The organism is Nonomuraea sp. NPDC046570 (assembly GCF_040645915.1).
Lineage (GTDB): Bacteria > Actinomycetota > Actinomycetes > Streptosporangiales > Streptosporangiaceae > Nonomuraea.
In genome coordinates this window covers 1-357342 of sequence record NZ_JBEYZF010000006.1, presented here as the reverse complement: position 1 = coordinate 357342, position 357342 = coordinate 1, and the positions used below count along the sequence as shown (strand labels likewise).

General features: G+C 71.3%; 332 protein-coding genes, 1 rRNA gene and 3 pseudogenes. 159 read left to right on the top strand and 177 right to left on the bottom strand.

All coding sequences use genetic code 11. The features are described 5' to 3' along the window. The 4 genes from ABZ911_RS13530 to ABZ911_RS13515 form a co-directional block, all read right to left on the bottom strand. On the bottom strand, window positions 1-592 hold a 592-nt coding region (locus ABZ911_RS13530), incomplete at its 3' end, for an IS5 family transposase (protein WP_358054833.1). 237 nt (window positions 593-829) lie between these two features. After that, complete coding sequence (locus tag ABZ911_RS13525; RefSeq protein WP_358054832.1) at window positions 830-1132, bottom strand: antibiotic biosynthesis monooxygenase family protein; 303 nt, start codon at window positions 1130-1132, stop codon at window positions 830-832. 12 nt (window positions 1133-1144) lie between these two features. Continuing rightward, window positions 1145-1810, bottom strand: coding sequence for a DUF4872 domain-containing protein (locus ABZ911_RS13520; protein WP_358054831.1), 666 nt, complete (start codon window positions 1808-1810; stop codon window positions 1145-1147). Window positions 1811-1850: 40 nt separating this feature from the next. After that, a complete protein-coding gene (locus ABZ911_RS13515; protein WP_358054830.1) occupies window positions 1851-2045 on the bottom strand; it encodes a hypothetical protein in 195 nt (64 codons plus the stop codon). 229 nt (window positions 2046-2274) lie between these two features. Here ABZ911_RS13515 and ABZ911_RS13510 point away from each other — a divergent pair, with 229 nt between their 5' ends. Both ABZ911_RS13510 and ABZ911_RS13505 read left to right on the top strand, forming a co-directional pair. Then, window positions 2275-2682, top strand: coding sequence for a DUF6703 family protein (locus tag ABZ911_RS13510; RefSeq protein WP_358054829.1), 408 nt, complete (start codon window positions 2275-2277; stop codon window positions 2680-2682). A gap of 105 nt (window positions 2683-2787) precedes the next feature. Next, complete coding sequence (locus ABZ911_RS13505) at window positions 2788-3708, top strand: DNA-processing protein DprA (protein ID WP_358054828.1); 921 nt, start codon at window positions 2788-2790, stop codon at window positions 3706-3708. A gap of 821 nt (window positions 3709-4529) precedes the next feature. Here ABZ911_RS13505 and ABZ911_RS13500 read toward each other — a convergent pair. Beyond that, window positions 4530-4783: pseudogene (locus ABZ911_RS13500) on the bottom strand (GTP-binding protein); the annotation flags it as partial. A gap of 132 nt (window positions 4784-4915) precedes the next feature. On the opposite strand from ABZ911_RS13500, the gene ABZ911_RS13495 reads away from it, so the two are divergent. Together ABZ911_RS13495 and ABZ911_RS13490 are read left to right on the top strand one after the other, a co-directional pair. Continuing rightward, window positions 4916-5488 (top strand): hypothetical protein, encoded by a 573-nt coding sequence (locus ABZ911_RS13495; protein ID WP_358054827.1) that lies wholly within the window; start codon window positions 4916-4918, stop codon window positions 5486-5488. 396 nt (window positions 5489-5884) lie between these two features. Then, window positions 5885-6619, top strand: coding sequence for a GntR family transcriptional regulator (locus ABZ911_RS13490; RefSeq protein ID WP_358054826.1), 735 nt, complete (start codon window positions 5885-5887; stop codon window positions 6617-6619). Between the two features lie 138 nt (window positions 6620-6757). Here the strand turns inward: ABZ911_RS13490 and frc are convergent, their stop codons facing one another. The 3 genes from frc to ABZ911_RS13475 all read right to left on the bottom strand — a co-directional run bounded on the left by frc (window position 6758) and on the right by ABZ911_RS13475 (window position 10946). Beyond that, the gene (gene frc / locus ABZ911_RS13485) at window positions 6758-7984 is read right to left on the bottom strand and encodes a formyl-CoA transferase (RefSeq protein ID WP_358054825.1); all 1227 of its coding nucleotides are present in this window, start codon (window positions 7982-7984) and stop codon (window positions 6758-6760) included. Between the two features lie 14 nt (window positions 7985-7998). Beyond that, entirely contained in the window at window positions 7999-9660 is a 1662-nt protein-coding gene (locus ABZ911_RS13480; protein ID WP_358054824.1) for a thiamine pyrophosphate-binding protein, read from the bottom strand. A gap of 95 nt (window positions 9661-9755) precedes the next feature. Continuing rightward, window positions 9756-10946: a molybdopterin molybdotransferase MoeA gene (locus tag ABZ911_RS13475; protein ID WP_358054823.1), complete on the bottom strand. Its 1191-nt coding sequence runs from the start codon at window positions 10944-10946 to the stop codon at window positions 9756-9758. A gap of 177 nt (window positions 10947-11123) precedes the next feature. On the opposite strand from ABZ911_RS13475, the gene ABZ911_RS13470 reads away from it, so the two are divergent. Genes ABZ911_RS13470 through ABZ911_RS13455 form a run of 4 tightly spaced genes read left to right on the top strand, consistent with a single transcriptional unit; the run spans window position 11124 to window position 14051 of the window. After that, window positions 11124-12062 carry a metal ABC transporter substrate-binding protein gene (locus ABZ911_RS13470; protein ID WP_358054822.1) on the top strand — a complete coding sequence of 313 codons (939 nt, stop codon included), beginning with the start codon at window positions 11124-11126 and terminating at the stop codon, window positions 12060-12062. 17 nt (window positions 12063-12079) lie between these two features. Next, complete coding sequence (locus tag ABZ911_RS13465) at window positions 12080-12835, top strand: metal ABC transporter ATP-binding protein (protein WP_358054840.1); 756 nt, start codon at window positions 12080-12082, stop codon at window positions 12833-12835. Continuing rightward, complete coding sequence (locus ABZ911_RS13460; RefSeq protein ID WP_358054821.1) at window positions 12832-13665, top strand: metal ABC transporter permease; 834 nt, start codon at window positions 12832-12834, stop codon at window positions 13663-13665. Before ABZ911_RS13465 ends, ABZ911_RS13460 begins: the two co-directional genes overlap by 4 nt. Further along, window positions 13662-14051 carry a transcriptional repressor gene (locus ABZ911_RS13455; RefSeq protein WP_358054820.1) on the top strand — a complete coding sequence of 130 codons (390 nt, stop codon included), beginning with the start codon at window positions 13662-13664 and terminating at the stop codon, window positions 14049-14051. The genes ABZ911_RS13460 and ABZ911_RS13455 overlap by 4 nt, the downstream gene beginning before the upstream one ends. Here the strand turns inward: ABZ911_RS13455 and ABZ911_RS13450 are convergent. Then, window positions 13991-14917, bottom strand: a complete 927-nt coding sequence (locus ABZ911_RS13450) for a DMT family transporter (RefSeq protein WP_358054819.1) — start codon at window positions 14915-14917, stop codon at window positions 13991-13993. The two genes, ABZ911_RS13455 and ABZ911_RS13450, sit on opposite strands and share 61 nt — an antisense overlap. A 67-nt stretch (window positions 14918-14984) precedes the next feature. Here ABZ911_RS13450 and ABZ911_RS13445 point away from each other — a divergent pair, with 67 nt between their 5' ends. Continuing rightward, window positions 14985-15533 (top strand): CGNR zinc finger domain-containing protein, encoded by a 549-nt coding sequence (locus tag ABZ911_RS13445; protein ID WP_358054818.1) that lies wholly within the window; start codon window positions 14985-14987, stop codon window positions 15531-15533. A gap of 1 nt (window position 15534) precedes the next feature. Here ABZ911_RS13445 and ABZ911_RS13440 read toward each other — a convergent pair whose 3' ends face one another. Together ABZ911_RS13440 and recO are read right to left on the bottom strand one after the other, a co-directional pair. Next, entirely contained in the window at window positions 15535-16308 is a 774-nt protein-coding gene (locus ABZ911_RS13440) for an isoprenyl transferase (RefSeq protein WP_358054817.1), read from the bottom strand. Continuing rightward, a complete protein-coding gene (gene recO / locus ABZ911_RS13435) occupies window positions 16305-17042 on the bottom strand; it encodes a DNA repair protein RecO (protein ID WP_358054816.1) in 738 nt (245 codons plus the stop codon). Before recO ends, ABZ911_RS13440 begins: the two co-directional genes overlap by 4 nt. Before the next feature lie 151 nt (window positions 17043-17193). Between recO and ABZ911_RS13430 the strand changes: the two genes are divergently transcribed. The 4 genes from ABZ911_RS13430 (at window position 17194) to ABZ911_RS13415 (ending at window position 21094) form a co-directional block, all read left to right on the top strand. Continuing rightward, window positions 17194-18696: a CDP-alcohol phosphatidyltransferase family protein gene (locus ABZ911_RS13430; protein ID WP_358054815.1), complete on the top strand. Its 1503-nt coding sequence runs from the start codon at window positions 17194-17196 to the stop codon at window positions 18694-18696. Continuing rightward, complete coding sequence (locus ABZ911_RS13425; RefSeq protein WP_358054814.1) at window positions 18693-19412, top strand: DUF5941 domain-containing protein; 720 nt, start codon at window positions 18693-18695, stop codon at window positions 19410-19412. Before ABZ911_RS13430 ends, ABZ911_RS13425 begins: the two co-directional genes overlap by 4 nt. A gap of 144 nt (window positions 19413-19556) precedes the next feature. Further along, window positions 19557-20384 carry a hypothetical protein gene (locus ABZ911_RS13420; protein ID WP_358054813.1) on the top strand — a complete coding sequence of 276 codons (828 nt, stop codon included), beginning with the start codon at window positions 19557-19559 and terminating at the stop codon, window positions 20382-20384. Beyond that, window positions 20381-21094 (top strand): hypothetical protein, encoded by a 714-nt coding sequence (locus ABZ911_RS13415; RefSeq protein WP_358054812.1) that lies wholly within the window; start codon window positions 20381-20383, stop codon window positions 21092-21094. Before ABZ911_RS13420 ends, ABZ911_RS13415 begins: the two co-directional genes overlap by 4 nt. Window positions 21095-21098: 4 nt before the next feature. Here ABZ911_RS13415 and ABZ911_RS13410 read toward each other — a convergent pair whose 3' ends face one another. After that, window positions 21099-22232, bottom strand: coding sequence for a hypothetical protein (locus tag ABZ911_RS13410; protein WP_358054811.1), 1134 nt, complete (start codon window positions 22230-22232; stop codon window positions 21099-21101). A gap of 160 nt (window positions 22233-22392) precedes the next feature. Here ABZ911_RS13410 and ABZ911_RS13405 point away from each other — a divergent pair, with 160 nt between their 5' ends. The 3 genes from ABZ911_RS13405 (at window position 22393) to rocD (ending at window position 25039) form a co-directional block, all read left to right on the top strand. Continuing rightward, on the top strand, window positions 22393-22902 hold the full coding sequence (locus tag ABZ911_RS13405) for an Lrp/AsnC family transcriptional regulator (protein ID WP_358054810.1): 510 nt from the start codon (window positions 22393-22395) through the stop codon (window positions 22900-22902). 111 nt (window positions 22903-23013) lie between these two features. Then, window positions 23014-23805: a dimethylargininase gene (gene ddaH, locus ABZ911_RS13400; RefSeq protein ID WP_358054809.1), complete on the top strand. Its 792-nt coding sequence runs from the start codon at window positions 23014-23016 to the stop codon at window positions 23803-23805. Between the two features lie 28 nt (window positions 23806-23833). Further along, window positions 23834-25039, top strand: a complete 1206-nt coding sequence (rocD, locus tag ABZ911_RS13395) for an ornithine--oxo-acid transaminase (protein ID WP_358054808.1) — start codon at window positions 23834-23836, stop codon at window positions 25037-25039. A gap of 46 nt (window positions 25040-25085) precedes the next feature. Here rocD and ABZ911_RS13390 read toward each other — a convergent pair whose 3' ends face one another. From ABZ911_RS13390 to ABZ911_RS13380, 3 genes are all read right to left on the bottom strand, one after another. Next, a complete protein-coding gene (locus tag ABZ911_RS13390) occupies window positions 25086-26201 on the bottom strand; it encodes a CU044_5270 family protein (RefSeq protein ID WP_358054807.1) in 1116 nt (371 codons plus the stop codon). Then, window positions 26194-26793: an RNA polymerase sigma factor gene (locus ABZ911_RS13385; protein ID WP_358054806.1), complete on the bottom strand. Its 600-nt coding sequence runs from the start codon at window positions 26791-26793 to the stop codon at window positions 26194-26196. The genes ABZ911_RS13390 and ABZ911_RS13385 overlap by 8 nt, the downstream gene beginning before the upstream one ends. 78 nt (window positions 26794-26871) lie before the next feature. After that, window positions 26872-28449, bottom strand: coding sequence for an alkaline phosphatase D family protein (locus ABZ911_RS13380; protein WP_358054805.1), 1578 nt, complete (start codon window positions 28447-28449; stop codon window positions 26872-26874). A 229-nt stretch (window positions 28450-28678) separates the two neighbouring features. Here ABZ911_RS13380 and ABZ911_RS13375 point away from each other — a divergent pair, with 229 nt between their 5' ends. Continuing rightward, window positions 28679-29956, top strand: a complete 1278-nt coding sequence (locus ABZ911_RS13375; RefSeq protein ID WP_358054804.1) for a Glu/Leu/Phe/Val dehydrogenase — start codon at window positions 28679-28681, stop codon at window positions 29954-29956. A 69-nt stretch (window positions 29957-30025) separates the two neighbouring features. On the opposite strand, the gene ABZ911_RS13370 is transcribed toward ABZ911_RS13375, so the two are convergent. Together ABZ911_RS13370 and ABZ911_RS13365 are read right to left on the bottom strand one after the other, a co-directional pair. After that, entirely contained in the window at window positions 30026-31147 is a 1122-nt protein-coding gene (locus ABZ911_RS13370; protein ID WP_358054803.1) for a serine hydrolase domain-containing protein, read from the bottom strand. A gap of 87 nt (window positions 31148-31234) precedes the next feature. Continuing rightward, window positions 31235-31438 (bottom strand): hypothetical protein, encoded by a 204-nt coding sequence (locus tag ABZ911_RS13365; RefSeq protein WP_358054802.1) that lies wholly within the window; start codon window positions 31436-31438, stop codon window positions 31235-31237. Between the two features lie 310 nt (window positions 31439-31748). On the opposite strand from ABZ911_RS13365, the gene ABZ911_RS13360 reads away from it, so the two are divergent. After that, on the top strand, window positions 31749-32039 hold the full coding sequence (locus ABZ911_RS13360) for a hypothetical protein (RefSeq protein WP_358054801.1): 291 nt from the start codon (window positions 31749-31751) through the stop codon (window positions 32037-32039). A 65-nt stretch (window positions 32040-32104) separates the two neighbouring features. On the opposite strand, the gene ABZ911_RS13355 is transcribed toward ABZ911_RS13360, so the two are convergent. Next, a complete protein-coding gene (locus ABZ911_RS13355; protein ID WP_358054800.1) occupies window positions 32105-32602 on the bottom strand; it encodes a MarR family transcriptional regulator in 498 nt (165 codons plus the stop codon). A gap of 76 nt (window positions 32603-32678) precedes the next feature. Here ABZ911_RS13355 and ABZ911_RS13350 point away from each other — a divergent pair, with 76 nt between their 5' ends. From ABZ911_RS13350 to ABZ911_RS13340, 3 genes are read left to right on the top strand one after another with little or no spacing between them, the layout of a single operon-like run. Further along, window positions 32679-33878 carry a flavin-dependent oxidoreductase gene (locus ABZ911_RS13350; RefSeq protein ID WP_358054799.1) on the top strand — a complete coding sequence of 400 codons (1200 nt, stop codon included), beginning with the start codon at window positions 32679-32681 and terminating at the stop codon, window positions 33876-33878. Then, window positions 33875-34345 (top strand): DUF3237 domain-containing protein, encoded by a 471-nt coding sequence (locus ABZ911_RS13345; protein ID WP_358054798.1) that lies wholly within the window; start codon window positions 33875-33877, stop codon window positions 34343-34345. Before ABZ911_RS13350 ends, ABZ911_RS13345 begins: the two co-directional genes overlap by 4 nt. A gap of 60 nt (window positions 34346-34405) precedes the next feature. Next, on the top strand, window positions 34406-34885 hold the full coding sequence (locus ABZ911_RS13340) for a cupin domain-containing protein (RefSeq protein WP_358054797.1): 480 nt from the start codon (window positions 34406-34408) through the stop codon (window positions 34883-34885). Window positions 34886-34889: 4 nt separating this feature from the next. Here ABZ911_RS13340 and ABZ911_RS13335 read toward each other — a convergent pair whose 3' ends face one another. Next, window positions 34890-35318, bottom strand: coding sequence for a MarR family winged helix-turn-helix transcriptional regulator (locus tag ABZ911_RS13335; protein ID WP_358054796.1), 429 nt, complete (start codon window positions 35316-35318; stop codon window positions 34890-34892). A gap of 47 nt (window positions 35319-35365) precedes the next feature. Here ABZ911_RS13335 and ABZ911_RS13330 point away from each other — a divergent pair, with 47 nt between their 5' ends. The 4 genes from ABZ911_RS13330 (at window position 35366) to ABZ911_RS13315 (ending at window position 39916) form a co-directional block, all read left to right on the top strand. Then, a complete protein-coding gene (locus tag ABZ911_RS13330) occupies window positions 35366-36433 on the top strand; it encodes a substrate-binding domain-containing protein (RefSeq protein WP_358054795.1) in 1068 nt (355 codons plus the stop codon). Between the two features lie 65 nt (window positions 36434-36498). Further along, the gene (locus tag ABZ911_RS13325) at window positions 36499-37887 is read left to right on the top strand and encodes an APC family permease (protein WP_358054794.1); all 1389 of its coding nucleotides are present in this window, start codon (window positions 36499-36501) and stop codon (window positions 37885-37887) included. Then, window positions 37884-38894, top strand: a complete 1011-nt coding sequence (locus tag ABZ911_RS13320; RefSeq protein ID WP_358054793.1) for an acetamidase/formamidase family protein — start codon at window positions 37884-37886, stop codon at window positions 38892-38894. The genes ABZ911_RS13325 and ABZ911_RS13320 overlap by 4 nt, the downstream gene beginning before the upstream one ends. Window positions 38895-38986: 92 nt before the next feature. Further along, complete coding sequence (locus ABZ911_RS13315; RefSeq protein ID WP_358054792.1) at window positions 38987-39916, top strand: hypothetical protein; 930 nt, start codon at window positions 38987-38989, stop codon at window positions 39914-39916. On the opposite strand, the gene ABZ911_RS13310 is transcribed toward ABZ911_RS13315, so the two are convergent. From ABZ911_RS13310 to ABZ911_RS13300, 3 genes are read right to left on the bottom strand one after another with little or no spacing between them, the layout of a single operon-like run. Further along, window positions 39913-40803: a Gfo/Idh/MocA family oxidoreductase gene (locus ABZ911_RS13310; RefSeq protein ID WP_358054791.1), complete on the bottom strand. Its 891-nt coding sequence runs from the start codon at window positions 40801-40803 to the stop codon at window positions 39913-39915. The genes ABZ911_RS13315 and ABZ911_RS13310 overlap by 4 nt on opposite strands. Next, window positions 40800-41711: an NAD-dependent epimerase/dehydratase family protein gene (locus ABZ911_RS13305; protein WP_358054790.1), complete on the bottom strand. Its 912-nt coding sequence runs from the start codon at window positions 41709-41711 to the stop codon at window positions 40800-40802. Before ABZ911_RS13305 ends, ABZ911_RS13310 begins: the two co-directional genes overlap by 4 nt. 1 nt (window position 41712) lies before the next feature. Next, window positions 41713-42060 carry a YrdB family protein gene (locus ABZ911_RS13300; RefSeq protein WP_358054789.1) on the bottom strand — a complete coding sequence of 116 codons (348 nt, stop codon included), beginning with the start codon at window positions 42058-42060 and terminating at the stop codon, window positions 41713-41715. Between the two features lie 114 nt (window positions 42061-42174). Here ABZ911_RS13300 and ABZ911_RS13295 point away from each other — a divergent pair, with 114 nt between their 5' ends. Then, window positions 42175-42870, top strand: a complete 696-nt coding sequence (locus ABZ911_RS13295; protein WP_358054788.1) for a TetR/AcrR family transcriptional regulator — start codon at window positions 42175-42177, stop codon at window positions 42868-42870. A 145-nt stretch (window positions 42871-43015) separates the two neighbouring features. Here the strand turns inward: ABZ911_RS13295 and leuA are convergent, their stop codons facing one another. Both leuA and ddaH (ABZ911_RS13285) read right to left on the bottom strand, forming a co-directional pair. After that, entirely contained in the window at window positions 43016-44722 is a 1707-nt protein-coding gene (gene leuA / locus ABZ911_RS13290; RefSeq protein ID WP_358054787.1) for a 2-isopropylmalate synthase, read from the bottom strand. A 165-nt stretch (window positions 44723-44887) separates the two neighbouring features. Beyond that, window positions 44888-45631 carry a dimethylargininase gene (gene ddaH / locus ABZ911_RS13285; protein ID WP_358054786.1) on the bottom strand — a complete coding sequence of 248 codons (744 nt, stop codon included), beginning with the start codon at window positions 45629-45631 and terminating at the stop codon, window positions 44888-44890. Window positions 45632-45669: 38 nt separating this feature from the next. Here ddaH (ABZ911_RS13285) and ABZ911_RS13280 point away from each other — a divergent pair, with 38 nt between their 5' ends. The 5 genes from ABZ911_RS13280 (at window position 45670) to ABZ911_RS13260 (ending at window position 50386) form a co-directional block, all read left to right on the top strand. Next, the gene (locus ABZ911_RS13280) at window positions 45670-45915 is read left to right on the top strand and encodes a DUF2630 family protein (RefSeq protein ID WP_358054785.1); all 246 of its coding nucleotides are present in this window, start codon (window positions 45670-45672) and stop codon (window positions 45913-45915) included. 56 nt (window positions 45916-45971) lie between these two features. Continuing rightward, on the top strand, window positions 45972-46931 hold the full coding sequence (locus ABZ911_RS13275; protein WP_358054784.1) for a GNAT family N-acetyltransferase: 960 nt from the start codon (window positions 45972-45974) through the stop codon (window positions 46929-46931). Window positions 46932-47044: 113 nt separating this feature from the next. Next, a complete protein-coding gene (locus ABZ911_RS13270; RefSeq protein ID WP_358054783.1) occupies window positions 47045-48364 on the top strand; it encodes an MFS transporter in 1320 nt (439 codons plus the stop codon). Window positions 48365-48374: 10 nt separating this feature from the next. Beyond that, window positions 48375-49037 carry a response regulator transcription factor gene (locus tag ABZ911_RS13265; RefSeq protein ID WP_358054782.1) on the top strand — a complete coding sequence of 221 codons (663 nt, stop codon included), beginning with the start codon at window positions 48375-48377 and terminating at the stop codon, window positions 49035-49037. Beyond that, complete coding sequence (locus tag ABZ911_RS13260) at window positions 49034-50386, top strand: HAMP domain-containing sensor histidine kinase (RefSeq protein ID WP_358054781.1); 1353 nt, start codon at window positions 49034-49036, stop codon at window positions 50384-50386. Before ABZ911_RS13265 ends, ABZ911_RS13260 begins: the two co-directional genes overlap by 4 nt. On the opposite strand, the gene ABZ911_RS13255 is transcribed toward ABZ911_RS13260, so the two are convergent. Together ABZ911_RS13255 and ABZ911_RS13250 are read right to left on the bottom strand one after the other, a co-directional pair. Beyond that, on the bottom strand, window positions 50365-51276 hold the full coding sequence (locus tag ABZ911_RS13255) for a TAXI family TRAP transporter solute-binding subunit (RefSeq protein WP_358054780.1): 912 nt from the start codon (window positions 51274-51276) through the stop codon (window positions 50365-50367). The two genes, ABZ911_RS13260 and ABZ911_RS13255, sit on opposite strands and share 22 nt — an antisense overlap. Window positions 51277-51294: 18 nt before the next feature. Then, window positions 51295-54852, bottom strand: coding sequence for a WD40 repeat domain-containing serine/threonine-protein kinase (locus ABZ911_RS13250; protein WP_358054779.1), 3558 nt, complete (start codon window positions 54850-54852; stop codon window positions 51295-51297). A 59-nt stretch (window positions 54853-54911) separates the two neighbouring features. Between ABZ911_RS13250 and ABZ911_RS13245 the strand changes: the two genes are divergently transcribed. The 3 genes from ABZ911_RS13245 (at window position 54912) to ABZ911_RS13235 (ending at window position 58496) form a co-directional block, all read left to right on the top strand. Next, window positions 54912-57581, top strand: a complete 2670-nt coding sequence (locus ABZ911_RS13245; RefSeq protein ID WP_358054778.1) for a BTAD domain-containing putative transcriptional regulator — start codon at window positions 54912-54914, stop codon at window positions 57579-57581. Beyond that, window positions 57578-57889 (top strand): hypothetical protein, encoded by a 312-nt coding sequence (locus ABZ911_RS13240; RefSeq protein WP_358054777.1) that lies wholly within the window; start codon window positions 57578-57580, stop codon window positions 57887-57889. Before ABZ911_RS13245 ends, ABZ911_RS13240 begins: the two co-directional genes overlap by 4 nt. 115 nt (window positions 57890-58004) lie before the next feature. Continuing rightward, window positions 58005-58496 carry a hypothetical protein gene (locus ABZ911_RS13235; RefSeq protein WP_358054776.1) on the top strand — a complete coding sequence of 164 codons (492 nt, stop codon included), beginning with the start codon at window positions 58005-58007 and terminating at the stop codon, window positions 58494-58496. A gap of 14 nt (window positions 58497-58510) precedes the next feature. Here the strand turns inward: ABZ911_RS13235 and era are convergent, their stop codons facing one another. The 8 genes from era to ABZ911_RS13195 form a co-directional block, all read right to left on the bottom strand. After that, entirely contained in the window at window positions 58511-59431 is a 921-nt protein-coding gene (era, locus tag ABZ911_RS13230) for a GTPase Era (protein ID WP_358054775.1), read from the bottom strand. Continuing rightward, window positions 59403-59912, bottom strand: coding sequence for an NUDIX domain-containing protein (locus ABZ911_RS13225; protein ID WP_358054774.1), 510 nt, complete (start codon window positions 59910-59912; stop codon window positions 59403-59405). Before ABZ911_RS13225 ends, era begins: the two co-directional genes overlap by 29 nt. A gap of 7 nt (window positions 59913-59919) precedes the next feature. Then, complete coding sequence (locus ABZ911_RS13220) at window positions 59920-60240, bottom strand: cytidine deaminase (protein WP_358054773.1); 321 nt, start codon at window positions 60238-60240, stop codon at window positions 59920-59922. 10 nt (window positions 60241-60250) lie between these two features. Then, on the bottom strand, window positions 60251-60880 hold the full coding sequence (locus ABZ911_RS13215) for a hypothetical protein (RefSeq protein WP_358054772.1): 630 nt from the start codon (window positions 60878-60880) through the stop codon (window positions 60251-60253). Window positions 60881-61215: 335 nt separating this feature from the next. Beyond that, window positions 61216-62511 (bottom strand): hemolysin family protein, encoded by a 1296-nt coding sequence (locus ABZ911_RS13210; protein ID WP_358054771.1) that lies wholly within the window; start codon window positions 62509-62511, stop codon window positions 61216-61218. Beyond that, the gene (ybeY, locus tag ABZ911_RS13205) at window positions 62508-62984 is read right to left on the bottom strand and encodes an rRNA maturation RNase YbeY (protein ID WP_358054770.1); all 477 of its coding nucleotides are present in this window, start codon (window positions 62982-62984) and stop codon (window positions 62508-62510) included. Before ybeY ends, ABZ911_RS13210 begins: the two co-directional genes overlap by 4 nt. Continuing rightward, the gene (locus ABZ911_RS13200) at window positions 62981-64012 is read right to left on the bottom strand and encodes a PhoH family protein (protein WP_358054769.1); all 1032 of its coding nucleotides are present in this window, start codon (window positions 64010-64012) and stop codon (window positions 62981-62983) included. Before ABZ911_RS13200 ends, ybeY begins: the two co-directional genes overlap by 4 nt. Window positions 64013-64101: 89 nt before the next feature. Further along, the gene (locus ABZ911_RS13195) at window positions 64102-64446 is read right to left on the bottom strand and encodes a histidine triad nucleotide-binding protein (protein ID WP_358054768.1); all 345 of its coding nucleotides are present in this window, start codon (window positions 64444-64446) and stop codon (window positions 64102-64104) included. Window positions 64447-64727: 281 nt separating this feature from the next. Between ABZ911_RS13195 and ABZ911_RS13190 the strand changes: the two genes are divergently transcribed. Further along, a complete protein-coding gene (locus tag ABZ911_RS13190; protein WP_358054839.1) occupies window positions 64728-65207 on the top strand; it encodes a SigE family RNA polymerase sigma factor in 480 nt (159 codons plus the stop codon). Beyond that, the gene (locus ABZ911_RS13185) at window positions 65204-65845 is read left to right on the top strand and encodes a hypothetical protein (protein ID WP_358054767.1); all 642 of its coding nucleotides are present in this window, start codon (window positions 65204-65206) and stop codon (window positions 65843-65845) included. Before ABZ911_RS13190 ends, ABZ911_RS13185 begins: the two co-directional genes overlap by 4 nt. Before the next feature lie 3 nt (window positions 65846-65848). On the opposite strand, the gene ABZ911_RS13180 is transcribed toward ABZ911_RS13185, so the two are convergent. Genes ABZ911_RS13180 through hrcA form a run of 3 tightly spaced genes read right to left on the bottom strand, consistent with a single transcriptional unit; the run spans window position 65849 to window position 68738 of the window. Then, window positions 65849-66574: a 16S rRNA (uracil(1498)-N(3))-methyltransferase gene (locus ABZ911_RS13180; RefSeq protein ID WP_358054766.1), complete on the bottom strand. Its 726-nt coding sequence runs from the start codon at window positions 66572-66574 to the stop codon at window positions 65849-65851. Beyond that, entirely contained in the window at window positions 66571-67710 is a 1140-nt protein-coding gene (gene dnaJ / locus ABZ911_RS13175) for a molecular chaperone DnaJ (protein WP_358054765.1), read from the bottom strand. The genes ABZ911_RS13180 and dnaJ overlap by 4 nt, the downstream gene beginning before the upstream one ends. Before the next feature lie 11 nt (window positions 67711-67721). Continuing rightward, window positions 67722-68738 (bottom strand): heat-inducible transcriptional repressor HrcA, encoded by a 1017-nt coding sequence (gene hrcA, locus ABZ911_RS13170; protein ID WP_358054764.1) that lies wholly within the window; start codon window positions 68736-68738, stop codon window positions 67722-67724. A 152-nt stretch (window positions 68739-68890) separates the two neighbouring features. Here hrcA and ABZ911_RS13165 point away from each other — a divergent pair, with 152 nt between their 5' ends. From ABZ911_RS13165 to ABZ911_RS13150, 4 genes are read left to right on the top strand one after another with little or no spacing between them, the layout of a single operon-like run. Then, the gene (locus tag ABZ911_RS13165) at window positions 68891-69502 is read left to right on the top strand and encodes a hypothetical protein (RefSeq protein ID WP_358054763.1); all 612 of its coding nucleotides are present in this window, start codon (window positions 68891-68893) and stop codon (window positions 69500-69502) included. A 39-nt stretch (window positions 69503-69541) separates the two neighbouring features. Then, on the top strand, window positions 69542-70399 hold the full coding sequence (locus tag ABZ911_RS13160; protein WP_358054762.1) for a hypothetical protein: 858 nt from the start codon (window positions 69542-69544) through the stop codon (window positions 70397-70399). Between the two features lie 28 nt (window positions 70400-70427). Further along, window positions 70428-71243 (top strand): DUF3097 domain-containing protein, encoded by an 816-nt coding sequence (locus ABZ911_RS13155; RefSeq protein ID WP_358054761.1) that lies wholly within the window; start codon window positions 70428-70430, stop codon window positions 71241-71243. A gap of 33 nt (window positions 71244-71276) precedes the next feature. Beyond that, the gene (locus ABZ911_RS13150; RefSeq protein WP_358054760.1) at window positions 71277-71897 is read left to right on the top strand and encodes a DUF4870 domain-containing protein; all 621 of its coding nucleotides are present in this window, start codon (window positions 71277-71279) and stop codon (window positions 71895-71897) included. A 9-nt stretch (window positions 71898-71906) separates the two neighbouring features. Here the strand turns inward: ABZ911_RS13150 and hemW are convergent, their stop codons facing one another. Further along, entirely contained in the window at window positions 71907-73124 is a 1218-nt protein-coding gene (gene hemW / locus ABZ911_RS13145) for a radical SAM family heme chaperone HemW (RefSeq protein ID WP_358054759.1), read from the bottom strand. A gap of 118 nt (window positions 73125-73242) precedes the next feature. Between hemW and ABZ911_RS13140 the strand changes: the two genes are divergently transcribed. After that, window positions 73243-74496: a glycoside hydrolase family 18 protein gene (locus tag ABZ911_RS13140; protein WP_358054758.1), complete on the top strand. Its 1254-nt coding sequence runs from the start codon at window positions 73243-73245 to the stop codon at window positions 74494-74496. Between the two features lie 256 nt (window positions 74497-74752). Here ABZ911_RS13140 and ABZ911_RS13135 read toward each other — a convergent pair whose 3' ends face one another. Together ABZ911_RS13135 and ABZ911_RS13130 are read right to left on the bottom strand one after the other, a co-directional pair. Continuing rightward, window positions 74753-75376, bottom strand: a complete 624-nt coding sequence (locus ABZ911_RS13135) for an MOSC domain-containing protein (RefSeq protein ID WP_358054757.1) — start codon at window positions 75374-75376, stop codon at window positions 74753-74755. A 9-nt stretch (window positions 75377-75385) separates the two neighbouring features. After that, entirely contained in the window at window positions 75386-75694 is a 309-nt protein-coding gene (locus tag ABZ911_RS13130; protein ID WP_358054756.1) for a hypothetical protein, read from the bottom strand. A 134-nt stretch (window positions 75695-75828) separates the two neighbouring features. Between ABZ911_RS13130 and ABZ911_RS13125 the strand changes: the two genes are divergently transcribed. After that, window positions 75829-76494, top strand: coding sequence for an ABC transporter ATP-binding protein (locus ABZ911_RS13125; protein WP_358054755.1), 666 nt, complete (start codon window positions 75829-75831; stop codon window positions 76492-76494). After that, window positions 76491-77909 (top strand): DUF6297 family protein, encoded by a 1419-nt coding sequence (locus tag ABZ911_RS13120; RefSeq protein WP_358054754.1) that lies wholly within the window; start codon window positions 76491-76493, stop codon window positions 77907-77909. The genes ABZ911_RS13125 and ABZ911_RS13120 overlap by 4 nt, the downstream gene beginning before the upstream one ends. A gap of 5 nt (window positions 77910-77914) precedes the next feature. Here the strand turns inward: ABZ911_RS13120 and lepA are convergent, their stop codons facing one another. Continuing rightward, complete coding sequence (gene lepA / locus ABZ911_RS13115) at window positions 77915-79795, bottom strand: translation elongation factor 4 (RefSeq protein ID WP_358054753.1); 1881 nt, start codon at window positions 79793-79795, stop codon at window positions 77915-77917. Window positions 79796-79816: 21 nt separating this feature from the next. Here lepA and ABZ911_RS13110 point away from each other — a divergent pair, with 21 nt between their 5' ends. From ABZ911_RS13110 to ABZ911_RS13085, 6 genes are all read left to right on the top strand, one after another. After that, window positions 79817-80812, top strand: coding sequence for a hypothetical protein (locus ABZ911_RS13110; protein WP_358054752.1), 996 nt, complete (start codon window positions 79817-79819; stop codon window positions 80810-80812). Between the two features lie 156 nt (window positions 80813-80968). Further along, the gene (gene rpsT / locus ABZ911_RS13105) at window positions 80969-81241 is read left to right on the top strand and encodes a 30S ribosomal protein S20 (protein ID WP_358054751.1); all 273 of its coding nucleotides are present in this window, start codon (window positions 80969-80971) and stop codon (window positions 81239-81241) included. Window positions 81242-81472: 231 nt separating this feature from the next. Beyond that, window positions 81473-84742 (top strand): ABC transporter permease, encoded by a 3270-nt coding sequence (locus ABZ911_RS13100; RefSeq protein ID WP_358054750.1) that lies wholly within the window; start codon window positions 81473-81475, stop codon window positions 84740-84742. Further along, window positions 84739-87348: a hypothetical protein gene (locus tag ABZ911_RS13095; RefSeq protein ID WP_358054749.1), complete on the top strand. Its 2610-nt coding sequence runs from the start codon at window positions 84739-84741 to the stop codon at window positions 87346-87348. The genes ABZ911_RS13100 and ABZ911_RS13095 overlap by 4 nt, the downstream gene beginning before the upstream one ends. Window position 87349: 1 nt before the next feature. Next, a complete protein-coding gene (locus ABZ911_RS13090; protein ID WP_358054748.1) occupies window positions 87350-88276 on the top strand; it encodes an ABC transporter ATP-binding protein in 927 nt (308 codons plus the stop codon). Further along, window positions 88266-88964, top strand: coding sequence for an ABC transporter ATP-binding protein (locus ABZ911_RS13085; protein ID WP_358054747.1), 699 nt, complete (start codon window positions 88266-88268; stop codon window positions 88962-88964). The genes ABZ911_RS13090 and ABZ911_RS13085 overlap by 11 nt, the downstream gene beginning before the upstream one ends. On the opposite strand, the gene ABZ911_RS13080 is transcribed toward ABZ911_RS13085, so the two are convergent. Further along, window positions 88921-90111, bottom strand: coding sequence for an MFS transporter (locus tag ABZ911_RS13080; protein WP_358054746.1), 1191 nt, complete (start codon window positions 90109-90111; stop codon window positions 88921-88923). The two genes, ABZ911_RS13085 and ABZ911_RS13080, sit on opposite strands and share 44 nt — an antisense overlap. 65 nt (window positions 90112-90176) lie before the next feature. Here ABZ911_RS13080 and ABZ911_RS13075 point away from each other — a divergent pair, with 65 nt between their 5' ends. Further along, window positions 90177-90665: a MarR family winged helix-turn-helix transcriptional regulator gene (locus ABZ911_RS13075; protein ID WP_358054745.1), complete on the top strand. Its 489-nt coding sequence runs from the start codon at window positions 90177-90179 to the stop codon at window positions 90663-90665. A 2-nt stretch (window positions 90666-90667) separates the two neighbouring features. Here ABZ911_RS13075 and holA read toward each other — a convergent pair whose 3' ends face one another. Continuing rightward, complete coding sequence (gene holA, locus ABZ911_RS13070) at window positions 90668-91639, bottom strand: DNA polymerase III subunit delta (protein ID WP_358054744.1); 972 nt, start codon at window positions 91637-91639, stop codon at window positions 90668-90670. Window positions 91640-91987: 348 nt separating this feature from the next. Here holA and ABZ911_RS13065 point away from each other — a divergent pair, with 348 nt between their 5' ends. Continuing rightward, window positions 91988-92440 (top strand): DUF4440 domain-containing protein, encoded by a 453-nt coding sequence (locus ABZ911_RS13065; RefSeq protein WP_358054743.1) that lies wholly within the window; start codon window positions 91988-91990, stop codon window positions 92438-92440. Window positions 92441-92487: 47 nt separating this feature from the next. On the opposite strand, the gene ABZ911_RS13060 is transcribed toward ABZ911_RS13065, so the two are convergent. From ABZ911_RS13060 to ABZ911_RS13035, 6 genes are all read right to left on the bottom strand, one after another. Beyond that, the gene (locus ABZ911_RS13060; RefSeq protein ID WP_358054742.1) at window positions 92488-95109 is read right to left on the bottom strand and encodes a ComEC/Rec2 family competence protein; all 2622 of its coding nucleotides are present in this window, start codon (window positions 95107-95109) and stop codon (window positions 92488-92490) included. A 456-nt stretch (window positions 95110-95565) separates the two neighbouring features. Continuing rightward, window positions 95566-96132 (bottom strand): ComEA family DNA-binding protein, encoded by a 567-nt coding sequence (locus tag ABZ911_RS13055; protein WP_358054741.1) that lies wholly within the window; start codon window positions 96130-96132, stop codon window positions 95566-95568. A 618-nt stretch (window positions 96133-96750) separates the two neighbouring features. Further along, window positions 96751-97584, bottom strand: a complete 834-nt coding sequence (locus ABZ911_RS13050) for a DegV family protein (RefSeq protein ID WP_358054740.1) — start codon at window positions 97582-97584, stop codon at window positions 96751-96753. A gap of 30 nt (window positions 97585-97614) precedes the next feature. Continuing rightward, window positions 97615-98823 (bottom strand): imidazolonepropionase, encoded by a 1209-nt coding sequence (gene hutI / locus ABZ911_RS13045; protein ID WP_358054739.1) that lies wholly within the window; start codon window positions 98821-98823, stop codon window positions 97615-97617. 447 nt (window positions 98824-99270) lie between these two features. Next, window positions 99271-100638 carry a GTPase HflX gene (hflX, locus tag ABZ911_RS13040; protein ID WP_358054838.1) on the bottom strand — a complete coding sequence of 456 codons (1368 nt, stop codon included), beginning with the start codon at window positions 100636-100638 and terminating at the stop codon, window positions 99271-99273. A 170-nt stretch (window positions 100639-100808) separates the two neighbouring features. After that, on the bottom strand, window positions 100809-101510 hold the full coding sequence (locus ABZ911_RS13035) for a DUF4097 family beta strand repeat-containing protein (RefSeq protein WP_358054738.1): 702 nt from the start codon (window positions 101508-101510) through the stop codon (window positions 100809-100811). 153 nt (window positions 101511-101663) lie between these two features. Between ABZ911_RS13035 and aceB the strand changes: the two genes are divergently transcribed. The 5 genes from aceB to ABZ911_RS13010 are packed head-to-tail and all read left to right on the top strand — an operon-like array spanning window position 101664 to window position 108038. Beyond that, on the top strand, window positions 101664-103250 hold the full coding sequence (aceB, locus tag ABZ911_RS13030) for a malate synthase A (RefSeq protein WP_358054737.1): 1587 nt from the start codon (window positions 101664-101666) through the stop codon (window positions 103248-103250). Window positions 103251-103283: 33 nt separating this feature from the next. Then, window positions 103284-104732 carry an FAD-linked oxidase C-terminal domain-containing protein gene (locus tag ABZ911_RS13025; protein WP_358054736.1) on the top strand — a complete coding sequence of 483 codons (1449 nt, stop codon included), beginning with the start codon at window positions 103284-103286 and terminating at the stop codon, window positions 104730-104732. Continuing rightward, window positions 104732-106081, top strand: coding sequence for an FAD-binding oxidoreductase (locus ABZ911_RS13020; protein ID WP_358054735.1), 1350 nt, complete (start codon window positions 104732-104734; stop codon window positions 106079-106081). Before ABZ911_RS13025 ends, ABZ911_RS13020 begins: the two co-directional genes overlap by 1 nt. Then, the gene (locus tag ABZ911_RS13015) at window positions 106081-107289 is read left to right on the top strand and encodes a heterodisulfide reductase-related iron-sulfur binding cluster (RefSeq protein WP_358054734.1); all 1209 of its coding nucleotides are present in this window, start codon (window positions 106081-106083) and stop codon (window positions 107287-107289) included. Before ABZ911_RS13020 ends, ABZ911_RS13015 begins: the two co-directional genes overlap by 1 nt. After that, window positions 107286-108038 (top strand): IclR family transcriptional regulator, encoded by a 753-nt coding sequence (locus ABZ911_RS13010; RefSeq protein ID WP_358054733.1) that lies wholly within the window; start codon window positions 107286-107288, stop codon window positions 108036-108038. Before ABZ911_RS13015 ends, ABZ911_RS13010 begins: the two co-directional genes overlap by 4 nt. 9 nt (window positions 108039-108047) lie before the next feature. Here ABZ911_RS13010 and ABZ911_RS13005 read toward each other — a convergent pair whose 3' ends face one another. After that, on the bottom strand, window positions 108048-108974 hold the full coding sequence (locus ABZ911_RS13005; protein ID WP_358054732.1) for an SPFH domain-containing protein: 927 nt from the start codon (window positions 108972-108974) through the stop codon (window positions 108048-108050). A 26-nt stretch (window positions 108975-109000) separates the two neighbouring features. On the opposite strand from ABZ911_RS13005, the gene ABZ911_RS13000 reads away from it, so the two are divergent. From ABZ911_RS13000 to ABZ911_RS12990, 3 genes are read left to right on the top strand one after another with little or no spacing between them, the layout of a single operon-like run. Beyond that, entirely contained in the window at window positions 109001-109735 is a 735-nt protein-coding gene (locus ABZ911_RS13000) for an IclR family transcriptional regulator (RefSeq protein ID WP_358054731.1), read from the top strand. A 3-nt stretch (window positions 109736-109738) separates the two neighbouring features. Beyond that, window positions 109739-109951 (top strand): DUF2277 domain-containing protein, encoded by a 213-nt coding sequence (locus ABZ911_RS12995; RefSeq protein ID WP_358054730.1) that lies wholly within the window; start codon window positions 109739-109741, stop codon window positions 109949-109951. Window positions 109952-110011: 60 nt separating this feature from the next. Then, a complete protein-coding gene (locus ABZ911_RS12990; RefSeq protein ID WP_358054729.1) occupies window positions 110012-111925 on the top strand; it encodes a hypothetical protein in 1914 nt (637 codons plus the stop codon). Here the strand turns inward: ABZ911_RS12990 and ABZ911_RS12985 are convergent. Next, a complete protein-coding gene (locus ABZ911_RS12985; protein WP_358054728.1) occupies window positions 111909-112352 on the bottom strand; it encodes a hypothetical protein in 444 nt (147 codons plus the stop codon). The genes ABZ911_RS12990 and ABZ911_RS12985 overlap by 17 nt on opposite strands. Window positions 112353-112478: 126 nt before the next feature. Between ABZ911_RS12985 and ABZ911_RS12980 the strand changes: the two genes are divergently transcribed. From ABZ911_RS12980 to ABZ911_RS12970, 3 genes are read left to right on the top strand one after another with little or no spacing between them, the layout of a single operon-like run. Further along, a complete protein-coding gene (locus tag ABZ911_RS12980; protein WP_358054727.1) occupies window positions 112479-113159 on the top strand; it encodes a response regulator transcription factor in 681 nt (226 codons plus the stop codon). Continuing rightward, window positions 113156-114403, top strand: a complete 1248-nt coding sequence (locus ABZ911_RS12975; protein WP_358054726.1) for a HAMP domain-containing sensor histidine kinase — start codon at window positions 113156-113158, stop codon at window positions 114401-114403. Before ABZ911_RS12980 ends, ABZ911_RS12975 begins: the two co-directional genes overlap by 4 nt. A gap of 35 nt (window positions 114404-114438) precedes the next feature. Further along, window positions 114439-114828 (top strand): PepSY domain-containing protein, encoded by a 390-nt coding sequence (locus ABZ911_RS12970; RefSeq protein WP_358054725.1) that lies wholly within the window; start codon window positions 114439-114441, stop codon window positions 114826-114828. 20 nt (window positions 114829-114848) lie between these two features. On the opposite strand, the gene ABZ911_RS12965 is transcribed toward ABZ911_RS12970, so the two are convergent. The 11 genes from ABZ911_RS12965 to miaA all read right to left on the bottom strand — a co-directional run bounded on the left by ABZ911_RS12965 (window position 114849) and on the right by miaA (window position 128817). Next, on the bottom strand, window positions 114849-115526 hold the full coding sequence (locus ABZ911_RS12965) for an HNH endonuclease family protein (RefSeq protein ID WP_358054724.1): 678 nt from the start codon (window positions 115524-115526) through the stop codon (window positions 114849-114851). Between the two features lie 94 nt (window positions 115527-115620). Next, window positions 115621-118839 (bottom strand): 2Fe-2S iron-sulfur cluster-binding protein, encoded by a 3219-nt coding sequence (locus ABZ911_RS12960; RefSeq protein WP_358054723.1) that lies wholly within the window; start codon window positions 118837-118839, stop codon window positions 115621-115623. Beyond that, window positions 118836-119075 carry a sarcosine oxidase subunit delta gene (locus tag ABZ911_RS12955; protein ID WP_358054722.1) on the bottom strand — a complete coding sequence of 80 codons (240 nt, stop codon included), beginning with the start codon at window positions 119073-119075 and terminating at the stop codon, window positions 118836-118838. The genes ABZ911_RS12960 and ABZ911_RS12955 overlap by 4 nt, the downstream gene beginning before the upstream one ends. Next, window positions 119075-120277, bottom strand: coding sequence for a sarcosine oxidase subunit beta family protein (locus ABZ911_RS12950; RefSeq protein ID WP_358054721.1), 1203 nt, complete (start codon window positions 120275-120277; stop codon window positions 119075-119077). The genes ABZ911_RS12955 and ABZ911_RS12950 overlap by 1 nt, the downstream gene beginning before the upstream one ends. Continuing rightward, window positions 120274-122703, bottom strand: a complete 2430-nt coding sequence (locus ABZ911_RS12945; RefSeq protein ID WP_358054720.1) for an FAD-dependent oxidoreductase — start codon at window positions 122701-122703, stop codon at window positions 120274-120276. Before ABZ911_RS12945 ends, ABZ911_RS12950 begins: the two co-directional genes overlap by 4 nt. 132 nt (window positions 122704-122835) lie before the next feature. Continuing rightward, a complete protein-coding gene (locus tag ABZ911_RS12940) occupies window positions 122836-123210 on the bottom strand; it encodes a phosphomannose isomerase type II C-terminal cupin domain (protein ID WP_358054719.1) in 375 nt (124 codons plus the stop codon). A gap of 21 nt (window positions 123211-123231) precedes the next feature. Then, the gene (locus tag ABZ911_RS12935; RefSeq protein ID WP_358054718.1) at window positions 123232-123990 is read right to left on the bottom strand and encodes a glucose 1-dehydrogenase; all 759 of its coding nucleotides are present in this window, start codon (window positions 123988-123990) and stop codon (window positions 123232-123234) included. Then, window positions 123991-126273: a tetratricopeptide repeat protein gene (locus ABZ911_RS12930; protein ID WP_358054717.1), complete on the bottom strand. Its 2283-nt coding sequence runs from the start codon at window positions 126271-126273 to the stop codon at window positions 123991-123993. It lies immediately after the preceding gene. A gap of 19 nt (window positions 126274-126292) precedes the next feature. Further along, entirely contained in the window at window positions 126293-127048 is a 756-nt protein-coding gene (locus ABZ911_RS12925; protein ID WP_358054716.1) for a hypothetical protein, read from the bottom strand. A gap of 50 nt (window positions 127049-127098) precedes the next feature. Beyond that, on the bottom strand, window positions 127099-127905 hold the full coding sequence (gene dapF / locus ABZ911_RS12920) for a diaminopimelate epimerase (protein WP_358054715.1): 807 nt from the start codon (window positions 127903-127905) through the stop codon (window positions 127099-127101). Window positions 127906-127914: 9 nt separating this feature from the next. Then, window positions 127915-128817, bottom strand: a complete 903-nt coding sequence (gene miaA, locus ABZ911_RS12915) for a tRNA (adenosine(37)-N6)-dimethylallyltransferase MiaA (RefSeq protein WP_358054714.1) — start codon at window positions 128815-128817, stop codon at window positions 127915-127917. A 94-nt stretch (window positions 128818-128911) separates the two neighbouring features. Between miaA and ABZ911_RS12910 the strand changes: the two genes are divergently transcribed. Continuing rightward, entirely contained in the window at window positions 128912-129220 is a 309-nt protein-coding gene (locus ABZ911_RS12910; RefSeq protein WP_358054713.1) for an Rv0909 family putative TA system antitoxin, read from the top strand. A gap of 42 nt (window positions 129221-129262) precedes the next feature. Here the strand turns inward: ABZ911_RS12910 and ABZ911_RS12905 are convergent, their stop codons facing one another. Beyond that, window positions 129263-129802 carry a methylated-DNA--[protein]-cysteine S-methyltransferase gene (locus ABZ911_RS12905; RefSeq protein ID WP_358054712.1) on the bottom strand — a complete coding sequence of 180 codons (540 nt, stop codon included), beginning with the start codon at window positions 129800-129802 and terminating at the stop codon, window positions 129263-129265. On the opposite strand from ABZ911_RS12905, the gene ABZ911_RS12900 reads away from it, so the two are divergent. Further along, entirely contained in the window at window positions 129783-130676 is an 894-nt protein-coding gene (locus ABZ911_RS12900) for a ribonuclease Z (RefSeq protein WP_358054711.1), read from the top strand. The two genes, ABZ911_RS12905 and ABZ911_RS12900, sit on opposite strands and share 20 nt — an antisense overlap. A 9-nt stretch (window positions 130677-130685) precedes the next feature. Here the strand turns inward: ABZ911_RS12900 and ABZ911_RS12895 are convergent, their stop codons facing one another. The 4 genes from ABZ911_RS12895 to ABZ911_RS12880 all read right to left on the bottom strand — a co-directional run bounded on the left by ABZ911_RS12895 (window position 130686) and on the right by ABZ911_RS12880 (window position 133393). Next, window positions 130686-131381, bottom strand: a complete 696-nt coding sequence (locus tag ABZ911_RS12895; protein ID WP_358054710.1) for a hypothetical protein — start codon at window positions 131379-131381, stop codon at window positions 130686-130688. 78 nt (window positions 131382-131459) lie between these two features. Beyond that, window positions 131460-131939, bottom strand: a complete 480-nt coding sequence (locus tag ABZ911_RS12890; protein ID WP_358054709.1) for a GNAT family N-acetyltransferase — start codon at window positions 131937-131939, stop codon at window positions 131460-131462. A 35-nt stretch (window positions 131940-131974) separates the two neighbouring features. Further along, on the bottom strand, window positions 131975-132715 hold the full coding sequence (locus tag ABZ911_RS12885) for an isocitrate lyase/phosphoenolpyruvate mutase family protein (RefSeq protein WP_358054708.1): 741 nt from the start codon (window positions 132713-132715) through the stop codon (window positions 131975-131977). A 144-nt stretch (window positions 132716-132859) separates the two neighbouring features. Beyond that, the gene (locus ABZ911_RS12880) at window positions 132860-133393 is read right to left on the bottom strand and encodes a hypothetical protein (RefSeq protein ID WP_358054707.1); all 534 of its coding nucleotides are present in this window, start codon (window positions 133391-133393) and stop codon (window positions 132860-132862) included. 182 nt (window positions 133394-133575) lie between these two features. On the opposite strand from ABZ911_RS12880, the gene ABZ911_RS12875 reads away from it, so the two are divergent. After that, the gene (locus ABZ911_RS12875; protein WP_358054706.1) at window positions 133576-134247 is read left to right on the top strand and encodes a hypothetical protein; all 672 of its coding nucleotides are present in this window, start codon (window positions 133576-133578) and stop codon (window positions 134245-134247) included. Window positions 134248-134282: 35 nt separating this feature from the next. Here ABZ911_RS12875 and miaB read toward each other — a convergent pair whose 3' ends face one another. Continuing rightward, window positions 134283-135776, bottom strand: a complete 1494-nt coding sequence (gene miaB / locus ABZ911_RS12870) for a tRNA (N6-isopentenyl adenosine(37)-C2)-methylthiotransferase MiaB (RefSeq protein WP_358054705.1) — start codon at window positions 135774-135776, stop codon at window positions 134283-134285. Window positions 135777-135937: 161 nt separating this feature from the next. On the opposite strand from miaB, the gene ABZ911_RS12865 reads away from it, so the two are divergent. The 6 genes from ABZ911_RS12865 (at window position 135938) to ABZ911_RS12840 (ending at window position 143018) form a co-directional block, all read left to right on the top strand. Further along, on the top strand, window positions 135938-136693 hold the full coding sequence (locus ABZ911_RS12865; RefSeq protein WP_358054704.1) for an amino acid ABC transporter ATP-binding protein: 756 nt from the start codon (window positions 135938-135940) through the stop codon (window positions 136691-136693). Between the two features lie 14 nt (window positions 136694-136707). After that, entirely contained in the window at window positions 136708-137580 is an 873-nt protein-coding gene (locus ABZ911_RS12860; protein ID WP_358054703.1) for a glutamate ABC transporter substrate-binding protein, read from the top strand. A gap of 72 nt (window positions 137581-137652) precedes the next feature. After that, window positions 137653-138321 (top strand): amino acid ABC transporter permease, encoded by a 669-nt coding sequence (locus tag ABZ911_RS12855; protein WP_358054702.1) that lies wholly within the window; start codon window positions 137653-137655, stop codon window positions 138319-138321. After that, window positions 138318-139229 carry an amino acid ABC transporter permease gene (locus tag ABZ911_RS12850; RefSeq protein WP_358054701.1) on the top strand — a complete coding sequence of 304 codons (912 nt, stop codon included), beginning with the start codon at window positions 138318-138320 and terminating at the stop codon, window positions 139227-139229. The genes ABZ911_RS12855 and ABZ911_RS12850 overlap by 4 nt, the downstream gene beginning before the upstream one ends. An 83-nt stretch (window positions 139230-139312) precedes the next feature. Next, window positions 139313-141133 (top strand): prolyl oligopeptidase family serine peptidase, encoded by a 1821-nt coding sequence (locus ABZ911_RS12845; RefSeq protein WP_358054700.1) that lies wholly within the window; start codon window positions 139313-139315, stop codon window positions 141131-141133. 58 nt (window positions 141134-141191) lie between these two features. Next, window positions 141192-143018: a protein kinase gene (locus ABZ911_RS12840; protein WP_358054699.1), complete on the top strand. Its 1827-nt coding sequence runs from the start codon at window positions 141192-141194 to the stop codon at window positions 143016-143018. Between the two features lie 7 nt (window positions 143019-143025). Here ABZ911_RS12840 and rny read toward each other — a convergent pair whose 3' ends face one another. After that, window positions 143026-144642, bottom strand: coding sequence for a ribonuclease Y (rny, locus tag ABZ911_RS12835; RefSeq protein ID WP_358054698.1), 1617 nt, complete (start codon window positions 144640-144642; stop codon window positions 143026-143028). Between the two features lie 501 nt (window positions 144643-145143). Between rny and ABZ911_RS12830 the strand changes: the two genes are divergently transcribed. Continuing rightward, window positions 145144-145926: a carboxypeptidase-like regulatory domain-containing protein gene (locus ABZ911_RS12830; protein ID WP_358054697.1), complete on the top strand. Its 783-nt coding sequence runs from the start codon at window positions 145144-145146 to the stop codon at window positions 145924-145926. A 158-nt stretch (window positions 145927-146084) separates the two neighbouring features. Here the strand turns inward: ABZ911_RS12830 and recX are convergent, their stop codons facing one another. Then, entirely contained in the window at window positions 146085-146624 is a 540-nt protein-coding gene (gene recX, locus ABZ911_RS12825) for a recombination regulator RecX (protein WP_358054837.1), read from the bottom strand. A 1262-nt stretch (window positions 146625-147886) separates the two neighbouring features. Continuing rightward, the gene (gene recA / locus ABZ911_RS12820) at window positions 147887-148984 is read right to left on the bottom strand and encodes a recombinase RecA (protein ID WP_358054696.1); all 1098 of its coding nucleotides are present in this window, start codon (window positions 148982-148984) and stop codon (window positions 147887-147889) included. Window positions 148985-149242: 258 nt separating this feature from the next. On the opposite strand from recA, the gene ABZ911_RS12815 reads away from it, so the two are divergent. Continuing rightward, a complete protein-coding gene (locus ABZ911_RS12815; RefSeq protein WP_358054695.1) occupies window positions 149243-149509 on the top strand; it encodes a hypothetical protein in 267 nt (88 codons plus the stop codon). A 23-nt stretch (window positions 149510-149532) separates the two neighbouring features. Here ABZ911_RS12815 and ABZ911_RS12810 read toward each other — a convergent pair whose 3' ends face one another. Further along, window positions 149533-149727, bottom strand: a complete 195-nt coding sequence (locus ABZ911_RS12810; protein ID WP_358054694.1) for a DUF3046 domain-containing protein — start codon at window positions 149725-149727, stop codon at window positions 149533-149535. Window positions 149728-149771: 44 nt separating this feature from the next. Here ABZ911_RS12810 and ABZ911_RS12805 point away from each other — a divergent pair, with 44 nt between their 5' ends. Beyond that, window positions 149772-149966: a hypothetical protein gene (locus tag ABZ911_RS12805; protein ID WP_358054693.1), complete on the top strand. Its 195-nt coding sequence runs from the start codon at window positions 149772-149774 to the stop codon at window positions 149964-149966. Here the strand turns inward: ABZ911_RS12805 and ABZ911_RS12800 are convergent, their stop codons facing one another. Next, entirely contained in the window at window positions 149967-150455 is a 489-nt protein-coding gene (locus tag ABZ911_RS12800) for a VOC family protein (protein WP_358054692.1), read from the bottom strand. A gap of 139 nt (window positions 150456-150594) precedes the next feature. Between ABZ911_RS12800 and ABZ911_RS12795 the strand changes: the two genes are divergently transcribed. Next, on the top strand, window positions 150595-155289 hold the full coding sequence (locus tag ABZ911_RS12795) for an ATP-dependent helicase (RefSeq protein WP_358054691.1): 4695 nt from the start codon (window positions 150595-150597) through the stop codon (window positions 155287-155289). A 6-nt stretch (window positions 155290-155295) separates the two neighbouring features. Beyond that, on the top strand, window positions 155296-155424 hold the full coding sequence (locus ABZ911_RS12790; protein WP_358054690.1) for a hypothetical protein: 129 nt from the start codon (window positions 155296-155298) through the stop codon (window positions 155422-155424). A gap of 27 nt (window positions 155425-155451) precedes the next feature. Here ABZ911_RS12790 and ABZ911_RS12785 read toward each other — a convergent pair whose 3' ends face one another. Then, window positions 155452-156543 (bottom strand): glutamate--cysteine ligase, encoded by a 1092-nt coding sequence (locus ABZ911_RS12785; protein WP_358054689.1) that lies wholly within the window; start codon window positions 156541-156543, stop codon window positions 155452-155454. A gap of 181 nt (window positions 156544-156724) precedes the next feature. Further along, on the bottom strand, window positions 156725-158044 hold the full coding sequence (locus ABZ911_RS12780) for an MFS transporter (RefSeq protein WP_358054688.1): 1320 nt from the start codon (window positions 158042-158044) through the stop codon (window positions 156725-156727). A 147-nt stretch (window positions 158045-158191) separates the two neighbouring features. On the opposite strand from ABZ911_RS12780, the gene ABZ911_RS12775 reads away from it, so the two are divergent. Beyond that, the gene (locus ABZ911_RS12775; protein ID WP_358054687.1) at window positions 158192-159019 is read left to right on the top strand and encodes a phosphotransferase; all 828 of its coding nucleotides are present in this window, start codon (window positions 158192-158194) and stop codon (window positions 159017-159019) included. On the opposite strand, the gene ABZ911_RS12770 is transcribed toward ABZ911_RS12775, so the two are convergent. The 6 genes from ABZ911_RS12770 to ABZ911_RS12745 form a co-directional block, all read right to left on the bottom strand. Beyond that, the gene (locus ABZ911_RS12770; RefSeq protein ID WP_358054686.1) at window positions 159003-164285 is read right to left on the bottom strand and encodes an amino acid adenylation domain-containing protein; all 5283 of its coding nucleotides are present in this window, start codon (window positions 164283-164285) and stop codon (window positions 159003-159005) included. The two genes, ABZ911_RS12775 and ABZ911_RS12770, sit on opposite strands and share 17 nt — an antisense overlap. After that, a complete protein-coding gene (locus tag ABZ911_RS12765) occupies window positions 164285-165313 on the bottom strand; it encodes a 2-oxo acid dehydrogenase subunit E2 (RefSeq protein WP_358054685.1) in 1029 nt (342 codons plus the stop codon). The genes ABZ911_RS12770 and ABZ911_RS12765 overlap by 1 nt, the downstream gene beginning before the upstream one ends. Next, window positions 165306-166271 carry a transketolase C-terminal domain-containing protein gene (locus tag ABZ911_RS12760; protein ID WP_358054684.1) on the bottom strand — a complete coding sequence of 322 codons (966 nt, stop codon included), beginning with the start codon at window positions 166269-166271 and terminating at the stop codon, window positions 165306-165308. Before ABZ911_RS12760 ends, ABZ911_RS12765 begins: the two co-directional genes overlap by 8 nt. Further along, window positions 166268-167170, bottom strand: a complete 903-nt coding sequence (locus tag ABZ911_RS12755; RefSeq protein WP_358054683.1) for a thiamine pyrophosphate-dependent dehydrogenase E1 component subunit alpha — start codon at window positions 167168-167170, stop codon at window positions 166268-166270. Before ABZ911_RS12755 ends, ABZ911_RS12760 begins: the two co-directional genes overlap by 4 nt. Next, window positions 167167-168603, bottom strand: a complete 1437-nt coding sequence (locus ABZ911_RS12750; RefSeq protein ID WP_358054682.1) for a condensation domain-containing protein — start codon at window positions 168601-168603, stop codon at window positions 167167-167169. The genes ABZ911_RS12755 and ABZ911_RS12750 overlap by 4 nt, the downstream gene beginning before the upstream one ends. Before the next feature lie 117 nt (window positions 168604-168720). Next, entirely contained in the window at window positions 168721-170118 is a 1398-nt protein-coding gene (locus ABZ911_RS12745; protein ID WP_358054681.1) for an AMP-binding protein, read from the bottom strand. A 200-nt stretch (window positions 170119-170318) separates the two neighbouring features. Here ABZ911_RS12745 and ABZ911_RS12740 point away from each other — a divergent pair, with 200 nt between their 5' ends. The 4 genes from ABZ911_RS12740 to ABZ911_RS12725 are packed head-to-tail and all read left to right on the top strand — an operon-like array spanning window position 170319 to window position 179519. Beyond that, the gene (locus ABZ911_RS12740; protein ID WP_358054680.1) at window positions 170319-176216 is read left to right on the top strand and encodes an amino acid adenylation domain-containing protein; all 5898 of its coding nucleotides are present in this window, start codon (window positions 170319-170321) and stop codon (window positions 176214-176216) included. Beyond that, window positions 176213-176449: an acyl carrier protein gene (locus ABZ911_RS12735; RefSeq protein WP_358054679.1), complete on the top strand. Its 237-nt coding sequence runs from the start codon at window positions 176213-176215 to the stop codon at window positions 176447-176449. Before ABZ911_RS12740 ends, ABZ911_RS12735 begins: the two co-directional genes overlap by 4 nt. Further along, window positions 176446-177690, top strand: a complete 1245-nt coding sequence (locus ABZ911_RS12730) for a condensation domain-containing protein (RefSeq protein WP_358054678.1) — start codon at window positions 176446-176448, stop codon at window positions 177688-177690. Before ABZ911_RS12735 ends, ABZ911_RS12730 begins: the two co-directional genes overlap by 4 nt. Continuing rightward, window positions 177687-179519, top strand: coding sequence for a N,N-dimethylformamidase beta subunit family domain-containing protein (locus ABZ911_RS12725; RefSeq protein ID WP_358054677.1), 1833 nt, complete (start codon window positions 177687-177689; stop codon window positions 179517-179519). The genes ABZ911_RS12730 and ABZ911_RS12725 overlap by 4 nt, the downstream gene beginning before the upstream one ends. Here the strand turns inward: ABZ911_RS12725 and ABZ911_RS12720 are convergent. Both ABZ911_RS12720 and ABZ911_RS12715 read right to left on the bottom strand, forming a co-directional pair. Next, window positions 179498-180151, bottom strand: coding sequence for a M15 family metallopeptidase (locus ABZ911_RS12720; protein ID WP_358054676.1), 654 nt, complete (start codon window positions 180149-180151; stop codon window positions 179498-179500). The genes ABZ911_RS12725 and ABZ911_RS12720 overlap by 22 nt on opposite strands. A gap of 12 nt (window positions 180152-180163) precedes the next feature. Further along, on the bottom strand, window positions 180164-181324 hold the full coding sequence (locus ABZ911_RS12715; RefSeq protein WP_358054675.1) for an ROK family transcriptional regulator: 1161 nt from the start codon (window positions 181322-181324) through the stop codon (window positions 180164-180166). A gap of 183 nt (window positions 181325-181507) precedes the next feature. Between ABZ911_RS12715 and ABZ911_RS12710 the strand changes: the two genes are divergently transcribed. The 4 genes from ABZ911_RS12710 to ABZ911_RS12695 all read left to right on the top strand — a co-directional run bounded on the left by ABZ911_RS12710 (window position 181508) and on the right by ABZ911_RS12695 (window position 186281). After that, window positions 181508-182830 (top strand): extracellular solute-binding protein, encoded by a 1323-nt coding sequence (locus ABZ911_RS12710; protein ID WP_358054674.1) that lies wholly within the window; start codon window positions 181508-181510, stop codon window positions 182828-182830. Between the two features lie 2 nt (window positions 182831-182832). Continuing rightward, complete coding sequence (locus tag ABZ911_RS12705; protein ID WP_358054673.1) at window positions 182833-183846, top strand: sugar ABC transporter permease; 1014 nt, start codon at window positions 182833-182835, stop codon at window positions 183844-183846. Then, window positions 183846-184697, top strand: a complete 852-nt coding sequence (locus ABZ911_RS12700; RefSeq protein WP_358054672.1) for a carbohydrate ABC transporter permease — start codon at window positions 183846-183848, stop codon at window positions 184695-184697. Before ABZ911_RS12705 ends, ABZ911_RS12700 begins: the two co-directional genes overlap by 1 nt. A 144-nt stretch (window positions 184698-184841) precedes the next feature. After that, the gene (locus ABZ911_RS12695; RefSeq protein ID WP_358054671.1) at window positions 184842-186281 is read left to right on the top strand and encodes a glycoside hydrolase family 3 protein; all 1440 of its coding nucleotides are present in this window, start codon (window positions 184842-184844) and stop codon (window positions 186279-186281) included. Here the strand turns inward: ABZ911_RS12695 and ABZ911_RS12690 are convergent. Further along, a complete protein-coding gene (locus tag ABZ911_RS12690) occupies window positions 186278-187456 on the bottom strand; it encodes an ROK family transcriptional regulator (protein ID WP_358054670.1) in 1179 nt (392 codons plus the stop codon). The two genes, ABZ911_RS12695 and ABZ911_RS12690, sit on opposite strands and share 4 nt — an antisense overlap. A 116-nt stretch (window positions 187457-187572) precedes the next feature. Between ABZ911_RS12690 and ABZ911_RS12685 the strand changes: the two genes are divergently transcribed. Together ABZ911_RS12685 and ABZ911_RS12680 are read left to right on the top strand one after the other, a co-directional pair. After that, window positions 187573-189507, top strand: a complete 1935-nt coding sequence (locus ABZ911_RS12685; protein ID WP_358054669.1) for an endonuclease/exonuclease/phosphatase family protein — start codon at window positions 187573-187575, stop codon at window positions 189505-189507. 8 nt (window positions 189508-189515) lie between these two features. Further along, window positions 189516-189965, top strand: a complete 450-nt coding sequence (locus ABZ911_RS12680; RefSeq protein ID WP_358054668.1) for an Rrf2 family transcriptional regulator — start codon at window positions 189516-189518, stop codon at window positions 189963-189965. Here ABZ911_RS12680 and ABZ911_RS12675 read toward each other — a convergent pair. Then, entirely contained in the window at window positions 189962-191152 is a 1191-nt protein-coding gene (locus tag ABZ911_RS12675) for an MFS transporter (RefSeq protein ID WP_358054667.1), read from the bottom strand. The two genes, ABZ911_RS12680 and ABZ911_RS12675, sit on opposite strands and share 4 nt — an antisense overlap. An 83-nt stretch (window positions 191153-191235) precedes the next feature. Here ABZ911_RS12675 and ABZ911_RS12670 point away from each other — a divergent pair, with 83 nt between their 5' ends. Together ABZ911_RS12670 and ABZ911_RS12665 are read left to right on the top strand one after the other, a co-directional pair. Next, window positions 191236-191817, top strand: coding sequence for a TetR/AcrR family transcriptional regulator (locus ABZ911_RS12670; RefSeq protein ID WP_358054666.1), 582 nt, complete (start codon window positions 191236-191238; stop codon window positions 191815-191817). Window positions 191818-191826: 9 nt separating this feature from the next. Next, window positions 191827-192606, top strand: a complete 780-nt coding sequence (locus ABZ911_RS12665) for a DNA-formamidopyrimidine glycosylase family protein (protein ID WP_358054665.1) — start codon at window positions 191827-191829, stop codon at window positions 192604-192606. Between the two features lie 7 nt (window positions 192607-192613). Here the strand turns inward: ABZ911_RS12665 and ABZ911_RS12660 are convergent, their stop codons facing one another. From ABZ911_RS12660 to ABZ911_RS12630, 7 genes are all read right to left on the bottom strand, one after another. Next, window positions 192614-192970, bottom strand: a complete 357-nt coding sequence (locus tag ABZ911_RS12660; RefSeq protein WP_358054836.1) for a helix-turn-helix transcriptional regulator — start codon at window positions 192968-192970, stop codon at window positions 192614-192616. A gap of 286 nt (window positions 192971-193256) precedes the next feature. Next, window positions 193257-193754: a CinA family protein gene (locus tag ABZ911_RS12655; protein ID WP_358054664.1), complete on the bottom strand. Its 498-nt coding sequence runs from the start codon at window positions 193752-193754 to the stop codon at window positions 193257-193259. A 28-nt stretch (window positions 193755-193782) separates the two neighbouring features. Continuing rightward, entirely contained in the window at window positions 193783-194361 is a 579-nt protein-coding gene (pgsA, locus tag ABZ911_RS12650; protein ID WP_358054663.1) for a CDP-diacylglycerol--glycerol-3-phosphate 3-phosphatidyltransferase, read from the bottom strand. Continuing rightward, window positions 194358-195767 (bottom strand): 30S ribosomal protein S12 methylthiotransferase RimO, encoded by a 1410-nt coding sequence (gene rimO, locus ABZ911_RS12645; RefSeq protein WP_358054662.1) that lies wholly within the window; start codon window positions 195765-195767, stop codon window positions 194358-194360. The genes pgsA and rimO overlap by 4 nt, the downstream gene beginning before the upstream one ends. A 67-nt stretch (window positions 195768-195834) precedes the next feature. Further along, window positions 195835-196599, bottom strand: coding sequence for a RodZ domain-containing protein (locus tag ABZ911_RS12640; protein WP_358054661.1), 765 nt, complete (start codon window positions 196597-196599; stop codon window positions 195835-195837). Window positions 196600-196676: 77 nt separating this feature from the next. Further along, window positions 196677-199193, bottom strand: coding sequence for a DNA translocase FtsK 4TM domain-containing protein (locus ABZ911_RS12635; protein ID WP_358054660.1), 2517 nt, complete (start codon window positions 199191-199193; stop codon window positions 196677-196679). A 189-nt stretch (window positions 199194-199382) separates the two neighbouring features. Further along, complete coding sequence (locus ABZ911_RS12630) at window positions 199383-200354, bottom strand: LacI family DNA-binding transcriptional regulator (protein WP_358054659.1); 972 nt, start codon at window positions 200352-200354, stop codon at window positions 199383-199385. 307 nt (window positions 200355-200661) lie between these two features. Here ABZ911_RS12630 and ABZ911_RS12625 point away from each other — a divergent pair, with 307 nt between their 5' ends. Continuing rightward, window positions 200662-201231, top strand: a complete 570-nt coding sequence (locus ABZ911_RS12625) for a sulfocyanin-like copper-binding protein (RefSeq protein ID WP_358054658.1) — start codon at window positions 200662-200664, stop codon at window positions 201229-201231. Window positions 201232-201258: 27 nt separating this feature from the next. On the opposite strand, the gene ABZ911_RS12620 is transcribed toward ABZ911_RS12625, so the two are convergent. The 4 genes from ABZ911_RS12620 to ABZ911_RS12605 form a co-directional block, all read right to left on the bottom strand. Beyond that, a complete protein-coding gene (locus tag ABZ911_RS12620) occupies window positions 201259-202686 on the bottom strand; it encodes an aldehyde dehydrogenase (NADP(+)) (protein ID WP_358054657.1) in 1428 nt (475 codons plus the stop codon). Between the two features lie 85 nt (window positions 202687-202771). Further along, window positions 202772-203269, bottom strand: a complete 498-nt coding sequence (locus tag ABZ911_RS12615; RefSeq protein WP_358054656.1) for a DUF402 domain-containing protein — start codon at window positions 203267-203269, stop codon at window positions 202772-202774. Between the two features lie 20 nt (window positions 203270-203289). Continuing rightward, window positions 203290-203928, bottom strand: coding sequence for a response regulator transcription factor (locus ABZ911_RS12610; protein ID WP_358054655.1), 639 nt, complete (start codon window positions 203926-203928; stop codon window positions 203290-203292). After that, a complete protein-coding gene (locus ABZ911_RS12605; protein WP_358054654.1) occupies window positions 203925-205058 on the bottom strand; it encodes a histidine kinase in 1134 nt (377 codons plus the stop codon). Before ABZ911_RS12605 ends, ABZ911_RS12610 begins: the two co-directional genes overlap by 4 nt. A 25-nt stretch (window positions 205059-205083) precedes the next feature. On the opposite strand from ABZ911_RS12605, the pseudogene ABZ911_RS12600 reads away from it, so the two are divergent. Beyond that, window positions 205084-205596: pseudogene (locus tag ABZ911_RS12600) on the top strand (ATP-binding cassette domain-containing protein); the annotation flags it as partial. Window positions 205597-205845: 249 nt separating this feature from the next. Then, complete coding sequence (locus ABZ911_RS12595; protein WP_358054653.1) at window positions 205846-206061, top strand: hypothetical protein; 216 nt, start codon at window positions 205846-205848, stop codon at window positions 206059-206061. A gap of 41 nt (window positions 206062-206102) precedes the next feature. On the opposite strand, the gene ABZ911_RS12590 is transcribed toward ABZ911_RS12595, so the two are convergent. Together ABZ911_RS12590 and dapA are read right to left on the bottom strand one after the other, a co-directional pair. Continuing rightward, window positions 206103-207788 carry a ribonuclease J gene (locus ABZ911_RS12590; RefSeq protein ID WP_358054652.1) on the bottom strand — a complete coding sequence of 562 codons (1686 nt, stop codon included), beginning with the start codon at window positions 207786-207788 and terminating at the stop codon, window positions 206103-206105. Window positions 207789-207854: 66 nt separating this feature from the next. After that, on the bottom strand, window positions 207855-208772 hold the full coding sequence (dapA, locus tag ABZ911_RS12585; protein WP_358054651.1) for a 4-hydroxy-tetrahydrodipicolinate synthase: 918 nt from the start codon (window positions 208770-208772) through the stop codon (window positions 207855-207857). A 278-nt stretch (window positions 208773-209050) separates the two neighbouring features. Here dapA and ABZ911_RS12580 point away from each other — a divergent pair, with 278 nt between their 5' ends. From ABZ911_RS12580 to ABZ911_RS12560, 5 genes are all read left to right on the top strand, one after another. After that, window positions 209051-209755 (top strand): GntR family transcriptional regulator, encoded by a 705-nt coding sequence (locus ABZ911_RS12580; RefSeq protein WP_358054650.1) that lies wholly within the window; start codon window positions 209051-209053, stop codon window positions 209753-209755. A 335-nt stretch (window positions 209756-210090) separates the two neighbouring features. After that, window positions 210091-210807, top strand: coding sequence for a DNA repair protein RadC (radC, locus tag ABZ911_RS12575; protein WP_358054649.1), 717 nt, complete (start codon window positions 210091-210093; stop codon window positions 210805-210807). A gap of 134 nt (window positions 210808-210941) precedes the next feature. Further along, the gene (locus tag ABZ911_RS12570) at window positions 210942-211628 is read left to right on the top strand and encodes an alpha/beta hydrolase (RefSeq protein WP_358054648.1); all 687 of its coding nucleotides are present in this window, start codon (window positions 210942-210944) and stop codon (window positions 211626-211628) included. 1139 nt (window positions 211629-212767) lie between these two features. Beyond that, window positions 212768-213244 (top strand): GntR family transcriptional regulator, encoded by a 477-nt coding sequence (locus ABZ911_RS12565; protein ID WP_358054647.1) that lies wholly within the window; start codon window positions 212768-212770, stop codon window positions 213242-213244. 41 nt (window positions 213245-213285) lie between these two features. Continuing rightward, the gene (locus ABZ911_RS12560; RefSeq protein ID WP_358054646.1) at window positions 213286-213780 is read left to right on the top strand and encodes a GntR family transcriptional regulator; all 495 of its coding nucleotides are present in this window, start codon (window positions 213286-213288) and stop codon (window positions 213778-213780) included. 46 nt (window positions 213781-213826) lie between these two features. Here the strand turns inward: ABZ911_RS12560 and ABZ911_RS12555 are convergent, their stop codons facing one another. Further along, window positions 213827-214849, bottom strand: a complete 1023-nt coding sequence (locus tag ABZ911_RS12555; RefSeq protein ID WP_358054645.1) for a hypothetical protein — start codon at window positions 214847-214849, stop codon at window positions 213827-213829. 53 nt (window positions 214850-214902) lie between these two features. Further along, window positions 214903-215814 (bottom strand): DMT family transporter, encoded by a 912-nt coding sequence (locus tag ABZ911_RS12550; protein WP_358054644.1) that lies wholly within the window; start codon window positions 215812-215814, stop codon window positions 214903-214905. Here ABZ911_RS12550 and ABZ911_RS12545 point away from each other — a divergent pair. Continuing rightward, window positions 215813-217219, top strand: coding sequence for a PLP-dependent aminotransferase family protein (locus tag ABZ911_RS12545; protein WP_358054643.1), 1407 nt, complete (start codon window positions 215813-215815; stop codon window positions 217217-217219). The genes ABZ911_RS12550 and ABZ911_RS12545 overlap by 2 nt on opposite strands. Here ABZ911_RS12545 and ABZ911_RS12540 read toward each other — a convergent pair. Then, a complete protein-coding gene (locus ABZ911_RS12540) occupies window positions 217195-217500 on the bottom strand; it encodes a hypothetical protein (protein ID WP_358054642.1) in 306 nt (101 codons plus the stop codon). The genes ABZ911_RS12545 and ABZ911_RS12540 overlap by 25 nt on opposite strands. A 90-nt stretch (window positions 217501-217590) precedes the next feature. Between ABZ911_RS12540 and ABZ911_RS12535 the strand changes: the two genes are divergently transcribed. The 6 genes from ABZ911_RS12535 (at window position 217591) to ABZ911_RS12510 (ending at window position 223876) form a co-directional block, all read left to right on the top strand. Beyond that, window positions 217591-218121, top strand: a complete 531-nt coding sequence (locus ABZ911_RS12535; RefSeq protein WP_358054641.1) for a CGNR zinc finger domain-containing protein — start codon at window positions 217591-217593, stop codon at window positions 218119-218121. A 59-nt stretch (window positions 218122-218180) separates the two neighbouring features. Then, the gene (locus ABZ911_RS12530; RefSeq protein WP_358054640.1) at window positions 218181-218789 is read left to right on the top strand and encodes a GNAT family N-acetyltransferase; all 609 of its coding nucleotides are present in this window, start codon (window positions 218181-218183) and stop codon (window positions 218787-218789) included. A 22-nt stretch (window positions 218790-218811) separates the two neighbouring features. Next, window positions 218812-219687, top strand: coding sequence for a 1,4-dihydroxy-2-naphthoate polyprenyltransferase (locus ABZ911_RS12525; protein WP_358054639.1), 876 nt, complete (start codon window positions 218812-218814; stop codon window positions 219685-219687). A 105-nt stretch (window positions 219688-219792) separates the two neighbouring features. Next, window positions 219793-221151, top strand: a complete 1359-nt coding sequence (locus ABZ911_RS12520; RefSeq protein WP_358054638.1) for a cytosine permease — start codon at window positions 219793-219795, stop codon at window positions 221149-221151. Next, the gene (locus ABZ911_RS12515; protein WP_358054637.1) at window positions 221151-222884 is read left to right on the top strand and encodes an adenine deaminase C-terminal domain-containing protein; all 1734 of its coding nucleotides are present in this window, start codon (window positions 221151-221153) and stop codon (window positions 222882-222884) included. The genes ABZ911_RS12520 and ABZ911_RS12515 overlap by 1 nt, the downstream gene beginning before the upstream one ends. A 2-nt stretch (window positions 222885-222886) precedes the next feature. After that, window positions 222887-223876, top strand: a complete 990-nt coding sequence (locus tag ABZ911_RS12510) for an adenosine deaminase (protein ID WP_358054636.1) — start codon at window positions 222887-222889, stop codon at window positions 223874-223876. Window positions 223877-223961: 85 nt separating this feature from the next. Here ABZ911_RS12510 and ABZ911_RS12505 read toward each other — a convergent pair whose 3' ends face one another. From ABZ911_RS12505 to ABZ911_RS12435, 15 genes are all read right to left on the bottom strand, one after another. Next, on the bottom strand, window positions 223962-224279 hold the full coding sequence (locus ABZ911_RS12505) for a helix-turn-helix transcriptional regulator (protein WP_358054635.1): 318 nt from the start codon (window positions 224277-224279) through the stop codon (window positions 223962-223964). 213 nt (window positions 224280-224492) lie between these two features. Continuing rightward, window positions 224493-226013 (bottom strand): helix-turn-helix domain-containing protein, encoded by a 1521-nt coding sequence (locus ABZ911_RS12500; RefSeq protein WP_358054634.1) that lies wholly within the window; start codon window positions 226011-226013, stop codon window positions 224493-224495. Next, on the bottom strand, window positions 226004-226666 hold the full coding sequence (locus ABZ911_RS12495; protein WP_358054633.1) for a TenA family protein: 663 nt from the start codon (window positions 226664-226666) through the stop codon (window positions 226004-226006). Before ABZ911_RS12495 ends, ABZ911_RS12500 begins: the two co-directional genes overlap by 10 nt. Next, window positions 226650-227177 carry a GNAT family N-acetyltransferase gene (locus ABZ911_RS12490; RefSeq protein WP_358054632.1) on the bottom strand — a complete coding sequence of 176 codons (528 nt, stop codon included), beginning with the start codon at window positions 227175-227177 and terminating at the stop codon, window positions 226650-226652. Before ABZ911_RS12490 ends, ABZ911_RS12495 begins: the two co-directional genes overlap by 17 nt. Window positions 227178-227301: 124 nt before the next feature. Then, window positions 227302-228039: a 4-hydroxy-tetrahydrodipicolinate reductase gene (dapB, locus tag ABZ911_RS12485; protein WP_358054631.1), complete on the bottom strand. Its 738-nt coding sequence runs from the start codon at window positions 228037-228039 to the stop codon at window positions 227302-227304. Between the two features lie 131 nt (window positions 228040-228170). Beyond that, entirely contained in the window at window positions 228171-229481 is a 1311-nt protein-coding gene (locus ABZ911_RS12480) for a pitrilysin family protein (protein ID WP_358054630.1), read from the bottom strand. Next, window positions 229478-231817 (bottom strand): polyribonucleotide nucleotidyltransferase, encoded by a 2340-nt coding sequence (locus tag ABZ911_RS12475; RefSeq protein WP_358054629.1) that lies wholly within the window; start codon window positions 231815-231817, stop codon window positions 229478-229480. Before ABZ911_RS12475 ends, ABZ911_RS12480 begins: the two co-directional genes overlap by 4 nt. Before the next feature lie 272 nt (window positions 231818-232089). Next, complete coding sequence (gene rpsO, locus ABZ911_RS12470; protein WP_358054628.1) at window positions 232090-232359, bottom strand: 30S ribosomal protein S15; 270 nt, start codon at window positions 232357-232359, stop codon at window positions 232090-232092. A 199-nt stretch (window positions 232360-232558) separates the two neighbouring features. Then, complete coding sequence (locus ABZ911_RS12465) at window positions 232559-233497, bottom strand: bifunctional riboflavin kinase/FAD synthetase (protein WP_358054627.1); 939 nt, start codon at window positions 233495-233497, stop codon at window positions 232559-232561. Window positions 233498-233522: 25 nt separating this feature from the next. Then, window positions 233523-234503, bottom strand: coding sequence for a dipeptide ABC transporter ATP-binding protein (locus ABZ911_RS12460; RefSeq protein ID WP_358054626.1), 981 nt, complete (start codon window positions 234501-234503; stop codon window positions 233523-233525). Then, window positions 234500-235447 carry an ABC transporter ATP-binding protein gene (locus ABZ911_RS12455; RefSeq protein WP_358054625.1) on the bottom strand — a complete coding sequence of 316 codons (948 nt, stop codon included), beginning with the start codon at window positions 235445-235447 and terminating at the stop codon, window positions 234500-234502. The genes ABZ911_RS12460 and ABZ911_RS12455 overlap by 4 nt, the downstream gene beginning before the upstream one ends. Beyond that, complete coding sequence (locus ABZ911_RS12450; protein ID WP_358054624.1) at window positions 235437-236408, bottom strand: ABC transporter permease; 972 nt, start codon at window positions 236406-236408, stop codon at window positions 235437-235439. The genes ABZ911_RS12455 and ABZ911_RS12450 overlap by 11 nt, the downstream gene beginning before the upstream one ends. A 1-nt stretch (window position 236409) precedes the next feature. Then, a complete protein-coding gene (locus tag ABZ911_RS12445; protein WP_358054623.1) occupies window positions 236410-237444 on the bottom strand; it encodes an ABC transporter permease in 1035 nt (344 codons plus the stop codon). After that, window positions 237444-239123 carry an ABC transporter substrate-binding protein gene (locus ABZ911_RS12440; RefSeq protein ID WP_358054622.1) on the bottom strand — a complete coding sequence of 560 codons (1680 nt, stop codon included), beginning with the start codon at window positions 239121-239123 and terminating at the stop codon, window positions 237444-237446. The genes ABZ911_RS12445 and ABZ911_RS12440 overlap by 1 nt, the downstream gene beginning before the upstream one ends. After that, a complete protein-coding gene (locus ABZ911_RS12435; protein ID WP_358054621.1) occupies window positions 239120-240028 on the bottom strand; it encodes a proline iminopeptidase-family hydrolase in 909 nt (302 codons plus the stop codon). Before ABZ911_RS12435 ends, ABZ911_RS12440 begins: the two co-directional genes overlap by 4 nt. 116 nt (window positions 240029-240144) lie before the next feature. Here ABZ911_RS12435 and ABZ911_RS12430 point away from each other — a divergent pair, with 116 nt between their 5' ends. After that, window positions 240145-240942 (top strand): FCD domain-containing protein, encoded by a 798-nt coding sequence (locus ABZ911_RS12430; RefSeq protein ID WP_358054620.1) that lies wholly within the window; start codon window positions 240145-240147, stop codon window positions 240940-240942. On the opposite strand, the gene ABZ911_RS12425 is transcribed toward ABZ911_RS12430, so the two are convergent. Next, a complete protein-coding gene (locus ABZ911_RS12425; RefSeq protein WP_358054619.1) occupies window positions 240920-242281 on the bottom strand; it encodes a leucyl aminopeptidase in 1362 nt (453 codons plus the stop codon). The two genes, ABZ911_RS12430 and ABZ911_RS12425, sit on opposite strands and share 23 nt — an antisense overlap. Window positions 242282-242361: 80 nt before the next feature. Here ABZ911_RS12425 and ABZ911_RS12420 point away from each other — a divergent pair, with 80 nt between their 5' ends. Beyond that, entirely contained in the window at window positions 242362-243381 is a 1020-nt protein-coding gene (locus tag ABZ911_RS12420; protein ID WP_358054618.1) for an SAM-dependent methyltransferase, read from the top strand. 28 nt (window positions 243382-243409) lie between these two features. Here the strand turns inward: ABZ911_RS12420 and truB are convergent, their stop codons facing one another. The 8 genes from truB to rimP form a co-directional block, all read right to left on the bottom strand. After that, entirely contained in the window at window positions 243410-244282 is an 873-nt protein-coding gene (gene truB, locus ABZ911_RS12415; RefSeq protein WP_358054617.1) for a tRNA pseudouridine(55) synthase TruB, read from the bottom strand. Further along, window positions 244282-245436, bottom strand: a complete 1155-nt coding sequence (locus ABZ911_RS12410; RefSeq protein WP_358054616.1) for a bifunctional oligoribonuclease/PAP phosphatase NrnA — start codon at window positions 245434-245436, stop codon at window positions 244282-244284. The genes truB and ABZ911_RS12410 overlap by 1 nt, the downstream gene beginning before the upstream one ends. 8 nt (window positions 245437-245444) lie before the next feature. After that, the gene (gene rbfA, locus ABZ911_RS12405) at window positions 245445-245915 is read right to left on the bottom strand and encodes a 30S ribosome-binding factor RbfA (protein ID WP_358054615.1); all 471 of its coding nucleotides are present in this window, start codon (window positions 245913-245915) and stop codon (window positions 245445-245447) included. Between the two features lie 180 nt (window positions 245916-246095). Next, entirely contained in the window at window positions 246096-246392 is a 297-nt protein-coding gene (locus ABZ911_RS12400) for a DUF503 domain-containing protein (protein ID WP_358054614.1), read from the bottom strand. Between the two features lie 228 nt (window positions 246393-246620). Then, on the bottom strand, window positions 246621-249776 hold the full coding sequence (infB, locus tag ABZ911_RS12395; RefSeq protein ID WP_358054613.1) for a translation initiation factor IF-2: 3156 nt from the start codon (window positions 249774-249776) through the stop codon (window positions 246621-246623). A 111-nt stretch (window positions 249777-249887) separates the two neighbouring features. Next, window positions 249888-250202: a YlxR family protein gene (locus tag ABZ911_RS12390; RefSeq protein ID WP_358054612.1), complete on the bottom strand. Its 315-nt coding sequence runs from the start codon at window positions 250200-250202 to the stop codon at window positions 249888-249890. Next, on the bottom strand, window positions 250186-251190 hold the full coding sequence (gene nusA / locus ABZ911_RS12385) for a transcription termination factor NusA (protein WP_358054611.1): 1005 nt from the start codon (window positions 251188-251190) through the stop codon (window positions 250186-250188). Before nusA ends, ABZ911_RS12390 begins: the two co-directional genes overlap by 17 nt. 12 nt (window positions 251191-251202) lie before the next feature. Continuing rightward, window positions 251203-251703 carry a ribosome maturation factor RimP gene (gene rimP / locus ABZ911_RS12380; RefSeq protein ID WP_358054610.1) on the bottom strand — a complete coding sequence of 167 codons (501 nt, stop codon included), beginning with the start codon at window positions 251701-251703 and terminating at the stop codon, window positions 251203-251205. Window positions 251704-251965: 262 nt separating this feature from the next. Between rimP and ABZ911_RS12375 the strand changes: the two genes are divergently transcribed. The 4 genes from ABZ911_RS12375 (at window position 251966) to ABZ911_RS12360 (ending at window position 253500) form a co-directional block, all read left to right on the top strand. Next, window positions 251966-252445, top strand: coding sequence for a hypothetical protein (locus tag ABZ911_RS12375; RefSeq protein WP_358054609.1), 480 nt, complete (start codon window positions 251966-251968; stop codon window positions 252443-252445). Next, window positions 252442-252909 carry a ferritin-like domain-containing protein gene (locus ABZ911_RS12370; RefSeq protein WP_358054608.1) on the top strand — a complete coding sequence of 156 codons (468 nt, stop codon included), beginning with the start codon at window positions 252442-252444 and terminating at the stop codon, window positions 252907-252909. Before ABZ911_RS12375 ends, ABZ911_RS12370 begins: the two co-directional genes overlap by 4 nt. A gap of 65 nt (window positions 252910-252974) precedes the next feature. Next, a complete protein-coding gene (locus ABZ911_RS12365) occupies window positions 252975-253178 on the top strand; it encodes a DUF4236 domain-containing protein (RefSeq protein WP_358054607.1) in 204 nt (67 codons plus the stop codon). A 118-nt stretch (window positions 253179-253296) separates the two neighbouring features. Further along, entirely contained in the window at window positions 253297-253500 is a 204-nt protein-coding gene (locus ABZ911_RS12360) for a DUF4236 domain-containing protein (RefSeq protein WP_358054606.1), read from the top strand. A gap of 47 nt (window positions 253501-253547) precedes the next feature. Here ABZ911_RS12360 and ABZ911_RS12355 read toward each other — a convergent pair whose 3' ends face one another. From ABZ911_RS12355 to ABZ911_RS12345, 3 genes are all read right to left on the bottom strand, one after another. Next, window positions 253548-255290, bottom strand: coding sequence for a proline--tRNA ligase (locus ABZ911_RS12355; protein ID WP_358054605.1), 1743 nt, complete (start codon window positions 255288-255290; stop codon window positions 253548-253550). Between the two features lie 70 nt (window positions 255291-255360). After that, window positions 255361-256008 (bottom strand): hypothetical protein, encoded by a 648-nt coding sequence (locus tag ABZ911_RS12350; RefSeq protein ID WP_358054604.1) that lies wholly within the window; start codon window positions 256006-256008, stop codon window positions 255361-255363. 141 nt (window positions 256009-256149) lie between these two features. Next, window positions 256150-256605 carry a hypothetical protein gene (locus tag ABZ911_RS12345; RefSeq protein WP_358054603.1) on the bottom strand — a complete coding sequence of 152 codons (456 nt, stop codon included), beginning with the start codon at window positions 256603-256605 and terminating at the stop codon, window positions 256150-256152. Window positions 256606-256868: 263 nt separating this feature from the next. Here ABZ911_RS12345 and ABZ911_RS12340 point away from each other — a divergent pair, with 263 nt between their 5' ends. Both ABZ911_RS12340 and ABZ911_RS12335 read left to right on the top strand, forming a co-directional pair. Further along, window positions 256869-258200, top strand: a complete 1332-nt coding sequence (locus ABZ911_RS12340) for an FAD-dependent oxidoreductase (protein WP_358054602.1) — start codon at window positions 256869-256871, stop codon at window positions 258198-258200. Between the two features lie 8 nt (window positions 258201-258208). Beyond that, window positions 258209-259357, top strand: a complete 1149-nt coding sequence (locus tag ABZ911_RS12335) for an aldolase (RefSeq protein WP_358054601.1) — start codon at window positions 258209-258211, stop codon at window positions 259355-259357. Here ABZ911_RS12335 and ABZ911_RS12330 read toward each other — a convergent pair. The 3 genes from ABZ911_RS12330 to ABZ911_RS12320 all read right to left on the bottom strand — a co-directional run bounded on the left by ABZ911_RS12330 (window position 259354) and on the right by ABZ911_RS12320 (window position 261688). Beyond that, entirely contained in the window at window positions 259354-260040 is a 687-nt protein-coding gene (locus ABZ911_RS12330; protein ID WP_358054600.1) for a copper homeostasis protein CutC, read from the bottom strand. The genes ABZ911_RS12335 and ABZ911_RS12330 overlap by 4 nt on opposite strands. A gap of 74 nt (window positions 260041-260114) precedes the next feature. Beyond that, the gene (locus ABZ911_RS12325) at window positions 260115-260720 is read right to left on the bottom strand and encodes a GNAT family N-acetyltransferase (RefSeq protein ID WP_358054599.1); all 606 of its coding nucleotides are present in this window, start codon (window positions 260718-260720) and stop codon (window positions 260115-260117) included. A gap of 218 nt (window positions 260721-260938) precedes the next feature. Continuing rightward, a complete protein-coding gene (locus ABZ911_RS12320) occupies window positions 260939-261688 on the bottom strand; it encodes a GntR family transcriptional regulator (protein ID WP_358054598.1) in 750 nt (249 codons plus the stop codon). Between the two features lie 137 nt (window positions 261689-261825). On the opposite strand from ABZ911_RS12320, the gene ABZ911_RS12315 reads away from it, so the two are divergent. The 6 genes from ABZ911_RS12315 to ABZ911_RS12290 all read left to right on the top strand — a co-directional run bounded on the left by ABZ911_RS12315 (window position 261826) and on the right by ABZ911_RS12290 (window position 266753). Then, entirely contained in the window at window positions 261826-262155 is a 330-nt protein-coding gene (locus ABZ911_RS12315) for a hypothetical protein (protein ID WP_358054597.1), read from the top strand. A 181-nt stretch (window positions 262156-262336) separates the two neighbouring features. Next, window positions 262337-263263 (top strand): DUF6777 domain-containing protein, encoded by a 927-nt coding sequence (locus tag ABZ911_RS12310; protein ID WP_358054596.1) that lies wholly within the window; start codon window positions 262337-262339, stop codon window positions 263261-263263. 48 nt (window positions 263264-263311) lie between these two features. Continuing rightward, window positions 263312-263656, top strand: a complete 345-nt coding sequence (locus tag ABZ911_RS12305) for a PadR family transcriptional regulator (protein ID WP_358054595.1) — start codon at window positions 263312-263314, stop codon at window positions 263654-263656. Continuing rightward, window positions 263653-264657: a hypothetical protein gene (locus ABZ911_RS12300; RefSeq protein WP_358054594.1), complete on the top strand. Its 1005-nt coding sequence runs from the start codon at window positions 263653-263655 to the stop codon at window positions 264655-264657. The genes ABZ911_RS12305 and ABZ911_RS12300 overlap by 4 nt, the downstream gene beginning before the upstream one ends. Window positions 264658-264666: 9 nt before the next feature. Continuing rightward, window positions 264667-265956: a DUF2252 domain-containing protein gene (locus ABZ911_RS12295; RefSeq protein ID WP_358054593.1), complete on the top strand. Its 1290-nt coding sequence runs from the start codon at window positions 264667-264669 to the stop codon at window positions 265954-265956. Between the two features lie 47 nt (window positions 265957-266003). Continuing rightward, a complete protein-coding gene (locus tag ABZ911_RS12290) occupies window positions 266004-266753 on the top strand; it encodes an SDR family oxidoreductase (protein WP_358054592.1) in 750 nt (249 codons plus the stop codon). A 6-nt stretch (window positions 266754-266759) separates the two neighbouring features. On the opposite strand, the gene ABZ911_RS12285 is transcribed toward ABZ911_RS12290, so the two are convergent. The 5 genes from ABZ911_RS12285 to ABZ911_RS12265 form a co-directional block, all read right to left on the bottom strand. After that, window positions 266760-267104: an RNHCP domain-containing protein gene (locus tag ABZ911_RS12285; RefSeq protein ID WP_358054591.1), complete on the bottom strand. Its 345-nt coding sequence runs from the start codon at window positions 267102-267104 to the stop codon at window positions 266760-266762. A 244-nt stretch (window positions 267105-267348) separates the two neighbouring features. Then, the gene (locus ABZ911_RS12280) at window positions 267349-268146 is read right to left on the bottom strand and encodes a hypothetical protein (RefSeq protein ID WP_358054590.1); all 798 of its coding nucleotides are present in this window, start codon (window positions 268144-268146) and stop codon (window positions 267349-267351) included. 794 nt (window positions 268147-268940) lie between these two features. Then, entirely contained in the window at window positions 268941-269195 is a 255-nt protein-coding gene (locus ABZ911_RS12275; RefSeq protein ID WP_358054589.1) for a hypothetical protein, read from the bottom strand. 88 nt (window positions 269196-269283) lie between these two features. Beyond that, window positions 269284-269541: a hypothetical protein gene (locus ABZ911_RS12270; RefSeq protein ID WP_358054588.1), complete on the bottom strand. Its 258-nt coding sequence runs from the start codon at window positions 269539-269541 to the stop codon at window positions 269284-269286. 277 nt (window positions 269542-269818) lie between these two features. After that, window positions 269819-271330: a glycoside hydrolase family 3 N-terminal domain-containing protein gene (locus tag ABZ911_RS12265; protein ID WP_358054587.1), complete on the bottom strand. Its 1512-nt coding sequence runs from the start codon at window positions 271328-271330 to the stop codon at window positions 269819-269821. A gap of 228 nt (window positions 271331-271558) precedes the next feature. Between ABZ911_RS12265 and ABZ911_RS12260 the strand changes: the two genes are divergently transcribed. Then, window positions 271559-272230: a TetR/AcrR family transcriptional regulator gene (locus tag ABZ911_RS12260; RefSeq protein WP_358054586.1), complete on the top strand. Its 672-nt coding sequence runs from the start codon at window positions 271559-271561 to the stop codon at window positions 272228-272230. Beyond that, window positions 272227-272907 carry a DNA alkylation repair protein gene (locus ABZ911_RS12255; protein WP_358054585.1) on the top strand — a complete coding sequence of 227 codons (681 nt, stop codon included), beginning with the start codon at window positions 272227-272229 and terminating at the stop codon, window positions 272905-272907. Before ABZ911_RS12260 ends, ABZ911_RS12255 begins: the two co-directional genes overlap by 4 nt. On the opposite strand, the gene ABZ911_RS12250 is transcribed toward ABZ911_RS12255, so the two are convergent. Next, complete coding sequence (locus tag ABZ911_RS12250) at window positions 272904-273773, bottom strand: LysR family transcriptional regulator (RefSeq protein ID WP_358054584.1); 870 nt, start codon at window positions 273771-273773, stop codon at window positions 272904-272906. The two genes, ABZ911_RS12255 and ABZ911_RS12250, sit on opposite strands and share 4 nt — an antisense overlap. A gap of 66 nt (window positions 273774-273839) precedes the next feature. Here ABZ911_RS12250 and metE point away from each other — a divergent pair, with 66 nt between their 5' ends. Beyond that, window positions 273840-276038, top strand: a complete 2199-nt coding sequence (gene metE, locus ABZ911_RS12245; protein ID WP_358054583.1) for a 5-methyltetrahydropteroyltriglutamate--homocysteine S-methyltransferase — start codon at window positions 273840-273842, stop codon at window positions 276036-276038. Between the two features lie 16 nt (window positions 276039-276054). On the opposite strand, the gene ABZ911_RS12240 is transcribed toward metE, so the two are convergent. The 5 genes from ABZ911_RS12240 to ABZ911_RS12220 are packed head-to-tail and all read right to left on the bottom strand — an operon-like array spanning window position 276055 to window position 280898. After that, window positions 276055-276966, bottom strand: a complete 912-nt coding sequence (locus ABZ911_RS12240) for a carbohydrate ABC transporter permease (protein WP_358054582.1) — start codon at window positions 276964-276966, stop codon at window positions 276055-276057. After that, window positions 276966-277868 (bottom strand): sugar ABC transporter permease, encoded by a 903-nt coding sequence (locus ABZ911_RS12235; protein WP_358054581.1) that lies wholly within the window; start codon window positions 277866-277868, stop codon window positions 276966-276968. Before ABZ911_RS12235 ends, ABZ911_RS12240 begins: the two co-directional genes overlap by 1 nt. Further along, window positions 277865-279271: an N-acetylglucosamine/diacetylchitobiose ABC transporter substrate-binding protein gene (ngcE, locus tag ABZ911_RS12230; protein WP_358054580.1), complete on the bottom strand. Its 1407-nt coding sequence runs from the start codon at window positions 279269-279271 to the stop codon at window positions 277865-277867. Before ngcE ends, ABZ911_RS12235 begins: the two co-directional genes overlap by 4 nt. An 18-nt stretch (window positions 279272-279289) precedes the next feature. Then, window positions 279290-280024: an SIS domain-containing protein gene (locus ABZ911_RS12225; protein ID WP_358054579.1), complete on the bottom strand. Its 735-nt coding sequence runs from the start codon at window positions 280022-280024 to the stop codon at window positions 279290-279292. A gap of 4 nt (window positions 280025-280028) precedes the next feature. Beyond that, entirely contained in the window at window positions 280029-280898 is an 870-nt protein-coding gene (locus tag ABZ911_RS12220; protein WP_358054578.1) for a MurR/RpiR family transcriptional regulator, read from the bottom strand. Window positions 280899-280978: 80 nt separating this feature from the next. On the opposite strand from ABZ911_RS12220, the gene ABZ911_RS12215 reads away from it, so the two are divergent. The 3 genes from ABZ911_RS12215 to ABZ911_RS12205 all read left to right on the top strand — a co-directional run bounded on the left by ABZ911_RS12215 (window position 280979) and on the right by ABZ911_RS12205 (window position 283502). Then, entirely contained in the window at window positions 280979-281947 is a 969-nt protein-coding gene (locus ABZ911_RS12215; RefSeq protein WP_358054577.1) for a BadF/BadG/BcrA/BcrD ATPase family protein, read from the top strand. A 106-nt stretch (window positions 281948-282053) separates the two neighbouring features. Beyond that, window positions 282054-282857: an SAM-dependent methyltransferase gene (locus ABZ911_RS12210; protein WP_358054576.1), complete on the top strand. Its 804-nt coding sequence runs from the start codon at window positions 282054-282056 to the stop codon at window positions 282855-282857. 15 nt (window positions 282858-282872) lie between these two features. Then, window positions 282873-283502: a MerR family transcriptional regulator gene (locus tag ABZ911_RS12205; protein ID WP_358054575.1), complete on the top strand. Its 630-nt coding sequence runs from the start codon at window positions 282873-282875 to the stop codon at window positions 283500-283502. Here ABZ911_RS12205 and ABZ911_RS12200 read toward each other — a convergent pair. Beyond that, complete coding sequence (locus tag ABZ911_RS12200) at window positions 283486-284160, bottom strand: ThuA domain-containing protein (protein WP_358054574.1); 675 nt, start codon at window positions 284158-284160, stop codon at window positions 283486-283488. The genes ABZ911_RS12205 and ABZ911_RS12200 overlap by 17 nt on opposite strands. 104 nt (window positions 284161-284264) lie before the next feature. On the opposite strand from ABZ911_RS12200, the gene ABZ911_RS12195 reads away from it, so the two are divergent. From ABZ911_RS12195 to ABZ911_RS12175, 5 genes are read left to right on the top strand one after another with little or no spacing between them, the layout of a single operon-like run. Beyond that, complete coding sequence (locus ABZ911_RS12195; RefSeq protein WP_358054573.1) at window positions 284265-285149, top strand: RNA polymerase sigma-70 factor; 885 nt, start codon at window positions 284265-284267, stop codon at window positions 285147-285149. Window positions 285150-285157: 8 nt separating this feature from the next. Then, window positions 285158-285919 (top strand): SDR family oxidoreductase, encoded by a 762-nt coding sequence (locus ABZ911_RS12190; protein WP_358054572.1) that lies wholly within the window; start codon window positions 285158-285160, stop codon window positions 285917-285919. Window positions 285920-285941: 22 nt separating this feature from the next. Continuing rightward, entirely contained in the window at window positions 285942-286766 is an 825-nt protein-coding gene (locus ABZ911_RS12185) for an SAM-dependent methyltransferase (RefSeq protein ID WP_358054571.1), read from the top strand. 52 nt (window positions 286767-286818) lie between these two features. Next, a complete protein-coding gene (locus tag ABZ911_RS12180) occupies window positions 286819-288468 on the top strand; it encodes an FAD-dependent oxidoreductase (protein WP_358054570.1) in 1650 nt (549 codons plus the stop codon). Continuing rightward, window positions 288465-289877 (top strand): ATP-binding protein, encoded by a 1413-nt coding sequence (locus tag ABZ911_RS12175; RefSeq protein ID WP_358054569.1) that lies wholly within the window; start codon window positions 288465-288467, stop codon window positions 289875-289877. Before ABZ911_RS12180 ends, ABZ911_RS12175 begins: the two co-directional genes overlap by 4 nt. 4 nt (window positions 289878-289881) lie before the next feature. On the opposite strand, the gene ABZ911_RS12170 is transcribed toward ABZ911_RS12175, so the two are convergent. Continuing rightward, window positions 289882-291117, bottom strand: coding sequence for an alpha/beta fold hydrolase (locus ABZ911_RS12170; protein ID WP_358054568.1), 1236 nt, complete (start codon window positions 291115-291117; stop codon window positions 289882-289884). 37 nt (window positions 291118-291154) lie between these two features. Here ABZ911_RS12170 and ABZ911_RS12165 point away from each other — a divergent pair, with 37 nt between their 5' ends. Next, window positions 291155-291895 (top strand): hypothetical protein, encoded by a 741-nt coding sequence (locus ABZ911_RS12165; protein ID WP_358054567.1) that lies wholly within the window; start codon window positions 291155-291157, stop codon window positions 291893-291895. Here ABZ911_RS12165 and ABZ911_RS12160 read toward each other — a convergent pair. From ABZ911_RS12160 to ABZ911_RS12145, 4 genes are read right to left on the bottom strand one after another with little or no spacing between them, the layout of a single operon-like run. Beyond that, window positions 291874-293592: a carbamoyltransferase C-terminal domain-containing protein gene (locus ABZ911_RS12160; protein ID WP_358054566.1), complete on the bottom strand. Its 1719-nt coding sequence runs from the start codon at window positions 293590-293592 to the stop codon at window positions 291874-291876. The genes ABZ911_RS12165 and ABZ911_RS12160 overlap by 22 nt on opposite strands. A gap of 38 nt (window positions 293593-293630) precedes the next feature. Further along, window positions 293631-294839, bottom strand: coding sequence for a hypothetical protein (locus ABZ911_RS12155; protein WP_358054565.1), 1209 nt, complete (start codon window positions 294837-294839; stop codon window positions 293631-293633). Further along, window positions 294836-295840, bottom strand: coding sequence for a GNAT family N-acetyltransferase (locus tag ABZ911_RS12150; RefSeq protein WP_358054564.1), 1005 nt, complete (start codon window positions 295838-295840; stop codon window positions 294836-294838). The genes ABZ911_RS12155 and ABZ911_RS12150 overlap by 4 nt, the downstream gene beginning before the upstream one ends. Further along, a complete protein-coding gene (locus ABZ911_RS12145) occupies window positions 295837-296250 on the bottom strand; it encodes a hypothetical protein (RefSeq protein WP_358054563.1) in 414 nt (137 codons plus the stop codon). The genes ABZ911_RS12150 and ABZ911_RS12145 overlap by 4 nt, the downstream gene beginning before the upstream one ends. A gap of 367 nt (window positions 296251-296617) precedes the next feature. On the opposite strand from ABZ911_RS12145, the gene ABZ911_RS12140 reads away from it, so the two are divergent. Genes ABZ911_RS12140 through ABZ911_RS12125 form a run of 4 tightly spaced genes read left to right on the top strand, consistent with a single transcriptional unit; the run spans window position 296618 to window position 300437 of the window. Beyond that, window positions 296618-297304, top strand: coding sequence for a hypothetical protein (locus tag ABZ911_RS12140; RefSeq protein ID WP_358054562.1), 687 nt, complete (start codon window positions 296618-296620; stop codon window positions 297302-297304). Between the two features lie 18 nt (window positions 297305-297322). Then, window positions 297323-298414, top strand: a complete 1092-nt coding sequence (locus ABZ911_RS12135; protein WP_358054561.1) for a UDP-galactopyranose mutase — start codon at window positions 297323-297325, stop codon at window positions 298412-298414. Beyond that, window positions 298411-299298 (top strand): glycosyltransferase family 2 protein, encoded by an 888-nt coding sequence (locus tag ABZ911_RS12130; protein WP_358054560.1) that lies wholly within the window; start codon window positions 298411-298413, stop codon window positions 299296-299298. Before ABZ911_RS12135 ends, ABZ911_RS12130 begins: the two co-directional genes overlap by 4 nt. Continuing rightward, window positions 299286-300437: an ATP-grasp domain-containing protein gene (locus ABZ911_RS12125; RefSeq protein ID WP_358054559.1), complete on the top strand. Its 1152-nt coding sequence runs from the start codon at window positions 299286-299288 to the stop codon at window positions 300435-300437. The genes ABZ911_RS12130 and ABZ911_RS12125 overlap by 13 nt, the downstream gene beginning before the upstream one ends. A gap of 58 nt (window positions 300438-300495) precedes the next feature. Here ABZ911_RS12125 and ABZ911_RS12120 read toward each other — a convergent pair whose 3' ends face one another. From ABZ911_RS12120 to ABZ911_RS12100, 5 genes are all read right to left on the bottom strand, one after another. Beyond that, window positions 300496-300618, bottom strand: a complete 123-nt coding sequence (locus ABZ911_RS12120; protein WP_358054558.1) for a hypothetical protein — start codon at window positions 300616-300618, stop codon at window positions 300496-300498. A 186-nt stretch (window positions 300619-300804) separates the two neighbouring features. Next, entirely contained in the window at window positions 300805-301539 is a 735-nt protein-coding gene (locus ABZ911_RS12115; protein ID WP_358054557.1) for a lasso peptide biosynthesis B2 protein, read from the bottom strand. Then, window positions 301536-303386, bottom strand: coding sequence for an asparagine synthase-related protein (locus ABZ911_RS12110; RefSeq protein ID WP_358054556.1), 1851 nt, complete (start codon window positions 303384-303386; stop codon window positions 301536-301538). Before ABZ911_RS12110 ends, ABZ911_RS12115 begins: the two co-directional genes overlap by 4 nt. 11 nt (window positions 303387-303397) lie before the next feature. Next, the gene (locus tag ABZ911_RS12105; RefSeq protein ID WP_358054555.1) at window positions 303398-303556 is read right to left on the bottom strand and encodes a lasso RiPP family leader peptide-containing protein; all 159 of its coding nucleotides are present in this window, start codon (window positions 303554-303556) and stop codon (window positions 303398-303400) included. 207 nt (window positions 303557-303763) lie between these two features. Next, the gene (locus ABZ911_RS12100) at window positions 303764-304957 is read right to left on the bottom strand and encodes an ROK family transcriptional regulator (protein ID WP_358054554.1); all 1194 of its coding nucleotides are present in this window, start codon (window positions 304955-304957) and stop codon (window positions 303764-303766) included. 131 nt (window positions 304958-305088) lie between these two features. On the opposite strand from ABZ911_RS12100, the gene ABZ911_RS12095 reads away from it, so the two are divergent. Next, window positions 305089-306516, top strand: coding sequence for a glycosyltransferase family 39 protein (locus ABZ911_RS12095; RefSeq protein ID WP_358054553.1), 1428 nt, complete (start codon window positions 305089-305091; stop codon window positions 306514-306516). Window positions 306517-306532: 16 nt separating this feature from the next. After that, window positions 306533-307807 carry a serine hydrolase domain-containing protein gene (locus tag ABZ911_RS12090; RefSeq protein ID WP_358054552.1) on the top strand — a complete coding sequence of 425 codons (1275 nt, stop codon included), beginning with the start codon at window positions 306533-306535 and terminating at the stop codon, window positions 307805-307807. Window positions 307808-307841: 34 nt separating this feature from the next. On the opposite strand, the gene ABZ911_RS12085 is transcribed toward ABZ911_RS12090, so the two are convergent. Then, entirely contained in the window at window positions 307842-309458 is a 1617-nt protein-coding gene (locus ABZ911_RS12085) for a BCCT family transporter (protein WP_358054551.1), read from the bottom strand. Between the two features lie 121 nt (window positions 309459-309579). Between ABZ911_RS12085 and ABZ911_RS12080 the strand changes: the two genes are divergently transcribed. Further along, on the top strand, window positions 309580-311358 hold the full coding sequence (locus tag ABZ911_RS12080; protein ID WP_358054550.1) for a protein kinase: 1779 nt from the start codon (window positions 309580-309582) through the stop codon (window positions 311356-311358). A 25-nt stretch (window positions 311359-311383) separates the two neighbouring features. Here the strand turns inward: ABZ911_RS12080 and ABZ911_RS12075 are convergent, their stop codons facing one another. Continuing rightward, complete coding sequence (locus ABZ911_RS12075) at window positions 311384-312010, bottom strand: PaaI family thioesterase (RefSeq protein WP_358054549.1); 627 nt, start codon at window positions 312008-312010, stop codon at window positions 311384-311386. Between the two features lie 270 nt (window positions 312011-312280). Between ABZ911_RS12075 and ABZ911_RS12070 the strand changes: the two genes are divergently transcribed. The 3 genes from ABZ911_RS12070 (at window position 312281) to ABZ911_RS12060 (ending at window position 315061) form a co-directional block, all read left to right on the top strand. Further along, window positions 312281-314149 carry a CHAP domain-containing protein gene (locus ABZ911_RS12070; RefSeq protein WP_358054548.1) on the top strand — a complete coding sequence of 623 codons (1869 nt, stop codon included), beginning with the start codon at window positions 312281-312283 and terminating at the stop codon, window positions 314147-314149. A 32-nt stretch (window positions 314150-314181) separates the two neighbouring features. Beyond that, window positions 314182-314460 carry a hypothetical protein gene (locus tag ABZ911_RS12065; RefSeq protein WP_358054547.1) on the top strand — a complete coding sequence of 93 codons (279 nt, stop codon included), beginning with the start codon at window positions 314182-314184 and terminating at the stop codon, window positions 314458-314460. Window positions 314461-314524: 64 nt separating this feature from the next. Further along, entirely contained in the window at window positions 314525-315061 is a 537-nt protein-coding gene (locus tag ABZ911_RS12060; protein WP_358054546.1) for a helix-turn-helix domain-containing protein, read from the top strand. A 25-nt stretch (window positions 315062-315086) separates the two neighbouring features. Here the strand turns inward: ABZ911_RS12060 and ABZ911_RS12055 are convergent, their stop codons facing one another. Both ABZ911_RS12055 and ABZ911_RS12050 read right to left on the bottom strand, forming a co-directional pair. Continuing rightward, entirely contained in the window at window positions 315087-317051 is a 1965-nt protein-coding gene (locus tag ABZ911_RS12055; protein WP_358054545.1) for a PASTA domain-containing protein, read from the bottom strand. 107 nt (window positions 317052-317158) lie between these two features. After that, window positions 317159-318457 (bottom strand): serine/threonine-protein kinase, encoded by a 1299-nt coding sequence (locus tag ABZ911_RS12050; RefSeq protein WP_358054544.1) that lies wholly within the window; start codon window positions 318455-318457, stop codon window positions 317159-317161. 36 nt (window positions 318458-318493) lie between these two features. Between ABZ911_RS12050 and ABZ911_RS12045 the strand changes: the two genes are divergently transcribed. Both ABZ911_RS12045 and ABZ911_RS12040 read left to right on the top strand, forming a co-directional pair. Beyond that, window positions 318494-319261 carry a HipA family kinase gene (locus ABZ911_RS12045; RefSeq protein ID WP_358054543.1) on the top strand — a complete coding sequence of 256 codons (768 nt, stop codon included), beginning with the start codon at window positions 318494-318496 and terminating at the stop codon, window positions 319259-319261. Beyond that, window positions 319258-319644: a DUF3037 domain-containing protein gene (locus ABZ911_RS12040; protein ID WP_358054542.1), complete on the top strand. Its 387-nt coding sequence runs from the start codon at window positions 319258-319260 to the stop codon at window positions 319642-319644. The genes ABZ911_RS12045 and ABZ911_RS12040 overlap by 4 nt, the downstream gene beginning before the upstream one ends. Here the strand turns inward: ABZ911_RS12040 and ABZ911_RS12035 are convergent. Further along, window positions 319641-320483: a GNAT family N-acetyltransferase gene (locus tag ABZ911_RS12035; protein ID WP_358054835.1), complete on the bottom strand. Its 843-nt coding sequence runs from the start codon at window positions 320481-320483 to the stop codon at window positions 319641-319643. The two genes, ABZ911_RS12040 and ABZ911_RS12035, sit on opposite strands and share 4 nt — an antisense overlap. A gap of 55 nt (window positions 320484-320538) precedes the next feature. After that, window positions 320539-322227: an alpha/beta hydrolase gene (locus ABZ911_RS12030; protein ID WP_358054541.1), complete on the bottom strand. Its 1689-nt coding sequence runs from the start codon at window positions 322225-322227 to the stop codon at window positions 320539-320541. A gap of 175 nt (window positions 322228-322402) precedes the next feature. Here ABZ911_RS12030 and ABZ911_RS12025 point away from each other — a divergent pair, with 175 nt between their 5' ends. Next, window positions 322403-322837 carry an RpiB/LacA/LacB family sugar-phosphate isomerase gene (locus ABZ911_RS12025; protein WP_358054540.1) on the top strand — a complete coding sequence of 145 codons (435 nt, stop codon included), beginning with the start codon at window positions 322403-322405 and terminating at the stop codon, window positions 322835-322837. Between the two features lie 2 nt (window positions 322838-322839). Here ABZ911_RS12025 and ispG read toward each other — a convergent pair whose 3' ends face one another. Together ispG and dxr are read right to left on the bottom strand one after the other, a co-directional pair. Continuing rightward, complete coding sequence (ispG, locus tag ABZ911_RS12020) at window positions 322840-324009, bottom strand: flavodoxin-dependent (E)-4-hydroxy-3-methylbut-2-enyl-diphosphate synthase (RefSeq protein ID WP_358054539.1); 1170 nt, start codon at window positions 324007-324009, stop codon at window positions 322840-322842. Between the two features lie 57 nt (window positions 324010-324066). Next, window positions 324067-325263, bottom strand: coding sequence for a 1-deoxy-D-xylulose-5-phosphate reductoisomerase (gene dxr / locus ABZ911_RS12015; protein ID WP_358054538.1), 1197 nt, complete (start codon window positions 325261-325263; stop codon window positions 324067-324069). A gap of 182 nt (window positions 325264-325445) precedes the next feature. Here dxr and ABZ911_RS12010 point away from each other — a divergent pair, with 182 nt between their 5' ends. From ABZ911_RS12010 to ABZ911_RS12000, 3 genes are all read left to right on the top strand, one after another. Then, window positions 325446-326441: a peptidase gene (locus ABZ911_RS12010; RefSeq protein ID WP_358054537.1), complete on the top strand. Its 996-nt coding sequence runs from the start codon at window positions 325446-325448 to the stop codon at window positions 326439-326441. Between the two features lie 95 nt (window positions 326442-326536). Further along, window positions 326537-327625, top strand: a complete 1089-nt coding sequence (locus ABZ911_RS12005; RefSeq protein WP_358054536.1) for a hypothetical protein — start codon at window positions 326537-326539, stop codon at window positions 327623-327625. Next, entirely contained in the window at window positions 327622-328110 is a 489-nt protein-coding gene (locus ABZ911_RS12000; protein ID WP_358054535.1) for a hypothetical protein, read from the top strand. Before ABZ911_RS12005 ends, ABZ911_RS12000 begins: the two co-directional genes overlap by 4 nt. A 92-nt stretch (window positions 328111-328202) precedes the next feature. Here the strand turns inward: ABZ911_RS12000 and ABZ911_RS11995 are convergent, their stop codons facing one another. Beyond that, the gene (locus tag ABZ911_RS11995) at window positions 328203-329630 is read right to left on the bottom strand and encodes an aldehyde dehydrogenase family protein (RefSeq protein WP_358054534.1); all 1428 of its coding nucleotides are present in this window, start codon (window positions 329628-329630) and stop codon (window positions 328203-328205) included. Between the two features lie 233 nt (window positions 329631-329863). Between ABZ911_RS11995 and ABZ911_RS11990 the strand changes: the two genes are divergently transcribed. Next, on the top strand, window positions 329864-330493 hold the full coding sequence (locus tag ABZ911_RS11990; RefSeq protein WP_358054533.1) for a TetR/AcrR family transcriptional regulator: 630 nt from the start codon (window positions 329864-329866) through the stop codon (window positions 330491-330493). On the opposite strand, the gene ABZ911_RS11985 is transcribed toward ABZ911_RS11990, so the two are convergent. Then, the gene (locus ABZ911_RS11985; protein ID WP_358054532.1) at window positions 330447-331892 is read right to left on the bottom strand and encodes a PucR family transcriptional regulator; all 1446 of its coding nucleotides are present in this window, start codon (window positions 331890-331892) and stop codon (window positions 330447-330449) included. The two genes, ABZ911_RS11990 and ABZ911_RS11985, sit on opposite strands and share 47 nt — an antisense overlap. 87 nt (window positions 331893-331979) lie before the next feature. On the opposite strand from ABZ911_RS11985, the gene gabT reads away from it, so the two are divergent. Further along, window positions 331980-333329: a 4-aminobutyrate--2-oxoglutarate transaminase gene (gene gabT, locus ABZ911_RS11980; protein ID WP_358054531.1), complete on the top strand. Its 1350-nt coding sequence runs from the start codon at window positions 331980-331982 to the stop codon at window positions 333327-333329. A 149-nt stretch (window positions 333330-333478) separates the two neighbouring features. Continuing rightward, window positions 333479-333712: a hypothetical protein gene (locus ABZ911_RS11975; protein WP_358054834.1), complete on the top strand. Its 234-nt coding sequence runs from the start codon at window positions 333479-333481 to the stop codon at window positions 333710-333712. A 1-nt stretch (window position 333713) separates the two neighbouring features. Here ABZ911_RS11975 and ABZ911_RS11970 read toward each other — a convergent pair whose 3' ends face one another. The 4 genes from ABZ911_RS11970 to ABZ911_RS11955 form a co-directional block, all read right to left on the bottom strand. Next, window positions 333714-334934, bottom strand: a complete 1221-nt coding sequence (locus ABZ911_RS11970; protein WP_358054530.1) for a saccharopine dehydrogenase C-terminal domain-containing protein — start codon at window positions 334932-334934, stop codon at window positions 333714-333716. Window positions 334935-335113: 179 nt separating this feature from the next. Next, window positions 335114-336280 (bottom strand): extracellular solute-binding protein, encoded by a 1167-nt coding sequence (locus ABZ911_RS11965; protein ID WP_358054529.1) that lies wholly within the window; start codon window positions 336278-336280, stop codon window positions 335114-335116. 80 nt (window positions 336281-336360) lie between these two features. Continuing rightward, entirely contained in the window at window positions 336361-337866 is a 1506-nt protein-coding gene (locus ABZ911_RS11960) for a CoA-acylating methylmalonate-semialdehyde dehydrogenase (RefSeq protein WP_358054528.1), read from the bottom strand. Further along, on the bottom strand, window positions 337863-339161 hold the full coding sequence (locus ABZ911_RS11955; RefSeq protein ID WP_358054527.1) for an aspartate aminotransferase family protein: 1299 nt from the start codon (window positions 339159-339161) through the stop codon (window positions 337863-337865). Before ABZ911_RS11955 ends, ABZ911_RS11960 begins: the two co-directional genes overlap by 4 nt. A 200-nt stretch (window positions 339162-339361) precedes the next feature. Here ABZ911_RS11955 and ABZ911_RS11950 point away from each other — a divergent pair, with 200 nt between their 5' ends. The 3 genes from ABZ911_RS11950 (at window position 339362) to ABZ911_RS11940 (ending at window position 341789) form a co-directional block, all read left to right on the top strand. Then, window positions 339362-339967, top strand: coding sequence for an RNA polymerase sigma factor (locus tag ABZ911_RS11950; protein ID WP_358054526.1), 606 nt, complete (start codon window positions 339362-339364; stop codon window positions 339965-339967). Next, on the top strand, window positions 339960-340919 hold the full coding sequence (locus tag ABZ911_RS11945) for a CU044_5270 family protein (RefSeq protein WP_358054525.1): 960 nt from the start codon (window positions 339960-339962) through the stop codon (window positions 340917-340919). Before ABZ911_RS11950 ends, ABZ911_RS11945 begins: the two co-directional genes overlap by 8 nt. A 162-nt stretch (window positions 340920-341081) precedes the next feature. Next, a complete protein-coding gene (locus ABZ911_RS11940) occupies window positions 341082-341789 on the top strand; it encodes an alternative oxidase (protein WP_358054524.1) in 708 nt (235 codons plus the stop codon). A 16-nt stretch (window positions 341790-341805) separates the two neighbouring features. Here the strand turns inward: ABZ911_RS11940 and ABZ911_RS11935 are convergent, their stop codons facing one another. Continuing rightward, window positions 341806-343269, bottom strand: a complete 1464-nt coding sequence (locus ABZ911_RS11935; protein WP_358054523.1) for an MFS transporter — start codon at window positions 343267-343269, stop codon at window positions 341806-341808. 55 nt (window positions 343270-343324) lie between these two features. Here ABZ911_RS11935 and ABZ911_RS11930 point away from each other — a divergent pair, with 55 nt between their 5' ends. Both ABZ911_RS11930 and ABZ911_RS11925 read left to right on the top strand, forming a co-directional pair. Next, complete coding sequence (locus ABZ911_RS11930) at window positions 343325-344041, top strand: TetR/AcrR family transcriptional regulator C-terminal domain-containing protein (RefSeq protein WP_358054522.1); 717 nt, start codon at window positions 343325-343327, stop codon at window positions 344039-344041. 13 nt (window positions 344042-344054) lie between these two features. Continuing rightward, entirely contained in the window at window positions 344055-345659 is a 1605-nt protein-coding gene (locus ABZ911_RS11925; RefSeq protein ID WP_358054521.1) for an AMP-binding protein, read from the top strand. On the opposite strand, the gene ABZ911_RS11920 is transcribed toward ABZ911_RS11925, so the two are convergent. From ABZ911_RS11920 to ABZ911_RS11900, 5 genes are read right to left on the bottom strand one after another with little or no spacing between them, the layout of a single operon-like run. Next, window positions 345649-346260, bottom strand: a complete 612-nt coding sequence (locus ABZ911_RS11920) for a hypothetical protein (protein ID WP_358054520.1) — start codon at window positions 346258-346260, stop codon at window positions 345649-345651. The two genes, ABZ911_RS11925 and ABZ911_RS11920, sit on opposite strands and share 11 nt — an antisense overlap. Continuing rightward, window positions 346257-347018: a hypothetical protein gene (locus ABZ911_RS11915; RefSeq protein ID WP_358054519.1), complete on the bottom strand. Its 762-nt coding sequence runs from the start codon at window positions 347016-347018 to the stop codon at window positions 346257-346259. Before ABZ911_RS11915 ends, ABZ911_RS11920 begins: the two co-directional genes overlap by 4 nt. Beyond that, window positions 347015-347854 carry an ABC transporter ATP-binding protein gene (locus tag ABZ911_RS11910; RefSeq protein WP_358054518.1) on the bottom strand — a complete coding sequence of 280 codons (840 nt, stop codon included), beginning with the start codon at window positions 347852-347854 and terminating at the stop codon, window positions 347015-347017. Before ABZ911_RS11910 ends, ABZ911_RS11915 begins: the two co-directional genes overlap by 4 nt. Continuing rightward, a complete protein-coding gene (locus ABZ911_RS11905; protein WP_358054517.1) occupies window positions 347851-348648 on the bottom strand; it encodes a zf-HC2 domain-containing protein in 798 nt (265 codons plus the stop codon). Before ABZ911_RS11905 ends, ABZ911_RS11910 begins: the two co-directional genes overlap by 4 nt. Next, window positions 348645-349166 (bottom strand): RNA polymerase sigma factor, encoded by a 522-nt coding sequence (locus ABZ911_RS11900; RefSeq protein WP_358054516.1) that lies wholly within the window; start codon window positions 349164-349166, stop codon window positions 348645-348647. The genes ABZ911_RS11905 and ABZ911_RS11900 overlap by 4 nt, the downstream gene beginning before the upstream one ends. 59 nt (window positions 349167-349225) lie before the next feature. Here ABZ911_RS11900 and ABZ911_RS11895 point away from each other — a divergent pair, with 59 nt between their 5' ends. From ABZ911_RS11895 to ABZ911_RS11885, 3 genes are read left to right on the top strand one after another with little or no spacing between them, the layout of a single operon-like run. Then, window positions 349226-350161, top strand: a complete 936-nt coding sequence (locus ABZ911_RS11895; protein WP_358054515.1) for a nucleoside hydrolase — start codon at window positions 349226-349228, stop codon at window positions 350159-350161. A gap of 38 nt (window positions 350162-350199) precedes the next feature. Next, window positions 350200-351816, top strand: coding sequence for a PucR family transcriptional regulator ligand-binding domain-containing protein (locus ABZ911_RS11890; protein ID WP_358054514.1), 1617 nt, complete (start codon window positions 350200-350202; stop codon window positions 351814-351816). Between the two features lie 6 nt (window positions 351817-351822). Beyond that, complete coding sequence (locus ABZ911_RS11885; RefSeq protein WP_358054513.1) at window positions 351823-352185, top strand: cupin domain-containing protein; 363 nt, start codon at window positions 351823-351825, stop codon at window positions 352183-352185. A 70-nt stretch (window positions 352186-352255) separates the two neighbouring features. Here the strand turns inward: ABZ911_RS11885 and ABZ911_RS11880 are convergent, their stop codons facing one another. After that, window positions 352256-352594, bottom strand: a complete 339-nt coding sequence (locus ABZ911_RS11880; RefSeq protein WP_358054512.1) for a hypothetical protein — start codon at window positions 352592-352594, stop codon at window positions 352256-352258. Between the two features lie 4 nt (window positions 352595-352598). Between ABZ911_RS11880 and ABZ911_RS11875 the strand changes: the two are divergent. Beyond that, window positions 352599-352859 (top strand): annotated as a pseudogene (locus ABZ911_RS11875) (class I SAM-dependent methyltransferase); the annotation flags it as partial. A gap of 62 nt (window positions 352860-352921) precedes the next feature. On the opposite strand, the gene trpS reads toward ABZ911_RS11875, so the two are convergent. Next, window positions 352922-353884, bottom strand: coding sequence for a tryptophan--tRNA ligase (gene trpS / locus ABZ911_RS11870; RefSeq protein ID WP_358054511.1), 963 nt, complete (start codon window positions 353882-353884; stop codon window positions 352922-352924). 331 nt (window positions 353885-354215) lie between these two features. On the opposite strand from trpS, the gene ABZ911_RS11865 reads away from it, so the two are divergent. Further along, window positions 354216-355688 (top strand): phosphodiester glycosidase family protein, encoded by a 1473-nt coding sequence (locus tag ABZ911_RS11865; RefSeq protein WP_358054510.1) that lies wholly within the window; start codon window positions 354216-354218, stop codon window positions 355686-355688. Window positions 355689-355833: 145 nt separating this feature from the next. On the opposite strand, the gene ABZ911_RS11860 is transcribed toward ABZ911_RS11865, so the two are convergent. After that, window positions 355834-356688 carry a carbohydrate-binding protein gene (locus tag ABZ911_RS11860; protein WP_358054509.1) on the bottom strand — a complete coding sequence of 285 codons (855 nt, stop codon included), beginning with the start codon at window positions 356686-356688 and terminating at the stop codon, window positions 355834-355836. 561 nt (window positions 356689-357249) lie between these two features. Next, window positions 357250-357342, bottom strand: a 5S ribosomal RNA gene (rrf, locus tag ABZ911_RS11855); the annotation flags it as partial.

Sequence of the window (357342 nt, the reverse complement as noted above, 5' to 3'; positions counted from 1 at the left end):
CGATGACCTTGGTGCGGTAGGCGCTGTCGGCCCAGGCCTTGGTGATGGCCGGGTTCTCCGCGGCGACCTGGGTCAGCAGGGGCAGGCCGGCGGCGCTGTCGGAGACGCCGGCGGCGGTGACCAGGACCGCGAGGAGCAGGCCGAGGGTGTCGGTGACGATGCTGCGCTTGCGGCCGGCGATCTTCTTGCCGGCATCGTAGCCCTGGCTGTGGGCGGGGACGTTGGTGGAGGTCTTGACGCTTTGGGCGTCGATGACGCAGGCGCTTGGGTCGGGGTCACGTCCTTCGCTGGTGCGCACTAATCGTCGGAGCAGGCCGCTGAGCTGGGTGAAGATGCCGTCGCTCTGCCAGTGGGCGAAGTAGCCGTAGACGGTCTGCCAGGGCGGGTACTCGTGCGGCAGGTAGCGCCAGGGGATGCCGGTGCGGTCGACGTAGACGATGGCGTTCAGGATCGCGCGCAGGTCGTGCTCGCAGGGACGTCCGATGTCCAGGCCCTTGCCGCGGCGCTCGGCGCGCCAGGCACTCAGGACGGGCTCGACGAGCTCCCATCGGGCGTCGGACAGGTCGCTGGGGTAGGGGCGCTGCTCGGCCATGCTTCCGGCGTACCTCATCCGTCGTCGCCTGCCCAGGCCTGAGCGTCAACTCGCGGCTACGTATGGTGACAAGCTTGGCATTTTGGGATGAGACAGGATTTTCCCGGATGAGGCCGGCGTTCCGTGGTCTGCTCATCGGATGCTGTCGTACCGATACCTCTCGAAAGCACGCAAATGAGGCAAGCGATCGGACGGACATATCAGGCGACACACCATCTCAAAGGATCAAACACCCACTCAGGCCCTGTCTTGTCCAGAAAGGTCCGAGGTGTAGACGTCCTCGAACGCGCTGGGCTCGTTGACCATCAGTGTCATGAGTGGATACATCACCATACGCGCGGCGGACAGGGCGCGGCGGTAGTAACCCGCGCCCTCCCACTCGCTGACCAGCGCCCAGAGGTTGGGCTCGTCCACGGACCTGGACAACCGGCCGCGCCGGAAGCCCGGCTGTCCGGCCAGCATGTCAAGGATCGCGTGCCCCTGCTTGAGGAACTCTTGGGACTGCGCCTCTGGGACGGTGTAGCGAATGATGGCGAGCACCGTCCCAGGATGTCAGACGATCTCCCGCAACCGGGCTATCGCGGCCGACTCAGCCAAGTAGATCGCGTCAAGCCTGGCGCCCAGGTCGGCGAAATCTACCGTTCGAGGCTCCTTGTCCGCCGCGGCGCGCAGCTTCCACAGCTCGCGGGCGTCGGCGGCGTCGGCCGTACCCTCCGACAGCAGGGACTCGCGCACCGCCGCGGTGAGCTCGCGCAGCCGCTCGCCGGGCGGGGCCGCCTCGGCCAGCCCGTGCCAGAGGCCGTGCACCCGCCGGAACTCTCCGGCCAGCGGGCGCAGCTCCGGCTCGCCGAGCAGGGCGGCGGCCTCGTCGAGCCCGTCGGCGAACAGGTCGCGCAGGTTGCCGCCGTCCATCCCGACCGGCTGCACGCCCTCCCACAGCGACAGCAGCGCGCCCTCCACTCCGTCTCCGCCCGCGAACACCCTCGGCCAGCCCTTGGCGTTGCGGGTGTCGGTCATCATCCGCGACCACTTACGCCAGGCGGGCAGCGAGAAGGAGTCCGAGCGCGCCGACAGGTGCTCCGCGCAGTCCCGCAGCCCCTCCCGCACCGCCCGCTCCACATCCGGCACCGCCCACCTCGGGACATACAGGATGTTCCTGTACGAGGAGACCCGCGCCCTGGCCGCGTCCATCCGCTGCTTCGGCACCAGGATCGGCACCTGTCCCGGGGTAGCGGTCGGGGAGCACCACGCAGGGCCCCTAGGCGCCCAGCGCGTTCACCAGGATCGAGGAGATGACCGCGCTGCTCGGATGGACTCCCCCGTGGAACCGCCACGGACCGTCGTTCCCGCTCTCGCCTTCGCCCGCGACATGTCTGCGCGCGGTGGTGTAGCTCTCGCCCGTCTTGGCCATCCTGGCTCTGACGCGCTCCTTGAGCCGCTTCTTGTCCGTCATGCCAGTCGCTCCCGCTCGCGGCGTCGCCGGAACCCGGTCCACGCCCGCCGGTACATCCGGGGGTACCGCCTCCCGAGGCGCTGCTGTGTCCCCTTTGCCCCCTCTGGTGGCGGGCCGCGTGGAGACCCGCTGAAGGAGGTGCGGCGTGGGAGGTCGCCGTCACGGCTCAGTCGAGGCGGTGTTCGCCGGGCTCGCCCGCCGACCACCGCCTCGGGGTTAGGCTCGGCCCGTGGCCTCACGAGACGACCGCCCCAAGCCCGGGCGGCCCACCCGCCCCGCGGCCCAGCGCCGCCCCGCCCCCAGGCAGGGCAGACCGCTCCCGCAGGGCGAGCAGTTCTTCACGCCCGGCGCCACCGGCCTGCGCAAGAGCGTCGAACGGCACAGCGCCACCCCGCTGGCCTTCCTGTTCACCCAGGTGCCCAGATGGGTGGCCCCGGTGGTCCTGGTGGCCCTCCTACTGGTCGGCTTCGCGGTCCCCACCTGGCTCGGCGGCCTCGCGGTGCTCCCGGTGATCGCCTTCATCGGCTGGCTCGCCTACCTCTCCTGGCCGTCCTTGCGGGTGGGCGGCAAACTCCTACGCGTGGCCATGCTCACCTTCCTCGCCCTGGTGTCGGCCACCCGCTTCGGCGCTTTCTGAGACAGCGGGCAGAGTCGAACCATGACCCCCCACGAACCCCTCGTGTCGGCGCATACGATGCAAACACATGTTCAAGTCGGGCCCGGCTCCCTTAACATCGGGGGTGTGGGAGACAAGCTGCGAGAACGGGCCGCCCTGGTGGCGCTCTTGCGGCTGCCCGGCACCAGGTGGGCCGAGATCACGTTCGAGGTTCTGGAGGCCGACAGCGCGCTGGCCGTGCTCGAACGGCAGCTCAGCGGACGCGACACCTTGTTCCCCGACGAGGGGCGGATCGAATCCGCGCTGACCGAGGCTCTTGAGCAACTCGCCGCCTGGGAATCCGCGGGCATCACGGTATGCGCGTTCTTCGACGACCGCTATCCCGTGCAACTCCGAGAAATCCATCAGATGCCTCCGCTGCTCTTCAGCCGAGGTCATCTGATCCAGGAGCAACGGGCGATCGCGGTGGTCGGCACCCGGCAGGCCAGCGAACGCGGTCTGCGAATGGCGGCGTCGATCGCCACCGAACTCGCCCGAAGCGACGTGACGGTGGTCAGCGGCCTCGCACGAGGCATCGACTCCGCCGCTCATTGCGCGGCACTGGCCGCCGGAGGCCGCACGGTGGCCGTGATCGGCACAGGAATCGAACGGTTCTATCCGCCGGAGAACCGCCCGCTGCAGGAGCGGATCGCCCAGGAGGGACTGGTCGTCAGCCAGTTCTGGCCCGATGCATCACCGGCCAAGCAGAACTTTCCGATGCGTAACGCGGTGATGAGCGGCTACGCCGCGGCCACGGTCGTCGTCGAAGCGCCGTGGAAGAGCGGCGCCCGGATTCAGGCCCGTCTGGCCTTGGAGCACGGCCGTCCAGTGATCATGCCGAAGGAACTGCTCGTACACGACTGGGCGCAGGAGATGGCGCAGAAGTCCGGCGTACATGTCGTGTCCAGCCTTCAGGAACTACTGTTGATCGTCGAGACGTTGATCCACGCACTCGGTGTCGGCCCTGAGACCCTTCCGGAGATTCCACAAGTTGCCTGGAGCCGTTGACGATTCGTGGCGTGGCCTGCGAGCCCGCGTTCAGCAGCAAGTCCACTACCTCCGCAACCTCCTTCCGCCCCAGCCGGGGATCTGCTCCGTCTGCCGCGGTCCCGCCCTCAGGGAATACGTACGCTGTCTCACCTGCGAGGGGCATCATCGTGCGGCGCGTGGACGCCTCGCGGACGTCGTCGCTCCCATCTCGTACTCGATCCAGAAGAAGCAGCACAACCACGCTCTGTTCGCGTACAAGGGATCCTTCGCGGCTCCTCAGGCGCAGGCCAATCTCCTCGCCCTGTTGTTGATCTTTCTCAAGGATCATCTGCCCTGTCTCCTCGAGACGGCAGAGGCCTCGTCTCTGACGCATGCCGCGGTCGTCCCCAGCACTCGGCGACGTCCTGGAGAGCATCCCCTGAAGCTCCTGGTCGGGGGGCACGTCCCGCTCCGTTGGGTCAATCTCGTCGCTGACTCCAGGTATCCGGCTGAACTGCGCGAGTTCAGAGCCGACCGGTTCACCGTGTCCGCCGACTCCATGCGGAACGCCGGTGTCCGTTTGCTTGATGACACGTGGACCACAGGGTCACGCGTACAGTCCGCCGCCTGTGCGCTCAAGGGCGCGGGCGCCGCCAAGGTTGTCACAGTGGTGCTGGGCCGCCACATCAATCCTGGGTGGAGCCCCTGGCAGCCCATCCTCAGCCAGATCGACAATCAGCCGTTCCAACTGGACATCTGCCCCGTACATCTCTCTTGATCAAACGTCGGCGGCCCGCTGCGGAGAGCTCGCGGCGGTGGCGGGGGTACGACAGCCTCGTGTCGTCATCGAGGTACGCGGCGAGGACGGCGTCGTCGAGCACGTTCAGCACCCGTTTCACCTCGGCGATGAAGTCCGGGGGGCCAGGGATGTCGATCAGGTTGACCGCGACGTCGCCGATGGCGAAGGAGGCGACGGCGGACTTGATGGTGATGCCCCGCTGCCGTTCCATCTTCATGAATCGGTCCGGGTGCTGCCGTCGTCGATGACGCCGGCGTATAGCAGCCGCTCGGTCAGGTTCGTTTTACCGGCGTCTACATGCACCAGAATTTCCATGTTCAACGCGCACGGAACGTCATGTCCTCTACACAGACGGTGCTCCCCTCCCTCTGGATGGACAGGGGCGCCGCGGAACCGTGACGGCGCCGCCCTGACTTGGCCGAACCTGGCGCGATAAGGTCTCCGGTCATGCAACGTATGACCGGTATGTTAATTGGCGCGACTTTTGGCATGGTCTTTGTGATCATCAACACGGTCGGCCCCTTGAACGCGACCATCGGCGCCGTCCTCCGGGGGGCCGCCATCCTCAGCCTGGCCGCCGTGGTCGTCATGTGGTTCCTGGCCATCAGGCGGGCGAAGATCAGCGGTGTCGAACCGGCCGCGAGTCCAGGTGCGGCGAACATGTTCGGCCTGGGCTTCGTGGTGGTCGTCGTCATCGAGGCCGTCCTGCTCTTCGGCGGGCTCGCGATGCTCAGAGCCTGGGAGCAGCCCGAGCAGATCAACGTCGCCTGGATCGCTTTCGTGGTCGGCGTTCACTTCATCGCGCTGGCGCCGGTCTGGAAGCAACGCGGCATCCTGCTGCCCGGTGCGATCCTCACCGTTTTCGGCCTGGCCGGTTTCGTCATGGCGGCGACGTCCGCCATCGCGTGGGTGCCTTTCGTCAGCGGCGTACTGTCCGGCGCGACACTGCTGGCGGGATCCGTCACCTTCGCCTGGCGAGGACTGGCCTCCCAGACCGCGCAGGTTTCCTCCGCGCAGTAGGAAACCCTCAGCGATCGGGCAGGAGGGACGAAAGAGCGGCGACGAGCTGGGCGGTTCCAACAACACCACCGGCGCGAAGTACGCGGAAATATCCTGACCGGGTATGAAGTATCCGGTGGTCAGGGAGGCCTGGTGCACGGGGACTCCGCCCTTGGCGATCGCCTCGTCCACCTGGTCGCCCAGTTCCTTCGCCTTGGGCCGGGTTCCTCGGTGCGGGCCTCCTCCTGGTCGCTACGGCCGGGCTTCCGGTGGCGGCGGGGGTCGCCGGAGTGGCGCTGGCGGCGAGTCTGCGGGTGCCGGGGGTCGCGCCGTCGCGATCCCTTTGTGACGCGGCTCACCCACTCAGCGAAACTGTATGCTGTAGGCAGTCGACAAGAAACAGTTAGAGGGGCCGATATGTTGCAGTCCGATTCTGGGGCGGCGGCCAAGATCCCGCGCCCCGTGCCGCTGCGGGAGAGCGTGTTCGAGGCGCTCCAGGAGCTCATCGTGTCCGGCCAGCTCCGGCCTGGCCAGCATCTGGTCGAGAGCGAGCTGGCCGAGCTGCTCGGCGTCTCCCGCCAGCCGGTCCGCGAGGCCCTGCAACTGCTCAGCGGCGAGGGCTGGGTCGACCTGCACCCCGGCCAGGGCGCGTTCGTGCACGCCCCGACCGTGCAGGAGGCCGACCAGCTGCTGGCCGTACGCGCGCTCCTGGAGACCGAGTCGGCCAGGCTGGCCGCGACGCACGCCGATGAGACCGGCATCGAGCGCCTGCGCGCGCTGTGCGTCCTCGGCAAGGCGGCGGTCGAGGCCGACGACATCGAGGGCGCGGTCGCCACCAACTCGGAGCTGCACGCCCTGATCACCGCCCTGTCGGGCAACAAGGTGCTGGCCGAGCTGGCCGCCCAGGTCGCCCGCAGGGTCCGCTGGTACCACACGCCGGTCGCCCGGCAGCGGGGCGTCAGCTCGTGGCAGGAGCACGCCGAGCTGATCGAGGCGATCGCCGACGGTGACGAGGAGCGCGCCGCGCGCGTGATGCGCGAGCACACCGAGCACACCAGGCTGTCCTACCTGGAGCAGCGCGCCAAGGAGCCGATCGAGCCGGCGCCGCAGCCGGTACGCAGGCGCAGACCGCGCACAGCCGTGACGAGCTAACGATTCTGGAGGGAGGTGAGATGTCGATGAAGGCGATCCTCCGTTTTCTGCCGTACGCCTGGCAGATCCTGCGGCCCTCGGGGGCGGTCAGCGCCGTGCGGCCCTCGGCCAGCGTCTTCTCCAGTACTTCCCTGATCACTAGATGACTCCGTTCGTCTTCAGCTCGGCCAGTTCGCCCGCGCTCACGCCGAGGGCGGCGTAGATCTCCTGGTTGTGCTCGCCGAGCAGCGGCGGTGTCCTGACGTCGACCGGCGAGTCGGAGAGCTGCAGCGGGCTGCCGACGGTCAGGAACTGGCCGCGTTCGGGGTGCTCGACGGCGACGACGATGCCCTCCTCTCGCAGGCTCTCGTCCTCGGCGAGCTCCCTGGTCGACAGGATCGGGCCGCAGGGGATGTTCTCGGCGTTGAGCCGGTCCAGCACCGTCCACTTGTCGTGCCGGATGCTCCACTCCTCGATGAGCTGGAACATCTTGTCCAGCTTGGGCAGCCGTGCCTCGGGGGTGGCCCACTCGGGGTCCTCGGCCAGCTCGGGCCGCCCGATCAGGCCGGACAGCGGCTTCCAGCCCACCGGCTGCACGATCACGTAGATGTAGTCGTTCGGCCCGCCTGGCGCGCAGCGCACCGCCCAGCCGGGCTGCCCGCCGCCGCTGGCGTTCCCCGAACGCGGCACCTCGTCACCGAAGGTCCGGTTCGGGTACTCCTTGAGCGGCCCGTGCGCCAGCCGCTGCTGGTCGCGCAGCTTCACCCGGCACAGGTTGAGTACGGCGTGCTGCATGGCCACCTGCACCCGCTGGCCGCGCCCCGAGCTCTCCCGCTGGTAGAGGGCGGCCAGAATCCCGGCCACCGCGTGGATGCCGGTGCCCGAGTCGCCGATCTGCGCGCCCGTGGCCAGCGGCGGCCCGTCCGCGAAGCCGGTCGTGGTCATCGAGCCGCCCATCGCCTGGGCGATCACCTCGTACGCCTTGAACTTCGCGTACCTGCCCGGCCCGAAGCCCTTGATCGAGGCGTAGATGAGGCGGGGGTTGAGCTCCCGCAGCCGCTCCCAGGGGAAGCCCATCCGGTCCACCGCGCCGGGCCCGAAGTTCTCCACCAGGATGTCGGAGCTTCTGACCAGCTCGGCGAACAGCTCCTTGCCGCGCTGGCTCTTCATGTTCAGCGTGATGCTGCGCTTGTTGCAGTTGAGCATCGTGAAGTAGAGGCTGTCGACGCCGGGGACGTCGCGGAGCTGCCGGCGGGTGATGTCGCCGCCGGGGGCCTCCAGCTTCACCACGTCGGCGCCGAGCCAGGCCAGCAGCTGGGTGACCGAGGGGCCGGACTGCACGTGTGTCATGTCGAGGACTCGGACGCCCTCCAGAGCCTTGCCCATGGTCCGCGGCCCCTTCACTTGTACATCGTCTGGTTCATCGTTCCGGGGGCGTAGACCTCCGGATCGACCCAGACGTTGACCAGGGAGGGTTTGCCCGACTCGCGGGCCCGCTCCAGGGCGGGACGGATCTCGGCCGGGTCGCGGACCTCCTCGCCGTGGCCGCCGAGCAGCTTGGCGAAGTCGCCGTAGCGGATGTCGCCGAGGGTGTTGCCGACGCGGGCGCGCTCCGCGCCGTACTTGGCGGCCTGGCCGTACCTGATCTGGTTCATCGAGGAGTTGTTGCCGATGACGCCGATGAACGGCAGGTCGAAGCGGACCATGGTCTCGAAGTCCCAGCCGGTGAGGCTGAAGGCGCCGTCGCCGAACAGGCAGAGCACCTCCTTGTCCGGCCGGGCCTGCTTGGCGGCCATGGAGAAGGCGACGCCGACGCCGAGGGTGCCCAGCGGGCCCGGGTCCATCCAGTGGCCGGGCGTCTTGGGCTGGACCACCTGGCCGGAGAAGGGGACGATGTCGCCGCCGTCGCCGATGTAGACGGTGTCCTCGGTGAGGAACTCGTTGATCTCGTGGACCAGCCGGTACGGGTCGATCGGGCTCGCAGTGGAGTGCTGGCGGGGCAGGCGCTTCCGGTACGCCTGGGTCTCGACGGCGCGTAGTTCCTCGATCCATTCCTTGCGCCTGGCCGCGCCGTTCTGGACGCGGCCGGAGGCGGCCTGCGCGGCGGCGCCGAGGATGAGGCCGGCGTCGCCGACGATGCCGAGGTCGATGTCGCGGTTCTTGCCGATCGTGCGGTAGTCGAGGTCGATCTGGACGACGGTGGCGGTGGGCGAGAGGCGCTTGCCGTAGCCCATCCGGAAGTCGAAGGGGGTGCCGACGATGATGATGAGGTCGGCTTCGGTGAAGGCGTACCTGCGGCTGAGCTGGAAGTGGTGGGGGTCGCCGGGGGGCAGGGTGCCGCGGCCGGAGCCGTTCATGTAGGCGGGGACGCTCAGCGATCTGACGAAGTCGGCGGCGGCGTCGGTGGCGCGGCAGGTCCACACCTGGCTGCCGAGCAGGACGCACGGCTTCTCGGCGTGCGCCAGCAGGTCGGCCAGCCGCTCGACGGCCTCCGGGTCGCCCGCCTGCCGGGTCGAGGCGCGGTAGCGGCCCGCCTCGGGGATGCGGGCCCTGTCCAACGGCACCTTGGCGTCCAGCACGTCGCGCGGGATCTCCAGGAACGACGGGCCGGGCGCGCCGTGGTAGCACTCACGGAAGGCCATCGACACGAGGTCGGCCACCCGCTCCGTGCTGGGCACCGTCGCGGCGAACTTGGTGATCGGGGTCATCATGTCGACGTGCGGCAGGTCCTGCAGCGAGCCCATCTTGTGCTGGCTGAGCGCCCCCTGGCCGCCGATCAGCAGCATCGGGCTCTCGGCGCGGAAGGCGTTGGCCACGCCGGTGACGGCGTCGGTGGTGCCGGGCCCGGCGGTCACGACCGCGCAGCCCGGCCGGCCGGTGATCCGGGCGTAGCCGTCGGCGGCGTGCGCGGCCACCTGTTCGTGGCGTACGTCGATCACTTCGATGCCCTCGTCGACGCAGCCGTCGTAGATGTCGATGATGTGGCCGCCGCAGAGGGTGTAGATCACATCGACCCCCTCCGCCTTGAGGGCCTTCGCCACGAGATGGCCACCGGAGATCATCCGCTCATCCTTCCAGAGCGCCTACTCCATACTGCATACCGTATGAGGTCAATGGTTACCCGCTGGGTCGCGAGCTGTCTAGACCCAGGGGGCGCTCAGCGGGGCAGTTCCAGGAGTTCGACCGGTTCGCCCGCCCAGGCCGGGGGGACCACGGCCAGCGCGTCCGCCAGGGCCGCGCCCCAGAGGGATCCGGGGCGGTCGTGGCCCACCGGGATCGCGGTCCGGCCCTCCACGCGTACGGCGACCAGCCGGGTGTTCGCGGGGTGCGGCTTCACCTTCCCGGCCAGTTCGGCGCGCGGGCCCGGCTCGTGGGAGGTCCTGAGCAGCGGGACGAGCAGGGTCAGGGCCGCGGCCAGGGCGGCGAAGGGGTTGCCCGGCAGGCCGACCACCATCCGGCCGTCGGGCAGGCGGGCGAGGAGTTGCGGATGCCCCGGGCGTACGGCGACGCCGTCGACGAGGACCTCGGCGCGGAGCCCGCCGAGCACGGCCCGCAGGTGGTCGGCGGGACCCTTCGAGGACGCCCCGCACACCACGACCACGTCCGCGCCGCCCCCGTCCGACAGGGCCGCGCGCAGCGGGTCGGCGCCGTCCGGGATGCGGACCGGAGTGCGGGGCTCGCCGCCCGCCCAGGCGACCAGGCCGGACAGCCACGGCCCGATCGCGTCGCGGACGCGGCCCGGCTCGGGCAGTCCGGCGGTGAGCACCTCGTCCCCGGTGACCAGGACGTCGACCCTGGGACGCGGGCGAACCGGGAGCGTGTCGTGCCCGAGGCCCGCCGCGAATCCGAGCACCACGGGCGTCACCGGGGTTCCGGCGGCGAGCACGACCGCGCCCTCGGCGACGTCCTCCCCCCGCCGTCGCACGTGCTTCCCCTCGACCACCTCACCCCGGACGAACTCCGCGTCGCGCCGGGAGGACTCGTAGGGCAGGACGGCGGTCGCGCCCTCGGGGACGGGGGCGCCGGTCGCGATCTCCACCGCCTCGCCCGGCTTCAGGGTGTCCGTGAACGGCTTTCCCCCGGCCAGCACGCGGCCCATCACCCGCCAGGGCGGCGCTCCGGCCACGGCGTAGCCGTCCATCGCCGACACGTCCACGCCGGGGAGCGGGACCAGGGCGCGCAGCGGTTCGGCCAGGCGGCAGCCGTACGCCGAGGCGAGTGGCACCTCCACGGTCGGCGGTGTCGGCGCCGCCGCGCCCGCCACCAGCCGGGCCGTCTGCCAGCTCATCGCCCCCTGGCCGCACCCGTGCCCGCGCTCGGGCGCGCACGATGCCCTGCTCTCAGACACCCCGAACCCCTCGGTCGCCGTTTCGTTCCATATCCGAACTCTGAACCACGCCACCTCGGGTCGTGTCACCGGCCCCTCCCTTGACCTAAATTTTTCCATACTGCATACCGAATGCACTACCAGCACCCCCCATCCGGTTTTGACAACCATTTTCATTTCACGCATACTTTTTGCGTGATGTCTGAATCCTCCCGACGTATCCGCATGCGTGCCGCCGGCCTGCTGGCCGGCGGATCCCTGCTCGCCACCGCCGCCTGCGGCGCGGGAGCGGCCGACTCGGTCCAGGGCGAGCCCCAGGTGGTGGCCGCCTTCTACCCCCTGCAGTGGCTCACCGAGCAGGTCGGGGGCGCCGATGTCAAAGTCACCGGGTTGACCGCCCCGGGAGTCGAGCCGCACGACCTCGAACTGGCCCCCCAGCAGGTCGCCACCCTCGGCGACGCCGCGCTCACCGTGTACATCAAGGGCGTGCAGCCCGCCGTGGACGACGCCGTCGAGCAGACCGCCCCCGACAAGGGCTTCGACGCGGCGACCGCCGTCAAGACGCTGGCCGCCGGGCACGAGGGGCACGAGGGGCACGAGGAGGATGGCCACGAGCACGACGCCTCCTACGACACCCACCTGTGGCTGGACCCCGCCCGCTTCGCCACCGTGGCCACCGCGCTCGGCGACCGCCTGGCCGCCGCCGACCCCGGGCACGCCCAGGCGTACAAGGACCGCGCGGCCACCACCGCCGCCTCGCTGAACGCCCTGGACCAGGAGATGGCCAAGGGACTGTCCACCTGTACGACGAAGACGCTGGTCACCGGGCACCAGGCGTTCGGCTACCTGGCCGACCGCTACGGGCTCAAGCAGATCGGCATCACCTTCGACCCCGACGCCGAGCCCTCCCCCGCCCGCATCGCCGAGGTGGCCAAGGTCGCCAAGGCCGAGAAGGTCACTACCATCTTCACCGAGGCCCTCGTCAGCCCCAAGGTCGCCGAGGTCCTCGCCACGGAGGTGGGAGCGAAGACCGCGGTCCTCGACCCCCTGGAGAGCAAGCCGGCCGACGGCGACTACCTGGCCGCCATGCGCGCCAACCTCGTGACCTTGCGGACCGCGCTGGGGTGTTCCTCGTGACTGAGAAGGTTTTCGCGATGACCGGCGGCCAGGTGACCCTGGACCGCCGGCCCGTGCTGCGCGGCGTCGACCTGACCGTGTGCGCCGGCGAGGTCGTCGCCGTCCTCGGCGCCAACGGCTCCGGCAAGTCCACCCTGATCAGAGCCCTGCTCGGACTCACCCCACTGTCCGGCGGCAGCACCCTGCTGTACGGCGAGCCGCCCGCCAGGTTCCGCCAGTGGTCGCGCGTCGGCTACGTGCCGCAGCGCCTGGCCGTGGGCGGCGGCGTGCCCGCGACGGTCCGCGAGGTCGTCGCCTCAGGCCGTATCGCCCGCCAGCGCCGCCTCCGCCCGACCAGCGCCGAGGACCGGGCCGCGGTCGCGGACGCGCTGGAGGCCGTCGGCCTGTCCGGCCGGGCGGGCGACCCGGTGCAGTCCCTGTCCGGCGGCCAGCAGCAGCGGGTGCTCATCGCCCGCGCGCTGGCCGGCGGCCCCGACACCTTCGTGATGGACGAGCCCACCGCGGGCGTCGACGCCGAGAGCCAGCGCCTGCTGGCCGACACCCTGACCACCCTCGTGATGGAGGGCAGGACCATCGTGCTGGTCGCGCACGAACTGGGCCCGATGGAGCCGCTCATCACCCGTGGCGTGGTGGTCAAGGACGGCGTGATCGCCCACGACGGCCGCCCGCCCAGCCCGGAGGGCGAGTGCGCCCGGCCGGGCCACCAGCACATCCACCCGCACGCCGCCGAGACGACCGCGGGCCCGCTCGCCGACTGGACCGTGAAGCCATGATCGAGATCCTGCAGCTCCCGTTCATGCAGCGCGCGCTCCTCGCCGCGCTGCTCGTCGGGCTGTGCGCCCCGGCCGTCGGCACGTTCATGGTGCAGCGCCGGCTGGCCCTGCTCGGCGACGGGATCGGCCACGTCGCGCTGACCGGCGTCGCGCTCGGCTTCCTGACCGGCGCCGCGCCCGTGCTGACCGCGATCGTCGTCGCGGTCGTCGGCGCGGTCGCCATCGAGCTGGTCAGGGCGCGCGGCCGGACCAGCGGCGACGTCGCGCTGGCGCTGCTGTTCTACGGCGGCATCGCGGGCGGCGTGCTGCTCATCGCCATCGCGCCCGGCGGCAGCAACGCCAAGCTCACCTCCTACCTGTTCGGCGCCATCGCCAGCGTCACCACCCAGGACATCTGGGTCATCGCCGCCCTGGCCGTGGCCGTGATCGCGGTGGTGGCGATCTTCGGCCGGGAGCTGTTCGTGCTCTGCCAGGACGAGGAGGTGGCCAAGGCCAGCGGCCTGCCGGTGCGCTTCCTCAGCCTGCTCATCGCGGTCACCGCCGCGCTCACCGTGGTCATCGCCATGCGGGTGGTCGGCCTGCTGCTGGTCAGCGCGCTGATGGTGATCCCGGTGGCGACCAGCCAGCAGTTCACCCGGGGCTTCCGGGCCACCATGCTGCTGTCGATGGTCTTCGGCGTGATCGCCGCGGTGGGCGGGCTGCTGAGTTCGACGGTGTCGGCCAAGGTGCCGCCGGGGGCGGCGATCGTGCTGCTGGCCCTGACCGGCTTCGTGCTGGCCCTCGGGCTCGGTAGATTCGTACGGCGAGGCAGAACCGAGGAGATCGCATGACTACGCGCCGCGACGCCGTGCACGACACCCTGCGCAGGAGCGAGGGCTTCCGCAGTGCTCAGGACGTCTACGCCGAAATGCGTTCCGACGGGGCCAAGATCGGCCTGACCACCGTCTACCGGGCGCTACAGGCGCTGGCCGACGGCGGCCAGGTCGACGTGCTGCGCACCGACGACGGCGAGTCCGTCTACCGCGCCTGCGCCAGCGACGACCACCACCACCACCTGGTCTGCCGCCGCTGCGGCCGGACCGTGGAGGTGGCCGGGCCGGCCGTCGAGCGGTGGGCCGAGATGGTGGGCAGCGAGCACGGCTTCACCGAGATCACTCACACCGTCGAGGTCTTCGGCACCTGCGGCTCCTGCTCGACCGGCGTCCGCGTGCGCTGAGCGCCGCGCGAGCCGTACAGCACGCCGATCATGACCACCGCGCAGCCGGCGAGTTGGAGGGTGGAGGGGCGTTCGCCGAGGGTGAGCGCGGCCAGGGCCACCGTGGTCAGCGGCTGGATGAGCAGCAGCAGGGCGGTGAGCGCGGCGGGCTGCCTGGGCAGCGAGTAGGTGATCAGCATCCAGCCGACCACCTGGGGACCGAGCGCGAGCAGCAGCAGCCAGCCGTGCGCGGGCCAGGACAGGGCGAGGTCGGCGCCGCCGAAGAGCGGGCTGAGCAGCGCGATCGTCAGCGTGGCCACGACGGTGCCGTGCGCCAGCAGGCCCGCGTTCCTGGCCGGTGCGCCGGAGGCGGCCTTGACCAGCAGCATGTAGCCCGCGTAGGCGATCGAGGTGGCCACCCCGAACACCACCCCGAGCCTCGGGTCGGCGCCGTAGGCGGTAGTGTCGAAGACGCCGGAGATCAGCACCACGCCGCCGAACACGACGGGCGTGACGAGCATCAGGCTGCTGGACGGGCGCTCGCGGAAGATCAGCCAGGCGCCGAACGCGACCAGGAACACCTGCAGGTTGCCGAGGACGGTGGCCAGGCCCGCGCCCACGTAGTCGATGGCGTGGTGCCAGAACAGCAGGTCGAGCGCGAACAGCACGCCCGCCACCCACGACAGCACCATGCTCCTGGTCGGCATCGGGCCGAACCTGCGCCGCTCGAACCAGGCGAGCAGCAGCAGCGGGGGCACCGCGTACCCGCACCTGAACAGGGCGGACGTGGCCGGTGAGACGCCTGACAGCCGCACCAGCGGCGCGGAGGCCGAAATGATCAGTGCACCCGCCAGCGCGATGAGCACGAAACGGCGCTGTGCGCCCACGGAAACCCCCGAAATTCCGATAGAGAGATACGCTGCACGCTAGAACCGGGCGCGGACAGGAGTCAACATGCCGTTTGGCCATGACATGGTGCATTCGCTGGCCACGGTCGTCGATCTGGTCAACTCCTCACCGGCGACCGGCGGTGAGGACGGCCTGACCAGCCCCGACGACCTGCGCGAGTTCGTCGAAGCCCACCAGATGAGCGGCATCACCACGCTCACCGCGCGCGACCTGAGCCAGGTGCGGCTGCTGCGCGAGGAGTTCCACCGCGTCTTCACCGCACCCGACCGGGACACCGCCGTACTGCTGCTCAACACGCTGCTGGCCGGGACCAAGATCACGGCCAGCCTGACCGAGCACGACGGGCACGCCCTGCACGTCCACTACTTCGCGCCCGGCGCCTCGCTGTGCGAGCACATGTCCGCCGACGGCGGGGTGGCGCTGGCGCACCTGCTGGTGGAGGGCGAGTGGGAGCGGCTGCGCACCTGCTCGGCGCCCGACTGCGACCGGGTGTTCGTGGACGAGTCGCGCAACCGGTCGCGGGTCTACTGCGACAGCCGTACCTGCGGGAACCGCATGCACGTGGCCGCCTACCGGGCCCGCCGCAAGGTCTAGGTCAGACCTGGTTGGGGATCGCGCCGCCGTACCTGCGGTCGCGCTTGGCGTAGATCTCGCACGCCTCCCACAGGTCCCTGCGGTCGAAGTCGGGCCAGAGCCGATTGAGGAAGACCATCTCGGCGTAGGCGGACTGCCAGAGCAGGTAGTTGGAGAAGCGCTGCTCGCCCGAGGAACGCAGGAACAGGTCGACGTCGGGGATCTCGGGCTCGTCGAGGTAGCGGGCGAAGGACTTCTCGCTCACCTTGCCCGGCTTGACCCGGCCCGCGGCGATGTCCCCGGCCAGCTTGAGCGCCGCGTCGACGATCTCCTGGCGGCCCCCGTAGTTGACGCAGAACTGCAGCGTCAGCGTCTTGTTCCGCTCGGTCATCTGCTCGGCGGTCTGCAGCTCGGAGATCACGCTCTTCCACAGCCGGCCCGGCTTGCCCGCCCAGCGCACCCGCACGCCCATCGCGTTCAGCTCGTCACGGCGGCGGCGGATCACGTCCCGGTTGAAGCCCATGAGGAAACGCACCTCGTCGGGCGAGCGCTTCCAGTTCTCCGTGGAGAAGGCGTAGGCGCTCAGGTACGGGATGCCGAGCTCGATGGCGCCTTCGATGACGTCGAACAGCGACGCCTCACCGGCCTTGTGACCCTCGGTGCGCGGCAGCCCGCGCGACTTGGCCCAGCGGCCGTTGCCGTCCATGACGATCGCCACGTGCTTGGGCACGAACTCGCGCGGGATCGCCGGAGGCTTCACACCCGACGGGTGCGGTGCTGGGGGACGGACGTTCACGTTACGGGCTCCCTTTCTACGTGTCGAAGAGAGCGTATTCCGTGTTCGAGGTGCCACTGGAGGTATGCCGCGACAAGACCGCTGCACTCGCTGCGGTGACGCCCCTCCGAGGCGTCGGCCAGCCGCCAGTCGCCGCGCATCAGCGCCGTCATGAGCGCGAGCGTCTGCTCCGCCGGTACGGCCGAGCCCGCCGGGCGGCAGGCCCCGCACACCGCGCCGCCCGCCACGATCGCGAACGCCCGCACCGTCGGCGTCCGGCACCTGGCGCAGGCGTCCAGCGCGGGGGCGTAACCGGCCACGGCCAGCGAGCGCAGGAAGTAGGCGTCGAGCACCAGGCGTGGCTCGTGCTCGCCCTCGGCCAGCGCACGCAACCCGCCCACCAGCAGCAGGAACTGCCGCAGCGCCGGCTCCTTCTCGCCCTGGGTGAGCCGGTCGGCGGTCTCCAGCATCGCGCTGCCGGCGGTGTAGCGGGGGTAGTCGGTGGCCAGCGTCTCGCCGTACGGGCGGATGGTCTCGGCCTGGGTGACCACGTCGAGCGAGCGGCCCACGTGCAGTTGCAGATCGACGTGGGTGAAGGGTTCGAGGCGGGCGCCGAACCTGGAGGTGGTGCGCCGCACGCCCTTCGCGACGCCGCGCACCTTGCCCGTGCGCTTGGTGAGGATGGTGACGATACGGTCCGCCTCACCCAGTTTCTGGGTGCGCAGCACGACGCCCTCGTCACGATACAGACTCACTTGCCCAGTGTAGTGGGACCATTTGCCCAGCGCAGGGCACCACCGTTCAAACCTGTAGTGGATCGGCTTTACCCAATGCTCATTAGACTTTGACGTCTGCCCCTGCATTACCAGTAGATCCGCCCCCCGCAACCCGCCTCGAAAGGGTGACATGACCCGCGTGGTCCTGCTGGGCTCTTTGCCCGGCCCTGACACCGCTCCGACCGGCCTCAGGCTGGCCGCGCTAGCCGGCTCCCCCACCGTGGGCGAGCGGCTGAACGCCCAGCTCCTGTCCCTCGACCCGCGCCCGGCCGTGATCGAACGCTCCGATCTCGCCGCCGAGCTGCTCGCCCTGGCCGAGGTCGCCGAGTCCGCCACCGAGAACCTCTTCGTCATCCCGGCCGACTCCGTCATCCACGACGAGCTGATCTACCAGATCACCAAGGCCAAGCGCGGCGCGCTGGCGCTCGTCGCCAAGGAGCCGAGACCGGCCGCCGACGAGGTCCGCGAGGAACTCGCCCCCATCGACGAGGCCGAGCCCGAGATCGGCGAGCGCAGCCTCGAAGGGCTGATGGTCCGCGCCCGGGTCGGCAAGTCCCGGGTGATCTCGGTCGGCTCCGCCCACCACGCGGTCACCCGCCCCAACGCGATCCTGCTCGGCCCGCTGCACCTCAACGCGCGGCACGCGCCCGTGCTGGCCGAGGCCTGCCGCGAGCTCGCCGGGCTGGCCCACCTGTTCGGCCCCGACGACGACCTGCTCCAGATCATCGTCTTCGCCCTGGTCCGCAAGGGCGTGTCGGTCGGCATCCGCGGCCGCCGCGACCTGTTCTACCGCCGCATCTTCACCCAGGCCGAGGCCACCGAGGCCGCGACCGAGATGTCCGGCATGGACGAGGACCGCGCCCGGCTCAACAACGCGGTCAAGGGCGCCGACGGCTTCTTCACCACCTACTTCGTCAGCACCTACTCGCGCTTCATCGCCCGCTGGGCGGCCAGGCGCGGGCTCACCCCCAACCAGGTGACGCTGATCTCCATCGCGCTCGGCGTGGCCGCGGCCGGCTGCTTCGCCACCGGCGAGCGGCTGTGGATGGTGGCCGGCGGCATCCTGATCTACTTCGCCTTCGTCTTCGACTGCGTCGACGGTCAGGTCGCGCGCTACGCCCGCAAGTTCGGCGTGCTGGGCGCCTGGCTGGACGCCACCTTCGACCGCTTCAAGGAGTACGTCGTCTTCGCCGGTCTGGCCATCGGCTTCGCCGTCTCCGGCCAGGGCGACGTGTGGACGCTGGCATTGATCGCACTCGGCCTGCAGTCGGTACGGCACCTGCTCGACTTCTCCTTCGGCGTCGCCAACCGGCGCAAGCCCCCCGGCCAGCTCCCCACCCTCGCCCTGTCCGCCCCCGACGACCGCGACCTGCGCAAGGCCCTGGAGCGCCGCAAGATCGAGCGCAGCGGCGGCCTCCGCGGCGTGCTCAAGATGTGGACCAAGGCCGGCAAGTTCCGCGCCGTCCACTGGGCGCGCAAGATGATCGTGTTCCCCATCGGCGAGCGGTTCGCCGCGATCGCGATCACCGCGGCACTGTTCGACGCCCGGGTCACCTTCCTCACGCTGGTGATCTGGGGCTCCCTCGCCGCCGTCTACACCTTCACCGGACGTCTCATGAGGTCGCTCGCATGATCACTCAGCCGAAGGCCGCCGCCACGCCGGCCCCCGATCCCGACGAGGAGCGCCGGCGCGTCCAGACCGCCCGGCTGCTCGCCTACCGCGACGACGGCCCCCTGGTCCACCTGGTCGCGCCCAGGCTCGGCCGCGGACTGCCGCCGGTGCCGACGCTGCTGGTGGCGCTGCTGGCGATCATCGGGCTGGCCGTGGCCGGGCTGCTGGAGCCGGGGCCGATGCTGGCCGTACCGAGCCTGATCATGCTCGTCCTGGTGCTGCCGACCGCGCCGAGCGACCACCTCGGCCGCCTGGACTGGCTCACCCCGCCGCTGCTGCGCGGCACCGAGTTCCTCACGCTCATCCTGGTGGGCCTGGCCGCCGACGCGCCCAGGTGGCTGCTGTTCGTGCTGCTGTACGTCGTGGGTTACCACACCTACGACACCGTCTACCGGACGCGGCAGAGCATCTGGCCGCCCGCCTGGGTCTTCCACGCGGGTCTCGGCTGGGAGGTGCGGCTGCTGATCATCGGTGTCGGCGCGGCGCTCGGCTGGCTCACGCCGGTGCTGGCCGTGCTCACGGCCTACCTGTTCGTGCTGTTCGCGGTGGAGAGCGTGACCAGCTGGGTCCGCCTCGACAAGGCTTCCGCGCAGGCGGGCGCCGACGCCGAGCAGGACCTGGAGGCCTCTCCCGAGGAGGCCATGGAGCAGTCGACGGGCGAGGCCGAGAAGGGCTGACCTGCTCCGCTCACCGAGGCTCCCGGCCGTTTCAGGCCGGGAGCCTTCGTGTTTCCGCTCATCGCGCGATCGCCGCGAAGGGACCGATTAGTCTGGGGACTCAGGGACACTCGGGGCCGCGTGCGGCAGAGCCGGGAGACGTGGATGGCGTTCTGGTCACGCCTGTTCAAGCGAGGAGCGGACGACCCGGGAGCCGAGCGTGAGCAGGCGCACCGACAGGGGATGCGCGACGCCCGGCAGCACGCCCTGCGGGAGTTCACCGACCCGGAGTTCCAGCCCGTCTACCTGTCCGAGGTGCGCGCCCGCGCCCGCGAACGGATCGCGCACGTGGACCTGGAGCTGGCCGCCACCCGGACCGAGCTGCTGAAGCGGGCCAGTGAGGCGCGCGAGACCATCCTGCGCGAAACCGGCCGCGCCGACCTGCGGAGCGCACCCCCGGAGGACCCCTCCCCGAACGGCCATCGCCCCGACGGCGCGGACCCGTTCATCTCCGTCGCCGAGTCGCGGCGGCGGCGGGAGGACAGGCGCAGGCACGCGGCGCTGCGCGAGGCGAGCGACACCGTGCAGCGCGCCCGTGCGCACATCGAGCAGCTCTCCCAGGAGTGGGGCAGCGCCCTGCTGGCCCGCGACCACACGGTGGAGGCCGTGCACGCGTGGGCCGAGCAGCTCATCGCCGCCTACCGCGGCGGCGTGATGCGCGCCCACCCGCGCCGGGAGGAGATCCCGTCGCTGTGGAAGAGCGAGGTCACCGCGATGGACTCCACCCTGGAGACGCCGACGGCGCTGTCCGGCAGGCGGGAGCTGGAGGGTCTGCTGGACGACGTCGAGCACCGCATCGAGATGTGGCACGCCGACGTCCACCGGCTCACCCGGCCTGAGGCCCGCCCCGAGCTGCCCGCGGGCGAGCACGACACCGCCCGCGAAGACGACGACAAGGCTAACCAGGACAACTCAGGCGAGGGGGCGCGATGACGGGGTTACGGGCCGTCGCGGGGGGTGTCGCGGTCGCGATGGTGGCCGTGGGGGTGACGGGGTGCGGGACCGAGGCGCGGGCGGTGTGCGGCGTGGTGGTCGACTCGACGACGTACGCCGACCCGGCGACCTCGCGCACCGACGTCGACACCAAGCTGCCGGCGTTCACCGAGGAGTGTGACTGGATCGGGTTCGCCGCCGTCACCGGGGCGTCGGAGAGCAGCCCGTGCCGGGCGGACCCGGTGGCGATCGCGGCGACGAAGCGGGAGAACCCGAACGGGAACCCGGTCGTCGAGGACCGCATCCGGGCGCACCGGGTGACCCAGGCGCTGCCCCGGGCGGTCAAGCTCTTCGACTGCCCCACCGAGGGCGAGGGCTCCGACGTACTGGGCGCGCTGCGCTACCTGGCCAAGCAGATGGCCGCGCAGCGCGCCCCCGGCAAGGGGCACCGGATCATGGTCTTCAGCGATCTGATCAACAACCGGGGCGAACTGAACGTCAACAAGCTCGACCTGACCGAGGGCGCGCGGCAGCAGAAGATCAAGGAGCTGCGCGCGGCCGGCCTCCTGCCCGACCTGACCGGCTACGAGGTGGTCGTGCACGGATTCCTCCGGCAGAAGACCTCCAACCCGGACCGGTTCCCGCTGCTGGAGAGCTTCTGGAAGGAAGCCCTGGAGTCGGCCGGCGCCACCACCGTCGACCTGCTCTGAGCGCTCAGCCGCGGTGCGCGCCCGCGTCGCGGCGTCTGATCAGGATGCGCTCGGCCCAGCTCGCCGCCTCGGGGTCGCGCAGCCCCTCGACCACCCCGCCGAGGTAGGCGGTGGCCAGGCTGTCGAAGCCGTTGTCGATCTGGCGCACCCGTCCGGCCCGGCGCCGGTCGGCGGCCTGCAGGTGCTGGCCGATGCTCTCGGCGTACCCGGCGTCGCGCTGGTAGTCGAGCTGGGCCCGCGCGCACGCGTCGGCGTCGGCGTCGCGTTTGGCGCGCAGCTCGCGCAGCCGCCGGTCGTTGGGGTTGTGCATGCGGCGGCCGAGGTCGGCGGCGATCAGCGCGGTGGCGATCAGCAGCGCCAGCAGCAGGATCATGGTGGGGAGTTGGCCCACCCCGTCGGAGGCGGGGCCGATGTTCTGGCCGTCCACCACCAGCGGCCTGACCAGGGCGTCCCGGCGTAGGACGGCGACGGCGAGGATGAGGCCGAGCCAGACGGCGGCGGTCCCGGCGAGCAGCCACCGGCCGCGGGCGGGGCTGCCGTTCTCCTGCCAGGTGCGGAACGCCCGGCCGTACATGTGCGGGGCGACCAGCATGATCAACGCCGCGCCGGCCGCGAGCAGGGCCGTCATCTCTGGACTGTCGCCCCAGTTGAGGATCACCTGGTAGAGGATCGGCACCTCGACGATGAGCAGCAGCAGCAGAAGTAACGCGGCGGGCAGCCAGCGGCGGATGCCCGCCCAGCGGCCACCCGTCAGCGCGATCGAGGTGGGCCGCCCGTCGCCCGGCCGCCTGCTGGGCTGCTCCAGCTCGGCGACCATGCGCCTGCTCTCGTCGAGCGCCTGGCGGGCCTCGCCGAACCTGCGCTGCGACTCGGTCACCTTGATCTTCTGCGACTCGAACTCGGCGCGGGCCCGCTGCACCTCGCGCTCGGCGCAGTCCTCGGCGCGGCTGAGCTCGGCCAGCCGCTCGTCCTCCAGCTCGTGGAAGCGCGGCACGCTGCCGGTCTCCAGCGTCAGCGTGTCGAACTGGCCGCCGTCGGCGTGCCCGCGCCCGAGCTCCCGCTCCGCCGCGCGCCTGCCCGCCCAGTCCGGCAACCGGTAGAGATCCCCCTCGTACGGCGTGGCCGGCTCCGCGCGCACGACCTGCCCCTGGTCAGCTGGTTCGTCCCTGTGCCGGCGAGTGAAGCGCATCTGGCCTCCAGCGTGTCCTGACCTTCGATGCTAACCGCCACGAAGCGTTAATCCAGGGGCCGTGTCGCCAATTGATATCGGCCGGGGCCGAGGAGGTATACAGGGCACCGTGGAACTTGATCGGCTGGATCGGGACATCATCGCGGCGCTCGTCGAGGACGCCAGGGCGACGTACGCGGAGATCGGGCTCCAGGTGGGCCTGTCGGCTTCGGCCGTCAAACGGAGGGTGGACAGGTTGCGCGTCACCGGTGCGATCACCGGCTTCAGCGCGCGGGTGGCGCCGCAGGCGCTCGGCTGGACGACCGAGGCGTACGTGGAGCTGTTCTGCCGGGGCAAGACGTCGCCCACCGAGATCGGCATCGCGGTGGCCAGGAATCCCGAGGTGGTCTCGGCCTGCACGATCACCGGCGAGGCGGACGCGCTGCTGCACATCAGGGCGGCGGACGTGCGGCACGTGGAGCGGGTGATCGAGCGGATCGCCTCGGAGCCTTTCGTGGTGCGCACCAAGAGCTCGATCGTGCTGTCCAGGCTGGTCGACACGCCGCCGGGAACGGCGCTGCCCGAGTCCCGCGCGGCCACCGAGGCCCTGCGCAACGAATCATCGTCAATCGGGCTATAGAGACAACAAACCCGCGCCTACACGCAATACCGGCCGCTTGGCCTGCGTAAACGCCGTTCCTAGGCTGGCTCCGTCCCCCCGAGAACCCCTCAGTGACGACGGAGCTCACGCATGCCCAAGCACTTCCTGATGTGCCGCCCCGACTTCTTTACGGTCGAGTACGCGATCAACCCGTGGATGGATCCGGCGGCGGGCGCCGACCGCGAGGTCGCCATCCGGCAGTGGGAGAGCCTCAAGACGGCCTACGAGGAGCTCGGACACCAGGTCAGCCTGATCGACCCGGTGGAGGGCCTGCCCGACATGGTGTTCGCGGCCAACGGCGCACTGGTCGTCGGCGGCGGCGTCTACGGCGCCCGCTTCACCTTCCCCGAGCGCGCCGCTGAGGGCCCCGCCTACCTGAACTGGTTCGCCGAGCGCGGCTACCGCACCCAGGAGGCGTCGTACGTCAACGAGGGTGAGGGCGACTTCCTCACGCTCGACGAGGTGATCCTGGCCGGCAGCGGATTCCGCAGCACGCACGAGGCGCACCGGGAGGCGCAGGAGTTCCTCGGCCGCCCGGTGGTGTCGCTCACGCTGGTCGATCCGCGCTTCTACCACCTCGACACGGCGCTATTCCCGCTCGACGGACGGAATATCGCCTACTACCCCGGAGCGTTCACCAAGGGGAGCCAGGCGGTCCTACGCCACATGTTCCCGGACGCGGTCCTCGCCGGCGCCGACGACGCGGAGGTGCTCGGCCTCAACGCGGTCAGCGACGGCACTCACGTGGTGATCAACGCCGAGGCCGGCGGTCTGCAGCTGGAGCTCAAGCACCGGGGTTACCAGGTGATCCCGGTGGAGCTCTCCGAGCTGCGCAAGGCAGGGGGCGGCCCTAAGTGCTGCACCCTCGAGATCCGGGCATAACACCAGTTCACAAGGGGGAGAGAGAGAAATGAGCACGAGCTCTGAGCTGATCGAGGTCAGCGAGCGTCGCAGCGCGCACAACTACCACCCGCTGCCCGTCGTGATCCACGAGGCGCACGGCGCGTGGGTGACCGACGTGGAGGGCAAGCGCTACCTGGACTTCCTGTCCGGATACTCCTCGCTCAACTTCGGCCACGGCAACCCGAAGATCATCGAGGCGGCCCAGGAGCAGCTGAAGAACCTGACGCTGACCAGCCGGGCCTTCTACCACGACCAGTTCGCGAGCTTCTGCGCCGGACTCGGCGACCTCACCGGCAAGGACATGATCCTGCCGATGAACACCGGCGCCGAGGCCGTGGAGACCGCGATCAAGGTGGCCCGCAAGTGGGGTTACGAGGTCAAGGGCGTCGCCCCCGAGCAGGCCAACGTCATCGTGATGGAGGACAACTTCCACGGCCGCACCACCACGATCATCAGCTTCTCCACCGACCCCGACGCGCACGACGACTTCGGCCCCTACACGCCCGGTTTCACGATCGTGAAGTACGGCTCCGCCGAGGCGATCCGCGAGGCGATCAACGCGAACACGGTCGCGGTGCTGGTCGAGCCGATCCAGGGTGAGGCCGGGGTGCTGGTGCCGCCGGACGGCTACCTGACCCAGGTGCGCGACATCTGTGACCAGAACAACGTGCTGATGATCGCCGACGAGATCCAGTCCGGCCTCGGCCGTACCGGGGAGACGTTCGCCTGCGACCACGAGGGCGTCGTGCCCGACATCTACGTGCTGGGCAAGGCCCTGGGCGGCGGCGTGGTCCCGGTCTCGGCGATCGCCGCCAACGAGAACGTCCTCGGCGTCATCAAGCCGGGCCAGCACGGCTCCACCTTCGGGGGCAACCCGCTGGCCTGCGCGGTCGGCAACGCGGTGATCGAGATGCTGAACACCGGCGAGTACCAGGCGCGGGCCAAGCAGCTCGGCGAGCTGCTGCACGAGCGGCTGCGCGGCCTGATCGGCCGGGGCGTGGTGACCGTGCGCGGGCGCGGGCTGTGGGCGGGCGTCGACATCGACCCGTCGCTGGCCACCGGCCGCGAGGTGTCCAAGGCGCTGCTGGCACGTGGCGTGCTGGCCAAGGACACCCACGGCTCCACGGTCCGGCTCGCGCCGCCGATCGTGATCTCCGAGGAGGACCTGCTCTGGGCGGTCGACCAGCTCGCCGAGGTGCTGGCGTCCTTCTAACAGCCGGTACGGCTCGCGCCCAGGGCACGGGCGCGAGCCGTACGGGTCACCCGGTCTCGTCCGGGATCGGGGTGATCGTGACCGTCACGCCTGGCTCTGGAATGGGGGTGGGCGTGATCGTGGCCGTGATGGTGGGCTGCGGCATGCAGCTTCCGCTCTCCACACCGTCGACCTGGGGCAGCGTGTCGACCACGGAGACGGAGGTCTGCGCGGTCAGCGCCAGCAGGCTGCCCTTCGGGGCCTGCGCCTGCGCCGCGTCCACGACGGTGTCGCGCTGGCCCATGAACCCGTACGTCCGCTCGTCGAAGATGAGCTGCGCGAGCACCCCTCGCTGAATCCTCCCCAGGGCGACCCCCTTGCGCCCCGCCGAGTCCTCTACGCCTTCGGCCACCTCGACGCCCGGAATCTCCTTGGCCGCCTCGAACAGCGCCTTGCGCTGCGCCCGCGGCAGGTATGTCTCCATGCTCAGGGCCATGACCGACTCGAAGACCCGCTCGTCGATCGGATTGCCCCGCGTCTTCCCCTTCTTCTCCTCGTTCATCTCATACAGGTGTGCCAGCATCGCCCGGGCCTCGGTGGGCAGCGTGCCGACGTGGACATAGTCGGTACGGCGGTCGCCCCGCAGGTCCGGGCACGCGGGCAGTTCTTCCATCCAGCTAGTGCGGCCCTCCCAGTCCTTCGCGTCGTCGGGGATCGGCCAGCCGGGGTACTGCCTGGGCTCCAGCCCCTCCACCATCAGCAGCCCGTTCGCCTTCCCGTCGACCGACTGCCAGATCTTCCGCTTCGTCCGGTACAGGTGGCGTGTCTCCTTCGAGCCGAAGGAGTAGGAGGGGTGCATCGTCTCGGACTCGACCACGATGAACTGGCCCGGCTTCGGGTCCAGCTCGGGCACGCCGCGGGCGACCACCGAGGCGGTGACGTCGAGCGGACGCAAGGCGGGTACCTCGCCGCGCCCGGACAGCGCCACGGCCACCCCGCCGACCAGCACGACGGTCAGCCCGAAGGCCCCCGCCGCCTGCCAGCCCATCCTCGGCAGCCGCCATCCGCGCCCGCCCGCCGCCGCCCGCCCCAGCAACCGCTCGCGCGCGACCCGCCTCGCCTCCTCCGGGTACGGCGAAGCCGCCGGACGGCCCTTCGCGAACACCTCGATCTCGTCATCCATGCTGGGACTCCTCACTGAAGGGATCGATGTCGCCGAGCGCCCTGCGCGCCTTGACCCGCAGCCGGTGCAGCCGTGAGCGGACCGTGCCGACCGGGATGCCGAGCGCGAGCGCGACCTCCTCGTAGGTCAGGTCCGCCCAGGCCACCAGCAGCAGCAGGTCCCGCTCGCTGGCGTTCAGCCGGGTCAGCGCCTTGGCCAGGCGCGGGTGCAGTTGCTGCGCGGTGACCCGGTCGGCGCTGCGCTCGTCGAACAAGGCCGGCCGGTCCGCCGGCACGCGGGCCATGGCCTGGGTGCGGCGGCGTTCGGCTCTGCGGTGCTGGGAGACGACGCGGGTGGCCATGCCGTACAGCCAGGGTCTGGCGTCGGCGCGGGAACGGTCGTAGCGTGCGCGCCCGCGGAAGGCGACGAGGAACACCTCCGCGGTCACGTCCTCGGCCAGTTCGGGGCCGAGGCGCCTGGCGGCGTACCGGAAGATCTCGTCGGCGTGCCGGTCGAACAGCACCGCGAAAAGCTCGGGCTCGCGCGTCGAATGCCCGATCAGCGTCGAGTCATCCAGCGTGGAGCCGTCGAGAAGTGCCTGGGCACTTACCACGTACGGGGTCCTCTCCCGGGAATGTCATGCGGTCAACCAGTACTTGGCCGCATGCGGGAGACCGGTTCCACCGTTTCGTCAGTCCAGGGTCACCTTCACGATCTCGTCGAAGCTGGGCCGGGCGCCGGTGAGCGGGTTGTCGGTGGCTCCGTACCAGGTCGCGGTGGTGGTGTCGGTGAAGTCCAGTGCGGCGACCGCGTTCTGGAACCAGGGGCCGTTGCGGATCCGCCAGCGGAACGGGGGACGCGGGATGCGGGCGAGGCGGGCCAGGGAGCCGCCGATCAGTGTGGCGATCCCGAACTGGGTGAAGATGTTGGCCACGCGCAGCAGGCGGCTCAGCGGGTTGCGGATCGGCGAGCAGACGATCTGCTGGATCCGCCCCGCGCCGGCCTTGGCGACGTAGGAGTAGTGCACGTCGCCCGAGAGGATCAGCACCGGCTTGCCGCTGGCCACGAGCAGGCGCGACAGCGACTCGAAGGAGCGCCGGAAGGCGCCCCAGTGTTCCAGGTCGAACGCCTGCCGGAAGGCCTCCGACAGCTTGGCGACGAGCTTGCCCCACTTGCCGTCGCACAGGGCCTCGTTCCAGTTCTGCACGAGGTGGACGCCCTCAGGGAGCAGGAACGGGATCGACGACCCGATGATCATCCGTCCGGGGGCGCTGGACACCTGGTCCTCCAGCCACTGCCACTCCCCCGGGTCCAGCATCCGCCGGTCGCCGGGCGTGAGCTGCCTGGCGCAGCGGGTGTCGACCATGATCAGGCGGCTGTGGCCGAGGTCGCGGGCGTAGCTCCAGCGGTTGCTGCTGGGCTCGTCGTCGGCCTTGGCGGCGAAGGCGTCCAGCACCTCGCCGCCGCCGCCCTTCACCAGCTCCCGGAACACCGGGTCCTCGGCCCGCTCGGCCGGCGACAGGTTGCCGAGGTGCTGGTAGATCCAGTACGCGCCGAGCCCCGCCACCACGCGGCGGCGCCACCAGCCGACCTTGCGCATCTTCTCCCGCCAGTCGTGGGAGGTGTTCCAGTCGTCGCGCAGGTCGTGATCGTCGAAGATCATCGCGGTGGGCACGGTGGACAGCAGCCAGCGGATCTCCGGGTCGGTCCAGGCCAGGCGGTAGAGCTCGGCGTACTCCTCGAAGTCGGCGATCTCCTTGGCCGGCTGCTGGCCCGGCGCCCTGCGGGCGGCGATGAAGCTCAGCATCTCGGGACTGGGCTCGTCGGCGTACACCTGGTCGCCGAGCATGAGCAGCAGGTCGGGCCACTCCTCGTCGGGGGTCTCCCGCAGGTCGAAGCCGTAGGCGCGCAGCACGTCCTCACCGTGCGAGAGCGTGTGCTTGGCATCGTGCGGCACGCTGGTACGGCACGACCCGAACACCACCCGCCTGGGCCCTCCGGGCGGCATCAGCCTGATCCGGCTGGGCTTGTCCTCGGGCCACACTTTCGTGTCCCCCAGGCTGACCTCGTAGGTGACGCTCTTCCCGCTCAGGTCGGCCAGATCGACGATCGCGTAATGGTGGTCGTGCACGCTGAACGTCTCCGCCCGCGCCCGAACCCCGCACTCGGCCTCCACCGTGACCAGGCAGGGCTCGCTCGTCTCGACCCAGATCGACGCCGCCGACGTGTCGACGTATCTCAGCATGGGCCCCACGACCAGTTCCGGCATCGAACAACCCCCGGTGTGACAGTTCGGCAGATTCGCCGCGGCAAGACTGCCAGAGTGGCATGTTCCAAGCTCGGCGATCACCGGCTTGGATCGATCACAACAGATCGGCTTCGAACCAACAACCACCCCCTCGCAGCAATCTAGGCTGATCCCGACAGAATCGCCCATACGGGTAAGGCAATGGCGCCTTTCCTGAATACGGGTGACCTAAACAGGAGGAATCTCTCCCATGACCGTCATGGTGCCGTCAACGACGCCGGCCCTGATCACTCCTGGGCGCCAAGCCCTCGACTCCGCCCTCCACCAGCTCGCCCAGGCGGCCGAGCAGCTCGGCCTCGACGACGGCCTGCGCACCATGCTCGCCACCCCTCGCCGCTCGCTGACCGTCTCCGTGCCCGTCCGGCGCGAGGACGGCCGTATGGACGTGGTGCAGGGCTTCCGGGTCCAGCACAACGTCTCGCGCGGCCCCGCCAAGGGCGGCATCCGCTTCCACCCCGCCACCGACATCCACGAGGTCACCGCGCTGGCCATGTGGATGACCTGGAAGTGCGCGCTGGTCGGCATCCCGTACGGCGGCGCCAAGGGCGGCGTCTCCGTCGACCCGACCTCGCTGACCACCCGCGAGCTGGAGCGGCTCACCCGCCGCTACGTCAACGAGATCCTGCCGCTGATCGGCCCGGAGAAGGACATCCCCGCCCCCGACGTCGGCACCGACGAGCAGACCATGGCCTGGATCATGGACACCTACAGCGTCAACGCCGGCTACTCCGTCCCCGGGGTCGTCACCGGCAAGCCCATGACGCTCGGCGGCTCCCTCGGCCGGGCCGGCGCCACCTCGCGCGGCGTCCAGATCGCGGCCCTCGCCGCGCTCTGCCGCTCCCCCGAGGGCGTCACCGTGGCCGTCCAGGGCTTCGGCAAGGTCGGCGCGCTCGCCGCGCAGTACCTGTCCGACGCCGGCTGCCGCGTCGTCGCGGTCTCCGACGTCACCGGCGGCGTGTACTCGACCACCGGCCTGGACGTCGCCGACCTGCGCGCCTGGGTGACCGAGAGCGGCGGCGTGCACGGCTACCGCCACGCCGACGCCCTCGGCCACGACGAGCTGTTCGAGCTCGACGTGGACGTGCTGGTGCCCGCCGCGCTGGAGGGCGTGCTCACCGCCGCCAACGCGCCCCGGGTGAAGGCCCGCCTCATCGTGGAGGGCGCAAACGGCCCCACCACCCCCGAGGCCGACGAGATCCTCGCCGCCAACGGCACCACGATCGTGCCGGACATCCTGGCCAACGCCGGCGGCGTGATCGTGTCGTACCTGGAGTGGGTGCAGAACATGCAGGCCTACTCCTGGAGCGCCAACGAGGTGGAGGTCAAGCTGCGGGATCTGATGGAGCAGGCGTTCGGTGAGGTCAAGTCGGTGTCGGCGGAGCGCGGCGTCACGCTGCGCGAGGCGGCGCACGTGATCGGCGTGGGCCGGGTCGCCGAGGCCCACCAGATGCGCGGCCTGTACCCGTGACCCGGAGGGCTGGAGCGGGGCCGCCTCGCTCCAGCCCTACCAGGGGACCGGAATCGCTTCTCCTGGCGCTCAGGCGTCCCGGGCGATGCCGAGGGCGGAGCGGACCTCGTCGGCGACCGTCTGGGCGGCGATGTCGGCGTGGCCGCCGACCAGGCGGTTGTGGGTGAGGGCGAAGGCCAGGCCGTGCTCGGGGTCGGCGAAGCCGATGCTGCCGCCGCCGCCGTGCATGCCGAAGGCGGTGCGCCGGCCGCCCATCTGCCGCACGCCGAGGAAGTAGCCGAGGCCCTTGGCCGAGGGCGCGCCGAACATCAGGTCGTCGGCGTCGGTGGCCACGGCCGACACTTGCGCCAGCCGCTCGGCGGAGATCAGCCGGACTCCGTCCACCTCGCCGATCAGCGCGGCGTACACGCGGGCGAGGGCCCGCGCGCTCATGGTGGCGCCCGCCGGGGCGTCCGCGCGCAGGTAGTCCGGCCGGTTGCCGAGCTCGGCCACGGTCCAGACCTCGCGGTTCGGCATCGCGCGGAAGAACGGCCAGGCGGCCGGAATCCCGGACAGCATCGCCCGCCAGTTGCCCTCGACCAGCGTCGCCACCCGGGGCGCGGCCTCCTCGGTGATGCCGAAGAACAGCGAGTCGGCGACGCCGATCGGCGCGGCGACGTCCTCGCGCAGCACCTGGGAGACGGTCCTGCCGGTGGCCCGCCGGACGACCTCCCCGACGATCCAGCCGAACGTCCAGGCGTGGTAGCCGGTGGCGGTGCCCGGCTCCCACAGCGGCTCCTGGGCGGCGATCAGGGCGCACATGCCGTCCCAGTCGCACAGGTCGGCGGCGGTGATGTCCGCGGGCAACTGCGGCACTCCGGCGGAGTGGGTCAGCGCGTGCCGTACGGTCGCCCGCTCCTTGCCGTGGGCGCCGAACTCGGGCCAGTAGTGCGCGATCGGGGTGTCGTAGTCGATCAGCCCTCGCTCGGCGAGCACGTGCGCCACGGTCGCGGTGACGCCCTTGCCGGTGGAGAAGCCGTGGAACAGGGTGTCGCCGTCCACCGGGCGGCCGGAGGCGGGGTCGGCGACGCCCGCCCAGGCGTCCACGATCAGCTCGCCGTCCAGGTAGGCCGCGACCTGGACGCCGGTTTCCCGGCCCGACTCGACGAGTTGGTCGATGGTCTCCCGGACACGCGTCCGCACGTCGCTCATGGCCGCTCCTGATCGCTTAGGAGTGATCAAGCTAGCCTGAGCGAAATGCCCGGCGCAGCTGATTTTCGGCCTCGTGCCCGGCATCGGTCAGCGCAGGTCGAAGCAGCCGATCTCCAGGTTTCGCTCGTCCTCCAGGTGGCGGGCCAGCTCGGCGGGGGTGGCGCCGCACCGCACGTCCGACAGGCCGCGCCTGGCCGTCCCCTCACGCCGTATCGCATACCAGCCCGCGCCGACCCCCTCCGAGATCACCCAGTCATGGGCGAACCGGATCGTCAGTTCGGACAGCGTCATGACGGCGCCCTCGTCTCGCGACCTGAGCCTGGTGGTAGGGGGCAACGGATCGACCATACCTGCCATCATTACGGAGGGTCACTGGGAACTCCAGATACGCCGGGCGGAGATCGAGGCCCCGATCTCGGCGAGTTCAGGGCAAAGCGGTCCCGGAAGCGGCGACCAGCCACCCGCAGCGCGAACGAGCGGTGCGAATCGGTGGCCACGCCGGGGCTCCCGGTCGCGCGATCAGTGACTCTGTGCATTCGGCGCAATACAGTGTGTCGCGGAAGTGGCCGCGTACAGCGGCCCCGTGCTCAGGAGGATCCCTATGCGACGCATCACCACCACGCTCGGCACTCTCGCCGCAGCAGGGATGCTTGCCCTCGCCATTCCCGGCTCCGCTTCCGCGGCCACCGGACAGCTGATCATCAACGGGCAGTTGTACATCAACCCCAGCGGCTGCTACGAGAGCGGCCGCTGGCCCCTCCACGTCATCAACCGGACCAACGGGCCGGTCGTCGTCCTGAACGCGCCCAACTGCAACGGCAACGTCGAGGCGATCGTCCACCCCGGGCAGTCCACCGTCTCCGAGCACGGAGCCAGCGTCTACATCCACTGACCTGATCCCGGCGCCGCCCCAGGAGACGCTCCCGGGGCGGCGTTCCCGTATGCGGGAAGGCGCCGTCAGGACTCCGGGCGGGCGGCGATGAGGCGGCGGACGAGGTCGGCGAGGTGTTCGCGTTCCGCGCCGGAGAGGGCCGCGAACCACTCGCGCTCGCGTTCGTTCTGCGCGACGAAGGCGGCGTTCACCGCCTCCCGGCCCTTGCCGGTGAGCGCGACGAGGACGCCGCGCCGGTCGCCGGGGGTGGCCTGGCGTTCGACCAGGCCCTCGCGCTGCAGGGTGTTGACGGCGTTGGACACGGCCGAGCGGGTCATCGCGGAGAGCGCGGCGAGGTCGCCGACCCGGGTCGGCCCCAGCAGCCACAGCTTGAACATGAGCCGGAAGCCGGGCAGCGTCCAGCCGTGCGGCCGGTGGATGCGCGACTCCAGGTCGGCGACGAGCACGTACGACAGGTGCAGCAGGTTGTAGGCGAGCCCGAACACGGAGGCGTCGACGTCGGCGGGCAGTTTCGCCACATGATCGCGAGCGTACCGCTCGTACCAGACGTCCATCCGTTCCATCCCGGAATCCTCCCACCACTTGCCTGCCTCTCCGGGGCCAAATAGTTTTGGCCAAAACAATTCAGGGAGGTCTGTCGTGCGGATTCTCATCGCCGGCGGCGGTATCGGGGGGCTCGCCGCCGCGTTGAGCCTGCACGCCGCCGGGTTCACCGAGGTCACCGTGGCCGAGTCGGCCGGGGAGATCCGCCCGCTCGGGGTCGGCGTCAACCTGCTTCCGCACGCCGTACGGGAGCTGACCGAGCTGGGGCTCGCGCCGCGGCTGGAAGAGACGGCGCGGGCCACCGGCGAGCTGGCCTACTACGACCGGTACGGCTCGGAGATCTGGCGCGAGCCGCGCGGGCTGGCCGCCGGGTACCACTGGCCGCAGTACTCGGTGCACCGGGGCGAGCTGCAGATGATGCTGCTGCGCGAGGTCGAGGCGCGCGGCGTGCCGGTGCTCACCGACCGCAGGCTGACCGGGTACGGCGACGCCGAGGCGGAGTTCGCGGACGGCTCGACGCTCGGGTTCGACCTGCTCGTCGGGGCGGACGGCATCCGGTCGACCGTGCGGGCGTCGCTCTACCCGGACGAGGGGCCGCCGCCGTGGAACGGGCTGGTGCTCTGGCGCGGCACGACGTACGGCAAGCCGTTCCTGACCGGGCGGACGATGATCATGGCCGGGGACGGGGAGCGGAAGTTCGTCGCCTACCCCATCACGGACACGCTGATCAACTGGATCGCCGAGCGGCCCGTCGCCGGGGAGGCCACCGGGCGGGGCGACTGGAACCGGCAGGTGCCCGCGGCCGAGATCCTGCCGCACTTCGAGGAGTGGCGCTTCGACTGGCTGGACGTCCCCGGGCTGATCGCGGGCGCCGAGGCGATCTACGAGTACCCGATGGTGGACCGTGACCCGCTGCCGCGCTGGACGCACGGGCGGGTCACCCTGCTCGGCGACGCGGCGCACGCGATGTACCCGATCGGCTCGAACGGAGCCTCCCAGGCCATCCTCGACGCCCGCGTCCTAGCCCTCCATCTCACGAAATTTCAGGACATCGGGTTGGCGTTGGCGGCGTACGAGGAGGATCGGCGGCCGCCGACCACCGCGCTCTGCCTCGCCAACCGGCAGATGGGGCCGGAGGTCGTCATGAAGCTCGCCCACGAACGGGCCCCCGGCGGCTTCGCCGACATCGAACAGGTCATCCCGCTCGCCGAACGCGAGGCCATCGCCGCCTCCTACAAACGCACGGCCGGCTTCCACCCCGACCTGCTCAACGACCGCCCGTCCTACACGCCATGACCTACGAACCGGTCAGGCCGGGCCTGGAGCCGCTCGCCCGGTTCCGCGTGGAGCTGGCGCCCGTCAAGGACCTGGGTGTGACACCGTGGGGCCGCCGCCGCGTGATCGACGTCCTCGGCGGCTCGTTCGAGGGCCCCAGGCTGTCCGGCGAGGTCCTGCCCGGCGGCGCGGACTGGCAGGTCGTGCGCACGGACGGCAGCGCCGACATCGACAGCCGCTACACCCTGCGCACCCACGACGACGCCCTCGTCTACCTCCAGACCCAGGGCGTACGGCACGGCCCGCCCGAGGTGATCGCCGCACTCGGCCGGGGCGAACCCGTCGACCCGGCCGGCTACTACTTCCGCCTCTCGGTCACCTTCGAGACCGCCGCCTCCGGCTACCTCTGGCTCAACCACACCCTGGCCGTCGCCTCCGGCCTCCGGGCCGACTCGGCCGTGATCTACGACGCCTACACGGTGTCCTGACAGACACGGCCCCATGAGAGGCTGACCAAACCAGCCAAGAGACCACGCCGGGGAGAAGTCGTGACATATCCGGAACCGCGTTATCTGGGGGAGTCTGGGGAGGTCAACGCGACCTATCGCGCCGCCGCCCACAAGCCCGAGCTGACCTACTCCAGCGGCGGCACGGCAAGCTACCTCGCGACGGGCGCCAGCACCAACGGGCAGTTCGGGCTCTACCGGTGGGACATGCCCGCCACCCCTTCCGGCCCCGCCCCGCACTTCCACCGCTCGATCTCGGAGTCGTTCTACATTCTGGAAGGCACGGTGCGCATCTACGACGGCACCCGCTGGCTGGAGACCAAGCCGGGCGACTTCGTGCACGTCCCCGAGGGCGGCGTGCACGGGTTCCGCAACGAGTCGGGCGAACCGGCGTCCATGCTGCTGCACTTCGCGCCGGGCGCCCCTCGCGAGGGCTACTTCGAGGGCCTGCTCGACCTGGCGGACAAGAGCGACGAGGAGAAGGCGGAGTTCATGTTCAGGCACGACACCTTCTGGCTCTGAGCCGTCAGCCGAGCGACTCCACCAGTTCCTCCAGGTCGCGCATGAGCTGCCTGGTGCGGTCGGGACCGTAGGCGGCCTCGATCAGCTGGTGATGCTCGGCGACCGCGCCCTCGACGCGGGCCAGCAGGTCGGCGCCGCGGTCGGCGAGGAAGACGGCCACCCGCCGCCGGTCGCCGGCCGAGGGCCCCCGGTAGGCGAGGGCTCGGTCGATGAGCCGGTCGACCGCCTTGGTGAGCGTCGGGTGCGGCATGAGCACGGCGGCGGCCAGCTCGCCCATCGAGTGGCCGCGCCCGTCGGCCAGGGCGCGCAGGATGCGCCACTGCTCGACGGTGACGTCCTCCCCGGCCAGCGACGCGGCCAGCCCGCGGTTGACGCTGCGCTCCGCGCGGCTCAGCAGATAGGCGAGCGAGGACCCCAAACCGGTCGTCACCATGCGGAGGTCCTTTCACCAGGGGTCTGATCTGGAGGATACTCGTCGGCGTGGCGCCGATCCTCGATCCGCTGGAGGCGCGGCTGATCCGGGCCGACGGGCTCAGGATCGGGCTGGTCGTCCCCGTGTCCGGTGTGCTGGGCCTGGTGGGCCCGTGCGCGATCAACTGCGCGGTCCTTGCCGCCGACGAGCTGAACGCGGCCGGCGGCGTGCTGGGTATGCCGGTGGAGCTGGTGCTCGTCGACGGCGGCAGGAGCGCGGCCGAGGTGGCGGCGGAGGTCGCCTCGCTGGTCGAGACGGGCACGATCGACGCGGTCGCGGGCACCTACGCCAGCGACGTCAGGGTGGCGGTGGTCCGGGCGATCAGGGCCCGGGTGCCGCTGGTGTACGCCCCGCCGTACGAGGGTGGGGTCCGGACGCCGGGGGTCTTCTTTCTCGGGGAGACGCCCGGGCAGCAGCTCAGGCCCGGGATCGAGTGGCTGGTCAGGCATCGGCGGGCGGCGCGGTGGTTCCTGCTCGGCAACGACTACGTGTGGCCCAGGCTGGTGCACGAGGCGGCCAGGCGGCGGCTCGGCCCGGCGGTGGTGGGCGAGCGGCTCGTCGCGTACGGCGGGGCCGAGCATGCGCTGGACGCGGTGGTGCGGGCCAGGCCGGACGCGATCGTGGTCAGCCTGATCGGCAGCGACCTGGTGCAGTTCAACCGCGCGTACACGGCCAGCGGGCTGGGCGCGGCCAGGCTCTGCGCCGCGCTGGAGGAGCACGGCCTGCTCGGCGTCGGCGGCGACGGCACCGGCGAGCTGTACGCCTCGATGGGCTACTTCGGCTGCCTGACCACCGACGCGGGCCTCGACTTCGGCGAGCGCTACACGCGCAGGTTCGGCGTGGACGCGCCGATGCTCAACGCCCACGGCCAGGGCTGCTACGAGGCGGTCAGGATGCTGGCCGCGCTCGCGACCAGGGCGCGCACGCTCGCCGTACCCCGCCTGGAGGCCGTCGCGGACGGCACGTCGATCACCAGCGCACGCGGCAGGCTCACGCTGTATGGCGGGCACGTACGGCACCGCGTTCACCTCGGCAGGGCCGACGGTCTGGACTTCGACGTCATAACTTCCGATTGAAACCTTTCCGTTTGAAAGGATTGGCTCTATCGTACGGCTGCCCCCCAAAACCTCAAGGAGCAGCCATGACCTCTTCCCCGGAGGCCGAGCCGACGCTGGAGCGGTTCGGATACAAGCAGGAGCTGAAGCGCTCACTGAGCTTCGCCGACCTGATGATCTACGGCTTGATCTTCATGGTGCCGATCGCGCCGTTCGGCATCTTCGGCAGCGTCTTCACCGCCTCCGGCGGCATGGTCGCCCTGGCTTACATCATCGGCCTGGTCGCGATGGCGTTCACCGCGCTGTCGTACGCGCAGATGGCCCGCGCGTTCCCGATGGCCGGCTCGGTCTACACCTACGCCGGGCGGGGCATCAACGCGCCGGTCGGGTTCATGGCCGGATGGGCGATCCTGCTCGACTACGTGCTGGTGCCCGCCCTGCTCTACCTGGTGGCGAGCACGGCGATGGCGTCGTTCGTGCCGGCCGTGCCGGTGTGGGCCTGGCTGGTCGGGTTCGTGCTGCTGAACACCGTGGTCAACTACCTGGGCATCCAGATGACCGCCCGCATCACCCGGATCATGCTGGTCGCCGAGCTGGTCGTACTCGCGATCTTCCTGGTGATCGGCATCGTCGCGCTCGCCCAGGGCAAGGGCCAGGCCGGCGCGCTCAGCCCTCTCTTCGACTCCTCGTCCTTCTCCTGGACGGTGGTGTTCGGCGCGGCCTCGGTGGCGGTGCTGTCCTTCCTCGGCTTCGACGGCATCTCGACGCTGGCGGAGGAGAGCAAGGAGGACTCGCGCAGGCTCGGACGCTCGATGGTGGCCGCACTGGGGCTGGCCGCCGTCCTGTTCGTCGTGCAGACCTGGGTCGCGGCGCTGCTGGTGCCGAACCGGGAGGCGCTGTTCGTGCCCGGCGCGCCGCTGGACAACGCCTTCTACGACACCGCGGCCTACGCCGGCGGCGCCTGGCTGGGCGTGCTCACCGCCGTGGCCACCGCGATCGCCTGGGGCTTCGCCAACTCGCTCGTCGCCCAGGCGGCCACCTCGCGGCTGCTGTTCGCGATGGCGCGCGACCGGCAGCTCCCCCGGTTCCTGGCGAAGATCGACCCCAAGCACCGGGTGCCGGTCAACGCCACGCTCGCCGTGGCCGTCATCTCGCTCGTCCTCGGCGTCGTGATGACCCGGGTGGACAACGGCATCGGCACCCTCGGCTCGCTGGTCAACTTCGGCGCGATGACCGCGTTCCTGGTGCTGCACGTGGCGGTGGTCGTGCACCACGTCGTGCGCGAGCGCAGCAAGAACCTGCTCGCGCATCTGGTCGCGCCCGTCGCCGGTTTCCTCATCCTGCTCTTCGTCGTCGTCAACGCCAGCGTGGCGGCCCAGGTCCTGGGCTTCGTCTGGCTCGGCGTCGGCCTGGTCGCGCTGCTGCTGACCTACCTGCTGGGCCGCAGGCCCAGCCTTCCTTCGGAGGTGTCATGAACATCGTGTCCTACCAGCCCACCCCCGAGGAGCTGAGCTACACCTTCGGCGGGCGGGCGGCCGTGGGCAAGGTGCGCCCCGGCACGATCATGGAGCTGTACACCGAGGACTGCTTCGGCGGCCGGGTCCGGTCCGTGGCCGACCTGCCCTCGCGAGTCTGCGAGTTCCCCTACCTCAACCCGGTCACCGGCCCCTTCCACGTGGAGGGCGCCGAGCCCGGCGACACGCTCGCGCTGCACTTCGTGTCGATCACCCCGGCCCGCGACTGGGCGGTCTCCACCACCTTCCCGCACTTCGGCGCGCTGACCGGCACGCACACCACGGCGATGCTGCAACCGCCGCTGGAGGAGCGGGTGTGGCGCTACGACCTGGACCTGGAGCGCGGCGTGGCCGTCTACCACGCGCGCAACAGCGACTTCAGCGTGGAGCTGCCGCTCGACCCGATGCACGGGACGGTCGGCGTCGCCCCCGCGGCGAACGAGTCCCGCATGACGATCACCCCCGACGCGCACGGCGGGAACATGGACACCCCCGAGCTGCGCGCCGGGGTGACCGTCTACCTGGGCGTCAACGTCGAAGGCGCGATGTTCTCGATCGGCGACGGGCACGCCCGGCAGGGCCACGGCGAGGTGTGCGGCACCGCCGTCGAGGCGGCGATGCGGACGGTGGTCGCGGTCGAGCTGATCAAGCGGGTCCCCACGCCGTGGCCCCGCCTGGAGGACGACCTGTACCTGATGTCGACGGGGTCGGCCAGGCCGCTGGAGGACGCCTACCGGATCAGCCAGCACGACCTGGTCACCTGGTCGGCCGCGCTGACCGGGCTCGACGAGCTGGACGCCTACCAGCTCGTCAGCCAGGCGGGCGAGGCACCGGTGGGCAACGTGTGCGACACGAACTACACGATGGTCGCCAAGGTGCCCAAGGCGTACCTGGGCGGGCCTTCTGTGTACGAGTCCGCGCACACCCGGCTGCGTGATCTGGCGGAGCGGTACGCCTCGGGGCGCTGACGGTCGTTTCCAGGCAGGACCTTGGCCGGTGGCTGCCCGGTCGGCGGCGGCGCGATCCCTAGAGTTGGAAGATCGACTTTACGGGGGGCGGCGTGTTCGTGCAGGTGATGGCGTTGGGGATGCTCGTCGGTATGGCCCAGGGGGATGATCCCCGGAACACCACGGCCTACTGGAGCCAGGAGCGGATCAAGTCCGCCAGACCCGCCGACCTGCCGCCGGTGCCGCAGGGCCTGTCACCGTCGGGGGTGCAGCGCCTGGCCTCCCCGGCGGCGATGTGGGGGGTGCCGCGGAGGCGGGTGCTGACTCCCGGCGGGGACTCGCTCGGCTACGCGCCGGTCCCCCGCCCCTACACCGGGGCGCGCCGCCTGACCGGGGTGTTGCTCAGCCACGATCCGGTGGCCCGCAGGGACATCGTCTGCGCCGCCGCCGTCCTCGCCTCCAGGAGCAGGAGCCTGGTGCTGACCTCCGCGCACTGCCTGTCGGCCGGCGGGCGGATGATGCGGCATGTGGCGTTCCTGCCCGCCTACAACAGCCGGGGGGCCGGCGAGCCGAGCCTGGGGGTGTGGCCCGCCGTACGCGTCTGGGTGCCGAAGCAGTGGAAGCGCAGGCCGTACTCGGCGAGTCTGCTCCCCTACGACGTGGGCCTGGCGGGGGTGGTCCAGGGGGGCAGGAGGTTGGAGGGGGTGACCGGCAGGGGGCTGCGGCCCGAGCCGGCCGGGCCGGGCGTCAAGGGGCTCAACCTGCTCGGGTACCCGATGGGCGGGCGCTACCCCGGCACCGACATGCACCACTGCGTCGGTGACGCCGCCGAGGTCGGCGGGGTGCTGGTGACGCGCAACTGCCACTCCCCCGACGGCGGCAGCGGCGGTCCCGCGGTGCGCGGCAGGACCGTGTACGGGGTGGTGTCCTCCTCCAGCCCGCTGCGCGACCCCGCCGGGTTCACCGTCTTGACCCGCCTGGAGCCCGTGCTCTTCGGCCGGCTGCTGACCGGCGCCGACCGGTACATGCGCCGCCGGAGTTAGGAGAGCGCGTCGGAGACGATGTTCTCGCAGATGGCGTGGGTGATCAGGGCGTCCTCGGCGGCGAGCAGGCGGCCCTCGCGGACGGCGGTGAGGAAGGCCAGGCAGGTCTGCTCGATGCCGCGCTGCCGGGAGACCGGCACCCAGTCGGGGCGGCGGGCCAGCCTCTCGCCGCCCGCGTAGTCGACCACGTCGCCGAGGTTGACCACGCGGCGCTTGACGCCGTCGCCCATCACCTCGCACGACTCCTCCGAGGCGCCGCTGTTGCGGTTCATCACGCCGAGGGCGGTGAAGCCCTCCCCCGACAGCTCCAGCACGATGTGCTCCAGCAGCCCGTCGCGGACCCGGGTGCGGAATCTGGTCTCGGTGATCTGGCCGGGGGCCAGGAACCGGAGCGTGTCGACGACGTGGATGAAGTCGTCGAAGACCACGCCGCGCGGCGGGCCCGGGTCGGCCTCGCGGTTCTTCTCCATCAGCACCAGGTGCCTGGGCAGTTCGGCCAGGGCGGCGTAGCCGGGGGCGTGGCGGCGGTTGAAGCCGACCATGAGCGAGCGGCGGCGGTCGCGGGCCAGCCGTACCAGCCGCTCGGTGTCGGCGAGGTTGTCGGCCAGCGGCTTGTCGACGAAGACGTGCACCCCGGCGTCGAGCAGGGGTTCGACGATCTCCGGGTGGGCGCCGGTGGCCGCGTGCACGAACGCGGCGTCGGCCCCCTCCTTGATCACCTCCTCGACCGAGGTGCTGCGGCGGGTGACGCGGTAGGCGTCGCCGAGCCGGTCCAGCGTGCGCTCGTTGCGAGTGCACAGGTGCAGGTCGAGGCCGGGCTGGGCGGTCAGCACGGGAAGGTAGGCCTTCTCCGCGATGTCGCCGAGGCCGATCATGGCGATCTTCATACCCCGAGCGTAGTGCGAATCGCCTGGTCCAAGGGGGTAGGACGGACGCCGAAGGTGTCCTGGAAGTCGCTGGAGTCGAGCACGAACGGCGAGGTGAACTGGTAGCGCACGTGCTTCAGCTCCCCGATCATCGGCGAGAACAGCCCCGCGATCCGCAGCACCGGGTACGGCATCTGGGTGACCTTGGGGGTGGGAATGCCGAGGATCGCGGCCATCCGGGCGGCCATCTCGCGCAGGGTGACCGGCTCGGCGGTCGGCACGTGCCAGGCCCTGCCCCAGGCCCGCTCGTCGGTGCCGGCGACGGCCAGCGTCTCGGCCACGTCGGGCAGATAGCTCCAGCTGTGCGGCGTGTCGGCGGGCCAGACCAGCGGGATGCTCTTGCCCGCCAGCAGCGGCTTGAGGAAGCGGTCGCCGAGGTAGGACTGGTCGGAGGCGCCGGGGCCGAAGAAGTCGGAGCCGCGCACCTCGGTGGCCCGCACCCGCCCGGCCCGGTGCGCGGCCAGCAGGTCGTCCCACATCTTGGCCCGCACCTTGAACTTGGGGTTGGCCGAGGCCAGCGGCATGCTCTCGACCATGGGCCGGTCCACGGGGCCGTACGGGTAGAGGTTGCCGAGCGTCACCAGGGCGGCGCCGGTGTCCTCGGCGGCGCCGAGGAAGGAGGCGGCCATCGGCGGCCAGTCGGTGAGCCAGCGGTGGTAGGGCGGGTTGACGCAGTTGTAGATGGCGTCGGCGCCCTTGGCCAGCTCGGTGAGCCTGGCCCGGTCGGCGACGTCGGCCGCGACCTTGGCGACGTCGTCGGGGCCGCTGCCCGAGCGGGTGACGACGACGACCTCGTGGCCGCGCTCGGCCAGCTTGCGGGCGAGGTGCGAGCCGACCTGACCGGCTCCGACGACGATGTGCTTCCCCATGTCAGACCTGCTTCCAGACGATGCGCATGATGGCGTTGACGATGAAGGTGGCGGCGAAAATCGCGGCGGGGGTCGCCGCGCCGGCGGCGTAGAGGAGGGCGGCGCCGCCGCCGAACCAGACGATCTCCAGGGCCGCGCGGGCGAACCCGGTGAGCGGGAAGGTGGCCCCGTTGGCGGCCCCGAACAGCGCCCACACCGCGATGAACACGGCGGGCGCGCCGAGCCCGGCGACGATCCTGAGCACGAGCCCGGCGTTGAGGGTGAATCCCCAGTAGGCGGCCGACGCCAGGACGCCCAGCTCCAGGAAGAACATCAGGGCCAGGTTCGCGCCCTTGGCGATGGAAAGCATCGGTTACCTCCGAGAGACTGTCGTTCGCTTGCGAGAGCAATGCTCTCGCAAAAGAGCGCCAGTCGTCAAGAGCAGTGCTCTCGTTTCCATTCGGCGCTCTGCTACGGTGCCGGTATGACTGCGAGCCGAACCGCACGCGAGCGCGTCCGCGCCGAACTGACCAGAGAGATCACCGACATCGCGCGCCGGCAACTCGCCTCACAGGGCGCGTCGGGACTGTCGCTGCGCGCCGTCGCGCGCGAGATGGGCATGGTCTCCTCGGCCATGTACCGCTACTTCCCGTCCCGCGACGACCTGCTCACCGCGCTGATCATCGACGGCTACAACGCGATCGGCGAGGCGGTGGAGCAGGCGGACGCGGCACAGCCGCGCGACGACCACCTCGGGCGCTGGCTCGCCGTCTGCCACGCGGTACGCGACTGGGCGCTGGCCCGACCACACGAGTACGCCCTGCTGTACGGCTCGCCCGTACCCGGCTACCAGGCCCCGCAGGACACGGTCGCCGCCGCGGTCCGCGACACCGTGGTGTTCGGCAGGATCGTCTCCGACGCCTGCCTGGCAGGCGCGCTGTCGGCGCCCGGGTCGCCGCCCGCCCCCCCGGGGATGCTCGCCGAGGACGCGGGCGCGGTCCGCGAGATCATGCCCGAGGTGCCCGACGACGTACTGTTCCGCGCAGTGACCGCCTGGACGGGCCTGTACGGCTGGGTCAACTTCGAGCTGTTCGGCCAGTTCAACAACGTGCTCACGCACCGCCGGGAGGCTTTCGAGCACTCAATGCGCGGCCTGGGCGCCTACGTGGGCCTGTACTGAGAGATCCAGGACGATTCTCCGAGCCGGGCGACGCGGCTGGAGGAACGAGGGTGGAGCGGCGCAAGCCGTACCGGATCGCCTCGGACGGAGGGCGCGCGGCGCGAGCAGCGCTGCTGCTCGCGCCGCGCCTCCGTTTCCTGACGGCCTAGCGCGCGGCGCGGTTGACCGCGGAGATGATGGCCTTCAGCGAGGCTGAGGTGGTGTTGGCGTCGACGCCCACCCCCCACAGGACCTGGCCGCCGATCTCGCACTCCAGGTAGGACGCCGCCTTGGCGTCGCTGCCCGAGCTCATCGCGTGCTCGACGTAGTCGAGCACCCGCACCTCGATGCCCACCCGGGAGATCGCGTCGACGAACGCCGAGATCGGGCCGTTGCCGGCGCCCTCCACCTCGCGGATCTCACCGTCGACGCGGATGTCGGCGCTGATCCGGTCCCGCTCGTCCACGGCCGAGTCGTGGCGGTGCGCCATCAGGCTCAGCCGGCCCCAGCGGTTGGCCGGGTTGGGCAGGTACTCGTCGGTGAAGATGGCGAACATCTCGGCCGGGGTGATCTCGCCGCCCTCGGCGTCGGTGCGCGTCTGCACGACCTTGGAGAACTCGATCTGCAGCCGGCGCGGCAGGTCGAACTGGTGGTCGGCCTTCATGATGTACGCCACGCCGCCCTTGCCGGACTGGCTGTTGACCCGGATGACCGCCTCGTAGCTGCGCCCGATGTCCTTCGGGTCGATCGGCAGGTACGGCACCGCCCAGGTGAACGAGTCCACCGGAACCCCCGCAGCGGCAGCGTCGCGCTCCAGGTGCTCGAAGCCCTTCTTGATGGCGTCCTGGTGGGAGCCGGAGAAGGCGGTGTAGACCAGCTCGCCGCCCCACGGGTGGCGCGGGTGCACGGGCAGCTGGTTGCAGTACTCGGTGACCCGGCGGATCTCGTCGATGTCACTGAAGTCGATCTCGGGGTCGACGCCCTGGGAGAACAGGTTCATGCCGAGCGTGACCAGGCAGACGTTGCCGGTGCGCTCGCCGTTGCCGAACAGGCAGCCCTCGATGCGGTCGGCGCCCGCCTGGTAGCCGAGCTCGGCGGCGGCCACGGCGGTGCCGCGGTCGTTGTGCGGGTGCAGCGACAGGATGATCGAGTCGCGGTGGCGCAGGTTGCGGTGCATCCACTCGATCTGGTCGGCGTACACGTTGGGCGTGGCCATCTCGACCGTCGCGGGCAGGTTGATGATGACCTTGCGCTCGGGGGTGGGCTGCCACACCTCGTTGACCGCGTCGCATACCTCCACGGCGTAGTCGAGCTCGGTGCCGGTGAACGACTCGGGAGAGTACTGGAAGCGGACGTCCACGTCGGTGGCCTCGGCCAGCTTCTTGACCAGCTTGGCGCCCTCGACGGCGATCGCGGTGATGCCCTCGCGGTCCTGGCCGAACACCACCCGGCGCTGCAGCGTGGAGGTGGAGTTGTACAGGTGCACGATGGCCTGCTTGGCGCCCCGGATGGACTCGAAGGTCCGCTCGATCAGCTCGGGCCTGGCCTGGGTGAGCACCTGGATGACGACGTCGCCGGGGATGCGGCCCTCGTCGATGATCTGGCGGACGAAGTCGAAGTCGGTCTGCGAGGCGGCCGGGAACCCGACCTCGATCTCCTTGTAGCCCATGGCGACGAGCTGGTCGAACATCTTCAGCTTGCGGTGCGCGTCCATCGGGTCGATCAGCGCCTGGTTGCCGTCACGCAGGTCCACCGCGCACCAGCGGGGCGCCTTGGTGATCACCTTGTCGGGCCAGGTGCGGTCCGGCAGCCGGACCGGGGCGAAAGGCTGATACCGCTGGTAGGGCATGGGGCTGGGCTGCTGCTTGGTCATCTGATGGGTGCTCCTCGTCGGTCTGGTCACAGGCGGCCGACGCGCATGACTCGCTCCGCGACGAGGGAGCCGGCCCTAGAGGCCCCCGCCGCGGCAGCTAAGAAGCAGTCCACGCAACACGCTATGCACGCTACCAGACGTCTCGCAGAACCCTGGACCACCGTCTCACCTGATGAGAACCGACAGGCAGGTGACGCAGCCCTCCAGCTTCTCGAACTCGGAGATGTCCACGGTCACCACGTCGAGGCCGCGCCCGGCCAGGGTTCGCGCGGTGCGCGGCGCGGAGGCGGCCATCAGCACCCGCTCACCGCCGAGCAGCACGACGTGCGAGCCCGCCTCCTCCTCGGGCACGAGCAGGTCCGGCAGGTCCACATAGGCCGGGTCGCCGATGAGGGTGCCGTCGGGCAGCGCGGTGACCGCCGACTTCAGGTGCAGCACCCCGCGCAGGTCCACCGGCACGACGGTCCGGTCCCCGAGCAGCGCGGCGAGCTGCGCGATGCCCTCGTCGTCGGTGCGCGCCGACCTGCCGACGTACACGGTGTCGCCGACCTGCAGCACGTCGCCGCCGTCCAGGGTGCCCGGCTCCTCGATCACCGCCGTCTCCAGGCCGAGCTCCCGCACGACCGCCGCGACGCCCTCCACCTCGGCCCGCCGTTCCGGCGCCCCCGGCCTGGTCAGTACGGCCAGCCGCCCGCAGACCACCACCGTGTCCTCCACGAACGGCCCGTCGGGCAGCTCGTCGGCCCGCGCCACCTCGACGGTCCGCCACCCGGCGGCGCGCAGCGCCTCGGCGTAGGCGTCGTGCTGACGGGCGGCCAGGTCCGCGTCGACGGGCTCGCGCCCGATGTTCGTGACGATCCCCTCGGCGACCCTCGGGCCGGGCTTTCTTACCAGCGCGATACCAGACATAGGGCGTGTTCTATCACGTGATGATTAGAGTCTTGGGCATGCGGGACAACGAGATTCTGAGGGAGATCAACGCACTGGTCACCGAGGAGCACGAACTGCGCGAACGGCTCTCGGCGGGCACGCTGACCTCCGAGGAGGAGAACGCGCGGGTCAAGGAGCTGGAATCGGCCCTCGACCGCTGCTGGGACCTCCTGCGCCAGCGCAGGGCCCGCCGCGACGTGGGCGAGAACCCGGACAACGCCGCCCCCCGGCCGGTCAGCGAAGTGGAGAACTACCAGCAGTAATTCGATGGCGGCCGGTCCGCCCGATGCCCTTGGCTGGTGTCATGATGATTCGACGGATGACCCCGGACCTGGTGGCCGGGCTGCACGAGACCTTCCTCGCCGCCAACGCCGGCGACCCGGGCCCGGTCATGACGTTGCCGCACTTCACCGTGATGGTGACGGAGGGCTGGTCCAGTGACCTGACGGAGGCGTGGGTGGTGACCGAGGGCGGCCGGGTGGTCGCCGGTTACAGCCTGGCGCTACCAGAGGACGACAACACCCATCGCGCCGTGCTGGGCCCCCTCGTGGTCAGACCCGGGTACGGGGGGCGGGGGCTGGGCACCGCGCTGCTGGAGCACGCGACCGCGCGCACCCGCGACGAGGGCAGAACCCTGCTGTACGCCGAACTGGACGAGCGGGGACCGGGCGCGAGGTTCGCCGAACGGCACGGATTCACCCGGTCGCTCGCCGAGGCCCGCCGGGTGCTGGACCTGCGCGAGGCCGACTGGGCCGGGCTTGAGGCGATGCTCGCGGAGGCCCTGCCGGGCGCGGCGGGGTACGTCCTGGAGCGGTGGGCGGGTCCGCCGCCCGAGCACCTGCTCACGGACCTCGCGACCCTGATGGGCGGGATGAACGACGCACCGAAGGACGAGGTCGTCGAGGACGTCAGGTGGGATGTCGAACGGGTCCGCCTGATGGAGAGGGGCACCGTCCTGTCCGGGCAGAGCAACCACATCATGGTGGCCAGGCGGGCGAGCGACGGGGCGCCCGCCGGACTGACCCGGATCGTGCTGAACCTGGAAGGGGGCGGCGGCTGGTGCCTGCAGCACGACACCGTGGTGCTGCGCGAGCACCGAGGCCACCGCCTCGGCCTGGTGCTGAAGCTCGGCAACCTGCTGTGGCTGCGCGAGCGCGATCCCGGAGCCGAGCGGATCATCACCTGGAACGCCGCCAGCAACTCCCACATGCTGGCGATCAACGAGGCGATGGGGTTCAAGCTGCTGGACGAGTGGAGCGAATGGCGGAAGAAGGTCTGACGGAGATTTCCGCACTGTTAAGCGGACGTTAGATAACCCGTCACTCCCCTGGACGGAACAACCTTCCGCGGTGAGGCTTCGACCTGCAACGACTCCCCGCAGGAGGTCCCCCCTTGACGACTCACGCATCTCCGCGCACCCCCTGGAAGGCGGTGCTCGGCGGCTCCATCGGCAACCTGGTCGAGTGGTACGACTGGTTCGTCTACAGCAGCTTCGCCATCTACTTCGCCGCGTCGTTCTTCCCCACGGGCAACACCACCGCGCAGCTCCTCAACACCGCCGGCATCTTCGCCGTGGGCTTCTTCATGCGCCCGGTCGGCGGCTGGCTGCTCGGCCGGTACGCCGACCGCAAGGGCCGGAAGGCGGCGCTGACGCTGACCGTCACGCTGATGTCGGTGAGCGCGCTGCTGATCGCCGTCGCCCCCACCTACGAGGCGGTCGGCTACTTCGGCGCCGTCGTGCTGCTGGTCGCCCGCCTCCTGCAGGGCCTGTCGGTCGGCGGCGAGTACGCGGCCAGCGCCACCTACCTCACCGAGGCCACCCCGCCCGGCAAGCGCGGCTTCGCCTCCAGCTTCCAGTACGTCTCGATGACCGGCGGCCAGCTCATCGGCCTCGGCCTGCAGATCATCCTGCAGAACTCGATGGCCGACGAGGCGCTGAAGTCCTGGGGCTGGCGCATCCCGTTCATCGTGGGCGCGCTCGGCGCGGCGGTCGTCTTCTACCTGCGCCGCAACCTCATGGAGACCGAGGTCTACGACGAGGAGGAGCGCGAGACCGCCGGAGAGCGCGGCACGATCAAGCAGCTCCTCCAGCACAAGCGGGAGTTCCTGCTGGTCATCGCCCTGACCATGGGCGGCACCGTCGCGTACTACACCTACACCACCTACATGACCAAGTACCTGGTCAACACCGCCGAACTGCCCAAGTCGACCGCCACCTTGGTCAGCTTCTGCGCGCTGTTCATCTTCATGCTCCTGCAGCCGCTGGCCGGAGCGCTGTCGGACCGGATCGGCCGCCGCCCGCTGCTGATCACCTTCGGTTTCGGCTCCATGCTGGGCACCGTCCCGCTGATGAGCGCGATCTCGAACGTCTCGGGATTCGGCATGGCGCTGGTGCTGACGCTGACCGGTCTGATCATCATCACCGGCTACACCTCGATCAACGCGGTGGTGAAGGCGGAGCTGTTCCCGACGCATGTGCGGGCGCTGGGTGTGGCGCTGCCGTACGCGATCGCCAACGCGCTGTTCGGCGGCACCGCCGAGTACGTCGCGCTGTGGTTCAAGGACGGCGGCATCGAGTCCGGCTTCTACTGGTACGTCTCGGCCTGTGCGGCGGTCTCGCTGGTGGTGTACTTCACCATGCGCGAGACCCGCGACGCCGCGCTGTCCCGGGCGGAACAGGAGGCGTCGCGACCCGCCTCCGTGCGCGTCTAACCTTGGCGACATGCGAGTTCTCCTCGTCGAAGACGACGACCGGCTCGCGGCCGCGCTGACCACGGCCCTGACCCGCCACGGTCACCAGATCATCCGTGCCGCGCTGGCCGTCGACGCCCTCCGCCTGGCGGGGGGCGTCGACTTCGTCCTGCTGGACCTGGGCCTGCCCGACATGGACGGGCTGGACGTGCTGCGCCGGGTCCGCCGGGTCTCGGCCGTACCGCTCATCGTGGTGACCGCGCGGACCGACGAGCGGGAGATCCTCCGCGGCCTGCGCTCGGGCGCCGACGACTACCTGGTCAAGCCGTTCCGTACGGCGGAGCTGATGGCCAGGATGGAGGCCGTGGTCCGCAGGGGCACCCGCCCCATGCGGGCCCGCGACGACGTCGTGCTGGTCGGCGACGTGCGCATCGACCTGGAGACCCGGCAGGTCACGGTCGGCGACGAGCAGGTGACGCTGACCAGGCGCGAGTTCGACGTGCTGGCGCTGCTGGCCCGGCAGCCCGGCGTGGTGCGCAGCCGCGAGGAGATCCTCGACGAGGTCTGGGGCGACCCGCTGCTGTCCGCCTCCCGCTCCCTGGACGTGCACGTCGCCGGGCTGCGCGCGAAGACGGGCCGGCCGGGGCTGGTCGAGACGCTGCGCGGCACCGGGTACCGGCTGGGCAGTAAGTGAACTCCAGGCTCGTCATCACCTTCACCACGCTGATCGTGCTGATGATCGCGGCGCTGGCCGTACCCCTGGGCATCTCCTACGCCTCGCACCGGACCAACCGGCTGCTGCTCGACCGGCGCGCCGACGCCACCCGCTTCGCCGAGCTGGCCGACCAGGCCGCCCGCGAGGGCGACCGCACCGCGCTGACCGCCGAGGTCACCCGCTACGCCGAGCTGTACGGCGCCGCCGTCAGGGTACGCGACCGCGACGGCTCGGTGCTGGTCGACGCCGGGGACATGAGCGTCGACGACGAGGACGCCACCAGGCTGGCGCTGTCCGGCAGGACCACCGAGGACCTGCCCACCATCAGCCCCTTCGGCCCGGACAGGGTGCTGGTCGCCGAGCCGGCCGGGCGCGACGCGCAGCTCACCGGCGTGGTGCTGCTGCTGGCCCCGACCACGGGGGCGCGCGGCGACGTGACGCTGGTGTGGGCGCTGCTGGCGCTGGGCGCGCTGGTGGCGCTCGGCTACTCGGTGCTGGCGGCGCGCGGCCTGGCCCGCTGGATCCTGCGCCCGGTCACCGAACTCGACCGCACCACCCAGGCGATCGCCGAGGGCCACCTGGAGGCGCGGGCCAGCCACGGCGTCGGGCCGTCCGAGCTGCGCCGGCTGGAGGAGCGGTTCAACGCGATGGCCGACGCCGTGTCCAGCTCGATGGAGCGGCAGCGGGCCTTCGTCGCCGACGCCTCGCACGAGCTGCGCACCCCGCTGACCGTGCTGTCGCTGCGCCTGGAGAACCTCGAACCGCACCTGAGGGCGGAGGGCACGGCGGAGTACGACGAGGCGATGGCCGAGATCGACCGGCTGGCCGTGCTGGTGGAGGAGCTGCTGGCGCTGGCCAAGGTCGAGGCGGGCGCGCTCGCCGAGGACGTCGACGTGGCCGCCGAACTGGCGGCGCGGCTGGCCGGATGGCGCGAGGTGTACGCGGCCAAGGGGCTGGCGCTGGAGGTGGACCTGCCGGAGTCGCTGGTGGTGCCCGCGGTGCCGGACGCGGTGGCCAGGATCGCCGACATCGCGCTGGACAACGCGCAGAAGTTCGTGCCCGAGGGCGGGCGGGTCACGGTGACGCTGGACGGGCGGCTGCTGCGGATCGCCGACGACGGGCCGGGGCTGGGCGAGCAGGACCGGGCCGACGCGTTCGGCCGGTTCTGGCGGTCGGGCATGCACGCGAACGTGCCGGGCAGCGGGCTCGGCCTGGCGATCGCGGCCGAGCTGGCCAAGGGGTGCGGGGGGACGCTGACGCTGCTGCCGGCGGTGCCGCACGGGCTGGTGATGGAGTTGCGGCTGGCTCAGCCGTACACCGATCTGTAGTAGCGGGCGGCGCCCGGGTGCAGGGGGACCACGCCGGTGCCGATGGCGTAGCGCTTGTCGAGCCGGCCGCCGGGGGCGTCGGGCATCTCCAGGCGGTCGCGGCTCTGGAAGAGCACCTCGGTGACCGCGAAGGCCACCTCCTCCGGCAGGCCATTCCGGCAGACGAGGTAGCTGGGGGTGCCGATGGTCGGCACGGGGGCGGGGCCGCCGTACTCCCCCGCGGGCACCGCGGTGCTCTCGTAGAGCGGGCCGTAGGTTCTGCGCAGGGCTGGGACGAGCGAGTCCAGGGCGAGCAGCCTGATCGGCACCTTGGAGGCGGCCAGGGCGGGGGTGGGCACGCCCCCGGACCAGAAGAACGCCTCGATGCGGCCTTCGCCCAGGGCGGTGAGCGAGGTGTCGAGGCCGAACTTGGAGACGCGCGCGGGCCGGGCCAGCGCGGCGGCGTCCAGCACGCGGCGCGCGGTGACCGCGGTGCCGGAGCCGGAGGCGCCGATCGAGACGCTGCGGCCGGCGAGCTGCGCGGGCAGCCTGATGTCCGAGCCGGTCAGCACCACCAGGTGGACGTAGTTCATGTACATCCTGGCCAGCGCGGCGATCGGCTGGCGGTGCACCCGTACGCCGTCGTCGGCGCTGTCGGCCAGGGAGAAGCCCAGGTCGGCGCGCCCCTCGGCGAGCATCCTGAGGTTCTCCACACTGGCGGCGGTGCCCAGCGCGCGCACCCGGAAGCCACCGCGCCGCAGCTCGCCGGCGAGCCTGGCGCCGAGCAGCTCGTACGGCCCGCCGGCCGGGCCGGTGGCCAGCTTCAGCTCGGGCAGCCCGTCGTCGCCCGCCCCGCACCCGGCGACCAGCCCGGAGGCGGCCAGCAGGAACGAGCGGCGTGAGAGGGACACGCCACGAGGTTATCCGGGTTAGCACACCTCGACGTAGTCGACGTCCTGGACGTACCTGGCCCATTCCTGCCTGGTGAGGCTGCGCCCGGCCCGCTCGCAGACCGCCGCTGCGACCCGCCCGCCGTCGAGCGGGTGGGCGCGCAGGTGACCTTCCGGGGAGGCGCTGTAGAGGGTACGGCCGTCGCGGCTGAACGCGATCGACGCCCTGTCGAGGTTGCCCGTCTCCTGCATGCCGTCGTAGAGCACACCCAGGGGCTGCCGGGCGGCCACGTCCCACAGGCGGATGCGGTCGCCCGCCTCCGTCGAGGCGATCGCCCGGCCGTCGGGCGACCAGACCAGGCCGTCGAAGCCCGCTCTGGCCGGGAAGGGGGCACCGAGCGTGCCCTGGAAGCCGGAGTCCCACAGCGACAACCGCTGCGGGTCGACGCTGAGCACCACCTGCCGGCCAGAGGGGTCGAAGGCGTAGGGGCCGGTGGCCAGGCTGGCCACACCACCTGGCCTGGCGACGCGCGTGCCGTCGGCCGGATCGACCAGGGTGAGCTCCGGGAAGGTCCCGGCGACCAGGATCTTCCCGTCCGGCCGGAAGGACATCGTGGCCGAGCCCGGCACCTCGGTGAGAGTCGCCGTGCCCTGTCCCAGGTTCCACAGTTCCACTGGCGGCTCGGAGCCGAGCTCTGCGGGGGCGACCGCGAGCGTCGTGCCGTCGGGGCTGAAGGCCAGCCCGTTCACGCCCACGGCTCGCGCGTCGCGCACGTCGAAGGCGCCGGTCCTGGCACCCGTCGCGGTGTCGATCACGACGACGCCCACGCGGGGCAGCGCCCCGCCGACCGCCAACCTGGAGCCGTCGCCGTCGAAGGCGAGCACCGGGCTTGTGCCCATCTCCTTGACCCGCACCGGGGATCCCACCTCCCGGGGTGCGGCACCCACCTCCCGGGGTGCGGCACCCACCTCCCGGGGTGTGGCGCCCACCTCCCACAGCCGCACCTGGGAGTCGGCGTACAGGGCGAGCAAGCGGCCGTCCCCGCTGAGGCGGGCCACGCCGTTGGGCGAGCCGGGCAGGGCCGGATCGGCGAGCAGGTGGCGCACGTCCAGGGTGACGAAGACGCCCTGCTGCGTCTGGAGGCGCAGGGCGCCGCCCGGCTCGTCGAAGACGAGGTCGCTGACGGGCTCGGACGTCTCGGTGTCCAGGACGAGCTGCCCGTCGGTGAGCCGTAGCACGGTCAGCCGCCGCTCCCGCCAGAGCGCCAGAAAGCGCTCGCCGTGCCCGAAGGCCATCCGTTCGGGCGCCGGGCCGTGGCCGTCGCCGGGCAGCGGCTCGCCCGAGGGCACCCGCCTGACCAGGATCCGCGGGTCGGCCATCGGCGGCACGCGTTCGGCGACGGCCAGCACCTCGCCCGAGGCGGCGAACACCGCCCCCTTGACGTCCTTCTTGAGCGGCAGCCAGGCGGCGGGCACCCGCTCGCGCCGCTTCAGGTCCCACAGCTCGGCCCGCCCGCCACCGCTGGAGTAGACGACCCCGAGCGTCGCACCGGCGTTGACCGCGTCGAAGTTCGCACCGGAACCCGACGTCAGGCGCTCGCGGGTGTCCAGGTCCCACCAGGCGACGCCGGTCGCGGACTCGTTGCCGAGGGGGACGGCCAGCGTCCGCCCGCCTGGGCCGAAACTCAGCCCGGTGCTGTGGGTGGCGGAGGCTCCAGCCGCGAAGCCCGCGCCTTTCGGCGTGCCCGTCGCGGTGTCCCACAGCCTGACCTTCGCGTCGTCCTGCAGGGCGAGCGTCCGCCCGTCCGGGCTCAGCGCCGCCTGCGTCACCCCCGCACCGACGCTGGATAACTCGCCGATCCTGCGGTGCGCGACCACGTCCCAGAGCGTCGCCTTCCCCGCGTGCACGCTCGCCACGACGCGTCCGTCGCGGCCGGTCGCGTAAGTGGTGCCCGCCGCCGTGTACGGGTCGGTGAACCGGTCGGTCTCGCGCTGGGACAGGGAGTCGTACAGCGCGCCGAGCGACTCGGGCACGGCGGGGGCCAGCCGCCAGGCGGCGGCGCTCAGCAGCATCGCCAGCTTCGGGTCACGCTCGCGCAGGTCGGCGGCGCGCAGCGCGAGCGAGCGGGCCGCCGCGTCGTCGCGCCCCCGGTCGGCGACGACCCTGCGGTACTCGGCGAGACCCAGCCCGCCGAGGGCGGCGGCCAGCAACAGCGCCAGTGTCCCCGCGAGCAGGCCCCGGCGCCTGGACTGGCGCCTGAACTGGCTGGCCGCCGTGTCCAGGAACTCCTTCTCCAGCCTGACCAGCGTGATGTCGCGGCGCTCGGTGGCCGCCCAGCGCAGCGCCCGGTCGAGGTTGGAGCCGTGCAGCAGGTCGACGGGCTTGCGGCCGTTGCCGTCCCAGAGCCTGGCCGCCTCGGTCAGCCTGCGGTGCACGGGCAGGCCGTCGCGGTTGTCAGCCAGCCAGGCGCGCAACCTGGGCCAGGCCTGGATCAGGCCGGGGTGGGCCAACGCGTAGGCGTCGCCGGTCTCGACCACCAGTCCCGCGGCGCCGTACACGGCCAGCAGTCCGGTGACCGGCGGTGAGTCCGTGAGCTCGTCGCGGGCGACGCGCCGGACGCTCTCGCCGGTGTCCTCGGAGAGGCCGACCATGCGCAGGAACACCTCGGGTGCGGCTGCCCGCTCGCCGTCCGACAGCTCCTCGTACAGTTCCTCCGCGACCGTGCCCAGGTCCGGTTCGCCCGCCTGGGTGCCCAGCTCAGCGGCGGCGCTGCCGCCCTCGGCCAGCAGCCGGTCGCTGTCGCGGACGCCGAGCAGCCCGAGCAGTACCGTCCTGGCTTCGGGCCGGTCCTCCGGCTCGCGCGCGAGCGCCGCGCCCACCAGGCCGCGCAGCGGCTCGGCCAGGCCGTCCAGGTCCGGGCTGAGGCCGAGCACCTGGCGCGCCAGCGCGGGCGTGTCCTGCCCTTCGACCTGGTCACGGCCCCTGGCCGCGTACAGCACGACCAGCGCCCAAGCCCACAGATCCGCGGCCGCGGCGGCCCTGCGCCCGGCGAGTACCTCGGGCGCCATGTAGGCGGGCGTGCCCATCAGCGGGCCGGTGGTGGTCTCCCCCGGCTCCAGCCCGCGCGCCACCCCGAAGTCGATCACGCGCGGGCCGTCGGGGCCGAGGATGATGTTGTCGGGCTTGAGGTCGCGGTGCACGATCCCCGCCTCGTGGATGGCGGCCAGCGCGGTCGCCACCCCGACCGCCAGCCTGCGCAGCCCGTCCCCCTCGTACGGCCCCGCCTCCCCGACCACCTGCCGCAGCGTCGGACCGGGAACGTACTCGCTGACGATGTACGGCTCCGCCACCTCCGTCCTGGCCTCGATCACCCTGGCCGTGCAGAACGACGCCACCCGCCTGGCCGCCTCCGCCTCCCTGGCCAGCCTCGCCCTGGAGGCGGCGTCGGCGAGCCTCGGCACCTTGACCGCGACCCGCTCGCCGGTCTCGCCGTACGCCTCGTAGACCACGCCCTGGCCGCCCGCGCCCAGGCGGCCCGCCAGGAGGTAGGCGCCCAGGCGTTGCGGATCCGACGGAGCGAGGGGAATAAGCGGCATATCGTCGAATTCTCTGATCTGGGCTGACTTGGCGGGAGCCGTACCGAAGAATCCACCCTATGGAGTTTCGGATCATGGGCGCCCTCCAGGTGTGCGAGGGGACGGCGGACCGCACGCCGACGGCCGCCAAGCACCGCGACCTGCTGGCCATGTTCGTGCTCAACGCGCGGCGGCCGCTCACGGTGGAGCGGCTGCGGCGGCTGCTGTGGCCGCGCGAGGACGGCGACCGGTCCGACTCGCTGGTGCGCGGCTACATCGGGCAGCTCAGGCAGCTCGTCGGCAAGGACGTGATCGTCACGGTGTCGGGGACGTACACGCTGGCCGTCGGGGAGGACCAGCTCGACGTGGAGCGCTTCCGGCGGCTCGTGGCCGAGGGGCTGGACGGCCAGAGCCCGGCCGCCGGGGACCTGCTGCGCGAGGCGCTCGGCCTGTGGCGCGGCCCGGTCCTGGAGGACGTCGACCCGGCCGCCGAGCGGTGGGCGGAGACCCGGCGGCTGCGCGAGGAGCTGGAGGAGCTGCGGCTGCTGGCCACCGAGCGGCTCGTCGACCTCGACCTGCGGGCGGGGCGGCACCGGGAGTCGCTGGCCGTGCTGCGCGGGCTGGTGGCCGCCCATCCGCTGTGGCAGCGCTTTCGCGGGCAGTACATGCTCGCGCTGTACCGCAGCGGGCGCCGGGTGGAGGCGCTGGCCGCCTACTCCGCGCTGCGCGACCGGCTCGACGAGGGGCACGCCATCGAGCCCGATCCCGAGCTGCAACTGCTGTACCACCGGATGCTGCACGACGACGTCTCCCTGCACGTCTCGGCGGGGCCGCCAGTGCTGCTGCCGCGTGACGTGGCCGACTTCACCGGCCGGGCGGACCTGCTCGACGCGGTGGTCGCCGGGCAGGTCGTGGTGCACGGACAGGCGGGCGTCGGCAAGTCGGCGCTGGCCGTGCACGCCGCCTGGCGGCACCGGGAGCGCTTTCCCGACGGCATCCTGTACGCCGACCTGCGCGAGACGACCACACCGGCCGCCGTCCTGGAGGACTTCCTGCGCTGGCTCGGCTGCCCCGCGCAGGCCGTTCCCGCGTCCGTGGACCAGCGCGAGCAGCTGCTGCGCACCTACGCGGCCGGGCGGCGACTCCTCGTGGTGCTCGACAACGCGACCTCCGAAGCCCAGGTACGGCCGCTGCTGACCTCGTGCGCCACGGTCGTCACCAGCAGGTCGGCGCTCGGCGGCCTGACGGGGGCGACGCGGCTGGCCGTCGGGGTGCTCGGCGCGGACGAGGCGCTCGACCTGCTGGTCAAGCTCATCGGCGCGGACCGGGCCGAGCCCGCGGCGACGCGGCGGCTGGCCGAGTTCTGCGGCGGGCTGCCGATCGCCTTGCGGATCGCCGGGTCGCGGCTCGCCACCCGGCCCGGATGGAGTGTCAACTACCTGGTGGAGCTGCTGGAGGACGAGCATCGGCGGCTGGACGGGCTGCACGCGGGCGACCAGACGGTGCGCAGCGTCCTCGCGATCGGCTACGAGGGCCTGCCCGAACCGGCCCGCCTGCTGCTGCGGCGGCTCGGCGCCCTGTCGGCGCCCGACTTCGCGGCCTGGGTGACCGAGCTGTTCGGCTCCGGCGCCGGGGACGCGGCGGAGACGCTGGTCGAGGCCGGACTGCTGGAGTCGCACACGATAGACGTGGCCGGTCAGGCGCGCTACCGGCTGCACGACCTGACCCGCCTGTACGCCAGGGAGCTGCTCGGCGAGCAGGCCGTTCCCGGGGTCCTGGCCGACCTTGTGGTCCTGGTCATGACCAGGGTCAACGCCTCCCGCTTCGCCCTCGTCTCCGGCGACCCCGTCACCGGCGGCTTCGCCACCACCGACGTCCGCGAGTCGGTGGAGTGGCTGCTGGCCGAGCGCGCGTTCCTCACCGGCCTGGTCGCCGACCTGCGCGTCGCCGGGCTCGACGACGCCGCGTGGCGGCTGGCGCACCTGCTCACCCCGTTCCTCGAACGCCACCGCTTCCTCGACGACTGGCGCCGCACCACGGCCGTCGCCCTCGACGCCGCCCGTAACACCGAGGGCGAGGCGCTTATCCTGCGCGACCAGGGCGACCTGCACCGGGCCGAACGCCGCTGGGACCTGGCCCACGAACGCCTGCGGCTGGCCCTGGGCATGCTCGTCCGCGACGGCCGCACCCGCGACGCCGCGCACGTACGCCGCCGCCTCGGCCAGGTCCACCTGGCGGAGGGCCGCCTGGCGGATGCCGAGCGCACCCTCACCCGCTGCCTCGCCACCCTCGGCGACCACCCCGACGCCCTGCTCGTCCTCGGCTCCGTCCTGCACCGCGCGGGCCGCCAGGAGGAGGCCGCCGCCCACCTGACCCGCGCCGCCGAACGCCTCGCCGACCAGGGCGACCGCCACCGCCGCGCCGACGCGCTCCGGGAACTGTCCTCGGTACGGCTCGCCCAGCACCTGGTCCCCGAGGCCAGGCGGCTCGCCGAGGAGGCCCGGGGCATCGCCGTACGCCTCGGCGACCGGCTGCTCGACGCTTACGCCCTCCTGACGCTCGCCCGGGTAAACCTGGCGGAGGGCGACCCGGAACAGGCCGCGCGGCTGGCCGGCGAGGCCGCGGGCATCCTCACCGAGGCGGGCGACGACATGGGCGCGGCTACGGCCAGGCAGATCCTCAACGATTCCTCAACAACCCCCGGCCTACTTTCCTCTCACAAGGTCACAACAGAGAGGAAATCGACATGAAGGCCATCACCAAGCTCGCCACCGTCGTCGCCGGCTCGGCTCTCGCTCTGGGCACCCTCGCAATGGCCCCCGCCGGGGCGGCCACCGCCAACACCGCTGCCGGTGCCGGTTGCGCGCAGGTAGAGCACTGGAAGGGCCGCATCAGCCAGACCGTCCGGGTGACCAACCGCTGCGGCTACACGATCTCCTTCCGGGTCCGCAGGACCGGCCCGGACAGCCGCTGCTACCTCCTCGCCAACAACCGCGCGCAGAGTTACCAGTGGGGCAGGGGCCTCAACTTCCAGGGCATCAACTGGAACTGCGCCTGACCCGGCCGCCGCTCCGGCGAGGAGGCACCGGCCTCCTCGCCGCGCGGGCCTCCGGCCGCTACATATGGCGGGCAGGTGCCTGGTCGCCGGGCCCTGACCGGCCTATGGTGATCGTGTGGCCTCCTACCCGCCTCGATCGGGACCCGCCGCCGGCCGCCTGCCCCAGCGGGGGCGGGCGGGCTACGCCGTCGCGGTCGTCGTCGCGGGCCTGGCGCTGGCGTTCTGCGTGTTCCTCCCGTGGGCCGGGATCGAGGCGCGGATCGAGGCGCTCGGCCGCGGCGTCAGCCACGACGTGCGCGGGATCGACACCACCGCCGGGCTCTACAGCCTCGTCGCCGCTCTCGCCGCGACCGCCCTCGGCATCACGGGCCTGGTGGGCCGCCGCCTGCTCGCCGCCCTGGCGGTCGTGCCGGGTGGGGTCTCCGCGGTGGCCCTCGTGCTCTTCGTCACCAGCCGCAGCGGTCTCGGCGACCGCGTCTCCGTGGACCTGGGCCTGCTCCGGATCGAACCGATGCTCAGGCCCGGCTGGTTCGGCGCCGCGGCGGCGGCCCTGACCGTCCTGGTCTGCGCGGCCCTGTCCGCGACCCGCCCCCCGCCGCCCGGCTGAGGGCGATGGCCCCGTCAGTCGTAGAAGCCGAGCCGGCGGAGCTGCTTCGGGTCGCGCTGCCAGTCCTTGGCGACGCTGATCCGCAGGTCCAGATACACGCGGGTGCCGAGCAGCGCCTCGATCTGCTTGCGGGCCCTGGTCCCGACGTCGCGCAGCCGCTCCCCCTTGTGCCCGATGACGATGGCCTTCTGTGAGGGCCGCTCCACGAACATGTGCGCGTAGATGTCCAGCAGGTCGTCACGCCCCTCACGGGGCATCATCTCGTCCACCACGACCGCGATGGAGTGCGGCAGCTCGTCGCGCACGCCCTCCAGCGCCGCCTCCCGGATCAGCTCCCCGACCAGGACCTGCTCGGGCTCGTCGGTGAGCTGCCCGCCCTCGTAGAGCGGCGGCGACTCGGGCAGCCGGTCGATCAGCAGCCCGGCCAGCACGTCGAGCTGGTCACCCGACTTAGCCGACACCGGCACGATCGCGGCGAACTCCGCCACCTGGGAGAGCGCCAGCAGTTGCTGGGCGATCTGCTCCTTGCTCGCCGTGTCGCACTTGGTCACCACGGCCACCACGGGCGTCTTCTTGACCGCGGCGAGCTTGTCGGCGATGAACCTGTCACCCTTGCCGATCGGCTCGTTGGCCGGCACGCAGAAGCCGATCACGTCGACCTCGGTAAGGGTCGAGAGCACCAGGCTGTCGAGCCGCTCGCCGAGCAGCGTGCGGGGCCGGTGCAGGCCCGGGGTGTCGACGATGATGAGCTGGGCGTCGGGGCGGTGCACGATGCCCCGGATGACCCTCCTGGTGGTCTGCGGCTTGGACGACGTGATCGCCACCTTGGTGCCGACCAGGGCGTTCATCAGCGTGGACTTGCCGACGTTCGGCCGTCCGACGAAACAGGCGAATCCGGCGCGATGGTTACTGGTCACTGTTGAATTCTCGCCCATCCCGCTGTGCGCTCCGGCCATGGGCACGCCACCAGGCGAACACCTCGGGCAGCACGATCGGGGTCCAGGCGGGCATCCGCAGCGTTTCTGCCTCCTGTTCGGTGACGAAGCGGGCGTCGGTGATCTCCACGCCGTCGGGGGTGATGGAGCCGCCCGCCAGGGCGCAGCCGTACACCGACAGGACGTAGGCGACCTGGTGGCCGTTGGGGTAGACGGTACGGAACTCGGGCCCGCCGTACGCGCCGATCAGGCCGTGCACCGCGATGTCGACGCCGAGTTCCTCACGCAGTTCCCTGGCCACCGCTGCCTCGGGGCGCTCGTCGGGGTCGATGCCGCCGCCGGGTGGCGCCCAGAGGTTGACGTCGTTGTGGAAGGCGACCAGCAGCCGCCCCTCGCCGTCGAAGACGCAGCCGGTGGCGGCGGGGAGCATCAGCAGACTGTCGCCCACCAGGGCGCGCAGGTCGGCGAGGAACGGCGACATCGGCATGTCAGTCCCGCAGGGTTCCGTCGGGACCGGCCACGAGCAGGGCCTTGGCGCCCAGTTCGAGCACCACGGCCTCGTCGGCGGGGCTCGGCCCCTCGCCCTCGGTGACCAGCGCCGCGGCCTCCAGCGCCTGCGCGCCGCTGGAGACCGCCATCGCGACGGCCACCTGCACGGCGCTCAGCGTCAGCGACGACAGCGCGACATCGGTGGCGACGTAGGTGCGGCCGGTCTCGTCGCGGACGGCCGCGCCCTCACGGGCCTCGTTGCGCGCCCTGGCCGACCGCGCCAGCACAATGATCTTGGAGTCTTCGGGATCGAGAGTCACGAACTCTAGGTTACTGAGCCAGGGCGCCTGCGAGCTCCCTGGTACGCCGCGGATCGACCTTGCGGATTCCCGTGTGGACCAGCGTCATCAGCGTGCCCCCGTCGCGGACGAGCACGAGGTTGAACGCGTACGGGTAGCCGTTCAGCCGCCCGCGCACCCGCCTGGCCACGGCCTCGTCCCCCACCCCGGACACCGGCAGGTCGGCCAGCTTGAACACGGTCCCGGTGCCGGCCGCGGCCAGCTTCGCGCACGCCGCCAGCGACTTGCCGAGCGCCTCCAGGTGCTCTTCGGCCTCCGACCCCGCGTAGCTGGCCAGCCCGACGGCCGCCGTCTCGCCCAGCACGTCGCCCTGGTAGCTCGCCGCGGCCTTGGCCTGCAGGGCGCGCTTGGGCGGGTTGCCCGTGGCGGTGTCGAGCACCGCCTGGCAGTCGCGGTCGGTGGTGGTGAACGGCGACTGCCACGGGTCCCTGACCTTGGCCGAGAACCCTTCGGGCAGGGCCGCGTGCCGCTGCAGCAGGCCGCGCAGGCGGGCCTTCTCCTCGCTGGGGGCGCCGGTTCCCGCTCCGCCGCAGCCCGCCAGGAAGCCCGCGAGCAGCCCGCCCCCGACGGCGACGCTGATGATCCGCCCGATGCGCGTCATGATCTCCCCCGATGATCGCCTGCACGCCGACGGCAATCCTGCCCGTCGCACGAATGCGGCAATCCACCGGAGTCGCCAATAAACGCTTAAGGGTGCCCTCACCCGGTCAACCCGGGCGAGAGCACCCTTCACGAAGAGCAACGTCGCGATCGGCTAGCAGACCGGACGTCGCCGTCCCCCCAGGGCCACCCGTGGCCGCGAACCCCTTCCGGCAACCGGGTGATCCCTCTCCGACACCCACCGCACGGGGTGTCGAGTACCACTCTGGGGCACCGAACTTGCAGAACACTTGTAGAACGCTTGCCCATATGCCGCAAAAGCCGCGAAAAGTCAGGTCAGTCCTGTTCCGCCTCGGCGGGAACGGTCTCGTCCTCCGGCGGGGCGACGCGGCGCACCACCACCGTGCTGATCCGGTTGCGGCGCCCCGCCAGGCTCTCGGCGGTGAGCCGCAGCCCGGCCACCACCGCCTCGGAGCCCGCGATCGGCACCCGGCCGAGCGCGTGCGCCAGCAGCCCGCCCACGGTCTCCACGTCGTCGACCTCGATCTCGGTGTCGAACAGCTCGGCCAGCTCGTCGACCGGCATCCGGGCCGTGACCCGCATCGCCCCGTCGGGCTGGGACTCCACTCGCGGCGCCTCCTGGTCGTACTCGTCGGTGATCTCGCCGACGATCTCCTCCAGGACGTCCTCGATGGTGACCAGGCCGGCGGTGCCGCCGTACTCGTCGATGACGATCGCCAGGTGGATCTGCCGCGCCTGCATCTCGCGCAGCAACTGGTCGATCGGCTTGCTCTCCGGGACGTACGTCGCGGGACGCATGATCGACTCGATCTTCTCCGCGCCCGTCTCACCCGGCGACTCCTGGGCCCGGCGCGCTATGTCCTTGAGGTAGGCGATGCCGATGACGTCGTCCTCGTTCTCGCCCACGACCGGGACGCGGGAGAAGCCGCTGCGCAGCGCGAGCGACAGCGCCTGGCTGAGCGTCTTGCCGCGCTCGATGAACACCATGTCGGTGCGCGGCACCATGACCTCGCGCACCAGCGTGTCACCCAGCTCGAAGACCGAGTGGATCATCTCGCGCTCGTCGGGCTCGATGACCCGGCGCTCCTCGGCCAGGTCGACCAGGTCGCGCAGCTCGGCCTCGGAGGTGAACGGGCCGTCGCGGAAGCCCTTGCCGGGGGTGAGCGCGTTGCCCAGCAGGATGAGCAGCTTGGGCAGGGGGCCGAAGATCCTGGTCAGGCCGTACACGATCGGGGCGCCGGCCAGCGCGATGGGCTCGGCGTGCTGGCGGCCGAGCGTGCGTGGGGAGACGCCGACGATCACGTAGCTGACCAGGATCATGACGACGGCGGCGGCCGCGTAGGCGGCCCCCTCGTCGCCGATCAGGTCGATGAACAGCAGGGTGGCGATCACCGTGGCGACCAGCTCACAGCTCAGCCTGAGCAGGAGCAGCAGGTTCAGATAGCGGGGCGGGTCGGCGACGATGGCCTGCAGGCGCTTGGCGCCGCGCCGCCCCTCGCGGGCGAACTCCTCGGCGCGCACCCTGGAGATGCGCGACAGGGCCGTTTCCGCACTGGCGATCAGGCCGCCGATCACGACGAGTGCGACGGCCGAGGGCAACCAGGCGTTCACGGCTGGGAGCGCCCCTCCCGCCATGCTTCGAGCAGCCGCGCCTGCAGCCCGAACATCTCCTTGTGCTCCTCGGGCTCGGCGTGGTCGTAGCCGAGCAGGTGCAGGATGCCGTGCGTGCACAGCAGCTCCAGCTCGGCCTCGGTGCTGTGCCCGGCCTCGACGGCCTGCTTGGCCGCCACCTGCGGGCACAGCACCACGTCACCGAGCAGCGCGGGATCGGGCGCCGCGTCGCCGTCGCCGCGGGCGCCGCCGCCGGGACGCAGGTCGTCCATCGGGAAGGCGAGCACGTCGGTGGGGCCCGGCTCGTTCATCCACTTCTCGTGCAGATCCGACATGGCCTCCTCGTCGACCACCAGGATCGACAGCTCGGCCAGCGGGTTGATGTCCATCTCGGCCAGGACGTGACCGGCCAGCGCCACCAGGAGCTCGCCGTCGACCTCGACGCCGGACTCGTTGTTGATCTCGATGCTCACCGGCGTTTCCCTCGCTGCTGCTGGATCGTCTTCGGCTCCTGGAGCGCGTCGTAGCGGCCGTAGGCGTCCACGATGTCGCTGACCAGCTTGTGCCGGACCACGTCGGCGCTGCTGAGCCTGGCGAAGTGGATGTCGGCGATGCCGTCCAGGATGTCCTGCACCACCCGCAGGCCGCTGACCGTGCCGCTGGGCAGGTCGACCTGGGTCACGTCACCGGTCACGACGATCTTGGAGTTGAAACCCAGGCGGGTCAGGAACATCTTCATCTGCTCGGCCGAGGAGTTCTGCGCCTCGTCCAGGATGATGAAGGCGTCGTTGAGCGTACGGCCACGCATGTACGCCAGCGGGGCGACCTCGATCGTCCCCGCCGCCATCAGCTTGGGGATCGACTCCGGATCGATCATGTCGTGCAGCGCGTCGTACAGCGGGCGCAGGTAGGGGTCGATCTTCTCGTAGAGCGTGCCGGGCAGGAAGCCCAGCCGCTCCCCCGCCTCGACGGCGGGCCTGGTCAGGATGATCCGGTTGACCTTCTTCTCCTGCAGCGCCCGCACCGCCTTGGCCATGGCCAGATACGTCTTGCCGGTGCCCGCGGGCCCGATGCCGAAGACGACGGTGTGCCGGTCGATCGCGTCGACGTAGCGCTTCTGGTTGACCGTCTTCGGCCGGATCGTGCGGCCCCTGGAGGACAGGATGTCGAGGGAGAGCACCTCGGCGGGCCGGTCGGAGGTCATCTTCAGCATGGCGATGCTGCGCTCGACGGCGTCGGGCGTCAGCTCGGCGCCGCCGCGCAGCACCTCGACCAGCTCCTCGAACAGGCGCACGACGGCGCCGCTCTCGTCGGGGCTGCCGGTGATGGTGATCTCGTTGCCGCGGACGTGGATGTCGGCCTTGAAGGCTCCCTCGATGACGCGCAGCAGCTCGTCACGTGAGCCCAGGAGGCTGACCATCGGGTAGTCGTCCGGAATCAGCACCTTGGCTTGTGTGCGCGTGGGAGGTGCCGTTCTGCGGGATTCATTTAGCTCGGACATGGGCAGGCCGTGGGCCTGATGCCTCCCGGTCTCGGTCGGGTGTTCTCCTGCCATGGTAGCCGGGGACGACCTCTGAGCTCGCGTCAATATCAGCCGGGCGGCCAGGTCAGGCTTCGCCCGCCGAGAACATGGGCGTGCACGTGGAAGACCGTCTGCCCCGCGCCCGCCCCGGTGTTGAACACCACCCGGTAGCCGGACTCGGCCACCCCCTCCTGCACGGCCACCGCGTGCGCGGCCTTGAGCAGGTCGTCGGCCAGGCCGTCATCGGCCTCGGCCAGGGCGGCGGCGTCGGCGTGGTGCTCCTTGGAGACCACCAGCACGTGGGTCGGCGCCTGCGGGTTGATGTCGCGGAAGGCCAGTGCCCGGTCGGTCTCCAGGACCAACTCGGCCGGGATCTCCTTGGCGACGATCTTGCAGAAGAGACAGTCGGTCACGGCAGCACCCTACCGCCGGCCGCCGTTGCCAATCGGTAATCCGTCGTGCCGTGCAAGCTAAGATCCTCGCGGTTAGGGTGTGTGTGCGACACTTCAGCGAAAACTAAGACGATTCAGGGTCGGGCGAGGCCACCTGGCGAGGACACGACTGGGTCATGCCCCCTAAGGAACCGGAAGAGCGTAAACCCTCTGGGAAGGCTGAGCGTCCTACTGATGTGACCACCGAAACCCTTCTGGCCGACAGGTCGCTGGGGGCGGTGCAGGTCGGGTGGGACGCCGACATGGCCGTGACCGCGCTCTACAGCGCGCACTTTCGGTCATTAGTGCGTCTCGCCGTGTTGCTCGTTCGCGACATGGCAACCGCGGAGGAAGTCGTGCAGGACGCGTTCGTCGCCATCCACGGCGCCTGGCGCAGACTGCGTGACCCCGACAAAGCACTCGCCTATCTGCGTCAGTCTGTCGTCAACCGGTCCCGTTCCGTGCTGCGTCACCGCGCGGTCGTCGAGAAGTATGCTCCCAAGGGCCTGCCCGACGCCCCGAGCGCCGAGAACGGCGCGATCGGCGAGCTGGAGCGCTCAGCCGTCATCGAGGCACTCAGGACCCTGCCCGCGCGACAAAGAGAGGCACTCGTCCTTCGTTACTACGGTGATCTGTCCGAAGCCGAGATCGCCCACGCCATGGGCATCAGCAAGGGCGCCGTCAAGAGCCACACAGCACGTGGCATGGCCGCTCTGCGGACCGTTCTGGAGAAGATGTCATGACCCAGCCACCCGACGAGCACGGTGACATCCTGCGCCGTGTGCTCCGCGCGGAGGCGGACGCGGTGGTGCCATCTCCCGAAGGACTGGAGATCATCCGCGCCCGGATCGAGCGACGCGGCCTGCGCGGCCTGTTCTGGTGGCGGGCCGGGGCCGCCGCGGGCGGCGCGGTCCTCGTGGCGGCCGCGATCGTGATGGTCGTGCCCGGCCTGCGGCAGAACGTCCAGGACCAGTTCATCCAGCCGGTGGACGTTTCCAGCAGCGAGCGCGCCAAGGACAAGTCCGCCACCTCCAGGCCCGAGCCGCCACGCCAGACCGTCCCCAAGTCCGATCCCGCCATAATCACGGCCGTACCGACGACCAGGCAGCCCGAGCCGGGCGCGACGACCGGTTCGACGTTGAAACCCTCCCGGGGGCCGACACCCAAACCGACCCCGACACCGACGCCGACCTCGTGCCCGACGGACCAGGAGGTCACGCCTCCGGACTGTCCGCCCCCAGGGTCGGCGAGCCCGTCGCCCACCCCCTCGGAGACGCCGTCGGACGCCGGTGTCCCCTGCCCGATCGAGCAGTGCCCGCCGGAGGACTCCGCGCCCGCCCCCACGCCCACCGAGGCGCCCAGCCCGCTCAGCAGCGGCTGAGGACTACCAGCGCCCCGTGCGCGCGTTGAGCACGGCAGCCGCCGCGACCCCCGCCGTGGAGGTCCGCAACACGGTCGGTCCCAGCAGCGACGGTACGGCTCCCGCCGCCGTGAACGCGGCGATCTCCTCCTCCGCGATACCCCCTTCGGGCCCCACGACGAGCACGATGTCACCGCTCACCGGCAGCTCGGCCGCCGACAGCGCCCCCTCGGCCTCCTCGTGCAGCACCAGACCCAGCGCCGCGCTCTCCAGCAGCTTGGCCACCTGACCGGTCGAGGCCGGCTCGGCCACCTCGGGCAGGTGGAACCTGCGGGCCTGCTTGCCCGCCTCCCGCGCGGTGGACCGCCAGCGGGCCAGCGCCTTGGCCCCCCGCTCGGCCTTCCACTGGGTGACGCACCTGGCCGCCGCCCAGGGCACGATCACGTCGACCCCGGCCTCGGTCATCATCTCCACGGCCAGCTCGCCCCGGTCGCCCTTGGGCAGCCCCTGGACGACCACCAGCCTGGGCTGGGGCGCAGGCACCTGCCGCCGGGCCAGCACCTCGATCGTGAGCCGATCCTTGCCCGCCTCGCGCACCACGCCCTCGGCCACCGCACCGGCGCCGTCGGTCAGGTCGACGCGCTCGCCGACGCGTATCCGGCGCACGGCGGCCGCGTGCCGCCCCTCAGGCCCGGCCAGGACGATCTCCGCCCCGGCCAGATCGTCGGCCAGGAAGACCGGGACGCTCATCGGCCGTTGAAGGCGTCTCGCAGCCTGGAGAAGAACCCCTGCTGACCGGGGGCGAACTTGCCGGGCGGGCGCTCCTCGCCGCGCAGCACCGAGAGCTGCCGCAGCAGTTCCTCCTGCGCCTGGTCGAGGCGCGAGGGCGTCTCCACGTTGACGTGTATGAGCAGGTCGCCGCGGCCGGTCTCGCTGAGCCGCTGCACGCCCCTGCCGTACATCGTGATGACCTGCCCCGACTGGGTGCCGGGCCGCACGTCGATCTCCTCCGCGCCGTCGAGCGTCTCGACGGTCAGGATCGTGCCCAGGGCCGCGGCCGTCATCGGGATCTGGACGGTGCAGTGCAGGTCGTCTCCGCGCCGCTCGAATATCTCGTGCGGCTTCTCGACGATCTCCAGGAACAGGTCTCCGGGCGGGCCGCCGCCGGGGCCGATCTCGCCTTCACCGGCGAGCTGGATGTGCGTGCCGTCCTCGACGCCCGCGGGGATGCGGACCTTGATGGTACGGCGGGTGCGGACCCTGCCGTCGCCGGAGCACTCCAGGCACGGGTGCCGGATGATCGACCCGAAGCCGCCGCACTGCGGACATGGCCTGGAGGTCATCACCTGACCGAGGAAGGACCTGGTCACCTGGGAGACCTCGCCACGCCCCTGGCACATGTCGCAGGTGTCGGGGTGGGTGCCGGCCGCGGCGCCGGAGCCGGTGCAGACCTCGCACAGCACGGCCGTGTCGACGGACAGCTCGCGGGTGGTGCCGAAGGCCGACTCGCTCAGGTCGAGCTCCACCCTGATGGTGGCGTTGCGCCCGCGGCGGGCTCGCGAGCGGGGCCCGCGCGACGCGCCGGAGCTGCCGAAGAAGGCGTCCATGATGTCGCTGAAGGGGAAGCCGGCACCGAAGCCGCCCGCACCCGCGCCGGCGCCGGCTCCGCCGAAGGGGTCGCCGCCCAGGTCGTACATCTGCCGCTTGCTGGGATCGGACAGGACCTCGTAGGCCTGGGTGATCTCCTTGAAGCGCTCCTGGGTCTCAGGGTCGGGGTTCACGTCGGGGTGCAGCTCGCGGGCCAGTCGGCGATAGGCCTTCTTGATCTCGTCCTGACTGGCGTCACGGCGCACCCCGAGGGTGCCGTAATAGTCGCTGTTTGCCACTTATCGCCCTCTTATGAAGCAGCCAGGATCTGGCTGACGTAGCGTGCCACGGCGCGCACCGCGCCCATCGTCACCGGGTAATCCATCCGCGTCGGTCCAAGCACGCCCAGCCGGGCCAGTTGCTTGTCGCCAGAACCGTATCCGGTCGCGACGATGGATGTGCCACGGAGTCCGGTGTAGGGGTTCTCGGACCCGATCCGGACGGTGAGCGCGGAGGGCGTGCCGGATGTCTCACCGAGCAGGCGCATCAGCACGACCTGCTCCTCCAGCGCTTCGAGCACGTCGCGCAGGCCCGTGGTGAAGTCGGCGCCCGCGAGATTGGCCGCACCGGCGAAGACGATCTTCTCGTCGTGCCGGTCGACCAGCGTTTCCAGCAGCACCGACAGGATCGTGGCCGCGACCGGCCGGTCCTCGACGGGCAGCCGCTCGGGCAGGTCCACGACCATCTCGGGGACACTGCTCAGGCCGCACCCGTCCAGGCAGGAGTTGAGCATGGCGCGCAGGTGCGCCACGCGGGAGTCCTCGATCACCTCGGGCAGCTCGACGACCCGCTGCTCGACCCGCCCGGTGTTCGTGATCAGCACGAACATCAGGCGCCGGTCGCTCAGCGGCACCAGCTCCACGTGACGCACCGTGGAGTGGGTCAGCGCCGGGTACTGCACGACGGCCACCTGCCGGGTGAGCTGCGCGAGCAGCCGTACCGTGCGCATGACCACGTCGTCCAGGTCGACGGCGCCGGCCAGGAAGGTCTCGATGGCCCGGCGTTCGGCCGACGACAGCGGTTTGACCTGCGAAAGCCTGTCGACGAAGAGCCGGTAGCCCTTGTCCGTCGGCACCCGGCCCGCACTGGTGTGCGGCTGGGTGATGTAGCCCTGCTCCTCCAGCGCGGCCATGTCGTTCCTGACCGTCGCGGGGGAGACGTTGAGGCTGTGGCGCTCGGCGAGCGCCTTGGAGCCCACGGGCTCGTTGGTGGACACGTAGTCCTCGACAATGGCGCGCAGCACTGCAAGCTTCCTGTCGTCGAGCACGTGCTCACCTCCCTGCCTCTACCTTGAGGAAACGACAGCCCTAGCACTCTGTGTTCCCGAGTGCCAAGTGTACGGCTCCCGCCCACAAGGTGCGATAACACCGGCAAGCGTCCTGCTACCGAAGCGCAACCCGAAGATCGACACTATCTGTCATGACATATCCATACCCAGGCCCGTACGGCCCGCCGCCGGTGTTCACGCCCCAGCCTCAGGTCCGTCCGAACGTCGGGTGGATCGTCCTCGCCTGGACGCTGGCCTTCGTGATCAGCGCCTGCACCGTCGTGTTCGGGCTGTTCTCCCTGATGACGACCGTGATCGGCGGCCTGGTCGGCCCCCCGCCGGCCGTCACCTTCAGCGGCGGCCAGAGCGTCACCGTGGAACTGGACCCGGCCGAGCGGCCCGGCTTCTACCGCGACATGCTCACGCCCTTCGACACCGAGCAGACCTGTTCGGTGGCCGGGGGGACGACGGACGACGCCGTGAAGGGGCCGATGGCCTACGGGGAGGGCCTGATGTGGGAGCGGATTCTGGAGATCAAGGTTCCGGCAGCGGGCGAGTACCAGGTGACGTGCGCCGTCACCGCCGGGGAGGCGACCCGGTTCTCGGTGGCGATGGCCACCGCGACGCCCGACCGGACGCTGCCCTACCTGCTGATCTTCGGGGTTCCGGGGGTCTGTGTGGCGGGGGCCACGACCGCGACCGTACTGATCGCGCGCAGGCGGGCCGCGCATCGCAGGGAACTGGGCATCGGCTCGCCGAGGTGATCTGTCCAATTACTCCTTCACGGCCTCACAATTCTGGACATGAGCGACGATTCCTACCCTCCGCCTGAGGACGCCACCCGGCGCGTCTCACGGGACGACCTCCCGCCGCACGGCCAGCCTCCCCCCTGGGCGGCTCAGCCGCACCACCAGCCGCCCTACAGCCAGCCGCCGCCCTACGGCCAGCCCCCATCGGAGGGCCAGCCTCCGCCGCCTTATGGCCAGCCGCCCTACGGGCAGGCTCCTCCTGGCGGCCCGCCGCCGCCCCACGGTCCTTACGGCGCCCAGCAGCACTACGGCGCGCCCGGTCCCTACGGTGCGCCGCAGTTCTCCGCGCCCGTGGACGGGCGGCAGGTCAGGCCGCGCGCGTGGTGGATCGCGGTCGGCTGGGTGGTCGCGGTGATCTGTGTGGCCGTGGGCGTCGTGGGGTTCGTCAACGGTGTGCTCGGCACCGTCGACGCGGTCGCGCCCGCCAGGACGTTCGCCTCGGGCGAGAGCGTGAGCGTCGTCCTCGACCCGGCCGACAAGCCCGCGCTGTACCTGCAGACCGGCAAGGACGTGCAGTACCGCTGCGAGATCAAGGGCGGCTCCGGCCAGGGCAGGCTGGTGGCCGTACCGGGCTCGCAGACCCTCACCGTCAACGGCAGGTCGTGGTACCTGATCCTGGCCGTGACCATCCCCTCCAAGGGCGAGTACGAGATCGGCTGCACCACCCCGGACGGCGGCGACACCACCTTCGGCGTCGGCCGCGAGGTCGCCTCCACGGTCGGCGGCCTCGTCGGCGGCACCGTCATGCTGGTCGCCCTGCCCGTCGCGGGAGTGATCTTCGCGATCATCGTGACCGTGGTCGTCCTGGTTCGGCGCAACCGCCACCGCAGGCGCCTCGCGATGGGACGGTGATTTGCTACGGTCCCCCATGAGGTGAGCGATGTACGACGGTGACGTGCTTGCGGGCGACTGGCGGCGACCCGGACGGGGGACGATCCCCAAGGTGGCCGCCGAGCCCGACCTGGTCGTGGAGGACGCGGACAGCGGGTTCTGCGGCGCGGTGGTGGCCTGCGACAAGGAGGCCGTCACGCTGGAGGACCGCTTCGGCAAACGGCGGCTGTTCCCACTCGAACCGGCCGCCTTCCTGCTGGAGGGCAAGGTCGTCACCCTGGTACGGCCGGCGCCCGCCGCCCGCGCGCCGCGCCGCAGCGCCTCCGGCTCGATCGCGGTCGAGGGCCTGCGCGCCAAGGTGGCCCGGCAGAGCCGCATCTACGTCGAGGGCGTCCACGACGCGGCCCTGGTGGAGAAGATCTGGGGCCACGACCTGCGCGTCGAGGGCGTCGTGGTGGAGTACCTGGAGGGCGTGGACGACCTGCCCGCGATCGTCGAGGAGTTCGGCCCCGAGCCGGGCCGCCGACTCGGGGTGCTGGTCGACCACCTCGTCCCCGGCTCCAAGGAGAGCCGCATCGCCGAGCGGGTCACCTCGCCGCACGTGCTGGTCGTCGGCCACCCGTACATCGACGTCTGGCAGGCCGTGAAGCCGTCCGTGCTGCGCATCCCCGCCTGGCCCTCGGTGCCGCGGGGGGTGCCGTGGAAGGAGGGCGTGATCGCCGCCCTCGGCTGGCGGATGGAACCGGCCGAAGCCTGGCGGCGCATCCTCGGCTCGGTGTCCACCTACGCCGACCTGGAGCCCGAACTGCTCGGCCGGGTGGAACAGTTGATCGACTTCGCGACGAGTCAGGACGAAGCGGGATAGCCTCGAAAGGTAACCACGCGGCCAGGAGATGCCATGAGCGAGGACCATCCCCAACGTCCCGACGACCCCGCCCGTCCGCAGGAGGGTCCTGGCAGCGGGTCCCAGCCTTCCGGCCCGTACGGCCCCCCACCCGGCGCCCCCTACGGCCAGCCGCCGAGCCAGCCTTATGGCCCGCCTCCTGGACAGCCGTATGGGCAACCTTCCGGACAGCAGCCTTATCCCGGCCAGCCGTACGGCCAGCAGCCCTACGGGCAGCCTGGGCCGCAGGGCTACCCGCCGCCGGGTTACGGCGCGCCGCGGCAGCCGTACGTGCCCGGCACCTATGGGCCGCGGCCCGGCAGTGACGACACCACGATGGCGATGCTCGCCCACCTGCTCGGCGTCGTCACCGGGTTCGTCGGCCCGCTGGTTCTCTACCTGGTCAAGAAGGACGAGGCACCCTATGTCCGCGACCAGGCGGCTCAGGCGCTGAACTTCCAGATCCTCACCTTCATCGCCTACACGGTCTGTTTCGTGCTGGCGTTCGTGCTGATCGGCTTCTTCCTGCTGCCGGTGGTGTGGCTGGTCTCGCTGATCTTCCACATCATCGCCGCGATAGCCGTCAACAAGGGCGAGAACTACCGCTACCCGATCAATGTGAAGTGGGTGGACTGAGACCGGCGTTCAGGTGAGGTCGCGGATCAGGGCGTCGGCCAGCAGGCGCCCGTCCAGCGTCAGGACCATGCGCCCGGCCTTGAACGCCTCGGGCTCCAGCAGCCCCTTGCCGAGGGCCTCGGCGACAGCCGTACGGGCGGAGGGGGCGACGTCCGCGAGGGGGTAGCCGGAGACGAGCCTGAGTTCCAGCATCAGGCGTTCGACCTCGCGGTCCTCCATGGTGAGCACTTCGCGCGCGTGCGCGGGTGAGGTGCCCGCGGCCAGGCGCTGGGCGTAGGCGGCCGGGTGCTTGACGTTCCACCAGCGGGTGCCGCCCACGTGGCTGTGCGCGCCGGGACCGGCCGCCCACCAGTCGCCGCCGGTCCAGTACAGCAGGTTGTGGCGGCAGCGCGCGGCCTCGGAGGTGGCCCAGTTGGACACCTCGTACCAGGCGAAACCGGCCTCGGCCAGCATCGCGTCGGCGATCAGGTAGCGGTCGGCGGCCACGTCGTCGTCGGGCATCGGCAGCTCGCCGCGCCTGATCCTGGCGGCCAGCCTGGTGCCGTCCTCGACGATCAGCGAATACGCCGACACGTGGTCCGGCCCCGCAGCGATCGCCGCCTCCAGCGAGGCCCGCCAGTCGTCGTCGGACTCCCCCGGCGTGCTGTAGATCAGATCCAGGTTGACATGCCCGAACCCGGCCTGCCTGGCTTCCTGTACGGCCTGCGCCGCCCTCCCCGGCGTGTGCCGCCGGTCGAGCACCTGGAGCACGTGCTCGCGGGCGCTCTGCATGCCGAAGCTCACCCGGTTGAAGCCGCCGTCCAGGAGTTCGTCCAGGTATTTCGGGTCGACGGACTCCGGGTTCGCCTCCGTCGTGACCTCGGCGGACGCGGCCAGACCGAACTCTTCGCCGATCGCGCGCAGGATCCTGGCCAGGTCGGCGGCGGGCAGCAGGGTGGGGGTGCCGCCGCCGAAGAACACCGTCTGGACGGGGAGTTCGGCGTCGCCGAGCACGCGGCGCGCCAGCCGTACCTCCGCGATCGCCGTGTCCGCGTAGTCGCGGTGTGAGGCCCCCGGGCCGAGCTCGGCGGCGGTGTAGGTGTTGAAGTCGCAGTAGCCGCAGCGGGTCACGCAGAAGGGCACGTGCACGTAGAAGCCGAAGGGCCGCTCGCCGAGCCCGGCCAGCGCGGCGGCGGCCAGCTCGCCTGAGGCGGGCGCGGGGTCCCCGTCGGGGAGGGTGGAAGGCACCTTTCAAGTCTGCCGCCCGCCGGTGGGTGCCCCGACCATTGACGGGCCGATCTCCCCGGCCTACGATCCGGGTCAACTTACAGGAAAGTTTCCTATAAGTAGCCCCCTGGAGTCGCCCGTGAAGAAGCTCCTCATCCTGGTCGCGTTAGCCCTCGGCCTCTCCGCGATCACGGTCCCCGCTGAAGCCCAGACCGACCACCGCGGATTCAAGCGCGTCGCCTACTTCATCCAGTGGGGCGTCTACGGCCGCAACTACCACGTCAAGGATCTGGACACCAGCGGGGCCGCGGCCAAGCTGACCCACGTCAACTACGCCTTCGGCTTCGTCAGCCCCGAAGGCGACTGCATCTCCTCCGACGCGTGGGCCGACTGGCAGCGCCCCGTACCCGCCGAGCAGAGCATCGACGGCGTCGCCGACCAGCCCGGCCAGGCCCTCAACGGCAACCTCAACCAGCTCCGCAAGCTCAAGGCCAAGTACCCGGACCTCAAGGTGCTGATCTCGCTGGGCGGCTGGTCCGGCTCCAAGTACTTCTCCGACGCCGTGCTCACCCCCGAGTCGCGCTCGCGCCTGGCGCAGTCGTGCGTCGACATGTGGCTGCGCGGCAACCTCCCCGGCACGCCCGAGGGCACCGGCGCGGACGTCTTCGACGGCATCGACCTCGACTGGGAGTGGCCCGGCTCGTCCGGCGCCGACGGCAACATCATCAGGCCCGAGGACAAGCAGAACTTCACCCTCTTCGCCGCCGAACTCCGCTCCCGGATGAATGCGCACAAGCGGGGCTCCCTGATGAGCGCCTACCTGCCCGCCGCCCCGGCCAAGATCAGCGCCGGGTTCGAGGTGCGCAAGGTCTTCAAGCTGCTCGACTACGCCACCATCCAGGGGTATGACCTGCACGGCCCCTGGTCCCCGCTGACCGGCCACAACGGCAACCTGTTCACCGACCGCCGCGATCCCAACCCGGTGCAGTTCAGCGTCGACAAGGCCGTCCGCGAATACCAGTCCCTCGGCGCGCCCGCCCGCAAGATCGTCGTGGGCGTCCCCGCGTACGGGCAGGGCTGGACCGGCGTGACCGGCGGCGGCAACGGCCTGTTCAAGCCGTCCACCGGCCCCGCGGCCGGCAAGTGGGGTCCGGGCACCGAGGACTACAAGGACCTGGTGAACAAGCCCGGCAAGCGGTTCAGGGACCTGCGCACCGGGACGATGTGGCTGTACGACGGTAACGAGTTCTGGTCCTACGACGACCCGGCGACGGTGACCCAGAAGGCGGCGTACATCCGCTTGAAGGGCCTCGGCGGCTACATGATGTGGTCCATCGACCAGGACGACTCCAAGGCCAGCCTCACCACGGCCCTCTACCGAATCCTCCGCTAACCCACACGAGGCCTCGGAAGCCCTACAGGGCCTCCGCAAGCCTCCCTGCGAGCCCTTCCGTCCCCTCCAGGGCCGTCCCCTCCCCGGCGGCCCTGCCCCCGGACGCGTTCCCGGCCCATCCACAGGCCGGGAACGCGTCCGGGCCACAACCCACCGCCGATGCGTCCCCTCCGGGCCGGCGCGCCCGCGTCTGCATTGGTTCCAGCCCCACCCCTCGGGCATCGGGATCGAGGAAAGGCTCTGAGCTCAAGGGATGTCAGGTCCTGAGGACGCGTTCGGCCGCCCGGTCCCATGTGCTCGTGTGGCCGGGGACGGCCAGGATGCGGCGCATCAGCTCTTTGTCTCCGTGGTAGGCCCTGAAGGACTCCGCGACCGTGACGCTCTCAGGCCGGGAGACGATCTCGACGGGGTCTCCCACACCGAGGTGCCCCCGTTCGACCACTCGCAGGTACGCCCCAGGACGCCCGGCCTGGGTGAAGCGCTTGAGCCAGCCGGGCTCGCCGAGCCAGTTACGGAACACCACACAAGGGATGCGCGGCCCGGTCACCTCCAGCAGTGCCGTACCGACACGCCAGCGCTCGCCCAGCATCGCCCCGTTGACGTCGAGACCCGATGTGGTGAGGTTCTCACCGAAGCGACCGTCAGGCAGGTCCCGCCCGAGCTCGCCCTCCCACCAGTCGTAGTCCTCCCGGGCGTACGCGTACACCGCTTGATCGGGAGATCCGTGGTTGGCCATGTCCGCACGCTCATCACCGGCCAGCCCGTTGTCCCGCACCTCGACCCGGCCTGTCACGGCCGACTTGTCGATCGCCGTGCGTTTGAGCTTCCCCGCCCACTCGGCATCGACAGCGGTGCCCACATTCACCGAAATAACGCGCATACCTGCACGTTAGCTGGCCTGTCTGTTCAGCTGCGAACGAGAATCGAACCCGGCGAGCTGTAACAGACTGTCGAGCGCGGCCTGTCGCGTCTCCTCAACCGAGCCCCCACGCTCGCCGAAACAGTCGGCGGCCACATCGAGCACGGCCTCCAGCACGGCCGAATCCGGATACGGAACGTCCACCAGCACCGTGCCGTCCGCGTCGGGCGCCGTCGAGGAGAGGTGCGACCGCAGCAGCCGCCTGGTCTCCTCCGCCATCGCGACCCCCAACATGGCGGCCCTCTCAAAACGCTCCGAGGCCAAGGTCTCCGTCGTCATGCCACCCTCCCTCTCGCACGCACGTTCGATCCAGAAGCTAGCGCACCCCACCGACAGAATCCGGCGATGGCTGCGACCGATGAACAGGGGCGGGCGGGCGCCCGCGGAGGCTTCGGGACTCCTAGGCTCAGGGCGTGACTGAACCGATCATCCGCGTCCGAGGGCTCACCGTCGAGTTCGCCGGGAATCCGGTCCTCACCGGTGTCGACCTGGCCGTCGCTCCAGGCGAGGCCGTCGCCGTCGTGGGCGAGAACGGCACGGGCAAGTCGACGCTCCTACGCTGCCTCGCCGGTCTCCAAACGGCAACCTCGGGAACGGTCGACGTGTTCGGCGCTCCCCCGGCCGACGACCCGCCGTTCTGGCGCCAAGTCGCCCTGGTGGCCGACGAACCCGCCTGGTACCCGGGTCTCACCACCCGCGACCACCTGGACATGATCCAAACCATCCACCCCGGAAAATCCGAGGACTCCCCGGCGCCCTCGTTCACCGGCGCCTCCGGTGGGCACGACGTCGACACCATGCTCGAAGCGTTCGGCCTGCGTGACAGAGGCGACGTGGCGCCCCTTAACCTCTCCACCGGCCAACGCCAGCGCCTCACGCTGGCCTCCGCCTTCCTCAGGCCCAGCCGCCTCCTCCTGCTGGACGAGCCCGAGCGCGGCCTGGACGCCGCCTTCAGACGGCGCCTCCACTCCATGCTGGACGCCTACACCACGGCGGGCGGCACGGTCGTGATGGCCACCCACGACCACACGCTCGCCGCCCCGAGCACCCGCCGCATCACCTTGGACGCCGCCCGATGACCCCCAGCCGTACCCGCCGCGCCCTGGACCGCTACTCCGTCCTGTTCGGCATCGCCATGCTGGCCGCCGTCCTGGGCAACCCGATCTCCTCGGTCCTGTCCTCGCTGGCCGAGGCGGACCCGGCCGCCATGGGCACCGGCATGGCGCTGATCACGCTGGTCCTCGCGGGCTTCCTGGCGACGGCCCGCGCCCGGGGCCCTGTGGCGGTCTCGGCGGCCGACGCCTCCTGGCGCCTGCTGTCACCGCTCCCCCGCGCCAGTGTGCTCGGCCGTACGGCGAGGGTGCTGGCGACGGTGGCCGTGGTGGCGGGGATCGCGCTGGGCGTCGCCCTGCTCGCGGTGCTGGGCGCCCCCGACCACCTCACCTGGCGCCTGCTCACCGCCGTGGCGATCGGCGTCTCGCTGACCGTGGGCGGCCTCGCGGTCGCGGTCCTCGCGCAGGCGGAACAGCAGTGGAACTCCTGGCTGAACATCACCCTCGTCGTCCTGGTCCTGCTGGCCGCCGTGTCCGCCGGCGGCCAAGGCCGCCGCGTCCTGTCCACGGTCGCCGCCGCCCCGCCCTCCGCCGGCGCGGTCGTCGCGGCCGTCGCGGCGACCGCCGCGGCCCTCCTGGTACGGCAGGCCTGGTCGGCCATCACCCGCATGCCCGCCCGGCTGATCCTGGCCGCCTCCACCCGCACGGGCAACGCCGCCACCGCGGCCGTCAGCCTGGACCCCGGCTCGCTCACCTGGATAGCCGAGGACAACCACTGGCGTTCGCGCACGCTGAAGTCGAAGCCGTGGCCGAGGCTCCCGGCCCCGCTGGCCCTCGCCTGGCAGGACTGGCGCCGGCTGGCGGCCCGCCCGGCCCTGCTGGGGCTGATGGCGGGCTCGGTGGCGCTGCCCACGCTGTTCGCCCAGGCGGGCGCGGGCATGGTCGCGGTTCTGGCGGGCGCGCTGGCGGTGGCGGCCATGGGCGTGTCGGGTGCGCGGCGTGACGCGGGCAACCCGGCCATGGCCTACCTGCTGGGCGTCGACCGCAGGACGGCGCTGGCCGCCCGCGCGCTGCTTCCGGCGCTGCTGAGCACGCTGTGGCTGGGCGCCGCCCTGGTCCTGCTGTCGGCGGCGGGGGCGCTGCCGGGCGGACCGTGGTGGCTCTTCGCCCCCGCCGTCGCCCCGGCTCTGGCCGCCGCCGCGCTGCGTATCGCCCGGCGGTCGCCGGTGGACCACGCGATGCCGGTCATCGACACGCCCGGCGGAGCCGTACCGACAGGGCCGCTGTTCTGGGCGATGACCGGCGTCGACCTGGCGCTGGTCGGCTGCGCGCCGTTCGTGCTGGCGCTGGTGGCCGAGCCCGCGACGCTCACGGCGGCCTTGGTGGCGCAGGCGGCGCTGGGCGCCGCCACGCTCGGCGGGTACCTCGCCAGGGCGAGGTAGACCGGCTACTTCTTGGTCTTCTCGCCGCCCGACTCGGTGGACAGCGCGGCGACGAAGGCCTCCTGGGGCACCTCGACCCGGCCGACCATCTTCATCCGCTTCTTGCCTTCCTTCTGCTTCTCCAGCAGCTTGCGCTTACGGGAGATGTCGCCGCCGTAGCACTTGGCGAGGACGTCCTTGCGGATGGCGCGGATGTTCTCGCGGGCGATGACGCGGGCGCCGATGGCGGCCTGGATCGGCACCTCGAACTGCTGCCTGGGGATCAGCTCGCGCAGCTTCTTGGCCATCTCGACGCCGTAGGCGTAGGCCTTGTCCTTGTGCACGATCGCGCTGAAGGCGTCGACGGCCTCGCCCTGCAGCAGGATGTCGACCTTGACCAGGTCGGACTCCTGCTCTCCGGCGGGCTCGTAGTCGAGCGAGGCGTAGCCGCGGGTGCGGGACTTGAGCTGGTCGAAGAAGTCGAAGATGATCTCGCCCAGCGGCAGCGCGTAGCGGATCTCGACCCGGTCCTCCGACAGGTAGTCCATGCCCTGGAGCTGGCCGCGCCGCCCCTGGCAGAGCTCCATGATGACGCCGATGAACTCGGCCGGCGCCAGCACGGTGGACTTGGTGACCGGCTCGAAGACCTGGGCGATCTTGCCGCCGGTGGGGAACTCGGACGGGTTGGTGACGGTGAGCTCCTTGCCGTCCTCCATGACGACGCGGTAGATCACGTTGGGCGCGGTGGAGATCAGCGTCAGGCCGAACTCGCGCTCCAGCCGCTCGCGCACGATCTCCATGTGCAGCAGGCCGAGGAAGCCGACGCGGAAGCCGAAGCCCAGCGCGGCCGAGGTCTCCGGCTCGTAGACGAGGGCGGCGTCGTTGAGCTGGAGCTTGTCCAGCGCCTCGCGCAGCTCGGGGTACTCGTCGCCGTCGATCGGGTAGAGGCCGGAGAACACCATCGGCCGGGGGTGGTCGTAGCCGGCCAGCATCTCGACGGCGGGCTTGGCGGCGGCGGTCACGGTGTCGCCGACACGCGACTGGCGCACGTCCTTCACGCCGGTGATCAGGTAGCCCACCTCGCCGACGCCGAGGCCCTTCTCGGCGACCTTCGGCTCGGGGGAGATGACGCCGATCTCCAGCGTCTCGTGGGTGGCGGTGGTCGACATCATCAGGATGCGCTCGCGCTTGCCCAGATGGCCGTCCATGACCCGGACGTAGGTGACGACGCCGCGGTAGGTGTCGTACACCGAGTCGAAGATCAGCGCGCGGGCGGGCGCGTCGGCGTCGCCGATGGGGGCCGGGACGGTCTGGACGACGTGGTCGAGCAGCTCGCGCACGCCGACGCCGGTCTTGCCGGACACCTGGAGCACCTCGGAGGGGTCGCAGCCGATCAGGCCGGCCAGCTCCTCGGAGAACTTCTCGGGCTGCGCCGCCGGCAGGTCGATCTTGTTGAGCACCGGGATGATGTGCAGGTTGTTGTGCATCGCCAGGTACAGGTTGGCGAGCGTCTGCGCCTCGATGCCCTGGGCGGCGTCGACCAGCAGGATCGCGCCCTCGCACGCCTGCAGCGACCGGGAGACCTCGTAGGTGAAGTCGACGTGGCCGGGCGTGTCGATCATGTTGAGCACATGACCGTCCCACGGCAGCCTGACCGCCTGCGACTTGATCGTGATGCCGCGCTCTCGCTCGATGTCCATCCTGTCGAGGTACTGAGCGCGCATGGACCGGTCGTCGACCACGCCGGTGATCTGCAGCATCCGGTCGGCAAGCGTCGACTTGCCGTGGTCGATATGCGCGATGATGCAAAAGTTGCGGATCAACGCGGGGTCGGTCTGGCCAGGCTGAGTGCGCACCGAAGTCCGTTTCGAAAGGAAAGTGACGAACGAGGCTGGCGTACCAGCCATCTTTCATGGTGACATGCCCGGATGATTGCCCGGACCGTCATCCGCCACGCCCTGCGCGTCGTCGCGCTGGCTTTGGCCCTCGTGGTCGTGCTTTCCGGCCTGCTGGCCGGGGCACACCGCCTTCAGTTTACCGGTGCGCCCGCGTCATGGGCCAAGAGCACCGGGAACGACGCCCTGTGGCTCGGCCACGCGTGGGTGGACGGCCGCCGTACCGAGAAGGACGTGGAGGAGCTGGCGGCACGCCTCAAGTCGACCGGCATCAAGGACGTCTACGTGCACACCGGGCCTTTCGCCCAGGATGGCTCGGTACAGCCCCGCTACCCGGTGGCCAGCGAGTTCGTGACCTGGTTCCACCGGCACGCCCCCGGGGTGCGAGTGCAGGCGTGGCTCGGCCAGAAGGTCGACGGGTACCTCGACCTGGACGACGCGCGGGTCCGGGACCGGATCCTGACGAGCGTCGGCCAGATCGTCGGGCTGGGCTTCGACGGCCTCCACTACAACTTCGAGCCGATCGGCGACGACGACGAGGAGTTCCTCGACCTGCTGGCCCGCACCAGGGGCGTCCTCGGCGAGGGCAGGAAGCTGTCCACCTCGACCCCGCAGATCGAGCCGTACCCGCTGATGCGCCCGATCGCCCGCGTCCTCTCCCGCCACGACAAGTACTGGTCGCAGGGCTACTTCCAGCGCGTCGCCGCCCTCGTCGACCAGGTCGCCGTCATGACCTACGACTCCTTCATGCCGGCCGACTGGCTCTACGGCGGTCATGTCGTACGGCAGGCGAAACTGGCCCTCGACCTGGTCCCCGAGGACCGGCTGCTGCTGATCGGCGCGCCCGCCTACCACGACCACGGCGTCGCGTTCCTGGACGAGTCGGAAAGTGTGGCCATCGCGGCCGAGGCCGCCAAGCTGGCGGTCACCGACCACGGGCGGCGGGCGAACTTCGGCCTGGCCCTCTACGTCGACTTCGCCGCGACCGAACAGGACTGGGCGGAGTACGACCGGTACTGGATGCACTGACGGTACGGCTACACTGGGGCGAGACAGGACTCGTGTCCAGGCCGTTGATTTGAGCAGCGACCTGGATTATTGGTAACCTGTTCAACTGCGTGTGGCGCGCCCTCTCATCGAGCCCGCGCGCCCCATCCGTTTCCAGACCTTCACCGAGGCTTCTTCGTGGCGAACATCAAGTCCCAGATCAAGCGCAACAAGCAGAACGAGAAGGCTCGTCTGCGCAACAAGGCTGTCAAGTCTTCCCTGAAGACGGCGATCCGCAAGTTCCGCGAGGCCGCCGAGCAGGGCAAGGCCGACGAGGCCGTGGTGCTCATGCGCGCCGCGTCGCGTCAGCTGGACAAGGCTGCCAGCAAGGGCGTCATCCACAAGAACCAGGCCGCCAACCGCAAGTCGGCGATCGCTCAGCAGGCCGCCGAGCTGACGGCCGCCAAGTAGCCGAACCGCTAACGCCGCACTCCGTTTCGGAGTGCGGCGTTTTTGTATGCCGACAAACGTCTGGTTTACCCGCATATCGTGTAACAGTTTCGATATCACATGCGCATCGCCGCAGCGTATCGGCTCTGTCACCGTCCAGATGATCTCCTTGCCTTACCTTCACCCCGCCCCCAGGGTTCAAAAGGAGCTTGACGGAAAGGCCGGGGGTACATGCGGGGGCGCATACCGCTCGTGATCAAACGGGCATTCAACGAGCCGCTCTTACTGCTCGCCGCGTTCGGATCGATTCTGCTGGCCACCTCGACGCTGGTGGCGCTGACGATGTACGCCTCCTCCGTCGCGGATGTCGGCGTGCGCCGCATCATGGAGACCGCGTCGATCAGGACAACGGCCGCCACGATCAGCGCGCCGGTGACGGCCGAGTCCTTCCCCGCGATCGAGCGCTCGGTGCGCGAGGCGACGGCGAAGGCGTACTCGGGCGTGCCGCTCGCGCTCACGCTGAGCATCCGCTCCGACTCCTACGTGGTGCCCGGCCAGGAGCGCCTGGATCGTCCGGAACTGTTTAGGTTCGGTAGCTATGACGGCCTGGACCGGCACGCCAAGCTGGTCGACGGCGCCTGGCCCGCCGCCCAGCAGGAAGGCGACATCGTCGAGGCCGCCGTCTCGCTGTCGGCCGCCTCGGCCGCCGAGCTGAAGGCCGGGCAGGTCCTCACCACCCGCAGCCGCATCGACCAGAAGCCGGTCAAGGTCAGGATCAGCGGCGTCTTCCAGCTCAACGAGACCTTCGGCGACCGCTGGGCCGGCGAGGCGCTGCTGAGCAGGGGCGTCGAGGTGGGCGACTTCACCACCTACGGCCCGCTCATGGTCGGCCGCGACACCTTCCTCACCCACTTCGCCACCAATGTGAACGCCACCTGGACCGCGGTACCCGACCTCGGCACCCTCTCCCCCGAGCGGCTGCGCCCGTTCGCGGCCGGGGTGGCCGAGCTGAAGGACACGCTGGCCAGGAGCGGCTGCCCCGCCTGCGCCACGGGCACCCGCCTGCCGGAGATGCTCGCCCAGCTCGACACGGCCTCCCTGGTGGCCCGCTCGACGATGCTGATCCCGGTGCTGCAACTGCTGCTGCTGGCCGCCTACGCGCTGATGCTCACCGCCCGCCTGCTGGCCGACCACCGCCGCATGGAGGTCGCGCTGCTCCGCTCACGCGGCGCCGGCACGGTACGGCTCGCGCTGCTCGCCGGCGCCGAGGCCCTGCTGGTGGCCGTCCCGTGCGCACTCGTCGCGCCGTTCCTCGGCCCACCCCTGCTCGCACTGATCAACGCGCTCCCCTGGATCAAGTCCTCAGGGGTACGGCTGGCCCCCACGGCCGACGCCGGGACGTTCGCCGTCTCGGCCGCCGTGGCCCTGGCCTCCGCCGTCCTGCTGGCCCTGCCCGCGCTGGGCGGCGCCCGCCGTACCTATGTGGACGAACAGTCAGCCCGCGGCCGCTCGGGGGGCCGCGGGCTGGTGCAGCGGGCGGGGGCCGACGTGGCGCTGCTGGCGGTGGCGGCGCTCGCCGTCTGGCAGCTCCAGCACTACGGCGGGCCGGTCACCTCGACGGCGGGCGGCGATCTCGGCATCGATCCGCTGATCGTCAGCGGGCCCGCGCTCTCCCTGCTCTGCGGCGGCATGCTGGGCCTGCGCCTGGTGCCGCGGGTGTCCAAGCTCGCCGAGCGGATCACCAGCCGGCGCGACAGCCTCGCGCCCGCGCTCGGCGCCTGGCAGGTGAGCCGCCGGCCGCTGCGGTACTCGGGGCCCGCGCTGCTGCTCACGATGGCGATCGCGATCGGCGTGGTGTCGCTGGCGACGGCGGCCACCTGGCGTTCCTCCCAGCGGGACCAGGCCGTCCACCAGGCCAGCGCCGACCTGCGGATCTCGGGGCCGCCCGAGGCGCGGGAGCTGGGCGTGTTCGGCCGGAGCGGCGCGTTCGCCACCCTGCCGGGCGTGACCCACGCCAGTCCCGCGTTCCGGGGGGAGATCGAGTTCGCCGGGGAGACGGCGACCCTGCTCGCGCTGGAGGGGGGGTCCCTCGACGAGGTGTTCCGGCTGCGCTCCGACCTGTCGGACGACGGGGTGGCGGTGATGGGTGAGCGGCTGGGCGCGGCCCGGCCGGAGATCGCCGGGCTGGCGGTTCCGGGGCGGCCCGAGCGGTTGACGCTGGACGTGCGGGTGGCGGTGGAGAGGGCCGGGGCGGCGGGGCCGTACCAGAATCTGCCGTTGCGGATGACTGTGCAGGATGCCAGGGGGACCTGGCGGGAGGTGCAGGCCGGGCCGCTGAAGGTCGGGGCCAACCGGGTCGAGGTCGATCTGCGGGCGCTGACCGGGCGGAGCGGGGAACTGTCGTACCCGCTGACGGTGCGCGGGTTCACCGCGCAGGTTCCGGTGCCGGACCCGCCGAGTACGGTCACCGTGACGCTGGAGCGGGCCGAGGCGGGCGGCAGCGCGCTGGCGCTCGCGCCGGGGACGCGCTGGGCGCATCACAGTACCGGCGGGTTGAAGCCGGAGGAGAAGGTCGGCGGGGACGGCGGGGCGCTGTGGTCGCTGACCGTACCGGGGACGCCCGCGGCCGGGCGCGCGGGTGAGGCGCAGACGGTCACGCTGCTGCCCGCGCCCGCGACCATCCCCGACGCCGCGCTGTTCGCGCCCGCCCGCCGCCCCGAGGCGCGGATCTTCAAGCCGCTGCCCGTGGTGCTGACCACGGACCTGGCCACCCAGCTCAGGCTGTCGGTCGGCCAGGTCGCGCCGGTGAGCGTCGAGCACGCGACCATCCAGATCAAGGTCGCCGGGATCGTCGAGCGCATGCCCGGCACCGCTCCCGACCAGCCCGCCGTGCTGGCCGACTGGACCACGCTGCAGGGCAGGGCGCTGGCCGGGGGGCAGTTCCTGCGCCCGGCGACCGAATGGTGGCTGGCCACCTCCGGCGGCGACACCGCCGCCGCGAAGAAGGTGCTGGAGAGCAGGCCCGAGTGGGCCGTCACCGTGGTGGACCTGCCGGGGCTGGCCGCCGAACTGCGCGACGACCCGCTGGCCAGCGGCCTGCAGGGGGCGCTCACCCTCGGCTTCCTGTCCGCGCTGGTCTTCGCCGCGCTCGGCTTCCTGGTCAACGCCGCGGTCGCCGCGCGCGAGCGGCTGGCCGAGTTCGCCATCCTGCGGGCGCTCGGGGTCAGCTTCCGGCAGGTGTTCGCGCTGCTGGCCATCGAGCAGACCTTCGTGATCGGGCTGTCGCTGGTGGCCGGGACCGGGCTGGCCCTGGTCGTGGGCGCGCTGGTGGTGCCACACATCGTGCTCACCGGGCAGGCGTCGGCGGTCACCCCGGGCGTGCTGCTCGACATCCCGTGGCCGTCGACCCTGCTCCTGCTCGCGCTGGTGGCCGCGCTGCTGTTCGCGATCGTCGCCGCGCTGGCGCGCACCCTGCGCCGCCAGGGTCTCGGCCAGGTGCTGCGCATCGGGGAGGAACAGTGAGGACGCTTCTGGCCAGGGTGCACACCGGGCCCGCGGCCGTGCTCGCGGTGCTGACGCTGAGCGCCTGCCTGCTGATCGCGGGCATGCCGCGGGTGCTGCAGGCCGCCTACGACGAAGGGCTGCGCCGGACGCTGAGCACCACCAGCGCGCAGGAGCACGACCTGGTCGTCACCTCCATGTACGGCGACGTGCTGCAGGAGCGCGGCCAGTTCGAGGCCCGCGAGCGCGCCTTCAGGAAGGTGCTGCCGCCCGGGCTGGCCTCCGTCGTGACGACCGGCGGCACCAGCCACATCGCCGCCGCCACCGTGGAGACCCCCGCCAAGGACCGCGCCCGGCAGTACATCAACGTGGGCTGGCTGTCCGATCTGGCCCGGCGGGTCGACTGGGTCAGCGGCAGGCCGCCCGGCCGGACGCACACCACGTACGTGCCCGACCAGCGCAAGTTCGGCACCGTGCCGGTGGTCGAGGTGGGGGTCTCCGAGGACGCCGCGCAGCGGATGAACCTCGGCATCGGGACCTTCGTGGTACTCGGCGTCAGCCATCACACCGCCATCCAGGTCACCGGGATCTACCGGCCGAAGGACGCCGCCGACGGCTACTGGGAGCACAACCTCGACGCGTACAAGGTCGAGCGGCGCCTGGTGCCGGGCGCGGAGGAGCCCGACCTGTACATCACCACCCTGACCAGCGACCAGGGGCTGCGGACGCTGAGCGACGGCAACCGGCGGGTGGTGTACTCGTGGGTGTTCGGCGTCGACACCGAGCGGGTCAGCGCTCGGGAGGTGCCGGGCACCGTACAGGCGATCAAGGACTTTCAGCGGGCCGTGGCGGTCGAGGTCGGGAGCTTCAACCAGGGCCGGCTGGAGACCGGGCTGCCGCGGCGGCTGGCGGGCTTCCTGGGGTCGCTGGCCACCGCGCAGACCGTCATGTACCTGGTGCTCGGCGGGCTGGTCGTGGTCGCGCTCGGGGTGATCGTGCTCGCCGTACGGTTGCTGACCGAGCGGATGGACGCCGCGCTGGCGCTGATGCGGGCGCGCGGCGGATCGCTGCCGCAGGTGACCTCGGCGGGGCTGGCGCAGGTGGCGCTGGCCACGCTGCCCGCGGCCTTGGCCGGCTACCTGCTGGCGTACCTGGTGCCGGGGCCGCTCACGCCGATCGTGCACGTGGGGCCGCTGCTGGTGCCGCTGTGCGCGCTGGGCTACGCCGCCGTCAGGCTCACGCTGGCGCACCGGACGCCGCTGAACGAGCGGCGCGACGACGTGACCTCGGCCAAGCCGTCGACGCGGCGGATCACGCTGGAGGTCATGATCGTGGCGCTGGCACTCGCGGGGGCCTACCTGCTGCGCTCGCGCGGGGTGACGACGGAGGTGGGCACGCAGGGGCAGGACCCGTTCCTGCTGCTGGTGCCGGTCGCGCTGGCGGTCGCCGCCGGGCTGGTCACGCTGCGCTGCTATCCCTATCCGCTGCGGGCGATCGTACGGCTGGCCGCCGCGCGGCGCCCAGCGGTGCCGTTCATCGGGCTGACGCTGGCCGCGCGCGCCAGATCGTTCACCGTGCTGCCGGTGCTGATCCTGCTGCCCGCGCTGGCGGTGTCGGTGTTCGCCTCCGTGGTCTCCTCCGGCGTCTCCAGCACCCAGGAGCTGGCCGCCTGGCAGCAGGTCGGGGCGCAGATCCGGGCCGAGCACGAGGTCGAGATCCCGCCCGAGGCGGTGCGGCGGATCGAGCGGGTGCCGGGCGTGGAGCGGGTGGTCACCGCGGAGACCGGCCTGGCCCAGATCGCCCGCAGCCACATCGCCGTCATCTCCATCGACCTGGCCGCCTACCAGGACGTCCTGAACGCGGGCCCGGTACGGCTGCCGCCCCCGCCGACCGGCCCCGGCACCCCGGTGCTGGTCTCGCCGAAGCTCCCGCGCGACGTCACCTTCACGGCCAACTGGCACGTGCCGATGAAGCTCACCTCGGCCGGCGTCATCGACTCGCTGCCCGGTATGGGGTCCCAGGGCGAGTTCGTGGTGATGCCCGCCGACGCCAACGAACGCTCCGGCACGCCCACCCGGGTGAACCTGGCGCTGATCAAGGGCGACGCGGATCCCGCCGCCGTGGCCGCCGCGGCGAACCTGCCGGGGCTGCGGGTGCGCTCCCAGGCGCAGGCGCTGGCGGAGATCAGGCAGGCGCCGCTGACCAGCACCGTGCAGAGCACCCTGGTGATGGTCACCGCCGCGCTGGCCGGGTACGCGATGATCGCCGTGATCATGACCTTGGTGATCACCGCGCCGGCGCGGGCCAGGACGCTGTCGTTCCTGAGCACGCTCGGCCTGTCGCCCGGCCAGGCACAGCGCCTGACCGTGCTGGAGGTCTCCCCGATGATCCTGATCACCGCGCTGGCCGGGCTGGGGCTCGGGCTCGTGCTGCCCGCCGCGCTCGGCCCCGGCCTGGACCTGTCCGCCTACACGGGCAGCGTCGCGGTCGGCGGGTACCGTACCGACCTGCTCACCCCCGTCCTACTGGGCGTGGGGCTCACCGCCGTCTCCGTGCTGGGCGCCTACGCGCACACCGCCCTCGGCCGTCGCCGCAGCCTGGGGTCCGTCCTACGAGTAGGTGACTGACTTGAACACACCGACCCTGTCCGAGCTGGAGGCGCAGGCCACCAAGGCCAAGTCCGCGTTCGGCGCCGACGCGCACATCGTCTGCGACAACCTGGTGCGCATCTACAAGACCGAGGGCGTCGAAGTGGTCGCCCTGCAGGGACTCGACCTGCTCATCCAGAAGGGCGAGCTGATCGCCGTCGTGGGCGCGTCGGGGTCGGGCAAGTCGACCCTGCTCAACGTCCTGTCGGGGCTCGACGTGCCGACCGCGGGCCTGGCCAGGGTGGCGGGCATGGACCTGCTGGCCATGACCGCCAAGGACCGGCTGCGCTACCGCCGCGAGGTGGTCGGCTTCATCTGGCAGCAGACGGCGCGCAACCTGCTGCCGTACCTGAGCGCGCGGGAGAACGTCGAGCTGCCCATGAAGCTGGCGGGCAAGGCGCGCAAGGACCGAGCCGCTCAGTTGCTGGAGCTGCTTGGGGTCGGCTACTGCGCGGCCAGGAAGCCGGCCGAGATGTCGGGTGGTGAGCAGCAGCGGGTGGCCATCGCGGTCGCGCTGTCGAACTCGCCGCAGCTCGTCCTGGCCGACGAGCCGACCGGCGAGCTGGACAGCGAGACGTCGGAGGAGGTGTTCGAGGCGCTGCGCCGGGCGAACCGGGAGCTCGGCGTCACCGTCGTGATCGTCACCCACGACGCGCTGGTGTCGGAGCAGGTCGACCGTACCGTCGGCATCCGCGACGGGCGCACCAGCAGCGAGACCCTGCGTAGGGCGGGCGCCGAGGGCGAGATCATCGCCGAGGAGTACGCCGTGCTCGACCGGGTCGGCCGCCTCCAACTGCCCCGCGACTTCATGAACGCCCTCCACCTGGAGCGCCGGGTGCGCCTGGAGCTGGAGTCCGACCACATCGGCGTGTGGCCCGCCCGAGAGGAGCCCTCTGATGAGCACTGAACCCCTGGTCGTGGTCGAAGGGCTGACCAAGGTCTATCGCTCCGGCCCGGCCGAGGTGGTGGCGCTGCGCGAGGTGTCCTTCGAGGCCTTTCCCGGCGAGCTGGTGGCGATCCGCGGCCGTTCGGGGTCCGGCAAGACGACGCTGCTCAACCAGGTCGGCGGGCTCGACCGGCCGGACGCGGGCCGGGTGGTCGTCGACGGCAAGGACGTCACCGCGCTGCCTGAGGAAGAGTTGCTGGCCCTGCGGCGCGACGTGCTGGGGTTCGTGTTCCAGTCCTTCGGGCTCATCCCCGTGCTGACCGCGGCGGAGAACGTCGGCGTCCCCATGCGGCTGGCCCGCACCCCGCCCGCCCAGCGGGAGGAGCGGGTACGCATGCTGCTGTCCCTCGTCGGGCTCGAACAGCACGCCAACCAGCGGCCCTTCGAGCTGTCCGGCGGGCAGCGGCAGCGGGTGGCCATCGCCAGGTCGCTGGCCAACCGGCCGCGGCTGCTCGTCGCCGACGAGCCGACCGGCCAGCTCGACTCGCAGACCGGGCGGCAGATCATGCAATTGCTGCGCGCGCTGGTACGCAGCGAGGGGGTCACCGCGCTGGTGGCCACGCACGACCAGAGCCTCATCGCGCTGGCCGACCGGGTGCTGGAGATCAGCGACGGAGTGCTGCGCGAGGCCGCTCCCGCTCTGCGCTGACCGCGCGCACCTCGCGCAGCGCGATGGGGGCGAGACCGGCCACCGCGACCGCGACCGCCCCCGCCAGCAGCGGCAGCGTCGTGCCCGCCCAGCCCGCCAGCGGCGCGGCCACCGCCAGCCCGAGCGGCCTGGCGGCGAAGGAGATCAGCGAGTCGAACGACCTGACCCTGCCCAGCGCCCCCTCCGGAATCGCACCGGCCACCGCGGTCTCCCACAACGGGCTGAGCAGGCCGAGCCCGAACATCGCCGCGAAGTACGCGACAGCCACACCCCAGAACGGCAGCGGGACGGCGAGCGCGGCCAGCGGCAGCGCGTAGAGCGCGGCGCCGACCGAGGCGACGACCAGAGGACGGCGGATCGGCAGCCGCGGGGCGGCGAGCACACCGGCGACCAGGCCGACCGCACCGCACTGCACGATCATCACCCAGGCGGATTCGCCGGCGAGCAGCGGGCCGATGGTGAGGAACAGTCCCGCGGTGAAGTGCCACACTCCGTGGCCCAGCACGCCGGCCAGGAACCAGCGGAGCCGCCTGACCTCGTGCCAGCCTTCGGCCAGCTCGGTGGTGAAGGCGGGGCGGGTGGCGGGTTGGGGGGCTCGGGCCGTACGGATGCCGCCGAGGGTCACCGCCGAGCAGGCGAACAGCACACCGGTGAGCAGCGCCGCCCAGCCGGGCCCGGCGAGCAGCACCATGCCACCCGCCAGGGCGGGCGCGGCCACGGCCGACAGGCCCGTGGCCACCCCGATGCGCGCGTTGACCCGCAGCCGCCGCCCTTCCGGCGCCACCGCCGCCACCAGCCTGGGTACGGCGGGCGTGCCGAACGCGATCGCCGCGCCGGTGATCGCCGACAGCACCGCCAGGTGGGCGATCCGGTCGACGCCGAGCAGGAGCTCCACGGCGATGGCGACCTGGGCGAGTCCGCGGGTGAGGTCGGCGAACAACAGGACGCGTTCGGGCGGGAAGCGGTCGGCGAGGACGCCGCCCACCGGGAGGAGCAGCAGCAGGGGGAGCAGTTCGCAGGCCAGCACCAGGCCCAGGTCGGCGGCCGAGCCGGTGATGCGCAGGACCGCCAGCGTGAGCGTGGTGGGGATCAGGGCGGTGGCCAGGGCGGACAGCGAGCGGCCGGTGATGAGCCGGGTGATGGTCATGCCGCGAAGATATTTCGCTGACGAATGCTTCGTCAACTAAATACTCGGTGGCGTATGATTCCCTGATGGACGACTCCGTGGACCGTCACCTCGCCCGCTGGCGCGGCAAAGCACCCTTCGACGAACGGGTGGAGGCAATCGTGACGCGGATGCAGACCCTGGTGAAGCACCTGCGACAGGCCAAACAGGCGGCGTTCGGCGAAGTCGGCCTGCAGGACTTCGAGTTCGAGACGCTGCATCGGCTGGCCGCCCGGGGGGCGCCCTGGCGGGCCACGCCGTCAGAGCTCGCCGCCGAGCTGATGGTGTCGCCCGCCGGGATGACCGGTCGGCTGGACACCCTGGAAAAGGGCGGGCTGGTCCGGCGGATCCGCAGCGACAGCGACCGGCGCAGAGTGGACGTGGAGCTGACCGACCAGGGGCGCGAACGGTGGACCACGGCGATGAGCCTCCTGGCCGACATCGAGACCACCATGCTCGCCGCCCTCGGCCCCGCCGACCAGGCCGCCTTGGACGGCCTGCTCAAACGCCTGCTCGTCCGCGTGGAAACCGGCTGAGCTCAGCGGCCCGTACGGCTGGCCACGATGGTCTGGACGGTGTGTTCGAGCGCGTAGGCCGGGTCGGCGCCGCCGCCCTTGACCTGCTCGTCCGCGGTGGCGACGGCCTGCAGCGCGGCGGAGATCCCCTCCGGGCCCCAGCCGTTGAGCTGCCGCCGCACCCTGTCGACCTTCCACGGCGGCATGCCGAGATGACTTGCCAGCTGACCGCCCCTGAGGTTGCGCGGCGCGCCACCCACCTTAGCCAGCGACCGCAGCCCACCGGCCAGCGCACTCACCAGCAGAACCGGCGCCACCCCCGTGCTCAGCGCCCAGCGCAACTGCTCCAGCGCGTCGCCCAACCGGCCCTCGATCGCCGAATCGGCCACCGTGAACCCGCTGACCTCCGCCCGGCCCTTGTGGTACCGGGTGACCGCGGCCAGGTCGATCGTCTTGCCCTCGGTGTCGAACACGAGCTGGTTGCAGACCGCGGCCAGCTCCCGCAGGTCGTTGCCCACCGCGTCGAGCAGCGCCTGCGCGGCGTCACCCGCGATGGTCCGGCCCGCGCGCTTCACCTCGCTCCGGATGAACTCGAGCCGCTCGGCCGGCTTGGTCACCTTGCTGACCGTGACGACGTGGGCGCCCGCCTTCTTCACCCCGTCGACCAGCGCCTTGCCCTTCACGCCCCCCGGGTGGACCAGAATCAGGACGGTGTCGTCGGACGGGCGCTTGGCGTACGCGACGACCTCGGCGATGACGTCCTTGCCCAGGTCCTGCGCGGAACGGACCACCAGCACCGACCGGTCGCCGAACAGCGACGGCGAGGCGAGCCGGGTCAGCTCACCCGACTCGACCTTGGAGCCCACCAGGTCGTGCACCTCGGCGCCCGCCTCACCCTGACGGGCCGCCGCCACCACGGCGCCGACCGCGCGCTCGGCCATCAGTTCCTCGTCACCGAGAACCAGGGTCACCAGTGCAGGATCGTTCGCCGCCATGCAAACGAGCATCCCACGAATGTCCGACGAGCTTGAACTCTCCTCAGCTCTTGCCGCGGCTCCAGACGATGTCGCGCACCTGGACAGCCGCAGCCACGGGACACTTAGGCGACCTCCCAGACCTGGACAGCCGAAGTCGCGGTCTGTGTGGCTGGCATCGTAGGTGCGCAGGTCGGGTCTTCGCGTCTGTGTTGTGGTCAGGTCGTTTAACCCGTGCTGAGATCATCGCCATGTACGCTGGCGATACCTTCCTGACATCCCATGCCGCCATGGCCCCACCGCCCTTCCGGCGAGCGCACTTCCCGCCCCTTACGACCTGCTCAAAGACGATTCGCACGGGAGAACACCATGACCCTCGACCGAAACGCCACGACGCAGTTCCGTACTCAAAGCGGGGGCGGTATGGAGGCGGCGTGCCGTACCGAGATCGTCCGGCATCACGAAGTCATCCAGCGCTGGATCAACGGCAAAGTCTCTCGCACGGCTTCCGACTTCGCCGCGTTCGCCGACGCCCACACCCCCGACTTCACCCTCATCGAACCCAGCGGGACCACCCTCACCCGCGTACGGGTCTTCGCGGCGGTCAAGGACGCGTACGGCGCCGACCCCGACCTTGAGATCAGCATCACCGACGTCACCTTGGTCACCGCGACGGACACCGCCATCGTGGCCACCTACAAGGAGCACCACCACCACCCGGACGGCCCCACTCAAAGCCGCCACGCCACCGTGGTGTTCATCCCCTCCGCCGAAACCATGCGCTGGCGCCACCTACACGAAACCCGCATCGTCAACGCCTAACCACGCAGCGCCCCCTCCGACCAGGATCGCCACGCTGGCCCCGCTCCTCAACTGCCCCGCCCGACGATCGCCAGGCTGGCGCCCTGCTCAATCACGGCGAGATCGCCTGACTGGTCGGTGCGGTGAACCCGTACTCCCAGTCGATGCAATACCGAGAGTGTGGGTACGGCCGGATGGCCGTAGTCGTTGTCAGCGCCCACGCTGATCAGCGCAACCCTTGCCCCTACAGCCGCTAGGAACGCGTGATCCTGTCGTGCGGACCCGTGATGCGGAACCTTGAGGATGTCGGCGGTCGGAACCCCACGGCGTAGCAGCTCACTTTGAGCATCCGTCTCGATGTCACCACTGAGCATCAGAGAGCCATGCGGCCATCGCACATGAACCACCACGCTGGAGTTGTTGATCTCACCTCCCTCCCCTACGTCACCTCCCATAGTCACCCCCTCCCGCGCGCCACCCCCCGACACCGCCATACGCTCCGCGCTACCGCTCAACCTCCCTCCATGCTCTACACCCCCGCTCAACCGCACCGCACGTGTAGCTCCACCGCCCACTCCATGCGCCGCGCCTCCGCTCAACCCCGCCGCCCGCGTTGCCCCACCGCTCGACCTCAGCGCATCCCCCGCATCACCGCTCAACCCCATCGCATGGCCCGTATCACCGCCCAACCCCACCGGCTGCCCCGCACCACCGCCCCACACCCTCCTATCCCCCTCGCCGCCAGCCGGGATCGCCACTCGGTCATCTCCGCCCGACGTGGCCACCTCCCTCACTTCCCCCAAGCTCGACCGCTCCCCTTCTTCCAAGCCCCTGCCCAGCGTCACCCCGGCCCCGGTCCAGCTGCCCACCGCCGTTCCCTCCTGTGTGTGGCTTGGTGTCATCCCGATCGTCGGGGCGAGGACGGTCAGGGCCGCGGAGCCGAATCGCCACTGGGTGCCGGGGGCGGCCACCCATTCGGGGATCCGGCGGCGGGCCAGGATCGCGGAGATGCGCGTACTTTCCTCCTGGGCGAGTGCGCGTCCTGGGGTGACCAGGACCGCGCCGACCCGCCTGCCTCTCCTGAACACCCCTTCGAGTCCGCCCACGTGATCGGCGTGCGGATGGGTGAGGATGATCAAGGGGATGTCCCGGATCCCCAGCCTGCGCAGGCAGCGATCGGTCAGTACCGCGTCGGGGCCCACGTCCACGAGTACTCCCCGTCCCGCACCCGCCGCGATCACACCGGCGTCGCCCTGGCCGACGTCGCATGCCACGAACAGCCAGCCCTTTGGCGGCCATGGAGCGACCACAGGACCGACGGCCAGCACCGCGACACCTCCGGCCACGGCCGCCGTCAGAACGACCGCCCGCCAAGTGGCACGCCGCAGAACGGGCACAGCCACGAGAGCGACCACGGCCAGCAGGCCGAGGCCTGTGAGACCGCCTGGCCACGGCAGGTTCGCGTGCGGAACCGAGGTGGCGTGCCCGGCCACGGTGATGATCCAGCCGACGGCGTAACCGGCGGGCAGGACGAGTAGTTGCGCGATCGCCGGTGACAGCGGTGCGACCAGGGCGGCGGCGAACCCCAGCAGGGTCGCCGGGGCCACCGCCGGGCCCGCGAGCAGGTTCGCCGGGACCGCGAGGACGCTCAGCTGGCCGACCATGAGGACGAGTACCGGGGTCACGGCCGCCTGCGCGGCAGCGGGTACCGCTACGGCTTCGGCGGCCCAACGCGGCAGCCGTACGGCAAGGCGGTCGCGCCATCTGGGGGCCAGCAGCAGGATTCCGGCGGTGGCCGAGACCGAGAGCGCGAAGCCGTACGAGCGGGCCAGTGCCGGCTCGAAGAGGATGAGGAGCAGCACCGACGCGGAGAGGCCCGCGACACCGTCCCTGGGGCGGCCGGTGCCCAGGGCCACGGCCGCGACCAGCCCCATGAGCAGGGCTCGCAGCACGCTGGGCGAGGGACGCGCGACGATGGCGAACGCGATCATCGCGATCCCGGCCAGCACCGCCCGCGCCGCGAGCGGCATACCCGCCATTCTGGACAGTCCGATCGCGGCTCCGGCGACGATGGCCAGGTTCGCTCCGGATACAGCGGTCAGGTGGCTGAGGCCTGCTTCCTTGAAGTCGGCGGCGACCTGCGGATCCATCCGTGAGACGTCCCCCACGACCAACCCCGGCAGCAGGCCGCGTTGATCGGCGGGCAGGACGTCCGCCGCACGCCGCAGACCTGCCCTGAGCTCCCCGGCGACCACCTGCACCGGGGACGGCCCGGTCAGAACCCGTGGTGGTCCGCGAACGAGCATGATCGCACCGACGAGTTCGTCGTGATCGGCGGTCCCGAGCCGTCCGGTGACGCGAAGCCGCTGGCTGGGCAGCAGCGAGCGCCACTCACCCCCCGACGCGAACACCACGATCGGGGTGTGTACGGCGAGGCGCCGCCCCATCGTCTCCAGGATCTCGATCGTCGCGGGCACCACCACGCTCTCCCGGCGGAAGGTGCCGACGGCCGTACGAACCCGTGGATCGTCGGTGAGGGCGATCTCGGCGCTGATCTGGCTGTTGCGTGCGGCCAGGTCAGCGACGGGACCTGTGGAGACGGCGTGCACCCTGAAGGCGACCGAAGCAGAAGTCGCCGCGACGCACCCCAGCACCGCGAGTCCCACGTTCCGCCACAGACGCGCGGACACACACCTTCGGGTGCTCCGAACGGCGGCGGTAGGGGAATCGCCAAGCGATCTCCTCACGAAGAAGCCCGCCCACGAGCGCCCAGCGCCTCTCATCGCCGAGGTGAGCCGCTTGGTGAAGAGAGCCGCTGGCCTCGCGCCGATCGCTCCTGTACCGCAGGCGACCAGCCCGGCGAGGACCGTGGCCACCACCGCCGTGATCGCGCCCGCCACCGCGGAGCAGCCCAGAAGGACGAGTGCACTCACCCAGGCCGCCACAGCGGGCAGGGCAAGGATCCACGAATGCTTCGGCCCCTCCTCTTCCTCCGAACGATCCCGCATCAGGTCGTCGCCAACCGCATCATCTCCGCCAACGGCCGACCGCGCACGAGGCGACCTCTGTCCGGACATCACCCGCCTCCTAACGTCGGCCCCTCATCGCGGGCACGCCGATACGCTCCACCGCTGTGCTTCGTGAGGTCAGACTCTGACCCTGGTTTTCAGTTCTTCGTATTTGCGGGGGCCGATGCCGCTGACGTCTCTGAGTTGCTCGATGGCGCGGAAGCCGCCGTTGGCGGTGCGGAACTCGGTGATTCGGCGGGCCAGGACTTCGCCGACACCAGGTAACTGTTCGAGTTGGTCTGGTGTGGCGGTGTTGAGGTCGATCACGGCTGTGGTAGGGTCCGCGGGGGTGAGTGGGGTGGCGGGTGGACCGCTGGGGGCGCCTACGACGATCTGCTCGCCGTCGATCAAGCGTCTGGCGAGGTTGACCGAGCCCGTGGGGCTGCCCCTGCGTGGACCCCCTGCGGCGGTCACCGCGTCGGCGACCCGGGAACCGCCGCTGAGGGTGTAGACGCCTGGGCGGCGGACCCTACCGGTGACGTGGACGGTCACCTCGGGAGCGCGCGGCGATGACACGGCGACGGTGGGTGCCGCGGCTGAGCCGGTGAGTGGGGGCGGGGCAGGGAGGGGGGCCGGTTCGGGCTGGGATCTCCAGGCGTAGATGCCGCCCACGATCGCGGCGAGTATGCCGATCAGGAGGAGCACACGCAGTCCTGGGCGGCCGGGGTCGAGGGCGGGGGCTTGGGCGGCGACTGCCGTACGGAATTCGTCGAAGGACTGGGGAAGCCGTGGTGAGGAGGGGGCGGGAACGTTCGGGCCGCCACGCGGGAGCGCATTGCCCGAAGGGAAGGCGGGTGCATCACGACGCGGAGACGCGCTGTCCGAGGCGAGGGAGGGTGCATCACGACGCGGGAGTGCGTTGTCCAAGGGGAACGCCGGCGCGTCACGACGAAAGATCGCCTTGGGGCGCAGGAGCCGGTGTAGGCGGGACTCGGCTATCTCCTGGTTGGTGGTGGGCACGCCTGTGAACCTAGGCTCCGGCCTGGTGGGGCGAATCGGGCGAACGCGGTTCTGGGGAAAACCGCGAACGGGCGGAGCCCAGCCTGTGGAGAAAGTCGACCACGCTCGTCAGCCCCGGGCGCGCGAGCCTCATGGGCATCCTGATGCGCGTCTCGGACACCGGCCGATTGACCTGGGGCCGCCGACTTCATCGGGCAGGCCAAGGCGGACAGTCGGCGAACGCGCAGCCAGCCGAAGGCCCCTGCCCGGAGCGTCCCAAGCCCACGTGTTGCTCGGCCACGCGGCCCAGGCGGGTGAGGGTCTCTAGAAGGGCGCCACCGTGACCCCGAGCATCCCCGGTCCCACGTGCGCCCCGATGACCGCGCCCACCTCCACCACCCGCAGGCCCATCACCTTCGGCACCCGCTGCGCGAGCCGCTCCGCCAGACCTTCGGCCCGCCCCCTGGCCGACAGGTGCTGCACCGCCACCTCCACCGGTTCGGCGCCCGCGGCCCGCACCGCCAGTTCCTCCAGCCTGGCGATCGCCCGCGCCGCGGTCCGCATCTTCTCCAGCGGCACGATCGTCCCCCCGGAGATGTGCAGCAACGGCTTGATCATCAGTGCCGATCCCACCAGTGTCGCCGCCGCCCCGATCCGCCCGCCCCGGCGCAGGTACTCCAGCGTGTCGACGTAGAAGAAGGTGCGCGCCGCCTCCGCGCAGCTCCGGGCCGCGGCGGCCACCTCGGTCAGCGTCCGCCCTTGTGCGGCGGCGGACGCGGCGGCCAGGACGGGAAAGCCGAGCCCCATCGCGATGGATCTGCTGTCGATGACCTCGACCGGTATGAGGGAGTCTGCGGCGGCCACCCGGGCGGCGGCGACCGTACCCGAGAGTTCGCCTGACAGGTGGACGGACACCACTCCGGTGGCGCCGCGCGCGGCGGCGGCCTCGTAGGCGTCGGCGAAGCGCTGGGGGGCGGGGCGGGAGGTGGTCACCGGCGCCCAGGCTTTGAGTGCCGCCAGCATCCGGGCCGCGTCGAGCTGGTCGCCGTCGTCGTACGCGGTGCCACCGATGATCACCTCAAGCGGGACCACGGTGACATCAGGGTGAGCAGGGAGATAGGCGGTGGAGTCCGTGACAACTGCGACGGATGGCGACATATCCAGAGATTACCCAGCACCAAACGCCTGCTACTGGACCGGTGTGCCGCCTCGCCACACGCGACGCGGCTTCAGGCCGAACGACCAGGCGAAGGCGCCCTCGTGGTCGGCGTCCCACTGCACGATGTCGGCCAGCCGCCCCGGTGCCAGCACTCCGCGGTCGGGCGACCCGAGGACCTGGGCGCCGCCCAGCGTGGCCGCGCGCAGCGCGTCGCCGACGCTCATCCCGAACGCGGACACGGCCAGGCTGATGACCAGCGACATCGAGGTGATGCCGCAGTGGCCGGGGTTGTGGTCGCTGCCGAGCGCCACCGTGACGCCCTGCGAGATCATGCGCCGGACCGGCGGGAGGCTGCCGCGCTGCATCGCCGTGGCCGGGCAGAGCACGGCGGGCACGCCGTACCTGGCCAGGATCGCGATGTCCTCGTCGGAGGTGTGATGCAGCAGGTCGGCGGAGGCGCAGCCGAGCTCGGCCGCGAGCTGCACCGCGCCCCGGCGGCTGAAGGCGCCGGCGTGGATGCGCGGCAGCAGGCCGACGTTGCGCCCGGAGGCCAGCACCCAGCGGGTCTCCTCGGTGGTGAAGTGCCCCTCGTCGCAGTAGGCGTCGACGCTGTCGGCACCCGCCGCGGCGGCGTCGGCGCACCAGGCGCCCACGGCCTCGACGTAGTCGCGCTGACGGCCGAAGTACTCCGGTGGCACGACGTGCGCGGCCAGGAACGTGACGTGCACGCGCGGCATCATCGGCTCTTTCTCGAGCTCGCGCAGCAGCCGCACGTCGGCCAGCTCGCCGTCGCGGGTGAGGTGGTAGCCGGTCTTGGCCTCGACCGTGGTGGTGCCGCTCAGCAGCCAGGCGCGCAGCCGCTCGCGGACGCCGTTGCACAGGGTCCACGGGTCGGTGCCGCGGGTCACGGTGACGGTCGAGCCGATGCCACCGCCGGCCGCGTTGATCGCCGAAGAGGACGAGCCGCCCGAGCGCATGGCCATCTCGGCGTAGCGATTGCCCGCGTAGACGGGGTGGGTGTGCGCGTCGATGAGGCCGGGAGTGACCAGGGCGCCGCCCAGGTTCTCCACGTGGTCGACGTCGACGATGTCGTCGACGACGCCCGGCACGCTCTGCGGCAGGTCCGCCGCACGGCCCACCCAGGCGATGCGGTCGTTGTGTACGAGGATGGCGGCGTTGCTGCAGACGTCATTGCCGGTCCACAGACGACCGATGTTGGTCAGCAGGCGAACGGTCACCGCATCACCGCCCCGCACGGGAGCAGCGCCCAGCGAACGGCGGGCGCCATGCCCACGTAGTCCGCTCCGGGTCCGGACGGCATCGGGGGTCTCCTGCTCTCATCCGCGAAATGACTGTGCGGTGACCGTACCGCCGGGCTCATGATCCGGCGATTTCAGTTCAGTTACGTTATTTCACAGGTCGGCTCGGTGTACAGGGTTATTCGAAAGAAAGCCCAATCATCCCATCCGACCCCCGCACTCAGTCTGGACCCCAACCGGCAGCCCAGCCCCGACCCTTCGCTCTGGCCCCCGCATGCGACATCTCTCGCAGCAGCCATCATCCGAAACCCGTGCCATTAGTGTCGTAAGGCTTGGCTCATCCTAGCAATCCCGGCGTTCAAGAACCACTGCCGGTTTTGTCCAGAAATGACGAAGCGCGACCCCCTATCGGGACCGCGCTCCGGCTCAGACCCGCTCGACGGGTTTGGCCACCCGCTCAAGCTCGTGGAACAGGCTGGGCAGGACCCTCGCGTGCAGCACGGTGCCATCGCCCGTGTGGTCGACGGAGAGCACCTCGCCCTCCTTGTGCGCCCGCGAGATCAGGTCTCCCCTGTCGTACGGCACCAGCATCAGCACCTCGTGGTCGAGCCTGGGCAGCTCCCGCTCGATGAGGTCCATCAGCTCGGCGATCCCCGCTCCGGTGCGGGCGGAGACCACGATGCTGTTGCGCTCGCGCCGGGTCAGCCGGTCGATCACGTCCTGGTCGGCCGTGTCGGCCTTGTTGACCACCACGATCTCGGGCACGTCACCGGCGCCGTCGATGTCGGCGAACACCTCGCGCACGGCGGTGAGCTGACCCTCGGGGTCGGGGTGCGAGCCGTCCACCACGTGCAGGATCAGGTCGGCGTCGGCGACCTCCTCCAGCGTGGAGCGGAACGCCTCGACCAGTTGGTGCGGCAGGTGCCGGACGAAGCCGACGGTGTCGGCGATCGTGAACAGCCTTCCCTCCGGCGTACGCGACTTGCGCACGGTCGGGTCGAGGGTGGCGAACAGCGCGTCCTCCACCAGCACGCCCGCGCCGGTGATGCGGTTGAGCAGCGAGGACTTGCCGGCGTTGGTGTAGCCCGCGATCGCGACGGCCGGGACCTCGCGGCCCTGCCGGTGCGAGCGCTTGGTCTCGCGCGCGGTGGACATGTCACCGATCTGGCGGCGCAGCTTGGCCATCCGCTCGCGGATGCGGCGCCGGTCCAGCTCGATCTTCGTCTCACCGGGGCCGCGGCCACCGATGCCGACGCCGCCGGCCGCCCGGCCGCCGACCTGCCTGGACAGGTTGCCGCCCCAGCCGCGCAGGCGCGGCAGCAGGTACTGGAGCTGTGCCAGCTCGACCTGGGCCTTGCCTTCGCGGCTCTGCGCGTGCTGGGCGAAGATGTCGAGGATCAGCGCCGTGCGGTCGATCACCTTGACCTTCACGATCTCCTCGAGCTGGCGGAGCTGACCGGGGGTCAGCTCGCCGTCGCAGATCACGGTGTCGGCGCCGACGGACTCGACCACGTCGCGCACCTCCACCGCCTTGCCGGAACCGATGTAGGTGGCCGGGTCGGGCTTCTGACGTCGCTGGATGAGTCCCTCGAGCACCTCCGAGCCCGCCGTCTCGGCGAGCAGCTTCAGCTCCAGGAGGGAGTTGTCGGCGTCGGTCGCCGTACCAGAGGTCCAGACGCCGACGAGGACGACCCGCTCCAGACGAAGCTGGCGGTACTCGACCTCGGTGACGTCCTGAAGTTCGGTGGAGAGGCCGGCCACGCGCCGCAGCGCCTGCCGCTCCTCAAGGTCCATTTCGCCGGCGGCGGGCTCGTCGGTGACGAGATCGTCCCACTGCCGGGCGGAGTCACGGGTGAAGCGAGTACGGGAGTCGTTGTGCATTCGTGTCATCTCTAATAGGCAACGTCTGGACACCTCGGTGTCTTCCCCGATGGTGACATGACATCACGCAGAGATTCGACCCCTTATCCGGCCAGTACGGTGGCGTCGCCGGAGCCCGTCTTGAGGCTGACCTTGCGCGGGGACTTGGGGTCGTCGGTGACCTTGACCGAGGTGTCGCCCGAGCCGGTCTCGGTGGTGACGTCGTAGGAGCCCTGCGGGAGCCGTACCGTGACGTCGCCTGAGCCGGTCTCCACCTCGACGCTGTCGGGGACCGCGGCGTACTTCAGTTCGGCGCCGCCCGAGCCGGTCTCGGCGTAGGCCTTCTTGCCCGCCAGGCCGTTGGCCTCGATGTCGCCCGAGCCCGTCGTGGCCTCCAGCTCGCCGGACAGGTCGCGCAGTGTCAGGTTGCCCGAACCGGTGTCGGTCTTGACCTTCAGGCCCTTGGGCACCTCCACGCGGTAGTTGACCCCGCAGCTGCCCCAGTTCCGCTGCTCGCACTTGTAGCGCAGCGTGAGGGTGTCGCCGTCGACCGGGTGCTCGGTCTTCGGCTTGTCGCCGCGCCAGTAGAGGGTCTCGACGACCTTGATCCCCTGGCGGTCGGTCTCGCTGACCGTGATGTCGCCCGAGCCGCTCTCGACGAACAGCGTGGCGACCTTCTCCGACACTTCGTAACTGATCTCATCCTGGTCGGTGGGGCCGCCGATGCCGGCCAGGCCACCGCATCCCGTCAGCAGCGCGCAGGAGGCGAGAAGGGCTCCCGCGGCGACCATGCTCTTCGTCTTCATGTCCCCGATCCTCCTGCCCACGTGGCCTGCGGGCATCCGGGAAACCCCCGAACCATCCCCGGGGCAACCCCACCTTTGACCCGCGCCCGCCCATGAAGTAGCTTCAATTCCACAATTCAGAAGAACTTTTCCACGATATGGAAAGGAAGCCTCATGGACGGCGTTGAGATCACCGGCCCGATGCTCGACCGGTTCGAGGAGGTGCTCACGCCGGAGGCGCTCGCCTTCGTCGCGCGGCTGCACCGCGAGTTCGACGCCAGGCGCCTGGAGCTCCTGGACGCCCGCCAGGCGCGGCAGGCCGAGCTGTCCGCCGGCGGCACCCTCGACTTCCTGCCCGAGACCAAGGCGGTCAGGGAGGGCGACTGGCAGGTCGCTCCCCCGGCCCCGGGCCTGGAGGACCGCCGGGTCGAGATCACCGGCCCGGTCGACCGGAAGATGACGATCAACGCACTCAACTCCGGCGCCAAGGTCTGGCTCGCCGACTTCGAGGACGCCAACTCCCCGCTGTGGGAGAACGCCGTCAGCGGCCAGCTCAACCTGCGCGACGCGCTCGACCGCGAGATCGACTTCGAGAGCAAGGGCAAGAGCTACGCGCTGCGGCCCGACGCCGAGCTGGCCACGATCGTCGTCCGCCCGCGCGGCTGGCACCTGAACGAGAAGCACCTGCTGGTCGACGGCCAGGAGGTGGCGGGCGGGCTGTTCGACTTCGCGCTGTACTTCTTCCACTGCGCCCAGCGGCAGATCGACAAGGGCAAGGGCCCCTACTTCTACCTGCCGAAGATGGAGTCCCACCTGGAGGCGCGCCTCTGGAACGACGTCTTCGTGGTGGCCCAGGAGAGCCTCGGCATCCCGGTGGGGACGATCAGGGCCACCGTCCTGATCGAGACCTACCCGGCGGCGTTCGAGATGGAGGAGATCCTCTACGAGCTGCGCGACCACTCGGCCGGGCTCAACGCCGGGCGCTGGGACTACCTGTTCAGCGTGATCAAGAAGTTCCGCACCAGGGGCCGCGAGTTCCTGCTGCCCGAGCGGAACGCGGTCACCATGACCGCGCCGTTCATGCGCGCCTACACCGAGCTGCTGGTGCGCGCCTGCCACAAGCGGGGCGCGCACGCGATCGGCGGCATGGCCGCGTTCATCCCCTCGCGCCGCGACCCCGAGGTGAACAAGGTGGCGCTGGAGAAGGTGCGCGCGGACAAGACCCGCGAGTCGGGCGACGGCTTCGACGGCTCCTGGGTGGCCCACCCCGACCTGGTGCCGATCTGCCGCGAGGTCTTCGACGGCGTCCTCGGCTCGCGCCCCAACCAGCTCGACCGCCTGCGCGAGGACGTCGAGGTCTCGGCGTCCCAGCTGCTGAGCGTCTCGGAGACCCCCGGCGACATCACCGAGGCGGGCCTGCGCAACAACGTGGACGTGGCGCTGCGCTACCTGGCCGCCTGGATGGGCGGGCTCGGCGCGGTCGCGATCCACAACCTGATGGAGGACGCCGCCACGGCGGAGATCTCCCGCTCGCAGATCTGGCAGTGGATCCACAACGGCATCGAGCTGGCCGACACCGGGGCGCTGGTCACCCGCGAGCTGGTGGAGCGGATCATCGCCGAGGAACTGGCCAAGATCGCCGCCGAGCCCGGTTACGACGAGGCGCTGTACACCCAGGCGGAGGCCCTGTTCAAGGAGGTCGCCCTGGACGACGACTTCGCCGAGTTCCTGACCCTGCCGGCATACGCCCGTATGCCTTGACATGACGAAACCGCGCTGCGGGAGGATGCGGTGATGACAGCGCTGAGCAACGAGATCGCCGTCCGGCTCCGGCGTGTCCTGGAGCCGGAGGCGGTGATCACCGATCCGGTACGGCTGCGCACCTACGAGTGCGACGGCCTCACCTACCACCGGGCCACCCCCGGCGTGGTCGTCCTCCCCGAGACCGCCGAGCAGATCGCCGAGGTCGTGAAGATCTGCAACGAGTACGGCGTGCCGTTCGTCGCGCGCGGCTCGGGGACCGGCCTGTCGGGCGGAGCGCTGCCGCGCAGCGACGGCGTCCTGATCGTCACCTCCAGGATGCGGCGCGTCCTGGAGATCGACATCGAGGGGCGCCGGGCGGTCGTCGAGCCCGGCGTCACCAACCTGGCGATCACCGAGGCGGTGCGCGACCAGGGCTACTACTACGCCCCCGACCCCTCCAGCCAGCAGATCTGCTCCATCGGCGGCAACGTGGCCGAGAACTCCGGCGGCGCCCACTGCCTGAAGTACGGTTTCACCGTCAACCACGTCGAGGCGTGCGAGATCGTCACCCCCGACGGTGACCTGGTGTGGCTGGACCGGATGGACGCCGGATACGACCTGCTCGGCACCTTCATCGGCTCCGAGGGCACCCTCGGCGTCACCACCAAGATCGTGGTACGGCTGAGCCGCGCCCCCGAGACCGTCACCACGATCCTGGCCGCGTTCGAGAGCATCGAGCAGGGCGGCGAGGCGGTGTCCGCGATCATCGCGGCGGGCATCGTGCCGGCGGCGATCGAGATGATGGACGCGCTGGCCATCGAGGCGGCCGAGGCCGCGGTGGCCTGCGCGTACCCGGCCGGGGCCGGGGCCGTGCTGATCGTGGAGCTGGACGGGCCCGAGCCCGAGGTCGCCCACCAGTTCGCGCGCATCGAGCGGATCTGCTCGGGCGCGTTCGAGCTGCGGGTGGCGGCCGACCCGGCCGAGCGGGCGGCCGTGTGGAAGGGGCGCAAATCGGCGTTCGCGGCGGTGGGGCGGATCAGCCCCGCGTACATCGTGCAGGACGGGGTGGTGCCGAGGACCTCGCTGCCGCGGGTGCTGGCCGGGATCGACGAGCTGTCGCGCGAGCACGGGATCAGGGTGGCCAACGTCTTCCACGCCGGTGACGGGAACCTGCATCCGCTGGTGCTGTTCGACGACGCGGAGGCCGGGGCGGGCGAGCGGGCCGAGACGGTGTCGGGGAAGATCCTTGACCTGTGCATCGAGCATGGCGGGTCGATCACGGGAGAACATGGAGTCGGGGTGGATAAATCGCGATATATGCCGAAGATGTTCACCGATGACGATCTCGACACCATGCAACTGGTGCGATGCGCCTTCGACCCGCGGAACCTGTCCAACCCCGGCAAGGTGTTCCCCACCCCCCGCCTGTGCGGCGAGGTCCCCGGCGTCCGCAAGGGCGTCCATCCGCTGGTCGAGTCGGGAAAGGCGGAACAGTTCTGATGAACGACGGAGCGTTGGCATCGGCCACGAGCGACGTCGTGGCGAAGGCGCTGGTCAAGACCGGGGTGGCGGTCAGGGAGGCGGCGGCCGACGACGAGGTCGCCGGAGTGCGGCCCCGGTGGGTGGCGTTGCCGGAGACGACCGAGGACGTCGCCGCGCTGCTGGGCGTCTGCGCCGAGCACGATCTCGCGGTGGTGCCCGTGGGCGGCGGCACCAAGCTGCACTGGGGCCGCCGCCCGGACCGCTGTGACGTGCTGCTCGACCTGTGCTGCCTGAACGAGATCCTGGAGCACGCGGCGGGCGACCTCGTGGTGCGCGTCCAGGCGGGCGTCACGATGGCGGCGCTGGCCGAAGCCCTCGCCGCGCACGGCCAGGAACTGGCCCTCGACGTGCCGCTCGACGGCGCCACGGTCGGCGGCACGCTGGCCACCGCGACCGCGGGCCCGCGCGCCCTCCGCTACGGCACAGCCCGCGACCTGCTGATCGGCATCACGGTCGTGCTGGCCGACGGCACGACCGCGAAGTCCGGCGGCAAGGTGGTCAAGAACGTCGCGGGCTACGACCTGGGCAAACTCTTCACCGGCTCGTACGGCACGCTCGGCGTCATCACCGAGGCCACCTTCCGCCTGCATCCCGTGCCCCCCGACCGCCGCTGGGTGAGCGCTAGCTACCCGGGTCCCCGGCTGGAGACGAAGGAGACCGGCAGCTCCCTGTACGTGCCCGACCCACCGGAACGCATCCTCGTGGCGCTGGCCGCCAGCCAGGCCGAACCCAGCGCGATCGAGATCGACTGGCCCGCCGTGGACGGCCCCTACCGGGTCTCGGCCCTGCTCGAGGGGCACGCGGCGGCCCATCGGGCGCTAGCCGTACAGGACCTCTTCCACGAGCACGCGCCCGCGCTGGACGAGCGCGCGGCGGCCCCGCGCGGGTGGGCGGTTGAGGTGGGGGAGGTGGCGCCGGAAGGGTGGGGGCGGTTGCCTGGGGACGAGGTGCTGGTCGAGGTGCGGGCGCCGGTGGATCGGGGGCAGTCGGTCATGGTGGAGGTGTTCGACGCGGCCCGGACGACCGGACTGCCCGCGGCGAGCAGGATGTGGCTGGGGGACCACCTCGTCGTGCTGATCGGTTTGCCCGACGACGCCGACCCGTCGGCCGCCGCCGGGTTCGTGGCGCTGCTCCGCGGCGGCCTGGAGGACGACTGCCGGGTGCGCGTGGTGACGGCGCCCCATGAGGCCGCCCGGCGGATGGACCGCTGGGGTCACGTCGGCGCGCTCACGCTGATGCGGCGGGTCAAGGAACGGTTCGATCCCGGGCGCAGGATGTCCCCCGGCCGCTATGTAGGGGGCATCTGATGGACCCTGAGCTGATCAAGGACTGTGTGCACTGCGGGTTCTGCCTGCCGACCTGCCCCACCTACCTGCTGTGGGGCGAGGAGATGGACTCGCCGCGCGGCCGTATCCACCTGATGGGCCAGCACGTCGAGGGCACCCCGATCACCCCGGAGATGGCGGGGCACTTCGACGCCTGCCTCGGCTGCATGGCGTGCGTGACCGCCTGCCCGTCGGGCGTGCAGTACGACCGGCTGATCGAGCAGACCCGCGCGGAGGTGGAGCGCGAGCACGTGCGCGATCCGCGGGACCGGGCGGTGCGCGGGCTGGTGTTCGGGCTGTTCCCGTACCCGAGGCGGCTGCGGCTGCTGCGGCTTCCGGCCAGGTTCGAGCTGACCGGGCGGCTGCAGCCGTTCCTGGAGCGGGTGCATCCGAGCCTGGGCGCGATGGCGGCGCTGGCGCCTCCGGTCGCGCGGCGGCAGCGGCTGCCGAGGCTGGTCCGGGCGCGCGGCGAGCGCAGAGCGGTGGTCGGGATGCTCACCGGCTGTGTGCAGGGCGAGTTCTTCCCACAGGTGAACGCGGCCACGGCGCGGGTGCTCGCGCTGGAGGGCTGCGACGTGGTGATCCCGCCGGGCCAGGGCTGCTGCGGGGCGCTGAGCGTGCACTCCGGCCGGGAGGACCAGGCGAGGCGGCTGGCGCGGCGCACGGTCAGGATGTTCGAGCGGGCCGGAGTCGACACGGTCGTGGTGAACGCGGCCGGCTGCGGGTCGACCATGAAGGAGTACGCCGACCTGCTGGGCGCCGCGCCCGCGTTCCGTACCCTCGACCTGTCGGAGTACCTGGCCGAGCTGGGGCCGGTCGCCGAGCGGCACCCGCTGGAGGTGACCGTCGCCTACCACGACGCCTGTCACCTGGCGCACGCGCAGGGCGTCCGGGCGCAGCCGCGCGAGTTGCTGCGCGGCATCCCCGGGCTGGTGCTGCGGGACATCCCCGAGTCGGACATCTGCTGCGGCTCGGCCGGGACCTACAACATCTTCCAGCCGGAGGCGGCCCGCGACCTCGGTGACCGCAAGGCGGCGAGCGTGGACCGCACCGGCGCCGAGCTGCTGGTCTCGGCCAATCCGGGGTGCACGATGCAGATCGCGGCGGCGATGCGGCGCAGGGGGCGGACGATCAGGGTGGCGCACACGGCCGAGGTGCTGGACGCCTCGCTGCGCGGGGTGAGCCTGTGAGCGTGCAGTCGGTCGACCGGGCGCTCGACGTGCTGGAGGCGCTGGCCGCGGGCGGCGGCGAGGCGGGACTGTCGGAGATCGCGGCCAGGACCGGCCTGCCGTACGGCACGATTCACCGGCTGTTGCGGACGCTGCTGGCCCGGGGTTACGTGCGGCAGGAGTCGGACCGGCGGTACGCGCTGGGCGGGGCGCTGGTGCGGCTGGGCGGGGTGGCCGAGCGGATGGTGGGGGTGTGGGCGCAGCCGTACCTGGCCAAGATGGTGGAGCTGTCCGGTGAGACGGCCAACATGGCGGTGCTGGAGGGCGACTTCGTGGTGTACGTCGCGCAGGTGCACTCGCCCCGGCGGCTGCGGATGTTCGCCGAGGTGGGCCGGAGGGTGCTGCCGCACAGCACGGCGGTGGGCAAGGTGCTGCTGTCCGACCGGCCGGATGCGGAGTCGGTGGCGCTGTTCGCGCGCACGGGCATGCCCCGGCGGACCGCGAACACGATCACCGAGACGGCGGCGATGCTGGCCGAGATCGGCCGGGTCAGGTCGCGGGGGTACGCGATGGACCTGGGCGAGGAGGAGTTGGGCGTGCACTGCCTGGCCGTGCCGGTGCGCGACGGGAGCAGGGTGGTGGCCGCGATGTCGGTGTCCGGCCCGGCCGAGCGGATCGACGCGCTGGACCGGGAGGAGCTGGCCGAGGGCATGCGCAAGATCGCGCACGACTTCGGCCTGGAGCTCAGTCCCGTGCCCGGCGAAGCGTGATCGGCGCGCTCAGTCGCGGCGAGGGGTGATGTTGATCGTGCCGTTCTGCGGGACCGGCACGACGTCGACCTTGCCGTCCTGGATGGCTTTCCAGAGGATCGCGCCGTTCGGCCCGAGCACCCCGACCAGGTCCTGGATGGACTGCAGCTCGGTCTTCACCTTGGCGTTGATCTGCTGCTGGGCGAGGTTCTGCTGCTTGGCGGCCTGCTCGGCGGCGAGTGCGGTGATCAGGCTCTCCGGCGGCTGCGGCTTCTGGATGGTGAGCACCACGTCACCGCAGTCGCCGGTGCCCGCGTAGTTGGGCTGGCAGAAGTAGTCGGCTCCGGCGGTCTCCTTGATGAACTGCCGGGCCAGCTGCCCGACCCGCTGCTCCCACTGCTGCTTGACGTTCGGGTCGTTGAACAGCTTCTTCCACTCGAACTCCTGCGAGGCGGCGTCCATCGCCCGGTCCAGGGGCTGCTTGAAGTAGAAGTTGAGCATCCGGGTCCAGCCGCCGGACTCACCCTCGTCGAAGTAGGCGCCGAACTTGCGGCCGATCTTCTCGTGGAACTGCTGCAGCACCTTGCAGTCGGTGTTGAGCGTGAAGGTGGCCGACCCGGCGACCTTCATCTCCACGTTGTCGCGGGAGACGATGCTGATCCCGCCCGACTCGGCGTCCTCGGCGCCGGAGAAGTCGAACGTCCGCTGGCCGAAGGGGTAGTGGTAGGCGGTGTCGCCGGGCCCGAGCAGCGTCGCGCCGCTGGAGGGGTTGATGCACCGCTCGAACTTGATCGCCTCGAAGGTGCCGCCAGCGTAGTGCAGCACCACCTCGTCCGGCTCGGTGCTCACCCGCGAGCAGCCGGTGGCGGCTAATCCCAGGCCGACGACGGCGACCGCCGCCAGCGCGAACGCCTTCCACAACCAGCCGCGCCTTGTTTGCTTCTGTCCCGTGGTCACGCGGCGAGATAATAGTCTGTTGCGCTATGAGCAACAGCTCGGTTCAGTCAGTTGATCGGGCGATCGCCATCCTGGAGATCCTCGCCCGCAGTGGCGAGAGCCGCGTGACCGACCTCGCGGCCGAGCTGGCCGTGCACAAGTCGACGGCGTTCCGCCTGCTCGGCGCGCTGGAGCAGGGCGGCCTGGTGGAGCAGAGCGGCGAGCGGGGCCGCTACCGGCTGGGCTTCGGCGTGGTCAGGCTGGCCGGGGCGGCCACCGCGCAGCTCGACCTGTCCCGGGAGAGCCGCGCGGTCTGCGAGCGGCTGGCCGAGCGGATCGGCGAGACCGTCAACCTCGCGGTGCCGCGGGACGGGCACGCGGTCAACATCAGCCAGGTGCGCGGGCCCGCGGCGATCAGCGGCCACAACTGGGTCGGCCAGCGCACCCCGGTGCACGCCACCTCCAGTGGCAAGGTGCTGCTCGCCTTCGGCGCGGTGGCGCTGCCGGGCACGCTGGAGCGCTACACGCCGCGGACGCTGCTCTCCCTCGACGAGCAGCTCGCCGAGATCAGGCGGCGCGGCTACGGGTACACGGTGGAGGAGCTGGAGGCGGGTCTCAACGCCGTCGCCGCGCCCGTCCGGGGTCCCGACGGCTCGGTGGTGGCGGCGGTCAGCGCCTCCGGCCCGTCGTACCGGCTCACCCCCGAGCGCATTCCCGAGGTGGGCGAGCTGCTGTCGGAGGGTGCTCGGGAGATCAGTCAGCGGATCGGCTATTACCGTTGAGGGATGTGTAGAAGCATCAAGACCCTGCGCCCGCCGTACACCGAGGACGTGACCGAGGACGATGTGCGGGCGGCGGCCCTGCAGTACGTCAGGAAGATCTCCGGGTTCCGCGCGCCCGCGCCGCACAACGCCGAGGCGTTCGACCGCGCGGTGGCCGAGATCACCCGCGCGTCGGAGGAACTGCTCGGCGCCTTGAAGGTCCGCGGAGGCCATTGACAGGTCTCTTGGCCGCGGGGAGTGTCCCCGGTGTACCCCTTCGATCCTCAGGGAGCCGGGATGATCAGCGGGCTGTATCGCGGGCAGGACGGCGACTCCCAGGTGGAGCTTCGCGTCGACGTGGACGGGAACCGCCCGACCGGCCGGGTGAGCGGCGACCTGTTCACCACCGGCGGCGCCACCACCTCCTTCGCGGGCTCGTTCGTGGTGGCCGCGCCGACGGTCGTGCCCGAGGGCGGGCGGACGACCGTGGAAGGGCAGGGCGTCTTCACCTTCACGGTCGCGGACCGGCGGGTGAGCGTGACGATCTCCGACGGGTCGGCGGTGGCGACCGTCGCCGGGCGCCACTACCCGCTGGTGTACGCCTCGCCGTACTTTCGCAGTGTGCTGCTGGAGCAGGACTCGGTGGCCGGGACGGTGCCGTTCGTCTCCTACGACACCGGCAGGCTGCCGGGGCCGGCCGGCAGCGCGCCGAGGACGCTCGGGGTGGCGCAGGCGTACGCCGAGGCGGGGATCGAGATCCGCGCGGCCGAGCCGGGCGTGGTGCCCGCCGGAGCGTCGGGCGCGGACCTGGCGTGGGACGACGCCGAGCTGCACCACGCGATGACGCAGCAGTTCAGCGTGTTCTCCGACGCCCCGGCCTGGCGGATGTGGCTGCTGGTGGCCAGCAAGCACGTCGGCGGCTACCGGGGGATCATGTTCGACTACAACGACTCCTGCCAGCGCCAGGGCGCCGCGGTGTTCTACGACGCGATCAGCGGCGAGTCCCCGCAGGCCCAGCGCGCCCAACTGCGCACCTACGTGCACGAGCTCGGCCACGCGTTCAACCTGCTGCACTCCTGGCAGAAGAACCTGGCCATCCCGCCGCAGCCGTTAGGCCCCAGCGGCGGCCTGGGCGACCTGTCCTGGATGAACTACGTGCAGAACTACCGCCCCGGCGGCGAACCGGCCTACTGGGCCGCCTTCCCCTTCCAGTTCACCGACAGCGAGCTGGTGCACCTGCGGCACGGCTTCTACCGCGACGTGGCGATGGGCGCCAACGCCTTCGGCACCGGCGCCGCCGAGATCGCCCCGTTCGAGCAGCCCGTCGAGGACCACTCCGGCCTGCGCCTGGAGGTCAGGGCCAAGGACTCCTTCGGGTACGGCGAGCCGGTCGTCGTCGAACTGAAGCTCGGCCACACCGGCGAGCCCCGCACCACCCACAACCACCTGCACCCCGACACCGAGTTCACCCAGATCTCCATCACCCAGCCGTCGGGCCGCACCGTCCTGTACCGGCCGATGATGCGCCACTGCGTGGACGACTCCCCCGACATCACGCTCGACCGGCACAACCCGGCGATGTACCGCAGCGCCTACATCGGCCACGGCCGCGACGGCCACTACTTCCAGCAGCCCGGCCAGTACGGGGTGCGGGGGCAGTACGTGGCCGCCGACGGCTCCCGCATCGTCTCGCCCGTCTGCGTGGTGCGGGTCCGCCACCCGATCACCGCCGCCGACGAGCAGGTGGCCGAGCTGATGCTGGGCGAGGAGCAGGGCAAGCTGTTCTCCCTGCTCGGCTCGGACTCCCCCGGCCTGCGCGCGGGCAACGAGGCGCTGGACGAGGTGATCGAGCGGCACGGCGGCCACCCGCTGGCGGTCTACGCCAGGATGGTCAAGGGGCTCAACGCCGAGCGCGAGTTCAAGAGCATCACACCCGGCAAGCGGCTGGTGATCCGCCCGCCGCGGACGAAGGAGAGCATCCAGCAGCTCGGCGCCGTCGCCAGGGCGGCGACCGTCGACAACATCACGCTGAACATGGTGATGCGCCACCTGGCCCGTGCCGAGGCCAGGCAGGGCGACCTGGTGCGGGCACACGCGGTGATGGACGCGATGGTGACGACCTTCGAGGCCAGGCGGATCAACCCGATCGTGATGCGGCGGATCAGGCGGCAGGCGGAGCTGACCAAGGAGGCGCTCAGCGCGGAATCGTGAACGGCACGCCGTCGGGGCCGCACCTGACCTCGACCTTCACCTCGGACTCCCCCGACTCGAACTCCACCTGCGCGGGCTCGTCGCGCTCGTTGTCCACGTCGTCGGTGACCCAGCCTTGGGCTGGGCTCCAGGACCGCAGCGTGGCCCGCCCGCCGGAGCAGGCGGCCACGATGGTGCCGCCCTTGGTGGTCAGCACCTTGGTCACGCCCGGGGCGGAGGTGGTGCCCGAACCGCTTGACGGGGTCGCCGAGGACGGGGCCGCTCTCGGCGTGGTCGCGGCGAGCTCGGCGGTGACCTCGTCGCCCGACATGGGACGGGTGGACGAGCCGGTCAGCACACCGCCGAGCAGGCCGAGCACCGCGACACCGGCGAGCGTCGCGACGACGGCCGCCACGAGCCAACCGGCCAGAGCCCAGGACAATCGCATGCGCCCACTCTTCCCCACTCACGGATAACGCAAGGTTAAGGCACTGCTAAGGCCGTTGCGCGGGTGTCCCGTCCGGCGTCTACGGTAGGGCGGAAGCCCCCTGTCTCTAGGTCTACGGTTGGGCAAATGGCCGAGGTACTACTCATCGAGGACGACGTGACGATCCGCACCGCGCTGACCCGCGGTCTGCGCGAGCGCGGGCACGCCGTGTCCTCCTCCGGCACCGCGCTGGACGGGCTGCGGCTCGCGCTGGGTGAGCGGCCCGACCTGGTCGTGCTCGACCTGGGGCTGCCCGACCTGGACGGCGCCGAGATGCTCAGGATGCTGCGCGCGGTCAGCCGGGTGCCGGTGATCGTGGCGACCGCCAGGGACGGCGACGCCGACATGGTGCCCGCCCTCGACGCGGGCGCCGACGACTACGTGGTCAAGCCGTTCAGCGCGGCCCAGCTCGACGCCAGGATCAGGGCGGTGCTGCGGCGGGTGGGCGACAGCCGTACCGACACCTCCGTCTCGGTCGGGGCGCTGCGGCTGGACCCGCGCACGCGTGAGGCGAGCATGGACGGGACGGCGCTGGATCTGACGCCGCGCGAGTTCGACCTGCTGCACTACCTGTGCTCGCGGCCGGGCGAGGTGGTGACCAAGCGGGAGTTGCTGACCGAGGTGTGGCAGTTGCCGTACGGCGGCGCGGACAAGACCGTGGACGTGCACCTGTCGTGGCTGCGGCGCAAGCTGGGTGAGACCGCCCAGCGTCCGCGCTACCTGCAGACCGTGCGCGGTGTCGGGGTGAAGCTGGTCGAGCCGACGTGAGGCGCTGGCTCGCCCTGCTGGTCGCCGCCACCACCTCGCTCGTGCTGGTCGCGCTGATCGTGCCGCTCGCGCTGCTGGTGCGGGCGGTCGCGGAGAACGGCGCGGTCACCCGGGCGACCCAGGAGGCCGAGTCGGTGGCGATCGCCGCGGGCACGGACACGCTGCCGCTGGCCGTCGAGCGCACCGCCGCGGCGGGCGGTCACGCCGTCACCGTCTTCCTGCCGGACGGCAGGACCATCGGCACGCCGGCGGCCCGGTCGGCGGCGGTCGAGCTGGCCTCGCGTGGGCGCAGCGTGTCGGCGGTCGCGCCGGGCGGCCGGGAGATCCTCGTCGCCGTCCAGGACCCGGCGGGCACCACGGTCGTGCGGGTGTTCCTGTCGGAGGCCGACCTGACCGCGGGTGTCCGCGAGGCGTGGCTGGCGCTGCTGCTGCTCGGCGTGGCGCTGATCGCGCTGGGCGTGCTGGTGGCCGACCGGCTGGCGCTGGCGCTGACCAGGCCGATGGCCACGATGGCCGGGGTGTCGCTGCGGCTGGCGGGTGGCGACCTGACGGCGCGGACCACGCCCGAGGGGCCGCCCGAGGTGCGGTCGGTGGGGCTGGCGCTGAACCATCTGGCCGGGCGGATCAGCGAGCTGCTCGCCGAGGAGCGGGAGGCCGCCGCCGACCTGTCGCACCGGCTGCGCACGCCGCTGACCGGGCTGCGGCTGGACGCCGAGTCGCTGCGCGACCCGGAGGAGGCGGCCAGGATCGGCGCGCGGGCGGACGCGCTGGAGCGGGCGGTGACCGCGGTCATCTCGCAGGCCCGCCAGCGGACCGGCGAGCGGCAGAGCTGCGACGCGGCGGCCGTCGTGGCCGAGCGGGCGGCGTTCTGGTCAGTGCTGGCCGAGGACCAGGAGCGGGAGATGCGTTTGGAGGTGGCGCCGGGGCCGCTGCCGGTGGCCGTGGGCGCGGCCGAGCTGGGCGCGTGCGTGGACGCGCTGCTGGGCAACGTGTTCGCGCACACCCCCGACGGCTCCGCCTTCTCGGTACGGCTGACGCCCGGCGTCCGCCTGGAGGTGGCCGACCAGGGTCCCGGCTTCCCCGCCGGCGCGCTGGCCCGCGGGCACAGCGGGGCGGGCTCGACCGGCCTGGGGCTGGACATCGCGCGCAGGACCGCCGAGTCCTGCGGCGGCTCGCTGACGATCTCCACGGGACCCGGCGCGAAGGTGACTCTGATCCTTAGCCCCGCCTTAACGATCTCCTAGCGCCGCCCTATCTCGCGGCGGGCGAAGCTGTCCTCATGAGACACACTCGCAAGATCATGGTCCTGGGCGCGACGGCAGCGATCCTCATCGGCGCCGCCCCCGCCGCACTCGCCACCGCCGCTCAGGACACCATGCCGACGCCCGCCGCCGCCCCCGTCCAGAGCCCGGTGTTCCCGGCCGTCTTCGCACCTCAGGCCGTCGCCGCCAAGCACTCGGTGTCCAGGGGCAGGGCCGTCAAGATCGCCAAGCACCGGGTGCCGGGCGCCCGGGTCGTCGACGTCGACCGCGACTGGGAACACGGCCACCGCACCTGGGAGATCGACCTCAGAAAGGGCCACTGGGAGTACGAGGTACACGTGTCGACCAAGACCGGCAAGATCGTCAAGTTCGACAAGGACTACGACGACGACCGCTACGACGACTGATCAGCCCGGTGGGTGACCGCTCAGCAGGAGGACAGCACGCCTTCCATGGCGGCCTTCTCCGCGGCGGTCACCCACAGCGCGTACTTGGCCTTCACCGTGATCTGCCTGGCGATGTAGGCGCAGCGGTACCCCTTGCGCGGCGGCAGCCAGGTCGCCGCGTCGGCGTCGCTCTTCTGGCCGTTGAGCGGGCCGTCGACCGCGAGCAGGTTCAGCGGGTCGTTGGCGAACTGCTTGCGCTTGTCCGCCGGCCACCGCTGCGCGCCCTTCTGCCAGGCGTCCGACAGCGGGATGAGGTGGTCGATCTGGACCGCCATGCTGGTGTCCTGACCACGCTTGAACTTGATCGTCTTACCGCTGTACGGATCGTCCAGGACTCCGGTGAGCACGATGCAGTCGTGCGTGCCCGGCTTGAACGTCTCCTCGCGCAGGTCCCGCTTGAGGATGTCGTTGCGCGTGTCGCAGCCGTTGCGGTCGACGTCGGCCCAGGCGGGGCCGAACTTCTCGCGCTCGAACCCGGTCTTCGGCGCGCGGCCCTTGACCTCCAGGCCCTTCAGCTCCTTGCGCGCCTCTTTCACGTCGGCCGGCTCGTTCCCGCCCGCCTTCCCGGGCGGCGTCGCACCGATGCCCGCCTCCAGCGCCCCGCACCCCGTCAGCATCGCCACCGAGGCCAATCCGGCGGCCATCACCCGTACGCGCACCCCGCCCACCCCTCACCGCATTAAAGCTTACGTATAGTAACTACCTCCAAATGATGACTTAGAACCGAAGTGGGCAAAGAGAGGTTATGATCATCTAGGGTGCGCTGTGACCGCTTTTAGGCGGTAGGCCGTCGACCGCGTCCAGCAGCCATTCGGCGAGATAGGCGGCGAACGAGGAGCGGACGTAGATCCGGTAGACGTCGTCGCCGGTGCGCTCCAGGATCACCGGGGCCTTCGCGAGCAGGGTGGCCGCGTGGCCGGTGAACACCGCGGGATGCAGGTCGATCGGGCAGCCGGTGAGCAGGATCTCGCGCGCCTGCGGTCCCGACACCTCCAGCACGGTCCGCTGGCCCGACACCTCCACCCATCCCCGGCCGTGCGCGCCCTCGCCGACGACGAGCCACCAGTCGGGCCCCAGGCGCAGGCCCTGTCCGGGATCCTCGCCCCGCACCTCCCACATCGTCAGGAACGGCACCTCGCGCAGCCGTACCCCGGGTGAATCCGCCTCCTCGAAGCGCCCGGCGAAGGCGCCCGCCGGACTCTGCGCCCGCGCGACCCCGACGTCCCCCGTGTCCACCTCCTCCACCGGATCCCCGTCGCGCCGCGCGTTGCCGGGGTCGTAGAAGACGGGCTCGACCACGGTCATCGGGACCGCGCCGCCGCCGCCGACCGCCGTCACCCGGTCTCCGGCGGAGACATCCCGCACCATGGCGAGACCGAACGTCCGCCCCAGCGCCGCGCTGGTGTACCCGGAGGTGACGTGCCCGAGCATCGGCACGGACGCCGGGGACCCGTCGACCGGCCCGGCGACCAGTTGGGCGCCCTCCTCCACGACCGCCGCGGGGTCCTCGGGCAGGAGGCCGACCAGGCGTTTGCGACCGGGGCGGGTGGTGTCGGGCCTGCTGTGCGAGCGTTTGCCGACGAAGTCGGGTTTGCGCTTGGCGACGATCCAGGACATGCCGAGATCCTGCGGCGTGACGGTCCCGTCGGTCTCCTGGCCGACGATCGCGAACCCCTTCTCGGCCCGCAGCACATGCATGGCCTCCGTCCCGTACGGCACCGCCCCGAGCTCCAGCACCGCCGCCCAGAGCGCCTCGCCGTACCACCAGGGCACGTTGAGCTCGTAGGCCAGCTCTCCGGAGAAGCTGATCCGGAACACCCGCCCGCGCACGCCCAGGACGTCGGCCTCGACGTAGGTCATGAACGGCAGGCCGGGCAGGCTGGGAGCGAGCGCCCGGACGACGCGGCGGGCGCGCGGGCCGACGACGGCGACGGTCGCCCAGTGGTCGGTCACCGAGGTGAAGCGCACGTCGAGCTCGGGCCACTCGGTCTGCCGCCACTCCTCCAGCCAGTCGAGCACGGCGGCGGCGTTGCCGGTGGTCGTGGTCATCAGGTACCGGTCGCCGGCCAGCCGGGTGGTGACGCCGTCGTCGAAGACCATGCCGTCGGCGGTGCACATCAGCCCGTACCTGCACGATCCGACGGCCAGCGTGGAGAACAGGTTCGTGTAGATCCGGTCGAGGAACTCCCCCGCGTCGGCCCCACCGATGTCGATCTTGCCGAGCGTGGAGGCGTCCATCGCCGCGACATCCGTCCTGGCGGCGGCGCACTCCCGCAGCACGGCCTGCTCCATCGTCTCCCCGCCGCGCGGGAAGTAGCGCGGCCTCTTCCACTGCCCGACATCCTCGAACACGGCCCCATCGGCGACGTGCCTGCCGTGCATCGCGGTCACCCGCACCGGATCCGACAGCGCCCCCCGATCCCGCCCCGCCAGCGTCGCGAAGGCCACCGGCGTGTACGGCGGGCGGAACGTGGTGCTCCCCACCTGCCCCGGCGCGCTCCCCAGCAGAGCCGCCATCACCCCCACGACCACCGCACCCGACGTCTTGCCCTGATCGGCCCCGGTCCCCGCCGTGGTGTAGCGCTTGACGTGCTCGACCGACCGCATCCCCGTCCCCGCCGCGCGGGCGAGATCGGCCACCGTGACATCCCTGTGCAGGTCGGCGAACGCCGACTCGGCCGATGCGCCGTCCAGCCCGGCCGTCCACAGCACGGCCGGGGGCCGCGAGGCCGGTTCGTCGCAGACGGGAACCCGGAGCACCGCCCGCCGGGCCGCACCGGGTTCGGGCAGGTGGCCGGCGAGCTGGGCGGCTTCGGACCCGGCGGCGAAGCCGTCGGCGATCGCCTCGGACGTGCCGTACCAGCCCCGGCACGCGCCCGCCGACCGTTCGGCCTGCGCCGACAGGTGGGGGACGAACGCCTGGAGCTCCTCGTCGAACCGCACCCGGCCCTGGGACTGGCTGAACAGGTGGACGGCCGGGTTCCAGCCGCCGCAGACGGCGAGCAGGTCGGCCTCGACGTGCCGGTCGCCGAGGTGGACGCCGGTCAGCAGGCCGCGGGCGTCGCTCGTGGTGCCGGTGACCAGGTGGCCCCCGGGTTCGCGCGGGTCGGCGACGGCGGCGATCTCCACGCCCGCGTCCCGCAGGTCGCGCACGGCCTCGTACCCGGAGTCGGCGCAGGTGAAGACCACCGCCCTGCGTCCGGGGGCGACGCCGTAACGGTTGACGTAGGCGCGGGCGGCCGAGGCGAGCATCACGCCGGGCCGGTCGTTGCCGGGGAAGGCCAGGGAGCGCTCGTGCGCCCCGGTGGCCAACACGACGCGGCGGGCGCGCAGGTGCCACAGCCGCTCGCCGCCCGGACGCCGCTCCACGGCGACGACGTAGTTGTGGTCGTAGTAGCCCGTCGCGGTGGTCCGGGACAGCACCCGGACCTCGGGCAGGGCGGCCAGCCTGTCCCCGACGGCGTCGGCCCAGCCGAGTCCGGGCGCGCCGTCCAGCAGGACCCGGCTGTTGAGCAGGTCACCGCCGAGCCTGGGCTGCTCGTCGACGAGAACGACCCGGGCCCCCGCCTCACCCGCCGCCAGCGCCGCCGCCAGACCGGCCGGGCCGCCGCCGATCACCAGGACGTCGCAGTGCAGGTGGCCCTTGTCCCGCCGCAGCGGGTCCGGCTCGTCGTCCAGCCTGCCCTTGCCACGCAGGCTCCATGCCTGCAGCCCCGCGTACAGCTCCACAGTGGTCGCCGCCACCATGGGCTCGGGCCCGGCCTTCACCAGCGCGTTCGGCTCCTCCGACCCGGCCGAGAAGATCCCGCGCGGGCGGCCCAGCTCGACACTGTGCCCGACGACCCGCACCCCGGCCGCCAGCAGCGCCGAGGCGAGCGTGTCACCCGGGTGACCGTACAGCGGCCGGCCGTCGAAGGTGTACGGCACGCGCACGGCCCGGTCGATCAGGCCGCCTGCGGGGAGACGGGTCATGGCGCCTTCCTGATCTCATGGGTGACCGTGTGCCGGTGCACGGTGAACCAGGTACGGCAGCCGTGCGTGTGGAACCAGCGCTCGTGGAACCACCCTCTCGGGTTGTCCCTGGTGAACAGGTACGCGGCCCACTCCTCGTCGCCGGTCTCGGGGCGGTAGGCGATGCCGGCCTGCCCGCCGTACCGGAACTCGTTCTCGTCGCGGGGCCCGCAGTGGGGGCAGTCGATGCTCAGCATCAGTGCGCCACCGCCGCCGCGCCGTGTTCGTCGATGAGCGCGCCCGTCCGGAACCGGTCCAGGGCGAAGGGTTCGGCCAGCGGGTGGGGGGTGCCGTGGGCGAGAGTGTGCGCGTACACCCAGCCCGAACCGGGGGTGGCTTTGAAGCCGCCGGTGCCCCAGCCGGCGTTGATGAACAGGTTCTCGACGGGGGTGCGGCCGATGATCGGCGAGGCGTCGGGGGTGACGTCCACGATGCCCGCCCAGGTGCGCAGCACGCGCGCCCTCGCGAAGATCGGGAACAGTTCCAGCGCGGCAGCCATCTGCGCCTCGACGACGTGGAAGGCGCCGCGCTGGCCGTAGGAGTTGTAGGCGTCGACGCCCGCGCCCATGACCAGCTCGCCCTTGTCCGCCTGGCTGACGTACACGTGCACGGCGTTGGACATCACCACGCAGTCGAGGACCGGTTCGAGCAGCTCCGACACCAGGGCCTGCAGCGGGTGTGACTGGAGCGGCAGCCGGATCCCGGCCTTGGCCGCCAGCACCGACGTGTGCCCGGCCGCGGCCAGCGCGATCGTGCCCGCCGCGACGCGCCCTCTGCTCGTCCGTACGGCTGTCCCCCGGCCCTTCGTGATCTCGAAGCCGGTGACCTCGGTGTTCTGCAGAAGGTCGACGCCGTACGCGTCCGCCTTGCGGGCCAGCGCCCAGGCCACGTGGTCGTGCTTGGCGATGCCGCCGCGCCGCTGCAGGGTGGCGCCCAGGACGGGATGGCGGGCGCGGTCGGAGACGTTGACGATCGGGCAGAACCTCTTCACCTCGTCGGGGTCCAGCCATTCGGCGTCGACGCCGTTGAGCCGGTTGGCGTTCACCCGGCGCCTGCCCTCACGCACGTCGTGCTGGTTGTGCGCCAGGTTGAGCACGCCGCGCTGGCTGAACCGCAGGTCGTAGTCGAGGTCGTCGCCGAGCCCCTCCCAGAGTCTCAGCGAGTGCTCGTAGAGGGCGGCGCTCTCGTCCCACAGGTAGTTGGAGCGGATGATCGTGGTGTTGCGCGCCATGTTGCCGCCGGCCAGCCAGCCCTTCTCCAGGACGGCGACATTGGTGATGCCATGATTTTTCGCCAGATAGTAGGCGGTGGCCAGCCCGTGTCCTCCTCCCCCGACGATGACCACGTCGTAGGCGGGCTTGGGGTCGGGAGTGTGCCAGAGGAAGTCGGGGTGGGTCAACGGCGGATCTTCTCCATCTGGGGGTCGAACAGCGGCTCGGCGGCGACTTCCGCGGGGACTCGACGCCCGAAGTAGGAAATATCGACATGTGTGCCAGGAGTGGCCAGGTCGGCCGGCAGCCAGGCGTAGGCGATCGGGCGGTGGATGGTGTGACCGTAGGCGGCACTGGTGACATAACCGACGGTACGGCCGGCGTGCCGTACCGGTTCCTTGCCCATCACCACCTCGGCGCAGAGCAGCGGGACCAGCTTGCGGGTGACGTCCTCGGTGAGCGCGTCGCGGCCGAGGAAGTCCTTGTCCGTCCTGACCGCGAAGGCCAGGCCTGCCTCGTAGGGGTTGTGCTCGGGGGTCATGTCGACGCCCCAGAGCCGGTACCCCTTCTCCAGGCGCAGGCTGTTGAACGCGGCCCTGCCCCCGGCGACCGGCAGCCCGGTCGCCCAGAGCGTGTCCCACAGCTTCAGCCCCAGGTCGGCACTGGTGTAGAGCTCCCAGCCGAGCTCACCCACGTACGAGACGCGCATCGCGGTCACCGGCACATGGCCGACATATCCGGACTTGGTAGTGAAGTAGCGGAAGCCCTCGTGGGACATGTCCATGTCGGTCAGCGGCTGCACCAGTTCCCTGGCCCTCGGCCCCCACACGCCGACACAGCACGTACCCGGGGTGATGTCGCGGACGTACACGTTGGCGGGCGCGTGCCGGGCGATCCAGTCGAGGTCCAGGTTCCCGTTGGCGCCGACCTGGAACCGCTCCTCGGCCAGGCGGGCCACCGTGAGGTCGGACCTGATCCCGCCGCCCGCGTCGAGCAGCAGCGTGTAGGTGACCGAGCCGGGCTTCTTGTCCACGTTGTTCGTGGTGAGGTACTGCAGGAACGAGGCCGCGCCCGGACCGCCGACCTCGATGCGCTTGAGGGGCGTCATGTCGTAGAGGGCGACCGCCTCCCGCGTCGCCAGCGACTCGGCCGCCGCGATCGGCGACCAGTACCGGCTCGCCCACTCGCCCCGCTGGGCGACTCCGAGCAGCGACTCGAATGCCTCGGGCCCCACGTCCGAGTCCTCAAGCAGGGGGAGGTTGGCCTCGAACCAGTGCGGGCGCTCCCAGCCGGCCGACTCCAGGAAGTACGCGCCCAGCTCCCGCTGGCGGCCGTGGAACGGGCTGGTCCGCATCGGCCGGGGCGACTCCATCGGCTGCAGCGGATGGATGACGTCGTAGACCTCGACGAAGTTCCGCATGCCGCGCTCGGCGACGTAGGCGGGCGCGAGTTGTACCGGCTCGAAGCGGTTCAGCTCGCATTCGTGCAGGTCCAGGCTGGCGTGCCCGTCGACGAGCACCTCGGCCAGCGCCCTGGCCACCCCGGCGGAGTGGGTCACCCAGACCGCCTCGGCCAGCCAGAACCCCTCCAGCCCCGGCGCCTCCCCGATCAGCGGGAAGCCGTCGGGAGTGAAGGAGAAGATCCCGTTGATACCGTCCTCGTACTTGGTACGGCCGAGCGCGGGCAGTAACGCGACCGCGTCCCGCCAGGCCGGGTCGAAGTCCTTCTCGGTGAAGGCCCGTACCGACGGCATCACGCTGGTCCCGGGATCGATCTCATCCTGCCTCACCGGCATCGGCCGGTGCGCGTAGGACCCGATGCCCACCCGGTCGCCGTGCTCGCGGAAGTACAGGTCGCGGTCCTGGTGCCGCAGGATCGGGGCCGTGCCCGTGCCGTTCCGGAGTACCGGCCCCGACTTCGCGTACTGGTGGGCCAGTGGCAGCAGCGGCACGGTCACCCCGGCCATCGCTCCGATCGCGGGCCCCCAGAAGCCGGCCGCGCAGACCACGACGTCGGCGGCGATCGAGGACGTGCCGCGCGCGGACTCGACGGTGACGCCGCCGACCCGGCCGTTCCTGCGCTCGATCGCGACGACCCGGTGGCGTTCCAGGAATCTGGCGCCCCGCCCGATGGCCCTGCGCGCCTGCGCCTCGCCGCACCGCACCGCGTCGGCCAGACCGTCGCCGGGCACGTACAGGCCGCCGAGCACCTGGTTCCGGTCGAGTTCCGGCCACCACTCGGCGCACCGCGCGGCGTCTGCCAGCTCGGCCTCGACGCCCCACGACTCGGCCCAGCCCAGCTTGCGATGCAGGTCGTCCCAGCGTTCGGGGGTGGTGGCGACTTCGAGGCCGCCCACCTGTCGGAAGCAGGGCTCGCCGTCGAGGCTCAAACCGGCGTACTTCTCGACGGTGTAGGCGGCGAACCGGGTCATCGTCCGCGACGGGTTCGTCTGGAAGACCAGGCCGGGCGCGTGCGAGCTGGACCCTCCCGCGGCGAACAGCGGGCCCTGTTCCAGGACGGTGACGTCGTGCCAGCCCCTGGCGGTGAGCTCGTCGGCCAGCGCGCAGCCCACGATGCCGGCTCCAATGATCACCAATCGAGGCCGGCCCACCATGCGCCCTCCGGATGTTCCTTAATACGCAACACATACCGGACTACGCAACGAACATAGAGCCGCAGGCGCCCCACGAACAAGAGCCTCTACCCGCCTGACGCGGGAGAGGCTCTCTGGTCGCTGGGGATCAGATCAGGCGCGGCCGTAGGAGTCTTCGAGCCGCTCGATGTCCTCCTCGTCGAAGAACCCGAACGCGATCTCCAGGATGCGCGTCGCCGGTCCCGACGAACTCAGCCGGTGCGCCTGCCCGGCCCGGATGAGCACCCGATCGCCGACGGCGGGCTCGATGCGCTCACCGTCGACCTCGAACACACAACCGGGGTCGAGCGCGACCCACATCTCGTCACGGTGCTCGTGGCGCTGCAGGCTGAGCCGCTGCCCCGGAGCCACATCAATGATCTTCACGGTGGACGACTCGTTGAGGGTGTATCGCTCGAAGCCGCCCCAGGGCCGCTCGTCACGAATCACCGCGGCGAGCCGGTCGTCTGTTTCGCCGATGCCATTCACAGAAGGGACCCTATCGGCATGTCACGTGATCAAGATGCCGCCGTCGACAGGCAGCGTCACCCCGGTGATGTACGACGAGGCGTCACTGGCCAGGAACACGGCCGCCGCCACCAGTTCCTCCGGCTCGCCCGCCCGCCGCATCGGCACCCGCTGCCCCAGCATGGTCTGCAGGTAGCCGGGCTGGTACTGCTCGGTCATCTCCGAGTGGAAGAAGCCGGGCTCCAGGCAGTTGACCCTGATGCCCTTGCGTCCCGTCCACTGCTGGGCCAGGTCCCGCGTCAGGCCCACCACCGCGGCCTTGGAGGCACTGTAGGCGGCCTGCGGCAGGCCCGCCGTCGTCTCGCCCAGGATGCTGCCAACGTTCACGATCGACGAGCCGGGCCGCATCACCCGCCCGCAGGCCTGCGCCATCCAGTAGGTGCCGTGCAGGTTGACGTCGACGACCCGCCGGAACTCCTCGGGCGTCTCCCTGGTGGCGGGCACCGCCGCCCCCAGGCCGGCATTGTTGATCAGCACGTCGACGGCGCCGAACCCGGCGACCGCCGCGGCCACGAGGGCCTGGCAGTCGTCCGGGCTGGTGATGTCCGTGGGCACGGCCAGGCACCTGCGGCCCGTCTCCTCGACGAGCCGCTGGGTCTCCTTCAGCCGGTCCGCCCGCCGGGCGCCGATCACGATGTCGGCGCCCGCCTCGGCCAGCCCCCTGGCGAAGGCCACGCCTAGCCCCGAGGAGGCACCCGTGACGATCGCGACCTTGCCGTCAAGCCTGAATCTGTCGAGCATCTACAGACCGTACTCCTTGACGATCCGCTCGTGCCGCTCGACCTCGACGTCCACCTCTCTGGCCAGGTCGAGCCAGGCCAGCGGGTGCACCCAGCGCTCGGTGGCGTCGTCGAGCAGGGCGTCGACCTCGGTCGGCGAGACGTCCGGCGGCACCGCGACCCAGCCGAACACGCCGGGCAGCTGCTCGCCGCTGGTGGGGTGGCTGACAGTGTAGTTCTCGTCGCTGTAGACCCACATCGGCCAGCCGCGCTCGGCCATGACCTCGGTGAACTCCGCCCAGTCCTCCTCGCTCGGCGCGGCGCCGTCGAAGAAGAAGCTGGTGTAGCCGCCGGGCTGGAGCATGCGCACCGCGGCGAACGGCGGCACGAAGTTCTGCTGCTCCTGCGGGTCGTCGGGGACCGGCTCCAGCAGCTGCGGGTCGAACACGACCAGGTCACCGGCGTTGTAGTCCATACCGCGCGGCTGCGGCAGGGCGAGCCTGGCGGTCGCGGGCCCGGTGCGGATGCTGAGCACCTGGCGCTGGCCGCCGTCGGGCGAGGGCAGGATGATCCTGATCAGCCCGAGCTCCTCCTCCACCGGCCCTTCGGTGGACTTCAGCGGCATACCGATCTTGGCCGCGCCCAGGCGGACGGTCTCCCAGTCCTCGGCGGAGGAGGCCATGACGATCATGCGCCAGACGTCCTCTTCGGTGATCTCGTCGCTGTCCAGGACCTCGCGGAGGACCTGCGCGCCCTTGCCGTTCTCGTCGATCTGCTGGGCGGCGGTGGACACCAGGCGCCTGGCCTCGATGCCGGCCCCGGCGGCCACGGCGTGCTCGGCCTCGGCGCCCGCCTCCGGCCAGCGCTCGCGGGCGCTGTACAGGCGGGCCAGGGCGAGGTGCTTGGCGGCGTGCGGCAGCAGCTCGGCCATCTGCTCCAGGCGCTCGTCCTGGCGGGCCTCGACGAGCAGCGTGGTCAGGTAGGCGATGTCGTCGGCCTCGGCGGAGGCGATGTCGCCGGTGTCGACCAGCATCCGCCAGTAGATGTCGGCGCCGGTCGACGGGTAGCCGAGGAAGCCCAGCGTGGTGGTGTGCCGGCGGGTGGCCTCGAGGTCGCTGCCGGACAGCGGCTCCAGCCAGCCGACCCAGCGCTCGGGGTCGGCGTTGTAGCCGTCGGCGGCGTCGAAGTAGCCGACCCGCTCCTCCAGCGGCCCGGGGGCCTCGGGGGCGGTGGTGGCCTCGGCGGCGGCGCGCAGCGCGGCGATCCGCTCGGGCAGGCCCGCGCTCTCGCGCAGTTCGGCACTCGACTGCTCGGCCAGGCCGGCCAGCAGCCTGGCCTGCCAGACACCCTGCCTGGCGACCGCCAGGTCACCGGCGACGAGCGCGAGCTCGACCCGGGCGCGGTAGCCGCCCATCATGCCGAAGTAGTCGATCCACTGCCGCAGCACGCGGCCGAGCTGCCAGGTGTTGGTGATCTGCGAGGAACCGGCCAGCTTGGCCACCGCGTGCGACCACTCGACGAAGTCGCGCGGGTGGTCGCCGACCACGTCGAGGTCGGGCAGCGCGTCGACGGCCTCGGCGGTGCGCTCCAGCGTGGCCAGGATCAGCGCGCGGCGCACACCGTCGCGGTGCGGCTTGGCCACCGGGTCGTCGGCGCCGAAGTCGGCGGCGGCCTGGATGGCGGTCAGCGCGGCGTCGGCGCGGCCGGCGGCGAGCAGCGCCCGCGCGCTCTCGGCGCCGAGCTCCCAGCTCGCCTGCCGCTCGTTGACGCGCAGGCGCTCGACGGCCGACTCGGCGTAGGCGACGGCCTCCTCGGCGCGACCGGCGTCGACCAGCGCGGAGACGTACTGCGTGACCAGGCCGCTGTAGGCCGGGTCGTCGGGCTGCAGGCCGTCGATCACCGGGCCGAGCTTGGCCAGGCGGTCGGCGGCGTAGCCCGGCCCGTCGGTGTTGGCCCACGCGATCGCCAGCGCCTCGACAGCGGCCGGCGCGGCGGGGCAGGTGCGCACGTCTTCGCGCTCGGCGAACGCCGCGAGTTCCTCGGCGTCGCCGATCGCGACCGCGCCCTGCGCCCGGTCGCCGATGCGGCCGATCAGGTGCCAGTAGCGGGCGTAGAACTCCAGCCAGGGCAGCTCAAGGGCCTCCGCCTGCTGCGCGATGGCCGGGGCCATCACGTCGAGCTGGGGATATCTCCCCTCGTAAGCCTGCGCGGGCAGATCGCCCAGCGCCATGGCGAGCCCGGCGTTCCCCGCCTCGGAAAGCTGCTGCTGGGTGTCGCCGACCCAGGCCCAGATGTCCACGTCCATGAGCAGTCAGTCTGCCAGGTCAATGAGCCTGCCCCAAACGCAACAACTCGATCAGCTCGTCGGATTCGGTTTCATCGAGCCTCGCGAGGACCGGAGCCATGAGGTCGTCGGTGCGTTCCTCGGCCCTGCGCCTGCGCTCGAAGGCCTCGGGGCCGGGCACCGGGAAGGGTTCGGGCCACTGCAGGAACTTCGCCATCACCGCGCCCGGGGCTTGTCCGAACGGGGTTCCGCCGTGGTCGACGGTGAGCGCCGCCTCCAGCGGGTCGAGCCCCTCGGCCAGCACCGCCACCGCGTGCAGGCCGCCTCTCAGCTCCCGCAGCACGTGCATGAGCTGCGCGGCCCGCCCGGGCGCGTCCTCGGGCAGTGGTACGGCCCGCCACCCGGCGAACAGCGGCGCCCCCAGCACCGGCGCGTCCCGCACAACGGGAAACAGCACCTCGGCGATGCGCTCACAGGCGGCGGCGTCACCGAGTTTGCGCCGCCCCCACTCCCGGCACGCCTCGGCGTACAGCTCGACCGCTTTCTCGACGGGCAGCCCCCGCCCGCCCTCCCAGCTCTCCCTGACATGCGCTGGGGGGAAGAACACCGCGACGGAGGTGACCACGTCGGCGTCCACCTCGCCGAGCACGCCGCAGCGGCCCCGGAAGTACAGTTCGCGGGGGCCGAGGCCGGTCTGCTCGCAGAGCCGCTTCGCCTCGCGGGAGATCATGAATCCGCCGCCGAGGACGCCGATCGGCCCCTTGATGGCCGCTGCCGTGGTGCGCGGGTCCGCCATGACCGCTCCTCTCAGTTCGCCTAGCGAACTCAGCATCCCTCAGCAGAACATCATTCGGCAAGCACTCCCGAGGCGATGATGACCGCGGGGCCGGTCAGGTAGCTGGTGTCCGCGTCGAGCGTCACGGTGAGCGTGCCGCCCGGCACCTCCACGATCCACCTGCCGGTGCTCTCCCCCGCCAGGTGGGCGGCGGCCACGGCGGTGGCGACCGCGCCCGTGCCGCAGGAACGGGTCTCGCCCGAGCCGCGCTCGAAGACCCGCATCACCGCGCGGCGCTGGCCCACCGCGTTGAGCAGCTCGATGTTGACGCCGTGCGGGAAGACGCCGGGGTCGAAGCCCGGCTGGTGGGTGAGGTCGAGCTGGACGACCGGGTCGCCGATCACGCAGGCCAGGTGCGGGTTGCCCATGTCGATGTGCAGACCGGTGTACTCGTGGCCGCCGACGGTCGTGGTGCTCTCGCCCAGGATGCGGGGCAGGCCCATCTCGACGGTCACCTCGCCGCTCTCGGCCAGCCGTACCCGCCGGGGCCCGCCCCTGGTCGCGATCGCGAACTCGCCGGGCTCGGCCAGCCCCGCCTGGACCAGGTAGCGGGCGAACACCCGCGCGCCGTTGCCGCACATCTCGGCCTGGCTGCCGTCGGCGTTGCGGTAGTCCATGAACCACTCGGCCACGCCCGCCTGCGCGGCCACCTCGGGAGCGGCCTTCGTGCGCACCACGTGCAGCACGCCGTCGGCGCCGAGGCCCGCGCGGCGGTCGCACAGCCGGGCCACGAGCGCGGCGCTCAGCTCGAGCTCGTCGTCGGGATCGGGCAGGATGACGAAGTCGTTCTCGGTGCCGTGTCCCTTGAGAAAACGCATTAGGCGATTTTATCCAGCGAGCGCGAGCGCCCTGTCGGTCAGGTCGGGGTCGTCGTACGGCAGCCAGCGCACGCGCGGGTCGCGCCTGAACCACGACTCCTGCCGCCTGGCGAAACGGCGGGTCGCCCGGACCGTCTCGTCGAAGGCCTGCCGCTCGGTCCACTCCCCCGACAGCAGGCGCAGCACCTGCGCGTAGCCGAGCGCGCGGCTCGCCGTCCGGCCCTCGGCCAACCCCTCGCCGAGCAGCCCGCGCACCTCCTCCACCAGCCCGGCCGCCCACATCCGCTCGACCCGCACCTCGATGCGCCGGTCAAGCTCGGGCCTGGGCACCTCGACGCCGATCTGGACGCTCGGGTACAGCGCGTCGTAGGAGGGCATCGTCGCCGAGAACGGCCGCCCGGACAGCTCGATCACCTCCAGCGCGCGCACGATCCGGCGGCCGTTGCTCGGCAGGATCGCCTCGGCCGCCACCGGGTCCTGGGCGCGCAGCCGCTCGTACATCGGCGCCGGGCCGGTCCGCTCCAGTTCCCCCTCCAGGCGGGCCCGGATGTCCGGGTCCGTGCCGGGGAACTCCAGGTCGTCGAGGGCGGCCCTGACATAGAGCCCCGAGCCGCCGACCAGCACCGGCACCACGCCCCTGGCGAGCATGCCGTCCATGAGCGGCCGGACCAGCTGCTGGTACTCGGCGACGCTGGCCGTACGGGTGACGTCCCAGATGTCCAGGAGGTGGTGCGGCACTCCCCTGCGCTCGGAAAGGTCGAGTTTGGCTGTGCCGATGTCCATTCCTTGGTAAAGCTGCATCGAGTCGGTGTTGACGCACTCGCCGCCCAGCCGGAGCGCCAGATCCACGGCGAGATCGGACTTTCCGGCCGCGGTCGGACCCACGACGGCGATGACTGGCTGCTGACCCACACCGATAAGTGTGGCAACACTCTGGGTATGAATCGTCCCGGGAACCCGGGGGCCGGTTCCACGTCCTCCGGAAACCGCTACATCGGGGGAGCAGATGTCGTTCTTCGAGAAGGTCAAGGAGATGCTCGGCGTCGACGACCACAAGCACCGGAAGGACGTTCCCGAGCAGACCAGGCACACCGCCGACGAGACCACCATCCGGCCGCGCGAGCACGGTGGCGGGGAGTTCGACGACCTCAGGACCAAGGCGGAGGACGCGGCGAAGGGCGGCGTCGACAAGGCCGCCGACGCCGCCGACAAGGCGACAGGGGGCAAGTACACCGAGCACATCGACAAGGGCGCCGCCGCGGCCCGCGACGCCGCCGACAAGATCGACGGCAAGCAGGACGAGCCGCCTCGGTGAGGCCGTAGGTCACGTCCTCGGGACGAGACCGGGAAGCGGGCCTCAGAGGTCGAGCAGCGTCGGCTGCAGGTATCCCTCGTGGGTCAGCAGCCAGCGCTTGGTCTCGACGCCTTCGCCGCCGCTGAATCCGCCCAGCCCGCTGCCCGCCACCACGCGGTGGCAGGGCACCACGATCGGGATCGGGTTCGCGCCCATGATCGAGCCGATCCCCCGGGCCGGCACGCTCGATCCGCTGCGCCGCGCCAGCTCGCCGTACGTGACGACCTTGCCGTACGGCACCTTGTGCAGGGTCTCCAGCACCTGTCGCTGCACCGGGGAGGTGAGCCGCCAGTCGACCGGCGTCTCGAACACGCGGAGCCCGCCGGCGAAATAATCGTTGAGCTCCGCGACGATGCCCGCCGTACGATCCGGGTCATGAACCTCGGTCAGGTCCAGCGGCTTGAGCATGCGCTCCCGGGACGCCGCACGCGAGCGCCATCCGGTGGCGGCCAGCCCCACCTCGGTGACGGCCAGCAGGAAGTCGCCGACGGGCGTCGGCACCTCGGCGAACGCGACAGTCATCATGTCCTCACGTGAACTCATCGTGCTGGGCACCTCCAGCGCGGTCCCCACTCGCTACCGTAACCACAACGGGTACCTGCTGCGCTGGGACGGTCAAGGATTCCTCTTCGACCCCGGGGAGGGGACCCAGCGGCAGCTGCTGCAGGCCGGGGTGAGCGCGAGCGACGTGCACTGGATCTGCCTCACCCACTTCCACGGCGACCACTGCCTGGGCGTGCCGGGCGTCATCCAGCGCCTCGCGCGCGACAAGGTGCGGCACCCGGTCCGCGCGCTCTACCCGGCCTCCGGCGAGGTGTACTGGCGCAGGCTCCGGCACGCCGCGATCTTCGCCGACACCGACCAGATCACCGAACACCCGATCTCGGGCGACGCCGCCCAGCTCCCGCCCCTGACCGCCCGCCGCCTGTCCCACCCCGTCGAGTCGTACGGCTACCGCCTCCAGGAACCCGCCGGACGCCGCATGCTCCCCGAGCGCCTCAAAGCCCACGGCATCACCGGCCCCCTCATCGGCGAACTGCAGCGCACCGGCTCGGTTGGCGGGGTCACCCTGGAGCAGTGCAGCGCGCCCCGGCGGGGACAGAGCGCGGCGTTCGTCATGGACACCCGGCTGTGCGAGGCGGTGTTCGAGCTCGCCGACGGCACCGACCTGCTGGTGATCGAGTCGACGTTCCTGTCCTCGGAGGCGGCCCTGGCCAAGGAGTACGGCCATCTGACGGCCTTCGACGCGGGGAAGGTGGCGGCCGAATGCGGGGTGCGCACGCTGGTGCTCACCCACTTCTCCGAGAGGTACCGCCTGGACGACGAACCGCTGTTCGTCGAGGAGGTCCGCCGCAGCTTCGACGGCGACCTCGTCACCGCCCGCGACCTGACCCGCGTCCCCGTCCCCCGCCGATGAGACGGCCGCTCAGCGAACGGAGGCCCACGAGGCGGCGAAGTACCCCACTCCGTAGGGGGCGGTGTCGCTGAGCAGCCTTCCCTCGAACCTGTCCGCTCCGGCCGCGCCCGCCAGCACCTGCAGCGCGGCGCGCCCCGCCACCCACAGCCGCGCCCCCAGAACCGGATCCAGCCCGGCGAGCACCCCGGCGTCCGCCCCGGCCAGCGCACCCGCGATGAGGTCGTTGTACGGCCGCGCGGCCGGATCGAGATACCCGGGCGCCTTCTCCGTGAGGCACGCCGACCCGTCGGCCATGACCAGCATCGCCACCCGCCGTCCCGCGACGAGCTCGGCCCCGAGCGCGAGACAGGCGGCGGGATCGGCCTCGAACGCGACCGCCTGGAACAGCGCCGCCACATCCCGGGCCTGGGCGCGGTCCAGGAGCCAGTGGCCGATCGTGAGGGACAGCGGGAGGACGGGCGCGCCCTGGCCGCCCACGCGGATGTCCAGGCCCCAGGGATGGAGCGAACCCGCGGAGCGCGGGCCGTGTTCCCGGGTGGTGTCGGCTCCGCCGACGACGACGAGGAGGTCGTGCTCGACGGCCAGCAGGGAGCCGACGGCGGTGGCGCAGGCCGCGCGGAGGTCGTCCAGCTCGCCCGCGGCCGCACCGGCCAGCTCGGGCACGATCAACGGCGGATGCGGGCACACGGCCGCGGCGACAAGCACGTGGCCAGGCTATCCGGTGTCCTGTCCGCCATGGCCGAGACCGCGCGGGCCGTGCTTAAGCCGGGCGCCTTGCTCCCGTCAGCCGGGTACGCCCGGCCGGCGGACCATGTAGACGTCGATCGGGTCCTGGGACTCCACCTCGAAGCCGTGGCGCTCGTACAGCCGCTGGGCCGCGCTTCCCTGCAGCGCCTGCAGGCGGACGCTCACGCCCTGGGTGTCGGTTCGGGCGAGCAGCGTGCGCAGGACGGCCGAGCCGACGCCCCGGCCCTGGTGGTGAGGAGCGAGGTAGAAGTACTCCAGCCACTGGCCGTCCTCGCCGGGCCTGAGGGTGACGCATCCGGCGAGTTCGCGGTCGATCTCGATGATCGAGGTGTGTTCCGGGGAGAAGGAGTCCCGCAGGCGCTGCCGTACCCGGTGTTCGTCGAAGCGGCCCAGGCGCTCCAGGTCGGGTCGCATGACCGTGGCCCGCAACTCCGCGATCGTTTCGACATCCTCCGGCTTCGGGGGGCGCAGCGCCCAGGTCGCCCGCGTTCCGCCTGCCTTCACACGATCTTCCACGGGGGAAGTATCCCAGCTCGTCCCCTTTGGTCTGGCTAGGGGTAGGGGTTCCCGCCGTCGCGGATGGTGGTGATCAGGGTGGTGGCGTAGGCGTGGGAGGCCTCGTGGAGGCCGTGGCCGAAGCTGATCCTGGCGACACCCAGGTCCGCCAGTTCGGACAGGGTGGGGGTGCCGGGATGGAAGAGGATGTTCACCCGGCCGTCCAGTTGGTCCGACAGGGCCTTGATGTCGCCGGGGGCGGCGACGCCGATCGGGTAGACGCAGTCGGCGCCCGCCTCCAGGTAGCGGCGACCGCGCAGCACCGCGTCGGACAGCGAGGCGTCACCGCGGATGAAGGTGTCGACCCTGGCGTTGACCACCAGGTCGGCGGAGGCCTGGCGGACGGTGGCCAGGAAGTCTGCCTGCTCCTCCACGTCGATCCGCCGCTTGGTACGCGGGTCGGAGTCCTCCAGGTTGCAGCCGACGGCGCCGGTGGCGGCCAGGCGTTCGACCAGTTCGGCCGGGGAGAGGCCGTAGCCGCGTTCGACGTCGGCGGTGACCGGGACGCCGGCCACCCTGACGATTCTGGCGACGGCGGCCATCATCTCGTGGACCGGGGTGGCTTCGCCGTCGTCGTACCCGAGGACGGCGGCCACGGCGGAGCTGCCGGTGGCGATCGCCGGGAAACCCGCCGCCTCGACGGCCCTGGCGGAGGCCGCGTCCCACACGTTCGGCAGCACCAGGGGCTTGCCGGGCACGTGCAGCGCCCTGAGCTCGGCGGCTTGTTCAGTCGTCATGCCACCGACCCTACGGACCGCCCCTGTCACCCCATAGGTCCAGTGCCCCCTCGAACCGAGAAGCCACTTCCCTCCCGGGGTTCCCAAAGCCAGCGACTTTGACCCCTGGAAGCGCGCGTGAGCTTCCCCGGAAGCGCAGCCGGGCTAGCAGCCGCTCTTCGCGCACTGGCCGCCGACCATGCCTCCCGGGCCGTCGGCGGGGTTGTCCACCTCGGGCGCGGGCGTGCTGGGCGCGGGGGTCGGCTTCTTGGCGGGGCTCTTCGCGTCGCCCGAACCACTTCCCGCGGCGCCGGCGTCCGTGGAACCGGTGCCTGTGGAACCGGTGTCCGTGGAAGCGGTGCCGCCCGTGCCGTCCTCGGCGGGTTCGCCGTCGGCGGGGGTGCCGTCGGACGGCGCCTCCTCGGGTTCGGCGGCCGCCTCCTCACCCCCTGCGGGGGTTTCGGGCAGTTTCGTCTCGCCGGTACGGCCAGCGGGCTCGGACACGGGAGTCCCCTTGCCAGGGTCGTCGGGACCGCCGAGCAGGGCGAAGCCGACACCGCCGGCGACGAGGAGGGTCACGAGCGCGGCGGCGGCCAGGATGAGGGTCCTGGTGCGCTTGTCCGGCCTGTTGCCGGGCCCGGGACCGGTGAGGATCTCGGGCTCCGGACGGCTCGTCGGGTCCTGGCCGTGGCCGTACATGAAAACAACTCCTGCGGTCGTATCGGGGGGAAACGCGATGGCTTCCGCGGGTGATGGACCACACTAACCGCAGGAGTGGAATGCCCGCACACCAATCACGAAGGAATCACGACATGTCCCCTCTCAGGCCTGTAAGTCCAGGTTGGCGTGATCTCGCGGTGCCCGTGGCGGGAGTGGCGGGGGTGTTCGGCGTCGCGGGGCTGGGAATTCTGCTGGCTTTCACGGCCGTTCAAGGTGATCGTTTCGAGGGGCGGGAAGGGCCTTCACCGCGATCGACACAGGCGCTCACCGGTGACGGAGAAATTCATCTGGAAAGGCCGCTTTCCTCGGGAGAGGAGGCGCGGTGGGTGGCCCATCTTCCGGCACCGGTCGGCGGCACCTCACAGCACGCCACAGGCACGGAACACGACACGGGCCTGGATGATGCGGGCCTGGACGACGCGGGCCTGGAGCCCGACGCGGCCACTGCGAGCGACTCACCCGCGGCGGAGAACAACACCGCGGGAGCCGAAGAGACCGCGGGACACGAAGTCGCAGCGGGACACCCAGAAACGGCACAGCACGACGGGACCGCCCGGCGTGAAGCGATCACGGAACCCGGCGGGACCACCCAACCCGGCGGGACCACCGAATCTGCAGGAACCGCCGAACCCGGCGGGACCACCGACCCTGGTGGCACCACCGACCCTGGCACCCCCAAGAATGGCGGCACCGCGGACCAAGGCGGGGACGCCGGGAAGGGCCAGGCGGTCAGCCCGCCGGCTCAGGGCAAGGCCACCCCGGACGCGTGCGCGACCTTCCACGACCACCGCCGCGAGTACTGCTACCAGCTCCTGAACGGCCTCAAGCGCTGAGCCGCGGGTTACGACCAGACGTCGCAGCCCGCGGGTTACGACCGGGCGTCGCAGCCCGCGGCCTCCTGGGCGAGCGGGGCGGGCCGGCCGATGGACGGCATGCCCAACAGCACGCCGGACCCCTTCGCGGGCTCCCCTTGACGAGCCTGCCAGGCGTCACCCGCGCAAGTGCGCCGCAACGACACCGCCCCGTCGGCGACGAGGTGGTGCGGCGCGGCATAGGTCACCTCGACCGTGACCATGTCCCCGGGCCGAGGGATCTCGGCGCCGACCGCGAAGTGCACGAGCCGGTTGTCGGCCGCCCGCCCCGACAGCCGCCGCGTCGCCTCGTCCTTACGCCCTTCGCCCTCGGCGACCAGCACCTCCAGCGTGCGCCCCACCTGCTTCTTGTTCTCCGCCCAGGAGATCTCCTCCTGCAGCGCGACCAGCCGCTCGTAGCGCTCCTGCACGACCTCCTTGGGCACCTGCAGGTCCATGGTGGCCGCGGGAGTGCCGGGCCGGATGGAGTACTGGAAGGTGAAGGCGTTGGCGAAGCGGCTCTGCCGTACCACGTCGAGGGTGGCCTGGAAGTCCTCCTCGGTCTCGCCGGGGAAGCCGACGATGATGTCGGTGGAGATGGCCGCGTCGGGCATCGCCGCGCGGACCCGCTCGATGATGCCCAGGTAGCGATCGGCCCGGTAGGAGCGGCGCATCGCCTTCAGGACGCGGTCGGAGCCCGACTGCAGGGGCATGTGGAGCTGGTGCATCACGTTCGGCGTCTCGGCCATGGCGGCGATCACGTCGTCGGTGAAGGCGGCCGGGTGCGGCGAGGTGAAGCGCACCCGCTCAAGGCCGGGCACCTCGCCGCAGGCGCGCAGCAGCTTGCCGAAGGCGAGCCGGTCGCCGAACTCCACACCGTAGGTGTTGACGTTCTGGCCGAGCAGCGTGACCTCCAGGACGCCCTGGTCGACCAGCGTGCGGACCTCGTTGAGGACGTCGCCGGGGCGGCGGTCCTTCTCCTTGCCGCGCAGCGAGGGCACGATGCAGAAGGTGCAGGTGTTGTTGCAGCCGACCGAGATCGACACCCAGGCGGCGTACGCGGACTCGCGCTTGGTGGGCAGCGTCGAGGGGAAGACCTCGAGCGACTCCTTCAGCTCGACCTGCGCCTCGCCCTGGACGCGGGCGCGCTCCAGCAGCACCGGCAGCGAGCCGATGTTGTGCGTGCCGAAGACCACGTCGACCCAGGGCGCCTTGCGGACGATCTCCCCCTGGTCCTTCTGCGCCAGGCAGCCGCCCACGGCGATCTGCATGCCGGGGTTGCTCATCTTGGCGGGCCGCAGGTGGCCGAGGTTGCCGTACAGGCGGTTGTCGGCGTTCTCCCGCACGGCGCACGTGTTGAACACGACCACGTCGGCGGTCTCGCCCTCGGCCGCCGGGACGTATCCGGCGTCCTCCAGCAGGCCCGTCAGGCGTTCGGAGTCGTGCACGTTCATCTGGCACCCGTATGTGCGCACTTGGTAGGTGCGGGCGCTCTCCTGGGTCACAGTCATGGCCTCTCCAGAGTAGGCGTTCCGGAGTGCCCCCTGTACGGCACGGCCAGGTAGTGCGAAGGTACTATGGAGCCCAAAAGAGCAGGTTGTGAGCACGCCGTGATCGGATCGGTACCACCCGGTTAGTGACCAGCGCCCTTTACCCCTCTACGTTTTGATCCATGACGGAGAACGGGGACGAGACTCCACTGGTCCAGTTGGAGAACGTCAACAAACACTTCGGGGCCCTTCACGTGCTGAAGGACATCGACCTCACCGTCTCCCGTGGCGAGGTTCTGGTCGTGATCGGCCCCTCGGGTGGCGGGAAGTCCACCCTGTGCAGGGCCATCAACCGGCTGGAGTCCATCGACAGCGGCCAGATCGTCTTCGACGGCCGTCCGCTGCCCGCCGAGGGCAAGGCACTGGCCCAGCTCAGGTCAGAGGTTGGCATGGTTTTCCAGTCCTTCAACCTCTTCGCCCATAAGACGATCTTGCAAAATGTGACGCTGGGTCCGATCAAGGTGCGCGGCACGGCCAAGGGGCAGGCCGAGACGCGGGCGATGGAGCTGCTCGAAAGGGTGGGCATCGCCGAGCAGGCGCAGAAGTATCCGGCTCAGCTCTCCGGCGGCCAGCAGCAGCGGGTGGCGATCGCCCGGGCGCTGGCCATGGATCCCAAGATGATCCTGTTCGACGAGCCGACCTCGGCACTGGACCCCGAAATGGTTCAGGAGGTGCTCGACGTGATGATCGGCTTGGCCCGCGACGGGATGACCATGATGGTGGTGACCCACGAGATGGGCTTCGCCCGCAGGGCGGCCAACAGAGTGGTCTTCATGGCGGACGGCCAGATCGTCGAGGAGGACACGCCCGAGGAGTTCTTCGGGTCACCGAAGACCGATCGGGCCAAGGACTTCCTCTCCAAGATTCTCTCGCACTGAAAGCCGAGGTAACGATGAAGCGAATCCATCGCGCCGGCGCCGCCCTCTCGGCCGCCGGCATTCTGGTCGGGGCTTTGGCGGCATGTGGCGGTGGTGGCGACACCACGTCCTACGCCACCGTGGTCGAGAAGGTGCAGGGCGCTAAGAAGATCGTCGTCGGCACCAAGTGGGACCAGCCGAGCCTGGGGCTGAAGACCGGCGGCGACCCTGAGGGCTTCGACGTCGACGTCGCCAGGTACATCGTGAAGGAGCTGGCCGGCGGCCAGGACGTCGAGATCACCTGGAAGGAGTCGCAGTCGTCCAACCGTGAGCCGTTCCTCGCCAACGGCACGGTGGACATCATCTTCGCCACCTACTCCATCACCGAGGCGCGCAAGCCCAAGGTGACCTTCGGCGGGCCGTACGTCATCGCCCACCAGGACGTGATGGTGCGCGCCGACGACACGGCCATCGCCAAGCCGCAGGACCTGGAGAACAAGCGGATCTGCCAGGCGACCGGCTCCAACTCCTACAAGCGGATCACCGACCCGCCGCCGGACGGCGAGCTCGACCTCGACGCCCAGCTCGTGGGCGCGGCCAGCTACTCCGAGTGCGTGCAGAAGCTCGGCGGCAACAACCTGGACGCGGTGACCACCGACGACCTGATCCTGGCGGGCTTCGCCAAGCAGGCCGGCGGCAACTTCAAGCTGCTCGGCCAGCCGTTCACCGACGAGAAGTACGGCATCGGCCTGAAGAAGGGCGACGTCAAGACCTGTGAGGCGGTGAACGCCGCGGTGAAGAAGATGTGGGAAAGCGGCACCACCACCCAGCTCTTGACGAAGTGGTTCGGCGACGCCAAGGGGCTGAAGCTGTCCACGACGGCTCCTCCCGCTGAGGGCTGCGCCTGACCGACCGTCACGTAGCGGCCGGTGCCCGGCCTCCGGGTCACCGGCCGCTGCCGTACCCGCCGGTGGAGCACTATGGATGATCTGATCAAATACGCGCCGGACCTCGCCGAGGGGTTCCTGGAGAACATCAAGCTCTCCGTCATGTGCGCGGTGTTCGCGCTCGTGCTCGGCACGATCCTGGTGTCGATGCGCGTCTCGCCCACGCCCGTGCTGCGGGCCGTCGGCACGGCCTACGTCAACATCGTGCGCAACACGCCGTTGACCCTGGTGCTGGCCTTCTCCGCGCTGGGGCTCAGCGACACCATCGGGGTGACCTTCTCCCAGACGCCGCTGGTGAACTCGTTCTGGCTGGTCGTGATGGGCCTGTCGGTGTACACGGCGGCGTTCGTGTGCGAGGCGCTGCGCGCCGGTATCAACACGGTGCCGCTCGGGCAGGCGGAGGCGGCCAGGGCGATCGGGCTCACGTTCTCCCAGTCCCTGCGGATGATCATCCTGCCGCAGGCGTTCCGCGCGGTGATCGCCCCGCTGGGCAGCGTGATCATCGCGATGATCAAGAACACCACCGTCGCGGTCGCCGGCGGCTACCTCGCGGAGTCGGCGTTCGTGATGAAGCTCGTCTTCGACGACACAGGCGTGTCGATCCCCATCTTCCTCGGGATCGTGGTCGCGTTCATGGCCGTCACGCTGCCGATCGGCTACTTCACCGGCTGGCTGTCCCGGAGACTGGCGGTGGTCCGATGAGCACGAGTTCGGTCCTGTTCGACACTCCCGGGCCGCGCGCCCGGCTGCGCAACCACGGGCTGACGCTGCTGACCCTCGTCGCCGTGGCGGCGGCCGCCTACGTCGTCTACGTGAAGTTCGACGAGAAGAACCAGTGGGAGTGGAAGATCTGGGAGCCGTTCGTCCAGGCCTCCACCTGGACGGACTACATCATCCCCGGCCTGGTCGGGACGTTGAAGGCGGCCTCGCTGGCCGCGGTCCTCGCGCTGCTCTTCGGCGCGATCTTCGGCCTCGCCAGGCTCTCCGACCACAAGTGGATCAGGATCCCGGCGGGCTTGGTGGTGGAGGTCTTCCGGGCCATCCCGCTGCTGCTGCTGATCTTCTTCATCTTCTACCTGGCGCCCAGCGTGATGGGCGGCGGCGACTACGCCTTCGTGGCCGTGGTCGTCGGCCTGATGCTGTACAACGGGTCGGTGCTGGCCGAGGTGGTCAGGGCGGGCGTGCTGTCGGTGCCGCGCGGGCAGTCCGAGGCGGCGTACGCCATCGGGCTGCGCAAGGGCGGCGTGATGCGCCTGGTCCTGCTGCCGCAGGCGGTGACGGCGATGATGCCGGCCATCGTGAGCCAGCTCGTCGTCCTGCTCAAGGACACCGCGCTCGGCTACATCATCGCCTATGTGGACCTGCTCAACATGGGGTTCAAGATCATCCCGGCCCGGTTCTTCGGGTCGCTGATCCCGGCCGCGATCGTCATCGGGATCATCTACATCAGCCTGAACATGGCGCTCAGCGCGCTGGCCACCTGGCTGGAGAAGCGCAGCAGGCGCAGCCGCAAGACCGCGGCGCCGCCGGTGGCGCCGCCCGGCGCGCTGCCCGCGGGCGTGACCCTCAAGGGCGGTCCGGGCGCGGGCGCGGTCGCCACGATGGAATGACCTCGGTCGGGCGGTCACCGGTTCCGGTGACCGCCCGTTCGTATTCGGTGTCTCACGGGCCGGTTTTCGGGCAGGATTCGGCTATGCCTCCCGAGCTCCGGTCCTCATCCATCTCCACCACCGACGTCGCGAGCGCGGGCCTGCGCCTCGGCTGGCCCACCGTCCTGGGCGAGCGGGTGTGGTGGACCGAGGACCGCCCCGGCGAGGGCGGGCGCACCACGATCGTGCGCCGCGCGGCCGACGGCACGCGCACCGAGCTGCTGCCCGCCCCGTGGAGCGCCCGCAGCAGAGTCCACGAGTACGGCGGCTGCTCCTACGCGCTCTCCCCCGGCGGCCTCGTCTTCGTCAACCACGACGACCAGCGCCTCTACCTGCTGCGCGACGGCGAGGAGCCGACCCCGATCACCGACGAGAACGGGCTGCGCTACGCCGACCTGGCGGTGCGCGACGACACGGTCTGGTGCGTGAGCGAGGGCCGGCCGGACGACGGCAAGGTGACCCGCGCGATCATGTCCATCCCGCTGGACGGCGGCGAGCCGCGCGAGTGGGTGACCGGCAGCGACTTCTACGCCTCGCCCACCCTGTCCCCCGACGGCGAGCATCTCGCCTACATCTGCTGGAACCACCCGCGCATGCCGTGGAACGGCACCGAGCTGCGCGTCACCCGGCTGCGGGACGGGTACACCCGGACGATCAAGGGCGGCCCCGCCGAGTCCGTCCTATCCCCGCAGTGGCGCGACGACGCCTGCCTCTACCTGGTCTCCGACGCGTCGGGCTGGTGGAACCTGTACCGGGTCGACCTGCACGGCGGCGCGCCGCAGGCGCTGTACCCGGCCGAGGAGGAGTTCGCCGCGCCGCCGTGGTTCCTCGGGCTGCGGCCGTACCTGGTGATGGACGACGGGCGGCTCGCCGTGCTGCACGGGCGGGGTGACCTGCGGGTGGGGCTGCTCGACCCGGAGACGGGCGTGCTGGGCGACCTGGACGTGCCCTTCGGCGGGTGGGATCCGATCCTGGCCACGGACGGGTCGTCCCTGGTCGGGGTGGCGTACGGTCCCGCGCTGCCGCGCTCGATCGCCAGGATCGACACGGCGACCGGGCGGGTGGAGGAGCTGCGCCGCGGCGTCGAGGACCTGCCCGACGTCGCCAGCCTGCCGGTTCCCCGGCAGGTGGAGTTTCCGACCAGGTTCGGCAGGCGGGTGCACGCCAACCTCTACCCGCCGGCGGGTCCGATCACGCCCGCGCCGTACGTCGTCTTCGTCCACGGCGGGCCGACCGCCCACAGCGGCACCGCGCTCGACCTGGAGAAGGCGTTCTTCACCTCGCGCGGCATCGGCGTGATCGACGTCAACCACGGCGGCTCGACCGGGTACGGCAGGGCCTACCGCGAGCTGCTGCGCGGCCAGTGGGGCGTCGTCGACGTCGAGGACACGATCGGCGCGGCCGAGTGGCTGGCCGCCGAGGGGCTCGCCGACCCCGCGCGCATCGCGATCCGCGGCGGCAGCGCGGGCGGCTGGACGGTCATGGCCGCCTGCTGCCGCTCGGAGGTGTTCGCCGGAGGCGTCTCCTACTACGGGGTCAGCGCGCTCGCCCCGCTGATCGAGCACACCCACGACTTCGAGTCCCGCTACGTGGAGTGGCTGGTCGGCGACCCTTCGGTGTACGGCTCACGCGAGCCGCTGGGCCTGGTCGACGGCATCGGCTGCCCGATGCTGCTGCTCCAGGGGCTGGACGACCCGGTGGTGCCGCCCGCGCAGTCGGCGGCGTTCGCGGACGCGATGGCCGAGCGGGGCGTGCCGTGCACGTACCTGTCGTTCGAGGGCGAGGCGCACGGGTTCCGCCGGGCCGAGACGCGGACCGCCGCGCTGGCCGCCGAGCTGGCCTTTTATCAACAACTTTTCTCCTGAGACCTGACATGTCGCGATAGCTCCCCTAACATGATCGATCGTGAATGGGGGCGACGACATGAATGACGCGCTCGGCAGCGCCTACCGCCTCCTCGAACCTCTGGGCGAGGGCGCCATGGGCACCGTGTGGCGAGCCCTGGACCGCAGGACGGACGAGCACGTCGCGGCCAAGATCCTGCACCGGCACCTGAGCACTGATCCGGAGATCGTCGCGCGGTTCGTCAGAGAACGGACCGTGCTGCTGCGACTGCGCCATCCGGGCATCGTGAGCATCCGCGACTTCGTGCTCGAAGGCGAGCGGATCGCCATCGTCATGGACCTGGTGACGGGCGGCGACCTGGGAGCGCTGCGACGCCGGTCCGGCACGTTCACACCCGCCAGGGCCGCCGGGTACGCGGCCGAGCTGGCCGCCGCCCTCGCGCACGCGCACGGCGAAGGCATCGTGCACTGCGACGTGAAGCCCGCCAACGTGCTGGTCGACACCGAGACGCTGCGGCTGACCGACTTCGGCGTGGCGCGCATCCTGCACAGCACCACCGCGCACACCTCGGGGACCGTCGCGGGGACGCCCGTGTACATGGCACCGGAGATCATCGCCGGCGAGCGGCCCGCGCCCCCCGCCGATGTGTACGCCCTGGGCATGGTGCTGTACGAGCTGCTGGCCGGGCGGGCGCCGTTCGCGGCCGGGCACAGTCTGAGCGCGCTGCACTGCGCCTTCCAGATGGCGCCGCGGCGGCTGCCGGGGATGCCCGAGGTGCTGTGGCGGGTGATCGAGGGCTGCACGGCGAAGGATCCCGGGGTACGGCCGCCGCTGGAGCACGTCATCGCCTCCCTGCGCTCGGCCGTACCCGCGCTCGGTGCCGCCCCCGCCCTCGCGCTCGTGTCCCGCGAGGCCCCGCTGGCGGCGACCGCCGTGCCCCTCACCCCGCTGTCGCCTCCCCTGCCTGTCGTCCCGGGCGGGGGCCGTGGTGAGGACACCCAGTCGGGTCGGGGGGAGAGCTCGACCATCCCCCCGGCGGGTGTGGCCGCCAAGGGAGGCGGTGCCGTCGCGGGAGACGGTGCCGTCGCGGGAGATGGAAAGGGGCGCGCGGCGAGTGGTGTCGTGGTGCCCCGGAGTGGGCGGCGGGCGTTGATCGCCGTGGGTGCGTGTGCCGTCGCGGCGGCGGCCGTCACCGCGCTGTTCGTCACCATCCCGCGAGACGAGCCCACGCGACTGGTCTCCCAGGGCCGCCCGACCGCACCCGAGAGCACGCCCCCATCCACTTCCGAGGTCCCGGGCGCCACGACCAAGTCCGACGCCCCGGAGACCACCCGCAAGCCCTCCCGCGGCTCTGTGACCACCACCACGAAGCCTCCGAAACCCGTGCAGTCCCCGAAGGCCGTGGTGACGAAGCCGCCCGTCAAGACCGCCGAGCCGAAGCGGACCGTACGCCCCGCCGAGGAGAAGAAGCCCGAACCGACCAAGGAACCGGTGACGAAGCAGTCCGCCGTCGCGCCCGAGCCCGAAGGCGAGACCTCGCCCGAGCCGAAACCGCAGGTGAGCGAGAGCTGTCGTTCGTGGGGCGCGGTGGGCAGCGGGGTGTACATGAGCCCGTGCATCAAGGTGAGCGGCGGGAAGATCTACATGATGGGCCGGATGCGCGGCCCGGTCGGCATGGCCGCCGACATCGGCATCGAACTGTACGACTCGCGCACCGAGACGACCGTCAGCAAGCGCCTGGCCTGCCACGACATGCGCTTCGCGTACGAGGGCGAGATCGAGACGTGCGGCTGGTACGAGGTGAGCGCGGCGACCGGCAGGTGGTACGTCACCAAGCAACGCTGGAAGCGCACCGGCACCTCCGCGTTCGGCGGCGGCCTGGAGTCCGCCGAGATCCGCTGGTGACGCCTGCCTAGCGGGCGAACTCCGTCGACCGGGACTCCCGCACCACGGTGATCCGGATCTGCCCGGGATAGGTGAGCTCCTCCTCCACCTGCTTGGCCACATCGCGGGCGATCACCTGCGCCTGGATGTCGTCGATCGCGTCCGGCTTGACCATGACGCGGATCTCCCGCCCCGCCTGCATGGCGAAGACCTTGTCCACCCCGTCGTACGACTGCGCGATCTCTTCCAGCCGCTCCAGCCGCTTCACGTACGCCTCCAGCGACTCTCGGCGGGCCCCGGGACGGCTGCCGCTGATCGCGTCGGCCGCCTGGGTGAGGACCGCCTCGACGGTACGCACCTCGACCTCGTTGTGGTGCGCCTCGATGGCGTGGACGACGTCCTCGTGCTCGCCGTACCGGCGGGCGATCTCCGCCCCGATCAGCGCGTGACTGCCCTCGACCTCGTGGGTGAGCGCCTTGCCGATGTCGTGCAGGAGCGCGCAGCGCTTCATCAGCACGTGGTCCAGGCGCAGCTCGGCGGCCATGATCCCGGCGATGTGCGCGGACTCGATGAGGTGCTTGAGCACGTTCTGCCCGTAGGAGGTGCGGTAGCGGAGCTGGCCGAGCAGCAGGGTCAGCTCCGGGTGCATGTCCGTGATGCCCAGCTCGACCAGGGCGTCCTCACCGGCGCGGGCGCACAGGTCCTGCACCTCGGCGCGGCTGCGCTCGTGCGCCTCCTCGATGCGCTGCGGGTGGATGCGCCCGTCGAGCACCAGCTTCTCCAGGGTGAGCCTGGCCGTCTCCCGGCGTACCGGGTCGAAGCACGACAGGAGCACCGCCTCGGGCGTGTCGTCGATGATCAGGTTCACCCCGGTGGTCGTCTCGAACGCCCGGATGTTGCGGCCCTCACGACCGATGATCCGCCCCTTCATCTCGTCGCCGGGCAGGTGCAGCACGCTCACGACGGACTCCGCGGTCTGCTCCGCGGCCACTCGCTGCACCGCCAGCGTCACGATCTTGGTGGCGCGCTTCTCGCCCTCCTTGCGCGCCTCGCCCTCGATCTCCCTGATGATCAGCGCGGCTTCGCGCTTGGCCTGGTTCTCGATCTCCCTGACCAGCTCGGACTTCGCCTGTTCGCCGGTCAGCCCGGAGACCCGTTCGAGGATCGCCCGCCGCTCCGCCTCGACCTGGAGCAGCTCCTCGCGGCGGTCGGCCAGCTCCGTCTCGGTCTCGGCCAGCTTGCGGTCGCGCTCGGCCTGCCGCCTGGCCTCCTCGTCGAGCCGCTGCTCGCGCTCGGCCAGCCGGTTCTCCCGGCGTTCGAGGTCGGCCCTGAGCTCCTTGAGCTCGGTCTTGAGGATGCGGCTCTCCTCCTCGACCTCCTTGCGCATCTGGGCGGCGCTCTCGGCCGCCGCCTCCGAGCGGCGCAGGATCTCACCGGCGTCGGACTCCGCCTTGCCGCGGATCTGCCCGGCCTCCCGCCGGGCCTGCTCCAGCTCGTCGTGCACCTCGGCGAGCTGCTCGGGCGTCGGCCCCACCACCCGTGGAAGGTGCTCCGCGGTACGGCGCAGCAGCACGACGATCGCGGCGATGGTCACGAACGCCAGAAGGAGCACCGCCACCGCCAGCACCACGACAAGCGTCCCCATGTGCGCCCCGCCCTCCGCGTCGCCAACCTCAACCCACAGGAGGTGTCACGTGCGCGGCACGGATGGCCCAAACGGTGGCCCCACCAGGACAAATATCAAGACAAGGCCGACCGGGCGTCGACTGCAACAGCCGACACCTCGCCCACCTCGGTCTATCGATCTCGCTCGTCCGTCGTTCACCGGTATGCCAATCCGCACTGCGCGGAGTAACTCCTCACTGCCGTCGAGGTTATGCGTCGAAGTTGTCACGAGCAAGCACCCGCATGGCCCTCTCTTGGCTTTCTCTTGACCCCGCCGTCGCAGGTCAAAGCGCATATCACGGGCCTGGGCGAAGGTGTGTGGATCTTAGGTATTTCACCCGCCGGACCCGCTTGGCGGAGAGGCTTTGGCTCGCCCGCGTCCATCCTGGTTGATCCTGTTTTCGCAGGTCGAGCTGCGGCGCCCGGACGCCTGATCGCCCGCCCCAAGTCGATTCCAAGGTCATCCCTCTAGCGTGCCCGCATGCGAAAAGCGGTTGTGGTGAGTGTGCTCATCGCGGTCCTGAGCGGCTGCGCGATCGAAGGCGGGGAACTGATGACGGGAACGACCGACACCGGGCAGGGGACCGTGGTGGAGCGGCGGACCGGGGCTGAGGCCGGGGTGCTCAAGGGCCGGGTCGTGGACGCGGCGGGCGACCCCGTGGCAGGTGCGCAGATCGTCGCTGACAACCAGTTGCTGTACAACAGCAACCTGGTCATGACGACGGACGAGAACGGTCGCTACCGGGTGAGCACCGACGTGCCCACTGCCACCTTCCGGGTGACCGGCACCGTGACCCGCAGCTTCGAGGGGCGCGACTACACGATGGAGCTCACACCCCACGACGACACCCCCTTCGCCGGTACGGACGGGGCCGTCCGCGACTTCACCTGGCGACTCACCGGAAAGCGGTCCGACGGGCTGGGCTTCTACGGCAGCATGGTGCTCTTCCACCTGGAGTCCTACAACCCGCAGAACCCGGAAGTCTTCCTCCAGGACGAGGACGTCGTACTCACCCTGACCCCGCAGGGGCCGCTGATCGACGGATCACCCGGCGAGGTCATCACCCGCCGGGCCGAGCGCGGCGGCGACGGCTCAGGCGTGCTGGACGTCCCCATCGGCCGCTACGAGATCACCGCCGAACACCTCGGCAACCCCCTCCGCATCCGCCTCCGCGACACCGGCGAGTACGGCCCATCCGTCATCACGGGCTTCTCCCCCTTCCTCACCACCATCCACCGCATCCAACTCGACCTCAAGCCGTAGCCACCGCCCCAGGTGCGCAGTTGCGCTCAGGCATGCTGTGGTGCCCCCGGCCGGGCGGTTCGCATCGCACGTGCTGGTCGGGGTGGCTTCCGCTGCTTGGCGTATCTGTGGGTCCTGGCGTGTCCTATGGAGGCGCGGTGTTGAGGGGTGGAAGCCCGTCAGGGGTAGTCGTCCTCCACTGGGACGCCTTCGTTTTCGAGTGCTTCGCGGACGACGCGGTAGGCCAGACCGGGTGAGTAGCCCTTCCTGGCGAGCATGCCGGCCAGGCGGCGGGTTCTGGCCTGGGGGTCGAGCCCTCGGCTGGAGGACAGCTTCCGGTCGACGAGCCTTCGGGCCGTCTCCAACTCCTGGTCAGGATCAAGCTGCTCGACGGCCTCGTTGACGGTGTCCCCGTCGACTCCCCGGTGGCGCAGTTCGGCGGCGAGGGCACGCTTGGCCAGGCCACGGCCGTGGTGCCGGGAGTTCACCCACGCTTCGGCGAACGCCTCGTCGTCGATGAGCCCCAACTCGGTGAACCGGTCGAGTACGGCCTCCGCCGCGTCGTCGGGCACCTCCCGCTTGCGCAGTGCCTCGGCGAGCTGTGCCCTGGTCTTGGGCGCCATGGTGAGCAGCCGCAGACAGATCGCCCGCGCCACGGACTGCGGATCGGCCGCAGCCCCTCTACTCGCCGGAGACCCGTCATCCGGCCCGTCGGGCAGCCGACTCCCCGCCTCTGAACGCCGCCCACCGGAGGAGTAACGCCCCCCACCACCGGACTCGCCGTACTGCCGCCCCTTGCGCGCCTTCTTCCCACCTCGACGCCCTCGGCCCGCTCGCCCCTCCTCCATACCGTCATCCCCAGACGGAAGCCCCGTGTCGTAGGGGCCGGGATCAGGGTCGTAAGGCGCGTCGCCGTGATCGGCTCCGGCGCCAGCCTCTTCAGGCCCGGAGGCATACCCTGCTCCCTCGGCTTCAGAGTCATGCCCGTAGCTCATCCCGCCAGAGCCAGGAGTGTCGTAGCCCAACCCCCGGGAACGAGGAATGTGCCCCGCGCGCCCGATTTCAGGGTCGTGTGCTGAGATTTCGGGATCAGAGATGTACTCGCCTACGCCGGGCTCGGCACCAAGTCCCGTAGACCCACGCCGCCGACCGCCCCCACGACCTTCACCACCACGACCTTCACCACCACGAGCCTCATCGCCGCGCGTATCACCCGAGGACACACGGCCGGAGCCCGGTGGTGACCCGTCATCCGCAGACGCACGGCGAGCACGCTTCGAGCGGGTGCGAGACGACCGAGCGGGCAGGTCCGGCCAAGCGCCCCAGTCGTGAGGATGCGACTCGTCCGCCCCAGAACTCCCTACCGCAGCCCCCTCTGCGGCCAAAACCGCATCAACCCCAGAGGCCCCCACCCCGACCTCAGCCCCAACCTCTGCTCCTGCCAGGCCTACCGCAGGCTCTTCGGTCGGCTCACGCTCCCCTTGTGACAGGTCCAGCGAGAGATCACCCCGAGGCGACCCCAGTCCACGGTCCTCCCGCGATGAGGCTGCCCCTCTCTCCTGGATGAACGGCCTCGAATCCTGAGACCCGTCCGACGCACTCTGGCCCAGAGGCAGACCCGTTCCCCAGCCCCCACCAGGCCCACCCGTCGAACCCGAGAAGAGCCCCCGGCCATCCGTAGATCGAGCCAAGTCATCCTGAGGCCCGCTCAGCGTGCCTCTCTCACGGGACAGATCCCGCGCCCGGCCTTCGCCGGAGCGTTCCGCCTCAGGTTCCTCCCTGGGCGTGCCTGATCCGCGCCCCTTCTGGAAGAAGTCATGCCCGCCCCCCTCCGGCGACGCGCCCGGCCTTTGACCGTCCGCAGACGGGTCGGGCCTTCGTTCGTCGTCGGGTGAGGGCGGAGTGGAGCTCTTCTGAGAGTGGCCGGGGGTTGGGTTCTTCTGGAAGAAGGGGTGAGTCGGGTCGCTCATGGATAAGCCGATCAGACGTCACCGGGCTTCGGGGTGGCGGCCTTGCTGCCACGACCGGTGGGAGCGGCGGCGGCGACCGGAGGTGCGGCGGGGGCCTCCGCCGGGGCGTCGATGCGCGGGCCCACGCCCAGCTTGTCCTTGATCTTCTTCTCGATCTCGTTGGACATGTCGGGGTGGTTGCGCAGGAAGTTTCGCGCGTTCTCCTTGCCCTGGCCGAGCTGGTCGCCCTCGTAGGTGTACCAGGCGCCGGACTTGCGGACGAAACCGTGCTCGACGCCCATGTCGATGAGACCGCCCTCGCGGGAGATGCCCACGCCGTACAGGATGTCGAAGTCGGCGACGCGGAAGGGCGGGGCCATCTTGTTCTTGACGACCTTGACGCGGGTGCGGTTGCCGACCGCCTCGGTGCCGTCCTTCAGGGTCTCGATGCGGCGGATGTCGAGCCGGACCGAGGCGTAGAACTTCAGCGCCTTGCCACCGGTCGTGGTCTCCGGCGAGCCGAACATGACGCCGATCTTCTCGCGGAGCTGGTTGATGAAGATCGCGGTGGTGCCGGTGTTGTTGAGCGCGCCGGCGACCTTGCGGAGCGCCTGGGACATCAGGCGGGCCTGGAGGCCGACGTGGCTGTCGCCCATCTCGCCCTCGATCTCGGCCTTGGGCACCAGGGCCGCGACCGAGTCGATGACGATGATGTCGACGGCGCCCGACCTGATCAGCATGTCGGCGATCTCGAGCGCCTGCTCACCGGTGTCGGGCTGGGAGACGAGCAGGGCGTCGGTGTCGACGCCGAGCTTCTTGGCGTATTCGGGGTCGAGGGCGTGCTCGGCGTCGATGAACGCGGCGATGCCGCCGGCTCGCTGCGCGGACGCGACGGCGTGCAGCGCCACCGTCGTCTTACCGCTGGACTCCGGGCCGTAGACCTCGACGATGCGGCCTCTGGGGAAGCCGCCGATGCCGAGCGCGACGTCGAGCGCGATGGCACCGGTCGGGATCACTTCGATGGGAGCCCTGGCGTCATCGCCGAGGCGCATGACGGAGCCCTTGCCGAACTGCCGCTCGATTTGCGCGAGGGCAGTCTCAAGGGCCTTCTCGCGGTCGTTGATAGCCATGGGAACTCCCCTGGAGGGTCGTGGTCTGGTCGGTCGACTGAAAGCTACGGCGTGCCACCGACATTTTCCGCCGACGCCGAGGAAGACGGGGCTTCTCGCGGTCCCGGCCTGGCCAATCTTAGCCGAACGATTGTTCGATCGTATCCCGAACGCGCCGGTGCGGCTCCTGGGGCGCCGACTTTCCCGGGCAATCCGCCCCGGCTGTTGCCATGGCTGTGACCTGGGGTGATCCTGAGGAAAAAGCCGGAAGGCGGCGAGGTGACGAGCACGTACACCGGACAGCGGCGCGCCCATCTGGAGGCGCTGGCCGCGCTCCTACCCGACCACGGGCTCGTCAGCCGCATGATCGGCGGCGCGGACCCGGTGCTGTGGGTCTGGCATCCCCGTACCGGCCGGCAGACCATCGTCTTCGCGACGCCCTCGGCCGGCGGCTGGGCGTTCCTGTGGTCGCCGGGCGGCCAGAGCGGCGTGGGCGACCTGGAGCAGGCGGCGCAGTCCCTGAAGGCGACGCTGGAGGACGCTTGACCTGGACCGAACTCCGGCGGTAGTCAGCGCAGGCGGCCGTCGACCTCCACCACCTGGCAGACCGCCCGCCACACGGTCTTGGCGTTCTCGCCCTGCTCCAGGGCCTGCACCACGGTTCGCCCGCCCAGCGGGGCGAGCACGTAGTCGTGTGCCCACGAATCGGCGTACGTCTCACCGAAGTGAGCCCGCATCCGTCTCCAGAACTCGGTCAGGCGCATCTCCCAAGTATGGAACCCGCCCGGGAGTGGGTAGGACATGCCACATGCCGAAACCCCCCAAAGCGGCTCCGCGGAGAACCGCTTCCGTCAAGGCGAACAGGGCCCGCAGACGTCACCTGCTGTTACTTCTGCGGCTGGCCGTACAGCAGGAGAAGGCCGAGCGGGCCGAGCGGCACGCGGCGCTCGACCGGCGGCCGCGTGGAGGTGAGCCGCGTACCCGGCGGGCCTCGCGGAGATAGTCACAGCACGCGCGAGCCGTACATCTCCCCGAGATGGTCGGCGAGCAGCTCCAGCCGGGCGCCGTCGGGGTCCCTGAAGTAGATGGAGGCGCCGCTCTCGATCTGGTGCGGCACGCCGGCCATCTCCAGCTTGCCCCTGAGCCGCTCCCAGGTGGCCGGGTCGACCGAGATCGCGACATGGTGCAGGCCGCCGAGCACCTCCTGGTAGGGCCCCAGGTCGAGGCCGGGGAAGTCGAAGAAGGCCAGCAGGTTGCCGTTGCCGATGTCGAAGAAGAAGTGGCTGGAGCCCTCGTAGTCGCGGTTCTCGAAGATCTCCGTGAGCGGGAACTCCAGCAGCTCCTGGTAGAAGAGGATCGTCCGCTCCACGTCCGAGGACAGCAGCGCGAAGTGGTGCAGGCCGCGGGCGCTGCTCGACGGGCGGTGCGGCAGGAGATATCGCTCCCTGATGCGTTCGCGCCGCGCCTCGATGGCCGCGTGGTCGATGCTCACCGGTCCTCCTCCGCGGGAACCCGTTCACCCGCTCTATGTCCGCGCCCGCAGGGCCTCAACCGCACACGAAGGCGACAATCTCCTCGGTACGGCAGGACGGCCGGCGATTTCTGTCGGTGCCGCGAGGCACTATGGGCAGGTGAGCGCGCTAGACCAGTTCAGCAGAATGACCACCACGTGGTTCACCGGCGCCTTCGCCGCGCCCACCGCGGCCCAGGAGGGCGCGTGGGAGTCGATCGCGCGGGGCGACAACACGCTGGTCGTCGCGCCCACCGGGTCCGGCAAGACACTGGCCGCCTTCCTGTGGTCACTCGACAGGCTGGCGGCCACGCCATCCGAGCGCGCATCCGCCCGAGTCCTCTACATCTCGCCGCTGAAGGCGCTGGCCGTCGATGTGGAGCGCAACCTGCGCGCCCCGCTGGCCGGCATGAAGCAGACCGCCCGGCGCCTGGGGCTGCCGGTGCCGGAGATCTCGGTGGCGATCCGCTCGGGCGACACGCCCGCGCAGGAGCGCAGACGGTTCGCGACGAAGCCGTCCGACATCCTCATCACCACGCCCGAGTCGCTGTTCCTGCTGCTCACCAGCCAGGCGCGGGAGGCGCTGCGCGGAGTCGAGACGGTGATCGTCGACGAGGTGCACGCGGTGGCCGCCACCAAGCGCGGCGCCCACCTGGCGCTCAGCCTGGAGCGCCTCGACGCGTTGCTGGAGCGGCCCGCGCAGCGCATCGGCCTGTCGGCGACGGTCCGGCCGGTCGCGGAGGTCGCCGCGTTCCTCGGCGGGTCGCGGCCCGCGGCGGTGGTGCAGCCGCCCTCGGACAAGGTGATCGAGGTCGAGGTCGTGGTGCCCATCGAGGACATGACCGAGCTGGAGGCGCCGGCCCGTCCCGAGCGGACGGAGGAGGAGCTGTTCGGCCCCGAGCCCTCGAAGCGCTCGATCTGGCCGCATGTGGAGGAGCGACTGTTCGACCTCATCGAGGAGCACAGCTCGACGATCGTGTTCGCCAACTCGCGGCGGCTGGCCGAGCGGCTGTGCACGCGGCTCAACGAGCTGGCCTTCGAGCGGCGGCAGGGCCTGGAGGCGATCGACCTGTCGATCTGGGAGACCGATCCGGGAGGCGAGGGCGACGGGCAGGGCGCGCCGCGCCAGGGCCTTCCGGCGCGAACGGCTCCCGCCGACATGATGGCGCAGGCGGGCGCGAGCAAGGGCGCGGTGCCCGAGATCGTGCGGGCGCACCACGGGTCGGTGTCGAAGGAGGAGCGGGCGCAGATCGAGGAGGCGCTCAAGTCGGGCCGGTTGCCCGCCGTGGTCGCGACCTCCAGCCTGGAGCTGGGCATCGACATGGGCGCGGTGGACCTGGTCGCCTGCGTGGAGGCGCCCCCGAGCGTGGCCAGCGGCCTGCAGCGCATCGGCCGGGCCGGGCACCAGGTGGGCGCGGTGTCGCGCGGCGTGATCTTCCCGAAGTACCGGGGCGACCTGGTCCAGACAGCTGTGGTGGCCGAGCGGATGAAGAGCGGCCAGATCGAGGAGCTGCGCTATCCGCGCAACCCGCTCGACGTGCTGGCCCAGCAGATCGTGGCGATGACCGCGCTCGACGACTGGACTGTGGACGAGCTGGAGGCGGTGGTCCGGCGGGCCGCGCCGTACGCGACGCTGCCGCGTACCGCGCTGGAGGCGACGCTCGACATGCTGGCGGGGCACTATCCGAGTGAGGAGTTCGCCGAGCTGCGACCCCGCGTGGTGTGGGACCGGGTGACCGGCACGCTGCAAGGGCGGCCCGGGGCGCAGCGGCTGGCGGTGACGAACGGCGGCACGATCCCCGACCGGGGGCTGTTCGGCGTGTTCCTCGTGGGCGAGCGGGGGTCGCGGGTCGGCGAGCTGGACGAGGAGATGGTCTACGAGTCGCGCGCGGGCGACGTGTTCGTGCTGGGCGCGACCTCTTGGCGGATCGAGGACATCACGGCCGACCGGGTCCTGGTCTCGCCCGCGCCGGGGCAGCCGGGCAAGCTGCCGTTCTGGCACGGCGACACCATGGGCAGGCCCGCCGAGCTGGGCCGGGCGATCGGCGCCTTCCTGCGCGAGGTGACGGCGGCGGGCGCCTCGACCGAGCGGATGCGGGCGGCGGGGCTCGACGAGTACGCGGCGGGCAACCTGCTGGCCTACCTGAGCGAGCAGCGTGAGGCGACCGGTTATGTGCCCGACGACCGGACGCTGCTCGTGGAGCGTTTCCACGACGAGCTCGGCGACTGGCGGGTGGTGATCCACTCTCCGTACGGGGCACGGGTGCACGCCCCGTGGGCGCTGGCGATCAACCGGCGGCTGCGCGAGCGGTACGGCGTGGACGTGCAGGCCGTGCACTCCGACGACGGCATCGTGCTGCGCATCCCGGACACGCTGGCCGAGCCGCCGGGGGACGTGGCCGCCTTCGACGCCGAGGAGATCGAGCAGATCGTCACCGAGGAGCTGGGCGGGGCGGCGCTGTTCGCGTCGCGGTTCCGGGAGTGCGCGGGGCGGGCGTTGCTGCTGCCCCGCCGTACTCCTGGCAGGCGGACGCCGCTGTGGCAGCAGCGGCAGCGGGCCGCGCACCTACTCGGGGTGGCGAGCCAGTACGCCTCGTTCCCCATCGTGCTGGAGACGATGCGCGAGTGCCTGCAGGACGTGTTCGACGTGCCGGGGCTGGTGCGGCTGATGCGGGACATCGCGGCGCGGCGGGTGCGGGTGGTGGAGGTCGAGACGTCGCAGGCTTCGCCGTTCGCGGCGTCGCTGCTGTTCCACTATGTGGGCGCGTTCATGTACGAGGGTGACGCGCCGCTGGCCGAGCGGCGAGCCCAGGCGCTCGCGCTGGACACGACGCTGCTGGCCGAACTGCTCGGCCAGGCGGATCTGCGCGAGCTGCTCGACCCCGACGTGATCGCCGACACCGAGCGGGAGCTCGCCCGGCTCGACCGGCCGCTGCGCGATCTGGAGGACCTGTCGGACCTGCTGCGCTCGCACGGGCCGCTGCTGGCGGCCGACGTGAGCGTGCGCGAGGGCGACCCCGCCTGGCTGGCGGAGCTGGAGCGGGCACGCCGGGCGATCCGGGTGCGGATCGCGGGCGAGGAGCAGTGGGCGGCGATCGAGGACGCCGCCCGGCTGCGCGACGCGCTGGGCGCGCCGCTGCCGGTGGGCGTCCCACACGTGTTCCTCGAACCGGTCGCCGACCCGCTGGGCGACCTGGTCGCCCGGCACGCCCGCACCCGCGGCCCCTTCCACGCCGGTACGGCCGGCGCCAGGTTCGGCCTCGGCGTCGCCGTGGTCACCGACGCGCTGCGCCGGCTGGCGGTCACCGGGCGGGTGGTGAACGGCGAGTTCCGGCCGGGGGGCAGAGGCGAGGAGTGGTGCGACGGCGGGGTGCTGCGGCTGCTGCGCCGCAGGTCGCTGGCCCGGCTGCGCAAAGAGGTGGAGCCGGTCTCGGCCGAGACGCTGGCCCGCTTCGCACCCGCCTGGCATGGCATCACCGGACGCGGCCCTGCCGGAGGCGGAGTGGCCGGAAGCGGAGTGCCCGGAGGCGGCCTGGCCGGAGGCGGGGTGGCTCGTGACGCCGGGAGCCGTGGCCGTGGGGTGGTGGAGGCTCGGGCGATGGACGCCCTGGTCAACGCGATCGAGCAGCTTCAGGGTGCGGCCGTGGCCGCCTCGGCGCTGGAGACGCTGGTGCTGCCGTCCAGGGTGCCCGGCTACTCCCCCGCGCTGCTCGACGAGCTGACCGCCTCCGGCGAGGTCGTCTGGGCGGGGCAGGGGTCGCTGCCGGGCGGCGACGGCTGGGTCTCGCTGTACTTCGCCGACACCGCGCCCCTGCTCCTGCCCGACCCGGCCGAGATCACCATGACGCCGCTGCACGAGCAGGTGCTCGACGTGCTGGGGTCGGGCGGGGCGCTGTTCTTCCGCGGCCTGTCTGATCGGGTGGGCTCGCTCGACGACTCGGCGCTGAGCGCGGCGCTCTGGGATCTGCTGTGGTCGGGGCGGGTGTCGGGCGACACGCTCGCACCGCTCAGGGCGGTGCTCGGTTCGGGCCGCCCGGCCCACCGGCCCGCCACCACGAGGCGCCGGCGCGCGGTGCTGCCCAGCCGAGGCGGGCCGCCGACGGTCGCCGGCCGCTGGTGGCTGCTGCCCGCTCCGTCGGCCGAGACCACCCTGCGGGCGCAGGCTCAGGCCGAAGTGCTGCTCGAACGGCACGGCGTGGTGACCCGCGGTGCGGTGACCTCGGAGCGGCTGCCCGGCGGGTTCGCGGCGGTCTACCAGGTGCTCCGTGCCTTCGAGGAGAGCGGACGCTGCCGCCGGGGCTACTTCGTGGAGGGCCTCGGGGGCGCCCAGTTCGCCCTGCCGGGCGCGGTGGACCGGATGCGCGCGATGTCCAGCAGCCGATCCGACACCCCGGCGTCCGGCGACCCGGAGCCGCGGCGGGGGTTGGAGAGCGGACGGCCCGGGGCAGGGTCGCGGGCGGTGGTGCTGGCGGCGGCCGATCCGGCCAACCCGTACGGGGCGGCGTTGCCGTGGCCCGCGCATCCTGGAGAGGTGGGGCACAAGCCGGGCCGGAAGGCGGGCAGCCTGGTCGTGATGGTCGACGGGTATCTCGTGCTCTATGTCGAGCGGGGCGGCAAGACGCTGCTGTCGTTCGCCGACAACGACCGGCTGCAGCCTGCGGTGGACGCGCTGGCGCTGGCCGTACGGGACGGGGCGCTGGGGAAGCTGACCGTGGAGCGCGCGGACGGCACCTCGATCAACGACTCCCCGCTGGGCGCGGCCCTGGAAGCGGCCGGTTTCCACCCGACTCCCCGCGGTCTCCGCCTCCGCGCCTGAGCGCCCATGGTCTTCAAGATCACCGGCAACGACACCCGTGCCTGGTTCCTGGCGCTCTACCTGCCGGACTCGGCCCAGCGGCCGACCATCGCCGCCATGATCCTGCTCGGCCTCGGCCTCTACTTCACCGGCTGATACCTCCCCTACCGGCACCGGAAACGGTCAGGCGACGGTCGCCTCGATGAGGTCGTCCACGACGTCGGTCAGGGCGTTGCCCCTGGCGTGGACCCGGCGCTGGCGTTCGGCGCCGGAGCCGCGTCTGGTCAGGCGGTCGAGTCCGGCGGCGACGAACGGGAGGTCGCCGGCGTCGCCGACGGCCTGCCGTACGTGGTCGAACAGGCGGGCGGCCATCAACCGGGCCGGAACCAGAGTGCCCGCGCGGACGTCCAGGCTGTCGCCGGCGAGGCCGTCGCGGGCCGCCCGCCAGTAGGCGGCGCGCATGACCTCGCTGGAGACCGGCGGGCCGAGGTCGCCGCGGGCGACGTCGGCCAGCGCGGTAACGACCAGGCCGCGGATCAGGCCGATGATGGTCAGGCTGTCGTTGACGTCAAGCGGCACGTCGGCGACCCGCACCTCGACGGTGGGCAGGCGCGGTGAGGGACGGGCGTCCCAGAAGACCGTGCCGGGGTCCATCAGCGCGCCGGACTCCGACAGCGCCGACAGGGCCAGTTCGTAGTCGGCGAAGCTGGGGAAGTACGGCGGAGCCCCCGAGACCGGCCAGCGTCCCCAGCTGATCACCCGCCAGGAGGCGTAGCCGGTGTCGCGGCCGACGAAGAACGGCGAGTTGGCGGCCAGCGCGATGAGCGTGGGCAGCCAGGGGCGCAGGTGGTTGCCGACGTAGACGGCGTGCTCGGGGTCGGGCACGTCGACGTGCACGTGCAGGGCGCAGATGCTGATCTCGTCCTGGAGCGCGCGGTAGAGGTCCCGGCCCTGCTCGTAGCGGGGGCCTTCGCTGAGCGGGGCGGGCACGACGTCGCCGAGCACGGGGATGCCGCTGGCCACGACGGCCAGCCCGCAGGATCGGGCCGCGCAGGCGACCTCCTTGCGGGCGGCGCGCAGTCTGCCGCCCAGTTCGTTCAGGTCGGCCGAGGGCGGCGTGCGCGCCTCGACCTGGAATCGGGTGATCTCGTGGGCGACGTCCTCGCCGAGCACCGCCGTGGCGGCGGCCAGTACCTCCGCGGCCCGGGGAACGACATGACGTGTCTGGGGATCGACGACGAGGTACTCCTCCTCGATCCCGACCAGGGAAATCATGAGCACACCTCGCGGCGCTGGCAGGAAGCGTCCGACCGGTTTGTGCCCATTCTTCGCGGCAGGGGAACGTGCGCTTCCGCCACGTCTTGATCACCTATCTGGCTCGTTCCCCGCGCGCCGGGGAACGAGCCAGGTGGCCATCCTGCCCTGCCGGGCAGGGACGGAGGGCGACTTTCCGGATTTATCCCTGCACGGCAGCAGGTTCCGCCAGCGGGGTGGTGCGGAACCTCGGCGCCGCCCACAGGCCGATCAGGGCCATGACCAGGGCGAAGGCGAAGACCGCCCAGTAGCCGGAGCCGATCGCGGCGAACAGCGCGCCGGTGACCGCGACCGCGACGACCGAGAAGACGTTCTCGCCGACCTGCAGCGCCGAACTGTTGACGCCCTGCTCCCCCGGCTCCGACAACTCCAGCGTGAGCACCGACAGCGTCGGGTAGATGAGCCCCATGCCGAACCCGGCCACGATCCAGGAGGGGTAGGCCAGCGCGACGGACACCCCGGGAAGGGTGACCACGCCCATCAGCACGAACCCGAGGGCGAGCGCGGCCATCCCGCCGCGCAGGTTGACGGCCCTGCTGAACACCTCGCGCCCCTGCAGCCAGGAGGCCAGCGACCAGGTCAGGGCGCCGCCGGTCAGGGCCAGCCCGGCGAGGAACGGCGACAGGCCGCGCTCCTTGACCAGCATCAGCGGGACGAGCACCTCGGCGGCGAAGAACGCCCCCGCGGCCAGACCGCGCAGGGCGACGACGGCGGGCAGGCCGCGGGCGGCGCGCAGCGTGCCCTTGGGCAGCAGCCGGGGCAGGGCGACCGCCAGGACGACGAATCCGGCGACGAGCAGCAGGGTCCGGCCCTCACCGCCGTACTGCACGAGGCCGGCGCCGACCGCGGTGAGCGCGGCCCAGCCGGTCTTGACCAGCAGGCCGGGCGCGGGCTCGGCCTGGCCGCCGGTGACCGGGCGGCCCGCCAGGCCGCGCCAGAGGAGCAGGACGGCGGGCACCGTGAGCAGCGGGACGCCGAGGAACACCCAGCGCCAGCCGATCGTGTCGACCACGACCCCGACCAGCGCGGGACCGGCCATGGACGGCACCACCCAGGCGGTCGCGAACAAGGAGAAGATCTTCGGGTGCAGATGCTCGGGGTAGACGCGGGCGACCACGACGTACAGGGAGACGGTGACGAGCGCGCCGCCGAAGCCCTGCACCAGGCGTCCGGCGATCAGGACCTCCATGCTGCCGGCCAGCCCGGCGAGCACGAGTCCGGCGACGAACCCGATCACGCCTGCCCAGAGTGGGCCCCGCGGGCCGCGCAGGTCGGCCCATCGGCCGCCCAGCACCGTGCCGACGACTCCCGCGGCTATGGCTCCGCTGAAGGCGAGGCCGTACAACCGCATGCCGTCCAGTTCCTTGGCGACCACCGGCATGGCGATCGCGACGGCCAGGTATTCGACGGCCACCAGGGAGACCAGCGCGACAAGTCCTGCGGTCAGTGCCTTATACGTCATGACAAAAGACGCTACGGGTGCGCGGCGATCAGCACATCGGGCCGTGGGCCTAGGACCTGCGGCTCAGCCAGGGGGGCCCTCGGAAGGCGGCGTACGAAAGATGCCCGAGGGTTCACCGGCTGTTCACCTTTGCGGCAGACTAGACAGGTGGACGATCTTGATGTGGCCGCGGTCTGCGACAGGTTCGGGCTCGGGATGGCGGTGACACCGGGGATGCGGGTGGCCGGTTTCCACCACAACGACGTCTGGCGGATCGACACGATCACCGGGGCGTACGCGGTGAAGCGGATGGGCGGGCCGCCGCCCGGGAGCGCGGTCGCCATCGAGCTGGCGGCGCTGGCGGCGGGCGTCCAGGTGCCCGCTCCGGTGGCCTCGCCGGACGGCGCGTACGCCGCCGAGCTGGACGGCGCCTGGGTACGGGTGCACCGCTGGCTGGACGGCAGGGGCCCGACTCTGGCCGAGCTGACCCCCGAGTTGGCTCAGCACATGGGCGCCCTGCTGGCGGACGTCCATCGCGCCGGATCCGGCGCCGACCCCGAGGACACAGGCGGCTCAGTGGAGGCGGGCGACGATCGGCTGGGCTCGCTGCTGGAGGCCACCGAGCGGCCGGAGGGCGGCGGGACCGTCGTGCGGACGCACGGCGACCTGCACCCGAAGAACGTGCTGCTGCGGGTCGACGGGTCGCTGGCGCTGATCGACTGGGACACCGCCGGGGCGTACGTGGCCGAGCAGGAGGCGGCGGGTGTCGCGCTCGACTGGGCGGCCCGCCTGGACGGCGGCGTCGACCTGGAGCGGTTCGACGCCGCCGTGCGCGGCTACGGCGGGCTGCCCGCCGAGCCGTGGGTGTTCGGCGGCTGGGTACGCGGCTACCTGGGCTTCCTCGGCCGCGCCGAGGGCGACGAGCGGGACCGCACGCTGGCCAGGCTGACCAGGCTGGCCGAAGACCTCCCCCGCCTGGTCAGCCGCCTGTCCTAGCTCCGGACGGTTCGGCCGAGCCGGTTCTGGCGGTGATCGTCTCGACGCCCACCAGGTCGTCCGGCAGTGCGTCGGGGACCTCGGCGTCGAAGCGGGCCAGCCGCCGCAGCCGCAGCGCGCCCGCTACCACCAGCAGCATGCCGAGCGCGCACACGATGTACAGGAAGGCGATGCCGCGCCCGGGGCCCACGCCGATCACGGCGCCGACGGTCCCGGCGAGCGCGCCGCCCGGAGCGAGCATCGGGTCGAACAGCGCGGCCCCGAGCGGCGCCACCAGGCCCATCCCGATCGGCAGCGTGGACCAGGCGACCAGCGTGTTCAGCGCGAACACCCGGCCGTGGTAGCGGTAGGGCACCTTGATCTGCACGATCAGCGAGTAGATCCCGTTCATCAGCGTCAGCGCGTACGTCAGCGCGAACGCGCCGATCCCGATCAGCACCAGCGACGGCGACAGCCCGGTGACGACGCTCCCGGCGGCGATCGCCACGGTGGCGACCAGCACGCCCCGGAAGCGGCGCTGCCGCGGCCCGCCCCACAGCGCCATGGTCAGCCCGCCGAGCAGGACGCCGAGCCCGGTCACCACCGAGATCACGCTGACCTCGGCCAGCGTGCCGAACGACAGCACCAGCGGTGAGACCAGCAGCAGGAGCGGCGACAGGAAGATGTTGAGCACCGCGAACCAGCCGAGCATGGCGCGCAGCCCGCTCTCGTGCCAGGTGTAGGCGAAGCCCTTGCGGATCTCGGTGGTCAGCGGCTCGCGCGGCCGCCACGGCAGCGTGTTCGGGAACCTGACCAGCAGCACCACGACGATCGCGAACAGGTAGCTGGCCACGTCGACGGCGACGATGCCGCCGAGCCCGATCCAGGCCAGCAGCCCGGCCGCCATCAGCGGCACGACGAGCTGGGCGACGCCGTTGGTCATCTGGGTGACGCCCACCGCGTGCCCGAGGTAGTGCTTGGGCACGAGCTGCGGCACGGCCGAGGAGTAGGCCAGCCGCTGGAAGCTGGTGGCCACCGACAGGGCCACGATCAGCACGTAGACCTGCCAGAGCCGCAGCTCGCCGTACAGGAGCAGCCCGGCCAGCACCAGTTGGACGCCCACCGAGGCGCAGTCGGCCAGCAGCAGGACGCGTCTTCGGTCGCCCCGGTCGACGATCGCCCCGGCCAGCGGCGAGATGAGCAGCCCGGCCAGGTTGAGCACGGCCAGGATGGAGAACTGCGCGATCGAGCCCGAGTCCACCAGGATCGTGATCGGCAGCGCCCAGCCGGTCAGCGCCGAGCCGATCATCGAGATCTGCTGTCCGGCGGCGACGGTCAGGAAGCGCCGCATGCTCGGCTTGACCCCCGCCTCCTTGGGCTGGGCCGCCCCGGAGACCGCGTGCACCCACCAGCTGCCGGAGCGGTCGGTGGGCTCCAGCGCGTGGTGGGTCCGCAGGACGTCGGCGAGCTCGTCGGCGCGGTAGCGCAGGAAGTAGTGGCCGCCCTCGTCCAGCACGACCAGCGCGGTGGTGTCGCTGAGGAACCCCCACTCGCGGTAGCGCTCCTCGTAGAAGTCGGTGGCGGGGTCGCGCTCGCCGATCACCGAGATGACGGGGGCGCGCAGCCGTACCCGGTCGGGGGTGTCGAAGAGGGTGGTGAAGTACTTCTCCGCGGCGCGGGAGTCGTGGCGCATGGTGCGGATGATGCGGTCGGCGACGCCCGGTTCGAGTTCCTCCAGGTCGACGCCGCGAGCCTTGAGGCGGTTGATGTCGCTCTGGCTGGAGCGCAGGCGGTCCATGAGGCCCAACCGGTTCAGCGAGCGGAGCAGGCCGCGCGGGCGGGCGAAGGGGAAGATCGCACCGATGTACAGGGCCTCGACCTCGCGGCCCGCGGCCTCGACCCGCCGGGCCAGCTCGACGGCCAGGGCGGCGCCGACCCCGCAGTGCCCGTAGATCACCAGGGGGCCTTCGACGGCCAGGATCTCCTCGGTGGTCCTGGCGGCCAGCTCCTCGAAGTCCAGCGGCTCCTCCTCCAGGCCGACGTCGTGGCCGGGGATGGCCAGGGCGTACAGCGCCTGGTCGGCGGGGAGCGCGTCGGCGAGCGGCTGGTAGACGATGGCGCTGCCGGAGCCGTACGGCACGCACACGTAGGAGACCTTCGCCGCGCGCGGCCCGGTCAGCCGCTGCAGCAGCGGCCTCGGCCCGCTGTCGCCGGAGGCGAAGGCGGCCAGTTCGCGCACGGTCCGATAGGTGAACAGGTCCACCAGCCCGACCGGCCCGACGCCCGCCTTGCGGAGTTTGGCGACCACCTGGACGGCCAGCAGCGAGTGGCCGCCGAGGTCGAAGAAGTCGTCGTCGATGCCGACCCGTTCGGCCGACAGCACCTGCGCCCACACCTCGGCGATGGCGCGTTCGGTGTCGTCGGTGGGCTCGGCGTACTCGGCGTCGGCCGACAGCACGGGGGCGGGCAGGGCCTTGCGGTCGAGCTTGCCGTTCGGGGTGAGCGGCAGCCTGTCCAGCGAGACGAACGTGACGGGCAGCATGTACTCGGGCAGGAAGCCGCGGATGGCCGCGCGCAGGGCGGCCGGTTCGGCGGGGCCGCCGACGACGTAGGCGACCAGCCGCTCGTCGCGGACCAGGACGACGGCCTCGTGGACGCCGGCCTTCTCGCGCAGCGCCACCTCGATCTCGCCCGGTTCGATCCGCAGGCCGCGCAGCTTGACCTGGCCGTCGAGGCGGCCGAGGAACTCGACGGTGCCGTCCGGCAGCCGGCGGGCGGCGTCGCCGGTCCGGTAGCGTCCGCCGGCGAACCGCTCGGCCGTCAGCTCCGGGCGGTTGTGGTAGCCGAGCGCGACGCCGACGCCGCCGATGTACAGCTCGCCGGGCACGCCGACGGGGACGGGCTCGCCGTGCCGGTCCAGGACGTGCAGGGTGATGTTCTGGATGGGGGCGCCGATCGGGACACTCGCGCGGCCCTCCAGGGCGTCGATGGTGCACTGCCAGGAGGAGACGTCGATGGCGGCCTCGGTCGGGCCGTACAGGTTGTGCAGGTCGGCGGGGAGCGCGCGCAGGCAGCGCTGGGCCAGGTCGACGGGGAGTTCCTCGCCGCTGCAGATGATCGTGCGCAGCGAGGTGCAGGTGGCCACGCCCTCCTCGGCGAGGAAGGCGGCCAGCATGGAGGGGACGAAGTGCAGCGTGGTGACGTGCTCGGCGTTGATCAGGTCGCGCAGGTAGGCGGGGTCGCGGTGGCCGCCCGGCCGGGCCAGCACCAGGCGGGCGCCGGTGAGCAGCGGCCAGAAGAACTCCCATACCGACACGTCGAACCCGGCGGGGGTCTTCTGCAGGACGGTGTCGGCGGCGGTGAGCCGGTACCGCTTCTGCATCCAGTCGAGCCGGTTGACGATGCCGCGGTGGCCGTTCGGCACGCCCTTGGGCCTCCCGGTGGAGCCCGAGGTGTAGATCATGTAGGCGGTCTCGCCCGCGGTGACCTCGGGGGCGGTCGCGGGCAGGTCCGCCCAGACCGGGGCGTGGTCGAGCGGCAGGATGATCGCGCCGCCGCCGGCCAGCCTGGCGGCCAGGCGGGTCTGGGTGAGCACGACGGGCGCGGCGGCGTCGGCCAGCATGAACGCCAGCCGGTCCGCCGGGTACTCCGGGTCCAGCGGCACGTACGCGGCGCCCGCTTTGAGGATGCCGAGCAGGCCGACGACCAGCTCGGCGGAGCGTTCGGCGCAGATCGCCACCAGCCCGCCCGCGCCCAGCCCGGCGAGCCGCCGCGCCACCCGGTTGGCCCGCTCGTCCAGCTCCCGGTACGTCAGCGACTCGCCCTCGAACGTCACCGCGACCGCGTCCGGGGTACGGGCCACCTGCTCCTCGACCAGGCTGTGCAGGGTCCGCCCGTCGGGGAAGTCGGCGGCCGTGTCGTTCCAGGCGTCGACCGGCTCGACCGGCAGCGGCAGGCGGCTCACCGTCGTCTCGGGTGCGGCCACGGCGGCGCGCAGCAGCGCCTCGAAGTGCCCGGCCGCCCTGGCGATCGTCGCCTCGTCGAACAGCGTGGTCTTGTAGGTGAAGGCGCAGGCCAGGCCGTCGCCGCCCGGCACGACGTACAGCTCCAGGTCGTGCCGGGCCGAGCCCGGCTTCAGCGGGAAGTGCTCGTCGCCCGGCTCGGCCAGGTCGTGCATCGAGAACAGCACGTCGACGAGCGGCTGCCTGCTGGGGTCGCGCGGCGCGCCGAGCGCGTCCACCAGCACGGCGAACGGCAGCTCCTGGTGATCCAGCGCGTCGACGACGCTCTCCTTGGTCGCCGCGACCAGCTCGGCGAAGCTCGGGTCGGCCTCCAGCCTGGCGCGCAGCACCAGCGTGTTGGCGAACATGCCGACCACGTCGTCCAGTTCGGGCCGGGTCCGGCCCGCCACGGGCGTGCCGACGGCCACGTCGTCGGCGGCCGACAGCCGCGACAGCAGGACCTGGAAGGCGGCGAGCAGCATCATGAAGATGGTGGCACCGTGGCTCCTGCCCAGCCGGGCCACCTCGCGCACCAGGTCCGCGTCGAGCTCGCGGACGTGGGTCGCGCCCTCGAAGCACTGCCGGGCCGGCCGCTGCCGGTCCAGCGGCAGCTCCACCCGCGGCAGGCCGTCCAGCTCGCGCAGCCAGTACGCCAGCTCCCGCCCGTGGTCGCGTTCGCGCTGCCACAGGGCGACGTCGCCGTACCGTACGGCGGGCGCGGGCGGGTCCTCGCCGCGGTAGAGGGCGAGCAGGTCGCGCATGAGGAGCTGGGCCGACTGCCCGTCGGCGACGAGGTGGTGCACCAGCAGCGCGAGCACATGGTGCTCGTCGGCCAGCGACACCGCCATCGCCTTGAGCAGCGGTCCCTGCGCCATGTCCAGCGGCTGGGCGGAGGCGTCGTCGACGAGCGCGACGACCTCCTCCTCGGAGCCCGCCCGCCGCAGGTCGAGCGGCACCTCCGTGCGCGCGGCCACATGTACGGCGGGCAGGCCGTCCTCGGTCGCGGGGAAGCGGTGGCGCAGGCTCTCGTGCCGTTCGGGGAGCGCGTTCAGGGCGGCGGCGAGGGCGACGGGATCGAGAGGGGCGCGGAGCCGTACCGCCAGGACGACCGTGTAGGTGGCGGTGCCCGGGGTGAAGTGTTCCATGAACCAGAGCGGTTCCTGGGCGGGGGCGAGCGGCGGTTCGGTGCCCTCCGGGCGGCGCGGGATCGCCTGGGCGCCCTGCCGGGCCTGCAGGCGGCGGCGCAGCAACTCCTTCTTGGCCGACGACAGGTCGACGACGGACATCAACCCAGCCCTTCGACGGCGGCCTTGAGCGCGCTCATGAACAGGGTCGCGTCCCTGCCGTTGATCAGGCGGTGGTCGTAGGCCAGGCCGATGTCGGCGTGCCCGCCGTCCTGCGGCGAGGTGACGGCCAGCGCGCAGACGGTGCCGGGGAAGACGAACGGGATGGCCAGCACGACGTCGCCCTCGGTGTGCAGGGTGACGACGAAGTTGGCGCCGGTCAGGTCCGACTCCTTGAACTCGCCGGTGGTCGCGGCCACGCGATGCTTCATGAGCGTGACGGCCAGGTCCTTGGTGGTACGGCTCGCCGCGTCGTGGACCACCGGGACATACAGCCCCTCGCCCAGGTCGACGGTGACGCCGATGTGCGGCGCCTCGGACAGGGTGGCCCGGGTGCCGTCGATGGCGGCGAAGAAGAGCGGGAAGTCCGCGTGCAGCCCCGCGACGGCCTGGACGAAGAGCTCGGCGAGGCCGACCGGCCTGCGGAACTCCTTGGTGGCCTGCCTGGCGTGCTCGACGGCGCCGGCGAGGTTCATCCGGACAGCCAGGTAGGCGGCCGGGATGGTCTGGTGGGAGAGCTCGACGGCCCTGGCGACGGCGCGCTGCACCCGGGGGAGCTCGTGATGGCCGCCTCCTCGCAGGTTCTCGATGTCGGCGGCCTTGACCACCTTGAGGCCGAGCGCCCTGATCTGCTCCTCGGTGATGCCGCGCTCGTCGATGAGCCGCCGCGCGGGCGCGGTGATCAGCGGCCCGTCCTCACCGGCGGCGTCCGCCACCGGGGCGGGGACGGCCGGGGCGGGGTCCGATGAGATGGTGGCGATCACCGCGTCGGGGCGGCACCAGGTGCCCGCCGCGATCGCGTGCCGCAGCACGCCGGTCGCGTCCGCGGGCAACTCCTCGGCCGCCTTCGAGGTCTCCACCAGCGCCACCGCGTCGTCCTCGTGGACCTCGGCCCCGTCCGGGACCAGCCACTCGACCAGCAGGTACTCGGTGTCGTTGTTGTTCAGCTTGGGCACGCGCAGCTCAGCCACGAAGGGTCTCCCTGATCACCCGGTGGACGGCCTGCTCCCCCACCAGCACCTCGCGCTCCAGGTGCGCGGCGGTGGGGATGACGGAGTCGGCGGAATGGACGAGCGTGACCGGACCGGCCAGCGAGTTCCAGTGGCGGGCGTGCACCAGGTGGGCGACCTCGGCCCCCCAGGTGCCGCCCGCCGTGCCCTCCTCGACGACGAACACATGCCGCGCGGGCGGCACGTCCACGTCGAACGGGTAGAGGCGGGCGGGCACCAGCAGGTCGCAGGCGATCTCCTCCTCCAGCAGGAGGGAGCGCATCGCGGCGATCACCCGGTGGGCCACGCCGCCCGGGGCGATGATCACGCAGTCGGGCGGCTCGCCGAGCGACACCCGCGCCACGCCGTCGGCGACCGTCACGGTGAACGGGTCGGCGACCTCGTGCATCGGGCGGGTGTAGAGCACCTTGTCCTCGAACAGGACGCACGGCTCCTCGCGGGCGAGCATCTCCTCGAACACGGCGAGGCCGTCGTGGAACGGCGACATCTCGTACAGCGCCAGGCCCGGAATGCCGACGAAGTGCTTCTGCGGGCTCTGGCTGTGCGTCGGCCCGTAGCCCCGGCCGCCGCCGACCGGGCAGCGCACCACCATGCGCATCGGGACGCGTGAGCCGTACATCGAGACGGACTTGGAGGCGAAGTTCAGCAGTTGGTCGAAGGCCAGGGCGGCGAAGTCGCCGAACATGATCTCGACGATCGCCGCGTCACCCGACAGGGCGAGTCCGGCGGCCACGCCGGTGATGGCGTTCTCGCTGATCGGCGTGGTCAGCACTCGGCCGGGGAAGCGGGTCGACAACCCTTTGGTGATCTTGAACGCGCCGCCGTACGGGTCGGCCACGTCCTCACCGAGCACGTACAGATCGGACCTCGACTCCATCAGCGCGTGCAGCGCCGTGTTGAGGTTCTCCGCCACTCTCACGCGCGCTCCCACCTCGACGGCGGACGCCCCGTCACATCGGCCGCGACCGCCTCTACCCGCGCCCGCGCCACGGCCCCGAGGCGCTCGCGCTGCCCTGGGTGGGCGGCGGCGTACCGCTCCAGCCAGTCCTCCGGTACGGCATGCGCCGGCCGGATGTCGTCGCCCTTGCTGTGCGGCCCGAGGCGGTGGGTGACGAACTCGGCCACCAGCGGGCGGCCCTGGCGCACCCGCGCCACCTGCGGCGCGAGCTCCCGCCTGATCGCGGCCACGTCGAAGCCCTCGATCCGGACGTGGGCGACGCCGAACGCGGCCGCCCTGCCCGCGATCGTGCCCGCCATGTGCCGCTCGGCCGGGGTGGACTGGGCGATGCCGTTGTTCTCCACGACCACGAGCAGGGGCAGCTCCCACAGCGCGGCGATGTTCAGCGCCTCGTAGACCGCGCCCTCGCCGAAGGTGCCGTCGCCGATGTACGCGCAGGCCAGGCGGCCCGGCTCGGAGCGCTTCAGGTGCACGGCCACCCCGGCGGCGACGGGCAGGCTCTCGCCCTGCACGCCGGTGGACAGGTAGCGGTCGCGGCGGATGTGCTGGCTGCCGCCCACGCCGCCGCACACCGCGCCCTCGCGGCCCATGATCTCGGCCAGCAGCCCTTCCGGGTCGTCGAAGCGGGCCAGGTAGTGGCCGTGCCCCCGGTGGTTGCTGAACACGTGGTCGTCGGCGGCGAGCAGCGCCTCCATCGCGACCGGGATGTACTCCTGGCCGAGGCAGGTGTGGGTGGTGCCGTTGAGCATCCCCTTGCCGAACAGGTCGAGCAGCTTGTTCTCGAAGGCCCGGATCACGAGCATGCGTTCGAGGTCGGCGTCGTCCAGTGCGGACACGCGCTCCAGCAGCTCGGCGGTCACTTCCGGATCACCTGGAGGACGCCGGCGATGGTGGGGTTGTCGAAGAAGTCGTCCAGGGAGACGTCCACGTTGAGGCGCTTGCGCATGCGGGCGATGATCTGGGTGATGGTGAGGGAGTGCCCGCCCAGGTCGAAGACGTCGTCGTCGGGCTCGATGGGCGACATCTGGAGAACCTCCTCCCAGATGGCGGTGATCTCGGCGAGCAGCGGGTCCGCGCTGCCCGGGGCGCTGGCCGCCGGGGTCGGGGTGCGCGGTGAGCTGGGCGACATTTCAGAAATGTCGCCCAGCTCCGCGCCCTCGGCGCCGCCTCCGGTTACGGCTCCGAGGGTGCTCAGCGGGCGGTACGGATCCTCGGCCACCGCCGCCAGCCAGACGCCCAGGTCGGCGGCGAAGCGCTCGGGGGCGACCGGCTCGTCCGGGTTGTAGCGCAGGGAGGCGGTCAGCCGGTCACCGTGGTCGAGGACCTGCAGTTGCAGGGCCCCGCGCACGGCCTGGTTGAACGCCAGCCACTCCACCTCGACGTCCTGCTCCGCCACCGTGGCGCGGCGGTAGCTCACCGAGACGGGGGCGAGGGCGGCGTGCGGCCTGATGCCGGGGACGGCGCGGGCGAGCGGGATGTCGCGGTAGGCGTACACCTGCCTGAGTTCGGCTCGCAGTGAGGCGGCGAACTCGGCGAAGGACGCGTCGGGCATCGGGCGGGAGAAGATCGGCAGCTCGTTCACGAACGGGCCGATGCAGCCCTCCTGGGCGGGCGTCCGGGTGGAGAGGTCGAGGGCGGTGACCACGTCGGTGTTGCCGTAGGAGTTGAGCAGGCCGTGCACGGCGGCGAGCAGCACCTCGAAACGGGTGAGACCGTCCAGCGGGGGCTCGACGAGCGGCGGCAGGTCCAGCGAGAACTCCAGCACCCGGCCGGGACCCGCGCGGCGGGAGCGCAGCGCCCCGCCGGGTACGAAGGTGTCCCCCGGCTCCCGCCACCGCTCCGCCCAGAACGCCCGAGCCCCCTCGACCGAACCCGCCGGGGGCGTCTGCGCCGGCCGAGCGGGCTCCGGTGAGGCACCTCTGTAGTAGGCGAGGAGATCGGCGACCAGGATGTCCTTGGACTGACCGTCGAAGACCAAGTGGTGGGCGACGACGCGCAGCTCGTCGCCGGAGAGCGTGAAGGTGATCAACGGGCCGCGTTCGAGGTCGATCTCCCGCCGCTCCGCCAGCTCGGGCCGCACCGCGGCCGGGACCAGGTACGGCACCCCGTCCCGATCCTCGACCGCCATCCCCAGCAGCGCGTGCCGTTCCACCACGCTCGCACACGCCTTGGCCAGCGCCCCCGGGTCCGGCGGAGCGCCGAAGCGGATCACGACGGGCATGTGGTAAACCGTGCCCGCCCCCATCCGTTCGTTGATCCACATCCCGTGCTGGGCATCCGACAACCGAGTCATCACAACCCCTTAAACATGGAGAACCCCGCCTTCAGGCGGGAGAGGAAACGTGGCGCGGTGCTACGCGCACCGGATCGAGCGAGCACACGATTCCCGGTCGGTCGTCCACGAGAGAGGTCACGTGGCCACCTCTCGCAGCGCGCGCTTGTCGATCTTGCCGCCGTGGTTGCGCGGCAGGGAGTCGAGGGTGACCAGCCGGACGGGCAGTTCGTGCGGGGCCAGCCGGTCCTTCAGGAAGATCCGCAGCTCCTCGTGCGCCACGGATCCGACGAGCGCCACCGCGACGGCCTTGCCGAGGGTGGGGTGCGGCATGCCGTACGCGGCCGCCTCGACCACGCCCGGATGCTGGTGCAGGACGTCCTCGACGTGGATGGTGGACACCTTGAAGGCGCCGGACTTGATCACGTCGCTCTCCCGGTCCACCAGGTAGAGGAAGCCGTCCTCGTCCAGGTAGCCCACGTCGCCCATCCGCACCCAGCCGGCGCGGAAGACCTCGCCGCTCGCCTCGGGGTCGCCGTAGTAGGCGCGGGTGGCGGCCGGGCAGCGCATCCACACCTCGCCGGTCACGCCGGGCGGCAGCGGCACGCCGGTCGGGGTGGCGATCTTCACCGCGCCGCCGGAGGCGGGCCGGCCGACGCTCGCGGGCCGGTCCGGGTCGAAGAGCATGACGGTCTGCGCGGGCGAGGCCTCGGTCGAGGTGTAGTAGTTGGTGATCGTCGAGTTCGGGAAGGCCTCGGAGAGCTGGACGGCCACCCGCGAGGGCAGCGGCGCGGCGGCGGAGCCGAGCAGCAGCACGCTGGACAGGTCGTTGGCGGCGGGCGCGCCCGCGGCGAGCAGCTCGATCGCCATGGCCGGGACCAGGAACACCGTGCCCGCCCGGTAGTGCTCGATGAGCGCGGCGAACCTGCCGGGCGTGAACCGCGGCAGCGTGACCACCTGCGGGTGCGCGTCCACGGCGTTGACCAGCATCCACTGCCCGGCGTTGGTGCCGATCGGGAAGGCGTGCACCAGGTGCTTGCTGTGCGCGAACGGCCTGCGCTTGCCGCCGCAGCCGTACGCCAGGTTGGCGTGTGTGGCGGCCACGCCCTTGGGCCGGCCCGTGGTGCCCGAGGTGTACAGGATCTGGGCCAGGTCCGAGCGGTCGGCCCGGAAGACGGACCCGCTCGCGTAGGGCAGCCGGTCGGGCCGCAGCACGGTGGACGCGCCGCAGTGCGCCAGCATCGCGTCGGCCTGCGCACGCGGCACCCGGTCCGACAGGGGTACGGCGACCGCCCCCGCCTTGCCGACGCCCATGAACGCGACGACGTACTCCAGCCAGTCCCCGTTGCCGAAGACCAGGCCGACCCGGTCCCCCGGAGCCACCCCGCGCTCGACCAGCCCCGCCGCCACCGCGTCGGACCTGCTCGCCCACTGGCCGAAGGTCAGGGACCCGATGCCGTGGACCGTCATGGCCACCCGATCAGGGTCGTTCGCGGCCCGCGTGTCGAGCAGGCCGGGAAGGGTCGCGTCAGTCACGGGAAACCTCCCGTCGAACTAATAGGAAACTTTCCTTATTGATCGATGGGGGCCAGTCTTACACGCTGGCCTGATGGTGACAAGCCCCCGGAAACAAGGCCTTGCGACGCCGTCAAGATCCGTGGAACACTGCGGGCGAGCCCTCTACAGTTAAGAATCTTTTCAGAAAGAGCACCTTTCCGAATTCGGGGGAAAGGCCTATGGAGCTGTCCTTTGGCCAGGAACGGCTGTGGTTCCTGAACCGGCTCGACCCGCACGACCCGTCCTACAACACGGCCTACGCCTACCGCCTGCGCGGCCCGCTCGACCTCGGACGTCTTGAAGCCGCCTTCACCGCGGCGGCGGCCAGGCACGGCGCGCTGCGCACCCGCTTCCCCGAGGTGGACGGGCGCCCGGTGGCCGTCGTGGACCCGCCGGGCCCGGTCGCCGTCGAGCTCGTCGAGGCCGCCTCGGACGAGGAGGCCGAACGGATCGTCGCCGCCCGCACGAACGCCGCCCTCGACCTGGCGGCGCGCCCGCCGTTCCGGGTGACGGTCGTCCGGCTCGGGCCGCGCGAGCACGTGCTCTGCGTGATGCTGCACCACATCAACGGCGACGGCTGGTCCTTCAACGTGCTGCGCGCCGAGGTGGCCGCCCACTACGCCGGACACGACCTGCCCGGCGACCCGCCGCAGTTCGCGCCGCGCCGCGACGACACCGGCCTGGACTGGTGGACCGAGCGGCTGACCGGCGCGCCCGCGCTGGAGCTGCCCACCGACCGGCCACGGCCGCCGCGCAGGGGCACGACCGGCGGCAGGGTCCTGTTCGACCTGCCCGCCGACCTGCTCGCCGGAGTCGCCGAGCTGGCCGGGAAGGCGCGGTGCACACCGTACATGGTGCTGCTCGCCGCCTACCAGGTGCTGCTGGCGCGGCACAGCGGGCAGCGGGACTTCTGCGTCGGCACCCCGTCGGCAGCCGGGCGGGCGGGCGAGGGGCAGGACGGGGTGATCGGCTACCTGTCCACGATGATGGTGCTGAGGTGCGACCTGTCGGGGGGGCCGACGTTCGACGGGCTGCTGCGCCGTACCCGCACGGCGGTGCTGGCGGCGCTGGCGCACCAGGAGGTGCCGTTCGAGCGGCTGGTCGGGGCGCTCGGCCTGGAGCGGGACCTGAGCAGGACGCCGCTGTTCCAGACGATGTTCGCGCTGCACACCCAGGGCGAGGTGGGCGACCCGGTGCCGGGGCTGGCGGCCGAGCCGTTCCCGATGGGCTGGCAGCCCGCCCGGTTCGACCTGTCGCTCGACCTGCACGAAGAGCCCGGCGGCTGGATGCTCGGCGTGGCGATCTACAGCGAGGAGCTGTTCGACCGGGACACCGTCGAGCGGATGACCGAGCGCTACCTCACCCTGCTCTCCGCCATCCTGGCCGCGCCGGACACGCCGGTGGCCGAGCTGGAGATGCTCTCCCCCGCCGAGCGCGCGAACTTCGCGGCCTGGAACGCCACCGCCGCCGACCTGCCCCCCGTGACACTCGTCGACCTGTTCCTGGACCAGGCCGCCGCCACCCCGGACGCGGTGGCCGTGATCTCCGGCCCCGACTCGCTGACCTACGCGCAGCTGTCCGCCCGCGCCACCGCCCTCGCCGCCGACCTGCGCGCCCGGGGCGCGGGCCGCGGCTCCCTGGTCGCGGTACGGCTCCCGCGCGGCGCGGACACGCCGGTGGCGCTGCTCGGCGTCGCCATGTCGGGCGCCGCCTACCTGCCCGTCGACCCCGACTACCCGCAGGCCAGGGTCGACTACGTGCTGGAGGACTCGGGCGCGGCCATCGTGCTCACCTCCGTGGCCCCCACGGGCGGGCGGACCGACCACCGGCCCGACCCCGCCGACACCGCCTACGTCCTGTACACCTCGGGCTCGACCGGCCGCCCCAAGGGCGTCGTGGTGCCGCACAGCGCGCTGGTCAACTTCCTGCTCGCGATGCGCTCCCTGGTCGGCTCCACACCCGAGGACGTGTGGCTCGGGCTCACCTCGCTCTCCTTCGACATCTCCGCCCTGGAGCTGTACCTGCCGCTGGTCACCGGCGGCACGGTGGTGATCGCCGACGCCGCCACCGCCCGCGACGGCGTGGGCCTGGCCCGGCTCGTCGCCGACACCGGCGTCACCCACATCCAGGCGACCCCCTCGGGCTGGCGGGTACTGCTCACCGGCGACCTGCCGCCGCTGACCGCGCTCGCGGGCGGCGAGCCGCTGCCCCCCAAACTGGCCGCCGAGCTGCGCGGCCGGATGAAACGCCTGGTCAACATGTACGGCCCGACCGAGACCACCATCTGGTCCACCGCCTGGGAGGTGCCCCCCGCCCCCGACCGGGTGTCGATCGGCGGCCCGATCGCCAACACCACCCTGCACGTGGTGGACGCCTCCGGCGCGCCGACCCCACCGGGCGTGCCCGGCGAGCTGCTGATCGGCGGCGCGGGCCTGGCGACCGGCTACCTGGGCCGCCCCGACCTGACCGCCGAACGGTTCGTCCGGCACGCGGGCGAGCGCGTCTACCGCACCGGGGACGTGGTGCGCCGCCTGCCCGACGGGACGCTGGAGTTCGTCGGCAGGACCGACGGCCAGATCAAGCTGCGCGGCCACCGGATCGAGCTGGGCGAGATCGAGGCCGTGCTGGAGACCGGCCCCGGTGTCCGCCAGGCCGTGGCCGCCGTCCAGGACGACCTGCTGGTCGCCTTCGTGGTCGGCGAGGCGGCCGGGCTGCGCGAGCGCGCCGCCGCCGAACTGCCCGGCTACATGGTCCCCTCGGTGATCGTGGCGGTGCGGGCGCTGCCGCTGACGCCGAACGGCAAGGTGGACCGCAAGGCGCTGCCGCGGGCCGGGGATCGGGAGCGGGCGCCTGCCGTACCGCCGAGGACGGCCGCCGAGCGGGTGGTCGCGGGGGTCTTCGCCGAGGTGCTCGGGGTCGCGGAGGTGGGCGCCGAGGACGACTTCTTCGCGCTGGGCGGCCACTCGCTGCTGGCCACGGTCGTGATGTCGCGGCTGCCGGTCCCCGTACCGGTGCGCGAGCTGTTCCTGCGCCCCACGGTCGCCGCGCTGGCCGAACTGCTGGACGCGCCCGCCGAGGCAGGCGACGGGCCACGGCCACGCCCGGAAGGCGCGCCCGTGCCGCTCTCGCGGCCCCAGGAACGGCTGTGGTTCCTGAACCGGCTCGATCCGGACGACGCCGCCTACAACATGTGGATCGTCAGACGGCTGCGCGGCCCCCTGGACGTCGAGGCGTTCGGCCGGGCCGTGGACGCGCTGGTCGCCAGGCACGAGAGCCTGCGCACCCGCTTCCCCGAGGTGGACGGCGTGCCGGTGGTGGTGGTCGAGCCGCCCGGCCGGGTGCCGGTGGAGATCGTCCGCGGCGACGCCGCGGAGCTGGTGGCGGCCCGCACCAACGCGCCGCTCGACCTGGCCGAGCGGCCCCCGCTGCGGGTGACGCTGATCGAGGCGGGCCCGGTCGACCATGTGCTCTGCGTGGTGGCGCACCACATCCTCGGCGACGGCTGGTCGCTCAACGTCATGCTCGACGACCTGGCCGCGCTGTACTCGGGCGAGTCCCCGGCCGAGCCGCCGCTGCAGTACGGCGACGTGGCCCGCTGGCAGCTCGCCCAGGACCAGGGGGCCGCCGAGGCGTACTGGCGCGACCGGCTGGTCGGGCTGCAGCCGCTCGACCTGCCGGTGGACCGCCCGCGCGGCGGAGCGCGGAAGGGCGCCTTCCACTCCTTCCGGCTGCCCGCCGCCCAGGCGGAGCGGCTGGCCGAGGCCGGGCGCTCGCGCGGGGCGACGCCGTTCATGACGCTGATGGCCGCCTACCAGGCGGTGCTGGCCGGGCAGAGCGGGCGGCGCGACCTCATGGTGGCCACCGTCACCTCGGGCCGCGACCGGGCCGCGCTGGACAAGGTGGTCGGCTACTTCGCCGACACGCTGCCGATCCGCGTGGACGCTGGCGGCTCGCCGTCGTTCGGCGAGCTGGTCGAGCGCACCAGGGACTCGGTGCTGGAGGCGTTCGCGCACCAGAGCGTGCCGCTGGAGCGGGTGCCGCCGTTCGAGACGATGGCGATCCTGCACACCCAGGACACCGGCCGCGCCCCGGCCGCGTTCGCGGGACTGCGGACGGCGCCCTTCCCGCACGGGTTCGAACAGGTCAAGTTCGACCTGATGCTGGAGGCGTGGCAGGACGAGCGCGAGATGCTGGTGGTGCTCTCCTACGACGCCGCCCTGTTCGACCGGGCCACCGTCGAGGCGCTCGGGGACCGGCTGGAACGGCTGCTCCACCAGGACTTCGACGCCTCCGCGCTGGAGCTCGGCGAGCCCGAGACGGCCCGGCTGCGCCGCTGGGCCGACGGCGGGCCCGCCCGGGACGAGGAGGACGTGCCCGGCCTGGTCGCGCGAGCCGTGCGGGAGCACGCCGGGCTGCTCGCGGCCGGGGAGCTGACCTACGCCGAGCTGGACCGGCGGGCCGCCGAGCTGGCCGGGCTGCTGCAGGCCAAGGGGGTGGCGCCGGGCGACATCGTGGGCGTGTGCCTGGGCCGCGGCGCCGACGCCGTGGCGGCGCTGCTCGCCGTCTGGCGGGCGGGCGCCGCCTACCTGCCGCTGGATCCGGACCATCCGCGCGACCGGCTGGCGTTCGTGCTGTCCGACAGCGCCGCCCGGCTGGTGCTCACCTCGATCGACCTGGCCGACCGGCTGCCCGACGGCGTCCCGCTCGCCTACACCCGGGAGAGCGCCCCACCCCCGGCCCCGGTACGGCGAGGCGAGGCCGCCTACGTCATCTACACCTCCGGCTCGACCGGCACCCCCAAGGGCGTCGTCGTCGACCACCGCAACCTGGCGGCCCGGGTGGCCTGGATGGCCGACGCCTACGAGCTGGGCCCCGGCGACCGGATCGTGCAGTTCGCCTCGCTCGGCTTCGACACGCACGCCGAGGAGATCTACCCGGCGCTCACCACGGGCGCCCACGTCCAGGTGCTGCCGGACGGCGCGATCACGCTGCCCGACCACCTCGACGGGGTGACCGTGCTGGACCTGCCCACGGCGTACTGGCACCACCTGGTCGACCAGATCGACGACGTCGCCTGGCCCCCGGCGCTGCGCCTGGTGGTGCTCGGCGGCGAGCAGGTGCACGAGGCGGCGGTGGCCAGGTGGCGGACCAGGTTCGGCGACCGGGTGCGGTTGGTGAACACCTACGGCCCGACCGAGACGACGATCATCGCGACCAGCGCGGAGCTCGACGGCACGCCGGGCCGCCCGCCGATCGGCCGCCCCATCGCCGGCACCACCGTGTACGTGGTGGACGCCGACAGCCGCCTGGCCCCGCCCGGCGCCCCCGGCGAGCTGTACGTGGGCGGGGCGGGCGTGGCGCGCGGCTACCTGGGCAGGCCCGAGCTGACCGCCGACCGCTTCACCGCGTTCGGGAACGAGCGGGTCTACCGGACCGGCGACCGCGTCCGGTGGCGCCGCGACGGGCAGCTCGAGTTCCTCGGCCGCCTGGACGAGCAGGTCAAGGTGCGCGGCCACCGGATCGAACCCGGCGAGATCGAGGCCCGGCTGCTGGCCCACCCCGAGGTGGGCGAGGCCGCGGTGGCGGCGTACGGCGACACGCTGGCCGGGTACGTCGTGGGCGAGGCCGCCTTCGACGAGCTGGCGGCGCACCTCGCCGCCACGCTGCCGCCGTACATGATCCCCGGCGGGTGGGTGCGCCTGGAGCGGCTGCCGCTGACCGCGAACGGGAAGGTGGACCGGGCCGCCCTGCCCATGCCCGAGGCGGCCCGCGCCGCCGGGTACACCGCCCCGCGCACCGACGCCGAGCATCTCGTCGCCGAGGTGTTCGCCGAGGTGCTGAACGTGGAGAAGTGCGGCGCGCACGACGACTTCTTCACTCTCGGCGGGCACTCGCTGCTGGCCGTGCGGGTGGTGGCCAGGATCCGCGCGGCGGCCACGCTCGACGTGCCGATCCGCGCGCTGTTCACCAGGCCCACGGTCGAGGGGCTGGCCCAGGTGCTGGAGGAGCTCCTGCTGGCCGAGCTCGACCAGATGACCGACGAAGAGGCGGAGCGCCTCGCCAGGGAGCTGACATGATCAAGCAGAGACTCGCCGAGCTGGTCGCAGAGGCGTCCGAAGGGGCCGTCACCGCGCACGAGGCGCTCACCACCGGCCTGCCGCTGACCGCGCTGGGCCTGACCTCGGTGGGCCAGATGCGGCTGATCGACGCGATCGAGTCGGAGTTCGGGGTGGAGGTGGACCTGACCGAGAGCGGCCTGGAGCTGCTCGACGACCTGGATCTGCTGGCCGGGCACCTCGCGGCGCGATGATCGTCGAGTTCGCCGGGCCCGACGCGGGCACCGCGCCGCTGACCTGGGGGCAACGGGCCATCTGGGCGGCGATCCTGGCCACCGAGCCCGACGACCACTACTTCACCTTCGCCAGGCGGGTGCGGGTGCCGAGCGCGCGGACCGTGCCCGAGGTGCTGGCCGCGCTCGGCGCGCTGGTCGAGCGGCACGCCTCGCTGCGGACCAGGCTGGGCGAGCGGCGGGAGCCGTACCAGCGGCTGGTGGAGAAGGGGCGGCTGGCGGTCACCGACGCGACGGTGGAGGAGCTGCTCGCCGAGCGCTTCGACTACGAGAACGACTGGCCGCTGCGGGTCGCGCTGCGCACGGAGGGCGACCGGGTCACGGAGGTCGTGCTGGCCTTCTGCCACCTGGCCGCCGACGGCGCTGGCGCCGAGGTGGCGGTGCGCGACCTGCGGATGCTGCTGCTCGGCCGCCCACCGGCCGGGGTCGCGCCGAGCCCGCTGGAGCTGGCCCGCTGGCAGGCCGGCCCGGAGGGCAGGCGGGTCGCCGACCAGGCCGCCGCGCACTGGGCGGCCGGGCACCGGCGGATGCCCTCGACGATGTTCGCCACGCCGGGTCCCGGCGACAGCCCGCGCATCTGGCGGGCGCTGCTGCGCTCGCCCGCGCTGGACCTGGCGGCCCGCGCGATCGCCGCCGGGCACCGCGCCTCCACCTCCACCGTCCTGCTGGCCGCGGTGGCGCAGTTGGTGGGCCGGCACTCCGGCCAGGACACCTGCGCGGTCCTGCCGATCGTCGGCAACAGGTTCAGGCGCGACACCGTCTCCATCGTCAGCACGCTGTCCATGGAGGGCCTGTTCATGCTCGGCGTCGGCCAGCCGTTCACGGAGACGCTGCGGGCGGCGGGCGCGGCCTCGCTGCGCGCCTACCGCAGCGCCTACCACGACCCGGCCGACCGGGACCGGATCGCGCTCGAGGAGAGCGAGCGGCGCGGCGAGCAGGTGCACCCCTACTGCTGTTTCAACGACATGCGCTTCGCCGACCCCGGCCCCGCGGCCTGCGACCCGGCCGCGATCGAGGCGGCGCTGCCCGACACGACACTGGAGTGGCCGATGAGCCAGGACCATCTGGCCTGCCGCTTCTGCGTGCACCTGACGACCGAGGGCGTCTCGCTCACCGCCGACACCCGCTACCTGCCGAAGGCCGGCATCGAACACTTCCTGCGCGACCTGGAGGCCCTGCTGGTCGAGGCGGCCACCCGATGACGGTCCGCGCCTACGCCCGCGCCACCTCCTGCGTGCAGGGCGGCACGCTCGACTTCGTCGCCGACCGGGCCGCCGCCGTGACCGTGACCGACGTGGCCGACGGCCGCGTGGTCCACCGGGGGCGGGCGGGCGAGAACTGGACACTCCAGGTGCCCGCCGAGTGGCCCAGCTCCCTCTACCGCGCCACCTTCGGCCCCGCCGAGCCGTGGCCGTACGCGCTGCCGGGCCCGGTCCCGTGCCCCGACAACGAGGTCTACTTCGTCGTACGGGAAGCCGTCCCGACCGCCCCGATCCTGCTCAGCGTGCCGTTCACCACCTGGCAGGCCTACAACCGGGCGGGCGAGCCGGGCCAGAGCGTCTACTGGACCGAGTCCCCGTCCCGGGTCGCGAAGGTCACCTTCGACCGCCCGGGTGGCGGCCCGCCGCCCGAGCGCTGGGAGGAGGGCCTGACCCGCTGGCTGCGCCCGGCCGGCTACGAGGTCGCCTACTGCTCCAACCTGGACCTGCACGACGGCCTCGACCTGCTGTCCGGCCACCGGCTGCTGGTCGTCAACGGCCACGACGAGTACTGGTCGGCGGGCATGCGCGACGCGGTCGAGGAGTTCGTCAGGCGCGGCGGCAACGTCGCGTTCTTCTCCGGCAACACCGCCTGGTGGCAGATCCGCCTGGAGGACGGCGGACGCACCATGGTCTGCCACCGCGACCCCATCGCCGACCAGGTCGCCGACCCCCGCCTGGCCACGGTCGAGTGGTCGGCCGCGCTGCGCCCGGAGAACTCCCTGACCGGCGTCAGCTTCCGGGCGGGCGCGGGCGCGTGGGGCGCGCACATGCCGCGCATGCTGGAGGAGTCCTACACCACCCGGTTCGCCGGCCACTGGGTCTTCGAGGGGACCGGGCTGACCGACGGGGACAAGTTCGGCGAGGGCAGCCTGGGCTACGAGACCGACGCGGCCGAGTTCCAGGAGGTGGCCGGCGTGCCCAGGGTGACCTGCCACGACGGCACGCCGCCCACCTTCGTCGTGCTGGCCACGGCCGACCTGCGGCACTGGAGCGCCTACGGCCAGGGCGGCATGGCCACGATGGGCGTGTTCACCAGCGGCCTCGGCACGGTCTTCACCGCCGCCACGGTCAACTGGGGCGCCGCCCTGGGCGACCCCGTGGTGGACAGGATCACCCGCAACGTGCTCGACCGCCTGTCCGCCCCGGCCGTGCCCAGGTGGGAGGTGATCGGCCCGGCCGCGGAGGTGCGGGCGCTGGCGGTGCTGGGCCGCACGCTGTACGCGGTGGACGCGGACGGCGCGCTGCTGCGGCGGGAGCTGTGCGGGCAGAACCTGCCCTGGCAGCCGGTCCCCGGCACGGGCGCCGAGCCGGTGACGGGCCTGGCCGTGCCCAGGGAGGCGGCGGGCGGGGTGGGCGTCGGCCTGTACGGCGTCACCACGACCGGCCGCCTGCTGGTCCTTGAGGACCGGGGCTGGCGGGAGACGCGCAGCGCGCCGGAGAGCGCGACCGGACTCGCGGTCGCCGACTGCGCCTTCTACGTCGCCAACACGCGGGACGAGCTGTGGCGGCTGCCGTTCGGCGCGCGGGCCTGGGAGCGGGCGGGCGACGCGGCGGGCGCGGTGTCACTGGCCGGGATGACCGGCAGGCTGTTCGCGCTGGACGCGGCGGGCGCCCTGCGCACCCGGCTGCCCGACGAGGACTGGCGGCCGTACGAGCGGGGCGTGCCGGGCGAGGTCGTCACGGCGCACGCCGGCCTGCTGGTCACCGGGGGCGGGGTCGAGCCGCTGCGCTGGAAGCCTGCCCGCCCCTACGGCAGCACCGGCCCGTAGAGGGCGTACGGCGAGCCGGTGGCCAGCGCCCAGTAGCGGTCGCCGTAGGACCAGTGCCACCACTCGGTGGGGTAGTTGACCAGCCCGGCGGACTCCAGCGCCGACGCCAGGATCTTGCGGTTGGCCCGCGCCTCCCCGGAGATCGCCGGGGAGGCGGTGTAGCAGGCGCCGTCGCTCTCCTCGGGGTTGTCGTTGACCGCGGTGCCCATGTCGTACTCGACGCCGTCGGGCGAGCACAGGGTGAGGTCCACGGCGGCGCCGGCGGTGTGCGGGGCCACCTCGACGGGCGAGACGTACCGGCTGGCCGCCACGTGCGCCTGCTCGGGGGTCAGGTCGGGGCGGCTCGCCAGCAGTTCGTCGCGGTACTCCTCGAAGTAGCCGCGCTGGGTGGCGATCGGCCGGTAGCCCTCGACGACCAGCAGGTGGTAGCCGGCGGGCAGGCGGCGCTCGGCGCGCTCCAGCCTGCCGAGCAGCCCGGCCCGCAGGCGGGCGTAGGAGCCGTCGGCGTCGGCCAGCCGATCGTCGAGCCGCAGCCGGCCCCGTACGTCCGCCAGTTCCTCACCGCTCTCGCGGACCGGGATCGCGGCCACGCGCGGATCGGAGATGAGCACGATGTCGTCAGGCTGCCACATAGGCAGAAATTCTCACACAGTGTCGGAGAAGACCTGTTCCCGGGCCTGCTCCAGCGCCGCCACCAGCGCGCCGCGCAGGACGGGGTTGCCCGCCACCCGGCTGGCCACCACCCTCGGCTCGCTCGGGCAGACCCTGGCCACGGCCTTCTCCACCTTGGCGGCCAGTTCGTCGCCGCCGGCCCTGCCGATGTCTCCGCTCAGCACGATCAGGCCGGGGTCGAGGACCACGGCCACGGCCGCGACGCCGACGCCGAGCCGGGCCGCCACCTCGTTCAGGTAGGCGTCGTCGCCCTTGACGACCGCGGTACGGACCTGGTCGGCCACCGAGAGGCCGCCCACGCCGTGCGCGGCGGCCAGTCCGGCGAGCGCCTCGTTCCCGACCAGCCGCTGGAAGGAGCCCGACTGCGGCTGCGTCACGTCGGCCGGCAGCGGTTCGCCGGGGACGGGCAGCCAGCCGATCTCCCCGGCGCCGCCGGTGATGCCCCGGTGCAGCCGGCCGCCGAGCATGACGCCGAGGCCCTGGCCGATGCCCGCCCACACCACCGTGAAGTCGTCGTAACCGACGGCCGCGCCATGCCGGTGCTCGGCCAGCGCGACGAGGTTGACGTCGTTCTCTATGGTCACCGAGCCGCCGAGGGTCTGGCGCAGGCTGGCCAGCACGCCGACGTGCCAGGAGGGCAGGTCGTAGGAGAAGCGCACGTCGCCGGTGCGCGGGTCGACGACCCCCCTGGTGCCGATGACGAACGCGCGCAGTTGCGACAGGCTCACCCGGGCGGACGCGCAGGCCCGCTGGACCGCGTTGTGCACGGTGCGGACCGGGTCCTTGCCGCCGGAGGGGTCGACCGTCACCTCGACCACGATTTTACCTGTGATGTCGGCCACACCCACGGTGATGCTGTCCGGAAGCACCTCCAGACCGGCGACGTAGGCGCTCGACGGCACCACGCCGTAGAGGGCGGCGTGCGGCCCGCGCCCTCCGGCGCGCTCGCCCGCGACTTCGACCAGGCCCCGTTCTTCCAAGCGGGACAGCAGCTGACCTGCGGTCACCTTGGAAAGACCGGTGCGCTCCCCCAGCTCGGCCCGGGTCAGCGGCCCGTCTGCCAGGAGGAGCTCCAGTGCCGTTCGATCATTCAACCTGCGCAGCAGCCGCGGGGTCCCGGGGTTACGCGCCATGGACGCCCCTCCTCTCGTCACGATCCGCTAACACCCGTTTCTTTTAAGAAAGTTTCTTGTTAGTTTAACAGCAGTCACCCCCCGCTGACGATCAGCCCGGTGACGTCCTCCACCTGGTGCAGACCGTAGGCCGGCACCCGATGAGCGCAACCCCGACGCGTTAGCCGGGAAGGGAGAACCCTAGTGAAGATCGCGAAGATCACGGCCGCTACGGTCACCACGGCCGCCCTGGCCCTTGGCCTGGCTGCTTGCAGCACGAGCGAGACCCCGAAGGCCGCCGAGCCGAAGCCCGAGGCATCCGCCTCCGGGCCCGCGTACGCCGGCAAGACCCTCACTGTGTGGCGCCTGGGAGACAGCAACCCCGCCGCCGCCAAGTACATGGAGGCCCTGAACGCCGAGTTCACCAAGGTGACCGGCGCCGCCGTGAAGCTTGAGTGGATCCCGTGGCCGACCGTGAACGACAAGTTCACCGCCGCCGCCGCCGGCAACGGCGGCCCTGACGTCACCGAGATCGGCAACGACCAGGTGCCGCTCTGGCAGAGCCAGGACGCGCTCAGCCCCATCACCGCCCTCGCGGGCGCCGGTGAGCAGGCGCAGATCCCCAAGAACCTGCTCGGCCTTGAGACCATCGACGGCGAGGTCTACGCCCTTCCCTGGGGCGCGGGCTCCCGCGCGGTGCTCTATCGGACCGACTGGTTCAAGGAACTGAAGATCGAGGTTCCCAAGACCTGGGACGAACTCGTGGCCGCCGCCAAGAAGATCAAGGCGGAGAAGGGTTCCGACGTCGACGGCTTCGCCTTCAACGGCGGGTCCGACGCCAACCACCTGCTCGGCGCGCTGGCCTGGTCCGAGGGCGCGGAGTACGCGCTCAAGGAGGGCGACAAGTGGGTCGGCAAGACGACCGACCCCAAGTTCGCCGCCGGCTTCAAGACCTACACCAGCCTGGTCACCGACGGCCTGTCCGGCAAGTCGCGGCTGACCCAGAACACGGTGGACATCCGCAAGCGCTTCGCCAACAACAAGGTCGGCATGTACCTGACGGCCGGTTGGGACCTGCCCGGCATCGAGCAGGACAGCAAGGGCAAGCTCAAGGGCGACAAGCTGGCCTTCTTCCCGCTGCCCGCCAAGTCCGGCGGTGAGGCCCCCTCCTTCTTCGGCGGCAACGACATCGCCGTCTGGGGCAGCACCCAGCAGAAGGAACTCGGCGCCGAGTACGTGAAGCTCGCCACCAGCAAGACCTGGGCGGACCGGTACGCCATGGAGGGCGGCCTGCTCCCGATCTACCCGGACACGCTGGCCGGACTGGCCTCCGACCCGGCCCAGGCCCCGTTCGCCGCGGCCTTCGCCAAGGCCAAGGCCTTCCCCGCCGACCCGAACTGGACCGAGGCCAACGAGACCAAGGCCGTCTTCCAGAACGCCGCCAGGGCCGTCATCGAGGGCAAGAAGGACGAAGCCACCGCTCTCGCTGACGCCAACAAGGAACTCGAAGAGATCCTGAACCAGTAGCGATGGCGAACACGTCTACGATCGCCCGGGGCGGGGACCAGTCCCCCGCCCCGGGGCGGCGCCGCCGAAGCTCCGCCCGCCCGAACCGGGCCAGCGGGCTCCCCCCGTGGGCGGTGCCCTATGTCCTGCTCGTACCCGGTCTGCTGGTGATCGCTGGACTGCTGCTCTACCCCCTGTTCCAGCTGATCGTCATGGCCTTCCAGAAGGTCGGCATCCCCCAGATCAAGGGAACCCGGCCCGCCGAGTGGGTCGGCTGGGACAACTTCACCCGGATCTTCGACAACGACATCTTCTGGTCCTCGCTCCGCAACACCGTGCTGTTCGCCGTCATCGCCGTGAGCCTCTCGCTCGTCGTCGGCACCGCGGTCGGCGTCCTGCTGCACAAGCTCGGCAAGAAGATGTCGCTGCTGGTCGTCGTCGGCTGCATGTTCGCCTGGGCCGTACCGCCGGTCGCCCAGGGTGTCATCTGGCGCTGGCTCTTCGACGCCGACGCGGGCATCATCAACTGGGCGCTCAACATGCTGCCCGACGGCCTGTCCACGGCTCTGTTCGGCAGGGCCGACTGGACCGGCGAGCCATGGCTCAACGACGCCTTCTCCCTCTACGTCGTGCTGATCTTCTGCGTGGTCTGGGCGGGCTTCCCGTTCATCGCGGTCTCCGTCCTCGCCGGGCTGAAGGGCATCCCCACGGAGCTCTACGAGGCCGCCAGGGTCGACGGCTCCGGCGCCTGGCTGACCTTCAGGAAGATCACCCTTCCGCTGCTCAAGCCTGTGTTCGCGGTCCTGACGGTCCTGTCGATCATCTGGGACTTCAAGGTCTTCAGCCAGCTCTACGTGCTGATGAACGGCCCCACCAACCGCGAGGGCTTCAACCTGTCGATGTACGCGGTCGCCGAGGCCTTCAAAGCGCCGCCCAAGATGGGCTCCGGCGCGGCGATCTCGGTGGTCCTGACCGTGATCCTGCTGATCGTCACCGTGTTCTACGTGCGGCAGATCGTGAAGCAGGAGGAGATGTGATGAGTCCTCTCGCGCGTAAGCGGCTGGGCAAGATCCTGCTGAACGGCGCGGGCGTCGCGGTGTTCATCTACGCGATCTTCCCCGTCTACTGGATGGTCTCGACCGGCTTCAAGGCCAACGACCAGATCTTCACCACCGACTTCATCCCCTTCCCGACGCACTTCACCTTCGAGCACTTCGAACGGGTGCTGACCGAGGGCGTCGCCGGGAACTCGATCTGGCTGTACATGCGCAACAGCGCGATCGTGGCCATCGGCACCGTGCTGATCGGCTCGCTCGTCGCCCTGCTGTCGGCCACCGCGATCGCCCGCTTCCGGTTCAAGGGCCGGGGCACCTTCCTGATCGTGCTGCTCATCGTGCAGATGATCCCCGCCGAGGCGCTGCTCATCCCGCTGTTCCTCAACGTCAAGCGGCTCGGCCTGTACGACCAGTTGCTCGGCCTGATCGTCATCCAGATCGGCCTCACCCTGCCGTTCGGCATCTGGATGCTGCGCACGTTCGTCGCCGCCGTGCCCAAGACGCTCGAAGAGGCGGCCTGGATCGACGGCGCCAGCCGGATGACGACCTTCTGGAAGGTCCTGTTCCCGCTGGTGGCCCCCGGCCTGGTGGCGACGAGCATCTTCTCGTTCATCACCGCGTGGAACGAGCTGATCTTCGCGCTCTACCTGATGTCCGGATCCGAGGGGTACACGATGCCGGTCGCCCTGCAGTTCTTCTTCGGGCAACGCGGCACCGACTGGGGCGCCATCATGGCCGGCTCCACCCTGATGACCCTCCCGGTCGTCGTGTTCTTCCTGCTTGTTCAACGCCGCATGGTCTCCGGCCTGGTGGCCGGGGCCGTCAAGGGCTGACACCACACCTGGATCTCGTACGGCCGCGCCACATCCCGCGCGAGCCGTACCCGACCCTGCCCACCCGCAGGGGGTACGGCTCGCGCCGACAACGCCGGGCCGCGAGCCGTACCGACTTCCTGCACTTCACACGATGAGGGAACCATGAGTCAGAGTGATCGGGGGCTGCGTCGCCTCGCGGCCGGCACACTGCTCGTCGCCTTCCAGGGCACCGTCGCACCCGAGTGGGTTCTCCGCGAGTTGGAGAACGGACTCGGCGGCGTCACGCTCTTCGGCTTCAACGTCGGCGACCCCGCCGAGCTGTCGGCGCTGACCGCGTCGCTGCGCTCGGCCGGTGAGCCGGTCATCTCGCTCGACGAGGAGGGCGGCGACGTCACCCGCCTGGCCTACCACGTCGGCAGCCCGTACCCGGGCAACGCGGCGCTCGGCGCCGTCGACGACGTCGAGCTCACCCACCGCGTCTATCGGGCGATCGGCTCGGAGCTGGCCGCCTGCGGCATCAACCTCGACATGGCGCCGGACGCCGACGTCAACACCGCCGACGACAACCCGGTGATCGGCACCCGCTCGTTCGGCAACGACGCCGCCCTGGTCGCCAGGCACACCGTCGCCGCCGTGCAGGGCCTGCAGTCGGTGAACGTGGCCGCCTGCGTCAAGCACTTCCCCGGCCACGGCGCCACCCGGCAGGACTCCCACCTGGCCATCCCGGTGGTGGACGTCTCGCCCGAGGTGCTGCACGAGCGCGAGCTGGTGCCGTTCAAGGCCGCCGTCCAGGCCGGGACCAGGTCCATCATGACCGCGCACGTCTCGGTGCCCGCGCTCACCGGCACCACCCCCTCCACGCTGTCGCCCGCCGCCCTGACCGGGCTGCTCCGCGGCGAGCTGGGCTTCGACGGTGTGATCGTCTCCGACGCGCTCGACATGCACGCCATCACCAAGAGCGTCGGCCTGGCCGGCGGCTCGGTGCTGTCGCTGAACGCCGGGTCCGACCTGCTCTGCCTGGGCCCGCTGCCCACCTACGACCAGGTGCGGGAGATCATCGCCGAGATCGTGGCGGCGGTCGGCGACGGGCGGCTGCCCGTGTCCCGGCTGGAGGCCGCCGCGGCGCGCGTCGCCGAGCTGCGGGCCTGGTTCGGGTCGGGGCACGGGAGTCTCGCGGAGCGCACCGTGGTCGGGCTGGACGCCGCCCGCCGGGCCGTACAGCTGTCCGGTTCCACCAAGCCGCTGGTAGACCCGCTGGTCATCGAGGTGGACACGCCGCCGACGATCGCGGTGGGCACCGTGCCGTGGGGCATGGCGCCGTGGCTGCCCGAGGCGGAGATCGTCCGGGTCAAGCCCGCCGAGGCCGACCCGGACGCGCTGGTGGCGCGGGCCAGCGGACGCTCGCTGGTCGTGGTGGTCAAGGACGCGCACCGCTACGCCGACAGCCGCGACCTGGTCTCCACGCTGGTGGCCGCCCGCTCGGACGCCACCGTGATCGAGATGGGCCTGCCCATCTGGCGTCCCGACAGCGGCGCCTACATCGCGACGTACGGCGCCGCCCGCGCCAACGCCCAGGCGGCCGTCGAACTGCTGACCGCCTAGGAGACGAAGATCTCCTCGCGGGCCTGGTCCAGGGCCGCGAGGACGGCGCCTCTGAGCACCGGGTTGCCCTCCACGGTGGTGGTCGCCACCGAGGGGCGGATCGGGCAGATCCTGGCCACCGCCTCCTCCACCCGGGTGGTGAGCGCCGCGCCGCCCGCGCGGCCCACCTCGCCCGCCAGCACCACCAGGCCGGGGTCGAGCACAACGCAGACCGAGGCGACGCCGAGCGCCAGGCGGTGGGCGACCTCGTCGAGGAGGGCCTCGCCCCTGGTGCCCGCCTCGACCGCGATCTGCACGCACTCGCCAGCGGTGTCGGCGGCGAAGCCGTACCCGCGGGCCAGTTCGGTCACCGCCTCGGCGCTGATCAGCGACTGCAGGCCGCCGGCCAGCGACGGCAGCCGTCCGGGCACCGCGCGCACGTCCTCGGCCAGCGGTACGCCCGGCACCGGCAGGTAGCCGATCTCGCCCGCGCTGCCCGAGGTGCCCCGGTGCAGCTTGCCGCCAAGCATGACGGCCAGGCCGATGCCGCGCCCGGCCCACAGCAGCACGAAGTCGTCGACGCCCTGGGCGGCGCCCGAGACGCGCTCGGCGATCGCGGCCAGGTTGACGTCGTTCTCGATCGTCACCTCCCGCCGCAGATCCCTGGCCAGGGCCTCGTGGATGCCCTCGTGCCAGTGCGGCAGGTCGAAGGAGAAGTGCACGTCGCCGCTGCGCGGGTCGACCACGCCGGGCGTGCCGATCACCACGCCGCGCAGCTTGGCCAGGCCCACCTTGGCGCTGCGGCAGGCTTTGACGACCGCGCTGTGCACGACGGCGACGGGGTCGTCGTGCCCGTTGGGCGCGACCGTCACCTCGGCGACCGTGCGGCCGTGGATGTCGGCAATCGCGGTCGAGACGAACTCGGGCCCCACGTCCAGCCCGGCCACATAGGCGCTGGAGGGCACCACGGAGTAGAGGGCCGCGTTGGGCCCCCGCCCGCCCGCCTGCTCCCCGACCACCTCGACGAGCCCCCGCTCCTCGAGCCTGGCCAATGTCTGCGAGGCCGTGACCTTGGACAACCCCGTCAGGTCACCGATCTGCCCCCGCGTCATGGGCCCAGTGGCGAGAAGCAACTCCAGGGCGGCCCGGTCGTTGATCTCTCTCAGCAACCTGGGCACACCAGGACGTCGATCCACGCTGTTTCCCACCGTCTTTGATTAAAGTTGTTAGGAGTTTAGCGTCAGGAGCGTCTCTTCTCGCTGTTCAGCCGCAACCCCTTGCGCCGAACTCGCACCGGACCTGAGGATGGCGCATGACCATCCCCCGGGGTCCCGCCGTCATGCTCGGTCTGGGTGTCGTCCTCCTGTTCGACGCCCTCCGCGTGTTCCTCCCCTCGCTGATCACCCTGTTCGGCCGCGCCGGCGACACACCCCCGGAGCAGATGGGCCTGTACGCCGCCCTCTGGTTCGTCCTCCCGTTCCTGGCCATCCCCCTCCGCCCCCACTGGTCCCTGTACGGCGGCGCCCTCGCCCTGGCCACCCTGCGCCTGTCCCTACAGGCCTTCGACGGCGGCCCCGCCCAGCTCCACCTCTCCTCAGCCGCCGTCACCGCGGCCCTGGTCTTCCTGTACGGCTGCGCCCGCACCCTCCCCCGCCCCGCCGTGGCCCCCGGCGTGGCGGGCGGCCTGGTCTTCGCGGTGGTCTCCCACCTGCTGCTCGACGGAGTGGACCTGGTCTGGCGCGACGGCGCCCTGCCGTGGATCGCGACCGCCCTCCTCTGCGCGACCTTCCTGCTCTACCTACGGCTCACACCCCCGGCCCCCGCCGACGACCTGGCCCCCTGGGCGGCCTGGTTCCTGGTCGGCCCCGCGCTCCTGCTGGTCGGCATGTACTCGGGCTCGTCCATCGCCCTTCTCGACTGGAACAGGTCGTGGGTGATCCCGGTCGTCACCGTCGGCCCGCTGCTCATCGGCTGCGCGTTCCTGTTCCGTCAGGCCACCCGGGTACCGGCTTCCCGCTGGACCCCGGCCCGTGACGCCGTGCTGGTCGCCCTGGGTATGGCGGTCACACTGATCGACCCCGGCAACCACCTCCTCCACGTCCTCGCGCTCCTGTCGATCGGCGGCCTCCTGGGAGCCAGCGCCCGCCCCGGCGCCCCGGCGGGACGACCGGGCGCTGGGCTGCTCGGCGGGATGCTGGTGTTCCTGGTCGCCCTGTTCCTGTACTACTCCGCCTACGACCTCGACCTCGGCTTCCCCAACATGGTGATCCCCGTCCTGGTGGCCCTGGCCCTCGGCGCGATCGGCACGGTGTCGATGTCGCGCACGCCCGCCGTCCTCGCCTCGGTCCGCGACCCGTGGCCGTGGCGCCCCTTCGCGGCGGCACTGCTCACCCTGCCCCTCGTCCTGGTCTCCATCTGGCGGCCCACACCCGACCAGCGGCCCAAGGACGGGGACACCTTCACGCTCATCGCCTACAACGTCCGGATGGGCTACGGCCTCGACGGGCGGCTCTCCCTCGACCGGATCGCCTCCTGGGCCGCCGCCCAGAAGCCGGACGTGGTGCTGCTCAGCGAACTCGACCGCGGATGGCTGCTCAACGGCGGCCACGACGGCCTGTCCCGCATCGCCAAGGGGCTGGGCATGCGCGCCTACTTCGCGCCCGCCGCCGACACGCTGTGGGGTGAGGCGCTCCTCACCAACCTGCCGGTCAAGCAGCTCGCCTCGCACCGCCTCGGCCGGCACGACTACCCGACGGGCGCGCAGGCGCAGGCGATCGTGCTGGAGGTCGGCGGGAAGGAGGTCGGCATCGTCAACACCCACCTGCAGGCCCCACCCGGCCAGGCGCCCGAGGTCGCGGCCCTGGCCCGCAACCTCGCCACCGGCCTGAGCGCCGAGGCGGCGGGGGTCCGCGTGCTGGGCCCGATGTCCGCGATGTGGCCGGCGGCGAGCGTGAGCTCCGACGACGGTTCAGCCGGCGAGCGGCCGGTGATCCTCGCGGGCGACCTCAACACGCGGCCCGGCGACCCCGAGATGCGGGTGCTGGAGGCGGCCGGGCTGTCGGACCCGCTGACCGCGTTCGGCGACCCGCCCACCTCCCCCGCCGAGGCGCCGGTCGTGAGGATCGATCATGTCCTGGTCACGAAAGGACTGAGCGCGGTGAAGGCCGAGGTCCCGCCCGTGCCGTACTCCGACCACCTGCCCGTTGTGGTGACCTTGCGCATAACCAGTGTTGACCAGGAGGGATAATCGACAACATGCGCCTTTCCGCTCGTGTCGACTACGCCCTCCGCGCCGCCGCCGAACTCGCCGCCGCCGGCGCCGGCCCCACCACGGTGGGCGAGCTCGCCAAAGAGCAGGACATGCCGCCCAAGTACCTGGAGAACATCCTGCTGCAGATGCGCCGGGCCGGTCTCGTGCGCGGTCAGCGTGGTCCCGAGGGCGGCTACGTGCTGGCCAGGCCGCCCGCCCAGATCTCGCTGGCCGACGTGATCCGCGCGGTCGACGGACCGCTGGCCAACGTGCGCGGCGAGCGTCCCGAGCATGTGGGCTACCGGGGGCCCGCCGAGTCGCTGCAGCAGGTGTGGATCGCCCTGCGGGCCACCGAGCGGGCCATCCTGGAGGAGGTCACGCTCGACCAGGTGGCCAGCGGCGCGCTGCCGGAACGGGTCCGCCAGCTCGCCGCCGACCCCGCGGCCTGGGACTAGGCCACCGTCAGCGGGCGCTCGCCCAGGCGGTGCGCCAGCCAGAACAGGGCCAGCGCCACCAACTCGACCACTGCGGCCGCGGCGGGAAGCGCGCCTGGGCCGTACGCCTCCAGGACGAGGCCGCCCAGCGCGCCCGCCGCCGACACCCCCACGTAGACCGCGCTGCTGTTGAGCGCGAGCGCCTGCGGCCCCGCGGGGCCGGCCAGCGCGAGCAGCCGGGTCTGGGCGGGCGGCGGCACCCACCACGACGTCACCGCCCACGCCAACAGCAGGGGCAGCAGCCCGAGCAGCGGGAGCGGCCGGGCGAGCCAGCACACGGTGAGGACCGTCATCACTGCGGCGAAGCCCGCGACGCCCGCGAACAGCGCCCGGTCGGCGCCCCACCGGTCGGTGGCCATCCCGCCGAGCTGACCACCGGCCAGCCCCGCGGCCCCCGCCAGCGCGAACACCAGCCCCAGCTCGCCGGGCCCCGCCCCCGCGAGGTCCCGGAGCAGCGGGGCCAGGTAGGTCATCACCATCATGCTGCCGAGCACGATGGCCACGATCCCCAGCAACCCGGCCAGCACCTGCGGCCTGGCCAGCGGCGAGAGCCGCGCACGGACCGGCATCGCCGGCTGCGCGGGCGGGTCGGGCAGCGTGACCAGCAGCGCCACCAGTGAGGCCGCCCCCAGCAGCGCGCCGAGCCCGAACGTCGCCTGCCAGCCGAACGCCCCGCCCACCCAGGTGCCGATCGGCACGCCGAGCATGAGCGAGCCGGTCAGCCCGCCCATCACCAGCGCGAGGTATCGCCCCTGCCGCCCTTCCGGGGCGAGCGCGGTGGCGATCGCGTACGCCGCGGGCACCACCGCGGCGGCGGCCAGCGCGGCCACCACCCGCAACCCCAGCAGCACGGGATAGGAGTGGGTGAACGCCGACGCCGCGTTGGCGGCGGTGAACACCAGCATCGCCCAGGTGAGCAGCGCCCGGCGCGACCAAGTGGCGGTGACGACGGAGGCCACCGGCGCGGCCAGCGCGAAGGCGAGAGAGAAGACGGTGACGAGTTGGCCGCCCGCCGCCTCGCTCACCCCGAGACCGGCCGACAGGGCGGGCAGCACCCCGGCGATCAGGTAGTCGTCGGTGGCGAAGGTGAAGGTGGTGAGCGTCAGCGCCACCAGCCACGCGGGCGGGAGCCGGGTTTTGGCGGGCATGCGACCTCCATTAAGGTAACGAGTGTTACCGAGATAAGGTAACAGTCGTCACCCTGAAGGCGTCAACCCGGATCGAGGCACCCATGGCCAGGACCGCCGACCCGCAGCGCCGCGCCGAGCTGCTCGACTCGATCGTCGACTACCTCGCCGGACACGGCCTGTCCACGCTGTCCATGCGCCCCCTCGCCGAGCACCTCGGCAAGAGCACCCGGGTGCTCACCCACCACTTCGCCGACAAGGAGGAACTGCTCTCGGCCACCATGGAACGCCTCGACGAGCGGCACCGGGGCTGGCTGCGCGCGCTGCCCGGCTGGGACGGCTCCGACAGCGTGGGCACGATCATTCGGCGCACCTGGGACTGGCAGCTCCAGGAGGAGAACCTGCCGATCGCCAGGCTGATCCACGAGATCGAGGGGCTGGCGGCCGGCGGGCGGCTGGCCGGGCACGTGCCCAGGCTGCTGGCCGACCGCGCCGAGTTCGTCGCCGCGCTGCTGCGTGAGCGCGGCGTCCCCGAGCGCGCGGCGCTGCGTATCTCCACGCTGGCCAACTCCGCCTACACCGGCCTGCAGATCGACTACCTCACCTCCGGCGAGCGCGAGCGCGTGGAAGAGGCCCTCGACCAGCTCGTCGCACTGGTCGACGAGTGGGTGCGGGCGGCTTCCTAGACTGGGGTCATGCCAGAGGGAGACGCCGTCTACCGTACGGCCCGGCGCCTGAGCCAGGCGCTGGACGGCCGGGTGCTGACCAGATCCGACTTCCGCGTCCCCCGCCACGCCACCGCCGACCTCACCGGCCGGACGGTCCTGGAGACCGTCTCACGCGGCAAGCACCTGCTCACCAGGGTCGAGGGCGGCCTCACCGTGCACACCCACCTGCGCATGGACGGAAGCTGGCGCGTCACCCCCGCGGGACGGCCCGGCGCGCCCGGCGACCAGATCCGGCTCGTGCTGGCCAACGAGGAATGGCAGGCGACCGGCGTCAAGCTCGGCATGGTGGACCTGCTGCGGACCGAACAGGAGGCGCGGGTGGTCGGGCATCTGGGGCCGGACCTGCTCGGCGCGGACTGGGACCCGGCGGAGGCGGTACGACGGCTGGCCGCGCATCCGGACACGACGATCGGGGAGGCGCTGCTGGACCAGCGCAATCTCGCGGGCATCGGCACGATCTACCGGGCCGAGACGCTCTTTCTCAGGGGAGTGCATCCGTGGCGGGCCGTGGGCGCGATCGACGACCTGGACGGCCTGGTCTCGTTGGCGCGGCGTCTACTCGACGCGAACAAGGACCACGCGGGCACGGTGACCACCGGTGATCGCCGTCCGGGATTTCAGACGTGGATCTATGGCAGGGCCGGAAGGCCCTGTCGCCGATGCAGCACACGCATCCGGCGCGGGGAGATGGGGGCGCAGCCGCAGGAGCGGCTGATCCTCTGGTGCGGCCACTGCCAGCCGCGCTAGCAGCGCGTCAAGCGGCCACCATGTCCTTGACTTCGGGGAACACGGAGTCGTCGATCCCGCTGGGGACCGTCTCGGCCAGGGGAAGACGCTCACGCTCGGGCACGTCGGCCATCACCGGAGCGGCCTGGAGCTCGGCAAGCGCGAACTGATCGGAAACCTCTCGTAGCACCTGTGACAGCGGAACACCCAGAGCGCCGCAGATCGAGGCGAGCAACTCCGAGGAGGCCTCCTTCTGACCGCGCTCCACCTCGGACAGATATCCGAGTGAGACGCGCGCCAAAGTGGACACCTCTCGCAAGGTGCGTCCCTGTCGCACCCGGAGCCGCCTCAACACGTCACCGAGCAGCTGACGCAGCAGAATCATCTGTCGCTCCCTCCCCGGCGTGGATGTCTTCACCACGCCCCGCGCGATCGGATCGTGCCGCCCGTCCTTCTTCGTGACTTCGTACATACTCCTCGCCGTCATCATCGGGCGTCGCCGCGCCTGCCGCGTCGCACGTGGTTCGCCGCGTTGGTCTTTCGGCCCGCCTGCCGGGCTCGCGCTGCTTGCAGATGGCTCACGGACCTCACTCACAGCTCCACCGTACCCGTATCCACCGACACCGCGTCAGACCGTCCCTGGCATGTTCGCTCGGGACGTAACGCGGTAATCACCGGGAATGTTCCCCTCTGTTCGCTTCGAGCACACCTGTGAGGAGATCAATAGCCTCGTCCACCACGCTTACCCGAATCCGCTCCCGGGATCCGCGCAGCACCAGATTCCGCGGCCAGATCCGGCCTCCGGGACCGCTCACCGCCACATGTACGGTGCCGACCGGCTTGCCGTCCTGCGGCTCGGGCCCCGCCACCCCGGTCACCGCCAGCCCGTACGTCGCCCCGCACAGCCGCCTGACCCCGGCCGCCATGTCGGCGGCGACCTGCGGATGCACCGCGCCCTCCCGCCGCAGCAGCTCTCCGGACACGGCCAGCAGTTCCCGCTTCAACTCGGTGGAGTAGGAGATCACCCCGCCCCGGAAGGCCACCGAGGCCCCCGGCACCGCGGTGAAGGTCGCGCCGATGAGCCCACCGGTGAGCGACTCGGCCACGGCGAGCGTGGCGCCCTGCCCCTCCAGCAGGGTCAGCGCCTCGGCCGCGCGTGCCGTACTCACCGCCTGGTTCCCGCCGCGCACCCGCCGCTCACGGCTCGCCCGCGCGGGCCTGCTTGGCGACCTGGCGGAGTCTGATCGCGCGGACGACGTAGTCGGCGCCGGTGACGACGGTCACCACCGCGGCGGCACCCATCGCGACCCAGCGGATCGGGTCCGGCACGCCGGGCAGGATGTACAGCACGATGGCGGCGATCTGCAGCACGGTCTTGACCTTGCCGCCGTAGCTGGCCGGGATGACCGCGTGCCGGATCAGCACCAGCCGCAGCAGCGTGATGCCGATCTCCCGGCCGAGGATCATGATCGTGACCCACCAGTGCAGCTCGCCCAGGACGGACAGGCTGACCAGCGCGGCGCCGGTGAGCGCCTTGTCGGCGATCGGGTCGGCGATCTTCCCGAAGTCGGTGACCAGGTGGTAGCGCCTGGCCAGCTCGCCGTCGAGGTGGTCGGTGAACGAGGCCACCGCGAAGACCGCCAGGGCCGCGAACCGCCAGCCCGTGCCCGGCATGAACAGACAGATGACGAAGAAGGGGACGAGCGCCAACCGGACCACCGTGAGGACGTTGGCGATGTTCCACGGGCTGACCACGCGGCGCTCGTCCGGGGTCATGGACCGGCCTTGATGCGGGCGATCAGGTCGACGCCCTCGGCGTCGACCACGACGGCCCGCACGATCTGGCCGGGGACCAGACCGATGCCCTGCACGGTGACCGAGCCGTCGACCTCGGGGCCCTGGTGCGCCGCCCGGCCCTCGTAGCCGCCGTCGCCCAGGTCCTCGTCGATGAGCACGTCGACCTCGGTGCCGATGCGCTCCTCGGCGCGCTGCGAGGTGAGCTCCTCGGCCAGCTCGGTGAGCCGGCGCACCCGCTCGTCGATGACCTCCTGCGGCAGCTTGCCGGGCAGGTTGGCGGCCTCGGTGCCGTCTTCGTCGGAGTAGCCGAACACGCCGATCACGTCGAGCCTGGCCTCCTCCAGGAAGCCGACCAGCTCGCCGAACTCCTCCTCGGTCTCCCCGGGGAAGCCGACGATGAAGTTGGAGCGCACGCCCGCCTCGGGTGCCCGCTCGCGGACCATGGCCAGCAGGTCGAGGAAGCGCCTGGGGTCGCCGAAGCGGCGCATCCGGCGCAGCACCGAGCCGCTGGCGTGCTGGAAGGACAGGTCGAAGTAGGCCGCGATGCCCTCGGTGCCGGCGATCACGTCGAGCAGGCCGGGGCGCAGCTCGGCGGGCTGCAGGTAGCTGACCCGCACCCGTTCGATGCCGTCGACGGCGGTGAGCTGCGGCAGCAGCTTCTCCAGGGCGCGCAGGTCGCCCAGGTCCTTGCCGTAGGAGGTGGAGTTCTCGCTGACCAGGACGAGCTCGCGCACGCCGCGGTGGGCCAGCCAGTCGGCCTCGGCCAGCAGGTCCTCGGGGGCGCGGGAGACGTAGGCGCCGCGGAAGGCGGGGATGGCGCAGAAGGTGCAGCGGCGGTCGCAGCCCGAGGCGAGCTTGAGCGAGGCCACCGGGCTCTCGTCCAGCCGCCTGCGCAGCACCCTCGGGCCGCTGGCCGGGGCCAGCCCGTCGGGCAGGTCACCGTGGCCGGGGACGGCCGTGGTGGCCGCTGCGGCGCGGTCGACCGGCGAGATCGGCAGCAGAGTGCGCCGGTCGCGCGGCGTGTGCGGCACGAGCGGCCTGCCCTCGAGCACGTCGTCGAGGCGCTCACCGATCTCGGTGTAGTCGTCGAAGGAGATCACCGCACCGGCTTCGGGCAGCGCTTCGGCCAGCTCCTTGCCGTAGCGCTCGGCCATACAGCCCGCGGCGACCACCTTGGCCCCGGAGTCCGCGGCGGCCAGCAGTGTGTCGATGGAGTCCTTTTTCGCCGAGTCGATGAAGCCGCAGGTGTTGACGACGACGACATCGGGGTCGTCGTCGTCGAGCTGCCAACCGGCAGCCTCAAGTCGCGCGGCGAGCTCCTCGGAGTCGACCTCGTTGCGCGCGCAGCCCAGTGTGATCAGCGATGCGGTTCGGCGGGAAGACATGGTGAACCCTACGGTATCGGGAGTTGGCCACTACCCGACGCACCTCCCCCGCACTTGTGGGCCTGGCTCACCTAGGACGCGGCACGCTGGGCCCGAACGAACGCCGCACCATCTCGCCCCGAGCGCCTGGTGCGCCGAGGTTCTTGCCGTTGACCTGCAACAGCACGGCACCCGCGTCCCCGATAAGAAGTCTGACCTGTTTTGCCGCCTGCCAGGTGGTGGTCTTGCCCGCCTGCAACGTCCCCGAGAACAGTTTGCGGCCGGTGGAGTCGTGCACGTTGAGATAGGACGAGCGCTTCGCCTTGATCCGTACCACGACCAGATCGTCCTTCTGGGTGGTGGACTGGGCCACCGGTGCGCGCGGCGCCACGGACACCGGCTTGCCGGCCGGGACGCTGGGCACCGAGTTGACCGGCCTGATCTCGGCCGCCGGGATCTCCGCCGGCCCGCCGAACACCCGCACCACCCCGAACACCACCACGATGGCCAGCGCGACGCCCAGCGCCATCGTCCAGTTGGGCCCGCGCCGCTCGCGCAGCTTGATGCCCTTGCTGTTCTTGAACACCGCCGAGGCGCTGACCGGCGCCTGGATGCCGCCGTGCTGCTCGTCGTAGAGATGCGCCATGGTGTCCGGATCGAGCCCGACGGCCTTGGCCAGGCTCCGCACATGCCCTCTGGTGTAGAAGTCGCCCCCGCACTGCGAGAAGTCGTCCCGCTCGATGCCGTAGATCAGCGCTTCACGGATACGAGTGCTCGCACTCAGCTGCCCGACCGTCAGCCCTGCCGCCCGCCTGGCCTGTGCCAGCGTGGCCCCAATGCTCTGTTCGTTCACGACGAACGCCTCCCGCCCCCGACGTTGCGTAGTGGTCCATATTCAACCAGTAACCGCCACGGAAGGATGCACCGGGGTCATTCGCCGCGCAGGTCGGCCAGAAGTCCGGGCAGATCGTCGGGCTTCACGAGCACTTCGCGCGCCTTGGAACCCTCGCTGGGACCGACCACGTTGCGGCTCTCCAGCAGGTCCATCAGGCGGCCCGCCTTGGCGAACCCGACGCGCAGCTTGCGCTGCAGCATCGAGGTGGAGCCGAACTGCGTGGTCACGATCAGCTCGGCCGCCTGGATCAGCACGTCGAGGTCGTCGCCGATGTCCTCGTCGATCTCCTTCTTGACCACCACGGCGGCGACGTCGTCGCGGTACTCCGCCTGCATCTGCGTCTTGCAGTGCGTGACGATCTCGGCGATCTCCTTCTCCGAGACGAACGCGTTCTGCAGTCGCAGCGGCTTGCTGGCCCCCATCGGCAGGAACAGCGCGTCGCCCTGGCCGACCAGCTTGTCGGCGCCCGGCTGGTCGAGGATGACGCGGGAGTCGGTGAGGGAGGAGACGGCGAAGGCGAGCCGGGAGGGCACGTTCGCCTTGATCAGGCCGGTGACGACGTCCACGCTGGGCCGCTGGGTGGCGATCACCAGGTGGATGCCGGCGGCGCGGGCGAGCTGGGTGATGCGGACGATGGAGTCCTCCACGTCGCGCGGGGCCACCATCATCAGGTCGGCGAGCTCGTCCACGATCACCAGCAGGTACGGGTACGGCTGGTAGACCCGCTCGCTGCCCGGCGGCGGCACCAGCTTGCCCGCCTTGACCGCCTTGTTGAACTCGTCCACGTGCCGGAACCCGCTGGCGGCCAGGTCGTCGTAGCGGCGGTCCATCTCGCCCACCACCCATTCGAGGGCCTCGGCGGCCTTCTTCGGGTTGGTGATGATCGGCGTGATGAGGTGTGGGATGCCCTCGTACACGCTCAGCTCGACCCGCTTGGGGTCGACCAGCACCATGCGCACCTCGTCCGGGGTGGCGCGCATGAGGATCGAGGTGATCAGCCCGTTGACGCAGACCGACTTGCCCGCGCCGGTGGCGCCCGCGATGAGCAGGTGCGGCATCTTGGCGAGGTTGGCCACGATCGTGCGGCCCTCGACGTCCTTGCCCAGTCCCACGATCATCGGGTGGTGGTCGGCATGGGCCACCTGCGAGCGCAGCACGTCGCCGAGCGAGACCAGGTCCTTGTCGGCGTTGGGGATCTCCACCCCGATCGCCGACTTGCCCGGGATCGGCGACAGGATCCGCACATCCGCCGACTTCACGGCGTAGGCGATGTTCTTGGTCAACGCGGTGACCTTCTCCACCTTCACCGCGGGGCCCAGCTCGATCTCGTACCGGGTGACCGTCGGCCCCCGGGTGAAGCCGATCACCTGCGCGTCGATGACGAACTGCTCCAGCACACTGGTCAGCGCGTTGACCACGGTCGTGTTCGCCTTGGTCTGCGGCTTGGGCGCCGACCCCGGCTTGAGCGTCTGCAGGTCCGGCAGGGTGTACGGCCCGGCCTGCGAGGACAGCACGAGCTGCTCCACCTTGCGCGGCGCGGGCGTCGGCTCCGGCGGCTCCACCTTGCGCGGCGGCGCGACCGGCTCCTCCTCGTCGGTCAGCCCCGGCACGATCTCCGGCGAGTGGTCGGTGCGCTTGTCCTTCTCCGCGATCACCGGGGAGTCGTACGGCTTGACGCTGTCCCCGACGTCGGGCTTGTCGCCCTTCTTGGCCCTCGTCCGCTTCCTGGCCGCCTCCCCGGGCCTGGGCGGCGCCCCCCGGTCGAACAGCATGTGCCGCAGCTCGCCCAGCCGCTCGGGGATGCGGTGCACCGGCGTCGCGGTGATCACCAGCACGCCGAACCCGGACAGCATCATCAGCAGCGGGATCGTCACGAACGCGGGCAGGATGCTGTCCGGCGGCGCGGAGACGATGAACCCGATCATGCCGCCCGCGGCCGACACCTTGTCCATGCCGTCGGTCTGCGTCCCCGACGGGTACGGCGTGCCGTTCGCCACGTGCACGACGCCCAGCACGCCGACCAGCAGCGCGCTCCACCCGATCACCATCCGGCCGGTGTCGGCGTTCTGGTCGGGGTGGCGCAGCAGCCGCCAGGACAGCAGCCCGAACATCAGCGGCAGCGCCCAGGCCAGCGAGCCGAAGACGGCGTGCACGACGACGTTGACCACGGTGGACACCGTGCCCGCCGACTCGCGCCAGGTCATCGCGGCCAGCACGATCGCCCCCGCCAGTACGGCCAGCCCGACGCCGTCGCGGCGGTGCGCGGGGTCGAGCTCGCGCGCCTGGTCGCCGAGCGCCCTGGCCGCGCCGCCGATACCGTTGGCCAGCAGCATCCACAGCCCGATGACGAGCCTGCCGATCATCGTGAAGACCCAGCTGATCGGGTCCTGATGGGTGCCGGTGGGCTTGCGCGCCGAGGCCGTTCCCTTCGCCTTCGGCCGCCCCGAACCCGCGCCTGACGACGCGCTGGTCCGCTTGGCGGGGGTCGAGCGAGACGAGGTCGACCGTTTCGCCGGCCCCTTCGATGCGCTTTTCGGCGTACGGGTGGCCATGATGCCAAAGGTACGTCGGAGACACCGCCCAGCGCCGGGAGCCACGCCGGAGTGGCGAAATGTCGGTTTCTATTCAGGCCGGGAAACGGTAGACCGTGCTGGAGGCGTACCTCTCCCCCGGCCGCAGCACCGTGGAGGGGAAGGCGTCCTGGTTGGGCGAGTCGGGGAAGTGCTGGGTCTAGCCGAAGATCACGAAGGTGCCTCTCCCGTGGAGTCACGGACGACCAGGCTGGTCTGCAGGGTGGCGACGGTGGCGGAGTCGCCGTCGTCCACCGACTGCAGGAGCAGGTCGACGGCCATGCGCCCGGCGGCGGCCGTGGGCATGGCGATGGTGGTGAGCCTGGGGCGGTTGAGCCGGGCCGGCACGATGTCGTCGACCCCGATCACGCTGATGTCCTCGGGCACCCGCACGCCCCGCTCGTACAGCCCCTCGATCAGCCCTAGGGCGACCAGATCGTTGCAGGCGAGCACCCCGGTGACCCGGGAGGCGACGACGTCGGCGGCGACGGCCTGGCCGCCCTCCTCGGTCGGCGGGCAGGGGCCGAGGAGGACGAGGTCGAGGCCGCCGATCCCGGCCACGGCCTCCCGCATCCGCTTGCCGATCCACGAGCCGCCGGGCCCGGAGACGAGCGCGATCCTGCGGTGGCCGAGCCCGGTCAGGTGCTGTACGGCGAGCCGCGCGCCCTCGCCCACGTCCATCAGGACCGTCGGCATGCCCCTGAGCCTGCGGTTCACCACGACGAACGGCACCTCTTCGTGCAGGCGCTCGATCGTCTTGCCGGACAGCCGGGGGCTGCACAGCAGGACGCCGTCGACCTGCTTGCTGAGGGTCTGGATCAGCTCCTCTTCGACCTGCGGGTTCTCGTCGGTGTCGGCGACGAACACGTGGTAGTCGCGGGCCCTGGCCTGGGCCTGGGCGGCCTTGATGAGCGGGGGGAAGAACGGGTCGGCGATGTCGGCGACGATCAGGCCGAGGTTGTGCGTACGGCCCGTGGTCAGCGCCCGCGCGGCCCGGTTGGGCCGGTAGCCCAGGTCATCGGCCACGGCCAGCACGCGGGTACGGGTGTCGGGGTTCACCAGGTGCGGCGCCGAGAAGGCCCGGGACACCGTGGAGACGTGCACTCCCGACGCCTTGGCCACGTCGCGAATCGTCACCGCCATGCTCCGCACTCTAGTGCAATCGGTTGTATTCCTGTCAATCGACTCCCAAGGCGCTACGAACGCTTGCCGTCATGGTGTGCACCTGCGGAAAGAGCGGCCCAGGTCAGGGTGGCCTGGGCAGGGTGGGCGCTTGAGGTTCACCCAAGGAGCCGCGCTCCCTTCTGCAACCGATTTCAGAAGGATTGGGCCTCTGGCATGACTCCCTTCCTCGCCCGTAGCCTGAAAGAAAGGGACGCCGGCCTCAGCCTCATGTGCGGGAGGTGGGCGGCCAGAGGGAAACGGCTCGCAGTCACGGGGGATGGAGCCGATGCGACTTCACCATGCAGGTCTCGCCGGGGCCCTGGCCTCGGTCATGCTCACCGCGGTCGTCGCCGGGCCACCGGCGGCCACGGCGGCGCAGCCACAGCCGAAGTGCACAGCGCCGCCGTTGCCGGGCCAGGTGGTGAATGTGACGCTGGCCGACATGGGATCGGGCACCAAGAGCCCGAGTCCCCGCCCATACGGTGCTCCCGCTCCGCATGAGATGACGACCGACACGAAGATGACGCTGTCCGTCGCCCCGGCCACGGTTCGGGCGGGCACAGTGTCATTGCGGGTGACCAACAAGGGAACCTTCGCCCACCAGGTCGTCGTGCTGCCACTACCGACGGGACAGACCGTAGGACAGCGGGAAGTGGGTTCCGACATGCGCGTCGACGAGGCGGGCAGGCTCGGCGAGGCGTCGAACAACTGCGGCGCGGGCACCGGAGGGGGCATCTCCCCAGCCTCCATGGGCTGGACCACGCTCAAGCTGCCCCCCGGCCGCTACGAGCTGGTGTGCAACTTCCCCGGCCACTACGCCAGGGGCATGTACGCCGAACTCAACGTCACCGGGTGATCAACCCGTGAGACCGCAGGCGAACGGTCAGCCGTCGAGTCGGCGCGGGACTCCCAGGGGGTTGTCGTCGCGCAGTTCGGCGGGCAGCAGTTCCTGCGGCCAGCCCTGGTAGGCGGTCGGCCGCAGCCAGCGCCGCAGCGCCATCGCGCCGACGGAGGTGTGCGCCGGGGCGCTGCTCGCGGGCCACGGGCCGCCGTGGTGCATGGCCCAGCAGACCGCCACCCCGGTGGGCCAGCCGTTCCAGACCAGCCGCCCCGCCTTCCCCCCCAGCACCTCGGCGACGGCCCGCGCCTCCTCGGGGTCGCTCGCGTGCACAGTCGCCGTCAGCGACCCTTCGAGCCTGCCGAGTACGGCGGGCAGCTCCGCCGCGTCCCGATAGGTGACCACGATCGACGACGGCCCGAAGCACTCCTCGGCGACCGACGGCAGCCGCGCGGCGAACGCGGCCAGGTCGATGGTGAACACCTTCGGCGCGACCGCCCACGCCCCTTCGCCTTGGGCGCCCTCGGCCAGCAGGGTGAGCTTGTCCAGCCGCTCCACGCCGTCGAGGTAGCCCCGCCTGATCCGCTCGCTCAGCATCGGCGACCCGCTGGTCCCGGCGACCGCCGTACCCAGGGAGGCGACCAGGTCGGCGTCGTCGGGCACGAACACCAGCCCCGGGTTGGTGCAGAACTGGCCCGTGCCCAGGGTGAGGGAGGCGGCGAAGCCCGCCGCGAGGCCCTCGCGGGCGGCGGAGGGCAGCACGACGACCGGGTTGACGCTGCCCAGTTCGCCGTAGAAGGGGATCGGGTCGGGGCGCTCGTCGATGAGCGCCTGGACGGCCTTGCCGCCGGGGACCGACCCGGTGAAGCCGACCGCGGCGACGGCGGGGTGCCGCACCAACCGGCCGCCCGCCTCGAGGCCGTGAACCAGGCCGAGCAGGGCGGGGTCCGGCAGCGCGGCCCTGATGACGCGCGCGCTGAGCTCGGAGGTGAGCGGGTGTCCCGGGTGCGCCTTGACGACGACCGGGCAGCCCGCGGCCAGCGCGGAGGCGGTGTCGCCACCGGCCACGGAGAAGGCGAAGGGGAAGTTGGAGGCGGCGAACACGCCGACGACGCCGGGCAGCGGGTGGTTCATCCGGCGCACGTCCGGCTGCGTGGAGATCACCGCCTCCAGGTGGCCGCCGTCCCGCAGCACCTCGGCGAAGAGCCGGAACTGCCCGGCCGCCCGCCCCACCTCGCCGCGCAGCCGGGTCTCGCCGAGCGCGGTCTCCCGGTCGGCGAGCGCCCAGAGCTCGTCCACATGCGCTTCGAGCGCGTCGGCGATCGCTTCCAGGATCTGCGGCCTGTCCGCCGCGCGCCAGGCGGGTCCCGCCGCGCGGGCGGCTTCGACGGCGGCGTCCACCTCGGCATTCGTGTTCTCGGGGACGGCCTCGCCGAAGGGGGCGCCGGTTCGCGGGTCATATGCGTGGATCATCGTTACATCCTATGCAATATCACACTTCACTACACCTACTCGTTCCGCGCCAATTCTTGCAGTCGTTCATAAACATGTCGACTATTCACATATGTGGATGAACATGGTCGAGCCATGGGCGATGGGATCCGTCGAAGGGGGCGGCCGACTCGCCGACGGACTTCATCAGCCAGGCCGCCGACGCCTCCGCCTGGGCGATGACCTCCGCCGGGTAGCGGAACGCGACCTGGTGCTCGGCGAACTCGTCGGCGTCGTCCAGGAGCAGCCTGCCGTCCCGGAAACGGATCACGTCCAGATCCAGGTCGACCATGTGCACCTCGCCGTCGCGCCACTCGGGCACCGTGGACACGTCGACGTAGACCTCCGTCTTGTGCGGCTCGGCGTTGAACAGCGCCACCCACCACCGGTCGCGCGGGAAGAGCATCACGAACGCGTGCTTCCACCACACCTTCGGCTCCTCGCCCCGCTGCCCCCAGGTACCCGCCTCGCATCCCACCCAGACGCCGTGCTCGTCCTCGCCGAGCAGCCGGGCCGGATGGTGCCAGTGCAACCTGCCGTCGTACTTGCTGAAGACAACTCTCACCGCTCGGACGGTATGCGAGCTCACCGCGGCCGGACAACCCCGCTCTCGTAGGCGGCGATGACGAGCTGCGCCCGGTCGCGGGCGCCGAGCTTGGCCAGCAGGCGGCCGATGTGCGTCTTCACCGTGGCCAGGCTCAGGTGCAGGTGCGCGGCCAGCTCCGCGTTCGACAGCCCGCGCGCGACCAGCGTGAGCACCTCGCGCTCCCGCTCGGTCACCCCGTCCAGCCCCGGCATCGCGGGCCGGGCGGGCACCCGGGTGAACTCCTCGATGAGCCTGCGCGTCACCGTCGGCGCGAGCAGCGCCTCCCCCGCCGCCACCACCCTGATCCCGGCCAGCAGGTCGGCTGGCGGGGTGTCCTTCAGCAGGAAGCCGCTGGCCCCCGCGCGCAGCGCGGCGTACACGTAGGCGTCGAGGTCGAACATGGTCACGATCAGCACCCGGGTGCCGCCCGCGATCCGCCTGGTCGCCTCGATGCCGTCCATCACGGGCATCCGCACGTCCATCAGCACCACGTCGGGCCGTACCCGCTCGGCCACCGCGACCGCCTCGGCCCCCGTCCCCGCCTCCCCCACCACGGTCAGATCCGGCTCGGACTCCACCAGCACCCGAAAGCTCCCCCTGAGCAGGGCCTGGTCATCCGCCACCAACACCCGAATCACGAAATCTCCTGGTACGGCAGGCAAGCCCTCACCCGGAACCCCTTGTCCGGCCCCGGCCCCGCCTCGAACGCCCCGCCGTACAGCATGACCCGCTCCCGCATCCCGATCAGCCCGTGCCCTTCCTCCCGCGCCGGCAGCGTACGCCGCCCCGGCCCGTCGTCGGTCACCTCGATCCGCACCTCGTGCGCGCCGGCCTCCACCAGCACCCGGCACCGCGCGGGGGCCGCGTGCTTGACCACGTTCGTCAGCGCCTCCTGCACGATCCGGTACACCGACAGCCCCACCCCCTCGGGCACCCCGCCCGCGTCGCGCACGTCCAGATCGACGGCGACGCCCGCCAGCCTGGTCCGCTCGGCCAGCTCCGGCAGCGCCGCCAGGCCGGGCAGCGGCCCCAGGCCGGGCGGCTCGGTCCGCAGCACGCCCAGCAGCCTGCGCATCTCCACCAGCGCGCTCCGGCTCGACGTCTCGATCACCCGCAGCGCCTCGTGCGCCTCCTCGGGCCGCGAGCGCAGCACATGGTTGGCGACGCCCGCCTTCACCGCGATCAGGCCGACGCTGTGCGCCACCACGTCGTGCAGCTCGCGGGCGATGCGCAGCCGCTCCTCGGCGACCGACTCGCGGGCCAGCCGCTCGGCCGAACGCGCCGCGTACTCCCTGCGCTCCCCCACCGCCCTGCCCAGCGTCCACGCCCCGCCCATCGCCGCCACACTGAACAGCACGTCGCCGACCACCTTCCCCCACCCCGACGGCATCCCCAAGGCCGCCAGCGCGACGCCCGCGAACGCGCTGACCACGGCGATCCCCGACACGGGCACCCGCCCGCCGCCGACCAGCCCCACCAGGTAGAGGGCGTAGGCGGGCGCGGCGTACGGCGCGCCGACCACGTCCAGCGCCATCGCCGCCACCGCGAACACCAGCACCACCGCGAACACGGCCCTCGGCCACCGCCGCCGCAGGGCCAGCGGCAGAGCCAGGCCGAGCGGAATCGCCAGCCGCACCCACAACGGCATGTCGGCGGTGGCCGCACCGGCGAGAAAGACGACGGAGAACCCCCAGGCGGCCAGACAGTCGAGCGCGATGAGCTGGGCGCGGCTCAGGCGCCTGGCGAACAGGGGGCGCGTCTCGGTCACCCCCCGACGCTATCCGGCCCTGGCCAGGCCGATGTGCGAGGTCGGCGCGCTGCTCGACGCGGGCGCCGTGCACGGCGGGCGCAGCGCCTACGACCACCTGCTCTGCCTGGCCAGGACCAACGGCATCGGGCCCGCCCGGGTGGCGGAGGTGCTGGAGCAGGTGGGGCTGTCCGGGGTGGCCCGCAAGAGGGTCGGCGGGTTCTCCCTCGGCATGAAGCAGCGGCTCGGCATCGCCGCCGCGCTGCTCGGCGACCCCGGCGTGCTGATGTTCGACGAACCGGTCAACGGCCTCGACCCCGACGGAGTCCTCTGGATCCGCGAGCTCATGCGCGGGCTGGCCCGGGAGGGCAGGACCGTGCTGCTGTCCAGCCACCTGATGAGCGAGATGTCGCTGACCGCCGACCACATCCTGATCATCGGTCGCGGGCGGCTGCTCGCCGACTCCGGCATGAGCGACCTGACCAGCGCCTACTCCTCGCTGGAGAGCGCCTACCTGGAACTGACCGCCGCGAGCGTGGACTACGGGACGGCCCGATGACACTCCTGTCCGCCGAGTGGCTCAAGCTGCGTTCGGTCCACTCCACCCACCTCATCCTGGCGATCTCCCTGGCCGCCGTCGCCGTGGGCGTCGCGGTCGCCTGGTCGGCCGTCGGGACGCTGGAGGACGTCTCGCCCGAGCGGCGGGCCATCGCGCGGATGGCGGAGGTGGAGGAGGTCGTGCTCATCATCCCGCAGCTCTGCCTGGGCATCCTGGGCGCGCTGGCGGCTCGTCGGGCTGGTGTACGTGGTGCCGATGATCGTGGGCAACCTGCCGGAGCCGTGGAGCGAGCGGCTGGGGTCGGTGATGATCGGCGGGCTGCCCCGGCAGATCACCGGCGACGACCTGACGAACTCCGTCTTCGGCGCCCTGCTCCCGCCATCTGTCGCGGCGGCGGTCCTGCTCGCCTACGCGGTCATCCCGCTCACGCTGGCCGCGCCCCTGCTGCGGAGCCGCGACACCTGATCGACGGGGGGTACGGCGGCGCCGCCGCCGTACCCCCCGGATCAGACCTCGACCACCACCGGGATGATCATCGGGCGGCGGCGGTAGGTGTCGCTCACCCAGCGGCCGACCGTCCGGCGCACCACGCGCCTGATCTGCTGGATGTCCATCACACCGGCGGCGGCGACCTCCTGCAGCGCCTTCTCGATCTGCGGGATGATCTCGTCGAACCGGTCCGGGTCTATGCCCGATCCCCGCGCGTGGATCTCCGGCGTCGCGGTGAGCTTGCCCGAGGTGGAGTCCACGACCACGACCACCGAGATGAAGCCCTCTTCGCCCAGTATGCGGCGATCCTTCAGCGACGTGTCGGTGATCTCGCCGACCGAGGTGCCGTCGACGTAGACGTAGCCCGCCTGCACCGCGCCCACGATCCGCGCGCGCCCCTCGACCATGTCGACGACGACGCCGTCGTCGGCGATCACGATGTGGTCGTCCGGCACACCGGTCAGCGCGGCCAGCTTGGCGTGCGCCCGCAGGTGCCGCCACTCTCCGTGCACCGGCATGAAGTTGGACGGACGGGTCAGGTTCAGGACGTACAGCAGCTCGCCGGCCGCCGCGTGCCCTGACACGTGCACCTTCGCGTTGCCCTTGTGCACCACCCGGGCGCCCCATCGGGTCAGCCCGTTGATGACCTTGTTGACCGCCGTCTCGTTGCCCGGGACGAGCGACGAGGCGAGCAGCACCGTGTCGCCCTCGGCGACGCGGATCGCGTGGTCACGGTTGGCCATCCTGGACAGCGCGGCCATCGGCTCGCCCTGCGAACCCGTGCAGACCAGCAGCACGTCCTCCGGCGGCCACTCCTCGATGTCGCGGGAGTCGACGATCAGGCCCGGCGGCACCTTGAGGTAGCCGAGGTCGCGGGCCACCCCCATGTTGCGCACCATCGAACGCCCGACCAGCGCGACCTTGCGGCCATGCCGCTCGGCGGCGTCGAGAACCTGCTGGATGCGGTGCACGTGCGAGGCGAAGCTGGCCACGATGACCCGCTTCTCCGAGGTACGGATCACCTCGTCGATGACCGGCGCGATCTCCCGCTCGCTGGTGACGAACCCCGGCACCTCGGCGTTCGTCGAGTCGGACATCAGCAGGTCGACGCCCTCGGAACCGAGCCTGGCGAACCCGCCGAGGTCGGTCAGGCGGCCGTCGCTCGGCAACTGGTCCATGCGGAAGTCGCCGGTGTGCAGCACGATGCCGGCGGGTGTGCGGATCGCCACCGCCAGCGCGTCCGGGATCGAGTGGTTGACCGCGAGGAACTCGCACTCGAAGGGACCGAACGTGCGCCGCTCCCCCTCGACGACCTCCACCTTCACCGGCTGCATGCGGTGCTCGGTCAGCTTGGCCTCGATCAGGGCCAGCGTCAGCCGCGACCCGGCGAGCGGGATGTCACGCCGCTCGCGCAGCAGGTAGGGAACGGCCCCGATGTGGTCCTCGTGGGCGTGCGTCAGCACCACGGCCTCGATGTCGTCGAGGCGGTCCCGGATGTAGTCGAAGTCGGGCAGAATCAGGTCGACGCCCGGCTGTTCGGGGTCGGGGAACAGCACGCCACAGTCGACGACGAGCAGTCGGCCGTCGTACTCGAAGACGGCCATGTTCCGGCCGATCTCCCCGAGACCGCCGAGCGCGACGATGCGCAGGCCCCCTTCGGGCAGTGGCGGCGGGGGGCCGAGCTCCGGATGCGGGTGACTCATGCGGCACCCCCTGGTCGGTCAGATCGTGTTCTCAAGCTCTCCGTTCCTCCCCGTCTGTTCTGTTCATCATGCGTCTGACAACTTCACTCCGCCGGCCACGAGACATGCTCGAAGCTCGGCGATCTGCTCTTGGGTGGCGTCCACGAGCGGCGCCCTCATCGGACCGGCCCCCCGGCCCACCAGCGCCAACGCCGCCTTGACCATGATCGCACCACCGGCCCGCATCATGATCCCGTCCACCACGGGCAGCAACTGCCGGTGTACGGCCAGCGCGCCCGCGATGTCCCCGGCCCGGTGCAGCGCGATCATGCGGGCCAGCTCGGCGCCCACGACGTGCCCGATGACGCTGACGAAACCCGCGGCGCCCACCGACAGCCAGGGCAGGTTGAGGGTGTCGTCGCCCGAGTAGAAGGCCAGGTCGGTGGCGGTCATCACCTGGGAGGAGGCGAACAGGTCGCCCTTGGCGTCCTTCACGGCGATGATCCGGTCGTGCTGCGCGAGCCGGATCAGGGTCGTGGTGCTGATCGGGACGCCGCTGCGGCCCGGGATGTCGTACAGCATGACCGGCAGGTCGGTCGCCTCGGCGACCGTCACGAAGTGACGGTAGAGGCCCTCCTGCGGCGGCTTGTTGTAGTAAGGCGTCACCACGAGCAGGGCGTGCGCGCCCGCGCGGGCGGCCGACCTGGCCAGCTCCACGCTGTGGACGGTGTCGTAGCTGCCCGCGCCGGCCACCACCGTGGCCCGGTCGCCCACCGTCTCGACGACGGCGCGCAGGATGCGCTCCTTCTCGCCGTCCGTGGTCGTCGGCGACTCGCCGGTGGTGCCGCTGACGATGAGCCCGTCGTTGCGCTGCTCGTCCACGAGGTGGGCGGCCAGACGCCGCACTCCGTCGTAGTCGACGGTGCCGTCCACGTTGAACGGCGTGACCATGGCGGTCAGCATGCGCCCGAAGGGCGCGTCAGTGGTTCCAGTAGGCGATGCCATAGTGCGAACGCTACCTGGATTCCCGGAATCGGTGGACCCCGCCACCCCGCCGCCCGCACATGGAAGAGGCCGCCGATATGTGCTCGGGGGTACACACATCGACGACCTCTACCCGAGAATCGGTGTCCCTTACGCCCGCGTTACACGGATCTCAGAACATTTTTCGGCACGTTCCCACGGCCGGAAGTTGGAGTTCCAGCCCGCCTCGATGACGGTCGGTTACCTGCCGAATACGGCAACATGGGGCAACGTTTCACAGCAACCACAGGGATGGACTAGTGGCCAGTTCCGATCCGGTCTACCTGCGCGTCGTCGAAGACATTCGGCGACAGATCACCGACGGCACCCTTCCCCCCGGCGCGCCCATCCCCTCCCGGGCGCAGCTGACCCGCAAGTACCAGGTCGGCGAGACCGCCGCCAGGCATGCCCTGCGCGTACTGGCGGCCGAAGGGCTCATTTTCGGCCGGGTGGGATCCGGCCATTACGTCAGGGAGCGCCCCGACCTCACGCCCCTGCACCGATGGCGCCTCCACGACCAGCACGCCGACCTGCAGGCGCAGGGACAGCGTGTGACGTGGGACTGGCACAGCGAACTCGTCGACGCCACTCCGGAGATCGCCCAGCGGCTCCGGCTGGAGGAGTCCGCCCCCGTGACCAGAACCCACTACGTCTTCCGTGGCGACGGCAACCCGCTCCAGCTCGCCACCTCCTACGAACGCCCCGAATTCGCCCCCCACGCCGAGGACGAACGCCGCAGCGTCGTCAACCGCATGTCCGCCCACGGCGTGAAAATCACTGAAATCATCGAAAGCGTCCACACCCGAGTCCCCCGCCCGGCGGAGAGCGACGCGCTCCACCTCCCCACGGGCGTCCCCGTCCTCCACCTCAAACGCACCCACTGGGCCACCGACCGCCCCGTGGAAACCAGCGACATCGTCATCCCCGGCGACCGCTTCGAGGTCGTCTACAGCGTCCCCGTCTAACCCCCACCACCCCTCAACACCAGCCCGCGCCCGGCACGCACCACCCCACCTCTTCCCAGCCCGCGCGCGGGGCCACACCCGGTCTCCTCCTACGTCTCGTTCATGCTGTTCTCTTCCCAGCCCGCGCGCGGGGCCACATCATGCATGGCACACCGACCCCAGCCCTGAAAGGAGCCTGCCGACGCTCATCGCGGGTGCAGCTCCATCAACATCCCGGCCAGTGGCTACCGGCTGGCCTTTGCCGACGTCGAACCCCTCACCGGGCGCGGCGTGACCCCACCTCCCAGGGCGGACACTCTGTCTGGCCTCCGTCCGGCCTTCCTTCGAGAGCGCCGATGTTGTCGGTGCCCGCTGATAGAACCGGGTGCAGGCCCACCCGGAGGTGTCGATTGCGCGTCAAGGACCTGCCCTTGTCCGACCGCCCACGCGAGCGCCTGCTGGCGAGCGGCGCGGCGACACTGGCCGACAGGGAGCTGCTCGCCCTGCTCATCGGGCCGGGCAACCGGAAGGGCGACGCCGAGGAACTCGCCACCCGCCTGCTCGCCCACTGCGGCGACCTGAGCGAACTCTCCCGCTCCGAGGCCCACCGCCTCCTGGCCGTCCCCGGAGTCGGCCCCGCCACCGCGGCCCGCCTCACCGCCGCCTTCCATCTCGTACGGCGAGCCCAGGCCGGCCCCGCCAGAACCCGCGTCACCTCCTCAGGCGACCTGGCCGCCCTCGCCGCCCCACTCCTGCACGGCCACCCACGCGAACGCCTCGTCCTGGTGGTCTGCGACACCCGTGGCACGGTCCTGCGCCGCACCCTGATGAGCGAAGGCGGCACCGACCACACGCTGGCTCCCGTCCGCGAGATCATCTCGACGGTCCTCGTCTCCGGCGGCGCCGCCTTCGGCCTGGCCCACAACCACCCCAGCGGCTCCCTCGACCCCAGCGACTCCGACCTCGAAGCCACAGCCCACCTCTCCGAAGCCGCCGAAACGGTCAACCTCCGCCTCCTCGACCACCTCATCGTCACCGACACCGCCTGGCGCCGGATCCCCCTGCCGAACTAGCCCGGCCGCCTGCGCGAGCTCGTCGAGAAGGCCGCCGACAACCACCTCCAGGTGGTCGCCTTCTCCTACTTCCGCACGGTGCTGTCCCGGCGACCGGGACCGAGATTGTCGGACCGCTTCGCTACGTTGCCGCCATGGCGGAATTCGTACTGGTTGCAGGAGCGTGGCTTGGATCGTGGGCGTGGGACGAGGTGGTGCCCGAGCTGCGTGCGGCCGGGCACGGCGCCCACCCGTTGACCCTGTCCGGCCTCGCCGACAAACAAGGCGTGCCTGCCGGGCAGCAGACCCACGTCCAGGACATCGTCGACGAGGTCGAGCGCCACGATCTGCGCGAGGTCATCCTGGTCGGGCACAGCTACTCGGGCATCCCGATCGGCCAGGCCGCCGAGCGGATCGGCGACCGGCTGGCCAGCGTGGTCTTCGTCGACTCCAACGTTCCGGCCGACGGCAAGTCGTTCATGTCCGGCTGGCCGCCGCTGGAGACCTCGCTCGCCGAGAACGGCGGTTTCTGGGCACCGCTGACCGCGGCCGACTACAGCGGCCAGGGTCTCACTGACGAGGACATCGCACGGATCGTGGCCGGCTCGACACCTCACCCGGGCGCCACACTGACCGAACCGGCCGTGCTGACCCGACCACTCTGCGAGCTTCCGGCGACGTACATCAAATGCCTGCTCGACGGTGAGGAGCCCAGCGACGACGTGATCCAGTTGCTCACCAGCGACCGCTGGCGGCTGGTCACGATGAACACCGGCCACTGGCCGATGTTCTCCCAGCCACGCGAGCTGGCCCAGATCCTCCTCGACGCGGCCAAGGCGTAAGCGTTCACTCGTCGATCGCGGCGATGTGGGCAGTGGAAAGGGGCCTGGCAAGCGCCCGACCAAGAAACTTGCCAGGCCCGGGCTCCGGGCGGGATGCCCGCGCGCACCCGGAGCGGCACGTCCCGGTGGCCAGGAGCCGGCGTACCGAGACGGCGTTCACGAGGCCCGCACATGGCGGCGTCGGGCGTTTACGAGGCCGTACACGTGGCGGGTCTCAGGCGTTGTGGGACTTCATGGGCGGTGGACACCGGCGGATCCGACTGCGGCCGCATTGGTCGGTGCGGCGTCTCGAGACCCTCATGGTGGTGGACACCCCGGCAGGCATGCATGGGATGAGTGCCTGCCGGGGTGCTGTCCGATGAGCGGCAGGTGCCGCTCATCGGACTCCCGGCAGACTTCATCGACCTGCCGGAAGACTGGCCGGACAAGCGCGGCGGGCGCCTGTCCGGCGGACCGTGCCCGCATCGGAGGGTGATGTGAGCACGATCCATTCGGAGGCGGTTTCTTGGTGTGCCCTCCCCTACACGCACCAAGAATCCGCTCTCCCTCCTCGCCGATCGCACGCGCCGAGAAGGGAGTTGGCCAGCAAGAGACCGGAAGAGTCACCAGGAACTGCGAAGCCTGAACAGGCGAGAGCTCAGCAGAGACCTTGTCCTTCAAGCGGTTGCGCCGTACACACCCGGTTGGAAGCCCGCCGGCACGGGGCGATCACCAGGCTGTCCCGTTCAGCAAGCTCTCCCATAGCGCCCGCCCGGCAGCCGTCAGTAACCATGGTGATTCGTGCACCACCAGCCGACGCCCCTTCCTTCTCAGTCTGCGGATGAACGTCAGCCCACCTGCCAGGCAGAACTCGTAGAACACGGGCGCACAGTCACAGGTGTAGTGCTTCACCCGCACCCGATCGGCCCTTGGCCGCACGGGGGCCCAGTCGATTCGCTCGTGATCGATCTGGAGCGGAGCCAGATGGACACCGACGTGCTCCCACTCCCCCTCACATTCCCTCCAGGACTCAAGCAGCGACACCGTCATGCCGGAAGCTTATGTCTAGTGGTATCGCTCTGGCTAGCTAGAAATAAGAAATACCCCAGATAGACATAGCGTTACGAGAGGCCTCGTACCCATTCGCCTAAGTTGCGTGTGTGCTCGACTACGATGGAGACACTCACGTATATCTGCAGATTGCAGAGATCATCAGAGGACGGATCAGCGGACTGGCGCCTGGGCATCCGGTGCCCAGCGAGGCCGACATCCAGAATGAGTTCGGCGTCGCCAGGACCACCGCGCGGCGGGCGATGCACGTGCTGCGCGAGGAAGGGCTGATCTACACAGCCCAGGGCGAGGGCACGTTCGTCGGCGCGCCGGACGAGGCCCCTCGCGCGCAGCGCAAGACCCCGATCTTCCGGCAGATCGCCGCCGACATAGAGCAGCGGATCAGGTCGGGCGAGCTGCAGCCGCGCCGCCCGATCCCCGGGGAGACAAGACTCGTCCAGCAGCACGACGTGGCGCGCGAGACAGTGCGCCGCGCCATGGCCCTCCTGCGGGAACAGGGCTGGATCTACACGGTCCCGCAGCGGGGCAGCTTCGTCTCACCAGAAGAGTCGTGGCCTCAGACATAGATTCGACTGACTCTCCGCATCCCGGCGTTTACCATGCGTGCATGCTCGATCGAGAGGGCCCGGTACCGGTCTACCGGCAGGTCGCGGAGATTATCGAGGCACGCATCTCCGGAGGTGCGCTGAAGCCGGGAGACATGATTCCCAGCGAGGCCGAGCTGGAGACGGAGTTCCACATCGCCCGTACCACCGCGAGGCGCGTGGCCCGCGAGCTGAGAGAGCGCGGGCTGGTCCACACGGTGCGGGGCGAGGGCACCTTCGTCGGGGAGTTCGGCGTCCCGCGCACCCCCAGGAAGACTCCGCTGCACCAGACGATCGCCGCGGAGCTCGCCGAGCGGATCCGCCGCGGCGAGCTGCGTCCGAACCGGCCGATCCCCAGCGAGAAGACGCTGATGCGGCAGTACGGCGTCGCCAAGGTCACCGTCCGCCAAGCCATAGGCCACCTGAGAGAACACGGCTGGGCCTTCACCGTGCCCTACCGCGGCACCTACGCGACCGAGCCCGACAAATGGCCCCGCGTCCACGACAACCCGACCTGAACCCGGCCGGGAATCGTCGGCCACACCCCCTGAAGCCGTTCGCCCGCTAGAACACCGGGATGATCTCCTCTGGGTCCAGGAAGTCGACCGGGATGCCCTCGATGTCGAGTTCGGGGATTGCCGGGAAGGCGATGCCCCAGCGTTCCACGATGGCGCGGATGCGGGCCATGGCGACGCGCCAGTTCTCCGCCTGTTCCTCGTAGGACAGCACGCCCAGCCCGGCGTCCCGCGCGTGGTCCATCAGCACGCGGTGGTTGTGCAGGAAGTACGGCGGCAGCTCCCAGAACCCCTCGGGCGGCTCCCACAGGATCATCGACAGGAACACGAACCCGGCCCGGAGCTGCCGGGTGATGAGCGACTTGGTGTCGTCGGTCAGGCCGGGCCACTCGTTCTCCAGGATCGTCATGCAGATCTGCAGGTGCCTGGACTCATCCCGCCCGATCTTCTGGAACATCTCGCCGAACACCGGATGCCGGGTCCCGGACGCCATCCCCCTGAACAGGGTGGAGGCGGCCATCTCCCCCATCATGAAACTGGTGAATAGCACCGGCAGGGAGTACTTGCCGACCGCGCTGCTGTAGCCCGTCCAGTAGCGGCCGCCGTTGTGGTAGAGCCAGCCGATGTTGTTGTGCGCGGCCTTCTCCAGGTCGGTGACCGGGGTCCAGTTCAGCGGTCCGCCGGGCCACAGGCGGGCGATGGTCCGCTGGCAGCACTCCTCGTGGTTCATCTCGTCACGGGTGATCGAGAAGAAGCACTTGCGGACCGGATCCTCCTCGTGCTTCTCGAACGCCTGGATGGTGGCGCGCGCGAACACGGCGGGCCCGGAGGCGTCGAAGTTCGCCAGCACGGAGAACCAGTACATGATCCCGAGCCGCTGCTCCACGGTGAAGTCGTCCGGGTCGATGCCGTCCCAGGGCAGGTCGGCGGGGTTCCAGACCATGCGCTTGGACTTCTCGTAGATGGCCGCCAGTTTCTCGGTCTCGACCCGCCACTCCATCGGATAGATGTTGGGCTGCGGGATCTCCGGCGCCGGCCAGAAGCCGCCGTCGGGAATCTCGAGGTCCTCCATGTGACACCTCCTGCCCCCATCCTGCGCTCGACTGTCACGTCGCGCAAGCAGGATCAGCTACGACTCCGCTGCGTGATCGCCACGCACACGAGGACGGCGAGCGCCCCCGCGACGGTGGCCAGGCCGAACCTCTCTCCCAGGAGCAGCCACGCCCACACCAGCGTGAGCAGCGGCTGGACGAGCTGCACCTGCCCGGCGCGGGCGATTCCCCCCAGGGCCAGACCCGCGTACCAGGGGATGAAGCCGAGGAACATGGACACGCCTCCGACGTAGGCGAACCCGGCGAGGGCGTCGGCGCTGAGGGTGATGGGCGTGGTGGCGGCGAGGACGGCGGTGACCGGCAGGGTGATCGGCAGGGACAGCACCAGCGCGTAGGAGATGACCCGCCAGCCGGGCTCGTCCCGGGCCAGCCGCCCGCCCTCGGTGTACCCGAGTGCCGCCGACAGCAGCGCGCCGATCATGAGGAAGTCGGCCAGCGAGGCGCTGCCGCCGCCCTGCGACAGGGTGAACACGGTGATCGACAAGGCTCCGGCCGTACAGGCGGCCCAGAAGACCGGGCGGGGGCGTTCGCCCGCGCGCAGGACCGCGAAGGCGGCGGTGGCGGCGGGCAGCAGGCCGACGATGACGGCCGCGTGCGCGGTGCTCGCGCCCAGATCGAGGGCGAGGCTGCTGAAGACGGGGAAGCCGAAGACGACGCCCAGGGAGATCAGGGCGTACGAGCGCCACTGGGCGCGGGGCGGCAGCAGGGGGACGCGGGCGGCCTTGAGGCAGATGAGCGCGATCACCGCGGCGATCAGGGCGCGGCCGATGGCGACGAGCCAGGGGTCGAAGCCGCGCATCGCGTACACGGTCGCGGGAATGGAGCCGGAGAAGGCCAGCACGCCGAGGAAGGCCAGCGTGGTGCCGCGCCGGGCGGGGTTGACCGCTACCCTCTCCGCGACGATAGCGCTATCCTGATTTTTCATGAACCAGGATAGCAGTATCGCTCAGATCGCCGCGATCCTGCGGGAGGAGCTCAGCGGGCTGCGGGCGGGCGATCGGCTGCCGTCCAGCAGGGAGCTGGTGCGCCGCCACGGGGTCAGCCCGGTCACCGTGTCCCGGGCGCTCGGCAGGCTCGCCGCCGAGGGGCGGGTGGTCACCAGGCCGGGCAGCGGCGCGTACGTCTCCCAGCCGCCCGCCCCCACCTCCGCCGCCCTCGACCTGGACTGGCAGACCGTGGCGCTCGGCGACCGCGTGGTGGACGCGTCGGGCGTCACCGTCCTGCTCACCCCGCCGCCCGACGGCGTCATCCCGCTGACCGGCGGCTATCTGAACCCGTCGCTGCGGCCCGACCGGCAGCTCGCCGCGGCGGCGGCGCGGGCGGTACGCCGCCCGGACGCGTGGGCGCTGCCGCCGCTGGCGGGGCTGACCGAGTTGCGCAGGTGGTTCGCGGCGCAGGCGGGAGGGGATGTGACGGGGTCGGACACTCTGATCGTGAGCGGCGGGCAGGCGGCGCTCACGCACGCGTTCAGGGCGCTGGCCGCGCCGGGGACGCCGCTGCTGGTGGAGACGCCCACCTATCCGGGGGCGCTGGCGGCGGCCAAGGCGGCGGGACTGCGGGCGACCGCCGTCCCCATGGATCGGGACGGGGTGCTGCCGGATCTGCTGGCCGAGGCGTTCGCGGTGACCGGGGCGCGGGTCTTCTACTGCCAGCCGACGCTGCACAATCCCACGGGCGCCACGCTGCCGAGGGAGCGCAGGGAGCAGGTGCTCGCGGTGGCGCGGGCGGCGGGCGCGTTCGTGATCGAGGACGACTACGCGCGCTACCTGATGCCGCGGGCGCCCGCGCCGATGGTGAGCATGGACGCGCACGGCACGGTCGTGCATGTCAACTCGCTCACCAAGATCCTGGCGCCGGGTCTCAGATTGGCCGCCGTGATCGCCCGCGGCCCGGCCGCCCACCGGCTGCGCGCGAGCCAGTTGGTGGAGTCGTTCGTCGTGGCCAGGCCGCTGCAGGAGACCGCGCTGGAGTTCGTCGGCTCTCCAGCCTGGACCCGCCACCTTTCGGCCGTCACAGCCGATCTCACGGCCCGCCGCGACGCCCTCGCGGCGGCCCTGACGGCCCGCCTGCCCGAAGCCGAGCTCCACCTGCTCCCCCAGGGCGGCCTGCACCTGTGGGTACGGCTACCGCCGCACGTCTCCGAGGACGCCGTGGTGGAGGAGGCCGGCCGCCAGGGCGTGCTGGTCAGCCCCGGCCGGATGTACTACCCGTCGGAGCCCCCGGGCCCGCGCCTGCGCGTCACCCACGTCGCCGCCACCCACCTCGCCGAGCTCACCGAAGGGGTGCGCCGCCTGGCCGCGGCGTATCAGGCGGTGACGAAGACGTCGTAGTGCTCGACGGTCAGCTCCCGGTCGACCAGGAACGCGTCGTCCCGCGGGTAGAAGACCGCCTTGGCGGGTTCGTCGCCGGCGAACGCCTTGATGGCCTCCCACGACTCCCAGAGCGAGATCAGGAAGAACTCGGTCCGGCCGTCCTTGTCGCGCCTGGTGAAGTAGGCGCCCTGGTTGCCCGGTGTGCCGGTGTAGCCGGGCAGGCCGGTGCGGCTCAGGTAGGCGGCGTAGTCGTCGGCGTCGGCGGTTCTGGTCCACCCGCGCCAGGTTCTGACGATCATGGACAATCCTCCATCCGATATTGGACACCATTAAACACGTTATGCCGGTGTCTTTGATCGCACAACCCCCTACAGGCGTACAGTGGTGTCATGGCAGGACCGGCGGAACTTGTCCGCGACTTCGTGAACACCTACGACCTGGACAGGGACACCGACGAGCTGTCCTCGCCCGCCGAGCTGGCGCTGTGGCTGCGTGAGCGCGGCCTGGCGGGCGCGGGCGACCGGGCCGGGGAGGAGGAGCTCGCGATCGCGCTGGCCCTGCGCGAAGGGTTGCGGGCCGCGCTGAGCCGCCTGCCGTACAAGCTGCCCGTCCTGCCGCTCAAGGTCGTGGCGGGCGACACGCCGGTGCTCGTCCCGATCGAGGAGGGGGTCAGGGGTGGGCTGGCGATGATCTCGGCGGCCGTCGTGGCGGCCCGCGCGGACGGTGGATGGGAACGTTTGAAAGTCTGCGGCGAAGTGGGCTGCCAATGGGCTTTCGTCGACTCCTCGAAGAATCGTTCCCGCTCATGGTGCTCGATGAGGGTCTGCGGCAACCGCGCCAAGACGCGCGCATACCGGGCCAGAAGGCAGGTGGCGAGCGGATCACGTCATCGCCAGGGCTCAATCACCGATACGGTGTAACTCGTGCCTCCGAGATCCTCCGGTCGTGGGCACGACGGCAGGCGAAGGAGCGGGCCGAGATGGCAGACGTAGGCGTCCGGGCGGCCCGGCGCGAGGATGTTCTCCAGGTTGCGAACACTCAGATCCGCGCCTGGCGCTACGGCTATCGGGATTTCCTCCCCGAGGGGCCACTGGAGCAGATGACCGGCCCGGCGGCCGAGAAGATGTGGCTGCGGCAGTGGGACGAGGCGATCGTCGCCCCGCCCACGCGCATGCACCGGGTGCTGGTGGCGGTGGAGACCATCCTCGACACCGAGGGCTTCCCCGCGCTCGGCCTGGGCGGCGCCAACGCGCCCGCCACGCCGCGCGGCGGCGAGCGGGTCGTCGGACTGGCCTCGCACGCCCCCGCCGAGGACCCCGACCAGGACCCGACGGTGACGGCCGAGATGCTGACCCTGCTGGTCGACCCCGACTTCGTGCGCCGGGGCCACGGCAGCCGGCTGCTCAACGCGACCGTCGACCACCTGCGCGAGGACGGCTTCCAGACGATCGTGACCTGGGTGTTCGCAGACAACCACGCGATGCTCGGCTTCCTGGAGTCGGCCGGTTGGGGCGAGGACATGGCGGAGCGGGTGCTCGACATGGGCAGGCCGGTCCGTATGGTCAGGCTCACCACCGACATCAGCTAGCAGCTCCTCGAAAGGCAACACCGTGGCCACCCCGAGCCAGTGGGTCGCCGGCGCCCGCCCGCGAACCCTTCCCTCGGCCGTCGTCCCCGTGGCGATCGGCACCGGCGTGGCGATCCACCTGGGCGAGCCCGTCTGGTGGCGGGCGCTGGTCGCCCTGCTGGTGGCACTGCTGCTGCAGATCGGCGTCAACTACGCCAACGACTACAGCGACGGCATCCGCGGCACCGACGACGACCGGGTGGGCCCGATGCGCCTGGTCGGCTCCCGCGCGGCCACGCCGAAGCAGGTGCTGGCCGCCGCGCTCGGCTGCTTCGCCGCCGCCGCGGTCGCCGGGCTCGCGCTGGTCGTGGCCACCGGCGCCTGGTGGCTGCTGCTGGTCGGCCTGGCCGCCATCGCCGCCGCCTGGTTCTACACCGGCGGCGGCAGCCCGTACGGCTACCGCGCGATGGGCGAGATCTCGGTCTTCGTCTTCTTCGGCCTGGTCGCCGTGGTCGGCACCGCGTACGTGCAGACGGAGAGCCTGCACTGGCTGCAGTTCGCGGCGGCGGTCCCGGCCGGACTGCTGTCGTGCTCGATGCTCGTGGTCAACAACCTGCGCGACATCGTCACCGACGCCCCCGCGGGCAAGCGCACCCTCGCCGTCGTCCTCGGCGCCCCCGCCACCCGCAAGCTGTACGCCACGGGCCTGATCCTGCCCTTCGTGATCGCCCTGGCCCTGGTCGTCGCCACGCCGTGGACCGCCCTGACCCTGCTGGCCCTCCCGCTGGCGGCCCCCCCGGTGAAGACCGTGCTCGGCGGCGCGACGGGCCCCGCGCTGATCGGCGCGCTGCAGCAGACGGGCAAGCTGCAGATGGCCTACGGCCTGCTGTTCAGCGTCGGCTTGGCGATCACTTTGTAGCGCGGTACAAACGCCACACCCAGGCTCGTATGGTTTCATAAACGCGCAGGTCAACACCCCCTGGTTCACTGAGCACGGTATGTCGGTGACATCTGGAGGGGCACTATGGAGCAACGCGGGATCGAACTGGTCTCGGCCGGAGAGAGGTACGGCCGCCCGCGTGACCTGCTCTTCCTCTGGTCGGGCACGACGATGGGCATCTTCACCCTCGTCTACGGCACCGTCATCATCTCCTTCGGGCTGAGCTTCTGGCAGGCGCTGGCCGCGATCGTGATCGGCAACCTGCTGGCCTTCCCGCTGGTCGGCCTGACCAGCCTGCAGGGCCCGGCGACCGGCACCTCGACGATGGCCGTCTCCAGGGCCGCCTACGGGCCCAAGGGCGCCAGGGCGCTCAGCTTCTTCGGCTGGCTGAACATGGTCGGCTTCGAGGCCGGTGGCATGGTGCTGATCACGCTCGCCTCCCTGTCGCTGCTGGACCAGATGGGCGTCACCGACCAGGGCCTCGGCCTGAAGGTGGCGGTCATCCTGGTCGCCGCCGTCATCCAGCTGGTGCTGCCGCTCATCGGGCACGCCGCGGTGATGAAGGCGCAGAAGTACTTCACCTGGGTGTTCGTGCTGCTGTTCGGCGTGATGGCGATCCTGGTCGGGCCCAAGGTGGACGTGACCGGCGGCGGCTCGGCCGACTTCGCCACCTTCACCATGGCCGTGGCGCTGGTCATGTCGGCCGGCGGCCTGTCGTGGGGGCCGCTCGGCGGTGACTACTCCCGCTACCTGCCCGCCGACTCTTCCAAGAAGGCCGTCTTCGGGTACGCCTTCCTCGGTGGGTTCGTCCCCTATGTGCTGCTGATGACGCTGGGCGCGGCCGTGGCCACCGTGGTCGCCGACGCCGGGGACCCGATCTCCGGGCTGCCGGGGGCGCTGCCGGGCTGGTTCGTCGTGCCGTACCTGGTGCTGGCGATCGTGACGCTGTTCGCGGTCAACACCACCGACCTGTACTCCTCGGGCCTGAACCTGCAGGCGGCCGGGGTCAAGGTGAAGCGGTGGGTCGCGGTCGTGGGCGACCTGATCCTCTGCGTCGGCATCACCTACGTGGCGGTGACCTCGGACTCCTTCAACACGATGCTGACGAACTTCCTCAGCCTGCTGATCATCTGGCTGGCTCCCTGGGCGGGCGTCTACGTGACCGACTGGCTGCGCAGGAAGGGCCGCTACGACGCCGAGGCGCTGTTCGACGAGACCGGGCCCGGCCAGGTGCGCTGGTCCGCGATCATCGCCCAGGTGGTCGGCATGGCCGCCGCCGCGCTGTGGATCAACTCCACCGTCTTCGTCGGCCCGATCTCCGCGGCCACCGGCGGCTCCGACTTCAGCATCTTCGCCGGTTTCCTGGTCGCCGGCGCCGTGTACGCCGCGCTCGACCGGCGCCCGGCCGTGCAGACCGTCCCCGTTCTCGGAAAGGCGCTTTGATGTCCCTGCTCGACGTGGCCTACGGCCGCGCCCCGGCTGACACGATCATCACGAACGGCACCCTCGTCAACGTGCTGACCGGCGAGGTGTACCCGGCCGAGGTCGGCATCAGCGGCACCAGGATCGCCGCCGTCGGTCCCGCGCTGGAGCGGGGCCCGCGGACCCGGATCATCGACGCGAAGGGCGGCTACCTCGTCCCCGGCCTGATCGACGGGCACCTGCACATCGAGTGCAGCAAGCTCTCGGTCACCAGCTTCGCCGACCTGGTCGTGCCGTTCGGCACCACCAGCGTGGTGTCCGGCCTGGACCAGATCCTCGTCGTCGAGGGCCTGCCGGGCGTGCGGCGCTTCCTGGACGAGTCCAAGCGGACCGGCATGCGCATCTGGTGGGGCGCGCCCGCCAAGGCCCCGTACACGGTGCCCGAGTCCACCGTCGGCCACACCTTCGGCCCCGCCGAGCACCGCGAGGCCCACCAGTGGCCCGAGTGCGTCGGCATCTGGGAGACCGTCCAGGAGATGGTCGAGCACGGCGACCCCGCCGTGATGGAGGCGCTGGAGCTGGCCGAGGCGCACCGCCTGCCGGTCTTCGGCTGCGCCCCGCTCTCCGACGCGCGCCGCATCGGCGGCCTGGCGGCGGCCGGCATCCGGCTGGACCACGAGTCCTACTCGCACGAGGAGATGCTGGAGAAGCTCCGCCAGGGCATCTACGCGATCATCCGCGAGTCCTCGGTGGCCCACTTCCTGGAGGAGAACATCCAGGTCGTGGCCAAGGCCGGGGCGCGCAGGGTCGCGTTCTGCACCGACGACGTGCACGCCGCGGACGTGTTGGCCGGCGGACACGTGGACAAGATGATCAGGATGGCGGTGAAGGCGGGCGTCGACCCGGTGACCGCGATCCAGATGGCGACCGTGAACTGCGCGGAGATGTACCGGATCGACCACCTGGTCGGCAGCATCGCCCCCGGCCGGTACGCCGACGTGCTGATCGTGGACTCGCTGGAGGACTTCCGGGTCCGCGAGGTCGTCGCGGCGGGCTCACTTGTCGCCCGTGACGGCTCCATGATCACCCCGACCGTGCCGCCGTCCCGCGGCGAGGTCGCCCCCTTCCCCGTCCGCGAGCTCACCGCCGACGACCTGGCCCTGCGCGCCCCCGAGGGCGCCTCCTCGGTGACCGTGCTCACGCTCGGCTTCACCGAGCAGGTCTTCGTCCGCAAGCGGCGCGACGTCACGCTGCCGGTCACCGGCGGCCTGGTCGAGCCGTCCGTCGCCGACGACGCGCTGCTGGTCACGGTCGTCGAGCGGTACGGCAAGACCGGCAACATGCCGGTCGCCATGGTCAGCGGCATGGGCCTGCGCGAAGGCGCGATCGCCACCAGCGCCGCCCCCGACGACAACAACATCATCTGTGTCGGCGCCTCCCGCGCGGACATGGCACTGGCGGTCAACGAGGTCGTCCGCCTCGGCGGCGGCCAGGTCGTGGTCGTCGACGGCGAGGTGCGCGAGAGCCTGCCGCTGCCCGTCGGCGGCATCGTCTCCGACCTGCCCGCGGCCGAGATGGCCGTACGCGAGCAGCGGCTCGACGACCTGGCCCGCGAGCTGGGCTGCGCGCTGCCGTCGCCGCTGATGTACCTGTTCTTCCTGTCCATCACCGCCATCCCCGACTACGCGGTCACCGACCTGGGACTGGTCGACTGCGTCAAACTGGAGATCGTCGACCCTTTCGTGGAGGCATAGCAATGCAGGACTTCATCGCCGGGCTGCCCAAGTGTGAGCTTCACCTGCACATCGAGGGGACGCTGGAGCCGGAGCTCAAGTTCGAGCTGGCCCGGCGCAACGGCCTCGCGCTGCCGTACTCCTCGGTGGAGGAGATGCGCGCCGCCTACGCCTTCGACGACCTGCCGTCGTTCCTGACGGTCTACTACGAGGGCATGCAGGTGCTGCGCACGGAGCCGGACTTCTACGACCTGGCCATGGCGTACCTGCGCAAGGCCGCCTCGCAGAACGTGCGCTACGCGGAGATCTTCTTCGACCCGCAGGCGCACACCTCGCGCGGCGTGCCGTTCGACGTGCTGATCCGCGGGCTGCGCCGCGCGCTCCTCGACGCCGAGAAGCAGCTCGGGATCCGGGCGCAGCTCATCATGTGCTTCCTGCGCGACTTCCAGGCCGAGTACGCCATGGCGACGCTGCTGGAGTCGCTGCCGTACAAGGAGTGGATCGTCGGCGTCGGCCTCGACTCCGACGAGAAGGGCAACCCGCCGGCCAAGTTCGCGGCGGTGTACGAGCGGGCGCGGCAGGAGGGCTACCTGCTGACCATGCACTGCGACGTCGACCAGGAGAACTCCGTCGAGCACATCCGGCAGGCGATCCAGGACATCGGCGTCGACCGGATCGACCACGGCGTCAACATCCTGGAGGACCCGGCGCTGGTGGAGGAGATCCTGGCCAAGGGCATCGGCCTGACCTGTTGCCCGATCTCCAACGGGATCGTCACCGACTCGATGAAGGCCGAGGGCATCCGCAAGCTCCTCGACCTGGGCGTCCGCGTCACGATCAACTCCGACGACCCCGCCTACTTCCCCGGCTACGTCCAGGAGAACCTGGCGGCCCTCAACCTCTCCCGCGAGGAACTCCTCCAGGTGGAACGCAACGCCTTCGAAATCACCTGGCTCCCCCGCCACATCAAGGACGCCTACCTGGCCGAACTGGAGACCTACGCGGCGAACTAGCCGATAGTTCCGCCTACCGCGCCGCAGCCCACTCCGGCGCGGTGGGCCGCAATCCCGACCAGCGGCTGCGGGATCCGCCGAACGGTCACACCACGTCGCGGAGCTTCAGGGTGCTCTCGGGGAACTCGGCAGTCAGGTTGAGTCGCCCGCCGATCGCCTCCACATAGCGAGCCAGCACTGGGATGGAAGCCACTTCGCCGCGCTCGATCTGCGACACCCGACTCTTCGTGACTCCCATGATCTCGGCCACTTCTTCCTGGGTCAGCCCCGCGTTCTTCCGCCGCTCCGCCAGGTGCCAGGCATCGACATAGGTGTCAAGCTTCCGCTTGGCCTCGGCCATCCTTCCGGGACCGACCTTGGCCGCCTCCGCCTCACGATCCCACTTGCTGTAACTCTTCGTCATCGACGCTCCCCCTCTTCTCGTTCCCTCAGATAGGTCGCGAACAGCTCCTCGGCTCGGGGGATCGCCTTGCGCTACCACCCGATCCAGTTGCCGGACTTGTCGCCACCAAGAAGCAGGATCGCCGAACGCCACGGATCAAAGGCGAACAGCATGCGTATCTCGCTCGCCACGGCCGTCACGGTCGATCTACTGTGCGGTGAGGGTTTCACGAAGTCAACGCATGCGGAGCGCCAGTAGGAAGTCCACTCGTTCGTCCCAGGAGTTCAGGGATCTGCCGGTGAGTTCCTCGATGCGTTTGAGGCGGTATCTGAGGGTGTTGACGTGGACGTGGAGGCGTTCCGCGGTTGTGGTCCAGGAGCCTGATTCCTCCAGGAAGGTCTCCAGGGTCTCCAGCAGGTCGGTCTGGTTGGTGGCGTCGTAGGACTCCAGGCGGCCCAGCAGCCGGGCTCTGAAGGAGCGTCTCAGCTCGCTGGGGATGGCGGCCAGGAGGGTGCGGTGCGAGCTGACGTCCTCGCCGGTGACGACGCTGACCCGGCCCGCGCCGAGCGAGGCCAGCGTACGGGCGTGCCTGGCCTCCTCGATCAGGCTGCTCAGCCCGGCGGGGCCGGAGGTGACGCTGCTGACGCCGAGCGTGATCCGCTCCTCGCCGAGGCCCGCCTCCAGCGTGCGGGCACCCTTGAGCAGGTGCGCGGCCAGCTCGTCGGCGCTGTTGCCCGCCAGCGGCACCAGCGCCACCGCCTCGTGCTCGGCGGCGGTCACGACCCCGGGCGCGAGCGGCCGCAGCAACTCGTCGAGTACGACGACGCCCACCTCCGCCGCCCCCGCCGCCAGCGCCACGGCCACCAGCCCGTGCTCCGTCTCCACGTGCAGCGTGTGCAGCCGCGACACCACGCCGGGCAGCGACGCCTCCCCCGAGGCGAGCAGCTCCAGGAGCTGGTCCAGCACCCGCCGCTCGATCCGCTGGGCGGCCTCCAGGCGGGAGCGCTCCAGGGCGACCAGCGCCGCCAGCTCCACGACCAGGTCCTCGTTGTCGCCCTGCACCTGCTCGCCCGCGTAGGCGAGGAACCAGTTGGCGATCCGGTGCGGCGCCCCCTTGCTGACCGGGAACACCGACAGCGTCGTACCGTCGTCCTGCACGGCCATCCCAGGCAGGAACCGGGCGGTGAGGAAGGTGTGCGCCAGCCGGGCCCTGGCCTGCTCGCTGAGCGCCTGCGAGCCGACGATCACCCGGCCGGTGGCGGACATCACCCAGCAGGGCACGTCCAGCTCGCCCGCCACGGCGGTGACCAGCTTGGTGAGGCTGCCGCCGTCGACGAGGGTGCTGGCCAGCCGTCTGCGCGAGCCGTACGGCCGGCGCGGGGCCGCCCCCAGCTCCTCGATCAGGCCGCGCAGGACGTACTCGGTGAGCTGGCTGAACGGCACGTCGACCGGCAGCGTCAGCAGCGGCAGCCCGGCCTCGGCGCAGGCGTCGATCAGGTCGGCGGGCGGCACCATCAGCGCCGTGCCCGCGACCAGCGCCGCGACCTCGCCCAGCCCGGCGACGAAGCGCCGCGACGAGTCGGCCCCGGCGTGCCAGGTCAGCTCGGTCAGCACCAGCTCGCCCGGCTTGACGAACCTGGCCGGATCGGGCAGGTCCGTGGTCGAGACGCCGCGTACCCGCCGGTCGAGCAGGTCGTGCCCGGTCAGCACCTTCAGCGCGAGGTGGTCGGTCTGGGTGAGGTCCCTCAGCCGCACGGCCAGGTCTCCTGCCGCCAGGCCGAGTCCCAGTACAGCCACTCGAAGCGGGCGGTGGTGAGCGCGCGCTCCAGCAGCCGCTGGCGTTCGTCGGCGCTCAGCGCCAACCCGTCGAGCAGGTCCAGCACCCCGGCGACCGTCTCCTGGTAGCCCTCGCCGCCGTAGGTCTCGATCCACCAGGCGTAGAGCGGGTCGGGTGAGGACTGGGCGAGCAGCTTCTCGCCGACGCGGGCGTAGATCCAGTAGCAGGGCACGATGGCGCCGAGCGCCTCGGGGAAGGTGCCGAGCGAGCAGGTGCGCACCAGGTAGGAGGTGTAGCCGACGGTGGTGGGGCCGACCGGCGCCTTGCGGGCGTCAGCCTCGTCCAGCCCGAACGCGGCCAGCAGCTCGACGACCAGGCTGTGCTCGACCTCGACGGTCATCGCCGCGTCGCGGGCGAAGCGGTGCACGGCGGCGGGCTCGGGCGAGCGGGCCGCGCAGGCGGCCAGCGCCCGCGCGTAGTCGGGCAGGAAGTGCGCCTCCTGCACCACGTAGTGGCGGAAGACCTCCCTGGGCAGGGTGCCGTCGGTCAGCCCCGTGAGGAACGGATGAGCCAGGATCTCCCCGTAGACACCTGCTACGACCTGCCACAATTCATCACGAAACCGGCTCACGCCCCTGATGGTATCCGGCCCTGCGCATGACGACCCGAGGCGCCACCTCCAGCCCGATCTCGCGTTCGTGCCGGACGAGAGCGCGCAGTTCCGGCCCCTGGTCCTGCGGGGGCAGCGTCTCGAAGCCGTGCCTGGCGTACCACGGCGCGTTCCACGGCACGTCCCGGAAGGTGGTCAGGGTGACGCCGGGCGCGCCCACGGCGTCCGCGTGGTCGCAGACCGCGGCCAGCAGCCGCGCGCCGATGCCCTGGCGCATGTGGCCGGGATGTACGGCGAGCTGGTCCAGGTGCACATTGCCGTCGACCAGGCCGACCATCGCGAACCCGCGCGGCGGCTCCCCCTCGACGAGCACCGTCCCGGGGTCCCCGGCCTCCTCGACCATGGTCGTGCCCGGCGGGAACGTGATGCCCACGTCCGCGAACAGGCCGTCGGCGGCCAACTCCACCTCTACCAGGCCGGGCAGTTCCCCGGCCGTCGCCCATCTCACCATGTCGGCCATCCTCTTCGACACGCCCGCACGTTTCCATCGAATATCGGGCGGGGTATTAGTGTGATCATCGAGCCGGCTGTGCGGAGCCGGGAACCCCCTTGTTCAGCGTGCCCACGGCCGTCACCCGGCCGTGGGCACGTTGTCTTCAGAGGTCGAGCAGGTGCTCCAGGCCGACGGTCAGGCCGGGCAGCTCGCCGACCCGGCGCACGCCGAGCAGTACGCCGGGGGTGAAGGAGGCGCGGTTCATCGTGTCGTGCCTGATCGTCAGGGTCTCGCCGTCGCCGCCGAGCAGGACCTCCTGGTGGGCGATCAGGCCGGCCAGCCGTACCGCGTGCACGTGGACGCCGTCGACGTCGGCGCCGCGCGCGCCGTCGAGTTCGGCGCTGGTCGCGTCGGGCATCGCGCCGCGCCCGGCCTTGGCCCGCGCCTCGGCGACCAGCTCGGCGGTACGCCGGGCGGTGCCGGAGGGGGCGTCGGCCTTGTTCGGGTGGTGCAGCTCGATGATCTCCACCGAGTCGAAGTAGCGGGCGGCCTGCTGGGCGAAGTGCATCATCAGGACCGCGCCGATGCCGAAGTTGGGGGCGATGAGGCAGTTGACGCCGGGATTGCCGGCCAGCCAGCCGCGCACGGTCTCCAGCCGCCCGGCGTCGAAGCCGGTGGTGCCGACCACGGGGTGCACGCCGTGGGAGATGGCCCATTCGAGGTTGCCCATGACGGCGTCGGGGTGGGTGAAGTCGACCACCACCTGCGCCCCCGCCAGTCCCTCGATGGGGTCGCCCTGGTCGAGGGCCGCCACCAGCTCCATGTCGGGGGCAGACTCGACGGCCTTGCACACCTCGACACCGACGCGCCCGCGGGCGCCAAGCACTCCAACCCTGATCACAGGCACACATTACTGGCCTCGGCCCGCGCCCGCCGCCACCGGGCCGGTCAGGACCGCCGGTGGCTGAAACGCGCGGCGAGCCGCCACCCTGGCGCGGAGAGACCCGCGCCGGGGTGGCGGCTCGTCACGGCCTAAGCGATCGCCGGGGTGAAGTCCTTGTCGCCGTAGGGGCCGATCACCGCGAGGGTCAGCGGGCGGCTCAGGACGTCCCTGGCCACCTCGCCGATGTCCTCGGGGGTGACCGACTCGATCCGGGACAGCACCTCGTCCACCGACATCAGCTCGTCGTAGACCAGTTCGTTCTTGCCGATGCGCGACATCCGCGAGCCGGTGTCCTCCAGGCCGAGGACGAGGCCGCCGCGCATCTGACCCTTGCCGCGGGCGATCTCCTCTTCGGTGATCCCCTCGGCCACCACCCTGAGCACCTCGTCACGGCAGATCTTGAGCACATCGTCGATCTTGGTCGGCAGGCAGCCGACGTAGATGCCGAACTGGCCCGTGTCCGCGTAGGCGGAGGTGTAGCTGTAGGCGGAGTAGGCCAGGCCGCGCTTCTCCCGGATCTCCTGGAACAGCCGGGAGGACATGCCGCCGCCGAGCGCCGCGTTGAGCACGCCCAGGGCGAAGCGGCGGTCGTCGGTGCGGGTCATGCCGGTCGTGCCGAGCACCATGTTGGCCTGCTCGGTCGGCCGGTCGACCACCCGCACCCTGGAGTGCGTCTCCGCACCCGGGCCCGAGGTGCGCGGCGGGGCGAACTCGGTCGCGCCGGAGAGCGCGCCCGCCCGCTCGTACGCCCTGGCCACCAGCTCCACGACGTCCTCGTGGCGGACGTTGCCCGCCACCGAGACGACGGTGCGCGGAGGCTGGTAGTAGGTGCGGTAGTACTCCACGATCCGCTCGCGCGGCAGCTCGTTGATCGAGTCGACGGTGCCGAGGATCGGCCTGCCGATCGGCGAGTCGCCGTACAGCGCGGCCGAGAAGGCCTCGTGCACCACGTCGGACGGGTCGTCGTCGTGCATGGCGATCTCTTCGAGGATCACCCCGCGCTCCGACTCGACGTCCTCGGCGGTGATCAGCGAGGAGGTCACCACGTCGGCGAGCACGCCGAGGGCCAGCGGCAGGTCCTCGTCGAGCACGCGCGCGTAGTAGCAGGTGTACTCCTTGGCGGTGAAGGCGTTGATCTCTCCGCCGATGCCCTCGATGGACGCCGAGATCTCCATGGCGTCCCGGGTGGGCGTCCCCTTGAACAGCAGGTGTTCGAGGAAGTGGGTGGCCCCGGTGTGCTCGGGGGCCTCGTCACGCGAGCCGATGCCGACCCACATGCCGACCGCGACACTTCGCACGGTCGGCATGGTCTCGGTCACCACGCGCAGCCCACCGGGGAGGACGGTGCGCCTCACGACCCCGGCGCCGTCTTTGCCGGGGTGCAGCGTGGTGGTGGTCACGAGTTGCGGTCTTCCCCTCCGCCGGCGGTGCCACGGGTACGGGTACGGGTACGGCGGGGCCGCTCCTCGCGCGGCGCCTCGGCGGCCGGAGCCTCGGGCGCCTCGCCGGAACCGGACCCGGACTCGGCGCCCGCGTCGGAGCCGGACTCGGCCTTGGCCGCCGCCTCCTTCTCGATGACCTCGACGGGCACCAGGGACAGCTTGCCGCGACCGTCGATCTCGGCGATCTCCACCTGGACCTTCTCGCCGACGTTCATGACGTCCTCGACGTTCTCGATCCGCTTGCCGCCGTGCAGCTTGCGGATCTGCGAGACGTGCAGCAGGCCGTCCTTGCCGGGCATGAGCGAGACGAAGGCGCCGAACGCGGCGATCTTCACGACCGTGCCCAGGTAGCGCTCGCCGACCTCCGGCATGTGCGGGTTGGCGATGGCGTTGATGGCGCTGCGCGCGGCCTCCGCGGCGGGGCCGTCGGTGGCGCCGATGTAGATCGTGCCGTCGTCCTCGATGGTGATCTCGGCGCCCGTGTCGTCCTGGATCTGGTTGATCATCTTGCCCTTCGGGCCGATGACTTCGCCGATCTTGTCCACGGGGACCTTGATGGTGATGATGCGCGGCGCGGTCGGGTTCATCTCCGCCGGAGAGTCGATCGCCTCCTGCATCACGTCGAGGATCGCCAGGCGGGCGCCCTTGGCCTGCTTCAGCGCGGCGGCCAGCACGGAGGCGGGAATGCCGTCGAGCTTGGTGTCGAGCTGCAGGGCGGTGATGACGTCCTTGGTGCCGGCGACCTTGAAGTCCATGTCGCCCATGGCGTCCTCGGCGCCGAGGATGTCGGTCAGCGTGACGTAGGTGTCGCCCTCGCCGATGAGGCCCATGGCGATGCCGGCCACCATCTCCTTGAGCGGCACACCGGCGTCCAGCAGCGCCATCGTCGAGGCGCAGACCGAGCCCATCGAGGTGGAGCCGTTGGAGCCGAGAGCCTCGGAGACCTGGCGGATCGCGTAGGGGAACTCCTCGCGCGTCGGCAGGACCGGGATCAGCGCCCGCTCGGCGAGCGCGCCGTGGCCGATCTCACGCCGCTTGGGCGAGCCCACCCGACCGGTCTCACCGGTGGAGTAGGGCGGGAAGTTGTAGTTGTGCATGTAGCGCTTGGTCCGCTCGGGGTTGAGCGTGTCGATCATCTGCTCCATGCGCAGCATGTTCAGCGTGGTGACGCCCATGATCTGGGTCTCGCCGCGCTCGAACAGGGCCGAGCCGTGCACCCGCGGGATCACGTGGACCTCGGCCGACAGGGCGCGGATGTCCTTCGGGCCGCGGCCGTCGATGCGGACGCCCTCGCTGATGACCCGCTCGCGCATGAGCTTCTTGGTCAGCGAGCGGTAGGCGGCGCTGACCTCCTTCTCACGGCCCTCGAAGTCGGCGACGACCTTCTCCGCGGCCAGGGCCTTGACCCGGTCCAGCTCGGTCTCGCGCTCCTGCTTGCCGGCGATGGTCAGCGCGGCGGCCAGCTCGGTCTTCACCGCGCCGGAGACGGCCTCGAAGACGTCGTCCTGGTAGTCGAGGAAGACCGGGAACTCGGCGGTCTCCTTGGCCGCGACCTTGGCGACCTTGGACTGCGCCTCGCACAGCACCTTGATGAACGGCTTGGCCGCCTCCAGGCCCTGGGCGATGGTCTCCTCGTTGGGAGCGATCGCACCCTGGGCGACCAGCTTGAGCGTGTCCTTGGTGGACTCGGCCTCGACCATCATGATCGCGACGTCGCCGTCGGCCAGCACGCGACCGGCCACCACCATGTCGAAGGTGGCGTTCTCCAGCTCGGGGTGGGTCGGGAAGGCGACCCACTGGCCCTCGATCAGGGCGACGCGGACGCCGCCGATCGGGCCCGAGAAGGGCAGGCCGGCCAGCTGGGTGGACAGCGAGGCGGCGTTGATGGCGACCACGTCGTACAGGTGGTCGGGGTGCAGCGACATGATCGTCGCCACGACCTGGACCTCGTTGCGCAGGCCCTTGACGAAGGACGGGCGCAGCGGGCGGTCGATGAGACGACAGGTGAGGATGGCGTCCTCGGACGGACGGCCCTCACGGCGGAAGAACGAGCCGGGAATGCGGCCCGCGGCGTACATCCGCTCCTCGACGTCCACCGTCAGCGGGAAGAAGTCGAGGTTTTCCTTCGGGTTCTTCGAGGCGGTGGTCGCGGACAGGACCATCGTCTCGGTGTCGAGATAGGCAACGGCGGAACCGGCCGCCTGGCGCGCCAGACGCCCGGTCTCGAACCGGATCGTGCGCGTGCCGAAAGCTCCGTTGTCGATAACGGCTTCGGCGGTGTGGACACCCTCCACGGGGGACCTCCTTGGTCGGTCTCCCGCGCCCATTTCTCACCGGCACCCTCGTAAGGTGCAGCGCCGGTCTTCGATCGAAGCGCCCGGTCGTTCTTACCGGAAGCCACTACCGAGGACCGGCCCGCAGGCGTCGCGGGTCGCATGGTGCTGTGCGGACGCGGGGGCTTGTGTGTCTCGGATATTCAGTTGTACGGCAGTGCCCGGGGTGGCCGACGTGCGACGCGCCGGGCCATATGCGAAGGGAGCGGCGCGAGCGCCGCTCCCTCGTCACTCTATCGGCGCAGGCCGAGCCGCTCGATGAGCGAGCGGTAGCGCGCGATGTCGTTGCTCATGAGGTACTTGAGCAGACGACGCCGACGACCGACGAGCAGAAGCAGACCACGACGGCTGTGGTGGTCGTGCTTGTGCGTCTTCAGGTGCTCGGTGAGCTCGCTGATGCGCTTGCTGAGCAGCGCGATCTGCACCTCGGGCGACCCGGTGTCGCCTTCGGCCGTCGCGTACTCGGCGATGATTTCCTTCTTGGCAGCGGTGTCGAGGGACACGGCTCTCCTTCAATCTACGGGCACGCGCGGATGAACAGGAATGCGAACGACCGTGCGTGCCTACAGTCGCCGCGTGAAGGCATCAGTGGCAGCGCGGAGCGCCACCGTTACAGAGCCGACATGCAAGGTTACCATCGCGATCCGACCGCTGGCACATCGTTCATTACCAGCCCGGGCGGGCTCGCGTCCACCGGTTCGCTCAGGCCGTCACTCTGCGGGTCTCGTCGACGTCGGCGTGGATCTGCGCGACCAGCTCCTCGATGGAGTCGAACCTGGTGTTGCCGCGCAGCCTGGCGGCGAAGTCGACGGCCACGTGCACGCCGTACAGCTCGAGGTCGTCGCGGTCGAGGGCGTACGCCTCGACGGTGCGCGGGACCCCCTCGAAGGTGGGGTTGGTGCCGACGGAGATGGCGGCCGGCCAGCGGCAGCCGTCGTAGGCGAGCGGCAGGTTGCCGCTGGGCACGCACTGCAGCCAGCCCGCGTAGACGCCGTCGGCGGGAATGGCGGTGTACGGGGGCGACTCGACGTTGGCGGTCGGGAAGCCGAGCTGGCGGCCGCGCTGGTAGCCGCGCACCACCACGCCCTCCACCCGGTGCGGGCGGCCCAGCCCTGCGGTGGCGCGCACCACGTCTCCGGCGGCCAGCAGCTCCCTGACCGAGGTCGAGGAGACGCCGGGCAGCAGCGGGACCACCTCGGTGACGAAGCCGTACTCCTCGCCGAGCTTGCGCAGCAGCTCGGGGTCGCCCGCCGCCTGGTGGCCGAAGGTGAAGTTCTCCCCGACGACGACGCCCGCGGCGTGCAGGCGGTCCGCCAGCACCTGCTGGGCGAACTCGGCGGGCTCCTGCCTGGCCAGCTCGGCGGTGAACGGCACCGTGCACAGCGCGTCGGCGCCCAGGTCCGCGATCAGCTCGGCGCGCCGCCTGGCGGTCGCCAGCCTCGGCGGGTGCGCGCCGGGCCGCAGCACCTCGGCGGGCCTCGGCTCGAAAGTGAGCGCGACGCAGGGCACCCCGAGCTCCCGGGCCAGGGCGACAGCCCGCGCGATCACCTGCGCGTGCCCCCGGTGCACCCCGTCGAACACGCCGATCGTGACCACGGACCTGCCCTCGGGCACATCCTCGAGTCCGTGCCAGCTCTGCACGCTCGCCCCATTCGCTCGTGGCGGATCAATCCACCACCAGAGTGCCATGCGCGGCGACGTTCCCCCCAATCGAGGGGTAGTGGCAGGCGACCTGCCGCTCCCCGACCACGCGCAGGGCGGGCCGTTCGGTACGGCACCGCGCCTGCGCCACCGGGCAGCGCGGGTGGAAGGAGCACCCGGAGGGCCGGTCGATCGGGTTGGGCACGTCCCCGGTGAGCACGATCCGCTCCCGGCGCGGTGCCCCCGACCCGTCGTCGATCTCCGGCACGGCCGACAGCAGCGCCCGGGTGTAGGGGTGGGCGGGCGCGTCGTAGAGCCGCTCGGCCTCGGCCACCTCGACCACCTCGCCGAGGTACATCACCGCGATCCGGTCCGAGACGTGCCGTACGACGCCCAGGTCGTGGGCGATGAACACGTAGGTGAGCCCGAGCTCCTCCTGCAGGTCGGCGAAGAGGTTGAGCACCTGGGCCTGCACGGAGACGTCCAGCGCGGAGACCGGTTCGTCGGCGACGACGAGCTTGGGCGACAGCGCGACGGCCCTGGCGATGCCGATGCGCTGGCGCTGGCCGCCGGAGAACTCGTGCGGGTAGCGGTCGAGGTGCGCGCGGGTCAGGCCGACCACGTCGAACAGCTCGGCCACCCGCCGCCTGATGGCGGCGGCGTCGCCGTACTTGTGCACGCGCAGCGGCTCGGCCACGGCGTCGCCCGCGGTGCGGCGCGGGTTGAGCGAGGCGTAGGGGTCCTGGAAGACGAGTTGCACGCCTTTGCGGATCGGCCGGAGCCTGCGCCGCGACAGCGTGGTGATGTCCTGCCCGTCGAACTCCACGGTGCCCGAGGTGAGGTCGGTCAGCCGGACCAGGCAGCGGCCGAGCGTGGACTTGCCGCAGCCCGACTCCCCGACGACACCGAGGGTCTCGCCCGCGCGCACCTCCAGCGAGACGCCGTTGACCGCCTGCACGGCCTTGAAGTGCTTGACCACGTCGGTGGCCTTCAGCAGCGCGCTCATCTGGTCCTCTCCTCGGCCGGCAGCCAGCAGGCGTCGAGATGGTCGGTGCCGACGAGCGGCGGGGCCTCGTCGCAGGCCGCGTGGCGGTGGGCGCAGCGGTCGGCGAAGGGGCAGCCGCCGCCGGTCGAGGCCCCGGGCGTGCCGGGGATGGTGGCGAGGCGGCGTACCCTCGGCCCGCCCACCCGGGGGACCGAGTCGAGCAGGCCCCAGGTGTAGGGGTGGCGCGGATGGTGGAAGACGGCCTGGCGCGGGCCGCGTTCGACCGCGCGGCCGCCGTACATGACCAGGACCTGGTCGGCGGTCTCGGAGACGACGCCCATGTCGTGGGTGATCATGACGATGGCCGAGCCGTGGTCGTCGCGCAGGCGGCGCATCAGGTCGAGGATCTGCGCCTGGGTGGTGACGTCGAGCGCGGTGGTGGGCTCGTCGGCGATCAGCAGCGCGGGGCTGCAGGACAGGGCCATCGCGATGACCGCGCGCTGGCGCATGCCGCCGGAGAACTCGTGCGGGTAGGCGTCCACCCGCTTGCCGGGGGCCGGGATGCCGACCTCCTCCAGCAGGCCGATCGCCCGCTTGCGGGCCTCGGACCTGGACACCTTCTCGTGCGCGCGGATCTGCTCGGCGATCTGCCAGCCGACGGTGTAGACGGGGGTGAGCGCGGTCATCGGGTCCTGGAAGATCATCGCGATCTCCTTGCCCCTGATCGCGCGCATCTCGCGGTCCTTGAGGGCGAGCAGGTCACGGCCCCGAAAGGTAACTTTTCCGGAAATTTCCGCACCTGGGGTGCGGATGAGGCCGAGCAGGCCCATCATCGACACGCTCTTGCCCGAGCCGGACTCTCCCACGATGCCGAGGACCTCGCCCTGCCGTACCGAGAAGGACAGGCCGTCGACGGCGGTGAAGGAGCCGAAGCGGACCCGCAGGTCCTGGACGTCAAGCAGCATGGCGCACCCTCGGGTCGAGCCGGGCGTACAGGACGTCCACCACGGCGTTGGCCAGCACGACGAAGAAGGCGGCGTACAGCACCGTGCCCATGATCACGGGCAGGTCGAGGTTCTGCAGCGCCTGGTAGGTGAGCTTGCCGACGCCCGGCAGGCCGAAGACCACCTCGGTGAGCAGCGCGGCGCCGCCGACCAGCGCACCGAAGTCCAGGCCGAACAGCGACACGATGGGGATCAGCGAGCATCTGAGCGCGTGCTTGATCAGGATGCGTCTCTCCGACAGGCCCTTGGCGCGGGCCGTACGGACGTAGTCCTCGTTGAGCGCGTTGATCAGCTCGCCGCGCAGCAGGCGGGCGTAGATGCCCGCGTACAGCAGCGCCAGCGTCAGCCAGGGGAACAGCAGGTGCAGCGCCCACTGCCCGGGGCTCTGCGAGAAGGGCACGTAGCCGAGCGGCGGCACCCAGGAGAAGACCGAGTCGTGCAGCTCCTTCTGGGTGATCAGGTTGACCACCTCGCCCAGCCAGTAGACCGGCAGCGAGACGCCGAAGACGCCGAGCAGCATGACCAGCGGGTCGACCAGCGTGCCGCGCATGGCCCCGGCGAGGGTGCCCATGACGACGCCGAGCACCATCCAGATCACCGCGGCGCCGACGACCAGGGAGAGCGTGATCGGGATCGCGTCGATGATCTGCGGGATCACCATCACGCCGCGGTTCACGAACGAGGTCAGGTCGTGGGTGATGAACAGGTGCTTCATCATCATCGCGTACTGGATCGGCAGTGGCTCGTCGAGGCCGAAGGAGGCGCGGACCTGGGCCAGGGTGGCCGGGTCGGCGTTCTTTCCGGCGATGCGGGCGGCCGGGTCCACGCCGGGGGTGGCGAAGAAGATCAGGAAGACCAGGACGCTGATCGCGAACAGCACGAGGATGGCCGCGCCAAAGCGCTTCGTGATATATCCGAGCATGTCAGGCGCCTCCCCGCAGGCGGGCGTTCGGGTCGAGCGCGTCGCGCACGCCGTCGCCGAACACGTTGAGCGCGACCGCGGTCAGCGCGACGAACAGGCCGGCGCTGATGGTGATCATCGGCCGGGAGTACAGCAGCGCGAGGCCGTCGTTGATGATCGTGCCCCAGCTCGCGTCCGGCGACTGCACGCCCACCGACAGGAACGACAGCGCCGACTCCGTCAGCATGTTCAGCGCCGTCATCAGCGGCAGGAACACCACGACGGTCGGCAGCACGTTCGGCAGCACCTCGCGCCACATGACGCGCGCGTCGCCCGCGCCGATCCCGACCGCCGCGTGCAGGAAGTCCTTGCCGCGCAGCGCCATCACCTGACCGCGCAGCGGCCTGGCGACATACGGGACGTAGATCAGCGCGATGATCACCACCGGCATGGCGAGGCTGCCCGCGTCCAGATGGATCGGCCCGACGTGCAGGCCGCTGGTCAGCAGCACCACCGACAGGCAGATGGCCAGCAGGTAGACCGGGAAGGCCCAGATCACGTCGAAGCAGCGGGACAGGATCGAGTCGATCCAGCCGCCGAAGTACCCGGCGACGACGCCGAGCACGGTGGCCAGCGCGCAGCAGAGCAGCGCGGCCGACAGGCCGATCAGCAGGCTGTTGCGCCCGCCGTACAGCAGCCTGGCCATGACGTCGCGGCCCTGGTTGTCGGCGCCGAGCAGGTAGTGGCCGGGGTCCCAGGTGGGGCCGATCGGGGTGACGCCCAGGCCGAGGCCCTCGGTGCTCTGCTGCAGCACCTGGACCTCCTGGCCGTTCACGATCGTGGTGCCGGAGACGTTGGACACGAACGGGTCGGTGTGCGCGACGGCGCTCGCGTACAGGGGGGCCAGCAGGCACGCCAGCGCGATGAGCACCAGCGCGCCCGCGGCGACCATGGCCGAGCGGTTGCGGAGCAGGCGGGCGCCGGCCTGTCGCCAGGGTCCGGTACCCGCCCTGGACGGGGTGGTGCCCACCCCGTCCAGGGCCAGGTCCGCTGCCATCACTTCACCCAGAGCTGGCTGACCAGCATGAAGAACTGCTTGTGGAACTGGTAGTTACCGACCCGGCTGGAGACGAAGTCGACCTGCTTGGGGTTGAACAGCGGGACGATCGGGCTCTGCCGCATCAGCTCGCGGTCGATCTCGCCCCACTTGGCGTTGGCCGCGTTCTTGTCGGTCAGGTCGAGCGTCATCGCCTCGGTCATCCGGGCGTCGATGTCCTTGTCGCAGAACCCGGCGATGTTGATGCTGGAGTCGCTGCCCTCACGGAAGGAGGCGCAGGACAGCAGCACGTGCAGGAAGTCCGAGGCGGCCGGGTAGTCGGCGTACCACTGGGTGACGCTGACCTGCACGTCGTTCTTGGTGTTCTGGATGTAGTTGAAGTGGATGTTGGTGGAGATGACCTTGAGCTTGGCCTGGTAGCCGATCTGCTCCAGCACGCTGCGGACGTACTCGCCGACCTGCTTGCTGATCTCGTCGTCCGACACCGTCACCGCGACCTCCTGGCCCGCGGTGCCCGACTGCTGCACGAGCTGCTTGGCCTTGGCCAGGTCGGCCTGCGGGTAGTCGCAGAAGTCGGCGTGGCCGGGGATGCTCTCGGGCAGCAGCGTGCAGGCCGGCTGGGCGACGTTCGCGCCGCCGAAGATCTTCACCAGCGCGTTCCGGTCGACCGCCCACTGCAGGGCCTGGCGGGCCTCGAGCTTGTCGAAGGGCGCGATGTTGGTGTTCAGCGGCAGGTACCAGAACGCCGACAGCGGGTTCACGTGCGCCTGCGAGGCGTACTTGCCGCCGATCTCGGTGAGCCGGTCGGCGGGCAGCGGGTCGAAGATCCAGTCGCCCTGGCCGTTCTGCACGGCGGTGACCGCCGCCTCGGCCGTGAGGCCGTAGGAGTAGAGGATCTCGTCGGGGTAGCCCTGCGGCTGCGCCTCGCGCGACCACTCGGTGAAGTGGGGGTTGCGGACGAGCTTGAGCTCCTTGTTCGGGTCGTAGCTCTGCGCCACGTAGGGGCCGGTGCCGGGGATCGGCTTGGTGCTCTGGTCCTTGGCCGGGGTCGCCTTGGGCAGCACCACGGCGTGCGGGAGGGCCAGCTTGAGCAGGAACTCCGAGTCCGGCTCGACCAGGTTGATCGTCACCTTGCCGGTCGCCTTGTCGACGACCACGCCCTTGTCGAGCGAGCAGTCCTGCGGCTTCTTCACGCAGGCGGCGGCGCCCTCGATACCGGCGTAGAAGGTGCCGGAGGTGGGGCCCGAGGCCTTGTAGATGCGCTCGAAGGAGGCCTTGACGTCGTCGACGGTGACCTCGTCGCCGTTGGCGAACTTCACGCCCTTGCGCAGGGTGAAGGTGTAGCTCTTGCCGCCCTCGGCGGCCACCGGCATGGCCTCGGCCAGGTCGGCGGTCAGCTCGTAGGACGCCTGGCCGCCGACCTTCTTGAAGGCGAGCAGGCCGTCGTACATGGCCTGGAAGATCTGCCAGTTGCCGTTGCTGTAGTTGATGTGCGGGTCGAGCGTGCCGTCGCCCGCCTTGGCCAGCAGCTTGAGCGTGCCGCCCTTGTGCTGCTCCTGGAAGCCCGCGGCCGCGGTGGCGGCGGGCTGGTCGCCCTGGGCGGTGGGGGCGGTGGCGGCACCCCCTGAACAGGCGGTGGCCAGCGCGAGCAGGGCCACCAGGGGGATCGTGCGCTTCATGCGGAGTCCTTGGAATCGAGGAACGAGCCGACCACCTGGAGGTAGAGCTCCTCCTCCTCGATGTGCGGCATGTGGCTTGACTGCTCGAACAGCTCCCAGCGGACGTCGGGGATGTGGTCCGCGAAGGGCTGCACCGTGCGAGGGGTCGCCTCGTCGTGGCGTCCTGAGACGAGCAGGGTCGGGGCGGTGACCAGGTGCAGGCGGTCCTCGACCGTCCAGTCCTTGAGCGTCCCGATGACGTGGAACTCCGTCGGCCCGTTCATCGTGTGGTACACGGTCGGGTCGGCCTCGGTCTTGGCGTCGCTGGCCAGGACCTCGGCGGGGGTGGGCGAGATCCGGCAGACGTGCCGGAGGTTGAAGACCTTCTCGGCCGCGCGGTAGTCGGGGTGGCCGGTGGTGCCCGCGGCCTCGTGCTCGCGCAGCGTCCGCTCGACGTCCTCCGGCAGCTCCCGCCGCAGGCGGTCGCACTCCTCGCGCCACAGCTTCATGGAGGCGGGCGAGTTGGCGATGACCAGCCCCTTGAGCCCGTACGGCCGGCGCACCGCGTGCTCGGCGGCCAGCATGCCGCCCCACGACTGCCCGAGCACGTGGTAGCCGTCGCCGATGCCGAGGTGGGCGAGCAGGTTGTCGAGCTCGTCGAGGAACAGCTCGACGGTCCAGAAGTCGGCGCCGCGCTCGGGCAGGTGGGTCGACAGGCCGACGCCGAGCTGGTCGTAGTGCACGACCGCGCGGTCCTGCTCGGCCAGCCTGGCGATGCGCAGCGTGTAGTCGTGCGCGGCACCGGGACCCCCGTGCAGCACGACCAACGGGGCCTTGGGTGAGCTCAGGTCGCCGGTGACGCGATACCACGTCGACCACTCCCGGAAGGGGGCCAGACCCTGAGTGGCTGGTTCGGGGATCGCCACCACAGTTCTCCATGTCGCTAGATGAGACGTATGTCCGTCTTTTGGGACATCATATGGATTAATGGCCTGAGCACAATACCTTTTACGAAGGCGAGACCTTGTGTAACGTTCCGCTTGTGCATCCCGAAGACGACCTGTCGCGCGTGCTGGGGCAAATGCTCGACAACGACGGCCAATCGGCCGTCCTGAGCCCGGTGAAGGTCCCGTCTGTCGCCACCGAGGTGGCCGACCGGCTGATGACCGCCGTCGCGGTCGGCGAGTACCTGCCCGGCGAGCGCCTGCCCGGCGAGCGCGAGCTGGCCACGATCCTCGGCGTCAGCCGGGCCACCGTGCGCGAGGCCATCGGCAGGCTGCAGGCCGTCGGCATCGTGGAGATCCGCCGCGGCCGTACCGGGGGCGCCTACGTCCGCGCCAGCTGGACCGAGGCGACCGCCTCGGCCGTGCGCCGGACGCTGGTGCCCAGGTGGGCCGAGCTGGAGCAGCTCTTCGACCTGTACGGCCTGGTCGAGGGCATGGTCGCGGCGACCGCGGCGCAGCGCCGTACCGGCTCCGACCTGAGCGCGATCAGGATGGGGCTGGACGCCTACGCGAGCGCGACGACGTTACGGGACGAGCAGCTCGCCGACCGGGCCTTCCACGCGGCGGTCGTGGCCGCCACGCGGAACCCGAAGATCCGCGCGCTCAGCCAGGAGGTGCTGACCAGGGTCAGCCTCGGCTTCCCGGTCGAGCCGTACGGCGAGGACGACCGCGAGAGCTACCAGCGCGCCCTGGCCGAGCACCGGCAGATGTACGCCGCGATCGCCGACGGCGACGCCGAGCTCGCGCGCGACATCGCCACCCGGCACTTCACGATCACCTCCGAGATCATGCGCACCATGCTGGAGCGCAGCCTCAGCAGCGCTCCAGATAGCTGACCAGCGTGCGCACCATCGCCCCGGTCGCGCCCGCCGGGCCGAGATCGGTGGCCCCGTCCAGGTAGGCGGTGGTGGCGAAGTCGAGGTGCGCCCACGGCAGCCCCGCGGTGAACGGCTCCAGGAACAGCGCGGCGATGGTGGCGTCGGCGTGCGCGCCGCCGTCGTTGCGCGAGTCGGCGATCTGCGACTCCAGCCTCTTGGCGTACGGCCGCCAGAGCGGCAGCTCCCACATCGGCTCGCCCGTCCGCTCCCCCGCCTCGATCAGCTCGGCGGTCAGCGCGCGGTCGGAGCCGAGCACACCGGTGATGTCCTCGCCGAGCGCGTGCATCACCGAGTAGGTCAGCGTGGCGGCGTCGATCAGCACGTCCGGCGCCGACTCGGCCAGGTAGGCCAGCGCGTCGGCGAGCACCAGGCGGCCCTCGCAGTCGGTGTCGATGACCTCGGTGGTCCGCCCGTTGCGGTGCCGCAGCACGTCGCCGGGCCTGGTCGCGTGGCCGCTGACCATGTTCTCCGCGGCGGGCACGACCGCGGTCACGCCCACCGGCAGCTCCAGCCTGGCCGCCGCCTGCACGACCGCGAGCATCGTCGCGCCCCCGGCCATGTCGCACTTCATCTCGGCCATCGCCTTCTGCCCCTTGATGTCCAGGCCGCCGGAGTCGAAGGTGATGCCCTTGCCCGCCAGCCCGACCCGCTTGCGGCCCTCGCCCCGGTAGGTGACCTCGATCAGGCAGGGCGGATTGGCGCTGGCCGCGCCCACTCCCGCGATGCCGCCGAAGCCGCCCGCCCGCAGCGCCTCGTCGTCGAGCACGGTGACCTCCAGGCCCGTGGCCCCGGCGATCTCCCGGGCCCTGGCCGCCAGATCCATCGGCACCAGATCGCCCGCGGGGGTGTTGACCAGGTCACGGGTGAGGTTCACCGCGTCAGCGACGATCCCCGCCCGGCGCGCGTCACCGTCCCCGAACACGATCAGCCGCCGCACCGCCCGGGTGTCCGGCGCGCTCTTGTACCCGTCGAAGCGGTACCCGCCCAGCCGCACCCCCTCGACGACCGCCTCCGGGTACGGCAGCGCCACCGCGACCGTGCCGAACCCGGCCAGCCTGGGCGCCACCCGCCCGGCCGCCCGCCTGACCTCGTGCTCGTCGCTCTCGTCGGCGATGACGAGCAGGGCCTGGGCGGTGAAGGGGTCGCCGTCCCGGCGCGGCAGCAGCAGCTCACCGCCGTCGAAGCGGACCCGGTCGAGCGCCTCGCCCAGACCGAGCGCGCGGGCGGCGGACTCGGGCAGGACGAGCAGGTCCGCGTCCACCTCGGCGGGCTTGAGCGGAGTGAAGGACACCTCCATGAGGCGACTCCTTAGGGGGATCGAAGTAAAAATGGTTCGCCAAGCAAACCATAAATTTCAGACGGTAGCATCAGTCCACCATGCCGACTTACGCGCTACTGATCCTGCCCGCCTTCAACCGGGTCTACGGCGAGAGCACCCTCCGCCTCACCCGCTCCGAGCTGGCCGTCTTCGGCCGGCGGGCACTGGCCGCCGAGGTCTCCGACGTCGAGGAGAGATCCATCGGCGGCGTTCCCTACCTCACCTTCGAGACCGGGGAACCGCTCACCGGCGCCGATGTGGCCGCACTGTCCAACCTGTCGTCGGTCTACGCGCTGTTCGGCGTCGAGGGCGAGCTGCTCAGGCCGCTCGCGATGCGCCCGCTCGACCGGCTCAGCAGCGACCTGATCACCATCCAGAAGTACGCTGGCAAGACCAACGAGCACTTCACCAAGCTGCTGCTCAACGTCACCGTGCTCGCCTCGGCGTTCCCGCTCGACGGCCGGCTGTCGGTGTTCGACCCGATGTGCGGGCGCGGCACCACGCTCAACCAGGCCCTGATGTACGGCTACGACGCCACCGGCGTGGACCTCGACTCCAAGGACTTCGAGGCGTACTCGGGCTTCCTGAAGACCTGGCTGAAGAACAAGCGCTTCAAGCACACGGCCGAGGTGGTGCCGGTGCGCAGGGAGCGGGCGCTGGCCGGGCGGCGGCTCAACGTGTCGTTCGCGGTGACCAAGGAGGAGTTCAAGGCCGGGGACGTGCAGCGGGTGTCCGTGGTCAACGCCGACACGCTGCGCAGCCGGGAGTTCTTCAAGCCGCGCTCGTTCGACGTGGTGGTGACCGACGCGCCGTACGGCGTGCAGCACGGCAGCCGGGGCGGCGGCGGTGGGCTGTCGCGCAGCCCGCTGGAGCTGATCCGGTCGGCGCTGCCGGTGTGGACCGAGCTGCTGCGGCCCGGCGGGGCGATCGGCATCTCCTGGAACACCTACGGCGGCAGCCGCGACGACCTGGCGGCGATCTTGCGCGACGAAGGACTCGAAGTCCAGAAATATCCGGACTTCGAGCACTGGGTGGACCAGGCGATCGTCCGCGACATCATGGTCGCGGTCAAGCCCTGACCCGCACGCCCTGACTTCGCTCGCGGGGTCAGCCCACGAAGACGGCGAGGGGCTTGGCCGCGCGGCCCTGCTCCTCGACCAGGGCCAGCAGCTCGTCACCCGGACCGAACACGCCGATCGGCCCGTCGCCGAGCCCGAGCGACGGCAGCCGCCCGCCGTGCGAGACGATCTTCGCCTCCTCGGCGGTCACATCGCGGCGCGGGAACGCCGCCGCCACGGCCGCGCCGATCGGCAGCACCGAGCACTCCACGCCGAGCTCCTCGATCGTCTTGGCCGCCGAGATGTCGTACGGCCCGACCCGGGTCCGCCGCAGGTACGTCAGATGCCCCCCGACCCCGAGCCCGCCGCCCAGGTCGCGGGCCAGGGCACGGATGTAGGTGCCGCTGGAGCAGCGCACCGTCGCGTCCACGTCCACCACGTCGTCGTGCACCCGGACCGCCGTCACCTCGAACGCGTGCACCGTCACCGGCCGGGCCGCCAGCTCGACGTCCTCCCCGGCGCGGGCCCGCCTGTAGGCGCGCTCGCCGTTCACCTTGATCGCGCTCACCTGCGGCGGCACCTGCATGATGCGCCCGGTCAGCGCCTCGACGCCGCGCCGTACGTCGGCCTCGGTCACCTGCCCGGCCGGGACGATCGCAGTGACCTCGCCCTCGGCGTCGTCGGTGTTGGTGGTGACGCCGAGCCGCATCGTCGACTCGTACACCTTCTCGGTCAGCGCCAGGTGCCCCAGCAGCCTGGTCGCCTTCTCCACACCGATCACCAGCACGCCGGTCGCCATCGGATCGAGCGTGCCGGCGTGCCCGACCCTGCGGGTGCCCGCGAGGCGGCGCATCTTGCCGACGACGTCATGCGACGTCCACTCGGCCGGCTTGTCGACGATGATCAAGCCACTCTCGGCCATCAGGACATCCTCAGTACGTCGCGGAAGCGAGCCATCGTCACGTCGACGGGCTCGTGAGAGGTGAATCCGGCGGCACCGGCATGGCCGCCGCCGCCCAGCGCACTACAGATCTTCGCCACGTCGACCGCCCCCTTGGACCGGGTCGACACCTGCCAGGCCCCCTCGTCGTCCTCCTTGAGCACGACGGTCACCTCGGCCTCGTCGGTCCGCCGCACGACGTCGATCACACCCTCGACCTCCGAGTACGGCAGCCCCTGCGCGGCCCGGTCGCCACGCGTGATGTACGTCCACACCATCCCCAGCCCCTCGCGCTCCAGCACCGCCCGCCCGAGAGCCGCCGACAGCACGGCCAGGTACCCGAACGGTGACCGGTCCCACAGCTCCCGCGCCAGCACGTCAGGACGCAGCCCGGTGGCGACCAGCCGCGCGGCCATCTCATGCGCCTCCGGCGTCGTGGACGAGTGCCGGAACGACCCGGTATCGGTCACCAGCCCCACATACAGACAGGTCGCCACGTCCTTGGACAGGCTCCCGCCAAGGCGGTAGATCAACTCCTCGGTCAGCACGGCGGTCGCCGCGACGCCGGGGTCGATCAGGCTGATCGTGCCGAACCCGGTGTTGGACGGGTGGTGGTCGATCACGATCACCTCCCGCGCCTGGCCGGCACTGGCGGCCAACAGGCCCAGCCGTTCGAGCGTCGAGGAGTCGAAGGTGATCATCAGCTCCGGCGCGGCCGGGAAGTCGGCGGGCGAGGAGAGCAGTTCCTGGAAGGGCAGGAAGTGCAGCAGCCCGGGCACACCGAACTGCCGGTCGCCGAAGGAGGCGACCACACGCTTGCCCATGCCGGTCAGGATGCGCGCCATGGCGAGCATGGAGCCGAGCGCGTCACCGTCCGGCGAGACGTGGCAGGCCAGCGCGATTTCGTCGGCCTGCCGGACGAGCTCGACCGCCCGCCCCCAGACCTCCTCGGAGAGCACTCCCGCGCCACCCGTCCGGGCGTCGGCGGGGAAACCGTTCGCGGTCGGGGCGGCTTCCCGCTCCGACCGGCTCGCGGGTGTGGCACGTTCCCGAGCGGGCGAGGCCGCCGCCCCCGCGTGCGCGGAGTCGGCGGCCTCGCTCGGCGGCCCTGCCGGGCCGTCGAACGTGTCACGCACCTCGGGCGTCACGTCGCCGGGTGCCCCGCGCGGTCGGACGGCTCGTCCTCGTCTTCGTCCACGTCGGGCTTCTTGTAGGGATCCGCGTCACCGGCGTACTGGGCGCCGGCGGCCTTGGCCGCCACCTCGGCGTCCTTCGCCTTGGCCACGGCCAGCAGTTGGTCGAGCTGGCGGGCGCTGTCGGGCAGCGGGTCGTGCTGGAAGGTCAGCGTCGGGGTGTGGCGTACGCCGGTCTGGCGGCCCACCTCGGAGCGGATGATCCCCTTGGCACTCTCCAGCGCCGCCGCCGTGTCGCCGCGCTCGGCCTCGGAGCCGAAGACCGTGTAGAAGACCGTGGCCTCCCGAAGGTCGTTGGTGATGCGCGTGTCGGTCACGGTCACGAAGCCCAGGCGCGGATCCTTGACCCGGCGCTCCAGCATCTCGGCGACGATCTGCTGGATGCGATCGGCGAGCTTGCGCGCGCGTGCGGCGTCCACCATGTTCGCTCCCCCTCACTCACGACGACCGGCCGCGGAGGGCGGCTCCGGGCCTGCCGTACATCATCTTCGTGTTCCTTGTCGCGGCGGGTTCCGGGATCGCCGTCCCGGACCCGCCGCTCATGCTCATGCTCGCTGCAACTTCGGAGCGTACGCCCAGAAATACACCACAAATGACTGCGGTCAGTCCTGGTCGTTGTAGAGCCGTCGGCGGGCCGACAGCAACTCGATTTCCGGGCGGAAGGCCACCATCCGCTCGCAGGCGTTCAGGACCTCGTCGCAGTTGCCCGCGCTCGCGGAGACGACCGCGACGCCGATCTCCGCCCTGCGGTGCAGGTCGAGATGGCCGGTCTCGGCCACGGCGGCGCCGGGAAAGCGCCGCAGCAGCTCGGCGACCAGGGGACGCACCACGGATCGTTTCTCTTTCAGCGAGTGAACGTCGCCGAGCAGGATGTCCAGGGTCAGGGCACCGACATACATCGTTGGTCACCACCGCTGAGCTCGTGAGCGAAACGCGCGCCAGGCAGCGCCGCGGTGGAGAGCCTGGCCAGGCGAGCGCCGTACGGCGGAACGGAGGACCCGCCCCACCGCACGATGCGCGCGCGGACGGATTGCCCGCCCACGCGCACGATGCACGCTTGGACGGTCTTCCCGTCCAAGCGTGCGAGGGGCGCCCGGCGAACGGTCCGCCGAGCGCCCAGCCGCGTGTTACGCGCGCGGCTTCTCCCGCATCTCGAACGTCTCGATGACGTCGTCGATCTTGATGTCGCTGTAGCCGACACCGATACCGCACTCGAAGCCCTCGCGGACCTCGGTCGCGTCATCCTTGAAGCGACGCAGCGACGACACCGTGAGGTTGTCGGCGACCACGACACCGTCGCGGATGATGCGGGCCTTGCTGTTGCGCACGATCGTGCCGGAGCGGACCAGCGAACCGGCGACATTGCCGATCTTCGGCACCTTGAAGACCTCGCGGACTTCGGCGGTGCCCATCTGGACCTCTTCGAACTCGGGCTTGAGCATGCCCTTGAGCGCCGCTTCGATTTCCTCGATCGCCTGGTAGATGACCGAGTAGTAGCGGATGTCGACGCCCTCGCGCTCGGCGAGGTCGCGCGCCCGGGGCTCAGGCCGGACGTTGAAGCCGATGATGACCGCGTTGTCGTCGGCCACCGCCAGGTTGACGTCGTACTCGGTGATCGCACCGACGGCGCGGTGCAGGACACGGAGCCTGACCTCGTCGCCGACGTCGATCTTGAGCAGCGCGTCTTCCAGGGCCTCGACCGAACCGGACACGTCACCCTTGATGATGAGCTTGAGCTCGTCGACGCGGCCCTTCTCGAGGTTGCTGAACAGCTCCTCGAGGGTGAGGCGACGGCTCGACTTCGCCATGTCGGCGCTGCGCTTGCGCGCCGCGCGCTGCTGGGCGATCTGGCGGGCCATCCGGTCGTCGGTGACGACGATGAAGTTGTCACCGGCGCCGGGCACGGCCGTCAGACCCATGACCAGGACCGGACGCGAAGGCGTGGCCTCCTCGACCGGGTCGCCGTTGTCGTCGAGCATCGCCCGGACGCGGCCGAAGGCCTCGCCACAGACGATCGAGTCGCCGACACGCAGCGTGCCGCGCTGGACCAGCACGGTCGCCACCGGGCCGCGGCCCTTGTCGAGGTGCGCCTCGATCGCGATGCCCTGAGCGTCCATCGACGGGTTGGCCCGCAGGTCGAGCTCGGCGTCGGCGGTCAGCAGGATCGCCTCGAGGAGGTTCTCGATGCCGGTGCCGTTCTTGGCCGAGATGTCGACGAACAGGGTCGAGCCGCCGAACTCCTCGGCGACCAGGCCGTACTCGGTGAGCTGGGCCCGCACCTTGTTCGGGTCCGCGCCCTCCTTGTCGACCTTGTTCACCGCGACCACGACGGGCACGTCGGCCGCCTGGGCGTGGTTGAGCGCCTCGATCGTCTGCGGCTTGACACCGTCGTCGGCCGCGACGACCAGGACGGCGATGTCGGTGGCCTGCGCACCACGGGCACGCATGGCGGTGAACGCCTCGTGACCCGGGGTGTCGATGAAGGTGACCCTGCGGTCTTCGCCCTCGTGCGTGGTCGAGACCTGGTAGGCGCCGATGTGCTGGGTGATGCCACCCGCCTCGCGCGCCGCCACGTTCGTCTTGCGGATGGCGTCGAGCAGCTTCGTCTTACCGTGGTCGACGTGACCCATGACGGTCACGACCGGCGGACGCGCGGCGAGGTCGGCCTCGTCGCCCTCGTCCTCGCCGAACTCGATGTCGAAGGCCTCGAGAAGCTCGCGGTCCTCCTCCTCCGGGCTGACGACCTGGATGTTGTAGTCCAGCTCGGCGCCGAGGAGCTGCAGCGTCTCCTCGTTGACCGACTGCGTCGCGGTCACCATCTCGCCGAGGTGCAGCATGATCTGCACCAGCGACGCCGGGTTGGCGCCGATGCGGTCGGCGAGGTCGGACAGCGAGGCGCCGCGCGGAAGCCTGATGGTCGCGCCACCACCGCGAGGAGCCTGCACGCCGCCGATCGTCGGAGCCGACATGTTGTCGAACTCTTGACGCCTCTGACGCTTCGACTTGCGACCGCGGGCCGGACGACCGCCGGGACGGCCGAAGGCACCCGCGGTGCCACCGCCACGACCACGACCGCCGCCACCGGGACGACCGGCGAAACCGCCGCCACCGCCACCGGGACCACCGGTGCCCGTGCCGGGACGGCCTGCGCCGCCGCCACCACCGGGACGACCGGCGAAACCGCCGCCGCCACCGGGACGGCCACCGCCGCCACCGCCGCCGGGACGGCCACCGCCGCCACCGCCGCCGGGACGACCAGCGCCGCCACCGCCGCCGGGACGACCAGCGCCGCCACCACCGGGACCGGCGGGACGACCCTGCGGCATCATCATCGGGTTGGGACGCGGACCACCGGGACGCGGACCACCGGCACCGGGGCCGGGACGCGGGCCACCCGCGCCGGGACCGGGACGCGGACCGGCCGCACCACCGGGAGCGCCGGGCGCGCCACCACGCGCGGCGGGCGGACGGGGCATCGCCCCGTCACGGCCGCCCTCGCGGGGCGGGCCCTGGCGGTCGCGAGGACCGGCGCCGGGAGCGCCGTCACGGGGACCACCGGGACGCGGCGGACGGGACTGGCCCATGCCGCTGGCGTTGGACGAGAACGGGTTGTTACCCGGACGCGGGCCGCGCGGACCGGGCTTGGGCCCGGCGCCGGAACGACCCTGACCGCCGCCGGCCGGAGCACCGGCGCCGGGACGCGCACCCGAAGGAGCGCCACCCGAAGGAGCACCAGAACGCTGAGCCGGGCCGGGACGCGGGCCAGGCCTGGCCGCGGGGCCGGGACGCGGGCCGGACGCCGCGGGACGCGTGGCGCCGCCGCCGCTCTCGAAGCGGGGAGCCTGCGGCGCCTCGCTTCGCGGAGCCTCGGCCTTGGGGGCCTCGGTCTTGGGTGCCTCGGCGCGCGCGGCCTCGGGCTGCGGCGCGTGCGGCATCGGAACCGGCGGGCGCGGCGCGCTCACCGGGCCGGGCCTGGGACCCGGCTTGGGGCCCGGACGCGGGCCTGAGGAAACCGGCGCCTGTGCGGTGCCGTTGCCGGCCTGGCTGCTGTCAGCCGGCCGGGGAGCAGCCCTTGGCGGCTGCGGCTTGGACGACGAACCGCCGCCCTTCGAGGACCCACCCTTGGGTGCGCCCAGAGCTTCGGTGAGCCTGCGGACCACCGGCGCTTCTATGGTGGAGGACGCCGAACGGACGAACTCCCCCATCTCCTGGAGCTTGGCCATGACGACCTTGCTCTCAACGCCGAACTCCTTAGCGAGCTCGTATACCCGGACCTTTGCCACTGCACTCCCTTACTCGGCCCGGGAGGCTGGCAGTGCCGCCGGACCGTCGTTACCTTGACGTCTTCATCGCCGCGTGCTCATCAGGCGCTCATAGCAATCTGACTCCGCCCATCAACTCGGCGTCCTACATGACATTTCGTGGATCTCCTCTTCCAGGTGCACCCGCACGCGCGAGGCGTCAAGCGGTCCCTGCACGCGAAACGCGCGGGGGAACGCTCGGCGACGCTCGGCGAGCTCCAGACAGCGCAGGTCGGGATGCACCGAAGCACCCCGGCCGGGAAGCCGTCCTCGCAGGTCAGGGATCACAAGACCCTCGACCCGCACCAGGCGGAGCAGCTCCGACTTGGCCGTGCGAACCTTACAGCCCACACAGGTTCTCAGCGGAGCTGCTTGGCCACCATATTCCAGCTTACCGTGTGGACGCATCTACGGGACCGGCGGCGTCCTCCGCCTGGGTGTCAGGACGGATGTCGATCCGCCACCCCGTGAGCCTCGCGGCGAGCCTGGCGTTCTGCCCTTCCTTGCCGATGGCCAGGGAGAGCTGGTAGTCGGGCACGGTCACCCGGGCCACCCGCCCGTCGAGATCGAGAACCTCGACGTGTGAAACACGTGCGGGCGAAAGCGCATTCCCCACGAACTCCGCGGGGTCCTCCGACCAGTCGATGATGTCGATCTTCTCGCCGTGCAGCTCCGCCATCACGTTGCGCACCCGCGAGCCCATCGGCCCGATGCACGCGCCCTTGGCGTTGACGCCCGGCTTACGCGACCGAACCGCGATCTTGGTACGGTGACCGGCCTCGCGAGCCACCGCGGCGATCTCCACGGTGCCGTCGGCGATCTCCGGCACCTCCAGCGCGAAGAGCTTCTTGACCAGCCCCGGGTGAGTGCGCGACAGCGTGACCGAGGGCCCCTTGTGCCCCTTCTTCACCTGCACCACATAAGAGCGGATGCGCTCGCCGTGGACATAGTCCTCGCCGGGCACCTGCTCGTTGTGCGGCAGCACCGCCTCGATCTTGCCGAGGTCGACGAGCACCACCCGAGGGTCCTTGCCCTGCTGGATGACGCCGGCCACCAGCTCGCCCTCGCGGCTGGCGAACTCACCGAAGTTGATCTCGTCCTCGGCGTCCCGCAGCTGCTGCAGGATGACCTGCTTGGCGGTGGTCGCGGCGATCCGGCTGAAGTTGCCAGGCGTGTCGTCGAACTCCCTGAGGATCTCGCCGTCCTCGTCGATCTCCGCGGCCAGGATCGTGACGTGCCCGCTCTGCCGATCGAGCTGGGCGCGCGCCTTGGGCGCCGCGCCCTCGGTACGGAAGTAGGCGATCAGCAGCGCGTCCTCGATCGCCTTGACGACCAGGTCGAAGGAGATGTCCTTCTCCCGCTCCAGGCTGCGCAGGACGCTCATGTCGATGTCCACGAAGCTCCCCCCTTAGCCTTCGTCGCCGTCGTCGTCGCCCTCGTCGGCGTCGTCGAATCGGCTGAATTCCACTTGGACCCGGCCGAGTGCCAGGTCCTGATAGTCGAGCCGGCGCGGTTTGCCGGCGACGTCGAGCTCGACACCGTTTTCGTCGGCGGAGCGCACCCGGCCCTCCACCACGGCGCCGTCGCGCAGTTCGGCCTTGACCAGCCGCCTGGCCGCGCGGCGCCAGTGGCGCGGCTCGGTCAGCGGGCGGTCGACACCCGGCGAGGAGACCTCCAGCGTGTAGGCGGCCTCGCCCATCACGTTGTCGGCGTCGAGCGCCGCGGACACCGCGTTGCTCACCTCGGCCACGTCGTCGAGAGTCACTCCGCCGTCTCGATCGACGACCACGCGCAGCAGGCGGCGCTTGCCGGCCTTCGTGATCGTGATGTCCTCCAGATCGAGGCCCTCCGCACCGACGACGGGCTCGAGGAGCTTCATCAGGTGGTCGCGGGATGAGGCGCTGCCCATATCGACCTCCCCTATTGTCATGTTCTCAGCCGGGCGAACCTCGCCGCCGGCTCTCCGTTGCGCCTGGTCCGGAAGGACCAGAAACCCTCGCTGTCGGGCTCTGACCGCTAGCGACGACAGTTCACACCCTATCCGTACCAGGGCACGGAACGAGCGCCACTCGACGTGTACGACACGTCCCGGTTCAGAGCGAGCACCCCGGTGAGCCCGTACGATGCTGGGAGCCTTCCGCGCCCATGTCCGACCACCCGGAGGTCCTTCCGTGCGCCCGCGTCCCGTGTCCAGGCGAGCCGTGCTGGCCGGTGCGGCGGCGCTCGCGGCCCTGTCCGGATGTACGGCCGGCGAGCCGGAGCCCACCGCCGCCCCCGCGCCCGACCCCGAGCACGTCCTGCTGCGCGACGTGATCGCCGAGAAGGAGCGCACGATCGCCCTCTACTCGGCGCTCATCGACGGCGGCGCGACCAAGCTGACCCCTTTCCGCGCCCGCCACCAGGCCCACCTCGCCGAGCTGCGCGAACGCCTGCCGCGCGCCGCCCCCCTCCCGTCCGGCACGCCGACGGCCACCCCTTCCCCCTCCCCGGCGGCGAAGCCGTCCCTCACCCGGCTGCGCGACCTGGAACGCAGGTCGGCCGCCCTCCGCGCCCGCCAGCTCACCGAGGTCTCCCCGGCCCTGTCCCAGCTCCTGGCCAGCATCGGCGCCTGCGAGGCCACGCACGCCCTGGCCCTGCCGAGGTCGGTATGAACAGGAAGAGCGCCGACGAGGTCGAGGCGCTGCGGAAGGTCCTGGCCGCCGAGCACGCGGCCGTGTACGCGTACGGCCTGCTCGGGGCCCGGACGACGGGCGCCCTGCGGTCCCGGGTGAGCGCCGCCTTCGACGCGCACCGGGGGATGCGCGACCAGCTCCGTTCCCTGATCACCACCCGCGGCGGCAAGCCCTCCGAGCCCGAGGCGTCCTACGCCCTTCCGGTCACGCCCGGCAGCGCCGCCGAGGCCGTCCGCCTGGCCGTGCAGATCGAGTCCGGCGTCACCACCGCCTACCTGGAGCTCACCGCCACCCCGTCACCGGCCCTGCGCCGCCTGGCGGCCCTGGCCATGCAGGAGTCCGCCACCCGCTCGTACGGCTTCCGCCCCACCCTCACCGCCTTCCCGGGCATGCCCGCGCCGGCCTCTCCCTCGCCGTCCGCCAGCCCGACGAGCAGCGGCTGACCCCTTTACCTTCTTTACCCGGACATATCCGTGGATTTCCGGGGTAGCTGGGGTGCTCGCTATTCATGGAGGTTCTCATGGGATGGGGATATAGAAAGTCGATCAAATTCGGCCCGTTCCGGCTCAACCTGTCGCGCGGCGGGGTCGGGCACAGCTGGGGTAATCGCGCTTTCCGTGTCACCAGGACCGCAGACGGCCGCCGTACCCTGTCGATCAATCTTCCCGGTGGATTCCACTGGCGTAAGTCCTTGGGCTCCAACCGCCGATAGCCCCACAAGCCGAGACGCCGCCTCCCTCCCCCGAGAGGCGGCGTCTCACTGTCTGCGGGAACTCGGCCGGAACTCCATTCGTTTTCACGACATATCGCGAAGATCCAGAGGAGGGTACGTGGGCTGGCACTACCGGAAGTCCATCAAGATCGGCCCGTTCCGGCTCAACCTGTCCCGTCACGGGGTGGGCCACAGCTTCGGCAACCGCCGCTTCCATGTCAGCACGACTCCGGACGGCCGCCGCCACGTGACGCTCCGCCTTCCGGGCGGCTTCCAGATAGGCAGGACCTTCGGCGGCCGTCGCCACCACGGGCACTACTGACCCGGTCCCGGGAGAGACGGTGAACGCCTCTCCCGGTCGGCGGGTGTCTAGCGGGCGGCGGAGACGACGCGGTCGACGGCCTCCGCGAGGGGGATCTCCTCCTTGGTGCCCGAGGCCCGGTCGCGCAGTTCGACGACGCCCTGGGACAGGCCGCGGCCGATGACCAGGATGGTGGGCAGGCCCAGCAGCTCGGCGTCCTTGAACTTCACCCCGGGGGACACCCCGGCGCGGTCGTCGACCAGGACGCGCAGGCCGCGGGACTCCATCTCCTCGGCCAGCTTGAGCGCCACCTCGATCTGGTTCTCCTTGCCGGTGCCGACGATGTGCACGTCGGCGGGGGCGACCTCGCGCGGCCACACCAGGCCGAGGGAGTCGTGCTTTTGCTCGGCGATGACGGCGACGGCGCGGGAGACGCCGATGCCGTACGAGCCCATGGTGATGCGGATGGGCTTGGCGTCGGGGCCGAGGGCGTCGAGGCCGGCGGCGTCGGCGTACTTGCGGCCGAGCTGGAAGATGTGGCCGATCTCGATGCCGCGGTCGATGGACAGCTCGGAGCCGCATCGGGGGCAGGGGTCACCTGCCCGCACCTCGGCGGCCTCGATCGTGCCGTCGGGGGTGAAGTCGCGGCCCGCGACCACGTCGACGGCGTGCCTGCCGGGCTCGTTGGCGCCGGTCACCCAGGAGGTGCCGGTGACGACGCGCGGGTCGACCAGGTAGCGGATGCCCAGCTCACGCAGCACCTGCGGGCCGATGTAGCCGCGGACCAGGCCGGGGTGCCTGGCGAAGTCCTCGGCCTCGAAGATGGCGGGCTCGCCGGGGGCGAGCATGGCCTCCAGGCGCTTGAAGTCGACCTCGCGGTCGCCGGGCACGCCGATGACCAGCGTCTCGACCTTGTCCGAGCCGGGCGTGGTGATCTTGACGACGACGTTCTTCAGGGTGTCGGCGGCGGTGATCGACATGCCGTGCTCGGTGTTGAGGTGGTCGACGAGGGTCTCGATGGTCGGGGTGCCGGGGGTGTCGAGCACCCGCTGCGCTGCCAGGCCGTCAAGAGCCCGGACGGGCGGCGCGGGGGTGGTGACGGCCTCGGCGTTGGCGGCGTAGCCGCAGGAGTGGCAGGCCACGAAGGTGTCCTCGCCGGTGGGGGTGGGCGCCAGGAACTCCTCCGACGCGGAGCCGCCCATCGCCCCCGAGGTGGCGAAGCAGATCTTGTAGTTGATGCAGAGGCGGTCGAAGGTCTTGATGTAGGCGTCGCGGTGCTGCTCGTAGGAGCGCTTGAGGCCGTCGTCGTCGAGGTCGAAGGAGTAGGAGTCCTTCATGACGAACTCGCGCCCGCGCAGGATGCCGGCCCTGGGCCTGGCCTCGTCGCGGTACTTGGTCTGGATCTGGTAGAGCGTGACCGGGTAGTCCTTGTAGGAGGAGTACTCACCCTTCACCATGTCGGTGAACAGCTCCTCGTGGGTGGGCCCGAGGAGGTAGTCGCCGCCCCTGCGGTCCTTCAGCCGGAACAGCGTGTCGCCGTACTCGGTCCAGCGGCCGGTCGCCTCGTAGTACTCGCGGGGCAGCAGCGCGGGGAAGAGCACCTCCTGGGCGCCCATCCGGTTCATCTCCTCGCGGACGACCCGCGCGACGTTCTCCATGACGATCTTGCCCAGGGGCAGCCAGGAATAGATGCCGGGGGCGACGCGGCGGACGTATCCGGCGCGGACCAGCAGCTTGTGGCTCGGGACTTCCGCGTCTGCCGGGTCGTCCCGCAGGGTGCGAAGAAACAACGACGACATGCGCAGCAGCACGGCTACTCCTTGCTCGAACCCGATACGGAAGGTCTACAGGCTATCCACTTCGACGCCTAGATCGCCCGTTTTAAAAGGCGAGGGCCAGGGCTGCGATCACGGCGGCGACCCCAGTGGCGAGTACGGCGGCGCGGGCCCGGCCGGCGGCGGTCCCCCGCATGACGAAGATCAGAGCGACCGAAAGCGTGCCGATCATCACGGCGGGCACGGGCCAGAAGCCCGGCTGGGAGTCGATGAAGCCGGGGGTCGCGCGATCGATCACGTCGCCCACCAGGAGCCCGGTGATGGCCCCGGCGGCGAGGTCGCCCCACCCGTCGGACCTGCGGGTGACGTGGGCCAGCAGGCCGACGGCGACCAGCAGGACGAGGAGCAGGTTCAGGCCCGCGGCGTGGCCGCCGCCGATCACCTCGAAGTCGGACTGGCCGAGCACCGCGCTGCCGCCCATCGCGGAGACCAGCATCGACGTCCCCGCGAGAAACGTGGTCAGCAGCGCCCACCCGAACCCCGTCGCGGTCGCTCCCACCACGATGGCCAGCGCCAAATACGCATAAGGGTCGTAGAACTCGCTGACGAGGTCCGAAGCGAGGCCGGAGATCGCCATTCCCAGCGCCCCGACGGCGAGGCCGGCCAGAAAGGCGAGCACTACGTGCCGTTGGATAGCGCTTTGCCGCCGGTCATACTCGGCGAAATCGGCGTAGTCGATCGTGGTGTTCTTCATCATCCTGTCCCCGGCCGCCTCATTCCCCCTGGAACGCGTAAAGGCGGGCACAGCCACAGTATGTGTACTGACAGGAAAAGTAAATTTCGGTCAACCACATGGTCCCGGAAACCACTAAAGTCCTTCAACCAACCGCTTGGGTCAGCCGCCGAGCAGTTCTTCCCACGGCTGGCGGGCATTGGTCCGGCGGGTGGTGTCCAGGGCTTCGGCGAGGCGCCAAAAGCCGGGCCTGGCCTGGAGGCGCGCACGGCCGAGCGGGTCGATGGCGCGCAACTCGAAGCGCACGCCCATCACGTCGAGCATCGCCGAGGCGCGCGAACCGGGCCCCGCCGAGGTCACCAGGCCGTCGGGGAGGTCGGGGTCGCGCACGTGCTCGTCGAGCAGGGCGGCCACCTCCGAGGCGAAGGGCCCGTCCCGCCACTCGATGTGCCAGCTCTGGTCGGCGCCGCGCCACCAGGTCAGGTCGCGGCAGGAGTCGATGAAGTCGGCCTCGCTCGCCAGGGCGGCCATCACCCTGCCGAACGCCTCGAACCAGCGGGCGTCGGACACCGGCTCGCCGTCGGAGGCGGCGCCCCACGCGCGACGCGATCCCCTCATGTCAGGGAGCGTGCCATCTTTCGGCCGCCTGAGCCCCTGCTTTCGCCTCTTCTCCGCGCTCACGCGACCTTCCCCGCCGATCCCGCCAGCCCGCACCGCTCGCTCACAGGACCTCACTCTGATCGGCGCACGCCCTTCCCGCAAGTCCGGATCCGGACACGAGCGGAAGACGGTTTCGATCGCACCTCCGACCGGGGATACATCGACGACATCGGGCCGTTACATCTGGTGGGACCACTACCCGCTGAGCCACAATCACGGACATGGCGTCCCCCCGAGGAGGCAACGTGCGCGTCGCGGTCGTCGGATCCGGCCCTGCGGGGATCTACACGGCGGAAGCCCTGGTCAAACAGGCGGCAGAGCCCGTCGAGGTGGACGTGATCGAACGTCTGCCGACGCCGTACGGGCTGGTCAGGTATGGGGTGGCGCCCGACCACACCTCGATCAAATCGATCGCCAACTACCTGCGCCGGGTCCTGGAGCTCCCCCAGGTCCGTTTCCTGGGCGGTCTGACGCTCGGCGAGGAGCTGTCGGTGGCGGATCTGCTGGGTTCCTACGACGCGGTGGTGTACTGCACGGGCGCGATGGTCGACCGCCACATGGGCATCCCGGGCGAGGACCTGCCCGGCAGCGTGGCGGCCACCGACTTCGTCAACTGGTACTGCGGCCACCCGGACGTCTCCCCCGACCGGTTCACCCTGGACAGCCCCGAGGTCGCGGTGATCGGCGTCGGCAACGTGGCCGTGGACGTGGTGCGGATCCTGGCCAAGACGGCCGAGGAGCTGAGCTCCACCGACGTGCCGCACGAGGTGCTGGAACGGCTGGCCGGCAGCCAGGTCAAGGCGATCCACATGATCGGCAGGCGCGGGGCGCAGCACGCCAAGTTCACCCTCAAGGAGCTGCGCGAGCTGGGCGAGCTGGCCAACGCCGACGTGTGCGTGCGCCCCGAGGAGGCGGTCGTGCTCGGCGGGGACTTCCCCCGGCAGATCCGCGGCAACATCGACGTGTTGCAGTCGTGGGCCGCCCGCCCGCCGCAGGGCCGCCCGCGCCGCCTGGACGTGCGCTTCTGGATGAAGCCCGTGGAGATCCTCGGCGAGGAGCGGGTCGAGGGGCTCCGGCTCGAACGCACCCGCCTGTCGGAGGACGGCCGGGTGGTCGGCACGGGCGAGTTCGAGACGCTGCCGGTCGGCATGGTGCTGCGCTCGGTGGGCTACCAGAGCGTGCCGCTGCCCGGCGTACCGTTCGACGAGAGCACGATGACCGTGCCGAACCAGGCGGGCCGGGTCCGCGACCGCGAGTACGTCGCGGGCTGGCTCAAGCGCGGCCCCACCGGGGTGATCGGCACCAACAAGTCCGACGCCACCGAGACCGTCCGCACCCTGCTGGCCGACCTGTCCGACCGCCCTCCGGTACGGCTCACGCCCATCGACGAACTGCTGGCCGGACGCGGCGTCCGGCCGATCGGCTACCACGACTGGCGCCGGATCGAGGACGCCGAGGCGGAGCTGGCCAGGACGCTGGGCCGCGGCGAGCGGGTCAAACTGGTCGGCCTCCAGGCGATGCTCGACGCCTGCGGCAGGCCGGACTCTCGTTGAGGAGCGGCATGCGCGTCACCGTCGGGGACCACACGGTCGAGGGTTTCGCCGAAACCCTCGCGACCCAGCAGGCCCGCTACCCCGCGCGCCCCCCCGCCTGGCAGCCGGTGCACACGGTCTACGTCCCGGCCGACCGCTTCGGCCCCGGCACCGTGGCGCAGTGGGGCGCGGAGGCGCTGAAGCTGCTCACCACCCACCTGCCGGGCCCGGCCGAGCTGACCAAGGTCCTCGGCGTCCCCGGCGAGGTGCACGAGCGGGTCGCGCGCAAGCTGGGCACCGAGCCGGTGGAGGACCTGCGCATCGACTTCGAGGACGGCTACGGGGTACGGCCGGACCAGGAGGACCGCGACACCGCGCGGGCGGCCGGCGCGGTGGCCGAGCTGTACTCGGCGGGCGCGCTGCCCCGGCGCTGGGGGCTGCGGGTGAAGTCGTTCGCCGACGGGGACGCCGCCCGCTCGACGCGTACCCTCGACGGTTTCCTGACCGGTGTGCTCGACCTGCTCGGCGAGCTGCCGCGCGGGTTCACCGTCACCTTTCCCAAGGTGCTGATGGAGGACTACCTCCGGCAGTTCGCCGGTTTCCTCGCCACCCTGGAGACCGCGCTCGGCCTCCCCGGCCGGTTGCGGTTCGAGATCCAGGTGGAGGCCCCGCAGACCGTGCGCTTCCTGCGCGGCGACCTGGCCGAGGCGCTCGGCGGGCGGCTGTCCGCGGCGCACTTCGGCGTCTTCGACTACACCGCCGCGCTCGGCCTGCCACCGCACGAGCAGCGCCTGGACCATCCGGCCTGCGACCACGCCCGCCACGAGATGCAAACCGCCTTCGCGGGCACCGGCGTGGAGCTGTCGGACGGCTCACTGGCCGCCTCTCCCGCCTCCGGCTCCGCCGAGGACGTACACGCGCTCTGGCGGAGGCACGCCGAACTGGTCGGGCACTCCCTCGCGCACGGCTTCTACCAGGGCTGGGACATGCACCCCTCGCACCTGGTCTCCCGCTACGCCACGGTCTACGCCTTCCACCTGGCCCACTACCGCGAGTACGGCGAGCGGGTGCAGGCGTGGCAGGAGCGGCGCGAGGCGGGCGGCGGGGTGATGGACGAGCCGGCCACGATCAGGACGCTGGCCGCCGCGCTGCACCGGGCGGACTCGGCGCTCGGTTAGACGACGTCCCGGTCGACCAGCGAGCGCCACTGGGCGACCAGGGGCGCCTCCACCGGGTCGGACCAGGAGGCCCGGACCGCGCTGCCGACGTGGAAGGCGCGCACGCCGTAGTCGAGCAGGGCGGGCACCAGGGCGGGCTTGAGGCCGCCGCCGGCCAGGATGAGGGAGGCGTCGCCGGCCTCGGCGCGCGCCTTGAGCACGGGCAGGCCGTCGGTGACGCCGCTGGGCGAGCCGGAGGTGAGCACGGTGGCCAGGTTCGGCAGCAGGCGGACGGCCCGCCAGGAGGCCTGGATGTCGGCGGCGTGGTCGACGGCGCGGTGGAAGGTCCAGGGCAGCGGCGAGACCGCGTGGATGAGCGCCTCGGTCGCCGCCAGGTCGACGGCGCCCGCGGCGTCGAGAAAGCCGAACACGAATCCCGCGGCTCCGGCCTCGGCCATGGCCTTGACCTCATCGCGCAGCCGGTCGAGCACGTCGGCGTCGGCGGTGAAGCCCGCGTCGCAGCGCAGCATCACCATCTGCGGCAGCGCGCACTCCCTGGCGATCTCGGCGACCGTCTCCTTCGCGGGGGTCAGGCCGTCGGCCGACATGTCGGCGACGACTTCCAGTCGGTCGGCGCCGCCCGCTTCCGCGGCTACGGCGTCGCGCACGTCGAGGGCGATCACCTCAAGCAGGGATCCGGTCATGTAGGAGAGGCTATCGCCTGATCTGACCCCCTCCAGGCGTGGAGAGGGCCAGTGGTCAAATCTGACAAACCCTGTCAGGCGTCAAGGAGCGCCGGAATCGTCAGGTCGCGGAAGGTGACCTCCGAGGTGCTCGTGCGAGCCCGTGCGGGTCGCTGGAACAGCGCTCCCGAGGCACGGTGCGGCAGGTCGACCGTGCGCAGGTGCCGAAAGCCCCTGCCGCGGTAGTAGTCCTGCAGGCCCGGGTTGTCCTTGGCGCAGTCGAGCCTGAGCCAGCGCAGCCCTGCCGCCGCGACCGCCGTACCGGCCCAGTCGAGGAGGGTGTCGCCGAGACTCGCGCCGGCCCAGGTCCGGGAGACCGCGAGCTTGTGCACGTAGAGTCCGGCGTCAGGTTCGTCGTCCCTGGTCCAGAACTCGGGGTCGGCGTGGCCGTCGAGGGCGATCGTGGCCACGGGTACGGCGTCGCCGGTGAGGAAAGCCAGGTCGTCGTCGAGGATGTACAGCACCCGCTCCTCGATGAGGGGCTCGATCCGCTCGGGCCCGAAGCCGCCGCGCGGCCACTGGCGGACCCCCTTGCGGTAGAGCCACTCGGCGGTGACCGCGAGCAGGGCGAGCACGCCCTGCAGGTCGGCCGGCTCGGCCCGGCGCAGGGTGAGCGGGTGAAGCAGGGTGTTCGAGTGCATGGTTCAGCCCTTCGTTGCGATGGGTGGCCGAGTGGACACGGGTCGTGTCCACGTGATGGCACACGGCGCTGATCATGAAGTGGATGGTGAAATTTCTTCATAAAGCGTGATTTGGGGGAATGTGCACAACTCCCCACAGCCCAACGGGAAAGACATCCGCTAGGCAGACCCGCGGGCGGGCGGGATCACCCCCAACCGAGCCCGGGCACCCACCAGGATCAGTGGCGTTCGAGCTCGTATCTGATCAAGTGCTTGTCGGCGGGGAGCACCGACACCGCGACGCGCACCGGCACGTCGGACCTGTCGTATCCGACCCGGATGTAGACGACCACCGGCGTCCCCAGCTCCAACTGGAGGCGCTCCGCCTCGGCCTGGTTCGGCATTCGCGCCCAGATGTCGTCGACCACCCGCACCTGCGCGTGGCCGAGCTCCTCCAGCACCCGGTTGGCGCCCCTGTTGATGTCGCCGGGCCGGGTGATCTCCGACCCCGCGACGAGCGCCAGCGGGAAGTAGGAGTCGTTGGTGTTGTAGGGCTGGCCGTCCACGAAACGCAGGCGCCGGCGTACCACGGCCGGCTCCCCGTCGGCCAGTTCGAGGCGGCTGGCGATCTCCTCGACCGGGTTGACGATCGCCACCTCGATGTTCTGGCTGGGCGCGCGGCCCTCCTGGGAGACCGCGAAGGCGAAGGCCTCGCGAAGCTCGCCGCTCGGCTGCGGTTCGAGCTCGCGCTGCGGGTACATGAGCAGCGGCCTGCGGTCCCTGACGACCGTGCCGCGCCGGGGTGTGCGGGTCACCAGCCCCTCGTTGACCAGCTCGCCGAGCGCCAGGCGGACCGTGTTGCGGCTGACGCCGTGCGACACCATCAGGTCCGCTTCGGTGGGGAGCTGGTCTCCGGGGCCGAGGTCGCCGGAGTAGATGGCCCTGCGAAGTTCCGAAGCCACCTGCTGGTACAGCGACGACCTTGCCACTTTCACCCCTTTTGTTCCAACAATTTAGACGATCTGGTTCTGACAGGCCACAACCCCTTGACCGCGTACCCCGGACAGCCGCATCATCCATTCGTTGGTACAAATCCATCGAAAGGTCGGCGAGGGGGTGAGCGGCCGTGCTGCCGGTCCACGCGGGTACGCCGTACCTGCCCTGGCACGACCCCCGCGAGGCAACACGTTTACTGCGTTACGCGTTGCATCGCCAGGGGTTCACCCACACCTACCAGAGCAATGGCAATGGCATGTCCGTGCTTTCCGTACTGACCGAGTTGACCGTGTGGTGCAAGGACGGGTCGTTCGTCTGGAATGAGGACGGAGAGGCCGTCGACCACCCGCTGGACGACCCTGTCGGTGCGGCGCACCGCATCGCAGAACGCTACCGGCACCCGGAGTCCTCCACGGAGGTTCACTCCCCCACCGACTCCGTGCGCGAGCCCTCGGCATAGGACCCCATCCCTCGCCGGGGTCCTGGGCCGACGCGCCGGGGAAAGGAGGCGCGTCCTGGCGGGTCCCCCACGCCCGCCAGGGCGCGCTCTCCATGCCTGATTGAGTAGGGCGGTACTCATGGCATCCCTCTCTTCTTGATCCATGGTTGGCCGGAAGAAAAGGCCTACCCAGGGAGGGACCATGTCTCGGCGGTTCATATGCCTGCTTGCTCTCACGCTCGTCTCCACGCTCGTCCTGACGGGATGCAATCCCGCGGCCCTGCGTGCCATACCCATCGTGCTGCTGGCGCTGGACGAGTTGGGCGAGGATCCGTTCTTACAGTCCGCCGCCGGGGGGATCGCCGGGGTCGTCGCCGGCGGCGGCGGCACGGTGAGCGGGGACGACGCGGGACTCTACGGGGGTTCGCCGCGCGGGAAGCACTGTGACAAGGGGAAGCTCGTCCGATTCCTGCGGGCCAATCCCGCCAAGGGCAAGGCGTGGGCCAAGGCGGTCGGCATCGCGACGGCCGAGATCGGCGAGCACGTCTCCGGTCTCACCCCGGTCGTGCTGCGGCGGGACACCCTGGTACGGAACCACGGCTACCGCAACGGCAAGGCGACCATGGTGCACGCGGTTCTCGAAGCGGGGACCGCCGTCCTGGTGGACCGGTTCGGGACCCCCGCCGTCAAGTGCGACTGCGGCAATCCGCTGCTGACCCCCGAGGAGGACATCGACGTCGACGGGTCGAAGTACCGGGGGAAGAAGTGGAAGGGCTTCTCCAAGAAGAAGGTGACGGTCGTCGAGAAGGGCGACGAGCAGCAGGCGGTACGGCTGACCGAGCTGAACGCGACCACGGGCGAGGAGACCGGCGGCGTGGTGGACCGCCCGGTCGGCACGGAGGGACAGCAGGACGTGGTGGTGGAGCCCCCGGCCACCCCCTGCCCCACCCCCACCGAGGGCACGCCCCCCTCCGACACCTCTTGCCCGACGCCCACCGACACCCCGACCACGGATCCCACCCCTACGGAGGACCTCACCCCGACGGAAGATCCCACGCCCACGGATGACCCCACCCCCACGGAGGAGCCCCCGACGGTGGACCCCACCCAGCCACCGCCGTCGGCGTGAAGCACCTGAGCTACCACATATCATGCCTCCCGATATATGATGTCGAACATGAGCATGACCGAACCGGCGTTCTTCGTCCTCACCGCGCTCGTGGACCGGCCGCTGCACGGCTACGGCATCGTCCAAGAGGTGGAGGAGCTGTCAGGTGGGCGGGTGCGGATGAAAGTGGGCACGCTCTACGGCGTGCTGGACCGCCTCGCCGCCGACGAGCTCGTGGTGCTCGACCGTGAGGAGGTCCAGCAGGGGCGGCTGCGCCGCTACTACCGGCTGACCGACGCGGGCGCCCGCGCGCTCCAGGCCGAAGCGGCCCGGCTGGCCGCCAATGTCAGAAGCGCCACCGAGCGCCTCAGCGCCCGGTTCGGCGACGCGTCGATCGCGAGGGGGACCGCATGAGCCTTCTGGAAGACCGCTACCGGCACGTGCTGCGCCTGCTGCCCGCCTCCTACCGGGCCGAGCGCGAGGAGGAGATGGTCGACGCCTTCCTGGAGGGCTCGGCCGGGGCCGTGGACGAGCACAACGCCAGGCCCACGCTGCCGGAGGTGGCCAGCGTGGCCGCGCTGGCGATCCGGGTGCGCCTCGCCGGCGGCGGGCCGATGACCGGATACGTCCTGTGGGGCGAGGCCGTCCGGCTGGCGGCGCTGCTGGGCCTCGGCTACTTCGCCTTCCGCGGCTGGCTGACGCTGGCCGCCGAGGTGCTGAACCCGCTCCCCCTCGACCCGCCCCCGGCCGGAACGGCCGCCGAAGGCGTCCTGGCGACGGCCGCGCGAGTGTCGGACCTGCTGGGGTTCGCGGTCATCGTGGCGTTCGCCGCGCTGGTGACCGGCCGGGTGCGGGCCGCCAAGGTGCTGGCCTCGATCTCGCTACTGCCCCCGCTCGCCGTCATGGCGGCCGACAGCTCCGTGCACGCCCAGTGGGACGCGCTGAGCTGGATGCCGGTCCTGCTCATGACGGCGGTGCCGTATCTGGCGCTGATGCTGGGGTTCCATCGGGACGTGCGGGCCGTGCACCAGCCGGCATGGGTGATCGCGGTGCCGGTGGTCGCGGCCGCTGCCTACTATCCGCTGGCCGGCGTCGGCGGGATCGCGCCGGTCCTGGCCCTGGCCTTGGCCGATCCGGCCGGGTTGGCGATCATCGTGGCGGGGGTCGGCTGCCTCGTGTGGCGGCGGGTGCCCGTCGCCTGGCCGCCGGCTCTGGCGATCCTGGCGGTGCCGATGGTGTTCGCGCCGGCGCCGTACTCGCGCTTCGAGCTCAGTGACCCGCTGACCAGAGGCACGGTTCTGGTCGCCGCCGGGCAGGCGGCGGTGCTCGTGGTGGTCGCGGTGATGCTCGTGCTGCGCACGCGTCGCACGTTTCCCACCCGTCACGGGGTAGGCGGGACGACGCGCGCCACTTAATGTGCGGATATGCGCGAGACCCATATCCTCGACGTCCTGGTCACCGAGTTCGGCGACTCCATCAGGCGTGATCCGGCCGCTTTCCGCCGCAAGTTCCGCAAGATGGCGAAGTCGCCCTTCGCCTTCTACCGGGGCAGCGCCAGCGTCTTCTACGCCGACATGACCGGCGCCTTCGCCGACGAGTCTTACCTCGACACGCGCACCAGCCGGGCGTGGATCCACGGTGACCTGCACGCGGAGAACTTCGGCACCTACATGAACGCCTCCGGCGTGCTGGTGTTCAACGTCAACGACTTCGACGAGGCGTACGTCGGGCCGTACACCTGGGACCTGAAGCGGTTCGCCGCCAGCGTCGCGCTGATCGGGTACGCCAAGGCGCTGTCCGACGAGGTGATCACCACACTGGTCAACGACTTCGGGCACTCCTACCTGACCGAGCTGACCGCGATCGCGCACGGCGGCGACGACGCGATCGGCTCGCTGACCCTCGACACCACCACCGGCATGCTGCACAGGGTGCTGCAGACGGCCAGGCTGAACACCAGGGTCGCGATGCTCGACGTGGAGACCACGATCGACGACTACGACCGGCGCTTCGCGCTGATGGAGGGTCGCGAGCCGGTCGACGAGGAGACCCGGGCGGCGGTCGTGCGCGCCTTCGAGGAGTACCTCACGACACTGCCGGTGCCGTCGAACCCGGTCGAGTACGTCATCAAGGACGTGGCGCTGCGCAAGGGCGTGGGCATCGGGTCGGCCGGGCTGCCGTCGTACAACCTGCTGCTGGAGGGCCACACCCAGGCGCTGGAGAACGACGTCATCCTGTACATGAAGCAGGCGCAGGTGCCCGCCGTCGCCAGGCACGTCGACGACCCCAAGGTGGCCGGCTACTTCAAGCACCAGGGGCACCGGACGGCCGAGTCGCAGCGGGCGCTGCAGGCCTACGCCGATCCGTGGCTCGGCTACACGGTGCTGAACGGCGCCGGCCAGCTCGTCGCCGAGGTCTCGCCGTACTCCGCCGACCTGGACTGGGACGACGTCAACGAGCCGGAGGAGCTGCTGTCGATCGTGCGCGACCTGGGGCGGGCGGTGGCCCGGATGCACTCTGTCGCCGACGACGAGTCCAGCCACGACCTGGTCGACTACTCCACCGAGGAGGCCATCGTGGACGTGGTCGACGGCGACCACAAGGGCTTCGTCGCGATGCTGGTCGCCTTCGCGCACTCCTACGGCGCGCAGGCCCGCGCGGACCACCAGACGTTCGTGGACCTGTTCAGGAATGGCCGACTGCCTGGGCTGTGACTCGGACAATTGGCGACCGACCGGTCGGTATGGCATGCTTCCAGAACATGACTCTGTTCTCGGTGGAAGGCAAGACGGTCGTCGTCACCGGCGGCTCGCGCGGCATCGGCCGGATGATCGCGGCGGGATTCGTCGAGGCCGGCGCCACGGTGTACATCTCCGCCCGCAAGGCGGCCGAGGTCACCAGGACGGCCGCTGAGCTGGGGTGCGTCGCCGTACCCGCGGACCTGTCCACGGCCGCGGGCATCGGCGCGCTGGCCGAGGCGCTGCCCGAACGGCTCGACGTGCTCGTCAACAACGCGGGGGCCACCTGGGGGGCACCGCTGGAGGAGTACCCCGAGCACGCCTTCGACAAGCTGTGGGGCATCAACGTCAAAGGCGTGTTCCACCTGACCCAGCGGCTGCTGCCGAACCTGCGCGCCGCCGCGAGCGCGGACGACCCGGCGCGCGTGGTCAACATCGGCTCGATCGACGGGATCCGGGTCCCCGCCCTGGAGAACTACGCCTACTCGGCGGCCAAGGCCGGGGTGCACATGCTCACCCGGCACCTGGCCAAACAGCTCGCGGGCGAGCACATCACGGTCAACGCGATCGCGCCCGGCCCGTTCGAGTCGAAGATGATGGCCTTCGCCCTGGACGACCCGGCCACACGGGAGGGCATCGCCTCCAGCGTGCCGCTGGGCCGGATCGGCCGGCCCGACGACATGGCGGGCGCGGCGATCTTCTTGTCGTCCAGGGCTGGGGCCTATCTGACGGGGACGGTCATCCCCGTGGACGGCGGCATCTCCGGCCTCTGAGGTCGCTCACAGGCTGGCGAACCATTCCATCGGGAAGGGCGGCTGGGCGAGCGGGGCCACGGCCAGCCGCATCAGCATGAGCGGGTTGTCGTCACCCGCGATGCGGTTGGCGTCCAGCTCGCCACAACTGGTGCATCGGTGGATGATCTGCCACTCGCCGTTCTGCCGTACGTGGATCGCGATCGGCGCCATCGCCGACGAGCAGTCCGCGGCGCGGTCGCCGGGAGTGCGGTCGAGGTGGCTGGACCACAGGCAGGTCGGGCAGTGGTTGCGGTGCTTGGTGCCGGGCGCGTCCATGGAGACGTCGAGCCGGCAGTGGACACAGCGGAATGACGTGCGAATTCTGGGCAAGGTACTAGGACTTTCGGTGGGTGATGACGAACAGGGGCCTCCTGTGCCGCCGTCACGCCAGGCGGAGTCACCCTCGCCGGTGACACCGGCGGGGACGTCGCTCCGCTCGAGGGCGCACAACGGCGACCTCGTGGCCCGCGGGCATCAACATCCCCCCTTAGCTCTGTGTCGTCGTCCACTGATATCGCTCGAAGTCAACCAATTCCTTCCCGCCGTGGGCAACTGGTTTTCAGGCCAGTTCGTTTCAGGCCAGTTCGCGGAGGGCGGTCGCGAGGTTCTTCGCGGCGGCGGGTTCGCGGTGGAGGTACAGGTAGGGCTCGGTGAGTTCCAGTTCGATGAGGGCGGGGGTGCCGTCGGCGAGCCGTACCAGGTCGACGCGGGCGTAGAGGAGGTCCTCGGGGACCGTGGCGAGCACCCGCTCGGCCAGCTCGAACTGGTCGGGGGCCGGGTCGCGCAGGTCGGCGCGGGCGTTGTCGTCGAGGGTCATGCCGGGGACGAGCATCGCGGTCCGCCGTACGGCGTGGCTGAACCTGCGGTTGAAGTAGATCAGCGAGGTCTCCCCCTCCGACTCGACCATGTCGAGGTACGGCTGGACCATCGGCGCCCGCCCAGCCGCCTCCAGCGCCTCCGCGTGGGCCACCGCCCGCGCCCTGTCCGTGGTTCTGATCGTGTCGCGGGCGCCGGAGGAGATCGTGGGCTTGACGACGTACTCGTTCCAGGTGGGGATGCCGGACGAGGACCAGTGCGTGGGGACGATGGGGAGGCCCAGGTCGCGGAGGTAGATCTTGTCGGTGTTGCGTTCCAGGACGGCGGCCGGGTTCAGGAGCTTCGTCCTGGCGCCCGCCTCGTGCGCCCAGGCGAGGAACTCCGCCCGCCGGTCGACGTAGTCCCACACCGACCGCACCACGGCGGCGTCGAAGCGGCTCCAGTCCACGTCCGGGGCATCCCAGGCCACGGTCTCGCCGGCGATCCCCGCATCCCGCCAGGCGTCGAGCGCGACCTCCCGCTCGTCATCGTGCCCACCCTGATCATTGAACGTCACATAAGCACAGTTGAACATCCAAAGACCCTATTACCACACACATACTAGTTATTACGCCCAAACAAACCGCTCGTGAGGATTGCCCATTCCTAGACCGCTACCTCGACCGGGCAGACGCTTGAACCGAGCGTATGTGGACCGAGACGACAGGGGCGCGGTCATCCGGGCTTCTCCGGCCCCTTGAGCACCCCGCCTGCACGAGACGGAATCCGGCAGTTCACGCATGGCGAAGGTCGATGGCTCGCGGCGGAGACGGCTCTCGTGAACCGATGCGGGCACTGGGTGCGGACAGTGCCCGGTCAGGTGGGAGAAGCGGCACAGGGACTGGATGACAGGTGCGAAGCAGTCCCGCGCGGCGGCGAATGCCTTCAAGGTCGTCGAGTAGGGCGAGGCAGAGGGGTGTTGGGGTATCCGGCGCAGGAGCCAGGCTCACGCCCGGACACCCACCGAACACAAGAAGGTCGGCCTGGTGCGAAGGATGTATGGCGTGGAGACCTTGGAATACCGAGCGAAACAAGCGCGTGCGGGGAACTGAGATTCCGAGCGAATCAAGGCGGCGCAGAGAGCGCGGGGTGCGGATCCGGTCAGGCTCAGAAGGCGCGGGGTGCAGCCCTGGGGAGGTCGGCTCGGTGAGCAGGTGGAGCTCAAGCCAGGCTCAGTGAGCGGGTGGGGCTCTTGGGGAGGGATACAGGTGAAGGAGCGGTGGTGGAGGTCTTGAAGGGTGGGTGAAGGGGGTCGCTTTGGGTGGGGTGGCGCGAGCCGGGTCCGTGACGACCCGGCTCGCATGGGTGAGGCTAGTCGTCAACGCTTACGCGGGCGGCGCTGCCGTTCGAGGTGGTCACGGCGGTGCCGTTGATGTTGTTGACGTTGGTGGCGCGGCTGGTGCCGAAGTTGCCGGCGACCACGTTGCCGAAGTTGTTGCCCGACTGGGAGGAGTCGTGGTTCCAGCTGGAGTTGCGGGTGTCGGTGTCCGCCTGGGCGGGGGTGGCCATGAGGGTGGCGCCCGCGGCGGCGACGACGATTCCGGTCACGCAGAGCTTCTTGAACATGATGCTTCCTTCCGAGTGGATCTGCGGGTGAGATACCGCCGGGCGGCGTGCGCCGGCGGTGAGAAAGGTCTTGGGAAGGCGTGAGCGTCTAGTAGAAGATGTAGGTCACCGAGATGGAGCCGTTCGAGGCGGTGGTCGCGACCCCGTTGATGTTGTTGACGTTGGTCGAGCGGGTGGCGCCCGCGTTCGCGGCAGTGACGTTGCCGAAGTTGTTGCCGGACTGCCAGGAGTCTCGGTTGCTGGTCCAGTTGCTGGTCCAGGTGTCGGCGTGGGCGGGGGTTGCCAGCAAGGTGACGCCCGCCGCCGCTGCCAGTACGGCACCGGTTGCGCACAGCTTCTTGATCACTTCAGCTCCTTGCCCAGTGGGGAACCGTTCGCGGACAGCGCGAGCCCAGGGCCCTTTGGACACAACACTGCCCTTATGACGGCACTTGACCTGGTGGGTCAAAGCCACAGCGATCATATAGCGGAGTGTTGCCAAAGCATAGCTGTGCGTAATCAGAAGATTCTTCTGTCCCACTGCGGGGTCATGGGAGGTGCAAGGCAACCCCCACTCGGTGCCACGCGATGGGAGGGAAGGGTGGTGGGCCGGGCAGGACCCCCGATCTTGCCCGGCCCACGCTTCAGAGGGAGCCGGTGAGCACCTCGGCCGCCGCCTGGCCGCAGACCCGGGCGGAGCCGTAGGTCGCGATGTGTACCGCGCCCAGGTCGGTGCGTTCGGGGAGGCCCATTTCCACCACCACCGCGTCGGGGCGGGCGCTGAGCAGGTGGTGGAGGGCCTGGGTCTGCCAGGGGTGGCGGTGGGCGTCGCGGGCGACCAGGACGAGGGGGCGTCCGACGGCTCTGGCCAGCAGTTCCTCCAGGGCGGCGCCGCCGCTCTCGCCTGCCGCCAGCCTGGTCACGCTGGTGCCGGGCAGTCGCTTGCTCAGCGGCTCGCCCACTCCCCAGGGGGTTCCCTTGTCGATGGCCAGGTTCATCTCGGGCGCGAACTCCACCACCGAGGGCGCCGCGGACAGCGGCAGGACGGGGGCGGACGATCGGCGGGTGATTCTGATCGCCCGCCGGGCCGCGATCAGGCCGATCTCGCCCTCGACGGCGCCGGGCGGTTCGGCGGACAGCGCGCGCCGGCTGGTGGTGGCGCTCCAGGCGGCCAGTTCGCTCACCCGTCGCGCGGCGTCGGCCAGGCGCTCCTCGGGCAGCCGGCCTTCGACTACGGCCATCGCGATGGCGTCGCGCGCTTCGGCGGCGGTGGCCTCGTCGGACCGCTCGCCGCCGATGCAGATCGCGTCGGCCCCCGCCGCGATGGCCATGGCCGAGGCGCCGCCCACGCCGTACACCCCGGAGACGGCGGCCATCTCGATGCCGTCAGTGATGATCATGCCGTCGAACCCGAGTTCGTCGCGGAGCAGGCCGGTCAGCACCTTGGGGCTCAGGGTGGCGGGGGCGTCGCCGTCGTAGGCGGGGACGAGGAGGTGGCCGGTCATGACCGAGCGCACCCCTTCCTCGATCGCCGCCACGAAGGGGCGCAGGGCGAGTTCCTCCAGCTCGGCCCGGTCGGCGGGGACGAGCGGTACCCCGTAGTGGGAGTCGACGGAGGTGTCGCCGTGGCCGGGGAAGTGCTTGACGCAGGCGGCGACGCCGGTGGACTGCAGGCCGCGGACGAACGCCCTGGCGTGCCTGGCGACCAGGTCGGGTTCGGCGCCGAAGGCGCGCAGGCCGATCACCGGGTTGTCGGGGTTGGAGTTGACGTCGGCGGAGGGCGCGAAGTCGATGGTCACTCCGGCCGCGGCCAGGTCGTTGCCGAGGTCGCGGGCGAGTTCCTCGGTCAGTTCGACGTCGTCGACGACGCCCAGGGCGTAGCTGCCGGGCCGGCTGCTGCCGGAGGCGACTTCGAGCCGGGTCACCTCGCCCGATTCCTCGTCGACGCCGACCAGCACGGCGGGGCTCTCGGCTCTCAGCGCGGCGGTCAGTTCGGCGACCTGGCCAGGGCCGTTGATGTTGCGGGAGAACAGCACCACTCCCGCGAGCCCTTCGGCCAGCCGGCGGCGTAGCCAGTCGGGGGGCGTCCTGCCTGTGAAACCTGGAAGGAGGACGGAGTCGGCCAGGCGCAGCAGGTCGCGGCCAGGCCGTGTCATGAGTCACCGCTCTTGAGCATGACCGTAATCTAATAGGAAACTTTACTATTCTCTAGAGGTTTGACCTCCACTTCTTCGTACCTGAGAGCGAGATCTCACAGACGTCTGGCACATCTGAGCGCCCCCGGCACGGGAAGGTCATAGCAATCGCTTGCTCATGCCCCGAACCTCGGGTGAGCAGGGCGGGATCGGCGAACAAGCGATTGCGCAAGGGTCATAATGGAGGACGTGACCACGCGAAAGAACTCCGGCGGCACCACGGCCGCTCCGCCCCGGGCCAAGCGCGCGACCGCGTCGGGAGCGGCCTCCGAGCGCCGCGACCACCTCGTCAAGCTCGCCGCGGAGATCTTCGCCCGCAAGGGCTTCCAGGCGACGACCGTACGCGAGATCGCCAACGAGGCCGGCATCCTCTCCGGCAGTCTTTACCACCATTTCGACTCCAAAGAGACGATTGTCGACGAGGTGCTCTCCACCTTCCTCGACGACCTGATCGCCCGCTACCGCGCGGCCCTCGACACCGGCGGCGACCCGCGCAGCGCGCTGACGGAGATGGTCCGCATCGGCTTCAGCACCCTTGAGCCGCACCGCGCCGCCATCACCGTGATGCAGAACGACTGGAACTATCTCCGCCAGTTCGACCGCTTCAACTACCTCGTCAAGGCCGAGGACGAGGTCGAGCAGATGTGGGTCAGGCAGATCAAGGCGGGCCAGGCGGCCGGGCAGTTCCGCGCCGACGTGGACCCGAAGCTGACCTACCGCATGATCCGCGACACGATCTGGGTGGCCGTGCGCTGGTTCCGCCCCGGCGGGCGGCTCAACACCAGCGGCCTGGCCGAGCACTATGTCACGGTGCTCTTCGACGGCCTGGCCAAGGGCGAGCGGACGTCCCAGAAGGGATGAGCCTCGCCAAGGCGGTGCGCGCGGCGCTGGAGGAGATCGCCGACCCGGACAGAGCGCCGCAGATGCAGGCGTACATGAAGTCGGCCATGCCCTTCCTGGGGGTGCACGCGGCGCCGCGGCGCGCCGCCCTGAAGCGGGTCTTCGCCGACAACCGGCTCCCCGGCGCGCCCGAGTGGCGCCGGGCCGTGCTCACGCTGTGGCGCGAGGCGGAGTACCGCGAGGAGCGCTACGCCGCGATCGAGCTGTCGGGCTTCCGCTTCTACCGCGAGTGGCAGACCCTCTACACGGTCCCGATGTACGAGGAGCTGGTCGTCTCCGGCGCCTGGTGGGACCTGGTCGATGACGTGGCGGTGAACCGTGTGGGGCCGCTGCTGGCGGCCTTCCCCGACTCGATGCGGCCGCTGATGCTGGAGTGGGCGCACGACGACGACCTGTGGAAGCGCCGCACGTCGATCCTGTGTCAGAACTCCTTCAAGGACCGCACCGACACCGCCCTGCTGTACGCGTGCATCGCCCCCAGCCTGTCCGACACCGACTTCTTCGCCCGCAAGGCGATCGGCTGGGCGTTGCGCGAGTACGCCAAGATCAGCCCGCGCGAGGTGATCCGCTATGTCGAGGCCACCGGCATCTCGGGGTTGAGCCGCCGCGAGGCGCTGAAGCACCTGCCGTTGCCCTAACGGGTCCAGAGCGCCTCCTGTACGGCCTGCACCAGTTCCAGCAGTTCGGGCGTGCCCCCGTCTCTGGGCCAGGCCAGGCCGTACGACAGGCGCAGGTCTCCCCCGTCCAGCGGGACGAAGCGGACGTCGTCCCGGCGCACGGTCCTGGCCAGCAGGTGCGGGACCGGCAGCACGCCCGCGCCCGCCGCCACCAGGTCGAGCGCAGGGGCGAAGTCGTCGAGGTCGTCGGCGACGATCCGCTGCCGCCCCGGCACTCTGGCGGCCAGCAGTTCCCACGCGCCACCCGCGGGCCGGTTGCGCGGCATCAGGACCTCCCGGCCCCGCAGTTCCTCGGGCGTGACCGCGCGGGCGAGCCGGTCGCCCGCGGGTACGGCCAGCCGGTCGAGGGTGACGTGGAAGCGGGCGGCGGTGGTGAAGGCGGCCGGGGCGGGGACGCCGAGGATCGCGGCCGACACCTCGCCGCCGGTCAGCAGGTCGACGGCGGCGGCGCGGCCCGCCGCCCTGAGCTCTACCGCCGTGCCCCTGCCTCGCGTCGACAGGCGTCTCGCGATGCGCGCGGCCAGGCTACCGACGATCGGTGGATAAGCGAGGCGAATGGCCGGGCGAGCCAGCCGTGCCCCCTCGGCCTCGAAGGCGGTGGCGGCGTCGAGCAGCGCGCGGGCGTGGCCGAGCAGGGCCTTGCCCGCGCCGGTCAGGCGCACCTCTCGGCTGCTGCGCTCGAAGAGCCGGAGGCCGAGGGAGCCTTCGAGGCGGGCGACGGCCTGGCTCACGGCGGGCTGGGACAGGCCCATCTCGGCCGCGGCGGCCGAGAAGCTCAGGCGCCGGGCGACGACGGCGAAGCAGCGAACGTCCTTGAGCCGGTCCATGGACGAAGCATAAGGAGCGTCAATAGATCGTGTTCAAGGTGGCGGGCGGCGTGCAGGATTCCCGCCATGACGAAGTTTCCGACCTCCACCGTGCTCGGGTACCCGCGGATCGGCCCGCGCAGAGAGCTCAAGCGGGCGCTGGAGTCCTACTGGGACGGCCGCTCCACCCGCGCGGAGCTCGACCTGGCCGGCGCGGCGATCCGCGAGGCGACCTGGCGGCGGCTCGACGCGCTCGGCCTGGGCGCGCTGCCCTCGAACACCTTCTCGCTGTACGACCAGGTGCTCGACACCGCGATGCTGGTCGGCGCCGTGCCCGAGCGCTATCGGGCCGCTGACGACGTCTACTTCGCGATGGCCAGGGGCACCGACGCGCTGCCGCCGCTGCGGATGACCAAGTGGTTCGACACGAACTACCACTACATCGTCCCCGAGATCGGCCCGGAGACCACGTTCACCCTCGACTGCGCCAAGCCCCTCTCCGAGGTACGGCAGGCCCGCGACCTCGGCTTCCCGACCCGGCCCGTCCTCCTCGGGCCGGTCACCTTCCTGCTGCTGTCGCAGGGCACCGCCCCCGGTTTCGCCCCTCTCGACCGGCTCGGCGACCTGCTGCCGGTCTACGAACGGCTGCTGGCCGAGCTGGCCGCCGAGGGCGTGGAGTGGGTGCAGCTCGACGAGCCCGCGCTGGTGGCCGACCGCACGCCGGAGGAGCTGGCGGCGGTCGAGGTCGCCTACGGGCGGCTGGGCGCGCTCGCGGGCAGGCCCGCGCTGTTCGTGGCGTCGTACTTCGGCGATCTCGGCGAGGCGCTGCCGGTGCTGGCGCGGACGCCCGTGGAGGCGATCGGCCTCGACCTGACGCGCGGTGCGAGCGCCGAGGACGTGTGCGGGCTTGAGGGCAAGACCGTCGTGGCGGGCGTGGTGTCGGGGCGCGAGGTGTGGCGCACCGGCACGCGGCAGGCGCTGGCCGCGCTGACCGGGCTGCGGGAGCGGGCGGCGCATGTGGTGGTGAGCACGTCGTGCTCGCTGCTGCACGTGCCCTACGACGTGACGATCGAGGAGGACCTGGATCCGGCGCTGCGGGAACGGCTGGCCTTCGCCGAGCAGAAGGTGGCCGAGGTCGTCGAACTGGCCGCCCTGCTGCCCGGGACCGCGCACGCCCCGGCTCCGGAACGGACCGGAACCCCGTCCGAGGGAGCGGAGGAGCCTGCCGCGGAGGTCAGGCGCAGCCCGTACGAGGTGCGGGCCAGAGCTCAGGCCGCGCATCTGCGGCTGCCGGCGCTGCCGACCACGACCATCGGGTCGTTCCCGCAGACCGGCGAGCTGCGCGCGGCCAGGGCCGCGCTGGTGGCGGGCGAGCTCGGCGAACCCGCCTACGAGGCCAGGGTCAGGGCCGAGATCGAGCGGGTCGTCCGCCTGCAGGAGAAGCTGGGCCTGGACGTGCTGGTGCACGGCGAGCCCGAGCGCAACGACATGGTCCAGTACTTCGCCGAGCACCTCGACGGCTTCGCCGTCACCCGCCACGGCTGGGTCCAGTCGTACGGCTCCCGCTGCACCAGGCCGCCCATCCTGCACGGCGACGTCCGCCGCCCGGCGCCGATCACCGTGAAGTGGGCGAGATACGCCCAGTCGCTGACGGACAAGCACATGAAGGGCATGCTCACCGGTCCCGTCACCATCGTCGCCTGGTCGTTCGTCCGTGACGACCTGCCGCTGCGGGAGGTGGTGTTCCAGGTCGCCGACGCGATCGGCGGGGAGGTGCGCGACCTGGAGGAGGCCGGAATCTCGATCATCCAGGTGGACGAGCCCGCGCTGCGCGAACTGATGCCGCTGCGCCGCGACTCCCAGCGGGAGTACCTGGCGTGGTCGGTCGCCGCCTACCGACGGGCCACGTCGGGGGCGGGCGACAGCACGCAGATCCACACGCACCTGTGCTACTCGGACGCCGAGCAGATCCTGACCGCGATCGACGGGCTGGACGCCGACGTCACCAGCATCGAGTCGGCCCGCTCGCACGCCAGGGTGCTGGCCGAGCCCGCCGTGGGCGGCTTCGCGCGGGGGCTCGGCCCCGGGGTGTACGACATCCACTCGCCGCGGGTGCCCGCGGCGGCCGAGGTGGAGGCGGGACTGCGGGCGGCGCTGCGGGTGCTGCCGGCCGAGCGGGTGTGGGTCAACCCGGACTGCGGCCTGAAGACCCGCACCTACGAGCAGGTCGAGGCGGCACTGACCACGATGGTCGCCGCCGCCCGCGACCTCAGGCCGCCCAGGTGAGGTCGCGTGGTCTGGGCTACTTCAGGGCGCCTGCCGTGAGGCCGGCCTGGATCTGGCGCTGGAAGAGGGTGTAGACGACGAGCATGGGCAGGATCGCCATGCTGAGGGCGGCGAACAGTGCCGCCCAGTCGGCGTCGTAGCCGGCGGCGGTGGAGATGTCGGCGATGCCCTGGGTGAGCACCCACTTCTCCCGGTCGCCGGCCAGCAGCACCAGCGGGATCTGGTACTGGTTCCACTGCCCGAGCACGTTGAAGATGGTGATGCTGACGATGCCGGGCCGGGCCATCGGCAGCATGATCTGGAAGAACACCCGGCTGTGCGAGGCGCCGTCGACGAGGGCCGCCTCGGCGACGGCGCCGGGCAGTGTGCGGAAGAAGGCGGCCAGGAAGAACACGGTGAAGGGCAGCGAGTAGGCGATGTAGACGAGCACCAGCCCGCCGTGCGAGTTCAGCCCGATGAACTGCCCGATCACCGGGATCGTGCCCATGTTCTGCACCACGAAGAACAGCGGCGTCAGCGCCAGGTAGACGGGGAAGGCCAGGCCGGAGACGAACAGCAGGTAGATCGCCCGGTTGCCGCGGAAGCGGTAGCGGGCCAGCACGTAGGCGGCCATCGCGCCGAGCAGCATGGTACCGGCCACGCTGAAGAAGACGACGATGACGCTGTTGAGCATGTACTGCCCGATGTGCGCCTGCTCCCAGGCCCTGGCGTAGTTGTCGAAGCGCAGCGCCTCCGGCAGCGACCAGGCGTCGCCGAAGATCTCGCTCTCGGTCTTCACCGAGGCCAGGAACGTCCACACGATCGGGATGATCATGAGGATGGACCACACGACGAGCGCGAGGTGCGACAGTCCCCAGAGCGGGCCCAGCCGGGCCCGCCCCTCGGCCCTGGCGGCGCTCCGCGAGAACGGCAGACTCTCCGAGGCCATCAGAACTCGATCCTCTCCCTGCGGGACAGACGCATGGCCAGGGCCGTGAATCCGACGGTGAACAGGAACATCACCACCCCCAGCGCGGAGGCGTAGCCGAACTTGAAGTAGCTGAAGGCGTTGCGGTAGATCTCCGCGGCCATCACCGTCGTGGCCGAGTCGGGGCCGCCGTGCTCGGGCGTCATCACCCAGACGATGGCGAAGACGTCGAGCGCGAGGATGCCGAGGTAGACCCAGCCCACCTGGATGGTGTCCCACAGCAGCGGCAGCGTGACCCGGAAGAACAGCGAGAAGCGGCCCGCGCCGTCGATGGCGGCGGCCTCGAACAGATCACGCGGGATCGAGGCCATGCCCGCAGAGAACAGCACGACGTAGAAGCCGACCGCCTGCCACACCAGGACGCCCAGGACCGACCAGAACGCCACGTCGGTGTCGTCGAGGAAGCCGACCGGTTCCAGGCCGAGCGCGATCAGCGGCCCGTTCAGCATGCCGGCCTGGTCGGGCCGGAAAACCTGCTGGAACAGCACCGCGATGACCGCCACGGCGAGGACCTGGGGGAAGAAGAACACCACCCGGTAGAAACCGGACCCCCAGATCCCGCTGACGCCCTTCTTGCCGCCGACGTTGAGCAGGAAGGCGAAGAACAGCGCCAGGCCGATGGTGATCACCGGCAGGAGCAGCAGCAGGAGCCCGTTGTGCCGGACCGCCTTCCAGAAGATCTCGTCGCCGAGCAGCCTCTGGAAGTTCTCCAGGCCGATGAACCGCGGGGTCGCGGTCACCCCTCGCCAGTCGGTCATGGCGATGTAGAAGGCCTGGGCGTACGGGGCGATCACGTAGATCAGGTAGAGCGCCACCGGTGCCGCGAGGAAGCCGAAGACGAAGCGCCCGCTGCCGTACCTCATGCGCGTGAGTACTTCTTGACCGAGGAGTCGCTCTTGAGGTCGGCCGCCTTCTTGTTCATCCGCTCCGACCACTGGGCGACGGTCAGCTTGCCGTTCATCAACTGGCCGGTCGCGGCGGCCAGTTCGTCGTGCATGGGCAGGTACCACTCTCTGAACCGGTAGAAGGTGGTGTTGTCACCGGCGGCACTGAGCATCTTGGTGGCGCTGGTCAGGCCGGGGGTGAGCTGCAGGCCGTCGGTGGCGCCCTTGACCACCGAGGGCACGTTCACCATCTGGACGAACTTGCTGGCAGCCTCCTTGGCGAGCATCGCGCGCAGGAACTCGGCGCCGCCGAGCGGGTTGGCGGACTTGGCGGAGATGAAGAAGTTCTCACCCGGTTTGGCGTGCACGGTGCCGTACGGCATGGCGTCGGAGCCGGTCATGTCGGGCAGCGGGAAGACGGCGTAGTCGAAGCCCTCGGGCGTGCTGCTCTTCTGCTCGTTCTCCAGCCAGACGCCGCACGGCAGCATGGCGACCTTGTACTTGTTCTGCGCCGTCTGCGTCTGGACGTGGTCCAGGCCGGCGGTGCCCTGCATGAGGTACTTCGCACCGACTTCGGCCCAGCCGGTGGCGGAGGCGATGACCGCCTCCTGGGTCCAGGCGCCGTCCGCCAGGTTGTCGATGTTCTTCAGCACCTCGATGCCGCCGATCTTGGCGGCGTGCGTGAGCATCGGCTCGTACATGTACTGCGGGTGCTTGCCCGCGTAGGTGAACGGCGCCATCTTGCCGGACTTCTTGATCGTCTCGCAGAGGGCGACGAACTCGTCCCAGGTCTTCGGGTCGGCCTGCCAGCCGTTCTCCTCGAACACCTTCCTGGAATACCAGATCCCGTAGACCCCCTGGGTGTACGGCAGGACGGAGAACTTGCCGTCGAAGGAGCCGACCTCCAGCGCCGCCGCCGAGATCGTGTCGCGCACCTTCACCTTGGGGTCGTCCCAGCTCGGCGCATCGAGCAGCGGGGTCAGGTCGAACATCTGGCCGTCCTGGGCCAGCGCGCCGAGGTCCATCGCGTTGGCTCCGGAGTTGTGCACGATCTCCGGCGGGTTGCCCGCGGCGAACCTGGGCTGCAGGGTCTTGGCGATCTCCTTGGTGGCCGTGTGCTTGATCTGCACCTTGGCGTGGTTCTTGGCGAAGACCGGCTGGTGGATGTCGGTGAAGTACTTGTCACCGAGACCACCGTCGAAGATCACCAGCTCGAACGGCTTGTCCTCGGCGATGCCCAGGGGGTTCGCGGCGCTCTTGACGCCGGCCGCGGGCGCGGAGGCGCTGGGCGCGGTGCCGGCGGGGGTGGCGCAGGCGGCCAGTGCGCCGGCGGCGGGGATGAGGACGGCGCTGCGGAGAAGTTCACGTCGTGACAGGGACATTGGTTGGCTCCTGACTGGTCAAGCTCCACGTCGGATGCGGCCTGCGTAGCGGGCCTCCATGGCCTGGTTGTGCTCGTCGCCGCCGGTGATGTTGGCCGAGAGATAGATCGGCGGGGTCTCCCCCGCCTGGACCAGCTCCTCGATCACCTCAGTGATCATGAGCTGGGCGAGCAGCGCCGACGTGATCGTCGACACCGCTCCGTACGCGCCGCCGCCGGGGAGCGGCAGGACGGCGTCGCCGTAGGGGGCGCCGTTGTCCAGCACCACGTCGGCGAGGTCGAGCAGTTTGCGGCCCGAGGGGTGGCGGGCCGTCATCCGCTCGCTGTGGGCCACGGAGGTCAGGGCGATCAGGGGGTGCCCCCTGTCCTTGACGATCGTGGCGAGCTCCACCACCGAGCCGTTGACGCCGGAGCTGGAGATGATGACGAAGGCGTCCTGGGGGCGGACGGGGGCCAGGTCGTAGATCTGCTGGGCGATCGCGGGGTCGCGTTCGAGTTCGCGGGTGAGGATGGACGGGGGGGCTCCGCCGTACAGGACCAGGTCTCTGATCGCGAGTCTGTTGCTGGGCACCAGGCCGCCGGCCCGGCCGGCGATCTCCATCGAGATGGCCTCGGAGTGGCCCGAGCCGAAGGCGTTGACCACGCCGCCGTCGCGCAGGGCGGCGACGATGAGGGCCGCGGCCCTGCGCACCGGCTCCGCCTGTGATGCGATGACGTCGGCCACCAGTTCCTGTACCTGCGATGCGAACCGCACCCGATCAGCTCCTCTCGACGCGATGACTCTCGACGGCCTTGATGGTCAGCTCGAACGCCTCGTTGGTGCGCTCGTAGGTGCGCTGGGCCACGGCGACGTAGACCGCGTCGAGGACGAAGAGCTGGGAGTGCACGGCCGCCAGGCCGCCGAGCCTGAACGTGGTCTCCCGGCTGGCGGTGGTGAGCACCAGGTCGGCGGGCTCGGCCAGCGGGGAGCGGGCGAAGGAGGTGACCGCGACCGTGGTCGCGCGGTGCACCCGCGCCTCGGCCAGCGCCTCCATCACCTCCCTGGTGCGGCCCCGGTGGGAGATGCCGATCACCACGTCGCCCTCGGTCAGCAGCGCCGCGTCCGACAGGGCCACGTGCGCGTCGCCCGAGCTCCAGCAGGGCACGCCGATACGGCGCAGCCTGCCCTCGAACATGGTCGCGACCGCGCCGCTGGTGGACACGCCCACCGTCAGCACCCGGCGGGCGGCGACGATCGCCTCCGCCACCTTGGCGACGGCGACGAGGTCGAGCTGGGCGGCGGTGTCCTGGATGAGCCTGGCGTCGGCGGCGGCCATCACCTCGACGGCCGCGTCCAGCGGGTCTTCGGGGCCGATGTCCTGGCCGACGCCCGCGCCCCAGCCGGCCTGCGCGGCCCGGCCGGTCTCGGTGGCCAGCGCCACCCTGAGCTCGGCGTACCCGGAGAAGCCGAAGGCCCGGCAGAACCTGGTCACGGTGGCGGGCGAGCTGCCCGCCCGCTCGGCCAGCGCGATGATGGTGGAGCGGGCTGCCTCGGCTGGATCTCCGAGGATCACCTCACCCACCCTGCGCAGGGCTTCCGGCAAGCCCGGCAGTTCGGTCTCGACGCGTCCAAGAGCACCACTCGTCACGAATATTCCTTCCGAATATCCGACCTTGCGGCGAAAATTATTCTTGCTCATCGGCCACGTCAAGACCCAGGATGTGTCACATGCATAACGGCAGTCTCGTAGTCGGCGTGGACGCGGGAGGCACCTCAACACGCGTCGCCGTGTACTCCCTGCGGGGAACCCGCGTCGGGTACGGCAGAGCAGGCGGCGGCAACCCCAGCGCGCACGGCCTCACGGCGGCGGCCACCGAGGTCGGCACGGCCCTGAAGGCGGCGCTCGACGGGCTCGATCCCTCGTTGGTGGCCGCCTCCGTCGCGGGTGTGGCGGGCAACAATCCGGCTTTCGGCCAGGAGCTGAAGCGGGTGTGGGCGGCGCACGGCGTACCGGCGAGACCACGGATGATCAACGATGTGCCGGTGGCGTACGCGGCCGGGACGCCCGAGCCGTCGGGGACGGTGCTGCTGGCGGGCACCGGCGCGGCGGCGGCCAGGGTCACCGGGCACGAGCTGGACAGCATCGCCGACGGGCTCGGCTGGCTGCTGGCGGACGAGGGATCCGGCTTCTGGATCGGCCGCGCCGCCGCGAAGGCCGTCGTCCGCGCCCTCGACCGCGCGGGGGACTCCGACCGGCCGGTCGAGGGGACGCTGGTCGAGTCGGTCGTGGGGCATTTCCTCGGGGACGAGCGGGGGCCGACGCCCCGGCGCGAGGCCGAGCGGATCGTCCGGCTCGCCCAGGCCGACCGGATGACGCTGGCCCCGCTGTCGGCGCTGGTGAGCCAGGCCGCGGCCGAGGGCGACCCGATGGCCACCGAGATCGTCGGACGGGCCGCGAGGCATCTGACGGAATCGGTGGCGCGGGTCTACCAGGGCGGGCCGATCGTGCTCGCGGGCAGCGTGCTGACCAGCGAGGGACCGGTACGGCAGGCGGTGACCGAGATCCTGCGCGAGCGCTGGGCGGCCACGGTCACCACGGCGCGCGACGGCGCAGGAGCCGCCTCCTGGCTGGCGGCACTCCCCCTGCTCTCCACCCGCGAGAGCACCGACCTGCACCAGGCTTTCACCGAGCCGTGAGACCGGGTCATCCACCTCTGTCACAGAGGACGCCACTATTTCCCCCACGGCCCCCTCTCCACCAGAAATGATCAAAAAAGGGGATTGAATCCTCTAGCATCCGAGGATGAGCGACACCGAGCGGGCGCCGGCGGGGATCGACCCGACGATCCCCAGCGTGGCCCGGATCTACGACTACTACCTGGGCGGGAAGGACAACTTCGCCGCCGACCGCGCCGCCGCCGACAAGATCATCAAGTTGGTGCCCAACAGCCGCGAGGTGGCCAGGGACAACCGCGACTTCCTCGGCCGCGCCGTACGGTATCTGGCCGGGTCGGGGATCAGGCAGTTCCTCGACATCGGCACCGGGCTGCCCACCCAGGAGAACGTGCACGAGGTGGCGCTCGCCGCCGCCCCGGACTCCAGGGTGGTCTATGTCGACAACGACCCGATCGTCCTCACGCACGCCCGCGCGCTGCTCGCCGACAACGCCAGCACCATCGTGGTGAACGGCGACATGCACGAGCCCGACGCGATCATCGAAGCCGCCGCGGGGCACCTCGACTTCGCCGAGCCGGTGGCGGTGCTGCTGGTGGCGGTGCTGCACTTCCTGCCCGACGACGAGGAGACCTACCGCATCGTCGAGGGCATCCGCGCGCGACTGGCGCCCGGCAGCGCGCTGGTCGTCTCGCACGTCTACGCGGGCGACCACACCGCTGAGACGATCAAGGAGGGCGCGGCCGTGTACGCCAGGACCGCCACCGGCTCGCTCACCGGGCGCGGTCCCGAGCAGGTCGCCCGCTACTTCGAGGGGCTGCGGATCCTCGAGCCCGGTATCGTGCCGGTCGAGGCGTGGCGGCCGGACTACGACGAGGTCAAGGTCGATCTGGTCAAGCCCGGCATCCTCTGCGCGATCGGCGAAGTTGGATAGCGCTATTATCCAATAATGCGGATCTCCCAGCTCAGCGCCCGATCCGGGGTGGCCATCCCGACGATCAAGTACTACCTGCGCGAAAGCCTGCTGCACCAGGGGGTGCAGCTCGCGGCCACCCGGGCCGAGTACGACGAGTCGCACCTGCGCAGGCTGCGGCTGATCAGGGCGCTGCTGGAGGTCGGCAAGCTGCCGGTCGCCGCCATCAAGAAGGTGATCGAGGCGGTCGAGGACGAGAGCCTGCCCGTCCACGACATGCTGGGCACCGCCCACTACGCGCTCAGCACGCCCGTCGAAACCGGGCAGGGCGCGGACTGGGAACTGGCCCGCGACCAGGTCGAGGCGCTGCTGGCCGCCATGGACTGGCACGTGGACGAGCGGGCGCCGTCACGCGCCGAACTCGCCCAGACACTCGTCAAACTACGCGAACTCGGCCTGTCCACCGACGTGACAGCCTACGCGCGGGCCGCGGACACGCTGGTCGTCGAACAGGAGATGGACACCATCCCCTTCGACGGCCCGCGCGAGGCGGCCGTCGAGGCGATGGTCCTCGGCACGGTCCTGTACGGCAAGGCCTTCGACGCCCTGCGCCGCCTGGCCCAGGAGTCCGAGTCGGCCCGCAGGCTCGCTAATCGCGCAACATGACCGGCCGCTTCAGCAGCCACAGCGCGGCACGCCGCAGCAGCGTGCGGTGCACCTCGTTGTCGTAGGACCTGGTGTCGTGACCGAGCGCGTCGTAGACCACCCGGCCCCGCCGTACCGGCCTGGCCCACACCACGGGATGGCCCGCCGCGGAGGCCAGCGGCTTGACGTCCGGCAGCACGTCGAGGCCGCCGTAGATCTCGTCCACCACGTCGAAGTCGCGCAGCCCGTCCACGATCGGGTGGTCGCCGTGCACCTGCACGCCGGTCCAGCCGAGCGGCGGGTGGTGCGACCTCGGCCAGTTCCAGCAGCCGCCAAGCACCCGCGGCCAGCCCCGCCAGTCGTCGAAGCAGATGGACGCGGTGTGCATGCCCAGCAGCCCGCCACCCCTGTCGAGGTGGTCGAGTAAGGTCGTGCGCGCCTGGGCGGGCAGCTCGAAGCGCCATCGGCCGCGCTGGTCGGCGAAGCGCTCCTGGCCCATCCGCCAGCGCAGCGCGTTGACGGTGATGAGCTGGAACTCCGAGGGCTCGCTGAGCGCTCCCGCGATGTCGTCGGTGACCTCCGACTCCACCCCGACCTCGGCGAGCACCTCGGCCAGCGCGGCCGAGGTGGCGTCGAAGTCGTGGAAGAGACCCCCTGACAGGATCAGATTTCTCGCCACGTCACAACCTCATCACGGCCCGCGGCGCAATTCCATGGCGCGAGTGCCACATCCTGAGCGGCCACCCCGCCAGGCAGGTCGTCCGTTACCGGAGGCGGTGGGGCATGATGGCCGCCGTGGACTTCGAGGAGCATCGTCCGGCGCTGCTCGGGCTGGCCTACCGCCTGCTCGGCAGCATGTGGGACGCCGAGGACGTGGTGCAGGAGGCGTGGCTGCGCTGGCAGGGCGCGGACCGGTCGGAGATCAGGGAACCGCGGGCCTTCCTGGTGACCGTGGTCTCGCGGCTGGCGCTCGACCAGCTCCGCTCGGCCAGGGTACGGCGGGAGTCCTACACCGGGCCGTGGCTGCCCGAGCCGGTACTGAGCGCCGAGACCGGCCCCCTGGACACCGCCGAGCTGCGCGACACCCTGTCGTACGCCACGATGCACCTGATGGAGCGGCTCTCGCCGCCCGAGCGCGCGGTGTTCGTGCTGCGGGAGGCCTTCGAGCTGCCCTATGACCAGATCGCCGGGATCGTCGGGGTCTCCGTCGCCAACAGCCGCCAGCTGCACCACCGGGCCGGCACCCGGCTGGCCGAAGGGCGCGAGCGCTTCAGCCCGAGCGCGGAGGAGCACGGCAGGCTGCTCGGCCGCTTCCTGGAGGCCGCCCACGGCGGCGACTTCGACGCGCTGGCCGGGCTGCTCAGCGACGACGTCACCACGTGGAACGACGGCGGCGGCAAGGTCCGCGCCGCGCTGCGCCCGATCGTCGGCAAGAGGAAGGTCGCGGCGTTCCTGCGCGGCCTGATCACCCGCTATCCCCTTCCCGAGGCACGGCTGGTCGAGGTCAACGGCGGCCCCGGGGCGCTGATCTGGGTGGGCAGGCGGCCCGAGCAGCTCATCGCACTCGACGTGCGCGACGGCCTGATCCACGGCATCTACGCGGTGCTGAACCCCGACAAGCTCGACCGCTTCCGCCGGGCGGAGACCCGACTGTCCGGCGATCTATAGTCGCCACTATGGATCTGGGCATCAAGGGCAAGGTCGCGCTCGTCACAGGTGGCAGCGCCGGAATCGGGCTGGCGGCGGCCAAGAGCCTGGCGCGCGAGGGGTGTTCGGTGTGCGTCAGCGCCCGCACGCCGGAACGGCTGGCCGACGCCGTGGTCGAGCTGCAGGAGTACGGCGGCGTGGTGCACGCGGTGCTGGCCGACGTGGAGGACCCGGCCGCCGCCCTGCGGGTGGTGGCCGAGACGCGCGAGGTGCTCGGGCCGGTCGACATCCTGGTGGCCAACGCGGGCGGCCCGCCCGCCGGGAAGTTCGTCGAGGTCGGCCTGGCCGAGTGGGACGTCGCGATCCAGCGCAACCTGCTCGGCACCGTACGGCTGATGCACGCGGTGCTGCCCGACATGCGCGAGCGTGGCTGGGGCCGCATCGTCACCATCACCAGCAGGTCCGTGCGGGAGGTGCTGGACGGGCTGGCGCTGTCCAACGCGACCAGGACCGCCGTGGCCGGTGTGGTGCGCACCCTCGCCCGGGAGGTGGGGCGCGACGGCGTGCTGGTCAACAACGTGCTGCCGGGGCCGATCGACACCGACCGGCTGCGCGAGCTCGCGGGCGGCGCCGGCGGCCTGGAGACGACAGGCGGCTCCGTGCCCGTGGGCCGGGTCGGGCGGCCCGAGGAGGTCGGCGACGTGGTGGCGTTCCTGGCCAGCGAGCGCGCCTCCTTCGTGAACGGCGTGTCGCTACTCGTGGACGGCGGCGAAAGCCGGGTCATCGCCTGAACCGCGGGGCTATCGTCTGATCATGAGCGAGGCAGAGCGCGCGCCATCGGGCGTGGACCCCACCGTGCCGAGCGTGGCCCGGATGTACGACTACTACTTAGGCGGCAAGGACCATTTCGCCGCCGACCGGGCGGCCGCGGAGCGGATCATCGCCCTCGGCCGGGAGACCGGCAACGACGTCAGGGAGATGGCCCGGCAGAACCGGGCCTTCCTGGGGCGGGCCGTACGGCACATGGCCGAGCAGGGTGTCCGGCAGTTCCTCGACATCGGCACCGGCCTGCCGACGCGGGACAACGTCCACCAGGTCGCTCAGCGGGTGGCGCCGGACGCCAGGGTGGTCTATGTGGACAACGACCCGATCGTCCTCGTGCACGCCCGCGCGCTGCTCACCGGCGACCCGTGCACGACGGTGATCGACGGCGACCTGCGCGACCCCAAGGCGGTCCTCGGCGCGGCCGCGGCGCACCTCGACCTCGACGAGCCGGTGGGGGTCCTGCTGCTCGCCATCCTGCACTTCGTCCCCGACGACGACGAGGTCGCCTCGATCGTCGCGGCCCTGCGTGAGCCGCTGGTCCCCGGCAGCCACCTGGCGATCTCGCACGTGCACGAGGGCACGGTCGACGCGGCCAAAGCCGCCGAGGCCGGTCAGGTCTACTCCAGGACCACGTCGGGCTCGATCACCAACCGCGACCAGCACCGCCTGGCCGTCCTCTTCGAGGGCACCGAGCTGCTCGACCCGGGCGTGGTTCCGGTCTCGGCCTGGCGTCCCGACCCGGACTGGGCGTACGAAACCGAGGTGGACTTCACCAAGCCGGGCTTCCTCGGAGGGACAGGGCGGATCGCGTAGATCCCCGCCGAACATGACATCCTTCCGTTAAGGACACGCGGAAGGCGGGGGCATGGACAAGCCGGTCATCGTGACGGTCGACGACGACCCGGGCGTCTCGCGGGCGGTCGCCCGCGACCTCAGGCGCAAGTACGGCCAGCAGTACCGCATCGTGCGCGCCGAGACGGCCGGGCAGGGCATGGAGGCGGTGCGCGAGATGCGGCTGCGCGGCGACGACGTGGCCGCGATCCTGGCCGACTACCGGATGCCGCAGATGAACGGCGTGCAGTTCCTCGAAGCCGCGATGGACCTGTACCCGTTCGCCAGGCGAGTGCTGCTGACCGCCTACGCCGACACCGAGGCGGCGATCCAGGCGATCAACGTGGTCGACCTCGACCACTACCTGCTCAAGCCGTGGGACCCGCCGGAGGAGAAGTTCTACCCGGTCATCGACGGCCAGCTCGACGCCTGGCAGCGCACCGACCGGCGGGAACGCGCCGAGCTGCAGGTGGTCGGCGACCGCTGGTCGGCCAAGTCCTACCAGGTGCGCGACTTCCTGGCCCGCAACCACGTGCCCTACCAGTGGATGCTCGCCGAGGACCCCGAGGGCGCCCAGCTCGTCAGCGCCGTGGGCGACGACTGCCACCTGCCGCTGGTGGTGACCGCCGAGGGCGTCTCGCTGCAGGCGCCCGACCAGTCGACGCTGGCCACCGCGGTGGGCCTGTCCACGACGCCCTCGACCGACTTCTACGACCTGATCGTGGTCGGCGGCGGGCCCGCGGGCCTCGGCGCCGCCGTCTACGGCGCCTCCGAGGGACTGAACACCGTGCTGGTCGAGGCGCACGCCTCCGGCGGGCAGGCGGGGCAGAGCTCCAGGATCGAGAACTACCTCGGCTTCCCCGACGGCGTCTCCGGCGGCCAGCTCGCCGACCGGGCCAGGCGGCAGGCGCTGAAGTTCGGCGCCGAGCTGCTCACCGCCCGCAAGGTGACCCATCTGGAGCCGAAGGGCCAGGCCAGGGTGGTCGGGTTCAAGGACGGCGGGGAGATCGCCGCGCACGCGGTGATCCTGGCCACCGGCGTCACCTACCGCAGGCTGGACGCCCCCGGCCTGGAGGACCTGGTCGGCAGGGGCGTCTTCTACGGCGCCGCGCTCACCGAGGCCCCCTCCTGCCGGGACTGCGAGGTGTACATCGTCGGCGCGGCCAACTCGGCCGGGCAGGCGGCCGTCTACCTGGCGGGATTCGCGAGCAAGGTCCACTTGTTGGTGAGGGGTGACGGGTTGGAGAAGTCCATGTCCCACTACCTCATCGAGCAGATCGCCGCCACTCCCAACATCGAGGTGCACGTCGAGACCGTGGTCGCCGGCGGGCAGGGCGAGGGGCACCTGGAGCGGCTGACGCTGTCCACCAGGGGGGAGGAGCGGACGGTCGACGCGCAGTGGCTGTTCGTCTTCATCGGCGCCGAGCCGTACACCTCGTGGCTGGGTGAGACGGTCGAGCGGGACGGCAAGGGGTTCGTGCTGACCGGGCCCGATCTGGTGATCGGGGGGCAGCGTCCGCGTAACTGGCCGCTGCGGCGGGAGCCGTACTTCCTGGAGACGAACGTGCCCGGGGTGTTCGCCGCGGGTGACGTGCGGGCCGACTCGATCAAGCGGGTGGCGTCCGCGGTCGGCGAGGGGGCGATGGCCGTGTCCATGGTGCACCGGTATCTGGAGAAGCAATGATCGACATCGACGAGCTGCGCAAGCTCTTCCTGTTCGAGCGGCTGACCGACGAGCAGCTCACCATGCTGGCCTCACGCGGCAAGGTGAGCACCTTCGAGCAGGACGAGTTCATCGTCCGCCAGGGCGAGGCGGCGGACTGCTTCGTCGTCCTGATCGAGGGCGAGGTGATGATGACCACCGACACCAGCGCGGGCGCCGTCTCGATGAGCCGCACCTCCCAGCCCGGCGTGTACGGCGGCGCGATCGGCGCCTACCTGGGCGAGCGCGCCCCCCGGACGTACACGCACTCGCTGCGGGCCACCGCGCCCACCCGCATGTTCGTGCTGCCCGCCGCCAAGTTCGCCTACATCGTGACCGAGTGGTTCCCGATGGCCATCCACCTGCTCGAAGGGCTGACCTTCGGCGGCCGGGCGCAGCGGGAGATCATCGACAGGCGGCAGCGGCTGACCGCGCTGGGCACGATCACCGCGGGTCTCACCCACGAGCTCAACAACCCGGCGGCGGCGGCCGTGCGCGCGGTCAGCGAGCTGCGCCACCTGATGGGCGCCTCCCGGCGGCAGCTCGCCGAGCTGGCGGAGGCGGGGATCGCGCCCGAGCGGCTGCGCCACCTGGTGGAGATGCAGGAGAGCTGCGCGGCCTCGGTCGGCACGCTGCCGCCGCGCACCCCGATGCAGATCTCCGACGCCGAGGACGAGCTGGGCGACGCGCTGCAGGAGCTCGGCGTCGAGGACGCCTGGGAGCTGGCGCCGTCCCTGGTCAGCGCCGGGTTCGACACCAAGGGGCTGGAGAAGGTGCGGGCCAAGGTGGGCGACGAGCACGCGCCCGCGGCGCTGCGCTGGCTGGCCGAGGCGACCGAGATCTCCCAGATGCTCGGCGAGGTGACCGAGGCGACCGAGCGGATCACCTCGCTGCTCGCCTCGGCCAAGCAGTACTCCCAGATGGACCGGGCGCCCTTCCAGGTGTGCGACCTGCACGAGCTGCTGGAGAGCACGCTGGCGATCTTCCGCGGCAAGATCTCGCCGGGGATCACCGTGGTCACCGACTTCGACCGCACGATGCCGCGGATCCCCGCCTACGGCGGCGAGCTCAACCAGGTGTGGACGAACCTCATCCACAACGCGCTCGACGCCATGGGTGAGGAGGGCACGCTCACCGTCCGCACCGCGCACGACGAGGACGAGGCGATCGTCGAGATCGGCGACACCGGCCCCGGCGTGCCCGACGGGATCAAGGAGCGGATCTTCGAGCCGTTCTTCACCACCAAGTCCGTGGGCAAGGGCACCGGGCTGGGCCTGGACATCTCCTACCGCATCGTGGCCGGACGCCACGGCGGCGAGCTGCGGGTCCGCTCGGCGCCCGGCGACACCTGGTTCGAGGTACGGCTCCCGCTGCGCGAGACCGTCTCCTAGGCGGTCACAGCACCCGGCCCGCGACCATGTCCATGAGCCGGGAGGCGACGCGCTCGCCGGCCATGCGCAGGCCGTCGTGCTCGAACTCGTTGGTGATCCAGACGCGGGTGTTCGGCACCCGGTCGGCGGTCTCCAGCGACAGGCCCGCGTCGACGTACATGTCGTCGTGGTAGACGGCCGCCGCGACCGGCACCTCGTTGGCGGCCAGCCGTACCGGGTCGTAGAGGTCGGGCCAGGAGGGGTCGGCGGCCAGGAGCCGGGCGGCGCCCTTGAACGGGCGCAGGGCTCGGATCTCGTCGAACATCCAGGGGTAGATCATCTCGCCGGTGAGCATCTCGGGCTCGTGGAAGTCGTCGGGCAGCAGGCGTTCGGCCGCCCAGTTCGTCGCCGCGCCCTGGGCGTAGATGGACTCGTGCAGGACTGCGTAGAGCGGGTTGCCGACGAAGCCGGTGGCGTTCATCACGTCGTAGAGGAACGCGTCGGCCAGCCGCCCGCCGGTCCAGGCCTCGTCCAGCAGCCAGTGCAGGCGCTCGAAGCCGTCGCCCAGGCCGAGGCTCATGCCGAGGGTCTTGAACCGGCGCACGGTGAGCGGGTCGCCGTCGGGCAGCAGGACCTCGGTCGCGGCCAGGTGCTCGGCGATCCGGTGCACCTTGCGGGCGTCGTCGGGGTAGCGGGCGTAGAAGTTCCTGAGCTTGTCGCGGACCCTCGGGTACAGCCGGGCGTAGACGTCGTCGGCGCTCGCCTCCAGCCCGGCCAGGCCGCCGGTGACATGGCAGGCCGCGAGCCCTTCGGGCGCCCGCGACAGGTAGGTCAGCGTGACGAAGCCCCCGTAGCTCTGCCCCCACGTCTCCCATCTCTCGACGCCGAGCGCCTTCCTGATGTGCTCGCAGTCGGCCACGATGGCGTCGGCGCGGAAGTGCCGCAGATGGGCGGCGATCTCGGCGTCGCCGCCGGTGAGCGTGGCAGCCGTGACCGGCGAGCTGCGGCCGGTGCCGCGCTGGTCGAGCAGCAGCAGGCGGTGGGTCTTGAGCACGTGCGCGAAGTGCGCGGGGCCGGTCGGCCTGGGCGACTTGCCGCCCGGCCCGCCCTGCAGGTAGACCGCCCACGGCAGGTCGTGCCTGGCCGGGTCGCTCACCTCGCGGGCGAACACGGTGATCGTGGCGCCGCCCGGGTCGGCGTGGTCGAGCGGAACGGTGAACTCGTGGTCGACGGCCTGCAGGCCGGGCAACGTGACTCTCACGGCAGCCACTCTAGGTGGCCCGCGTTAGGATCACCGAGTGATCGGGTTCCGGCCGCGCGCGTGGGAGACCGCCTATCGGCGACGCCGTCGCCGGGCCCTGACCGAGGTGCCCTACTACCGCGAGCACGGGGTACGGCCGACGCCGATCGCCGAGCTGCTGCCCGAGCTCTATCGGCTGTGCCCGCTGGCCAGGCCGTGGCGTCCCGAGCGGGAGCCCAGCCTCTGGATCGGCGACCCGGGACCACTCAGGGACGCGCTGGTCTCCGCCGGGCTGCTCCGGCGCGGCCTGCCGGTGCTGGAGGTGCGCGAGGCACTGGTCGACTGGCGCCGCGTGGGACCGGCCCCTTACGCCACCGTGCTCGCGCCGGACGCCGACACCGGCGGCCCCGCCCGGCGGCCAGGCCTGCTCCAGGCGCCCGCCGAGCTGGCCTCGGCGGCGGGCGGTGCTCTGCTGGTGGGCGGCGCGGCCGAACTGGACCGGCTCGAACCGGAGCTCGGCGTGCCCGTGACGCGGGTGACCAGGTCGGGGGGCGCGGGCGGCCTGCTGCTGTACGACCGGTGGCTCGGCTACCTCGGCACCTGGCGGGAGGAGTGCGCCGCCTACCACCTGAACTGGCGGCGTTTCCACGCCCGCCGTACCCCCGGCGGGGTGTCGCTCACCGCGCTCGACCGGCGCAGGCCGACGCTCGTCGACGTGCTGGCCGGGCTGCCCACGATGGTGGTGTGCGCGGCGCACGGCCGCCCCGCCGTCCCGGGTCAGGCCTTCTCCGTCCAGTAGGGGCCGAGGGCGAGCGCGTCGATGTCGGTCTTCAGGTAGCAGCGCACCGCGTCCTCGGGCGTGCACACGATCGGTTCGTCGTTGTCGTTGAAGGAGGTGTTGACGACCATGGGCACGCCGGTGAGTTCGGCGAACCTGGCGATCAGGTCGTAGTAGGCGGGGTTGTCGTCCCGCGCCACCGTCTGTACCCGGGCCGTGCCGTCGGCGTGCGTGATCGCCGGGACCTCCGCCCTGCGGTGTTCCAGCACGTCGGAGACCAGCAGCATCACCGGCGAGGGGTGGGCGCCGACGAAGTAGTCGGCGGCCCGCTCGGCCAGGCAAGCGGGCGCGAACGGCCGGAACGGCTCGCGGTGCTTGACCTTCTCGTTGAGCCGGTCCTTGGTGTACGGGCTGCGCGGGTCGGCCAGGATCGACCGGTTGCCCAGCGCCCTCGGCCCGCACTCCATCCGCCCCTGGAACCAGCCCATGACCTTGCCGTCGGCCAGCGCCTTGGCGGCGGTGGCGGCGATGTCGGCCTCCTTGCGGTAGGTCAGCCCCGCCGCGGCCAGCGCCCGCTCCATCTCCTGCTCGCCGAAGGCCGGGCCGAGGTAGATGTACGGCCCCGGCGTCCGCCGCCCCAGCAGCCGGGTGCTGACCACCAGGGCGGCGCCGAGCGCGGAGCCGTCGTCGGAGGCGGCGGGCTGGGCGAAGAACTCCTCGAAGCCGGTCTCGGCCAGGATCCGGCCGTTCATGACGCTGTTCAGCGCCACTCCCCCGGCCGTGCACAGCCGGGTCCGCCCGGTGCGCCGCTGCAAGTATCGCGCCACGTGCAGGCACGCCTCCTCCAGCGTGTGCTGCAGCGCGTAGGCGAGGTCGGCGTAGTGCTGCTCGACCATCCCGTACGCGGGCGGGCGCGGCGGTCCGAACGCCTCGGTGAACTTCGGCGACATCTGGAACCTGGCCGCGGTGTGGTGCCGGAACCAGCTCAGGTCGAGCCGGTAGCGGCCCTCGTCGCCGAGCCTGACCAGCGACTTGAACGCCTCGACGTGGACGGGCGTGCCGTACGCGGCCAGGCCCATGACCTTGCCCTCGTCGCGGTTCGGTTTGAAGCCGAGGTGAGTGGTGACGCTGGCGTACAGCGCGCCCAGGGAGTGCGGGAACTTGACGCGGCGCAGGTCGTCGATGCGGTCGCCGTCGCCGGTGGCGAGGTAGGTGGAGGTGCCGTCGCTGCCGAGGCCGTCCCAGGTGAGGATGGCGGAGCTGTCGAAGCCGGACAGGTAGTAGGCGCTGGCGGCGTGGGCGGGGTGGTGGTCGACGAGGTGGACGCGGTAGTGGGTGGGGCCGGCGTGGCCGAGGCGGGTTCTGAGGTCCTTGCCGAGGGTGAAGGAGTTGCGCAGGGTGCCGAGCAGGCTGGTGGCCTTGGGCGCGAGCTCGTCGCGTTCGGCGCGGAGCGCGTCGAGGGAGGCGGGGAAGTGGCGCAGGAAGTGGCGGGCGGCGAAGGCGATCTCGCGGCGGCCCTGCCAGAAGTAGGCGACGTGGTCGAGGTCGCCGAGCGTGATGCCCGCCTCGCGCAGGCAGTAGCGGATCGCTTCGACGGGGAAGGCGCCGTCGTGCTTGATCCGGGTGAACCGTTCCTCTTCGGCGAAGGCGACGATCTGCCCCTCGTACAGGAGCGCCGCGGCCGAATCGTGGTGCTGGTTGAGCCCGAGGACGAACATGTGGTTCCTCCGGTGTCACCTGATATCCAGAAACGTACCTAGCGATCTACGGGCGGGGAAGAGCGGCGGCCTCGCAGAATCGTGGCCGCCTGGATCGCCTCCATCGCCCCGGCCGCGCAGATCGCCCCCGGCGCGCCCAGCGCGGGGACGAGCAGCGCGCCCAGCAGGACCACGGCCGCCATGCCGAGCAGCGAGCCCAGCGCGGCCACCCGCAGCGACCTGGCGTCGGCGTTCTCCATGGTGAAGACGGCCAGGTTGAGCAGCAGGAAGCCGGGGGCCTTGGTCACCAGCATGGCCGCCAGCAGCGGCGGCAGGCCGTACCCGTCCAGGGTGGGCAGCGCCAGGCCCCAGCCCGCCGTCCAGCAGGCGCTCCAGCCCGCCGCCCATCCGGCCAGCCCGTGCGCGCGGCGCAGCGCGGCGGGCGCGCCCCCGGCGGCCAGCCGCAGCGCGGTGCCCGGCTGGAAGATCCGGAAGGCGTAGAACATCAGGGTGACCCCGGCCGACCAGCCGATGTCGGCGAGGTACAGCGCGGCGGCGTGCACCGGCGGCCAGCCGGTCAGCGTCAGCTCGACGAACAGCGCGCTCATCGCCGCGTGCACGCCCAGCTCGGAGGCGCCCATCAGCAGCGCGGTGCCCGCCAGCAGCCGTAGCAGCCCCGGCCTGGCCCGCACCCCCGGAACCCCGAGCACGGCGACGAGCACCAGGTTGGCGACGGTCAGCGCGACAAGCTGCCCGGTGACGTACGCCAGGGGCGACAGCCCGCCCACGACGGTGGTCACGGTCACCAGCCCGTACGCCACGGCCAGCAGCACATAGTTGACCGCGTCACCCTTGGGACGCCCGGTGACCCTGAGCAGGCCCACCAGCAGCGCGTTGGCGCCGAGCGCGACAGCGACGGCGGCCAGGCCGAGGTACAGGGTCGGTGTGGCGGGGCGGGCGACCACGGCGGCGACGGTGAACGCGGCGGCCGGGGGCAGGGACATCCCGCAGGCGAAGGCCAGGACCGCGCCGAGCAGGGGCCGGTGCGTTCTGCGGGCTCTGGCCAGCAGGTTCAGCGCGGCCTTCTCCGGGCCGGTGGAGGTGAGCGCGGTCAGCCAGAAGAAGGCGCCGGCCGCGGCCGCGTACCCGCCGTAGGCGCCGGTGCCCCAGACCGGGAGGAGGAGCGCGGCGGAGCCGTACATGACGAGTCTGAACATGCTGCGGCCGGCGACCAGGAAGATCAGCAGCCGGGCTCCAGGCGGGTTCACCGGGCGACCACCACGATGTGGCGGGCGTGTGGGGTGGCGCCGTAGCGGGTCTTGACCTCGGGGAGGCCCTTGCCCAGGTCGAGGGTGGTGCGCCCGAGCTGGATCGCGCGTTCGACGAGGCGGGGGTAGAGGTCGAAGTACAGGCCGGGTCTGCCGCCCTCGGTGTGGTCGGGGGCGCCCCAGAGCAGGCTGATCAGGCGGGTTCCGGTGTCGTGGACGGCCACGAAGCCGAGCAGCGCGGCGCGGTGGTCGCGGTAGGTGAGGAAGTGCACCTCGGGGGCCTGGCCGAGCAGGGCGAAGTAGCGCTCGGGCACAGGTGGGGCGATGTGGCGGCGGGAGCGGTGCCGCCGGCGGACGGTCTCGGCCAGGCGGGCCGCGTCGCGCGGGTCGACGCCCGGTTCCCAGCTCACGGTGACGTCCTCGTCGATCGCCCGCCGCGATCTGCGCATCTCCCTGCGCCGGTCGCCGGGCAGCGACGCCAGGTAGCCGTCGAAGTCGGGCCAGGCGATCTCGATGGCCAGGTGCGGTTTGACCTTCAGGGTCAGCGGGCCGCGGATGGAGCGCAGGTCGGACGCGGTCAGCGTGCGGTGGACGAGGGCGGTGTACCGGGCGCGGAGCCTGCGGCGCAGCGCGGCGGCGAAGGCGGCGGACGCCTCGGCCCGGCCGCGCTCGTCCAGGCCGGCGGCGAAGACGTGGCCCGGCAGTGACGCGCTCGGCTGGTGCCGGCACTCGACCAGCCCCGTCCACGGCCACCTGCCGGGCGCGGCGAACGTCAGGGGGCTGCCCGGCAGGCCGAGGTGGCGGGCGTGGAAGGCGGCCCACGGGTGCCCCGACGCGTCGGCGACCAGGGCCAGCAGTGTCGGCGCCTGGGCGGCCCCGGCGAGGCTTCGCAGCACGTCGAAGCGCCACAGCCCGCCCCAGCCCGCGTCGGTGACGAACCGGTCCCAGCCGTCGGGCGGCCCTTCGGACAACGGGTCGGCCAGTTCCACCCGCAGGCTCACCCGTCCTCCTCCAGCGCGTTCAGCACCAGGGTGCGCAGCGGGCGGGTGCCGTCGGTCAGGTAGGCGCGCAGGGCCGTGGCGAGTTGGTCGGCGGGGAAGGTTTCCAGCAGGTGGCGTGGTCCGGGCCCGCCGCCCTCGATGCCGAACAAGGCGGTGACCAGGGCTCGGGCGTCCTCGGGGGGCCAGGTGCCCTCGGTGCGCAGCCGGTCGATGGCCGATTCGACCGCGTCGGCGGGCACGTCGGGCGGGCCGTTCTCCGGCACCCCCACCACGATCCAGGCCCAGTCCCTGCCCGGCCCGGCGAGCCATCGGCGGGCGTACGCGACCCGTTCGGCGGCTCCGCCCAGCTCCTCCACCACCCGCGCCCGGTCGTAGCACCGGCGCTGCAGCAGCCCGACCACCCGCGACATGGCCGGTAATCCCGTTTCATACCGATGGTCGTAACGAGAGTAAAAGCCATAGTAATTGGATTTATCCAGCTTAAATGACCCCTTGGCGGTGGCCCGTAACCAGCGCACCATCTCCTCGGGCATGAAATCGAGCAGTTCATCACGGACAGGACCAGCGGCAACGGGAGCGGCTACGGCGCCGCAACGGCGGCACCAGGAGCGGCGACGGCGCGGAAGAGGCTGAATTCCATCCTCACGCCCGCACTGCACACAAGCGCCAGCCAAATGCCGAGAATTTGTCACATATGCCCCCATGACAAGGACCTGTAAATCCGTAGAAATCATGTCATAGTGACGGCCAACGGGGTCAGTTCGCCGAGGGAGCCGGATGTTGCGTTCGGAACGCGAGTCGCCACCCACCACGCCAGCAGAACTCGCGCCGTTCTGGCCGGCCAACCGTGTCACGCTGATCGCGGGCGCCGTCACCGCGGTGCTCACCCTCGCCGTGGCGCTGCTGCTGCCGCACGAGCGGACCCTCACCTCGGTGTGGACGCTGCTGGGCAAGCTCACGCCGTACGTCAGCGCCAGTGTCGCCATCGCCTACCTCGACGTGGCGTGGGCGAAGCGCCTCAAGCTCGGGGCGATCGGGATCATCGGGGTGTTCCTGGTCTTCTTCTGCTGGTTCACGCCGAAGATCTTCTACGCCGCCGTGCGGATGGAGGCGGGCAAGGCGGGGATGTTCGACGAGATCTACTACCTGTTCCTGCTCATGGTGCCGTTCATGATCCTCGGGCTGCTGCTCGCCTTCCGGCTGGGCGGGGGGTCGCGGGAGCTGACGCTGCGGCTGTCGGCCGTGCTCATGCTGCTGCAGTTGTCCGGCATCGAGGACCTCGCCGTCCTGGTCGTCAACGGCCAGGACATCCCCGAGGTGTGGCGCTGGGCCTCGCACATGACGGTCTTCCTGGGCCACCCGCCCTCGGCGACCGAGGCGTACGTGTTCATCGGGATCCACCTGGTGCTCGCCGCCCTGGCCCTGTCCGTCCCGGTACGGCGGCGCACCCCACCACAGAGCTGAGACGGGGGTCGCGCCAGGGTGCAGACGGTTCGGATCATCGGCGGCGGCCTGGCGGGCGCGGTGACGGCGCGCCTGCTGCACGAGGCGGGCCTGGCGGTGCAGGTGTTCGAGGCCGCCCCGGTGTGGGGCGGCCAGCTCCGCACCGCCGAGGCCGCCGGCGTGCTGTACGAGCCGCACGGCGCGCACATCTTCCACACCAGGGACGCCGAGGTGTGGAAGCTGGTCAACCGGTTCGTCACCATGCGGCCGTACCGGCATCTGGTGCGCACCCAGGTGTTCGGGACCACGCTGAGCTGGCCGCCGCAGCTCGGCGAGCTGGCCGCGCTCCCCGAGTGGCCGGTGATCGAGCGCGAGCTGGCCGCCCGTCCCGCCCGGCCGCGCCCGGACAACTTCGAGACCTGGTGTGTCGACCTCATGGGCGAGACGCTCTACCGGGAGTTCGTCGAGGGCTACACCAGGAAGCAGTGGGGCCGGGACCCGCGCGAGCTGGCCGCGGTGTGGGCGCCCAAGCGGATCGAGCTGCGCGACGACGGCTACCGTCACCTGTTCCGCGACCCCTTCCAGGGATGGCCCGAAGGCGGGTACACCCGGCTGGTCGACGAGCTGCTACGGCCCGCCGAGGTGGTGATGGGGCAGCCGGTGACCGTCGCCGACTGGGACTCCCTGACCGACGGCGCTTCGGCGATCGTGCTGACCTGCGCGCTCGACGAGTTCTTCGGCGAGGACCTGGGGCGGCTGCCGTGGCGCGGCGTCGGCCAGACCCTGCACTACCTGCCCGGCGTGGAGCGGCTGCTGCCGTGCGCCGTGGTCAACCATCCGAGCCTCGACCAGCCGTACACGCGCGCCATCGAGACCAAGTGGATGAGCGGTCAGGAGGGACCAGGCACCGTGGTCGCCTACGAACGGCCGGGCTCACCGGCCCGGCACTACCCCGTGGACGACGTCGCGGGCGAGAACCGGCGCCTGCAACGCCGCTACCAGAACGCGCTGGCCGCACTGCCGGGACCGCCCCGCCACACCTGCGGCCGACTGGCCACCTACGCCTACATCGACATGGACCAGGCGGTACGGCAGGCGATGAACACCGCGATGCGGGTGCTGCGCCGATGAGCGGGCTCAGCGTGGTCGTGCTCTGCCTCAACGAGGCCGACAACGTCGTGCCCGCCTACCGGGAGATCGTCGCCGAGCTGGGCGGCCACGACCTGGAGGTGCTGTTCGTCGACGACGGCAGCACCGACGCGACGCTGGCGCTGATCCGCGACCTCGCGGCCGAGGACCCCCGGGTCGCCTACATCTCCTTCACCCGCAACTTCGGCATCGAGGCGGCCTTCGCCGCCGGGTACCGCTACGCGCGCAAGGAGTGGATCCTGCATCTGGACGCCGACCTGCAGTTCCCGCCCGCCGAGGGCAGGCGGCTGCTGCACGAGGCCGAGCTCGGCGGCTTCGACGCGGTCTTCGGCGTCCGGGCCGAGCGCCGCGACCCGCCGCTGCGCCGGCTGGCCACCACCGCCTACCAGTTCGTCGCGCGCCGCCTGCTGGGCATCGAGCTGCCGCCGGGCGGCACCACGTTCCGGCTGGTGCGGGCGGCGCTCGCGCGGCGGATCGTGGACCTGCGGCTCGGCACGCCGTACTTCCTGGCCACCCTGCCCAGGCTGACCAGCGCCTGGACGACGGTGCCGGTCGAGCACCGGGCCAGGGCGCGCGGGCGGTCCAAGGTGAGCGTTCGCGGGCTGGCCGTGCACGTGGCCGGGCTGTTCTTCGGCTTCTCGCACCGGCCGATGGCGTTCGCCGTGGCCGGATGCCTGGTGGGCGCGCTGTTGTGCCTGGTGCCCGGGGTGGACGTGCGTTATCCGCTCGCGCTCGGGCTGGTGGCGCTGGCCGTCGTCGGCCGGTACGTGATCCAGGTGGCGCGCGACCAGCCCCGGCCTCCGCCGTACGTGATCAGGGTGGCGAACCTGCCCGTCGACGCTGAGGAACTGCTGTGCGGGAACTGATTCTGCTGGGCGGCGCGGACGGCGCCCTCACCACGGTGCGCGCGGCCCGGCGGCTCGGCGTGCGGACGATCTGCGTGGACGTCAGGCGGGACGCGCCCGCCGCCGCCGAGGCCGACGAGTTCCTCCCGCTGAGCACCCGCGACGTGGACGCCGTCGCCGCCGCGCTGCACGGGCGGCGGAACGTCGCGGCGGTGCTGTCGCCCGCCAGTGACGTGAACCTGCCCGCGCAGCTCGCGCTGGCCAGGCGGCTCGGCCTGCCGTACGGGCTGTCGGAGACGGCGGTGCGCGCGTCGGTGGACAAGGCCTTCTTTCGGCATCTCTGCGACGACCTGGGCCTGCCGGGTCCGCGGCATGTGTCGGGGCCGCCCGGCGCGGTGCTGGCCGGGGCGCGGGCGCTGCGCTTCCCGATCATCGTCAAGCCGACGGGCCAGAACGGCAGCCGCGGTGTCACACCCTGCGCGGAGCCCGCCGAGCTGCCCGCCGCCGTGGCCGTCGCCGCCGCGTACGGCCCGGTCATCGCCGAGGAGTACGTGCCGGGCGCGCACGTGTCGATCGAGGCCGTGGTGCAGGAGGGCCGGGTGGCGCTGCTCGGGATCGGGCGCAGGACCATGACGCCGCCGCCGCGCTTCATCACGCTCGCGCAGGAGATGGCGCCGGGGTCGGGCGAGCCCGTGCGGGCCGTACTCGACAAGATCTGCGCCGAGCTCGGCTACCGCTGGGGGTCGCTGACCGCCGACGCGGTGGTGACGGAGGGCGGCGAGGTGGTGCTGATCGAGATGGGCGCCAGGCTGGGCGGCAACGGGCTCGGCGAGCTGCTCGGCCTCACCCACGGCCTGGACGCGCTGGAGATCTGCGTACGCGCTGCCCTCGACGACCCGGTCGACCTGGTGCCCCGCGCCCGCCGCTGGGGCGCCTGCCACATACTGGCCGCCCCCCGCTCCGGGCGGCTGGTCGCCGTGCACGGACTCGACCGGCTGCCTGCGGCGGAGGTCGTGCTGGCGGTACGGCCCGGCGACCTCGTCGGCCCATACGACCAGGCGGGGGCGAAGCTCGGCTACATCCTGCTCACCGCCGACGACGAGGCCGGCCTGGCGCACGCCCGAACCGCCGTGGACGCGCTCCGCGTCGAGGTCTCCTGACCCGGCTCTCCGGCGCGCAGAAAAGGCCACTCACTCGGGTGAGTGGCCCTGTCGCCCGTCAGATCCAGCGGATCAGCACCTCGCCGTTCTCCTTGACCAGAATCGCCACGACGATGACCGCGGCCAGCCAGAACCAGCTCGGCGGCGAGTTCATCTCGAACTTGAACTTGAACCTACCCACGACGCCCTCCTCCTTGCGAATGGGTCGGATTACGTCACCAAGAATAGGCACAGGTAATAGGTGTGAACAACGATGCGAAATGGCCGCTGAACGCCTTGATAATCGACCAGATCTTTCAGTCGGAACAACTCGCCCGCCGATTCGTCGAATTGACGTGAATGGCAGGCGTGCTACCCGCCGATACTTTCAGGCTGACAGGATTCGCTGGAATCCCGGAGCGCCGGGCGGCACGACAGGTCGGCCGCCCGTCTCGACCCAGGCGTGAAATCGGTAGGGATCGGTCCGCGCGCCCAGGCACCAGGTGAGCCGCCGCCGTACGCAGGCGGCCAGCAGGACGGCGGCGAGCGACTCCTCCAGGCACGCCGCCCGCCCCGGCCACCACCGGGCGGCCGTCTCCGCCGCCGCCACGATCCGTCGCGCCTCCGCCTCGTCCGGCTCGGCCGCGCACCAGCGTCCGTGCAGCGCCGTGACCACGGCGTAAGGCACTCTGAACGGCAGTCTCACGAGTGCCAAGGCGACCACGAGGACGACGAACGCGGCGCTCTGGAGCGCCCACCCGGCCGCCGCGTTCTTGAGCGCCGCCCGCCCGGCCATCCCCGACGCCTCGCCTTCCAGCGGCCGTCCGGCACTCTTGGAAACCGTCTCGTCGAGGCCGGTGCCGGGTTCGACGAGTCCTCGGCGCAGCAGGTCGTGCAGGAAGCGTTCGGCGTCGGCTCTGATGCGGTCGTGCGCCACCTCGGGGTGGCGGGCGGCCACCTCGCCGACGGCCTCCTCCAGACCGCCGCCCGCCTCCCACTCGCGCCACATCAGCCGCGCGGTCGCGCTGAACCCGTGGATCAGGCCGGTCCGGCGATCCATCACCACCAGACCGCCGTGCTCCTGCTCCTCGTAGTGGACCTGAGCGGGGATGCGGATCTTCATCGCGCGACCTTCCTGAGCCAGACCTCGGTCGCCACGAGCCGGTTGAAGGGGCCCATGGGGATCGCCACTCCCGCGGTCAGGCGGGTCAGCGAGCGCCGTACCGCCGCGTCGTCGACGACCCCGGCCGCCGCGAGCCTGCTGCCGGTGAACAGCGCGCCGAGTTCCGCCGCCGCCCGGCGGGCGCCGCGGTAGTCCTCGCCGATGTAGTCGCCCTTGCCGCGCCGCTCCAGCACCCGCCCCGGCACCAGGCCGCGCAGCGCGGACGACAGCAGCGGCTTGGGCACACCCGCCTCAACCCGGTCGAACACGGGAGCGGCCAGGCAGGCGCGCACCACCTCGTTGTCGAGATAGGGCGCGTGTACGGCCACGCCGTACCGCTGCCCCAGTTCGCGCATGAAGCACTGCGTGTCGGCCGAGGCGCGCAGCTCGGCCAGCGTCGCCAGGTCGAAAGCGCCGAACCCGCCGGGCACGGCATGGGCGACCGACGGCTCGGCGACCGCCGCGGCGAGCCCCGCCCTGGCCTCGGGCCGCAGCCACCCCACCGCCTCCGGCCACACCGGCCACCAGCTCACCGCGTCGGCCCACCCCAGCCCCCCGGGGCTCGACCGGACGGCCCGCCAGCGCGAGGTGGGCGGACCATCCGCCGGCCCGGACAACGTGGCGGCGAGACGGCGCAGCGCGGTCTCGGGGCGGGTCAGGGCGGTTCCCACAGCTCGTCCGGCGAGCCGGGCGGGCGACTCGTGGCGGGCTCGGGCGTGCGCGGCGCAGTGGCGGGCCAGCCGGGTCAGGGCTCCGCGCCGGGCCAGCTCGGCGAGATGGACGGGGGGCGCGCCGAACAAGGCGTCGCCGCCTTCGCCGGTGAGGTGGACGGCGATCCCCTGCTCGGCCGCGTGCGCGAACCGCAGGGCCGCCCTGCGCCAGGACACCAGGGTCGGCGCGGGCTCGGAGCACCCGAACTCCCCCGCGGCCAGGTCCTGGTACGGCAGCGTCTCCTCGCTCCCCCGCACGACGGCCTGGCGGATGCGGGGGCTGAGCCGCGCGAAGGCGGTCGCCTCGGCCAGGTCGGCGGCGGGCACCTCGGGATGGGCGTAGGTGACCGCGTGCAGCGGCGGCGCGGCCTCGCCGCGCACGGCCAGGAAGGCCAGCGAACTGGAGTCGAGCCCGCCGCTGAAGTCGGCGCCTAGCCGGTCGCCGCGCGCCCGCCGCGCGTCCACGGCGTCGAGCAGGGCCGCCCGGACACGCGCCGTCGCGGCCGGTCCGTAGGCTTCGCGCCGGCGCGGGACCTGATCCGGGAGCTCGTAGGCGCGCACGCGCGGCCCGCCGGGCCCGATCCGCACGGCCATGCCGCCGCCGATCCGCCTGACCTCCCGGTAGGCCGACCGCTCCGACCACAGGGGCAGGACGTCGGGGCAGGCGATGCGGGCGGCCGCGGTGAGCGGGTCGGGAAGACGCCGGTGAAGGCGGGCGACCACACCGGCGTGGGCGCTCAGCACGGTGGTCCCGCCGGAGGTGGAGCAGTGCACCGGGAACTGCCCGGCCAGGTCGGTGTAGGCGACGAGCTCGCCGGGCAGCGCGATGACCAGCGTGTACGCCCCGCTCCAGCGGGTCAGCCGGTCGAGGTCGTCCGCGTCGAGCGCCGCGGCGAAGTCGCGGACGACGGTCTCGGGCGCGGGCAGGCGGTGGCCGAGGACGAGGAGGCGGCCCCGTGGCCCCCCGGCGGTGACCACCTCACCGGGCAACCACGGGCCGTACACGCGCAAGCCGGGAAGATCGGGCCACACCGCGGTCCCCGGCACCGCCGCCGGGGGCTCGCCCAGCACCGCGACGAATCCCGCGGAGTAAGACACCGGAATCCCGCCTACCAGTAATACTGCGAATTCGCGTCGGCCGACCCGCTCGACGAACTGCCCTTGACCAGATCGCGAATCCTGCCCAGCTCGATAATCTCCGGCGGCTCGTACGGCAGCGGCACCCCGGCCCGGCCGTCGTCATTTCGGCTCGAACGATCGATCGCCATCGGTCTCACTCTCTTCCACCCTCGCCAATACGGTGACCGGCCGTACGCTAGCGCATCCGCTCCGCCCGTTTCCCGAGAATCGTAGCTCGATATCCCCGCGATTATACGAACCAGAAAGCCACATAAATCATCTGGCCACCGTTAAATACGCACATCAGCCCATACGCGCGGGCCGGGCATTCGTTCATTCTGAAAGAACATGACCGTTCAATTCGAAGAACCGGCCTTGTAGGTGGTCCCGGCGATCCCCAGCAGCAGCGCCCCGTGCGCGACCCCGTGCTCGAGGCCGTGCACCACGAACTGGAACCCGTCGCGGCAGGCCGCCGCCATGGCCGACCCGCGCAGCCCCTCCCGGCACGCCTCCAGGACCAGCTCGCCCGCGGTGGCCAGGGTCCCGCCGATCACCACCACGTCGGGGTTGATCAGGTTGCAGAGGTTGCCCATCGCCCTGCCCAGGTTCAGCCCGGCCTCGCTGAGCACCCGCCGGCCCACCGCGTTGCCCCGGCGCGCGGCCTCGATCAGCTCCGCCAGCGTGCGCGGCCTGTCCTGCCCGGCGAAACCGGCCTCCGCCTGCGCGAGCAGCGCAGCCGAGCCGATGACCGTCTCCAGGCACCCCCGCCCGCCGCACTGGCAGAACGCGCCGCCGGGTTCGACCACCACGTGGCCGAGCTCGCCCGCGACCCCCGCGCGCCCCCTGAGCAGTTTGCCCCCGATGAACAGCCCCATCCCGATGCCGGTCGAGGCCTTCACGAACAGCACGATCTCGGCGCCCGCGTGCCGGTAGGTGCTCTCGGCGAGCGCCCCCAGGTTGGCGTCGTTGTCCAGCAGCACCCGGGGGAACGGCGCCCGCGCCCCGCCCGCCGCGAGCGCCGCGTGCAGGCCAGCCTCCAGCGCGGCCGCGGGATGGTCGCCCTCCCGCCACGGGGGCAGCACGGGCGGGGTCAGCGCGAGAGTCCGCGGATCGACCATGCGCGGGACGCCGAGGCCGATGGTGGCGATGTCCAGGGGCTGCTCGCCGGCCAGGCCCACGATCCGCTCCACGATCCTGGGCACCCACACGCCGGGCCCGTCGACCGCGCCGACGGACAGCACCTCGCTACGGGCCTGTTCGTGGGAGAGGTGGAAGCGCCGCGCCACGATGATCGACTTGATGTAGCCCAGCTCGACGCCGACGGCCAGCCCCTCGGTCGGCGCCAGGCTGACCAGCGACTCCCTGCCCGTGCGCAGCACCGTCACGATCCCGGCCTTGCGCAGCGCCTGCACGGCATCGGAGACGGTGGCGTTGGACAGCTCGGCCCGCTTGGCCAGCTCGGACTGGTGCCCCGGCCGCGCCATGACGGTACGGAGCACGCGCAGCTTGCCGTGCTCCTTGGCGCCCGGGTCCTTCAAGAGATCGCGCACGTTGTGCATCGGACTCTCCGGATGTCGACCGTTCCAACCGACGGATCGGAGCCCTCATCCTGGCACGCCGCGTTCAGATCGAACAGTGCGTCTCTGGACAACCGGCATGAAGATCCGTAGCTTGTGCGATCGTGCCCGCCTTCGCCTGGCGGCCGGTAGCCGCCGTCGCCGCCGTGATCTCCACGGTCCTGCTTCTGGTCAGCCCCCTGTACGGATACCACCGCGACGAGCTGTACTTCCGCTGGCTGGCCGAGGACCCCGCCTGGGGCTACGTGGACCAGCCACCGCTCACCCCGCTGCTGGCCAGGGCGGCCATCGCCGTCTTCGGCGACTCGCCGACCGCGATCAGGATCCCCGCGCTGCTGTCCGCCGTGGCGCTGGTGGCGCTCGCGGCGCTGCTCACCCGCGAACTCGGCGGCGGGCGACGCGCCCAGACGCTGGCCGCCGTCGGCCTCGGCCTGGGGACGTTCACCCTGATCGCCGGGCACAGCCTGCTCACGCTGAGCGCCGACATGCCGCTGTGGGCGGCGGCGATCCTGTTCATTCTGAAAGCTCTGCTGCGCGGCGAGGGCCGCTGGTGGCTCGCCGCCGGCGCGGTGCTCGGCGCGGCGACGTACAACAAGCACCTCATCGCGCTGCTGGTGGTCGGTCTGGCGGCGGGCGTGCTCGCGGTGGGGCCGCGCCGGGTGCTGCGCGACCCGTACCTGTGGGCGGGCGCGGCGCTCGCCGTCCTGGTGGCGGCGCCGAACCTGGTCTACCAGATCGTCAACGACTGGCCGCAGCTCAAGATGGCCGCCGCGCTCAGCGAGAACAAGGGCGGCGAGTACCGCGTCCTGTTCCTGCCCATGCAGGTGCTGCTGTTCGGGCCGGTGGTGGCGTTCGTCGGCTGGCACGGCTGGCTGCGCCTGTGGCGGGACGAGCGGGTGCGCTGCCTGGCCGTCGCCTACCCGGTGGCCGCGGCGCTGACGCTGCTCAGCGGCGGCCGGTTCGACTACACGGCCGGGCTGATCATCATGCTGTTCTGCGCCGGGTGCGTGAGCGTGGCCGACCGCTCGTGGGCGCCGGGCGCGCTGGTGGCCAACGGTGTGCTCGGCGCGTCGTTCGCGCTGCCGCTGATCCCGGTGCAGGTGCTGGCCTCGACGCCGGTGCCGTACATCAACGAGGTCGCGCGCGAGTCCGTCGGCTGGCCGGAGTTCGCGGCGCGGGTCGGGGACTCGGTGCGCGCGCTGCCGCCGCAGGAGCAGGCGCGGGCCGTCCTGCTGACGGGCAGCTACGGCGAAGCCGGGATGCTCCGCAAGACCGCGGGCCTGCCACCGGTCTACAGCGGCCACAACCAACTCCACCTGTACGGCCCGCCGCCCGAGACGGCCACCGTCGCCGTGGCGGTGAAACTGCCGCGCCGACTGCTCGACTCGGTTTTCCAGACCTGCGCGGTCTCCGGCAAAGTGGACAACGGCGTCGGCGTGGAGAACGAGTTCCAGGGCCTGGACATCATCACCTGCCGGGGCCTCAAGCAGTCCTGGCGGACGGCCTGGCCGCGCTTCCAGCACTACAGCTAGCAGAGGGAGGACCGCCGTGGGCGGACACGTCGACCCCCGGTTCGCCCGCGTGCGCGAGGTGTTCGACCGGCACTTCGCCGACGGGGAGGAGCTGGGCGCGGCGTTCACCGTCCACCTGCGCGGGGAGCCGGTGGTGGACCTGTGGGGCGGCGTGGCCGACCGGCGCAGCGGGCGGGTGTGGGAGCGGGACACACCCGTGCTCACCTACTCCTGCTCCAAGGCGGTCACGGCGACCGTCCTGCTGCTGCTCGCGCAGCGCGGCCTGGTGGACCTGGCGGCGCCGGTCGCGGACGTGTGGCCCGAGTTCGCCGCCGCGGGCAAGGCGGGGGTCCGGGTGGAGCACCTGCTCACCCACCAGGCGGGGCTGCCGGTGCTGGAGGACGCGGTGCCGGTGGCGGACTTCGAGGACCAGGCGGCGATCGCCGACCGGCTGGCCCGGCAGACGCCGCTGTGGGAGCCGGGGACGGCGCACGGGTACCACGCGCTGACGTACGGCTTCCTGGTCGGCGAGGTGGTGCGCCGGGCGACGGGCCGGTCGGTCGGCGAGCTGGTGGCCACCGAGATCGCCGGGCCGCTGGGCCTGGACCTGTGGCTGGGCGCGCCGGACGAGGTGACGGCCCGAGCCGCCCGCCTGTCAGCGGGCGAACGCCCCTCCCCGACCACCGGAACACCCGAAGACCCCAAGGCGGGAACGTCCGAAGAATCCGAGGCCGGGCCATCCGAGGAGTCGATCGCCGGGACGTCCGGAGACCCCGAGGCCCAGACGTCCGAAGGCCCCGAGGCCGGGACGTCCGAGGATCTGGTCGCCGCGATGGCCAGGGATGCGCTCGATCCGCACAGTCTGATGAACCGGGCGCTGGGCAACCCGCCGATCCACAAGCTCAAGGGCGGCGCCAACCATCCGGTGATCCTGCGCGCGGGCTGGCCCGCGCTCGGCGTCGTCACCACCGCCCGCTCGCTCTCCGCCTTCTACGACGCGCTGATCTCCGGCCGCCTCCTCACCCCCGGCACGCTCGACGACGCGCTGCGCCGCCGCGTGAACGGCCCGGACCGGGTCCTGCGCATCCCCAGCTCGTTCGGTCTCGGCTACATGCGCCCCGCCCTCGCCTTCCGCACTCCGGCCAGGGGCGAGCGCGGCGCGTTCGGCCACACCGGACTGGGCGGCTTCCTCGGCCTCGGCGACCCCGAGCACGGCCTGGCCGTCGGCTACACCATGAACAGGATGTCCAACGCGGTCACCGGCAGCCTGCGCGCCCTGCACCTGACGGAGGCCGTCTACGCCGCCCTCTGACGGCGTGCCGCCACCCCTGGCACATGCGGTCGACCTACTTCTTGTGATCCTTGCGCAGCCGGGGCAGGCGGGAGGCGTGGACTCTGGCGCCGCGCTCGTCGTCGCCCACCACCCGCCTGATCGCGACCGGCAGGCCGTACCGGGTGCCTCTGGGCGGCGGCGGCCCCGCGCCCGGGTCCTCGCGCAGCTCCTTGAACAGCGACACGCACAGCAGCAGCATCACCACCACGAACGGCAGCGCCACCAGGATCGTCGCCTGCTGCAGCGCGTCGAGCCCACCGGCCAGCAGCAGCACGATCGCCACCGAGCCCACCAGCGCGCCCCACATCATCACCAGCGGGCGCGGCGGATGGAGGGAGCCCCTGGTGGACAGCGAGCCGAGGACCAGCGAGGCGGCGTCGGCGCCGCTGACGAAGTACAGCGCGACCAGCACGACCGTGACGGCGGTGGTGAGGGTGGCCAGCGGCAGGTTGTCGAGCAGGGTGAACATCGCCGCCTCCTCCCCCCGCCGGACCGCCTCGGAGAAGTCGGCGGCGCCGGTCTCCTGCATCCACAGGGCGCTGCCGCCGCTGATCGCGAACCAGATGACGCTGACCCCGCTGGGCACGAGCAGCACGCCGAAGACGAACTCCCTGATCGTCCGCCCGCGCGAGATGCGCGCGATGAACGCGCCGACGAACGGCGCCCACGACATCCACCACGCCCAGTAGAAAATGGTCCAGGAGCTCAGCCACTCCTTGTCGACGAACGCGCCGGTCCTGGTGGACATGGGGATGAAGTCCTGCAGGAAGCCGCCGAGGGCGGCGGGCACCAGGTCCAGGATGTACACGGTGGGGCCGAGCACGAAGATGACGGTGGCCAGCGCCGCGGCCAGGTAGACGTTGAGCGTGCTGAGCCACTGCACCCCGCCGTGTACGCCGGTGGCCGCCGAGACGACGAACGCCGCCGTCAGCGCGATGATGATGATCACCTCCAGGCGTCTGCCCTGCATCCCGAACAGCTCGTTCAGGCCCGACTCCACCTGCAGCGCGCCCAGGCCGAGGCTGGTCGCGGTGCCGAAGACGGTCGCCAGGATGGCCAGCCCGTCCAGCGCCCTGCCCACGCCCGGCCGGTTCCCGAACAGCGGCTGGAAGGCGGCGCTGAACCCGTTGCCCCGCCCTTTGCGGAAGGTCGAGTACGCCAGGGCGAGACCGGTGACCGCGTAGATCGCCCACGGGTGCAGCGTCCAGTGGAAGAGGGTGTACTCCATCGCGATCCTGGCCGCCCCCTGCGTCTCGGCCCGGACGCCGCTGCCGCGGAGCGGGTCGAAGTAGTGCTGGATCGGCTCGGACACGCCGAAGAACATCAGCCCGATGCCCATGCCCGCGCTGAACATCATGGCCACCCAGGCCAGCGTGGTGAACTCGGGGGTGTCGTCGTCCTTGCCGAGTCGTACCCTGCCGTACTTCGTCACCGCCAGCCCGACGGCCAGGATCAGGAAGAAGTCGGCCGCGACCACGAACACCCACGCCAGGTTGTCGGTGACCCAGCCCAGCGCCGCCGCGCCCGCCGCCGTCAGCGACGCCTGGCCGAACGCGCCCCACAGCACGACGCAGAGCAGCAGGCCCACCGCGAGGGCGAGCAAGGTGAGGTCGGGTTTGTTCTCGCGCATTATCCCCCCATGGCTACACAGCGTCATACCCGGTTAGCGTTGGGCGAAATATTGTCACTCGTGACAACCGGAACCCTGGGTGAGACCGTCGAACCGATGTGGGTTGCGCTCTGGGGGTTGGATGGTTCCTGGTTACCGCGAAGTCCGTCAGCTGGGCGCCGGCCGTACCGGCCGGGTCTTCCTCGCGACCTACCAGGCCACCGGGGCCTATGTGGCGATCAAATACCTCAACGCGACCCTGCGCCGGGACGCCGACTTCATGGCGCGCTTCCGAGCGGAGGCGCCCGGGCTGGTGGAGCTCGACGATCCGAACGTGGTGCGCTTCTACGAGTACGTCGAGACGCCGACCCGGGCCGCGGTCGTCATGGAGCTGGTCGACGGGGTGTCACTGCGCACCCTGCTGAACGAGCACCGCAGGGCCGGCCCCGAAGCCGCGCTGGCCGTGCTCAAGGGGACGCTGCTGGGCCTGGCCTCGGCGCACGAGCGGGGGATCGCCCATCGGGACTGCACGCCGGAGAACGTGCTGGTGCAGGCGGACGGGACGAGCAAGCTGGCCGATTTCGGGCTCGCCGTCCATCCTGAGGAGCCCGGGGCTCCGGCGGGCAGCCCGGCGTACATGGCGCCCGAGCTGTGGACGCAGGGGATGGCGGGGGTGCTGGCCGACCTGTACGCGGCGACGTGCGTGATGTTCGAGTGCGTCACCGGGCGCCCGCCGTACCGGTCCGCCGACGTGCCCGCGCTGCGGGACAAGCACCTGGTCGAGCCGGTGCCGGTGGAGGTGGTGCCGGACGCGGTGCGCGGGCTGCTGCGCCGGGGCCTGGCCAAGGACCCGGCAGGGCGGCCGAGGTCGGCGCGCGAGTTCGCGGCGGAACTGGAGGAAGCGGCGGTCGAGGGCTTCGGAGCGGAGTGGGAGAAGCGAGGGAGGCGGCATCTGAGCGAGCTGGCGACGCTGCTCGCGCTGCGCTTCCCGCTGGCCAATCCGAGCCCCTCCCCGGACCGGCGGTCGGCCGGGTCGCTGGCCAGGAGCGTGGCGGGGCGGGTGCCCCGGCTGCCGCCGCACCTGTGGATCGCGGGCGGGGCGCTGGCCGCCACGGCGATCGCGCTGGTGATCAGCGGCGGCCGGTTACCCGGCGGCCCAGGTACGTTCCTGGCGCCTCCTCCCAAAACCCCCTTCGAGCTGGGGTCCACCCCGGCCGAGTCGGTCTCCCGCCAACCTGCCCGCCGGCCCACCCGCCACGCCACCCCGCCACCCACCGGGACCACCGTTCCGTCCACCCCGCCCGCTGTTCCGTCCACCCCGCCCCGGACGCAGGCCCCGCCGACCGCCGTGCCCTCGCCCACTCCCATCCGGCGGGTGGCCGCGCCGCCGGTCAGGGCGGCCCGGATCCTCACCTGGAGCGGGTCGGCGGGGGCGGTCCGGATCACGGCCGACGGCCCGGGGCCGGTGAAGGTGACCGTCAACTACACCCGACGGGAGGGCGAAGGGCCCTCCCGCGTCGTGCACAGCGAGTCGCGCCAGTTGCGCGGGCGGACGTCCTATCTGGTGCCGCTGCTGTACGACCTGGGTGGGGTGAAGTGCGGCGAACGGGCGCACTTCGGGCTCATGGTGCTGACCGATCGGGTGGCGGCGAACGGGCCACAGATCATCGAGGTACCGGTGGACGGCCCCGCCTGCGCCACCACGACACCCACACCGCCTCCCGCCCCCACCGAGACCACCACGGTCAAACCAGCCGCCCCCACCCCGACCGACACCGTCAAACCAGCCGCCCCCATCCCAACTGACACCGTCAAGCCGGTGGCCCCCACCCCCACTGACACCGCCAGGTCCGTGGCCCCCACCGGCGACTCAGCGACACCCGCACCCACGGAGTCCGGCACCGGCGTCACCCGCCCCTAGCGAGCCTCCTGAAGCCTGAACGGTCTCAGGGGAGCCAGGCGCTTGGCGTGATGAACAGACCCGTGGCCTCGACCAGCGCCGTGCCGTCGGGGAGGGCGATGCGGCCCGCGGCCCAGGTCTTGCGCCCCTCCGAGCGGGTGTGCTCCGCGGTCGCCACCAAGGGCTCGCCGTACGGCACGGGCTTGCCGTACCGGACGCTCAGTGTTCCCGTCATGCCCGCCGACCCGGCCGCGGCGACCGCCTGGCCGAGCAGGTGGTCGAGGATCATCGCGCTGATGCCGCCGTGCACCGCCGAGGGTGGGCCCTCGTGCAGGGGCCTGAAGGTCACCTCGGCGCGTACCCCCGCGCCGAGGCGCTCGACGACGAGCGGCAGGGCGTGCGGGTTGGCGGCGCCGGTGACGGCGTTGCCGAGGTGCCGCAGGGTCCCGTCGGGCGCGATCTCGAACGGCTGGGGCGTGGCGCGGGAGACGGCGTTCAGGCGGGCGGTGATCGCGGCCAGTTCCGCCGTGACCGCCACCAGTTCCGCCTGGCCGGCCTCGCTCAGCGCGACGGCGTCCATGAGCTCACGGGTCTGTCCCGCCAGCGCGCACAGGGCGGCGAGGCGCTCCTCGCTCTTCGGGCCGCCTTCGGTCATGGTGGGCTCCGTCGTCATGCGGCCCACTCTAGAACGCGTTCTACTCGTTGGTAGATCTTTTTCTGGTTTGTCTGCCTATGGGGGAAATATCTGGCAGGCTCTTGACCTGCGGTTTCCTTAGCCCTGTTGCCCTGGTGTCCCCTTGACCGGTTCTTGACCTGCCCTTTTGTCGGGGTAGCCTCATTTGTCACCGAAGACTACTGGCCTACGGTGTCGTCACGTACTCCCCGGTTCTCCCGGGTTGCACTGGCACACCATGACATGTCCGGAAGGGTCCCCCATACTTCCATGACCCCAGAGACCCAGAAGCTCATCGACCTGCTCGAAAAGGAGCTCGGCTACGCCGAGCGGTCCGGCGCCTACACCAAGTTCGGCGACTGGTACGGCAAGAACATCGAGTTCGACGCCGACTACAGTTCCGCCCCCTGGTGCGACATGTTCCTCTCCTGGGCGGCCGACAAGCTGGGCTACCAGGACTGGGTCGGGCAGTTCGCCTACACCGTGGCGCACGCCAAGTGGTTCAAGGAGCAGGACGCCTGGGGGACCAAGCCGAAGCCCGGCGCGCTCGTCTTCTACGACTGGAGCGGCTCGAACAGGATCGACAAGATCGACCACGTGGGCATCGTGACCAGGGTCGAGGGGAACACGATCTTCACGATCGAGGGCAACATCGACGGCGGTGTGGCCAAGCGCAAGGAACGCGACCAGAGCAAGGTGGTCGGCTACGGCTACCCGGAGACCGTCAAGGCGCGCCTCGACGCGATCCGCCTCAAGGAGGCGCAGGAGGCCGAACGCGACTCCCAGGTGGGCGACACCCGGGTAGGCCACCTCCAACTCCCCGCCGAACCCGAACTGAGCACCCAGATCCCGCAGGCCGGCCCCGCCAGGCCACAGCCCCTGGCCAAGCCCGCCGCCAAACCCACCCGCCAGGCCGACAAGCCCGCCGCGACCGTCACCCCCCAATCCGCACCGGCCGCCAAACCCGGCAAACACGCCAAGCCCGCCGCGGCGGACACCGAGGCCGTCACCCGCGAGCCGATCACCGCCTTCAAGGACGCCGCCGCCACCACGCCCGTCCCCTCCCTCGGCTCCCCCGCCCTGATCGGCCCCGTCCTCCTGGCCGCCCTCGGCGCCCTCGCCCTGGCCCGGACCAAACAACTCCGCGTACGGCTGGCGCCCATCGCAACCGCCCCCGCCCGCAAGCCCAACCGCCGCGCCCCCGGCCGCCGCCGCAAGACCTCCCCCCTGCGTGTGCTCACCCCCACCCCCGTGCCGCCCCTCACCACCCTGATGGCCGCGGACCCCGCGACCACCACGAGCTTCGCCACCGCCGACAGGGTCGTGACGACCGCGGACCTGGTAACCGCCGACAGGTTCGCGACCGCGGCCGAACTCGTGACCACCACCGGCTTCATGGCGGCCGACGAGTTCGCGGCAGCCGCAGGAGTCAGGACCGCGGGCGCCATGACGGCGGCCACTCCTGTCATCGCCGCCACGACCATCAGGACTCCCGCCGCCATGGCCACCGCGGGCTCCATGGACGCAAGCCTTGTGGGCACCGCGGGCTCCATGGACGCGAGCCGTGTCGGCACCGGCCCATCCCAGGCCGCCATTAGCGCAGGCGCCGAGGTTCTCACCCCTCTCTCAAGATCCGCGTTCGCGGCCCTGGCCGCGCCGGCGACCGCAGACGGTCCGGGCAGCGCTTTCGAGTCCGCTGTGCGTTCCGAGCCGCCCGGTGCCGTGACCGCCGAGTTCGACGCCCTCGTGGAGTCGTCGTTCGGCCCGCCCCGGCGTAACACCGCGAGCATGCTCAGCGGCCGGGCGGGGCACGACGGCACGACGGACCGCGGCGGCGAGCCGTACCAGGGGAGGCGACGGCGGCGCGAACGCGCGCAGGACGAGCGGGCGTTCACGCCCGACGCTCCCCTGCGCGGACGCCGGCACCGCCTCCACGACCCCGCCGTCACCACCCGCGTGCACCGCACCACCGAGACCTTCTCCTCCGACGCCCCGCTGCGAGGCCGCAGGCACCGCGGCGCGTCCCCGACCACCACGGCCGCCAGGGATCCCCGCTTCAACGGCGGTTCCGGACACCCGGCGTCCCTCGACAGCGCCGGGCCGGGCCGCGATACTCGGGGAGGACGACACCGCGCCTGACGGCAGTGCGCGGGCACGACGATGTCAGGATCATGACCCCGAGCCTGTACGAACGCTGGCTGGTCGCCTGCGTGGAGGCCATCGACGAACCCGACGCCTTCGCCACCCGGCCCTGCCCGTCCTGTGCCAGCCCGTCGCTGAACCTGGCTTTCGTCGTCATGTCCGGCGACGAGACGATGGGCATACCCTGCTTCTGGTGCGACGCCTGCCTCCATGGGACGTTCGTCTGCCGGGCACTGATCCCCGAGGGCGCACGACGCGTCCCCAAGGACCAGCGCGACACGATCCCCAACTACCGCGTCGTCTCGTAGCCCCCAGAGCGCCACACCCTACGATCTAGGGATCAGGTGTGACACTCGGCATGGAAACGGGACGATGACCGCTGTTGACCACGGGGCCGACACCAGGACCCGCATCCTCGCCGCCGCCAGGCAACTCTTCGCCGAACGCGGGTACGCCGCCACCTCGCTGGCCGACATCGCGGCCGAGGTCGGGCTGACCAAGACGGCGGTGGCGTACCACTTCCACCCCAAGGACCGCCTGGCCGCCGAGCTGCTCGCCCCCGCTGCGGACGACATGCTGGCCCTGCTCGGCGGCGACTTCCCCGACCGTCGCGCGTTCGTGACGGCCCTGGTCGCCTTCGTGGTACGGCACCGCACGGTGACCCGCCTGGTCATGGAGGACGTCGTGGGTCCCGACGACCCCGCCCCCGGCTCCCCCGGCGAGGCCATCCGATCGTTCCGCGACGAGATCTTCGCCAGGTTCTCCGGCCCCGGCGACACGGACCGCGTCCGGGCCTGGGCGGTCATGGGCGCCCTGCAGTGGGGCGTCGTCCAAACCATGGACCTCCCCGAGGACCTCGTCCACGACACCCTCCTCCACTCGACCCTGGCCATCTGGGACCCCGCCTGACGATCGCGCACCCGAGGGATCGGACTCAGCCCGAAACCGGCGTGCCCGTTTCCGGCTGCGGGTCGGGCTCAGTCGTGGGGAGGGTGGGCTCAGGGGTTTCGGTGGGTTCGGTGGGGTCGGGAAGATTCTGGCCCTCCACCCCAACGGTGATCACGATGCTCGTGCCGGGCTTGGCGCACACACCCCCGGCCACGCTCTGCGCGAGAACACTGTCGACATCACCCGGATTCCGCACGATCTGAGCCCGCTGCCGCGCCGAGAACCCGGCCCCGTTGATCACCCCCTGCGCCTCGTCCCACACCATCCCGACGACCGACGGCACCCGCGCCCCGTTCCTGGCCACCACGAGCGCCACCGCGCTCCCCGGCGCCACCTTCTTCCCCTCAGCGGGACTGCTGCCGATGACCTGCCCACCCGGCGACTCCGAACACGACCTGTTGACCGCGCCCACCTTCAGCCCCGCGGTCGCCAGCGCGGCCTCGGCGGCGGCCCGGCCGAGCCCCGCCAGCACCGGAACCCTGGTCCCGGCCGACACCCGCAGACCCACCCGGGTGCCCTTGGCCACCAGGCTCCCCGAGGCGGGATCACTCTCCACGACCTGCCCGACCGGCCTGGCCGAGCCGACCTCGGCGACACCCCCCACCCGCAGCCCCGCTGCCTTGATCGCCTTCTCCGCCGCGGAACGGTCCAACCCCGCCAGCACCGGCACTTGCAGGCTCACCGGCCCCCCGGCGGGCTCGCGCGTCGGCTGCACGGGCGGCAGCTTGGCCGCCGAACTCGACTCGCGCCTGGCGGCCCCCGGACTGTTCTTCAGCGAACTGGACCCCAGCGACCCCACGACACCCGGCTCCGTGGTGATCACCGTGGGCCCCGCCACCGGCGATGCCCCGTCGCCCGGCTGAAGCGCCGGAACCAGCACCCCCACCAGCACGGCCGCACTGACCAGCAGCGCCCCCGAGACGGCGACCGAGGCCCGGCTGGCGGCGTTCCCTCCCCACCGCCCCGACTGCGTGGGCCCGTCGGCCGGCCCCCGCGGGCCCGCCGCCCACGGCACGAACCCCCCGGTTCCCTCCGGGGAGGCTAACGGCCTTGATGATGGCCCCAGCAGGTATCCCTCCGGGTTCGCCAGGCCGCGCGGCTCCACCCGCAGGACGTGCGGCGGCGGCGAGCGCAGCACCTCCGCCGGGGCCTCCGTCTCCGCGCCGAGCAGCGTCAGCAGCAGCTCACGGCTGGTCGGCCGGTTGCGCGGATCCTTGTCCAGACAGGCCAGGACCAGCTCGCGCAGCGCCCCGTCCAGCCGCCCGAGCTCCGGCTGCGCCGTCAGGATCCGGTGCAGCACGGGCGCCACCGAGTCCTGCCCGAACGGCGCCGAGGCGTTGGCCGCGAAGCACATGGTCGCGCCCCAGGAGAACACGTCGACCGCGCCCGTGACGGCCGACGCGGTGATCTGCTCGGGCGCCATGTACGCGGGAGTCCCCACGCCCCGCCCGCTCACCGTGGCCGCCGCGTCCAGCGCCTTGGCCAGCCCGAAGTCGATCACCCGGGGCCCGTCCGGCCCGAGCAGCACGTTCTGCGGCTTGAAGTCGCGGTGCACGATCCCGGCCCGGTGGATGGCGGCGAGCGCGGTCGCCGTACCGACCGCGAGCCGGTCCAGCGCCCCGCCTCGGCGGGGCCCGGTGAGCATCACCTCGCGGTGCAGCGACGGCCCGTCCACGAACTCGCCGACGATGTACGGCCGCCCCTCGTCGAACCCCGCGTCGATCACCTGAGCCGTGCAGAACCGGGCCACCTGCTTGGCCAGTTCGACCTCGCGCAGGAACGCCGCGCTCTCCGCGCCGACCGAACCGTGCAGCAACTTGATCGCGAACGCCTCGTCACCCCGCGCGCCCAGGAACACCGCGCCCTGCCCGCCCTCCCCCAGGCGCCCGGACAGCTCGTAGTCTCCCAGTCTCCGAGGGTCCCCAGGCCTGAGCGGCTGCGCGTACGGCACGGGCGCCTCCCCTCGCCGGAACCCGTTCTCCTACCACTGAAAGCGAGGCACCGGGGCGGCGTCAACGGTCCTGGACAGCATCGCCACCGGACCGTGACACGCCGCCGTCAGGAGGTACGGGCCACCATGCCCGTATAGGTGACAACGTTGTCGCCGGAACGCGTCACCCGGATGGCCGCCTGGTCAGAAGAGGTGGCGCGGTCGAGGCTGAGCGTCCCCGGATGGCACCCTTCCCCGGTCACCCGGTCGAGCTTGAACGTGAGCGACGAGCCCGTGCCGGTGAGCCGCCCCGAGCAGTGCAGGTCGGCCCCCCACCGCATGGCGCCGCCCGCGTCCTGGAAGCGGATCTCCACCGGGAAGACCCGCTTGGCGGTGGGATGCTCGGCCGACCCCTGCCACGTCCCCGCCAGCCCCGGCGATCCGTCCCCTCCGGACATCCGCCACAGCGCCACCGCCGCGACCACCGCCAGCACCCCGGCCACGAGCGCGGCCGCCAACTTCCAGCGCCCCCGCCGCCTGACGGCCGGAGAACCTTCCGAGGAGTCGGGGGCCGCGACCTCCGTGGCGTCGGAGGCGGCGGCCATCGCTCCCGAGGCCAGCACGTCGCCGCCGCCCCCGTGCTGCCCGAGCAGCCGCCGCAGCACCTCCTCCGCGTCGGGCCGCTCCCCCGGCTCCTCGCGCAGGCACGCCTCCACCAGCCTGCGCAGCGGCCCGTCGAGCGGCCCCAGGTCCGGCTTGCCGTACAGGATTCTGGCCAGGACCTCGGTGGCGGTCTCCGCCCGGAAGGCGTGCCGGCCGGTGGCGGTGTAGGCGACGGTGAGCGCCCAGGCGAACAGGTCGGCGGGCGGGCCGGCGGGTTCGCCCTTGATCTGCTCGGGTGACAGGTACGCGGGTGTGCCGACCGGGATCACGTTGGTGGTGGCCGCGGCGTCCATGAGCCGGGAGATCCCGAAGTCGATCACGCGCGGCCCGTCGAGGCTCAGCAGCACGTTGCCCGGTTTGAAGTCGCGGTGCACCACCCCCGCGCGGTGGATGGCGCTGAGCGCGGTGGCGGTGCCGATCGCCAGCCGGTCGAGCGACCCGCCCGTCCGCGGCCCCTTGACGGTGACGTGCTCCCTGAGCGACACCCCCTCGACGTACTCGCTGACGATGTACGGCCGGTCCCCCTCCAGCGAGGCGTCGAGCACCTGGGCCGTGCAGAACGGCGCGACCCGCCGTACCGCCTCGACCTCGCCGAGGAACCTGCGCCGGGCCTTGGGGTCGACGGCGTGCAGTAACTTGACCGCCACCTGCCCGCCGCCGGGCGAGGTGCCCAGGAAGACCACTCCCTGCCCGCCCTGCCCGAGACGCCCGGCCAGCCTGTACGCGCCAATACGCCGGGGATCCTCGGCTCGCAGGGGGACCATCCGCCGAAACTACCAGCCTGGGGTAGCCTTCCTGTCGTGCTGGAAAGGATCAACGCGACCCGCTATGTCGCCCCGCTGCGCGAGGGCGGGTCGCTCCCTGGCGTGGTGGAGGCCGACGATCTCGGCACCTACGCCGTGAAGTTCCGGGGCGCGGGGCAGGGCAGGCGCGTGCTGGTGGCGGAGATCATCTGCGCGGAGCTGGCCCGCGGCCTCGGGCTGCGCACCCCGGAGCTGAAGCTGATCGAGCTCGACTCCCAGTTCGGCGTGCGCGAGCCGGACGAGGAGATCCAGGACCTGCTCAAGGCCAGCCCCGGGCTGAACCTGGCGAGCGACTTCCTGCCGGGCGCGCTCGGCTTCGAGCCGCTCACCTCGGCGCCGGACGCCGGCTTCGCCTCCCGGGTGCTCTGGTTCGACGGCCTGATCCACAACGTGGACCGGAGCTGGCGCAACCCGAACCTGCTGGTCTGGCACGGCGACATCTGGCTCATCGACCACGGCGCGGCGCTGTGGTTCCACCACAACTGGAAGAGCGCCGACCCGCAGCGGCCCTTCGACGCGGGCGACCACGTGCTGGCGCCGTTCGCGACCGAGGTCGAGGCCGCGGGCGACGACCTCGCCGGGAAGATCACCCGCGAGCTGCTCGACCACGTGACCTCCCTGGTCCCCGACGAATGGCTGGACGACGAACCGGGATTCGACTCGGCGCGAGCCGTACGGCAGGCGTATGTGGACCATCTGACAGAACGCGCCCACGGGCCGCGCGCGTGGTTGAAGGCGCCCGCCAGGCGAGGGGAGGGCGGATGAGCTTGGACGTCTACGAGTACGCCGTGATCCGGGTGGTCCCCCGGGTCGAACGGGGCGAGCAGATCAACGTGGGCGTGCTGCTGTACTGCCAGCCGCGCGCCTACCTCTGCGCCCGGGTGGAGCTCTCCCCCGACCGCCTGCTCTCCCTCGACCCGGCCGCCGACGTCGAGGGGGTACGGCTCGCGCTGTCGGCCTACGAACTGGCCTGCGGCGAGGAGTCCGGCCCGCTGGCCGCCGAGTCCCTGGGCAGCAGGTTCCGCTGGCTGACCGCCCCCCGCAGCACGATCGTCCAGACCGGCCCCGTCCACGCGGGCCTGACCGCCGACCCGGCGGCCGAGCTCGACCGCCTGCTCGGCATGCTCGTCCGCCTGCCGACGAACTAGAACAGAACGGACATGAACGTGTCGACCTCGCGGAAGCCGACCTTGCGGTAGACCGCGCGGGCCGAGTGGTTGAAGTCGTTGACGTACAGCGTGACGATCGGCGCGAAGCAGGCCAGGGCGGCCTCCACGACCGAGGCCATCCCGGCCACCGCGTACCCGTGGCCGCGCAACGACGGGTCCACCCACACCCCCTGGATCTGGCAGGCCTGCGGGGTGACGGCGCCGATCTCCGCCTTGAACACCACCCGGCCGTTCTCGATGCGGGCGTAGGAGCGGCCGATGCGGATCAGCTCGGCGACCCTGGTGCGGTAGAGGGCGCCGCCGTCGCCGCCGTTGGGCGAGATGCCCACCTCTTCGGTGAACATCGCCACGCAGGCCGGCAGCAGGATGTCGAACTCCTCCGGCCGCACCCTGCGCACCATCGGGTCGGCGGGCACCGGCGCCTTCTGCGTGGTGGCCATCACCGGCTGCGCCCACCGGATCGCGCGGGCCCGGCCCCAGTGCGGTTCGAGCCGTTCCCAGAGCAGCTCGACCGCCTGCGAGGGGCCCACGATCGACGAGCATCGGCGGCCCTGCCTGCGCGCCCGGTCGGCGAACGCGTGCACGGCTTCGGAACCCGCGTTGACCGGCACCAGGTTGGCTCCGGCATAGCAGAGCGAGACGAGAGCGCCACGCGGCCCGAACCCCCACATCTGCCCGCCGAGCCTGGCCGGGTTCAGACCGACGGTCCGGACCCGGGAGGCGACGAAGACGTTGGCGACCGGGTCGTTGTCGAGAAGAGCGAGGACTTCTTCCCTGTCGTTGTCGTCGAGCACGCGCGACGCCGAAGTTCGCAGCATCACACAGTCAGACTACGCGACCTCCCACCCTTTGACTTGAACCGACGCCGAGCTGTCACCTTCCGATGATCTCGATGAGCCGCTCGTGCCCGTGGCTGCCGCCCGCCGCCATCCTGGTCGCCGGACGAGGCGCCGGCAGACCCCGGCACGCGACGTCGGGCGCGCCCCTGTGGCGCGTGGCCTTGGGCACGACGCCCTCCTCCAGGTACCGGGTCAGGTGCCGGTCGACGCAGCGGTTGCCGGACAGCGAGACGCCGTGGTTGCCCCCCGGCTCGCTGATCAGCCGCGCCCCCGGGAACAGCTCCCGCATGTTCATCGCCCCCGCGTACGGCGTGGCCGCGTCGTCCTTGGCCTGCACCATGAGGATCGGCGGCAGCGCCCGCGACGACCTGATGGCCGCCGGCTTGCCGCCCGGTACCGACCAGAACGCGCACGGAGCGTTGTACCAGGCGTTCGGCCAGGTCAGGAACGGCGCCTCGCGGTGCAGGCCGGCCATGTCGGCACGCCACCTGGGCCACTGGCGCGGCCAGGGCGCGTCACGGCACTGCACCCCCAGGTAGACGGCGTAGCCGTTCTCCCCCTCGGCGTCGGTCTCCGCGTACTGCTTGTAGGCCTCCTGCAGCCCCGTGACATCGCCCTTCTTCACGTAGCGCGACCAGGCGTCGGCCAGCTTCGGCCAGACGGCGTCGGAGTAGCCGACGGTGGTGAAGATGTCGTCGAGCTCGCTCGGCCCGATCACCCCGCCCGCCGGCCGGGTGCGCAGCCGGTCACGCATGGAGTACCACGCGAAACCCGTCTGCCGCTGGGTACGGCCCAGCTTGTACACCCGGTTGTGGGACGCCGTCCAGCTCAGGAAGGCGCGGTGCCGTACCTCGAAGGCGCGGTTCTGGGCCAGATTGGCTTCGTACCAGACGCCCTTGGGGTCGACGGTGCTGTCCAGCACCAGCCGCTTGACCCGCTGCGGGAAGAGGGTGGCGTAGACGGCGCCCAGGTAGGTGCCGTAGGAGTAGCCCAGGTAGCTGATCTTGTCCTCACCGAGCGCGGACCTGACCACGTCCAGGTCCCTGGCGGCGTTCTCGGTGGACAGGTGCGGCAGCATCCACGCCCACATGTTGCCGCAGCGGTCGGCGTACTCCTTGGCCCTGCCGATCAGCACCCGCTCGTCGGCGTGGCTGCGCGGCACCTGGTCGGGCCGGGGCGCCGCGTAGTACTTCGCGGGGTCCACGCAGTGCAGCGCCGGCTCGCTGCGGCCGACGCCGCGCGGGTCGAAGCCGACCACGTCGAACCGCTCGGCCAGCTTCGGCGGCAGCGCGGCGGCGACGTACTCGGCCAGCGCCTGCCCGGACGCCCCGGGGCCGCCGGGGTTGACCAGCAGGGTGCCGAGGTGGTTGTGGTCCCGGGACACCTTCCCCTTGACCCGGTTCAGGGCGATTTTGATGGTCTGTCCCATGGGCGTGCGGTAGTCGAGCGGTACCCGCACCAGGGCGCACTCCACTCCGGGCGTGGCGGGCTCCGGTTCCGCGGCCGCCTCGGCGAGTCCCACCGTGGCGGCCAACCGGCCCATGGTCCGCTCCAGGTCGTCCATGACCCCACCGAGGATGGACGACTGCTGCGACTGTTGCTGCTGGGGCTGGTCGCACGGCCCCCAGGCGATCTCGCCGGGGCGGGCGGTGGCCTCGGCGGACCCCCCCAACCCGGCGACCAGCATCGCCAAACTCGCGACCATCCCGACGACGCGCTTCACTCGGTTTCTCTCCTCTGCTCATAGGGCAGGGTGAGCTTCCCGTACGTGACGACGTGATCACGGGGAGCATGAGGAAAGCCTTACCAATATGTAATCGCGCGATTGCTACCTGTCACAAGCCGGTCGGCGCACGTCCATTGCGCTTTCGCCGGGGCTGGGCGGCGATAATCGGGGCATGCGAATTTCGGTGGCGGCCGACAGCCTCGACGGGGTGGCCGGGCGGCTCGTGGCGGAGTTGCGCGGGCGCGGGCACGAGGTGGTCACGCACGGCGCGCTCAGCGACGGCGAGCGGGACGACTGGGCCTGGGCGTCGGAGGCGGCGGCCCGCGACGTGGCCGAAGGCCGGGCCGAGCAGGCGGTGGTGTGCTGCTGGACGGGCACGGGCGCCTCGATCGCCGCCAACAAGGTACGCGGCGCCCGCGCGGCACTGTGCGCGGACGCCTACACGGCGGACGGCGCCCGCAGGTGGAACGACGCCAACGTGCTGGCGCTCAGCCTCCGCCTGACCTCGGCGGTCGTGCTCGGGGAGATCCTCGACGCCTGGTTCTCCGCCGAACCGAGCACGGACGCGGCCGACACCGCCAACGTCGCCCACCTCGCCGACATCTGACCTCAGCGGCCGACGACTACCTGGGGGCCCACGGAGTCGTCGTCGAGGTCGACGTCCACGCCCATCTCCTCGGCGAGGCGCAGCGCCTCCTCGATCAGCGTCTCGACGATCTGCGACTCGGGAACGGTCTTGATGACCTGGCCCTTGACGAAGATCTGCCCCTTGCCGTTGCCCGAGGCGACGCCCAGGTCCGCCTCGCGGGCCTCGCCGGGCCCGTTGACGACGCAGCCCATGACCGCGACCCGCAGCGGTACCTTCAAACCTTCGAGCCCGGCCTGCACCTGCTCGGCCAGCGTGTACACATCGACCTGGGCGCGCCCGCACGACGGGCAGGAGACGATCTCCAGGCCGCGCTCGCGCAGCCCGAGTGACTCCAGGATCTGCGCGCCGACCTTGACCTCCTCCACCGGAGGCGCCGACAGCGAGACGCGGATGGTGTCGCCGATGCCCTCGGCCAGCAGCGCGCCGAAGGCGACCGCCGACTTGACCGTGCCCTGGAAGGCCGGTCCGGCCTCGGTGACGCCGAGGTGCAGCGGGTACTCGCAGCGGGCGGCGAGCAGGCGGTAGGCGTTGATCATCACGACCGGGTCGTTGTGCTTGACCGAGATCTTGATGTCCCGGAAGCCGTGCTCCTCGAACAGCGAGCACTCCCACAGCGCCGACTCCACCAGCGCCTCGGGCGTGGCCTTGCCGTACTTCTGCAGCAGGCGCGGGTCGAGCGAGCCCGCGTTGACGCCGATCCGGATCGGCACGCCCGCGGCGGAGGCGGCGCGGGCGATCTCGCCGACCTTGTCGTCGAACTTCTTGATGTTGCCCGGGTTGACGCGCACGGCCGCGCAACCGGCGGCGATGGCGGCGAAGACGTACTTCGGCTGGAAGTGGATGTCGGCGATGACCGGGATCTGCGACTTCCTGGCGATGATCGGCAGCGCGTCGGCGTCGTCCTGGGAGGGGACGGCGACGCGGACGATCTGGCAACCCGAGGCGGTCAGCTCGGCGATCTGCTGCAGCGTCGCGTTGATGTCGGCGGTGACCGTGGTGGTCATCGACTGCACGGAGACCGGCGCGTCGCCTCCCACGGGCACGGAACCGACCATGATCTGGCGGGAGATACGGCGTTCGGCCAGCGGCTTGAGCCTGACCGAGGGGATGCCGAGAGCTACGGAAGTCATTTCAACCCTTGTGTGTCGACGACCCATCCAGTCTAGGCAGTGATATGGACAGGAAGACTACGTAGATAGATACGCACCATTTGTCAGCTCTCTCGCCCGGGCCCTGGCCCACTCGTCGGCGGCCAGCACCTCCTCCACCGAGTCGGCGGCGGTCACCGTGTGCGCGGCGACGACCGCGGCGACGGTGTCGACGATCGCCAGGAACGGCAGCCGCCCGGCCATGAACGCCTCGACGCAGACCTCGTTGGCCGCGTTGTACACGGCCGGCGCGGTGCCGCCCTCGGCGCCGACGTGCCTGGCCAGCGCGACCGAGGGGAAGGCCTCGTCGTCGAGCGGCTCGAAGGTCCAGGTGTGCGCCCTGGTCCAGTCGACGGCGGGCGCCGCGTCCGGGACGCGCGCCGGGTGCCCGAGGGCGAGCGCGATCGGCAGCCGCATGTCGGGCGGGCTGGCCTGGGCGATGGTCGAGCCGTCCACGAACTCCACCATCGAGTGGATGATCGACTGCGGGTGCACGACCACGGAGATGCGGTCGAACCCGATGTCGAACAGCAGGTGCGCCTCGATCACCTCCAGCCCCTTGTTGACCAGGGTGGCCGAATTGATCGTGATGACCGGCCCCATCGACCAGGTCGGGTGGGCCAGCGCCATCTCGGGCGTCACATCGCCCAGCTCGGCGCGCCGCATCCCGCGGAACGGGCCACCGCTCGCGGTCACCACCAGCCGCCTGACCGCCTCCGGGTCGTGGCCCCCGGGTCCGGCGGCCCACAGGCTCTGCTGCAGCGCGGAGTGCTCGGAGTCGACCGGCAGGATCTGACCGGGCTTGGCCAGCCGCTTCACCAGCGGGCCGCCGATGATCAGCGACTCCTTGTTGGCCAGCGCCAGCGACCGGCCCGCCTCCAGCGCGGCCAGCGTCGAGGTCAGCCCGAGCGCGCCGGTGATGCCGTTGAGCACCACGTCGCACGGCCAGGCGGCCACCTCGGCGACCCCCTCCGGCCCGGCGAGCACCCTGGGGCTCACCCCGACCGCGGCCAGAGCCGCACGCAGCGCCGGTACGGCCGCGGCGTCCGCGACCGCGACGACCTCGGCGCCGAACCCGGCCGCCTGCCGGGCGAGCAGGTCCACCCGCCCGCCGCCCGCCGCCAGCCCGGCGACCTTGAAGCGACCGGGGTTGCGGGCGATGACGTCGAGCGCCTGGGTGCCGACCGAGCCGGTCGACCCGAGCAGGACCACGGAACGGGAGGAGTCTGACTGCACGCCTCCATCCTGCCATCCGGTACGGCGGGCGCCGTACAAGATCGAATGAGTGACAGGTGTGACGGGCGATATTCAATGAAATTAATGCCGGAATAGCGCTATATCGGTCTTCGCAAATGTCGAGAAATAGGGATATTCGCACCGCTACCTTCCAACCTCAGATCCGGTCAATGGAGGTACGCATGCACCGCAGACTCGCTCTGCTTTCCATCCTCACCGTCGCCTCGGGAGGCGTTCTGCTTCCGGCGGGGGCGGTCCAGGCCGCGGCGGGCCCCCGGCCCCCCGTCACGGAGGAGGCCGCCGACACCAGGACCGAACAGCGCAAGGTCGCCGCCTACTGGACCGCCGACAAGATGGAGGAGGCCGAGCCGCTCAACGCCCCGGCCCCCAAGTCCGGCGCCAAGCTCGGCGCCCCCGGCGAGCCCACCACCGGCGCGCCATGGGACGTCCCGCCGACCAGCTCGCAGCAGGGCGCCACACAGGTCGCGCGAGCCAGCTCGGGCACCGCCTGGACGGGCGGCGGGGCGGTCGTCAAGACCACCGGGCGGGTGTTCTTCACCTACCAGGGGCGCAACGCCTCCTGCTCGGGCAGCGCGGTGACCAGCGCGAACGAGAGCGTCGTGCTCACCGCCGGGCACTGCGTGAAGATGGGCGGCGACTACCACACCAACTGGGTGTTCGTCCCCGGCTACGACAAGGGCGCCAGGCCGTACGGCACGTGGGTCGCCGCCAAGCTGCTCACCACGCAGCAGTGGGACGCCAAGGAGGACATCAACTTCGACGTCGCCGCCGCCGTGGTGGCGCCCCTGCAGGGCAGGACGCTGACGGACGTGGTGGGCGGCCAGGGCGTCGCCTTCAACCAGGCCAGGCGGCAGCAGATGCACGCCTTCGGGTACCCGGCGGCGGCGCCGTACGACGGGTCCAAGCTGATCTACTGCAGCGGGCGGGCGTTCGACGACTTCCTCATGTCCCGCGACCACGGGCTCACCTGCAACATGACCGGCGGTTCGAGCGGCGGGCCGTGGTTCACCGGATTCAACGAATCCACCGGGCTCGGCACGCAGAACTCGGTGAACAGCTTCAAATACAACTTCGCCCCGAACTGGATGTTCGGCCCGTATTTCGGAGCGGAGGCGCAGGCCGTCTACAACGCGGCCCAGAGCACGAATGCACTCTGAGCCTATTTACCGAAAGTAGTCACAAGAACACATCTCGTAGTGCAGACTCGTGGCTCATGACCCCGAGCATCCCCCTGCTTGCAGCCGCTCCACTCATGGCGGGAATGGTGGGCGCCGCCCTGCTCGGCGCGACGCCCGCGAAGCAGCACGAGCCGAGTCGCCCGGCCCCCGCCTCGCGGGCGGCCGAGCGAGCCGATGTCGTCGAGCACGTGGCCGCCCGCAGTCACAGCGCACAGCGCCGCGTGCTCGACTACTGGACGCCACGCCGCATGGCCGCGGCCCTGCCGATCAGCCTCCTCGACACCTTGGCCAAGAAGAGCGGCCCGCCCGGGAAACGCGGGAAGGGCGGCGTGCTGGGCGGCCTGACCGGGAAGGGCGGGAAAGGCGGCGTGCTCAGCGGCCTGACCGGGAAGGCCGGTCTGGCCACCGCTCCCGACCTGTCCGGCGCGCAGGGCAAGGTCGTCACCCCGCGCCGCCAGTCCGCCAGGCCGTCCGCCATGACCGGCGGCTCCCGGTGGGGCACCGGCGGCCTGGTGTCACGGGCCACCGGCCGGATCTTCCTGACCATGGACGGCGTCGACTTCGTCTGCTCGGCGAGCACCGTCAAGAGCGCCAACAAGGATCTCGTGGTCACCGCGGGCCACTGTGTCAAGGACGGCGCCGGCGCCTGGGCCGACAACTGGACGTTCGTCCCCGGCTACCGCACCGGCGGCGAGCGGCCGTACGGGTCGTACACCGCCAGGCGCATGTTCGTCGCCGGGCCGTGGTCGCGCTCGGGCGACGACAGCTTCGACGTGGGCATGGTGGCGCTCAACCGGTCCGGAGGCCGGCACGCGACCGACGTGGTCGGCTACCAGAACATCGCCTTCAACCGCTCACGCGGCGGCCAGATCTACGGCTTCGGCTTCCCCGCCGACGCGCCGTACGACGGCGAGCACCTCGTCTACTGCGCGGGCCGCCTCCGCGAGGACCCCTACGGCCAGACCCGCGACCAGGGCGTGTCCTGCGACATGACCGCCGGCTCCAGCGGCGGCCCCTGGCTCACCGACTTCGACGCCGCCACCGGCCGGGGCACGATCGTCTCCCTGAGCAGCTTCAAGTACAGCGACAACCGCAACGTCATGTACGGCCCCTACTTCGGCGACAGCGCCAAGGCCCTGTTCACCATGGCGGAGCGCGCATGACCGTGCGGCATGAGACCCGTGCGTTGCCGAGGACTCGACCGGAGGCCGTGGGTACAGTGGACGACGTGAGATCGATGGAGCAGCGCGTCACGGAGCTCGAGTCGTGGGCCTTCCAGACCCGCTCCCTCGAAAAAGCCCTCAACGACCTGCCCCACCGGGTCCGAACCGAGTGCCAGGACTACCTCGGCCCAATGTTCGAACTCTGCCTGAACCGCATGGCGACAAAGGAAGACCTCCACGCCGTGCGAACCGAACTCAAGGGCGACATCCAGTCCGTCCGGGACGAGCTCAAGAGCGACATCGCAACCGTCCGAGACGAACTCAAGAGCGACATCACGACGGTCCGAGACGAACTCAAGGGCGACATCCAGTCCGTCCGAACCGAGCTCAAGAGCGACATCACGACGGTCCGAGACGAACTCAAGGGCGACATCATCTCCCTCGATCAGAAGCTGGATCGGATTCTCGCCAAGCTAGGCGATTAGGCCATTCTCGTCAGCGCGCGAAGATGGCCGAGCGCTCAGCCTCCTCGCCCTGCCGGAACTATGAACCCCGGCAGGGCAGCCCGGCTCGGGCTTCAGAGAGACAGCCCCGTGAGGACCATGACCTTCTCATAGGTGAAGTCCTCCATGGCCGAGCGCAGTCCCTCGCGTCCCACGCCCGAGTCCTTCACCCCGCCGTACGGCATCTGGTCGGCGCGGTAGGAGGGCACGTCGCCGATGATCACGCCGCCCACCTCCAGTTCCCGGTTGGCCCGGAAGGCGACGTCCAGCGACCGGGTGAACACCCCGGCCTGCAGGCCGTAGGCGGAGTCGTTGACGGCGGCGAAGGCCTCGTCCACGGACCCGACCGGCTGAACGATCATGACCGGTCCGAACACCTCCTCGCGGGCGACCTTGGCGTCGGCGGGCACGTCGGTCAGGACGGTCGGCGCGACGGTGGCCCCGTCACGGGTGCCGCCGGCCAGCACGCGGGCCCCGGAGGCGACGGCCTCCTTGACCCACTGCTCCACCCGCTCGGCCGCGGCGACCGAGACCAGCGGCCCCACCTGCGTCTTCTCGTCCTGCGGGTCACCGGTGACGAGCGCGGACACGGCGGGCAGCAGCTTGTCGAGGAACTCGGGCAGCACCGACTCCTCGACGATCACGCGCTGCACCGCGATGCAGCTCTGCCCCGCCTGGTAGTTGGAGAACAGCGCCACCCGGCTCGCCGCCCAGTCGAGGTCGGCGTCGGCCAGCACCACGGCCGCCGCGTTGCCGCCGAGTTCCAGCGTCACGTGCTTGCGCGGCACCTGATCCATGATCGAGTACCCGACCGGCCCGGAGCCGGTGAACGACACCACCGGCAGGCGCGGGTCCTGCACCAGCGCGGCAGCCCCCTCGTTCGGCACCGGCAGCACGGAGAACATCCCGGCGGGCAGGTCGGTCTCGGCCAGGAGCTCGCCGAGCAGCAGCGACGACAGCGGCGTGGCGGGCGCGGGCTTGACGATGACGGGGGCGCCGACCGCGAGTGCGGGGGCGACCTTGTGCGCGACCAGGTTGAGCGGGAAGTTGAACGGAGTGATCGCGAGCACGGGACCGCGCGGCACCCGGGACACGTAGGCGAGCCGTCCGGCGGCAGCCGGCTCGGTGTCGAGCCGCTGCACGTCGCCGGAGAACCGGCGGGTCTCCTCGGCCGCGAAGCGGAAGGTGGCCACGGCCCGGCCGACCTCGCCGCGCGCCCAGAGGATCGGCTTGCCGTTCTCCCCGCTGATCAGCTGCGCGATCTCCTCAGCGCGCTCGGCGAGCCGCCGCGACACGTGCGCCAGCGCCTCGGCGCGCACGTGGATGGGGAGGGCCGCGGCCTCTTTCTGTACGGCGACCGCCGCGGCGATGGCCTCTTCGACCTGGGCGTCGGTGGGCACGGAGTACGTGCCGACCGGACGACCGTCGTGGGAGTTGGTCACGGTGAGCTCGGCGTCGCCCATGGCGGGGCGTCCGGCGAGCCAGAAGCTACGCACGTCCATGCTTATGACGCTATTCCACCAGCCCGCGACCGGCTTTGCTCCACCGCGAACAAGACCCAGGCACCACCTGGCCGTTACGCACAACTCACAATCTTTCCCAGCTATGTAACAGGAGTAGCACCAATTGGGGATGTTAAGCGTGTGGAGCGGTTTGAACGATCGCCGCCCTGGCTAAGTCACGATGTGCGGGTCTCCGAGTGCGGCGGGCCCCCGAGCATGAAAGGCGTGGCCCCATGACCTCCTCGGCGCCGCTCGGGCTTCAGGGCGCCTATTTACTCGGCGAACGAGCCAACCACGACGAGCTTCGTGCCCGCCTCCTCGATGTGGCGGTGAATCTGCTGGCCAGCGACGGCCCCGACAGCCTGTCCATGCGCAGGATCGCCACTGAGGCGGGGTGTTCGACCACGGTCATCTACACGATGTTCGGCAGCAGGGAAGGGCTGGCGGAGGCCCTCTACCTGGAAGGATTCGAGCGGTTCAGGCGATACCTGGAGTCGGTTCCGGTGCGCAGGGATCCGCTCGACTACCTGTACGCGCTCGGCCCCGCCTACCGTGAGGCATGCGCGGCCGAGCCCGGCTTCTACAGCCTGATGTTCGAGCGGGCGATCCCCGGCTTCGAACCGAGCGAGCGGGCCAGGACACTGGCGCGCGCCGCGCTGAACATCCTGGACAGGGTGATCTCCGACTGCATCTCGGCCGGCTACCTCGTGCCCACCCAGCCCCGCAAGATCGCGGACGCGCTGTGGGCCGCGGCGCAGGGCGCGATCAGCCTGGAACGCGGCGGGCACCTGCGCGACGGCCGTACCTACGAGGCGGTCACCACCGCGACGATCTGCTGTTATCTGGTGCAGAAGACGAGTTGAGCGCGATCCACAGCTCAGCCCGTACGCCGGGATCGTCAAGATCGCGGCCGAGCAGCTCGGCAACCCGCTTCATCCGGTAGCGCAGGGTGTGGCGGTGGATGCCGAGCCGCTGGGCCGCCGCGTCCCAGTGCCCGTTGGTGTTGAGGTAGGCGCGCAGCGACTCGATGAGGTCGGCGCGTGAGCCGTACTCGGCCAGGGGGGCGAGCAGGGCCGCGCCGAACGCCTGCGCGGCGGCCGGGTCGAGGAGGGCGAGCAGGCCCTGGCCGGCCAGGTCGGCGAACCTGACGAGCTGGTTCTGGCCTTTTCTGGCTTCGGTGAGGGCGCGTCCTGCCTGGTCGAGCCCGCTACCCAGCTCGGCGAGCGGCACCGGGGCGCTCATGCCGACGGGTCCCGGCAGCCGCTCGGCCAGCTCCGCGGCTTCGGCTTCGGCCGCCAGCAGGACGGCGTGCCCGTCCAGCGGGGCGGTGAAGCCCACCCGTTCGGCCAGGTCGAGCGCGTCGGTGGGGACGGCGAGCACGACGTAGGGCGCGGCGGGCAGCCGTACGCCGAGGGGGGCGAGGACGGCGGCGGCCTGGCCGGGCTCGCCGGACAGCAGCAGGCGCAGCACGGCGGCGCGGACGCGGCGTTCGGCGGACAGGTAGGCGCGTCCCTGCTCGACGGAGAGCGTGAGCAGCGAGCCCGCCGCGTTGATCACGGTGTGCGCGGTCGGGCTGAACGGGCGGGCGGCGCCGACCGCGAAGAAGCCGCGGGCCTGGCGCGAGCCGCCGAGCGGCTGGACGACGACGTGCTCGCCGGGGGTGGACAGCGCCAGGATGGCCGTGCGCCCGCCGCGCAGCCGGTCGATCTCGGGCAGTACCGAGGCCAGTTCCGCGCCCGGCGTGGCGTGGACCGGCGCGCCCGACTCGTCGAGCAGCGCGGCCCAGCCGCCGATCTCCTTGGCCAGCCGGTCGATCACCGCGGGCATGCCCTCGGGTCGCAGCGCGGCGCGGGTGAGCCGGCCCTGAGCGGCGAAGGCGCGGCTGAGCTCGTCGTACTGCTCGGCGGCGAGCAGGTCGCTGACCGCCTTGCCGATGGCGATGAACGGCGTCTCGCGCGGCACCTCCAGCAGCGGCAGCCCGGCGGCCTCGGCCGCCTCGACCAGTTCGGCGGGCACCTCCTGGTGGGTCAGCCCGACGCCGAGGCCGACGCCCGCGACCCCGCGCGAGACGAGCCGCCCGACGTAGTCGGCGTAGTGCGAGGTGACCCGCATCCCGGTGGTCAGCACCAGTTCGCCGCCCTCCAGGAAGGGCGTGGGGTCCTCCAGTTCGCTGACCGCGACCCAGCGCACCGGGTGGTCGAGCGGCCCGGCGAGCACGGGCAGCCGCATCCGTGCGACGACGGTCCGCAGCGAAGGTGCCATGTGTTGTCCATTCCGGCCAAGTGAGCTGCACCTATTGTGCCATCGCGACATATCGGCAGTTCGCGGCACCGGCCGTACCTTCACAGCATGACTACCCAGCAGGGAGGCCCGTCGCTTCCGCAGGAGCGCCGCCTCGTCACCGAGATCCCAGGTCCGAAGTCGCAGGAGCTCCTCGCCCGCAAGCAGGCGGCCGTCCCGCCGGGCATCGGCACCACGCTGCCGGTCTTCGTGACCCAGGCGGGCGGTGGCGTGGTCGTCGACATCGACGGCAACTCCCTGATCGACTTCGGCTCCGGCATCGCCGTGACCAGCGTGGGCAACGCGGCGCCGCGCGTGGTCGAGCGGGTGCGCAGGCAGGTGGCGGACTTCACCCACACGTGCTTCATGGTCACGCCGTACGAGTCGTACGTCGAGGTGTGCGAGAAGCTCAACGAGGTGACGCCGGGCGACCACGAGAAGCGCACGTTCCTGCTGAACAGCGGCGCCGAGGCCGTGGAGAACGCGGTCAAGGTGGCCCGGCACGCCACCGGGCGGCAGGCGGTCGTGGTGTTCGACCACGGCTACCACGGCCGGACGCTGCTGACGATGACGCTGACCGCGAAGAGCATGCCGTACAAGCATGGTTTCGGGCCTTTCGCGCCTGAGGTGTACCGGGTGCCGCTGGCGTACCCGTTCCGCTGGCCCACTGGGCCGGAGAACTGTGCGGACGAGGCGGCCGCGCAGGCCATCGACATGATCAACAAGCAGATCGGCGCCACCAACGTGGCCGCGGTGGTCATCGAGCCGATCGCCGGTGAGGGCGGCTTCATCGAGCCGGCCAAGGGTTTCCTGCCGAAGATCGCGGAGTACTGCCGGGAGAACGGCATCGTGTTCATCGCGGACGAGGTGCAGACCGGCTTCGCGCGCACCGGCGACCTGTTCGCCTGCGACGACGAGGGCGTGGTGCCCGACATCATCGTCACCGCCAAGGGCATCGCGGGCGGCCTGCCGCTGGCGGCGGTCACCGGCCGCGCCGAGATCCTGGACAAGGTGCACGCGGGCGGCCTCGGCGGCACCTACGGCGGCAACCCGCTGGCCTGCGAGGCGGCGCTCGGCGTGCTGGAGACGATCGAGAGCGACGACCTGGTCGGCAAGGCCCGCCGGATCGGCGAGATCATGCTGCCCCGCCTCAGGTCCATGCAGGAGCGGTTCGGCGTCATCGGCGACGTCCGCGGGCGCGGCGCGATGATCGCGATCGAGCTGGTCAAGCCCGGCACCAAGGAGCCCGACGCGGCCTCCGCCGCCGAGATCGCCAAGCGCTGCCACGCCGAGGGCCTGCTGGTGCTGACCGCGGGCACCTATGGCAACGTGCTGCGCTTCCTGCCGCCGCTGGTCATCCCCGAGCACCTCCTCGAGGAGGGGCTGAACATCCTGGAGAAGGCCATCGCCGACTCCTGATCTCCCCATAAATCGGGCATCCATCTTGCGGGTGGATGCCCGATTTTGTTGGTGTACAGGAAGGATGAAGTCCGGGATTTCACCCTCCCTTGACACCCGCCTAGACGATCACAGCGGTCCCCGGCGTTATAACGGTTCCCGTGAGCGTGATGGACTGCAGCCCGGCGGAGACGGCACGGAGCATGTTGACGTTCGACCCGGAGGGCCTGAGCTGGGCTCAGCGTGAGGGCGACGCCTGCGTGGTCTGCCACAAGAAGTGGCCTAGGCCGAGGGCGCGGGTGGGCCGCCTGCCGGACGACTCGGCGGTGCTGGCCTGCCATGACTGCGCAGCGGCGATGTTCCCCGTCCCGATGGCCACGGTCGTCGCCTTCCCGAGGCGCTGAGTCAGGCGGCCTGGCGGCCGAGTTCCTCGCGCAGGCCCCACGGTGAGCCGTACTCCGTCAGCAGGTCCAGGAACGGGACCGCGTCGAACGCCTCGGGACCGAGCACTCCCTCCCCGCGCCACACCCCGGTGGCCACCAGTTCCAGGGCCACGACGGGGTGGATGGCGGTCTGCCAGACCACGGCCTGCGAGCCGTACTCCCGCATCGACCAGGCGTTGTCCACCACGTGGTAGAGGTACACCTCGCGCGGGGCGCCGTCCTTGCCGACGCCCTTGACCCAGGTGCCAGCGCAGGTCTTGCCGCTCATCCGGTCGCCGAGCCGGGCCGGGTCGGGCAGGCTGGCCGCCACGAGGTCGCGCGGCGCCACCTCCGAACCGCCCACCTTGATCTTGTCGGCGCTGTCCAGCCCGAGCTTGCGCAGGGTCTTCAGCACGCCGATGAACTCCTCGCCGAGGCCGTACTTGAACGTCACCCGCCGGGCGTCGATCCAGCGCGGGACCAGCAGCACCTCCTCGTGCTCGACGTTCACGCACTCCACGGGCCCGATGCCCTCGGGGAAGTCGAACACCTCCGGCTCGCTGAACGGCTCGGTGGTGCGCCAGTCCCCGTCCTCCCACACGACGGGCGGGTTGAGGCACTCCTCGATCGTGGTCCAGATGGAGAAGGTGGGCGCGAAGTCGTAGCCGTCCACCACCAGGTTGGACCCGTCGCGGACGCCGACCTCCTCGATGCTGTCGAACAGGTGGTCGGCGGCATAGCGGGCGAAGACGTCGGCCAGTCCGGGCTCGACCCCCATGCCCACCAGCGCGAGCCGGCCGGCCTTCCGCCATCGCGCGTCGGCCGCGAACTGCTCGTCCCCGAGCTTGACGCCGGTCAGCTCGTACGGCTTGTGCGGATGCGGCTTGGACAGCGACATGGCCATGTCGAGGTAGTGGGCCCCGGCGGCCAGGGCGGCCTCGAACAGCGGCATGGTGAAGCGCGGGTCGACGGCGTTGAACAGCACGTCGCAGCGGTGTTCGCGGAGCGCGGCCTCGACCGCGGCCTGGTCGCCGGCGTCGAGTTCGATGGCGCTGAAGCGGGGGTCGTCCACCCGGGCGACGGCGTCCGCCGCCCTGCTCTGTTTGGAGTCGGCCACCACGATGTGATGGAAGAAATCTCGCCGGGCCGCGATGGGCAGGACGGCGGAACCCACGCCGCCGGCTCCCACAAGAAGGATTCTCATGCGAGGAGACTATCCACTGACTGGTCATTCAGTCGATATCGAACCCATGCAAAGTCGGACAAATCACACAGGATTCAGGGAGCGGGGCGCCCGGGGCGGGGGGACCCCGGAGCGCCCCTGGCGGTCGCGCCCAGCGGGGGGACGGGCGCGCCCGCGGCATCACCAGCGGAAGACCCCCGCTAGCCCACTAGCCCCCGCCACCGTTCGGTCCAGGTGGCATAGTCAGTGCATTCCCTGTCCTTGGGACGGCAATCCCCAGGTGGGCGAACGGCAAAGGTGATCTTTTCCAGCACGTCGGCCTTACCGGCGCCGTAGGCCGCGCACATCTCCTTGGCCCTGCCCTTGCACGCCTCCGGGCTGGCCGGCGCCATGCCGACCCAGGAGGCCGCGTCCCGCTGCACGTCCGGCTTGGCCATCCAGCTCAGCCAGCGGTAGGCGCAGTCGATGTTGGGCACGTTCGCGCCGAGCATCCACGAGTCGACCCGCCCCGTCGTGGCCGGGGCGCTCAGCACCCGGTACGGCTTGCCCGCCTTGCCCAGCAGCAGCCTGTAGTAGGGCGTGGCCTGGGCCAGGTCGAAGGAGCCGGTCGCGAAGCCCTTGGCCAGCGTGATCGGCTCCTTCCAGTAGGTCCTGCCGTCCTTGTGCACGGCCAGCTTCTTCATGACGGCGTTCAACTGGGCCGGGGTCAGCTCGAAGGGGTCGTCGACGCCGAGCTCGTCCTTGTAGGCCAGGGCGGCGTCGGCGATGGTCAGCGGGGTGTCCCTGAGCGCCACCCGGTCGCTCTCGAACAGCCGGGCCGGGCTCGCGTCCTGGACCTTCGCCGGGTCGTAGAGCACCTGGCCGTAGGTCCACAGGAACGGCACGCCGTACACCTTGCCGCCGGACTCGGTGAGCTGGCGGAACCGCTTGGACAGGTCGGTGTAGCCGGTGACCTTGGCGGTGTCGATGGGCTGCACCGCGCCGTCCGCGACCAGGCCGCCGGCCAGCTCGGGGCCCGCCGAGATCACGTCGTAGGGGCGCTGGGAGAGCTGCACGGCCATCTCCTCGGCCGTCTGCACCGTGGACAGGCGGGCGACCCGGCAGCCGGTCTCCTTCTCGAAGGAGCCGACCCAGTTGAGCTTGCCGCCGGACTCGGCGTAGCCGCGGAAGGCGAGGATCTGCAGGGTGCCGTCGCTCTGCGGGAGGGCGGGGGCGGTGGCCGACGGGGTGGGCGTGGCCGTACCCGTGGAGGAGGGGGTGGCGGCGGCGAGGCGGGGCTGCGGTGATCCCGCTGCCGTGCCCGAGCAGGCGGCCAAGGTCAGACACGCCGCTGCGGCGAGCGTTACGGCAGGTATGCGGCGATTCACGAAGTCCCCCTCTTCCAGCCTGGAGCTTACCGGGGAACACACGACGGCCCCGCGAGAACGTCGCGGGGCCGTCGCGGGCGCTACTTGTTCGTCGGGAACCCGAGGTTCACCCCGCCGTGGGAGGGGTCGAGCCAGCGGGAGGTGACGACCTTGCCGCGGGTGTAGAAGTGCACGCCCTCGGTGCCGTGCACGTGCGTGTCGCCGAAGAGCGAGGACTTCCAGCCGCCGAAGCTGTAGAACGCCATCGGCACCGGGATCGGCACATTGATGCCGACCATGCCGACCTCGACCTCGTTCTGGAAGCGCCGGGCCGCGCCGCCGTCGTTGGTGAAGACGGCGGTGCCGTTGCCGAAGTCGAGCCCGTTGATCAGCTTCAGGCCCTCCTCGTAGGAGGAGACGCGGACGACCGACAGCACCGGGCCGAAGATCTCCTCCTCGTGCACCCGCGAGCCGGCGGGCACGTGGTCGAAGACGGTCGGGCCGAGCCAGAAGCCGGGCGTCTCCGACGCCTTCGCGCCGCCCAGGATCCGCGTCTCGCGGCCGTCGACGACGAGCTTGGCGCCCTCCTCGACCCCCAGGTCGAGGTAGGAGGCGACCTTGTCCCGGTGTACCTCGGTGACCAGCGGGCCCATCTCCGAGCGCGGGTCGTCGCCGGGGCCGACGGTCAGCTTCTCCACCCGCTCGACGATCTTCGAGACCAGCTCGTCGCCGATCGGGTCGACGGCCAGCAGGACCGAGATCGCCATGCAGCGCTCGCCCGCCGAGCCGAAACCGGCCGAGACCGCCGAGTCGGCGACCAGGTCCAGGTCGGCGTCGGGCAGCACCAGCATGTGGTTCTTCGCGCCGCCGAGCGCCTGCACCCGCTTGCCGTGGGCGCTGCCGGTCTCGTAGACGTAGCGGGCGATCGGGGTCGAGCCGACGAAGGAGACGCCGCTCACGTCCGGGTGCTCCAGCAGCCGGTCGACGGCGACCTTGTCACCCTGCACGACGTTGAAGACGCCGTCGGGCAGCCCGGCCTCCTGCCAGAGCCGCGCCATCAGCAGCGAGGCCGACGGGTCCTTCTCCGAGGGCTTGAGGATGAAGGCGTTGCCGCAGGCGATCGCGATGGGGTACATCCACATCGGCACCATCGCCGGGAAGTTGAACGGCGTGATGCCGGCCACGACGCCCAGCGGCTGGCGGATCGAGTAGGTGTCCACCCGCGTCGAGACGCCCTCGGAGAAGCCGCCCTTGAGCAGGTGCGGGATGCCGCAGGCGAACTCCACGACCTCCAGGCCGCGCGCCACCTCGCCGAGCGCGTCGGAGTGCACCTTGCCGTGCTCGGCGGAGATCAGCGCGGCCATCTCGTCGCGGTGCCCGTGCAGCAGCTCGCGGAAGCGGAACAGCACCTGCGTCCGCTTGACCAGCGAGGCGTCCCGCCAGGCGGGGAAGGCCGCCGCGGCCGCGGCGACGGCCGCGTCGACGTCGGCCACCGAGGCGAGCGAGACATGCCCGCTGACCTCCCCGGTCGCCGGGTTGAAGATCTCGGCGGTACGGCTGTCGCCGTCGACGAGAGCTCCGTTGATCCAGTGCTTGACAGACTTCACGAAACAACCTCTGCGTTGATGACTTCTAGCGCGTCGACGATGATGCCGAGACCCTCCGCGGCCTCATCCACCGTCAGGGTGAGCGGCGGTGCCATCCGGAGGGCGTTGCCGTACAGGCCGCCCTTTCCGGCCAGCAGGCCGGCCTTCTTGGTCTCCTCCATGAACCTGGCCGCGAGCGCGGGGGCGGGCGCGCCGGTGGCCGGGTCGACGAGCTCGACGGCGAACATCAGGCCCTTGCCGCGGACGCCGCCGACGATCGGCAGCCTGGTGGCGGCCTCGCGCAGCCCGTCGATGATGATCGTGCCGGTCCGCGCGGCGTTGGCCTGCAGGTCGTGGTCGAGCACGTAGTCGAGGGTGGCGTTGGCCGCGGCCATCGAGATGGGGTTGCCGCCGAAGGTGGCCAGGCCGGTCGCGTGCAGGCCGTCCATCAGGTCGCCGCGCGCCACGACGCCGCCGACCGCGAACCCGTTGCCCAGGCCCTTGGCGAAGGTCATCATGTCCGGCGTCACACCGTGGTTGTGGATGCCGAAGAACGCCGACCCGGTACGGCCCCAGCCGGTCTGCACCTCGTCGGAGATGAACAGGATGCCCTGCTCGGCCAGCACCTCCTGGTAGGCGGCGAACAGCCCGTCGGGCGCCATGGTGAAGCCGCCCACGCCCTGGATCGGCTCGGCGATCAGCGCGGCGACGTCGTTGGAGACCGAGGTGGCCAGCACGTGGCGCAGGTCCTCGACGCAGGCCTTGATGTAGTCGGCGTCGCTGAGCCCCTTGAACTGGGCCAGGTGACGGTCGGCGCCGTGCAGGAAGTGCACGTTCAGCGGGGAGAGCGAGTTGTTCTTCCACGAGCGGTTCGAGGTGACCGAGACCGCGCCGAAGGAGCGGCCGTGGTAGCTCTGCCGCATGGCCAGCACCTGGTCGGACTTGCGGGCGTAGGTGGCCAGCAGCAGGGCCGTCTCGTTGGCCTCGGTGCCGGAGTTGGTGAAGAACACCTTGGCGTCGGGGATGCCGGACAGACGCGCGATCTTCTCGGCCAGCTCGATCTGGCCACGCAGCAGGTACACCGTACTGGTGTGCACGACGCCGGTGGCGAGTTGCCGCTCGACGGCCTCACGTACCTCGGGCACGTCGTACCCGATCATGTTGGTGAGGATTCCGGCGAAGAAATCGAGGTAGCTCTTGCCCGAGGAGTCGACGACGCGGTTGCCCTTGCCGCTGACGATCTCGATGGGCTCGTTGTAGTAGAGGGCCACCCAGTTGGGGATCACTGCCCGGTGGCGCGCAAGAAGGTCCGACATGCTCTGAGTATCCCGGTAATCCATCGATCCTCCCACCTCCAACCTGTCGGCATGGCGTCAAATCCGCTTACACCATGTAGAGGATCTCCATGCTCTCCATTCGACCTTATGTCATGACATAAGGACTTACAACTGAGCGAGAACTCGACCGGGGACATCGGGTGAAAGAGGGTGACAGCACCCCACGAACGGAGCCTCGATTGATCGCGGAGACAGAGCCGGTCGAGCGCATCGACGACGCCGCGCTCATCCGGCACTCCCTGCGGGAACCCCCCGCCTTCGCCGCGCTGTTCGACCGGCACGCACCGGCCCTGCACCGCTACGTCACCAGGCGGCTGGGCGACTCCCTGGCCGACGACGTCGTCGCCGACACCTTCCTGGCCGCCTTCAAACGGCGCGCCCGCTACGACCTCGGCCGCCCCGACGCCAGACCCTGGCTGTACGGCATCGCCGCCAACCTCATCGGCAAGCACCACCGCGGGGAGATCAGGTCCTACCGGGCCCTGGCCAGAACCGGCGTGGACGAGGTCGCCGACAGCTACGCCGACCGGGTGGAGGAACGGGTGTCGGCGGTCGCCGCCCACCGCGACCTGGCCCGGGCGCTCGCCACCCTGTCGGCCGCCGACCGGGAGGTGCTGCTGCTGATCGCCTGGGCCGACCTGACCTACGAGGAGGTGGCGCAGGCGCTCGGGATCCCCATCGGCACCGTGCGCTCCCGGCTGCACCGGGCCAGGAAGAAGTCCCGTGACGCCCTCGGCGGCGTCGACCCGTCCGCTCTCGACGACGAGGAGTCCGACCGTGGATGACCTGAAGGTGCTCAAGGAGATGCGCGCGGACGCGCCGGAGCCCGGCGCCGAGCGGCTGAGGACAGCGCGCTGCCGGCTGACCGAGGCCGCGGAGGGGCGGCGAATGCCGTACCGGCTGGGGTTTCGGCTGGTGATGGCGGGGGCGCTGGCGGTCGCGGTGGCCTTCGCCGTGGTGCTCGTCCGCGGCGGCGGCGAGGCTCCCGGCCACCTGCCGCCCGCGGGACGCCTGGCGAATCCGGCCGTCGTGCTCGAACAGGCCGCCCTCGTCGCCGAGAAGCGCCCGCTCGGCTCAGCCCCGCGCTCCGACCAGTGGCAGTACCGCAAGTACCTGACCGTCCAGTCCGACGGCAAGGTCAACACCTTCGAGGAGTGGATCCGCTACGACGGCACCCAGTCCGCCGGTCACGGGGACACCGGGCGGCTGGAGGTGCGCCGCCTCAAGCCCGACCCCGGCGACGACGACCTCTCACCGGAGCAGTACCGGGAGAAGCTCCTCCGGCTGCCCACGAATCCGGCCGAGCTCCTCGCCCAGGTCCAGGGCGACCGGCACTGGATCGACAAGCCCGTCGAAGACCCCGGCGGCGGAGAGGATCCCGGCGCGCGGGCGTTCCGGGTGCTGTCGGTGTACCTGGAACAGCAGGCGGTCATGCCGCCCAAGCTGGAGGCGGCGATCTACCGCGCGCTCGCGAAGATCCCCGGAGCCAGGGTCGAACTCGACGTCCGCGACGCGGCGGGCCGCCCCGGCGTGGGCGTCTACCACGAGTCCGGCCGGAACCCGATCAGCCGCCACTACCTCATCCTGGATCCCCGGACCTACCGCCTGCTCGGCAACCGGATGCTCCACCTGCGCGACGAGGTGCTGGACGGCGAGATCCTGGCCCGTGCGGGCAGCGCCCACACCACCGCGGAACTGGCCTCCGGCATCGTCGACCAGCCGGGCCAGACGCCCTGAACCGCCCACCCCCTAGGGGATGACCCGTGCGCCTGGCGGCGTACTCATGGGCGGATGAGTACGCCGCGAGAGGCACCCGCATTGCCCTCTGGCGGGCGACGACCGGCAGGGGGCCAGTCCAGCACTATCAGGTCATCACCGAAACGACCGGAGGAGTTTCCGATGACCGTCACCACCACCGTCCCCCGCCCCGAAGCCCCCGCGGGCCCGCCGAAGCTCAGCCGCGAGGCGCTGCGGGCGGCCCAGCAGGAGACGCTGGACACCCCGCGCATGGAGTACGGCCTACTGGCCAAGATGATGTTCAAGCCGGTCGACCTCATGTACGGCAAGCAGGGCTCGTTCGCCAAGTTCGCCATGCTGGAGATCATCGCCCGCGTGCCGTACCAGGCGTGGGAGCGGGTGGGCTACTGGGCCGTGCACCGTCACGCGGGCAGGTCGGCGCTGGCCAAGCGGGTGTTCGAGCGCATCGTCGAGGCGCGCGGCGACCAGGACAACGAGCAGTGGCACCTGCTGATCATGCAGGACCTGGTCCAGCGGCACGGCCTGAAGCAGAACTGGCTGCTGCACCAGGCGGCGCCCTGGTTCATCGCCTTCTTCTACTACCACGTCTCGTGGATGATGTTCCTGGTCAAGCCCGCCTGGAGCTACCGGCTGAACGCCGAGTTCGAGGACCACGCCGAGCACGAGTACATGACGTTCGTCGCGGAGAACCCCCACCTGGAGTTCGAGCCCGACCCGGGCACCTACGCCGACGAGTACGGCCGCCACCGCTCGGTGGCCGACCTGCTGCGGCAGATCGGCCACGACGAGCGGGTGCACAAGCTGGACAGCCTGGCCAGCCTCGACGAGCCCCGCGTGCGGGCGGCGTGACCCGCACGGGCCGCCCTCACACCGAGACGGGTTCCCGGGTGAGGGGGGCCACCGGGCGCAGCACGACCGCAGCGAAGACGGCGGCGCCCACGCAGAAGGCCGCGCCCACCCACGAGCCGAACGCCATCGCCGAGGAGAAGGCGTCGGCGGCGGTGGCCATCAGGCCGGCGTCCCCCAGGTGGAGCGCGCCGCCGATCGACTCGCGGGCCGCCTCGGGGGCGCTCGCGGGCATCGACGAGGTGTACACCCCGGCCAGTACGCTGCCGAGCACGGCGATGCTCATCGCGGTGCCGACCTGCTGCACGGTGTCGTTGACCGCCGAGCCGACGCCGGCGAACTCCAGCGGGATCGCGCCCATGAGCGTGGCGTAGGCCGAGGGCCCGGCCAGGCCGCCGCCCACCCCCATGATCATCAGTCCGGTGAGCACCAGCCCGTACCCCGAGGCCAGGGCGAGCACGACGAAGCCGAGGGCCATGATGAGCATGCCGGCCGCGATCAGCGTCCGGTTGGCGACCTTCTGCCCCAGCCCGGCGCCCACAATGTTGAACAGCGCGGCGAACACGGCGTACGGCAGCAACGCCAGCCCTGCCTTCATCGGCCCGTACCCCAGCACGAACTGCAGGTACTGGGTGAGCATCAGCAGCACCGCCCCCGTCCCGAAGGCCATCAGCACGATCGAGAACGACGCGCCGGTGAAGTTGCGGTCCCGGAAGAGCTTCAGCGGCAGCATCGGGTGCTCGATCCGGCGCTCCCAGACCACGAACGCGCCGAGGGCGACCAGCGCCAGCGCGCCGACGCCGAAGTTGATCCCCTTGGCGGGCGCCTCGATCACGACGAAGACGAGCGCGGTCATGCCGACGACGGACAGCACCACGCCCACCGGGTCGAGCTTGCGCCGCTGCCCCTTCGACTCGGGCATCAGGGTGAGCGCGGCCACGATGGCGAGGATCGCGATGGGGATGTTGAGCAGGAAGACCGACCCCCACCAGTAGTGGTCGAGCAGGAATCCGCCCAGCGTGGGGCCGAGGATCACGCCGACCATCGCGACCGTGCTCCAGGCGGCCATCGCCTTGCGCCGCTCGGTCTCGTCGAAGACGGTCATCAGGATCGACAGTGTGGACGGCATCAGGATGGATCCGCCGACGCCCATCAGCGCGCGGGCGCCGATCACCTGCCAGGACTCACTCGCCAGTACGGCCAGCACCGACGCGCCGCCGAACAGCACCAGCCCGATCACCAGGAAGCGCCTGCGGCCGAAGCGGTCCGACAGCGCGCCCGCCGTGATCAGCAGCCCGGCGAAGACCAGGATGTAGGAGTCCAGGATCCACTGGATGTCGGAGGGCGTCGCGCCCAGGTCCCTGATCAGGGACGGGATGGCCAGGTTGAGCACGGTGCCGTCCACGACGAGGACCAGCAGGCTCAGACAGAGGACCGCGAGAATCCACCAGCGTCTCGGGTCTCGTACAGCGTTCGAGTTCACTCGCACACTGTATGACAGTTCTCGTACAGTGTGCGAGTTGATTTATCCTGGGGTGGTGACCAACGAGCAGCCGTTCACCTCCGTCTGGACCCGCGAACCTCGCCAGGCCAAGTCCCACGGGCTCAGCCGCGCGCAGATCGTCCGCGCGACGATCGACCTGCTCGACGCCGAAGGCATCGAGTCCTTCAGCATGCGCAAGCTCGGTGCCCGGCTCGGCTCGGGCGCGACCAGCGTCTACTGGCACGTCGCGACCAAGGACGAACTGCTGGAGCTGGCCTTCGACGAGGTCTTCGGGGAGATCGTGGCCTTCGAGCCCGGCACCACGACCTGGCGCAACGCCGCCGCCGCCTTCGCGCACAGCATGCGCCAGGTGACCCTCGCGCACCCGTGGCTGGCCACGCTCATCGGGCGCCTACCCGGGATCGGCCCCCACGCCCTGCGGCTGGGCGACCGGCTGCGCGGCACCTTCCGCGAGGCGGGCTTCCACGGTCTGGACGCCGACCACGCCTGCTCGGTGCTCACCTCCTACGTCTACGGCGTGACCATCCCCGAGATCGCCTGGGCGTCGGTGGTCGCGAGCACGGGCGTGGACGAGGCCGAGTGGAGTGAGAGGGTCAGGCCCGTGTTCGTGAAAGCAGCGAAGGAGTATCCCGGCCTGCTCGCCGACTACGAGGCCCGCTCCAGCGAGAATCCACAGATCATGGCGGCCCGGAACTTCGACTACGGCCTGCTCTGCGTGCTCGATGGCCTTGAGGCCCGCCTGAAGTCGTAGCAGGATTCTGGTCATGAGCGAGTTTCGTACTGCCAGGGATCTGCTGTTGCGCGCCGACTACGCCACCGCGCGGCGGGAGTTCCGCTGGCCCGAGCTGGGCGGGTTCAACTGGGCGCTCGACTGGTTCGACGGCGTGCTGGCCGCCGAGACGCCCGACGCGGTCGCGCTGAAGATCGTCGGCCGTGAGACCTACACCTTCGCCGAGCTCAAACACCGCTCCGACCAGGTCGCCGGCTGGCTACGCGACCAGGGGGTGCGCCGCGGCGACCGGGTCCTGCTGATGCTCGGCAACCAGGCCGAACTCTGGGAGGCGTTCCTGGCCGCGATGAAGCTGGGCGCGGTCATCATCCCGGCGACCACGCTGCTGTCGGCCTCGGACATCGAGGACCGGATCGAGCGGGGCGGCGTCGCGCACGTCATCGCCAACGCCGCCGACGCGGCGAAGTTCGGCCCCGGCGGCTACACGCGGATCGCGGTCGGCGACGCGGACGGCTGGCTGCCCTTCCACGACTCCCGCCACGTCCAGGAGAGCTTCACCCCCGACGGCCCGACCAGGGCGGACGACACGCTGCTGCTCTACTTCACCTCGGGCACGACCTCCCAGCCCAAGCTGGTCGAGCACACCCACGCCTCCTACCCCGCCGGGCACCTGTCCACGATGTACTGGATCGGGCTGCGCCCCGGCGACGTGCACCTCAACGTCTCCTCCCCCGGGTGGGCCAAGCACGCCTGGAGCAACGTCTTCGCACCGTGGAACGCGGGGGCCACCGTCCTCATCCACGACTACCAGCGCTTCTCCGCGACCGCCCTGCTGGAGGTGCTCAGGGACGAGGGCGTGACCACGTTCTGCGCCCCGCCGACCGTCTGGCGGATGCTCATCCAGGAGGACTTGTCCGCGTGGAGCCTGCCGCTGCGGACGGCGGTCGCCGCGGGTGAGCCGCTCAACCCGGAGATCATCGACCAGGTGGCCAAGGCGTGGGGCCTGACGATCAGGGACGGCTACGGCCAGACCGAGACCACCGCGCAGGTGGGCAATGTGCCGGGCCTGCCGGTCAAGCCCGGTTCGATGGGCCTGCCGCTGCCCGGCTACGAGATCGCGCTGATCGACCCGGCGACCGGCGAGGCGGGCGACGACGGCGAGATCTGCCTACCGCTCAACCCCAGACCCCTGGGCCTCATGTCCGGATATGTCGGGCGGGACGAGGGGGCGGAGAGCGATGGTTTCTACCACACCGGCGACATGGCCTCCCGGGACGCCGACGGCTACATCACTTACGTGGGCAGGACCGACGACGTCTTCAAAGCGTCCGACTACCGCATCTCGCCGTTCGAGCTGGAGAGCGTGCTGCTGGAGCACGAGGCGGTCGCGGAGGCGGCGGTGGTGCCCGCGCCCGATCCGGTACGGCTGGCGGTGCCCAAGGCGTACATCACGCTCGCGCCAGGGTTCGAGCCGACGCGGGAGACCGCGGAGGCGATCCTCGCCTACGCCCGCGAGCGCCTGGCGCCGTACAAGCGGGTGCGCAGGCTGGAGTTCGGCGGGCTGCCGAAGACCATCTCCGGCAAGATCCGCCGGGTCGAGCTACGCGAGCAGCCGCCCGGCGAGGAGTTCACCGCCTGAGCGCGGGGTCGCGGGAGAGCGCGACCAGGGCGGCCAGCGCGAGGCCGAGCACGACCGCCCAGCGCAGGTGGGCGGCGAGCCAGTCCTGCTCGCGCAGCGTGAACAGGGCGAGCGGGGCGGGCTGCGCGTACAGCCCCAGCCAGCAGACCGCCAGGCCTGGCGCGGCGAGCACACCGGGCTCGGCGACGCCGCGCCCGGCCAGGAACGCGGCCAGCGCCACCCCGCAGGCCAGCAGCGCGGCCAGCTCCAGCGTGCTCCACAGCACCCCCTCCCCGGACAGGTACGGCCCCGCGACCAGCAGCGCGGCCGTCCACCCCGGCAGCGTCCAGAGCAGCGCCGCCGCCACCCGCAGCCCCGTACGCCAGGACAGCGGCAGCGGCACCGCCGCCACCACGTCGGCCGCGGCGTCGTCGAGCGCGAACACCGCGCCCAGCGCCAGCAGCAGCGCCATCACGCGTAGCGACCAGACGGCCTCCTTCCAGATCTGGTCCGGAGCCCGGAGCACCACGGCCATGCCGAGCACGGCCGCGCCCGCCGCCGGCTGCCAGCGCAGCAGCCCGCGGGCGAGCCCGGCCAGCTCGCGGGCCTGATGCGCCCTCACGGCATCGCCAGCGCGCCACTGACCGCGGCCGCCACCACCGTCGCCGCGCCGACCCCGAGCCAGAGCGCCCGGACGGAGGAGTCGCGCAGCATCGCCAGCGCCGCGGCGCCGAGGCCGAGCGCCAGCAGGTAGGCGTCGTGCCAGGCCAACGAGCCGGGCACGAACCCCACGAAGTCGCGGTACGGCGGCGGCCCCCAATAGACCACCTCGGGATTGAACCCGAGCAGGTGCCCGCTGTCGAAAAGGTCGTTCACCACGATGCTGAACGACACCAGCCCAATCATGACCAGTAGCGGCACCCCCGGCAGCGCGACCCACCGCGCGACGGCCAGGCCGAGCAGGCACGCGCCGAGCACGCAGAGCGGCCCCGCGCCGAGCTCCCACACCGTGGGCAGCCTCGGCAGGCGCACCCCGGTGGCCAGGTAGACGGCCAGCGCCGTGGCCTGCGCCAGGCAGGCGACCGCGAACGGGCCGAGCGCGGCCAGGCAGGAGGCGGCGGTGCGCGCGGCCCGGCTGAGCGGCACCGGAGCCAGCAACTCCTCGGTCCCGGCCCGCCGCGCCCGGCTCGTTGCCAGGTTGGCGGCGAAGAACGCGGGCACGCCGAAGAACATCGCCTGGGTGGCGGTGATCGCGCTGAACGCGGGCCGCATCCCCGCGTGAACGTCGTCGAACGCCGCTAACAAGGCGAGGGCCAGCCCCGCCAGCATGAGCGGGTGGCGCACCAGCAGCCGCGCCTCGACCAGGGCGAGAGTCCTCATGCCGCCGCCTCCCATGCGGCCTCGCCGAGCAGCAGCAGGTAGGCGTCCTCGATGGTGGGCTCCACCAGCCGGGCCCCGTCCGGCGCCGCTCCGATGTTCCGGAACAGCCCCTCGCCCGTACGCCACGACAGCACCCCGGCCCGCTCGCCGGACAGCCAGGTACGGCCCTCCGCCAGCGCCCGCAGTTCCTCGGGCGTCCCCTCGAACTCCACCCGCCCCCGCTTGAGCACCACCACCCGGCCGCACAGCGCGGCGACGTCCTCGGTCTGGTGGGTGGACAGGATCACCGTACGGCTCTCGCCGATCCGCGAGATCAAATCCCGGAAGCGCAGCCGCTGCTCGGGGTCGAGCCCGGCGGTCGGCTCGTCCAGCAGGACCAGCTCGGGCTCGCCGAGCAGCGCCTGGGCGATGCCCACCCGTCTGCGCATGCCGCCCGACAGCTTGCGGATCTTCTTCCCGCTCACCTCTCCCAGCCCGACCTCCCCGATGACCCGCCGCACCTCGTCGTGCCGGGCCCGCCGGTCGACGAGCTCCTTGAGTATCGCCACGTAGTCGATGAACTCGAACACGGTGAACCCGCGGTGACAGCCGGGCTCCTGGGGCAGGTAGCCGAGCCTGCGCCGGATCTCCAGCCGGTCGGCGACGGGATCGCGCCCGAGGATGGACAGCGTGCCGCCGTCGGCGGCCAGCACCGTCGCCAGCGTCCTGATCAGCGTGCTCTTGCCGGCCCCGTTGGGCCCGAGCAGCCCGGTCACGCCGGGGCCCGTGCGAAAGGACAGGCCGTCGAGGGCGCGCTGCCGCCCGTACACCTTGACGAGGTCGATCGCCTCGATCATGAGAACTCCTTGCGGCGCGCCACCAGGAGCGCGCCCGACGCGATGGTGAGAATCAGGAAGACGAGCTGCCCGCCCGCGCCGAACATGACCGGCGACGGCTCGCGGACGTTGCCGCCGACCACGACCAGCACCCACACCGACGACACCGCGGCCGCGCTGTACAGGGGCTCGAACCAGCTCGCCAGCGCCAGCGACAGGACGGTGAGCGCGATCGCGGGCAGCAGCCAGGCGGCCAGCGCCCACGTCTGCCCGAGCAGCGGCAGCCCGAGAACGGTCGCCGGAACCGCGGTGGCGGCCAGCACGGCCAGCGCCCGCATCAGCATGATCCTGAAGGCGGAGTACGGGGCGGCCAGCCCGATCCCGTGCGCCGGATCGGCCCCCCTGCCGAAGGCCATGCCCACCCCCGCCACCGGCAGCACCGGCGCGACTGTCAGGAAGAACAGCACCCCCCAGCGGCTCGTCTCCCGCGCCGCGAGCAGCGTGAACAGCAGCGCCAGCGCCCCGGCCGCGAGCCACGACAGGCGCAGCGAGGAGGCGGCGCCGAGCAGCCGCGCGGTGTGCTCGCGCACCCCCAGCAGCCGCAGCAGCCGCTCGAACGGCCCCGGCACCGGCACGTCGACCGCGTCCGCGATCCCGTCCCACAGCCGGTCCAGCCGCTCGCGCGGCACCTCGATCAGGTCACGGCAGCGCGCGCAGGCCAGCAGGTGCGCCTCCACCGACGCGGTCGGCGTGGCGGCGAGCGTGCCCGCGGTGTACCGCTGGACCATGTCCTCGTCCATGTGCCAGGCCGTCATGCGAGTTCCTCCCTCAGCAGTGCCTTGGCGCGCATCATGCGGGTCTTGACGGTCCCCGTGGGGATGCCGAGCAGCCTGCCCGCCTCGCGGGTGGTGAGCCCGTCGAGCACGGTGGCCTGCACGACCGCGCGCAACTCGGGCGACAGGCTGTTCAGCGCGGGGCCGAGCTCGCCGTATTCAATGCCGAGCAGCACCTGCTCCTCGGCCGAGACCACCACCTGCTCGTAGGCCGGCGGCACGGTCAGCGGGCGGCGGCGGAGCTGGTCGAGCAGGCGGCGGATACCGATCCCCCAGATCCAGGCCGCCACCTCGCCCCGGCCGTGCCACTTGCGGGCGGTGCGCCAGACGGCCACGAAGGTGTCCTGCACCGACTCGTCGACGACGGTGGGGTCGGCGCAGCGCCTGGTGAGGCGGGTGACGAGCCAGGGCGCGTGCCTGCCGTACAGCACCTCCAGCGCCCTGCGGTCGCCGTCGGCGACGGCCTCGAGTAATCGGGCGTCCGCCCACGTCTCATGCATGCCCCTCTGTCGTTCCGGGGGCCCGAACCGGTTCACGCGTCCGGCGCGACAGGCAGGGCATGAGACGACTTCTCGCCCTGCTGCTCGTCGCCCTGCTCGGGGTCGCCTGCTCCGCCACGCTGCTGGACGCCCCGCCCGGCTCCGGCAAGGTCATCATCGACGCCGACGTCGGCGAGCTGAACGACGACGCCCAGGCCATGCTGATGCTGACCGGCGCGCCCGGAATCGACGTGCTCGGCATCACCACGGTGGGCGGCAACACCTGGCCCGAGGACGGCGCCGCCCAGGCTCGCCGCCAACTCGGCCTGGCCGGCCGCGCGGGCATCCCGGTGCTGGCCGGCGCCTCCGCCTCGCCCACCCCACGCCCCGGCTACTCCGGTACGGCAGGCCGCCCCCGCCCCGCGCCCGTCCCCGGCGACGAGGCGGCCGAGTTCATCGCCGACCAGGTCAGGCGGCACCCGGGAGCGGTGTCGATCATCGTGCTCGGGCCCGCCACGAACCTGGCACGAGCGGTACAGCGGCATCCCGACATCGTCCCGCTGGTCAGGCAGGTCGTCCAGATGGGCGGCGGGCTGGATCCGGACGCGGCGGAGTTCAACCTGTGGTTCGACCCGGCGGCGGCGAAGGAGGTGGCCGCGCTGCCGTTCAGGCGGCTCACCGTGCTGCCGATGGACGCCGCGCGGGACCTGTTCGTGACTCCCGAGGTCTACCGGCGGCTGCTGGCCGGGCCGGACACGCCGCTCAAGCCGCTCCTGCGGCGGGTGATGGACCCCGCGCGCGCCGAGGACGGCGTGTTCGCCTGGGACGCCGTGGCCGCGGCGGTCTTCCTCGACCCCACCCTCGCCACCGACGTCGATGCCACCGCGACCCGCCGGGGTCCGGGCTCGACGAGCGCGGGAGGTGGATTCGTGTCGCTTGTCCGGTCCGTTGACGCCGGTCGGTTCTGGGATGTCTACGTAGAGCGACTGATCACCCATCACCTTGTAAATCGCTAAATGGACGTAATTACATGCTGATCGTATAAGCTCTGCCCGTGCTCCCCACCATCGCCGATGTGCTGGCCCTGGAGACCGTCCGCCGGGGCAACCCGCGCGTCGTCGCGGGCGCCGACCGGCTCGACAGCCGGGTGCGATGGGTGCACGTCGGGGAGATCGCCGACCTCGCGCACCTGCTGCGCGGCGGCGAACTGGTGTTGACCACGGGCGTCGCCCTCCCCGAGGACCCGGCGCGGCTGGCCGACTACATCGCCGAGCTGGCCGGGGTCGGCGCCTCGGGCCTGATCGTGGAGCTGGGCCGCAGGTTCGTCCGCGAACTGCCCAGCGCGGTGGTCGCCTCGGCCGAGGAGCACGGCCTGCCGCTCATCGTGCTGACCCGCGAGACCCCGTTCGTGCAGATCACCGAGTCCGTGCACGCGTGGATCATCGACATCCAACTGGAGGAGCTGCGCGCCTCCGAGCAGCTCCACGAGGTGTTCACCGAGCTGTCGGTCGAGGGCGCCTCGCCCGCCGAGGTGCTCGCCCAGGTCGCCCGCCTGTCCAACCGGCCCGTTCTGCTGGAGAACCTGGCCCACCAGGTGCTGGCCTGCGAGTCGGCGGGCCGCGACGCCGGCGCCCTGCTGGCCGGCTGGGAGACCAGGTCTCGGGCCGTGGCCCCGCCGGAGCGCACCGCCTACGACGCCGCCTCCGGCTGGCTGGTCACCACCGTGGGCGCGCGCGGCCAGGACTGGGGACGGCTGATCCTGCTCTGCGACGCGCCGCCGAACCCGCGCGACCTGGTGCTGGCCGAACGCGCCGCCACCACCCTCGCCCTCGGCCGCCTGCTGGAACGCCACCAGGAGTCCCTCGAACGCCAGGCGCACGGCACGATCATCACCGGCATCCTCACCCACGCCTACGCCGACCCCGACGAGGCCGCCGCCCGCGCCCGCGCCGTCGGCGTGCCGCTGACCGGGCGCAAGCTGATCAGCGTCGTGCTCCGCCTCACCGAGCCCGTCGACCAGGCACTGGACGGGCAGGCCCAGCTCGGCGAGCTGGCCGAGGCCGCCGCAGCCGCCTGCCGCGACGCCCGCCTGCCCGCGCTGGTCGGCGCGCTCGACCAGGACCGGGTGGGCGTCCTGCTGCCACTGCCGCCGCGCACCTCGGCCGAACCCGCGCTGACCGCCCTCGCCGACCGCCTCGGCCTGGCCTGGAAGCCCGGCAGCGCGTTCGTGCTCGCCGCGGGCTCCGTCGTGGAGTCCATCAGGGACGTACGGCGCAGCTTCCTCGAAGCCGAACAGGTCGCCGACGTGGCCGTCCGCCAGCCCGACGGCCGCGCCTACTACCGGCTGCCCGACCTGCGCCTGCGCGGCCTGCTGCACCTGCTGCGCGACGACGCCAGGACACAGACCTTCGCCGAGCGCGAGCTTGGCCCGCTGCTGGCGCACGACGCCCAGCGCGGCGGCGACCTCACCAGGATCCTGCGGATCTACCTCGACGCGGGCCGCAACAAGGCCGTCGCGGCCCAGCGGGCCCACCTGTCCAGGCCCGCCTTCTACGACCGGCTGCGCCGGCTCGAACGCATCCTCGACACCGACCTCGACAACGTGGAGTCGTGCCTGTCGCTGCACGTCGCGTTGCTGGCCCTCGAGTCGTTCCGCAGAGACAACCGATAGGAAGACATGATCCTCGTCCCCGCCGACCTGTCCGGCACGCTCACCACCGCCGGAGCCTTCTCCGTGCCCGTCCACGACGTACAGCTGACGCCCGACGAGCTCCACCCCGACCAGATCGTTTCGGGCTCGCCGGCCACCTCCTCCCTGGAGCTGGGCGAGGGCCGGGGCATCTGGGAGATCACCCCGGGCGTGGTGACCGACGTGGAGAGCGACGAGATCTTCGTCGTGCTGTCCGGCCGGGCGACCGTCGCCGTCGAGGGCGGCACCACCGTCGAGGTCGGCCCCGGGGACGTCTGCCTGCTCGCCGAGGGCGCGCGCACCACCTGGACCGTGCACGAGACGCTGCGCAAGGTGTACCAGTCGCGTTGAGTACCCCTCTACTCTGGCGCTTTCCGGTGATCGGCCTACCGTCGGAAGCGTGCCGCTCTTTCCGAATCCGCTAGAAGCCGCGGCCCTCCGGCTGTCGGTCGTGCCGCCGATGCTCGTCGACTACTTCAGCGTCCTCGGCTTCCACTCCCTGGTGGCGGGCGTACGGCTGGGCGTCTTCGACGCCCTCCGCTTCGGCCCGCGTATGGCCGCGCACCTGGCCGCCGACCTGGCCCTCGACCCGCCCGCCACCGCCGGGCTGCTGCGCGTCCTGCACGGCCTCGGCTACGTCCGCCCCCGCCGCGACGCCTACCGCCTGACCCGCGCGAGAACGATCCGAGCTGTCGCACTCCTTCCAGGCGTGGACGGCCGCCGTCGCCAGGCGGCAGGCGCCCGCCGCGGCCGGCGTCATCCCGGTGCACCCGCACGCCCGGCACGTGCTCGACCTCGGCGGCAGCCATGCCCTCTACAGCGTCGCGCTGCTGCGCAGGCACCCGGAGCTGCACGCCACGATCGTCGACCTGCCGCAGGCGCTCAGATCGGCGGCGATCGAGGAGGACCTGCGGCCCCGGGTGACGCTGCGCCCGGCGTCGTTCCTCGAAGGGGAACTGGGCGTGGGGTACGACATCGTGCTGCTGTTCAACATCATTCACGGGTTGAGCGACGAGGAGACGGCCGGGCTGCTGAAGCGGGCGGCGGCGGCGCTCAACCCCGGTGGGATCGTGGTGATCGGCGACCTTCAAAACCCCATCGCCGCCCGCACCTCGTCCAGGGTGCGGACCGCGCGCTCGCGGGCCACCTCGTTGCCCTTGAGCAGCACCTTCCTGACCTCGTCCGGGTCCAGCTCCAGGCGGCGCGCGCGGATCGGACGGAGGAACTCGTTGACCGCCTCGGTCACCACGGACTTGAGCGCCGCCGCGCCGCCGTCCCCGATCTCCTCCGCGAGCGACTCCGGCGAGCGGCCCAGGCAGAGGCCCGCCAGCAGCAGCAGGTTGGCCACCTCGGGCCGGTTCGCCTCGTCGAAGGTGATGCGCCGCTCGGAGTCCGTGCGCGCCTTACGGATCAGGGCCGCGGTCTCGTCCGCGGTGGCCGAGAGCGCGATCGCGTTGCCCCTGCTCTTGCTCATCTTGCCGCCGCCCAGCCCGGCCAGCAGCGGCGAGTCGCCCATCAGCGCCTGGGGCTCGGGGAAGACGCGCCCGTACCGCTCGTTGAACCGGCGGGCGATCAGCCGGGTGATCTCCACATGCGGCAGCTGGTCCTTGCCGACCGGCACCAGCGTGCCCTTGCAGAACAGGATGTCGGCCGCCTGGTGCACCGGGTAGGTGAACATCAGCCCGCTCACCGCGGCCTGCGAGCTGTGCTCGATCTCGTCCTTCACCGTCGGGTTGCGCTGGATCTCGGCCACGCTCACCAGGCTCAGGAACGGCAGCAGCAACTGGTTGAGCTCGGGGATCGCGCTGTGCTGGAAGATCGTCACCTGGTCCGGGTCGAGCCCGACCGCCAGGTAGTCGAGCATCAGCTCGGTGATGTTGCGCTGGATCGCGCCCGGCCGGTCCCGATCGGTGATCACCTGGTAGTCCGCGATCAGGACGTACATCGGATGGGTGCCCTGCAGGGCCACCCGGTTGGCCAGCGTGCCGAAATAGTGTCCGAGGTGCAGCGGCCCTGTCGGGCGGTCACCAGTGAGCACTGTGTGTTTCATCAGGTCCCTCGTTCTGGATTCAGGGGGACCGTCCTGGAATGACCCACCGGGCCGTCCGAGGACGGCCCGCGCATGCGGAGTTCAGCGGCCGTCGAGCGGCCGCCACCACATGCTGATTCGTGTCATGCGCCCATTGTAGAGGGGCTCCGACCCTTCAGAACCCTGGCGACTCGCAGCCGAATGGCCGGAACTCTTCCATTTCTGCGGCCCGTGTTATGTCAATCAGGTAACAGCGCGCACTTTCTCGGTACCTTTCGCGTGTTTCTCCCACTTGCCGACCTTGATCTCGCCAGGATGGTTCGGATCGTTTGTCAGCCTGGGGAGTACACAAATGTCGCGTCGTACCATCGTTGGCCTGTCCATGGCCGCGGTTCTCACCGTCACCGCTGTGCCCGTGGCCACCGCCGACCAGTCATCCGCGACCTTCCCCTCCACCAGATTCCCACTCGGCCCCCGCACCGTGCCCGTCAAGGCGCAGAGCAGCGTGACGCAGGGCGTCGACCTGTTCAGCGTCAGGCACGGCAAGTCCACCGACGGGTACACGGTGACGCTCATCATGCCCAACGGCCGCGACTACGGCACCCAGGAGGAGGCCGACCAGAAGGTCGCCGAGGTCGAGGCGGCCGGCGAGGTGGCCAGCGTACAGAAGGTGATCAGGCCGGGCGTGGCCGACTCCGCCGCCCAGGAGCTGTACGTCGTCAGGGTCGGCCTCTGGACGCTCAAGGACCAGGGCAAGGCCGCCAAGATGGTCGAGAAGCTCAAGGACGCCGGCATCCGCGCCAAGGCCGACTACCTCGGCGACGACGGCCTGAAGACCACCGGCCCGTGGGACATGAAGGTCCTCATGGTCAACCCGCGGACGTTCCGCGGCTCGTTCGCCGCCAGCCTCGGCAAGAGCGTCGCCAAGCGCGAGACCACCAGCGCCATGGCCAAGGACGGCCACGCGATCGCCGCCGTCAACGGCGGCTTCTTCAACATCCACACCCTGCCCGCGCTGCGCGGCGAGCCCGTCGGCATCTCCGTCGTGGGCGGCCGCCTGCTCAGCGAGGCCGTCCCCGGCCGCGCCGCCATCGTCCTCAAGGGCCGTACGGCCCGCCTCACCGAACTCGACACCCAACTCGCCGTCACCTCCCAGGACGGCACCAAGACCGCCGTCCACGGCGTCAACCGGCTCGGCAAGGGCGACGAGATGGTCCTCTACACCGAGGAGTACGGCGCCAAGACCCCTGCCGACAACGGTGCCGACGCCGTCATCGACGCCCAGGGCAAGGTCATCGCCCTGCGGGCGTCCGGCGGCGCCGTGCCCAAGGATGCTCGGGTCCTGCACGGGTCGGGCGCGTCCGGCGAGTGGCTGTGGGAGCACGCCTGGGAGGGCTGGACGCTCAACCTCGACACCAAGGTCATCGACCGGCGGACCGGCAAGGCCCTGGCGCTCACCCCCGACCTGCACGTGATCGGCGGCGGCGTCGGGCTGGTCAGGAACGGGCAGGTCAACGTCATGGCCAAGCGGGACGGCCACGACTCGGTGAATATGATCCTGCGCCGGCACCCGCGCACCATGGTCGGGGTCACCCGCTCGGGCGGACTCATCCTGGCCACCGTCGACGGGCGCAAGCCCGGGATCACGGTCGGCGCGAACATGGTCGAGGCCGCACAGATCATGAAGTGGCTGGGCGCGGTCCAGGCGATCAACCTGGACGGCGGCGGCTCCTCGGCGATGGTCGTGGGCAAGAAGGTCGTCAACAAGCCCTCCGACGGCCGCGAGCGCGCGGTGGGCGACGCCCTCCTGATCCTCCCCCGCTAATCCTCAACGGGGTACGCCCGGCCACTTGGCGTCGTCGCCTCCTGGTCGGGCGTGCCGCGTCTCCCGGCCGGGCGTGCCCCGCGGCTGGGGACCGTGCCGTGGCCGGCCCGCGGGAAGCGGCACGCCCGGGCTCATCCGGGAGTGCTCAGAGGCGCTGCCACAGCGCCGGGACGTTCGGCGGCTCCCACCCGACCTGAGCGGTGTGCCCCTGCAGGCAGCGGTACGACACGCTGTTGTAGGTGACCTGAGCACCCGACGCGTACGACGTTCCCGCCCGCCATGTGCCCGTGGGGGGCGGACTGGTCGGCGGCGGGCTGGTGGGCGGCGGGCTCGTCGGCGGCACGCCCGGCACGTTCAGCACGAAGTCGAACGACGCCTCCCGGCCGGGGTTGCCCGTGCGGACGGTCATCAGCAGCGCCGGGTTGAAGATCGTGTCGGTGTTGTTGCGGGGCTCACCCGGGAAGTACAGCTGGGTGGTGAGGACCGGCCGGTTGGGCGCCTGGACCTTGACATGCAGGTGCCGGGTACGGCCCGGGTAGAGGCCCGGCACGATCGTGGTGAGCGTGAAGGCACCCTGCGCGTTGGTGAACTGGTGACCGCGGAAGCTGAAGCCGCTGTTGTCGTAGGTGCCGTTCGTGTCGCACTGCCAGAAGTCCAGCAGCGCGTTCGCGATCGGCTGGCAGGCGAGGCCGAAGACGTACCCGCTCACAGCGAGCCGCACGCCAGGCGTGCCTGGGCCGGCCAGCACCGTGCGCTGCGGGGAGTTCGGCTTGAAGTAGGGCCCCTCGGTCTGCGGCGGGGTCGGGTCGTCGCCGTCGTCACAGAACGGCGTGGGCGTGAGCAGGACGCCCGAGGAGCTCGCGTCACGTGCCAGCGCGGGGACCGCGGTGGCCAGCAGCGGCAGCGGCGCCGCGATGAGGGCGGCCTTGAGCAAGGTCTTGCGAGTGATTCCACTTGGGATCTCGTCTTCGTTTCCCGGCCGGGTGCCGTCGACATCCACCGTGGGCTCCTTTGTTTGCAGGGGGGTGTTGTGTGGCGCGGCTGTGAGCGCCACAACCGCGCCACCACCAACCTGACATCGGACGGCTCGACACATAACCATCCAGATCTCCATATGACAGCGATATACCCCACCTCCTCGTATGGCCGGTGCCATTTGACGATCGGGGCGGCCGAGGGGCCGCCAAGGGCTTCGGCGGCGGGCTCATCGATGACACTCAGGACGACCCGCCGCCGATCAGGCATGACACCGGCGCTTGGGGCCACCGTGAGCATGCTCACCCTCAGCCTGATCCTCACCGTGTTCCTGCCCCGCCGCGCCCGAGGCAGAGGAGAGCGGCAAGCCTGGACAGGCAGAGACGGCCACATACCAGCATCAAGGGATGCCAGGTCCGGACAAGGTGAGGTGATCGCCTCGGCACCGTGGGATGCGAGGTTCGGACGGCTGAGGTGATCGCCCCGGCGCCAGAGGCGTTCTAGATGAGCGGCTCTGCCGGCGGTGTAGGGCCGGAAACGACGAAAGGGCCACCCCATGCGGGGTGGCCCTTTCGTATCAATATTTGTGCGGCGGCGACCTACTCTCCCACACCCTCCCGAGTGCAGTACCATCGGCGCTGCAGAGCTTAACTTCCGGGTTCGGAATGTAACCGGGTGT

Excerpts from the sequence above, each read along its gene's own strand:
- ABZ911_RS13515 (WP_358054830.1), bottom strand. The coding sequence starts at position 2,045 with ATGACGGACAAGAAGCGGCTCAAGGAGCGCGTCAGAGCCAGGATGGCC.
- ABZ911_RS13495 (WP_358054827.1), top strand. The coding sequence starts at position 4,916 with ATGCAACGTATGACCGGTATGTTAATTGGCGCGACTTTTGGCATGGTC.
- ABZ911_RS13490 (WP_358054826.1), top strand. The coding sequence starts at position 5,885 with ATGTTGCAGTCCGATTCTGGGGCGGCGGCCAAGATCCCGCGCCCCGTG.
- frc (WP_358054825.1), bottom strand. The coding sequence starts at position 7,984 with ATGGGCAAGGCTCTGGAGGGCGTCCGAGTCCTCGACATGACACACGTG.
- ABZ911_RS13480 (WP_358054824.1), bottom strand. The coding sequence starts at position 9,660 with ATGATCTCCGGTGGCCATCTCGTGGCGAAGGCCCTCAAGGCGGAGGGG.
- ABZ911_RS13470 (WP_358054822.1), top strand. The coding sequence starts at position 11,124 with ATGTCTGAATCCTCCCGACGTATCCGCATGCGTGCCGCCGGCCTGCTG.
- ABZ911_RS13465 (WP_358054840.1), top strand. The coding sequence starts at position 12,080 with ATGACCGGCGGCCAGGTGACCCTGGACCGCCGGCCCGTGCTGCGCGGC.
- ABZ911_RS13460 (WP_358054821.1), top strand. The coding sequence starts at position 12,832 with ATGATCGAGATCCTGCAGCTCCCGTTCATGCAGCGCGCGCTCCTCGCC.
- ABZ911_RS13455 (WP_358054820.1), top strand. The coding sequence starts at position 13,662 with ATGACTACGCGCCGCGACGCCGTGCACGACACCCTGCGCAGGAGCGAG.
- ABZ911_RS13445 (WP_358054818.1), top strand. The coding sequence starts at position 14,985 with ATGCCGTTTGGCCATGACATGGTGCATTCGCTGGCCACGGTCGTCGAT.
- ABZ911_RS13430 (WP_358054815.1), top strand. The coding sequence starts at position 17,194 with ATGACCCGCGTGGTCCTGCTGGGCTCTTTGCCCGGCCCTGACACCGCT.
- ABZ911_RS13425 (WP_358054814.1), top strand. The coding sequence starts at position 18,693 with ATGATCACTCAGCCGAAGGCCGCCGCCACGCCGGCCCCCGATCCCGAC.
- ABZ911_RS13420 (WP_358054813.1), top strand. The coding sequence starts at position 19,557 with ATGGCGTTCTGGTCACGCCTGTTCAAGCGAGGAGCGGACGACCCGGGA.
- ABZ911_RS13415 (WP_358054812.1), top strand. The coding sequence starts at position 20,381 with ATGACGGGGTTACGGGCCGTCGCGGGGGGTGTCGCGGTCGCGATGGTG.
- ddaH (WP_358054809.1), top strand. The coding sequence starts at position 23,014 with ATGCCCAAGCACTTCCTGATGTGCCGCCCCGACTTCTTTACGGTCGAG.
- rocD (WP_358054808.1), top strand. The coding sequence starts at position 23,834 with ATGAGCACGAGCTCTGAGCTGATCGAGGTCAGCGAGCGTCGCAGCGCG.
- ABZ911_RS13390 (WP_358054807.1), bottom strand. The coding sequence starts at position 26,201 with ATGGATGACGAGATCGAGGTGTTCGCGAAGGGCCGTCCGGCGGCTTCG.
- ABZ911_RS13380 (WP_358054805.1), bottom strand. The coding sequence starts at position 28,449 with ATGCCGGAACTGGTCGTGGGGCCCATGCTGAGATACGTCGACACGTCG.
- ABZ911_RS13375 (WP_358054804.1), top strand. The coding sequence starts at position 28,679 with ATGACCGTCATGGTGCCGTCAACGACGCCGGCCCTGATCACTCCTGGG.
- ABZ911_RS13370 (WP_358054803.1), bottom strand. The coding sequence starts at position 31,147 with ATGAGCGACGTGCGGACGCGTGTCCGGGAGACCATCGACCAACTCGTC.
- ABZ911_RS13365 (WP_358054802.1), bottom strand. The coding sequence starts at position 31,438 with ATGACGCTGTCCGAACTGACGATCCGGTTCGCCCATGACTGGGTGATC.
- ABZ911_RS13360 (WP_358054801.1), top strand. The coding sequence starts at position 31,749 with ATGCGACGCATCACCACCACGCTCGGCACTCTCGCCGCAGCAGGGATG.
- ABZ911_RS13355 (WP_358054800.1), bottom strand. The coding sequence starts at position 32,602 with ATGGAACGGATGGACGTCTGGTACGAGCGGTACGCTCGCGATCATGTG.
- ABZ911_RS13345 (WP_358054798.1), top strand. The coding sequence starts at position 33,875 with ATGACCTACGAACCGGTCAGGCCGGGCCTGGAGCCGCTCGCCCGGTTC.
- ABZ911_RS13335 (WP_358054796.1), bottom strand. The coding sequence starts at position 35,318 with ATGGTGACGACCGGTTTGGGGTCCTCGCTCGCCTATCTGCTGAGCCGC.
- ABZ911_RS13325 (WP_358054794.1), top strand. The coding sequence starts at position 36,499 with ATGACCTCTTCCCCGGAGGCCGAGCCGACGCTGGAGCGGTTCGGATAC.
- ABZ911_RS13320 (WP_358054793.1), top strand. The coding sequence starts at position 37,884 with ATGAACATCGTGTCCTACCAGCCCACCCCCGAGGAGCTGAGCTACACC.
- ABZ911_RS13310 (WP_358054791.1), bottom strand. The coding sequence starts at position 40,803 with ATGAAGATCGCCATGATCGGCCTCGGCGACATCGCGGAGAAGGCCTAC.
- ABZ911_RS13305 (WP_358054790.1), bottom strand. The coding sequence starts at position 41,711 with ATGGGGAAGCACATCGTCGTCGGAGCCGGTCAGGTCGGCTCGCACCTC.
- ABZ911_RS13300 (WP_358054789.1), bottom strand. The coding sequence starts at position 42,060 with ATGCTTTCCATCGCCAAGGGCGCGAACCTGGCCCTGATGTTCTTCCTG.
- ABZ911_RS13295 (WP_358054788.1), top strand. The coding sequence starts at position 42,175 with ATGACTGCGAGCCGAACCGCACGCGAGCGCGTCCGCGCCGAACTGACC.
- leuA (WP_358054787.1), bottom strand. The coding sequence starts at position 44,722 with ATGACCAAGCAGCAGCCCAGCCCCATGCCCTACCAGCGGTATCAGCCT.
- ddaH (WP_358054786.1), bottom strand. The coding sequence starts at position 45,631 with ATGTCTGGTATCGCGCTGGTAAGAAAGCCCGGCCCGAGGGTCGCCGAG.
- ABZ911_RS13280 (WP_358054785.1), top strand. The coding sequence starts at position 45,670 with ATGCGGGACAACGAGATTCTGAGGGAGATCAACGCACTGGTCACCGAG.
- ABZ911_RS13275 (WP_358054784.1), top strand. The coding sequence starts at position 45,972 with ATGACCCCGGACCTGGTGGCCGGGCTGCACGAGACCTTCCTCGCCGCC.
- ABZ911_RS13265 (WP_358054782.1), top strand. The coding sequence starts at position 48,375 with ATGCGAGTTCTCCTCGTCGAAGACGACGACCGGCTCGCGGCCGCGCTG.
- ABZ911_RS13250 (WP_358054779.1), bottom strand. The coding sequence starts at position 54,852 with ATGCCGCTTATTCCCCTCGCTCCGTCGGATCCGCAACGCCTGGGCGCC.
- ABZ911_RS13245 (WP_358054778.1), top strand. The coding sequence starts at position 54,912 with ATGGAGTTTCGGATCATGGGCGCCCTCCAGGTGTGCGAGGGGACGGCG.
- ABZ911_RS13240 (WP_358054777.1), top strand. The coding sequence starts at position 57,578 with ATGAAGGCCATCACCAAGCTCGCCACCGTCGTCGCCGGCTCGGCTCTC.
- era (WP_358054775.1), bottom strand. The coding sequence starts at position 59,431 with ATGGGCGAGAATTCAACAGTGACCAGTAACCATCGCGCCGGATTCGCC.
- ABZ911_RS13225 (WP_358054774.1), bottom strand. The coding sequence starts at position 59,912 with ATGTCGCCGTTCCTCGCCGACCTGCGCGCCCTGGTGGGCGACAGTCTG.
- ABZ911_RS13215 (WP_358054772.1), bottom strand. The coding sequence starts at position 60,880 with ATGACGCGCATCGGGCGGATCATCAGCGTCGCCGTCGGGGGCGGGCTG.
- ABZ911_RS13200 (WP_358054769.1), bottom strand. The coding sequence starts at position 64,012 with ATGTCCGAGCTAAATGAATCCCGCAGAACGGCACCTCCCACGCGCACA.
- ABZ911_RS13190 (WP_358054839.1), top strand. The coding sequence starts at position 64,728 with ATGGCCGTGACCGCGCTCTACAGCGCGCACTTTCGGTCATTAGTGCGT.
- ABZ911_RS13185 (WP_358054767.1), top strand. The coding sequence starts at position 65,204 with ATGACCCAGCCACCCGACGAGCACGGTGACATCCTGCGCCGTGTGCTC.
- ABZ911_RS13180 (WP_358054766.1), bottom strand. The coding sequence starts at position 66,574 with ATGAGCGTCCCGGTCTTCCTGGCCGACGATCTGGCCGGGGCGGAGATC.
- ABZ911_RS13165 (WP_358054763.1), top strand. The coding sequence starts at position 68,891 with ATGACATATCCATACCCAGGCCCGTACGGCCCGCCGCCGGTGTTCACG.
- ABZ911_RS13160 (WP_358054762.1), top strand. The coding sequence starts at position 69,542 with ATGAGCGACGATTCCTACCCTCCGCCTGAGGACGCCACCCGGCGCGTC.
- ABZ911_RS13155 (WP_358054761.1), top strand. The coding sequence starts at position 70,428 with ATGTACGACGGTGACGTGCTTGCGGGCGACTGGCGGCGACCCGGACGG.
- ABZ911_RS13150 (WP_358054760.1), top strand. The coding sequence starts at position 71,277 with ATGAGCGAGGACCATCCCCAACGTCCCGACGACCCCGCCCGTCCGCAG.
- ABZ911_RS13135 (WP_358054757.1), bottom strand. The coding sequence starts at position 75,376 with ATGCGCGTTATTTCGGTGAATGTGGGCACCGCTGTCGATGCCGAGTGG.
- ABZ911_RS13130 (WP_358054756.1), bottom strand. The coding sequence starts at position 75,694 with ATGACGACGGAGACCTTGGCCTCGGAGCGTTTTGAGAGGGCCGCCATG.
- ABZ911_RS13120 (WP_358054754.1), top strand. The coding sequence starts at position 76,491 with ATGACCCCCAGCCGTACCCGCCGCGCCCTGGACCGCTACTCCGTCCTG.
- lepA (WP_358054753.1), bottom strand. The coding sequence starts at position 79,795 with ATGGCTGGTACGCCAGCCTCGTTCGTCACTTTCCTTTCGAAACGGACT.
- ABZ911_RS13110 (WP_358054752.1), top strand. The coding sequence starts at position 79,817 with ATGATTGCCCGGACCGTCATCCGCCACGCCCTGCGCGTCGTCGCGCTG.
- ABZ911_RS13085 (WP_358054747.1), top strand. The coding sequence starts at position 88,266 with ATGAGCACTGAACCCCTGGTCGTGGTCGAAGGGCTGACCAAGGTCTAT.
- ABZ911_RS13080 (WP_358054746.1), bottom strand. The coding sequence starts at position 90,111 with ATGACCATCACCCGGCTCATCACCGGCCGCTCGCTGTCCGCCCTGGCC.
- ABZ911_RS13075 (WP_358054745.1), top strand. The coding sequence starts at position 90,177 with ATGGACGACTCCGTGGACCGTCACCTCGCCCGCTGGCGCGGCAAAGCA.
- holA (WP_358054744.1), bottom strand. The coding sequence starts at position 91,639 with ATGGCGGCGAACGATCCTGCACTGGTGACCCTGGTTCTCGGTGACGAG.
- ABZ911_RS13065 (WP_358054743.1), top strand. The coding sequence starts at position 91,988 with ATGACCCTCGACCGAAACGCCACGACGCAGTTCCGTACTCAAAGCGGG.
- ABZ911_RS13050 (WP_358054740.1), bottom strand. The coding sequence starts at position 97,584 with ATGTCGCCATCCGTCGCAGTTGTCACGGACTCCACCGCCTATCTCCCT.
- hflX (WP_358054838.1), bottom strand. The coding sequence starts at position 100,638 with ATGGACCTTGAGGAGCGGCAGGCGCTGCGGCGCGTGGCCGGCCTCTCC.
- ABZ911_RS13035 (WP_358054738.1), bottom strand. The coding sequence starts at position 101,510 with ATGAAGACGAAGAGCATGGTCGCCGCGGGAGCCCTTCTCGCCTCCTGC.
- aceB (WP_358054737.1), top strand. The coding sequence starts at position 101,664 with ATGGACGGCGTTGAGATCACCGGCCCGATGCTCGACCGGTTCGAGGAG.
- ABZ911_RS13025 (WP_358054736.1), top strand. The coding sequence starts at position 103,284 with ATGACAGCGCTGAGCAACGAGATCGCCGTCCGGCTCCGGCGTGTCCTG.
- ABZ911_RS13020 (WP_358054735.1), top strand. The coding sequence starts at position 104,732 with ATGAACGACGGAGCGTTGGCATCGGCCACGAGCGACGTCGTGGCGAAG.
- ABZ911_RS13015 (WP_358054734.1), top strand. The coding sequence starts at position 106,081 with ATGGACCCTGAGCTGATCAAGGACTGTGTGCACTGCGGGTTCTGCCTG.
- ABZ911_RS13000 (WP_358054731.1), top strand. The coding sequence starts at position 109,001 with ATGAGCAACAGCTCGGTTCAGTCAGTTGATCGGGCGATCGCCATCCTG.
- ABZ911_RS12995 (WP_358054730.1), top strand. The coding sequence starts at position 109,739 with ATGTGTAGAAGCATCAAGACCCTGCGCCCGCCGTACACCGAGGACGTG.
- ABZ911_RS12990 (WP_358054729.1), top strand. The coding sequence starts at position 110,012 with ATGATCAGCGGGCTGTATCGCGGGCAGGACGGCGACTCCCAGGTGGAG.
- ABZ911_RS12985 (WP_358054728.1), bottom strand. The coding sequence starts at position 112,352 with ATGCGATTGTCCTGGGCTCTGGCCGGTTGGCTCGTGGCGGCCGTCGTC.
- ABZ911_RS12980 (WP_358054727.1), top strand. The coding sequence starts at position 112,479 with ATGGCCGAGGTACTACTCATCGAGGACGACGTGACGATCCGCACCGCG.
- ABZ911_RS12970 (WP_358054725.1), top strand. The coding sequence starts at position 114,439 with ATGAGACACACTCGCAAGATCATGGTCCTGGGCGCGACGGCAGCGATC.
- ABZ911_RS12960 (WP_358054723.1), bottom strand. The coding sequence starts at position 118,839 with ATGACCCGTCTCCCCGCAGGCGGCCTGATCGACCGGGCCGTGCGCGTG.
- ABZ911_RS12955 (WP_358054722.1), bottom strand. The coding sequence starts at position 119,075 with ATGCTGAGCATCGACTGCCCCCACTGCGGGCCCCGCGACGAGAACGAG.
- ABZ911_RS12945 (WP_358054720.1), bottom strand. The coding sequence starts at position 122,703 with ATGGTGGGCCGGCCTCGATTGGTGATCATTGGAGCCGGCATCGTGGGC.
- ABZ911_RS12935 (WP_358054718.1), bottom strand. The coding sequence starts at position 123,990 with ATGCTCGACAGATTCAGGCTTGACGGCAAGGTCGCGATCGTCACGGGT.
- ABZ911_RS12930 (WP_358054717.1), bottom strand. The coding sequence starts at position 126,273 with ATGGACGTGGACATCTGGGCCTGGGTCGGCGACACCCAGCAGCAGCTT.
- ABZ911_RS12925 (WP_358054716.1), bottom strand. The coding sequence starts at position 127,048 with ATGGCGGACCCGCGCACCACGGCAGCGGCCATCAAGGGGCCGATCGGC.
- dapF (WP_358054715.1), bottom strand. The coding sequence starts at position 127,905 with ATGCGTTTTCTCAAGGGACACGGCACCGAGAACGACTTCGTCATCCTG.
- ABZ911_RS12910 (WP_358054713.1), top strand. The coding sequence starts at position 128,912 with ATGTCGTTCTTCGAGAAGGTCAAGGAGATGCTCGGCGTCGACGACCAC.
- ABZ911_RS12900 (WP_358054711.1), top strand. The coding sequence starts at position 129,783 with ATGTCCTCACGTGAACTCATCGTGCTGGGCACCTCCAGCGCGGTCCCC.
- ABZ911_RS12905 (WP_358054712.1), bottom strand. The coding sequence starts at position 129,802 with ATGAGTTCACGTGAGGACATGATGACTGTCGCGTTCGCCGAGGTGCCG.
- ABZ911_RS12885 (WP_358054708.1), bottom strand. The coding sequence starts at position 132,715 with ATGACGACTGAACAAGCCGCCGAGCTCAGGGCGCTGCACGTGCCCGGC.
- ABZ911_RS12880 (WP_358054707.1), bottom strand. The coding sequence starts at position 133,393 with ATGTACGGCCACGGCCAGGACCCGACGAGCCGTCCGGAGCCCGAGATC.
- miaB (WP_358054705.1), bottom strand. The coding sequence starts at position 135,776 with ATGACTGTGACCCAGGAGAGCGCCCGCACCTACCAAGTGCGCACATAC.
- ABZ911_RS12865 (WP_358054704.1), top strand. The coding sequence starts at position 135,938 with ATGACGGAGAACGGGGACGAGACTCCACTGGTCCAGTTGGAGAACGTC.
- ABZ911_RS12860 (WP_358054703.1), top strand. The coding sequence starts at position 136,708 with ATGAAGCGAATCCATCGCGCCGGCGCCGCCCTCTCGGCCGCCGGCATT.
- ABZ911_RS12855 (WP_358054702.1), top strand. The coding sequence starts at position 137,653 with ATGGATGATCTGATCAAATACGCGCCGGACCTCGCCGAGGGGTTCCTG.
- ABZ911_RS12850 (WP_358054701.1), top strand. The coding sequence starts at position 138,318 with ATGAGCACGAGTTCGGTCCTGTTCGACACTCCCGGGCCGCGCGCCCGG.
- ABZ911_RS12845 (WP_358054700.1), top strand. The coding sequence starts at position 139,313 with ATGCCTCCCGAGCTCCGGTCCTCATCCATCTCCACCACCGACGTCGCG.
- ABZ911_RS12840 (WP_358054699.1), top strand. The coding sequence starts at position 141,192 with ATGAATGACGCGCTCGGCAGCGCCTACCGCCTCCTCGAACCTCTGGGC.
- rny (WP_358054698.1), bottom strand. The coding sequence starts at position 144,642 with ATGGGGACGCTTGTCGTGGTGCTGGCGGTGGCGGTGCTCCTTCTGGCG.
- ABZ911_RS12830 (WP_358054697.1), top strand. The coding sequence starts at position 145,144 with ATGCGAAAAGCGGTTGTGGTGAGTGTGCTCATCGCGGTCCTGAGCGGC.
- recA (WP_358054696.1), bottom strand. The coding sequence starts at position 148,984 with ATGGCTATCAACGACCGCGAGAAGGCCCTTGAGACTGCCCTCGCGCAA.
- ABZ911_RS12810 (WP_358054694.1), bottom strand. The coding sequence starts at position 149,727 with ATGCGCCTGACCGAGTTCTGGAGACGGATGCGGGCTCACTTCGGTGAG.
- ABZ911_RS12805 (WP_358054693.1), top strand. The coding sequence starts at position 149,772 with ATGCCGAAACCCCCCAAAGCGGCTCCGCGGAGAACCGCTTCCGTCAAG.
- ABZ911_RS12790 (WP_358054690.1), top strand. The coding sequence starts at position 155,296 with ATGGTCTTCAAGATCACCGGCAACGACACCCGTGCCTGGTTCCTGGCG.
- ABZ911_RS12785 (WP_358054689.1), bottom strand. The coding sequence starts at position 156,543 with ATGATTTCCCTGGTCGGGATCGAGGAGGAGTACCTCGTCGTCGATCCC.
- ABZ911_RS12780 (WP_358054688.1), bottom strand. The coding sequence starts at position 158,044 with ATGACGTATAAGGCACTGACCGCAGGACTTGTCGCGCTGGTCTCCCTG.
- ABZ911_RS12770 (WP_358054686.1), bottom strand. The coding sequence starts at position 164,285 with ATGTCCGTCGTCGACCTGTCGTCGGCCAAGAAGGAGTTGCTGCGCCGC.
- ABZ911_RS12750 (WP_358054682.1), bottom strand. The coding sequence starts at position 168,603 with ATGACTCGGTTGTCGGATGCCCAGCACGGGATGTGGATCAACGAACGG.
- ABZ911_RS12740 (WP_358054680.1), top strand. The coding sequence starts at position 170,319 with ATGGAGCTGTCCTTTGGCCAGGAACGGCTGTGGTTCCTGAACCGGCTC.
- ABZ911_RS12735 (WP_358054679.1), top strand. The coding sequence starts at position 176,213 with ATGATCAAGCAGAGACTCGCCGAGCTGGTCGCAGAGGCGTCCGAAGGG.
- ABZ911_RS12730 (WP_358054678.1), top strand. The coding sequence starts at position 176,446 with ATGATCGTCGAGTTCGCCGGGCCCGACGCGGGCACCGCGCCGCTGACC.
- ABZ911_RS12725 (WP_358054677.1), top strand. The coding sequence starts at position 177,687 with ATGACGGTCCGCGCCTACGCCCGCGCCACCTCCTGCGTGCAGGGCGGC.
- ABZ911_RS12720 (WP_358054676.1), bottom strand. The coding sequence starts at position 180,151 with ATGTGGCAGCCTGACGACATCGTGCTCATCTCCGATCCGCGCGTGGCC.
- ABZ911_RS12715 (WP_358054675.1), bottom strand. The coding sequence starts at position 181,324 with ATGGCGCGTAACCCCGGGACCCCGCGGCTGCTGCGCAGGTTGAATGAT.
- ABZ911_RS12705 (WP_358054673.1), top strand. The coding sequence starts at position 182,833 with ATGGCGAACACGTCTACGATCGCCCGGGGCGGGGACCAGTCCCCCGCC.
- ABZ911_RS12700 (WP_358054672.1), top strand. The coding sequence starts at position 183,846 with ATGAGTCCTCTCGCGCGTAAGCGGCTGGGCAAGATCCTGCTGAACGGC.
- ABZ911_RS12695 (WP_358054671.1), top strand. The coding sequence starts at position 184,842 with ATGAGTCAGAGTGATCGGGGGCTGCGTCGCCTCGCGGCCGGCACACTG.
- ABZ911_RS12685 (WP_358054669.1), top strand. The coding sequence starts at position 187,573 with ATGACCATCCCCCGGGGTCCCGCCGTCATGCTCGGTCTGGGTGTCGTC.
- ABZ911_RS12680 (WP_358054668.1), top strand. The coding sequence starts at position 189,516 with ATGCGCCTTTCCGCTCGTGTCGACTACGCCCTCCGCGCCGCCGCCGAA.
- ABZ911_RS12675 (WP_358054667.1), bottom strand. The coding sequence starts at position 191,152 with ATGCCCGCCAAAACCCGGCTCCCGCCCGCGTGGCTGGTGGCGCTGACG.
- ABZ911_RS12670 (WP_358054666.1), top strand. The coding sequence starts at position 191,236 with ATGGCCAGGACCGCCGACCCGCAGCGCCGCGCCGAGCTGCTCGACTCG.
- ABZ911_RS12665 (WP_358054665.1), top strand. The coding sequence starts at position 191,827 with ATGCCAGAGGGAGACGCCGTCTACCGTACGGCCCGGCGCCTGAGCCAG.
- ABZ911_RS12660 (WP_358054836.1), bottom strand. The coding sequence starts at position 192,970 with ATGATTCTGCTGCGTCAGCTGCTCGGTGACGTGTTGAGGCGGCTCCGG.
- pgsA (WP_358054663.1), bottom strand. The coding sequence starts at position 194,361 with ATGACCCCGGACGAGCGCCGCGTGGTCAGCCCGTGGAACATCGCCAAC.
- rimO (WP_358054662.1), bottom strand. The coding sequence starts at position 195,767 with ATGTCTTCCCGCCGAACCGCATCGCTGATCACACTGGGCTGCGCGCGC.
- ABZ911_RS12635 (WP_358054660.1), bottom strand. The coding sequence starts at position 199,193 with ATGGCCACCCGTACGCCGAAAAGCGCATCGAAGGGGCCGGCGAAACGG.
- ABZ911_RS12630 (WP_358054659.1), bottom strand. The coding sequence starts at position 200,354 with ATGGCGGTGACGATTCGCGACGTGGCCAAGGCGTCGGGAGTGCACGTC.
- ABZ911_RS12625 (WP_358054658.1), top strand. The coding sequence starts at position 200,662 with ATGCGACTTCACCATGCAGGTCTCGCCGGGGCCCTGGCCTCGGTCATG.
- ABZ911_RS12620 (WP_358054657.1), bottom strand. The coding sequence starts at position 202,686 with ATGATCCACGCATATGACCCGCGAACCGGCGCCCCCTTCGGCGAGGCC.
- ABZ911_RS12590 (WP_358054652.1), bottom strand. The coding sequence starts at position 207,788 with ATGAGTCACCCGCATCCGGAGCTCGGCCCCCCGCCGCCACTGCCCGAA.
- dapA (WP_358054651.1), bottom strand. The coding sequence starts at position 208,772 with ATGGCATCGCCTACTGGAACCACTGACGCGCCCTTCGGGCGCATGCTG.
- radC (WP_358054649.1), top strand. The coding sequence starts at position 210,091 with ATGTTGTCGGTGCCCGCTGATAGAACCGGGTGCAGGCCCACCCGGAGG.
- ABZ911_RS12570 (WP_358054648.1), top strand. The coding sequence starts at position 210,942 with ATGGCGGAATTCGTACTGGTTGCAGGAGCGTGGCTTGGATCGTGGGCG.
- ABZ911_RS12560 (WP_358054646.1), top strand. The coding sequence starts at position 213,286 with ATGCTCGATCGAGAGGGCCCGGTACCGGTCTACCGGCAGGTCGCGGAG.
- ABZ911_RS12555 (WP_358054645.1), bottom strand. The coding sequence starts at position 214,849 with ATGGAGGACCTCGAGATTCCCGACGGCGGCTTCTGGCCGGCGCCGGAG.
- ABZ911_RS12545 (WP_358054643.1), top strand. The coding sequence starts at position 215,813 with ATGAACCAGGATAGCAGTATCGCTCAGATCGCCGCGATCCTGCGGGAG.
- ABZ911_RS12550 (WP_358054644.1), bottom strand. The coding sequence starts at position 215,814 with ATGAAAAATCAGGATAGCGCTATCGTCGCGGAGAGGGTAGCGGTCAAC.
- ABZ911_RS12540 (WP_358054642.1), bottom strand. The coding sequence starts at position 217,500 with ATGATCGTCAGAACCTGGCGCGGGTGGACCAGAACCGCCGACGCCGAC.
- ABZ911_RS12535 (WP_358054641.1), top strand. The coding sequence starts at position 217,591 with ATGGCAGGACCGGCGGAACTTGTCCGCGACTTCGTGAACACCTACGAC.
- ABZ911_RS12530 (WP_358054640.1), top strand. The coding sequence starts at position 218,181 with ATGGCAGACGTAGGCGTCCGGGCGGCCCGGCGCGAGGATGTTCTCCAG.
- ABZ911_RS12520 (WP_358054638.1), top strand. The coding sequence starts at position 219,793 with ATGGAGCAACGCGGGATCGAACTGGTCTCGGCCGGAGAGAGGTACGGC.
- ABZ911_RS12515 (WP_358054637.1), top strand. The coding sequence starts at position 221,151 with ATGTCCCTGCTCGACGTGGCCTACGGCCGCGCCCCGGCTGACACGATC.
- ABZ911_RS12510 (WP_358054636.1), top strand. The coding sequence starts at position 222,887 with ATGCAGGACTTCATCGCCGGGCTGCCCAAGTGTGAGCTTCACCTGCAC.
- ABZ911_RS12505 (WP_358054635.1), bottom strand. The coding sequence starts at position 224,279 with ATGACGAAGAGTTACAGCAAGTGGGATCGTGAGGCGGAGGCGGCCAAG.
- ABZ911_RS12460 (WP_358054626.1), bottom strand. The coding sequence starts at position 234,503 with ATGAGCGCGCTGCTGAAGGCCACCGACGTGGTCAAGCACTTCAAGGCC.
- ABZ911_RS12455 (WP_358054625.1), bottom strand. The coding sequence starts at position 235,447 with ATGCTGCTTGACGTCCAGGACCTGCGGGTCCGCTTCGGCTCCTTCACC.
- ABZ911_RS12450 (WP_358054624.1), bottom strand. The coding sequence starts at position 236,408 with ATGCTCGGATATATCACGAAGCGCTTTGGCGCGGCCATCCTCGTGCTG.
- ABZ911_RS12445 (WP_358054623.1), bottom strand. The coding sequence starts at position 237,444 with ATGGCAGCGGACCTGGCCCTGGACGGGGTGGGCACCACCCCGTCCAGG.
- ABZ911_RS12440 (WP_358054622.1), bottom strand. The coding sequence starts at position 239,123 with ATGAAGCGCACGATCCCCCTGGTGGCCCTGCTCGCGCTGGCCACCGCC.
- ABZ911_RS12425 (WP_358054619.1), bottom strand. The coding sequence starts at position 242,281 with ATGGAGGTGTCCTTCACTCCGCTCAAGCCCGCCGAGGTGGACGCGGAC.
- ABZ911_RS12420 (WP_358054618.1), top strand. The coding sequence starts at position 242,362 with ATGCCGACTTACGCGCTACTGATCCTGCCCGCCTTCAACCGGGTCTAC.
- truB (WP_358054617.1), bottom strand. The coding sequence starts at position 244,282 with ATGGCCGAGAGTGGCTTGATCATCGTCGACAAGCCGGCCGAGTGGACG.
- rbfA (WP_358054615.1), bottom strand. The coding sequence starts at position 245,915 with ATGGTGGACGCCGCACGCGCGCGCAAGCTCGCCGATCGCATCCAGCAG.
- ABZ911_RS12400 (WP_358054614.1), bottom strand. The coding sequence starts at position 246,392 with ATGTATGTCGGTGCCCTGACCCTGGACATCCTGCTCGGCGACGTTCAC.
- ABZ911_RS12390 (WP_358054612.1), bottom strand. The coding sequence starts at position 250,202 with ATGCGTCCACACGGTAAGCTGGAATATGGTGGCCAAGCAGCTCCGCTG.
- rimP (WP_358054610.1), bottom strand. The coding sequence starts at position 251,703 with ATGGGCAGCGCCTCATCCCGCGACCACCTGATGAAGCTCCTCGAGCCC.
- ABZ911_RS12370 (WP_358054608.1), top strand. The coding sequence starts at position 252,442 with ATGAACAGGAAGAGCGCCGACGAGGTCGAGGCGCTGCGGAAGGTCCTG.
- ABZ911_RS12365 (WP_358054607.1), top strand. The coding sequence starts at position 252,975 with ATGGAGGTTCTCATGGGATGGGGATATAGAAAGTCGATCAAATTCGGC.
- ABZ911_RS12350 (WP_358054604.1), bottom strand. The coding sequence starts at position 256,008 with ATGAAGAACACCACGATCGACTACGCCGATTTCGCCGAGTATGACCGG.
- ABZ911_RS12345 (WP_358054603.1), bottom strand. The coding sequence starts at position 256,605 with ATGAGGGGATCGCGTCGCGCGTGGGGCGCCGCCTCCGACGGCGAGCCG.
- ABZ911_RS12340 (WP_358054602.1), top strand. The coding sequence starts at position 256,869 with ATGGCGTCCCCCCGAGGAGGCAACGTGCGCGTCGCGGTCGTCGGATCC.
- ABZ911_RS12335 (WP_358054601.1), top strand. The coding sequence starts at position 258,209 with ATGCGCGTCACCGTCGGGGACCACACGGTCGAGGGTTTCGCCGAAACC.
- ABZ911_RS12330 (WP_358054600.1), bottom strand. The coding sequence starts at position 260,040 with ATGACCGGATCCCTGCTTGAGGTGATCGCCCTCGACGTGCGCGACGCC.
- ABZ911_RS12325 (WP_358054599.1), bottom strand. The coding sequence starts at position 260,720 with ATGCACTCGAACACCCTGCTTCACCCGCTCACCCTGCGCCGGGCCGAG.
- ABZ911_RS12310 (WP_358054596.1), top strand. The coding sequence starts at position 262,337 with ATGTCTCGGCGGTTCATATGCCTGCTTGCTCTCACGCTCGTCTCCACG.
- ABZ911_RS12305 (WP_358054595.1), top strand. The coding sequence starts at position 263,312 with ATGAGCATGACCGAACCGGCGTTCTTCGTCCTCACCGCGCTCGTGGAC.
- ABZ911_RS12300 (WP_358054594.1), top strand. The coding sequence starts at position 263,653 with ATGAGCCTTCTGGAAGACCGCTACCGGCACGTGCTGCGCCTGCTGCCC.
- ABZ911_RS12295 (WP_358054593.1), top strand. The coding sequence starts at position 264,667 with ATGCGCGAGACCCATATCCTCGACGTCCTGGTCACCGAGTTCGGCGAC.
- ABZ911_RS12290 (WP_358054592.1), top strand. The coding sequence starts at position 266,004 with ATGACTCTGTTCTCGGTGGAAGGCAAGACGGTCGTCGTCACCGGCGGC.
- ABZ911_RS12275 (WP_358054589.1), bottom strand. The coding sequence starts at position 269,195 with ATGTTCAAGAAGCTCTGCGTGACCGGAATCGTCGTCGCCGCCGCGGGC.
- ABZ911_RS12265 (WP_358054587.1), bottom strand. The coding sequence starts at position 271,330 with ATGACACGGCCTGGCCGCGACCTGCTGCGCCTGGCCGACTCCGTCCTC.
- ABZ911_RS12255 (WP_358054585.1), top strand. The coding sequence starts at position 272,227 with ATGAGCCTCGCCAAGGCGGTGCGCGCGGCGCTGGAGGAGATCGCCGAC.
- ABZ911_RS12250 (WP_358054584.1), bottom strand. The coding sequence starts at position 273,773 with ATGGACCGGCTCAAGGACGTTCGCTGCTTCGCCGTCGTCGCCCGGCGC.
- metE (WP_358054583.1), top strand. The coding sequence starts at position 273,840 with ATGACGAAGTTTCCGACCTCCACCGTGCTCGGGTACCCGCGGATCGGC.
- ABZ911_RS12240 (WP_358054582.1), bottom strand. The coding sequence starts at position 276,966 with ATGGCCTCGGAGAGTCTGCCGTTCTCGCGGAGCGCCGCCAGGGCCGAG.
- ABZ911_RS12235 (WP_358054581.1), bottom strand. The coding sequence starts at position 277,868 with ATGAGGTACGGCAGCGGGCGCTTCGTCTTCGGCTTCCTCGCGGCACCG.
- ngcE (WP_358054580.1), bottom strand. The coding sequence starts at position 279,271 with ATGTCCCTGTCACGACGTGAACTTCTCCGCAGCGCCGTCCTCATCCCC.
- ABZ911_RS12215 (WP_358054577.1), top strand. The coding sequence starts at position 280,979 with ATGCATAACGGCAGTCTCGTAGTCGGCGTGGACGCGGGAGGCACCTCA.
- ABZ911_RS12210 (WP_358054576.1), top strand. The coding sequence starts at position 282,054 with ATGAGCGACACCGAGCGGGCGCCGGCGGGGATCGACCCGACGATCCCC.
- ABZ911_RS12205 (WP_358054575.1), top strand. The coding sequence starts at position 282,873 with ATGCGGATCTCCCAGCTCAGCGCCCGATCCGGGGTGGCCATCCCGACG.
- ABZ911_RS12195 (WP_358054573.1), top strand. The coding sequence starts at position 284,265 with ATGATGGCCGCCGTGGACTTCGAGGAGCATCGTCCGGCGCTGCTCGGG.
- ABZ911_RS12190 (WP_358054572.1), top strand. The coding sequence starts at position 285,158 with ATGGATCTGGGCATCAAGGGCAAGGTCGCGCTCGTCACAGGTGGCAGC.
- ABZ911_RS12185 (WP_358054571.1), top strand. The coding sequence starts at position 285,942 with ATGAGCGAGGCAGAGCGCGCGCCATCGGGCGTGGACCCCACCGTGCCG.
- ABZ911_RS12180 (WP_358054570.1), top strand. The coding sequence starts at position 286,819 with ATGGACAAGCCGGTCATCGTGACGGTCGACGACGACCCGGGCGTCTCG.
- ABZ911_RS12175 (WP_358054569.1), top strand. The coding sequence starts at position 288,465 with ATGATCGACATCGACGAGCTGCGCAAGCTCTTCCTGTTCGAGCGGCTG.
- ABZ911_RS12160 (WP_358054566.1), bottom strand. The coding sequence starts at position 293,592 with ATGTTCGTCCTCGGGCTCAACCAGCACCACGATTCGGCCGCGGCGCTC.
- ABZ911_RS12145 (WP_358054563.1), bottom strand. The coding sequence starts at position 296,250 with ATGTCGCGGGTGGTCGGGCTGCTGCAGCGCCGGTGCTACGACCGGGCG.
- ABZ911_RS12140 (WP_358054562.1), top strand. The coding sequence starts at position 296,618 with ATGTTGCGTTCGGAACGCGAGTCGCCACCCACCACGCCAGCAGAACTC.
- ABZ911_RS12130 (WP_358054560.1), top strand. The coding sequence starts at position 298,411 with ATGAGCGGGCTCAGCGTGGTCGTGCTCTGCCTCAACGAGGCCGACAAC.
- ABZ911_RS12115 (WP_358054557.1), bottom strand. The coding sequence starts at position 301,539 with ATGAAGATCCGCATCCCCGCTCAGGTCCACTACGAGGAGCAGGAGCAC.
- ABZ911_RS12105 (WP_358054555.1), bottom strand. The coding sequence starts at position 303,556 with ATGGCGATCGATCGTTCGAGCCGAAATGACGACGGCCGGGCCGGGGTG.
- ABZ911_RS12085 (WP_358054551.1), bottom strand. The coding sequence starts at position 309,458 with ATGCGCGAGAACAAACCCGACCTCACCTTGCTCGCCCTCGCGGTGGGC.
- ABZ911_RS12080 (WP_358054550.1), top strand. The coding sequence starts at position 309,580 with ATGGTTCCTGGTTACCGCGAAGTCCGTCAGCTGGGCGCCGGCCGTACC.
- ABZ911_RS12075 (WP_358054549.1), bottom strand. The coding sequence starts at position 312,010 with ATGACGACGGAGCCCACCATGACCGAAGGCGGCCCGAAGAGCGAGGAG.
- ABZ911_RS12070 (WP_358054548.1), top strand. The coding sequence starts at position 312,281 with ATGACCCCAGAGACCCAGAAGCTCATCGACCTGCTCGAAAAGGAGCTC.
- ABZ911_RS12065 (WP_358054547.1), top strand. The coding sequence starts at position 314,182 with ATGACCCCGAGCCTGTACGAACGCTGGCTGGTCGCCTGCGTGGAGGCC.
- ABZ911_RS12060 (WP_358054546.1), top strand. The coding sequence starts at position 314,525 with ATGACCGCTGTTGACCACGGGGCCGACACCAGGACCCGCATCCTCGCC.
- ABZ911_RS12050 (WP_358054544.1), bottom strand. The coding sequence starts at position 318,457 with ATGGTCCCCCTGCGAGCCGAGGATCCCCGGCGTATTGGCGCGTACAGG.
- ABZ911_RS12040 (WP_358054542.1), top strand. The coding sequence starts at position 319,258 with ATGAGCTTGGACGTCTACGAGTACGCCGTGATCCGGGTGGTCCCCCGG.
- ABZ911_RS12035 (WP_358054835.1), bottom strand. The coding sequence starts at position 320,483 with ATGCTGCGAACTTCGGCGTCGCGCGTGCTCGACGACAACGACAGGGAA.
- ABZ911_RS12025 (WP_358054540.1), top strand. The coding sequence starts at position 322,403 with ATGCGAATTTCGGTGGCGGCCGACAGCCTCGACGGGGTGGCCGGGCGG.
- ispG (WP_358054539.1), bottom strand. The coding sequence starts at position 324,009 with ATGACTTCCGTAGCTCTCGGCATCCCCTCGGTCAGGCTCAAGCCGCTG.
- ABZ911_RS12010 (WP_358054537.1), top strand. The coding sequence starts at position 325,446 with ATGCACCGCAGACTCGCTCTGCTTTCCATCCTCACCGTCGCCTCGGGA.
- ABZ911_RS12005 (WP_358054536.1), top strand. The coding sequence starts at position 326,537 with ATGGCGGGAATGGTGGGCGCCGCCCTGCTCGGCGCGACGCCCGCGAAG.
- ABZ911_RS12000 (WP_358054535.1), top strand. The coding sequence starts at position 327,622 with ATGACCGTGCGGCATGAGACCCGTGCGTTGCCGAGGACTCGACCGGAG.
- ABZ911_RS11995 (WP_358054534.1), bottom strand. The coding sequence starts at position 329,630 with ATGGACGTGCGTAGCTTCTGGCTCGCCGGACGCCCCGCCATGGGCGAC.
- ABZ911_RS11990 (WP_358054533.1), top strand. The coding sequence starts at position 329,864 with ATGACCTCCTCGGCGCCGCTCGGGCTTCAGGGCGCCTATTTACTCGGC.
- ABZ911_RS11985 (WP_358054532.1), bottom strand. The coding sequence starts at position 331,892 with ATGGCACCTTCGCTGCGGACCGTCGTCGCACGGATGCGGCTGCCCGTG.
- gabT (WP_358054531.1), top strand. The coding sequence starts at position 331,980 with ATGACTACCCAGCAGGGAGGCCCGTCGCTTCCGCAGGAGCGCCGCCTC.
- ABZ911_RS11975 (WP_358054834.1), top strand. The coding sequence starts at position 333,479 with ATGGACTGCAGCCCGGCGGAGACGGCACGGAGCATGTTGACGTTCGAC.
- ABZ911_RS11970 (WP_358054530.1), bottom strand. The coding sequence starts at position 334,934 with ATGAGAATCCTTCTTGTGGGAGCCGGCGGCGTGGGTTCCGCCGTCCTG.
- ABZ911_RS11955 (WP_358054527.1), bottom strand. The coding sequence starts at position 339,161 with ATGTCGGACCTTCTTGCGCGCCACCGGGCAGTGATCCCCAACTGGGTG.
- ABZ911_RS11940 (WP_358054524.1), top strand. The coding sequence starts at position 341,082 with ATGACCGTCACCACCACCGTCCCCCGCCCCGAAGCCCCCGCGGGCCCG.
- ABZ911_RS11925 (WP_358054521.1), top strand. The coding sequence starts at position 344,055 with ATGAGCGAGTTTCGTACTGCCAGGGATCTGCTGTTGCGCGCCGACTAC.
- ABZ911_RS11915 (WP_358054519.1), bottom strand. The coding sequence starts at position 347,018 with ATGAGGACTCTCGCCCTGGTCGAGGCGCGGCTGCTGGTGCGCCACCCG.
- ABZ911_RS11910 (WP_358054518.1), bottom strand. The coding sequence starts at position 347,854 with ATGATCGAGGCGATCGACCTCGTCAAGGTGTACGGGCGGCAGCGCGCC.
- ABZ911_RS11905 (WP_358054517.1), bottom strand. The coding sequence starts at position 348,648 with ATGACGGCCTGGCACATGGACGAGGACATGGTCCAGCGGTACACCGCG.
- ABZ911_RS11900 (WP_358054516.1), bottom strand. The coding sequence starts at position 349,166 with ATGCATGAGACGTGGGCGGACGCCCGATTACTCGAGGCCGTCGCCGAC.
- ABZ911_RS11895 (WP_358054515.1), top strand. The coding sequence starts at position 349,226 with ATGAGACGACTTCTCGCCCTGCTGCTCGTCGCCCTGCTCGGGGTCGCC.
- ABZ911_RS11885 (WP_358054513.1), top strand. The coding sequence starts at position 351,823 with ATGATCCTCGTCCCCGCCGACCTGTCCGGCACGCTCACCACCGCCGGA.
- ABZ911_RS11880 (WP_358054512.1), bottom strand. The coding sequence starts at position 352,594 with ATGACGCCGGCCGCGGCGGGCGCCTGCCGCCTGGCGACGGCGGCCGTC.
- trpS (WP_358054511.1), bottom strand. The coding sequence starts at position 353,884 with ATGAAACACACAGTGCTCACTGGTGACCGCCCGACAGGGCCGCTGCAC.
- ABZ911_RS11865 (WP_358054510.1), top strand. The coding sequence starts at position 354,216 with ATGTCGCGTCGTACCATCGTTGGCCTGTCCATGGCCGCGGTTCTCACC.